416 protein-coding genes, 9 tRNA genes, 3 other RNA genes, 4 pseudogenes and 1 riboswitch (2 of these 433 only partly in view) are annotated in these 457202 nt (G+C 60.9%); of the genes and pseudogenes, 250 read left to right on the forward strand and 182 right to left on the reverse strand.

Going from position 1 to position 457202, the window contains the following annotated elements; all coding sequences use genetic code 11:
• Window positions 1-355 carry the 5' end (the start) of a sensor histidine kinase gene (locus GV829_RS09030; protein ID WP_169945980.1) on the reverse strand. Its footprint begins 1499 nt before the window's first position, so only the first 355 of its 1854 coding nucleotides appear in the window; its start codon is at window positions 353-355; its stop codon lies beyond the left edge, outside the window.
• Between the two features lie 87 nt (window positions 356-442).
• Between GV829_RS09030 and GV829_RS09035 the strand changes: the two genes are divergently transcribed.
• Window positions 443-2950 (forward strand): response regulator, encoded by a 2508-nt coding sequence (locus GV829_RS09035; protein ID WP_169945982.1) that lies wholly within the window; start codon window positions 443-445, stop codon window positions 2948-2950.
• 7 nt (window positions 2951-2957) lie between these two features.
• Window positions 2958-3329: a response regulator gene (locus GV829_RS09040; protein ID WP_169945984.1), complete on the forward strand. Its 372-nt coding sequence runs from the start codon at window positions 2958-2960 to the stop codon at window positions 3327-3329.
• Window positions 3330-3384: 55 nt separating this feature from the next.
• On the opposite strand, the gene GV829_RS09045 is transcribed toward GV829_RS09040, so the two are convergent.
• Both GV829_RS09045 and GV829_RS09050 read right to left on the reverse strand, forming a co-directional pair.
• A complete protein-coding gene (locus GV829_RS09045) occupies window positions 3385-4551 on the reverse strand; it encodes an L-lactate dehydrogenase (RefSeq protein WP_169945986.1) in 1167 nt (388 codons plus the stop codon).
• Between the two features lie 13 nt (window positions 4552-4564).
• The gene (locus tag GV829_RS09050) at window positions 4565-6112 is read right to left on the reverse strand and encodes an acetolactate synthase large subunit (protein ID WP_169945988.1); all 1548 of its coding nucleotides are present in this window, start codon (window positions 6110-6112) and stop codon (window positions 4565-4567) included.
• 195 nt (window positions 6113-6307) lie between these two features.
• Here GV829_RS09050 and GV829_RS09055 point away from each other — a divergent pair, with 195 nt between their 5' ends.
• Window positions 6308-6955, forward strand: a complete 648-nt coding sequence (locus GV829_RS09055; protein WP_169945990.1) for a peroxiredoxin — start codon at window positions 6308-6310, stop codon at window positions 6953-6955.
• 88 nt (window positions 6956-7043) lie between these two features.
• Here the strand turns inward: GV829_RS09055 and surE are convergent, their stop codons facing one another.
• Window positions 7044-7994 (reverse strand): 5'/3'-nucleotidase SurE, encoded by a 951-nt coding sequence (gene surE / locus GV829_RS09060; RefSeq protein ID WP_169945992.1) that lies wholly within the window; start codon window positions 7992-7994, stop codon window positions 7044-7046.
• A 26-nt stretch (window positions 7995-8020) separates the two neighbouring features.
• Window positions 8021-10258, reverse strand: coding sequence for a TonB-dependent receptor (locus tag GV829_RS09065; protein WP_169945994.1), 2238 nt, complete (start codon window positions 10256-10258; stop codon window positions 8021-8023).
• Between the two features lie 471 nt (window positions 10259-10729).
• Here GV829_RS09065 and GV829_RS09070 point away from each other — a divergent pair, with 471 nt between their 5' ends.
• Window positions 10730-11473 carry an IclR family transcriptional regulator gene (locus GV829_RS09070; protein ID WP_169945996.1) on the forward strand — a complete coding sequence of 248 codons (744 nt, stop codon included), beginning with the start codon at window positions 10730-10732 and terminating at the stop codon, window positions 11471-11473.
• 210 nt (window positions 11474-11683) lie between these two features.
• On the opposite strand, the gene GV829_RS14395 is transcribed toward GV829_RS09070, so the two are convergent.
• The gene (locus GV829_RS14395) at window positions 11684-11806 is read right to left on the reverse strand and encodes a hypothetical protein (RefSeq protein WP_281356117.1); all 123 of its coding nucleotides are present in this window, start codon (window positions 11804-11806) and stop codon (window positions 11684-11686) included.
• A 171-nt stretch (window positions 11807-11977) separates the two neighbouring features.
• Here GV829_RS14395 and GV829_RS09075 point away from each other — a divergent pair, with 171 nt between their 5' ends.
• From GV829_RS09075 to ggt (GV829_RS09095), 5 genes are all read left to right on the forward strand, one after another.
• Complete coding sequence (locus GV829_RS09075; RefSeq protein WP_169945998.1) at window positions 11978-14971, forward strand: TonB-dependent receptor domain-containing protein; 2994 nt, start codon at window positions 11978-11980, stop codon at window positions 14969-14971.
• Between the two features lie 62 nt (window positions 14972-15033).
• Window positions 15034-15927 (forward strand): LysR family transcriptional regulator, encoded by an 894-nt coding sequence (locus tag GV829_RS09080; protein ID WP_169946000.1) that lies wholly within the window; start codon window positions 15034-15036, stop codon window positions 15925-15927.
• Window positions 15928-16030: 103 nt separating this feature from the next.
• Entirely contained in the window at window positions 16031-17299 is a 1269-nt protein-coding gene (locus GV829_RS09085) for an FAD-dependent oxidoreductase (protein WP_281356118.1), read from the forward strand.
• Window positions 17296-19029 (forward strand): gamma-glutamyltransferase, encoded by a 1734-nt coding sequence (ggt, locus tag GV829_RS09090; protein WP_246202797.1) that lies wholly within the window; start codon window positions 17296-17298, stop codon window positions 19027-19029. Before GV829_RS09085 ends, ggt (GV829_RS09090) begins: the two co-directional genes overlap by 4 nt.
• A complete protein-coding gene (gene ggt, locus GV829_RS09095) occupies window positions 19026-20747 on the forward strand; it encodes a gamma-glutamyltransferase (protein ID WP_246202798.1) in 1722 nt (573 codons plus the stop codon). The genes ggt (GV829_RS09090) and ggt (GV829_RS09095) overlap by 4 nt, the downstream gene beginning before the upstream one ends.
• Window positions 20748-20922: 175 nt before the next feature.
• Here ggt (GV829_RS09095) and GV829_RS09100 read toward each other — a convergent pair whose 3' ends face one another.
• The 3 genes from GV829_RS09100 to cysD are packed head-to-tail and all read right to left on the reverse strand — an operon-like array spanning window position 20923 to window position 24498.
• Entirely contained in the window at window positions 20923-21648 is a 726-nt protein-coding gene (locus tag GV829_RS09100) for a 3'(2'),5'-bisphosphate nucleotidase CysQ (RefSeq protein WP_169946004.1), read from the reverse strand.
• 11 nt (window positions 21649-21659) lie between these two features.
• The gene (cysN, locus tag GV829_RS09105) at window positions 21660-23567 is read right to left on the reverse strand and encodes a sulfate adenylyltransferase subunit CysN (RefSeq protein WP_169946006.1); all 1908 of its coding nucleotides are present in this window, start codon (window positions 23565-23567) and stop codon (window positions 21660-21662) included.
• 1 nt (window position 23568) lies between these two features.
• Complete coding sequence (gene cysD / locus GV829_RS09110; protein WP_169946007.1) at window positions 23569-24498, reverse strand: sulfate adenylyltransferase subunit CysD; 930 nt, start codon at window positions 24496-24498, stop codon at window positions 23569-23571.
• An 85-nt stretch (window positions 24499-24583) separates the two neighbouring features.
• Between cysD and GV829_RS09115 the strand changes: the two genes are divergently transcribed.
• Window positions 24584-25693, forward strand: coding sequence for a helix-turn-helix transcriptional regulator (locus GV829_RS09115; protein WP_169946009.1), 1110 nt, complete (start codon window positions 24584-24586; stop codon window positions 25691-25693).
• A 51-nt stretch (window positions 25694-25744) separates the two neighbouring features.
• On the opposite strand, the gene GV829_RS14445 is transcribed toward GV829_RS09115, so the two are convergent.
• The 3 genes from GV829_RS14445 to uxaC all read right to left on the reverse strand — a co-directional run bounded on the left by GV829_RS14445 (window position 25745) and on the right by uxaC (window position 28748).
• Window positions 25745-25891, reverse strand: a complete 147-nt coding sequence (locus tag GV829_RS14445) for a hypothetical protein (protein ID WP_425505450.1) — start codon at window positions 25889-25891, stop codon at window positions 25745-25747.
• Window positions 25892-25959: 68 nt separating this feature from the next.
• Window positions 25960-27351 carry a mannitol dehydrogenase family protein gene (locus tag GV829_RS09120; protein ID WP_169946011.1) on the reverse strand — a complete coding sequence of 464 codons (1392 nt, stop codon included), beginning with the start codon at window positions 27349-27351 and terminating at the stop codon, window positions 25960-25962.
• Window positions 27348-28748 (reverse strand): glucuronate isomerase, encoded by a 1401-nt coding sequence (gene uxaC / locus GV829_RS09125; RefSeq protein WP_169946013.1) that lies wholly within the window; start codon window positions 28746-28748, stop codon window positions 27348-27350. The genes GV829_RS09120 and uxaC overlap by 4 nt, the downstream gene beginning before the upstream one ends.
• 152 nt (window positions 28749-28900) lie before the next feature.
• On the opposite strand from uxaC, the gene GV829_RS09130 reads away from it, so the two are divergent.
• Window positions 28901-30397, forward strand: a complete 1497-nt coding sequence (locus GV829_RS09130) for a UxaA family hydrolase (protein ID WP_169946015.1) — start codon at window positions 28901-28903, stop codon at window positions 30395-30397.
• Window positions 30398-30433: 36 nt separating this feature from the next.
• On the opposite strand, the gene GV829_RS09135 is transcribed toward GV829_RS09130, so the two are convergent.
• On the reverse strand, window positions 30434-31021 hold the full coding sequence (locus tag GV829_RS09135) for a TetR/AcrR family transcriptional regulator (RefSeq protein WP_169946017.1): 588 nt from the start codon (window positions 31019-31021) through the stop codon (window positions 30434-30436).
• Window positions 31022-31068: 47 nt separating this feature from the next.
• On the opposite strand from GV829_RS09135, the gene GV829_RS09140 reads away from it, so the two are divergent.
• Genes GV829_RS09140 through GV829_RS09150 form a run of 3 tightly spaced genes read left to right on the forward strand, consistent with a single transcriptional unit; the run spans window position 31069 to window position 34063 of the window.
• Complete coding sequence (locus GV829_RS09140; RefSeq protein ID WP_169946019.1) at window positions 31069-31422, forward strand: c-type cytochrome; 354 nt, start codon at window positions 31069-31071, stop codon at window positions 31420-31422.
• Entirely contained in the window at window positions 31419-32816 is a 1398-nt protein-coding gene (locus GV829_RS09145) for a D-arabinono-1,4-lactone oxidase (RefSeq protein ID WP_169946021.1), read from the forward strand. The genes GV829_RS09140 and GV829_RS09145 overlap by 4 nt, the downstream gene beginning before the upstream one ends.
• Complete coding sequence (locus GV829_RS09150; protein ID WP_169946023.1) at window positions 32813-34063, forward strand: alanine racemase; 1251 nt, start codon at window positions 32813-32815, stop codon at window positions 34061-34063. Before GV829_RS09145 ends, GV829_RS09150 begins: the two co-directional genes overlap by 4 nt.
• 15 nt (window positions 34064-34078) lie before the next feature.
• Here the strand turns inward: GV829_RS09150 and GV829_RS09155 are convergent, their stop codons facing one another.
• The 4 genes from GV829_RS09155 to GV829_RS09170 all read right to left on the reverse strand — a co-directional run bounded on the left by GV829_RS09155 (window position 34079) and on the right by GV829_RS09170 (window position 42211).
• A complete protein-coding gene (locus tag GV829_RS09155; RefSeq protein WP_246202799.1) occupies window positions 34079-36601 on the reverse strand; it encodes a glycoside hydrolase family 3 protein in 2523 nt (840 codons plus the stop codon).
• The gene (locus GV829_RS09160) at window positions 36598-37890 is read right to left on the reverse strand and encodes a sugar MFS transporter (RefSeq protein ID WP_169946025.1); all 1293 of its coding nucleotides are present in this window, start codon (window positions 37888-37890) and stop codon (window positions 36598-36600) included. Before GV829_RS09160 ends, GV829_RS09155 begins: the two co-directional genes overlap by 4 nt.
• Before the next feature lie 2 nt (window positions 37891-37892).
• Entirely contained in the window at window positions 37893-38693 is an 801-nt protein-coding gene (locus GV829_RS09165; RefSeq protein ID WP_212612118.1) for a glycoside hydrolase family 16 protein, read from the reverse strand.
• Window positions 38694-39007: 314 nt separating this feature from the next.
• Complete coding sequence (locus GV829_RS09170) at window positions 39008-42211, reverse strand: TonB-dependent receptor (RefSeq protein ID WP_169946029.1); 3204 nt, start codon at window positions 42209-42211, stop codon at window positions 39008-39010.
• Window positions 42212-42368: 157 nt separating this feature from the next.
• Between GV829_RS09170 and GV829_RS09175 the strand changes: the two genes are divergently transcribed.
• The 4 genes and pseudogenes from GV829_RS09175 (at window position 42369) to GV829_RS09190 (ending at window position 47129) form a co-directional block, all read left to right on the forward strand.
• Entirely contained in the window at window positions 42369-43874 is a 1506-nt protein-coding gene (locus GV829_RS09175) for a tryptophan halogenase family protein (protein WP_169946030.1), read from the forward strand.
• Between the two features lie 167 nt (window positions 43875-44041).
• Window positions 44042-45094, forward strand: coding sequence for a LacI family DNA-binding transcriptional regulator (locus GV829_RS09180; RefSeq protein WP_246202800.1), 1053 nt, complete (start codon window positions 44042-44044; stop codon window positions 45092-45094).
• Window positions 45091-46311: an MFS transporter gene (locus tag GV829_RS09185; protein WP_169946033.1), complete on the forward strand. Its 1221-nt coding sequence runs from the start codon at window positions 45091-45093 to the stop codon at window positions 46309-46311. The genes GV829_RS09180 and GV829_RS09185 overlap by 4 nt, the downstream gene beginning before the upstream one ends.
• A gap of 60 nt (window positions 46312-46371) precedes the next feature.
• Window positions 46372-47129: pseudogene (locus GV829_RS09190) on the forward strand (IS5 family transposase).
• Between the two features lie 60 nt (window positions 47130-47189).
• Here the strand turns inward: GV829_RS09190 and GV829_RS09195 are convergent.
• From GV829_RS09195 to GV829_RS09215, 5 genes are read right to left on the reverse strand one after another with little or no spacing between them, the layout of a single operon-like run.
• On the reverse strand, window positions 47190-47438 hold the full coding sequence (locus GV829_RS09195) for a hypothetical protein (protein WP_169946035.1): 249 nt from the start codon (window positions 47436-47438) through the stop codon (window positions 47190-47192).
• Window positions 47439-47457: 19 nt separating this feature from the next.
• On the reverse strand, window positions 47458-48933 hold the full coding sequence (gene mhpA / locus GV829_RS09200) for a bifunctional 3-(3-hydroxy-phenyl)propionate/3-hydroxycinnamic acid hydroxylase MhpA (protein WP_169946037.1): 1476 nt from the start codon (window positions 48931-48933) through the stop codon (window positions 47458-47460).
• Window positions 48933-49676 (reverse strand): NAD(P)-dependent oxidoreductase, encoded by a 744-nt coding sequence (locus GV829_RS09205; protein ID WP_169946039.1) that lies wholly within the window; start codon window positions 49674-49676, stop codon window positions 48933-48935. The genes mhpA and GV829_RS09205 overlap by 1 nt, the downstream gene beginning before the upstream one ends.
• A 3-nt stretch (window positions 49677-49679) precedes the next feature.
• Window positions 49680-50519: a fumarylacetoacetate hydrolase family protein gene (locus GV829_RS09210; protein WP_169946041.1), complete on the reverse strand. Its 840-nt coding sequence runs from the start codon at window positions 50517-50519 to the stop codon at window positions 49680-49682.
• A complete protein-coding gene (locus GV829_RS09215; RefSeq protein ID WP_169946043.1) occupies window positions 50519-51535 on the reverse strand; it encodes a VOC family protein in 1017 nt (338 codons plus the stop codon). The genes GV829_RS09210 and GV829_RS09215 overlap by 1 nt, the downstream gene beginning before the upstream one ends.
• Before the next feature lie 96 nt (window positions 51536-51631).
• Between GV829_RS09215 and GV829_RS09220 the strand changes: the two genes are divergently transcribed.
• Together GV829_RS09220 and GV829_RS09225 are read left to right on the forward strand one after the other, a co-directional pair.
• Window positions 51632-52273 carry a TetR/AcrR family transcriptional regulator gene (locus GV829_RS09220; protein ID WP_169946045.1) on the forward strand — a complete coding sequence of 214 codons (642 nt, stop codon included), beginning with the start codon at window positions 51632-51634 and terminating at the stop codon, window positions 52271-52273.
• Window positions 52274-52373: 100 nt separating this feature from the next.
• Complete coding sequence (locus GV829_RS09225) at window positions 52374-53480, forward strand: MBL fold metallo-hydrolase (protein WP_169946047.1); 1107 nt, start codon at window positions 52374-52376, stop codon at window positions 53478-53480.
• A 138-nt stretch (window positions 53481-53618) separates the two neighbouring features.
• Here GV829_RS09225 and GV829_RS14450 read toward each other — a convergent pair.
• Window positions 53619-54011 (reverse strand): annotated as a pseudogene (locus GV829_RS14450) (DDE-type integrase/transposase/recombinase).
• Between the two features lie 75 nt (window positions 54012-54086).
• A complete protein-coding gene (locus GV829_RS09235; RefSeq protein ID WP_169946049.1) occupies window positions 54087-54776 on the reverse strand; it encodes a Crp/Fnr family transcriptional regulator in 690 nt (229 codons plus the stop codon).
• 82 nt (window positions 54777-54858) lie between these two features.
• On the opposite strand from GV829_RS09235, the gene GV829_RS09240 reads away from it, so the two are divergent.
• The 6 genes from GV829_RS09240 to GV829_RS09265 are packed head-to-tail and all read left to right on the forward strand — an operon-like array spanning window position 54859 to window position 61775.
• On the forward strand, window positions 54859-56682 hold the full coding sequence (locus tag GV829_RS09240) for an acyclic terpene utilization AtuA family protein (RefSeq protein ID WP_246202803.1): 1824 nt from the start codon (window positions 54859-54861) through the stop codon (window positions 56680-56682).
• Between the two features lie 55 nt (window positions 56683-56737).
• Window positions 56738-57547 (forward strand): class II aldolase/adducin family protein, encoded by an 810-nt coding sequence (locus tag GV829_RS09245; protein ID WP_169946051.1) that lies wholly within the window; start codon window positions 56738-56740, stop codon window positions 57545-57547.
• Window positions 57544-58371 (forward strand): SDR family NAD(P)-dependent oxidoreductase, encoded by an 828-nt coding sequence (locus tag GV829_RS09250; protein ID WP_169946053.1) that lies wholly within the window; start codon window positions 57544-57546, stop codon window positions 58369-58371. Before GV829_RS09245 ends, GV829_RS09250 begins: the two co-directional genes overlap by 4 nt.
• Entirely contained in the window at window positions 58358-59962 is a 1605-nt protein-coding gene (locus GV829_RS09255; RefSeq protein WP_169946055.1) for a flavin-containing monooxygenase, read from the forward strand. The genes GV829_RS09250 and GV829_RS09255 overlap by 14 nt, the downstream gene beginning before the upstream one ends.
• Window positions 59963-60003: 41 nt before the next feature.
• Complete coding sequence (locus tag GV829_RS09260) at window positions 60004-60945, forward strand: alpha/beta hydrolase (protein WP_246202805.1); 942 nt, start codon at window positions 60004-60006, stop codon at window positions 60943-60945.
• On the forward strand, window positions 60942-61775 hold the full coding sequence (locus tag GV829_RS09265) for a Coq4 family protein (RefSeq protein ID WP_246202807.1): 834 nt from the start codon (window positions 60942-60944) through the stop codon (window positions 61773-61775). Before GV829_RS09260 ends, GV829_RS09265 begins: the two co-directional genes overlap by 4 nt.
• Window positions 61776-61887: 112 nt before the next feature.
• Here the strand turns inward: GV829_RS09265 and GV829_RS09270 are convergent.
• Window positions 61888-62085, reverse strand: a pseudogene (locus GV829_RS09270) (IS6 family transposase); the annotation flags it as partial.
• Window positions 62086-62624: 539 nt separating this feature from the next.
• Here GV829_RS09270 and GV829_RS09275 point away from each other — a divergent pair.
• Complete coding sequence (locus GV829_RS09275) at window positions 62625-64277, forward strand: cation:proton antiporter domain-containing protein (RefSeq protein ID WP_160772929.1); 1653 nt, start codon at window positions 62625-62627, stop codon at window positions 64275-64277.
• On the opposite strand, the gene GV829_RS09280 is transcribed toward GV829_RS09275, so the two are convergent.
• Complete coding sequence (locus tag GV829_RS09280) at window positions 64202-64723, reverse strand: helix-turn-helix domain-containing protein (RefSeq protein WP_169946059.1); 522 nt, start codon at window positions 64721-64723, stop codon at window positions 64202-64204. The two genes, GV829_RS09275 and GV829_RS09280, sit on opposite strands and share 76 nt — an antisense overlap.
• Window positions 64724-65044: 321 nt before the next feature.
• A tRNA-Ser gene (locus GV829_RS09285) sits at window positions 65045-65135 on the reverse strand.
• A 91-nt stretch (window positions 65136-65226) separates the two neighbouring features.
• On the opposite strand from GV829_RS09285, the gene GV829_RS09290 reads away from it, so the two are divergent.
• The gene (locus tag GV829_RS09290) at window positions 65227-66369 is read left to right on the forward strand and encodes a peptidylprolyl isomerase (protein WP_425505410.1); all 1143 of its coding nucleotides are present in this window, start codon (window positions 65227-65229) and stop codon (window positions 66367-66369) included.
• A 6-nt stretch (window positions 66370-66375) separates the two neighbouring features.
• On the opposite strand, the gene GV829_RS09295 is transcribed toward GV829_RS09290, so the two are convergent.
• Complete coding sequence (locus GV829_RS09295; protein WP_169946061.1) at window positions 66376-66522, reverse strand: hypothetical protein; 147 nt, start codon at window positions 66520-66522, stop codon at window positions 66376-66378.
• 154 nt (window positions 66523-66676) lie between these two features.
• Here GV829_RS09295 and GV829_RS09300 point away from each other — a divergent pair.
• Window positions 66677-66751, forward strand: a tRNA-Thr gene (locus GV829_RS09300).
• Between the two features lie 16 nt (window positions 66752-66767).
• Here the strand turns inward: GV829_RS09300 and GV829_RS09305 are convergent.
• From GV829_RS09305 to cpdR, 4 genes are all read right to left on the reverse strand, one after another.
• Entirely contained in the window at window positions 66768-67850 is a 1083-nt protein-coding gene (locus tag GV829_RS09305) for an NADH:flavin oxidoreductase (RefSeq protein WP_246202808.1), read from the reverse strand.
• A gap of 86 nt (window positions 67851-67936) precedes the next feature.
• Window positions 67937-69280 (reverse strand): ABC1 kinase family protein, encoded by a 1344-nt coding sequence (locus GV829_RS09310; RefSeq protein WP_169946063.1) that lies wholly within the window; start codon window positions 69278-69280, stop codon window positions 67937-67939.
• Between the two features lie 77 nt (window positions 69281-69357).
• A tRNA-Val gene (locus GV829_RS09315) sits at window positions 69358-69432 on the reverse strand.
• A gap of 83 nt (window positions 69433-69515) precedes the next feature.
• The gene (gene cpdR, locus GV829_RS09320) at window positions 69516-69893 is read right to left on the reverse strand and encodes a cell cycle two-component system response regulator CpdR (RefSeq protein ID WP_169946065.1); all 378 of its coding nucleotides are present in this window, start codon (window positions 69891-69893) and stop codon (window positions 69516-69518) included.
• Between the two features lie 134 nt (window positions 69894-70027).
• Between cpdR and GV829_RS09325 the strand changes: the two genes are divergently transcribed.
• Complete coding sequence (locus tag GV829_RS09325) at window positions 70028-70897, forward strand: N-formylglutamate amidohydrolase (protein WP_169946067.1); 870 nt, start codon at window positions 70028-70030, stop codon at window positions 70895-70897.
• Between the two features lie 234 nt (window positions 70898-71131).
• Here the strand turns inward: GV829_RS09325 and GV829_RS09330 are convergent, their stop codons facing one another.
• The 3 genes from GV829_RS09330 to GV829_RS09340 all read right to left on the reverse strand — a co-directional run bounded on the left by GV829_RS09330 (window position 71132) and on the right by GV829_RS09340 (window position 74688).
• Window positions 71132-71908 (reverse strand): SapC family protein, encoded by a 777-nt coding sequence (locus tag GV829_RS09330; RefSeq protein ID WP_169946069.1) that lies wholly within the window; start codon window positions 71906-71908, stop codon window positions 71132-71134.
• A 142-nt stretch (window positions 71909-72050) separates the two neighbouring features.
• Window positions 72051-73484 carry an FAD-binding oxidoreductase gene (locus tag GV829_RS09335; protein WP_169946071.1) on the reverse strand — a complete coding sequence of 478 codons (1434 nt, stop codon included), beginning with the start codon at window positions 73482-73484 and terminating at the stop codon, window positions 72051-72053.
• Between the two features lie 430 nt (window positions 73485-73914).
• Window positions 73915-74688 carry a type I restriction enzyme HsdR N-terminal domain-containing protein gene (locus GV829_RS09340; RefSeq protein ID WP_169946073.1) on the reverse strand — a complete coding sequence of 258 codons (774 nt, stop codon included), beginning with the start codon at window positions 74686-74688 and terminating at the stop codon, window positions 73915-73917.
• A gap of 328 nt (window positions 74689-75016) precedes the next feature.
• Here GV829_RS09340 and GV829_RS09345 point away from each other — a divergent pair, with 328 nt between their 5' ends.
• A complete protein-coding gene (locus GV829_RS09345) occupies window positions 75017-76525 on the forward strand; it encodes a DEAD/DEAH box helicase (protein ID WP_169946075.1) in 1509 nt (502 codons plus the stop codon).
• A gap of 243 nt (window positions 76526-76768) precedes the next feature.
• On the opposite strand, the gene GV829_RS09350 is transcribed toward GV829_RS09345, so the two are convergent.
• The 4 genes from GV829_RS09350 to GV829_RS09365 form a co-directional block, all read right to left on the reverse strand.
• Window positions 76769-77629, reverse strand: coding sequence for a hydrolase 1, exosortase A system-associated (locus GV829_RS09350; protein ID WP_169946077.1), 861 nt, complete (start codon window positions 77627-77629; stop codon window positions 76769-76771).
• Complete coding sequence (locus GV829_RS09355) at window positions 77614-78177, reverse strand: hypothetical protein (RefSeq protein WP_246202809.1); 564 nt, start codon at window positions 78175-78177, stop codon at window positions 77614-77616. The genes GV829_RS09350 and GV829_RS09355 overlap by 16 nt, the downstream gene beginning before the upstream one ends.
• A gap of 113 nt (window positions 78178-78290) precedes the next feature.
• Window positions 78291-78563 (reverse strand): acyl carrier protein, encoded by a 273-nt coding sequence (locus GV829_RS09360; RefSeq protein WP_169946079.1) that lies wholly within the window; start codon window positions 78561-78563, stop codon window positions 78291-78293.
• Between the two features lie 43 nt (window positions 78564-78606).
• Window positions 78607-79653 (reverse strand): GNAT family N-acetyltransferase, encoded by a 1047-nt coding sequence (locus GV829_RS09365; RefSeq protein WP_169946081.1) that lies wholly within the window; start codon window positions 79651-79653, stop codon window positions 78607-78609.
• A gap of 48 nt (window positions 79654-79701) precedes the next feature.
• Between GV829_RS09365 and GV829_RS09370 the strand changes: the two genes are divergently transcribed.
• The 12 genes from GV829_RS09370 (at window position 79702) to GV829_RS09425 (ending at window position 95836) form a co-directional block, all read left to right on the forward strand.
• A complete protein-coding gene (locus tag GV829_RS09370) occupies window positions 79702-81258 on the forward strand; it encodes an acyl-CoA ligase (AMP-forming), exosortase A system-associated (protein ID WP_169946083.1) in 1557 nt (518 codons plus the stop codon).
• Window positions 81255-82544 (forward strand): pyridoxal-dependent decarboxylase, exosortase A system-associated, encoded by a 1290-nt coding sequence (locus GV829_RS09375; RefSeq protein WP_169946085.1) that lies wholly within the window; start codon window positions 81255-81257, stop codon window positions 82542-82544. The genes GV829_RS09370 and GV829_RS09375 overlap by 4 nt, the downstream gene beginning before the upstream one ends.
• A 164-nt stretch (window positions 82545-82708) precedes the next feature.
• Window positions 82709-83344: an XrtA/PEP-CTERM system exopolysaccharide export protein gene (locus GV829_RS09380; RefSeq protein ID WP_425505451.1), complete on the forward strand. Its 636-nt coding sequence runs from the start codon at window positions 82709-82711 to the stop codon at window positions 83342-83344.
• 53 nt (window positions 83345-83397) lie between these two features.
• Window positions 83398-84939 (forward strand): GNVR domain-containing protein, encoded by a 1542-nt coding sequence (locus GV829_RS09385; protein ID WP_169946089.1) that lies wholly within the window; start codon window positions 83398-83400, stop codon window positions 84937-84939.
• Window positions 84940-84967: 28 nt separating this feature from the next.
• Entirely contained in the window at window positions 84968-86101 is a 1134-nt protein-coding gene (locus GV829_RS09390) for a P-loop NTPase family protein (protein ID WP_169946091.1), read from the forward strand.
• Between the two features lie 2 nt (window positions 86102-86103).
• On the forward strand, window positions 86104-87852 hold the full coding sequence (locus GV829_RS09395) for a hypothetical protein (protein WP_169946093.1): 1749 nt from the start codon (window positions 86104-86106) through the stop codon (window positions 87850-87852).
• Between the two features lie 45 nt (window positions 87853-87897).
• Complete coding sequence (locus tag GV829_RS09400) at window positions 87898-89115, forward strand: XrtA/PEP-CTERM system-associated ATPase (RefSeq protein ID WP_169946095.1); 1218 nt, start codon at window positions 87898-87900, stop codon at window positions 89113-89115.
• Window positions 89116-89127: 12 nt separating this feature from the next.
• On the forward strand, window positions 89128-90024 hold the full coding sequence (locus tag GV829_RS09405; protein ID WP_169946097.1) for an XrtA system polysaccharide deacetylase: 897 nt from the start codon (window positions 89128-89130) through the stop codon (window positions 90022-90024).
• Window positions 90021-91193, forward strand: a complete 1173-nt coding sequence (locus GV829_RS09410; protein WP_246202810.1) for a GNAT family N-acetyltransferase — start codon at window positions 90021-90023, stop codon at window positions 91191-91193. The genes GV829_RS09405 and GV829_RS09410 overlap by 4 nt, the downstream gene beginning before the upstream one ends.
• A 15-nt stretch (window positions 91194-91208) precedes the next feature.
• The gene (locus GV829_RS09415) at window positions 91209-92417 is read left to right on the forward strand and encodes a TIGR03087 family PEP-CTERM/XrtA system glycosyltransferase (RefSeq protein ID WP_169946099.1); all 1209 of its coding nucleotides are present in this window, start codon (window positions 91209-91211) and stop codon (window positions 92415-92417) included.
• The gene (xrtA, locus tag GV829_RS09420; protein WP_169946101.1) at window positions 92414-93922 is read left to right on the forward strand and encodes an exosortase A; all 1509 of its coding nucleotides are present in this window, start codon (window positions 92414-92416) and stop codon (window positions 93920-93922) included. The genes GV829_RS09415 and xrtA overlap by 4 nt, the downstream gene beginning before the upstream one ends.
• Window positions 93923-93940: 18 nt before the next feature.
• Window positions 93941-95836, forward strand: a complete 1896-nt coding sequence (locus GV829_RS09425) for an XrtA/PEP-CTERM system amidotransferase (RefSeq protein WP_169946103.1) — start codon at window positions 93941-93943, stop codon at window positions 95834-95836.
• Here the strand turns inward: GV829_RS09425 and truA are convergent.
• Entirely contained in the window at window positions 95833-96570 is a 738-nt protein-coding gene (truA, locus tag GV829_RS09430; RefSeq protein WP_169946105.1) for a tRNA pseudouridine(38-40) synthase TruA, read from the reverse strand. The genes GV829_RS09425 and truA overlap by 4 nt on opposite strands.
• The gene (fmt, locus tag GV829_RS09435; RefSeq protein WP_169946108.1) at window positions 96570-97490 is read right to left on the reverse strand and encodes a methionyl-tRNA formyltransferase; all 921 of its coding nucleotides are present in this window, start codon (window positions 97488-97490) and stop codon (window positions 96570-96572) included. The genes truA and fmt overlap by 1 nt, the downstream gene beginning before the upstream one ends.
• Before the next feature lie 89 nt (window positions 97491-97579).
• Here fmt and recR point away from each other — a divergent pair, with 89 nt between their 5' ends.
• From recR to GV829_RS09455, 4 genes are all read left to right on the forward strand, one after another.
• Window positions 97580-98176: a recombination mediator RecR gene (gene recR / locus GV829_RS09440; protein WP_169946110.1), complete on the forward strand. Its 597-nt coding sequence runs from the start codon at window positions 97580-97582 to the stop codon at window positions 98174-98176.
• An 11-nt stretch (window positions 98177-98187) separates the two neighbouring features.
• Window positions 98188-98889: a hypothetical protein gene (locus GV829_RS09445; RefSeq protein WP_169946112.1), complete on the forward strand. Its 702-nt coding sequence runs from the start codon at window positions 98188-98190 to the stop codon at window positions 98887-98889.
• A 46-nt stretch (window positions 98890-98935) separates the two neighbouring features.
• A complete protein-coding gene (def, locus tag GV829_RS09450; protein WP_169946113.1) occupies window positions 98936-99469 on the forward strand; it encodes a peptide deformylase in 534 nt (177 codons plus the stop codon).
• Window positions 99470-99737: 268 nt separating this feature from the next.
• A complete protein-coding gene (locus GV829_RS09455) occupies window positions 99738-101129 on the forward strand; it encodes a DNA recombination protein RmuC (protein ID WP_169946115.1) in 1392 nt (463 codons plus the stop codon).
• A gap of 9 nt (window positions 101130-101138) precedes the next feature.
• On the opposite strand, the gene GV829_RS09460 is transcribed toward GV829_RS09455, so the two are convergent.
• From GV829_RS09460 to GV829_RS09495, 8 genes are read right to left on the reverse strand one after another with little or no spacing between them, the layout of a single operon-like run.
• Window positions 101139-101852 carry an META domain-containing protein gene (locus GV829_RS09460; protein ID WP_169946117.1) on the reverse strand — a complete coding sequence of 238 codons (714 nt, stop codon included), beginning with the start codon at window positions 101850-101852 and terminating at the stop codon, window positions 101139-101141.
• A 50-nt stretch (window positions 101853-101902) separates the two neighbouring features.
• Window positions 101903-102727: a TrmH family RNA methyltransferase gene (locus GV829_RS09465; protein WP_169946119.1), complete on the reverse strand. Its 825-nt coding sequence runs from the start codon at window positions 102725-102727 to the stop codon at window positions 101903-101905.
• Between the two features lie 5 nt (window positions 102728-102732).
• On the reverse strand, window positions 102733-103011 hold the full coding sequence (locus GV829_RS09470) for an HPr family phosphocarrier protein (protein WP_169946121.1): 279 nt from the start codon (window positions 103009-103011) through the stop codon (window positions 102733-102735).
• The gene (locus GV829_RS09475; RefSeq protein ID WP_169948168.1) at window positions 103008-103412 is read right to left on the reverse strand and encodes a PTS sugar transporter subunit IIA; all 405 of its coding nucleotides are present in this window, start codon (window positions 103410-103412) and stop codon (window positions 103008-103010) included. Before GV829_RS09475 ends, GV829_RS09470 begins: the two co-directional genes overlap by 4 nt.
• Window positions 103413-103445: 33 nt before the next feature.
• Window positions 103446-104378: an RNase adapter RapZ gene (gene rapZ / locus GV829_RS09480; RefSeq protein ID WP_169946123.1), complete on the reverse strand. Its 933-nt coding sequence runs from the start codon at window positions 104376-104378 to the stop codon at window positions 103446-103448.
• A gap of 9 nt (window positions 104379-104387) precedes the next feature.
• On the reverse strand, window positions 104388-104867 hold the full coding sequence (locus GV829_RS09485; protein WP_212612119.1) for an HPr kinase/phosphorylase: 480 nt from the start codon (window positions 104865-104867) through the stop codon (window positions 104388-104390).
• The gene (locus GV829_RS09490) at window positions 104864-106468 is read right to left on the reverse strand and encodes a stimulus-sensing domain-containing protein (protein ID WP_169946125.1); all 1605 of its coding nucleotides are present in this window, start codon (window positions 106466-106468) and stop codon (window positions 104864-104866) included. The genes GV829_RS09485 and GV829_RS09490 overlap by 4 nt, the downstream gene beginning before the upstream one ends.
• A complete protein-coding gene (locus GV829_RS09495) occupies window positions 106419-107126 on the reverse strand; it encodes a response regulator transcription factor (RefSeq protein WP_169946127.1) in 708 nt (235 codons plus the stop codon). The genes GV829_RS09490 and GV829_RS09495 overlap by 50 nt, the downstream gene beginning before the upstream one ends.
• A 283-nt stretch (window positions 107127-107409) precedes the next feature.
• Here GV829_RS09495 and GV829_RS09500 point away from each other — a divergent pair, with 283 nt between their 5' ends.
• Genes GV829_RS09500 through GV829_RS09510 form a run of 3 tightly spaced genes read left to right on the forward strand, consistent with a single transcriptional unit; the run spans window position 107410 to window position 109985 of the window.
• Window positions 107410-108996 (forward strand): phosphoenolpyruvate carboxykinase, encoded by a 1587-nt coding sequence (locus GV829_RS09500; protein ID WP_169946129.1) that lies wholly within the window; start codon window positions 107410-107412, stop codon window positions 108994-108996.
• Window positions 108997-108998: 2 nt separating this feature from the next.
• Window positions 108999-109529 (forward strand): GNAT family N-acetyltransferase, encoded by a 531-nt coding sequence (locus tag GV829_RS09505; RefSeq protein WP_169946131.1) that lies wholly within the window; start codon window positions 108999-109001, stop codon window positions 109527-109529.
• 39 nt (window positions 109530-109568) lie between these two features.
• Window positions 109569-109985, forward strand: coding sequence for a hypothetical protein (locus GV829_RS09510; RefSeq protein ID WP_343042813.1), 417 nt, complete (start codon window positions 109569-109571; stop codon window positions 109983-109985).
• Window positions 109986-110038: 53 nt separating this feature from the next.
• Here the strand turns inward: GV829_RS09510 and GV829_RS09515 are convergent, their stop codons facing one another.
• Genes GV829_RS09515 through GV829_RS09525 form a run of 3 tightly spaced genes read right to left on the reverse strand, consistent with a single transcriptional unit; the run spans window position 110039 to window position 113279 of the window.
• Window positions 110039-111886, reverse strand: coding sequence for a DUF885 domain-containing protein (locus tag GV829_RS09515; protein WP_169946133.1), 1848 nt, complete (start codon window positions 111884-111886; stop codon window positions 110039-110041).
• A 44-nt stretch (window positions 111887-111930) separates the two neighbouring features.
• Complete coding sequence (locus tag GV829_RS09520; protein WP_169946135.1) at window positions 111931-112383, reverse strand: NfeD family protein; 453 nt, start codon at window positions 112381-112383, stop codon at window positions 111931-111933.
• A 14-nt stretch (window positions 112384-112397) separates the two neighbouring features.
• Window positions 112398-113279 (reverse strand): SPFH domain-containing protein, encoded by an 882-nt coding sequence (locus GV829_RS09525; RefSeq protein WP_425505452.1) that lies wholly within the window; start codon window positions 113277-113279, stop codon window positions 112398-112400.
• A 147-nt stretch (window positions 113280-113426) separates the two neighbouring features.
• Between GV829_RS09525 and GV829_RS09530 the strand changes: the two genes are divergently transcribed.
• The 5 genes from GV829_RS09530 to GV829_RS09550 all read left to right on the forward strand — a co-directional run bounded on the left by GV829_RS09530 (window position 113427) and on the right by GV829_RS09550 (window position 119238).
• Entirely contained in the window at window positions 113427-114281 is an 855-nt protein-coding gene (locus GV829_RS09530; protein WP_169946139.1) for an HpcH/HpaI aldolase/citrate lyase family protein, read from the forward strand.
• Window positions 114278-115825 (forward strand): M28 family peptidase, encoded by a 1548-nt coding sequence (locus tag GV829_RS09535; RefSeq protein WP_169946141.1) that lies wholly within the window; start codon window positions 114278-114280, stop codon window positions 115823-115825. Before GV829_RS09530 ends, GV829_RS09535 begins: the two co-directional genes overlap by 4 nt.
• Window positions 115826-115952: 127 nt before the next feature.
• Entirely contained in the window at window positions 115953-117410 is a 1458-nt protein-coding gene (guaB, locus tag GV829_RS09540; protein WP_169948175.1) for an IMP dehydrogenase, read from the forward strand.
• Window positions 117411-117446: 36 nt separating this feature from the next.
• Window positions 117447-118667, forward strand: coding sequence for an RsmB/NOP family class I SAM-dependent RNA methyltransferase (locus GV829_RS09545; RefSeq protein WP_169946143.1), 1221 nt, complete (start codon window positions 117447-117449; stop codon window positions 118665-118667).
• A 1-nt stretch (window position 118668) separates the two neighbouring features.
• Entirely contained in the window at window positions 118669-119238 is a 570-nt protein-coding gene (locus tag GV829_RS09550; RefSeq protein ID WP_169946145.1) for a hypothetical protein, read from the forward strand.
• A gap of 23 nt (window positions 119239-119261) precedes the next feature.
• Here the strand turns inward: GV829_RS09550 and rsmA are convergent, their stop codons facing one another.
• The 4 genes from rsmA to GV829_RS09570 all read right to left on the reverse strand — a co-directional run bounded on the left by rsmA (window position 119262) and on the right by GV829_RS09570 (window position 124830).
• Window positions 119262-120104 carry a 16S rRNA (adenine(1518)-N(6)/adenine(1519)-N(6))-dimethyltransferase RsmA gene (gene rsmA / locus GV829_RS09555; protein ID WP_246202811.1) on the reverse strand — a complete coding sequence of 281 codons (843 nt, stop codon included), beginning with the start codon at window positions 120102-120104 and terminating at the stop codon, window positions 119262-119264.
• Window positions 120101-121099, reverse strand: a complete 999-nt coding sequence (gene pdxA / locus GV829_RS09560) for a 4-hydroxythreonine-4-phosphate dehydrogenase PdxA (protein WP_169946147.1) — start codon at window positions 121097-121099, stop codon at window positions 120101-120103. Before pdxA ends, rsmA begins: the two co-directional genes overlap by 4 nt.
• A gap of 36 nt (window positions 121100-121135) precedes the next feature.
• Window positions 121136-122515 carry a peptidylprolyl isomerase gene (locus tag GV829_RS09565; RefSeq protein ID WP_169946149.1) on the reverse strand — a complete coding sequence of 460 codons (1380 nt, stop codon included), beginning with the start codon at window positions 122513-122515 and terminating at the stop codon, window positions 121136-121138.
• A 128-nt stretch (window positions 122516-122643) separates the two neighbouring features.
• On the reverse strand, window positions 122644-124830 hold the full coding sequence (locus tag GV829_RS09570; RefSeq protein WP_246202812.1) for an LPS-assembly protein LptD: 2187 nt from the start codon (window positions 124828-124830) through the stop codon (window positions 122644-122646).
• 393 nt (window positions 124831-125223) lie between these two features.
• Here GV829_RS09570 and GV829_RS09575 point away from each other — a divergent pair, with 393 nt between their 5' ends.
• The 5 genes from GV829_RS09575 to GV829_RS09595 all read left to right on the forward strand — a co-directional run bounded on the left by GV829_RS09575 (window position 125224) and on the right by GV829_RS09595 (window position 129988).
• Window positions 125224-126687, forward strand: coding sequence for a leucyl aminopeptidase (locus tag GV829_RS09575; protein ID WP_169946151.1), 1464 nt, complete (start codon window positions 125224-125226; stop codon window positions 126685-126687).
• A gap of 24 nt (window positions 126688-126711) precedes the next feature.
• Entirely contained in the window at window positions 126712-127167 is a 456-nt protein-coding gene (locus tag GV829_RS09580) for a DNA polymerase III subunit chi (RefSeq protein ID WP_169946153.1), read from the forward strand.
• 70 nt (window positions 127168-127237) lie between these two features.
• A complete protein-coding gene (locus GV829_RS09585) occupies window positions 127238-127675 on the forward strand; it encodes a hypothetical protein (protein ID WP_169946155.1) in 438 nt (145 codons plus the stop codon).
• 123 nt (window positions 127676-127798) lie between these two features.
• Window positions 127799-128221: a nucleoside-diphosphate kinase gene (ndk, locus tag GV829_RS09590; RefSeq protein ID WP_169946157.1), complete on the forward strand. Its 423-nt coding sequence runs from the start codon at window positions 127799-127801 to the stop codon at window positions 128219-128221.
• Between the two features lie 114 nt (window positions 128222-128335).
• Window positions 128336-129988 (forward strand): M20/M25/M40 family metallo-hydrolase, encoded by a 1653-nt coding sequence (locus GV829_RS09595; RefSeq protein ID WP_246202813.1) that lies wholly within the window; start codon window positions 128336-128338, stop codon window positions 129986-129988.
• 28 nt (window positions 129989-130016) lie between these two features.
• Here the strand turns inward: GV829_RS09595 and GV829_RS09600 are convergent, their stop codons facing one another.
• The 3 genes and pseudogenes from GV829_RS09600 to purM form a co-directional block, all read right to left on the reverse strand.
• Window positions 130017-132089 carry a TonB-dependent receptor domain-containing protein gene (locus GV829_RS09600; RefSeq protein WP_169946159.1) on the reverse strand — a complete coding sequence of 691 codons (2073 nt, stop codon included), beginning with the start codon at window positions 132087-132089 and terminating at the stop codon, window positions 130017-130019.
• Between the two features lie 137 nt (window positions 132090-132226).
• Window positions 132227-132796, reverse strand: a pseudogene (gene purN / locus GV829_RS09605) (phosphoribosylglycinamide formyltransferase); the annotation flags it as partial.
• Between the two features lie 33 nt (window positions 132797-132829).
• Complete coding sequence (gene purM / locus GV829_RS09610; protein ID WP_169946161.1) at window positions 132830-133936, reverse strand: phosphoribosylformylglycinamidine cyclo-ligase; 1107 nt, start codon at window positions 133934-133936, stop codon at window positions 132830-132832.
• Between the two features lie 59 nt (window positions 133937-133995).
• Between purM and GV829_RS09615 the strand changes: the two genes are divergently transcribed.
• The 4 genes from GV829_RS09615 (at window position 133996) to GV829_RS09630 (ending at window position 139670) form a co-directional block, all read left to right on the forward strand.
• Window positions 133996-135264 (forward strand): heavy-metal-associated domain-containing protein, encoded by a 1269-nt coding sequence (locus GV829_RS09615; RefSeq protein ID WP_246202814.1) that lies wholly within the window; start codon window positions 133996-133998, stop codon window positions 135262-135264.
• A gap of 239 nt (window positions 135265-135503) precedes the next feature.
• A complete protein-coding gene (locus GV829_RS09620) occupies window positions 135504-135977 on the forward strand; it encodes a P-loop NTPase family protein (RefSeq protein WP_169946163.1) in 474 nt (157 codons plus the stop codon).
• A 35-nt stretch (window positions 135978-136012) separates the two neighbouring features.
• Window positions 136013-138154: an RNA degradosome polyphosphate kinase gene (locus GV829_RS09625; RefSeq protein ID WP_169948188.1), complete on the forward strand. Its 2142-nt coding sequence runs from the start codon at window positions 136013-136015 to the stop codon at window positions 138152-138154.
• Window positions 138147-139670, forward strand: coding sequence for a Ppx/GppA family phosphatase (locus tag GV829_RS09630; protein WP_169946165.1), 1524 nt, complete (start codon window positions 138147-138149; stop codon window positions 139668-139670). Before GV829_RS09625 ends, GV829_RS09630 begins: the two co-directional genes overlap by 8 nt.
• Before the next feature lie 14 nt (window positions 139671-139684).
• On the opposite strand, the gene GV829_RS09635 is transcribed toward GV829_RS09630, so the two are convergent.
• From GV829_RS09635 to GV829_RS09645, 3 genes are all read right to left on the reverse strand, one after another.
• The gene (locus GV829_RS09635) at window positions 139685-140020 is read right to left on the reverse strand and encodes an I78 family peptidase inhibitor (RefSeq protein WP_169946167.1); all 336 of its coding nucleotides are present in this window, start codon (window positions 140018-140020) and stop codon (window positions 139685-139687) included.
• A 64-nt stretch (window positions 140021-140084) separates the two neighbouring features.
• Window positions 140085-141266, reverse strand: a complete 1182-nt coding sequence (rnd, locus tag GV829_RS09640; protein ID WP_169946169.1) for a ribonuclease D — start codon at window positions 141264-141266, stop codon at window positions 140085-140087.
• 114 nt (window positions 141267-141380) lie between these two features.
• Complete coding sequence (locus GV829_RS09645; protein ID WP_246202817.1) at window positions 141381-142958, reverse strand: sodium:solute symporter; 1578 nt, start codon at window positions 142956-142958, stop codon at window positions 141381-141383.
• Between the two features lie 172 nt (window positions 142959-143130).
• Here GV829_RS09645 and aspS point away from each other — a divergent pair, with 172 nt between their 5' ends.
• The 4 genes from aspS to GV829_RS09665 all read left to right on the forward strand — a co-directional run bounded on the left by aspS (window position 143131) and on the right by GV829_RS09665 (window position 147247).
• Entirely contained in the window at window positions 143131-144915 is a 1785-nt protein-coding gene (gene aspS, locus GV829_RS09650; RefSeq protein ID WP_169946171.1) for an aspartate--tRNA ligase, read from the forward strand.
• A 2-nt stretch (window positions 144916-144917) separates the two neighbouring features.
• The gene (locus tag GV829_RS09655) at window positions 144918-145814 is read left to right on the forward strand and encodes an alpha/beta hydrolase (protein ID WP_169946173.1); all 897 of its coding nucleotides are present in this window, start codon (window positions 144918-144920) and stop codon (window positions 145812-145814) included.
• Window positions 145815-145902: 88 nt separating this feature from the next.
• Window positions 145903-146721, forward strand: a complete 819-nt coding sequence (locus GV829_RS09660) for a polyphosphate kinase 2 family protein (protein WP_169946175.1) — start codon at window positions 145903-145905, stop codon at window positions 146719-146721.
• A gap of 148 nt (window positions 146722-146869) precedes the next feature.
• Entirely contained in the window at window positions 146870-147247 is a 378-nt protein-coding gene (locus tag GV829_RS09665) for a tetratricopeptide repeat protein (RefSeq protein WP_169946177.1), read from the forward strand.
• 57 nt (window positions 147248-147304) lie between these two features.
• Here GV829_RS09665 and GV829_RS09670 read toward each other — a convergent pair whose 3' ends face one another.
• The 3 genes from GV829_RS09670 to GV829_RS09680 all read right to left on the reverse strand — a co-directional run bounded on the left by GV829_RS09670 (window position 147305) and on the right by GV829_RS09680 (window position 150576).
• On the reverse strand, window positions 147305-147982 hold the full coding sequence (locus GV829_RS09670) for a nitroreductase (RefSeq protein ID WP_169948192.1): 678 nt from the start codon (window positions 147980-147982) through the stop codon (window positions 147305-147307).
• Between the two features lie 102 nt (window positions 147983-148084).
• The gene (greB, locus tag GV829_RS09675) at window positions 148085-148588 is read right to left on the reverse strand and encodes a transcription elongation factor GreB (RefSeq protein WP_169946179.1); all 504 of its coding nucleotides are present in this window, start codon (window positions 148586-148588) and stop codon (window positions 148085-148087) included.
• Entirely contained in the window at window positions 148588-150576 is a 1989-nt protein-coding gene (locus GV829_RS09680; protein ID WP_246202818.1) for a lytic transglycosylase domain-containing protein, read from the reverse strand. The genes greB and GV829_RS09680 overlap by 1 nt, the downstream gene beginning before the upstream one ends.
• A 168-nt stretch (window positions 150577-150744) precedes the next feature.
• Here GV829_RS09680 and dapA point away from each other — a divergent pair, with 168 nt between their 5' ends.
• From dapA to GV829_RS09710, 6 genes are all read left to right on the forward strand, one after another.
• Window positions 150745-151626, forward strand: coding sequence for a 4-hydroxy-tetrahydrodipicolinate synthase (gene dapA, locus GV829_RS09685; protein WP_169946181.1), 882 nt, complete (start codon window positions 150745-150747; stop codon window positions 151624-151626).
• The gene (gene smpB / locus GV829_RS09690) at window positions 151626-152108 is read left to right on the forward strand and encodes an SsrA-binding protein SmpB (RefSeq protein ID WP_169946183.1); all 483 of its coding nucleotides are present in this window, start codon (window positions 151626-151628) and stop codon (window positions 152106-152108) included. Before dapA ends, smpB begins: the two co-directional genes overlap by 1 nt.
• A gap of 13 nt (window positions 152109-152121) precedes the next feature.
• Window positions 152122-152709 (forward strand): DUF2062 domain-containing protein, encoded by a 588-nt coding sequence (locus tag GV829_RS09695; RefSeq protein WP_169946185.1) that lies wholly within the window; start codon window positions 152122-152124, stop codon window positions 152707-152709.
• A gap of 97 nt (window positions 152710-152806) precedes the next feature.
• The gene (locus GV829_RS09700; RefSeq protein ID WP_169946187.1) at window positions 152807-154876 is read left to right on the forward strand and encodes a M13 family metallopeptidase; all 2070 of its coding nucleotides are present in this window, start codon (window positions 152807-152809) and stop codon (window positions 154874-154876) included.
• 86 nt (window positions 154877-154962) lie between these two features.
• Window positions 154963-157278 carry an ATP-binding protein gene (locus GV829_RS09705; RefSeq protein ID WP_169948196.1) on the forward strand — a complete coding sequence of 772 codons (2316 nt, stop codon included), beginning with the start codon at window positions 154963-154965 and terminating at the stop codon, window positions 157276-157278.
• A gap of 30 nt (window positions 157279-157308) precedes the next feature.
• Complete coding sequence (locus GV829_RS09710; RefSeq protein ID WP_169946189.1) at window positions 157309-158268, forward strand: alpha/beta fold hydrolase; 960 nt, start codon at window positions 157309-157311, stop codon at window positions 158266-158268.
• A 12-nt stretch (window positions 158269-158280) separates the two neighbouring features.
• On the opposite strand, the gene GV829_RS09715 is transcribed toward GV829_RS09710, so the two are convergent.
• From GV829_RS09715 to GV829_RS09740, 6 genes are all read right to left on the reverse strand, one after another.
• Window positions 158281-159132, reverse strand: a complete 852-nt coding sequence (locus GV829_RS09715) for an alpha/beta fold hydrolase (protein ID WP_169946191.1) — start codon at window positions 159130-159132, stop codon at window positions 158281-158283.
• 111 nt (window positions 159133-159243) lie between these two features.
• On the reverse strand, window positions 159244-160929 hold the full coding sequence (locus GV829_RS09720; protein ID WP_169946193.1) for an alpha/beta fold hydrolase: 1686 nt from the start codon (window positions 160927-160929) through the stop codon (window positions 159244-159246).
• A gap of 62 nt (window positions 160930-160991) precedes the next feature.
• Window positions 160992-161279: a hypothetical protein gene (locus GV829_RS09725; protein WP_343042815.1), complete on the reverse strand. Its 288-nt coding sequence runs from the start codon at window positions 161277-161279 to the stop codon at window positions 160992-160994.
• A 93-nt stretch (window positions 161280-161372) separates the two neighbouring features.
• Window positions 161373-162620, reverse strand: coding sequence for an N-succinylarginine dihydrolase (locus GV829_RS09730; RefSeq protein ID WP_169946194.1), 1248 nt, complete (start codon window positions 162618-162620; stop codon window positions 161373-161375).
• Window positions 162621-162625: 5 nt separating this feature from the next.
• Complete coding sequence (locus GV829_RS09735; protein WP_169946197.1) at window positions 162626-163636, reverse strand: arginine N-succinyltransferase; 1011 nt, start codon at window positions 163634-163636, stop codon at window positions 162626-162628.
• A 7-nt stretch (window positions 163637-163643) separates the two neighbouring features.
• On the reverse strand, window positions 163644-164855 hold the full coding sequence (locus GV829_RS09740) for a hydrolase (protein WP_169948200.1): 1212 nt from the start codon (window positions 164853-164855) through the stop codon (window positions 163644-163646).
• Window positions 164856-165037: 182 nt separating this feature from the next.
• Here GV829_RS09740 and GV829_RS09745 point away from each other — a divergent pair, with 182 nt between their 5' ends.
• Both GV829_RS09745 and GV829_RS09750 read left to right on the forward strand, forming a co-directional pair.
• Complete coding sequence (locus GV829_RS09745; RefSeq protein ID WP_169946199.1) at window positions 165038-167134, forward strand: malate synthase G; 2097 nt, start codon at window positions 165038-165040, stop codon at window positions 167132-167134.
• 62 nt (window positions 167135-167196) lie between these two features.
• Complete coding sequence (locus GV829_RS09750; RefSeq protein ID WP_169946201.1) at window positions 167197-168336, forward strand: glutathione S-transferase family protein; 1140 nt, start codon at window positions 167197-167199, stop codon at window positions 168334-168336.
• Window positions 168337-168338: 2 nt separating this feature from the next.
• Here GV829_RS09750 and GV829_RS09755 read toward each other — a convergent pair whose 3' ends face one another.
• The gene (locus tag GV829_RS09755) at window positions 168339-170240 is read right to left on the reverse strand and encodes an alpha/beta hydrolase family protein (protein ID WP_169946203.1); all 1902 of its coding nucleotides are present in this window, start codon (window positions 170238-170240) and stop codon (window positions 168339-168341) included.
• A 236-nt stretch (window positions 170241-170476) separates the two neighbouring features.
• Here GV829_RS09755 and GV829_RS09760 point away from each other — a divergent pair, with 236 nt between their 5' ends.
• From GV829_RS09760 to GV829_RS09775, 4 genes are read left to right on the forward strand one after another with little or no spacing between them, the layout of a single operon-like run.
• Complete coding sequence (locus tag GV829_RS09760) at window positions 170477-172168, forward strand: M28 family peptidase (RefSeq protein WP_246202819.1); 1692 nt, start codon at window positions 170477-170479, stop codon at window positions 172166-172168.
• A 60-nt stretch (window positions 172169-172228) separates the two neighbouring features.
• Entirely contained in the window at window positions 172229-173263 is a 1035-nt protein-coding gene (locus GV829_RS09765) for an agmatine deiminase family protein (protein WP_169946205.1), read from the forward strand.
• A 1-nt stretch (window position 173264) separates the two neighbouring features.
• Window positions 173265-173618 carry a DUF3147 family protein gene (locus tag GV829_RS09770; protein WP_169946207.1) on the forward strand — a complete coding sequence of 118 codons (354 nt, stop codon included), beginning with the start codon at window positions 173265-173267 and terminating at the stop codon, window positions 173616-173618.
• Between the two features lie 27 nt (window positions 173619-173645).
• Window positions 173646-174266, forward strand: a complete 621-nt coding sequence (locus GV829_RS09775) for a class I SAM-dependent methyltransferase (protein ID WP_169946212.1) — start codon at window positions 173646-173648, stop codon at window positions 174264-174266.
• Window positions 174267-174274: 8 nt separating this feature from the next.
• Here the strand turns inward: GV829_RS09775 and GV829_RS09780 are convergent, their stop codons facing one another.
• From GV829_RS09780 to rpsD, 3 genes are all read right to left on the reverse strand, one after another.
• The gene (locus GV829_RS09780; RefSeq protein WP_169946214.1) at window positions 174275-174628 is read right to left on the reverse strand and encodes a D-Ala-D-Ala carboxypeptidase family metallohydrolase; all 354 of its coding nucleotides are present in this window, start codon (window positions 174626-174628) and stop codon (window positions 174275-174277) included.
• Window positions 174629-174987: 359 nt separating this feature from the next.
• Window positions 174988-175881: an oxygen-dependent tRNA uridine(34) hydroxylase TrhO gene (gene trhO / locus GV829_RS09785; RefSeq protein WP_169946216.1), complete on the reverse strand. Its 894-nt coding sequence runs from the start codon at window positions 175879-175881 to the stop codon at window positions 174988-174990.
• A gap of 126 nt (window positions 175882-176007) precedes the next feature.
• Window positions 176008-176619 carry a 30S ribosomal protein S4 gene (rpsD, locus tag GV829_RS09790; RefSeq protein WP_169946218.1) on the reverse strand — a complete coding sequence of 204 codons (612 nt, stop codon included), beginning with the start codon at window positions 176617-176619 and terminating at the stop codon, window positions 176008-176010.
• 201 nt (window positions 176620-176820) lie between these two features.
• Between rpsD and GV829_RS09795 the strand changes: the two genes are divergently transcribed.
• A complete protein-coding gene (locus tag GV829_RS09795; RefSeq protein ID WP_169946221.1) occupies window positions 176821-177135 on the forward strand; it encodes a chorismate mutase in 315 nt (104 codons plus the stop codon).
• Window positions 177136-177156: 21 nt separating this feature from the next.
• On the opposite strand, the gene GV829_RS09800 is transcribed toward GV829_RS09795, so the two are convergent.
• The 5 genes from GV829_RS09800 to rpiB are packed head-to-tail and all read right to left on the reverse strand — an operon-like array spanning window position 177157 to window position 180467.
• Complete coding sequence (locus GV829_RS09800) at window positions 177157-177879, reverse strand: RNA methyltransferase (protein ID WP_246202820.1); 723 nt, start codon at window positions 177877-177879, stop codon at window positions 177157-177159.
• Window positions 177880-177887: 8 nt separating this feature from the next.
• A complete protein-coding gene (nrdR, locus tag GV829_RS09805) occupies window positions 177888-178349 on the reverse strand; it encodes a transcriptional regulator NrdR (RefSeq protein ID WP_169946225.1) in 462 nt (153 codons plus the stop codon).
• A complete protein-coding gene (locus GV829_RS09810; RefSeq protein ID WP_169946227.1) occupies window positions 178346-178648 on the reverse strand; it encodes a hypothetical protein in 303 nt (100 codons plus the stop codon). The genes nrdR and GV829_RS09810 overlap by 4 nt, the downstream gene beginning before the upstream one ends.
• 37 nt (window positions 178649-178685) lie before the next feature.
• Complete coding sequence (gene glyA, locus GV829_RS09815) at window positions 178686-180002, reverse strand: serine hydroxymethyltransferase (RefSeq protein ID WP_169946229.1); 1317 nt, start codon at window positions 180000-180002, stop codon at window positions 178686-178688.
• Between the two features lie 27 nt (window positions 180003-180029).
• Window positions 180030-180467, reverse strand: coding sequence for a ribose 5-phosphate isomerase B (gene rpiB, locus GV829_RS09820; protein WP_169946231.1), 438 nt, complete (start codon window positions 180465-180467; stop codon window positions 180030-180032).
• A gap of 92 nt (window positions 180468-180559) precedes the next feature.
• Between rpiB and GV829_RS14400 the strand changes: the two genes are divergently transcribed.
• Window positions 180560-180685, forward strand: coding sequence for a hypothetical protein (locus GV829_RS14400; RefSeq protein WP_281356121.1), 126 nt, complete (start codon window positions 180560-180562; stop codon window positions 180683-180685).
• Between the two features lie 41 nt (window positions 180686-180726).
• Entirely contained in the window at window positions 180727-180936 is a 210-nt protein-coding gene (locus GV829_RS09825) for a hypothetical protein (protein WP_246202821.1), read from the forward strand.
• A gap of 55 nt (window positions 180937-180991) precedes the next feature.
• On the opposite strand, the gene GV829_RS09830 is transcribed toward GV829_RS09825, so the two are convergent.
• Complete coding sequence (locus GV829_RS09830) at window positions 180992-181648, reverse strand: alpha/beta hydrolase (protein WP_169946233.1); 657 nt, start codon at window positions 181646-181648, stop codon at window positions 180992-180994.
• Window positions 181649-181929: 281 nt separating this feature from the next.
• Between GV829_RS09830 and GV829_RS09835 the strand changes: the two genes are divergently transcribed.
• From GV829_RS09835 to GV829_RS09900, 14 genes are all read left to right on the forward strand, one after another.
• Window positions 181930-182634, forward strand: a complete 705-nt coding sequence (locus GV829_RS09835) for a hypothetical protein (RefSeq protein WP_169946235.1) — start codon at window positions 181930-181932, stop codon at window positions 182632-182634.
• Window positions 182635-182696: 62 nt separating this feature from the next.
• Window positions 182697-183173, forward strand: coding sequence for an RHS repeat-associated core domain-containing protein (locus GV829_RS09840; RefSeq protein ID WP_246202822.1), 477 nt, complete (start codon window positions 182697-182699; stop codon window positions 183171-183173).
• Window positions 183174-183244: 71 nt separating this feature from the next.
• A complete protein-coding gene (locus GV829_RS09845; protein ID WP_169946239.1) occupies window positions 183245-184342 on the forward strand; it encodes a cysteine desulfurase family protein in 1098 nt (365 codons plus the stop codon).
• Window positions 184339-184674: a 2Fe-2S iron-sulfur cluster-binding protein gene (locus GV829_RS09850; RefSeq protein WP_169946240.1), complete on the forward strand. Its 336-nt coding sequence runs from the start codon at window positions 184339-184341 to the stop codon at window positions 184672-184674. Before GV829_RS09845 ends, GV829_RS09850 begins: the two co-directional genes overlap by 4 nt.
• A 52-nt stretch (window positions 184675-184726) precedes the next feature.
• An RNA gene (gene ffs / locus GV829_RS09855) (signal recognition particle sRNA small type) lies at window positions 184727-184824 on the forward strand.
• Window positions 184825-184938: 114 nt separating this feature from the next.
• A complete protein-coding gene (locus GV829_RS09860; RefSeq protein ID WP_169946242.1) occupies window positions 184939-185499 on the forward strand; it encodes a phosphatase PAP2 family protein in 561 nt (186 codons plus the stop codon).
• A gap of 88 nt (window positions 185500-185587) precedes the next feature.
• Window positions 185588-187351, forward strand: coding sequence for a DNA polymerase III subunit gamma/tau (locus GV829_RS09865; protein WP_169948205.1), 1764 nt, complete (start codon window positions 185588-185590; stop codon window positions 187349-187351).
• Window positions 187352-187353: 2 nt separating this feature from the next.
• The gene (locus GV829_RS09870) at window positions 187354-187692 is read left to right on the forward strand and encodes a YbaB/EbfC family nucleoid-associated protein (protein WP_169946244.1); all 339 of its coding nucleotides are present in this window, start codon (window positions 187354-187356) and stop codon (window positions 187690-187692) included.
• A 109-nt stretch (window positions 187693-187801) separates the two neighbouring features.
• Window positions 187802-190204 carry an endopeptidase La gene (gene lon / locus GV829_RS09875; RefSeq protein ID WP_169946246.1) on the forward strand — a complete coding sequence of 801 codons (2403 nt, stop codon included), beginning with the start codon at window positions 187802-187804 and terminating at the stop codon, window positions 190202-190204.
• Window positions 190205-190393: 189 nt separating this feature from the next.
• A complete protein-coding gene (locus tag GV829_RS09880; protein ID WP_169946248.1) occupies window positions 190394-190666 on the forward strand; it encodes an HU family DNA-binding protein in 273 nt (90 codons plus the stop codon).
• A gap of 240 nt (window positions 190667-190906) precedes the next feature.
• A tRNA-Val gene (locus tag GV829_RS09885) sits at window positions 190907-190981 on the forward strand.
• A gap of 299 nt (window positions 190982-191280) precedes the next feature.
• The gene (locus GV829_RS09890; RefSeq protein WP_169946251.1) at window positions 191281-191589 is read left to right on the forward strand and encodes a hypothetical protein; all 309 of its coding nucleotides are present in this window, start codon (window positions 191281-191283) and stop codon (window positions 191587-191589) included.
• 145 nt (window positions 191590-191734) lie between these two features.
• Window positions 191735-192400 (forward strand): response regulator transcription factor, encoded by a 666-nt coding sequence (locus GV829_RS09895; RefSeq protein WP_169946253.1) that lies wholly within the window; start codon window positions 191735-191737, stop codon window positions 192398-192400.
• A gap of 104 nt (window positions 192401-192504) precedes the next feature.
• A complete protein-coding gene (locus GV829_RS09900; RefSeq protein ID WP_246202823.1) occupies window positions 192505-193842 on the forward strand; it encodes a sensor histidine kinase in 1338 nt (445 codons plus the stop codon).
• Window positions 193843-193859: 17 nt separating this feature from the next.
• On the opposite strand, the gene GV829_RS09905 is transcribed toward GV829_RS09900, so the two are convergent.
• Window positions 193860-194141, reverse strand: a complete 282-nt coding sequence (locus GV829_RS09905; protein ID WP_169948207.1) for a chorismate mutase — start codon at window positions 194139-194141, stop codon at window positions 193860-193862.
• Between the two features lie 122 nt (window positions 194142-194263).
• Between GV829_RS09905 and GV829_RS09910 the strand changes: the two genes are divergently transcribed.
• On the forward strand, window positions 194264-195277 hold the full coding sequence (locus GV829_RS09910; protein ID WP_169946257.1) for a polyprenyl synthetase family protein: 1014 nt from the start codon (window positions 194264-194266) through the stop codon (window positions 195275-195277).
• Between the two features lie 7 nt (window positions 195278-195284).
• On the opposite strand, the gene GV829_RS09915 is transcribed toward GV829_RS09910, so the two are convergent.
• Window positions 195285-196241, reverse strand: coding sequence for a cation diffusion facilitator family transporter (locus tag GV829_RS09915; RefSeq protein ID WP_169946259.1), 957 nt, complete (start codon window positions 196239-196241; stop codon window positions 195285-195287).
• A gap of 100 nt (window positions 196242-196341) precedes the next feature.
• On the opposite strand from GV829_RS09915, the gene hrpB reads away from it, so the two are divergent.
• Entirely contained in the window at window positions 196342-198801 is a 2460-nt protein-coding gene (hrpB, locus tag GV829_RS09920) for an ATP-dependent helicase HrpB (protein ID WP_169946261.1), read from the forward strand.
• 66 nt (window positions 198802-198867) lie between these two features.
• On the forward strand, window positions 198868-199146 hold the full coding sequence (locus GV829_RS09925; RefSeq protein ID WP_169946263.1) for an ETC complex I subunit: 279 nt from the start codon (window positions 198868-198870) through the stop codon (window positions 199144-199146).
• A 24-nt stretch (window positions 199147-199170) separates the two neighbouring features.
• Here the strand turns inward: GV829_RS09925 and GV829_RS09930 are convergent, their stop codons facing one another.
• From GV829_RS09930 to GV829_RS09950, 5 genes are read right to left on the reverse strand one after another with little or no spacing between them, the layout of a single operon-like run.
• Window positions 199171-199713, reverse strand: coding sequence for an NUDIX hydrolase (locus GV829_RS09930; protein WP_169946265.1), 543 nt, complete (start codon window positions 199711-199713; stop codon window positions 199171-199173).
• Window positions 199714-199728: 15 nt separating this feature from the next.
• Complete coding sequence (locus tag GV829_RS09935; RefSeq protein WP_169946267.1) at window positions 199729-200412, reverse strand: TPM domain-containing protein; 684 nt, start codon at window positions 200410-200412, stop codon at window positions 199729-199731.
• Window positions 200412-201203: a TPM domain-containing protein gene (locus GV829_RS09940; RefSeq protein WP_169946269.1), complete on the reverse strand. Its 792-nt coding sequence runs from the start codon at window positions 201201-201203 to the stop codon at window positions 200412-200414. Before GV829_RS09940 ends, GV829_RS09935 begins: the two co-directional genes overlap by 1 nt.
• 8 nt (window positions 201204-201211) lie before the next feature.
• Complete coding sequence (locus GV829_RS09945; RefSeq protein WP_169946271.1) at window positions 201212-201784, reverse strand: TPM domain-containing protein; 573 nt, start codon at window positions 201782-201784, stop codon at window positions 201212-201214.
• Window positions 201781-202341, reverse strand: coding sequence for a LemA family protein (locus tag GV829_RS09950; protein WP_425505411.1), 561 nt, complete (start codon window positions 202339-202341; stop codon window positions 201781-201783). The genes GV829_RS09945 and GV829_RS09950 overlap by 4 nt, the downstream gene beginning before the upstream one ends.
• A 213-nt stretch (window positions 202342-202554) precedes the next feature.
• On the opposite strand from GV829_RS09950, the gene mscL reads away from it, so the two are divergent.
• From mscL to GV829_RS09970, 4 genes are all read left to right on the forward strand, one after another.
• A complete protein-coding gene (gene mscL, locus GV829_RS09955) occupies window positions 202555-202980 on the forward strand; it encodes a large conductance mechanosensitive channel protein MscL (RefSeq protein ID WP_169946275.1) in 426 nt (141 codons plus the stop codon).
• 28 nt (window positions 202981-203008) lie between these two features.
• Window positions 203009-203374: a transfer-messenger RNA gene (gene ssrA / locus GV829_RS09960) on the forward strand.
• Window positions 203375-203472: 98 nt separating this feature from the next.
• Entirely contained in the window at window positions 203473-204801 is a 1329-nt protein-coding gene (locus tag GV829_RS09965; protein ID WP_169948209.1) for an amidase family protein, read from the forward strand.
• Between the two features lie 11 nt (window positions 204802-204812).
• Window positions 204813-205190 (forward strand): VanZ family protein, encoded by a 378-nt coding sequence (locus GV829_RS09970; RefSeq protein ID WP_169946277.1) that lies wholly within the window; start codon window positions 204813-204815, stop codon window positions 205188-205190.
• Between the two features lie 21 nt (window positions 205191-205211).
• On the opposite strand, the gene GV829_RS09975 is transcribed toward GV829_RS09970, so the two are convergent.
• Complete coding sequence (locus tag GV829_RS09975) at window positions 205212-206006, reverse strand: TIGR00266 family protein (RefSeq protein WP_169946279.1); 795 nt, start codon at window positions 206004-206006, stop codon at window positions 205212-205214.
• Between the two features lie 456 nt (window positions 206007-206462).
• On the opposite strand from GV829_RS09975, the gene GV829_RS09980 reads away from it, so the two are divergent.
• The gene (locus tag GV829_RS09980; protein ID WP_246202824.1) at window positions 206463-207131 is read left to right on the forward strand and encodes a universal stress protein; all 669 of its coding nucleotides are present in this window, start codon (window positions 206463-206465) and stop codon (window positions 207129-207131) included.
• Between the two features lie 617 nt (window positions 207132-207748).
• Here the strand turns inward: GV829_RS09980 and GV829_RS09985 are convergent.
• Window positions 207749-207824: transfer RNA gene (locus GV829_RS09985), tRNA-Thr, on the reverse strand.
• A gap of 18 nt (window positions 207825-207842) precedes the next feature.
• Window positions 207843-208724 (reverse strand): hypothetical protein, encoded by an 882-nt coding sequence (locus GV829_RS09990; protein WP_169946281.1) that lies wholly within the window; start codon window positions 208722-208724, stop codon window positions 207843-207845.
• An 89-nt stretch (window positions 208725-208813) separates the two neighbouring features.
• Here GV829_RS09990 and GV829_RS09995 point away from each other — a divergent pair, with 89 nt between their 5' ends.
• The 14 genes from GV829_RS09995 (at window position 208814) to GV829_RS10060 (ending at window position 220550) form a co-directional block, all read left to right on the forward strand.
• Window positions 208814-209398 (forward strand): NifU family protein, encoded by a 585-nt coding sequence (locus tag GV829_RS09995; RefSeq protein WP_169946283.1) that lies wholly within the window; start codon window positions 208814-208816, stop codon window positions 209396-209398.
• A 50-nt stretch (window positions 209399-209448) separates the two neighbouring features.
• Window positions 209449-210042 (forward strand): malonic semialdehyde reductase, encoded by a 594-nt coding sequence (locus tag GV829_RS10000; protein ID WP_169946285.1) that lies wholly within the window; start codon window positions 209449-209451, stop codon window positions 210040-210042.
• A gap of 29 nt (window positions 210043-210071) precedes the next feature.
• A complete protein-coding gene (gene tsaB, locus GV829_RS10005) occupies window positions 210072-210668 on the forward strand; it encodes a tRNA (adenosine(37)-N6)-threonylcarbamoyltransferase complex dimerization subunit type 1 TsaB (protein ID WP_281356197.1) in 597 nt (198 codons plus the stop codon).
• Window positions 210668-211168: a GNAT family N-acetyltransferase gene (locus GV829_RS10010; RefSeq protein WP_246202826.1), complete on the forward strand. Its 501-nt coding sequence runs from the start codon at window positions 210668-210670 to the stop codon at window positions 211166-211168. Before tsaB ends, GV829_RS10010 begins: the two co-directional genes overlap by 1 nt.
• 158 nt (window positions 211169-211326) lie before the next feature.
• Entirely contained in the window at window positions 211327-211761 is a 435-nt protein-coding gene (locus tag GV829_RS10015; protein ID WP_169946289.1) for a Ros/MucR family transcriptional regulator, read from the forward strand.
• 187 nt (window positions 211762-211948) lie between these two features.
• Window positions 211949-212371, forward strand: a complete 423-nt coding sequence (locus GV829_RS10020) for a Fur family transcriptional regulator (RefSeq protein WP_169946291.1) — start codon at window positions 211949-211951, stop codon at window positions 212369-212371.
• Window positions 212322-213152 carry a lysophospholipid acyltransferase family protein gene (locus GV829_RS10025; RefSeq protein WP_169946293.1) on the forward strand — a complete coding sequence of 277 codons (831 nt, stop codon included), beginning with the start codon at window positions 212322-212324 and terminating at the stop codon, window positions 213150-213152. Before GV829_RS10020 ends, GV829_RS10025 begins: the two co-directional genes overlap by 50 nt.
• A 210-nt stretch (window positions 213153-213362) precedes the next feature.
• Complete coding sequence (miaB, locus tag GV829_RS10030; RefSeq protein WP_169948216.1) at window positions 213363-214661, forward strand: tRNA (N6-isopentenyl adenosine(37)-C2)-methylthiotransferase MiaB; 1299 nt, start codon at window positions 213363-213365, stop codon at window positions 214659-214661.
• A gap of 144 nt (window positions 214662-214805) precedes the next feature.
• The gene (locus GV829_RS10035; protein WP_169946295.1) at window positions 214806-215801 is read left to right on the forward strand and encodes a PhoH family protein; all 996 of its coding nucleotides are present in this window, start codon (window positions 214806-214808) and stop codon (window positions 215799-215801) included.
• The gene (gene ybeY, locus GV829_RS10040) at window positions 215794-216306 is read left to right on the forward strand and encodes an rRNA maturation RNase YbeY (RefSeq protein ID WP_169946297.1); all 513 of its coding nucleotides are present in this window, start codon (window positions 215794-215796) and stop codon (window positions 216304-216306) included. The genes GV829_RS10035 and ybeY overlap by 8 nt, the downstream gene beginning before the upstream one ends.
• The gene (locus tag GV829_RS10045) at window positions 216307-217224 is read left to right on the forward strand and encodes a hemolysin family protein (RefSeq protein ID WP_169946299.1); all 918 of its coding nucleotides are present in this window, start codon (window positions 216307-216309) and stop codon (window positions 217222-217224) included. It begins immediately after the preceding gene.
• A 45-nt stretch (window positions 217225-217269) separates the two neighbouring features.
• Window positions 217270-218433: a glycosyltransferase family 4 protein gene (locus GV829_RS10050; protein WP_169946301.1), complete on the forward strand. Its 1164-nt coding sequence runs from the start codon at window positions 217270-217272 to the stop codon at window positions 218431-218433.
• Window positions 218433-219707, forward strand: a complete 1275-nt coding sequence (locus GV829_RS10055) for a replication-associated recombination protein A (protein WP_169946303.1) — start codon at window positions 218433-218435, stop codon at window positions 219705-219707. Before GV829_RS10050 ends, GV829_RS10055 begins: the two co-directional genes overlap by 1 nt.
• Before the next feature lie 72 nt (window positions 219708-219779).
• Window positions 219780-220550 (forward strand): metallophosphoesterase family protein, encoded by a 771-nt coding sequence (locus GV829_RS10060; RefSeq protein WP_169946305.1) that lies wholly within the window; start codon window positions 219780-219782, stop codon window positions 220548-220550.
• A 38-nt stretch (window positions 220551-220588) separates the two neighbouring features.
• On the opposite strand, the gene GV829_RS10065 is transcribed toward GV829_RS10060, so the two are convergent.
• The 4 genes from GV829_RS10065 to hslV all read right to left on the reverse strand — a co-directional run bounded on the left by GV829_RS10065 (window position 220589) and on the right by hslV (window position 224919).
• Window positions 220589-221593 (reverse strand): SDR family NAD(P)-dependent oxidoreductase, encoded by a 1005-nt coding sequence (locus tag GV829_RS10065; protein WP_169946307.1) that lies wholly within the window; start codon window positions 221591-221593, stop codon window positions 220589-220591.
• 23 nt (window positions 221594-221616) lie between these two features.
• Window positions 221617-222891, reverse strand: coding sequence for a nucleotide sugar dehydrogenase (locus GV829_RS10070; RefSeq protein WP_246202828.1), 1275 nt, complete (start codon window positions 222889-222891; stop codon window positions 221617-221619).
• A gap of 90 nt (window positions 222892-222981) precedes the next feature.
• Window positions 222982-224283: an ATP-dependent protease ATPase subunit HslU gene (hslU, locus tag GV829_RS10075; protein WP_169946311.1), complete on the reverse strand. Its 1302-nt coding sequence runs from the start codon at window positions 224281-224283 to the stop codon at window positions 222982-222984.
• A 60-nt stretch (window positions 224284-224343) separates the two neighbouring features.
• A complete protein-coding gene (gene hslV, locus GV829_RS10080; RefSeq protein WP_169946313.1) occupies window positions 224344-224919 on the reverse strand; it encodes an ATP-dependent protease subunit HslV in 576 nt (191 codons plus the stop codon).
• A gap of 198 nt (window positions 224920-225117) precedes the next feature.
• Here hslV and GV829_RS10085 point away from each other — a divergent pair, with 198 nt between their 5' ends.
• Window positions 225118-225480: a hypothetical protein gene (locus GV829_RS10085; protein WP_169946316.1), complete on the forward strand. Its 363-nt coding sequence runs from the start codon at window positions 225118-225120 to the stop codon at window positions 225478-225480.
• A gap of 187 nt (window positions 225481-225667) precedes the next feature.
• Here GV829_RS10085 and GV829_RS10090 read toward each other — a convergent pair whose 3' ends face one another.
• The gene (locus tag GV829_RS10090; RefSeq protein ID WP_169946318.1) at window positions 225668-226063 is read right to left on the reverse strand and encodes a hypothetical protein; all 396 of its coding nucleotides are present in this window, start codon (window positions 226061-226063) and stop codon (window positions 225668-225670) included.
• Between the two features lie 114 nt (window positions 226064-226177).
• On the opposite strand from GV829_RS10090, the gene GV829_RS10095 reads away from it, so the two are divergent.
• The 7 genes from GV829_RS10095 to GV829_RS10120 all read left to right on the forward strand — a co-directional run bounded on the left by GV829_RS10095 (window position 226178) and on the right by GV829_RS10120 (window position 231038).
• Window positions 226178-228025: a DNA methyltransferase gene (locus tag GV829_RS10095; protein ID WP_169946320.1), complete on the forward strand. Its 1848-nt coding sequence runs from the start codon at window positions 226178-226180 to the stop codon at window positions 228023-228025.
• Between the two features lie 110 nt (window positions 228026-228135).
• On the forward strand, window positions 228136-228453 hold the full coding sequence (locus GV829_RS10100; RefSeq protein ID WP_169946322.1) for a hypothetical protein: 318 nt from the start codon (window positions 228136-228138) through the stop codon (window positions 228451-228453).
• Between the two features lie 15 nt (window positions 228454-228468).
• Window positions 228469-228591 (forward strand): hypothetical protein, encoded by a 123-nt coding sequence (locus GV829_RS14405; protein ID WP_281356122.1) that lies wholly within the window; start codon window positions 228469-228471, stop codon window positions 228589-228591.
• Between the two features lie 114 nt (window positions 228592-228705).
• The gene (locus GV829_RS10105) at window positions 228706-228921 is read left to right on the forward strand and encodes a hypothetical protein (RefSeq protein ID WP_169946324.1); all 216 of its coding nucleotides are present in this window, start codon (window positions 228706-228708) and stop codon (window positions 228919-228921) included.
• Between the two features lie 179 nt (window positions 228922-229100).
• The gene (locus tag GV829_RS10110; protein WP_169946326.1) at window positions 229101-229292 is read left to right on the forward strand and encodes a hypothetical protein; all 192 of its coding nucleotides are present in this window, start codon (window positions 229101-229103) and stop codon (window positions 229290-229292) included.
• Window positions 229293-229294: 2 nt separating this feature from the next.
• A complete protein-coding gene (locus GV829_RS10115; protein ID WP_169946328.1) occupies window positions 229295-229546 on the forward strand; it encodes a hypothetical protein in 252 nt (83 codons plus the stop codon).
• Between the two features lie 121 nt (window positions 229547-229667).
• Window positions 229668-231038, forward strand: a complete 1371-nt coding sequence (locus GV829_RS10120; protein ID WP_169946330.1) for a hypothetical protein — start codon at window positions 229668-229670, stop codon at window positions 231036-231038.
• Between the two features lie 30 nt (window positions 231039-231068).
• Here GV829_RS10120 and GV829_RS10125 read toward each other — a convergent pair whose 3' ends face one another.
• The 5 genes from GV829_RS10125 to wecB all read right to left on the reverse strand — a co-directional run bounded on the left by GV829_RS10125 (window position 231069) and on the right by wecB (window position 235820).
• On the reverse strand, window positions 231069-231377 hold the full coding sequence (locus GV829_RS10125; protein ID WP_169946332.1) for a putative quinol monooxygenase: 309 nt from the start codon (window positions 231375-231377) through the stop codon (window positions 231069-231071).
• A 20-nt stretch (window positions 231378-231397) separates the two neighbouring features.
• Window positions 231398-232474, reverse strand: coding sequence for a mannose-1-phosphate guanylyltransferase (locus tag GV829_RS10130; RefSeq protein ID WP_169946334.1), 1077 nt, complete (start codon window positions 232472-232474; stop codon window positions 231398-231400).
• A 24-nt stretch (window positions 232475-232498) separates the two neighbouring features.
• On the reverse strand, window positions 232499-233293 hold the full coding sequence (locus tag GV829_RS10135; RefSeq protein ID WP_169946336.1) for a class I mannose-6-phosphate isomerase: 795 nt from the start codon (window positions 233291-233293) through the stop codon (window positions 232499-232501).
• Window positions 233294-233401: 108 nt separating this feature from the next.
• Window positions 233402-234697 carry a UDP-N-acetyl-D-mannosamine dehydrogenase gene (wecC, locus tag GV829_RS10140; RefSeq protein ID WP_169946338.1) on the reverse strand — a complete coding sequence of 432 codons (1296 nt, stop codon included), beginning with the start codon at window positions 234695-234697 and terminating at the stop codon, window positions 233402-233404.
• Window positions 234681-235820: a non-hydrolyzing UDP-N-acetylglucosamine 2-epimerase gene (wecB, locus tag GV829_RS10145; RefSeq protein ID WP_169946340.1), complete on the reverse strand. Its 1140-nt coding sequence runs from the start codon at window positions 235818-235820 to the stop codon at window positions 234681-234683. Before wecB ends, wecC begins: the two co-directional genes overlap by 17 nt.
• 190 nt (window positions 235821-236010) lie before the next feature.
• Between wecB and GV829_RS10150 the strand changes: the two genes are divergently transcribed.
• The 32 genes from GV829_RS10150 to GV829_RS10300 all read left to right on the forward strand — a co-directional run bounded on the left by GV829_RS10150 (window position 236011) and on the right by GV829_RS10300 (window position 267710).
• On the forward strand, window positions 236011-236985 hold the full coding sequence (locus tag GV829_RS10150) for an NAD-dependent epimerase/dehydratase family protein (protein WP_169946342.1): 975 nt from the start codon (window positions 236011-236013) through the stop codon (window positions 236983-236985).
• 25 nt (window positions 236986-237010) lie between these two features.
• The gene (locus GV829_RS10155; protein WP_212612120.1) at window positions 237011-237982 is read left to right on the forward strand and encodes an NAD-dependent epimerase/dehydratase family protein; all 972 of its coding nucleotides are present in this window, start codon (window positions 237011-237013) and stop codon (window positions 237980-237982) included.
• A 123-nt stretch (window positions 237983-238105) separates the two neighbouring features.
• Complete coding sequence (locus GV829_RS10160) at window positions 238106-239116, forward strand: NAD-dependent 4,6-dehydratase LegB (protein ID WP_169946343.1); 1011 nt, start codon at window positions 238106-238108, stop codon at window positions 239114-239116.
• A 31-nt stretch (window positions 239117-239147) separates the two neighbouring features.
• On the forward strand, window positions 239148-239666 hold the full coding sequence (locus GV829_RS14410) for a DegT/DnrJ/EryC1/StrS family aminotransferase (RefSeq protein WP_281356123.1): 519 nt from the start codon (window positions 239148-239150) through the stop codon (window positions 239664-239666).
• Entirely contained in the window at window positions 239659-240315 is a 657-nt protein-coding gene (locus GV829_RS14415; protein ID WP_281356124.1) for a DegT/DnrJ/EryC1/StrS family aminotransferase, read from the forward strand. Before GV829_RS14410 ends, GV829_RS14415 begins: the two co-directional genes overlap by 8 nt.
• Before the next feature lie 3 nt (window positions 240316-240318).
• Window positions 240319-241029, forward strand: a complete 711-nt coding sequence (locus GV829_RS10170) for an acylneuraminate cytidylyltransferase family protein (protein ID WP_169946345.1) — start codon at window positions 240319-240321, stop codon at window positions 241027-241029.
• Window positions 241029-241667: a NeuD/PglB/VioB family sugar acetyltransferase gene (locus tag GV829_RS10175; protein WP_169946348.1), complete on the forward strand. Its 639-nt coding sequence runs from the start codon at window positions 241029-241031 to the stop codon at window positions 241665-241667. Before GV829_RS10170 ends, GV829_RS10175 begins: the two co-directional genes overlap by 1 nt.
• Window positions 241664-242668: an N-acetylneuraminate synthase gene (gene neuB / locus GV829_RS10180; RefSeq protein WP_169946350.1), complete on the forward strand. Its 1005-nt coding sequence runs from the start codon at window positions 241664-241666 to the stop codon at window positions 242666-242668. The genes GV829_RS10175 and neuB overlap by 4 nt, the downstream gene beginning before the upstream one ends.
• Window positions 242665-243834: a UDP-N-acetylglucosamine 2-epimerase gene (neuC, locus tag GV829_RS10185; protein ID WP_169946352.1), complete on the forward strand. Its 1170-nt coding sequence runs from the start codon at window positions 242665-242667 to the stop codon at window positions 243832-243834. Before neuB ends, neuC begins: the two co-directional genes overlap by 4 nt.
• A 70-nt stretch (window positions 243835-243904) precedes the next feature.
• Window positions 243905-244915, forward strand: coding sequence for a nucleotidyltransferase family protein (locus GV829_RS10190; protein ID WP_212612122.1), 1011 nt, complete (start codon window positions 243905-243907; stop codon window positions 244913-244915).
• Between the two features lie 42 nt (window positions 244916-244957).
• Window positions 244958-246277, forward strand: coding sequence for an N-acetyl sugar amidotransferase (locus GV829_RS10195; protein WP_169946356.1), 1320 nt, complete (start codon window positions 244958-244960; stop codon window positions 246275-246277).
• Complete coding sequence (hisF, locus tag GV829_RS10200; RefSeq protein WP_169946358.1) at window positions 246252-247049, forward strand: imidazole glycerol phosphate synthase subunit HisF; 798 nt, start codon at window positions 246252-246254, stop codon at window positions 247047-247049. Before GV829_RS10195 ends, hisF begins: the two co-directional genes overlap by 26 nt.
• A complete protein-coding gene (gene hisH / locus GV829_RS10205) occupies window positions 247042-247680 on the forward strand; it encodes an imidazole glycerol phosphate synthase subunit HisH (RefSeq protein ID WP_169946360.1) in 639 nt (212 codons plus the stop codon). The genes hisF and hisH overlap by 8 nt, the downstream gene beginning before the upstream one ends.
• 291 nt (window positions 247681-247971) lie before the next feature.
• Window positions 247972-249273, forward strand: coding sequence for a capsular polysaccharide export protein, LipB/KpsS family (locus GV829_RS10210; protein ID WP_169946362.1), 1302 nt, complete (start codon window positions 247972-247974; stop codon window positions 249271-249273).
• Window positions 249270-250598: a lipopolysaccharide biosynthesis protein gene (locus GV829_RS10215; protein WP_169946364.1), complete on the forward strand. Its 1329-nt coding sequence runs from the start codon at window positions 249270-249272 to the stop codon at window positions 250596-250598. The genes GV829_RS10210 and GV829_RS10215 overlap by 4 nt, the downstream gene beginning before the upstream one ends.
• The gene (locus GV829_RS10220) at window positions 250595-251203 is read left to right on the forward strand and encodes an acyltransferase (protein ID WP_169946366.1); all 609 of its coding nucleotides are present in this window, start codon (window positions 250595-250597) and stop codon (window positions 251201-251203) included. The genes GV829_RS10215 and GV829_RS10220 overlap by 4 nt, the downstream gene beginning before the upstream one ends.
• The gene (locus tag GV829_RS10225) at window positions 251196-252443 is read left to right on the forward strand and encodes an O-antigen ligase family protein (protein WP_169946368.1); all 1248 of its coding nucleotides are present in this window, start codon (window positions 251196-251198) and stop codon (window positions 252441-252443) included. Before GV829_RS10220 ends, GV829_RS10225 begins: the two co-directional genes overlap by 8 nt.
• Window positions 252444-252447: 4 nt before the next feature.
• Window positions 252448-253395: a WaaS/CpsH family glycosyltransferase gene (locus GV829_RS10230; RefSeq protein WP_169946370.1), complete on the forward strand. Its 948-nt coding sequence runs from the start codon at window positions 252448-252450 to the stop codon at window positions 253393-253395.
• On the forward strand, window positions 253392-253817 hold the full coding sequence (locus tag GV829_RS10235; RefSeq protein WP_169946372.1) for an acyltransferase: 426 nt from the start codon (window positions 253392-253394) through the stop codon (window positions 253815-253817). The genes GV829_RS10230 and GV829_RS10235 overlap by 4 nt, the downstream gene beginning before the upstream one ends.
• Window positions 253818-253953: 136 nt before the next feature.
• Window positions 253954-254604, forward strand: coding sequence for an FkbM family methyltransferase (locus GV829_RS10240; protein ID WP_169946374.1), 651 nt, complete (start codon window positions 253954-253956; stop codon window positions 254602-254604).
• Window positions 254597-255388 (forward strand): WecB/TagA/CpsF family glycosyltransferase, encoded by a 792-nt coding sequence (locus tag GV829_RS10245; protein ID WP_169946376.1) that lies wholly within the window; start codon window positions 254597-254599, stop codon window positions 255386-255388. Before GV829_RS10240 ends, GV829_RS10245 begins: the two co-directional genes overlap by 8 nt.
• Window positions 255385-256452, forward strand: coding sequence for a Gfo/Idh/MocA family protein (locus GV829_RS10250; protein ID WP_169946378.1), 1068 nt, complete (start codon window positions 255385-255387; stop codon window positions 256450-256452). Before GV829_RS10245 ends, GV829_RS10250 begins: the two co-directional genes overlap by 4 nt.
• Window positions 256449-257330: a hypothetical protein gene (locus tag GV829_RS10255; protein ID WP_169946380.1), complete on the forward strand. Its 882-nt coding sequence runs from the start codon at window positions 256449-256451 to the stop codon at window positions 257328-257330. Before GV829_RS10250 ends, GV829_RS10255 begins: the two co-directional genes overlap by 4 nt.
• Window position 257331: 1 nt before the next feature.
• Window positions 257332-258462, forward strand: coding sequence for an NAD-dependent epimerase/dehydratase family protein (locus GV829_RS10260; protein ID WP_169946383.1), 1131 nt, complete (start codon window positions 257332-257334; stop codon window positions 258460-258462).
• The gene (gene rfbB / locus GV829_RS10265) at window positions 258459-259526 is read left to right on the forward strand and encodes a dTDP-glucose 4,6-dehydratase (protein ID WP_169946385.1); all 1068 of its coding nucleotides are present in this window, start codon (window positions 258459-258461) and stop codon (window positions 259524-259526) included. Before GV829_RS10260 ends, rfbB begins: the two co-directional genes overlap by 4 nt.
• On the forward strand, window positions 259523-260416 hold the full coding sequence (gene rfbD, locus GV829_RS10270) for a dTDP-4-dehydrorhamnose reductase (RefSeq protein WP_169946387.1): 894 nt from the start codon (window positions 259523-259525) through the stop codon (window positions 260414-260416). The genes rfbB and rfbD overlap by 4 nt, the downstream gene beginning before the upstream one ends.
• Before the next feature lie 31 nt (window positions 260417-260447).
• Entirely contained in the window at window positions 260448-261326 is an 879-nt protein-coding gene (gene rfbA / locus GV829_RS10275) for a glucose-1-phosphate thymidylyltransferase RfbA (RefSeq protein WP_169946389.1), read from the forward strand.
• A gap of 1 nt (window position 261327) precedes the next feature.
• A complete protein-coding gene (rfbC, locus tag GV829_RS10280) occupies window positions 261328-261879 on the forward strand; it encodes a dTDP-4-dehydrorhamnose 3,5-epimerase (protein ID WP_169946392.1) in 552 nt (183 codons plus the stop codon).
• Window positions 261880-262007: 128 nt separating this feature from the next.
• Window positions 262008-263393 (forward strand): O-antigen ligase family protein, encoded by a 1386-nt coding sequence (locus tag GV829_RS10285; RefSeq protein ID WP_169946394.1) that lies wholly within the window; start codon window positions 262008-262010, stop codon window positions 263391-263393.
• A 231-nt stretch (window positions 263394-263624) separates the two neighbouring features.
• Window positions 263625-264179 (forward strand): polysaccharide biosynthesis/export family protein, encoded by a 555-nt coding sequence (locus GV829_RS10290; protein WP_246202830.1) that lies wholly within the window; start codon window positions 263625-263627, stop codon window positions 264177-264179.
• Window positions 264180-264291: 112 nt separating this feature from the next.
• Window positions 264292-266487 (forward strand): GumC family protein, encoded by a 2196-nt coding sequence (locus GV829_RS10295; RefSeq protein ID WP_246202832.1) that lies wholly within the window; start codon window positions 264292-264294, stop codon window positions 266485-266487.
• Window positions 266488-266567: 80 nt separating this feature from the next.
• On the forward strand, window positions 266568-267710 hold the full coding sequence (locus GV829_RS10300; protein ID WP_169946400.1) for a tetratricopeptide repeat protein: 1143 nt from the start codon (window positions 266568-266570) through the stop codon (window positions 267708-267710).
• A 254-nt stretch (window positions 267711-267964) separates the two neighbouring features.
• On the opposite strand, the gene GV829_RS10305 is transcribed toward GV829_RS10300, so the two are convergent.
• Together GV829_RS10305 and GV829_RS10310 are read right to left on the reverse strand one after the other, a co-directional pair.
• Window positions 267965-269257, reverse strand: a complete 1293-nt coding sequence (locus GV829_RS10305) for a sugar transferase (RefSeq protein ID WP_246203113.1) — start codon at window positions 269255-269257, stop codon at window positions 267965-267967.
• 342 nt (window positions 269258-269599) lie between these two features.
• Complete coding sequence (locus GV829_RS10310; protein ID WP_169948220.1) at window positions 269600-270778, reverse strand: vWA domain-containing protein; 1179 nt, start codon at window positions 270776-270778, stop codon at window positions 269600-269602.
• A gap of 249 nt (window positions 270779-271027) precedes the next feature.
• On the opposite strand from GV829_RS10310, the gene GV829_RS10315 reads away from it, so the two are divergent.
• Window positions 271028-271381 (forward strand): hypothetical protein, encoded by a 354-nt coding sequence (locus GV829_RS10315; protein WP_212612123.1) that lies wholly within the window; start codon window positions 271028-271030, stop codon window positions 271379-271381.
• 118 nt (window positions 271382-271499) lie between these two features.
• Window positions 271500-272912, forward strand: coding sequence for a methyl-accepting chemotaxis protein (locus GV829_RS10320; protein WP_246202833.1), 1413 nt, complete (start codon window positions 271500-271502; stop codon window positions 272910-272912).
• Here GV829_RS10320 and GV829_RS10325 read toward each other — a convergent pair.
• The 6 genes from GV829_RS10325 to GV829_RS10350 form a co-directional block, all read right to left on the reverse strand.
• Window positions 272900-273784: a DUF817 domain-containing protein gene (locus GV829_RS10325; RefSeq protein WP_169946404.1), complete on the reverse strand. Its 885-nt coding sequence runs from the start codon at window positions 273782-273784 to the stop codon at window positions 272900-272902. The genes GV829_RS10320 and GV829_RS10325 overlap by 13 nt on opposite strands.
• A gap of 24 nt (window positions 273785-273808) precedes the next feature.
• Window positions 273809-274651, reverse strand: coding sequence for an AAA family ATPase (locus GV829_RS10330; RefSeq protein ID WP_169946406.1), 843 nt, complete (start codon window positions 274649-274651; stop codon window positions 273809-273811).
• Between the two features lie 103 nt (window positions 274652-274754).
• A complete protein-coding gene (locus GV829_RS10335; protein ID WP_169946408.1) occupies window positions 274755-275423 on the reverse strand; it encodes a DUF6975 family protein in 669 nt (222 codons plus the stop codon).
• Between the two features lie 328 nt (window positions 275424-275751).
• Window positions 275752-277767: an RNA polymerase sigma factor RpoD gene (rpoD, locus tag GV829_RS10340; protein ID WP_212612124.1), complete on the reverse strand. Its 2016-nt coding sequence runs from the start codon at window positions 277765-277767 to the stop codon at window positions 275752-275754.
• Window positions 277768-277862: 95 nt separating this feature from the next.
• Window positions 277863-279764, reverse strand: a complete 1902-nt coding sequence (gene dnaG / locus GV829_RS10345; protein WP_169946410.1) for a DNA primase — start codon at window positions 279762-279764, stop codon at window positions 277863-277865.
• Window positions 279765-279774: 10 nt separating this feature from the next.
• On the reverse strand, window positions 279775-280230 hold the full coding sequence (locus GV829_RS10350) for a GatB/YqeY domain-containing protein (protein WP_169946412.1): 456 nt from the start codon (window positions 280228-280230) through the stop codon (window positions 279775-279777).
• 143 nt (window positions 280231-280373) lie between these two features.
• Between GV829_RS10350 and carA the strand changes: the two genes are divergently transcribed.
• The 4 genes from carA (at window position 280374) to GV829_RS10370 (ending at window position 286122) form a co-directional block, all read left to right on the forward strand.
• The gene (gene carA, locus GV829_RS10355) at window positions 280374-281567 is read left to right on the forward strand and encodes a glutamine-hydrolyzing carbamoyl-phosphate synthase small subunit (RefSeq protein ID WP_169946414.1); all 1194 of its coding nucleotides are present in this window, start codon (window positions 280374-280376) and stop codon (window positions 281565-281567) included.
• A gap of 2 nt (window positions 281568-281569) precedes the next feature.
• Window positions 281570-284932 (forward strand): carbamoyl-phosphate synthase large subunit, encoded by a 3363-nt coding sequence (gene carB / locus GV829_RS10360; RefSeq protein ID WP_169946416.1) that lies wholly within the window; start codon window positions 281570-281572, stop codon window positions 284930-284932.
• 85 nt (window positions 284933-285017) lie between these two features.
• Window positions 285018-285494, forward strand: coding sequence for a transcription elongation factor GreA (gene greA, locus GV829_RS10365; protein WP_169946418.1), 477 nt, complete (start codon window positions 285018-285020; stop codon window positions 285492-285494).
• A 4-nt stretch (window positions 285495-285498) separates the two neighbouring features.
• Window positions 285499-286122 (forward strand): rhomboid family intramembrane serine protease, encoded by a 624-nt coding sequence (locus tag GV829_RS10370; RefSeq protein ID WP_246202835.1) that lies wholly within the window; start codon window positions 285499-285501, stop codon window positions 286120-286122.
• A 146-nt stretch (window positions 286123-286268) separates the two neighbouring features.
• Here GV829_RS10370 and GV829_RS10375 read toward each other — a convergent pair whose 3' ends face one another.
• The 5 genes from GV829_RS10375 to GV829_RS10395 all read right to left on the reverse strand — a co-directional run bounded on the left by GV829_RS10375 (window position 286269) and on the right by GV829_RS10395 (window position 288512).
• Window positions 286269-286511, reverse strand: a complete 243-nt coding sequence (locus GV829_RS10375; protein WP_169946420.1) for a DUF4170 domain-containing protein — start codon at window positions 286509-286511, stop codon at window positions 286269-286271.
• Window positions 286512-286601: 90 nt separating this feature from the next.
• Window positions 286602-287027 (reverse strand): hypothetical protein, encoded by a 426-nt coding sequence (locus GV829_RS10380; RefSeq protein ID WP_169946422.1) that lies wholly within the window; start codon window positions 287025-287027, stop codon window positions 286602-286604.
• Between the two features lie 32 nt (window positions 287028-287059).
• Entirely contained in the window at window positions 287060-287500 is a 441-nt protein-coding gene (locus GV829_RS10385; protein ID WP_169946424.1) for a hypothetical protein, read from the reverse strand.
• Window positions 287497-287916: a phage holin family protein gene (locus GV829_RS10390; protein WP_169946426.1), complete on the reverse strand. Its 420-nt coding sequence runs from the start codon at window positions 287914-287916 to the stop codon at window positions 287497-287499. Before GV829_RS10390 ends, GV829_RS10385 begins: the two co-directional genes overlap by 4 nt.
• A gap of 29 nt (window positions 287917-287945) precedes the next feature.
• On the reverse strand, window positions 287946-288512 hold the full coding sequence (locus GV829_RS10395) for a hypothetical protein (RefSeq protein ID WP_169946428.1): 567 nt from the start codon (window positions 288510-288512) through the stop codon (window positions 287946-287948).
• 236 nt (window positions 288513-288748) lie between these two features.
• Between GV829_RS10395 and eno the strand changes: the two genes are divergently transcribed.
• The 4 genes from eno (at window position 288749) to GV829_RS10415 (ending at window position 293002) form a co-directional block, all read left to right on the forward strand.
• The gene (gene eno, locus GV829_RS10400; RefSeq protein WP_169946429.1) at window positions 288749-290032 is read left to right on the forward strand and encodes a phosphopyruvate hydratase; all 1284 of its coding nucleotides are present in this window, start codon (window positions 288749-288751) and stop codon (window positions 290030-290032) included.
• Between the two features lie 113 nt (window positions 290033-290145).
• The gene (locus GV829_RS10405) at window positions 290146-290457 is read left to right on the forward strand and encodes an FtsB family cell division protein (RefSeq protein WP_169946431.1); all 312 of its coding nucleotides are present in this window, start codon (window positions 290146-290148) and stop codon (window positions 290455-290457) included.
• 170 nt (window positions 290458-290627) lie between these two features.
• Entirely contained in the window at window positions 290628-291650 is a 1023-nt protein-coding gene (pdhA, locus tag GV829_RS10410) for a pyruvate dehydrogenase (acetyl-transferring) E1 component subunit alpha (RefSeq protein WP_246203114.1), read from the forward strand.
• A complete protein-coding gene (locus GV829_RS10415) occupies window positions 291650-293002 on the forward strand; it encodes a pyruvate dehydrogenase complex E1 component subunit beta (RefSeq protein ID WP_169946433.1) in 1353 nt (450 codons plus the stop codon). The genes pdhA and GV829_RS10415 overlap by 1 nt, the downstream gene beginning before the upstream one ends.
• Window positions 293003-293082: 80 nt before the next feature.
• Here GV829_RS10415 and GV829_RS10420 read toward each other — a convergent pair whose 3' ends face one another.
• The 3 genes from GV829_RS10420 to GV829_RS10430 are packed head-to-tail and all read right to left on the reverse strand — an operon-like array spanning window position 293083 to window position 296271.
• Complete coding sequence (locus tag GV829_RS10420) at window positions 293083-293820, reverse strand: TadE/TadG family type IV pilus assembly protein (protein WP_169946435.1); 738 nt, start codon at window positions 293818-293820, stop codon at window positions 293083-293085.
• A 1-nt stretch (window position 293821) separates the two neighbouring features.
• Window positions 293822-294433 (reverse strand): TadE/TadG family type IV pilus assembly protein, encoded by a 612-nt coding sequence (locus GV829_RS10425; RefSeq protein ID WP_246202837.1) that lies wholly within the window; start codon window positions 294431-294433, stop codon window positions 293822-293824.
• A complete protein-coding gene (locus GV829_RS10430) occupies window positions 294430-296271 on the reverse strand; it encodes a VWA domain-containing protein (protein ID WP_246202838.1) in 1842 nt (613 codons plus the stop codon). Before GV829_RS10430 ends, GV829_RS10425 begins: the two co-directional genes overlap by 4 nt.
• Before the next feature lie 185 nt (window positions 296272-296456).
• Here GV829_RS10430 and GV829_RS10435 point away from each other — a divergent pair, with 185 nt between their 5' ends.
• On the forward strand, window positions 296457-297116 hold the full coding sequence (locus GV829_RS10435; RefSeq protein ID WP_169946439.1) for a hypothetical protein: 660 nt from the start codon (window positions 296457-296459) through the stop codon (window positions 297114-297116).
• Window positions 297117-297170: 54 nt separating this feature from the next.
• Window positions 297171-297674: an EF-hand domain-containing protein gene (locus GV829_RS10440; protein WP_169946440.1), complete on the forward strand. Its 504-nt coding sequence runs from the start codon at window positions 297171-297173 to the stop codon at window positions 297672-297674.
• Here GV829_RS10440 and trmFO read toward each other — a convergent pair.
• Window positions 297660-299030, reverse strand: coding sequence for a methylenetetrahydrofolate--tRNA-(uracil(54)-C(5))-methyltransferase (FADH(2)-oxidizing) TrmFO (gene trmFO, locus GV829_RS10445; RefSeq protein ID WP_169946442.1), 1371 nt, complete (start codon window positions 299028-299030; stop codon window positions 297660-297662). The genes GV829_RS10440 and trmFO overlap by 15 nt on opposite strands.
• 113 nt (window positions 299031-299143) lie before the next feature.
• Between trmFO and GV829_RS10450 the strand changes: the two genes are divergently transcribed.
• Complete coding sequence (locus tag GV829_RS10450; protein ID WP_169946444.1) at window positions 299144-299809, forward strand: lysoplasmalogenase family protein; 666 nt, start codon at window positions 299144-299146, stop codon at window positions 299807-299809.
• Window positions 299810-301438: 1629 nt separating this feature from the next.
• Here GV829_RS10450 and GV829_RS10455 read toward each other — a convergent pair.
• The 5 genes from GV829_RS10455 to GV829_RS10475 all read right to left on the reverse strand — a co-directional run bounded on the left by GV829_RS10455 (window position 301439) and on the right by GV829_RS10475 (window position 307036).
• Window positions 301439-302281 (reverse strand): TauD/TfdA dioxygenase family protein, encoded by an 843-nt coding sequence (locus GV829_RS10455; RefSeq protein ID WP_169946446.1) that lies wholly within the window; start codon window positions 302279-302281, stop codon window positions 301439-301441.
• A gap of 99 nt (window positions 302282-302380) precedes the next feature.
• On the reverse strand, window positions 302381-302692 hold the full coding sequence (locus GV829_RS10460) for a DUF952 domain-containing protein (RefSeq protein WP_169946448.1): 312 nt from the start codon (window positions 302690-302692) through the stop codon (window positions 302381-302383).
• The gene (locus GV829_RS10465) at window positions 302692-303468 is read right to left on the reverse strand and encodes a bestrophin-like domain (protein WP_169946450.1); all 777 of its coding nucleotides are present in this window, start codon (window positions 303466-303468) and stop codon (window positions 302692-302694) included. The genes GV829_RS10460 and GV829_RS10465 overlap by 1 nt, the downstream gene beginning before the upstream one ends.
• 24 nt (window positions 303469-303492) lie before the next feature.
• The gene (gene gyrA, locus GV829_RS10470; protein ID WP_246203115.1) at window positions 303493-306168 is read right to left on the reverse strand and encodes a DNA gyrase subunit A; all 2676 of its coding nucleotides are present in this window, start codon (window positions 306166-306168) and stop codon (window positions 303493-303495) included.
• Window positions 306169-306319: 151 nt separating this feature from the next.
• On the reverse strand, window positions 306320-307036 hold the full coding sequence (locus GV829_RS10475; RefSeq protein ID WP_169946454.1) for an SDR family NAD(P)-dependent oxidoreductase: 717 nt from the start codon (window positions 307034-307036) through the stop codon (window positions 306320-306322).
• Window positions 307037-307174: 138 nt separating this feature from the next.
• Between GV829_RS10475 and GV829_RS10480 the strand changes: the two genes are divergently transcribed.
• Both GV829_RS10480 and GV829_RS10485 read left to right on the forward strand, forming a co-directional pair.
• Window positions 307175-308398 (forward strand): hypothetical protein, encoded by a 1224-nt coding sequence (locus GV829_RS10480; protein ID WP_169946455.1) that lies wholly within the window; start codon window positions 307175-307177, stop codon window positions 308396-308398.
• Between the two features lie 138 nt (window positions 308399-308536).
• Window positions 308537-309937, forward strand: coding sequence for a sensor histidine kinase (locus tag GV829_RS10485; RefSeq protein ID WP_169946457.1), 1401 nt, complete (start codon window positions 308537-308539; stop codon window positions 309935-309937).
• A 78-nt stretch (window positions 309938-310015) separates the two neighbouring features.
• Here the strand turns inward: GV829_RS10485 and GV829_RS10490 are convergent, their stop codons facing one another.
• Window positions 310016-311296: a citrate synthase gene (locus GV829_RS10490; protein ID WP_169946459.1), complete on the reverse strand. Its 1281-nt coding sequence runs from the start codon at window positions 311294-311296 to the stop codon at window positions 310016-310018.
• A gap of 56 nt (window positions 311297-311352) precedes the next feature.
• Window positions 311353-312777, reverse strand: a complete 1425-nt coding sequence (gltX, locus tag GV829_RS10495; RefSeq protein WP_169948235.1) for a glutamate--tRNA ligase — start codon at window positions 312775-312777, stop codon at window positions 311353-311355.
• Between the two features lie 98 nt (window positions 312778-312875).
• Here gltX and GV829_RS10500 point away from each other — a divergent pair, with 98 nt between their 5' ends.
• Window positions 312876-315083 (forward strand): ComEC/Rec2 family competence protein, encoded by a 2208-nt coding sequence (locus tag GV829_RS10500; RefSeq protein ID WP_169946461.1) that lies wholly within the window; start codon window positions 312876-312878, stop codon window positions 315081-315083.
• On the opposite strand, the gene lexA is transcribed toward GV829_RS10500, so the two are convergent.
• The 5 genes from lexA to GV829_RS10525 form a co-directional block, all read right to left on the reverse strand.
• Complete coding sequence (gene lexA, locus GV829_RS10505; RefSeq protein WP_169946464.1) at window positions 315074-315763, reverse strand: transcriptional repressor LexA; 690 nt, start codon at window positions 315761-315763, stop codon at window positions 315074-315076. The two genes, GV829_RS10500 and lexA, sit on opposite strands and share 10 nt — an antisense overlap.
• Window positions 315764-315873: 110 nt before the next feature.
• Window positions 315874-316677, reverse strand: a complete 804-nt coding sequence (trpC, locus tag GV829_RS10510; RefSeq protein WP_169946466.1) for an indole-3-glycerol phosphate synthase TrpC — start codon at window positions 316675-316677, stop codon at window positions 315874-315876.
• 389 nt (window positions 316678-317066) lie between these two features.
• A complete protein-coding gene (locus GV829_RS10515) occupies window positions 317067-318419 on the reverse strand; it encodes an acyltransferase family protein (protein WP_169946468.1) in 1353 nt (450 codons plus the stop codon).
• Between the two features lie 126 nt (window positions 318420-318545).
• Window positions 318546-319529: an anthranilate phosphoribosyltransferase gene (gene trpD / locus GV829_RS10520; protein WP_169946470.1), complete on the reverse strand. Its 984-nt coding sequence runs from the start codon at window positions 319527-319529 to the stop codon at window positions 318546-318548.
• Window positions 319526-320128: an anthranilate synthase component II gene (locus tag GV829_RS10525; RefSeq protein WP_169948237.1), complete on the reverse strand. Its 603-nt coding sequence runs from the start codon at window positions 320126-320128 to the stop codon at window positions 319526-319528. Before GV829_RS10525 ends, trpD begins: the two co-directional genes overlap by 4 nt.
• A gap of 134 nt (window positions 320129-320262) precedes the next feature.
• Between GV829_RS10525 and GV829_RS10530 the strand changes: the two genes are divergently transcribed.
• Window positions 320263-321093, forward strand: a complete 831-nt coding sequence (locus tag GV829_RS10530; RefSeq protein WP_169946472.1) for a hypothetical protein — start codon at window positions 320263-320265, stop codon at window positions 321091-321093.
• On the opposite strand, the gene GV829_RS14340 is transcribed toward GV829_RS10530, so the two are convergent.
• The 3 genes from GV829_RS14340 to GV829_RS10545 are packed head-to-tail and all read right to left on the reverse strand — an operon-like array spanning window position 321090 to window position 325461.
• Window positions 321090-321926 carry a phosphodiester glycosidase family protein gene (locus tag GV829_RS14340; RefSeq protein WP_246202839.1) on the reverse strand — a complete coding sequence of 279 codons (837 nt, stop codon included), beginning with the start codon at window positions 321924-321926 and terminating at the stop codon, window positions 321090-321092. The two genes, GV829_RS10530 and GV829_RS14340, sit on opposite strands and share 4 nt — an antisense overlap.
• On the reverse strand, window positions 321923-323461 hold the full coding sequence (locus GV829_RS10540; RefSeq protein ID WP_169948241.1) for an anthranilate synthase component I family protein: 1539 nt from the start codon (window positions 323459-323461) through the stop codon (window positions 321923-321925). The genes GV829_RS14340 and GV829_RS10540 overlap by 4 nt, the downstream gene beginning before the upstream one ends.
• Window positions 323462-323517: 56 nt before the next feature.
• Window positions 323518-325461, reverse strand: coding sequence for a peptidyl-prolyl cis-trans isomerase (locus tag GV829_RS10545; protein WP_169946474.1), 1944 nt, complete (start codon window positions 325459-325461; stop codon window positions 323518-323520).
• 229 nt (window positions 325462-325690) lie between these two features.
• On the opposite strand from GV829_RS10545, the gene tpiA reads away from it, so the two are divergent.
• From tpiA to pyrG, 3 genes are all read left to right on the forward strand, one after another.
• The gene (gene tpiA / locus GV829_RS10550) at window positions 325691-326425 is read left to right on the forward strand and encodes a triose-phosphate isomerase (RefSeq protein WP_169946476.1); all 735 of its coding nucleotides are present in this window, start codon (window positions 325691-325693) and stop codon (window positions 326423-326425) included.
• A gap of 126 nt (window positions 326426-326551) precedes the next feature.
• Entirely contained in the window at window positions 326552-327001 is a 450-nt protein-coding gene (gene secG / locus GV829_RS10555) for a preprotein translocase subunit SecG (RefSeq protein ID WP_169946478.1), read from the forward strand.
• Window positions 327002-327167: 166 nt separating this feature from the next.
• A complete protein-coding gene (gene pyrG / locus GV829_RS10560) occupies window positions 327168-328802 on the forward strand; it encodes a CTP synthase (protein ID WP_169946480.1) in 1635 nt (544 codons plus the stop codon).
• Window positions 328803-328905: 103 nt separating this feature from the next.
• Here the strand turns inward: pyrG and GV829_RS10565 are convergent, their stop codons facing one another.
• Window positions 328906-329400 (reverse strand): Hsp20 family protein, encoded by a 495-nt coding sequence (locus GV829_RS10565; RefSeq protein ID WP_169946482.1) that lies wholly within the window; start codon window positions 329398-329400, stop codon window positions 328906-328908.
• A 199-nt stretch (window positions 329401-329599) separates the two neighbouring features.
• On the reverse strand, window positions 329600-330616 hold the full coding sequence (locus tag GV829_RS10570; RefSeq protein ID WP_169946484.1) for an aldo/keto reductase: 1017 nt from the start codon (window positions 330614-330616) through the stop codon (window positions 329600-329602).
• Window positions 330617-331125: 509 nt separating this feature from the next.
• Between GV829_RS10570 and GV829_RS10575 the strand changes: the two genes are divergently transcribed.
• From GV829_RS10575 to GV829_RS10605, 7 genes are read left to right on the forward strand one after another with little or no spacing between them, the layout of a single operon-like run.
• Window positions 331126-332376 carry a lipoprotein-releasing ABC transporter permease subunit gene (locus GV829_RS10575; protein WP_169948243.1) on the forward strand — a complete coding sequence of 417 codons (1251 nt, stop codon included), beginning with the start codon at window positions 331126-331128 and terminating at the stop codon, window positions 332374-332376.
• Window positions 332369-333055, forward strand: a complete 687-nt coding sequence (locus GV829_RS10580) for an ABC transporter ATP-binding protein (RefSeq protein WP_169946486.1) — start codon at window positions 332369-332371, stop codon at window positions 333053-333055. Before GV829_RS10575 ends, GV829_RS10580 begins: the two co-directional genes overlap by 8 nt.
• A complete protein-coding gene (locus GV829_RS10585) occupies window positions 333052-333534 on the forward strand; it encodes a glutathione peroxidase (protein ID WP_169946488.1) in 483 nt (160 codons plus the stop codon). Before GV829_RS10580 ends, GV829_RS10585 begins: the two co-directional genes overlap by 4 nt.
• A gap of 44 nt (window positions 333535-333578) precedes the next feature.
• The gene (gene dnaE, locus GV829_RS10590; RefSeq protein WP_169946490.1) at window positions 333579-337088 is read left to right on the forward strand and encodes a DNA polymerase III subunit alpha; all 3510 of its coding nucleotides are present in this window, start codon (window positions 333579-333581) and stop codon (window positions 337086-337088) included.
• Window positions 337089-337136: 48 nt separating this feature from the next.
• Window positions 337137-338744 (forward strand): long-chain fatty acid--CoA ligase, encoded by a 1608-nt coding sequence (locus GV829_RS10595; RefSeq protein WP_169946492.1) that lies wholly within the window; start codon window positions 337137-337139, stop codon window positions 338742-338744.
• On the forward strand, window positions 338741-339178 hold the full coding sequence (locus GV829_RS10600; protein WP_169946494.1) for a DUF1330 domain-containing protein: 438 nt from the start codon (window positions 338741-338743) through the stop codon (window positions 339176-339178). Before GV829_RS10595 ends, GV829_RS10600 begins: the two co-directional genes overlap by 4 nt.
• Window positions 339178-340194: an NAD(P)H-dependent flavin oxidoreductase gene (locus GV829_RS10605; protein ID WP_169946496.1), complete on the forward strand. Its 1017-nt coding sequence runs from the start codon at window positions 339178-339180 to the stop codon at window positions 340192-340194. Before GV829_RS10600 ends, GV829_RS10605 begins: the two co-directional genes overlap by 1 nt.
• A 10-nt stretch (window positions 340195-340204) precedes the next feature.
• Here the strand turns inward: GV829_RS10605 and GV829_RS10610 are convergent, their stop codons facing one another.
• The 3 genes from GV829_RS10610 to GV829_RS10620 all read right to left on the reverse strand — a co-directional run bounded on the left by GV829_RS10610 (window position 340205) and on the right by GV829_RS10620 (window position 342992).
• Window positions 340205-341296 carry a PA0069 family radical SAM protein gene (locus GV829_RS10610; protein ID WP_169946498.1) on the reverse strand — a complete coding sequence of 364 codons (1092 nt, stop codon included), beginning with the start codon at window positions 341294-341296 and terminating at the stop codon, window positions 340205-340207.
• Between the two features lie 76 nt (window positions 341297-341372).
• Window positions 341373-341912, reverse strand: a complete 540-nt coding sequence (rsmD, locus tag GV829_RS10615) for a 16S rRNA (guanine(966)-N(2))-methyltransferase RsmD (protein ID WP_169946500.1) — start codon at window positions 341910-341912, stop codon at window positions 341373-341375.
• A gap of 18 nt (window positions 341913-341930) precedes the next feature.
• Window positions 341931-342992, reverse strand: coding sequence for a pseudouridine synthase (locus GV829_RS10620; protein WP_246202840.1), 1062 nt, complete (start codon window positions 342990-342992; stop codon window positions 341931-341933).
• A gap of 305 nt (window positions 342993-343297) precedes the next feature.
• On the opposite strand from GV829_RS10620, the gene GV829_RS10625 reads away from it, so the two are divergent.
• The gene (locus GV829_RS10625) at window positions 343298-344701 is read left to right on the forward strand and encodes an MFS transporter (protein WP_169946502.1); all 1404 of its coding nucleotides are present in this window, start codon (window positions 343298-343300) and stop codon (window positions 344699-344701) included.
• A 12-nt stretch (window positions 344702-344713) separates the two neighbouring features.
• Here GV829_RS10625 and GV829_RS10630 read toward each other — a convergent pair whose 3' ends face one another.
• The 10 genes from GV829_RS10630 to radC all read right to left on the reverse strand — a co-directional run bounded on the left by GV829_RS10630 (window position 344714) and on the right by radC (window position 353523).
• On the reverse strand, window positions 344714-346015 hold the full coding sequence (locus GV829_RS10630) for a bifunctional folylpolyglutamate synthase/dihydrofolate synthase (protein WP_169946505.1): 1302 nt from the start codon (window positions 346013-346015) through the stop codon (window positions 344714-344716).
• 24 nt (window positions 346016-346039) lie between these two features.
• Complete coding sequence (gene accD, locus GV829_RS10635; protein ID WP_169946507.1) at window positions 346040-346891, reverse strand: acetyl-CoA carboxylase, carboxyltransferase subunit beta; 852 nt, start codon at window positions 346889-346891, stop codon at window positions 346040-346042.
• On the reverse strand, window positions 346888-347691 hold the full coding sequence (trpA, locus tag GV829_RS10640; protein WP_169946509.1) for a tryptophan synthase subunit alpha: 804 nt from the start codon (window positions 347689-347691) through the stop codon (window positions 346888-346890). The genes accD and trpA overlap by 4 nt, the downstream gene beginning before the upstream one ends.
• Window positions 347688-348902, reverse strand: a complete 1215-nt coding sequence (gene trpB / locus GV829_RS10645; protein ID WP_169946511.1) for a tryptophan synthase subunit beta — start codon at window positions 348900-348902, stop codon at window positions 347688-347690. The genes trpA and trpB overlap by 4 nt, the downstream gene beginning before the upstream one ends.
• Window positions 348899-349540, reverse strand: coding sequence for a phosphoribosylanthranilate isomerase (locus GV829_RS10650; protein ID WP_169946513.1), 642 nt, complete (start codon window positions 349538-349540; stop codon window positions 348899-348901). The genes trpB and GV829_RS10650 overlap by 4 nt, the downstream gene beginning before the upstream one ends.
• Before the next feature lie 67 nt (window positions 349541-349607).
• Complete coding sequence (gene pyrF, locus GV829_RS10655) at window positions 349608-350282, reverse strand: orotidine-5'-phosphate decarboxylase (RefSeq protein WP_169946515.1); 675 nt, start codon at window positions 350280-350282, stop codon at window positions 349608-349610.
• Window positions 350279-350602: a lipopolysaccharide assembly protein LapA domain-containing protein gene (locus GV829_RS10660; RefSeq protein ID WP_169946517.1), complete on the reverse strand. Its 324-nt coding sequence runs from the start codon at window positions 350600-350602 to the stop codon at window positions 350279-350281. Before GV829_RS10660 ends, pyrF begins: the two co-directional genes overlap by 4 nt.
• 67 nt (window positions 350603-350669) lie before the next feature.
• On the reverse strand, window positions 350670-351983 hold the full coding sequence (gene purB / locus GV829_RS10665) for an adenylosuccinate lyase (RefSeq protein ID WP_169946519.1): 1314 nt from the start codon (window positions 351981-351983) through the stop codon (window positions 350670-350672).
• 94 nt (window positions 351984-352077) lie between these two features.
• Window positions 352078-352800: an NRDE family protein gene (locus GV829_RS10670; RefSeq protein ID WP_169946521.1), complete on the reverse strand. Its 723-nt coding sequence runs from the start codon at window positions 352798-352800 to the stop codon at window positions 352078-352080.
• Window positions 352801-352803: 3 nt separating this feature from the next.
• On the reverse strand, window positions 352804-353523 hold the full coding sequence (radC, locus tag GV829_RS10675) for a RadC family protein (RefSeq protein ID WP_169946523.1): 720 nt from the start codon (window positions 353521-353523) through the stop codon (window positions 352804-352806).
• Window positions 353524-353751: 228 nt separating this feature from the next.
• Between radC and GV829_RS10680 the strand changes: the two genes are divergently transcribed.
• From GV829_RS10680 to GV829_RS10750, 15 genes are all read left to right on the forward strand, one after another.
• Entirely contained in the window at window positions 353752-356937 is a 3186-nt protein-coding gene (locus GV829_RS10680; protein ID WP_169946525.1) for an intermembrane phospholipid transport YdbH family protein, read from the forward strand.
• Window positions 356934-357167 (forward strand): YnbE family lipoprotein, encoded by a 234-nt coding sequence (locus tag GV829_RS10685; protein WP_169946527.1) that lies wholly within the window; start codon window positions 356934-356936, stop codon window positions 357165-357167. Before GV829_RS10680 ends, GV829_RS10685 begins: the two co-directional genes overlap by 4 nt.
• Window positions 357167-357562 (forward strand): YdbL family probable chaperone protein, encoded by a 396-nt coding sequence (locus GV829_RS10690; RefSeq protein WP_169946529.1) that lies wholly within the window; start codon window positions 357167-357169, stop codon window positions 357560-357562. Before GV829_RS10685 ends, GV829_RS10690 begins: the two co-directional genes overlap by 1 nt.
• Window positions 357563-357771: 209 nt before the next feature.
• The gene (locus GV829_RS10695) at window positions 357772-358122 is read left to right on the forward strand and encodes an AtpZ/AtpI family protein (RefSeq protein ID WP_169946531.1); all 351 of its coding nucleotides are present in this window, start codon (window positions 357772-357774) and stop codon (window positions 358120-358122) included.
• A 42-nt stretch (window positions 358123-358164) separates the two neighbouring features.
• A complete protein-coding gene (locus tag GV829_RS10700; protein ID WP_169948247.1) occupies window positions 358165-358917 on the forward strand; it encodes a F0F1 ATP synthase subunit A in 753 nt (250 codons plus the stop codon).
• Window positions 358918-358961: 44 nt separating this feature from the next.
• On the forward strand, window positions 358962-359189 hold the full coding sequence (locus GV829_RS10705; protein WP_169946533.1) for a F0F1 ATP synthase subunit C: 228 nt from the start codon (window positions 358962-358964) through the stop codon (window positions 359187-359189).
• An 85-nt stretch (window positions 359190-359274) separates the two neighbouring features.
• Window positions 359275-359775 (forward strand): F0F1 ATP synthase subunit B family protein, encoded by a 501-nt coding sequence (locus tag GV829_RS10710; protein WP_169946535.1) that lies wholly within the window; start codon window positions 359275-359277, stop codon window positions 359773-359775.
• A complete protein-coding gene (locus GV829_RS10715) occupies window positions 359768-360325 on the forward strand; it encodes a F0F1 ATP synthase subunit B family protein (protein WP_169946537.1) in 558 nt (185 codons plus the stop codon). Before GV829_RS10710 ends, GV829_RS10715 begins: the two co-directional genes overlap by 8 nt.
• A 71-nt stretch (window positions 360326-360396) precedes the next feature.
• Window positions 360397-362328 carry an excinuclease ABC subunit UvrC gene (gene uvrC, locus GV829_RS10720; RefSeq protein ID WP_169948250.1) on the forward strand — a complete coding sequence of 644 codons (1932 nt, stop codon included), beginning with the start codon at window positions 360397-360399 and terminating at the stop codon, window positions 362326-362328.
• Window positions 362329-362343: 15 nt separating this feature from the next.
• The gene (recO, locus tag GV829_RS10725) at window positions 362344-362937 is read left to right on the forward strand and encodes a DNA repair protein RecO (RefSeq protein ID WP_169946539.1); all 594 of its coding nucleotides are present in this window, start codon (window positions 362344-362346) and stop codon (window positions 362935-362937) included.
• 27 nt (window positions 362938-362964) lie between these two features.
• Window positions 362965-364017 carry a 3-isopropylmalate dehydrogenase gene (gene leuB / locus GV829_RS10730; RefSeq protein WP_169946540.1) on the forward strand — a complete coding sequence of 351 codons (1053 nt, stop codon included), beginning with the start codon at window positions 362965-362967 and terminating at the stop codon, window positions 364015-364017.
• A gap of 24 nt (window positions 364018-364041) precedes the next feature.
• Window positions 364042-365049 (forward strand): threonine dehydratase, encoded by a 1008-nt coding sequence (locus tag GV829_RS10735; RefSeq protein WP_169946542.1) that lies wholly within the window; start codon window positions 364042-364044, stop codon window positions 365047-365049.
• Window positions 365046-366254 carry a trans-sulfuration enzyme family protein gene (locus GV829_RS10740; RefSeq protein ID WP_169946545.1) on the forward strand — a complete coding sequence of 403 codons (1209 nt, stop codon included), beginning with the start codon at window positions 365046-365048 and terminating at the stop codon, window positions 366252-366254. Before GV829_RS10735 ends, GV829_RS10740 begins: the two co-directional genes overlap by 4 nt.
• 16 nt (window positions 366255-366270) lie before the next feature.
• Window positions 366271-366669, forward strand: a complete 399-nt coding sequence (gene apaG, locus GV829_RS10745) for a Co2+/Mg2+ efflux protein ApaG (RefSeq protein WP_169948252.1) — start codon at window positions 366271-366273, stop codon at window positions 366667-366669.
• Entirely contained in the window at window positions 366666-367466 is an 801-nt protein-coding gene (locus tag GV829_RS10750) for a LysR family transcriptional regulator (RefSeq protein ID WP_169946547.1), read from the forward strand. Before apaG ends, GV829_RS10750 begins: the two co-directional genes overlap by 4 nt.
• On the opposite strand, the gene GV829_RS10755 is transcribed toward GV829_RS10750, so the two are convergent.
• The 4 genes from GV829_RS10755 to GV829_RS10770 form a co-directional block, all read right to left on the reverse strand.
• Window positions 367467-368816 carry a serine hydrolase gene (locus GV829_RS10755; protein WP_169946549.1) on the reverse strand — a complete coding sequence of 450 codons (1350 nt, stop codon included), beginning with the start codon at window positions 368814-368816 and terminating at the stop codon, window positions 367467-367469.
• Window positions 368797-370791, reverse strand: a complete 1995-nt coding sequence (parE, locus tag GV829_RS10760; RefSeq protein ID WP_169946552.1) for a DNA topoisomerase IV subunit B — start codon at window positions 370789-370791, stop codon at window positions 368797-368799. Before parE ends, GV829_RS10755 begins: the two co-directional genes overlap by 20 nt.
• A gap of 87 nt (window positions 370792-370878) precedes the next feature.
• On the reverse strand, window positions 370879-371256 hold the full coding sequence (locus tag GV829_RS10765; protein WP_169946554.1) for a PaaI family thioesterase: 378 nt from the start codon (window positions 371254-371256) through the stop codon (window positions 370879-370881).
• Window positions 371257-371270: 14 nt separating this feature from the next.
• A complete protein-coding gene (locus GV829_RS10770; RefSeq protein ID WP_169946556.1) occupies window positions 371271-372011 on the reverse strand; it encodes a GcrA family cell cycle regulator in 741 nt (246 codons plus the stop codon).
• Between the two features lie 100 nt (window positions 372012-372111).
• Between GV829_RS10770 and GV829_RS10775 the strand changes: the two genes are divergently transcribed.
• Window positions 372112-372975 carry an ABC transporter permease gene (locus tag GV829_RS10775; RefSeq protein WP_169946558.1) on the forward strand — a complete coding sequence of 288 codons (864 nt, stop codon included), beginning with the start codon at window positions 372112-372114 and terminating at the stop codon, window positions 372973-372975.
• 24 nt (window positions 372976-372999) lie between these two features.
• On the opposite strand, the gene hspQ is transcribed toward GV829_RS10775, so the two are convergent.
• Complete coding sequence (gene hspQ, locus GV829_RS10780) at window positions 373000-373368, reverse strand: heat shock protein HspQ (RefSeq protein ID WP_169948254.1); 369 nt, start codon at window positions 373366-373368, stop codon at window positions 373000-373002.
• A gap of 205 nt (window positions 373369-373573) precedes the next feature.
• On the opposite strand from hspQ, the gene GV829_RS10785 reads away from it, so the two are divergent.
• A tRNA-Ser gene (locus tag GV829_RS10785) sits at window positions 373574-373663 on the forward strand.
• Window positions 373664-373741: 78 nt separating this feature from the next.
• Here the strand turns inward: GV829_RS10785 and GV829_RS10790 are convergent.
• On the reverse strand, window positions 373742-374755 hold the full coding sequence (locus tag GV829_RS10790) for a LacI family DNA-binding transcriptional regulator (RefSeq protein WP_169946560.1): 1014 nt from the start codon (window positions 374753-374755) through the stop codon (window positions 373742-373744).
• Window positions 374756-374990: 235 nt separating this feature from the next.
• On the opposite strand from GV829_RS10790, the gene GV829_RS10795 reads away from it, so the two are divergent.
• The 8 genes from GV829_RS10795 to GV829_RS10830 all read left to right on the forward strand — a co-directional run bounded on the left by GV829_RS10795 (window position 374991) and on the right by GV829_RS10830 (window position 387248).
• On the forward strand, window positions 374991-376316 hold the full coding sequence (locus GV829_RS10795; protein ID WP_169946562.1) for an MFS transporter: 1326 nt from the start codon (window positions 374991-374993) through the stop codon (window positions 376314-376316).
• The gene (locus GV829_RS10800; protein ID WP_169946564.1) at window positions 376316-378421 is read left to right on the forward strand and encodes an alpha-galactosidase; all 2106 of its coding nucleotides are present in this window, start codon (window positions 376316-376318) and stop codon (window positions 378419-378421) included. The genes GV829_RS10795 and GV829_RS10800 overlap by 1 nt, the downstream gene beginning before the upstream one ends.
• Complete coding sequence (locus GV829_RS10805; protein WP_169946566.1) at window positions 378421-379461, forward strand: UDP-glucose--hexose-1-phosphate uridylyltransferase; 1041 nt, start codon at window positions 378421-378423, stop codon at window positions 379459-379461. The genes GV829_RS10800 and GV829_RS10805 overlap by 1 nt, the downstream gene beginning before the upstream one ends.
• On the forward strand, window positions 379458-380624 hold the full coding sequence (gene galK, locus GV829_RS10810) for a galactokinase (protein ID WP_169946568.1): 1167 nt from the start codon (window positions 379458-379460) through the stop codon (window positions 380622-380624). The genes GV829_RS10805 and galK overlap by 4 nt, the downstream gene beginning before the upstream one ends.
• A gap of 193 nt (window positions 380625-380817) precedes the next feature.
• On the forward strand, window positions 380818-383286 hold the full coding sequence (locus GV829_RS10815) for a TonB-dependent siderophore receptor (protein ID WP_169946570.1): 2469 nt from the start codon (window positions 380818-380820) through the stop codon (window positions 383284-383286).
• Window positions 383287-383401: 115 nt separating this feature from the next.
• Complete coding sequence (locus GV829_RS10820; protein ID WP_169946572.1) at window positions 383402-384910, forward strand: tryptophan halogenase family protein; 1509 nt, start codon at window positions 383402-383404, stop codon at window positions 384908-384910.
• Window positions 384907-386289: a putative 2OG-Fe(II) oxygenase gene (locus tag GV829_RS10825; protein WP_169946574.1), complete on the forward strand. Its 1383-nt coding sequence runs from the start codon at window positions 384907-384909 to the stop codon at window positions 386287-386289. The genes GV829_RS10820 and GV829_RS10825 overlap by 4 nt, the downstream gene beginning before the upstream one ends.
• Before the next feature lie 155 nt (window positions 386290-386444).
• Complete coding sequence (locus GV829_RS10830; protein WP_246202841.1) at window positions 386445-387248, forward strand: MipA/OmpV family protein; 804 nt, start codon at window positions 386445-386447, stop codon at window positions 387246-387248.
• A 28-nt stretch (window positions 387249-387276) separates the two neighbouring features.
• Here GV829_RS10830 and galE read toward each other — a convergent pair whose 3' ends face one another.
• Window positions 387277-388278, reverse strand: a complete 1002-nt coding sequence (galE, locus tag GV829_RS10835) for a UDP-glucose 4-epimerase GalE (protein WP_169946578.1) — start codon at window positions 388276-388278, stop codon at window positions 387277-387279.
• Between the two features lie 374 nt (window positions 388279-388652).
• Between galE and GV829_RS10840 the strand changes: the two genes are divergently transcribed.
• Together GV829_RS10840 and GV829_RS10845 are read left to right on the forward strand one after the other, a co-directional pair.
• Complete coding sequence (locus tag GV829_RS10840; RefSeq protein WP_246202842.1) at window positions 388653-389696, forward strand: glycoside hydrolase family 68 protein; 1044 nt, start codon at window positions 388653-388655, stop codon at window positions 389694-389696.
• The gene (locus tag GV829_RS10845; protein WP_169946582.1) at window positions 389693-390601 is read left to right on the forward strand and encodes an ROK family protein; all 909 of its coding nucleotides are present in this window, start codon (window positions 389693-389695) and stop codon (window positions 390599-390601) included. Before GV829_RS10840 ends, GV829_RS10845 begins: the two co-directional genes overlap by 4 nt.
• A 112-nt stretch (window positions 390602-390713) precedes the next feature.
• Here GV829_RS10845 and GV829_RS10850 read toward each other — a convergent pair.
• Window positions 390714-390790, reverse strand: a tRNA-Pro gene (locus GV829_RS10850).
• A 110-nt stretch (window positions 390791-390900) separates the two neighbouring features.
• The gene (locus GV829_RS10855; protein ID WP_169946585.1) at window positions 390901-391323 is read right to left on the reverse strand and encodes a JAB domain-containing protein; all 423 of its coding nucleotides are present in this window, start codon (window positions 391321-391323) and stop codon (window positions 390901-390903) included.
• 173 nt (window positions 391324-391496) lie between these two features.
• On the opposite strand from GV829_RS10855, the gene thyA reads away from it, so the two are divergent.
• The 4 genes from thyA (at window position 391497) to GV829_RS10875 (ending at window position 396194) form a co-directional block, all read left to right on the forward strand.
• Entirely contained in the window at window positions 391497-392453 is a 957-nt protein-coding gene (thyA, locus tag GV829_RS10860) for a thymidylate synthase (RefSeq protein ID WP_169946587.1), read from the forward strand.
• 77 nt (window positions 392454-392530) lie between these two features.
• Window positions 392531-393829 carry a 3-methyl-2-oxobutanoate dehydrogenase (2-methylpropanoyl-transferring) subunit alpha gene (locus GV829_RS10865; RefSeq protein WP_169946589.1) on the forward strand — a complete coding sequence of 433 codons (1299 nt, stop codon included), beginning with the start codon at window positions 392531-392533 and terminating at the stop codon, window positions 393827-393829.
• Window positions 393826-394890, forward strand: a complete 1065-nt coding sequence (locus GV829_RS10870; protein WP_169948256.1) for an alpha-ketoacid dehydrogenase subunit beta — start codon at window positions 393826-393828, stop codon at window positions 394888-394890. Before GV829_RS10865 ends, GV829_RS10870 begins: the two co-directional genes overlap by 4 nt.
• Before the next feature lie 2 nt (window positions 394891-394892).
• Entirely contained in the window at window positions 394893-396194 is a 1302-nt protein-coding gene (locus GV829_RS10875; protein ID WP_169946591.1) for a dihydrolipoamide acetyltransferase family protein, read from the forward strand.
• A gap of 311 nt (window positions 396195-396505) precedes the next feature.
• Here the strand turns inward: GV829_RS10875 and GV829_RS10880 are convergent, their stop codons facing one another.
• The 4 genes from GV829_RS10880 to GV829_RS10895 all read right to left on the reverse strand — a co-directional run bounded on the left by GV829_RS10880 (window position 396506) and on the right by GV829_RS10895 (window position 404307).
• The gene (locus tag GV829_RS10880) at window positions 396506-401575 is read right to left on the reverse strand and encodes a carboxypeptidase-like regulatory domain-containing protein (protein ID WP_246202843.1); all 5070 of its coding nucleotides are present in this window, start codon (window positions 401573-401575) and stop codon (window positions 396506-396508) included.
• Window positions 401576-401685: 110 nt separating this feature from the next.
• Window positions 401686-402741 carry a hypothetical protein gene (locus tag GV829_RS10885; RefSeq protein ID WP_169946595.1) on the reverse strand — a complete coding sequence of 352 codons (1056 nt, stop codon included), beginning with the start codon at window positions 402739-402741 and terminating at the stop codon, window positions 401686-401688.
• A 70-nt stretch (window positions 402742-402811) separates the two neighbouring features.
• Window positions 402812-403294, reverse strand: coding sequence for a DUF11 domain-containing protein (locus tag GV829_RS10890; protein WP_169946597.1), 483 nt, complete (start codon window positions 403292-403294; stop codon window positions 402812-402814).
• 11 nt (window positions 403295-403305) lie between these two features.
• Window positions 403306-404307: a DUF11 domain-containing protein gene (locus tag GV829_RS10895; RefSeq protein ID WP_169946599.1), complete on the reverse strand. Its 1002-nt coding sequence runs from the start codon at window positions 404305-404307 to the stop codon at window positions 403306-403308.
• 245 nt (window positions 404308-404552) lie between these two features.
• Here GV829_RS10895 and GV829_RS10900 point away from each other — a divergent pair, with 245 nt between their 5' ends.
• Both GV829_RS10900 and GV829_RS10905 read left to right on the forward strand, forming a co-directional pair.
• Window positions 404553-405737: an AI-2E family transporter gene (locus GV829_RS10900; RefSeq protein ID WP_169946601.1), complete on the forward strand. Its 1185-nt coding sequence runs from the start codon at window positions 404553-404555 to the stop codon at window positions 405735-405737.
• A gap of 43 nt (window positions 405738-405780) precedes the next feature.
• A tRNA-Asp gene (locus GV829_RS10905) sits at window positions 405781-405857 on the forward strand.
• A 23-nt stretch (window positions 405858-405880) separates the two neighbouring features.
• On the opposite strand, the gene GV829_RS10910 is transcribed toward GV829_RS10905, so the two are convergent.
• The 5 genes from GV829_RS10910 to GV829_RS10925 all read right to left on the reverse strand — a co-directional run bounded on the left by GV829_RS10910 (window position 405881) and on the right by GV829_RS10925 (window position 407525).
• Window positions 405881-406126, reverse strand: coding sequence for a DUF2842 domain-containing protein (locus tag GV829_RS10910; RefSeq protein ID WP_169946603.1), 246 nt, complete (start codon window positions 406124-406126; stop codon window positions 405881-405883).
• The gene (locus GV829_RS10915; RefSeq protein ID WP_169946605.1) at window positions 406123-406716 is read right to left on the reverse strand and encodes a 5-formyltetrahydrofolate cyclo-ligase; all 594 of its coding nucleotides are present in this window, start codon (window positions 406714-406716) and stop codon (window positions 406123-406125) included. The genes GV829_RS10910 and GV829_RS10915 overlap by 4 nt, the downstream gene beginning before the upstream one ends.
• Window positions 406717-406729: 13 nt before the next feature.
• A non-coding RNA gene (gene ssrS, locus GV829_RS14455) (6S RNA) lies at window positions 406730-406887 on the reverse strand.
• A gap of 88 nt (window positions 406888-406975) precedes the next feature.
• Window positions 406976-407296 (reverse strand): cell division protein ZapA, encoded by a 321-nt coding sequence (locus tag GV829_RS10920; protein ID WP_169946607.1) that lies wholly within the window; start codon window positions 407294-407296, stop codon window positions 406976-406978.
• Window positions 407289-407525 (reverse strand): hypothetical protein, encoded by a 237-nt coding sequence (locus GV829_RS10925; RefSeq protein WP_169946609.1) that lies wholly within the window; start codon window positions 407523-407525, stop codon window positions 407289-407291. The genes GV829_RS10920 and GV829_RS10925 overlap by 8 nt, the downstream gene beginning before the upstream one ends.
• 268 nt (window positions 407526-407793) lie before the next feature.
• Between GV829_RS10925 and tkt the strand changes: the two genes are divergently transcribed.
• The 28 genes from tkt (at window position 407794) to GV829_RS11065 (ending at window position 434766) form a co-directional block, all read left to right on the forward strand.
• Entirely contained in the window at window positions 407794-409770 is a 1977-nt protein-coding gene (tkt, locus tag GV829_RS10930) for a transketolase (protein WP_169946611.1), read from the forward strand.
• A 38-nt stretch (window positions 409771-409808) separates the two neighbouring features.
• Window positions 409809-410816 carry a type I glyceraldehyde-3-phosphate dehydrogenase gene (gene gap / locus GV829_RS10935; RefSeq protein WP_169946614.1) on the forward strand — a complete coding sequence of 336 codons (1008 nt, stop codon included), beginning with the start codon at window positions 409809-409811 and terminating at the stop codon, window positions 410814-410816.
• Window positions 410817-410888: 72 nt separating this feature from the next.
• A complete protein-coding gene (locus tag GV829_RS10940; RefSeq protein ID WP_169946616.1) occupies window positions 410889-412094 on the forward strand; it encodes a phosphoglycerate kinase in 1206 nt (401 codons plus the stop codon).
• 83 nt (window positions 412095-412177) lie between these two features.
• Window positions 412178-413071 (forward strand): fructose bisphosphate aldolase, encoded by an 894-nt coding sequence (locus tag GV829_RS10945; RefSeq protein WP_169946618.1) that lies wholly within the window; start codon window positions 412178-412180, stop codon window positions 413069-413071.
• A gap of 63 nt (window positions 413072-413134) precedes the next feature.
• A complete protein-coding gene (gene thiE / locus GV829_RS10950; protein WP_169946620.1) occupies window positions 413135-413872 on the forward strand; it encodes a thiamine phosphate synthase in 738 nt (245 codons plus the stop codon).
• A 129-nt stretch (window positions 413873-414001) separates the two neighbouring features.
• A complete protein-coding gene (efp, locus tag GV829_RS10955) occupies window positions 414002-414565 on the forward strand; it encodes an elongation factor P (protein ID WP_169946622.1) in 564 nt (187 codons plus the stop codon).
• Window positions 414566-414613: 48 nt separating this feature from the next.
• Window positions 414614-415435 carry an inositol monophosphatase family protein gene (locus tag GV829_RS10960; protein ID WP_169946624.1) on the forward strand — a complete coding sequence of 274 codons (822 nt, stop codon included), beginning with the start codon at window positions 414614-414616 and terminating at the stop codon, window positions 415433-415435.
• Between the two features lie 170 nt (window positions 415436-415605).
• On the forward strand, window positions 415606-415980 hold the full coding sequence (locus GV829_RS10965) for an NADH-quinone oxidoreductase subunit A (RefSeq protein ID WP_169946626.1): 375 nt from the start codon (window positions 415606-415608) through the stop codon (window positions 415978-415980).
• A 38-nt stretch (window positions 415981-416018) separates the two neighbouring features.
• Entirely contained in the window at window positions 416019-416537 is a 519-nt protein-coding gene (locus GV829_RS10970) for a NuoB/complex I 20 kDa subunit family protein (protein WP_169948257.1), read from the forward strand.
• Window positions 416538-416539: 2 nt separating this feature from the next.
• Complete coding sequence (locus GV829_RS10975; RefSeq protein WP_169946629.1) at window positions 416540-417322, forward strand: NADH-quinone oxidoreductase subunit C; 783 nt, start codon at window positions 416540-416542, stop codon at window positions 417320-417322.
• 3 nt (window positions 417323-417325) lie between these two features.
• Entirely contained in the window at window positions 417326-418576 is a 1251-nt protein-coding gene (locus tag GV829_RS10980; protein ID WP_169946631.1) for an NADH-quinone oxidoreductase subunit D, read from the forward strand.
• A complete protein-coding gene (locus GV829_RS10985) occupies window positions 418573-418755 on the forward strand; it encodes a hypothetical protein (RefSeq protein WP_169946633.1) in 183 nt (60 codons plus the stop codon). The genes GV829_RS10980 and GV829_RS10985 overlap by 4 nt, the downstream gene beginning before the upstream one ends.
• The gene (locus tag GV829_RS10990; RefSeq protein WP_169946635.1) at window positions 418715-419083 is read left to right on the forward strand and encodes a nuclear transport factor 2 family protein; all 369 of its coding nucleotides are present in this window, start codon (window positions 418715-418717) and stop codon (window positions 419081-419083) included. Before GV829_RS10985 ends, GV829_RS10990 begins: the two co-directional genes overlap by 41 nt.
• Window positions 419083-419748 (forward strand): complex I 24 kDa subunit family protein, encoded by a 666-nt coding sequence (locus tag GV829_RS10995; RefSeq protein WP_169946637.1) that lies wholly within the window; start codon window positions 419083-419085, stop codon window positions 419746-419748. The genes GV829_RS10990 and GV829_RS10995 overlap by 1 nt, the downstream gene beginning before the upstream one ends.
• Window positions 419748-421043: an NADH-quinone oxidoreductase subunit NuoF gene (gene nuoF, locus GV829_RS11000; RefSeq protein ID WP_169946639.1), complete on the forward strand. Its 1296-nt coding sequence runs from the start codon at window positions 419748-419750 to the stop codon at window positions 421041-421043. The genes GV829_RS10995 and nuoF overlap by 1 nt, the downstream gene beginning before the upstream one ends.
• The gene (locus tag GV829_RS11005; protein WP_169946641.1) at window positions 421040-421771 is read left to right on the forward strand and encodes a hypothetical protein; all 732 of its coding nucleotides are present in this window, start codon (window positions 421040-421042) and stop codon (window positions 421769-421771) included. The genes nuoF and GV829_RS11005 overlap by 4 nt, the downstream gene beginning before the upstream one ends.
• Window positions 421764-423776, forward strand: coding sequence for an NADH-quinone oxidoreductase subunit NuoG (nuoG, locus tag GV829_RS11010; protein WP_169946643.1), 2013 nt, complete (start codon window positions 421764-421766; stop codon window positions 423774-423776). The genes GV829_RS11005 and nuoG overlap by 8 nt, the downstream gene beginning before the upstream one ends.
• A 20-nt stretch (window positions 423777-423796) precedes the next feature.
• A complete protein-coding gene (gene nuoH, locus GV829_RS11015; protein WP_169948259.1) occupies window positions 423797-424849 on the forward strand; it encodes an NADH-quinone oxidoreductase subunit NuoH in 1053 nt (350 codons plus the stop codon).
• A complete protein-coding gene (gene nuoI / locus GV829_RS11020) occupies window positions 424846-425331 on the forward strand; it encodes an NADH-quinone oxidoreductase subunit NuoI (RefSeq protein ID WP_169946645.1) in 486 nt (161 codons plus the stop codon). The genes nuoH and nuoI overlap by 4 nt, the downstream gene beginning before the upstream one ends.
• A 12-nt stretch (window positions 425332-425343) precedes the next feature.
• Window positions 425344-425955, forward strand: coding sequence for an NADH-quinone oxidoreductase subunit J (locus GV829_RS11025; RefSeq protein ID WP_169946647.1), 612 nt, complete (start codon window positions 425344-425346; stop codon window positions 425953-425955).
• Window positions 425952-426257 carry an NADH-quinone oxidoreductase subunit NuoK gene (nuoK, locus tag GV829_RS11030; RefSeq protein WP_169946649.1) on the forward strand — a complete coding sequence of 102 codons (306 nt, stop codon included), beginning with the start codon at window positions 425952-425954 and terminating at the stop codon, window positions 426255-426257. Before GV829_RS11025 ends, nuoK begins: the two co-directional genes overlap by 4 nt.
• A gap of 9 nt (window positions 426258-426266) precedes the next feature.
• Window positions 426267-428312: an NADH-quinone oxidoreductase subunit L gene (nuoL, locus tag GV829_RS11035; protein ID WP_169946651.1), complete on the forward strand. Its 2046-nt coding sequence runs from the start codon at window positions 426267-426269 to the stop codon at window positions 428310-428312.
• Window positions 428309-429862, forward strand: coding sequence for an NADH-quinone oxidoreductase subunit M (locus GV829_RS11040; protein ID WP_169946653.1), 1554 nt, complete (start codon window positions 428309-428311; stop codon window positions 429860-429862). Before nuoL ends, GV829_RS11040 begins: the two co-directional genes overlap by 4 nt.
• A 3-nt stretch (window positions 429863-429865) precedes the next feature.
• Window positions 429866-431311 carry an NADH-quinone oxidoreductase subunit NuoN gene (gene nuoN / locus GV829_RS11045; protein ID WP_169946655.1) on the forward strand — a complete coding sequence of 482 codons (1446 nt, stop codon included), beginning with the start codon at window positions 429866-429868 and terminating at the stop codon, window positions 431309-431311.
• On the forward strand, window positions 431287-432045 hold the full coding sequence (locus tag GV829_RS11050; protein WP_169946656.1) for a biotin--[acetyl-CoA-carboxylase] ligase: 759 nt from the start codon (window positions 431287-431289) through the stop codon (window positions 432043-432045). The genes nuoN and GV829_RS11050 overlap by 25 nt, the downstream gene beginning before the upstream one ends.
• A 22-nt stretch (window positions 432046-432067) precedes the next feature.
• On the forward strand, window positions 432068-432844 hold the full coding sequence (locus GV829_RS11055) for a type III pantothenate kinase (RefSeq protein WP_169946658.1): 777 nt from the start codon (window positions 432068-432070) through the stop codon (window positions 432842-432844).
• 9 nt (window positions 432845-432853) lie between these two features.
• Window positions 432854-434476, forward strand: a complete 1623-nt coding sequence (locus GV829_RS11060; protein WP_169946660.1) for a ribonuclease J — start codon at window positions 432854-432856, stop codon at window positions 434474-434476.
• Window positions 434477-434487: 11 nt separating this feature from the next.
• Complete coding sequence (locus tag GV829_RS11065) at window positions 434488-434766, forward strand: DUF1467 family protein (protein WP_169946662.1); 279 nt, start codon at window positions 434488-434490, stop codon at window positions 434764-434766.
• 6 nt (window positions 434767-434772) lie between these two features.
• On the opposite strand, the gene GV829_RS11070 is transcribed toward GV829_RS11065, so the two are convergent.
• From GV829_RS11070 to GV829_RS11095, 6 genes are all read right to left on the reverse strand, one after another.
• Entirely contained in the window at window positions 434773-435540 is a 768-nt protein-coding gene (locus GV829_RS11070) for an ABC transporter ATP-binding protein (protein WP_169946663.1), read from the reverse strand.
• Window positions 435533-436525 carry a FecCD family ABC transporter permease gene (locus GV829_RS11075; protein WP_169946665.1) on the reverse strand — a complete coding sequence of 331 codons (993 nt, stop codon included), beginning with the start codon at window positions 436523-436525 and terminating at the stop codon, window positions 435533-435535. Before GV829_RS11075 ends, GV829_RS11070 begins: the two co-directional genes overlap by 8 nt.
• The gene (locus tag GV829_RS11080; RefSeq protein ID WP_169946667.1) at window positions 436522-437397 is read right to left on the reverse strand and encodes an ABC transporter substrate-binding protein; all 876 of its coding nucleotides are present in this window, start codon (window positions 437395-437397) and stop codon (window positions 436522-436524) included. The genes GV829_RS11075 and GV829_RS11080 overlap by 4 nt, the downstream gene beginning before the upstream one ends.
• Complete coding sequence (locus GV829_RS11085) at window positions 437394-439439, reverse strand: TonB-dependent receptor plug domain-containing protein (protein ID WP_169946669.1); 2046 nt, start codon at window positions 439437-439439, stop codon at window positions 437394-437396. The genes GV829_RS11080 and GV829_RS11085 overlap by 4 nt, the downstream gene beginning before the upstream one ends.
• Window positions 439440-439521: 82 nt before the next feature.
• Window positions 439522-439729, reverse strand: a riboswitch (cobalamin riboswitch).
• Between the two features lie 33 nt (window positions 439730-439762).
• Window positions 439763-441355: an ATP-binding protein gene (locus GV829_RS11090; protein WP_169946671.1), complete on the reverse strand. Its 1593-nt coding sequence runs from the start codon at window positions 441353-441355 to the stop codon at window positions 439763-439765.
• A gap of 778 nt (window positions 441356-442133) precedes the next feature.
• Window positions 442134-442799: an SOS response-associated peptidase gene (locus GV829_RS11095; protein ID WP_169946672.1), complete on the reverse strand. Its 666-nt coding sequence runs from the start codon at window positions 442797-442799 to the stop codon at window positions 442134-442136.
• Window positions 442800-443038: 239 nt separating this feature from the next.
• On the opposite strand from GV829_RS11095, the gene GV829_RS11100 reads away from it, so the two are divergent.
• Entirely contained in the window at window positions 443039-443587 is a 549-nt protein-coding gene (locus GV829_RS11100) for a hypothetical protein (RefSeq protein WP_169946674.1), read from the forward strand.
• Between the two features lie 9 nt (window positions 443588-443596).
• On the opposite strand, the gene GV829_RS11105 is transcribed toward GV829_RS11100, so the two are convergent.
• The 5 genes from GV829_RS11105 to GV829_RS11125 all read right to left on the reverse strand — a co-directional run bounded on the left by GV829_RS11105 (window position 443597) and on the right by GV829_RS11125 (window position 452012).
• Entirely contained in the window at window positions 443597-444217 is a 621-nt protein-coding gene (locus tag GV829_RS11105) for a CDP-alcohol phosphatidyltransferase family protein (protein WP_169946676.1), read from the reverse strand.
• 4 nt (window positions 444218-444221) lie between these two features.
• A complete protein-coding gene (locus GV829_RS11110) occupies window positions 444222-445487 on the reverse strand; it encodes a NupC/NupG family nucleoside CNT transporter (protein ID WP_169946678.1) in 1266 nt (421 codons plus the stop codon).
• Between the two features lie 11 nt (window positions 445488-445498).
• Window positions 445499-448477 (reverse strand): TonB-dependent receptor plug domain-containing protein, encoded by a 2979-nt coding sequence (locus tag GV829_RS11115; protein ID WP_246202845.1) that lies wholly within the window; start codon window positions 448475-448477, stop codon window positions 445499-445501.
• A 139-nt stretch (window positions 448478-448616) separates the two neighbouring features.
• The gene (locus tag GV829_RS11120) at window positions 448617-450770 is read right to left on the reverse strand and encodes an FAD-dependent oxidoreductase (protein WP_169946682.1); all 2154 of its coding nucleotides are present in this window, start codon (window positions 450768-450770) and stop codon (window positions 448617-448619) included.
• A gap of 54 nt (window positions 450771-450824) precedes the next feature.
• A complete protein-coding gene (locus GV829_RS11125) occupies window positions 450825-452012 on the reverse strand; it encodes an FAD-dependent oxidoreductase (protein ID WP_169946684.1) in 1188 nt (395 codons plus the stop codon).
• 123 nt (window positions 452013-452135) lie between these two features.
• Between GV829_RS11125 and GV829_RS11130 the strand changes: the two genes are divergently transcribed.
• Window positions 452136-452894, forward strand: coding sequence for a DUF1499 domain-containing protein (locus tag GV829_RS11130; RefSeq protein ID WP_169946686.1), 759 nt, complete (start codon window positions 452136-452138; stop codon window positions 452892-452894).
• A 139-nt stretch (window positions 452895-453033) separates the two neighbouring features.
• Here the strand turns inward: GV829_RS11130 and GV829_RS11135 are convergent.
• The 5 genes from GV829_RS11135 to GV829_RS11155 all read right to left on the reverse strand — a co-directional run.
• A tRNA-Lys gene (locus GV829_RS11135) sits at window positions 453034-453109 on the reverse strand.
• A gap of 165 nt (window positions 453110-453274) precedes the next feature.
• Complete coding sequence (gene rodA / locus GV829_RS11140; protein WP_169946688.1) at window positions 453275-454390, reverse strand: rod shape-determining protein RodA; 1116 nt, start codon at window positions 454388-454390, stop codon at window positions 453275-453277.
• Window positions 454387-456489, reverse strand: coding sequence for a penicillin-binding protein 2 (mrdA, locus tag GV829_RS11145; protein WP_169946690.1), 2103 nt, complete (start codon window positions 456487-456489; stop codon window positions 454387-454389). The genes rodA and mrdA overlap by 4 nt, the downstream gene beginning before the upstream one ends.
• Window positions 456486-457001 carry a rod shape-determining protein MreD gene (locus GV829_RS11150; RefSeq protein WP_246202846.1) on the reverse strand — a complete coding sequence of 172 codons (516 nt, stop codon included), beginning with the start codon at window positions 456999-457001 and terminating at the stop codon, window positions 456486-456488. The genes mrdA and GV829_RS11150 overlap by 4 nt, the downstream gene beginning before the upstream one ends.
• Window positions 456998-457202: the final stretch of a rod shape-determining protein MreC gene (locus GV829_RS11155; protein WP_169946692.1), read on the reverse strand. It continues 707 nt past the right edge of the window; the window shows 205 of its 912 coding nt (coding positions 708-912); the start codon falls outside the window, past its right edge; its stop codon occupies window positions 456998-457000. Before GV829_RS11155 ends, GV829_RS11150 begins: the two co-directional genes overlap by 4 nt.

A 457202-nucleotide genomic window follows, 5' to 3' on the forward strand; every position in this document is an offset into this window, starting at 1 on the left:
CGAGCATGGCCTGTCCATGCCCCTTGATGCTCACACCGCTGCACCGGCAAAGGACTGGTCGAGCTTCCCCCAAAGGATAGAGGGTCCAGGTGTCAAGGCGATCCTCGCCACGGGCGAATGCCTGACGATAGTCTTCGAGCCGCAGATTGGTGGCCTGACTGAACGGTGTCAGGCTGCGGGCATAAAGTTCCTCTTCCGACCGGGCGTTCCAGACCATCAGCCCCTTCGGATTAGCCCAGCAAACACTTTGCGTTTCAAAGCTGTAGATGTAAATGGCTGAACCCAGCAGTGACAGGGCGTTCAGCCCTGCCGCGTCGACAAAAGGGAATCGACGGGTTTCGACGTCGCTTGCCATTCATTCTCTCTTCCCTAGTCGGACTCTTTTGACCACAAAGAACTCTATCGCCATGCCATGTCAATGATTCAAAACATATATTCCTGGTTGGTTCCATCTCCCCCGCCAGGAGAGGGGGTTGTTCCGCTGCGCCGCTGGCTCTGGCAATCCTATCTGCGGTCTGCGCTAATTCCGCTGCTTGTTATCGAATTGACTTTCCTCGGGATTTACTGGGCGAGTACCGCCATTGTCTATCGTGAGAATGTGACGGCGGTCCGGGCGGTGTCTGGCGATTATCTCAATGATGTCGCGCGTCGCGAGGCTGCATCGATCGGCAATCTGCTCGGAGGCGTCGCCGTTTCGACCACCCTGTTTGCCCGACAGACCAAGGCGGCGCTGGAGGGGAATTACATGCCCCCCGAAAGCGAGCGGCGGCGTTATGCGATGACGAGCGATGGTCGTTTCTATACCCTTTATGACAATGGCACGACCGCCAGCTATTACACCGGCCATGTTCGCGCCGGTGAGGCTGAGCGGCAAAAGGTTTGGCGTTTGTCTGCGCTTGATCCCTTGATGATGGATATAAAGAATAGCGACCCAAAAATCGCATCCCTATACTTCAACACCTATGACAGTTATAACCGCATATATCCCTATATTGAAGTTCTGGGGCAGTTTCCGGGCGATATAGACGTTACCCAGTTCAACTTCTATTATGAGGCCGATGCCGCGCGCAACCCGGCCCGGCGTCAGGTCTGGACTGATGCCTATGTCGATCCGGCGGGGCATGGCTGGATGGTGTCGTCGATTGCCCCGGTGTGGTCGGAACAACGGCTTGAGGGGGTCGTTGGCATTGATGTGACCTTGAACACGATCATCGACAAGCTGCTGGCCCTTCGGTTGCCTTGGTCGGGTTATGCCATGCTGGTGGATCGTGATGGCGAGATCATCGCGCTACCGCCGCTGGGTGAACAGGATTTCAAACTGCGGGAAGTCACTGCGCCGGGACAGACCAATTCGGTGCCCGGTCAGGCGTCCAAGCCGGATGCCTTCAACATTTTTCACCGTCCGGACACGCGTGACCTGGCAAGAGCCATGGCCAGCGCCAAGGAAGGACAGGTCGAACTGACCTTTGACGGCCCCCATCTCGCCAGTTTTGCAACGGTGCCGGGGACAGGCTGGAAACTGGTTGTCATTGCCCCCGAGTCCCGCATTTTTGCCAATGCCGAGTCCTTGCGGGTCGATACCGAGCAAGTGGGCATGATCATGCTCGCAGGGCTGGTCTTTTTCTACATCTTGTTCCTGCTGTTCCTCTATCGTCGCGCCATTGCCATGAGTGGTCGGGTGGCCGCGCCGCTTGGGGAAATTGCCGCGCTGATTGGCCGGATCGGCCAAGGGGAGTATCGCCAGCAGTTTGCAGGGTCCCAGGTCGCCGAACTTGATGATTTGGGTCGGGAACTGGTTGCGACCGGCCGGCAACTCGGCGATGCCCATGATCGCATAGTCGAACAGGACCATGTTCTGGGTCAGGCACTGGCGCGGCAGTGGCAGTTGCATGAAGAACAGGTACGTTTCATCCGCACCATGTCGCATGAACTGCGTACACCGCTTGCCGCCATCGACAGTGGTGCCCAGATCATCGATCGCAAGGCTGGCCAACTGGAAGTCGATGATCTGCGCAAGCGCGCCTCGCGCTTGCGCAAGGCGGTCAAACAGATTTCCGACCTGCTGCATCAACTGGTCGCCAACGCCCAGCCAGATCGGGATTTTGCTCCGGCGGTCATGCAACCTGTCGCGTTGCACAGTCTGATAGAGGAGACCGTCCGCAGCATTGTTCCCCCGGAACGGCTGGAACTTGTGCTGAGTGAGACCGATTTGGTGCTGGCCGATGCCATGCCGCTGACGATGGCCCTGCGTGTTGCCGTGGACAATGCGGTTCGTTACACCAGCGGCCAGATAAGCGTTGTGCAGGAGCTGTCGCTAGACAGACTCACGGTTCTGGTCAGCGACAATGGGTCCGGCATTGCCGAAGATCAGCTGGAAGACGTCGGCAAGCGCTTTTTCCGTGGCGCGGAGTCCATCGGCACACCAGGCGCGGGATTGGGTATCCATCTGGCACGAACCGTGCTCGAAGCAGTCGGTGGCACGTTCAAGCTGTCATCGGGCGACGGCGGAACCACGGTGAGCATAACCATGCCCATACCCACACCCCATGTGGCAGATGGTGGTCCCAGTGACGACAGGGCCAAGGCCAAGATATTGTGCATCGAAGATGATCCGCATCTGCGTGAGGATCTTGTTCACGAGTTGCGCGAAGCGGGCTATGCGGTGTGCGAAGCGTTGGATGGGCAATCGGGCCTGGATATCATCCGCAAGGGTGGCATTTCATTGGTCTATTGCGATGTCCAGTTACCGGGCATGGATGGATTTGGGGTGCTGGAACATCTGAGGGCGTGGCCGGAACCGGATACTAGGCCACCGGTTGTTCTGCTGACCGCCTATGGAGACGGTCCTGCGCGGCAAAGGGCCGCTGATCTGGGTGCCCGTTCGCTCCTGGTGAAGCCGGTGGATTATGATGAGGTGCTGCGCCTGACGCGGCAGCTGACAGGATCATGAGTTCAACATGACGGTCCGACACCCCTTGTTGCTGGTCGATGATGACCGCGAGTTTGCCGAGGAATTTGCCGAGTTGCTTGATTGCTTCGGCTTTGAGGTGACGATTGCCGAACGGCTCGCCACAGCGCGTGCCGCGCTTGCCGACAAGTGCTTCCGTTTTGTAGTGGTTGATTTGGGGTTGGGTGACGAAAGCGGGCTGGCGCTGGCGCATGACCTGAAGGGAGCGTCGGATGTGCGCCTGTTGCTGCTGAGTGGCAGGCGGTTGACCGCAACTGAAGCGGCGGCCTTTCCCGAGGGGCCGCCAACGCTGTTGCTGAAGCCCGCTAGCGGATCGGAGATCGTCAAGGCGCTGGGCGTGGCCGCTGGCGATCCGTCCTGAGGCCGCACGGCCGGAGCGATCCGGCCTGAGCACGAACCACTGTAGCCATTGGCGGTTAGAGGCCTTGCCGGATCATGCTTCGGTCTATGTCCGCGACAGTGCGGATCCCGGTCAGGGCGAAAGCGGTCCTCATGTCGTTTTTCATGGCGGACAGCCATGTTTTCAGTCCGGCTTCGCCGCGTGCAGCGACGGCATAGACCCATGGTCGGCCAACCATCACCGCCTGCGCACCCAAAGCCAACGCCTTGACGACATCCTGCCCGTTACGCACGCCGCCGTCGACCAACAAGGTGCAGCGACCGGATACCGCCGCGGCGATTTCCGGCAGCACGGCTATTCCCGATGCAACACCATCCAGCTGTCGCCCGCCATGGTTGGAAACGATGATACCATCAGCCCCCTGATCAACCGCGTTGACCGCATCCTCTGCGTTGAGAATGCCCTTGAGCAATAGATGACCCTTCCAGACGGAACGCAGCCAAGCGATGTCGTTCCAGTCGGTTGAGGGATCAAACTGTTTGTCCACCCACGCCTTGAACTGGTTCGGACTGGCGGCACCAGGCACATAGGCGGCCAGATTGCCAAAGCTGTGGGGCGCACCGCGGATGCCGACATCCCACAACCAGCGAGGATGCATCAAATAGCTGCCCAGACCAGCACGAAAGCGTCCCAGTGCGCTGGTCCCGCCAGCCATTCCGTTGCGCACGTCACGATAACGGGCCCCGACCACGGGCAGGTCGACGGTAAAGGTCAGGGTGCGGACGCCGCTGGCCCATGCCCGGTCCAGCAGTTCCTGCACCACGCCGCGATCGCGCAACATATAGAGCTGGAACCAGATCGGTCGGCCCGAAACCGCGCTGACCTCTTCGACCGAACAAATGCCCACGGTTGACAGGCACATATCAATGCCTGCCGCGTCGGCGGCCCGCTTGGCCAGCACTTCCGCGCGGCGAGCCATCATGCCGCCCATGCCAATGGGTGCCAGAACCACCGGCATGTCCAGATGCGTGCCGAACAGATCGACCCCGGTGTCGATCGCCGACACGTCCCGCAACACTCGCTGTTCCAGCTGAATGGCGCGAAAATCAGCCTCGTTGCGTTGCAGGCTGACCTCTTCACCGGCGGCGCCGTCGAGATAGTCGAACAGGAAAGTAGGCAGGCGCCTTTGCGCTTCCCTGCGATAGTCCGACACTGTGGCCGGTACGAGGATTGGCGGCGGCATTGATTGTCCCGGATCAGATGATGGCTTCGATCAAGCGCGGCCCCTTATGGGCCAGTGCATCGGTGAGCGCGTCTGTCAGTTCAGCAGCAGTTGTGACCCGCACGGCAGGCACGCCCATTCCCTGAGAGATTGATACCCAGTCCAGCACCGGGTCGCGAAGGCTGAGCATGGACAGGGCCTTTGGTCCCGGATTTTGCACGCCGACCCGTGACAATTCGATATTGAGGATGGCGTATGAACCATTGTTGAGGATGATCGTGGTCACATCCAGCTGTTCGCGGGCCATCGTCCAAAGCGCCTGACAGGTGTACATGCCGCTGCCATCTGCCTGGAGTGCCAGTACCTTGCGATCGGGACAGGCCACGGCGGCACCTATGGCAACGGGTAACCCCTGACCGATGGCCCCGCCGGTCAGGGTCATCCAGTCGTGCGGCGCCGCACCGGCTGACATGGGGAAAGTCGCCAGTCCTGCTGTTGCGGCTTCATCCGAGACTATCGCATTGTCTGGCAACAAGGCGGCGACAATGGCACCGAGATTCATGGCGTTCAGCGGACCGTCCATTACGGGTGGCGTGCCGGGGGCCTGAACCAGCGCAGGCTCCGCGGGCGCGTTGAGTGCTTCAGCAAGAGCTGTCAAGGCGCCCAGTGAATCCTCGCGCTTCGATGCCAGGCGAACCAGCTGCGCATCCGGTGGTGAGAGCCAGCTGGGCTTTTCCGGATAGGCGAAGAAGGAGACAGGCGGTTCGGCGCCGACAAAGATGATTGTCTCGAAATCCTTGAGATAATCGGCGGCCTGCTCGCCAAAATAGGGGAGTCGCTCCACCGCAACCCGGCCTGCACCGCGTTCCATCCGAGCAGGAAATGTCTCGCAGATCAGCCGCGCGCCGGTGGCAGCGGCAATGCGTCCTGCCTGATGCAGGGCGTCGGCGCGCAGTGCCCTGCCACCAAGAAACAGAGCCTTGGCGCCTGTGGCACTCTTCAGGGCGTCGGCGGCCTGCATGACAATATCTACCGGCACGGCGGGAACGACGGGCATGGGGTGGGGTGCTGCTGCTGCTGACCCTTCGGTCCAGGCATGATCGGCAGGAATGATGAGGGACGCGACCGCGCCCGGATAGTGCATGGCCGCGGCATAGGCGGCTGCCCCGGCTTGCGGAAGGTCGCGTGAGGATCGTGCGGTGCAAACCCAATCTGACATCGGTCCGGCAACGCCGGCGGCGTCTGATGTCAGTGGCGCATCGTGATGCAGATGATACGTCGCATGATCACCGATCAGATTGATGACCGGAGAGGCCGCCCGACGGGCATTGTGCAGGTTGGCAAGGCCATTGCCGAGGCCTGGGCCAAGGTGCAGCAAAGTGGCTGCGGGCTTGTCAGCCATCCGCCCGTAGCCGTCCGCCGCGCCGGTCACCACCCCTTCGAAGAGGCCCAAGATGGGCCGGATACCGGTATGGCTGTCAAGCGCGGCGACCAGCTGCATTTCGGATGTGCCGGGGTTGGCGAAACATATTTCCACCCCGCACTGCCGCAAGGTTTCGATCAGTGCCTCCGCGCCGTTCATTCTCTCTCTCCCGTTCATCTTTCAACCGAGGTTCCAGCATAGCGTTCCTGTGTCAATCTGCTTGTGGGCAGATCCGGGCTCTGGGGCGGATTGGTCGTTTGTGATCGAGGGAATTGATTAGCCTGACCATAATATAAGATTAGCCTAAATTAGAAAAATAGCATATTAGGATTTCAGCCAATCAAGGAGGCCTTAATGTCTGATCCCGCTACCCCTGCCGCCATGCCGCGCATCAACGAACCTGCACCCGAGTTCAACGCAAAGACCACGCATGGTCAGCGATCGCTTGCTGACTATCGTGGCAAATGGTTGATCCTCTTTTCCCATCCGGCTGACTTTACGCCAGTTTGCACAACCGAGTTCATGGGCTTTGCCCGCCATGCTGATGAATTCGCCGCGATGAATACCGAACTGCTCGGCCTGTCGATCGATTCCAACTATGCCCACATTGCCTGGGTGCGTTCGATCAAGGAAAAATTCGGTGTCGAGATACCCTTCCCCATCATCGAGGATATTTCGATGAAGGTGGCCACCGCATACGGCATGGTCCATCCGGGTGCCTCTGACACCCAGGCTGTGCGCGCCACTTTCTTCATTGACCCCGAAGGCACGTTGCGGGCGATGGTCTATTACCCCATGTCCAATGGTCGTTCGATCGCCGAATTTGTCCGGTTGATGCAGGCACTGCAGACGGCCGATGCCAACAAGATTGCCACGCCGGAAGGATGGCAGCCGGGCGACAAGGTCATTGTGCCGCCGCCGCAGACCGCGCCCGCAGCCGACGCCCGCGCCGGCGAAGGCTATGATTATGTGGATTGGTATTTCAGCACCAAGTCCCTGTGATCAAGATGAGGCAACCGGTGGCGTCCCACGCCGCCGGTTGTGTCGCTGGTGTGATCGCGACTTGATCGTCGTCCCTTCGGAGTGGGGCCTAATTGTCGATCAGTGTGTCCAGTGTCTGACCCATCAGCTGGCGCGTTTCCTCCGGTGCGTCATAGGCCAACTGCATGACGCTAACCGCTATGTCTGATTCAACAATCGCTGCTTCATTGTCTGCCTGGCCCGGGCCGGGTTCGCGGTTGGAACGGCCGATGGCGACACCGGGCTGGGCCGGGCCTTCCTGTTCTCCATTGGGGTTCGGTCGGCGCATATCCGTCACAAACCGCACGTCATAGCGGATGTAACTGCCGATCCGGCTCATCCGCCATCTGGCGTTGGCCAGTTGATCTGGGAAATTGACGTTGAGGGCGACACCAGAGGGCAACAGGCGTCCGCCGCCGGACGATAGTTCGAGTTGATCGAGCAACCGGACGGTGAGCGTGGCCACTTCAACAGACTGGGGGTTGACCAGATCAGCGCCACTGGCTGTGTGTTCGCCTGCGCTCAACGCGATCGCGGGAATGTCCCGGATCATTGCAAACTGAGCGTTGCTCACGGTGCCCGAGCTGATCACGATGCTGCCGGCATTCTGGCCGATATTCGGTCCCGAAAGAACGATGTCGGGCGGTCCTCCCCATCGGGATTGCGCGACGACATCAATGCCATAGAGCATCGCCATCACTGGCGTACCCGCGACATAGTAAAAGTCCGGACCGAGCCCCGGGCGCGTCATTGGTCCGGCACCGGGGGCTCCCACTTCCGCCGCGTCATTGGCGCAATTTTCCGTCAATGGCGCAATCGGCCTAAGGAAGCGCATGGCCCCTCCCATGCCGCTTTGCTGCGAGCATGGGACCGCAACAATCACATCATGGCCTTCCGCCTTGAGGCGATCATAGAGGGCTTTGACGTTCGCGGTCAGGCCGTCATCGTTGGTCAGGACAATGTTTCGTGCTTCTGCCGGGGCAGCGGCACCCAATGCCACTGCCCCGGCGAACATCAGCATGCGTATGTGCACCCTGCCAGCCCCGATCAGAACCTGATCCGCGCCTGCACACCGTAGGTGCGCGGATCATTGTAGATCGTCGACGTCTGGCGGGTGGCCACACGGAAGTCGAAATAGTTGTACGTCACATTGGTAAGGTTCTTGGCCCAAAGAGCCACTTCCAATGTGCCCCCTGCCATGGCGATGTCGCCCAGCGTCAGGCGGCCGTTGATCAGGAAGGCGCTATCCGCCTTGTAGGTGACGGTGTTGTTGGCGATGTAATCGCCGGCGGTATTTGCATCGAAATGCAGCCGCAGTTCACCAAAGGACAAGGGTGGGAAGGTATAGTCAAAGGTGAAAGTTGCGGCATGCTCCGGGGTGAACGCCGAGCTGACCTGCTGGATCACACCCGAGAAAATGTTGCGCACCGGTGTCGATGGAGCGTCGGTGTAAACATAATTCATCCCGAGTATCAGATTGCGTACCGGAGCAAGTGTAACGTCCAGCTCCACACCGCGGATGCGGCGGGTTTCCGGGGCATTCACGGTTTCTGTATTGGACACGAAGGCCGGGTTGATGAAGTCAACCTGCTGATTCGAAAGATGACTGGTATAGGCCGCCAGGTTGAACCGGGCGCGACGGTCGAACAGGTCGGCCTTGATGCCGGCTTCCCAGGCGAGCAATTCTTCTTCGCCAAAGGGCCGCAGGATAGACGAGCGGGTGTTCGCCCCGCCGGCGCGATAGGCCCGGCTGAGCTTCATATAGGCGTTGACGTCGTCATTGATGTCATAGGCGACGGTCAGCATCGGATCGATGCGGCTCGAACTGAATTCGAAATTGAGGTTGGGGTTCACTCCGCGGATGGCGGTCAGCAGACCCTCCTTGCTGTCATCCGTGTAGCGCAGGCCGGCGGTCACATGCAGGCCGTCAACCGCCTCGGGCGACCAGGTAAACTGGCCGAAAAGTGCGGTCGATCGGACATTGACCCGCGCGGCACGGTCAGGAATCGCGGCGCCACCATCAGCTATAGGTTGCGGAAACAGCACCACGCCGGTGTTTGTCGCGTTCAGGCGCCCGGCCGAATAGACGATGGCTTCGTCCGCGCCATCCTCGTCGAAATAATAGCCGCCGACGACATAGGTGAATTCGCCCACTTCACCGAGCAGCTGGATTTCCTGACTGAATTGGCTCTGATCCACCAGCGCATAGCTCAAGCGCCCAAATGTGCGGTTGGGTCCCCAGGAGGTGACTGCGCCAGTGTCCTGATCCCACTGCACCGAGTTGAGTTCGCGCCATGCGGTAATGGAACGCAGCGTCAGATTATCGGTCAGGTCCAATTCGGCCAGCAGGGAATGGCCACTGGCGCGTTGCGGATTGCGCAGTACCGGAACCCCGATCCGGCCCGTGCGCACCCGGCCCTCACGCAGGGTGATGAAGCTGGGCCTGACTGCAGCCGCCTGATCCGTCGCCGTGATGTCGCTGTAGGCGCTGGTGGAATCATCATATGACCGGTCATAGGAATACAGCAGGGACAGTCCGTCCATCGGTTCCCAAAGGGCGCTGACCTTGAACCCATATTTGCGGATTTCCCCGTAATCGAGGAAATTGGGATCCGGGTTGAGGACCAGGCCTCCCCGGTCGCTATACAGACCGTCGATCTTGATCGCGACCCCGCCGATGCTCGGCAGGTTGAGATGCGCGGCAACCATGCGGCTGTCGTAATTGCCGATCCCGCCGCGCATATCCAGGCCGAACTCGCCCGTCGGTCGCCGGGTCACCACGCTGACTGCTCCGCCGATCGTGTTCCGACCGAACAATGTTCCTTGCGGTCCGCGGAGCACTTCGATGCGCTCGATATCGGACAATTCCATACCAAGGCCCGAAACGCGTCCCATATAGACGCTGTCCACATAAATGCCGACGGTGGGGTCGCGCGTCACCTGGGTCGCATCGACCGGGACCAATCCGCGCATCCCGATCGTCACGGCCGACGCACGGCCCAGGAAGGGTGAGATACGAAGCGACGGGAGGCTGCCGGTGAACAGGTCGCTCAGCGAGTTGACACCGCGCTGTTCGAGCGCGCCCGCGTCAAGCGCGACAATCGAGATCGGTGTGTCCTGGAGATTTTCCTCGCGCTTCTGCGCGGTGACGACAATGTCGCCAATGCCTTCGAACTCGGCTTCGCTGTCGGTGTCCTGGGCCATGGCGGGCGTGGCGAGTGCCAGAGAGCTGACGCCTAGAGCCAGCGCCGCGATCAATGTACGTGAAGTGTCAAACCTGTTCATGCCAATGTCCTCTCTCCTGAACACCAATGTGCTGGCCAACCCGGCCAGACAGTGACCGCGCAAGGGAGGGGGGGCGGCCAAGAACATGCCGCCGTCTGGCCAAAAATATCAGGTTTTCGCCCCGTCATTCATAAGCCAGCCACCCTCCCTAAGTGGCCGTGCCAGACAGTCCGGGAAAGTTTCGCCTTTCCTCGAATCGCCAAGCTGGAGGGAAAGGTGGACGGCACAAATGTTTGGGTCAACAAATTTGTCTCATTGAACAGGATCATGTCCCGTTATACGGGACAAACTGGCAGTTGGCCGCCCTCTCGGGCCAAGGTCCGATCCAGTGTCATGCGATTCACACGTTTGTCACAATCGGCGTTCTTTGATTGAGCCATCGTCGAAACCAGGTTTGTAATGTTGGGGGAATGGTCTGTGGCAATGGTCCCAAGTCAGGACGGCGCGAGCAAAAGGGAGCCGATGCGACCCGTGGGTCTTGCCTTGGCGGTGGTGGAGCGGGTGGCCGAAGCGCAGCCAATCGGCGCCAGTGATTTGGCCAGGCGGATGGACCTGCCGAAGGCGACGGTGCACAGGGTGCTTCTGGCCCTGGAGGCTTATGGATGGCTGGAACGCGATGGCGGAGTCCGGCCACGCTGGTCAGTGACTGTCAGGCCTATTTCCATTGCCGGGCGAGCCATTGAGCACAAGAGCGGCCTTCGCACCGCAGCCCTCTCAATTATGGATGCCCTGCGTGCAGAGACGGGGGAAACAGTGCATCTGGGCCTGTTGCAGGGCGAGAAAATCCTGCTGATCGAGCGCATTGACGGCGTAAAGAGCGTCAACATCTTCCTGCCGGTTGGAACGAGCTGGGATTTGACCTGGTCGAGCGGAGGCAAGGCGGTTCTGGCCCATATGCCAGCCGATCAGCTGGCGGTTTTCATGCAGTCGCCTCGATACAGGAGAAAGTCGGAAACGGATGTCATCCCCCCCGAGGAACTGGCGGCCGAACTGGCGCAGATACGGCGACAGGGCTTTGCAATTTCAGTCGGGGGCGGGGCGTCTTTCAGCAGTAGCGTGGGAGCCCCTATCTTTGACAGTCAGGGTTGCGCGCTGGCTGGCCTGTCGATCAGCGGTGCGGCCAACCGCTTGCGGGAACGACAGCTGATGGAGCTGGCCCCGCGGGTGGTCGAAGCCGCACGGCGGATCAACATAGGCATGGCCCTGCAAACATAGTCCTCCCGCGGCTGCAGCCGATGGCTGCGCAGTCTTGAGTGGGAACTGGCGATGTGGCCGGCGGTGCGATGGGCATGCGCCTCGACAATCATCCCTGGCGCGGCGGCAGTTGGGACACGGAAAGGAGCATGACGGATTTGGTCCGGTCGGTCCCTCGTTGGTCACGCCGGAGGAGATTGACCGTGCCCGCAGTTTGCCAAGGCACCTCTCTCAAAGGCTGGCAGGTTGATGCAGGACGGTAACACTGCAGACATGATCTTTGGGGTTGCCGAACAGGTGGCTTATGTCAGCGCGCTTGTGCACGCTGATGCCCGGCAACAAGAGCTGGCTCATAAATGATGCCCAATTCGTTGTCAGACTCGGGCATGCAGTCAACCCATAACCTTTAATTATGATTACCAATTAAATTTGTGCCGTCCTTGGCGTTGGCTATCGGGCAAAAGACTGCGACTATCCGATAGTGGACAGGCGCGCGGCTTGCGCGAATTCCGGGGGAAATTACAGATGGCACTTTCACGGACGACAACCCGATTGCAGCTGTTGGCAGGCGCTTCGATCCTCGCGGCCTGTCCAACAATTGCATGGGCTCAGGCAACGGATGCGAATGCCGCGGCTGGAGCAGAGGGTGCAGGCGACATTGTGGTTGTCGGCTCGCGGATCGAAGGGGCGCGGGTCACGGGCGCACTGCCGGTATCGGTACTTGACGCCGAACGGATTGCGGCCACCGGCGGCATATCCGGTGATGAATTGTTCCGGTCCGTTCCCCAGGCGGGCGATGTGCAATTCCAGGAAGCCCGGACGACAGGCAATCTCAACGACGCGCGTGGCGACAATGCCTCGATCAACCTGCGCAGCGTCGGCACCGGCAATACGTTGGTGCTGCTCAACGGGCGCAGGATGATCCTGACGCCGGGCACCCAGACCGAGAATTTTGTGCCGGTACAGACGGCCAATACCAATTCTTTGCCGATTGGCGCCACCCGTCGGGTGGAAATCCTGCGTGATGGTGCCGCCGCCATTTATGGCGCTGATGCTGTCGCTGGCGTGGTCAACGTTGTGCTTGATGACCGTTTCGAGGGCATCCGGCTCGATGGCCGTTATGGTTTCGCGGATGGAACCAGCGAATATACGGTAGCCGCGAAAGCTGGCTTTGCGACTGAATCCGGCGGTCGCTTCATGGTCTTTGGCAGCTATACACATCGCACACCATTGTTCACCAGCGAACGCGATTTTGCGGTCAGCGAGGATCATCGCCCCGCGCTGATCGGCACGCCTTGGGAGGGTGACACATCCTTCGACAACCGGTCCACATCCTCGCCATGGGGCAGTTTTACAACTGTGCCGGTCACCGCTGTCCGGCAAGGCACAACCGCCCTGACAACATCTGGCGTGTTTCACATTGAACCTACCAGCAACACGGCGGCAGGTTGCTCCAGCACGGTCATCAATGGCAATTTGTGCCTTCGCAGCGGGACGATCACAGGCGCCAACAGCCGCGTTCTGCGCTATGACGAGAATCCGGACAGGACCATTCGCGGCGAGCTCGACCGGATCAATTTGTACAGCACCTTCAGCCAGGAATTGGGTGCGGTCGAACTGTTTGGCGAACTGGGCTATTATCATGCCGAACTGACTGGCCAGCGTGAACAGTCGGCACCGATTTCCAGCGCGCCGATCATCATTCCTGCCAGCAACTATTATAACCCTTTTGGCGCCGCTACCATCAACGGAGTGGCCAACCCGAACCGGCTGGCTGGCCTGACCAATGTGCCCGCGGGCGGGCTGGCGCTGCGTATCACGACATATCGCCCTGTGGATACGGGACCGCGAACCTTCACGGTCACTGATGACATGGTCCGCAGCTTGCTCGGCCTGCGCGGTGAAATGGGCAAGTTCAAATGGGAGTCCGCGTTTACCTATTCCTGGGCACGCACCGAAGACCACACGCGAAATGCCATCAGCAACACACTGTTCCAGCGGGCATTGGCACTGTCCACGCCCGACGCCTATAACCCGTTCAATGGCGGTAATCAGACCAGCTATTCGCTGGGGGACACAACGCCGAGCAATCCGGCAACAATCAACTCGTTCCTGATTGATGTGTACCGGATCGGCAAGACGTCTTTGGCAACGTGGGACGCGCGCATCTCGACACCTGATCTGCTGACGACGTCGGCCGGTGATGTCGGCTTCGCCAGCGGTGTCGAGATCCGCCGCGAGACCTATAATGACAACCGCGATGACCGGCTGGATGGGACCACAACCTACACTGATATGGTGTCGGGGATCACGTATGGCACGGATGTCATGGGGGCGAGTCCGGCCCCGGATGTCTCGGCCCGCAGGACGGTGCTGTCAGCCTATGCCGAATTGGCCATTCCACTCGTCTCGCCTGACATGAACGTTCCTCTTGTCCAAGCTTTTGATGTGCAGCTGGCGGTGCGCGACGAACATTATTCGGATTTTGGCAATGTCCTGAAATCGAAGGTCGCGGCGGCTTGGGAAGTGATGGATGGCGTGCGGTTCCGCTCGTCATGGTCGCAAAGTTTCCGGGCGCCCAACCTCGCCCAATTCTATAGCGCCGGGACACAAGTCGCCAATACCCGCACCGATTTCGCGCAGTGCCGGATCAACGGGACGCCGTGCAGCGGCGTCTCCACCCTGGAAGTTCGCGCCGGAAACCAGGATTTGGGTCCGGAAGATGCGGAAACCTTGTCCTTTGGCGCGGTGGTCCAGCCGATCCGTAACCTGACTCTGACCGTGGATTGGTGGCAGCTGGATTCGGAAGGCGTTATTGGCCTGCAAGGTGCCCAGAACCAGATCTTGTTCGATCTGCTCGAACGGCAAAGCGGTCGGAGCAACCCGAATGTGGTCCGTGCCGCACCGGTCGGGACACAGATCGTCGGCGATCTGCAGTTTGTTCAGGATAACTATTTCAACCTTGGCCCGCGCAGGTTGCGCGGTCTCGATTTTGCGCTGAACTATCGACTGCGCAACACGCCCCTGGGCACATTTGAAATAGACTTGGCTGCTTCCAAGCTCTTGCGCTTCCAGCAGTCACCATCCGAACTGCAATCGACCCTGATCGCCGCCAATGCTGCCGGCACGCTGGGCACAGGCATTACCATCACACAGGCCGGCAGCCAGATTGCGGTCAATGGCAATCCTCGCTGGCGGATGTCGGGCAACCTCAGCTGGCGGTCGGGACCGTTCAGCGCCGGGGTGTTGGTGAACCATGTCGGCCCGGTCTTTGATACAGGGACAGCACGGGTCAACGGCCAATTCTATGAGCTGGACAGCTATACGACGGTCAATGCCTATGTGCAGTTCCGCGCGGGTGATGATGCGGGTATCCTGTCAGGCACACGTCTGCGGGTCGGTGCACGCAACCTGTTTGACCAGCGTCCGCCCTTGGCCTCGACCAACTATGGCTTCCTCGGGTCGTTGCATGATGGCGTTGGACGGTTTGTCTATTTCCAGCTGTCGCGGGATTTCTGATCATAGTTTCGGATCGCAATTCAAGGGTAGCGGCGTGTGTTCCACGCCGCTAGTTCCTGCCAATGCGGCTGAGACAAATTGAAGTATTCCATGCGGTCTATTCGAATGGCTCGATAAGCGCTGCGGCGCGTTCGCTGCACGTTTCGCAGCCGGCTGTAAGCAAGGTCCTGCGCCACACGGAAAGCCAGTTGGGAATCCGGCTGTTCGAGCTTGTTCGCGGCAGGCTTGTGCCCACTGACGAGGCCCATGCCTTGTTTCGGGAGGTTGATGAGGTCTTCCAGCGCATTTCGTCCCTGCAACTGGCCACATCCAATCTCAGGAAATCCGGTGCCGGGCACTTGAGAGTCGGTGCAGTGCCCTCGCTAGGCCTCGATATAGTGCCTGCCGCCGTCGCAGGTTTTCGTGCCCAGCATCCGGACGTCACCTTTGATATCAAGACTCTGCACCATCATGACATGCTGCGCGCGCTCTATGAGCGTGAATGTGATTTGGCGATTGCTTATGCGCCTCCCGTTCAGCCCCGTCTGGAGCAACAGTTGCTCACGCAGGCACAGCTTGTGCTGGTCGCTCCGCGCGGCCGGTTTGACAGTGGTGACGGGCTTGTGGACCTGACGCGGCTCGATGGCATTGACATGATAGGTGTGACGACCAGCGGACCGATTGGTGCCATTGTAGCTGACGCCCTTGCCCTCGCCCAAGTTGAACCGCGAGAGGTGGCCTCCGTGTCCACTTATTATGTCGCCGCTGCACTGGTTCGGCATGGTGTAGGCGTGGCCATCATGGACGAATATACCGGGCGTGCGATGGCAAACCAATCGATCGACGTCTTGCCGCTGTCTCCAGCCACGCCCTTCGGCGTCCATGCGGTGTGGCTGGAAGACCGGCCATTGTCGAAATTGGGTGTTCGCTTCGTCAAGTTGGTCCAGCGGATCCTCAATCAGCAGACCGCCCGATGAGCGGACCGTCCGGCTGGCTCCCATAAAAGAAGGTTATGCAAAGCCCACCATTTTATGTGGGGGGTGCCCTTGCCTCGTGACGGGGCGAGCGTAGCATTGCGGGATGTACTTGTCCCCGTTGCCTCACGCTCAGATTCATACCTCTGGACGATCTTCCCGCTCAGTCATTGTCATTGGTGCGGGAGTGGTTGGCATGGCTACGGCCTATTGCCTGGCACGTGACGGACTGGCGGTGACAATCATTGATCGCAACCTGTCGCCAGGCATGGGTGCCTCGTTCGCCAATGGCGCCCAGCTAAGCTATGTCTACACCGATGCGTTGGCCAATCCGGCGTTGATCAAGCATTTGCCTGCTCTTGCACTGGGGCTCGATCCGGCTTTTCGTTTGCGACCGTCCTTTGACCCCAGTCAGATTGGCTGGCTTTTGACGTTTCTGCGCAACGCGACCCAGGCTCGGTTCGAGGCCAACACCTTGGCCGGACTGGAATTGGGATTGCAATCGCGGTTGGCGATGCACGCCCTGCTTGAACGACACCCGCTCGATTTTCATCACCGACAGGCAGGCAAGCTCCATATTCACCAGGATCAGGGGGCTTTCGCCAGTGCCGCCCGGATGGTGGAGCTCAAGCGCCGCCATGGTGCGATGCAGGAGGTGTTGAGCGACGCGGACGCAAGGGCAATCGAACCGGCACTGGCCGGACGACAGGCGCCGATTGCCGGTGCGATATTCTCCCCACAGGAGGAGGTGGGCGACCCCCATCTGTTCTGTGCCGCCATGAATGAAGTACTGACCCGTGACTATGGCGTCGTCAGCCGCCTTGGCTCGACCGTGATGCAACTGTCAGACGATGGTAATGCGGCGCAACTGATGCTGGATAGTGGAGAGGTGTTGACGGCGGGCCATGTTGTTGTTTGTGCCGGTATCGATGCAAAGTCTCTCCTTTCCCCTCTGGGTGTTCGTTCCGGCTTGATGGGAATGAAGGGCTATTCATTCAATGCTCCCGCAGGAGCGATAGCCCCTGTGCACAGCATCACCGATGTGGCTCGCAAAATGGTATTCTGCTGCTTGGACGACACTGTTCGCGTGGCAGGATTGGCGGAGCTGGGGCGTATGGATACGCGGCTTGCTGCTGATCAGGTGCGGGCGCTCAAAGCAGGCGCCGAAGAGGCATTGCCGGGCGCGGCTGATTATCGACGGGCACGTGGGGAATGGGCCGGTATCCGGCCGATGTCGCCCACATCCTTGCCGGATATTCGCCAGGTCAGCGGGCGTGTGTCGATCAACATCGGTCACGGCATGTTGGGATGGACATTTGCCATGGGATCAGCCGAACGTATCGCCAAACAATTGCTGCAGGGAGTCTCGGCATGACCAAGAGGATCAGGATGATTGCCAGACTTTGGTTGATGATCGCCGCCATGCTGGCGGGCAACATGCAGCCGCTCGCGGCACAACAGCGGCAATTGCTCGAATATCCGAGTATCCATTCGCCTGTAGTCGGCGAGCAGGGCATGGTGGTGTCGCAGAATGCGCTGGCGTCGCAGGCGGGTGCCGAGATTATCCGGCGCGGCGGCAATGCGATTGATGCAGCCGTGGCCATGGGTTTTGTCCTTGCGGTCACGCTGCCGCGTGCGGGCAATATCGGCGGAGACGGCTTTATGCTGGTCCATGATGCCGCGACTGGCCAGGACGTGATCTTTGATTTCCGTTCAGTGGCACCACGCACGGCCACCTTGTCAATGTTTGTCGACAATCAGGGGCGTGAAGCGGCGGTGGCTACCCGTGGCTATCTGGCGCCCGCCGTGCCGGGCACGGTCGCTGGTCTGTACATGGCGCATCAGCGTTATGGGCGGCTGCCCTGGGCCGAGGTCGTCGCGCCCGCGATTGCGCTCGCGCGGGACGGCGTCAGGTTGACGCCTGACGAGGCCTTCGTCTTTGGTTGGGGGCGGGAGCGATTGTCGACCAGTACAGCGGCAAGGGCGACTTTCTATAAGCCTGACGGGTCACTTTACCGGGCAGGGGAAGTGGTGCGGCAGCCCGATCTGGCATGGACCTTGCGCCAGATTGCGCGGCGCGGCGCCGACGGCTTCTATCGCGGACCGGTTGCACAACGGATCGCCGCCGACATGGCCGCCAATGGAGGGCTGATAACGCTGGAGGATCTTGCATCCTATCGGGCGGTTGAACGGAGGCCCTTGCGCGGGACATATCGCGGGATGGAGGTGGTCACGGCTCCACCGGCCAGCGCCGGTGGGGCGACTTTGCTCAACATGCTCAACATTCTTGAACATTTCGATCTGGCGCAAAGCGGTGCCGGATCGGCGCAATCGCTGCACATCATGGCCGAAGCCATGAAACTGGGGTATCTCGACCGCTACCGCTTCCTTGGTGATACCGACTTTGTGTCCACACCATTGGCCGGGTTCATCTCGAAATCCTATGCTGCGGAACGAGCGCAGCTGATCAATCCGGCCATGGCCACGCCTGTGGCGACCATGGGCACCGGCGATCCTCTGGCCCATGAAAGCCCTTCGACGACCCATTATTCGGTCGCGGATGCACAGGGTAATGTGGTTTCGACGACCTATACATTGGGTGCGGATTTCGGCTCAGGGGTGATGATCGCCGGAACCGGCATTTTGCTCAACAACCAGATGAACAATTTTGACCACAGTGGCGCTGCGGCTGCCCTGCGAGACGGCCTGCCAATGCCACCCAATGCCATGGCTCCTGGAAAGCGCATGTTGTCCACCATGATGCCCACTTTTGTGATGAAGGACGGGCGCCCATGGCTGGTCACCGGGACGCCCGGTGGCAGCACGATCATCGACACGGTGTTGCAGATCATCGTCAATGTCGTAGATTTCCGCCTGAATGTTGACGAGGCCACCCATCAACCACGTATTTTCCAGGAAGCGCGTGACGTCTTGCGGGTCGAACCCAATTTCAATCCTGACACGGTGCGCTTGCTGACAGCGATGGGTCACAGGATCACGTCGGATCAAACGATGGGCAGTGCGCAATCGATCATGATCGCGGATGGACTTTATCTCGGTGCTGCCGACCCACGGCGACCTGGCGCCCTTGCGGTTGCTCCATGATGTGGACCGGATGGCATTTGCGTATCAGGTCTGCCGGGCTTGGCGTGGCGCTGTTTGCCATGCTGGGCAATCTGCTTCCAGCCATGGCTTTGGCCGGTCCGTCGCGCCCCGAGCCGCGGCCCATGGTTATTTCGGCCGCGCATCCACTGGCAGTCGAAGCCGGCATGGAGGTGCTTCGTCGCGGCGGGGACGCGGTTGATGCCGCCATTGCGGTTCAGGCAATGCTCAGCCTTGTCGAACCGCAAAGTTCGGGGCTGGGTGGTGGCGCTTTCATGCTGCGCTATGACGGGACAACGCACCGGGTTTCTGCTTATGACGGGCGGGAAACAGCACCGGCAGGTGCCAGCCCGACCATGTTCCTTGGCGACGATGGTCAGCCGCTGACGCGCGGCATCGCGATGACATCAGGCCGTGCCACCGGAGTGCCCGGGGTGGTCGCCATGCTGGGCCTGGCGCATCAACAGCACGGGCGATTGCCGTGGTCGAGCCTGTTCGAGAGCACGGCGTCGCGTGCTGATGCGGGTTTTGCGGTTTCCCAGCGCTTGGCCCGCTTTGTCCGTGGCCCGTTTGCACAAAATCGCATGGCTGACGTGCAGGCATATTTTACCCGCCCAGATGGGCAGTTGATCGACGTTGGCGACACGCTGCGCAATCCCGCCTATGCTGCCTTCGTCCGCGAATTGGCGGTGCGCGGGCCACGCTGGTTCTATGAAGATGAGGTTGCATCGGCCATTGTCGCGCGAACAAGTGCGGCGCCGATCCCGGGTGCCCTATCAGTAACCGACATCGCCGCCTATCGGCCACAACAGCGTGAAGCCCTGTGCGCGCCCTATCGCGTTTATCGCCTGTGCACCATGCCGCCGCCATCAAGCGGCGTTGGCCTGTTGCAAATGATGCAGATGCTGGAACGCACACGCATCGCCCGTTTGGGACCGGACAATCCCCAGGCCTGGTATCTGTTCGCAGAGGCTAGCCGGTTGATGTATGCAGATCGCGATGCCTATGTGGGGGACCCGGCGTTTGTTGATGTGCCTGTGGCGGGCCTGTTGGACCGCCAATATGTCGCCGCTCGCCGTGCCCTGATCGGGCCGCAAGCAGCTCCCGCCGTTGCTGCGGGTTCTCCGGTACGAACTTGGGTGCCATCAATCGACGCAACTGTTGAACCTGCCGGGACTTCGCATTTCGTCATCCACGACAGCCATGGCAACGCCGTGTCGATGACGACGACAGTTGAGAGTTTCTTTGGCAGCGGTCGTATGGTCCACGGTTTTTTCCTCAACAACCAAATGACCGATTTTTCGTTCCTGCCGACCGGAGCGAATGCCATTGCACCAGGCAAGCGCCCGCGGTCATCCATGGCGCCTGTCCTGATCCTTGATCGGCGCGGACGCCTTTTGGGCGCCCTGGGTTCGCCGGGCGGCAATGCGATCCCGGCCTATGTTGGCAAGACATTGATTGGCGTGCTGGACTGGCATTTGCCCATGCAACAGGCGGTGGACCTACCCAATCTGATCGCGCGACCTGCCGCCATCAGCGGGGAAACGACCCGCATGCCGCCGGGCATGGTAGATGCCCTGGCACAGCGCGGCATTCGGATTCAGCCGGTGAATGGTGAAGACTCGGGGCTCCATGGCTTTTTCTGGCGTGATGGCCACTGGGATGCCGCAGCTGACAGTCGTCGCGATGGTAGTGTAGCGCAGCATCGCCAAGGCCGCTGACTGGGCGACCAATTTCGCGAGTTGTCGCCGCAAAATTCGGCTAAAGCGACCTGTTCGATCACGCCCAGTCGACCCGGCTATGGACTGCGTAGCAGCGATGACCCCTACAGACTTGGCCTTCCAGGCACTGCTTCAATGCGGGCGTGCTGCCAGACCAGTGCATTGAGCCATGAGGTTACAGCGCCTGCAGCACCGCGTCCTTCCACTCGGGCCGGCAGATGAGAAGGTCGGGGATATATGTGTCCCGCTGGTTATAGACCAACGGGCTGCCATCGACCCGTGAACAGTGCAGACCATAGGCTGAAGCCACGGCGACAGGGGCACAACTGTCCCATTCATATTGGCCGCCGGTGTGGAGGTAGATTTCCGCTTCGCCACGCACGACTGCCATGGCCTTCGCGCCGGCGCTGCCCATGGGGATAAGTTCTGCGCTTAGCGCGTTGGCTACCGCAACCGCTTCCGCTGCCGGACGCGTGCGGCTCACCACCATGCGTGGTCGCACCGGCGCCTTTGGCAGGGCGGGGCATTGGTCACTGCGCAGGACAAGGCCGAGGCCGGGGAGGGCGACGGCGCCAATGCTGGCCTTGCCATCGACCGCCAAGGCCACGTGAACGGCCCAGTCGGTGCGTTCTTCGCCATATTCGCGGGTGCCGTCCACAGGGTCGATGATCCAGACCCGCTTGCTGGTCAGCCGGTCGGCATTGTCCTTTTCCTCTTCCGACAGCAAGCCATCATCCGGCCGTTGCTCACGCAGGGCATGAACAAGAAACTGGTTTGCCGTCGCATCGCCAGCAGCGCCCAGCTTCTTCATATTCAACAGGCCGGATGACCGAACCTCCAAAAGAATGCGTCCGGCAGCCTCTGCGAGTTGGGCAGCCAGTTCGGCATCGGTCAGGCTCATACGGGTTGTCCTTACTTCAGCGGGAGCAGGTTGCGGATGATGTGATCAGCGGCCTCTTCGGGAGTCATGTCAATGGTGTTCACCCGGATTTCCGGTGACAGCGGCGGCTCGTACGGGCTGTCTATGCCGGTGAAATTCTTGAGCTGACCTGACCGGGCCTTTTTGTAGAGGCCCTTGACGTCGCGAGCCTCTGCGACATCCAGGGGTGTGTCGACAAATATCTCGATGAACTCGCCTTCAGGCAGCATGGATCGCACCAACTCCCGTTCCGCCCGGAACGGGCTGATAAACGCGGTCAGCACGATAAGTCCCGCATCAGCCATCAACTTGGCAACCTCACCGACCCGGCGGATATTCTCGATGCGGTCGGCTTCGGTGAACCCGAGATCACGGTTGAGGCCGTGGCGGACATTATCGCCGTCGAGGAGGAAGGTGTGACGGTTCATCAACGCCAATCGCTTTTCAACCTCATTGGCGATAGTCGATTTGCCCGAGCCTGACAGGCCCGTGAACCACAGCACCTTTGGCGTTTGATTCTTGAGCGCCGCATGATGCTCGCGACTCACATCGGTCGGCTGCCAATGGACGTTCTGGGCCCGGCGCAAGCTGAAATGGATCATCCCCGCGGCGGCTGTCGCATTGGTGATTTTGTCGATCAGGATGAAGCCGCCGAGGGTGCGATTGCCGGCATAGGGTTCAAAGACAATCGGCTTGTCGGTGGCCAGTTCGGCGACGCCGATGGCATTGAGATCCAACGTTTTGACCGCCAGATGCTCCATCGTGTTGACGTTTATGGCATATTTGGGCTGCTGGACGGTCGCCGAGACAATCTGTGTACCCAGTTTCAGCCAATAGGCGCGGCCGGGTAACATGGCTTCGTCATTGAGCCAGACGATTGTGGCCTCAAACTGGTCGGCGGCCTCTGGCGGATTATCGGCAGCCGACAGCACATTGCCACGCGAACAATCAATCTCGTCGGCCAGACACAAGGTGACCGACTGGCCCGCGACTGCTTCCTCGAGATCGCCGCCGAGAGTGACTATGCGCGATATTGTTGAGGTCTTGCCGGACGGCAGCACGCGGACATGCGCGCCATGCTTTATGCGACCGGAGGCAATCTGGCCCGAAAAGCCGCGGAAATCGAGATTGGGCCGGTTGACCCATTGTACCGGCATGCGGAACGGCTTTTCGGCCTCGGCCGCCGACAACATTTCAACAGTCTCCAGATGTTCAACCAGCGTGGCGCCTTGATACCAGGGAGTGTTGAGCGAGCGCGCGGTAATATTGTCGCCCTTGAAGCCCGAGATGGGCAGGGCGGTGAAGCTGTCGATGCCGATGCTTTTGGCGAAGGTGCCATAGTCGGCGACGATGGCATCGTAGCGCGCCTGATCATAGTCGATCAGGTCCATCTTGTTGACCGCCAGCACGATGTTGCGGATGCCGATCAGGTGACAGAGATAGCTGTGCCGCCTTGTCTGGACGAGGACGCCTTTGCGCGCATCGATCAGGATTACCGCGAGGTCGGCGGTCGACGCACCCGTGATCATGTTGCGGGTATATTGTTCGTGCCCCGGGCAATCGGCGACGATGAATTTGCGCTTTTCGGTACTGAAAAAGCGATAGGCCACATCGATGGTAATGCCCTGTTCGCGCTCGGCGGCGAGGCCATCGACCAGCAGGGCAAAGTCAATCTCCTGCCCCTGTGTGCCGACCTTTTTGCTGTCATTTTCGAGCGCAGCCAGTTGATCCTCAAAGATCATCTTGCTGTCATATAGCAATCGACCGATCAGGGTGGACTTGCCATCGTCGACACTGCCGCAGGTGATGAAGCGAAGCATCGATTTATGCTCATGCTGCGCCAGATAGGCGTCGATGTCTTCGGCGATCAGGGCCTCAGTCTGGTAGATGGGACCGGTCATCTCAGAAATATCCCTGCTGCTTTTTCACTTCCATTCCCGCACCGCCCGCATCCTTGTCGATGACACGACCCTGCCGCTCGCTGGTTGTGGTCAAGAGCGTTTCCTGAATGACATCGGCCAATGTGCTGGCCGTGCTTTCCACTGCGCCGGTCAACGGAAAGCACCCCAGCGTACGGAAACGGATCGACCGGTCAGTGATTTCAGGACGATAGCCGAGCACCTTTTCGAGCCGGGGGATGTCATCGGCCATGAACAGTTGGCCTTCCCATTCAAACGTCGGGCGTTCGGCAGCGAAATAGAGCGGCACAATCGGGACGTCGTTGAGGCGGATATATTGCCAGATGTCGAGTTCGGTCCAGTTGGAGATGGGGAACACCCGGATGCTCTCACCCTTGTTCTTGCGCGCATTGTAGAGGTTCCACAACTCAGGGCGCTGGTTCTTCGGGTCCCATCCATGGCTCGCAGTGCGAAACGAGAAAATGCGTTCCTTGGCGCGGCTTTTTTCCTCGTCGCGTCGGGCGCCACCAAAGGCAGCGTCAAAGCCATATTTGTCGAGCGCCTGCTTGAGTCCCTCGGTCTTCCACATGTCGGTGTGGAGCGCGCCATGGTCGAAGGGGTTGATACCCCGCTCTAGCGCTTCCGGATTCTGGTAGACGAGCAGTTCCATGCCGCTTTCGGCTGCCATCTTGTCCCGCAGTCCATACATGGCCTGAAACTTCCAGGTCGTGTCGACGTGCAGCAGAGGAAAGGGCGGTGACGAAGGGTAGAAGGCCTTGCGGGCGAGATGCAGCATCACCGCACTGTCCTTGCCCACCGAATAGAGCATCACGGGTCGCTCAGCCTCGGCGACAACCTCGCGCATGATGTGGATCGCTTCGGACTCGAGGCGTTCGAGATGGGTCAATCGCGCCTGTCCAATATCGCCCTGCATGGTGTCAGCCTTCCAATGCCCAGTGTTTTGATGGCAATTGAAGCAAATTCCTGCCATTGTACCTCCCATATGGGAGCAAAATGGCATGGCTTTCCAGCCCACCGATCAACGAGAACTGATCCTGCCCTTGCTGGCGGGCATTTACGAGACGCCGCCTTGGCACAGTTTCATGACCAATCTGGTCGCCCGTACCCATGCCCGACGTGCGTTCCTGCTGACCCGGGCGGCCGATGCCCCGACTGATCAGGGGCTGGTGATCCGCAGCTTCGCCGCGCCACGAGCCAATGCCGATGCTCCGCTGGATTACCGGCGAATCAGCGGGCTCGATCTGCTGCCCCTCGATCAGCTGCGGCCGGGCCGTGTCTACAGTCTCGAAGAGATGCTTGATTTCAGTGACGCGGCTTTGCTCGCCCACCAGCGGAGCGTCCTCGTGGCATCTGGTGTTCGCTATGGGCGATGGGTGCACATTTCCGCTGGCGTCGCTGATGCCTGGATCATCCTCACTCGCGAGCGCGAGGATTTTTCGGCCGCGGCTGTGGCTCTGCTGTCGTCGATGACGTCTCATTTCGCCGCCGCTCTCCTGGCCCAGGCCAAATTGTCGGAACAGAGGTTGCAAGCGGCCATGGCGCATCAGGCACTGGCCCGATTGGGGATCGGTCAGCTGGCCTTTGACCGTACTGGGCGAGTCCTGCTGGCCGATCCGCAGGCCGAAGCGATGCTGACCATAATTGATGATGGATCAGGCAGGCTCGGACGGAGGCTTCATCTCTTGCCAGAGGCCAGCCGGCAGTTTGCGGAAGCCTGCGCCGAGGTTGCGGACGCCGACAGTGGCAGTGCGGCGGTCGTGCCGCTTGATCCTTTGGGGGAGGCATGGCTGTTATTGCACAAGGCCAATCTGCCTGATGTGCAAACTATTGCATTGCCAGCAGTGATTGGCATCGTGCGGCGGCCGGTCGAGATCAACGACCGGTTCGCCAAGCCGGTGATTTCGTCGTTGTACGGCCTATCCGAGCGCGAGGCGGCGTTAGCCTGCGGCATGGCCAATGGTGGGACGATCACAGACACTGGTGCCGACCTGCGGTTGACCAAGGAAACCTCGCGCAACTACTCCAAGCGCATATATGGAAAGACCGGTACCAGCAGCCAGGCAGATTTGGTCAGAAAGCTCCTGATTGGTTTGCCGCCTCTCGCATAGGCAGATGACAATTGGCCAGTCATGCCGAGGCTGTTGCGATGGTGGCTTGGTTCAAGCGTCCGCCCTGGGTCGGCCATCTCTGCAAGACACCTGAGTCTCGCATGCTCGACGTCCCGCGTGGATCGCGTCACTGCGTGAGCCGACCGCAAGCTTGCGGTCGATTGACTTGATGTGGTTGCCCACCGTTGGCGGGGATATGCCCGGACGGTCAACCTATATGCATAGGGCAATTGCAAGGGTTCTGCGCATTTTGGTGCATGCGCAGGCTAGCGCGGCTGAGATTGAGGCCAAGGCGCGCGAGTGACCGGGGGTGCCTGCAGCGTATGGAATAGATCAGCGAGCGAGGCGTACCCTGGCCACAGCGGCGCAGGGTCGGTGAAACAGCGTGCGATGACGGCTCCGCGTCCGCGATTGGCCATCAGCGAAGTCAGTTCTGGTCCCAGCGGGTCATCGACAAAGCGCGCATCGGCAAGATGCCATAACCATGCATCGAAAGCCGCCACGATCGCCGGGCAATCCTTGCCTGCCTCCTGGCAGGCAAGTGCGGTATCGAGCCAACGTTGCGGGATCTTTTGCGTGCCGTCCATCGCGATCTGGGCCAAGCGATGACCAAGTGCCGGGTCGGCAAAGCGTTCGAGCAGCACATCGGCATAGGCGGTGAGGTCAAGGCCCTGCGTCTCGGGCACGCCGGGCAGCGCCTCAACACGCATGAGTTGATCAGCCATGTTTCGCAAGGCTGGATCGGCCATGGCTTCGTGGACAAAGCCATGGCCTGCGCGAAGGCCAGCATAAGCTATCAAAGAATGCGCGCCATTGAGCATCCGGAGCTTTGCGGTTTCAAAAGGCGCGACATCGCTGACGAACTGCACGCCATGGGCATCCCAGCCTGGCCGAGGTCCGGCGAAATCATCTTCGATGACCCACTGGCAGAAACCTTCTGTGAAGACTGCTCCTTGGTCCACCACCCCCATTTTGTCCGCAAGTGCTTCCCGCCGGGCAAGGTCAGCCCTCGGGACAATGCGGTCAACCATGGTTGATGGCACCCGGCATTCATTGGTGAACCAGTCGGCAAGATCAGGATCATGAGTGGTGCAATATTGCCCGAACAGATCGGCCAGCACACGGCCATTGGCTGCAAGATTGTCGCAACATAGCAGCGTAACACCGCCCGCGCCGCTTGCCATTCGCGCGGCAAGTCCGCGCGCCAGCAAGGGATAGAAGCTGAGTGCAACGCGGCTATGGTCGAGCGCTCCGTCGGCCTTTCGGCAATAGCCTTTTTCGGTAACGGTAAAGCTGACGATCCGGCAGGCCGGGTCGGCAATACGCGCAATGATCGCGTCGGCATCCACGCTGCCTTGCAGCACCTCGCGCACCGCTCCGATCAGCCGTGTAGCTTCGTCCGCGCCGGTGGTGATCGTGTAAAGCCCATCTTGTGGTTGCAATTGTTCCGAAACATCGCTGGATCGCAGCGAGACGCCGCAAATGGCCCAGTCGCGTTCGCCGGCATTCATTGCGCAATCCGCATACCATGCCTGATGCGCCCGGTGAAACGCGCCTATGCCGAAATGGACGATGCCGATGCGCTGCTGCCCTCGTTCATAGCGGAAGCGTGCAACCTCGGGTGGGAGGTTGGCGGCGGTGGAGTTTGACAGCCTCACAGCCGGTAGGCTGCCTTGGCGAGGTCATAGGCAAGGGCGCGGGCGATTTCGGCCGCCTCCCAATCCTCGATCCGATGTTCGGCGACGAGGCTGGCGAGGAAGCCGCAATCCATCCGTCGCGCAACATCGTGGCGTGCGGGTATCGAGAGAAAGGCCCGGGTGTCATCGTTGAAGCCGACGGTGTTGTAAAAGCCTGCGGTTTCGGTCGTCATCTGCCGGAATCGGCGCATGCCTTCCGGGCTGTCATGGAACCACCAAGCCGGGCCGAGCCTCAGGCACGGGTAATGCCCTGCCAAGGGTGCGAGTTCACGCGCATAGCTGCTCTCGTCAAGGGTGAAGAGGATGACTGTCAGGCCAGCCTCGTTGCCAACCCGGCCAAGCATGGGCTGGAGCGCGCGGACATAGTCGGTGGGCGTCGGTATATCCGCGCCCTTGTCACGACCGAAGCTGGTGAACAGCGCCGCGTTATGGTTGCGCAGGGATCCGGGGTGGATTTGCATCACGAGTCCGTCATCAAGGCTCATCAGCGCCATCTCGGTCAACATCTGGGCGCGGAACAGCTCGGCTTCGGCGGCGGTTGCTGCGCCAGTCTTGACCCGGTCAAACAAGCTCTCGGCTTCGTGCGGAGCCAGATCGGCGGTGGCTGCGCTGGGGTGGCCGTGATCAGTCGACGTCGCGCCGTGCGCCGCGAAAAAGGCACGGCGCTGGCGATGGGCCGCGAGATAGCCCTGCCAACTGCTGCAATCTTCCCCGGTAAGGGCGGCAAAGGTGGCCAGATGATCGGCAAAACCTTCGAACTCCGGATCGACCACAGGATCGGGACGATAGGCAGTGATCACCCGTCCGCTCCAGCCGCTGGTTGCGATTGCCCGGTGGTGTTCGAGGCTGTCGAGTGGACTTTCCGTGGTTGCTAGAACCTCGATTCCGAAGCGATCAAACAGGGCCCGGGGCCGGAAGGCATCCTGGCGGAGGGCTTCGGTGATGGTGTCGAAATAATGGTCGGCGGTGCCTGCATCCAGCCGTTCTTCAATACCAAAGACGTCGGCAAAGACCCAGTCAAGCCACATGCGCGAAGGCGTGCCCCGGAAAAGCTGATAGTTTTCGGCCAGGATACGCCACGCCGTCCGTGGGTCTGACGGATGCCCCCCAATACCCAGTGTCTCCAGCTTCACACCTTGCGAATAGAGCATCCGGTAAAGATAATGATCAGGCTGAAGCAGAAGTTCGGTCGCGTTGCCAAAAGGCGCATTGTCCGCAAACCACTGCGGGTCGGTATGACCATGCGGGCTGATGATCGGCAGATCCGCGACCTCGCGGTAGAGTTCGCGAGCGATGCTGCGCGTGACAGAATCCACGGGCAACAGGCGGTCGGGGTCGAGACGCAGCGGACGGGTCATCGGCAGGGCATTCCTCGGGATCGGCCAGCCCGCGTTCGCGCATCTCCCCTTGCTGGGCCGCCGCAGGCTTGGTAACCGGTGTCAAGAACGCAAATTCGCACATGCGCGACTGATTGGCAAGAAGCTGTCGCCCAAGCCGGAACCACTCTGTCATGACCCAGCCAGCGTCTATCCGCACAATCCTCTGCCATCCGACCGATACTGTGGGCATCGCGCTCGCTGACCTGAGCGCGGGGGAGGTTGTGGTGGTGGGCGGGGTGGACTGCCTGCTGCGGAATGAGATTCCCAGGGGGCACAAGTTTGCGCTTCGCGACCATGCCGCGGGAACCTTGGTGCGCCGCTATGGTGAAGCGATTGGTCGGGCAACCGGCGCCATCGCGTCCGGTGAGCATGTCCACACCCACAATCTGGCCACTGCTCTTTCGGGTGAACGCAGTTATGCAGGAATCGCCGCGCTGGAAAGCGCCTTTGCCTCGGTTCCCCTGCCTTCATGGCGTGGTTACCGCCGCGTCGATGGGCGCTATGCCACCCGCAACGAGGTTTGGCTGCTGCCCACCGTGGGGTGCGTGGCACCGCTCGCGGAAATGTCTGCCCGAGAAGCTTCGGCGCGTCATGCCGGGTCGATCGACGCGATCGTGGGGTTCGGGCACCCGCATGGATGTTCGCAACTGGGGGATGATCTTTCCAGTACCCGCGCCGCGCTGGCGGGCCTGTGTGACAACCCCAATGCCGGGGGTGTGGTGCTGATAGGCCTGGGGTGTGAGAGTAATCAGCTGGACCAATTGGTTGCGAGCGTGCCTGAACGCAGCCGGTCAAAGTTGCGCGTTCTGAGAGCGCAGGATGCACGCGACGAATTTGCCGAGGTCCAGGCGCTGGTGGATGGTCTAGTCGATGAACTCGCCCCCGTTGAACGCGAGGAAGTTCCCGCTTCCGCACTGGCTGTGGGTCTGAAATGTGGCGGATCGGACGCTTTCTCGGGCCTCACCGCCAATCCGCTGCTGGGTCGCTTTTCAGAGCGGTTGGCGGCAAGCGACGGCCGGTTGATCCTGACCGAGATCCCGGAAGTATTCGGCGCCGAAGAGGCGCTGCTCGCCCGCGCAACGACACCGCATGTGTTCAAGGCGGCGGGTGATCTGATCAACCGCTTCAAACGTCACTATCTTAATCACGATTTGCCGGTTTCGGAAAATCCCTCGCCCGGCAATATCGCCGGCGGCATCACGACGCTTGAGGAGAAGTCGCTGGGCGCGGTGCAAAAGGCTGGTGCCGCGCCGCTGGTCGATGTTATCGCCTATGGTCAGGGGGTGCGGCAGCCGGGACTCACGCTGCTTGAGGCCCCAGGGAATGATGCTGTGTCCTCAACCGCGCTGGCGGCAGCGGGTGCGACAATGATCCTGTTCACCACCGGCCGCGGTACACCATTGGGTTTTCCTGTTCCGACGGTGAAGGTCGCCTCGAATACGGCCCTGGCTTCGGCTAAGCCAAGCTGGATAGATTTTGACGCAGGCGTCCTGCTCGATCAGGATGCCGGGGTCGTGTTGGAGACTTTTTCCAACCGCCTGCTTGCTATCGCCAGCGGCGAGGTCACCGCTGCCGAGCGCAGTGGCCAGAGGGTCATCTCCCTATGGAAGCGGGGTGTGACTCTTTAGATGAGGCGTCGTCCAGACCTCGCGATTGCCCTGCCATCAGGATGAGAACAATGTACGGATCGCCCGAGCGGCTTGCGTCATGATGACCTCTTCAGCAATGTCCGGTTCGTCCAACGCCAATTCTATGGCGGCAAAGCCCAGATCGACCACTAGGCGGGCTTGGCATTCAATCAGATGCCGATACTGCGCGGGACTCTTTTTGGCGGCCATTTCTGCCAGCGAAGCGGCCAACTGACGGTGTGAGGCAAGGCGGACTTCGGCAAGCTGTGGCACGGCACGCAGCATCCGCATCACCCATACGCCGCCGGGGCTGGCCCGTGTAAGCCTCACATGGGCAAGCAAGATATCTGCTATGGCGGCTTCGTCCAGTTCGGGGTCAAGCGGGACCAGGGCATTTTGGGCTGCCATCAGTCGCTCGCCCAACGCTGCGAGCAGCGCATATTTGTTCGGAAAATAGTGGTACAGCGTCGGGGGCGTCACACCGGCACGGGCTGCTATCAAATTGGTGCTGATCCGCTCCACCCCCAGTTCCTCAAGCAGCTCGCCAGCAGAGTCGAGCAGTCGGTCATAGGTTGCCTGGGAACGCTTCTGAGCGGGACGCCGTGATGGATGAGTGCTTGACACGCCTATAGCGATAGCTAGATTTCTGCCGTGGGAAAAGGGGGGATAGCATGCGCCTTTTGATGGTCTGTGCAGCCTGTGTTCTGCTGTCTGCTTGCGGTGACCCTCCAGCCATGCCGCTGACGGAGGAACAACGTCTTGCGCTCCGACCTGCTGATGCCCGCCTCGCCACTCTTTACGACGGTTCCTGCAAGGCGTGCCACACCGTCAAGGCCTCCTTGGCTCCCTTGGCCGGGGACAGGACAGTCTGGGACCTGCGCTGGGAACAGGGAGAGCCTGCCCTGCTTGAGGCAACAATCCAGGGCAAGGGTGGCATGCCCGCTGGTGGCCAGTGCTTTGAATGCACCCCTGAAGATTTGCAGGCGCTGATCCGCTTTATGGCGGGACGAGAGGATGAAAGATGAGCACTCGACGCACTGTGTTGCTTGGCGGCGTCGGTGCGCTGGCCGTGGGGGCTGGCAGTTTGGCGGGAAGGCGGTGGTGTCTCAGCCGTGAACCAGAGGCGCCATCGCCCCTAGATGATCAAGGGCGGGTGCTGTGGTCAAACTGGGCTGGAAACCAGCGCGCCTACCCGGCATTTCGGGCCGCGCCAGCAGACGAGGCGCAGCTGGTATCCTTGATGCGGGATGCCGCAGCGCCTGTTCGACCGGTGGGGGCAGGGCATTCCTTTACGGCGCTGGTGCCGACAGAAGGTACACTCCTCTCGCTCGACCGTTTGTCTGGTATGGTCCGGCATGATCCAGCCACTCTGACCGCGAGGGTCCGTGCCGGGACAAAGTTGTCCGCGCTTGGTCCTGCGTTGGCCGCGATCGGACAGGAAATGCCAAACCTGCCAGATATCAACAAACAGACGTTGGCCGGTGCGTTGGCAACGGCGACCCATGGCACTGGCAAGGGTGTAAGGGCGCTTCATGGAGACGTGACCGAGATGCGGCTGGTACTGCCATCCGGAGAGGTCACTGAATGCAGCCGGGATCAGCGTGCGGAACTGTTCCATGCGGCTCGTGTCGGGCTGGGTGCCTTTGGCGTGCTCAGCGAAGTGACGCTCCAAAACCGCCCGTTAAGCCGCGTGAAAAAGGTTGTGACCCTGGTCGATACCGATCAGGTGCTTGCCGACTGGCCAGATCTCGCTGCGCGGCACCGCAATGCGGAGTTTCTCATTCTGCCTTTCACGGGCAAGTCTGCCTTGATCACGCACGATACAACAGACGAACCGGTCAAGCCGCGTGGGCCTGATCAAGATGTTGATACGTTGATGTCGCTCAAGTCGTTGCGTGACATCTTTGAATTTGCACCGGGGCTGCGCAAGCGCGCCGCTCGGGCGGCGATGGCTGACATTGAGCCGGAAATCGCCATTGATGAAGGCTGGAAGCTGCTGTCCAATGAGCGCCCGGTCCGTTTCAAGGAAATGGAATATCATGTGCCAATCGCTGAACAGGTTGGCGCCTTGAGAGAAATCATTGCGCGGATCGAGCGTGATGAGCCCGGTGTCTTTTTCCCCATCGAGGCGCGGATCATCGCGCCGGATGATGCATGGCTGTCCCCGTTTCATGACCGGGAATGCGGATCGATCGCGATCCATTCCTGGTACCGCGAGGATCATGAGTGGATGTTCAGGCTCGCTGAGCCGGTACTCCGCGAAGCCGGCGGACGGCCGCATTGGGGCAAGCTCCATTCGCTGTCCGCAGCGGAACTGAAGGGGCTTTATCCAATGTTTGCAGAAGCGCAGGCGGTCCGCCGGGCTATTGATCCGTCCGGGCGAATGATGAACCCCTTTCTTCAGCGGATTTTCGGATGAACCGCCGAACGGTGCTGATTGGCGGCAGCGCACTGACACTGGCCGGGATTGGCCTGTTGGTTGCGCGACCAGAGGATGCAGGCGGCATGCACAATGCATATTTCAGCGGTCTGGCCGCAGCTATCAGACGGGCAGGGTTGAACAAGCCTGTGCTGGTGATCGATCGCAAGCGCCTTGATGCCAATATCCAGAGGGTCCGCCAAAGTGTGTCAGCCGCTGGCCTGCCTCTCAGGGTGGTGGCCAAATCGCTGCCTTCCCCGCTACTGTTGGACCGAATTCTGACCGGCATGGCAACGCAGCGGCTGATGGTTTTCAGCGCTGACATGTTGCGGCAACTTATGCCAATTTACCCGCAAGCCGATTATCTCGGTGGCAAGCCCCTGCCGGTGCGCGAGTTCATCCGCGTTGTGGACGATGCCGCGACCAATCCTGGCCCCCGCATGCAGTGGCTGATTGATACGCCCCATCGACTGAACGAATATGCAGAGGCAGCCAAGGCGCGGGGCATGGCCTTGCGCGTGAGCTTGGAAATTGACGTCGGTTTGCACCGTGGCGGCTTTGCTGATGCGCAGACATTGTCAGCAGCACTGGTGCAAGCCAAAGCGGCTGGCATCGAAGTCGCTGGATTGATGGGCTATGACCCGCACGTCCCAAAAATGCCAAGTCCCGAAAGTGCCTGGGTTGACGCCCAGAATGCCTACCGTACGTCCATAGAGATTCTGAGGTCGGCAGGGCGGCCTGCCAATGCCATGACGCTAAACTCTGCCGGCAGTCCCACTTTCCGCCGCCACTGCCAGGGTACTGTTGCCAATGAAGTCTCGGTCGGCTCTGCTTTCGTCAAGCCAGGTGATTTCGACTATGAAGATCTTGCAGACCTTGTCCCGGCGGCTTTCATTGCGACGCCGGTGATCAAGGCGAGCAATGATCTGCCGCTACCTGGAATAGAGCCACTCTCCGGCGCCATGCACTGGTGGGACCGCAACACCACCCGTGGCTTCTTCATTCATGGCGGGCACTGGCTTGCCAAACCGGTGTCGCCACCGGGATTGCAATATTCCAAACTCATGGGGCGAAGTTCCAATCAGGAATTGCTGACCGGATCCACCCGTGTCGAGCTGAGGCCGGACGACACCGTGTTCTTGCGCCCCGACCAGAGCGAGGCGCTATTCCTCCAGTTCGGCGACATTGCCGTCTATGACGGACGTGACATCGTCGAGATGTGGCCCACTCTGCCCATCAGCGCATAGGCCTGCGTATCGTCATTAATCGACGCATCCGACTATGGCGGGCCCCACGGTTTGCCTTATCCCCGAAACCTGCATGGTCAGGCTTCCACTGGCATACAGTCGCAGGCCCGATGACACGTCTCCCGAGTTGGGCATCAGGCACCGCAGTGCGATTCGCAGGGTGCGCCATCCTTTCCCTTCCGCCTGTGCCAGTGCCGGGGCCAGATCGACGTTGCTCTGACATTCGCTGCCGCAGTTCACATGAACATTTCCGCTAGGCCGGGCAGAAACCATGACATCCAGCTCTACCTGTTGTTCACGACCTGCGTCGACAGCCTGAAGCGAGCCTGCCGCAACAGGAGTGCCGCCGGTCAGCAGCCAGGTGGACGGTCCGGTCCAGACAAGTTCACGGGCGTCCTCCTGCGCATTGCGGTCGCGTGGTGAAACGCGCAAGTTCCCGTCGCTGGTCTGGCCCCGGTTGCCGGGGAGTGGCACCTGCTCTCCGCCCGCGCTTTCCAGTTGCACCACATACGGGCTTACAGCCATGCCCGAACGCATCATCGTTTGTGCGACGGTCGCCTGCTCAAGAAAGGCACAGCTTTCGTCAAGTGACGCCATGGATTGTCCGGCATTGCTGGTCAGGGTCAGGCCGTGGCCGAGCGGGAAGAGCGGAGCGTAGTCGGGCGATCCAGCGTTATTGTCAAACTGGTCGCACCGTGCGGGCCACGACATCGAAAGGCGGCCTGTGAAATCTGAACGAATGCCGCCGGTGGCGTCGCGCAACAGCATATCCGCCACGCCGCCGCCCTCACTGCCGGGCAACCAAGCCGCAACAAAGGCGTCGGCGGCATTGAGTTCCCGGTTCACCCACATCGGGCGACCGGAGAGGAAGACGGCTACTACCGGTATGCCTTGGCTCTTCAAACGACGAATCTGGCGTAACGCTTGGTCATCGGCATAGGCAAGGCTTGGAACATCGCCGGCAAACTCGGCATAAGGCTGCTCTCCGAACACAACCACCGCCACATCAGGCCGCTGTTCGAAGCTGCCGTCCATTGAAAGGATGGCTTGGCCCCCCGCAGCGGTGACCTGTTCATTGATTCCGGCAAAGATCGATTGCGCGCCAGGGAAATCGGCATTTGTCAGGTCGCCGCCGCCCTGCCAGCTGATCGTCCAGCCCCCGCTTTGCATGGCGATATCGTTCGCCCCGGCTCCTGTGACCAAAATCGTCGAACGCGGATTCAGCGGGAGCAGGTTCTGGCGGTTGGACAGCAGCACAAGCGATTCCCTCACCGCTTGGCGTGCCAGCGCCCTATGCTCAGGGCTGCCGAGCAAGCCGGGCTGCAGGGCAAGTGGCCGGCTGGAAGGGCGACCGCGCTCGAACAGGCCCATGCGGAATTTGACGCGCAGGACGCGTCGCACAGCTTCGTCAAGGCGGGCCATGGGTATGGTGCCGTCTGCGACTTGCGTGATGAGCGACGCATGCAGCGCCCGCCAGTCTTCCGGCACCATATATACGTCAAGACCAGCGAGCAGCGCTTGGGGGCAATTGCTGTTGGTGCAGCCCGGGATCTGGCCGTGACCATTCCAGTCACCCACCACCAGACCGTCAAAACCCATTTGCCCGCGCAGCAGATCGGTCAGGAATGCAGTGCTGCCGTGCATCTTGACGCCATTGATGCTGGAGAAGGACGCCATCACCGTCTGCGCACCGGCTTCCAGCGCGGGCGGGTAGGGAGAAGCATGAAGAGCAATCAGATCGGTCTCGTTGCCCACGGTGTCGCCCTGATCGCGGCCGTTGGTTCCGCCATCACCAAAGAAATGCTTGGCTGTGGCGATGACATGGGCCGGGCCAAGGAACTCGGCACTGCCGACACGACCCTGAAGTCCTTCGACCATGGCGGCACCAAGGCGCGAAACGAGGGCGGGATCTTCGCCATAGCTTTCGTATGTCCGGCCCCAACGGTCATCCCGCGCGACGGCGATGGTTGGAGCGAACGTCCAGTCAATACCCGTGACACCGATTTCGGCAGCGGTTGCTTGCCCGATGCGGCGAACCAGATCTGCATTGCCGGTCGCGCCCAGACCGACATTGTGCGGAAAGAGCGTTGCGCCAACGACATTGCTATGACCGTGAACCGCGTCGGTCGCCCAAAGCAGGGGGATCGACGGGCGACCATCATTGCGCGGCGCCGTTGATGCATCCCAATAAGCGTCTGCCAGCGCCAGCCATTCCGCCGCGGGTGCGCGCTCATTTCCTCCGGGGCCGCTGTTGCCGCCATTAAGGATGGTACCAAAGCCGTAGCGATGGGCATCGTCCGGCGTGATGGTCGATATGTCAGGCATGATGACCTGCCCCACCTTTTGCTCGACGGACATGGCAGCCAGCAGCGCGTCGACGCGCGCCTCAAGCTCCGCCGCAGCGGTGCTGCGCGCTATCACCGGAGCAGTGGGTGCTGAAGCTGGGGAGGCGATGGCTGTTGCCGAGCATCCGACAAGTGCCAGAGAGCTGGCTGCGAGCAACAACGATTGGATGGGAGAGCGGGGATTGAACGTCATCGGGTTTCTCCACGCGTTTCGCGTGCCACATAAAGGCCAAAGATTGCGACCCAGGCATAGCCCAGCGCCGGGACGATGAGCGACCAGCTCAGGCCGGCGCTGTCTGCCACCGCACCGGCGGCGAGCGGTAGCAAGGCGCCGCCGACGATGCCCATGCACAGCAGGGCTGCTGCCCGCGGTGTTTCTCGCTCATTGAGACCAATAACGGCCTGCGAGAAAATCGTCGGGAACATGATCGAATTGGCTAGGCCGATCGCGAGGACCGTGGCAGCGGCGACCATGCCGGCTGAAACGGCAGACACGGCAGAAAGGGCTATGGCAATCGTTGCCGCGCCGGCCAACACCCGTCCGGGCGACAGCCGCGCCAGTATCCAGGATCCTGCGAAACGCCCGATCATGGCCCCGCCCCAATAGAGCGAGATGAGTTTGCCTGCACTGGCTTCGCTGGCGCTCAGCACCGAGGGCTGAGCCAGATAATTGACCAGCAATGATCCAATCGAGACCTCTGCCCCGACATAGGCAAAGATCGCCATGACGCCAAAAGCCACGCGCCGGTTCGCAAGCAGATCCAGCCCCAGTCCGCCGCCCGCTGCTTCCGGCGCGCTACGCGGCAGCATGTCGCGCTTCGCCCAAAATACCGCCATGAGGACGAGCAATATGGCCGCAATACCCAGATAGGGTGGCAGCACCGCCGCCGCTTCTGCGCTGCGTACAGCGGCAAGTGCTTCGGGTGTGAGAGTGTCGACACCCTGTTCAGGCACAATGCCGTCATCGAGGATCAGCGCTGCGCCGACCATTGGTCCGATGAATGTGCCAAAGCTGTTGAAGGCCTGCGCCAGGGTCAGCCGGGCCGAGGCCTTGGCCGGGTCCCCACTGATCGAGATCACGGCATTGGCTGACACTTGTAACACGGTGATGCCCGCAGCCATGATGAACAGGGCAGCGAGAAAGCCTGGATAAACGCCGATGCGGGCGGCCGGGACAAACAGAAGGCAGCCGGCTGTCATCACGGCGAGGCCGAGGATGATCCCCCTTATGTATCCCAGCTTCGCCACAGCCCATCCGGCGGGCAGCGAAAAGATGAAGTAACCGAGGAAGAATGCGAACTGCGTCAGCATCGCCTCGGCAAAGCTGAGTTCGAACAGCCCGCGCAGTTTGGGGATGAGAATATCGATGAGGACTGTCGCAAAGCCCCAGATGAAGAACAGGCCAAGCGACAGAAGGAACAACGTGCGGTCAGCAGTTCTTGTCGAAATCGGCTCTTGGGTGGAAATCGGAGTGATTGCCATGGTCAACGTCCTCCAACGGCTGGCGTGGCCGGAGCGGTAGTGGCGGGATCCGGTTGATAGACCCGGACATAATCGATCTCGAACCGCGCCGGGAAAGCAGCATTGTCAACGCCTTGCTGGCCGCCCCAGCTTCCGCCGACCGCGACATTGAGCAGCAGGTGCATCGGTTGGTCGAACGGCCAGCGTGACCGGTCATTCCCGCTGCGGCGGAACATGAATTTGGGCTGGTCGTCGATCCCGGCCAGCACGAAATCCGCGGTCCACAAAAGTTGGTAGCGGTGCATCGTTTCGCAGGCATCCGGCACCATGAACTTGGCCGTTCGATGGGTGTTCTGAATGTGGTTATAGGCCTCAGTGTGGACTGATTGGTTGATCTCTCCGGGAACGTGGCCGACATGCTCCATGATGTCGATCTCTCCGCTGATCGGCCAGGGGTCAGGGGACTCTTCGGGAAGCAACCAGATCGCCGGCCAAGACCCGACCGCGCATGGAAGCTTGGCGCGAACCTCGAAAAATCCATATGTCCACGCCTGCACGCCTTTGGTGTAGAGCCGGGCCGAGGTGTATCGCTGCCGGCCCCAGTCGGGGAAATGTCTGCGTTCAAGACGCTCGGCATGCGCTTCGATGATCAGGTGACCATTTTCTATGCGGCTGTTTTCCAACCTCCCGGCGGCATAATATTGGAGCTCATCGTTGTACCAGCCTTGCCTGTTGCGATGAGTGTCATAGTTCCAGCGAGCCGGATCGGGCAGTCCGTTGGTCGAAAATTCATCTGACCATACAAGCCTGTACCCGGGCAGCATGGCATGCTCTGATGACAAGGCTGGCACAGGGGACGCCTCAGCGGAGTCCTGTGATTGGGCGGGCGTGGCGGTGCTTGCCGAAACGAAAAGCGCTGACAGGATGAATCTTCGCAATAACATCACAGAGCGTCCCGAAACGAATGCCTTGTTTCATAATTGCCCGGCCAAGTCGCCAGCTGTGGATGGCACGGGGCAGTGCAGGCCTCACGTGCAGCATCTACCCCGTCGTCGGTCCGAGTGTATCCGACTACATCTTGGCAGAGCGACCCGACACCATCGGGAGGAATGGATGGTGTCGGGCTCGCCTCCTTTCATCAGAAATCGAATCTGACGAGGAAGGAGAAGCGGCGATCATTCCGGAAGGCCGAGCGCCTGACCCTCGTTCCGTCAAAGTCGATCACCTGACTCGTTTGGGTGACCTCATCGAGGAGGTTAACGCCCTGGATGCCGAGTTTGAGGTTCGGCGTGACCGCTACGAAAATTGACGCATCAAGCTGGCCCGTTGCCTCTCCATAGATAGGAGAGAAGGGGAAGATGACATCGCGCGGCGTCTGCAGGAAATCGGAGCGCCAATTATAGGCGGCGCGTGCCGCTATTGGCCCCATTTCGTAAAAGACGGTCGCATTCACCGTATGCTTGGAAACACCTGCGAGTGGCAGGCCGCCGGCAAACGGGCTTTGCTCCGCGCCGAGCGAACTGTTGTTGAAGTCCCCCGCATCGACATAAGTGTAGGTCAGCTGTGTTCCCAATCCACTGAGCAAGCCGGGCAGGAAGTCATAGACATGCTGGTATGCGACTTCGAAGCCTTTCAGCGTGCCGCCATCGCTGTTGGTTGGACCGTTGATCAGGACATCATTGGTGACGCCATTGCTGCTGGTGAAGCTACGGACCGTCGCACCGCCATTCACAATGCCCGAGATGTCCTTGAGGAACAGGGCCGCCGTTACAGAGCCGACACGAGCGAAATACCATTCGAACGAAAGGTCGTAGTTCCAGGATTCTGTGGGCCGCAGCAGGCGGTTTCCGGTGAATATCTGGAAAAGAGGGCCCGTATCGAGGGTGCCGCCAGCGCGCAAGTTGGTGGTATTGTCGGAAATGCCGCCGCCGGTGGCAAAGGCCGACAGGTCCGGCCGCGAGATGCCTTTTGACACGGCTGCGCGAACGATCATGCCATTGCCGAAATCGACCCGGGCATTGAAGCTGGGCAACCAGTTGCGGAAATTGATGTTGGCGCTGTCGTCGACCAGTTCACCGGTAAAGGCGCCGGCAAATTGCGCGAGACGGGCAGGGGACAGACTGCAATAGCCTGGAGCGACCTGGCCTGGCTGCACCGCGCCACAGGAGACCTGAAGTTCGGCCACACTCACAAGACCATCGCCATTGCCACCCGGCGGCGTGTCAAAGAACTGTCCGGTCGGAAACTGGATCGAACCGGCGCTGCGGATCGTCGTTTCCACGTACCGAAGCCCGACATTACCCGTGAGCTCGATGTTGCCACCAAGATTGGCGCCAAAATCGACCCGGGCGTAGGCTCCAAAGGTGCTTTCTTCAACATCCGAGATTTCGCCCGCGGTCCACGGGCCACCGGGCAATGCATTGTTGCGTGCTGAAATCGGGAACCAGGCATTGGGGGTCAGCGTGTAGGCGGTGATTGCCGACGCCTGTGTGCGAACAGCGCCGCTCAGATAGTCCGCGAGCACATTGTCGCTGCCAAAGAAGAATGCGGAGCCATCACCAAACGGGATCGGTGCATTGCCGCGCTGGAAATTGTTGCCGAACGGGCTGCGCAACTGGGCCGAGTTCGGGAAATCCCGGACATAGGCGCCGCCGCAGCCGAATGCCTGGAAGTCGCCGCAGTTCCAATTGCCTCCGCGGCCCGTCCAGGGCGCACCAAGATTACCCCAGTTGGAGAAATTGGCGTTGCGGGTCACACGACCACGGTCGCCCCAGCGCGCGCCAAAGCGGACACTACGGAAAAAGCCATCGTCGCTGATGTCATATTCCGCATCGGCACGCAGGCTGGTGAGATCACCTTCGTTGCGCACCTGATTGTCCAGCAGGAACCAATAGAATGTGCGCGTCGGATCGTTGAAATATGTCGCCGGGGAGTTGGCAGTGCCTGGCTGCAGGAACTGCACCAGCGGCGTCGCACCGCTATTGTCGATCGCCACATCGGTATAGGTCTGCATCGCAGAGATGAAGCCCGTTTCCTCCCGGTCGGACGAGATATGCTGCGCTTCGAAATTGAAGCGCAGATTGTCAGTCGGGTCGAGCTTGATGTGCAGCGAAAAATCTTCGGTTGACGCCGTGTCATCACGCTGGAAACGCAGCAGCTCGGTCGGAATTCCGCGCCCGCCGGTGAACGGCTGAACCTGCGTCAGCGTGCCGGAAATGAACTGGTTCCCGTTGATGACCGGTGTGGTGCCCGGCGCGATGGTGGGGAACAGAGCGTCATCATTGACCAGTGCGAGCACGGCAAATTCGTTCAGCGTGGCTTCGGTCTCGGCCCGCAGATATTCGAACGTCACCTGGGCGCGGCCGTCACTGCTTTCCCACTGAGCCACCGCCGAAAAGGCGTTGCGATCACGCGTGAGGTCGGTTGTCCGAACCCCGGCGCCCTTTGGTACAAAAACCGCTCCGGCCGGCGGGAAAGTGGCAGCATTGCCCGCGTTGCCGCTAAAGCCGCCCGATCCGACAGGGCGAATTCGGATACAGGCCGCGTCAAGTGACGGCGCGCGATAGCAAGGGTCGGTGATCTGGGATGCGTCGGTGCGCGTAACCAGTTCCGACTGGGCATAGGCAAGCTGGATCCCGAAAGTGCCGGCGCCGGTTTCGAATGTATTCGATCCAAGGATGGAGAAGCCAGGCGACCATTCCCGCGCGAGGTCCCCATAGTTGCCCTCGATCGTGCCGGCGAGGTTGAATCCCGGACGGTCAAGCGGCTTGCGCGTGACGAGGTTCACTGTGCCCGAGATTCCGCCATCGATCATGTCCGCGGTCGAGTTTTTGAAAACCTCAACCCGACCGAGCAGTTCAGGCGAAACATCGTTGAAAGAGAGCTCGCGTCCGCCATTGGCAGAGAATATGTCGCGGCCATTCAGCTCGGACCGAACGAAGGGCAAGCCGCGGATGATGACGCCCGAACCTTCGACTGAAAAGCGGTCGGGGTCATTGCGCTGCTCAAAGCGCGAAATATTGATGCCGGGAACACGCTGCAGCGCCTCGGCGACAGAGCGGTCTGGCAATGCGCCAATGTCTTCCGCAGTGATGACATCGACCAACGTATCGGCATTGCGCTTGATGCCTTGCGCGCTTCCCAGCGCGGCCCGGAACCCGGTGACGACAATATCGCCGTCCTGTGCGTCCGCAGTCTCGGCCGAGTCCGTCGCGGCAACGCTATCGGCGGAAACCGCCTCTTGAGCGGCTACGGACTGGGACGCAAATGCGCACAACGCCAGCGTTGAAGCCGTGGTTCGCGCAGCGACACGGAATGCTGCTGCAACTCGAGACTGTGCCAAGTTAACCTCCCCCTTCACGTCATTGGATATGGTTTTTCCATCCTTTGTCCGCGAGCTAACCAATTTTGAGAACGTTCACAAGAGTAAAAATGAACGTTCACATTTTTCACGCGTGGGATATGGTGCCGGGTAAATCTGTGTCGAAACGAGGGTTGGAATGGCAATTGAGCGCATCGTTATAGTGGGGGGTGGAACGGCGGGCTGGATGGCAGCGGCGGCGCTTTCCAAACTTTGCGCCAAGCGCAAGGTGGCCATCACGCTGATCGAATCGGAAGTCATTGGTACGGTCGGGGTAGGCGAAGCAACCATTCCGCCATTTCTTGATTTCAACCGATTGCTTGAAATTGACGAACGGGAAATGATGGCTGCGGTGCAAGGCAGCTTCAAGCTGGGCATTCAATTCGTCAACTGGGGCAGGCAAGGCGACAGCTACATCCACCCCTTTGGCGCCTATGGGTATCAGATGGAGGGTATCTCCTTCCATCATGTCTGGCACAAATATCGCACCGCAGGGGACCCCCGCCCGATCCAGCTGTTCAACATGGAAACCATGGCAGCTTTTTTTGGCAAGTTTGCGCGGACCGAGGACTATCAGCGCGACGACTTGCCGCCGGTCAACTATGCCTATCATCTCGATGCTGGCCGCTATGCGCGTTACCTTAGGGCCTATGCCGAGAAGCGGGGTGTGGTCCGGGTCGAAGGGAAGGTCGCGGATGTGTCCCTCGATGGAAGCAGTGGCTTTGTAACGTCAGTCTCGATGGATGATGGTGCCGTTCACCAGGGAGACCTGTTCATCGATTGCTCGGGGTTCCGCGGTTTGCTCATCGAGCAGGCACTGAAGACCGGTTACGAGGACTGGAGCCACTATCTGCCTTGTGATCGCGCGGTGGCACTGCCCTGTGTTCGTGAGGATGGCAGCGGTCCCTTGCCATATACGCGCGCGACAGCGCACAGCGCTGGCTGGCAATGGCAGGTGCCGCTTCAGCACCGCAATGGCAACGGTCATGTCTATTGCAGCAGCTTCATGGACGCTGATGAAGCGCTCGACATTTTGGTGCGCAACATCGCCGGAAAGCCGACGGCAGAGCCCAACCACCTGCGGTTTGTGACCGGTCGTCGAAAGAAGTTCTGGAACAAGAATGTGGTGGCCCTTGGCCTAGCGGCCGGATTCATGGAACCGCTGGAATCGACGTCAATCCATCTGATCAACACCGGGATAAACAAGCTCATTGCTCTCCTGTCGCTCGACGGGATCACGCCGGTGCAGGAGGCTGCTTTCAACCGTCTGACCGGCAAGGAATATGAACGCATTCGTGATTTCCTGATCCTGCACTACAATGCGACGACCCGGGACGACAGCGACTTCTGGAACTATTGCCGCACCATGGCCGTCCCCGACAGCCTGACAGAGAAGGTCGAACTGTTTCGCCACAATGGCCAGATATTCCGCGAGGATGATGAGCTGTTCACTGAGACCAGCTGGGCGGCGGTCATGATGGGGCAGGGCATCATGATGGGAGGCCATAATGCGATGGCCGAGGCATTGAGTGAGCCGTCAACCGGCAAGGAACTTGATGCCATCCAACAATCGATTGAATTTGTCGCACAGCATATGCCCATGCACGGTGACTATCTTGCGCGCTATTGCCCCGCTGCCGCTTGAGCGCCGGAAGTCTTACCCGTCTTCCCGAGCAGAGCATTCCTGCTATTGCGACGGTCAGGATGAGCGTTCACAGTCGGCAGTGTCTCGGCCAAAGGTATTTGCGCAACAGGTATCGCGGGGTTCTGCGACGCATTGGCGTCCGCTGGGCATCTGCATTGGAGTGAGTGGTGGCCAGTAAGGGCGGAACTGTAACAATTGAACATGTGGCGAGTGCCGCCGGTGTTTCGCGACAGACGGTGTCGCGGGTCATCAACAATGGCCCGAACGTCAAACCTGCGGTCAGGGAACGGATTCTGCAGGTCATTGACCAACTGGGATATGTACCCAATCTGGCTGCCCGGCGCATGGGCGGTGCCCGGTCTTATCTGATCCTTGCGATCAATGACCGACAGCGAACAATCCACAACTGGCAGGCTGGCCTGGGCAACGATTGGGTGGACCAGATGCTGTATGGCGGCATGCTGACCTGTGAGGAGCGGGGCTACCACATGCTGTTCGAGCTTGTGGACACTCAGCAGGAGTGTGCGGTGCGCCAGGTCGAACGAGCGCTGGCGGCGTTGCAGCCAGACGGTGTCATGCTGACGCCCCCCCACACCGAGAACACAGCCTTGTCCGGCTTGCTTGAATCCCGCGGCATCCCTTATGGCCGGATCGGCGCGGCGGCGCGGGAGGACGGGATCAACGTCTTCATGAATGATGCCGAGGCCTCATCGGCCGCAGTGCGCCATCTGGTCGAGCTTGGCCACCAGCGGATCGCTTTCATTTCGGGCAGTGCCGACTATGCGGCATCGGACACGCGGCTTGCGGGCTATGGCGCGGCGCTCGCCGGATATGGAATTGCGGCAGTCGATGCCTATGTCGAACACGGCGATTTCAGCTTCGCCTCGGGCGTCGCGGCGATGGACAGGCTCCTTGCGCTGCCAGTACCGCCTACTGCCGTCATCGCCAGCAACGACGAAATGGCGTTCGCGGCGCTTCATGCTGCCGATGCTCGCGGCATTGCCGTGCCGGGAGGGCTGTCTGTGGTCAGTTTCGACGATACGCCCGGTGTGCGCTTCAGTGTGCCGCCACTCACCGCGATCCGCCAACCGATCGCTGATCTGAGCGCCTCGCTGTGCGGCCGTCTCGTGGATGCGGTCAATGGGGCCCCTCGGACGGGTAATCACGAACTGCCGTTTGAGCTTGTCGTCAGGAAAACCACGGCAGCGCCAGCTTCATGACCGACGCCCAGCGTCGCTTCGCCCTGGCCTATGTCTGTGCGAATGTCGGGGCCTTCTTGTGCTTTGTGCCGCTGATCAGCCTGATGCTGCCGCGGCGCATGGCAGAGCTTGATCCTGCCGCAAGTCTCGTCTCGACAAGTTGGGCGCTGCTCGCCGGAGCGGTGGCCGCGAGTCTTGCGAATATTGTGGGCGGGGCGGTCAGTGACCGGGTGATGGTCCGCTATGGCACGCGCATGCCAATGATCGCGTTCGGTTTGGTCGCCACCTTTGCCGCCTTTCCGGCGCTCGCGCGTGCCACCACTGCCGCTGATCTGGTCCTTGCATTCATGCTGTTCCAAGTCTGCTTCAATTTGATGTTCGCGCCGCTTGGGGCCCTGGCGACCGATTATGTGGCGGATGAGGACAAGGGGAGGATGTTTGGGCTGCTCAATCTGGCCTTGCCGATGGGACAGGGAGCGATCTTTCTCGTCGCACTAAGTGGCGTCACAAGCTTGGGTCCCATCCTTTTGGTGATTGCCCTTGTAGCGACGCTCTGCCTCCTGCCATTGCTGCTGCAAACCCATATCTGGCGCTGTCCCCAGCCTGACCCGGAGGCCCGTCTGAACTTCGGCCAGATCGATCTGCCGTGTGCGCGCACGGTGTCGTGGGACTTTGCGCGGGCATGGATGGCGCGGCTGCTTGTTCAATGCGCCTCTGTTGCAGTCGGCAGCTATTTGTTTCTTCTCCTCGCTGGATTGCCGGAGACAAGCCGCAGTGAAGGATTGGCCTCGCAATGGTTTGGACAACTGTCCTTGCTCGGCGCGGTTCTGAGCGTCATCGCTGGCTGGTCCATTGGATATCTCTCCGACCGGATTGGCCGCCGTCGTCCGTTTCTCTGGTTGAGTGCGCTTGCTGTCGCTGGCGGTTGTGCGGTCATCGCCGGTGCAGAGGGGCGTCTCCAGCTGGATTTGGGATTTGCGCTATTCTCGGTTGGTCTCGCCGCGTTCCTGACCATCGACGGCGCGCTTGTCGCGCAACTGGTCGGCAACTCGCCAAACCGGGCATTCCTTCTGGGCATATTGAACCTGACGAACACCCTTTCGGGAGTCATCATCCCTGCGATGACGATAGCCATGGGTCAAGCGACTGGCGCAGCCAGCGGCTGGCTGTTCGCCGCCGCCGCCGCCGGGGCCCTTTTGGCGGCCCTTCTCGCCCTGATGATCAGGACCATTGATTAGGCTCAGGACCCATTGATCTGAAAGGCATGATCTTATTCAGGCTCCGCGAGGAGACTGAGCATGAGCGACCTATTTTGGCTGACGGACGAGCAGATGGCGCGTCTGTCGCCGTATTTTCCCAAGAGCCACGGCAAGCCACGGGTCGACGACAAGCGGGTGCTGAGCGGGATCATCTTCGTCAATCGGAACGGCCTGCGCTAGCGGGATGCGCCGAGGGAGTATGGGCCGCACAAGACATTGTACAACCGCTGGAAACGGTGGGGTGAGATGCGCGTGTTCACTCGGATGATGGAGGGCCTGTCCGCGCAAAGGGCCGAGCCACAGACCGTCATGATCGACGCGACCTATCTCAAGGCCCACCGCACGGCGTCCAACCTTGGGGTGAAAAAGGGGATCTCGGGCGCCTGATCGGGCGCACCAAGGGCGGCATGAATACGAAATTGCACGCCATCACCGATGCCAACGGCCGCCCTTTGAGCTTCTTCATCACGGCAGGCCAGGTCAGCGATTACACTGGCGCAGCGGCCTTGCTCGACGATTTGCCCAAGGCCAAGTGGATGCTCGCCGATCGGGGCTATGACGCTGACTGGTTCAGAGACGCGCTCGAGCAAAAAGGCATAAAGCCCTGCATTCCGGGGCGAAAATCTCGCTCCTTGCCGATCAAATACGACAAACGCCGATACAAGCGCCGCAACCGTATCGAGATCATGTCCGGGCGCCTCAAGGATTGGCGCCGCATCGCAACGCGATATGACCGCTGCCCAACCGTCTTCTTCTCCGCCCTCGCACTGGCGGCCACCGTGCTCTTCTGGCTGTGATCAGTGAGTCCTGAGCCTAGTGATCTCAAGGTGCATTGCAGTAACGTGGCACCTTAGGTGCTACGGCCTATGGCCGTCGTCAAATGAATATAGCTGCTCACGGAAATCCGCCGCGACCATCAGCCCGAACCGGTCCCACCAGAAGTTAACGGTCGCGTGGCACATGTCGAACCCGCGCTCGAACAGCCGATCCTCCGCGTTCCGCAGCGACAGCGGAGACCGGCCGCACATCATCATCACCAAGCGGATCAGCTCAGGTGATGAGTTGAAATAGCGGAACGCATTGGCGGGCTTTCTGGGTCTCGGCATACCATGCCGCTTGCGGCTATCAGTTGCTCCGCTCATCTGGGGTGGTTGCGTTGATCGCTCCCCACGCAGATTTCAATGCGCTGGCTGTGCCCGTTCCGAAAACATATCGATCAGGCCTGATCAGCATCGCTTCGGCACCATGCGCATCCAGCCATTCGCCTATCTGAGCGGCAAATGGCGCAACCGCTGCTATCCCCATATCGTCACGACGGATTATCTTGGGCTCAAGACCCAGTACGTCGTCCAGCTTTTGGCCGTCTGACGAGATAAACTGGGGGAAATAGCTTCCTGCACCAGGGCTGCCTGTCAGAATTTTGCCTTGGGAGATGGGAGGATAGACTGGTGGTGCCGTCGGCAAAAGTCTTAGGCGTCTGGCCAGTTTGAACTTTGCATCGCGCAGCCAGGCCCGCCATGGGCACGTTACACATACGGTCTTGCCCATCATGATGGCCATATCGATGGTTGCGCGCAGATTGGGTTCGCGTTCGGGTTGATATGTATCCAGAAGGGCTGGGTCGGCATTGTCTTTGGTGACGGCTGCCAGTTTCCAGGCCAGGTTGGCGGCATCGCGGAGACCCGAACACATCCCCTGTCCGGCAAATGGCGGAGTCTGGTGCGCGGCGTCTCCGGCCAACAGGACCCGGCCCTTGCGCCAATTTTCGGCGATCCTTGCCCGAAACGTATACACTGCCTTCCGCTCCAGCCTGACCGCCCCTTTCACATCCCATGGCTCAAGCAGTCGTTCGATAAAGCTGTCTTGACAGACCTCCTCGGCTGTTTCGCCGGGCTTGATCATGAATTCCCATCGATGCCGCCCCTCGCCCATCAGGACGCAGGTTGTCGGTCGATCCGGGTCGCAGATCTGGAGGTTTGCGGTCGGGAGCCTTGAGCTGTCATCGACCAGCACATCGACAACCAGCCACGGTTCCTCGAAATTGAGGTCATTGAAGCTGATTCCTGCCGCTTTGCGAACCGGGCTACGGGCGCCATCTGCACCGACAAGATATTGGCACTGAATTCTGTAGTCCCCGTCTGGCCCTGAAATCCGCGCGACGACGCAGTCACCATGTTCTTCATATCCGGTGGCTTCTGACGAGGTGCGCAGATCGGCGTTCGGTGCGCTCGCGAGGGCCTTGCGCAACTGGGCCTCAACACTGGGTTGGTGGATCATGTTGGCGGATGGCCAGCCGCCAGCCCCTGTCCGGGTTGCCCCCTCAAAACGCAAAAGCACATCGCCTTTCGCATTGATGAAGTCATAGCGGTCGGCTCGCCGCGCAGTTGCCATGACGGCGTCGGCGACGCCCGCTTCCTGAAGGATCCGCATCCCTTCGTGGTCGATATGGGCAGCCCGGGGCAACGGGTAGATGTCTGCCTCCTTTTCGACGACGATGACGTTGACACCCCTTCGGGCAAGCAACACCGCCAGGGTGACCCCCGTGGGACCGCCGCCGGCGATCAGCACGTCGCACATCGCATCAATTTTCGGCTTGGTCATCACATCATCCCCGGTTTTGCACCAACATGCCCGGGTGGCAGGGCCAGGCCGACGCGCCTTCTTGCGTAGGGTCCATGTGCCGGGAGATTGTCGAGAATGACTTTTGCGGCGTCCTCGTACGTCACGATCAACTCGGGCAGGCGCGCTTTGAACGCCTTCAAAATGCGCAAGGATTTGAATAATCGCGGCGATCCTGGCCCGTCGACTGGCCAGCAATCCACGCTGACCCGTAAAGCACTATGCGGCAAGCCATCCGCGGCCGACACCATCGGGCCGGGACACAGCATTGACCAGTCGAGACTGGTCATCGCGACGCGCGCATGATTGTGGATGTGCTGTTTGAACGGCTTTGGAACGAAGGGGAGATCCGCGACCCGCAGATCGCTTCCCGGAACATCGAGAGCCGCTGCACCGCCGAACAGCCATAGCCGGCCATTGGCCCCCAGAACCTGTTCGGCCGTATCAATCACCCTCTGGACCATCGACACAAAGTCCGCGTCCACCGTGGCATTGCCGGCCGCGTTGACCACTGCGTCGGCACCCTTCATGGCGTCGGCCAATGCGGCCCTGTCGGCAAGGGTGCCCGTGCGGATGCTGAGCTGTTCGCATGCATCGGCCCCAAGCAAATCCCTGATCTTGTTTGCGCTGCGCACATAGACTCTAGTGTCAAGTCCCCGCGCAAGTGCACCTTTCGTCAGGGCCAGTCCGCTGTTGCCGGTAGCGCCGATGATAAGGATGCGCACGCCTCAGTCCTCGGCAACCATGGTTGCCTCAATGTGGCCGAGTCCATCGATTTCGCACCGGACCACATCCCCTGCCTTCAGGAACTGGCGCGGGTCCATAGCAGCGCCAATTCCCCCTGGCGTGCCGGTGAACAGGCAATCGCCCGGCTCAAGCGTCATGCCGCGAGACAGATGTTCAACCTGCTGCCAGATATTGAAAACCAGATGCTTCGTGTTGGAACTTTGGCGTTGCTCCCCGTTGATGAAGCACCGAATGCCAAGATCGTGCGGGTCGCTGACCTCATCGGCTGTGACGATCCAGGGGCCCATGGGAGCATGGGTGTCAAAACTCTTGCCGAACGACCACTGCTGTGTGGCGTGTTGGGCCATGCGTTCGGTAACATCATTGCCCACACAGTAGCCGAAAACCCTGCCCGGAGCGTCCCCCGCAGGGATGTGCTTGCCGCCTTTGCCCATGATGGCCACCAGCTCGACTTCATAGTCGTTGGTGAAGGTGCCACGAGCGATTTCAATCGGGTCATACGGGCCGTTGACCGAGGTTTGCGCCTTGGTGAACCAGACTTGCTGTTCCGGCGTACCCATGTTCGATTCAGCAATATGATCAGCATAGTTGAGCCCGATCGCGAAAATCTTTCCGGGACGCTGAACAGGTGCTTCCAGCTTGACCGACGTCAGCGGTATGCCGCCACCGCTCGCCGCCTTCGCCTCCAGTTCAGGCTTGATGGCATCCCACTGGCGGATGAGGTCGATCATTGACCCCTCAATGCCGGTTTCGATCACGGTCTCGCCCGTTACAATCCCGGTTCGGGTGTGGCCATCGGCGGTGAAGGTGCAGAGTTTCATCAGGCAGTTTCCCTGTTTTTGCGACGGAAGAGGCCAAGAACGCGCAAGCGCACGGCCATCAGAAACGAAACCAAGCCAGCGGGTGGTGCCACCCTGCCCGCGAACATCGGATGGGGTGTTCCCCATTGGACGTCGAGAAGCGCGCTCATCGGTTGTTTGTTGGGTGGATCGTCGGCTGTGAACAGGTCGCCGTCGGTCCAATGTTCCAATTCGTTGCCGAACGGGTCTTTCCAATAATCAAAAATCTGGCTGCCCATGATGTGGCGGCCGACGCCCCATGCCTGTTGCCGCTTGCGGGCTTTGAGATGCTGGTGACCGAGCATCAGGTCGTCGAGATTCGCCACTTCGAACGCCGCGTGAAGGATTCCCAGCTCACCCGGCAACTGGGCAAGGAAAAGGGTGTGATGGTCGGCCGGTTGGTCACCGCGGTCGCACCGCATGAATGCACCCAGAGGGACATTGGCGGCCGCTTCGACCTCGTCCGAGGTAATGAATCCAAAGCGATCCTTGTACCATTGTTCGGATGCCCGGAAGTCGCTGACCTTCAATACGGCATGTCCGATCCGACTGACATGGGCCGGGCCGGGATTGACCCGGACGGTTGCCCGATGCCGAGTTTTGGCCGCGGCACTGTTGCGTGGCGGGTCCGAAAAGGGGAGGGCAGGATCTGCGTTTGCCTGTCCTGCGACAACCTCAACCAGGTAGCCGTCCGGATCGGTCAACCGGACGATTTTACCACCGCCAGGTTCGTCAAGTTCATCGACACTCGTTCTCTCGCTGGCGGCGAGACGTTCCAGATCGGCAACGCTTGCCGCTCGAAAACCCACCGCCAGAAACCGGGCTGCACCCCGTTCGGTCACATGGACAAACGGACGGCCGTCCGTTGCACGGCCATAGAGCCGGCCCGCTGTTTCGAAGCATGTCAGCCCGAAGTCCTCAAGGAATGAACGCATGGCCGAAAGGTCCGGCGCGGCATAGCGGACATGGGCAATGTCTTCGATGCGGATCGTGCTCATCAGCAAGCTCTCCCGTCCCAGGTACTGCCCGAATCGTTAGTTGACTATTTGGTCAAGTTATTGACACCGGGGTGGCCGGTCAAGTAGGTTGCTCTCATGTCCGCCTTGCCCAAAAATCCCCGCTCCCAGCGTACCTATCGCGCTCTTGTGGTAGCCGGTTTGGAACTGCTTGCAGAACGCCCGATAGACGCACTTGCAGTTGACGAGATTGTCAGCCGGGCGCGAGTAGCAAAGGGAAGCTTTTTCAATCACTTTCATGACAAAGCTGCTTTTGGTCGGGCGATTGGTGGGGAAATCCGTACTGAGCTCGAGGAACGCATTGGTCGCGCCAACGCCACCGTAAGCGACCCTGTGGCCAGATTGGCCGGAGGTATGCGCACCGGCCTGATTTTTGCGCTGGAGGAACCGCGCAAGACCAAGATCATGCTGCTTAACATGAGCCAATCCACCTTGCGAGATCAGCCGTTGAATCAGGGCGTGGCCGCAGACATGAGTGCCGCTTTCGCAACCGGCCGCCTGCGCAAGGAAGCGCGGGAAAGCGGAATCCGTTATTGGCTCGGCCTCTGTCAGGTCCTCATGATCAACGCCATCGAACGTCGCGTGGATGCGACCGAGGCAGCCAAGCGGCTTGAGGATATGATCATATTGGCGCTTACCGGATTGGGCCTTAGCGGAGACGATGCCGCCAGCTATGCCGCGTCACAATCGCAGCTTTTGCTGGAGGAACACCAGCCTTGAACGGTTTCAGACTGTCCGGATCGCGCCGGCTTGGTGGATTGACTTGACCATATGGTCATAATCGCTCAATAGTTGACTAAATGGTCAATGAGGGGAGCGTATGAAGCGGTTGTTGGCTTGGGCGGCGTTGGGTGCCGGAGTCGTTGTCGCGACAGCATTTCTGGCATTCCAGCTTTCGCCGAATTTGCAGGACCGGCTTTTTGCCATTGGCGCCCGCCAGCAGTTGGCGCGAGCCAGCCAATTGCCTGTCACCGACGACGCGCTTCGTGTGCTGCTGTGCGGAACGTCCAGCCCCTTACCGCTCAGGCAATCTGCCAAGGCATGTACGCTCGTAGTGGCGGGCGGAAAGTTGTTCATCGTCGATATCGGACCTGAATCTTCTGAGAATCTGGCTCTTTGGAGAGTGCCCACGCCGCAGGTGGAGGCAGTCTTTCTCACCCACTTCCATTCCGACCACATCGGCGAATTGGGTGAACTGAACATGCAGGGGTGGGCGCAAGGTCGCCGGTCGCCGCTAAAGGTGTTCGGGCCTGCAGGTCTCGAGCAAGTCGTCGGCGGATTCAATACTGCCTATAGTTTCGATCGCACCTACCGCAACGCGCATCATAATCACGGCCAGGGATTGCTGCCGATCGATGCGGCGGTCATGGTTCCCTATCCGTCCGATTTCGTGAAACCGGGCGACACGCCGGTTGGTCGCACTCAGGTCATCTACAGCTCCGGTGGCGTGACGGTCACTGCCATTGAAACGGATCATCGACCGGTCTCGCCTGCCTTCGCTTACCGCTTCGAGTACCGAGGGCGCTCCGTCGTCATTACAGGCGACACTGTCTTGAATGACGGATTGGCAGCAGCGGCCCGCGGCGCGGATGTCCTGGTGAGCGAGGCGCAGGCCCACCATCTGCAGAACATTATGGCACAGGAAGCAGACGCCATTGGTCAGGACACGTTCGCCAAGGTCCTGCGCGATACCAGCCGTTATCACATCAATCCGGTTGAGGCGGCGCGACTCGCCAACAGGGCGGGAGTGCGGGAATTGATTTTTACCCACATGGCGCCGCCGTTGGTTTTCGGCTTGCTTCGCACGCCATGGTTGCGGGGAGTGAGCGAAGAGCGGGCGGATGGGGTAACCATTGGCCGCGACGGTATGCTGATCAGCATACCGGTCGATGGCAGTGATATCCGCTTCGATCAACTTGAAGGATAAGAGAGGTGCGGTCAGACGGTTCTGTCAGACCAATCGCAACTTCTCTCCGTTCGGCGCAGCTAGGGCAGGGGAGTGCAGTCTTCAGGCCGTGAGCGATTGCCACTCAGCCAGGACAGCTGAGCGGTGGAGATTGTAGGTTCATCGATCAACGAAGTGGCAGTTTGAGGCGATGTGGTTGTGGAATGAGGCGTGGACGGAGGCGAACTTCTGTAGCGACTTCATTTGCCGGAACCGCAGCATCGCCCGCTCTCGTCGCCTGAAGGGCACGTGGCTGTAGAACTTCGCCTTCCTGGTCGACTGCGCGCCAGAGGTAGTGCATCTGGCCGCCGATCTATACGTACATCTCGTCGAGATGCCATTTCCAATGGCCGAAGCCCTTCATCCGGGAATCCCGCTGACGTCGAACAGCAGTTCCTCCACGTTTCGCAGCGACAGTGGAAACCGGACATACATCAGCACCACGAGGCGGATCACTTCGGGCGATGAGTTGAAACAGCGGAACGGATTGGCTGGTTTGCGAGGTCTTAGCATGCGCAGGAGTTAGCCGCCCACAGTCAATCAGCCTAGCCGGTGCATCTGCTCTGACAGTGCCCGCCCGGTTAAACACTAGCTATTTGCAACAGTTCTTAGGCCATCCACATTCAGTATTTTGACTTGTCCATAACTAGATCGGACCAGACCAATCTTCTCGAACGAGGACAAATGTGAGTTCACTGTTTTTCGAGTGAGCCCCAGCATTTCGCCCAGTAGTTCCTGACTGACACGCAAGGTTGCCGTGCCTTCAAGGCCGCCGCCATCGATTGCCGCCAGCAATCGCGCGGCAATCCGCTGGCGAGGCTTCAGAGAAATGACCTCTGCCGCCATTTGCAATGCTCTGCGGGTGTTGGCGTAGGCAAACCCGGCGATCGCGCGCCAGACTTCTGGGAACTGCATCGCGACACGCTCAAGAGACGTCTCGGAAACTTCCAGCAGCAGGCTCGGTTCAACGCAAACCGCCGTTACCAGCCGCGGACCACCGCTGTAACGGGTGGCGTGACCTAGCACTGCGCCGGCCGCAACGACGCCGATCATCACGGCCCGGCCTCCCGGTGCGGCACAGAAGGAATGGAGCGAGCCGTCGATAACTACAAATAGGCCGCTGCGATCATCGCCTTCCGCCTGTGCCCATTCACCGGCATTCAGTCGGACCAGCCTGCCTTCCTGCACCAGTTGCTGCACAAGAGCTGTCGGGTAATCCCTCAGCCAATCGGACGCGCTCAAAACATCCAGTGCCAGATTGCGCTGTTCCTGCTTCATTGCAACCAACTGTAACTCGGGTGACAGTTGGTTGCAATCCGACCTGATAGCCAAGGGCCAGAGGAATGGGCAGGAGCCATCTATGGCCGAAATGCAGGACGCAGGAAAAGTGGTGCGGATCGGCGGCGCGACCGCGTCCTTTTCCGATACCGCGCTGTCCGTTACGCAACTACTCTCGGGTGGGGCGCTGGATTATCTGATCTTCGACTACCTGGCCGAAGGGTCGATGGGCATTTTTGGCCGGATGCAGGCCGCCGATCCCGCAGCGGGATATGGCACCGACTTCCTGACTGTTCATGTCGGTCCGCATCTCTCCGAAATAGCATCGCGGGGCGTCAAGGTGGTTGCCAATGCCGGCGGCGTGAACCCGGCAGGACTGGCGGTAGCGCTTGAGGCGTTGATTGCCGAAAAGGATTTGCAACTCAAAGTTGCCTATGTCGAGGGCGATGACCTGAGACCGCGCCAAGCGGACTTGCTGAGCGCCGGCTGCCGCGACATGTTCACCGGCGCTGAATTTCCCGACCATGTGCTGAGTTCCAACGCCTATTTGGGGGCATTTCCCATCGCAGCCGCCCTTGCCCATGGCGCGGACATTGTCATTACCGGGCGCGTGGTCGACAGCGCGGTCGTGCTCGGGCCGTTGATTCACGAATTCGGCTGGTGTTCCGACGATTGGGATTTGCTGGCGGCTGGCACTTTGGCCGGGCACGTGCTGGAATGCGGCGCGCAGGTCACTGGCGGAACGTTCACCGATTGGCGGGACGTGCCCGATTGGGCCAATATGGGATATCCGATCGGTGAGTGCCGGGCCGATGGTAGCTTCGTCGTGACCAAGCCGACCGGGACCGGCGGCCTTGTGTCGATCGGGACCGTGGCAGAGCAGATCTTGTACGAAGTGAGTGATCCTGCCGACTATATCGTTGCTGATGTCCGGTGCGATTTCAGCAATGTCGTGCTCAACGAGGCCGGTCCGAACCGCGTGCTTGTTTCCGGTGCAAAAGGTCGGCCGGCGACAAACACGTACAAGGCGTGCGCGACATTTGATGCCGGCTGGCGAACCACAGCCTATCAACCGATCATCGGGGAGGATGCCGCCGCGAAGGCGGTTCGTCAGGCTGAGGCGCTCTTCGCACGGTCCCGCCTCCTGCTGCAGGCACGAAACCTTGCCAACTTCAGCCAGACCGATGTGGTCCTGATCGGGGGCGAGGCAAGCTTTGGAGCCCATGCCAATCCCGCCGGATCGCGAGAGGTGATTGCAAAGCTGGTGGTCGATCATCCAACCCAGGAGGGCGCCGCGATCTTTGCCCGGGAACAGTGGGCGGGGATTTCCGGCATGGCGGTGGGAACGTCTATCAATCTCTCGACAAGCGTCATGCCGGTCACCGGGATTTTCCTGTTCCTGATCGATAAGCACAAAATCGTGCCCACTATGACCATAAACGGGGTGACGCGCCAGTTGCCCCAGCATCCCGGGCTGCCAGTGAATGGGCAAGGGCACGCACCCGAGCGACGCACGATGGCTGTCGCACCTGCCGGAGAGGTGACTGCCAGTCTGGTCGATCTGGCATGGGTACGCAGCGGTGACAAAGGGCATCTGTTCAACGTCGCTGTGATCGCCCGAAAACCGGAATATCTGCCCTATCTGCAAGCTTCGCTAACACCCGAAGCGGTTGGTGAATGGTATCGCCATTTCGGCCGCGACGGGCTCGCTCCGCGCGTTGATTGCTACGATGTCCCGGGGCTCCACGCACTCAACTTTGTGGTCCATGACGCGCTGCAGGGCGGCATCAACGCCAGCACCCGCTTGGACCCGGCGGCCAAGGGCATGGGGCAGATGCTGCTGCGCTTTCCGATCCGCATTGCCGACCGCATCTGGCCCGGGCCTTCCGCTCCGCCAAAGGCATAGGCTGGAGGATGCCTTTGGCATGGCGCGCGTCCGGTCCGATCAGACAAGGAACAGAATGATGGCATCTCCCAGACGATCCAATCCGATTTTGGAAAAGCTGGCGCCCAACCCGGGCCGTTATCCGCTGCTGCCGGAACTGACCCCGCATCAGGAACTGGCCTTGCTGTGTCGCGCGCTTCACCGCGAAGGCTATGACGATCATATCGCCGGTCACATCACGCTGGCCCAGCCTGACGGAACATTCCTAGTCAACCCGTGGGAGCTGGCCTGGGATGAGGTCACCGCTTCCGATATCATTCGCATTGATGGCAGCGGTGCCGTCGTGGAAGGCGACTGGAACGTCACACCGGCCATCGGTCTCCATCTGGCGGTGCACCGCGACCGGCATGACATCAGGGTGGTCATGCACAACCACCCGCGTTGGGGGCTGGTCTGGTCAGCATGCGGCCGGGTTCCACCGGTTTATGACCAGACGTCTGGGCAGGTCGCGGGCGATCCCGTCTTTTACGATGAATATGCTGGCACCGTTGATGGCTTGTCGGAAGCGCAAGCAGCCGCGGCGGCGCTGGGTGCCGGCAAATGGGCGATCCTGAAAAATCATGGAGTCTTTCTGGTCGGCAAGGACGTGCGCCAGGCCCATTTGCGGGCGATCACACTCGAACATCGCTGCCGCCTTGCATGGCAGGTTGAGGCACTCGGGATCGGCACGCCGATCACCGACCCCGCCACGCTCAAGGTTGCGCAAATGTCAGATGATCTGGGCTTCCCCTTCCTGTGGGAGGCCATGGCCCGGCGTGAGATCCGGCAGGACGCTGCCGTGCTTGGCGAAGGCACTGCGGCAGCCGGCACGGGGGCAATTGCATGAACACCTGCGTGATCACTGGCGCGGCGAGCGGCATTGGCGCTGGCCTTGCCCGCTACGCGGCATCGCGCGGCATGAAGCTGGTCCTGGCGGACTGGAACGAAGCAGCGCTGAACCGGCTCGCTGAGGATCTGCCCACCGAAGTCCTCGCCGTGCAAACCGATGTGCGGGATGAAGTGGCGGTTGAATCTCTCGCCAGGGCAGCCTTTGATAGGTTTGGCCAGATCGATCTGGTCTTCAACAATGCCGGCGTGCTTTCCAGCGGCCTGACATGGGAAATCGACGCAGCGACCTGGCAGCGATCGCTTGCGGTGAACATCGGCGGTGTCGTCAACGTCATCCGGGCATTCGTGCCGAGGCTTATTGCTGCAGACCGGCCGGCAAGGATCGTCAATACGTCATCGCTGGGTGGGTTCCTGACCTCTCCGTTCATGGCTCCTTACTCGGCCACCAAATTCGCGATTGTGGCAATTTCCGAGGCGCTAGCCGCAGAACTGGCCGCGACGGGCAGTAAGGTGCAGGTCTCGCTCCTTGCTCCCGGTCCGGTCAGAAGCGCGATCATGGACGAGCCGGCGCCCGCTCCAACAGCGGGCTTCATGGCCATGCTGCGCGGGATGAGCGATGAAAACGGCATGAGCCCGGATCAGCTTGCCGGGCTGGTGTTCGAAGCGATCGGACGAGGTGAGTACTGGATCATTCCTCATCCCGAAATGTTTGACGAGCCGCTACGCGATCGGACCAGGATGATCATCGATCGCAGTCCGCCAACCAGCTTCGGCCTTGTCGCAACCCCGATTGAAGGCGAGGGCCAGCATGATGGCAAGTGATCCTGGAATCTTTGATGTCGTGATCATTGGTGCCGGATTCTCTGGCCTCTATGCCATTCACAAATTGCGCAAGACACACTCGGTTGTCTGCCTGGAGGCGGGTGATGGTGTCGGTGGTACCTGGTACTGGAACCGCTATCCGGGCGCACGGGTCGATATCAAGAGCGTCGAATACTCGTACGGCTTTGACGAAGAGCTGCAGCAGGATTGGAAATGGCCGGAGATCTTCTCCGCGCAGCCGGATCTTGAACGATACGCAAACCATGTCGCCGATCGCTTCGACTTGCGGAAGGACATCCGCCTTTCGACGGCGGTAAGCTCACTTTCATTTGATGAGGCCCGCAACCGCTGGGATGTGCGGTCAGCCAATGGCGATCACATCGTCTGCAAATATGTCGTTGCGGCGACGGGTGCCCTGTCGGCTCCCAACACACCCGATTGGCCGGGGCGGGAGAAATTCCGGGGCGAAATCTATCACACGTCAAGGTGGCCCGATGAGCCTTTGGATCTGGCAGGCAAGCGTGTGGGCATCATCGGTACTGGTTCAACTGCGATCCAGGCCGCACCGATCCTCGCAGAACAGTGCAAGCATCTTACGGTTTTTCAGCGCACTCCGGCTTACAGCATGCCTTCGGGAAACCGGCCAATGGATGTTGCGCTCGAACGCGACTGGAAAGACAACTATCCTGATCGACGTGTCCGGATGCTCGACACTTACGGGGTGTCGATCATAGATTACCCGACCAAGTCTGCGCATGACTACACGCCGGCCGAACAGCATGAAATTCTTGAAGCGGGTTGGGCTTCGAAAAGCGCATTCCAACTGATGGTCGCCTTCACCGATGTCATGACTGACCGCGCGGCCAACGAAGTGGTCTGCGAGTTCGTTCGCGGCAAAATTCGTGAAATCGTCGAGGACCCGGATACCGCGGAGAAGCTGTGTCCGAAGGATTATCCGATCGGTGCCAAGCGGCTCTGCATCGACAACGGCTATTATGCGATGTTCAATCGCGCCAACGTTTCGCTGGTCGATGTGAAAATTGCTCCAATCGAGGCGTTCACGCTCAACGGATTGAAGACGAGTGAGGCCGACCATGATCTGGATGTCATCATAACGGCAACGGGCTTTGATGCATTGACCGGGGCGCTGACCCGGATCGATGTCACGGGTCTGAACGGACTGACGCTGGCGGACAAGTGGCGGAACGGACCAACCGCCAATCTCGGGTTCATGATCGCCGGTTTTCCCAATCTGTTCATGGTCCACGGCCCGCTGACGCCTGCCGCCCTGGCCCAGATGATCACCGCGGGCGAGTGGCAGGTCAATTATATTGCGGGCATGATCACTGACTTGGAAAGGGACGGATTTTCGAGGATCGACACCAGCATTGAGGCCGAGCAACTCTGGGCTGCGGAAGTCGACGCCACAGCGTCGCATACGCTCTATGGTCAGGCACGATCTTGGTACAATGGCAGGAATATCGACGGGAAGGAAGGAGGCTTCATGGTCTATGTTGGTGGCTTCCCGCGCTATCGCGAACTCTGCCAGGCCGCCGTTCAAAACGGATTTCAGGGCTTCCTGAGAAGTTGACTGACCGGGAGTCCCTTATGATTGATCCTCACTTGCAAGCCATGCTGGACACTATGGCGCAAGCCGGCTTTGCATTGCCAGACCCTTTGGAGCCGGCCAGTTTGCGCGCCTTTCTGGACGTGCCCATTCCGGGGCCTGCGGTTGATATTGCAGAGCGCTGTGATCTTGCCATCGGGTGCGAAGGGCGTCAGCTTCCAGCGCGTCTGTACCATCCCGAGCCAGATCAGGTGCTGCCGCTGATACTGTTCTTCCATGGCGGTGGATGGGTCCATGGCACTCTGGACACGCATGACAGGCTTGCCGCCACTCTGGCCAATGAGACCCGGTGCGCTGTGTTGTCCATCGGCTACCGGCTGGCGCCCGAACATCCGTTCCCCGCTGCCTATGACGATGCGCTGGCGGCCATTGCGTGGGCAAAGAGCGAGGCCGCGAGGTTGGGCATCGACGCGGGCCGGATGGCCGTGGCAGGAGACAGTGCCGGCGGCAACCTTGCGGCTGCCGCGGCCCAGTCGCTCGCCGGAGATCTGGCCATATGCCATCAGCTGCTTTTTTATCCGGCCTTGGATGCAAGCTGCTCGACACCGTCGTTTCAGACCGAGTTTCCAGGTTTCCTAAGTGCCCGGCAGATGCGCTGGTATTGGGATCAATATGCACCGGACCGAGTCGGTGAGGCTCTGGCCAGCGACCAGCGCGCATCGCCCTTGGCTGGCCCGATCAGCCCGTATGTTGCGCCTGCTACAATCGTCGTTGCCGGCAATGACCCGCTCCATGATGAAGCGGCGGCCTTTGCGGCAAAGATGGAGGCGGCTGGCGTCGCGGTCGCTCTTCATTCCTATCCCGGCGGCATCCACGGATTTGCAAGCATGGTTGGCATGGTGCCCTTGGCGGATGAAGCTGTTTCGGCGGCGGCCTCGGCCTTGCGCACAGCCCTTTGTGACGGTCCGGTTGCGGCGGGTTTGGACAATGGGAGCAGGAAGAGATGACGATGGATACCAGTGACACCCCCTATCTCGCGCGCGGTGTGCAGTTGCTTGGCACGGACTCGTCCATATTGGTCTCCTCCTCAAAATATCTGAACGAGCCGAGATTGCGCGACTGGGTTGCCAAGATTGCACTCAAGAAAAATGGCGCCGATTATCCACCGGCAGCCGAAATGTATGAGCTGATCCAGATCCTTCAGGATCTCAGGGACTTTGGTCGCATAGAAGAGCTGTTCAGAGAGGAACGCAGAGTCAATCCGGCTCTGGATCAATGGTTCAATGAATGGTTTTGTTCTGATTACACCATCGACGACCTTCGGGACTGCGCGCCCGGTACCGTCGGCGGCATCTATTATCAGGCGGCGACCGAGGGCAATTACGAGCTGCAAATCGTTCCCAACTTCCAGCCGCAAACCCAATGGCAATATTATTCCCTGCGTGCCGGTCAAACGCATGATTACGAACATATTTTGACCGGAGGTGGCTTCAACTATATCGGCGAGCTGCTGCCCTACTGGTTCCGCCTCGCGACCATCGACCAGCATATCCAGAACAAAGAACTGGCCGGGGAGATGAACGTGATGGGCATCTTGGGCACCACGCGGTATCTGCTCCGTACCGTGCTGCACTATCCGGAAACCTGGGGAGCCGCTCTGAAATGCATTGAGCAGGGCATAGCCATCGGACGCAATTCGGAGCCGTTTTGGATGGCGAAGATGGAGGACTATTGGCACACCCCACTCGATGAAGCGCGCAGGAAACTGGGGGTTCACGGAGCTCTCGATCTGGATACGGAAGCCGAAGGCCGGATCTGGGGCGGGCTGAGAGCATAGGGCTGGCCGAGGTGCTGTCGGCGTAGCTCCAACCAGTCTCTGCTGGTCAAGGATGGGACAGGGAGATGCAGCTTTCTCGCCCCGTGTCTTTTGACGTAGCTGTCGAAAATCTCGCGAACATTGGACCAAAGCGGTTCCACCAGAAGCGCAACTTCTCGTGGCAGATGTCGATCCCGCGCTCAAACAGCAGGTCCTCGACGTTCCGCAGCGACAGGGGAAACCGGACATACATCATCACCACGAGGCGGATCACCTCAGGCGACGAGTTGAAATAGCGGAAGGGATTAGCGGGCTTGCGGGGTCTGGGCATCGGCCGAAGCTACCGGCTCTCACCCATCCCGCCTAGCCGGTGCAATTGCTCGGACAGAACCCCCCAATCGCATTCCCTGTTATTGCATCAAAACAGGGAAAATCAGCCAAACCCAACCGGCCCCTGTACGAGCGGAGACAAGGGGCCACGGTGGGATCCCGAACGGGCACAAATTCTCCGCTGTTTTGGCCGGCGGTAGGGTTTGGACGCGTCAACGCGCCCGCAGTCGCGGCCCTCAAAGGGCCGGTGTCAGACGGAGACGGGTGCTGGGGGTGGCTGGCGGTGGGAAAGATTCTGCGGACGAACTCTCTTTCGAATAATACATTGTATCACAATGATAAATTTAGATTCCTCCAGGCAGTCCGCTGGTTGAGCGTACCTGGTTCAAGCCCTTGCGCTTTCACGATGCGTCAAGTTCGACAGTGGCTTTGATACTGAAACCCCGCTCTCGTGGCCCGCAGTGGATTCCGATGCAAATCCCTCCTATTATCCTCCGGAGATGAGCCAAACCGGACATCACCGCTGATAATAAGGACGTTATGCCTCATCACACGCCACTCATCGGAACAATAGTTGCCGGACTTGTCGTAGCATTCGTGATGGGTGCCCTCGCGCATCGGCTCAGGATTTCACCGCTCGTTGGTTACCTTCTTGCGGGTGTGCTTATCGGTCCGTTCACTCCGGGTTTCGTGGCCGATTCGGGACTTGCCAATGAATTAGCCGAGCTTGGCGTAATTCTTCTCATGTTCGGGGTTGGTCTCCATTTCTCGCTGCGAGACCTGTTGGCAGTCAAAAACATCGCCGTACCCGGTGCTATCGTACAGATAGCCGTCGCAACTGCGCTCGGCGCTGCTTTGGCCATCTCACTGGGATGGAGTGTTGTTACCGGTCTAGTTTTTGGCTTGTCGTTGTCAGTGGCCAGCACCGTCGTTCTGTTAAGGGCGCTGCAGGGACACAAGCTGGTCGACACCCAGCAGGGCCGCATTGCTGTGGGCTGGCTGATCGTTGAAGACGTCGTGATGGTCCTGGCGATCGTGCTGCTTCCAGTCCTGGCCAATATCATGAGTGGGGGCGGGGTAACCACGAGCACGGTGGTCTACACGCTTGGTGAAGCGGTACTGAAAGTCGTGGGCTTTATCGCGGTCATGCTGCTGGCGGGCAAAAGGTTGATCCCTTGGGTGCTGCACTGGGCGGCCCATTCCGGTTCGCGCGAACTGTTCCGTCTCGCTGTCCTATCAATTGCGCTAGGTGTCGCCTTCGGCGCCGCCTTCATTTTCGAGGTGTCATTCGCGCTCGGCGCGTTCTTTGCTGGTATGATCCTCGGCGAAACAACGCTGAGCAAGCGCGCGGCCGAGGAGACTCTCCCGCTACGCGATGCCTTTGCGGTGCTTTTTTTCGTCTCGGTAGGCATGCTTTTCAATCCGGCGGTGGTGATTGACCAGCCTTTGCCGCTATTGGCAACGGTGGCCATCATTCTGGTGGGGAAGTCAGTTGCCGCCTATTTTATCGTCAGGGCCTTTCGCCATCCAAACCGGACGGCGCTGGTGGTTTCTGCGAGCCTCGCGCAGATTGGCGAGTTCTCCTTCATTCTCGCAAGCCTTGGCACCGGCCTTGGTCTTATACCGGCTGAGGCGCGTGATCTGATACTAGGCGGGGCGATCATCTCGATCGTTGCAAATCCCTTTATTTTCTCGATCGCAGCCGGATCCATGGTCAAAGCAGGTCAAGCTGCGGCTGCGCATGCAGTTGCATTAGAGGAAAAACGGGAAACAGATCGGCGCGAGCATTTGGTACTGGTGGGGTATGGAGCCGTGGGGCAGCTTGTTGCTGCCGGTACCCGCAATGCAGGCCGCGCGATCGTCATCATTGAAGATCAGGAGGATATTGCTCGGAAGGCCGAGGCTGATGGTTTTGTGGTTATCGTGGGCAATGCATCTGATCCCAATGTCTTGGAAGAAGCTGGAATCCGACATGCCAGCAAACTGGTGATTGCAATTCCTGAGGGGTTTGAGGCGGGCAGTATCGCCGAGCACGGCCGAGCGCTGAACAATCGGGCAATCGTAATCGCAAGAGCGCATTCGGACGCGGAAGTGCAGCATTTGCAGAAGCATGGTGCTCATAATGTTGTTTTGGGCGAGCGTGAGATTGCAGACCGAATGCTCTCGTTAGCGGCCTCCTTACGGTCAGCCTGAGAGGACTGAACTTCATGCGAACGGGCCTGCCGGCTTGGGTTAGTCCGCATTCGTAAAATGCCGATAGCTAGGATTTGCCCTACGTCTGCCAACCTTTCTTCTGCGGTCATGGTGTTGGGGTCTGGGCACCCCGGCGCCCATCTGACCCTCGGCTGCGCCACAGGATAAAGCTCCATCACGAGATTGGGCTTCTTCGCCAGCAGGGCGAGTAACACCTTGGCCGCCCCCGACGGCTGCCGGCGACCTTGTTCCCAGCTTACAAGCGTGCCTTCCGGAACACCAATGCTGGCGGCGAAGTCGTTCTGAGATAAGCCGGTCCGTTGCCTGATCGCTGTCACGTCGACTGATGGTATGTTCCCATGGTGTCTGCGGGCGCTTGTGTTGTCTGCCTCCAGGAAAGTGACTGTAACATTGAGCTCTTTTCTGGGCTTTCTATGGTGCTGCATCGTTACCTGCCATTTTTGATCCGAACTACGCCAGTGGCCTAGGTCGTCGCAGACAGCGAGAACATCATGACGACCGAACCTCGAAAGAAGGGGTTCGGTCGGTGAAAATGGCTGTTTTCTGCGGCTTTAGGTTTTCTGGTAGGTGATAGAGTTCGTGATGCTCTCGGTAGGCGGTCGGTTTTTGCAACTCACGGCCTGTGGGTGACTAAGCGGCAGTGGAGAGCTATTCTCCCAAAAAACGACGCAAAATCAGAGGTTTTTAAGAAGACGTGCCCACCGACCATGGTCAAGGGAGACAGTTTGTTTCGCAACTCGGTGCGTTGGCGGAGCGGGAGGGATTCGAACCCTCGATACGCTTTTGACGTATACTCACTTTCCAGGCGAGCGCCTTCGACCACTCGGCCACCGCTCCGCATTGCTCTGGAAGGCGCGGCACTAGCGGGATGCGGGCGGGCTGGCAAGCGCCCTTGCATCATTGCGGCGACTGGCACAGTCTGTCGCCTATGACCGACGCATTCACACTCCGCCGTCCCCTTGCCGCCATCCTGTCGAGCGCCGCTCTGGCCGCCCTTGCGCTGACTGCCGGTCCTGCGATGGGGCAGGGTGCATTAGCCCCTGTCGCCCCGACAGCAACACCACCGGCCCATCCCGCTCCGTCGGAGATTGTTGCCGCCGCCCCCGCAACCGACTGGGTGGCGATCCCCGCCTCCGACCTCCTCGTCATGACGCTGGCGCCGGATCCGCGTGGCGGTGCAGGTCGCACAGGGGAACGCCGCGTCATCATCCAGTTGATGCCCGCACCGTTCAGCCAGGGCTGGGTCGCGAACATCCGCACACTCGCCGCCGCGCATTGGTGGGATGGCCTCGCCGTCACCCGTGTGCAGGACAATTATGTGGCGCAATGGGGTGATCCCGATGGCGAGGACCCGGCCAAGGCGCGGGCGCTGCCAGCAGGGCTCAGGGTGATGGGTGAGGCTGACTATGCGGTCCCGCAAAGTGTCGCCGTCGAGACTGGTATTCTTGACGAAACAACATCCTTTTGGCGGCAATTCTACGAACTGTTCCAGTCACGCGAGGGAATGCAGCAATTGATGGGCCCTGATGGGCAATTGACGTCGCGGCGCATGCCCGTTTTCGGCTGGGACAATTATGGCGGGTCTTTCCACTTCTTCAGGGGATGGCCGCTCAGCATGACGGCGCGCGAAGGCACCCCCGGCAATTATGCCCCCGTCCACTGCTACGGCATGGTCGGCGTCGGCCGCAACATGTCGCCCGACACCGGTTCAGGCGCGGAACTCTACACTGTCATCGGCCACGCCCCGCGCCATCTCGACCGCAACATCGCGCTGGTCGGCCGGGTGGTCGAGGGGATCGAGCATCTCTCCTCGCTGCCACGCGGCACCGGCCCGCTGGGTTTCTATGAAACGCCCCAAGAGCGCACCACCATAACATCCATCCGCCTTGCCAGCGAACTGCCTGATGCCGAGCAACCGCGCATGGAATATCTCTCAACCGAAAGCGCCAGCTTCGCCCGCTATGCCGAGGCGCGGGCCAACCGCCGCGATCCTTTCTTCAACATTCCCGCAGGCGGGGCGGATGTTTGCAACATCCCGGTCCCGGTCCGCCGGGTCAGGGCCGGCGGCTGAGCGGCCTCACGCCCCGCCGTCGCCCGCATCTTTCTCACCCATCGCCCGCGCCTGTGCCTTCCTCCGGCGCAGGTTGGTGCGCAATTGTTCGGCCAGCCGCTGGGCGCGACGTTCGGCTTCGGTTGGCGGCTTGGGTGGGGTGCTGTTGCTCATCACCCGCTGCCTAGAACCTCACGGCCCGCCCGCGCAAGTCCCGCGTTCCCAGCAAATGTTGCACATCCCCCGCTGCCATGCCTTGACAGGCCGCGAGCCGCCAGCCATAGGCCGCGCCTGCCCCGCAGATGGCTTTGCCTTGCCGGGTCCGGTTGCTGCTGTAGCTCAGTGGTAGAGCACTCCCTTGGTAAGGGAGAGGCCGCGAGTTCAATCCTCGCCAGCAGCACCATTTTCTCCCTCCCGCCTCAGCGATCCGAGACGAAATTGGGCCAGCCCGTTGCCATATAGTTGACGAACGCGGGCCCCAGAAATTCACTTTCCAGATAGGCGCGGGATACCGGCAGCGGCGTCGCGGCAAAGCCCGCGTCGGCCAGCGCCTTTTTCGGCCAGTCATGGTGCAATATCGCCCCGCGCCCGATCAGCACAAAGTCCGCGCCATGGTCGAGGCAGGCCTGCGCCTTCTCCGCACCCATCAGCTTGCCCGCCACGCCCAGCCGGCAGGTGCCGCGCTCCAGCCCGGTGAACCAGTCGATCAGCGGCTTGCCCTTGTGCCCCTCGTCAATCGGTTCCTTGAAACAGTCCCACAGCGACATGTCGAGATAGTCGAGTTGCCCGCCGGTCATCAGGTCCTGCGCGAACTGTCGTGTCTCGCCAATGTCGACGCCAAAGCGTTCGGGGGAGAGGCGCAGGCCCAGCTGGAAATCCTTGCCAGTGGACGCCCTGATCCCGTCGATCACCTCACGAATGATGCGCGTGCGCCCGGCATAGTCACTGCCATAGCCATCCTCGCGCCTGTTCTGTTCCACATTGAGGAATTCGCAGAGCAGGTAACCATGCGCGCCGTGAATCTCGACGCCGTGAAAGCCCGCCTTTTCCGCCCGCACCGCCGCCGCGACATAGGCGTCGCGCGCCGCCTTGACCTCGTCGGTGGTCAGCGCCCGCGCGCCAAACTCGCCGCCATCCCACGGCGCCACCAGGTCACCGCCATTCAGCTCGCGCACCGCCCGCTCGCCGCCATGGTGGATCTGCACGCTCGATGTGCTGCCCGCCGCGTGGATGCCGTCCGCCAGCCGCTTCAGTCCTTCGATATGGCTGTCGTTCCAGATGCCGAGCTGCCCGGAAAAGGCCTTGCCGCTCTCCTGCACATGCGCCGCACAGGTCATCGTCAGGCCGAACCCGCCCTCGGCCCGCTTGGTCAGCCAACGATACTCATCATCGGACAGCGTGCCATCCTCATGGCTCTGGAAATTGGTCAGCGGCGCCAGCATCATCCGGTTGCCCATCGCCGGGCCACGGTCAAAGCGCAGCCCATCACCCAAAGTCGTCACGCGTCACTCTCCCCTCACATCTGTTGCCAAGCTTCTATGAAGCCTCCCGCGCGCCGGCACCCTGTGACTGGCAACAGGTCTCGGCGTCAGGAGATGGCAGCGCCTGCAAGTCCCCGCACATCGACCCGCGCCTTCAGCCTTGCCGCCAGCAACGCAGTGCCGCTCACCTTGCGCTGGACAAACAGGGTCTCGACGTCGGGCACATGCCAGGTCGCCCGGTCGGCGATCATCGCCTTGGCCTCTTCGCGGATCACGGGGACAAAGGCCCGGTCGCCAAAGTCAAACGGGCCCGACCGGTGCATCGCCGCATCAATCGCCGCAATGATCCGGGCGATGGCCGCGCCATGGTTGCGTGCCGCCGCCGCGCCGATGAACCCCGCCGCCACTGCATTGTCGCGCACCCGGTCAAGGTCGCGCGCCAGCCCCGCCTCGATCAGGCTGCGATAGGCACCAGCCGTCGCCGCTGGCACCGCCCGCGTCGCGCCGAAATCGAGCAGGACGATGCGGCCACTCTCCGGTTGCCAGCGGTAATTGGCGAAATTGGGATCGGTCTGCATCGTGCCGAATGCGAACAATTCGCGCAGCACCAGTTCAACCAGCGCCGTCATCACCCGGTCGCGTTCGTCCTGTGTCGCCTCGGTCAGCGTCTCTATCGGCCGCCCTTCGACGAAATCCATCGCCAGCACCCGGCTCGTCGTCAGTGACGGCTCGAGCCCCGGCACGACATAGCGCCCGTCCCCGGCCAGCCGCGCGGCATAGGCCTGCATCTGCCCGCCCTCGCGCTCATAATCGGCCTCCTCGGCCAGTTGACGCTTGGCCTCATCCAGCAGCGGCTGCAAATCAAGGCTGGCCGGCAACAGGTTTGATACGCGCAGCAACGTCGCGACATTGTCGACATCGGCGTCGATGCTCTCCCGCACGCCGGGATATTGCACCTTGATTGCCAGCCGCCGCCCGTCAGGCAATGTGGCGCGATGCACCTGGCCGATCGACGCGGCAGCAATCGGGCTCGCCTCAAATTGGCGGAACCGCCGCCGCCAGTCCGCGCCCCATTCGACCCGCAACAGTTTGTCGAGCTGCGGTGGTGGCATGCGATAGGCCTGGTTGCGCAGCCGGGCGAGGATGGTCGCCAGCTCGGGCGGCAACATGTCGCCCGCGTCCATCGAAATCATCTGCCCCAGCTTCATCGCCGCCCCGCGCAGGTGGGACAATCGGTCGGCCACCCGCGCGGCATTGCCTGGCGTCAGGATCAGCTGGTCAATCCGCGGCCGCTCCCCCGCCGCCAGCCGCCGCGCCCCCTCGGCCAGCATCCCCCCAGCCACCCCGCCAGCCAACCGGCCAAAGGTCGACAGGCGCGACAAGCGCCCGCTCGGCACGGCACGACTGCGCGCATTGCTGGGTCCATCATCCGGGGGGCTGTCATCACTCATGCCCCGCGCTCAACAGAAGGTAGCGGCCGGGTCAATCAAAAAGCCCGCCAGGGCGACCTGACGGGCTTTTGAATAAATGGTGGGCGTAGCAAGGATTGAACTTGCGACCCCTGCGATGTCAACACAGTGCTCTACCACTGAGCTATACGCCCACGCTTGGAAGCGCTCCCCTAAGGCCGGTCGCGCCGCTTGGCAAGTCGCTATTCGCGCGCCCGCCGCTCTTTTTTGCTCTGCTTCAGCCGTTGCCGGCCTGGCCTGCGCCACCGAACATGGCATCGACCTGGGCGACCAGATCCTTGAGGTGGAACGGCTTGGAGAGCAGGCGGGCGTCGGGCACCGCGTCATTGGCCTGCAGCGCCACGGCGGCAAAGCCGGTGATGAACATCACCTTGGGCGCCGGGCTCAGCGCCTGCGCCTTTTGGGCCAGCTCGATCCCGTCCATCTCGGGCATGACAATGTCGGTCAGCAACAGGTCGAACGTGCCTGATTCCACCAGTTCCAGCGCCTCGCGCCCGGTGGCGGCGGTGGTCACATCATATCCGTTGCGCTGCAACGCCCGTGCCAGATAGCTGCGCATTGCCTCATCATCTTCGGCGAGCAGGATGCGGATCATCAGTTGGTTCCCGATATGGTTTCGACAGGCGTGGTCCGCGCCCTTGCTGGGTTACCCCATAGACCAGGCAGCTTAATTATTTCTAGCCATGGATTTGGCGCGAATCGGTCCGTCGTGCTTTTGGGTTGGTCAGGATGAATGGTCATGTGCCCGCCAGCGCCGACGGAGCGCCCTTCTCGCTGGTCGGCCCTGCCGAGCCGCTGTTGCCGGTGATCATCACAGTGCCCCATGCTGGCCGGCACTATCCGCCCTTTCTGATCGAACAGGCGCGGGTGCCGCTGTCCGTTCTTCAGCGGCTGGAGGATCGCCACGCCGATGTGCTGGCTAGTGCGGCGGCGGCGGCGGGCTTTACCGTGCTTGTCGCCAACACGGCCCGGGCGCTGATCGACCTCAACCGGGCGGAGGATGAATGGGACTGCCAGATTGTCTCCGATGCCCTGCCGCCGGCGACGCCCAACCAGCGCGTCCGGGCGGGATTGGGTCTCGTTCCGGCGCGGCTCCACCCGCATGGCGAGTTGTGGCGCGGCCGCATCAGCAAGGCGGAGCTTGACCGGCGGATTGCGACGGTCCACCGCCCCTGGCATCAGCGCGTCGCCGCTTTGCTGGACAGTGCCCGGAGCCGCTTTGGCCGGGCGCTGTTGTTCGATCTCCACTCCATGCCGACCCAGCCAGGCGGCGTGCCCCAGATGGTGCTGGGGGATCGCTATGGCCTCACCGCCTCTTCGCGGCTTGTCGAGTCGCTGCTGGCACTGGGGGAGGGTCAGGGGCTCAGGGTCGCCCGCAACGCCCCCTATGCCGGGGCCCATGGCATCAGCCTGCATGGCCGCCCCGCAGCCGGTGTGGATGCCATCCAGCTTGAGTTCGACCGCGGGCTCTATCTGGGGGCCGGCCAACAGCCTGAACCGGCTGGAACCGAAAGGGTTGCGCGACTGCTGCTGGCCATGGCGCGGGCCGCCTCCGCGTCGGTGGGTAGCGCCAGGGACTGGCCGGCTGCCGCCGAATAGCACCAAAAAAACCGCCCCGCACATGAAGTGCGAGGCGGCCAGGGTCCAGGGAGGAGACACCCGCTGGGGGTGTCGCCACTGCGTCGGAAAGGGGGGAAGCCGACCAGCAGTGACATCAATAAAGTAGGGCAGGGCAGCGGCAGTTTCAAGCACTGCGGGCCACCCTGCCCAAAATAGTTGGCAATGGTTCCGACTATTCCCGCCGTCATGCGGAAACAGACGGCAAATTGTCGATCAGACGACCGGCTGTATCGCCGGATTCTGGGTCGGCACGCGACCTGTCTGGGCCTGCACGGCAAAGATGTCCTTCATCAGTGCCAGTGAGAAGAGGTGCGCGTGAAGCAGCGGCAACATGCCATTCTGCGAGATCTTACGCAGGGTGTCGCCGCGCAGGTCCTTGAGCTTTTCTTCATCGACCATGCGGAAACCGCGATAGACATAGGGCTGTTCCTGACCATCGGCCTGGATCGCGACTTCACCGTCCATCAGGATGTCGAGCTTTTCCAGCTCTTCCATGAATGCCTGGGTGCGGGCGCCGGCCTGTTCAAACTGTTCACAGAAACCCAGGATATCCTTGGTCACCTGCGATGCTTCGGTGCCGTCGAACAGGGCCTGCCCTTCGACATCGGCGCCAATGCCCGGTGCGGTCGGGTCAAAGCACAGCGACAGTTCCTGCGCATCCGGGCGCAGCCGCGCCAGCATGAACGGATAGCGGCGGACATAGGCCGGGACATAGATGGGGTTGATCAGCGAACCGGCGTCATCGACAAAGATGTTCACGCCTTCGTTCAGGCCCATCAGGCCCAGCGGCACCGAATTGCTGCCCGCCGAAAAGATGATCGGGAAAAAGCGCGACGAAGGGATGAACTCGTCGATGGTGATCGGCACGGCGTGCGTCTTGGCAAGGAACGGGGCCTTGTCCTGCGTCTGGAGCTTCCAGTCGGCATGCTGGTTCGTCGACAGCGGAACCAGGTCATTGTAGAACATCGGCAGGTTGGGCGCAGTGGCCATCACGAAACTCCATACGAGAAGACAGGGCAACAGGGCCGCAATCGACCCGCATGGCCTCGGCCTTTATGGCTTCCCTCGCGCCCGCGCAAGATGCGGCTTGTCCGCACCTCGTCACGCCACCGCAATGACGTCGCTTTTGCGCTCAGCCGTTGTCGGGCAGCAACACACCGGGGTTGAGCATCCCCTTGGGGTCCAGCGCCGCCTTCATCGCCCGCACCAGGCCGATCCGCACCGGGTCGCCCAGCGCCGCGAGTGACTCCCGCTTGACCCGGCCGATGCCATGTTCGGCGCTGATCGAGCCACCCATCGCCACCGCCGCGCGATAGACATGGTCGCTTACCGCCGCGCCATGCTCGGCGATCCACGCATTCGCATCGCTTCCCAGCGGCGGGCGGACGTGGAAATGGACATTGCCGTCCCCCAGATGGCCGAACGCCAGCGGGATGACGCCGGGAAAGGCCGCCGTCAGCTCGCCCGGCACCGTCTCGATATAGGCCGGCATCCGCGCCACCGGCACGCTGATGTCATGCTGCATCGCCGGGCCGATCGCGCGCTCCGCCTCTGATATCGCGTCGCGGATGCGCCACAGCATATCGGCCTGCGCCTCGCTCCCCGCCAGCATCGCATCGCTCGCCACGCCCGCCTCGATCAGGCCGCCCAGCGCCGCCTCCAGCCGTGGCGCGGGATCATCCTCGCCCTCCGCCGCGACCAGCTCGACCAGCACATGCCACGGTCCCGGCGTCTCGACCGGCGCCCGCGTTCCCGGCACATGCGCGACCACATTGTCGAGCGCGCGCTGCGGCAAAATCTCGAACCCCTCGAGCGCATTGCCCAGCACCGGCTCCATCCGCCTCAGCGCCGCCAGCGCATCGCTCGGCGTCTCCACCGTCAGCCAGCCGACCGCGCGCATCGCCACATCGGGCACCAGCCGCAAGGTCACACCCGTCACAATGCCCAGCACCCCTTCGGCACCGATGAACATCTGCTTGGGGTCCGGCCCCTGATTGTCCTTGGCCAGCGGCACCATCATGTCGAGCACACTGCCATCGGCCAGCACCACCTCCAGCCCCGCCGTCAGCGCGCGCATCGTCCCGTGGCGCAGCACCTGCGTGCCGCCCGCATTGGTCGAAACGAGGCCGCCCAAAGTCGCCGATCCCTTGCCGCCCAGCGTCAGCGGAAAGCGCAAGCCTGTCGCCACCGCCGCCTCATGCGCATGCTGCAGGATCACCCCGGCATCGGCCATCATCAGCATGGCGTCACGGTCAATCGCTCGCACCGCATTCATCCGCCGCAGCGAGAGCAACAGCGCCTCGCCGCTGGCATCAGGCGTCGCCCCGGCGCACTGCCCGCTGTTCCCCCCTTGCAGCGTCAGCCGCGCCCCCGCCGCCGCACACAGCCGCACCACCGCCTGCACCTCGGCGGTCGAGGCAGGTGACAGCAAGGCCGCCGCCGCCCCATGCACCCGCCCGCGCCAATCGCTCAGCCATGGCGCCATCACATCGGCATCGGTCGTGAACCCCTTTGGCCCCAACAGGGCGGCAAGGTCAGCAAGCAGGGCAGGCGAAGGCTGGGTCATGGCAAAGGGTCCTGCCGCGAAAGGGCAGCGAGTGTCAAACCCTCCCCGGCCCTTCAAAGGGAGGGGCAGGGGTGCGATAGCCCGGACGCGAATGCCCTCTCCCGCTTGCGGGAGAGGATAGGGAAGCTTGCCGGTTTACCGGCTAGCAGACCTTGGTGAGGGTGTCTGGCAGACCCCCACCCTTGCCAAGAGAGAGGCCGGGGGTGGGTGCTTATCCCGTCAACCAGAACCCACCGCGTCCCCGGCCCGACCGGGGACCCATGGCCCAAGACTCACCACCAGAGCCGCGCCAACCGGCAAGGCAGCATCCAGACTGTCACCCCGGTGAAAGCCGGGGCCTAGGGCTACCGGGGGCAGGTTGATTCTTTTGCGCTCTCTGTTCTGAATGATGTTGAAAGCCTCGAAGCTGAATGCCTTTCATTCTGAGGCATCATGATCCTGATTCAGCGGCCTTTGCTGATCTTTTCGCCAAGGAAGAGGTTGCCTTTTTGATCAGCGATTTGGCTACTTTGGGAGGATCACCATCTAATGTATCGCGCTTGATTACGTCATTAGCCAGCAGGATACGCAGTTCGTCGTCAGTTACTTTGACATCGAACAGGCGACGCAGTTCCTTCCTGAGCGTAGCAGCCACAGCATCCGATAAAAGCAGTTCAGCTACCACGTAACGATTGATGATTTGCGCTTGTCGGTGAAAGAATTCCAAAGCGTCAGTAGACAAACTCTCACGGCACAGCATCGCCAACTTAGCAAGATCATCAGCTGACCTCGACGATAGGGTGCCCATATCAAAGCAATATACCTCTTCCCAATCAATAGGTTGGCCAAATTTAATCCTGTACACTTTCCATATTATGCCGTTTGTTAGCAAAATCCATTCAATGCCTTGGTGGGCTCCATAATTCACCGCTTGACGCAAATGATTGTCATTGAGTGTAGTGCCTGCCGATTTAACTTCGGCCAAATATTGAATTTTCCCGTCCACTCGAATGGCCAGATCACAGAATGTTCCTCGAATTTGCTGTTCGCTAGTTAATTCAGTATATTTGTCATATCCAAATATATCCGTCAGCATATCCTTGATCACTGTTACAGTGTCCGCTTCGGATATGTCGCGCTCAGCCAATTTTCGGACGATGGGTTGATATTTTTTGAGGCCAGCAACCAAGCGATCCTGGGTTTTTTTGGAAATTTTTAAATTCATTTGGTCCTAGCCTTATTTTATTGAGGCCAAGCGCCCGATCAAAAGGCAAGCCTCAATTCTGATCCTAAAAGCTAATTGAAATCAGGCTGCCACTTCTCCTCAAGATATTCAAGACTGCTAAGCCGCAAACTCGTGTTGATGTATTGGGCTTGCGCCAATAGTGACCTGAGTAGAATCGACTGGCTCAGGGTGGCGTTCGCAGACCGCTGCGATCTTCTACCCCACCAAATCCCTTGACTTTTCACCCCTATCCCGCCTAGTCGCGCGAAAGCGTGGGGCAGAGCTGGCGAACACAAGCGGCCGCCCCCATTATCCGGACATCCATTGCATGAATTTTGCCGATCTCGGCCTTTCCGACGAATTGCTGCGCGCCGTTACCGAAGCGGGCTATAGCGAACCGACGCCCATCCAGGCGGCGGCCATCCCCCAGGTGCAGATGATGCGTGACCTGATTGCCATTGCCCAGACGGGCACCGGCAAGACGGCGAGCTTTGTGCTCCCCATGATCGACATTTTGGCCGAAGGCCGCGCTCGTGCCCGCATGCCGCGCAGCCTGATCCTCGAACCGACCCGTGAACTTGCCGCACAGGTCGCTGAAAACTTTGAAAAATATGGCAAATATCACAAGCTTTCGATGGCGCTGCTGATTGGTGGCGTACAGATGGGGGATCAGGTCAAGGCGCTCGAAAAGGGCGTTGACGTGCTCATCGCCACGCCGGGCCGCCTGATGGACCTGTTCCAGCGCGGCAAGATCATGCTCAATGACTGCAAGCTGCTCGTCATCGACGAAGCCGACCGCATGCTCGACATGGGCTTCATCCCCGATATCGAGGAAATCTGCACCAAGCTGCCCAACGACCGGCAGACCCTGCTCTTTTCCGCGACCATGCCGCCGCCGATCAAGAAGCTGGCCGACAAATTCCTGTCGAACCCCAAATCGATCGAGGTCGCCCGCCCGGCGAGCGCCAACCTCAACATCACCCAGGCGCTGATCAAGGTTGATGAGCGCAAGAAGGGCGATGTCGTCCGCCGCATCCTGCGCAGCGAAGATGATATGTCGACCATCATCTTCTGCAACCGCAAGACGATGGTGCGGGATCTCGCCAAGAGCCTGAAGCGCGACGGTTTTGCCTCGGGCGAAATCCATGGCGACATGGACCAGTCGAGCCGCATTGCCGAGCTTGACCGGTTCAAGTCGGGCAGCATCAACGTGCTCGTCGCCTCCGACGTCGCGGCGCGCGGCATCGACGTGAAGGGTGTGTCGCACGTCATCAACTATGACACGCCCTGGCACCCCGACGATTATGTCCACCGCATCGGCCGCACCGGCCGCGCGGGGGCCAAGGGCCATGCCTATACGCTCGTCACCGCCAAGGATGCCGAGGCGATCGACAATGTGCAGAAGCTGATCGGCACCCAGATCCCCTGGAGCGATGCGTTCAGCGGCGGTGCTTCGCGGGCTGCGGCACCGGTGGAAGCGGCTGCCGAGGAGGCTGCGGAGGCGTCTCCGGAGGCTCGCAAGGGCCGCAAGCGCCCCGGCAGGGCCAAGGCGGACGAGGCCAAGGCTGAAGCGGCCAAGCCAGCCAAGCCTGCAAAGGCGGAGAAGGCAGAGAAGCCGGCCAAGGCCGAAAAGGCCCCCCGGCGTGAGGCGAGGGCCGAGCGTGATGAGGGCGACGCCCCCGCGCCGCGTGGCCGTTCGCGCCGTGACGAGGGCCGCGAGCCCGAGCGTGAGGCTCCGCGCCCGCCGCGCTACCAGCAACAGGATGCCGAGGAAGACGGCGCCTGGAACGGCCCCGTCCCCGGCTTTTTGAGCGCCAGCTTCGGCACCGGCAGCTGAGGCTCAGCCCCGCAAGGCCAGCCCCTTTTTCCCTCTCCCGCTGGCGGGAGAGGGATGCGAAGACTTGGTGAGCGCAGCGAGCCTAGGCGAAGCCGGGTGAGGGTGGGTGGCGCCAACCGAAGCGGCTAACCCCGCAAGGCCAGACCTTTTTCCTCTCCCGCAGGCGGGAGAGGGATGCGAAGACTTGAGAGCAAAGCGAACTAGGCGAAGCTGGGTGAGGGTGGGTGGCGCCGACCGAAGCGGCTAACCCCGCAAGGCCTCCAGCACCCGCGCCTCGAGCCAGTCCCGGCTCGCCGCATCGGCAAAGCTGTGCGATCCCGTGTCACAGCTCTCGATCCGCGCCTTGGCCCGCATCGCCTTGAAGTGGGGGCGGGTCCATTCCGCCATGAAGGCCTGTGCGGTGCCGTCGCGCGTCGCGATCAGCACGGTCATCGGCACGTCGATCGCCGCGCCGGCTGCCGCCAGCCGCGCGGCGAGGCCGGAGGGTGGGGCGCTCTTGCCCGCAGCGCCCAGCCCCTTCGCCAGCTTGCGCAGATCCACCCCGCCACGCAGCAGCCGCAGCCACTCGCGCGGGTCCTTCAGCTTCGCCCAATACCGCGCGCGAATAGCCGCGGCGGGGGGTAGAGGGGTGGTTTCGTAACTATCTGAATATACAGCATTTTCTTTTCCGGTAGAGGCTCCGGGTCGCTCTACCTCGCCCTCTACTTCAATCGTCCAGGGATTACCCAAAATCATCGCATCCACCCCACCAACCCGGTGGTGCAGGACCAGCGCCGACGCCGCATCGCAATTGCCAAATCCGACGATTTTGGTCAGCTGCGGGCACTCCCGCCGGAACAGCGCAATCGCCGCCGCAATATCCGCCGCGCTGCTCTCAAATCCGCCATTCTCCCCCTCGCTGTCGCCAATCCCGCGCCGGTCAAACCGCAACACCGGATGGCCCGCCTCGGCCACCATGGCGGCCAGCCGCGCCATCCCCCGGTGCGCGCCACAGCGAATCTCATTCCCACCCGAAACGATCAACAGCCCGGTTGCGCCGCCCGCCTCGTCCAGCGTCGCCGCGCACTCCGCGCCTTCGACATCGAAACTCAGCCAGCGGCGCATGTCATCGCCCACGCATGAATATCGGCCGCCATCGCCTGCGCCATCGCCGCATCCTCGCCTGGCTCGGCCCGCAGCCAAAGCGCACTACCCGGCAGCTTGCCCTCTCCGGCACCCACCGCAACTTGTCGCAGCGGCGCGACATCAGCGGGGGTCGCCGCCTCCAGCTCGGCCAGCATGGCGGCGCTCAGCCAATTGCCGGCCAGCTCGACAGGGCGAGCGGTCGCACTCGCCCGGATTTCGTCTGCGGTGACTGTCCTCCCCGCCTCCTTTTCCCCGGCGATGCGCGTCCGCAGCATCGTCTTGACGATGCTGGAACCAGCAGCAGGCGCCATTCGCCAATAGCCCAGGGCATTCGTCACCGCATCGTCAATCAGTGCTCCGCCGCGCCAACTGGCGACGATCAACTGACCGCTCTCGCGAGCGGCAAATTCCTGCAAGGCTGCACGCCAGCCCGACAGGCTTGACTTATCGGTTGGCAAAAGGGTGTCATTCTGTCCGGGTAGATCGGGCAACACAGAGGCTGTGCCATGCATTGCCAAGGCTCGCATGGTCAGCGCAAGCGTGCGGCGCAGGCGGTTGGCCTCGTCAAACAGTGGGGGTACGATCAGGACGGAGGGATGACCGGCCGCACCAGCTCCGAACCGCAGGAGCTGCCGGACGCTCAGTTCAGCGCCTTTCCGCTGGCGAAGCGGACCAAGGCGCCAAAGGTCTCGAACATTTCGACATCGACCTCATCATCGTCGATAGTTATGCCGAGACGGTCTTCCAACTCGGTGAGCAGAGTCGCCACTGCCATGGAATCCAGTTCGGGCAAGGCACCAAAAAGCGGAGTGTTCTCGTTAAAAGTAGCTGCCCGTTCCGGCGCAATGCCGAGCAAATCGACCAAGGTCGACCGGACAGTAGCTTCAACTTCGGCTGCACCGTCAGACATCATGCCCCCGCGGAAATTCAAATGCACAAAACTCAGGACCTGCCCGCTAGCGCGACCGGACGCGGGCCGCAAGCCGCGATGCGTAGGTTTTCACCATTGCGGGCCATGCCGTTGGCTGCAACGGGTCCCAAGCCGTGATAGTCATCAGCGGCGCGCTATGCTCCATCCAGTCACGCTTGTACCCATCATCGCCGGTACCGAAATCAATCCGAGTTACCTTGTCCTCGTCAAATGCTTTGGCGAACAGGGCGTGGGTCAGCAACGTGCCGGGTGATAGTGCGTCCCTGCCGCTGATGTGGCTCAGTTTGTGGATATAGGCGACGCCATCATCCACCGACCAGAATTGCGCAGCCACGGCGGTGCCTTCGATGCGCGCGATGGCGAGCCGCAATGTACCGGCCTGCCCCTCCCGTCTGGCCCAGTGGCGCAGGAAATCAGGGTGGCTTTCAGGTGGCTTCCAGCTTTCCCGGTACACAGCCTCAAATTCGTCCCACAGCTTGTCGTCGAAATTCGAGTGGATTTCGAGGGCAACAAGTCCCTTGCTCCCCTTGCGCTTCACTGTGGACCGCAGAGCACCGGGCCGTTCAGCCCACCAATCGGCAAAGGCACGGCTAGCGGTCTCCAGCCAGTGATTGTGGCTCGTGGCTTCGCTCTTAACGATCCAGCCGGCCTGACGCATCGCTTTTTGCAAGATGGATGCGCTATTATCCTCGACCGGAACGGGCGAGAGTGCGACTGTGGAGACGCGACGACGCAGACCGCTCAGCAAGTGGGTCGCCAGTGCCAGTTTCGTTGCGTCGTCCGGATTGCCTGTCCAGACGGGGCGCCACGCAAAGCTGTACCAATAGGCCATCGACAATGCGGTATGGCCTTCAGTCATCAGCATCAGCCAAAGGTTTGCGTCACCTAGTCGGGCATGGGCAATCAACGGCTTTGTATTCAGGAACACAGCATCGTGCAGCGATTCGAACCAGTCGAGCCGGTCGAACAAATGATGCTGGCCAACCGCGTCAGCACTGGGGCGATCCAGCCCGCCGGCCGCGATTTTCCGGGCTTCGGCAAAGTTAGAATGATATTCACTCTCTGCCGTCATAAGGTGCTCCAACTCATGTCTTGATCCTGATGGTGTCCGGCCCTTTATATGACCGATGATTTAACCAAGCGTTCGCAGCCGCTCGACCATCTGGCGCTCAGGGGTGACCGGGATGCGCCGGCCTTGTTGTTCAAGGCGATGACGATCACACATGGTGAGATGGACCGAAGGGTCGGCCGTCTCGCTGCCATTCTGGTTGGCATGGGGATGCAACCCGGGGACCGGGTGGCCACATGGCTGGGCAAAAGCTGGCTGGCTTGCATGATGCCACTTGCGGCGGTGCGCGCCGGACTGGTCCATGTGCCGGTTAATCCGGTACTCAAACGTGCTCAGCTTGCCCACATATTGTCAGATTCCGGTAGCCGGATATTGATCACCAATGCCGCACGGGGTGCTTCGCTTGTGGAGGGCGACATACCGGATGGCTGTGCGATTGCTGATGATACCCAACTCGCCGCTCAGGCCGAAGCGGACGGTCAAGAATTGTCTCCTTCAAGTCGCGACCCGGAAGAATTGGCCGCCATTCTCTATACGTCGGGGTCGACCGGACGTCCGAAGGGTGTGATGCTTTCAAGCAGAAATATGTGGCTGGGTGCAGAAAGTGTTGCTGCTTATCTCGGCCTCACGACCGATGACCGGGTGTTGGGTGTTCTGCCGCTGAGTTTTGACTACGGGCAGAACCAGTTGCTGTCTTCTTGGTATGCGGGTGCCAGCGTCGCACCGCTTGACTATCTGATGCCCGGGGAAGTCGTGCGGGCCGCTGATCGTTTTGCCATTACCACATTGGCAGGTGTGCCGCCGCTGTGGGTGCAATTGATCGAAATTGATTGGCCTTTGGAGGTCACACAACGGATGCGTCGACTTACCAACAGTGGAGGCGCATTGACCCGGCACCTAGTCCAGCGGCTCGGAGCCATTTTCCCGACAACGCGGATATTTGCCATGTATGGCCTGACCGAAGCGTTTCGTTCGACATATCTCGACCCGGCGCTAATAAATGAGCGCCCGGATTCGGTTGGCAAAGCCATTCCCCATGCTGAGATTCTGATCGTGCGGGCTGATGGGTCGCCGACGGATCCCGACGAGCCAGGAGAGTTGGTGCACTGCGGTCCGTTGGTGGCGCAGGGATATTGGCAGGATGCCGAGCGGACAGCGCTTCGCTTCAAGCCGGCGCCGCCGCATAGCCACTTTGGTGGTATCGCAGTCTGGTCAGGCGACAAGGCGCGCGTCGATGCGGACGGCTTCATCACCTTTGTCGGGCGCGATGATGAAATGATAAAGTCCAGCGGCAACCGCATCAGCCCCACCGAGCTGGAAGAGGCCGTTCAGTCGACCGGCCTTGCCGCAGAAGCTGTCGCTTTGGGTATTCCTGACCCGGCGCTGGGACATGCCATTGCCATTGTCGTGCGGCCATCAGCTTCAGGTGGCCCTGATCCCGAAACGTTCGAGGCCGCACTACGTGCCAGATTGCGCGCGGATCTGCCCAATTTCATGCAGCCGCGTCACATCATTGTCAGGACCGATATGCCGCGCAATCCCAATGGCAAGTTAGATCGCGTGGCTATCGCGGCTGAAGCCAATTCAGCATTGGAGGCAGCGGCATGAGCGAAGCGCTGCGCACCGACCTCAAGCCTAAACTGCATGGCCCGATTCCCGCGTATTTTGGCGCAGATAAGGATGGCTGCCTGTTGATCGGCGGGCAACGTGTCGATGTGTTGGTACACGAGGCTGGTGACACTCCTCTGTTTGTCTACGACCTGTCGATAGCTGCCGCCCGGATTGCCGCACTGCGCGCGGCCATGCCGCCGGAGTTGGCAATCCACTTCGCCATCAAGGCCAACAGCCATCCAGATTTGCTGGCGGCCATGCAACCGCTTGTCGATGGTTTCGATGTTGCATCAGGAGGCGAACTTACCAAGGCGATTGTTGCCGGAATGCCTGCCAATGAGATCAGCTTTGCCGGTCCAGGCAAGCGTGACCGTGAGCTGACGGAAGCAATCCGGGCCGGGGCAACGCTCAATCTCGAAAGTGCTGCCGAGGGTCGGCGCGCCTTGAAGATAGCCGAGCAGTTCGGGCTCACACCCAAGCTGGCTGTTAGGGTCAATCCGACCTTTGACCTCAAAGGCTCGGGAATGCGGATGGGCGGCGGGGCCAAGCCTTTTGGTGTTGATGACAGCGAGGTGCCTGCTCTGGTCCGGGAACTGATCACCGCGGGTGCAGACTGGCGCGGTTTTCACATTTTTGCTGGGAGCCAGGCGCTGGATGCGGCGGCGATTGCCGAGACACAGGCAGCGACTGTCGCTTTGGCAGCCAACCTTTCGGATGCGATTGGCGCGGCGCCACCGCTGGTGAATTTGGGCGGCGGACTGGGTGTCACATATTTCCCTGGCGATATGCCGGTCGATATTGATCATGTGGGCAGCGAGTTGGCCAATGTCCTGGCGTCTCGGCCTGACAGTCTGGCATCGTCGCGGTTCGCGATGGAGCTGGGCCGCTATCTGGTGGCGGACTGTGGCGTCTATCTGTGCAGGATAGTTGATCGCAAGGTCAGTCATGGCGAAGTTTTTCTTGTGACCGATGGCGGACTGCACCACCAGCTGGCGGCATCGGGCAATTTCGGGACTGTGATCCGACGCAATTACCCGATCGCCATAGCCAACCGGTTTGCTGCGGAGGCAACCGAGGTGCAGCATGTCGTCGGCTGTTTGTGCACGCCGCTCGATCGGCTTGGTGATCAGGTGCTGTTGCCGCGGGGCGAGGTGGGTGATCTGGTAGCGGTTTTCATGGCCGGGGCCTATGGCGCGAGCGCGAGCCCGGCGGCGTTTCTGGGGCATCCGGCGGCGCTGGAAATGCTGGTGGCGGGTAGAGGGCAAGCTAGAGCGGGCAATTGATCCTGTTCGGACTTGTAACCCTATGAAATCAGCTATTTTCTGCCGAAAAATTTCAATCCTAACATAATATTCACCCTTCGCTGTCACCTATGGTGCTGCACAATTGCGCCCTTGCGGCCTGATTGCGCCATGATGAAGGATGAATTGGCATGAATTACAAAGCTTTGCGCAATGTCTCGACCGCTAGTGTCAGCGTTGCTGCCATGGTTTTGAGCGGGTGTGGCGCAGGAATCGGCGGCGGGCCCGAATTGCCTCCCGCGACCTTCGTCGCGGCGCAGGAAGGGCCCGGTGAGGAATATGTCATCGGCCCGCTTGACGAGCTGACCATCTTTGTCTGGCGCAACCCGGAACTCGGCGGCAAGGTTCAGGTGCGTCCCGACGGGCGCATTTCCACCCCGCTGATCGCTGACATGCCGGCGGTAGGCAAGACGCCGACGATGCTGGCACAGGACATTCGCCTGCAATTGTCTCGATACATCAACGATCCGATCGTCAGCGTTATCGTCAACGAATTCAACGGCACCTATTCACAGCAGGTCCGCGTGATCGGCGCGACCGAGCGCCCGGCGTCGATCCCGTTTCGCGCCAATATGAGCCTGCTGGACGCAATGATCGCAGTCGGTGGACTTGGTGAATATGCCGCCGGAAACAGGGCCCGCTTGGTGCGCACCAATCGCGCAACCGGACGGCAACAGGAATTTGCCCTGCGGATCAATGACCTGATCCGGCGCGGTGACACCAGCGCAAACGTCCGGCTGCAACCCGGCGACGTCATCATCATCCCTGAAAGCGCCTTCTGACCGGTGCGGAAAACCATAATCACAATTGACCGAACGGAGCAGGACCAGGCCAGATGACGTCGTTACTTGATGAATTCAAAGTCGTATTGCACGGCATTTGGCAGCGCCGCTGGCTGGCCATGGCGGTCGCCTGGGGCCTTTGTCTGCTCGGTTGGTTGGTGATTGCACTGATCCCCAATTCCTACGAATCGCGGGCCAAGGTGCTGGTTGACCTCAATGAAGTGGTGCCTGACGCGACAAGTAACCCGCTCGATCAACAGCGGCGGTTCGACCAGCTGCGCCAGTCGTTTGCCTCTGCCCGTAATCTGGCGCAGGTGGCTGTGGTCAGCGGCATGATTGACCGTGGAGCCGATGAGCGTGCCCGGGCAAGCGCCGCAGCAACGCTGCAAAAGGCGACCAAGATCACTGCAACGCCTGACAATATCGTCGAGGTGACTGTATCCCTGGGCGGTGGCGGACGCAGCAATGCTGAAAATGCCGCACTGGTGACCCGCGTGGTCGAAAGCATGATTTCCGTTTTCCGCGATGAACAGATTCGCGGTGGCGCGGCCAATGCCGAGCAGAGCATCCGCTTCATCGACCGGCAATTGGCGGAAATACAGACAAAACTGACTCAGGCCGAATCGGCCCGCGCCGGGTTTGAATCGCGCAATTTCGGTCTATTGCCTGGCGCCGGATCGGCGAGCAGCCGCATGGAGGCTTCGCGGATGGAGATGTCGCAGCTGGAAAGCCAGCTTGCCGGCGCCCGCAGCCAGCTGGCAGCGGCCAACGCCATGCTGGCTTCGACGCCGCCTACCATCAGCGTGCCGGGCATGCCGAGTGTCGGCGGTGGCGTGGCCCGCCAGCAGCTTGCTGCCGCACAAGCCGAATTGTCAGCGATGCGGGCCCGTGGACTGACATCCGCCCATCCGGATGTCATTGCCCTCAATTCCCAGATCGCAGCATTGCGTGCCCAGGCGGCCCGTGAACCCAGCGGCGGAACAGCCGGTTCCACCTCTCCCAATCCGGCCTATGTGACTGCCCAGAGCCAACGTGCCCAGGCGCAGGCCCAGGTTTCTGCGCTTGATACGCGGCGGGCCCAGCTGGCTGCTGAAGTGGCCCGGATCATGGCCAGCCGCACCCAGGAACCGGCCATTGCCGCCGAATATGAGCGTCTGAACCGCGACTATACTGTGCTCAAGGATCAATATGATCGTTTGGGGGCCCGTCGCGAGCAATTGCGATTGCGTGGTGCCGCCGAAAGCACCGCCGATGCCGTACGAATCGAAATCCTCGATGCGCCGAGTCGCCCGACCAGCCCGGCCGCCCCGAACAAACCGCTATTGCTGGTGGCGGTTCTGTTTGCCGGCCTTGTCGGGGGGATGGCGACCGCTTTTGCCCTGAGCCAGGTGCAGACCACCTACCCGACGGCTGCGCGACTGGCCCGCGCCAGTGGCCTGCCGGTGATCGGTTCGGTGACCGAACAGTTGACCGATGCGCTGCGCGATGCGCGCGCCATGCGGCTCAAGCGATTTGCCGCGGCCGGAAGCGGTCTGGCCCTGTTGTGCGTGATCCTTCTTGCGGTGGAATTGATCCAGCGCGGGTCGGTGGGTTGATCGGCGAGAGAGCGGGAAAGAGACTTAGATGACCGATATGAAGCCGATCAAGCGCAAGGGTTCGATGCTGGAGCGCGCCGACAAGCGGTTCGACTTTGGCGGGCAGCTCCGCCGGGTCAGCCCGGACAAGGTTGCGGAAGGCCCGATCGTTGACGCATCCCCGGTTCGGCGGGAGCCGACGGCTGAGGAGGCCGCCCGTGCGGCTGTCATGCCACCGCCTGCGCCAGTGCCAGCCAGCAATGAAGCCCTGGTCAATCCTGGCCGTCGCAAGGCCGCCCGTGCCCGCGCCGTGTCCACCGCGGATGTCCCGCCGTCACTCGCCGGGGCCGCGGTGCCCGCAGTGACCGACCATTTCGCCGATGCCGCACCCGTGCCGGCTCCGATTGCCGGGGCTGTGGCCCGTGGAGCGCATCTGCCAGCGACGAGGCATCGACTGGTGCCTTCGGCACCGCAACAGTCGGTAGATCGGGCTGTGATCGCCGCCAACGGCCTGATCCATCCCGAAGGCAATGTCGGTGCCCTGGCCGAGGAATATCGCATCATCAAGCGCCAGCTGTTGCGTGCCAGCACGACCTTGCAGCATGGCCGCCGGGTTGTCGTGACGTCGGCGCAGCCTGACGAAGGCAAGACATTTTCGACAATCAACCTCGCCCTGTCACTTGCAGCCGAAAAGGATGTTTCGGTGCTGTTGGTGGACGGTGACTTTGCCCGTCAGGATGTCCCCAAGAAGCTGGGCATCACACCGGGACGAGGCTTGCTCGATGCACTTGCGGATCCGTCCATCGACCTTGCCAGCTGCGTCATACCGACCGACATTCCGAGACTGGCGATTTTGCCGTCCGGCAATGCCAATGACCATGAAACAGAATTGCTCAGCTCGTCGCGTATGGCCGACGTACTTGACCAGCTCGATGCCGCTGCGCCTGATCGCATCATCCTGTTCGATTCAATGCCGCTGCTCGCCGCCTCGTCGACCGGGGTGGTGGCTCAGCGTTGCGGACAGGTGCTGGTCGTGGTGCGTGCCGATGTCACGCGTGAGGCGGCGCTTCGCGATGCCATTGGCCTGATTGGCCAGCACAACGGTATTTCCCTGTTGCTCAATCGAGTGCGCTTCACTCCCGAAGGGCGCCGGTTCGGCAGCTATTATGGAGAAGGAGGCTGATCATGCCCCGTCATTCCACTGTGATGAATGCGCTTGGCGTTTCCCTTATCGCCCTGATCGCCGCGCAGCCACTGGCAGCGCAAACGGTCAGCGACGGCGGTCGGGTGCCGACGACGCCCTTGCGCTTCGATCAGGTGCCCGGCGAGGATGAGCTGGCCGGGGTCGAGGTGCGCGATCAGGACGAGGCACTGTCCTCTCCGCGTGGGCGTGACCAACGCGGCCCGAGCCGTCCGCGTGTGCGCGTTACCCCCTATATCGAGGTAGGCCAAGTCGTCACCGGTGAGTTCACCAATGGTGGCGATGTTCTGACCTATTCGACTGTTGCGGCGGGAATTGAGGCTTCGGTATCGACCCGGCGGATGCAGGCCGCCGTCGACGCCCGCTATGAGCGGCGCATTTCCTGGGACGACCCGCTGCTCGACAATGACGTGATTTCCGGGATTGCCCGTGCGCGTTATGACTTGATGCAAGGGCTGGCGATCGAAGGTGGCGCGCTGGCAACCCGCGCGTCGGTTGATGGGCGTGCCGGCACGGCTGATTTCAACACCGGCAATGTCAGCAATGTCGCCAATCTCTATTCGGTCTATGCCGGCCCCACCTTTGGCCGCCGGATCGGTGATATAGACGTCGGTGCCGCCTATCGCTTTGGCTATTCCCGGTCGGACATACGCGTTCGCCCGACATTGCCGGCAGGGGCCACCAGCATTGGCAGCTTCGACGAATCGACCAATCATGCCGCGATTGCCAGCATTGGCATGCGTCCTGGCGCATTGCCGTTCGGCTGGCGGCTTTCGGGTGGCTATGACCGTGATGAGGCAGGCCAGCTCGATCAGCGTTATGAGGGCTATCATGGCCGGCTCGACCTGACGTTGCCGGTGACGCCGACCTTCGCCTTGCTTGCCGGCGTGGGTTATGAGGATATTCAGGTCAGCTATGCCCAGCCGTTGCTGAATGGCACCGGGCAGCCGGTGGTGGATGGTGATGGACGGCTGGTTTCCGATCCCACCCGTCCGCGGCAGATCGCCTTTGAAACCGATGGCCTGATCTATGATGCGGGAGTGTTGTGGCGGCCAAGCAGGCGCATGGCTCTCGAAGCGCGGGTCGGCCGGCGCTATGGCGATATGAGCTATACCGGCAGCTGGACATGGCAAGCGACGCAGGACACCGGTTATCAGCTGGGCATTTACGACAGTGTCAGCACCCTTGGCCGCTCGCTCAGTTCAGGATTGGCGGCATTGCCGACCAGTTTCGACCTGGTGCGCAACCAGGTTGACGGATCGATCGGTGGCTGTGCCTTTGGCGCGTCGGGTGGCAATTGCCTGACGCCGGCGCTGGCCAATGCGTCGGGCTTTGCCTTCCGGAACCGGGGCGCTGTGCTTTCCAGCTCCAGCAGGCTCGGCCAGTGGCAAATCGGTGCGGCGCTGGGCTATGACCGCAGGACCTATATCGCCAATGGTCTGGTCGGCGTCGGCGCGCTTGACGGGTCGGCCGACGAAACCTGGTATGCGACACTCAGCGCCTCACGGTCGATCAGCGAGCGGACTGCCTTTGGCGCGAATCTGTTCAGCACCTATTTCGACAGCGGACTGGGCATAGATTCCTATTCGTCCGGTGGCTCTGCGGCGATTTCGCACAATTTCCTGCCGCGCCTGACCGGCAATGCTGCGGTTTCTTTCAATGCCCTCCGTCAGGAAGGCTTCAATGCGCGTATCTTTGGATCGGCGTTGCTCGGGATGCGCTATTCCTTCTGAACTGGAAGGGGTGGGTCCAAAGGTAAAATGGGGTAAGACAGCGACATGTACGACAGTTTCTATGGCTTTACGGCTCGACCGTTCCAGCTGACGCCCGATCCGCGCTTTTGGTTTGAAAGTGCGACGCATCGCACCGCCATGTCCTATCTGGGCTATGGTCTGGCGCAGGGTGAGGGTTTCATTGTCATCACCGGCGAGGTGGGGTCGGGCAAGACGACGTTGGTCGGCCATGTCATGAAGTCGATCGACCCGTCGCGGTTGACGGCAGCGCGGCTGGTCTCGACACAGGTGGCCGATGCCGACCTGTTGCGGCTGGTCTGTGATGCCTTTGGCATCGCGGCCGCGAGCCCGGCGAAATCGGACGCGTTGGCGGCGATCGAGACTTTCCTGCACGAGGAAGCGCGGGCAGGGCGGCGGACGCTTTTGATCGTTGACGAGGCACAGAATCTCGACTTCAGCGCCCTCGAGGAATTGCGGATGCTGTCCAACTTTCAGTTGGGCGAAACCTCGCTGTTGCAGATATTCCTGTTGGCCCAGCCTGAGTTTCGCGCGACGCTCGCTTCGCCGCAGCTGGAGCAGTTGCGCCAGCGGGTGATCGCCACGCACCATCTTGAGGCAATGCTGCCTGAGGAAATCGAGCCGTATCTGATCCACCGCCTCAGCCTGGTCGGCTGGCGAGAGAACCCCGTTTTCGCGCCCGGCGTCTATGACGAATTGTGGCGGGCCAGCGCCGGCATTCCGCGTCGCGTCAACAGCATCGTCAACCGCTTGCTGCTGCATGGCGCGGTTGAAGAGCGGCATATGCTTGATGGCGACGATGTCCGTGCGGTTGTTGACGACATGGGTCTGAGCCGTGAGGAATTGAGTGAGCCGGTCACTGGTTTTGCCCCGGCCCCGGCTCCTGCTTCCGCTCCCGCTTTTGCGAGCGGTCCGGCGGTCGCGCCTGAACTGGCGCCGCGGATGGAACCGCAGCCTGTGGTCGCGCCTGCGCCTGTGCCAGTATCGTCCGCGCATCCCGCGCCCGGCTTTGCCGCTTCCTCCCCTGCGCCGTCGCCAATGGGCGTGTCGGGTGAGGAAGGTAAGAAGCAGAAGATCGCGGCCCTGACCGAACAGACCGAGCAGCTCAAACAGCAGATCGCGGCTCTTGAACAGAGGTGCGATGAACAGGATGCCGCTATCCGACGGATCCTTGGCCTTTTGATCGACTGGGTCGAACAGGGCGAGGAGCCATCAGCGACGGCAGCCCGCGGCCGTGCGGCCTGAGCGGAGCCAGCCATGATCAGAGACGAGAGCAATCCTCCCGTCATCAACGGCCTGTCAGTTGACATTGAGGACTGGTTCCAGGTCGGCGCGTTCGAGCATTGCATCGCACGCGACGACTGGGACAGTCTGGAACGTCGTGTCGAAGCCAACAGCGAGGCAGTGCTTGCGCTGTTCGAGCGAGCCGGGGTGAAAGGTACATTCTTCACGCTGGGCTGGGTGGCAGAGCGTGCGCCGCGACTGATCCGCAAGATTGTCGACGCGGGGCATGAACTGGCGAGCCATGGTTACGACCACAAGCGCGTGTTCATGATGGATGCCGCCGAATTTGCCGCCGACCTTGCCCGGACCCGCAAGCTGCTGGAAGATGCTGGTGGAGTTGCGGTCAACGGCTATCGCGCGCCCAGCTTTTCGGTCGACACGCGCACACCCTGGGCGCACGAGGTGCTGGCCGATGCGGGGTATCGCTATTCTTCGAGCGTGGCGCCCGTCGTGCATGACCATTATGGTTGGCCCGATAGCCCCCGCTTTGCCTGGAAGCCGCTGGATCATGCGCCCCTGATCGAATTGCCGGTGACCACGGGGCGGATTGGCGGCCGCACGCTGGCAGCGGGCGGCGGTGGCTTTTTCCGACTGTTGCCCTATGGATTCAGTCGCTGGGCTGTCCGGCAGGTCAATGGGCTGGGCCAGCCTGCGGTGCTGTATTTCCATCCGTGGGAGATTGACCCCGGCCAGCCGCGTGTGGCCAATGCACCGATGCGTTCCAAGCTGAGGCATTACAGCCGACTGGGCGCGATGGAGGGCAAGCTGGAACGATTGTTGCGGGAATTCCGCTGGGACCGGATCGACCGGATTGTGGACCGGCTTAGGCCAGTGACATCCAGCGAGGCGGGCCGGAGCCTGGCGGCATGAACGCGCTGAGCAGCCTTATGCCACCCATGCCGATGATCAGCGTTGACCCGAGCCCGAGCGATGAGGACATCAATGTCTTTATTGAGCAGCGCGCAGATGCGACGGTGTTTCAAACACCGACTTGGTGCCGCGCTGTTGAGCGGGCGACTGGCCACCCCTATCATCCGCTGGTTATCCGTGGCGCAAACGGGGAAATCAAAGGCTATCTTCCGTTGCACCACGTCCGTTCCTGGCTGTTCGGAGACGGGCTGGTGTCAACCGCCTTTGCCGTCCAGGGCGGCATACTGGCTGATGACGACAATGTGGTTGAAAGCCTGGCGGAAGCGGCCATTGCCTTGGCCGGCCGGTTGAAGGTGCGCAGCATTGAATTGCGAGGCGGACCGGTGCCGCACGGTTGGGCGGTCGATGACACCACCAATGTCCGCTATGTCAAACCACTTGCCGGCACCAGGGATGAACAGCTGGCGGCAATGCCCAAGCGCCACCGCGCAGAAGTTCGCAAGAGCCTGGCGACCGACTTTGCTTTTCTTAGGGCGGATGATGGTTCGGAGCGACAAGATATGCTGCTCGACATTCCGCGCAAACAGCGCGCGGAGGTCCGGAAGTCGCTTGACCTGATCGGCCTGAGTGCTGCTGTCGGGTCGAGCGAAGTGCCGCGCCGGGTGCACTATGATATCTATGCCGAAAGCGTCCGCAATCTGGGCACGCCAGTCTTCCCGCGCCGCCTGTTCAGTGCAGTGCTGGATGCCTTTGGCGATGATGCTGATACGCTCACCGTGTTCAAGCATGGGCGACCGATCAGTTCGGTGCTTTCGCTCTATTGGCGGGGAACGGTCATGCCCTATTGGGGTGGCGGCATAGTTGCGGCTCGATCGCTTCGGGCGAATGAGCGCATGTATTTCGAGCTGATGGACCATGCCCGCCGGCGAGGCATGACTCATTTCGACTTTGGCCGATCGAAAGCCGGAAGTGGTCCTGCAGCGTATAAACACAACTGGGGTTTTGAAGCGCAGCCCCTGCGCTATGCCAAATGGCAGGCCGACGCCGAGGCTGTGCGCGATGTCAGCGCCCAGAGTCCGCGCTATGCCCAGATGGTGGCGATTTGGAAGAAGTTGCCGCTGTGGTTGGCCAATCGGCTGGGACCGATTATCGCACGCCAACTGGGTTGAGGGCGGGAAGACTGCGTGGGGGAGATTTTGTTTCTGGCGCATCGGGCGCCCTGGCCACCGGATCGCGGTGACCGCATTCGCTCCTGGCATGTGCTGCGCGCGCTGGCATCAATGGCAACAGTCCATGTGGCAGCGTTTGCCGACCATGAGGAGGATCGGGCAACCGCTCAACCGGTGCTAGACCGGTTGTGCCGCACCAGCCATGTCGAAGTCCGCACGGCTTCGCGAGCGGGAGCCGCCATCCGCACGCTCCCTCGGCTCCAGCCACTTTCGCTGGGCCTGTTTGGCAGCGCGACCATGGCGGAGCATGTGGACCTGATCCTTTCGACCCGGCCGATCAGTCATGTGTTCGCATTCTCATGCCAGATGGCACAATTTGTTCCGGCCCGTTTTTCCGGCACATTCGTGATGGATTTCGTTGATGTCGATTCAGCAAAGTTCAGCGCCTATGCGCGGGATGACGGGGCTTTGTCTCCCATGCGCTATATCCATGCCTATGAAGGATGGCGACTGGCGGCCTGGGAGCGGATGGTGGCACACCGCGCCAACCTGTCCCTGTTCGTCAGCGAAGCTGAGGCTGCATTGTTCCGCCAAAGGAGCGGGATGGACTGTAGCCGGGTTCGCGCGATCGAGAACGGGATTGATCTCGACCATTTCCGACCGGGTTGTGTTGACTCCCCGGCGGATGGCGAAGGGCCATTGATCGTTTTCACAGGGCAGATGGACTATCGGCCCAACATCGAGGCGGTCAGCGGATTTGTTCGCGACACACTGCCGCTGATTGCTGTGCGGCATCCCGATGCGCGCTTTGCCATTGTCGGCCGGGCGCCGACACCAGAGGTGAGGGCGCTCGCCGGGCAGCTGCGGGTGATTGTGACCGGCGAGGTGCCTGATACACGTCCCTGGCTAGCGGCCGCCGATGTGGTGGTGGCGCCCCTGGCCGTGGCTCGCGGCGTGCAGAACAAGTTGCTGGAAGCCATGGCCATGGGACGCCCTGTGGTATCGTCCCCAGCGGCTGCCGAAGGCATTGACGCGATGCCGGGCCGGGAATTGCGGGTTGCCGCCACCGCCCGGGAGATGGCCGACGACATTATCGCCATTGTTGAGGATCCTGCTGCCGCGTTGGCCATGGGGCAGGCAGCGCGGACGCGTATGGAAGCGCGCTATGGCTGGGACGCCACCCTGGCGCCGCTCAGTAGGATTATCGCCGGAGCGGCGGCGTGAACGTGGCGTTGGAGACGGGCCGGGGATGGTGGTCGCACCTGCGGGTGCTGATCCTCGCCTGGATGGTCTTGCTGGCTGCGTTCCACCGCGATGTCATCCATCTGGTGAGCCTCTGGCTCAACAGTTCGACGTTCAATCATTGTATTTTGCTCCTGCCGGTGATCGGCTGGTTGATATGGTTGCGGCGGCATGAGCTGGCCTTGTTGACCCCGCGCGCATGGACTCCCGGACTGCTTTGGATGGCAGGTGGGAGCATGGTCTGGATAGTCGGTGATGCCGCCAGCGTTGCCATGTTGCGCCAGATCGGCCTGGTCGTCATGGTCCAGGGCACCGTGCCTGCCCTGTTGGGTCCGCAGGTTACGCGAGGCCTTCTGTTTCCGCTTGGATACAGTTTCTTCCTGATCCCCTTTGGCGAGGAACTGGTGCCACCAATGCAGATGCTGACCGCCGACATGGCGATGGCGATGCTCCGCCTGTTCGGCATTCCGGCCTATATCGACGGCATTTTCATTACGACTCCCTACGGCTATTTTGCTGTGGCCGAAGCCTGTTCCGGGGTGAAATTCCTGGTGGCGATGGCTGCGCTGGCGGTGCTGGCGGCGCATCTTTGTTTCAAGACGATGTGGCGTCGGCTGCTGTTCCTGGCCTTTGCGATGATCGTTCCCATACTGGCCAACGGCGTGCGGGCCTTCTCGACCATTTTGATCGCCGAATATTGGGGGACTGATTTTGCCGCCAGTGCTGATCACGTCATATATGGATGGTTTTTCTTTGGCATTGTGATCGCCCTGATCGGCTGGGCAGCCTATCCCTGGTTCGATCGCGACCCGGAAGATGTAATGATTGATGGGCGGCGTCTGGCCGGTTTCTGGCCGGGTAAAGATCATGGGCTGGCCGTGCTGGCGCCCGTTGCGTTGGTGTTGGTGCTGGCGCCGCTGGCTGTTGACCGGATCAGCGCGGCGCGTGCGCAGCCGCTGCCGGTGATGGCTGTCGATTTGGGACCGCCGGGTTGGCAGTTGGTAGAGGGTGAGGCGACAGATTGGCGTCCCCGGTTTGACGGCGCAGACATGCTTTCATGCCGACGCTTTGCGCGGAGCCCAGATGGACCGGTGGTTGACCGGTGCATGGCCGGCTTTGTCCGTCAGGGAGAGGGACGGGAGCTTGTGGGTTTCGGGCAAGGTGCACTCGATCCGGACAGTGACTGGCGGTGGGGTCGGAATCTGCCGGCAATTGGCTCTGGCCAGGCGGTGCGCATGGTTGCGGGCACACAGGTTCGCGACACGTTGACCGTCTATATGATCGACGGGACTGTGACATCGCGCCCTGCCAAGGTGAAATGGTTGACGCTCAAGGCGCGGCTCACTGGTGGCGATGAAAGGGCCTATGCCCTTGTACTGTCGGCACAACCGGCAACCGGGGATGGCGCGCAAGACCGTATCGCGCGCTTTGTCGGCGATTCGGGCGGCCTGGAAACCATGGTCGCGCGCTTGACGGCGCAACGTTGAGCGGCGAGGGACTCAATCATGTGCGGCATCGCCGGTCTTTATCATCCCGAACAACCCCGCCCGATTGACCCGGCGAGGGTCGCTTCGATGTTGGCGCCGATGCGTCATCGCGGGCCGGATGGCGACGGCGTGTGGCAGGCGCCGGGCGTTGTGCTGGGTCATTTGCGCCTCTCCATCATCGACGTCGCCGGATCACCACAGCCAATGCATTCGCCCGACGGGCGGTTGAGCATCGTGTTCAACGGCGAGATCTACAACTTTGCCGAATTGCGGCGCGAGTTGGCGGCGCTTGGCCATCAGTTTCGTACCGAGGGTGACACCGAAGTGATCCTCGCCAGCTATGCGCAGTGGGGCAGCGGCTGCCTGTCGCGGCTGGAGGGCATGTTCGCCTTTGCCCTGTTCGATGCGGCTGACCAATCGCTGCTGCTCGTACGCGACCGGTTCGGCGTCAAGCCACTGTTTTACGCGACTTTGCCTGACGGAACGATTGCCTTTGCGAGCGAGCTCAAGGGCTTGCTGGTCTTGCCGCACCTCAGGGTGCAGGCTGATTTTCGGGCGGTCGAAGACTATATGGCCTTTGGCTATGTCCCTGATGATGCCTGCATTGTTGCCGGCGTGCAAAAGCTGGCCGCCGGGCATTTTCTGCATATCCGCAGGGGACGGCCTGTCCCTCATCCCGTGCAGTGGTGGGATCTCGATTTCTCCCGCCGGATCAAGGTGAAGGAAGCGGAGGCCGAGGAGCATCTCGTCCAGCTTTTGCGCGCTGCGGTGCGCAGCCGGATGGTCGCCGATGTGCCGCTTGGTGCTTTCCTCTCTGGCGGCGTCGACAGCAGCGCGGTTGTCGCGCTGATGGCCGAGGCGAGCAGCAGCGCGGTCAACAGTTGCTCGATCGGATTTGATGACCAGTCGCTGGACGAGACCAGCTATGCGGATGTGATCGCGCGGCGCTATGCCACCGATCATCGGATGCGGATTGTCGCTGCGGATGATTTCGGGCTTGCTGATCTTGTGGCGTTCCATTGCGATGAGCCTTTTGCCGATGCGTCGGCCTTGCCGACCTATCGGGTAAGCCAGTTGGCGCGTGAGGAGGTAACGGTTGCCCTCTCCGGTGACGGCGCTGACGAGGCCTTTGCCGGGTACCGGCGCATGGTGTTCCAGCATCAGGAAGAGCGGGCGCGCCGGTTCCTGCCGGCCTCGCTGCGCCGATCAGTGATCGGGCCGTTGGCGCGGGTGTGGCCCAAGATGGATTGGGCGCCCCGACCCTTGCGCGCCAAGGCAACGCTGGCCGGTCTGGCACGGTCAGGTGAGGAAGCCTATGCGCTGGGCGTCGGTATCATGGGCCCCGAGATGCGGGGCGGGCTCTACACCGATGCGGCGAGGGCGATGTTGGGCGATCATGTTGCCGAGGAGCGCTGGTGGAGGACGATGCGCGATGCGCCGGCGGCGGAGGCGCTCGACCGGGCGCAATATGCCGACATGAAGATCGCCATGACCGGCGACATCCTGACCAAGGTTGACCGTATGAGCATGGCGGTGAGCCTCGAGGCGCGCGAGCCATTGCTTGACCATCATCTCGTCGAATTTGCCGCTACGCTGCCGGCGCATATGCGGGTTCGCGGTGGCACCGGCAAATGGCTGATGAAGAAGGCGATGGAGCGCTATCTGCCGCGTGACATACTCTATCGGCCCAAGATGGGGTTCGTGACTCCGATCAGCGCCTGGTTCCGTGGACCGCTTGCCGCCGAGGCGCGGGCGCTGGCGGCGAGCCCGACACTGGCGCGCACCGGCTGGTTCGACATGGCGGCGATCGGACAGATGGTCAGCGCGCACCAATCTGGCCGCAGCGAATATGGCCGGCCAATCTGGCAGTTCTTCATGCTGGAGAAGAGTTTGCAGCGGTTGTTCGGGATTTAATAGCGGGCACCAGTGAAATAGAGGCCGTCGGGCGGTGCGTTCTGGCCCAATGCCGCCCGGTCCCGTGCTTCGAGGGCGGCACTCATGTCATCAGCGGACCATTGCCCGCGCCCGACCAGCATCAGGCATCCGACCATCGAGCGCACCTGATGGTGGAGGAAAGAGCGGGCCTCGGCGCGGATGACGATGCGGTCTGCCGTGCGGGTAACATCGAGCCGGTTGAGCGTCTTTTCCGGGCTGGCCGACTGGCAGTGGACCGAACGGAAGGTGGTGAAATCATGCCGGCCGACGAGGCGCTGGGCGGCATCATGCATGGCGTTGGCGTCCAGATCAGGCACTACCCGCCAAGCGAGGCCGCTCTCAAGCGTCAACGGCGGGCGGCGGTTGATGATCAGATAGTCATAGACGCGGCCGGTGCAGGAAAAGCGGGCGTGCCAATCCTCATCGACCAGCACACAGTTGAGGACGGCGACCGGGTGCGGACGGATGACGGCGTTGATCGCTTCCTGCATGCGGAAGGGATCGAGCGCCTTTTCACAGTCGAAATGGGCCGGCATGGCGCGGGCGTGGACCCCTGCGTCGGTGCGCCCGGCGGCGGTGGCGGTGATCTGTTCGCCGGTGATCTTGGCAATGGCTTCCTCAAGCGCCTGTTGCACACTGGGACCGTGCGATTGGCGCTGCCAGCCCATGAAGGGGCGCCCATCCCATTCGAGCGTGAGGCGATAGCGTGGCATCAATCGAGCCGGGTGCCGGGCGCGATGCTGAATCCGCGCAGCAGCTCCGCCACGCCCATCGCGCCGCGGCCGGCGCGCTGGATCAACGTCGGGCGAATTGCCCCGGGGTTGCAAGCGATGGTGAGGCTATCGTCGAGGATGGTGCCGGGGGCCATGCCCACCGGGGCCTCGGCGGGCGGGACCACGTCGGCGGCGAGCAGCTTGAAGCGTTCGCCTCCCATTTCGAACCATGCGCCCGGCATGGGGTTGAACGCGCGCACGCTGCGTTCGACCTGCACGGCGGAGAGGTTCCAGTCGAGCCGCGCCTCATCCTTGCTGATCTTGGCGGCGTAGGTGATGCCGTCTTCGGGCTGGGCCACTGCGGGGTGGCTGTCGAGGTCGGCGAGAACATCGACCATCAGGCGGGCGCCGAGCTGGGCGAGTTCGGTGGTCAGTTCGCCGGCGGTCTTGCCCGCGATGGGCGTGCGACCTTCTAACCGGACCGGGCCGGTATCGAGTCCGGCCTCCATCTGCATGATGCCCACACCGGTCTCGGCATCACCCGCGAGGATGGCGCGCTGCACCGGGGCGGCACCGCGCCAGCGGGGGAGCAGCGAGCCGTGGACGTTGAGGCAGCCGTGGCGGGGCGCGTCGAGGATGGCCTGGGGCAGGATCAGGCCATAGGCGGCGACGACCGCGACATCGGCGTCGTGCGCAGCGAACTCAGCCTGTGCCTGTGCGTTACGCAGGCTGGTGGGGGTCAGTACTGGCAGGCCCAGCGCGGCGGCGCGGGCGTGGACGGGGGAGGGTGTTTCCTTTTTGCCGCGATGCGCCGGGCGTGGCGGCTGGCTGTACACCGCGACGACATCGTGCCCTGCCGCGACGAGGGCATCCAGCGTCGGCACCGCAAAATCGGGCGTTCCCATGAAGATGATCCGCATGCATGCGCCTTTAGGGGAGGGGGCGTGTGAAGGGAAGGGGAGAGCGCACCCCTTGCACCGTGCACCGTCGCCCCCTATCCCTTCGGGCCATGGCATCCCCCGCGATCGAAGCCCTTGTCCAGCAACTCGCCCGCCTCCCCGGCCTTGGCCCGCGCAGTGCGCGGCGGGCGGTGCTGCATTTGATCAAGCGGCGGGAGACGGCCTTTGCCCCGCTGCTGACCGCGCTGACGGCGGTGCATGAAACGCTGGTGACGTGCCAGACTTGCGGCAATGTCGACACGTCGGACCCGTGCGGCATCTGCGCCGATCCGCGCCGCGACGCGCGCTCCATCTGCGTTGTCGAGGAAGTGGCCGACCTGTGGGCGCTCGACCGATCGCGCCTGTTTCCCGGCAAATATCATGTGCTCGGCGGCAAATTGTCAGCACTCGACGGCGTGCGGCCCGAAGACCTCGCCATCGAACCGCTGGTGCGCCGGGTGGCGGCTGGCGGCGTGGACGAGGTGGTGTTGGCGATGAACGCGACGCTCGAAGGGCAGACGACCGCCCATTACATCACCGACCGGCTCGAAGGCTTGCCGGTGCGGCTGACGCAACTGGCGCATGGCCTGCCGGTGGGCGGGGAATTGGACTATCTCGACGAGGGGACATTGGCGCAGGCGCTGAGGGCGCGGCGGCCTGTGGGGTGAGGTATTCAGGGATGGATGACGATCTAAATACAAACACTAGAGACTATATTGTGGCGGTAGGGCGAAGTGCTGTCAGCCTGGTGCCTTTCGTAGGAGGTGTCCTAGGAGAGATTATTAGTGTTAGCGTCCCTCGTCAGAGGCAAGATCGAATTGTTGAATACGTGAGAATGCTTGATGAAAAGATAAATTTGTTAGAAGATTCGATGCAGAAGCTAATTTCGGAAGATCCGGAGCGAATTGACTTGATTGAATCTGGTGCATACTCGGCAGCATCTTCAACTTCTAATCAGAGAATTAAATATATAGTATCCCTAGTAATTTCGGGAATTTCATCAGAAGATTCTAATATAATCAGGAGAAAGCGGCTTCTAAAAATATTGGATGAAATTGATGACGACGAACTTTCAATACTAATTGCGTTTGGTCAATCTTATACGGGCCATGCTCGGGATGCGTGGGATAAGATTGACCGTCCGATGCCAATTCACATGCAATCGGAAAACGATGAAATTGAGCGCAATCACCTTTTCGATTTTGGGCAAGAGCGATTGCTCACACTTGGTCTCATTTCCATGAATTTTGGGAGCTTAAAAAGAGGCCAGCTCCCAGAGTTTGATCCGAAGAAGGGTCGATTTAAGGGTGGTTTGCGGATCTCAGCGATGGGAAGAATATTTCTCAAAGAGGTTGGTGTAGAGCAACCTATGGGTTCCTAGTCTCAACCCCTTGACCTCTCCCCCGCACAAACCTACCTCGCGCGGCATGGCCATTCTTCCTATCCTTGAGACACCCGACGCCCGCTTGCGGCAGATTTCCAAGCCGGTCGAGGTGTTTGACGACGCGCTCAAGACGCTGATCGCCGACATGTATGAGACGATGTATGATGCCCCCGGCATCGGCCTCGCCGCCATTCAGGTCGGCGTGCCGCAGCGCATCCTCGTCATCGACCTGCAGGAACCGGACCCCGAGGATGAGGAAGGCAAGCGCATCCTGCGCACGCCGCGCACCTTCATCAATCCGGTGTTTTCTGATCCTTCGGAGGAAATGAACGCCTATTCCGAGGGCTGTCTGTCGGTGCCCGAGCAGTTTGCCGATGTGATCCGCCCTGCGGAAATCACTGTCGATTGGCAGGATGAGGACGGCAATCCGCACCGCGAGCGGATGACCGGGCTGATGGCGACCTGTATCCAGCATGAGATGGATCACCTAGAGGGCATCTTGTTCATCGACCATCTCAGCAAGCTGAAGCGCGACATGGTGCTCAAGAAGCTTAGCAAGATGCGCCGGGCGGGGTAAGGTTCGGCGTCCCTCCGACTGCCATTCTTCCTGTAACCATCATGTCGCCCCCGACTTGATCGGGGAGCCATGGCCCAACGATAGCATTTGGCGCACGGTTTTCGGCGGCTCACGATGACGATGTTGGCGGGCGCGATCGGCGGCACAGGCTGTCAGTCTTGACCATGGGCCCCCGGTCGAGCCGGGGGCAACATTTGCTTTGCCGGGGAAGCCGCAATTGGCCGCTGCCCCCTTCCCAGTGGCAGTCGTTCCGGCTATGTTCGCAGACATGGATGCTGTTTCGATCTTTGCCGGCCTGTTGGTCGGCCTCGCGCTGGGTGCTTTTATTGGTTGGCTGCTGGGGCAGCAAAAGGCGGGTGCTGCGACGGCGGGGCTGAGCGCACAAGTGGCGACGCTGACTGCCGAGCGCGACCAGCATCTTGCCAATTTCCGCAAGGCAGCGGTTGATCTGGAAGCGGCGGACCGGGAGCGGGAGGCGCATGCACTTGAACTCGTCAGCCTGAAAACACAGCGCGAGGCCGATCTGGCTGCTCATGCCGCGCAAGTGGCAGTCCTGACCGAGGCGCGTGACGCCCTGTCTGCCCAGTTTCAGGAGGTGGCGGCGAAGTTGCTTGACCGGGCGCAGGCGCAGTTCCTTGAACAGGCGGGCGAACGGTTCAAGGCGTCAGAGACGCAGGCGAGCCACAAACTTTCGCAACTGCTGCAGCCGGTCAACGAGCGGCTGGCCCGCTATGAAGAGGCAGTGTCGGCAGTCGAGAAGGAGCGGCAGGCGGCGTTCGGCAACTTGCATGGCCTGATGGAATCACTCCGCCTGTCAAACGAGGGCGTGAAGGCCGAGGCGGCGCGCCTGTCCAATTCGCTGCGCAATGCGCCCAAGGCGCGGGGCCGCTGGGGTGAGCAACAGTTGCGCAATGTCCTCGAAAGCTGTGGCCTGTCGGAATATGCCGATTTCCAGACCGAGGTCAGTGTGGGCATTGAGGATGGCGGGCGGTTGCGCCCCGATGTCATCATTCGCGTGCCGGGCGGGCAGAGCCTCGTCATTGACGCGAAGGTCTCATTGAACGCCTATCAGGACGCGTTCAACGCCGAGGATGAGCTGAGCCGCAGTGCGGGGCTTGCCGCCCATGCGGCCTCGGTGAAGGCGCATATCAACAGTCTCGGCAACAAGGCCTATTGGTCACAGTTTGAGGCCGCGCCTGACTATGTGATCCTGTTCATTCCGGGCGAGCATTTCCTGGCCGCCGCGCTCGAAACCGATGCGACGCTGTGGGACTTTGCCTTTGAAAAGCGGGTATTGCTGGCGACGCCGACCAATTTGATCGCCATCGCGCGGACAGTCGCTGCGGTGTGGCGGCAGGAGCGCATGGCCGACCAAGCGCGCGATATCGCCGCGCTTGGCAAGGATCTCTACGCCCGCATGGCGACGATGGGCGGACACATCGGCAAGCTCGGCAAGAATCTCGATACGGCGGTCACCGCTTACAACAGCTTTGTCGGCAGCTTTGAATCGCAGGTGTTGACACAGGCGCGACGGTTTGAGGCGCTCGACATTGATACGGCCCAAAAGGCGATTGATGCGCCGCCGGTGATCGAAACGGCGATCCGGCAGCAGAGCAAGCTGTTGCCTACCGCCAGTGCGAACGATGAGGCGGCGGAATAGCGCGCCGGGTCAGATGACCCGTTCGAGTACCGCGTTGCTCTCACCCGCGCTGAGGATCATGCGGCCATCGGCGGCGAAACGGATGCTCATCGACTGACGGAACAGCGCGAGCAGGGCGCTTTCCTGAAGCATGACCGGGCCATCACAGGCCATGCGGGTCGATACCGCCTGGCTGACGGTGAGCCGGTTGCCATCGCTGAGGAAATTGCCGGAGATCTGGTTGCACCCGGCGGTGCCGCTGACCGTGCCGTTGGCAAAGCGGAGTGTCGCCGGACGGTCGCCGACCATATCGCGCCCGTTGATCGAGACGATCCGCCAGTTGGTCCTGTCGAGCGAGGCTGGCGGCAGGACCGGCCCTCCGCATCCGCGCAGGGTGCGGCCATTCACTTCCACCATCACCGTATCGGCATAGCGACGGTCGCTCATGCCGTCGTTGCAGGGGCTATGCGTAATGTCGACGCTGATCTGGCGCGTGACATAACGTTCGCCGTTGAGGCTCGGCCGGGCACCGGGATTGGCAACGATCACCGGGCGACCTTCGGCGGGGCGGTAATTGATCCGCGCCGGCGTGATTTCGAGTGCCCAGAAGGGCTCGGTACCCAATGCCAGCCACGCGCTGGTGCCAGCAGGAGGCACCGGGGCATCGGGTGCGGGCGTCAACGGTGCACAGGCGGCGAGCGCGAGGGCGGTGGATGCGGTAAGGAGGGTGAGAGCTTTGTTCATGGCGGCAAACCTAGCGGGTTGAGGATGATCCGCCAATGAACGGCCGTCGATCAACCGCGTTCCTGCCGGTCGAGCACCTGATAGGCCATGACAGCGGCGGCGACGGCGGCATTGAGGCTGTCGGCCTTGCCGTGCATGGGCATTTTGACCCGGACGTCGCAGGCCGCTTCATAATCGTCGGGCAGGCCGCGGGCCTCATTGCCGATCAGGATGAAGGTTGGCGCAGGATAGGCGGGTTCGCGATAATCGACAGTGCCGGGCGCGAGACTGGTGCCGACCAGCGTGCCGGGGCCTGAGCGCAGCCAGCTGATAAAGTCAGGCCAGCGGGCGGTGCTGATCTGTTGGGTGAACAGGGCGCCCATGCTCGCGCGCACGGTTTCGACCGAAAAGGGATCGACGCAATCATCGATAAGGATGAGGCCGCCGGCGCCCACAGCATCGCCGGTGCGCAACATGGTGCCGAGGTTGCCCGGATCGCGCATTGCCTGCACCACCAGCCAGATCGGCGCGGCGTGGCGATCAAGGTCGGCGAGCGGGGTCAGCCTGTCGGGGTAAAGGCCGATCAGCGTCTGGGGATTGTCCTTGCCGGACAGTTTGGAGAGTATGTCTTCGCTGGTGGCGACCACTTCACCGCCAGCCGCCAGAGTGGCGGTGATCAACTCTTCGGCGAGCGGATGGCCCGGTCGGTCTTCGGCATAAAAAAGCTGTTGCGGCAAGCTACCGGCCTCGCGGGCCTCGGTCAGGATGCGCAAACCTTCGGCAAGGAACAGCCCCTCGGACTTCCGGTGCTTTTTCTCACGCAGGCTGCGGGCTCGCTTGATGACCGGATTTGCGGCGCTCTGGATGAGGCGGTGACCGCGCGCATTGCGCTCCATGCCGGTCAATCTTCGCCGAAGCTGTCTTTGACCAGGCCGACCAGCTTGAGCAGGGCCAGGTCAGCGCCGTCACCACTGGTGTGGATAGTGATGTCATCGCCCTTGGCGGCACCCAGCATCATCAGACCCATGATCGACAGGCCATTGACCCTGTTGCCTTCCTTTTCGACCTCGACCTTTACTCCCGGTGGCAAGGCGGCAACGAAATTGACGAACTTCGCGCTGGCGCGGGCGTGGAGCCCGCGCTGGTTGGTAATGGTGACGGTTTCGCTCAAACCGCTCACAGTGATGAACCCAGCAATTCGGATGCGACGGAGATATATTTCTGCCCCGCTTCACGGGCGGCCTTCACCGCCTCACGCACACCCATCGAACGGCGCGCCGATTCAAGACGGATCAACATGGGCAGATTGATCCCTGCGATCACTTCCACCTTGCCGGGTTCCATCAGCGAGATGGCGAGATTGGATGGCGTGCCGCCAAACAGATCGGTCAGCAATATGGTGCCGTTGGTCCCGGCAACCTTGGCAATGGCGGCGGAAATTTCGACGCGCCGCGCCTCCATATCGTCATTTGGGCCAATGCAGACGGTCTCGATCGCCCGCTGGGGGCCGACGACATGCTCCATCGCAACGCGGAATTCCTCCGCGAGGCGACCGTGCGTGACAAGGACCAGACCGATCAGGGGTGGAGGCGAAACGGGCATTGGAAAGCTGCCTTAGGGCGAAGGAGGCCGTCCCTCAAGGCTCTCCTGCGTGAGAGATGAGAGATTGCGGTGGATGATGTTGGGCTTGTAGCCCAGACCGCGCAGAAAAGCGCCGATCCGTTCGGCGACATGCACCGAGCGATGACGCCCGCCGGTGCAGCCAATGGCAATGGTGACATAACTTTTCCCTTCCGCCTGATAGCGGGGGATCAGCGTTTCAAGCAGTTTTTCGATCTGGCCTACTGCCCCTTCATAGGCAGGGTCCGCCTTGACATAGTCGGCCACAGGCTGATCGAGGCCGGTGCCGGAACGCAGCGTGTCCACCCAGTGCGGGTTGCGCAGGAAGCGCATGTCGAACACCAGATCGGCGTTGCGCGGCAGGCCGCGAGCAAAACCGAAGCTCATGACATTGATGGTTGGCCCCGACCGGTCGGCAAGGGCAAATCGCCGCCGCATTTCCTGTTGAAGATCGTTACTGGAATAGGCGGTGGTGTCTATCAGATGATCGGCCCAACGGCGCAGGCCGTCGAGCATCTCCCGTTCTCTGGCAATGCCGTCGGCAGCCGGACGATCCTCTGCCAGGGGATGGCGGCGGCGGGTTTCCGAATAGCGCCTGTCCAGTTCCGTGCCCGCGCAATCAAGGAAAAGGGTCGAAATGTCGTGCTGATCCGAATCGCGGAGGCGCTTGATCGATCGTACAATACGGTCGGCACTGAACCCGCGTGTGCGGCTGTCGATGCCGACGGCAAGCGGTCGTTCGGTGATGTCGGTGCTGTCGCCAATCGGTGTTGCCAGCAATGGGCCAAGCAGTCGGATCGGCATATTGTCAACCACTTCCCAGCCCAAGTCCTCCAGCGCGCGCAGCGCGGTCGACTTGCCAGCACCGGAAAGGCCGGTCACCAGCATGATTTGCTGACGGTGTATGGGGGGCGACGACCCGGTCATGCTCCCTATCTAGTGGCCCCATCGCTCCAGCGCCAGATGCAGCTTTCGCACACTGGTCAGATCAAAGGCAGGCAGGCTGATCAGGGGGACTTTGCGGTCGGGCAGGGCTGACCAGGCGCCGAGGCGGGCAAAGCCGCTGTCGATTCCTCTCGATTCTTTGAGGTCAACAACCAAACAGAGCGGGCATGCCGTATCGGCCAACTGGTCAGCTGCCAGTCGGATGACGCCTATGTCGCGTACCATCATGCGGCCATTGCCCCCAGAGAGGGCGGTCATCAGGCAACGGCCCCGCTGTGGCGCGTCACAGGGCAGGATGCGGACCGCATCATCGGCGATGAGCCTTGCCCCGGCATCAACCAGTCGCAAGCCAAGGTCGGATTTGCCGCAGCCTGACGGTCCGATGAGCAGCACGCCGCGGCCGTCGAGGGACACGGCTGTACCATGGATAACGACCGGGGTCGGTCGGCTGGCCGAAGTGGCGCTGTTCATGGCTGGGCCGGCAGCTCTGGCGCGGCAGGCAGGCGGATTTCGAAACAGGCACCGGCAGCGGCATCAGGACGGTCAAGCGCCATGATCTCGCCATCATGCGCCTCGATGATGGTGCGGGCGATGGCGAGACCCAGGCCGCTGTGCTTGCCGAAATCCTCTGACAGGGGGCGCACCGAGTGAAACCGCCGGAAAATGACCTCGCGCTGATCGGGCAGCACCCCCGGCCCGTCATCTTCGATACGGATGATGACCACAGTATCGGCGCAGGTGGCACCTATACGGACAACGCCGCCAGGTGGAGAAAAGGAGTGGGCATTATCGAGGAGATTCTCGATCACGCGGGCAAGCCGGGATGGTTCGCCCATGATCATGGCGGTGCCGACCCTTGGACGTGCAAAGGCGATACCCGGATCACCGGCTTTCGCCCGGGCACGCCGGGCGGCGATGATCGGTTCGATCAACGCGCCGACATCAATGCGCTCGAATTGGCTGCGGGACAGTTCGGCATCGACCCGCGACGCTTCGGAAATGTCGCTGATCAGACGGTCGAGCCGCCTGACATCATCATGGGCGATGGCAAATAGCTGGGCTCTCAGATCAGGCTGTTCGACCCGTTCAAGTCCCTCGATAGCGGATCGTAGTGACGCCAACGGATTTTTGAGTTCGTGCGTGACATCCGCGGCAAAATGTTCGCCCGCGTCGATGCGGGCCCGTAAGGCGAGGGTCATGTCCGAAAGAGCACGGGCGAGGGTGCCAATCTCGTCCCGCCGCGACGGAAGTCGGGGCACGACGACATCGCGGGCTCGGCCAAGGCGCACCCGGGTTGCGGCGTCGGCCAGTCGCTTGAGCGGCAAGACTATGGTGCGCGCCAGAAACAGGGACAACAGCACCGAAAGGATGGTCACGGCCGCAAGGATAAAGCCCAATTGCAGTCGTTCGGCCCGGACGGTTCGCGTAATGTCGCGCGCGTTGGTCAGCAACAATAGCGACCGACCATTGGCGTCGCTGATCGCGGTGCTGATCATCGGTGTCCGGTCAGGGGCAAAGCGATAGCGTTTCATCACCGTGCCAGGCGCGCCGATCGCTGCGCGCAATTCCGGCCATGCTCTGGCGGTGTCCAGTTCCGGTTCCACATATTCGGCCGGCGTTGGCGCACGCACTACCCAGTCGAGGAAGCGGTCCATTGCCCTGGCTATCTGTCGGTTGATCGGCTGGGTGTCCGGGTCACGCAGGCGATAGGCAGGCGGACCGATCCGGAAGCTGTCGATCACCAGATCGCCATCGGCATCATAGACGCGGATGCGCGCGGCAGCGATCCTGCTGAACTCGCGGATCATCGCCGGGTGACCTTGCGCCGGTGTTGTGCGAAGCGCGCTGTTCAGCAACTGCGCTTCCAGGGTCAGCCTTTCCTGTCGTTCGTCGATGAGGCGTGAGCGGTAGCTGTCCAGATAGAGGAATCCTCCGACCAGAAGCGCGATGACGAAGATGTTGACCGCCAGGATGCGCCAGGCGAGCGGTACCTTGCCGCTCCACCTCAGCCGTCGCGGCTCTTCATTCCTCGCCAAAGCGGTATCCGGCCCCGTAGAGGGTTTCGATGGCATCAAAGTCCGGGTCGACCACCCGGAACTTGCGCCGGATGCGCTTGATGTGGCTGTCGATGGTGCGGTCATCGACATAGACATCATCCTGATAGGCAACGTCCATCAGCTGGTTGCGGCTCTTGACCACGCCGGGTCGTTGCGAGAGCGCCTCCAGGATCAGAAATTCGGTCACCGTCAGCGACACCGTCTTGCCGTCCCACAACACACGGTGACGGGCCGGGTCTATGGTTAGCCGGCCGCGGACGATAGGCTCCGCAATGTCTGGTTCGTCTGGGCTGACCGATGAACGGACCAGCTCTGTCCGGCGCAAGATGGCGCGAATGCGGGCGATCAGCAGCCTCTGGGAAAAAGGCTTGGCGATATAGTCGTCGGCCCCCATGGCGAGGCCCAGCGCTTCGTCCAGTTCATCATCCTTGCTCGTCAGGAAAATTACCGGCACTTGGCTTTTTTCCCGTAACCGGCGTAGCAGTTCGAGGCCATCCATGCGCGGCATCTTTATGTCGAAAATGGCAAGGTCGGGGGGATTGTCCGACAGGGCCTTGAGCGCGCTTTCCCCATCGCCATAGACCCGAGTCGCAAAGCCTTCGGATTGCAGTGCAATCGAAACCGAGGTGAGGATGTTCCGATCATCATCGACCAGCGCGATGGTGGCGCTCATCTGTTTGCACCGGTTTGGGGCAATCGCGATGCAAAGCTTTTCCTATGGTGGCGGCAACGTGTCATGAAAGCCGGATAGCCTATCGCAAAGGGCAGGAGCAAGCCGCCTTAGGTAAAGCTAAAAGGCGCGACCTCTTCAAAGTGGGCCATTCGGTCACCACTTAACAACCTGTTACCGGCATTGAAGATTGCTTTTGACGTAAGGGCAATGGACCACTAACGGGACGGCAAGTTCAATTCGCATACGAATGCGACGAAGGCCGGACCACTGAGCAAGGAGTAGGATGATGGCGTTGGTGATTGGTGGACAGAGTTTGGCAATCAAAGCTGAACTGTTCGAGAATCTGACCGCCGCACCTCTGGTTGAACATGCGCTGCGTAACGGCGAAGGTGTTCTGGCCAAGGACGGGCCGTTGGTTGTGGCCACTGGCAAGCACACCGGCCGCAGCGCCAAGGACAAGTTCATCGTCCGTGACGCCGAAACCGAAAACAGCATCTGGTGGGGCGACACCAACAAGGGCATGACGCCGGAGCATTTCGCCGCGCTCAAGGCCGATTTCTTTGCCGCGCTGGGCGACAAGGACAAGCTCTACGTCCAGCACTTGTTTGGCGGGTCTCAGCCCGAACATCGCGTTGCGGTGCAGGTCGTCACCGAATTTGCCTGGCACAGCCAGTTCATCCGCACGCTCTTGTGCCGTCCGACGGCTGCTGAACTGGCGGCGTTCCAGACCGAATATACGATCATCGATTTGCCGAGTTTCCGGGCCAATCCGGCTCGCCATGGCAGCCGCAGCGAAACGGTCATTGCCGTCAACTTCTCGGAAAAGCTGATTCTGATCGGTGGCACCCAATATGCGGGCGAAATGAAAAAGTCGGTGTTCGGCCTGCTCAACTATATGTTGCCGACCAAGGGCATCATGCCGATGCACTGTTCGGCCAATATCGGCCCGAATGGCGACACGGCTGTGTTCTTTGGATTGTCGGGTACCGGCAAGACGACCTTGTCTGCGGATGCGTCGCGCACGCTGATCGGTGACGACGAGCACGGCTGGTCGGATACCGCGGTCTTCAACTTCGAAGGCGGCTGCTACGCCAAGATGATCAATCTGTCGCCCGAGGCAGAGCCCGAAATCTTTGCCACGACCAAGCGTTTTGGTACTGTGCTCGAAAATGTCGTGATCGATCCGGTAACCCGTGAACTTGACTTCAACGACAACAGTCTGGCTGAAAACAGCCGTGGTTCCTACCCGATCGATTTTATCCCCAATGCGTCGAAGGATAATCTGGGCCCGGTACCGCAGAATATCATCTTCCTGACGGCTGACGCTTATGGCGTGTTGCCGCCGATCGCGCAGTTGACCCCGGATCAGGCCATGTATCACTTCCTTTCGGGCTATACCGCGCGCGTTGCGGGCACCGAAATCGGGGTGACCGAACCGTCGGCAACCTTCTCCACCTGCTTTGGCGCGCCGTTCATGCCGCGCCATCCCAGCGTCTATGGTAATCTCCTCAAGGAACGGATTGCCAAGGGCGGGGTGAAGTGCTGGCTGGTCAACACCGGTTGGACCGGCGGCTCCTACGGGGTTGGCAGCCGCATGCCGATCAAGGCGACCCGCGCCCTGCTCAACGCCGCGCTCGATGGCAGCTTGGCCAATGTCGAGTACCGGACCGATCCCAACTTCGGTTTCAAGGTTCCGGTGTCGGTGACCGGGGTGGACAGTGCCATCCTCGATCCGCGCGGCACCTGGCCGGACAAGGACGCCTATGACGCAACGGCCAAGAAACTGGTGCAGCAGTTCATCGATAATTTTGCGCAGTTCACTGACCATGTCGATGAAGGTGTGCGCCAGGCAGCACCCCGCGCCGCCTGAATATGCGCCTCGCCCGCGCGGCGACGGTTGCTGATGTGATGGACCTGCACGCGCTGGTCGAATCTGCTTATCGTGGCGATTCGGCCCGGCGCGGCTGGACCCATGAAGCCGATTTGCTTGATGGTCAGCGCACCGACCCGGACATGTTGCTCGCCAGTATCGCTGATCCGCGTCAGACAATTCTCCTTGCAGAGGAGGACGGGGAACTGGTCGGCTGCGTCCTGATCGAAGGCCGCGATGATCATGGCTATGTCGGCATGGTGACAGTTGACCCGTCCCGGCAGGCCGCAGGTCTGGGGCGCTGGCTGTTGGAGCAGGCAGAAACCCTAGTCAGCCGCTCGTTTGGATTTGACCGGGCACGCATGACCGTGATCGCCCAGCGCACAGAGTTGATCGCCTGGTATGGCCGGCGTGGTTATGAAGACACCGGGGAGCGATCCGACTTTCCCTATGGAGATGCCCGTTTCGGCAAGCCCAGGCAGGATGACCTGGTTTTTGTCATCCTCGAAAAGTCATTGCCGTCAGAGGCCTAAGTCGCCGTTGCAAGCGGTTGGTCGTCTGGCGTTGACGTCGTGACGTCACACCGCTTGCGCAACAGTGAACTGCGTCCCATGTTGACCAAGGCTGCTCCCGACAATGGGGCCGGGCGCCGGATAAATGAAAAGGGACCAACCATGGGTATGCTTGACGGGATCTTGGGCCAGATCGGTGGTGATCAGCTGAACGAACTGGGTGCCAAGCTGGGCCTTTCGCCTGAGCAGTTGCAGGCTGCGACCGCCGCCTTGGGCAAGGCGCATGCCGAACCTGGCGATACGGTCGAAAGCGCGTCTGCGGTAACCGGTCTGTCAGCCGACACGTTGACGCAATTGATGCAAGGCATCGGCGGCGAAGGTACGCTGGCCAATATCAGCAACATGCTCGACCGCGATGGTGATGGTAATCCGATCAACGACATTGCCGGTTTTGCCAGCAAGCTTTTCGGCAAATAATCTCTAGGGAGCCTTTCCCTGCCTGGCCGGTCTCGGCCGGGCAGGGGACTGGCTCACTCCGCTATGTGCCGGTCGATAACCCGTCCGAGCACAGTGAGCGGCACATTGCCGCTGGTCACCACGGCATCGTTGAAGGTCCGCCAGTCATAGCGGCTGCCCATCGCCGCCCGCGCACGGTCACGCAGGCGATTGATCTCGCTATGCCCGACTTTGTAGCCGCAGGCTTGGCCCGGCCATGAACAATAGCGGTCAACCTCTCCCTGCACTTCATCGATGCTGGAGCCATTGGTGCTGGCGAACCAGTGGATTGCCTGTTCGCGGGTCCAGCGTTTGGCGTGAAGACCTGTATCGACAACCAGCCGGCAGGCACGGAAAGCCAATGATTGCAGATAGCCCAATCGTTCCACGGGGTTCGCCTCATAGACGCCAAGCTCGTCGGCAATCTGTTCGGCATAAAGGGCCCAGCCTTCGGAATAGGCGTTGAAGGCAAGGATAGAGCGGACAAGCGGCAGGCGAAAACTATATTCCCCCTGCCAGGCATGGCCAGGAATCGCCTCATGATAGGCGAGGTCCGGGAGCGAATAGGTGGTCCAGATGCCGGTGGTGCGCAGGTTGATCCACAGCCGGCCAGGTAAGCTGCCATCAATTGTGCCGGGACCACCATAGGCGCCTGGCGCTCCGGGTTCCTCGGCCAGCGGAAGCCGCCTTACCTCCACTCGTCCGGGGACCAGAACGGTGAACGCCTGTGGCATGCGAGCCCGCATGTCGTTGATACGGTCCTGCAATATGCTGATGATGCGGGCACGGCCCTCGTCATTGTCCGGGAAGGTAAAGCGCGGGTCGCGGCCCAATGCTGTCATCCGTTCACCTACCGACCCTTGTGTATAGCCGAGAGGGCGCAGGATGGCATCCATCTGCCGTTGCAGGTCGGCAAGCTGATCCAGCCCCATTTGGTGGACGTCATCGGGTGTCATCGTTGTGGTCGTCGCGGCGACCAGCGTCCATGCATAATAGTCGTCGCCTTGCGGGAACTTCCAAACACCGGCGCGATTGTCGGCGCGGGCCCGGTGGCGTTCGAGTTCGGAGATCTGCCGTTGGAGCGCAGGGGCGACGCGTGAGGCGGCGATCCGTTCGGCGCGGCGGGCAAAATCTCCCGGCATGGCGGCTGCGCGTCTGGCGATGCTTGTCACCACATCCCAGTCAGCCGGGTTGCCGCTGGCAGCGAGGCGGATTTGGCGAAGGCATTTGTCGAGCAGAAAGTCGGGCGCGATAACCCCCGTTCCTTCAGCGATGCGTAGCCGTTCGGTTTCACCATCAAGCTGGGCGGCGTAACCATCAAGCCGCGCCAGATAGGCTTCGGCATCTGCTGTGTTTTCGACTGTGTGGTTGCTGTCGAGCAGGCGCGGGGTATCGAGGAAGGCGCCGACATTCTGGGCGACCGCATAGGGCGTATTGCGCCATCCGCCCACCGCAACATCGCCGAATGGGAAAGCGAGGCCGCCAAGGCCGATTTCGAAGCTTGTCTTGACGACATCGACGTCAATGCGGGTGGCGGGGCTAAGCGCCTCCATGTCGATGCTCGCCAGTTCGCCCAACGATTGACGCAACATGGCAGCGGTGCCTGCAACGCCGGCTGGCGAGCGGTCTTGCAAACGCGCCTTGAGCCCGGCCCGCGTATCCTTGTCGAGGCCAAGACCAGTAGCGGTTTCCGGTACATCCGCCAGCAACCGCTCGGCAATGGCGGAAAGACGGTCCTGTGCCGCCCTATCGGCTGGTAAGGGCGGCGGGTTAGCCCCTCGGGCTACGGGCGTTCCGGTTGCCGCTGGCATGCAGCCGGAAAGCCCAGCCAAGGCCAGGGTTGATCCTGACGTAAGCATCAGGTCTCGACGGGAAAAACGCATGTCTGACTCCGCGGCAAAGACGAAGGCGACGCTACCCCCGTCTCTCAGCTTGTTGCGGGATGCAACGCTTCGATCAAGAGGGTCTGGCCACGGGCCCCAGTAATTTTGGCGCGGGTTCCCGCCGGCATATCCGGACCATGCGCCAACCATTCACTATCGCCGACCCGGACCCGGCCTTCACCATCGACAATTGCCGTCACCGTCACGGCGGTTTCCCCTACCAACCGGGCGAGCCGGTCGTTGAGCAGCGGGTCGTCGCTGGGGATGACATTGCTGCCTGTCCAGCGACGCCCGAAAAACACGCACACCAAGGCGAGGACAGCGAACAGGGCCAGTTGCAGCGCCACGCCAATCGGCAACAGAAAGGCGGCGAGTCCGGTCAGCAGCGCGGCAATGCCCAGCCACATTAGAAAGACGCCCGGAACAACCATTTCCGCTGCACAGAGTGCAACGCCCACGGTCAGCCACAAGATATGTGGTGCGAGAGATTCAGGCATGGTGCGTTTCTCCCTTACTGGTCGCTGCGGCGCTGTGGCGTCGTGGGCGGTGTGCCGCCATTCAGCGCTTCCTTGGCCAGTTCGCCTATGCCGCCAAGTGTGCCGATCAACTGTGTGGCCTCGACCGGGAACAGGATAGTCTTGGCATTGGGTGAGGTGGCAAAGCCGCTGATGGCCTCAACATATTTCTGCGCCACGAAATAGTTGATAGCCTGTGACCCTGAGCTGGCGATGGCTTCCGAGACCATCTGGGTTGCCTTGGCTTCGGCTTCAGCTTCGCGCTCGCGCGCTTCGGCGTCCCGAAACGCAGCTTCGCGGCGCCCTTCAGCCTGGAGGATCTGGCCCTGCTTTTCCCCTTCGGCGCGCAGGATCTCGGCGGCGCGCATCCCTTCTGCTTCCAGAATGACGGCGCGCTTTTCACGCTCAGCCTTCATTTGGCGGGCCATTGCGTTGCTGATGTCTGCGGGCGGGCGGATGTCCTTGATTTCGACGCGGGTAATCTTGACGCCCCATGGCCCGGTGGCATGGTCGACCACACTCAACAGGCGTGCGTTGATTTCGTCGCGTTTGGACAAGGTTTCATCGAGGTCCATTGACCCCATGACCGTGCGCAGATTGGTTGTGGTTAGCTGCATGATGGCGAGGTAGACGTCGCTCACCTCATAAGCGGCCTTAGCTGCATCCAGCACCTGGAAGAACACAACCGCGTCAACGCCGACCATCGCATTGTCGCGGGTGATGATTTCCTGTCCGGGAATGTCGAGCACCTGTTCCATCATATTGACCTTGCGGCCAACACGTTCGAACACCGGGACAATCACGGTCAGGCCGGGTTGCGCCGTCTTTGTGTAGCGGCCAAAGCGTTCAATCGTGTAGTTAAAGCCCTGCCGGACCATCTTCACGCTGGAAAAGATGAAGATGATGGCAAAGAAAACGAGAAACAAGGCAACATAGTCCACGACAGCTCTCCATCAGCTGGCCCCCAATATGTGTGGATAGTAGGAAGTTCCCGCCCTGTCTCCAAGCGCAATCGGACGAAGAGAATGACGATTTTCCAGACGCTGAATCCCGCCCCTGTGTCGCTGCTTTACGTACCTGGTCACAAGGGGCGGGCACTGTCGAAGGCAAAGCAATTGCCGGCAGACATGCTGATCATCGATCTTGAGGATGCGGTTCCAGCTGAATTGAAGGCTGATGGACGGCTAGGCGCTGCTGGGGCGATTCGTGAGGGGTTTTCAGGCAAATATGTCGCCTTGCGTATCAACGGCCCGGACAGCCCGTATCATGCCGAGGATCTGTCGCTGGTGCAGCAGGTCCGCCCCGACATCATTGTTTTGCCCAAGGTCGATCATCCAGCCGTGCTTGACGGATTGGCAACGCCCGCGGACGTGCCGCTTTTTGCGATGATCGAAAGTCCCACCGGCATTTTCAACGCCCAGGCTATCGCCGCACACAGCAGGGTTGCCGGGCTGATTGCAGGGCTCAATGATCTTGCCCATGACCTTCGCCTGCCCGACTATCGCGACCGTTCCGCCATGGCGCTGTCAATCCAGATGATCGTGCTGGCCGCCCGTGCGGCTGGCATTCTGGCCTATGACGGCGTCTATAATGCGATCGACGATGCGTCGGGCTTTGCGATGGAGGCAGATGAGGGACACCGTCTCGGCTTTGACGGCAAGACTCTGATCCATCCTTCCCAGGTTGATCCCTGCAACCAAGCCTTTGCGCCCAGTGCTGTTGCGCTGGACGATGCCCGGGCCATTGTCGCCGCCTTTACCGGCGGTGCAGAGCGGTTCGAAGGCCGGATGATCGAGGACATGCATGTGGATTCCGCTCGGCAGCTTCTGGCACGCGAAGCATTGCGCGATGAGCGGAGGCGCGGCATAGCGCAGCAATGAAGATCCCCCGCCTGACGTCCACCCTTCTGGCCCCCTTGATGATCCCCCTCTGGTTGACTCCTGCAGCCGCCCAGCCTCGGGCGCCAGCAGCAGAGGCAAGGCACGCCGACAGCCCGGTGACCGAGGCGCAGTTACGACGTCATATGGCCTATCTTGCCGATGATGCGTTGCAAGGCCGCTTTCCCGGCACCAGCGGCGAGACACTGACAGCCCATTATATCGCCATTCAACTGGCTGCAGCCGGCTTTGTTGGAGGCATGCCCGATGGCAGCTGGTATCAGCCGGTGCCTTTGGTCACTTTGTCGACAAACAGTTTTTTTGCCAGGTTCAATCGACCTGACGGTTCTGTTGTCGCTGTGCCTGAAATCACCCTGCGCGGCTCACGCGGACCCGCCAGTGTTGACAATGCGCCGGTCATCTATGTCGGCCATGGTGTGGATGCTAACGGACGCGTTGTCGCTGATGTGCGGGGCAAGGTCGCACTGCTGCTGGTCGTTGATCGGCCGGGTGAGGGAGCGCTCAACCTCACGGCGCGCCGCGATGCACTGATTGCCGCTGGCGCCCGCGCAACCTTGATGATCGCTCCATCAACAATGAGCTTCGGGCAGGTTCAACGGTCTTTTGCCGGTCGCAGGATGCAGTTGGAATCCCGGGTCAGCCGTGCGGAAATTGATGGCATGCTGTCGGCAGCATCCGGTGATGCGCTGCTGGCCAGTGGTGGGACCAACGCCGAATCCTTGCGCAATGATGCTGCCAATGCCTATTTCGTCGGACTGGACCTGCCGGTCACCGCGTCCTTGTCGGCCCAGACAGATCGACAGGATTTCAACAGTTACAATGTGATAGCGCGGCTTCCCGGTCGGCGCCCAGACAGTGGCACAGTCGTCCTGATGGGGCATTGGGACCATCTGGGCGTCTGCCGTCCCGAAGGTGAAGCCGATCGGATATGCAATGGCGCTGTGGATAATGCCAGCGGCATTGCTGTCCTGCTCGAAGTGGGGGCGCGGCTTGGCGCTGGCGCGCGTGCCGGCGCAGGGCTGGACCGCGACACGATGGTCGTTGCCACAACCGCCGAGGAACAGGGGCTGCTTGGCGCCTTTCATTTTGCCGCCTCACCACCCGTCCCGCTGGACCGCATCAGTGTGGCACTCAACGTTGATACCGTAGCCATCGCTGGCCGCAATGCCCCCATGGCGGTGATCGGCAGGGTAGACAATCCGGTCTATGCAGCGGCCTTCGAAGAGGTTGGCCGTTCACTCGGACGGGGGATCGACAGCGATATAGAGGGTGAGGCGTTTGTTCGGCGCCAGGACGGATGGGCACTGACCCAGGCGGGTGTGCCTTCGCTGATGGCTGGTGGTAGCTTTTCCGACATGGCCAAGCTCGAAGACTATCTCGGCGGCGACTACCATGGCCCGGCTGATCAGATGAAGGATTCAATCCCGCTTGGGGGCGCGGCGGATGACGCGGACCTGCACCTTGCGCTGACCCGCCATTTCGGTTCTCTGGAAAGCTGGCCGCTTTTGCGCGGCACAGACAACTGATCGGCTTTAGCCGGGCACTGGCAATTGGCCGCTCTGTTGGTTACATGGGCCGCCACCCAGACGACTCACATGCGAGGGACCGGAGCCTGCGAAGGCATTTCCGGGCCCGTTTATGAAAGTGGCACCCATGGATATCCGCCTCGGCCTTACTTTTGATGACGTGCTGTTGCAGCCCGGAGCATCAGACATTCTGCCGAGCATGGCCGACACATCAACTCAGTTGACCAAGGATATCCGGCTGGCCATTCCCATCCTGTCGTCGGCTATGGATACGGTTACCGAGGCCGAAATGGCGATCGTCATGGCCCAGTTGGGCGGCATCGGTGTCCTGCACCGCAATCTTTCGGAAGAGGAGCAGGCAGCGGCTGTCCGGCAAGTGAAGCGTTTTGAATCGGGGATGGTTGTGAATCCCATCACCATCGGCCCGGACGCGTCTCTTGCGGAAGCGCAGGCGCTGATGGCGACGCATCGCATTTCCGGCATCCCTGTGGTCGAGGCGTCAGGCCGGCTTTGCGGCATCCTGACCCACCGCGATGTCCGCTTTGCCGACAACCCTGGCCAGCCCGTGCGGGAACTGATGACGCGGGAAAACCTGGCGACGGTAAGCCCGGGCGTCAGCCAGGCGGAGGCGAAGAAGTTGCTTCACCAGCGCCGCATCGAAAAGCTGCTTGTGGTCGATGACGAATATCACTGCATCGGCCTGATCACCGTCAAGGACATGGACAAGGCCGTGACCTATCCGAACGCCACCAAGGATGCGAGCGGCCGGTTGCGGGTCGCGGCAGCCACCACCGTTGGGGAAAAGGGGCTGGCGCGGGCGGAGGCGTTGCTCGATGCCGAATGCGACTGTCTGGTGATCGACACCGCGCATGGCCATTCGCGGATGGTGGCGGAAGCAGTGACCGCGGTGCGCAAACTGTCAAACACCGTCCAGATTGTCGCCGGTAATGTCGCCACTGCCGAGGCGACCCGCGCGCTAATCGACGCCGGGGCTGACTGTGTGAAGGTGGGCATCGGGCCGGGATCGATCTGCACCACTCGCATTGTGGCGGGTGTGGGCGTGCCGCAACTGACGGCCGTCATTGACAGTGCGAACGAGGCCGCCAAGTCTGGCATTCCGGTGATTGCCGACGGAGGGCTGCGCACGTCGGGAGACATTGCCAAGGCGCTTGCCGCTGGTGCGACCACCGTCATGGTTGGTTCGCTTTTGGCCGGCACGGAAGAAGCACCGGGCGAAACCTTCCTCTATCAGGGGCGCCGCTTCAAAAGCTATCGCGGCATGGGCAGTGTCGGTGCGATGGCGCGCGGTTCGGCTGATCGGTATTTCCAGCAGGATATCAAGGATCAGCTGAAATTGGTGCCGGAGGGTATTGAAGGGCAGGTGGCTTACAAGGGCAGCGCGCGTGAAGTGATCCATCAGCTTGTAGGCGGCGTGAAGGCAGCGATGGGCTATACCGGCGCCGCCACGCTGGAGGAATTGCGGGCCAAGGCCCGTTTTGTTCAGATCACCAATGCCGGCCTGTCGGAAAGCCATGTGCATGACGTGACCATCACGCGGGAGGCTCCCAATTATCCGACGCGCTGAGCCCGCTGGCAGGGCCCGGTTGCAGGGAGTGACGGCATGAACCCCGCAGCCCGTGTGCAGACGGCGATCGAACTGCTCGACGCCATCATCATTGCCGCCCGTGACGGTGGGGCAGCGGCGGACACGGTTGCCACCCGCTTCTTCAAGGAACGCCGCTATGCCGGTTCGGGAGACCGGCGTGCGATCCGCGAACTGGTGTGGCGTGCGATCCGCCGGTTTGGCAAAATTCCTATCAATGGCCGCAGTGCCTTGGTTGCGCTTGCCGACAAGGATGCTGATCTTGCAGCCCTTTTTACCGGTGAGGGGAGGGCGCCCGGGGTCATCAGCGCCGATGAACCACGCGCCACCGGGAGCGATATGCCTAAGTGGCTGGTCCCGCACCTTGACCCGTTGATCACCGAAAGGGAGGCGCAGGCGTTACTCGAACGGGCGCCTTTAGACGTGCGGATCAATGCCCTTCGTGCCGCGCAACTGGAAGATGACGGTTTGCCTATGCCAACTGGCGGGGAGCCTTTGCCTGCCCCGCTGTTAGGCCTGCGTTTTGCTTCCGATACCAATCTGCTCGATCATCCCGCTATGCAGCTTGGGGCCGTGGAGGTGCAGGACGCCGGCAGCCAATGGATCGCCCATGCATGTCAGGCCCGGGCAGGGATGACGGTCGTTGATTTATGCGCCGGGGCAGGCGGAAAGACTCTGGCATTGGCGGCAGCGATGGCTGGACCTGACGGCGACGTCGATGGCTTGCTGGTTGCCTGTGATACGGATCGGCGCCGCTTGCAGCAATTGCCAGTACGTGCCGAAAGAGCAGGTGTCGAGCGGATAGACGCCCGACTGCTTGACCCGCGACGCGAACTGGAGGCTCTCGACGATCTGACCCAGGTCGCCGATGTCGTGCTGGTCGATGCACCCTGTTCCGGGTCTGGCACGTGGCGACGCAATCCCGACGGACGCTGGCGGCTGACCCCCCAACGCCTTGCCGTCCTTGTTACCGAACAGGCGCGGCTGCTTGATTTGGCAGCCAAATTGGTGGCGCCCGGCGGCGCGCTGGTCTATGCTGTCTGTGCGATCACGCGGGAAGAGGGCGAAGCGCAGGTGGCATCTTTTTTGGCGCGCCACGCGGGTTGGACCGCCGAACCGGTGTGGAATGATCCTGCTGGTGCGGCGTCGCCCGGTCGTCCATCAGGAGCCGGTCGCTTGCTGACCCCGGCCCATGACGCGACCGACGGTTTTTTCATCGCACGGATCAAGGCAGTTTGAGATGCCCCGTCAACGTCTGACGACTTGGGAGACGATCATGCGCTTTACGCCCGCGGCCATGGCCGCCGCTGTCATCATCAGCACTATGTCAACCTCCTCGATCGGGGCGCCGCCACAACAGGTGGCCATTTCCGCCCTCTCGCTCGACATGCAGCGAGAAGCCGAGCGACTGCAAGCCGAGGGCAAGCTGGACGAAGCGACCGGTTATTTCGAAACCGCCCTGTTGGCGGATCCACGCAACATCAACGCCTATATCGGCCTCGCGCAAATTGCCCAGGTCCAGTCGCTTCCCGGCAAGGCGATACGCCTCTATCGAGAGGCGCTGGAGCTCGAACCGGACAATCGGGTTGCTTTGGCCGGACAAGGTATCGCCCTTGTTGAACGCGGTGCTATCGAACGGGCTCGGCTCAATCTGGCCCGCTTGCAGGCAATGTGCGGCGCCACCCGATGCGACGAGGTGACGCGGTTGAGCGCGGCTCTGGCGAATGCTGGCCCACGGACAGCCATGCGCGCCGAAGAGCGTGCGCCACAATCTGATGGTGCATCCACGCCGCCTGCCGAGCGCAATTGATCGGATCAGGCGGGGCAGGCCTCTCAGCCGTTGCTGTCAATGTTGCGTGCCAGCGCGACAAATTCCTCGACTGACAATGTTTCGGCACGCCGCGTCGGGTCAATGCCACAGGCTTCCATCGCCACGTCCGCTCCCGCTACGCCTTTCAAGGACTGACGCAGCATTTTGCGCCGCTGGCCAAAGGCTGCTGCGGTAATGCGTGAGAGGGTTGCCGGTCGGACACCGTCGGGCATGGCGCCCGGCGTAATGTGAACAATGGCCGACATCACCTTCGGCGGTGGAGTGAAGGCTGACCGGTGCACTTTCATGGCTATCCGCGCGCTGCTGCGCCACTGCGCCAGCACGGCAAGGCGACCATAGGCGCTGCTTCCCGGCTTGGCGACGATACGCTCAGCGACCTCCAACTGAAACATCAGCGTCAGTGATTGCCAATCCGGTGGCCAGCTGTCTGCCTCCAGCCAACCGACCAACAGCGCCGTCCCGACATTGTAGGGCAGGTTGGCAACGACATGGTGCGTCCCGCCAGTTGCCCCGGCTGCGTCAACCTTCATCGCATCATCGGCAATGATGGTCAGTCCACCCGGAAAAGCGTCCGCCAGTTCCGCCAGTGCCGGCAGGCAGCGGTCATCGCGTTCGACCGCCGTGACCAGCGCCCCTGTCCGCAGCAAGGCGCGGGTCAGGCCACCCGGTCCGGGGCCGACCTCATAGACCCGCTGGCCCTCAAGCTGTCCCGGAATAGCGGCGATGCGGTCCAGCAATTGTTCGTCGAACAGGAAATTCTGGCCGAGCGCCTTGCTGGCCGAAAGACCATGGGTGGCAATGACCGCCCGCAAGGGCGGCAGGTCCCTGATCGGTTGGCGGCTCAACAGCTGCTGGTGGCGCGAGTGCGCGCAATCTGCTCGGCCATCTTTATCGCGGCGATCATGGGACCGGCGCTGGCCTTGCCTTGGCCGGCGATGTTGAAGGCTGTGCCATGATCGGGGGATGTCCGCACAATGGGCAGGCCAAGGGTCAGATTGACGCCTTCGTCAAAATACAGCGCCTTGAGGGGAATGAGGGCCTGGTCATGGTAACAGCATAGCGCTGCGTCATAGGTTTCACGGGCGGCCGGGGTAAACAAGGCATCGGGGGAATGCGGGCCGCTTATGTCAAACCCCTCCTCCCGCAATCGCTCGACGGCCGGGATCAGAATCTCGATCTCCTCGCTGCCAATCGCGCCATTCTCTCCTGCATGCGGGTTGAAACCTGCAAGTGCCAGCCGCGGCTGTTCAATGCCAAAGCTGCGCGCCATTCCGCGAGCCGTGGCCTGTGCACGGGCAACAACCAGATCGATGGTCAGCAAGCCGGGGACTTCGCGCAGAGGGACGTGGACGGTGATGGGAACGACCCTGAGTCCTGGCCCGGCAAGCATCATGACCGCATTGGTCCGGGAAACGCCGCATCGGTCGGCAATGAATTCGGTCTGGCCGGCGTGAGTGAAGCCAACCTTGTACAGCTGGTCCTTGCACACAGGGGCAGTGATCAGCCCTTCTGCCTGCCCACTGCGAGCGACACCGATGCCCAGTTCGAGCGAATGCAACGCGCAATGCGCTCCTTCGAGTGTCGGGACGCCGGGCGTAACGCCGCCACAGTCCTCCAGATGCCAGACAGGCAGCGCCTCGGCAAACACGGGCACTGCGGCCTCTGCGCTGTCCACTTGAACAACAGGTCCGTCCCAGACGCGGCGAATTGATTCAATGTCGCCGACTGCCACAAATGGAGGTAGCTCGGCAGACGCCCTTGCCTGCCAGGCGCCCGCTGTGATTTCCGGACCCACGCCTGCAGGATCGCCCAGCGAAACAACAAAAGGCTGCACAATCATCGCTCCCCCGAGTGTTGCGGGATGTACCGCAACCGCTCAGTTGTAGTCGATCACAGCGTCGCGACGCAAATCGCGCAGATAGCGTTGCGCTCGGCGGTTGACCCGGTCTTGCCGCAACCGTTCGGCAATGTCCTCGGTCGATGGCAAGGCTGCCTGTTCCGGCAGATCACGACCGCACAAGACCAAGACGCTGACCCCCTGCTCACGCGAGCCAAAGGGCGGCGTCACCTGGCCGACCTGCAATTCGGTCAACAAGGCCTGGAGCGGCGGCGGCAGGTCGCGCATGGAGATCTGATCCCGGCTCAGCACATCTGCGCCAAGTGCGGCTGCCACTTCTTCAGCCTGGCCGCACCCTGCGATGGAACGGGTGCGCGTGGTAAAGGTCGATGCCAGTTCAGTCGCCTGTGTCGGCGTGACTCCGGGCGCAAACGCCAATGAAATCTGCTTGAGGCTGAGCACAGCATCGCGCGGGTCAGCAGTCAGCACGCTGCGCTGGTCAATCAGATAGAGAATTGAAACGCCGCCGGGGACTTCGATCGGCCCCGCCAATTGGCCGGGCTGCATCGATTGGGCCGCTTCGGCCAGCGATGTCGGCAATTGGTTCAACCGAATCCAGCCAAGATCGCCGCCGACCGAAGCGGTTGACGCGTTTGAATAGCGGCGGGCCAGATCCTGAAAATTACCCGAACCGTCGCCCAGCGCCTGGAGGATGCGGCGGGCGTTCTCGGCAACCGCCTGAATCGTGTCAGGCGTAGCGGCCAGATAAATTTCGCCGATGCGATATTCCTGGGTGCCGCGTTGGGCCTCCAACCGCTCACGCATCGAAGATACTTCTTCGGTGCTGACATTGGTAAAGGGGTCGATGTTGCGTGCCAGCAGTGATTGCCAAGCCTGATCGGCCTCGATCTGGCGCTTCATGGCGCGGGCCGAGGCACCATTGGCCGCCAGGAACTGGGTGAACTGTTCGGGTGATTGACGCAGCTGGGCGGCGATGCGGGCAAACTCCCGATCAATATCGGCCGCCTCAATCTCGATCTTGCTCGCCTTCGCTTCCTGAATCTGCAGGGTCTCGTCGATCAGCTGGCTGAAGACCTGCAACCGTACCCGCTGGATTTCTTCGTCGGGCAACTGACCATTGTTGGCAATACGAACCAGGGCGATGCGCTGCTCAACGTCAGTCGCGGTAATAATCTCACCGTTGACCGTGGCCGAAGGTCGATAAACATTGCTGTTGGCATTGCCGAGGATCTGTGCGTCCGAAGGAATGCTGAGACCAGCTTCCGGCATGACCGTATCGGTCACTGTTTGCGCCGTAACGGAACCGGCGACGAGAGCGGCGAGCGCCGTAGCGGTTGCCGTGCGGGCAGTAATGGAACGCAGCAGGGTCGAAACGGCCGACAAACGAGCGATGGTCATGATGATACGGGTCGTCCTGTATAGCGGCTTCGTGCCATTCCGGCCGAAGCGGAAATGCGCCCTTGCCACTTGGGGCCTGAACGCAAGCTGAGCCATGACGGGGGAATTCAGGGCTCTGGGCAAAACGTTTACACGCCAAGATTGCGGAATGCCAGCCTAAGCAGGAACGTATTGCCGCGTCGGGCATCGCCGGTATCCTGATAGTCGCGCCGCCACGTCAGGCCGATCGAGACGCAGTCATCGTCATAGGCAACGCCCAACCGGTGGCGGATCGGGGTGAATCCGTCGGCTGACGAGGCCGGATCTTCGGCCTTGTCGGTCAGGTCGATAATGGCCGAACCGAACAGTGACCAGTATCGGGCGAAGCCAATGCGTCCGCCCACCCGCACTTCCTCCCGATCCCGCAAATCCTCGCCGAGCGTCGCAATATCCCGGTTGAGCCTGAGATAGCCAATCTCGGCATAGGTGCGCCGTGTGCCGACCGTTGCGTCAATCTCGTTGCGCCGCACAGCGCCGCTGTCCTTGTCGAGCCGGAAACGGTGCGTCAGTCGGATGACATTGCGCAGTGCCACCGTTGTGCGGCCGACGATATCTGACGTGCGATCGGTCAGTCCGGTACCATCGGGAAACAGCGATCCCTGATTTGAGAGGCGATAGCTCTGGGCAACTTCGCTGGTGATGGCGAAGCCCGGCCGGTTAAAGGCCCACTCCACACCATAGGTGATGCGCCCGCCATCTTCGAACCGGTCATGGCCGGGGAACCGGTTAATGGCAAAAATGTTGCCATCTTCCAGTTCAAAGGCGCGGCTATCTTCATTGGGGATGGAGACATTGTCCACCGGTGATGCTGCAACGATCTGTACCCTGGGCGTCAGTCGCTGGTTGCCACCAGCGAATGTGCCTACCAGAGGCCAGCTGACGTCGATCGCTGCGGCGGCAAAGGCTCGCGCCTGCCAGCCATCGTCACCCCGATAGGAAGGAACCGAGGTCGCGGTTATATTGTCGCTGTGGTAGATGTCGCCCCGGCCTAGCGCCGTCAACTGGATAACCTGTCCCATCGGTGTAAGGCGGCGCCAGTCCCATTGGGCGCTGCCGAAAAGTCGCTGGGTGTCCTGTCCCGATGTCCGGGTCAGCGCCAGACTGTTGGCTTGCAACAGGAAGAGTCCGCCAGCCCAAGGATCGGCAATGCGTTGGCGGAAATCGATGGCAGGCAGGGCAATGGCCTGTTGCCCCTGGGAATCGCCAACACGCAGGCTTTGCACCGCCCATCCGGCAATGGTCAGATAGCTGGAACCGCCGTTTCGGTTAAGGCTGAACGTGGATCGCAGCCGGTCATCCCGGCTGATGTCATAGCGGCGCAGGAAGGTTCGGTCGGTTGTTACACGGGCCGATGCGGACAGGCTCCACCGCGGATCAAACTGAAAACCACCCGTGGCATCGATATAGCCACGAAAAGCATCCTGTCCCGCAGTTGTCGGGGCACCCGAGACAGACACTCGTTCCGAATAGGTCGCGTAACCATGGACTTGCCAACCACCCCGCGCTGACAATCCGCGCAGCCATGCTTCTGCCATGGGCGCTGCTCCCGAATAGAAATGCGGGGAAATCATCAAATCGTGGCTACTGTTGATGCGCCAATACCACGGAATCTCAATCTCCACGCCATTGACCCGGTCCACCCGGAAATCGGGGACAAGGAAACCCGATCCAGCTCGATTCGAGGCGGGATGGGAAAGGCCGGGCAGCGGCACAAGCGGGAGCCCGAACAATTCGACCCGGGCGCCGCGATAGCGGATCCGATCATTGACCCGATCATAACTGACACGCACTGCACGGACTTGCCAGCTGGGTTCTTTCGGACAGCCATTGTCGTCCTCGACCGCACAGGGAGAGTAGGCCGCGCGTTCCAACTCCATGTCACCATTGGCCAGCCGAACGCCGCGCTGCGCCACCAATCGGCCACCACCGTCGAAAACGACGAGCAGATTTGCAACGGCTCCATCGCGCAACGTGTCGGTCAGTTCGACAGAATCGCCATAGGCAGTGTCTCCCTGCGGACTGGTCAGAGCCACATTGCCGCTGGCTGTGACGCGCCCACTGCGCCGGTCCCAGACAACCTGATCAGCCCGCAACCGCCATGCTTCCCTTTCCAGCTGCACATTGCCTTCTGCGGTGATGACGTCAGCTTCATTGTCGTAGCGCACTTCGTCAGCGGCGAAATCGATGCTGCCGGATTCGCTTTGGGGCGGGGCGTCCGCCAGTTGCTGCGGCTGTGCCTCCGCCTCTGCCTGCTGAGCGCCTGCCCAAGCTGGCATGCCTATCAAGCCCAGGGCCAGGGCCCAGGCTGATACGTGCCTTTCCAGCCGGCCGGGCCGGCGGCGCAGGCAACCACTCAAGCGGGTGGGAGCTGGCGACATCATGCGCTCGAACAATCCTTCATTCTTTCTGTCACCCGATGCGGCCGAAATCTTGTCCGTTCAGACCAAATAGGTTGCACCGCATTGTCTGGCGCACCATGCGGCACCCTGAAAACCGGCATGATACCATGGTTGCCTGCTAATAACCCCCTCTGGGGGCTTTGCAACTCGCCAGCGTACCCACTATCTCCGCTCCTGCGCAGATCGGCATCCAGTGGCGAGGTGCGCGATTGTGATGCTTTGGCTCCGGGCTGTGGGCTGGATCAATCTATTGATTAGAGGATGAATTTTATGATCATCGAATTTGTTTCCGGGGGTGCGGCTGATCGCGATGTGCTGGTTGTGCCGGTCAGCACTGGCGGGCTTGCCGCAATAACCGACCGTCTGCCCGAATCTTTTCGCTCGCTCGCCGCAGGTGCTGCGGCACAAGCCCGATTCGATGGTGCCGCCGGAACCAGCTTGGAAGCCTATAGTGGACAGGGCGCTGTTGTCCGCCGACTGTTGTTGGTTGGCATCGGCAATGGAGATGACGCAGCCTATGAAAAGGCGGGCGGCGCGGTGTCTGCCCGGCTTCTGGTCTCTGGCGCTGAATCGGTTCATGCTGACCTGTCCGGTGCCAGCGCCCAGGCCGCTGCCCGTTTCGCTCTGGGTGCCGTGCTGCGTGCTTGGCGCATTGACCGCTATCGCACGCGCTTGCCGGTCAACCAGAGACCGACGCTTGCGGGCATTGCCATTGCCGGTTGCGAAGAAGGGGCGGAAGCCGCTTGGGCAAAGTTGCGCGCCGTTGCCGAAGGTGTGGCTTTTACCCGTGATCTGGTTTCGGAACCGGGCAACATCATTTACCCTCAGAGCTTTGTTGATCGCTGCTCCATCCTCGCTGAATCGGGGGTTGCCATCGAAGTGCTCGATGAAAAGCAGATGACCGATCTTGGAATGGGAGCGTTCGTTGGCGTTGGCCAAGGGTCGGTTCGCCCGCCACGCCTGCTCAGCATGGTGTGGAAAGGGGAAGGGGCCCCCGAAGGCGCGCCCCTGGTGCTGATCGGCAAGGGCGTGACATTTGACACTGGCGGCATCAGCATCAAGCCGGCCGCTGGCATGGAAGACATGAAATGGGACATGGGCGGCGCCGGTGCTGTCGCCGGGACCATGCTCGCACTGGCCAGGCGCAAGGCGCCGGTCCATGTGGTTGGAGTCTGCGCCCTGGCGGAGAATATGCCGGACGGGAATGCGCAGCGGCCGGGTGACATTGTCACAACCCTGTCAGGCCAGACGGTGGAGGTCATCAACACCGACGCCGAAGGCCGACTGGTCTTGTGCGACGCGATGACATGGGCGCAGCGCAAGTTCAAACCGGAGACGATGGTTGATCTTGCAACGCTGACCGGCGCGATGATCATCAGCCTTGGCAAGGAACATGGCGGCCTGTTCTCAAACGATGATGGACTTGCTCACGCGCTGACCTCCGCTGGTGTGGCGGTCGGCGAGAAACTCTGGCGCTTCCCGCTTGGTGAAGCTTATGACAAGCTGATCGACAGTCAGATTGCCGATATGAAGAATGTCGGTCCGCGCGATGGCGGTTCGATTACGGCCGCACAGTTTCTGCAGCGCTATGTCGAACCGGGCGTCAAATGGGCCCATCTCGACATTGCCGGCATGGTTTGGTCTGACAAGGATGGCCCGACATGGGCAAAGGGTGCAACCGGCTATGGCGTGCGTCTGCTCGAAGCCTTTGTCGCGGCCCAGCAGGAAGCGTGACCGGCCAAGGGGAGGGGCCGGCGGATGGCGCGGGTTGATTTCTATCATCTGACGCGTGACCCGGCGCCTCTGGTTCTCGCTCGCCTGGCTGAACGTGTCCTGACGAGCGGGGATCGTTTGCTGGTTGTATCTGGCGAAAGGGCGATAAGTGAAACGGTCGATGCGGCATTGTGGGCTGCAATTCCGGAATCCTTCCTCGCTCACATGCCCGCCGGATCGCCGTTGGCCGAGCAGGTGCACGAACCCGTGATCTTGGCCGATAATCTCGAACTTGTCGGCCCATCGGCGCCGTCGATCGTTGCTCTGGCCGATGGGCAATGGCGCGACGAGGCCCTCGGATTTGCCCGGACCCTGTTCCTGTTCGACGGTAGCCGCATTGATGAAGCCAGAGCAGCATGGCGCAGCCTGTCCAAGCGTGAAGGCATTTCATGCCATTATTGGAAACAGGATGATGCCGGACGATGGAAAGAAGGCCCATGACCGGCCGCCTCTTGTCAGGTTGGCAAGGCATCCCCCATATCATCCGGCAAACAGGCTGAGGAGGAAGTCCATGAACGGAAAAACGATCGCCCGTATGCTCGCCTTCCTGCCGTTGGCGCTGGTGGCTGCCTGCAATCAGGAACCGCAGGATCCGGCCAAGGCCGCAGAGGCAAAGATGGCTGCGATTTCCCGCCCTGATCCGCGTCTGCCCGTAGGCTTTCCCATTTATCTGGGTGAAGATGGCGCCCGGGAATTTGTGGTCGAAGATGTGCCGACCGGTGGCAAGATCGCGACATTTTCGATCCACGCCCGCCCCTTGGCCGTCCGGAATTTTTATGAGGAAAGGGCAAAAGCGGCCGGCATGACTATTGCCGGGCGTATGGACGGTGGCGAGATCGTCTCGGTTGAGGCCCGGAAGGAGGGCGGCAATCCAAGGACTTTTGGTGCAACCGCCTTGCAAAAAGGCGAATTTACCAATGTGACGCTGATGTTCGATGTCACCAGTTGAAGGCAGAGTGGGCTTTCAGGTGCATGCCGCGCTTGCGCGACGGCTGGTTGGCGGCTAGGGGCGCGGCCAACAACAAGCGGTTGCATCCCATGCAGTCGCGATCACAGAAGCAGGAGTTCTCCCATGGCGGTTACCCGCACCTTTTCGATCATCAAGCCTGATGCCACCCGTCGCAACCTGACGGGCGCTGTCACCAAGATGCTGGAAGAAGCTGGCCTGCGCGTCGTTGCTTCAAAGCGCATCCACATGACCCGTGAACAGGCCGAGGGTTTCTATGCGGTTCACAAGGAACGCCCCTTCTTTGGCGAACTGTGCGATTTCATGATGAGCGAGCCGGTCGTCGTGCAGGTTCTTGAAGGTGAAGACGCCGTCACCCGAAACCGCGACATCATGGGTGCCACCAACCCGGCTGACGCCGCCGAAGGCACGATCCGCAAGACCCACGCCTTGTCGATCGGTGAAAACACCGTCCATGGTTCGGACTCGGACGAGAATGCCGCGATCGAAATCGCCTTTTTCTTCAAGCCGGAAGAAATTGTCGGCTGACATTCTTCGGTAGAGACCAAGCAAAAGGGCCGCCGGAGAAATCCTGCGGCCCTTTTGCTTGGCCTTTCCCTCTCGGTCATCCTGCTGCAAAGGATGGCGCGAGGAGAATCCAAGATGCGTCAGCCGTTCCGTGTAACCCTGCTTGCTGGTGTCGCCGGGCTATTTGCCATGGCGAGCCCGGTCCTGGCTCAGCAACAGCCGGCCATTTCGGCAGAGGCGATCAGTGCCGATACCCGAACCCTGGCGGATGACAGCTTTCTCGGGCGTGCGCCCGGCACGGCGGGTGAACAATTGACCATCGACTGGTTGGTGCAGCGCCTGCAATCCCTTGGCCTCGAACCAGCCGGTCCTGACGGCAGCTGGACGCAGGTCGTGCCGTTGGTCAGGACACAATTGGTCGACGGCAACCTGTCGATCGTGACGCGAGCGGGTGAGCGGCAATTGGCTCGGCCCGATGACATTTATGTGTCGACTGTGCATCCGGTCGATCATCTGCGTATCGATCAGGCCCCGATCATCTTTGTTGGCCATGGTGTCACAGCGCCCGAACAAGACTGGGATGATTTCAAGGGCGTTGATGTTCGTGGCAAGGTGGTTGTCTTCCTGGTCAATGACCCTGATTTCTCGGCGGCTGAAGGGGAGGATGCGTTTGGGCGCTTTGGCGGGACGCGCATGACCTATTATGGACGCTGGACGTACAAGTTCGAAGAAGCGGCACGGCGCGGTGCGATTGCGGCCCTGATCGTTCATGATACGCCGGGGGCGGGCTATGGCTGGGACACGGTCAAGGCACCCGCAGGAGAGAATTACGACATTGTTCGCCCGAAACCCAATGATCGGGTGTTGTTGCAGGGTTGGTTGTCCGGCCAGGCGGCGGTTGACCTGTTCGCGGCATCGGGACTGGATCTGGATGTCATGCGCCGCGCCGCGCGGAGCAGGGCGTTCCAGCCTGTTGAATTGACCGGGCAGAGATTTTCCGCCCAAATGTCGGTTGCCCAATCGCGGGTCGAAAGTCGCAATGTCCTTGCTCGCATAGCTGGTGCAACACGACCCGGGGAGGTTGTCATCTATGGCGCGCACTGGGACGCCTATGGCGTTGGCGCACCAGCAGAAGATGGCACGACCGTTCGCGCTGGTGCGAATGATGATGCGCTCGGCGTTGCCGGCTTGCTGGAAATCGCTCGTCTCATCAAGGCTGGCCCGCCACTGGCGCGTACGGTGGCCTTCGGTTTCTGGACCGCAGAGGAACGCGGCCTTTTGGGTTCGGAATATTTCGCCGCTTCTGCTGTTATCCCGTCTGAGACAATCGTGGCCAATGTCACGCTCGACATCATGAACACCGGCGGACCTTCGCGCGATGTCATGCTGGTGGGCCATGGGCAGAATGAACTTGAACAGGATTTGGCGAGGGCCGCTGCCGCGCAGGGAAGGCGAGTGACCCCAGAAACCCTTCCCGAACGTGGCCTTTTCTATCGCGCAGATCATTTCCCATTGGCCCGGCGGGGCGTTCCGACCCTGTTGTTCATGCAAATCAGTGGAGCCCCGGATCTGGTCGAGGGCGGACGCGAAGCCGGAGAGGCTTGGCTTGCCGGTTATATGCGTTGTTATCATCAGACCTGCGACCGCTGGACCCCGGACCTGGACTGGCGCGGTGTCGAACAGGATGTCGCGCTGGCCTATACCGTCGGCACCGGCATCGCCAATTCCGATCGCTGGCCTGAATGGTCACCGACCAGTGAGTTTGCGCGCCTGCGCCCGCCGCGTTGAAGAGCACACAGCACCGGAACTGTCCTGTTCAGCCGAAGTTGTGCCTCAGCGTCAACGTCGCCGTGACATGTTTGTTGCGCTCACGGAATTCGATGGCAGTCGGCACGAGCGTGCTCCGGTCAGGCGCAAAGAATGTGCGGGTGCGCGTGGCGGGAACATCGGCCAGGTTATCGAGGCTTAGGCTGAGCGTTGTCTGGCGTGTTGGCCGCCACTCGGCAAAGGCGACAAGATAGGGCTCGCGCCCGTTAAACCGGTCTTCCTCGTTGCGCCGGAAAAAGGTTCCGGCCGGTTGTGCATAATAGGCAAGGCCCCATGCAAACTTGCCGAGATCCTGGCGGAACTCCACGTTGAGATTCCAACTGCCATACCCGCTGAAGGGCCGGGCTTCCCGGGTATAGGGGTCGATAACGCTACTGTCCTGCAACGTGCCGTTGACGGTCAGTCGCCCGCCGTTGATCCCGACGGGCGCGAGCGGCAGGTCGGCCACTGCTTTGACGAAAAGCAGGGTCCCGCTGCCAAGATTGCCCGGAGCATCAAATCCCTCTGGTGTCGGGACGCGATCCTGCAACAGGCTGATGTGTTGGTAGCCGCCTTCCAGTCTCAGCTTGCCATCGCCCCAGACAGTGCGTTCAACTGATCCGCGCAACTCCCAGGCACGCTGCGGCAGCAGATCGGCATTGCCGCCATTGACCCGTTCGTTGGTCAGTTCGGCGAAGCTGATGAAGTCCTCGAAATTCAGCTGTGCCACTGTTCGGGTTGCTGCCAATTGCAGATGCCAGCCAGTTGCCGGACGCCAATCCAATGATGCCTTGGGTTTGAGGAACGACAGGCTTCGTTCCGAGCGGACGTCACCACGCACCGTCAATCGCGACGCCTCATAGGTCAGGCCGACATCAAGCCGCATCCGGTCGCCCAGTGATCGCCCTGCATTGGCAAAAACCTCCCCGCGATGTTCGGTGACCACCGCCTGATCAATGGGCAGGTCAATGCGGGTCCGACCTCCGTTCTGCCCGATTTCTTCAAAGGTGACATCGCTGTCGAGCTGGTTGAGAGCCCCTTCGACACCGGCCTCGACCGACCAGCCCGCAACGTCGCGCCGCGACCAGACCGCGCGCAGAACCGACTCTTCGCGTTGATAGACGATCGCTTGGGTGAATCCGCCAACAAGCGCGCTACGCACCCGCAAGGCAACATCATCCTCATTGGTGATGCGCTGTCTGGTTATCAGACCAATCAGTTTCAACCCGCCGCCTGCCAGCGGACGGGTCACGTCGCCACCCAGTTCGAACAAGGTCCGTCGCCTGTTCTGGAACAGCAGGTCGTCCCGCACCGCGCCTACAGAAGGAAAGACATCATTGCTTTGGTCCAGATCGAACCAGCCTCTGGCGAGACGGAAATTGGCATGTGCGCCACTTGTTTCGTCACCAGCCAATTCCCAGGAACCAGTCAGATAGGCTTCCCGTTCCTCAATGTCGTTCACCTTGCGGCGGTATTCGATCAATCTGCCAGAGGGGAAAGCGGTGATCGTGTCGCTGCCTTCTTCGAGCTGCCGTTCATTGTCATAGCCGATGGCAACATTGAAGGTGCTGGGGCCACGGCGGATCAGTGCAGAACCGCTTGCTTCGGGGGTCAACCGGCCATCATGGTCGACAGAGGTCCGGATGGTGACAGTGCCAGCAACGCCGCCACCATCGGCCAACACCAGATTGACCACCTGATTCTTGCCTGAAAATTCCGCGCCAAACAGGTCGCCTGGGCCAATTTCTACACGCAAGACCCTGCTGGCAGGTATGCGGCCGAGAATGGTTTGCAGTGAGTCGCTCTTGGCACTGGGCCGCGAACCGTTGATGACCAGATTTCCGGCCGCCTGGCCAAAACCGCGCACGTCCTCGTCCGTGTCTTGCAGGCTGAACCCTGGAATGCGTTCGACAATGTCGAGCGCGCTGGACGGTGCGAATCCCGCAAAAAAGCCGACCGCATAGACAGTCCGGCCGTTGGCATCCACCTCTTGCGCGTCAACAGGGCTGGCAATCGAGAGGGCAGCCAATGTGACAAACGAGCCGCATGTCAGAGCGATGCCGCTGCGGGTGGTATGAGCCATCGCCAAATTCTCCGAAAATCCGAATGCGTTGACTTGCTGTATTGCTAGAATAACACAGTAAGTCAACAGCAGGTGATGGCCATGTGCCGTTTCAACGAAATCGGCTGACGCCTGTGGCCGGCTCAGTTGGCATCCATGTCCCGTTTGACCCAATCGGCCAATGTCCTGGGATAGAGCTGATGTTCGGCGATCAGCACCCGTTCGGCCAATGTGACCGCCGTGTCGTCGGGCAGGATGGCCACGGGCGTCTGGGCCAGCACTTCCCCATCATCAAGCACGGCTGTCACCAGATGAACAGAACAGCCACCATGACGGTCTCCCGCCGCCAGGGCGCGGGCGTGGGTGTCGAGCCCCTTGTATGCGGGAAGCAGAGATGGATGGATGTTCAACATCCGCCCGGCCCAGCGCTCGACAAGGCCGGCGCTGAGGATGCGCATATAGCCCGCCAGCGCTATATAGCGGGCCCCCGAACTTTGCACGGCCGCCTCCATCGCTGCATCATGCTCTTCGCGCTGCATTCCCTTGGAGGAAAGCGCAAAGGTGGGCACGCCTTCACCCCTGGCCAGATCAAGGCCCGGCGCGGATGGCTTGTCAGAAGCGACCAGAACCACTTCATAAGGGCAATCCGCAGCCCTGCTGGCATAAAGCAGGGCCGCCATGTTGCTGCCTTTGCCGGAAATCAGAATGGCGACCTTGGCTTTGCGCATCATGCGCCACCCGGGCCGGGGAGGCAGCGGGGCCTAGTCAACATGAGTCGCAGTCCAGGCGCCCCTACCGGCCCAGGTTTCGTCACTGCCCCGAACGGTGCAGCCCCTTGGTCCTTCGCCCACATGGCCGAGCAGGTGGACAGTCTCGCCAGCGGCCTCAAGAGCAGCTGTGACACCGGCAACATCCTCAGCTGCCGCAACAACGGCCATACCAATGCCGCAGTTGAAGGTGCGGGCCATTTCACCCGGTTCGATATTGCCCTGTGCCTGCAGGAACGCCATCAGGCGCGGTTGCGGCCACAGATCGGCATCGATGCTGGCGTGCAACCCGTCCGGCAGGACCCGCGGAATATTTTCGAGCAGGCCGCCCCCGGTGATATGGGCCAGCGCATGAATTTTGCCCTGACGGATCAGCGGCAACAGCGATTTCACATAAATGCGGGTCGGGGCCATCAGCGCATCAATCAACAGGACGGTCTGGTCGAACAGCGCCGGACGATCCAGCTTCCACCCCTTGTCCGCCGCCAACCGACGGACCAGCGAATAGCCATTGGAATGAACGCCCGAAGAGGCGAGGCCAAGGATCACGTCGCCTGCCGCCACCTTGTCCGCCGTCAGCACCTGATCGCGTTCGACCGCGCCGACACAAAAGCCTGCCAGGTCATAGTCTCCATCGCTGTACATGCCGGGCATTTCGGCAGTCTCGCCGCCAATCAGCGCGCAACCGGCCTGCTTGCACCCCTCGGCGATACCAGCCACGACCGCGGTCGCCACATCATTGTCGAGTTTGCCGGTCGCGTAATAGTCCAGGAAGAACAGCGGTTCCGCTCCCTGGACAACCAGATCGTTGGCGCACATGGCGACAAGATCAATACCGACACCATCATGTCGGCCACTGTCGATGGCCAGCTTGAGCTTCGTTCCCACGCCGTCATTGGCGGCAACCAGCAGGGGATCGTCGAACCCGGCAGCTTTCAGATCGAAAAAGCCGCCAAACCCGCCCAGTTCGGCATCGGCACCGGGCCGACGTGTTGACTTGGCCAGCGGGCCAATAGCCCGAACCAGCGCGTTGCCTGCGGCGATGGATACACCCGCTTGCGCATAGGTGTAGGATTCATTCTGGGGCTGCTTTTCGCTCATGTGATGCCGTTAGCCACATCGGGCTTGGATTTCCATTGCGATATGGCCAAAAGGGCGCGGTGATCGATATTGACCTCCTTTCGCGGCACCTGCGGCAACGCAAACCGCTCACTTGGCTTGCCGCTGGCTTGGCGCTGGCCATTTTGGGTGGCGGAGTTGCTGTCGTTGCCCAGATCGAGGGTGACCGCGGCATTCCGCCAGTCAACAGTTCCAATGACTTGATGGTCACTGGCATCCAGGTGGATGTGCGCGCTGATTCGGCGGACGAGGCCCGTGAAAAAGGATGGCAGGAGGCCCAGCGGAAGGGTTGGGCGGCCCTTTTCAAACAGGTCAATGGCGGTGCCTCAGCACCCGGACTGCCTGATTCGACTCTCAATGGAATAGTCTCTGCCATTGTCGTGGAGCGCGAACAGATTGGCCCGGGGCGTTACATTGCGACGCTCGGGGTGCAGTTTGATCGGGCCCGCGCTGGCCAGATCTTGGGCATATCCGGCCGCATTTTCCGGTCGCCGCCCTTGCTGGTCCTGCCGGTTGTTTATGAAGGCGGCATACCACAGAGCTTTGAACAGCGCAGTGAGTGGCAAAGGGCATGGGCTCTGCTGAGGACGGCCGACAGTACCATTGACTACGTCCGGACTTCGGGCAGGGGCGCTGATCCGTTGCTGCTCAATCCTGGACAAATGCGTCGTCGCGGGCGGATCTGGTGGCGGGAACTGCTCGACCAATATGGTGCATCCGATGTGCTCATCCCTGTTGTCAGGATAGAGCGCATGTGGCCGGGCGGACCTCTCGTGGGCTATTTTTCTGCCCGCTATGGTCCGGATAATGAACTGCTCGGTTCCTTCACGCTGACTGCTCGATCGCCCAATGGTCTGCGGGCGATGATGGTGGAAGGGGTGCGCCGGATTGACGCCATCTATGTTGGCGCACTTGCTGATGGCCGTTTGCGCACGGACCCGTCGCTTATCATCGAGGAACCGGTTGATCCGGACGAGATCGAACAGTCTGTTGAAGAGGAAGAGTCGACCGAAGCGGGCGATGCCGCTGGGACTGAGAGGGATGCACAGCCACAGGCCAGTGAAGTCGCGGCGGCTCGTGATTATTCGGTACAGGTGGAGACGCCGGATTCACTTGCGGTGATTGCCGTCGAAGCCCAGTTGCGTGGAATTGGCGGGGTGGAATCAGCCCAGACCAGTTCGATGGCCATCGGGGGTGTGTCGGTGGTCCGTGTGCGTTACCGCGGTGATTCCGCGGCACTGCGCGCTGCCTTGCAGGCGGCGGGTTACCGAGTCTCTGAAAGTGGCGGGACTTTCCGGATCAGCCGATGAGCGCCTGTGACGCCTCTGGCGAAAGTCGTGACCTTTTTGGACAAAGCCTGTCTAGGCGAACGCGGTCATCGGCGCGGCAACTTCCCTTGCCCCTTGCCTGGTCACAGGGCGGAACAGACGTCACCAGCTTTCAGGTCGGAGCCAGCAACCGCCAGGCGGTGGAGCACCTGCAACGCTTCGGTGATTGGACATCGCCAGCCTCAGTGTTGATTGGCCCCGGGCGGTCCGGGCGATCGACCTTGGGCAGGATGTTCCTGGCGGCAGGGGCCGGAGAGCTGATCGATGGCTTGGCAGGCGCGGATGAGGAGCTGGTGTTTCACGCCTGGAACCGTGCTCAGACCAACGGACACAAGCTCTTGATCATTGCCGACAGCGAGAATGACCTGTCTGCCATCCGCCTTCCGGACCTTGTGACGCGAATGGCGGCGACTCCGCTGGTTTGTATCGCTGCGCCTGATGCCTGCCTTGTTCGCGACCTCATTGAACATTTGTTGGTGCAGCGCGGCCTGATGCCAGCACCCCAACTTGGCAGCTATGTCGCAGCCCGGCTGGATCGCAGCTATGTCGCCATTCATGCTGCGGTCGACGCGATAGATGCAGCATCGCTTGCCAGCGGCAGCCAACCTGGCATCCGAATTGCTCGGACAGCGTTAATTGATTCCGGTTTATACATGCCCGATGCCACAGCCAGCGACTCTCCGGAGGAATTGTGACTGACGCAGGGAATCATCCGGCGACCGAAGCGGGCATGAAGGATGGGGCCATCGCCGGGCATGCCGGCTTCGCCGGTCCGCGCTATTTCAATCGCGAGTTGTCATGGCTGGCGTTCAACCGGCGGGTGATGGAGGAAGCGCGGAATCCGGCTCATCCGCTTCTCGAACGGCTGCGTTTTCTGTCCATCTCGGGCAACAACCTCGATGAATTCTTCATGGTCCGCGTGGCCGGCATCAAGGCCCATCAGTTACAGGGGATCGAGCATCCTTCGCAGGACGGACTCACCCCGTCGCAGCAACTGTCCGCCATTCATTCTGCCTCCCAGCAACTGGTTGCGGAACAGCAAGCCGAATGGCCCGGCCTGTCGCGCGAACTGGCAACCCGCGGCATAGAGGTGATCCATGATGTCGAAGCGGCGGCCCGCCTGCGCGACACGCTGGAATCGCATTTCATCGAGCAGATCTTTCCTATTCTAACGCCACAGGCACTTGATCCCGCACACCCCTTTCCCTTCATCCCGAACAAGGGATTGGCGGTGATTTTCGACCTCGTCCGCGACGTCAATAATGAAGCGGTTCGCGAGCTGGTCATGATCCCGCCGACGCTCCCCCGTTTCCTGCGCGTGCCGGGACAGGCCGCCATCTATATCGCCGTCGACACGCTGGTGACCCTATTTGCCGACCGTCTGTTTCCCGGCTTTCATGTACGTTCGCATGGTCGGTTCCGCCTGATCCGTGACAGCGACATTGAAATAGAAGAAGAAGCGGAGGATCTGGTCCAGCATTTCCGTACGGCCATCCGGCGGCGGCGGCGGGGCCGCATCGTTCTGTTTGAATTTGACGCGGCTACGCCTGACTGGCTGGTTGACGAGCTGTTGGATCATGCCGCCGGACAGGAACCCGAGGTTCTGCGGCTGCGTGGTTTCCTGGGGTTGGCAGATCTGTCACTGATCGTGGCCGAAGACCGACCCGATCTCAAGTTTCCGCCCTTTGCTGCCCGTTTCCCTGAACGCATTCGGGACCATGGCGGGGATTGCTTTGCCGCCATCCGGTCGAAGGATATTGTTGTTCACCACCCGTATGAGAGTTTTGACGTCGTCCTGTCCTTTCTGCGCCAGGCAGCAGCAGATCCGGATGTGGTGGCGATCAAACAGACATTGTACCGGGCCGGGGATCAGTCACCAGTGATCCGCGCACTGATCGAGGCGGCGGAAGCCGGCAAGTCGGTGACTGCGGTGGTCGAGCTCAAGGCGCGGTTTGATGAAGAACAGAATCTGCATTGGGCCGGTCAGCTTGAGCGGGCCGGCGTGCAGGTTGTCTACGGTTTTATCGAGTGGAAAACCCACGCGAAAGTTTCGATGGTCGTCAGGCGGGAAGGCGGCGGATACCGTACATATTGCCACTTTGGGACCGGCAATTATCATCCTGTCACGGCGCGGATCTATACCGATTTCAGCTTTTTCACCGCCGATCAGCGGGCTGGACGCGACGCCGCGCAGCTGTTCAACTACATCACCGGCTATATTGAACCTACCCGGCTGGAAATGCTTGCCATGTCCCCCATCGGCCTGCGCAAGCGCCTGATGGAGCTGATTGACGCGGAAATCGCACATGCCCGGGCGGGGCAGGGCAGCGGGATCTGGGCCAAGATGAACAGTCTTGTCGATGCGAGCATCATTGAAAAGCTGTATGAGGCCAGTGCTGCCGGGGTGCCGGTTGAGTTGATTGTGCGCGGCATTTGCTGTTTGCGGCCGGGTGTGCCGGGGCTGTCAGATACTATCAGGGTCAAATCGGTGGTTGGCAGGTTCCTTGAACACAGCCGGGTGTTTGCCTTTGGCAATGGGGCTGCCTTGCCGACCCGCAATGCAAAGCTGTTCATAAGTTCGGCAGACTGGATGAACCGCAACTTCGATCGGCGCGTGGAATATATGATTCCGATCGAAAATCCGACCGTGCATGATCAGTTGCTGGATCAGGTGCTGGTCGCCAATCTGCTCGATAATGAACAAAGCTGGGTGCTGGGGAGTGATGGCCGTTACAGTCGTACCCAACCGGGTGACAAACCCTTCAACCTGCATCGCTATTTTATGGAAAATCCCTCGCTTTCGGGTCGGGGAGAAACGTTACGCCGTCGCAAGGATGTCCCCAAACTAGATGTGACCCGTTGGCATGGTTGAACCATTGAACGGCAGGCGAGGGGTGCTGAAGATCGCGTCGGATGGGTCGCGCCGCGCGGCCATCATCGATATCGGGTCCAATTCGTTGCGATTGGTGGTTTACGCAGGTCCCGCTCGCGCGCCTCAGCCAATTTTCAACGAAAAGCTGATGGTCGGTCTTGGATCGGGTCTCGCGACCAGCGGGGCCATCGAACAGCGCGCCTTTGACCGGGCCATCAAGGGTTTGGCACGTTTCAAGGCGCTGGTCGAAGCCATGGAGATCACCGATTTGCGGTGCGTCGCCACCGCTGCCGTGCGCGATGCGAGCAACGGGTCGGCCTTCATCGCTGCCGCCAATGGCCTGGGGCTAGACATAGAATTGCTCTCTGGCCGGGACGAAGCCCGGGCTTCGGGCATGGGTGTCATTTCCGCCATCCCCGACGCCAATGGCATTGTTGCGGATCTGGGTGGGGGAAGCCTTGAATTGGTTCGAGTCCGGGATGGCCGGACGATGCATCACACCAGCTTTCCTCTGGGCGTATTGCGGCTTGAGGCCTTGCAGCAAAAGCATCGCAACGGTTTTGCCCGGGCGATCATGAAACGTCTGGCCAAGGCAAACTGGCCCGGCGAAGACACGGGCCTGCCCCTTTATCTGGTCGGGGGTTCTTGGCGCGCTCTCGCCCGCTACGACATGATGCTGGCGCGAAACGCCATGCCGGTGGTTTCGGGGCATGTCATGCCGGTATCGACTGCGCTCAAGCTGCATCGCCGGCTGCGCTCGGCCAGCCCGGTCGAGCTTGCCCGCATACGCGGGCTGTCGTCCGCCCGGGTTGGCACAATTCCGGCTGCGGCGGCATTGCTGATTCCGCTTGTCCAGCAATTGCAGGTCAGTCAGCTCATCGTCTCCGCCAGCGGCCTCCGCGAAGGGCTTCTCTATCAGGATTTGCCGGCCGAGGTTCAGGCACAGGATCCGCTGGTGGTGGCGGCCGAATCTGAAGGACGCCGCTTTGCCCGCTTTGCTCCCCACGGTGCGCTGATTGATGCGTGGATATCGCCGCTGTTTCCGGATGATCCTCCGGCTGATGCGCGGCTTCGGCTGGCGACCTGCTATCTTTCTGACATCGCTTCAACCGCCAATCCGGATTTCCGGGCCGACCGGGCGCTGGAGATGGCTTTGCACGGTCACTGGCTGGGCATAGACTTGGCGGACCGCATGGTTCTGGCACAGGCCCTGTTCAGCAGTACAGGCGGTGGTCTGATCCACCCTTTCAAGGTGCCACGTGATCCTGCCCTGATCGCTCGCCTCGATCGGGCGGCCCGGTGGGGATTGGCCATACGTCTGGCGCAGCGCCTGTCAGGCGGAACGGCATCCGCTTTTGCGGCCACGCGCTTGTCCCGCGGTGAAAAATCGCTGCGTTTGCATCTTGATCGGGATGGCACCGGTTTTGCCGGGGAACAGGTGGACAAGCGCCTGCGTCAGTTGGCCGAATCCCTAGGTCTGAGCAGCCGCATCGAATCGGCCAGCAACGCCGCCTGAACAGTCAGCTCTGTTCAGCCACACCGTAGCGAGACAACTACCCCATCTTCATCCAGATCGGCTGTCATCCGGTCTGCGCGGAAATCCATGGTGACGGCCATGCCAGGCTCAACCCAGCGCACCGACGCGGCGCCGCTGCGACGGGTCACTTCTTCGCGAACCGTGTCATTGGCCCGCAGGCCCACATAATTCTGGACCAGGCTTTGCCCACACATGTCACCATCATCCCTCAGGGAAATCGGCTCACGCCGGCCAATCTGATAGGGTGCTGGTTCACTGCTCGCACAGGCGGCCAAGCCTGTGAATGCGAGGACAGAGAGAGCGAAAATGTGGATAGTTCTGCCGGACATTGTCATTTTCCTAGTCTAGCCCGGGGCTGCCATCGCCGATCCGCCCTGAATGGACGATGACTGCTCAAGCGTCTTCGGCAACGGCTGTCCGGGTCATCTGCAACTTGCCATTCTTTACGGTGAAACCGAGCCGGCCTTCGACGAGTTCGAGAGCGTCATGGCCGAAAATGTCAAATCGCCAGCCGGTCAAGATCGCCAATCCGTCACGCACGCCGGCCGCCAGCAGTTCGAGTTCATCGGATCGCGCCATCAGTCGCGCGGCCACGTTCATTTCGCGCGCCCTGATCTTGAGCAGCAGTTTGAGCAAGTCAGCTACCAGCGCGCCTTCCTTGCCAAGGCCCGGTGCCCGCGGGGACGTACTGGGCAGGTCATGGCGGTCCATCGGTTCGGCGGAAGCGAGTGACTGCATCAGCCGCGCGCCAATGTCATTGTTTCTCCAACTGGAGGACAGACCGCGAATTTTGCCAAGATCGTCTTGTGTGCGTGGTGGATGGGCTGCCAGTTCGGCCAGCGTCTCATCCTTGGCGATGCGGCCACGGGGCAAATTCTTTGATCGCGCTTCGCGTTCACGCCATGCCGCGACCGCGCGCAGCCGGCCAAGCACCTCGGGTTTTCTCGACTGGACCTTGACGCGCGACCATGCGTCATTGGGATCGAGTGCATAATTGGCCGGGTCGGCCAGTTTTTCCATTTCTTCGTCGAGCCAGTGGCCGCGACCGGTAGCACGCAACTTGTCGAGCATCATGGGAAAGATTTTCGCCAGATGGGTCACATCGGCGATGGCATAATCGATCTGGCGCTTGTCGAGCGGCCGCCGTGACCAGTCGGTAAAACGGGCGCCCTTGTCGAGGCTGATCCCCAGCCAGCTTTCCACGAGATTGGAATAGCCAAGTTGTTCTGCCTGGGCCAGGGCCATGGCGCCAACCTGAGTGTCAAATATGGGATGCGGGGTTTTGCCGGTCAGATTGTGGATGATTTCCACATCCTGCCCGCCGGCATGAAAAACCTTCAATATGTCTTCATTGTTGACGAGCAGGTCGAGCAGGGGTTGCAGGTCAATCCCATCGGCCAGAGGGTCAATCGCCGCCGCCCTCTCCGGCGTTGCCACCTGTACCAGGCAAAGCTCCGGATAATAGGTCGATTCGCGCATGAACTCTGTGTCGACGCAGATGAATGGTGCGGCGCAGATATCGGCGCAGAATGCAGCGAGCGTCTCGCTGTCGGTGATCATCAAATGCCCTGTCATGAAAAGGCTTTAATGCGTTTCTTTGAAGGTTTGAAGCCCATGCTTGCGATCATGTTTCGAAACGATCCGAACAGCCCCGACCCAAGCCTGGGGCTCAACTGCCGAACAGCAATGCTATGCCAGCGTTGAGCCGGTCTCCCTTTGGCTTGGACGGCCCAGCATGCACACCAGAGCAGCCGCCGACGTGCCGATCAGCAATTGCCAGGGAAATGCCAAGGACTTCCATCCGGCGGGCAGGCCCAGACTGTCGACGATATAGGCCTGCTGTATCAAGGTTACACCAAAGCCCGCTGCCAGAGCCAAAATGACCGATCCCGACGATCCGCGCCGGGAAAAGAGCGCGACGCCATAGACGCCCAACAGCCCAGAATAAGCGAAGGCCATGACCGAAAGCACAAATTCCAGGAGAGGCATGTCGGTATAGCGTTGCCACCAGAAACACAGCACCGCCATGCCCAAAAGCGCGATCGCCAATATCACCACCATCAACCGGCCTGCGGCAACAAAATGCCCTTCATCCGGCTCGGCCCCCTTGAGCTTGAGCCAGGGGCGGTAAAAGTCGCTGATGACAACTGCCGACATGGAGATGAGGCCACTGTTGATTGCCGCAGCCGCGATCACCCCGACGGTTACGAGTCCGCGAATGCCAGGCGGTATCTCGCTGAGGATGAAGGACATGAAGACGGTGATCTTCTCACCGGAAAAGCTGCTGCTCATGGTGGCTCCGGTCGCCGTTCCAACCATCAGGTCAGGCCGTTCGTAAAAGATGTGGAGCAGTGAACCGATCATCAGGAAGATCAGAACCACAGGGATGGTTGCCAACGCCGAGGCAAAAAGTGCCCGCTTCCCCGCCTTTGCATCCTCGCAGGCAAGGAAACGCTGGGTGGTGTCTTGATCAAGCCCGGCATTGCCGATGTTCAGCAACACCACGCCGGTCATTATGGCCAGCATGGAAAAGGGTTTCGTCAGGTCGGTTGACCAGTCGAACAGTCGCAACTTGTCGGTCCCATCGGGTGCATGGCGCAGGGCATCGGCAATCTCAGCCCCGGTCGCCGGTATTCGGTTCCAAAGCAGCCAAAGGACGATTAGCGCGGCGCCGACATAGAGGACCACCTGGACCAGATCGCTCCAGATCACGGCATTGAGACCGCCAAACAATGTAAAGGCCAGCCCGAACAGCATCAGCACCAAGGCGGCAATGAAGATATGCTCTGCGGTCACGTCGAGGAAGATCATCATTGAAACGGCAATGGCCGCCAGATAGAGCCGGGCACCGCTGGCGAGAACGCGCCCGACCAGATACATGGCCGCTGCCGCGCGCCGCGCCTTCGCGTCAAACCGCTGTTCCAGCAGCTCATAGACGGTCGTCACCTGCATCGCGTAAAATCGCGGGATCAGCCAATGTGCCACCACAAAGGCGGCGATGACCGCGCCGATGTTGCTGGCAAGATAGGTATAGTCGCCGCGAAAGGCATAATCCGGCGCACCCAGAAAAGTGGCTGCGGACTGGGTTGTTGACAGGACTGACACTGTCACCAGCCACACCGGCACATGGTGGTTTGCCAGAAAATAGTCGCCTGTGCTGGTCATCGCGCGTCGGCTTGAAAGCCAGCCAGCCAAGGCCAACGCTCCCACATAGCCGCCAACGATTGTCCAGTCCAAGGCGGTAAAGGCCAAGGTCATTCGTTCCATCCCCCCGCATCGGGGATTGCCGCTTTGGCAAGCTTTGGCAAGGGTGCAACGGAAGAACAGGTGGCATCGCGGCACGCCCACCTTGACAAATGGCCGCTCCCCCTGTGTTAGGCGCAGCCAGTACCGGCGCGGCATCCATCCGCGTCCTCCATTCATTGGAAAGACTTGTTTCATGCACGCCTATCGCTCGCACACATGCGGTCAGCTTCGTAGTTCCGACGTCGGCAGCACCATCCGCCTGTCAGGCTGGGTCCATCGCAAGCGCGATCATGGTGGGGTGCTCTTCGTCGATTTGCGCGACCATTATGGCATTACCCAGATTGTCGCCGACAGCGACAGCCCGGCCCTGCCCATCCTGGAATCGCTGCGCGTCGAAAGCGTGGTGACGATCGATGGCGAGGTGAAAGCGCGCCATGCATCGACGGTGAACGCCGGTCTGCCTAGCGGGGAAATTGAGGTGTTCGCGCGTGGCGTCACCGTCCTAGCTGCTGCCGACGAACTGCCCATGCCGGTCGCCGGTGAACAGGAATATCCCGAGGAGATTCGCCTGCGCTACCGCTTCCTAGATCTGCGGCGTGACACGCTGCACAGCAATATCGTCAAGCGGACCAGGATCATCTCGGACATGCGCCGCCGTATGGAAGGGGCTGGTTTCACTGAATATTCGACACCGATCCTGACCGCGTCGAGCCCCGAAGGCGCGCGCGATTTCCTCGTGCCCAGCCGCATCCACCCGGGAAAATTCTATGCGCTGCCTCAGGCTCCCCAGCAGTACAAGCAGTTGCTGATGGTGGCCGGGTTCGACCGCTATTTCCAGATCGCACCCTGTTTCCGCGATGAAGACCCGCGTGCCGACCGTCTGCCGGGCGAGTTCTACCAGCTCGACCTCGAAATGAGCTTTGTCACCCAGGAAGAGGTGTGGGATACGATGGAGCCGGTGATCGCCGGCGTGTTTGAAAGCTTTGCCGAAGGTAAGCCGGTCACCCCGGCGGGCAGCTTCCCGCGCATCCCTTATGCTGAAGCCATGCTCAAATATGGCAGCGACAAGCCTGACCTGCGCAACCCCATTCTCATCCATGATGTCGGCAGCCACTTTACCAGTTCAGGCTTTGGCCTGTTTGAAAAAATCGTCGGCGAAGGCGGAGTGGTTCGTGCCATTCCGGCGCCGGGTACCGCAGACAAGAGCCGCAAATTCTTCGACGAGATGAATGAATGGGCGAGGGCTGAGGGCTATGCCGGCCTTGGCTATGTCACCCGCAAGGGCGGCGAGTTTGGCGGGCCGATTGCCAAGAATCATGGTGAGGAGGGCATGCAAGCGCTCTACGCGGCCATGGGCCTTGGTCACGATGATGGCTGTTTCTTTGCCGCTGGGAACGAGGCACAGGCCGCCAAATTGGCGGGTGCGGCCCGCACCCGCGTCGCGGAATCGCTCGGCCTGATCGACAAGGACCGGTTCGAACTGTGCTGGATCGTCGATTTCCCGTTTTACGAGGCAGACGACGATACCGGCAAGATCGACTTCGCCCACAATCCCTTCTCCATGCCTCAAGGCGGGATGGACGCGCTCAACAGCGGCGATCCGCTGGCGATCAAGGCGTTCCAGTATGACATGGTCTGCAACGGCTATGAAATCGCATCGGGTTCGATCCGTAACCAGTCCCCTGAATTGATGGTCAAGGCCTTTGAACTGGTCGGTCTGAGCAAGGCTGACGTCGAAGAACGCTTTGGCGGCATGTATCGCGCCTTCCATTATGGTGCCCCGCCGCATGGTGGCATGGCAGCTGGTGTCGATCGGGTCGTAATGCTGCTCTGCGGCGCGCAAAACCTGCGCGAGATCACCTTGTTCCCGATGAACCAGCGGGCCGAGGACCTGCTTATGGGGGCACCCTCCTATCCGGAGGAAAGGCAGCTCAAGGAACTCAGTATCCGCCTCGCTCCCGGCGTGGTCCAGGGCTGACAGTGACTGGGCGCAGTCGCCAACCGGTCGAGCATCGCTTTGCCGATGCTGACGGCGACATTTGCTGGTTCGAATGGGGGGCGGCCCGGCCCGACCGACCCAGCCTGTTGCTGCTCCATGCGACCGGGTTCCATGCCCGTGTCTGGGATGCGATGGTTGATTGCTTTCCGTCCGATCAGCATGTGATCGCCCCGGATGCGCGTGGCCATGGCCGCAGTTTTCGGCCGGAAAGCCTTGGCAATTGGGCTGATACTGCCAGTGATCTGGCCAGCTTTACGCAAGGCCTTGGCCTCGGCCAGCTGGTTGTGGCCGGGCATAGCATGGGTGGTTTCTGTGGGGCTTGGCTCGCCGCCCATCATCCAGAGCGGGTCGCGCGTTTGATCCTCGTTGATCCGGTGATCATGGACCCGGCAATGTACCCCGAAGGGAATTCCAGCCCTGTCGCCGGGGTTGAGGACCATCCGGTTGCCCGTCGCCGCAATCACTGGGACAGCATGGAACAGATGGTGGAGCGCATGGGTTCGCGCGCACCCTATGACGCCTGGCTCCCCGACATCCTTCAAGATTATTGCCGCCATGGCCTGTTGCCCTTGCCGGACGGGGGATTTGAATTGGCCTGCCCGCCAGCTCTCGAAGCGTCAGTGTATATGGGGAGCTGGCGCAGCAATCCCTATTGCTTCATCAGCGACATAGGCTGCCCGACGAGTGTCATTCGCGCCAAGCAGGAGGAGCGGTCGGGTTTGATGGACTTTTCCAACAGTCCGACCTGGCCGGGACTCGCCGCTGCTCTGCGCCATGGCCGGGACCTGCACTGGGCTGACCGTACACATTTCATCCCGATGGAAGATCCGGCCCGTCTGGCCGCATTCATCATGCAAGAGATTGAGTCGGCAAGCTAATTCGACAGGTTACCAAACTGGGTAAAGCTGTTCGCCAGCCAAGTCCCATTTTGCTAGGATGGAGGCCTTTCTCCCCAAGGAGGTCGCCATGTCCATACAGCTCTCCGACCATGAGGCGGGCAAGAAATTTGACGGCGATTACGCCGCCAGACTGATTGAACTGCAAGAGCGTTTGGGCCGCCTCCAAGCGGCGCATATAGCGGCGGGCCACACCAGCATTATCCTTTTTGAAGGATGGGATGCGGCGGGCAAGGGCGGTATTATTCAGCGGCTTTGCGCCGAATGGGACCCTCGCTATTTCGAGGTTTGGCCTATCAGTGCCCCCAGTGAGGAAGAACGAAACCGTCATTTTCTCTGGCGCTTCTGGAAACGCTTGCCTGCCCGAGGTGACATCGCCGTGTTCGACCGCAGCTGGTACGGCCGGGTCGCGGTCGAGCGCGTTGAAGGCTTCGCCAGCGAGGCTGCATGGCGGCGCGGTTACGACGAAATCAACGAGTTCGAAGCCGGGCTGACCAGCAATGGCACCACCCTGATCAAATTGTTCGTCCATGTGACCCAGTCCGAGCAGGACCGCCGGCTCGCCAAGCGTCTTGATGATCCCTGGAAACGCTGGAAGACCGGCAAGGACGATTATCGCAACCGGGCGCGTCGCGACGACTATCTTTCGGCCTACGCCGAGATGTTTGAACAGACAGACACGCGCTGGGCGCCGTGGACGGTGATTGATGGCAACAACAAAAAGGCAGCGCGTATAGCCGCGCTCACACATGTCGTTGAAACGCTGGAGGCGGTTGTGCCGATGGTCCCCCCGCCGCTTGATGCCGAGGTTGTGGCCTTGGCCCATGCCGCGTTCGGCTATGAACCGAAAGCACCGGATTCAACGGCTGGGCAGGTGGTCGGTGGATAAACCAAAGCGGCTTGTCAGCGATTCGCACAGGAACATTCGTGATTGTTACAGCAATATGACAAAATGACTTTTTTCTTTTATTGATCGAAAAATATGGCATCGTCCCCAGCATAAGGGCTTCAGCCCACGCGAAACACAGGAGAGTGCCATGTTTAAGGTCCTTGCAGCTGCAGCGCTCGTCGCGGGTCTTGCCGCTCCTTCGCTGGCGCAGGAGCGCTCGGGCGAAGTCGGCTATCCGGTCGGATCGCTTGGCTATGATGCGTTGGTGCGCGGCGATGTTCAGGCTGCCGAGCTCCAGTTGGAGCGCGGCAGCGGCGTTGCATCGACGGATCCGGCGCGGTTGATCAACCTCGGATATGTGCACATGCGCGCCGGTCGTTTCATCACTGCGCAGACACTTTTCCAGGCAGTGCGAGACAGTGAAGAACATTTCATCGTTGAGCTGGCCAATGGTGAAACAGCTGACACGCGCGATGTTGCGCGCCGCGCCCTGGGACGATTGCAGATGTCGATGGCGTCTCGCTGATCGACATCGCTCAGCAAAAAGGCCTGCATGCTGTCATGCAGGCTCTTTTTGTGTGTCTTAACTGTCGAAACCGACGAAGCTGACCGTCTCTTCCATCGGCTTGCGGTTCGAAACCACCGCGTTGGCCGGGAAATCATCGTCGGGCCAGCCCATGGCGACACAGATCATGATGACCTGATCATCCGGGATGCCGGCATGTTCACGCACCACCGGGCTTTGCATGATGCCCTGGCTGTTGATCACGCAGCCAAGGCCACGTGACCAGGCCGCATTGACCAGCGCATTGGTCACAGCGCCACAATCAAAAGGTGCGATGTCCCCTCCATAAACCGCCTTGTCATAGGTGATGACGACCGAAACCGGTGCGTCAAACTGGCGGAAACCGCGCAGCACCCAGTCGGTCCGCTTTTCCTTGTCATCGCGGGCAATGCCCATCGCGCCGAACAACTGCTTGGCAATTTCGATCTGCCGGTCCCGATGTACCCCGGCATAGGCTTCTTGCCGCCGGAACTCGCGTGACTCCGGCACACCGGCAAGGTTGCGCTCGACATTGCCGGCACGGATCCGGTTCAGCGGTTCGCCGGTGACGACATGGAAATACCAGGGCTGGGTATTGAGCGAGGATGGCGCCCGCACCGCCAGGGCGATCACCTCGCGGATCAGTGCCATGGGGACGGGATCGGGCTTGTATCCCCGGATGCTCCGCCGCCCCATCACCACATCATCATAATCCATGCCCGCTGTCACCCGCAGTTCCTCCCCCTGTTTGTGAGCAGGACTATGCACGGACGGGATGGGCAGGGAAAGCGGGGCTTATCCTGTCACTCGCGGCAGGGATCAGCCAGGATAGGTTATTGTCATGACTTCCCATTCCTTGATCCCTGCGGGCAAAGCCACCCGCCTCAGGTCACCGACCGCTGCACCCCGGAGGGCCAGGGCGAGCGGGGAATTCCAGCCGATCCGACCTTCACCTGCCTCGGCCTCATCGTCACCGACCAGCGTGACGGTGCGGTGCAGATCATCCTCATCAGCAATGGTGACAGTCGCGCCGAAATAGACGCGGGCCTTGTCGGGCTGTTGCGCCGGGTCAACGATTTTTGCTGCCTTCATCCGCCGCGCCAGCCAGCCCAGCCGTCGGTCAATCTCGCGCATGCGCTTGCGCCCATACAGGTAGTCACCATTCTCGCTCCGGTCGCCATTCCCGGCGGCCCAACTGACCACCTCGACGATCGCCGGGCGCTCAGTGCCCAACAAATGGTCATATTCCGCTTTCAGCGCGGCATAGCCGCCTGGTGTGATATAGTTGGGCCGGGGCTGTCCCGGCGCTCGCGCCTCAGCCATCAGCCCGGCGTGGATTTGCCGAGATAAGTGCTCAGCAAGTTGCGCTGCCCTTGCGGAGCATTCGGCCGCATCGTCTCATAGACAACCGCATTCTCCATCACCCGTTGCACATAATTGCGGGTTTCAGTGAAGGGGATGGCCTCGATCCAGTCGAGTATGTCGACGCTGCCGGTGCGGGGGTCGCCATTGGCGACCAACCAGCGGTTCACATTGCCCGGACCGGCATTATAGGCCGCGACCGCCAGCGGGTAGCTGCCATTGTAATAGCGGACCATGCGCTGGAAAAAGGCGCTGCCGAGCATCATGTTATACTGCGTGTCGCTGGTCAGGGCGGACAGATTATAGCCCAACCCCAGCAAGCGGGCCTGCTCCGCCGCAGTGCCCGGCATCAACTGCATCAGGCCACGCGCGCCAACTCGGCTCATCGCCGCCTTGTCGAACTGGCTTTCCTGCCGCGTGATGGCGTGGATGAACGTCCAATTGTCCTCATGCCCCGGCGGAACGTTGAGGATCGGGAAGGCGGTGGGAACATAATCATCGAGACCGTTCACCCGCGCGCTGCGGCCTACCATCACAGCCAGGTCGGGGCGGCCGATTTCGCCAGAGAGACGGGCGGCAAAATAATGGTCGGCATCGCTGCGGGCATTGTTGGCAATGGCGCGCAAGAACAGGGACTGGTCCCGCCAGGCGCCGATTTCGCCCAGCACGCGCGCTGCCCGCACCAGGCTGCTGTCTTCGAAGGCTGCCCGTTCAGCCTGTGAATAGCTTACCGGATCGGCACTGGCCGGACGCGGCTGCGCCTGACCAAGGCGCTCGAGCGCGAGCTGGCCATGGAACTGGTCAAAATGCCGTGCTGCCCGGCCAAAATAGTCGTTGGCGAGAGTCAGATCATTAGCCGCCATTGCTGCGCGACCAGCCCAATAGAGGCCTCGTGCCTGCACCTGTGGCGATCGGCCACCAGTCGAATAAAGAGCAAACAGACCCACCGCTTCGCGGGGGCGACCCAACTGCTTCAGAGCGATGTTGGCGGCCAGCCACAGGGCGTTGGTATATTCATCGCGCACCCCCAGCCCTTGTTCAACAACTACTGTGCCGAGCGGCAGTGCATCATCGACCTGCCGGGCGATGTTATAGGCTGTGGCATTGTCACCGGCGCGTTGTGCGCCGCGCGCTTGTTCAACAATCAGCTCAAGCCATTTTTCCGGGTCTAGTGGCGGGACTGCCAAAGTGCGAGGCCCGGCCAGCAGGGCTCGCGCCGCACCAGCCTGTCCGCTGGCGGCAAGCCATGTCGCCTTGTCGAACAGATAGCCGGCGTTGGTGCGGGCCAGTGCGGGATCGGCGGCCTCCGCCTCAGCAGCGCGCAGCGCAGCGCCGGTTGCGCGCGAACGCATGGCGAGCCGCGCCTGAAATTCCAGCCTGCGTTCGGGCGATACGAGCGCGATCTGGCGCGTCGCGGCGGTTGTCGATCCGCTCCACAGCAGTCGCTCCATGCGCGCATCCTGATCCGCCTGACTCAGGGCGCCAGGGAAAAAGGAAAGCAGCCGGCTTTCCTCATCCGCGTTCAGCACGCCGCTCGTCCATGCCCGGCGCGCTGCGGCATTGGCTTCGTCCATCCGGTTGGCTGTGCGCAGAGCCAGCGCGTGGCGCAGATGTCCGGCTGCATTGGTCGGCGTGAAACGGTCAAAATAGGCGGTGGCACTCGCCGGAATAAATCCTCCGCTGTCGAGTGCCGCTTCGGCCGCCCGTTTCAGCTCGGCTTCGTTGGGCCATCCCGGATTGGCCATCAGAAAGGCGGCAACCCGATCGAACGAAGGGCGCTGCACCCGGGTCAGCGCTTGCCATTCGATCACCGCCTCGGCGGCGGCATGCGGCATCGCCGGGGCAGGGACTGCCGGCGCGGCGGCTATCCGGCTGGCATACCAGGCCCGCTGTTCAGGCTGCAATTCGGACGCCATGCACATGGTCGGCGTCAGCAGCAAAGCGGCCATCGTCATCCGCGAAACTGCGGTCTTCGAAATCGCTATTCTGGAAACCATGCTTGCCATAATGGGGGTCGATTCCTTATCTGGCGCTGAACGGGCGAACCGCGCCTGCCTTTCCGCGCCATTTTACGCGAGTCTAGGCCGGACGAATCCTGCCTGTAAAGGAGCTATACCATGTTTGCGGGCTCGATTCCGGCCCTGGTGACACCGTTTCGCGACGGATTGATTGACGCCGATGCGTTACGCCAGCTGGTCGAATGGCAAATTGCCGAGGGAAGCCACGCCCTCGTCCCCTGTGGCACCACGGGTGAATCGGCGACACTTGGTTTTGACGAACATTATCGTGTCATCGAAATTGTCATCGAACAGGCAGCGGGACGGGTGCCGGTTATCGCTGGCTGCGGATCGAACGATACGGCAACCGCGGTTCGTCACATGGCCTTCGCCAAATCGGCAGGCGCCACCGCCGCGCTGATTGTCGCGCCTTATTATAACCGCCCGACGCAGGAGGGTATTTACGCCCACTTCGCCCATCTTGCCGAGCACAGCGACCTGCCGATGGTGGTCTATAACGTGCCCGGACGCACCGTGACGGACATTTCATCCGACACTCTGGCCCGGATCGCCCGGTTGCCGGGCGTTGTCGCGGTAAAGGATGCCAGCGGCGATTTGGCACGGGTGACCGAACATCGGCTGAACATTGGCAAGGATTTCTGCCAATTGTCCGGCAACGATGACCTTTGGCTGTCGCATTACGGGCTGGGAGGCAAGGGGTGCATATCGGTCACGGCCAATGTCGCGCCGGGCCTGTGCACGGATTTCCACACCGCCTGTGTCAGCGGGGATCATGCGGCGGCGTTGAAGCTGCATGAACGCCTCTATCCGCTGCACAAGGCGATGTTCTCCGACGCGTCGCCGGCCCCTGCCAAATATGCCCTGTCGCGCATCCACAGCTGGTTTGATCCGGAAGTGCGATTGCCGATCATTCCGGCAAATGCTGCTGCCCGCGCGGCCGTCGATGCCGCGCTGGCCCATGCGGGGATTGTCACCCTCTGATGGCACGCCCGCATCACAGCGCATTCGATAAGAAGAAGGTCGTGGCAGACAACCGCCGCGCTCGTTTCGACTATGCGATTGATGAAGTATTCGAAGCAGGTATCGCGCTTACCGGCACCGAAGTGAAATCCCTGCGTTTCGGTGATGGCAGCATTTCGGACAGCTATGCCGAAGTGAAAAATGGCGAGGTGTGGCTGGTCAACAGTCATGTGCCGGAATTCAGCCATGGCAACCGCTACAATCACGAACCGCGCCGGCTCAGGAAATTGCTCTTGTCATCGCGCGAGATCCGCAAGTTGCATGGCGCTGTTGCCCGCGAAGGCATGACGCTGGTACCATTAACGGTATATTTCAACAGTCAGGGCAGGGCAAAGGTCGAACTCGCTCTGGCCAAGGGCCGCAAGGCGCATGACAAGCGCGAGCATATCAAGGAACGCGACTGGAAGCGGGAACAGGGCCGCATCCTGCGGGACCGGGGTTAGGGCAGGCAGGCAGATGAGCAGGTTCGGGAAATGGGTCAGGCGTAACAGCCCGCGCCGTGAAGAGCTGCTGGAAAGCCGCTGGCTAAAGCCCTTTGCCCATCGCATCAGTCACAGCGAACTGTGGCGGTTTACTCGCCGGTCGGTCCCGCGCGGGGTTGCGCTTGGCTTGTTCGTCGGGATTTTCCTGCTGCTTCCGGGAGTTCAGATTATCGGCGTGGCTTTGCTAGCGTTGCCCTGCCGCGCCAATATCCCGCTCGGCGCAGCAATGACCTTTTTGTCGAACCCGGCAACCACGCCCTTCATCATCGCCTTTTCGGTCTATGTGGGCAATGTGGCCTTTGGCCTGCATGCCGATGTCTCGACATTTGATAGGCTGATGGCCCAAGGGGCGTCGATGAGCCAATGGGCCGCCTGGTTTCTCTCCGATGCGGCGCCAGCATTCCTTGCAGGACTGCTGATCGTCTCGGTGGCGTCGGCGGCGATTGGTTATGTCCTTGCTTCGGTCATCTGGACCGCCTGGCTGCGTCAGAAATGGCGTATTCGCCTGCGCCAACGGATCAAGGCGCGGATGCATGCCATAGCCGAAGCACTTGATGATTGACCGGACGATTGAACCGGACGATTGCACCGTTATAGTTGACTATCACTCGAGCCGGGCGTGCCACAGGGCAGCCTGATCAGAACAGGATTGCTTTGTCATGCGCACCACCCGCATCGCGGCGCTCGCTTTTGCCGCCGTCTCGTCCATTGCCCTTGCATCGTGCGCCACACCGGTGTCGCCGCAATCCACGGCAACCGATGCGGCGCCGCAGCCTGTGACTCCTGCGCGGCCTGCCCCCCAATATGGCCTCTTCGGTTTCGACACGGCGGGTATGGACCGCACTGTTGCCGCTGGTGATGATTTCTATGCCTTTGCCAATGGCACATGGGCTCGCACCACCGCCATCCCCGCCGACAAGTCCAACTATGGCATGTTCACTGCGCTCGGTGATCTCAGCCTCAGCCGCACGCGGGCGATCCTGGATGAAGCGCGCGCTGAACCGTCGAGCCGCATCGGCCGGGCCTATGCATCCTATCTTGACGAAGCAGCGGTCGAAGGGCGTGGCCTGGAACCGATCACACCCTGGCTGAACAAGGTTCGTGGCCTGCGGAGCAATGCAGACTATGCCGCGCTCGCTTCCGACGCGGCCCGTGCCGGCATTTATACCGCCTTTCCGGGCTATATCGGGCAGGATGACCGCCATCCGGACCGCTATATCACCGCGATGTTCCAGGGTGGCATCGGTATGCCTGACCGCGACTATTATCTGGAACCGGCGGAACGTTTTGCCCGCACCCGGACGGCCTATTTGGCTTTCCTCGAGCAGATGCTGACGCTGGCCGGTGAACCCGATGCCGCGCCCCGCGCCCGGGCGGTGATGGAGTTCGAGACGCGCATTGCCCGTGCCCATTGGAACAAGGTGGACAGCAGCGACGCCAGCAAGACCTACAACAAGCTTAGCATTGCGGATCTCCAGCGCTCGGCTCCGGGCTTTGACTTCGCGGCCTATTTGCGCGGCATGGGGGTGACCGAGAACGAGGTGCTGGTGGCCCAGCCTTCAGCCTTCACCGGGATTGCCCGCGAATATGGCAACGCCCCGGTTCAGGTGCTGCGTGACCAGCTGATCATCCGCAGCCTGTCGACCTATGCCGATGAATTGCCCAAAGCGATCAGCGATGCCGACTTTGCCTTTTATGGCACCGCCCTGTCCGGAACGCCGCAGCAGGAAGATCGCTGGAAACGCGCGGTGCGCTTTACCGAAGGGCTGCTCTCCGATGAGCTGAGCCAGATCTATGTCGCCCGCCATTTCCCGGCCGAATCCAAGCAAGCGATTGACCGGCTGGTCCGCAATGTTCTCGACGCACTGGCCGTCCGCATCGACAATCTGGCCTGGATGCAGCCGCAGACAAAGGTTCGCGCCAGGGCAAAACTGGCCAATTTCACGGTCAAGATCGGTTACCCTGACCAGTGGCGAAGCTATGAAGGTCTGGATATCCGCAGCGATGACCTGTTCGGCAATGCCTGGCGCTCGAACGAATTCGAACATGCATACCAGATCGGCAAATTGGGCACAGCGGTGCGCCGTTGGGAATGGGGCATGACGCCGATGACGGTCAATGCCTATGCGAATTTCAGCATGAACGAAATTGTGTTCCCTGCGGCCATCCTGCAACCGCCCTTCTTTGATCCTCATGCCGATGATGCGATCAATTATGGTGGTATCGGCGCAGTGATCGGCCACGAAATCAGCCATCATTTTGACGATCAGGGCGCCAAATATGACGAAAATGGCCGTCTCTCGGATTGGTGGACGCCGGAAGATGTCGCCGCCTTTAGTGCGGCCGGTCGCCGGCTTGTGGAACAATATGATGCCTATGAGGTGCTCGGCGAGCGCATCAATGGCGAATTCACACTGGGTGAGAATATCGGTGATCTCGCCGGCCTTGCCATCGCTTATGACGCCTACAAGAAGTCGCTCAATGGCGCGGAAGCGCCGGTGATAGATGGAACCACCGGTGACCAGCGTTTCTTCCTGGGCTGGGCACAGGTATGGCGCCGCAATTATCGCGATGCCAATTTGCTTCAGCGTTTGACCACCGATCCCCACTCGCCATCGGTTCAGCGCGCCTGGGTGGTCCGCAACCTTGATGCCTGGTATGGTGCCTATGGCGTTCAATCCGGTGCCCGCCTCTATCTGGCGCCGGAACAGCGTGTGCGTATTTGGTGACATCAGACGCGGTCCACACCCATTTGTTTTCGGCGCAAGCCGGCTGGCGCAGATATGTGCCCGTCGGGCTGGTGGTGCTTGCCGCCATGCTCAGTGGCCTGTTGGTCTGGTTGCCGACACAGTCCGCGGCGCTTTCGGCCGGTTTCACCGGCGTTGGCCTGTTGGCGGCAGCGGTGGTTTGGGCATTGCGCAAACCGGGCACCACAGGCGTGCCGGTGCTCGCCGAAGTCAGCGATTGGGCACTGGTGCGTGCTGTTGCTGACAGTGACAGTGGCGGTATCGCCATCACTGACCGCACGGGCAAACTCGTTTGTGCCAACGATCTTTACTGTGACTGGTTTGGTGGAGCGGTCACTCCGCCCAACCTGCCCGTGGAGGCGCGGACCAATGCCCTTCTGGCAGAGGCGGGCCGGACAGCCTGGCGCGATGGCGAAGCGGCGGTTGCCGCATTCCTCTGCAAGGGTCGGGAAATGACCGGCACCGTGCAGCGCGTTGGCCGCACGCAGGACCATTTGCTCTGGCGCTGGATTGTCCATGTCAGCCGCGATCCCGTGCAGGAGGCGGCTGACGCCCTTGGCGGAGCTGCGGGCCGCCTGCTGGGTGAATCGGGCGTCATGGCTGTGCTGGTGACCCCTTCGGGCACCATCCGGGCCGCGAATGCTTCATTCCGTCTGCGTGCCGCCGGCAGCATTGACGCAAAGGTCGAGGGGCATGACTTTGCTGCCGCTCTGCGCATCGACGCGCAGGGCTTGATCCGGTTTGCCCGTGAACGCGAGGGGGAAGGGGCCACGCCGCTACGCGTCATAGAGGTTCCGTTTGACCGTCAATCGGACTCCGCGCCGCTCATGCTGTTCCTGATTGACGAGGAAGGGGGGCTTGCCGAACGCGGCATTGCTCTCGACTATGTGGAAAGCCTGTTGACGGCCTTGCCCTTTGGAATGGCGATGGTGGACCGCGACGGGCGTTTCCTCTTCGTCAACACGGCGTTCATCAAGGCAGCGGGCCTGCCCGACGGGACCCAACTCAGCTACCCCAGTGATCTTGTCGTGTCAGAGGACAAAGGTGCGCTGGGTGATGCGATCCGTCGTCACACCGGTGGCCGGTCGAGTGCCGGCGACATTTCGGTGCGGTTGCGCGGCAGCCCCGATGATCCGGTCTCCATTGGCCTGGTCGGGGTACGCGGCATGGGGGATGCCGCGGTCCTCCTTTCGCTGCGGGAGGCCGGCGGCGATGCGGAGCTGAAACAGCAGATGGTGCAAGCCGGCAAAATGCAGGCGGTCGGTCAACTGGCGGGCGGCATCGCGCATGATTTCAACAATATCCTCACCGCGATTCTTGGAAGCTGCGATCTGATGCTGATGCGCCACAGCCCCGGCGACAGCGATTATGACGATATCCAGCAGGTGCGCAGCAACTCCAATCGCGCCGCCAATCTGACGCGCCAGTTGCTTGCCTTTTCCCGTCAGCAAACGCTGCGTCCGCAAATTCTCAACCTGTCCGACATTGTTGCCGATGTCTCGCACCTGCTTGAACGCCTGATTGGTGAACAGGTGACGCTGACGGTTCAGCATGGTCGCGGCATTGGCCCGGTGCGGGCTGACCCGGTCCAGCTCGAACAGGTGATTGTCAATCTGGCAGTGAACGCGCGGGACGCCATGCCACGTGGCGGCACGCTGACCATTGCCACCCGGTCGGTGAAGCCGCCCGATATCAAGGGGCGTGATGGAACCGAAGCCATGCCGCCCGGCGATTACAGCTTGCTGACGGTCAGCGACACGGGCACCGGCATTCCCGCCGATGTCCTGCCCAAGATTTTCGATCCCTTCTTCACCACCAAGGATGTGGGCAAGGGCACTGGCCTTGGCCTTGCCACCGTTTACGGAATCGTCAAGCAATCGGGCGGCTATATCTTTGCCGACAGTGTGCCGGGCCAGGGGACGAGCTTTTCCATCTACCTGCCGGTCTATCACGGCCCGGAGGAGGTAAGCCAGGCCGCCCCGGCCACTCCGGCAACCGCGCGCAGCCTGCATTGGGGCAGCGGCACCATCCTGCTGGTCGAGGACGAGGATATGGTCCGTGCTGTCGCCGAACGCGCCCTTGTCCGCGCCGGCTATACGGTGGTTGCCGCCATTAACGGCGAGGACGGGCTCGAGAAGTTTGCCGGAATGGCAGAGGTGGATCTGATCATTTCCGATGTGATGATGCCGCAAATGGATGGCCCGACCATGGTGCAGGACATTCGCCAGCGTCGCGCCGATGTGCCTGTCCTGTTCATGTCCGGCTATGCCGAGGAACAGTTGCGCCAGTCGATTGCGCTGGCCAATGTCGCCTTTTTGCCCAAACCCTTTTCGGTGGCTCAGTTGATCGACGCAGTGGCCGTCATCCGGGGTGCTGCGGAATAAGGGCATCAGGCGCAGAGGGAGTGCAGACAGATGACACAATGGCTCAAGCGCATTGGCTGGACCCTGGGCGTACTCGCGGTACTGCTTGTTGCCGCCTTTGTCGCGCTGCGCACACCCGATACTGACCGGGAAGCCATGATCGCCAAATATTCGGCGGCGGGGGATCGCTTCATCACCGTCGCTGATGGCGCGCGCATCCATGTCCGTGACAGTGGCGGGGACGGACCGGCAATGGTACTGCTCCACGGATCCAACGCCAGCCTGCACACATGGGAACCGCTCAAGCGCGAACTGGCGGGCTACCGTATCGTCACCCTTGATCTGCCCGGTCACGGCCTGACCGGAGCCACCCCGACCCACCGCTACGACCCTGACGAAATGGTTGCAGCCGTCGATGGGGTGGTCAGCGCGCTCGGTCTGGAAGGCTTCGTCCTCGGTGGAAACTCCATGGGCGGCGGCATCAGCTGGCGCTATGCTCTCGCCCATCCGGCAAAGGTCCGGGCGCTCCTCCTCATCGACGCCGCCGGTATGCCACCGCGTGCGGGAGACAAGCCGCCCGCCAGCAACATCGGCTTCCGCATCATGCGCAGCGGCTTTGGTCGCTGGCTGGGCGGCCAGATCACCCCCCGCTTTCTGATAGAAAGATCGCTGCGTGGCTCAGTGTCGAACCAGTCGGTCGTCACCGACGCTGCGGTTGATCGCTATTGGGAACTTTTGCGCTTCCCCGGCAACCGGGAGGCCACCGGCATCCGCTTTGCCCGCGGCTTTGCTGATCCCGCCGCTGCGGAACGCATCCGGACCATCAGTGTGCCCACCCTCATCATCTTCGGTAGTGAGGACCGGATCATCAGCCCCAGCGCGGCACAGAGCTTTGCTGAACGCATCGCCGGGAGTGAGGTCATCATGATGGACGGCATCGGTCACCTGCCGATGGAAGAGGCCCCACAGGCGACGGCAGAGGCGATCAGGGACTTTCTTGCCGGCAACTGAGCCCGCCGCCGGTCAGGCCGCCGCGCGCTTGTCTCTTGGCCGGTCGAGAAAGGTGTTGATCACCTTCATCGATTCCTCTGCCTGACCGACAAGGAACAGGTGCCCGCCGCCCTCGACGACATGCAATTCGGCACCGGGAATCAGTGCCTTGAGGAACTTTCCGTTCTCCAGCGGGACGATATTGTCTTCGTCGCCCATCATGATCAGCGTTTCGGCCTTGAGCATGAAGGGGAGGAAGGGGGCACTGGTCCAGCCGAGCAGGGCAAGCAGCTGATAGGCATAGCCAATGCCCGACGGCGGCTTGAGCCGCGCGACATGGCCATCCGACCCTTCGGGCTTGCCGCCATACAGTGTCTCGAAATTCTTGGCCATGTAGTCGGGATCAACATAGCGGCGCGGATTGGCCATTTTCGAAAGGGCGCTGAACTTGCCCGGCATCATCATCCAGCCGGCGGATGTGGCGGCAAGGATCAGCCGCTCGACCCGGTCAGGATATTGCATGGCGAAATGCTGGGCCATGGCGCCGCCCCAGCTGACTCCCATGACGTCAAACCGGTCATAGCCAAATTCGTCCATCAGCAGCGACGCGGTGCGCGACATGGTGACTGCATTATAAGGGACGACCGGATCCGGGCTTTCGCCAACGCCCGGCATGTCAAAGATGATGAAATCCCGTTCGCCCATTTGCCGGGCAAAGGGAGCGACCAGTTCGATATTGGCGCCAATGCCATTGAAAAAAAGCAGCGGAGGATGGCCCGAACTAGGGTCTTTGGCCAGCCAGCGGGCCACGCGCAACTCCCGACCGCCAACCGAGCGAATGCCGACTTCGGCGTCACCGAGTGGGTGGTTGGGGATGTGCGTCATTCACTTGTCCTTTGCGAACCCGTCCGGTGACGGCTGCCAGGCCATGAACGGGAGGCTCATCTATGTTGCGCTGCAACAAAAAACAAGCCCGCCGTTCATGCGAGCGGTCGATCAGCCATGGGCATAGCTGCCGGGCGCCGCTTCGATCGGCGGATATTGCTTGCTGCCCAATGTCTTGGGCGCGTCGACCAGCTTGCCGGCCCGTTCCTTGAGCCATTCAGCCCAAAACGGCCACCAGCTGCCTGCCACTTCTTCAGCTTGGCCCAGCCAGCGATCAACATCGGCTGGCGGCTTCTTGTTGGACCGGTAAAATTTGGCCTTGGGGTTACCCGGCGGGTTGAGGATCGCCTGGATGTGGCCAGATTGGGAAAGGACAAATTCGATATTCTTGGAACCGAACAACTGGGTCGACCTGTAACAGGCTTTCCAGGGTGTGATATGATCGGTCACCCCGGCGAGGATGAACAGGTCCATGTCCACCTTCTTGAGGTCAACCGTGTGCCCGGCCAGCTTCACCTTGCCCGGATTGGCAAAGGGCTGGGTCTCGTAAAAGTCGAGATAGTCGCTGTGCAACTTGGCGGGAAGGTTGGTCGAGTCATTGTTCCAATAGAGGATGTCGAACGCCGGCGGGTCTTCCCCATGCAGATAATTGTTGATGACATAGTTCCAGACGAGGTCATTGGGTCTCAGCCAGGCAAAGGCTCGGGAGAGCGAGGCCCCGTCCAATATGCCCTTCTTGGCGCTGCGCTGCCGCGCCAGCTCGATACCATTCTTGGACACCAGTGCGCCCACCTCGCTGTCGGTTGCCTCTGGCTGGAGCACGCAGACCATCAGCGTCGCCGAATTGGCACGATGGTCCCCCATCGCGGCCATTTTCGACAGGATGGTGGCCAGCGTGATGCCGCCGGAACAGGCGCCGGCCAGATTGACCTTGTCCGAACCGGTGATGGCACAGACGACTCCGATCGCCTCGATCACCGCGTCGACATAATCCTCCAGCCCCCAATGGCCATGCTCTGCCTGCGGGTTGCGCCAGCTGATCAGGAAGGGTTGCAGGCCAGCGGCGAGTTGTAGCTGCACCACTGATTTGGTCGGTGTCAGGTCGTTGATATAGGCCTTGTTGATCTGCGGCGGAACAGTCAGCAACGGCACGCCATGCACCTTGTCGGTGGTCGGCGCATATTGGATCAGCTCCATCATTTCCGTGCGCCACACCACCTGTCCGGGCGTCACCGCGAGATTTTCGCCAACCTTGAACGGCCGCTTGTCGACCTGACTGACGATGGCATCATTGTGCATGATGTCGTCATAGGCGTTCTTCAGCCCCTTCATGAGCGACAGGCCGCCGCTGTCGATGGCCCGTTTGATTGCGCTTGGGTTGCCGGCCAGGGTGTTGGTCGGGGACAGGGCGTCCATGATCATTGCCGAGACAAAGCGTGCGCGGTTGCGTTCCAGCTCATCAAATGCGAGATCATCGATCCACGCTTGCGTGCTCTTCTGGACAGCCAGATAATATTGCACTCCGGCGCGATAGAATGGGTTGAAACTCCATGCCGGGTCGGCAAACCGTTTGTCCTTGGCGTCGGGAGCCAGTTCGCTTTTCCCGGTCATGATTTTCATCACGTCCTGATTGAAAGCGTTGACATGCTTCAACGTGGTGGCTGGGTTGGCCGCGGTTTCGCGTAACAGCGCACCCACCGCGCCAATCAGATCCTCACGCGCCAGACCGACCAGCGGACTCAGCGCGGCGCCGCCTTCAGGTTCACCGGACAGTTCGATTTTCGGCTTTTTGGCCATGTGGCGCTCCTCCCTCTTTCGACGGGGCAGGCGCACATTTCAGCGAGTGGCCCTCTCCCCGATCAGGCCGAGAGTGTGGCGCTCTCCGCCGCTTTGTCAACGGCTTCGGCTGCGCGTTCCCGCTCATACCGCAATGCGTCGAATATCTTGCCACCGCCCAGGAAGACCGACCCGGTGCACGCCGCCATCAGCATATAGCCGCCATAGCCCGGATATTGATCGAGATAGTGCATGCCGCGTTCAATCGCGCCCAGGCCCAGGGCATAGATAATCAGGCTGGCCTCAAACCGGGTCTTGATAACAAACAGTCTTTTGACCTTGGCCAGCATGATCCATCCCTTGTTGGTCACAACGAAGCAAGCCTTGTGCCATCCTCGCAAAAGCTGGCTTCCGGGCTTTCGGAAATGGTAAACTGTCAGTAAATCCGACAGGAGGGAAGGGCGTTAACCAAGCTGTGAAAGATTGAGCGCCGAGAGGAGCGCCTTGCGCGCCAAAATGACCCGCTCCACCAGCGCCGGATTGCCGAGGTCGGCCGGTGCGATAGTTTCTGGCCAATGCTCGGCAACAATGGCGGCGGCCCGATCCAGCTTGGTGGCGCTGCACAGGAACCGCGGATCGATTGTCGACGGGTCAGCCACCACCCTCAACCTCAGGCACGCCGGACCACCACCATTGGCCATCGATTGGCGCACATCGACAGGCAGCACCTGCCGGATCGGACCGTTGCCCGAAACATGCGTGTCGAGCCACTGCCTGACGCTTGGCGTGGCCATTGCCTCGGTCGGCACAACCAGCGCCTGCTCACCGCCGGGCAGGGTCACCAGTTGGGCGTTGAACAAATAGCTGCTGATCACATCGGCCAGTGGGACGTCCGCCTCGGCAACCTCGACGATTTCGCACCAGGGCGCGGCCGAAACTATGGCGGCATAGCTGGCCTTGCGGTCGGCAAAGGCGCTTTCGTGGCAAAACAGCACCCGCTCATTGGCCACCGCCACCACATCGTTGTGAAAGGCGCCGCCGGCAATCGCTGCCGGGTTTTGTTCGATGAACAGAGTCCGGTCCGCCGACAGGCCGTGGGCACGGGCAATTGCCTTGCTCGCCTCGACATGTTGCCGCGCGGGAAAAGCGCCGCCGCTCTTGCCATAGACGAATATCTCGACGCCCGGCTCGCCATGGCTGGGGGCGAGGCGCATGTGATTGGCCGCGCCTTCATCTCCAAAGGGTGCGGGCACGGGCTGATGCACGACAAAGGCAGGATTGGCAAAGGCCAGCTTGAGCTGTGCCAGCGTGTCCGTCCATTCATGGCTGCGGTGTGCCATGGTCATCAGATTCGCAACGGTCAGATGGCATCGGCCATCGGCAGTGTCAGCGGCCGGACTGACCGTAGCGGCATTCGCTGCCCACATGCTGGATGCGGAAAAGGCAGCGGCGCGCATGTGCGGTTCCGCGCTGGCGAAATCTGTCGCCAACAGCTCCAGCCAGCCCGCATTGGGCCGGGGGAGTGGCATGAACCAGCCTTGGACAAGGCCGCGCTCCATATTGGCGCGCATCTTGCCAAGGCCCTGCAACGCGGCCTCTCGCGGGCGGGATACGCCACCGGCATGGATGGCCGACGCGATGTTACCCGGTGATAGACCGGCATAATTGTGGCTCGGCCCGATCAGTCCGTCGAAATTGATTTCAGTGAGCATCGCTGTCAGCCCGCGATCCAGTCGATGCTGTCACCCACCGCGACGCCCAGCGTGTCGGCACCATCGGGATTGATCGTCACGCCGCCTTCGACCGGGACCAACCGGGCAAAGGTGCTGCGGAACGCCTGCCAACTGCCCGTCGACACCAGCGCCCGCTCGCCCTCCTCGGCGATGCCGACCACCACATCGGTCCGCGCATCACGGATCGATCGCACCTGGTCTGTGCGCGCGGTCATCGTCGGGCCGCCATCGAAAATGTCGATGTAATTCTCGTAGTTGAAGCCCTCATTCTCCAGCATGCGCATCGCCGCGCGGCCGGTCGGGTGGGGCATGCCGATGACGCTGCGCGCTGCCTCGGTCAGCATCGCGGTGTAAACCGGGTGCTTGGGCATCAGGTCGGCGATGAACTGGTTGCCATGCAAAGCATTGAACTGATCGGCTTCCTGGAAATTCATGCCAAAGAATTTGCCGGCTACCCCATCCCAAAAGGGTGATCCGCCGGCATCGTCGATCACGCCGCGCAATTCGGCAAGGATGCGGTCGGCGAAGATGTGCCGGTGCGCCCGGATGAACAGGTAACGGCTGCGCGCCAGCAACAGGCCCAAACCTCCGGCCCGCTCATGCGGGTGGAGGAACAGCCCGCCGACCTCGCTCGATCCTTCGAGGTCGGAAACAAGGTTCAGTGTTTCCGCCTTGAACGTCCGGTTCAGTTCCTCGCTGCGCTTGCTGATCGTCCCCAGCCGATAGCTGTAGAAGGGCCAGCGCACGCCGACCCGCGTGAAGATCTGGCACGTGCCGCGAATGTCACCTGTCGCCGCATTCTCCAGCATCAGCACAAACAGCCGGTCTTCCTCCGCGCTCTCCGGGTCGGCAAAGGCAGCGGCGGTCCGTTCCAGCTTGGCGGTCAGCGCTGATTTGTCGGGCGGCAGGTTGGTAAAGCCGCCGCCAGTCAGTTTCGCCATCTCATACATGGGTTGCAGGTCCGCCATGGTGGCGGGCCGGATTCGAAAACTCATACGCCCCTCATACGCCCCCTTGCCCGATAATCCTGAGGATCGACAGCGCCGACAGGCGCGCCCGCTCTGCCAGACTGTCAACCAGCAGATATTCCGCATCGCTGTGAATGCTGCCGCCGCGCACGCCCATCGTGTCCACAACCGGTACACCGCAGGCGGCAATATTGTTGCCATCACAGACACCGCCCGTGTCGCGATGGCCGATCGCCAAGCCCAGATCAGCGCCTGCCTGCTCCACCAGCGCGAACAGTTTCGCCGCCTTGGGGTCAATCGGCTTGGGCGGCCGGGCAAAACTGCCATGCATGTCGACGGTCACATCATGGTCGACCGCAATCGCCCATGTCAGGTCGTGCAGCAGGATACGCGCCTCTGTCTCGTCCTGTGGCGTCTTCGGCCTCAAATTGACGCGCAGCACGGCGAGGTCGGGCACAACATTATTGCCGCTGCCGCCATCAATCTTGGCCGGGTTGACCGATAAGCCTGGTCGCATTGCGGCCTTCAGCCGCACCGCAAGGTCCGCCGCCGCGACCAGCGCATTGCGCCCGTCCTCGGGATTGCGCCCGGCATGGGCCGACTTGCCACGCACGGTAATCGAGAAATTGCCGCTGCCCGGTCGTGCCCCGGCGAGCGTGCCATCAGGCAGGGCAGAGGGTTCATAAGTCAGAGCGGCAGCCTTGCCCGCTGCCCGCGCCTCGATCAGGGCGGAGGAGGACAGAGAACCCACTTCCTCATCGCTGTTGATCAGCACATCATAACCGAACGCGTCGCCCGCTCCGGCTGCTTCCACCGCCCGCAACGCCGCGAGCATCACAGCGATGCCGCCCTTCATGTCGGCAACACCCGGCCCGTTGAGCGTATTGGCATCCAGCCACTTCAGCCTCTGGAAGCTGTGGTCAGCCGGAAATACTGTGTCCATATGGCCGGTCAGCAGCAGGCGCAGCGGCGCTTCGGGCCGCACTTCGACCAAAAGGTGCCGCCCATGTGCCAGTGGCTGCACTTCGCCACTGGGGCTGACAGCGGTCACCTCGGCCGGTTCGACCAGCGACACCGATCCCGGCAGCGCCGCAAAGGCCGTTGCCAGCTCGTCGGCCATCTGTGTCAGGCCTGCCAGATTGCGCGATCCGGAGTTGATCGCTGCCCATCGCTCCACCTGCGCCAGCATCGCCTGCTGGTCGACATGGTCGATGGCGCGTTGTTCTGCGGGTGACAGGATGCTCATGCCCCAGCATAGCCAAAGCCGCGCCTTGTCTCCACCCCCGCCATCGTTGCAACCGCAACTTTTTGCCTGCGCGGCTGTGCCCTTGCCAAGCGCCTTGGCCCTTGCCATAGCGAAGCCGCTTCCTCCCCAGTGGCAACATCGCTATCGCCGCACCTTCTCCACGCGGCCCAAGGGAGCAGACAATGACCGATATGGAAACGCGCGCCGGCCTCGCCATCGACAGCGGCATGATCCGCTTCGTCGAGGAAGAGGTGCTGCCAGGTACCGGCATCGCCGCCGATGCGCTCTGGCAGGGGCTTGCCGAAATCCTCGCCCGTTTCGAGCCGCGCAATGCGGCCCTTGTCGCCAAGCGTGAGACGTTGCAGGCACAGATTGATGATTGGCATCGCGACCGCGTCGGTCAGCCTCACGATGCCGCTGCCTATCAGTCCTTCCTGTGCGACATCGGCTATCTTGTTCCTGAACCAGCGCCCTTCACCATCGGCACACAGAATGTCGATGCGGAAATCGCCACGACTGCCGGCCCGCAGCTCGTGGTTCCCGCTCTCAACGCCCGCTTCGCGCTCAATGCCGCCAATGCCCGCTGGGGCAGCCTCTATGATGCCTATTACGGCACCGATGCGCTGCCCGGAAAGGCGAAGCCCGGCGGCTATGACAAGGACCGCGGCGCGCAGGTCGTCGCCGCTGCCAAAACGTTCCTCGATGCCGCCGTGCCGCTCGTCAGCGGGTCATGGGCCGAATGGACAGGGGGCGGCACCCCTGCTCTTGCTAATCCGTCTCAACTGGTCGGGACCCGTGCAAACGGAAGTTTCTTGTTAAAGAACAATGGTCTGCATATCGAAGTGGTGATTGATCGTCAGCACAGTGTCGGCGCTGATGATCCGGCCGGTATCGCCGATGTCATCCTCGAGGCGGCGCTCACGACGATCATCGATCTGGAGGACAGCGTCGCCGCCGTCGATGCCACCGACAAGGTGGCCGGTTGGCGCAACTGGCTCGGCCTGATGAAGGGCGATCTCAGCGAATCTTTCGAGAAGGGCGGGCAGACGCTGACCCGCACGCTCAATGCCGACCGGCCTTGGGTCGGCACGGACGGCATGCCCTTCACCCTGCATGGCCGCAGCCTGCTGTTCGTCCGCAATGTCGGACACCTTATGACCAATCCCGCCGTCCGTTTGCCCGACGGCAGCGAGGCGCATGAAGGCCTGCTGGACGCCGTCATGACGTCAACCATCGCGCTGCATGATCTGAAACGCACAGGCAGCGTCAGCAATAGCCGCACCGGCAGCATCTATATCGTCAAGCCCAAGATGCACGGGCCCGAGGAAGCCGCGCTGACCAATGACCTGTTCGATGCCGTCGAGGATCTGCTTGGCCTCGCACGCCACACGATCAAGGTCGGCGTGATGGACGAGGAACGCCGGACCAGCGCCAATCTCGCCGCCTGCATCCATGCAGTGAAGGACCGCATCGCCTTCATCAACACCGGCTTCCTCGACCGGACCGGCGATGAAATCCACACCTCGATGCAGGCCGGAGCGATGATCCCCAAGGGCGAGATGAAGGCGAGTGACTGGATTGCCGCCTATGAGGACCGCAATGTCCGCATCGGCCTCGCCTGCGGCCTCTCGGGCCGCGCCCAGATCGGCAAGGGCATGTGGGCCATGCCTGACCTCATGGCGGCCATGCTCGAACAAAAGGTCGGCCACCCGAAATCCGGTGCCAACACCGCCTGGGTGCCATCCCCCACCGCCGCCACGCTGCACGCCACGCATTATCACAGCATCGACGTCTTCGCCCGCCAGCGGGAGATCGCCGGTGAGGCGGTGCCCGCGCTCGACCGCCTGCTCGCCATCCCCGTTGCCACCGGACGCAACTGGACAGAGGAAGAGGTCCGGCGGGAGCTCGACAATAATTGCCAGGGCATCCTTGGCTATGTCGTGCGCTGGATCGATCAGGGCATTGGCTGTTCCAAGGTGCCCGACATCAACGATATCGGCCTGATGGAGGATCGCGCCACACTGCGCATCGCCAGTCAGGCGCTGGCCAACTGGCTACTCCACGGCGTTTGCACGCCCGAACAGGTGGATGCCGCGCTGATCCGCATGGCCGCCAAGGTGGACGAACAGAATGCCGGTGACGCGCTTTATGAAAAGCTGACGCCCGACGGCATTGCCTTCCGCGCCGCCCGCTCGCTCATCTTTGACGGCGTCAGCCAGCCCAGCGGCTACACCGAACCGCTGCTGCACAGCTTCCGTCAAGTTAAAAAGGCCGCCTGACGACAGGGGGAAACGAAGGCGATCCGACCAAAGCCCGACGCCCGAGGGAGAGAGTGCCACACATGACCTACACGCTCTGGGGCTCGGCCCATTCGCTCTACACGGGTAAGATCCGCTCCTATCTGATTAAGAAGCGGCTTGCCTTTGTCGAGCGCTATCCGAGCAACCCGGAGTTCGCGACCCGCGTCCTGCCTGCGGTCGGCGTCAGGGTGATCCCCGTCCTTGAAACGCCCGACGGCCTGATCCTTCAGGATTCGGGCGATATGATCGATTGGCTGGAGGCGCATGAAGCCGGGCCGCAGCTTGAACCCGACTGTCCGGTGCAGCAGACCGTCTCGCTGTTGCTTGACGCCTTCGGCTCGGAAAATCTGCTGCCGCTCGCCATGCATTATCGCTGGAGCTATTGCGCCGATCAGGAGGAGTTCCTCCGAGCCGAATTCGGACGAACCATGGCCGCGGACATGTCGCGGGCAGACCGGCGCGAAGCGGCGGCGAAGACAATGGCCTTCTTCAATGGCTTCCTCCCCAATCTTGGCGTGACCGATGCGGTGATCCCGGCGATGGAGGCGGCGTGGTTCGAGCTCATGGATCTGCTCGACGAGCATTTCCAGCATCATCCCTATCTGCTCGGTGGACGCCCGTGCCGCGCCGATTTCGGCATGATGGCCCCGCTCTTTGCCCATCTCGGGCGCGATCCGGTGCCTGCGAATCTCATGAAGCTGCGGGCGCCCAACCTCTATCGCTGGACCGAACGGATGAACCTCGCCACAATCAGCGATGGTGAATATCCCGGCTATGCGGAAAGCTTCGCACCGGCCGGCACCGTGCCCGAAAGCCTGTTGCCGGTGCTGCGCCTGATCGCTGCGGACTGGGTGCCCGGCCTCAATGCCGATGCGGCCTGTTTCAATGAATGGGCGTCCGACAAGCCGGCCGGGACCATCGTTTCACGCAAGGGCGAACGACAGGTCCACCCCAATGTCGGCAGCATTGCCTTTGACTGGCGCGGCACGGTGATGCAGCGCGGCAGCCAGCCGCACATGCTGTGGATGCTGGCAAAGGCTCAGGCCAAGGCCGCAAGTCTAGCTACCCCGTCGGCTGAGAGACTTGCGGTGATCATGGCGGCAACTGACGGGCAGGCCTTGCTCGACCTGCCCATCAGTCGGGCGATGGCCCGACAGGACAATGTGCTGGTTCTTGCCTGACGTCAGCGCGGAAGGAACCCGCTGATCCGTCGCAGCATGTCGATGCGGGCCTCGCTGGTCGGCAACTGGTGGTCGAGCCCCGGATATTCTATCAATTCCGACCGTCGCCCGGCCGCCACCAGCGCCCGCTGCATCACCCGACCCTGATCAATGTCGACATTGGTATCCAGCGTGCCATGGAACATCAGCACAGGTACTGTGATCGCAGACGCATTCAGCGCCGGCGATCCCTCACGGACATGGGGCCCGCTGCCCACGAAATCGCTGACCAACTGGCCCGTATAGTAGCGCGATTCCTCGCGCTTCAGCCGGTCAAGATCGGTCACCGGGGCAATGGCAACGATTGATTTGAACAGGTCGGGATAGGTCACGCCGGCTTGCAGTGCGGAATAGCCGCCATAGGACCAGCCGACGATCGACAACTTTGCCGGATCGGCGCCTTGCGAGACCAGCCAGCGGCCGCCATCACTTATGTCGCCGATGGCAATGCGCCAGGAGCGGAAGCCATTGTTGACATACCAGGCATCGCCATATCCCGACGAGCCGCGGTAATTGGGTTGCAGCACGGCAAATCCCTGCGAGGCGAAATATTGCGCCAGCCAGTCGAAATCGCCCTCGTCACGGGCGGAGGGCCCGCCATGCGGCATGACAATGGCGGGCAGGCCGCGCGCATCGCTCAGGCCGGGCGGCAGGGTCAGATAGCCCGGAACCATGGTCCCGTCAGCGGCTGGATAGCTGACCGACTGCACGGGGGAGAGGGTTTGCCCTTCCAGCAGCGGAAAGAAGGCGAGCAGCGGCCGCAACTGCCGCGCGGCAGGCGTATAGACATAGTAGCGGCCTGGGTCGGAATCAGAGCTGGCAAAGATCAGGAAGACGGTGCCATCGCGGTTCTGGTCGATGATGGTAATGCCCCGTCCGCCGAGCGCGCGCGACAGGCTTTGCGACATGCGGGCCAGCGCCGCGTCGAAATATTCGACCCTGCGCCGGTCCGTCGCATAGGATACGCCGACGATCCTGCGGGTGCCGCCAATCACCACAATGTCATCAATCTCGACATTGTCCCGCTGGAACAGGGACGTGATCCGGTTGGTCCCGTCGAGAGCCATGGTTGCCACGCTGTCAAACCCGTTGACCTTCAAAAATCCGACCGCGCGGTTATTCTCCGCATCGACATAAACGGGCCGGAACCCTTCATTGACCTCGGTGGTGTTGATCGACATCGGGTGCCATTCATCACGCTCGTCAGCGCGATAGAAATAACGGACTTGCGGCACATAATTGGCATCGGCAACCGCCGGCTGGTTTGCCATGATACGGATGTTGCCCATCCCGTCGGTAATGAAACCATAGCGGCCGGTCAGGCTGGCCCTGCGGCGGATGGCGGTGCTGTGCACCCTGTTGGTGTGGATGTTGCGCCGTTCGACATCTCCTACCGGGCTCGCCATCAGCACATGGTCGGGATCGTCGGCCAGCCAGTCGATCAATGAACCGCTGTACAGTTCATTATGCTCATCCGCGCCAATCACCGTGACATTTCCGCCGGCCGCATCCACCCCGATGAAGCGGACAAAGCCATAGACATCACGACCATAGCCGCGCCGGCCTACCATCTGGCAGACCAGCCGCGTCGTCGATTTCCAGCGGCAATAATTGAGCACCTCCGGATCGCCGCTCGCTCTCAGCAGGCGCTGCGGCCGGCCCGCACCTTCGGCCGTCGACACCACGTACAGGTCGTTGCCAAGGCCGGTGCTGGGGCTGAGAAAGGCGATCATGCTGCCATCGGGCGACAGGGAGACGCTGCGCGCGCCGGGCAGGGTGCCAAACCGCGTGGCCGAATCGGGCAGGGTTGGGGGCGGTGTCGGGGTACGGATCTCGTCAGGGAGCTGCGCCTGAGCAGGGCTCACAAAAAGCGCGGCACAGGCCAATGTAATTGCAGCAAGATTTGGAAAGAGTGGTCGGGTGGGGCGGGCGTTCTTCTGTTGAATTGGGGTGGGGTGACGCATGCTGGGATCCTGCTTCGCTGCCTTTTTTGGTTACCCGAGAGCAACGACGTTCGGTGGATCAGCGTCAGCTTGCAAGCGCGTTTATGTCCGCGCTAGTCTGTATCCATTGAGGATTCGCAGGAAGGCGATCAAATTTCATGACCAACTATCTGAATAAAAACGGCTTTATGCTGGCCTCGCTGGCTCTTGCCATCACCCCCCTGATGGCTGGATGTGCCTCTACCTCGGCCTCTACCCCGCCCGTCGCCAGTGCCGCTCCGCAACTCAGCGAAACCACCCTGCGCACCGTCACCACGCGTCTCGCTTCCGACGAATTCGAGGGCCGCTCCCCCGGCACCGCCGGAGAGGAACGTACCGTTGCCTATCTGATCGAACAATTCCGCGCCGCCGGCCTGCAACCGGGCAACAACGGCAGCTGGACGCAGGACGTGCCACTGGTTGAAATCACCGCCAGCAATGTCAGCCCGCTGACCTTCACGACGCCACAGGGCACCCAGACACTCGCCCATGCCGATGATTTCGTCGCAGGCAGCTATCGCATCACGCCGCAAACCCGCATCGCCAACAGCGACGTCGTCTTCGTCGGCTATGGCATCAACGCGCCCGAACGCGACTGGAACGACTATGCCGGTATCGATGTGCGCGGCAAGACAGTCGTCATCCTCGTCAACGATCCCGACTGGCAACAGGTCTCGGTCGGCGGACAGTTCAACGGCCGGGCCATGACCTATTACGGCCGCTGGACCTACAAGTTCGAGGAAGCCGCTCGTCAGGGTGCCGCTGCGGCGATCATCGTCCACGACACCGAACCCGCAGCCTATGGCTGGAACGTCGTCCGCTCCAGCTGGACCGGCCCGCAATATGTGCAGGACGCGGCCGACAATCATATGGACGAAACCCAGGCCAATGGCTGGATTCAGCTGGCGCGGGCACAGGCGCTGTTCGCCGCCGCCGGTCAGGACTTCAACGCTCTCAGGGATCGCGCCCGCCAGCCCGGCTTTCGCGCCGTGCCACTGACTGGCGTGCAAGCCAATCTCTCGTTCGACAATAGCGTTCGCCGGACCATGTCGCGCAATGTCATCGGCATTTTGCCGGGCCGCACCCGGCCCAACGAATATGTCCTGCACACGGCGCACTGGGATCATCTCGGCCGATGCGAAGCCAATGCCGCTGGTGATGACATCTGCAACGGCGCGGTAGACAATGCCACGGGCACCGCTGCCCTTGTCACGCTGGCGCAGGAACATGCACGCGTTGGCGCGACCGACCGCAGCCTTGTCTTCCTTGCCGTGACGGCAGAAGAAAGCGGGCTTCTCGGTTCAAAATATTATGCCGAAAACCCGGTGTTCCCGTTGGCACAGACAGTTGGCGGCCTGAACATGGATGCCCTTTCACCCACAGGCCCTGCCCGCGACGTTACTGTCATTGGTCGCGGCAAGAGCGAGCTGGAAGCTTATCTGACGCGTGCGCTTGCAATCGAAGGCCGCACCGCCAGCGATGAGCCGACCCCGGAGAAGGGCTATTATTACCGTTCGGACCATTTCAGCTTTGCCAAGCTTGGTGTGCCGATGCTCTATTTTGACGCTGGAGAGGATCTGCTGGAGGGAGGCACTGCTGCCGGTCGGGCTGCTGCCGAGGATTATACTGTCAACCGCTATCATGGCCCCGAGGATGAAGTTGAAGCGATCACACGCTGGGATGGGATGATCGCCGATCTCCGCCTGTTCTGGCGCATCGGGCGTGAGCTGGGGAACAGCAACGACTGGCCCAACTGGCTGCCGGGAGACGAGTTCCGCGCCGCCCGCGATCAGAGCCGGGCAGGGCGCTGATCGTCAGGGCAATTGTCTTGTTGCCCGCGTCACTTTAAGGCGCGGGCAAAGGACATTGTCATGACACTCACTCCCCCCGCGACCCCGATCACCAAGGTGCCGCCGTACTCCGGGCCGCTGCCCGAATGGGCCGTCCACGAACGGTTGTGGATTGGATTTCCCGCGATCCGCGCCGAATGGGGTGAAGCCTTTGACGGCGCCCGCGCACAAATCGCCGCCTTTGCCGCCGCCATCGCCGATGACGGCAAGGGAGAGACCGTCCACCTCGTCTGCAACAGCGAAGATGACGCCGCCATCGCCCGCCGTTTGGCCGACGCGTCCGGCGGTGCCAGTGTCGATGTGCTGGTCGAGCCAATAGGCGACGTCTGGCTGCGCGATACCGCCCCCATCATCACCGGAACCGGGGCTGGCCGCCGTGCAGCTGATTTCGCCTTCAATGGCTGGGGCGGCAAATATCTGATGCCGGGTGACGCCGACATCGGCGCTCGCCTCGCGCAGCGTTTTAGCTTCCTCCGCGATCCGCACGCGATGATCCTCGAGGGCGGCGGCATCGACTGGGATGGCGCGGGCCTGTGCGTCACCACCGAACAGTGCCTGCTGAACCCCAACCGCAATCCCGCACTCGGTCGCGCCCAGATCGAGGAAGTGCTGCACGAGGCACTCGGTTTCACCCGCATCCTCTGGCTGGGTGATGGCCTGCATGGCGACCATACCGATGGCCATGTCGACAATCTGGCCCGCTTTGTTGCGGACGGGCTGCTGCTGCTGCCGCGCGCTAGCGGCACTGATGACCCCAATGCCGCCATCTACGACGACGCTATGGCCCGAGCCGAAGCGTTCGGCCTAGACATCGTCACCATCCCGTCCCCCGGCCGGGTCTTGGTCGATGGTGAGGCTGTGCCGGCAAGCTATATGAACTTTCTTATCGGCAACACCACTATCGCAATGCCGGCCTATGGCACGGCCCATGACCAGGAAGCCGCGCAGGTGCTGGCCGAGTGCTTCCCCGACCGTCGCATCGTCCCGCTGCCGTCAGACCAGATTCTGGCTGGGGGCGGTAGCTTCCATTGCACAAGCCAGCAGGTGCCGCGCTGACATGACCACCGCGTTCCTTGTACGTGTGGTCCTGTCGGGCCTGGTCGTCGCCCTGATCGCGTTGGTCGCCCGCAAGAGTCCCGGACTTGGCGGGCTGATCGCTTCGCTGCCGCTTGTTTCGACACTGGGGATGATCTGGCTTTGGCACGACACGGGTGACCGGCTGGCAGTGGCTGATTATGTCCAGTCGTCGCTATTGTATTTCCTACCATCCATTCCGATGTTCATCCTGATCCCGTGGATGCTGCGGCATGGCTGGAATTTCTGGCTCACGCTGATGGCCGGTGCCCTGTTGACCATGCTGCTCTATGCGATGATGAACCGATGGCTGGCATCGCAAGGCATTTCGCTTTAGCCTCTCCAGCCATCAGGGGAGAGAGACATGTCAAACTGGTGGGAACGGCACGTCACACCGCGATTGATCCGCTGCTGCTGTGCGCAGCCGCAAATTCTCAAGGCGCGCAGCCATGTCGTCCCGCTGGCCAGCGGTGACGTGTTCGAGTTGGGCTGTGGCGGTGGCATCAATCTTCCCTTTTATGACCGCAGCAAAGTCACCAGCCTGTGTGGGTGCGACCCCACCCCCGCACTGCTTGACGACAGCAAAAGGCTCGTCGCTGAGGCCGGCTTTGCCGGCGAGATTGTCGAAGGCGTGGGAGAGGAAATCCCCTTCGCCACCGACCGCTTTGACACGGTGGTTACGACCTTCACCCTTTGTTCGGTCAATGATCCCGCACAGGTGCTTCAGGAAATCAAGCGCGTGCTCAAACCTGGCGGCACAGCCGTTTTTCTGGAGCATGGCCGCGCGCCCGATGCAGACGTCCGTAAATGGCAGAGCCGCATCGAACCGCTTTGGAAACGCATGGCCGGGAACTGCCACCTGACCCGCCCCATTGCGGACGCCTATGAGTCTGCCGGTTTCAAGACCGAGCGCATGGGCAGCCGCTATATGCCCAAGACACCTCGCCCGGTCGGATGGCTCGAATGGGGTGTGGCGCGGGTTTGAGAGCTGGATTAAAGGCTGTTGCAGCCGCTGCTGGCCCGCCCATAGCTGAAACCCCAAGTGCGCCATCCTGTGCCGTCGACATGAAAGCGTGCGACCTGATTATGCTGTGGCTTGGCCGGATCATAATAGGCGCCCAGTCCCCATTTTGATCGCGCTCCCGCCTGCCGCCAGCGGGCACAGAGCTTGGTAAAGCTAGTGACGGTATCGGGTTGATCGAGGGGGATCAGGTCAAGAGCGGCAAAGGTCAAGTGCCGGCTGTTGCTGGCACCTTTTGAACAGGCATTAAGGGCTTCAAGACGAAAGGCTGAGGCGACTTCCACCCGACCAACTGCCGGGATCGCTTCTTCCTTCACCAGCTTCAATGCGTGCAGGATATTGGGCCAATAGTTTCGGGGTGGCAGGATAAAGGGATCGACCCGGCATCGAGCGCTGGCATTGCTGTTTGTCCTCAGCAGGGTCCAGCTGGGGACCAGGTCGGCATATCCATGGTCTGTAATGAACCTTTCGAATGCGGCAAATTCTGCTGCGCGGCCCGGAACAGCATAGACCCATGTTTGAAAGGCATCGCGTCGCGCGGTTGCTGGTATAGGACTTGGGCGATCAGTCAGGCTGTCAACTATCGGGCGCCGCCATGGACATGATGACCAAAAAGTGCAGGCGAGGCCAGCCGCGGCAAGAGTGATAACAAGGGTCAGGCCCCAAAAGGCGACCCATCCGCGCCTCACGCTTTGCCAGCATCCGCCATTGCAGCAAACTGCCGGTGGCGCTCAGCATAGCGCGCCCGGTCTTCGTCGGTGCGCTCATGGGCGCAATGGTGGCACTGCTGTCCTTCTATATAGTCAGGCAGCGCTCGGTCTGAGTCGCTCAACGGCATCCGACAGGCACGGCACAGCTGATGCTCGCCCTCGACCAACCCATGGCCGACACTGACCCGCTCATCAAAAACGAAGCAATCGCCCTGCCACAGGCTTTCGCTTGTCGGCACTTTCTCCAGATAGTTGAGGATGCCGCCTTTCAGGTGAGCCACATCCTCTACCCCCTCGGCACGGAGAAAAGCTGTCGACTTCTCGCAACGGATGCCGCCAGTGCAGAACATGGCAATGCGCTTTCCAGCAAAGTCTTCAGCATGGGCACGCCACCAATCGGGGAATTCGCCAAAGCTACGGGTCACCGGGTTGATGGCCCGATGGAACGTGCCGATTGCCACCTCATAGTCGTTGCGCGTATCGATCACGATGGTGTCGGGGTCGCTAATCAGCGCGTTCCACTCTTCGGGTGCGACATAGCGGCCGACATTGCGCGACGGATCGACGCCCGGCACACCCAATGTGACGATCTCCTTCTTCAGCCGCACCTTCATCCGGCGGAACGGTGTTACTGATGCGGTCGAATATTTCACGTCAAGTCCGGCACAGCCGGGTAGGGTACGGATATGGTCGAGCACCGCAGCTATGGTGTCTGGCTCCCCCGCAATGGTCCCGTTGATACCTTCCCGGGCAAGCAGCAGTGTGCCGCAGATGCCCAGCGACCGGCACAAGTCGAGCAGGGGCTGACGTAACGCAGCCGGGTCGTCGAATGGTGCGAACTGATAGAGGGCGGCAACTGTCAAGCTCATCGGCGGTCCCATAACCGGAAATATGTGCCTTGGGGAGAGGTCGTGCCCTGCCGTCCGAAAACGCCAAAGCAAAAGGGCCGGAACCCGTCGGTTCCGGCCCTTCTTTCTGCCGATATCCCGAAGGGATCAGCGCGAATAGAATTCGACGACCAGATTCGGTTCCATCTTCACCGGATAGGGCACTTCGTCGAGCGTCGGAACGCGAACGAAGGTCACCTTGGTGCCGTCAACCGAAATATAGTCGGGCAGGTCACGCTCAGGCAGGGCCTGCGCTTCAGCAACCAGCGCCATTTCCTGAGCCTTCTTACCAAGCGTCACTTCGTCGCCCGGCTTCACCTGACGGCTGGCAATGTTGCAGCGCACGCCATTGACGAACACGTGACCATGGCTGACCAGCTGACGGGCGGCAAAGATGGTCGGGGCGAACTTGGCGCGATAGACTAGGGCGTCGAGGCGGCGCTCGAGCAGACCGATCAGATTCTGGCTGGTGTCACCCTTCTGACGGGCGGCTTCCGAATAGGCACGCTTGAACTGCTTTTCGGTGACGTCACCATAATAGCCCTTGAGCTTCTGCTTGGCGCGCAGCTGCAGACCGAAGTCCGACACCTTGCCCTTGCGGCGCTGGCCATGCTGGCCGGGGCCATATTCGCGGCGGTTCACCGGGGATTTCGGACGGCCCCAGATGTTTTCGCCCAGACGGCGGTCAATCTTGTACTTGGCGCTATGGCGCTTCGACATAGGTCACTCCATGTGTGTCATCATCATCGCACCATGCGATGATGCAAAACCCGGAACCACCCGTCAGACCAACTATGTCTGACGCGACCATCGCTTCACCGGGTGTGCGGGGTCATGTGTGGAAGACGCGCGCCCTAGGGCACGGACAGGATTCGGTCAACCCCGGCTGGATTTGCCGGAATGATGCGCTATGGAGCCGCCATGACTGACCAGCCCCTGCACCCCGACGAATGCCAGACCATGCGGGATGTCCGCGCCGGTGTCGATGCGACCGACGCGGCCCTCATCAAGCTGCTCGAAATCCGCTTCGGCTATATGCGTGCTGCGGCACGCATCAAGGACGACCGAAATGTGGTGCGTGACGAGGCGCGCAAGGCGCAGGTCATTGCACAGGCAGTGACGCTGGGGGAGGCCGCGGGCATTCCAGCGGCTCACATCCGTTCGGTCTGGGAAGAGTTGGTGGAACAATCCATCGCCTATGAACTGGGCGTATGGGATGCAACGCGCCAGGGCTGAACGACACAAGTCGTTACCGACTTAGCGCGGCCCCCGTTCGATCCCGCGCAAAATGCCGCGCATCATCTGCACTTCCTTCGCCGTCCAGCGAGGCTTGGTCAACAAGGTGCGGATGTTGCGCAACGTGGTCACCTTACGCGATTCCGGCTGGAAATAGTCGATCTTCTCCAGCATCTCATTGGTGGCTCCGATCAGGCCTTCCAGGTCCGTCTGCGGTGCCGGTGGGTCGAGATCGGCAAGCGGCGGCTGGGCGAGTTCGACACCTTTCGACCATTCATAGGCGGCAATGATCACTGCCTGGGCGAGGTTGAGCGAGCCAAATTCCGGATTGATCGGTACTGTCAGAATCATTCGGGCCAGAGCAACATCGTCGGAATCTAGGCCCGATCGTTCCGGACCGAACACCAGCGCCGAAAGCCCTGCCTCACCATGGATGATCGTTGCAGCCTCAGCAGGATCCACCACCGGCATGACCAGATCACGCCGCCTTACAGTCGTCGCAAAAACCTGCGAACAGTCGGCCACTGCCTCGGCCAGCGTCTCATGCACCGTCGCATTGGCCAGCACGATGTCGGCACCTGACGCGGCCGGTCCAGCCGAAGGGTTGGGCCAGCCGTCGCGTGGCGCGACCAGCCGCATTTGGGTCAGCCCGAAATTGAGCATCGCGCGCGCCGCCTTGCCGATATTCTCACCCAGCTGCGGCCTGACCAGAACAATGACCGGCGGTGGGGCTTGGACCGTCACGCTGCCGCTCATTCTCCGCTGATATCCCGGATACTGGCAGCAAATTCCTCGAAATCGCGGGCTTCGGCGAAGTCGCGATAGACGCTGGCAAAACGAATGTAGGCAACGCTGTCAATGGACTTCAGGGCTTCCATTACCCGGGCGCCGATTTCCTGCGTAGAGACCTCGGCATCGCCCTGGGTTTCCAGCGCGCGCTGTATGGTCGATACCAGCCGGTCTATGCCAGCGGTATCGATGGGCCGCTTGCGACATGCAATCGCAACGGACCGCAACAACTTGTCTCGGTCAAAGGGTTCGCGCTGGCCATTGGTCTTGACGACCGTAACTTCGCGCAGCTGAATGCGCTCAAATGTCGTGAAGCGCGCTTCGCACTTCTCGCATTGCCGCCTGCGGCGGATAGCCGCCCCGTCCTCGGTGGGGCGACTATCCTTGACCTGGCTGTCTTCATGGCCACAGGCGGGGCATTTCATTCGCTTTTTTGCGCCTGTCGATAGGCCACATAGCCGGCGCCGGCGATGAGCCCGAGCGGCAGCGACATGAACGGCAGGACCGCCCCGGCCACCGCGCCAATAGCTGCACCGGCCGCGATCTTGGGTGCCTTTTCATTCTTCAGCACGTCCTGTCCGACGCGGCTGACCTCATCCACCGTCTTGTCGGCAAATTCGACAAACTGGTCGAGCAGATCCTTGGCCACGTCAGAAGGGCTGGTCGATTCGCGGACGAACTCGCTGCCGTCATTATGGGCTTTTTCGGTGGTTTTCTTTGACATGATCAACTCCAATCAAACCCTTGCCGTGTTACCTGTATCACACACCAGGGTAGATTGGGAAGCGCTCACATAGGGCACGCACCCGCTGGCGCACATTGGCCTCGACTTCGGGGTCGCCATGCTCGCCCTTGGCGCGCAGTCCGTCGAGCACATCGGCGACCATGTCACCGATCATCTCGAACTCGGCGATGCCGAATCCGCGCGTCGTGCCGGCTGGTGAGCCGACGCGGATGCCGCTGGTCTTGGTCGGCGGCTGCGGGTCGTTGGGAATGCCATTCTTGTTGCAGGTGATGCCGGCCCGCTCCAGCGCCTCGTCGGCGTCGCGGCCGGTCACGCCCAGCGGCGTCAGATCGACCAGCGCGAGGTGTGTGTCGGTGCCGCCCGACACGAGGTTGCAGCCTCGCGCCTTGAGCCGCGCCGCCAGCGCCTGCGCATTGGCGACGACCGCCTTGCAATAATCGACATATTCGGGACGCAGCGCCTCGCCGAACGCCACCGCCTTGGCGGCGATGACATGGACCAGCGGACCGCCCTGCAGGCCGGGGAACACCGCCGAGTTGATCCGCTTGGCCAGCGTCTCGTCGTTGGTAAGGATCATGCCGCCACGCGGCCCGCGCAGCGTCTTGTGCGTCGTCGTCGTCGCGATGTGGGCATGCGGGAAGGGCGATGGGTGGACGCCAGCGGCAACGAGGCCCGAGAAGTGCGCCATGTCGACGAGGAACAGCGCGCCAACATCATCGGCAATCGCGCGGAACCGGGCAAAGTCGATGATGCGCGGATAGGCAGAGCCGCCAGCGATGATCAGCGCCGGCTTGTGCTCACGCGCCAGCGCCTCGACCTGGTCATAGTCGATAAGGTGGGTTTCCGGGTTCACGCCATATTGGACGGCGTTGAACCACTTGCCCGACATGGCCGGGGCCGCACCGTGCGTCAGGTGGCCACCGGCATCGAGGCTCATGCCCATGATCGTCGCGCCCGGCTTGACCAGCGCCAGCATCACCGCACCATTAGCCTGCGCGCCCGAATGCGGCTGCACATTGGCAAAACCGCAGCCGAACAACTGCTTTGCCCGCTCGATCGCCAGCGTTTCGACCGTGTCCGAAGGGGCGCAGCCCTGATAATAGCGCTTGCCCGGATAGCCCTCGGCATATTTGTTGGTGAAGACCGACCCTTGCGCCTCAAGCACCGCCTTGGAGACGATGTTTTCCGAAGCAATCAGTTCGATCTGATATTGCTCGCGGTCCAGTTCGGCGCGGATTGCATCGGCGACGGCGGTATCGGTGGCGGCAACGCCTTCGCTGAAAAATCCGGCAGAGCGGATGGCGGGAGCGGCTTCAAGCGTGGTGGTGGACATGGGCGGGGCTCCTCATGGGGTCAGGCGTCAAAGGGAAGGCTGGCTCAGCTTGCCGACCCGGCGGGCGTGGCGATCGCCACCAAATTCGGTCGAAAGAAACGCGTCGACGCAGGCCTTGGCCATGTCGATGCCGGTCAGGCGCGCGCCCATCGCCAATACATTGGCGTCATTATGCTCGCGTGCCAGCTTGGCCGACAGCGGCTCGCCGACCAGCGCACAACGGCAGCCGGGGTTGCGATTGACCGCGATCGAAATGCCGATGCCCGATCCGCACAGGGCAATGCCGCGCTCCGCGTCACCATCCGCCACCGCTGTCGCCAGCGCATAGCCATAGTCGGGGTAATCGACGCTGGCCTCGTCATGCGGACCCAGGTCGCTGACTGCATGTCCGGCCTCACGCAGCCAGTCGGCGAGCGCGGCTTTCAGCGCGACGGCGGCATGATCAGAAGCGATGGCGATACGCATGGGGCAGGGCGTCTTTCGCTGGGGCGGATTCTTGGGGCAGCCTCTAGGCGAGGTCGCACCGGATTGCCAGCGCGTTTCGCACCTGCACCATCATGGGAATTTACGCTTTGTTAACCGATTGGCGCAATAGCGGGCCAATGGTCATCAACGCGCTTCGCAGCCTCGCAGGCTCCATTATCCCCCTCGGCATCGCTCTCGCGGTGCAGATGGCGCATTGATCCCGCTTTGAACCGCATCGCCGCTGAGCTATGCGGCGGCCATGGAAACCTTGCTCGCCGTCCTGATGCTCGCTGGCTTCGCCCTTATTGGCGGCGCCTTTGTCCTGTTTCGCAGGGGTGACCGCAAAAAGGCGCTGCTCATGCTGGTGGCCGGGCTTGTCATGTTCGCCAATGTCGCCGTGCTGGTCGCGCCGACACCCAATGACCTACCGCCCGTGACCGAAAGTCGCACCAACGCGCCGCTCAAATGACAAAGGGCGCCGGGATTGCTCCGGGCGCCCTCTGCTTTGTCTCTGTACGCCGCGTTCAGCGGATCGGTGAATTGGGTGCCAGTCGCATGTCGAGATAATTGTCGACTGACTTCATCAGCTGTTCCAGCTCATGTTCGAAAAAGTGGTTCGCCTTGGGGATCTCGTCATGATGGACGGTGATGCCCTTTTGCGTGCGCAGCTTCTCGACCAGCTTCACCACTGATGCTGATGTGACGATCTCGTCGCCCAGCCCGTTGACGATGATGCCCGACGAAGGGCAGGGCGCGAGGAAGGTGAAGTCATACATGTTGGCCGGCGGCGCGACCGAGATGAAGCCACGGATTTCCGGACGGCGCATCAACAGCTGCATGCCAATCCACGCACCAAAGCTGAACCCTGCGATCCACGTCGTCTGCGCCTCAGGGTGGATCGACTGCACCCAATCGAGCGCCGAGGCGGCATCGGACAATTCGCCAATGCCATTGTCGAACACGCCCTGAGAGCGGCCAACCCCGCGGAAGTTAAAGCGCAACGTCGCAAAACCCCGGCGGACAAAGGTCTTGTACAGCGCCTGCGTAATCCGGTCATTCATCGTGCCGCCACCCTGAGGATGCGGATGCAGGATCAGCGCAACCGGCGCACGCGGGCGGGGTGGCGGGCTGAACCGGCCTTCAAGGCGGCCTTCGGGTCCGGGAAAAATCACGTCGGGCATGGCTGTTCTCTTTATGATGCGGCGAGTCCGGCCATCGCGGCCGGTCAAGGTAGAGTGCCAGATAGAGCGACTGTCGCGATTATGCAACTTTTGCGAATCGCTCTCAATAAAGGCTCCGGCTCAAGCGGCAATGCCCGCTTCGACTATGCCCCCGGCGCCGCCAACCTTCGCCCGTTGGCCCGCTCAGTCCGGCAGAAAATGGCGCCGGGTCAACACTTTGTTACGATTCCGGCGCCTATGGCCGACGTGACCAGACCGGCGTTCCTTGTGGAAGCCAGTACATGTTCAAACCTGCCGATGTTTCCAATGTTGCCCGGGAGCTGATCGTTTCGCGATCCTTCCGCCATGCCCTGATGCTGATCATTCCCTATGCCTGCGTGCTGGTCGGGCTCGATGTCGCGGCCCATTATGGCGATGCCACCGGCGCCGCCTTGCCGGTGCAGTTCTTCATGTCGCAAGACCGCTCCTTTGGCGAATTCCTCGAATATTCGCTGACGACAGCGTCGGCCGTGATCATGCTGCTGTTGTGGCTCCGTACCCGGACTATGCTGTTCCTCACCAGCGCGCTGCTCTTCCTGTGGATGACGCTGGATAATTCGGTCGAAATCCACGAACGGCTGGGCTTTGTCATCGGCGCATGGGTCCCGCCCGTCGCCGGCTTGCCGGTAGCGCCCCATCACCTGGCTGAAACGATGGTGTTCGGCGCGGTAGGCCTTGTCTGGCTGGCGGGCATGGCCGTCTCCCTGCGCCGTTCAGACGCGACCGCGGCCATCTATGGCCTCATCATCATTCTGTGCATTGCCGGCGCCGCCCTGTTTGGCGTGGTGGTCGATCTGCTTACCTCCTGGGGTGACCATGGACTGGCGTTGCTCAATATCCTGTCCTTCGTCGAGGATGAGGGTGAATTCGCCATGACAATTCTCGCCTTTGCCATCAGTGTCGCCATCTTTGACCGGGAACGGGCAACGCCGCCGCAACCCGCTTGAGCCCTTGCCCCTTGCGCTTCCCCATATCGCCCCTGCCATGCAATTTGCTGGTCGGCCGTTACGTGCACGGGGCGGGTGTTGATGATCCGATATTGTGGTATGAAGGCCCCACGGTGACGGTGACCAGCCGCCGCCATCTGTTCGCCGATCATCAGGGGAGCATCGTGGGCATCACCAACGGCACCGGCGCCCTGCTGGCGATCGATCGCTATGACGATTGGGGCGTGCCCGACGCCACCAACCTTGGCCGGTTCCAGTTTACCGGACAGGCGTGGATCCCTGAACTTGGCATGTACCATTACAAGGCGCGCATCTACTCACCCACGCTGGGCCGGTTCCTGCAGACCGATCCCATCGGCTATCAGGACCAGATGAACCTCTATGCCTATGTGGGGAATGATCCGCTGAATGGGCGGGATCCGATGGGGATGTGCACAGGGTCACTTATTTTGAAAGGCGAAGATGGCCGATGTGTCGGGGGCGGGTACGTCTCTGGTGCCGGCTTCAGTTCCGGCGGTCAACGGTGGGGGTTTAGGTGACTGTCACCGTAGTTCCAGCAAGGCGTTAGCCGCCCCTGTCTTTTTCTCCGCGTGCCCGGCATAAGCCACGCATGATCTATCTCGATTATCAGGCCACGACTCCGCTGGCGCCAGAGGTGCGCGAGGCGATGTTGCCCTGGCTGGTGGGGGAAGCGGAGGGGGATGGCTTTGCCAATCCGGCCTCGCCCTATCGCGCCGGGCGGGCGGCGTCGGTCGCGGTGGAGATGGCGCGCGATGCTGTCGCCGCGCTGTTGCCGCCGGGGGGACGCGTCTTTTTCACCAGCGGCGCGACGGAGGCAATCAATTGGGCGCTGTTCTGCGGCGCGCGCGTGAAGCCGGGCGGCGTGGTCGGGTCGGCGATCGAACATGCGGCCGGATTGCAATGTATCGAGGCGCTGGGCGGCAGTTTGCTCCCCGTCGGTGCCTATGGCCTGCTGCCGGTCCCGGCAGCGGATGCCCTGCCCGAGGGCGGCATTGTCGCCACCATGCTGGTCAATAATGAGATCGGCACGATCCAGCCCGTCGCCGCCATTGCCGAAGTCGCCCATGCGCGGGGTAGCTGGATGCTGTGCGATGCGGTGCAGGGCTTTGGCCGCATCGTCATCCCCGAGGGGCCGGATCTGATCGCGGTGACCGCGCACAAGATCCACGGGCCCAAGGGCATCGGCGCGCTGTGGGTGCGTGATGGCGTGGCGTTGCCGCCCTTCATGCGCGGCGGTGCACAGGAACAGGGGATGCGTGCCGGCACGGTTTCTCCTGCTCTGTGCGCCGGTTTCGGCGCGGCGGCCCGACTGGCGGCCGAGCGGATGGATGCCGATGCGGCGCATGTCGCGCGACTGTGGGACATCGCGCTCGACGAGCTCCAGGGCTGGGAGATTAACGGCGCGACGGGGGAGGGGCAGCGTTGGCGCGGCAATCTCAACATCCGGCGGGACGGGGTCAATGCGACACGTCTGTTGTCCGACGCGCGTCAGGTGGCCTTCAGCCTCGGCAGCGCCTGTGGCAGCGGATCGGGCCGGGTCAGCCATGTGCTGCGGGCCATCGGCCTGTCCGAAGCCGATGCCCGCTCCTCCATCCGTCTCGGCTGGGGACGCTATACCAGCGAAGAGACATTGCGCGCCGGGCTGGGTGCGATAAAGGCAGCCGCAGCATTGCAGGGGCATATATGATCCGCGCGACCTTCATCCACGCCGATGGCACCACCCGAACCGAGGCGGAGGGCGCGCCTGACATCAGCCTGCTCGAAGTGGCGCAGGCAGCCGGCATGCCGCTTGAGGGCACGTGCGAGGGACAGATGGCTTGTTCCACCTGCCATGTCATCGTCGATGCCGCTGACTTCGCCAAATTGCCGCGCGCGTCCGAGGCGGAGGAGGATATGCTCGATCTCGCCGCCGGTGCCTGTCGTACCAGCCGCCTGTCGTGCCAGATCCGCATGGGTGATTGCCCCGATGGCATAACCGTTCGCATTCCGGCGGACTCGAACAATATGCAGGGGCTTTGAGCCGGTCCGGGCGCCCACCCTTGCAAAACATCCGTCCCCCCGCCATATGCGCCGCGGGAGTCGGGCGGACGCCGTCTTCGCCAACCCGGTCAGGTCCGGAAGGAAGCAGCCGCAACGAATTCGCGGCGGGTCGTTCCGGCTCCCACCCCACGCCATGAGTGAACCCATTATCCAGCCGCCGTGCTCGGTGGGCTGGAAACTCTGTGCAGTCCCCCCTATCTCCCCGCCAGAGGGGCCACTCAACGCCATCAGGATGACCTGCCGATGACCCAAGCCTTTTCCGCTGCGCGCCCCATCCTGTTGGCCTGTGCGGCCGGTGCGCTGATGACTGCAGCCCCGGCACAGGCTTCAAGCGAAGATGATTGGGCTACAGCGAGTGATGTCGTCCGCGCCGCGCTGGTCGTGGCTGCTGTCGGCACGCCAGTGGTTGAGGAAGATTGGGAAGGCATGCGTCAGGCCGGCATGAGCCTGGGTGCGACCTATTTGGTGACTGAGGGGCTGAAGCAGACATTCCCGACGATGCGGCCCGATGGCAGCGACAATCGCAGTTTTCCCTCCAACCACACCTCGCTGTCCTTTGCTGCCGCCGCCACAATTGATGAAAGACAGGGCCGGACGGCGGGCATCGTCGCCCATGTCGCCGCCGCTTTTGTTGGCGTCGCCCGGGTCGAGGCACGCAAGCATCGCTGGGGTGAAGTGCTGGCCGGCGCGGCCATTGGCGGCGTCGCGGGGCGGTTGCTGACCACCCGTCCGTCAGAAAATGTCGCCATAATGCCCTGGGGTGATACCAGCGGTGCGGGCGTGACCCTGGCGGCGCGGTTTTGATGGTCGCCATTGCCCTTTGGACATTCCGCTCCGGTCCCCCTAATCTGTCGAAGTGAGCGACACTGATTCCGAGAGCGGCGAAGAGCCGATGCTGGGCATGGACCTGCCAGCTGTTGCTCCTGTGGCGACAGCGGGCGGAGCCTATCGCGTGCTGGCGCGCAAATATCGGCCGCAGAAATTCTCTGAACTGATCGGCCAGGATGCGATGGTGCAGACACTGGCCAACGCCATTCGGCGCGACCGGCTGGCGCATGCTTTCCTGATGACCGGGGTGCGCGGGGTCGGCAAGACATCGACCGCACGGCTGATCGCCAAGGGCCTGAACTGCATCGGCGCGGACGGGCAGGGCGGGCCGACGATCGATCCGTGCGGTCAGTGCGACCCCTGCGTTGCGATTGCCGAGGGACGGCATATCGACGTCATCGAAATGGATGCGGCCAGCCATACCGGCGTGGATGATGTGCGTGAGATCATCGAGGCGGTGCGCTATGCCGCCGTGTCGGCGCGCTACAAGATCTACATCATCGACGAAGTCCACATGCTGTCGAAGAACGCGTTCAACGCTCTGCTGAAGACGCTGGAGGAACCACCGGCGCATGTGAAATTCCTGTTCGCCACGACCGAGGTGAACAAGGTGCCGGTGACGGTGCTGTCACGATGCCAACGCTTTGACCTCAGGCGTATCACGCCAGATCTGTTGTTCAGCCATTTCAGCCGCATTTGCGGTCTGGAAGGGGTGGAGGCGGAGGATGGCGCGCTGTGGATGATCGCTCGCGCGGCCGAAGGCTCGGTTCGCGACGGCCTGTCGATCCTCGACCAGGCCATTGCCCATGCCGACCTGGATGGCGAAGGCGTGGTGGCCGCTGCTCAGGTGCAGGACATGCTGGGCCTGAGTGACGGTGGCGCGACGCGGGAACTGTTCGGCCTTTTGCTTGAAGGCAAATCAGGACCGGTGATCGACGCGGTGCGTGACCAGCATGAACGGGGCGTGGAACCGCTGTCGATCGTGCGTGGCCTGATGGCGCTGGCGCATGGCATTGCCCTGACCCGGGTGGCGCGGGGCGAAGACCCGGCGGAAACCCCTGAAAACAGAGAGGCGATGGGCCGGTGGGCGCAGGCCATGGGTATGGCCCGGATCCAGCGGCTGTGGCAATTGCTGCTCAAGGCGCATGAGGAAGTGGCGCGGGCGGGAGACCCGCTGGAGGCGCTGGAGATGGCGCTGCTGCGCATCGTTCATGCCTCTACATTGCCTGATCCCGACGAATTGGCGCGTTTGCTGGCCGGGCAGGGCGGGGTGATGGCCGGAAACGGAAGCGGCACCGCGCCCGGCATGCCAACAGCTCCGGGCGGGGCCGGGGCTGCCGCGATGACAACGCCGCCGTCGCGACAGGATAATGTCGTGCCGCTTGACCAGCCCCGCGCCGCGTCGGCCGTGAGTCCCGTCCCCGACATGCGCCCCGACCCGGGCAACTGGACGCTGGAAGGGTTGGCGGGTGAACTCAGCAATAGCGGTCAGCTGATGCTCGGCTCGCTCTTGCGGCGGGAGGGACGCGTCGTCTCGATCACGCCGGGCGTGCTGACGCTGTCGCGCCAATCGCGATTGACCGATGGCGATGCCGCCGATTTCGCCCGCGCGCTGACAGCCACTTTGCAATCCCCTTGGGTTGTCGAGTTGAGTGATGCCGATGGCGCGCCGACTTTGGCCGAACAGGCAGCCGCGTCCAATGCCGCTGCGGAGGAGGAACTGCGAGCCCATCCGCTGGTTGCAGCTGTTATCCGCACTTTCCCGGATGCCGAACTGATCCGCCGTGGCGGCGAAGAGCGCGGCATCGCCCGAGACGCTAGGAGCTGAGGATGAAGTCGATCGAGGAAATGATGGCTGCCGCGCAACAGGCTGCGGCGACAATCCAGCAACAGATGGGTGAAGCCCAGGCCAAGCTGGATACACTGGAAGTGGAAGGTCTGGCCGGTGGCGGGCTGGTAAAGGTCCATGCGACCGCCAAGGGGCGGATCCGCAGGGTCGAGATTGACGAGAGCCTGTTGAACCCGAACGAAAAGCAGATGGTCGAGGACCTGGTTGCCGCCGCGTTCAACGATGCCCGTGCCAAGGCTGACCAGATCAGCAACGAGGAAATGGCCAAGATGTCGCAGGGACTGCCCTTGCCGCCAGGTTTCAAATTGCCCTTCGGCTGAGCGCAGGCCTTTTTTCCGCGGCCATTGAAGCCGCTGCCCGGCCTCTCCATATCGGTTGGGAACCCGTTACAGGCGACGGCGATCATGCCATCCGCCTGCTGGAGCAGATATGACAAAGACTTTTCCCTTGTTGCCACTGCGCGACATTGTGGTGTTTCCCCAGATGGTCGTGCCGCTGTTCGTCGGTCGCGACAAGTCGGTTACCGCGCTGGAGCGTGCGATGGCGGGCGACAAGGATATTTTCCTGGTCGCGCAGCTCGATCCTGCCGAGGATGATCCTGACCGGAATGACCTGTATGACCTTGGCGTCATCGCGACGGTTCTTCAGTTGCTGAAGCTGCCCGACGGGACGGTGCGTGTTCTGGTCGAAGGCAAGCAGCGCGCTGCGCTGACCGGTCTGGAAGCGCATCCTGACTGGACCGAAGCCACGGTTGAGCCTGTCGATGAAAGTGGCGATGACAGCACCGATGTGCAGGCGCTGATGCGGACCACGGTTGAACAGTTCGGCGCTTATGCCAAGCTCAACAAGCGCCTGCCGGCCGAGACTGTGGCGCAGGTCGAGCAGTTGGAGCGCGCCGCGCAGGTGGCGGACACGATCGCTGCGAACCTCAATGTCAAGGTTGCCGACAAGCAGGCCATTCTCTCCGAAGCTGATCTGTCCAAGCGGTTGGAGATGGTGCTCGCGTTCATGGAAGGCGAACTGGGCGCCTTGCAGGTGGAAAAGCGCATCCGCGGCCGGGTGAAGCGGCAAATGGAGAAGACCCAGCGCGAATATTATCTCAACGAGCAGTTAAAGGCGATCCAGCGCGAGTTGGGTGGAGATGGCGAGGGTGAGGGCGGCGAGGGCGACCTGGCCGAACTACAGGCAAAGATTGAAAAGGCAAAGATGCCCAAGGAGGTCAACGCGCGTGCGCTGGCCGAACTCAAGAAGCTGAAAGGCATGGCGCCAATGTCCGCCGAGGCAACGGTGGTGCGCAATTATCTGGACGTGCTGCTCGGCATCCCGTGGGGCAAGACGTCGAAGATCAAGAAGGACATTGCCGCTGCTGAAGCCATCCTCGACGAGGACCATTATGGTCTCGAGAAGGTCAAGGAACGGATCATCGAATATCTCGCAGTCCAGGCGCGCACGAGCAAGCTGAAGGGCCCGATCCTGTGCCTCGTCGGCCCGCCGGGCGTCGGCAAGACCAGCCTTGGTCGCTCGATCGCCCGCGCGACAGGACGCAAGTTCGTCCGTCAGTCGCTAGGCGGCGTGCGAGACGAGGCCGAAATCCGTGGGCACCGGCGGACCTATATCGGCTCCATGCCAGGAAAGATCGTCTCGAACCTGAAAAAGGCCGAAACGATGAACCCGCTTTTCCTGCTCGACGAAATCGACAAGCTCGGTCAGGATTTCCGGGGGGATCCCGCGTCAGCCCTGCTCGAGGTGCTGGACCCTGAACAGAATAACAAGTTCAACGACCATTATCTTGAACTCGACCTCGACCTGTCGAACATCATGTTCGTGACGACGGCGAACAGCCTAAACCTGCCGCAACCACTGCTCGACCGCATGGAGATCATCCGGCTCGAAGGCTATACGGAGGATGAGAAGGTAGAGATTGCCAAGCGGCACCTGATCGCCAAGCAGATTGAAGCTCACGGCCTGAAGAAAGGCGAATTCACGCTGGAGGAAGCGGCCCTGCGCGATCTCATCCGCTATTACACGCGCGAGGCTGGTGTGCGGACGCTTGAACGGGAGATTGCGCGTCTTGCCCGCAAGGTGCTGCGCCGCATTCTCGAAAAGAAGGCGAAAAGCTATGTCATCACGCCTGAGAATCTGGCCGAGTTCGCTGGTGTGCGCAAATATCGTTTTGGCGTCGGCGAGGATGAGGACCAGATTGGCGCTGTCACCGGTCTGGCGTGGACCGAAGTCGGCGGCGAGTTGCTGACCATTGAAGCTGTCACCGTTCCCGGCAAGGGCATGGTGCGCACAACCGGCAAGCTTGGCGATGTGATGAATGAGTCCATTCAGGCGGCCATGAGCTTCGTGAAGGCGCGGGCGCCATCATTTGGCATCAAGCCGAGCCTGTTTCAGCGCAAGGACATCCACATCCACCTGCCCGAAGGGGCTGTGCCCAAGGATGGACCGTCGGCGGGTATCGGAATGGTGACGGCCATGGTTTCCACTTTGACCGGCATTCCCGTGCGACGGGACGTGGCCATGACCGGAGAGGTGACGTTACGCGGGCGTGTGCTGCCGATCGGTGGCCTCAAGGAAAAGCTGTTGGCCGCGCAGCGCGGTAACATCACGACGGTGCTGATCCCCGAAGAGAATGAAAAGGATCTTGCCGACATTCCGGAGACCGTGAAATCGGTGCTCACGATCATTCCGGTGCGTCACGCGGACCAGGTGCTGCAGCTTGCGCTTTCGAGCCCCATGACGTCCATTGAATGGACTGATGCTGACGAACTGGCAGCTTTTCCGCCAGTGAACCCAGGGCAGGATGGAGAGGGTGCTGTAAGGCACTGAACAGAAAGCCGGTTTCGTCTCCAGGTGGATATGTAAACCGGCTGTTCGTTACGGTTGTGTTCTCCATGGCCACACCCATAGCACTCGCTACTGCTTTTCGACTTTACAAGCGGCGGATTTCCGTCCTTACTGTGCCCCGGCTTTGCCGTGAGTCACGATAAACAATTCAACCAAGGGGAATCCCACAACATGAACAAGCAAGAACTGGTAGGAGCGGTTGCTGAGAAGACGGGCCTGGCGAAGAATGATGCTGCCAAGGCCGTTGACGCAGTTTTCGATGCCGTCACCGCTGAACTCAAGAAGGGTGGCGACGTCCGTCTTGTTGGTTTCGGCACTTTCTCGGTCACCAAGCGCAAGGCTTCGACCGGCCGCAACCCGCGCACCGGTGAAACCATGACCATCAAGGCTTCGAGCCAGCCCAAGTTCAAGGCTGGCAAGGGTCTGAAGGACGCGGTCAACTGATATCTTCTGGTGAGCAGGCGCAGTTCCGCCTGCTCACCAATTCCCCTAGTCTCTGCGGGAAGCGTATGTACAGGCGCGTCGGGGATTGCCCGCGCGCCTTTTGAATTTTCGAATTCGGTTTAAGGATGGACGTGGATCAGCCAAGCCAAGTCGCTGTCGCAGCGTGTTCATCTGGGTCTTGCCAAGCCCATGGCGACTGACTAGGGGACTGGCTCCCCGACGGTATCCGTTCCGTCCGGCGGGCGCGTAGCTCAGTGGTAGAGCACACCCTTCACACGGGTGGGGTCGCAAGTTCAATCCTTGCCGCGCCCACCATTCCTCCAGTGGTTGGCTCCAGTGCACTGGCACGCCCCGATTCGGTCAATGGTTCGCCTTGGCGGCAAGCAGCGACTGGTAAAATTGGTGGTCAGAGATCATGCATTTGCTGCGCGACGCAGCTTTGATTTGCAACCAACGCAGCCTTTCATCTAACCGGCACTATTGTTCATGGCGCATTAAATGGCCGGGCCATAACGCAGCATTGTCGCACGGGCAGATCATCGTTACGCACGGCGAGTGGAGCATAGTTGCGAATGAAGAGCTTTAGGATCTGGAGAGAGAGAGGAAGGCGCGCGGTGCTCGTGGCGCTGGCCTGTCTCATCCTTGTTCCCGAAGCTGGATTGGCCCAGTCACGCAACCGGGCTCCGCCACCTTCCGGATCGTCGGATGAGGATGATCGGCCACAGCCACACCAAACGCGTCCCTTGCCGGATATTGTGGCCCGGGTTCAATCAACACCGCCCTATAACGGGATGGATTATATCGGCGTTGCCGGGTTTGAGACGCGATCCATGATCTATGTCTTGCGGTTTCTGGACGGACGCCAGGTCGTGGTAGTGCATGTCGATGCGCGATCAGGTCGCATTGTCGGACGCGCACCCTGATCGTGCGGAGCGCTGGTATCTGTGATGCCCCAATCGCGGCTCGCGGTGCAGGTTGCGTCTCCGCGGAAAGCCGCTATCCCCGAGGGCAAGGCGCTGTCGCGCGGTGCCCTGCCACCCGGTCGACAGTTGATGGGAGAATGACACAATGCGTATCCTGATCGTCGAGGACGAGCCCACGCTGGGTCGGCAGCTGAAGTCGACTCTGGAGAGCATGGGCTACGCCATTGATCTGGCAACGGATGGTGAGGATGGTCATTACCTTGGTTCGTCGGAAAGCTATGATGCGGTTATCCTTGACCTCGGCCTGCCCGAGATTGACGGCCTGACCGTGCTTGATCGCTGGCGCAAGGAAAAGAGGAACTTTCCGGTGCTCGTCCTGACAGCGCGGGATAGCTGGTCGGACAAGGTCGCCGGGCTGGATGCCGGCGCCGATGATTATCTCGCCAAGCCATTCCAGACCGAAGAGCTTATCGCTCGCCTCCGCGCGCTGATCCGCCGCTCGTCGGGCAATGCGTCGAGCGAATTGACCGCGGGTGATGTCCGTCTGGACACCCGTTCGGGCAAGGTTACGCTGGCAGGAGATCCGGTGAAGCTCACAGCCCAGGAATATAAGCTCCTTTCTTACCTGCTCCATCACAAGGGCAAGGTCGTCAGCCGGACCGAGCTGATCGAGCATATCTACGATCAGGATTTCGACCGTGATTCCAACACGATCGAAGTATTTGTTACGCGAATTCGCAAGAAGCTGGGCGCTGACGTCATCACCACCATCCGCGGGCTGGGCTATCAACTGGAGGATCCGGCCGCCTGACGCGGTCCGGCGCTCTCCTGATGCACGCGCCTCATCCGCCGGTGACTGACGCTGTCGACAAATCGGACGCTGGCCCTGACGCAAAGCCGGCCGCGCGTGCTCGCATGCGCTCGACCGGCTCACTCGGGCGACGCATGATCGGCGTTGCCGCCGCTTGGATCCTGATGCTGCTGGTTGGTGGAGGAGTCGCGCTGGACCGGGTCATATCCCAGGCGATCACGACCAATTTTGACGATGGTATCGAATATCTGCTGGTAGCGATGATCCGTGCATCGGATGTCGGTCCAGATGGCAGGGTTCGGCTGCTGGAACCGTTGGGTGAGCAGCGCTTTGTCGAACCTTATTCGGGCCTGTATTGGCAAATAAACGGCACCGGTCAGGAGCCGCTGACGTCCCGCTCCTTGTGGGACAGGTCATTGGAGCTGGGACCGCCACATAGTGACGAGGATGTCCACGTCCGCGACAGCCCGGAGTTTGAAGGCGAACCGTTGCGGATCGCCGAACGGGACGTGATGCTGCCAAATTCGCCGATCATTTGGCGTTTTCAGGTTGCTCAGAAACGCGAGCAGCTCGACAATCAGCTACAGTTGGTGCGCAAGACGATTGTTCGCAGCTTTGCGATATTGGCACTGGGCCTGATCATTTTGGCGGCCTTGCAAACCATATACGGGCTGTGGCCACTGCGCCGGATACGTGCGGGTATTGCCGCCTTGCGACAGGGTGACCGAACCCTGCTAAACGAATCCATGCCTGTTGAGGTGCGGCCGATGGTGGAGGAGTTGGGCGAACTGATTGCTCACAATGAGCGCCAGGCCGAAGAAGCGCGGCGTCACGCGGGCAATCTCGCACATGCGCTGAAAACACCGCTGACGGTAATCATGAATGCAGCAACAGCGCGCGCGGAGGATCTGCCCGAGCTGGTCGTTCGCGAATCAGCAACGATGCGGCGCCAAGTCGACCACCATCTGGCCAGGGCGCGGGCAGTCGGTCGTCGGGGCCAGACGCAGTTGCGTGCTGATGCGTGGGCAAGCATTGAAGCCGTTGAGCGTGCGGTTGGCCGTCTCTATCCCGAATGCAGATTTGATGCTGATGGCCCGCGCGATATCATCGTCCGAATTGAGCGGCAGGATCTGGATGAGATTCTCGGAAACCTGATGGAAAATGCCGCGAAATATGGCGGCGGCAGCGTGTTTGTGACCGTCTCGCAAGCCGATGGCGCGGTGATCTTCCTGATAGAGGATGACGGTTCCGGCATCGCCGAAAAGGACAGACAGCGCCTGTTCGACCGGGGCGCGCGGCTCGACACGGGCAAGCCTGGCACCGGCTTGGGCCTCGCCATCGTCCGCGATGTCGCTGAAATCTATGGTGGCTCAGTGTCGCTCGAGGAGAGTGAGGATCTCGGCGGGCTTGCGGTGCGGCTTATCCTGCCAGCGGCGCTCTAGGCGGTCCTGCCGGCGATTCAGCCTTCGCCTTTGATCCGTTCATGGTGACGGATCACCTCATCGATGACAAAGCGCAGAAACTTCTCGGAAAATTCCGGATCCAGATTGGCTTCTGCGGCAAGGGCGCGCAGGCGAGCGATTTGGCGCTCTTCACGGCCAGGATCGGCGGCGGGCAGGGCATGGGTTGCCTTATACTCGCCGACCGCCTGAGTGATGCGGAACCGCTCGGCGAGCATATAGATCAGGGCCGCGTCGATATTGTCGATGCTTTGGCGAAACCGGTTCAATTGGTCATCCATGCCCTGGCTCATCCCCCGTGCGTGCTTCATTGTCATTGCTGCAATGCTGATTGTCGGCTTTGCGCGCCCATGCAAGCGGGAAAATGTTTGCAAGTTGCAAAGGGCGGCGGCAGGGAGACGACATGAGCGCCACGGTCCATACTTTGCCCAATGCCCGCCAACCCTCACTCGACCCGGTGATGGCGCTGGTGTCGAAGGATATGCAGGCGGTCAATTCTGTCATCCTCTCGCGGATGCAATCGGACATCCCGCTCATCCCCGAGCTTGCTGGCCATTTGATTGCTGGCGGAGGCAAACGGATGCGTCCGATGCTCACCCTCGCTTGCGCACGGCTGCTGGACTATGGCGGTACGCGCCATCACTTGTTGGCGGCAGCTGTCGAGTTCATTCATACCGCGACACTTCTGCACGACGATGTTGTTGATGGGTCCGATCTTCGCCGGGGCAAGCGCACAGCGAATATCATCTGGGGTAACCCGGCTAGTGTATTGGTGGGCGATTTCCTGTTCAGTCGCAGCTTCGAGTTAATGGTTGAAGATGGCAGCCTCAAGGTGCTGCGTATCCTCTCCAATGCCAGTGCGGTGATTGCCGAGGGTGAGGTGAACCAGTTGACCGCGCAAAGGCAGGTGAGCACGAGCGAGGACAAATATCTCGACATTATCGGGTCGAAGACAGCGGCGCTCTTTGCGGCAGCTTGCCGAATTGCTGCTGTAGTCGCCGAGCGGGACGAGGGCGTCGAACTGGCGCTGGACAGCTATGGTCGCAATCTGGGCATTGCATTCCAGTTGGTAGATGACGCGATTGATTATGTCTCTGACGCGGCCCAGATGGGCAAGGATGTTGGCGATGACTTCCGCGATGGCAAGGTGACACTGCCTGTCATCCTCGCTTATGCGCGCGGATCAACGGAAGAGCGACGTTTCTGGGAAGATGCGATGCTGGGCCATCGGGTCAGTGATGATGATCTGTCCCATGCCAAATCATTGCTTCAACAGCATGACGCCATTGCCGACACGCTTGTGCGTGCACGCCTCTATGCCCGTCGGGCTATTGATGCCCTTGCGCCGTTTCCGGCTGGACAGGCACGTAGCGCACTGGTTGAGGCAGCGGAGTTTGCCGTGGCTCGCGGTTACTGAACGCGTCTCAACATCCGGAGCAGTTTTGCTCGCCTGTCTCCACCTGGACAGTTGTGTGACTGACGCCAAACCGACTGTTCAGCATAACCGCAAGCTCGTGCAGAAAAGCGTCACCCGGGTGGCCTGACGGCATAACAAGATGCGCTGTCAGCGCGGTTTCGGTGGTGCTGGTCGGCCAAATGTGCAGATCATGCACCGCGCTCACGCCCTGCTGGCATGCCAGCGCCTCGGCCACGGCATCATAATCAATTTGGTCCGGCACTGCGCCCAGCGACATGGTCACGCTTTCGCGAAGAAGTCCCCAAGTCTGCCAGAAAATGAGCGCCGCAATGGCAAGGCTGACCATCGGGTCTATCCACAATAGGCCGGTTAACAGGATCAGGGCGCCGGCGATGACCACGGCAGCGGATACCGCCGCATCGGCTATCATGTGGAGAAAGGCGCCGCGTATATTGATGTCGCCTTTGCGCCCCCGTGCAAACAGCAAGGCGGTGGCGATATTGATGACTATGCCGATGGCCGCAACGATCATCACGGTACCGCCTGCGACTGGTCGGGGGTCCGCCAGTCTTTGCACAGCCTCCAACGCAATGGCACCCAGGGCGATCATAAGCAGCAGGGCATTGATCATCGCCGCCAGAATCGAGGATTTGCGATAGCCCCAGGTAAAGCGCTTGTTGGGCGGCATGGTTGCCAGTTTGGCACCTGCCCAGGCAATGGCGAGGCCCAGCACGTCGGAGAGATTGTGCCCAGCGTCGGATAACAGCGCCACTGATCCCGACATAAAGCCATAGGTTGCTTCGACCGCGACAAAGCCGAGGTTCAGGACGATACCGATGGCAAAGGCGCGGCCATAGCCGAGGCCATGGTGATGGTGGGGGGATCCGAGCGATTGGCTGTGTTCAAGACCATGCGTGTCCGCATGGCCATGATCATGCCCGTGATGGTGATGATGCCTGCCCATGCCTGTCCCGAACCGATTCGAGCGAGGGGTAGCAGCGAGCGCCCATGTGATGCTAGTCCCGCCCTTGCCGGGTAGGATTCATACCCCTATCCCGCCCGACATGACGTTGCCGATCCACGCCGTCCTTGCTGATCTGCTGGCCGCCTTGCAAGACGGGTCCAATGCCGTGCTGATTGCGCCACCGGGCGCCGGCAAGACAACAGCGGTCGCCCCAGCGCTGCTCGACCAGCCATGGTGCGATGGGCAGGTGCTCCTGCTATCTCCCCGCCGCATTGCCGCACGCGCGGCGGCAGAGCGGATCGCCGAGATGGGCAGGGAAACCGTCGGACGGACAATCGGTTATGCGACCCGCATGGATGCCCGCCACGGGCCGGAAACTCGGGTTCTGGTCCTGACCGAGGGGATTTTCCGCAACCGCATCATCGCCGACCCGGAGCTCTCCGGTGTGTCGGCGGTCCTGTTCGACGAAGTGCATGAACGCAGCCTCGACAGCGACTTCGGCTTGGCTCTCGCGCTGGAAGCACAGGCGGCCTTCCGCCCTGACCTGAGGCTGGTCGCCATGTCGGCCACGCTCGACGGGGAACGCTTTGCCGCGCTGATGGGTGATGCGCCCACCATCGCCAGCGAAGGGCGGAGCCACCCATTGACGCTGCGCCATATCGGCCGCGACGCCACGCTGCGTATCGAGGATGACATGGCGCGAGCGGTGAGGCGGGTGCTGTCCGACGAACCGGCGGGGGACATCCTAGCCTTCCTGCCGGGTGTGCGGGAGATTGAGCGGACGGCGGAGTGTCTCGAGGGACTGTCTCTTGCGATCCTGCCGCTGCATGGGCAACTCGACCCTGCGCAACAGCGCGCTGCCCTGCGACCCGATCCGCAAGGCCGGCGCAAGCTCGTCCTTGCTACCAGCATCGCCGAGACCAGTCTGACCATCGATGGTATCCGTATCGTCATCGACAGCGGCCTTGCCCGGCGGGCCCGCTTTGACATTGCCGCCGGGACCAGTCGCCTGGTGACCGAGCGTGCCAGTCAGGCAGCAGCTACCCAGCGGGCCGGTCGCGCAGCGCGGCAGGGGGCGGGTGTAGCCTATCGTTTATGGGAGGAAGCGGCCACGGGTGGAATGGCCCGTTTTGATCCGCCGGAAATCAGCGACACAGACTTGGCGCCATTGCTCCTTGATTGTGCGGCGTGGGGGGAGAGTGATCCGCAACGCCTCGCTTGGCTCGACCCGCCGCCGGCGCCAGCGCTGGCAGAAGCACGCAGCCGGTTAACTCGCATGGGCGCGTTAGATGCTGGCGGAGGCCTGACCGAACATGGCCATTCCATTGCGGGACTGCCACTGCCCCCTGCAATCGCGCATATGGTCATAGCCGGGGCAGAGACAGGGCAGGCGGCGCTCGCCGCCGAACTTGCGATGCTGCTGTCAGAACGCGGTCTTGGCGGACGCGATGTGGACCTTTCGCAGCGGCACGCCCGTTGGATGCGCGAAAAGGGGCAGCGCGCGGATGCGGCCCGGGCTATCGCCCGTCGCTGGGCAAAGCAGGCGGCAGAAGGCAAGGCAGGCACACATAGCGCTACCATAACAGAGGACCGGTCCGTCGCCATCGCCCGCCTGATCGCCACTGCTTTTCCGGACCGCGTCGCCCGCCGGCGGAGTGGGTCGGGCGAGGAATGGCAGTCTGTGGGCGGCCGCGGCTACCGACTCGATCCCGCTTCTCCGCTCGCCAGTTCACAGTGGCTTGCAATTGCCGACGTGCAGGGTGCGGCCGGTGGTGCGCGCATTCTCTCGGCCGTGCCGATGAACGAGGCACTCATTGACGCATGGATCGCCGACCATGGAAATACCCGTCGTACAGCGCGCTATGACGCATCCAATGACCGCGTTGAAGCAATGCGAGAACGTCGGCTGGGTAGCATCATCTTGTCGCGCGCGCCCGACCCGGAAGGCGGCGACTCCGCCGCCCTTTTGGTTGAGGCGGTCCGCGATAGCGGGTTGGCCGTGTTGCCATGGACTGATGGTGACCGGCATTTGCGCGCCCGCGCCGCTTTTGCCGGGATAGAAGTGCTTGATGATGATGCCTTGCTCGCCAATCTTGAGGATTGGCTGCCGCCTTTGCTTTCCGGGCGCCGACGTTTCAGCGACATTCCCAACGGTGCGCTCGGGCAAGCTTTGCTCAATCTGATTGACTGGGACCAGCGCCAGACGCTCGATCGCCTGGCTCCGGCGGAATATCGAACGCCGGCCGGATCAAACCATGTGATTGATTATGCGGCAGAAGCGGGACCGACCGTGACAGCCAGGGTCCAGGCATTTTTTGGTCTCGACCAGCATCCTGTCGTGGGCAGCGGTGCGGTGCCGCTGGTGCTGAGCCTCGCCTCTCCTGCTGGCAGACCCATTCAGACGACACGCGATCTACCGGCCTTTTGGCGTGGCAGTTGGGCCGATGTGGTCAAGGAGATGCGGGGGCGCTACCCCAAGCATCCCTGGCCTGACGCGCCATGGGAGGCAGCGGCAACCTTGCGGACCAAGGCTGCGGATGCACGACGTTCAGGCAATTGACGCGACTCATTGATTGCTGTCGCCCGCTTCGCTAGGGGGCAGGGGACTTCAGACAAAGGGTGCCCCATGCACGCACGCATTTTTCAGGAACCAAAGAATGCCATGCAGTCGGGCCGCGCCCGTACGCAGCGCTGGGTCCTTGAATTTGCACCGGCTGAGCCGCGCCGAGCCGATCCGCTAATGGGCTGGGCCGGCAGCGGCGATACGCAGAGGCAAGTCAAGTTGACTTTTCCGACGCTTGAGGCGGCAAAGGCCTACGCCGAAAAGGAAGGCATTGCCGCCCACATCGTGCCCACCCCTTCGCGCACACTCAAGTTGCAAAGCTATGCCGACAATTTCCGCTGAGCGCCCTTAAATCGTTGCTGGCGTTTAGCGGGCCAACCAATTCGCGGACAGCAAGCTTACCAGCTTGACGTCGATGGCATAGCCTTCGGATCGTTTATCTGCGACAAAGCCATCAATACCTGACAAGGGCACTCGATGGACGATGATGTCTTCGCCTGCCACACCGCCACCCTCTGCAACTTTCGTCAGACCGCGAGCCACCATCATGGTGAAGCTTTCGCCAACCATGCCGGGTGAGGAATAAAAGTCGCCCGCTACCTGCCATTCGGCCGCAACATAGCCGGTTTCCTCTTCCAGTTCCCTTGCCGCTGCGATCTCAGGCGGCTCGTCGGTGTCTTCGTCACCAACAAGGCCGGCTGGCAGTTCAATGCATGGCTTGCCCAGCGGCACGCGATACTGCTCGACAAGAATGATGTGGCGGCCATCATCCGCGTCATCAATGGCGAGGATAACCGCCGCGCGAATGCCCCTCGCGCGATTGACATATTCCCATTTCCCCTGCCGGACCGCGGTGATGAACCGGCCTTGCCACATCGTTTCTACGGGCAAGTCCCGATCATCCGTCATACTTTCAGCCTGTCTTCAGAGTTCGATAAGCCGATCGGGCATTTCATTCCGGTCATCATGGCTGCGCGGAAAATGGGTGGCGAGCAAGGTGCCGACCATTTCCACCGCGCCAACAATGCCATCACCTGGTCGGCCATCACGGACATCTGAGGTCAACCTCGCCATGGCTTCACCCCAATCGGCATCGTGCACCTTGCCGTTGATCGCTTCATCAGCGACGAGTTCGGCGCGATGTTCAGCGAGGCTGAGGTAGATCAGCACACCTGTGGCCGCGCGGGTCCTGCTTTCGATGCCGATACGGAAGGCGCGCACAGCTTCACGGCGCACGCGGCGAATCTTGATGGACCTGGGCGTCAGCCAAATGCCCAGCAAGGTCCATCGCAACAGCGCCCAGCCAAGCCCAAAGGACAGTGACTGAACGATCAGCACCGACAAGAGCAACTCGACCCGCGTCAGCTCCGGGTGCCAATTGCCGGTCAGAAAGACCACCCATCGTTCAAACGCCTCGGGCAGCAGCAAGATGGTTGCCAGTGACAACAGGGGGATCAGGCCTGCGAGGAACAAAATCCAGTCCGCATAATCATCGGATCGACGCGCCACCATGGTTGAAATTTCGCCGTCGCTTTTCAGTTCGGCTTCGGCAACTGCCTCACTAATCCGCGCATGATCTTCAGCAGGGATCAAAAATTCCTTTGCCATCACCAGCCTCCGCTCGCGCCGCCGCCGCCAAAAGAGCCGCCGCCGCCCGAGAAGCCGCCGCCACCCCAAGAGCCACCGCCCCATGAGCTGCCACCGCCGCCCCAATCACTCCCACCGCTGCCCCAGACAATGATCGGGCCGCCCGAACCCTTGCTCGAATAATGGCGTCCCTGTTTGCGCCCGATGATCAGCAGCAGGATGAAGAGGACAACAAAGGTCCAAAAGATAACCATGCCGATGGTATTGCCCATTTCTTCGGATTCAGCTGCCGCAGCGGCAACGCGCTGGGCTTCCTCGGGGGGGAGTGTCAGCTGGCGGATAACCGCATCCGCACCGGCCGTGACGCCGCCATCGAAATCACCCTCCTTGAACCTGGGTGTAATCTCGTTGCGAATAATTGTGCCTGACAAGGCGTCGGTCAGCACCGGCTCTACGCCATAACCGACTGAAATGTTCATCTTGCGCTCGTTTGGCGCGATCAACAGGACTACGCCATCGTTGCGTTCCTTATCGCCGATCCCCCAATGCCGGCCAAGCTGGTAGCCGAAATCGGCAATCTCATACCCCTGGAGATCGGGCACTGTCGCGATGACAAATTGCCGCTGGCTCTGAGTTTCCAGATTGGCGAGTTTGGTGGTCAGTGCCGCCTCTGTCTCGGGGGACAGAATGTTGGCGGCATCGACGACCCGTCCGGTCAATTCCGGGAATTGCTGTGCATAGGCAGGAGCGCCCGCCAACAAAAGTGACAGTAGCAGGATCAACATGCTGGCCAACTGGCGCGCATGGCTCATGGCATTTGTCATGGCAGGACGTGGCTCAGAGAGCGGGCGCCGGCCTTCATGCCGCCCGCCATGTCACCCCGGCTGAGAGCTGGCATCATCTCGTTGATCACGTCTTGGGCCTTGCGGTTGGAGTCTTCGACTGATCCAAATCCCAGGCCCATGGCCACCCGCACCCGCTCTTCACTGGGCACCAGCAACAGCATGACGCCATCGTTGCGATGCTTGTCGCCGATTGACCAAGCATCACCCAGGCAACGGGCCACCAGCCCGTCGTCCTTGCCATTGAGGGTCGGCAGCATGACCGCCACGGCCTCATGGCCGGTGTTGGCCTGATATTGCCGCAATGTCTGCTCGATCTCCAACTCGTCCGCCTCGGCAATCAGGTCGGCCGGGTCGCTGACCAGTCCCTTCAACTGCGGCAGGCTGATGTCGCCGCATTCACGGCTCATCGGCAGCGCGGTGCGGATAGGCCGTTCGACCGGCCCCGCCGCCGGCGCGGCGGCTTTCTCTTCCGTCGGAGACGGGGAGCAGCCGCTGGCAATGGCAAACAGGACAAGAGCAGCGGCGACAGGTGCGCGCTGACGGATCACTGGCCGAAATTCACCGTGGGGGCGACTTCGGCATTCGCGGTGGTCGCCTGATAGGGGGTCATGGGCTGGGCGCCATGGATAATCTTCGCGCCGATAATGTCGGGGAAAGTGCGGATTGTGGTGTTATAGGATTGCACCGCCGCATTATAATCGCGGATCGAAATGGCAATGCGGTTTTCCGTACCTTCCAACTGGGTCTGGAGGTTGAGAAAGCCTTCCTGGCTGCGGAGCTGGGGATACTGCTCCTGCAATGCGACGAGTCGGCCCAGCGCCACGGTGACCTGGCCTTGTGCCTGCTGATAGCGTGCCATGGCTGCCGGATCGCTGAGCTGTTCGGGTGACAGCGTGACAGTATTCGCGCCTGCACGGGCGTTGGTCACTTCGGTCAATATCTGGCGTTCGCTGGCAGCCTGTCCCTGAACCGTCGCGACAAGATTGGGGATGAGGTTGGCACGGCGTTGGAAATTCGCCTGCACATCGGCCCATTTGGCCTTTGCATTTTCCTCGGCCGTCGGCACGCTGTTGATACCGCAGCCAGAGAGGGACACGGCAGCCACGGGGGCCACCAGAGCAAATGCTAAGCGACGATTGAACACTGGCAAATCCTTCCGCAAAAACAACCGTCCCGTTGAACGGTTATCCCGCCCCATCCGGCGGATCGACTGCTATGTAGGCCTTGCACTGTGCCACTGCAATAACGCACCCAAAAATTCGACTTAGTCATGCGTCAATGCTAGGTTGGACAGATAGTCTATGGGGAGACCAGCACAATGTTGTCGGAATTCAAAGCGTTCGTTCTGCGGGGTAATGTTCTCGACCTTGCGGTTGGCGTCATTATCGGTGCTGCTTTTGGCACCATTGTCAAATCATTGACCGATGATTTGATCATGCCGCTCGTAAGCTGGGTTTTTGGAGGCGTTGATTTCGCTTCAAAATTCATCATTCTTGGCGCTGTTCCAGCGGATTATCAGGGGTCTTTGACAGATTATGCCGCGCTCAAGGAAGCCGGTGTGGCGATGCTGGGATATGGTGCCTTTGTCACGGCTATCGTTAATTTCCTGATCCTGGCTTTTGTCATCTTCCTGCTCGTGCGCTGGGCCAATAAATTGCTGTCCAAGCCGGCGGAAGAGGCGCCTGCCGGGCCCAGCGAAGTCGAATTGCTGGCCGAAATCCGCGACGAACTGCGCAAACGCTAAGGCCTTGATCCACCCGTTTTCTCGCCTGGGTCTTTGCAATGGGCGGGTTGTTCCCTATATCCCGCTGTGCCGGCTTGTCCGGCTATGACGATAAATCGTGGCGTCAAATAGGCACAGCGGACCCGGGGGCAGTACCCGGCGGCTCCACCACAAACCCCGTTCATTGATGCCGGTATCGCGGCGGACGGGGGTTCTGACGGGGCCGAACCAGGATCGACGTGTGTTGAAAAACGCTTGCTTTCGTTCGGGCTGAGTAACCCGTTAAAGGCTCAAACTCACAAGTGCTAACGATAACGAAGCACTCGCTCTCGCGGCATAATTGAGGGCCTCACGGCCTGAGATTATTCCAAAAAGAACGCGGCAGGGACCGAGCCGGGCAACAGAATCGGAAACCAGCGGTTCGGAGGGTACCGGGCAACAGAAACCCTCCACCTTTCCCTTCTCTGCGCTTTGCGCCAAAAGGTGGCGATAAGAGGAGAGAGGCCAGTGACCATGACCTATCCGTTACAACGCAGCGCGCTTGAGACGGCCAGCGCTATAGCTGCCGGGCAGACCACTGCGGTTGCTGAATGTGAAGCCGCCATTGCCCGGATAGAGACGATCAATCCCGCGCTCAATGCCGTCATTGTCAAGGATTTTGAACGGGCACGTGCCGATGCTGTGGCCGCCGACGCGGCCCTGGCCGCCGGAGACCGGCGTCCGCTGTTGGGTGTTCCGATGACGATCAAGGAGAGCTTTGAATTGGCGGGGACCCCATCGACATGGGGCTTTGCTGAGCATCGTGATAACGTCGCGGTCCAAGATGGCTCCACCGTCCGCCGCTTGCGCGCTGCAGGTGCGATTATCCTCGGCAAGACCAATGTGCCGGTGGCGCTGGCTGACATCCAATCGGTCAATCCAGTCTATGGACGGACTGTCAACCCATGGGATGCCAGCCGGACCTGTGGCGGTTCATCGGGTGGCAGTGCCGCAGCCATTGCCAGCGGCATGGTCCCGCTCGAAATCGGTACCGATATCGGCGGATCGGTCCGAACTCCTGCCCATTTTTGTGGCGTGTTTGGCCACAAATCGAGTTACGGTGTCATTCCTCTGGATGGGCATCGGTTTCCGCGCACCGATGGCGCGGACCGACCTTTGTCAGTTGCCGGGCCGCTTGCGCGAACTGCCGCCGACCTGTCCGCGGCGTTGGATGTTGTCTCTGCGACACCATTGGCGCCAAGCCGGATTACCGGGCTTGCCGGCGCCCGCTTGTTCATCATCACGCATCATCCTCGCGCGGCGGTAATGCAAGACATTGTGGCCGGTATCGAGGCAGTGGCTGAAAAAGCGCAAGGCGAGGGGGCCAGCATATCCCGTTCGAGCGAGTTAATGCCCGATCTTGCGGCGATCATGGCCAGTTACATGCCCATGCTCAACATGATTGTAACTGGCGGTGCACCAGCACCGAACGGACAATTGCCCACCGTGCAGCAGTGGTTTGCCTTGTGCGATGCGCAAGCAAGGATTCAGCGGCAATTTGGCCGATTCTTTGAGCAGTTTGATGCCATTTTGTGTCCTGTGCATGGCACGACGGCTTTCCCTCATGACGACAATCCAGACATGCGCGCCCGCTTGTTGATGATCGATGGCAAGGAAACACGATACGCTGACCAGTTTGCTTGGATCAGCATGGCGACCTTCGCCGGCCTGCCCTCCACTTCGGTACCAATAGGGCGCGCCAGTGATGGCCTGCCTTTCAATATGCAGGTAATTGCGGCCAACCGGCGCGATCATGACGGCATCCGGTTGGCGGGACTTTTGTCGGGTCTGGTTGCGGACTGAAGTCAATGGGAATGCTTGACAAGCTCGACCGCCTGTTTGTCGTCTATCGCCGCAGCTGGATTGCGCTGTTCTGGTTGGCACTGTTGTTTACGCTGGTTATGGCGCTGTTGCCCAAACCGCCGCCCCTGCCAGGTCAGCCGACCGACAAGTTCCAGCACATTGTAGCCTTTGCGGTCCTTACTCTTCAGTCTTTCGCCGCGTATCCACTTACGCGCTGGCTGGCTCGCTTTGGTTGGCTGGCTGCGTTTGGTGCAGTGATCGAATTGGGTCAGATGATCCCTGTGCTGGGACGCAGCGCGGATTTGGCCGATTGGCTGGCGGATAGTGCAGCGATCCTGATCACTATTGCCATCACGGCAATCTTTGACCGGTGGCGCCGGAAAGGCTGAAGCCCCCGGCGCCAGGCAAAGTCAGCGATTGCCCTGGATGATATCGCCCAAGAGGCCGATCGCGGACCCCTCGCCCCGGTTTTCGCCACCTCGTGGCCCTGCTGCTGCTAGCATGCGTCCGGCAAGGCGGGAGAAGGGGAGGGATTGAATCCAGACATGCCCTGGTCCCCGCAATCGGGCGAAAAAGAGGCCCTCGCCACCGAACAATACTGATTTGACCCCGCCTGCCGTTACCAGATCGAAATCGACGGTCGGCGTGTAGGCGGCGAGGCAGCCTGTATCAACATGGATTTCTTCGCCTGCCGCCAACTCGCGTTCCACCAATGTACCTCCCATCTGGACAAAGACCCAACCGTCACCCTCCAGTTTCTGCATGATGAAACCTTCACCACCGAACAGGCCAGTCATCACCTTGCGTTGAAAGGCAATGCCAATTGATACGCCCCTGGCAGCGGCCAGAAAGCTGTCCTTTTGGCATATCAGGGTGCCCCCGTAGTTGGACAGTTTCAGCGGAAGAATGGCTCCCGGTGTGGGCGACGCAAAAGCAACCCGGGCCTTGCCGACACCGTTATGGGTGAAAACAGTGGTGAAAAGGCTCTCGCCAGTAACCAGCCGCTTGCCGGCGCCGAGCAGCTTACCCATGAAGCCGCCCCCTTGATCACCGCTGCCGTCCCCAAACACTGTGGTCATGCCGACGCTGCCATCCTTCCAAACCAAAGCGCCTGCTTCGGCCACCGCGCTTTCGCCAGGATCAAGCTCAATCTCAACGAACTGCAGTTCTTGACCCTTGATTTCAAATTCGATTTCGTCAGCCATGCTGGTCTCTCCTGTCGTCGCGAATGATCTGGCAGGCAGTAGCCTTTACCCTCTGCATCGCCATGCAGCTGGATGTGGCGTCAACCGGCTGATCAGGCAAGGACTCTCACCTTGAATTGGCAACTGAAGAGCCTATTTGTCGGATGCGGGCCGGGCCCCTCTGGCGACACACATGTCGCGATGTCGGACCGCATCGAGTGAGCTCGATGCCGGTTACAGTGTTTGCGCCGCGACCGGCGGGCCGCTCGTTTCATCGATTTGGAACGAGGATATCCGACCGTGACCAGCCCATCGCGCACAACAAACGTCATGCTTTATGCAACAGTGGACAGCTTTTCCATCGACAGGGGAGCGGCAGCGCTTGCGCTGGCTCTGGTCCAGTCAGGGGCAGGTAAGCTCACCGCATTTCTCGCGAACCTTGACGCTAATGTGCCGCCCAGTTCATCCGGGCGCAGTTTGGCGGAAATGGAACAGGATTTTCGCCGTCGGGCAGAGGCGAACATCGCCAATGGCCAAGCACTGTGTGACAAGGCTGAGAAGTTGGGGATCAAGGTTGGAGTGGTCAATGACTTTGATCACTCCCGCGGAATGATCAGTTGCATTTCTGATCGGGCCCGCCTGCATGATGTGCTGGTAATCGGCGTCGACAAGCAAGGGCTTATGAGTGATCGGCTGGTTGCCGAAAATCTCCTGTTTTCTATCGGTCGACCGATGCTGGTGGCGCCCCCTGACTGGACAGGCGCCTTCACCCCGAGACGAGTGGCTCTCGCCTGGGATAACAGCCGCGTTGCTGCCAGGGCGCTGGCAGATGCACTCGCGGTATTACCCAATGTCGAAGAGCTTGTCCTGCTGACCATAGGCGGTGAAAAGACAGTCGACTCCAGCATGGATGAGGCGACCACGGTGGCAACCATCGCTGGCAAAGGCTTGTCTGTGCATATGGTCAACCGGCCTATCAACGGCAGAAATATTGGGTCAGCGCTTCAAGAAGAAGCCTTGGCGCTTGGTAGCGATGTGCTTGTGATGGGTGGATATGGCCATTCGCGCTTGCGCGATTTCATTCTCGGCGGGGCCACCCTCTCCGTCTTAGGTAGTCCGCGCTTGCCAGTGCTTGTTTCCCATTGATTGGTTAGAAGGTCCGGATGAATGGATGGCTCGGGTGGGTTAGTTTCCTGCCCGAGACGTACGCTTGCAACTTAAATCTGGGCAATCGCTGCCAAATTACGGTCGAATTGACCGCGACTTCCTTTTGATCTGCCCCTGCCGAAAGCTATTCGCAGGTGGTCAGAAGCCTGAAATTGGCACGGCAAAAGGGGTCGAAAAATGAATAGCAGGTCAGGTAGGTCCTATAGTCGAAACCAGCGCGCATTGCGGCGAACTACCGATATGTTGCTTACATCTGCTGGGCTTATACTTTTTCTGATACTGGCCAGTCTTTTGATCGGCGTTGGCTTCTATTGGCTCGTCGATCTTGCGATGACTCTCGAGGTTTGAGGCCGGCGTTCAAACGCCCGGGAACGGATTCTATTGCGCTGACCCGAACGAACGCGGAACTTATAAAGTCCCGAGTGTCCGATGATGCCAATTCGCCTATAGCCCGCAGTTAGCCCGATCAAGAGTGACGCAATTTATCCGACCGCACGGCTTTTGGGCTGAGCAGTCGAGGATCGCACGCACGTGTCATGCTTGGCCGACCGATCGCCGGCCAGCGCTGGTGGTGATAAGATCTGCGAGGGTGAAAATGGTGCCGGCTACAGGATTCGAACCCGTGGCCCCCTGATTACAAATCAGGTGCTCTACCAACTGAGCTAAGCCGGCGCTGGCTGCCCTTTAGGGTTAAATGATACCAAAGGTCCAGCCCTCCTGTTGCGCGATTGCATTGGTCAGCGGTTCGGGGTGCCAGTAATCGGCATTGGCCGCTGTGCTGCGCATCCAGGCGGCGGTAACCAATGCGTCTGTCGCATGATCATCAAGGCGCGAAACAGGTTGGTACGGTGAGCCGAGGCAGGCAAGCGCGGCCTCGAGTGCTTCTGAATCGCGGATCTTGCTGCGGTGGGCCGGGACGCCGGCAGCCCGCGCCGCGACACTCGTGTAGATTTCGATGATTGCTGGTCCTCGTTCGGGCAGCGGGTCGAAAGGCCAAATGGGGATGCGATCCTCCAGTCGGCTGAAGAGACGCATGCCAGTGAGGGAACTTTTGCCTACCTGGGCTGCGCCAACCAGGTTGAAACAACTGGCAGAGCGAGCCTGACCGGTCGCGCGTTGATGGCTTTCCACTTGGCGGAGTCGCCCGATGCCGACGCCGAACAATGTGCCTTCCCGACCGCCGTGCCTACGGAAATATGGGGATATGTCGGGATGATCGACAAAGGAAGTAGCCGAGAGATGAGGGTCATTGGAGCACAAAGAGTCAACGAGCCGCCATAATTCGCGCGGCCCCTTCGGACTCCCGTGCCACCCCGGAAAATAGGCGTTGGCGTCGATGAAGGGCAGTGCGGGTGAAAGGTCAAAACCAATCAGCATATCCGTACCACGCCGGGCATGGTCGACCAACCAATCGAGCACAAGTGCGCGACTCCAGCCTCCTGCTGGCTCAATCAGGCGTGGCGCGGTCTGGCCGGATGCCAGCGCGATCGCGATGCCGTGCGGCCGGGGCACCGCTGCGCCGGACCAGTCAATGCAGGCAAAAGCGGAGAAGATGCGTTGCCGCCTGATCATTGGTCAATTGCTTCCATTATGGCAATATTTGCACGCCTGTTCGGAGTTGCGCCCTTGCAACCGTCCCGCCCTAGGCCCAAATGCAACTCATGTTGATCGAAACTGAATTGACGCCGAATCCGGCTACTCGCAAGTTTCTGCCCGGTCAGATCGTGATGGCCTCCGGCAGCAGAGACTTTTCTTCGCCAGAGGCGGCAGAGGCGTCGCCACTTGCAGAAGTGCTTTTTGGTCTGGGCGATGTAACTGGCGTGCATTTTGGCAAGGATTTCGTTGCTGTGACGGCGGCCCCCGGTGCCGACTGGAGCCTTTTGCAGGCGGATGTTGCGGCCATTCTTCTGGATCATTTCACTGCTGATATGCCGTTGTTGCGAGAAGCATCGGCAGCTGGGATTTCCGTCCCTCCTGAAGACGGACTGGTCGATGAATTGCCCTTTGATCCAGCCGACGCTGATATCGTTGATCAGATCAAGGAGTTGATCGAGACTCGCATTCGGCCTGCTGTCGCAAATGATGGCGGCGATATTCGGTTTAAGGGATTTAACAAGGGCCACGTCTATCTTGTGATGCAGGGCGCCTGTGCTGGTTGCCCTTCGTCAACGGCCACACTCAAAAACGGCATTGAGTCCCTTCTGAAGCATTACGTCCCCGAAGTGACGGAAGTGCATGCCGTTTAGGCATTTTTGGCGGTAAGGTTTTCAACTCCTGTTGGCTAGGACCAATTATCATGAGCGAGCCATTGAACGACGCGGCACTGGACCAGCTATTCCGGACAGCCAGAACCTATAACGGTTATTTGGATCGTGCTGTCAGCGTGGATCAGTTGGAATCGATCTGGGATCTCATGAAGATGGGACCAACATCGGCCAATGCGCTACCGGCCAGACTGATTTGGTGCACCTCCACGGCAGCCAAGGAAAAGCTGGCCGCTTGCGCTGGCGGGGCCAACCCGCCGAAGATATTGTCCGCTCCGGTGAGTGTAATCATCGCGATGGACTTGCGCTTTCACGATCATTTGCCTGATCTGTTTCCGCATACCGATGCGAAGAGCTGGTTTGACGGCAATGACGCGCTCATTCAGGCCACCGCTTTTCGAAACTCTTCCTTGCAAGGCGCCTATTTCATAATGGCGGCTCGCGCTTTGGGTTTGGATACCGGGCCCATGTCCGGCTTTAGCCCAGAAGCAGTTGAAGCAGCCTTTTTTCCCGATGAGCCCAGCCTTAAGGTCAACTTCATTTCCACCCTAGGGTATGGCGACCCCAACACCATTTTTGAACGCAGTCCGCGCCCGGAGTTCGGTCGCTTCAACCGCGTCTTCTGAAACGGTAACCCGGTCCCGTGCGGCTGTTAGTGATTGATACGTGTACGCCGCATTTGAGCGTCGCCCTGTTTGATGGCGAGCAGTTGATCGGCCACCGCCATGTATTGATAGGCAGGGGGCATGCCGAACAGCTGCTGCCAACTATTTCTGACTTGCCTGACGGTGGCCGGGCCACAGCGATTTGCGTAGGTTGCGGCCCTGGCAGTTTCACAGGGCAGCGGATTGGCATTGCTGCTGCCAAGGCATTGGCCTTTGGATGGGGAGCGGACCTGAAAGGGTTCAATACTTTATCCTTGGTTGCAGCACATGGCCGCAGCCTGAGCGGCGCGGACCAGTTGGCAGTGGTTATCGATGGGGGACATGGCGAATGGCTGGTCGCAGGCGGTCAGGCCATGAATGACCCTGTTGTCGTCAATTCCTGCACACCTGACGCGGCTGTCAGCTGCATTACTGATCAACATGTTGCCGGTCAGAGAGCGGTCGATTTTGTTTCCCTGCGCGGTTTCGGACAGGCGTGGCCAGCCGAAGCAGATGCGAGGCTGTTTCCTTTCCTTGGTCCAAAAGAAATTTTCGGCGATCTGCGGCCTTTGTATGCGCGACCGCCAGATGCAAAGGTTGCTGCTTGATGGCAGGCAATTACGCTACCCGTCAGCCCGTTGATGTCGTGGGTATCGGGATGGACCGACTGGCGGCTGTGGATGAGATTATGGCCGCTGCATTTGATCCCAGATATGGCGAAGCATGGAACTCAGCTCAGGTGCTCGCCACCTTGGCGATGCCCGGTTACCAACTGCGCGGAGCCTATTTGGGCGACGGTGCGGGACAGCTCGCGGGCTTTGCCATCTTTCGGATAATTGCGGGGGAGAGCGAGCTGCTTTTGTTGGCCGTTCATCCCCGATGGCGTAGATCTGGCGTTGCGACGGCCCTAATGAACGACTGGCTGAGCATATGCAGCGGTGAACTGGTGACCATGGCTTGTCTTGAGATGCGCGAAGACAATCCTGCGCGTGATCTCTATCGCGCCTTTGGATTTGTCGAGGTTGCATTACGCAAATCCTATTACCGCGGAAACGATGGGACAATGCGAAACGCGGTCACAATGAACAAGATGGTCACAGCTTTCTGATCTTTTCTGTAAGGATATTATAAGTTCCGATTTAGAAATTGATTTGGAATGTTGCACCATCATGAAAATTCCATTAGAGGGTCACGTGATCGATGTTGATTCCATCATTGAGTATGAGGGACGATGCGATCTAACAATCATATCTCGGGAATATTGAAATGGCAGACGCAAACGATACGCAGGAATTTCTTGCGACATTAACAGCAGACATCGTCTCGGCGCACGTCAGCAATAATAGCGTTTCGACAGCGGAGCTTCCTGGCCTCATCCAGTCGGTTTTCGCTTCTTTGGCTGGACTTGGTTCGGCTCCGGTAGTTGCTGAAGAGAAGCAGCAGCCCGCTGTGTCTGTCCGTTCTTCGATTAAGCCAGACTATATCGTCTGCCTTGAAGACGGTAAGAAACTGAAGATGCTGAAGCGTCACCTGATGACGCACTATCAGATGACTCCTGACGATTATCGAGCGAAGTGGGGGCTTCCTAGCGATTATCCGATGGTAGCGCCCAATTATGCAGAGCAGCGCCGGTCGCTGGCCAAGCAGATCGGCCTTGGGACCAAGGGACGCGGTGGCGGTCGCAAGCCTGGCCGCAAATAAGCTGTATTGTCTCTGATTGCGCGGTTTGCCCGCTCATCCGTGCCACTGTGCCTGGATGGGCGGGCGTTCTTGTTGTGGTGCGGTACCGATTAACGGGTTGCTGTGGGCGCGGTTCCGCTAGTCGGTCACTTGCTGCTCCTGATCGAGTAACCTATATGCTCCGCAGGGTTGCAACGGCGAAGGTTACATGGGCAACAAAATCGACATCGAAACGCTCTGCGCCGAAAAGGGTTTGCGAATTACCGAGCAAAGGCGCGTGATTGCCAAAGTCATCGGCGATTCGGATGATCATCCCGATGTTGAAACGCTTCACGCGCGGGCGTCCGCGATAGACAGCGGGATATCGATAGCGACGGTATACCGGACTGTGCGCCTGTTTGAGGAAGCAGGGATACTTGACCGGCATGATTTCGGCGATGGCCGATCCCGTTATGAGGCCGCGCCTGAAGCGCATCATGACCATCTGATTGATGTTGAGACTGGGCGTGTGATCGAGTTTGTCGACCCCGAGCTTGAAGTCTTGCAGCGGCAGATTGCCGAACGCCTAGGGTTTCGTTTGGTTGACCATCGCATGGAGTTGTATGGCGTTGCCATTAACCGGAAGGATTGACGCCAAATCCTCCCAGGGGCGTGTCATGTCAGTGGCCAGTTGGCTGCGCATTGTCGCGCGGCTGAGCGCACTGGTTGGGTTGTTGGTCCTCCTGGTGCCCTTACACTATTTGACACATGCAATTGGTCGCCATTCGCATTGGCCACGAACCTTCCTCGGCTCGGCGGCGGCTGTTGTCGGGGCGAAAGTCGTCACCGTGGGGGCTCCTCGTTTCGGCAATGTGTTTTTCGTCGCCAATCATTTGAGTTGGATAGATATTCTGGCTCTGGGCGGAGCGAGTGGGACCGCCTTTATTGCAAAGGCTGAATTGGCCAAGACCCCCGTGATCGGCTGGCTGTGTGGTTTGAACCGCACTTTGTATGTCTCGCGCGATGACAGGCTGGGTGTATCCTCGCAAATCAGCATGGTTCGGGAAGCGATGGCCGAGAACCATGCCATAGCAGTGTTTCCCGAGGGCACGACCAATGACGGCCGATCATTGCTGCCGTTCAAGTCATCCTTGCTTGGGGTTCTGGAACCACCGCCTGCGGATGTGCATGTGCAACCAGTATTCATTGACTATGGTGATGTGTCCAGCGAGATTGCCTGGATTGGGAATGAGGGTGGCATTGACAATGCCCTGCGGATATTGGGCCGCAGTGGTCGATTTGATCTCCATATCCATTTTCTTGAATCCTTCGATCCGACCCTTTTGGGTGGTCGAAAAGCGATCGCGGCGGAGTGTCGCGCGCGGATTGAGGCGGTCATGCAGTCCGAACTATATCAGCGTAGCGTGGCTTGATCCGAACAAGGATGTTTGAAACCGAAACCGGATCAGGCTTGGTCACGCGGGAAACTCGGCCGGGCTAGAACTCCGCTGCCATGGATCAAAACACGAGTGCTGCCACGGTGATGTCTTTCCCCGTGCGGCTCCATCTCGCATTGGCAGCTGAAATGGCCTAGGTGCCTTTCCTTGACACTATCCGGCAATTGTTGGCGCTACGGACATAAGATGCGATACCATGTAAAGAGTTTTGGCTGTCAGATGAATGTTTATGACGGCGAACGCATGAGCGAAATGCTTTCCGGCGAGGGCATGGTGCCTGCCGCCAATGCGGTTGATGCGGATCTGGTTGTGCTCAACACATGCCATATTCGGGAAAAGGCTACGGAAAAGGTCTATTCCGATATTGGCCGTTTGCGGCGCGCCGACGGCACACGTCCCATGATTGCTGTGGCTGGTTGCGTTGCCCAGGCTGAGGGCAAGGAGATCGCTCGCAGGGCCAAGGTGGATGTGGTGGTAGGGCCCCAAGCTTACCATCGCTTGCCCCAATTATTGAAACAGGCCTCTGAACATGGGCTGGCTGTTGATACTGACATGCCGGCGGATTCAAAATTCGCTTCCTTGCCAAGCCGTAAGCGTGTCGGAGCGTCTGCTTTTCTGACAATCCAGGAAGGCTGCGACAAATTTTGCACCTATTGTGTTGTGCCCTACACGCGTGGAGCAGAGGTAAGTCGTCCATTTGCTGCTATCCTCGACGAGGCCCGTTCACTGGTTGATGCGGGTGCCCGGGAAATCACGTTGCTTGGGCAGAATGTGAACGCGTGGTCCGGGACGGATGATGTCGGGCGGTCCATTGGTCTGGCCGGACTGATCCGCGCGCTTGATAGACTGTCCGGCCTCTGGCGCATCCGTTACACAACCAGCCATCCGAACAACATGACGGACGATCTGATCGCTGCACATGGAGATGTGGAAAAGCTGATGCCGTTTCTGCATCTGCCCGTCCAATCGGGCAATGACAGGGTGCTGCGGGCAATGAATCGAAGCCATGGTCGTGATGACTACCTCCGGCAGATTGAAAGGGTTCGGCAGGTCCGACCGGACATTGCCATTTCCGGTGATTTCATCGTTGGCTTCCCGGGTGAAACCGAAGCCGAATTTCTCGATACGCTGAGTCTGGTAGAAGCGATTGGATATGCGCAGGCGTTCAGTTTCAAATATAGCGCGCGTCCGGGGACACCGGCTGCGGACCTAGGGCATATGGTGGCCCCCGACGTTTTGGATGATCGCTTGCAACGTCTTCAGGCGAACCTTTTGCGCGATCAGGCGCGATTCAATGCCGACTCTGTTGGCCGCAGATGCGAAGTTTTGCTTGAACGGGATGGACGAAAGCCGGGTCAATTGATCGGCAAATCGCCTTGGATGCAATCCGTGCACGTTCTTTCTGATGACCAGATCGGCGATATCGTTTTGGTCGATCTGACAGAGGCTGGCCCCTTGTCCCTGAGCGGCCAGATCGTCACTTGAGGGCGTTCGCCAGTCATCATTAGCAGCCATTCAAAATTTTGCTGTCACAAGGCGCGAAGTGGTGCATCTTGTGCCTGCTACCGTTTCTGGAGACCGTCGAGCCATGTCTGGCGACGGGCCCTGGGACTGCGCTGAAGGAACCATATGAGCCGAAAGCCCCTGCCTGCTCGTTCCGGTGACCGGAGCCGGACCGAAATGACCTTTGACCGCCCGCAATTGCTGCCTCAGTTATTTGGGCAATATGATCAAAATCTGGTCGCGCTGGAGAACCGGCTGGGCGTTTTCATCACCGCGCGCGGTGATCGGGTCGGTCTGGAAGGAACGGCTGAAAGCGTCGCGCTTGCACGGGATGTTTTGAACGATCTTTACCGACGATTGCAGCGGGGTGATGAAATCGATCCCGGCTTGCTGGACGCCGTTATTGCCATGGCGGCAGAGCCAACGCTGGATGGCATTGTGCAACGTGCCGACCATTCCAGTCCGCCGATCATGATCCGCACCAGGAAAAAGACGATTGTCCCGCGATCGTCCACCCAGATCGGCTATATGCACGCCCTGGTGCGCGATGATATAATTTTTGCGCTTGGCCCAGCAGGAACAGGCAAGACATATCTTGCCGTCGCCCAGGCCGTCAGCCAGTTGATCCAAGGCAGTGTGCAGCGGCTGATCCTCTCGCGCCCCGCAGTCGAGGCTGGTGAGCGGCTAGGGTTTCTGCCCGGCGACATGAAGGACAAGGTCGATCCATATTTGCGTCCGCTTTATGACGCTTTGTATGATTGTCTGCCCGCTGAGCAAGTCGAGCGACGGATCGCATCAGGAGAGATAGAAGTCGCGCCGTTAGCGTTCATGCGCGGGCGAACCCTGGCGGATGCCTTTGTCATCCTTGATGAAGCGCAGAACACCACTGTCGCGCAGATGAAGATGTTTCTTACCCGTTTTGGCCTGAACAGCCGTATGGTTGTGTGCGGTGACCCGAAACAGGTGGACCTGCCTCCGCCCGGTGTTTCCGGGCTTCAAGACGCGGTTGGCCGACTGGAGGGCGTTGACGGGATTTCCGTGGTTCGCTTCTCAACGGCCGACGTCGTGCGGCATCCCATCGTCGGTCGGATCGTTGAAGCCTATGAGGGCAAGGATGATTGACGTTGCTGTCACCATCGATCCATGTTGGGAAGGCGAGGGCGATTGGCAAACATCGCTCACGAAAGCTGTAGAGGCGACATTGGATGCCAGTCCGTTTCGTTTCTGGCTGACATTGCCGGCAACAGCCGAGGTCGCGATACAACTGACCGATGATAGAGAGGTGCAATTGCTCAATGCCACTTGGCGTGGCAAGGACAGGCCGACCAATGTTCTTTCATTCCCGCAGTTGGAAAGGGAAGAGGTGATGAACGGCGCTCCGATGCCTCTGGTTGAGACGCTGTTTGGCGATATAGTGTTGGCCTGGGAGACATGCGCACGGGAAGCCTCAGAAAAGTCGGTTTCCATCAGGGCCCATGCCATTCACTTGGTGGTCCATGGCACGCTGCACCTGCTGGGTTATGACCACCAGACCGAGCAAGACGCGGAAGCAATGGAGGGCCTAGAGAAACAGGTAATGGAGTCACTGGGATTTGCAGACCCTTACACCTTGGAAGGAGCGAATTAAATGGCGAGCAGCGGGCCCAAATCGGAGGGCGACAGTAGTAGCCGTCTTTGGCGCTATTTGCGCAATATCTGGTTCGGGGACTCCAATGAGCCCACACTGCGTGAGCAGATAGAAGAAGTCATCGACGAGGCCGAAGAGGACGCCGAGATTGACACCCAAGCGGCCCGGGAAGGCGATTTGTCTCGGGTCGAGCGGGAAATGCTGCGGAACATGCTCAACTTTGGGGAGCAAACGGCGGATGATGTAGCCGTTCCGCGTGGAGATATCATCGCAATCGATGAGAACGCCAGCTTTGACGACGTAGTGGCCCTGTTTGCAGAGGCAGACCATAGTCGATTGCCGGTGTATCGCGACAGTCTCGACAATGTCATCGGCATGCTGCACGTCAAAGACGTATTTTCTATCCTAGCGCGTAAAGAGCCCCCGCCAGCCAAGCTAGGCCCGTTGATGCGGCAGCCCCTGTATGTGCCACAGTCGATGAGCGCGATGGAGTTGTTGGCTGAAATGCGGGCAAAGCGGACCCATCTGGCCATAGTGCTTGATGAATATGCTGGCACAGATGGCCTTTTGACGATCGAGGATCTGATGGAGGAGATCGTTGGCGATATTGAGGATGAGCATGACGAGGCTCCACAGGATTTGTTGATCCCGGTTGGGCTGGGATGCTGGGACGTCGATGCGCGTATAGAACTGGAGGAATTGGCGGAGCGACTGGACCCGCGTTTGGCTGAGGTTGAAGGAGATGTCGACACGCTGGGTGGACTTGCCTTTGTGCTGGCCGGGCATGTTCCCCAGCCGACGGAAGTCTTGACCCATCCCAGTGGATGGACGATCGAGATACGACAGGGGGACGAACGGCGTGTCGTCCTCGCGCGTTTGAGAGAGCCTGATGCCCATTCAGGGCCATCCGGAGCCTGACCCTCGGATTTGCCATTCCGTTCGGTTGGGATTAGTTCGCAGGCAATGACGACTCCCGGACCTACCGCTCGTGATTTGCGTATCGCGCTTTTCAGCGGAAATTATAATTATGTCAGGGACGGTGCCAACCAGGCGCTTAACCGGTTGGTGGGCTATGGACTCAACCAAGGCGCCAAATTTCGCGTCTATTCCCCCACTGTTGCAGAACCTGCCTTTCCGCCAACTGGGGATTTGGTGGATGTTCCCGCCATACCATTGCCCGGGGGCAGGGGGGAGTACAGGCTGGCAAAGGGGCTGCCTCGCCATGTCATTGCAGACCTTGAGAGCTTTCAGCCAAACTGCGTTCACGTCTCGGCGCCTGATATTTTGGGGCACAGGGCTGTGACGTACGCCCGTAATCGCGGTCTGCCAGTGGTGGCGTCGGTACATACCCTGTTTGAGACATATCCTGCTTATTATGGATTGGGTTTCCTTGAAGGGCTGGTCGTCGCCGCGTTGCGCCGTTTTTACAATCGGTGTGATGCGCTGGTAGCCCCATCCGAAGAGATTGTGGCTCGCCTCCAGCGCCAGGGGGTCAAGCCGCCCATTGCGGTGTGGTCCCGCGGTGTTGACCATGAGCGGTTCAATCCTGTCCGTCGAGACAATGAATGGCGCCGTTCGCTTGGGATTGGGGATGACGAACTTGTAATCGGATTCCTCGGTCGGTTGGTCCTGGAAAAAGGTCTGGATATATTCGCAGCGACCTGCACGGAACTCCGTCGCCGCAATGTTCCTCATCGGGTTCTGATCATCGGGGATGGCCCGGCCAAGCATGGTTTTCTCGCCGAGGTGCCTGACGCTGTCATGGCCGGCTTCCAGATGGGCGATGATCTGGGCCGTGCGGTAGCCTGCATGGACGTATTGCTTAATCCATCGGTGACGGAAACATTCGGCAACGTTACCCTGGAAGCTATGGCCGCCGGTGTGGCGGTGGTCGCCGCTGACGCGACCGGTGCGCGCACATTGGTGCAAAATGGCGTCACTGGTCATCTGGTTGAACCCAGGGCAGTCAGCGCCTATGCCGATGCCATAGAAGGCTATGCCAACGATCGAGTAAGCCTACGTCAGTCAGGAACGGCGGGACATCACGCCGCGCAGGCCTATCATTGGGATGCCATCAACCAGAAGGTGGTCGACACCTATTTGTCGACCCTGCCGAAACGAGGTTGATGGCGGCGATCGGACATGTCCCGCTGGCCGACCAGTTGCGCCCCACCCGTCTTGAGGAGGTGGTCGGACAAGAGCATCTGACCGACGCAGATGGGCCATTGGGCCGCATGGCGGAGACAGGGCGTCTCTCCTCAATGATTCTGTGGGGCCCACCAGGCTGCGGTAAAACCAGTATTGCCCGTCTGTTGGCAAACGCTTTTGATGTGCGGTTTTCATCACTATCGGCGGTCTTTTCGGGCGTCGCTGATCTCAAGCGTGCATTTGCAGCTGCTGAAGAAGCCAAGAGTTTTGGCGAACAGACATTGCTTTTCGTGGACGAAATCCACCGCTTCAACCGGTCCCAACAGGATGCCTTTCTGCCTGTGGTAGAGGATGGAACAATCATCCTGATAGGTGCGACGACCGAGAATCCCAGTTTTGAAATCAATGCAGCCTTGTTGTCGAGAGCCCAGTTGTTGGTCCTTCGCCGACTTGATGAGGCGGCGTTGGAGAGGCTTTTGGCCAAGGCAGAAGCCCATGTTGGCCAGACCCTGCCGATTGATGAAAATGCGCGCACGACCTTAATTGCCAGCAGTGATGGCGATGGCCGCTTTCTGCTCAATCAGGCAGAGATGCTGTGGAATCTCTGCGATGACATCCTTGACAGGGATGCGATGTTGCGTCTGCTCCAGCGCCGTGCACCAGTCTATGACAAGGATAGAGACGGGCACTATAATCTGATTTCCGCTTTGCATAAGGCGATGCGGGGATCCGATCCTGACGCCGCGCTCTATTATCTGGCGCGCATGCTGACGGCAGGGGAAGACCCTTTATATGTGCTAAGACGCATTACCCGCTTTGCCAGTGAAGACGTTGGATTGGCCGATCCACAGGCTTTGACCCAATGCATGGCCGCCCTTGATGCGTATCGCTTTCTTGGTTCACCGGAGGGCGAATTGGCTATCGTCCAAGCCTGCCTTTACTGTGCGACGGCACCGAAATCCAATGCCGTCTATGGCGCACAAAAGGCCGCCTGGGCATTGGCCAAGCAAACTGGGTCACTGCCGCCACCCGTCCATGTGGTTAACGCGCCTACCAAGGCAATGAAGGATCTGGGCATGGGTGTGGGCTATGTCTATGATCATGATGCTCCTGACGGGTTCTCAGGTCAGAATTTCTGGCCTGATCGAATTGAACCTCACAAGCTCTATCACCCGGTGGAAAGGGGTCATGAAAAGCGCATTGCTGAACGATTGGCATGGTGGGCCCAAAGGCGAGTGGCTCAGGGCCGTTGAAATGCCAGCCGGCTCTGGACTTGTCCGTCCCAAACGTTAAATCGCAGTCCTCTCCATAACAGAAACGTCGCCATGTTCTTTTCCCGTTTCAGACGAAAGAATAACCAGCCCCAGCCAATCCGTCCGCAGGTTCCGGCTGGCCGTCGCATTTATGCCATTGGCGACATTCATGGACGCGACGATCTTTTCGAAAAGCTGTTGAACAAGATTGCGGCAGATAGCAACGATCGTGGAGCCGCGGACGTCTCGATCATTCTCCTTGGGGATCTGGTCGACCGAGGGCCCCAATCAAAGCAAGTGGTCGAACGAGCCATGACCCTTGCTCGCAGTTGGCCAGATGTGCGCTGCCTGATGGGCAATCATGAAGAAGTTTTTCTGGCAGCTCTGGGTGGCGATCCAAAGCTTATGCGCTATTTCGTCCGTATCGGTGGCGCACCGACAATCCATAGCTATGGATTGGTCGGTGAGGCCTATGACCAGATGACCTTCGAAGAATTGGCGCAGGCCTTTCCGCCCATGGTTCCTGCGAGCCATGTGGAGTTTTTGTCATCTGCCGAAGACAAGATCGTTTTGGGTGACTATCTGTTTGTGCACGCCGGTATTCGACCCGGCGTTCCTTTGCATGAGCAGCGCGTTGGAGATCTTCGCTGGATTCGGGACGAATTTCTGTCGGACGAACGCGACCATGGCCTGGTCGTTGTCCATGGGCACACCATCTTTCCTGATGTGCAGGAGAATCCCAACCGGATCAGCATTGATACTGGAGCCTATGGATCCGGTAAATTGACGGCTCTGTGTCTTGAGGGTGATAATCGTTGGTATATTGACACAGCAGACAAGTGAGGCCTCCAAGCGTGCCGCTGCTGCAAACAATGGCACCTTTAGCCGATCCCATGATAGGATTTGTACCAGTCAACGAATTTCGGCACCCCTACGTCGATTGAGGTGGTTGGCGCATAACCAAGATCCGACTGGATGGCGTCAATATCAGCAAAGGTTTCTGGCACATCGCCCGGTTGCATTGGCAAGAATTGCCGATCTGCTTTCTGCCCGCACGACTGTTCGATGATGTCGATCAACCGCATCAACTCTTCCGAACGATGGTTGCCAATATTGTATAGCCGGTGGGGTTTCTGGCTTCCGCCCGCCTTGACCAACCCGTCATCGGGTGGCGGATTGTCCAGGCAAGCTATGATCCCAGACACGATATCATCGATGTATGTGAAATCCCGACGCATGTTGCCGTGATTGAACACCTCGATTGGCTCGCCAGCGAGTATCTTGCGGGTGAATATCCACATGGCCATGTCTGGGCGACCCCATGGGCCATAAACAGTGAAAAAGCGGAGGCCAGTTTGCGGTAACCGATACAGATGGGCGTAGGTTTCGCTCATCAGTTCGTCTGCCTTTTTCGTGGCCGCGTATAGCGAGAGGGGGTGATCAACCCGGTCTGAGACACTGAAAGGAAGCTGGGTGTTACCACCATAGACAGACGAGGAGGAGGCGTAGACGAAGTGGCTGACTCCGCGATGGCGTGCGACCTCCAGCATGTTGAGGTGTCCAACCAGATTGGATTGGACATAAGCGTGCGGATTCTCAATTGAATAGCGGACTCCAGCCTGCGCTCCGAGGTGGATGATCCGGTCAAACTGCAAGTGTTTCAGGGACTTGTCCAGTTCAGCCATGTCGGAAAAGTCAATCTGTATGAAGGTGAAGCGGTCGCCACCAATGTCCTGGAGCCGAGCCAGCCGATCCTTCTTCAACTGGACGCTGTAATAGTCGTTGAGACTGTCTATGCCGATGACTCTGTCACCGCGTTCTAGCAATTGTAACGCTAGGGTCATTCCAATGAATCCGGCGGCGCCGGTAATCAAATGTTCGGTCATTTTTAAAGTCCGTCCGGATTTGATCAAAGGTGCCACACGCGGCAGGGGAAGTCATCGGCGCTCCTCCCGAGGCCATTTTTCAAGTCTGCAAGAATGCCGCGTTCTGCAACCAGTCCAGCGAGAACACCGCCATCCATTTCCATATATTCTTGGTGGGGGACAGCCAAGACAACCAGATCGTACTGGCAGTCAAAAGCTTTTTTGCATAACGACAGGCCATATTCATGCATGGCTTCTGCCGCATCGGCATGCGGATCATGAACTTTTACAGTGTGACCGCGCTTGACCAAGCCGGCAATCAAATCGGCAACCTTGCTGTTTCGCAAGTCCGGTACGTTTTCCTTGAAGGTCAGGCCGAGGATGAGGACGCTTCCTGGCCGATTGTCGCGTGCTGCGTGAAGGCGGTCGGCGATCCATTCGGCCATGCCGTCATTGATTGAGCGCCCTGATAGAATGACACGCGGATTATGGCCCAATTGTTCGGCCCGATGGCTCAAATAGAATGGGTCAACGCCGATGCAATGCCCGCCAACGAGGCCAGGCGAGAAGTTGAGGAAGTTCCACTTTGTGCCTGCAGCTTCCAAGACGTCCCAGATGGATAAGCCCATGCTGCCGAAAATCTGGGCAATTTCGTTCATGAATGCGATGTTGATGTCGCGCTGTGCATTCTCGATAACCTTGGCGGCTTCCGCAGCGCGGATAGAGGCGGCGCGAAACACTCCGCCGCTTGTGACTGCGCCATAGAGGTCTGAGATTTTGTCGAGCACTTCTGGTGTCTGACCGGAGACGACCTTCGTGATCTTGTCGATAGTGTGTTCTCGGTCCCCTGGGTTGATACGTTCCGGGGAATAGCCAAGGAAGAAGTCTTCGCCGCATACCAGTCCGGAGATAGCAGCCAATTCAGGAGCACAAATTTCTTCGGTGACCCCAGGATACACGGTGCTTTCAAAAATGACGATGGGCTTGCGCCTTCCGTCGAGCATCCTACCAACCGTGCGTGATGCGGCGACGACCAATGACAGGTCGGGCTTGTTGTGTGCATCGATCGGTGTGGGCACTGTCACAATGTAGAAATCGGCCGGTGGACAGTCGTCGGGATTGGCTGTCACGTGGAGGCTGCTCGCGGTCATCCGTGCAGTATCGATTTCACCGGTACGGTCAAACCCGGCTTGGAGTTCGCTAATGCGGGTGGCGCTGATATCGACCCCCCAACAATCAAATTTGGTCGCCAATGCGACAGCGAGGGGCAGGCCGACATAGCCAAGGCCAATTACGACGATAGTGGGACGTGAATCCACGCAATTTACTCCAGTTTCGTTCGGCCTCATTCGCTGTTCTAAGCCTGCTTTGCTTAGACGGAGTTAATGGCGAGACCGATCTGGAGTGGGCTAGAGAATGAATTTGCTCAGGTCGGTATCGCGAGCAATCGATGAGAGTTGCTTTTCGACATAGTTCGCGTCGATCAGCACCGTCTCTCCCTTGCGGTCCTCTGCGTCGAAGCTGATGTCCTCGAGCAAGCGTTCCATCACTGTCTGGAGGCGACGCGCGCCGATGTTTTCGACGGTGCGGTTCACTTCGGCGGCGATTCCGGCCAACCGCGCGATGGCGTCGGGGGCTATGCTGATGGTTACCCCTTCGGTGCCAAGCAGCGCGACATATTGCTGGGGTAGCGATGCCTTCGTTTCGGTGAGGATGCGGATGAAATCCTGTTCGGTCAGTGCGGCGAGCTCGACGCGGATCGGCAGGCGGCCCTGCAGTTCGGGAAGCAGATCGCTCGGCTTGGCGACGTGGAACGCCCCTGAGGCGATGAACAAGATGTGATCTGTCTTGAGCGGGCCATATTTGGTGGCAACCGTAGTGCCCTCGATCAGCGGCAGCAGGTCGCGCTGCACGCCTTCGCGGCTGACCGAGCCGCCTCGGACATCGCTGACGGCGATCTTGTCGATCTCGTCGAGGAAGACGATGCCATTGGCTTCGGCGTCGGCGAGGGCGACGCGGGCGACATCGTCCTGGTCGAGGCGCTTGTCCTGTTCCTCCTCGACAAGGCGGGTCCAGGCGTCGCGCACCTTGAGCTTGCGGCGCTTCTTAGGGGCGCCATTGCCGAACGCTTTGCCGAACATCTCACCGATGTTGATCATGCCGACATTGCCGCCGCCGGGGATTTCGAATGCGGCCTGCGGTGCCTCGCTCACCTCTATCTCGATTTCGGCGCTGTCGAGCGCGCCTTCCTCGAAGCGCTGGCGGAAGCTGGCGCGCGTGGCTTCGCTCGATTCCTTGCCGGTGAGCGCGTCGAGCAGGCGGTCCATCGCGGCGGCGGTGGCGGCATCGCGCACGGCTTCGCGGCGGCGATCCTTTTCGAGGCGCACGGCCTCCTCAACCAGATCGCGGGCGATTTGTTCGACATCGCGGCCGACATAGCCAACTTCGGTGAACTTGGTCGCTTCGACCTTCACAAAGGGCGCGTCGGCGAGCTTGGCGAGGCGGCGGCTGATCTCTGTCTTGCCGCAGCCGGTGGGGCCGATCATCAGGATATTCTTGGGCGTCACCTCGTCGCGCAGGTCGGGGCCGAGCTGTTGGCGGCGCCAGCGGTTGCGCAAGGCGACGGCGACGGCGCGTTTGGCATCGCGCTGGCCGATGATGTGCTGGTCGAGGGCGGCGACAATGGCCTTTGGGGTCAAATCAGGGTTCATATCCGGTCCGAAACAGAAGGCGAGATAGAGCGACCAAACGCCCTATGCAAAAGCAAAACATCAAGCAATATCAATGACTTCCAGCGTCAGCTGGTCGTTAGTGAAGACACAGATGTCCGCCGCCACCGCCATCGCCCGCCGCGCCAGTTTTTCCGCGTCCCCTTCATAGCCCACCAGAGCCCGCGCGGCGCTCAACGCATAGTTGCCGCCCGAGCCGATGGCGGTCACCCCGCCCTCAGGCTCGAGCACATCGCCATTGCCGGTCAGCACCAGCGTCACCTCCCGGTCGGCGACGATCATCATCGCCTCCAGATTGCGCAGGAACTTGTCGGTCCGCCAGTCCTTGGCCAGCTCCACCGCGGCGCGCAGCAACTGCCCGTTGTGCGTCTCCAGCCGCCGCTCCAGCCGCTCGAACAGGGTGAAGGCATCCGCCGTCGCCCCCGCAAAGCCCGCGATCACCGAGCCATCATGCAGCCGCCGCACCTTGCGCGCATTGGACTTCATCACGGTATTGCCCATCGACACCTGCCCATCACCAATGATGACGACGCGGCCGGGCGTGCGGACGGACAGGATGGTGGTGCCATGCCAGGGCGAGGCGCCGTGCGAGGCGCTGGGCTGATGCTGTTCACTCATGCCGCGCGATATGGGCGAGCGCGGGGGAGGGTGCAAGGGTTTGGCGGGGGGAGGGGGATCTCACACAAAGACGCGAAGGCACGAAGGGGGGCACGAAGGGGGGCGGCCCGTGGCAGGCCGATCCCGGTCGGCTTGAACACTATTCACCCTGTTGATAGCCTGTCGCCCATAGTGACGGGCCAGAACAGGGAATGCGCCATGGAAAGCGGAAAGCCATCCATTCATGACGAAATTCGCGAAGTGAATGATCTGCATAAACAAGGGGTTATCAACGACAAGACCCGAGAAGAGCTGGTTGCGATGGCGATTGAGGGTGATTCTTATTCTGCCAACAACAATGCCCGGCAATTGGGCGAGGTGGCGGGATGGCTGATTGTCCTGTTCATCTTTTTCCTTGTCGGCACGGCGGTGTTGGACCTGCGCTGGGACAAGGCCCTTCTTGCCGCAATCGTTGTGACCGGTGGGGGCGCAGCGGCGTCCGGCGGATGGGGCTGGCTGCGCAACCAGTTTGACGAGGCCAAGCGCCGCGCGCGTTTCCGGAAGCACCAGTCGGGCCAGTGAGCGGCGCGTCGCGCACACACATTCTCACACTAGGACGCGAAGGCACGAAGGGGGAGAGGTGCCCCTCCGTCAGCCCTGCGGGCTGCCACCTCCCCATCGCAAGTCGATGGGGAGGGTATTCAAGAGGGATTGGCCCATCATGAGTTGATGGGGAGGGAAGGGAGTCGCGCCAAGCCGCCAAGAGGTTTCACCCGCGCATCAGGGGGGCGTGGCGAACGGTCCATGCCTCCCCCAAGGCGGCGCGGAGCCGTTCGGCGAGGGCTTCGCCGCGCCGGTCGAAATGATCATGGGGATAGTCGGGCGAAAATTCGGGCGGCCCCTCTTCTCGGCTGTGCCAGCGGGCAATGTTCCAACTGTCATCATAGTCGGCCTGCCAGCGCCCTATGTCCTGCGCCAGGGCAAAGGGGATGGGCAAATGCTCCGGCATCCCTGACATGCCGCTGCCGTCCCACAGGCCGGTGGCACAGATGTCCAACCACAGGGTGACGGTGCGGTCGTCGGGCGTTTCGCCCCATGGCCCGGCGTGCGCGTCGAGCGGGTCTGGCCGGCAGTGACAGGGGCGGATGGTGATGCGGGGTGGCATGTCGGTTCCCTGTCGGGGCCATTGCCCACACTTTGCGGGCCATTGCCCGGTCAATATGGGCAATTGCCCACATTCGCGCTTGGTGCGGGACAAATCCCGCATTACCACTGTCTCATGAGCAACAAACTTTACTATGGCGACAATCTTTATGTCCTGCGCGACCATATTGCCAGTGACAGTATAGACCTGATCTACCTCGACCCGCCGTTCAACAGTAATGCCAATTACAACATCCTGTTCAAATCCCCGGCGGGCAAGGGGGCGGACAGCCAGATTGAGGCGTTTGAGGACAGCTGGCACTGGAATGACAAGGCCGAGCAGGCGTTTCATGAGGTGATGACCAGCGGCAACACGGATGTGGCGGAGTTGCTGCGCGCGATGCGCGGATTTTTGAAAGAGAATGACATGATGGCCTATCTGGCCATGATGGCGGTGCGGCTGATCGAGCTGCACCGGGTGTTGAAACCGACCGGCAGCCTCTATCTCCACTGCGACCCGACCGCGAGCCATTATCTCAAGCTGCTGCTGGATGGGATTTTCGGCGGACGGATGCGCGCTGAACTCATCTGGAAACGCAGCAGCGCGCACAATGATGGTAAGCAAGGCGCGAAACAACCAGGTCGAATTCACGATGTCATTTTTTTCTATACGAAGGCTGATGACTGGACCTGGAATCCAAGCTTTTCGGCGTACGACGAAGCATATCTTGCCTCAGAGTATAAGCGGCAAAATCACCAGGGACGCTGGTATAAAGAAACCGATCTGACGGCTGCCAAACCCGGTGGCGATGTAAGTTATGATTGGCGCGTGAAACGGCCTATCGGAGGCCCTTGGGAGGCGGACCTCACAGATGAATGGCTAACTCCCAACGACGCTTGGCAATATGAAGCAGTGAAGCCTTACGAAGGCCGGTTTTGGGCATATTCGAAGGCAAACCTTCGGGCTTTCGCTGAATCCGGCCACATAATTCATCGGTCAACAGGTATGCCCAGACTGGTGCAGTTCGCAGATGAAATGCCCGGCATTGCCTTGCAGGATTTGTGGATGGATATTCCACCCATATCAGCAAAAGCCCAAGAACGCCTCGGCTACCCCACGCAAAAGCCCCTTGCCCTGCTCGAACGGATCATCAATGCCTCGTCCAATCCGGGCGATGTGGTGCTTGATCCCTTTTGCGGCTGTGGCACCGCCGTTGATGCGGCGCAGAAGCTGGGGCGGCAGTGGATCGGCATTGATGTGACGCATCTGTCGATCGGCCTGATCGAGCGGCGCTTGCAGGACCGGTACGGGCCGAACATGCTGGCGAAGAAAAATCCTCCCCGGAACGGGGAGGTGGCCCCGAAGGGGTCGGAGGGGGCCATCGGTTCGCACGACGCCAGCGTGGGCGCGGGGGGAGAGCCCCCTCCGTCAGCGGCGGATGCCGCTGCCACCTCCCCGTCCCGGGGAGGATTGGCCTATAGCGTCATCGGCACGCCCAATGACATTGACAGCGCGCTGAAACTCGCCGCCGAGGAGCCGCACCAGTTCCAGTACTGGATCACGCAGGCGATTGACGGCCAACCCTATCAGGGCGGGCGCAAGGGCGCCGACCGGGGGATTGACGGCTATATCTATTTCACCGGGCATGACCGGAAAACCGAGGCGGCGATCATTTCGGTCAAGGCCGGGCGCAATGTCGGCGTTGCCATGGTGCGCGACCTGAAAGGGGTGATCGAACGCGAGAAATCGCCCATTGGCCTGTTCGTCTGTGCCGTTGCGCCGACGCGGGAGATGGAGCGAGAGGCGGCGGCAGCGGGCGTTTATGAAGGGGCGGATGGCCGGACCTATCCGCGCCTGCAAATCTACACCCTCGCCGAATATTTCGCCGGATTGCGGCCCAAGGTGCCGCTGCTCGACCGGCAGGCGGCTAGCCGCAAGGCCGGGGTGCAGGACGACGGCCACAAGCAGGGGACGTTGTTGTGAGGGGGGATGTTCCTCCGTTTCTGAAGGAGGAAGATCGCTGGTTTGTACAGATGCTGGCGAACGCGCTTGATCGGCCTTGCTCAGACCATGGAACAGACCTGCCGAACAGCATGATCCCGATCGAAGAGGTGCTTTACTCTGAATTGATCCGGGATTTGCGCATGATGCAGCGGAACATACCGAGCAGCGCCGCGCATTGGGAACTGGTCAGTTTCGGACAGTTCGGGTTGCCCGCAAGCGTGGGGCTGCTTCGGGTGCTGCGGGACGCCTCTCCGTGGCAATTTGCCGATGTGCTGGTCTGGCTGATGGGTCAGAGTGTCCGTCCCTATGCCCAGTCCTGCTATGCAGGGGCATTGCTTACACCGAATTTCTCTAACGATGTCAGACATATGATGCTCATGGAGCATCTGTTGCCCGATGATGAGTGAACGCAGTTGCAGGTGATGACTGACGCGCTGATCCTGCTCTGCCTGATTGTGGCGATGGTGCTGGGGCTTTCGGCGGTCGCCGCCTTTGTGCTGGCCTGTGGCGCGGTGGGGCGGTTGCTGGGGCAACGGGGTGACTAACGCCGTGACGCACTGGGCCCCGGCTTTCGCCGGGGAACGGGGTAGGTGAGCGGGTGGTGAGGGGCGTGCTGGGCCCCTGCTTTCGCGGGGGAGCATGATAGGGGAGAGCGGCGGATGGTGAGGCGGTTGTGGGATGCTGTGGTGGGCGGGTTGATCCTGACCCTGTTCTGGTATGGCTATCGCGCCATTTACAAGGGGCAGTTCCCGTTTGACGGGGGCGTGGGCGGCTTTGCGATGGAGTTTGCCGCCATATGGCTGGCCATTTCGCTGTTCGTGCTGGTGGCGGTGGTGGTCGATGCCCGGTTGCGGGCCAAGCCGGACGGGGAGTGAGGCGGGCGGATTGCTGCCATAGCGGCGCCATTTGCCGGTGCCTGCGGGCGCGCTTTCGATTGACAATGGCCGTTCGGCGACCTCTATTTTCCTTTCGCATGGGGCGGCGCAATGCCTTGAAAAACAAGGTATTTGCTTGGGCAGGCATGTCCTGCCGAGGGAATAGGGGAGGGAGTTGCATGAAGATAAAGACGGCTGCGCTGGTCGCCATGGTGTGTCTGGCGATCACATTGCTGTTCAGCCTGTCATCGGGATTTCTGATGGGGGCGGGCAGCTATGAAAGCTTTGGGTTGATGTCGATGATCGTCTCCGTGCTGCACTTTGGCAGCCTCATCAACCTGGCCTATGCCTTTTATGCGGCGGCGAAATAATCATGATCGAGGGATTGGAAGAGCAACTCGGCGAAAGCGACGGAACGGCTGGTGACGGGCCGTCCTTGCTGACGGTGCTGGCGTGGGTGCAGCTGTTGATCGGATTGTTGGTGGGTCTGGGTTTCCTGCTCGCCGGTGAAGGCGGGTTCAAGCTGTTCGGTCTGGTCAGCCTGTTCGTCGGCTTGTCAGGCTTTGCGGTTTTCCGCGGGTTCAACCGGGTGATCGAGCTGTTGCAGCGCATCAGCGAGAAATAGGCGCAGCGCGCGGGACAGGATTGCCGGCAGGGGGCTTGAAATTCGGCGCGGGGGCGGTCACCACCCCGAAGGCATGACGTCATGACGTGCGTCAGCGGTCGCAGCGGGAGCAGGTGAGCCAATGTCAGCCGAATGGGTCGATTTTTCCTTTGTCCGCAATGGGGAAGGGTGTCTCGTCTGTTCGGCGGAGGAGGCCGCGGCGCTGATCGCCTCCGGTGACCTGCTGGCGACGACCCGCGTCACCCTGTTCAACCCCGGCGGGCGCAAGGTGATGAAGGCCGGCGATGTGCCGGTGCTCGCCCCCATGCTGGCGCCGCCCGCTGTGGCTGCGGCTCCGGAGCCGGCTGCGCCTGCTGATGCGGGGGAGGCGGCTGAGGCGGGGGAGGCGGCTGAACCGGCGGTGTCGGTCCCCCGGACCAAGCGGCCCGCCAAGCCCAAGGATGCGGCCAAGAGCGCGGCCAAGGACGGGCCCTGGACGGCGCCCGGCGCGGGTGAGCTGGTGCCGGAAAGCGCGGGCGCGGCGGAGGCTGTGCCTGCCGCGGCGGTGGCGGCGGTTGAGGTCAAGACGGCGGCGTCCGCGCCGGTCGCCCCTGTCGGCCAACCCAAGGCGGTGCCGCCGAAGCCGGCGGCCAAGCCCGGCAATGGCTCCAGCCCCGGATGCGGGTGGAGCTTTGCCATCATCACCCTCATCATCATCGCCGCGCTGTTGTGGTTCGCCAGGGCCGACAAGGAGGCAGAGGTGCAGGCGGTGGTGACCAGCACCGCCAATGTGCGCGACCGGCCAACCGCCCGGAATTCCGAAGTGCTGTTCAGCTATTCCGCCGGACAGGAACTGGTCGGCCGGTGGGTGCCGGGCGAAATCAACGCCAGCCAGCGGTGGCTGGAGTTCGAGGTCGATGGCGTCAAACGCTATGTCTGGGAAGGCAATTTGCGCGACGTGACCCCGGCGGCCGATGCCGAGGCGGATGCAGCGGCCGAGGCTGCGGGAGTGGCGGCTGATGCGGCTGCTGATGCGGCGGCTGCGGAAGCGGCGGTGGACACTGCGGCTGCGGTCGCTGCCGCGGGTGAAGCGATGGCCGGTGCGGCTGAAGCTGCGGGGACGGGGGCTGACCCCGGTGTCGGGCCAAGCCTGTCCCGCTATGTCGGCAATTACCCGAGCGACCGGATCGACGGCACCAGTTTCTGGACCCACCCACAGGTGCGCGCCGCCGTGCAGGCGGTGGTGCCCAACCCCGCGATCAGGCAGCGGGTGCTGGCCCCCGGGGTCGAATCCCCGGTCCAGCGCCACAGCGACGGGCGCGTGATGGGCGGGGCGTGTGAACCGCACAATTGCGGATCCCACAATTGGCGGATCATTGTCGGTGGCAACGGCCAGTGGACACAGGTCTGCTATTACAACGACGCCAACATGGCGCAATCAGGCTATTATTCGACCATGGGCTTTCAGCGTTACAGCGATGTCTGGCCGAAGGGCGGCTCTGGCTGTTCCTGAAGCCGCCGGCAGCGAGCCGCACCCGCGCCGTCAGATCTTGAGCAGCTGTTTCACCTCTTCGGCGCTGTAGAGCTTGAGGTCGGCGGCGACGATGCCTTCCGCCCCGATGGCGCGGTTGAAGGCGGCCATATGGTCCGACTTGCCATGGGCGGCGAGGGCGGCTTCATCGGCCCAGCCTTCGGCAATGCGGATCAGGTCCGGGTCGGCAAGGTCGCTGGCGAAGCTGTAGTCGATGCAGCCTTCCTCAGCGAGGGTGGCGGTGACCATGGCAATGCCGGCATCGCGAATGCGGTCCGCGCCGCCGGGTTTCAGCTGGATGGTGCCTGCTACACGCAACATGTCTCTCTCCCTCTTGGCTGTCATGCGTCGCCGAGTTGATCGACGATCCTCTTGATATCCTGTGCCCGGTCCATCGGGATGACAAGGACGTCGGTCCCCGCCGGACCCGCATTGGCGATGACGATGAGATTGTCGACGCCGAGCGTGGCAATGCGTACGCCGGCGGTGGCGCGGATCAAGCTGCCATTCGTGTCGATGGTGAGGACGTTGCCCTGGGCCGCATTGCCGTGCGCGTCGTGCTGGGCGAGGGCGTGGAGCGCGGTCCAGCTGCCGACATCCGACCAGCCGGGATCAACCGGCGCGACGACGACATTGGGCGTCTTTTCCATCACGGCATAGTCGATCGAGTCCGAGGGCGAGGCGAGGAAGGCGGCGCTGTCCGGATGGATGGTGCTGCCGGTCGCCGCGCTCCCGGCCATGGCGGCGGCGCAGGCCTGGGCCATCGCCGGCGCGGAGGCGGCAAGGGCGGCGAGATAGGCATCGGCGCGCATCAGGAAGATGCCAGCGTTCCAATAATGGCCGCCCGCCGCGAGCATCGCCTGGGCGGCGTCGAGCGGCGGCTTTTCGACAAAACGGGCGACAGCAAAAGTGCCGAGGGCGGCGGCGCTGGGCTCGCCGCGCTGGATATAGCCATAGCCGGTCTCGGGCCCGGCCGGCTCTATGCCAAAGGTGGCGAGCGCCCCGGCTCGGACGGCGGGCAGGGCGGCTTCAATCGCGGCGAGGAAGGCTGCCGGGTCAGTCATGACATGGTCCGACGGCATGACGAGGATCGGGGTGTCGCCCGCGCCGGCTGCGTGTGCTGCCAGTGCGATGGCGGGGGCGGTGTTGCGGGCGGCAGGCTCTACGATGATGCGCGCCTGAGCGATACCGGCGGCGGTGAGGTCAGCCAGCGCATGCTCAACATGGCCGGGCCCGCAGACAACAAGCGGCGCGGCAAAGCCGGGCTGCCCCTGGGTGCGGGCGATGGTTTCGGCGAACATGGTCCGGTCGGTCACCAGCGGCAGAAACTGCTTGGGCCGGGCCGGGGTCGACATTGGCCACAGGCGGGTTCCGGAACCACCCGAGAGGATGACGGGGATGATGGCAGGGGCGGTCATGCGAAGCTGTCCTGTATTGGGGGCTCAGGCGGGCCAGCAGGCGATGGCGCTGGCACCGGGGGCAAGGGTGACGCTGGCGGGATCAGCGACGCGGGCGCATTCGCCGAACCCCAGCGGCTCGCCAGCTATAGTGCATCCTGCGGAGAGCGGGACAACAGTGACGGGCTTGTTGCGATTCTCCAGCGCTGGCCAGTTGTCGGTCACGCGGACAAGGTGGAAGTGCGGGCCAGAGACGAGGGTCAGGGTGCCTTGGGGCGGGACGTGGCGGTCGCGCGGCTCGACATGCGGCGTGGTGCGCGAGACGGCGAGCCCGGCATCGAGGTGTAGCTCACGCGGGCGGCCATAGTCATAAAGACGATAGGTGCAGTCGACATTTTGTTGCACCTCGACGACGATCACTCCCGCGCCGATGGCGTGGATGGTGCCGGCGGCGTTGTAAACAAAGTCTCCGGCTTTGGCTGGGCGCCAGTCGATCATTGCCTCTATGCTGCCATCCAGCGCGGCGGCGCGCAGGCCAGCGGCGTCGGTGGCGCGGGTCAGGCCGACGCCAAGCTCGGCATCAGGCGTCGCGTCAAGAACGAGCCAGCATTCCTCCTTCCCGCGCGGATAGCCGGCGGTCTGGGCGGCGGCATCATCGGGGTGAACCTGGATCGACAAGCGTTCGGAAGTGAAGAGGAATTTCACCATCAGCGGCGCGGCATCGCCGTCCGGATCCTCGAACCAGATTTCGCCGATCCGGCGCCCGCCCATGTCACCAAAGGCTGCCGGAATGTCGGTGCGACCCCACGGCTTTTCGACGATGCGGACGGGGAGTTTCATGGGCTGAGGTCCGAACAATGGTCAGTTGCGGGCCGTCTGATGCGGGCGTTGCCCCGCGATTGGCGCAATTTGACCGGTCCCGCAAGTGGGGACGGCCAAATCAAGCGTTCAAGCCGCCCGCCTAAGTCCCTTTCCCACCTCTCCCCGAGGCTGGTCGGGCCAGAGGCCACGCGTGTCATAGACGATCTTGTCAGCGCGCTCGTCGAGCGGGATGGATCGGAACATGTCATGATCGACAAGGACGATCAGCAGGTCGCATTCGGCCAGCGCATCGTCCAGCTCGACAAGATTCGCGCCGGTGCCGGCGAATTCCATGGGCAGGCCGGCGGCATAGGGTTCGACCAGTGCGATACGTTCACCAAAGCGGCGGGCGAGGGCGGCAGCCACCGTCACCGCCGGGCTTTCGCGGAAATCATCGATGTTCGGTTTGAAGGCGAGGCCAAGGCAGGCCACCCTTGCATCCGGGTTTTCGTCGATCATGCGCATGGCGCGACCGATAACATAATCGGTCTTGGCCTCGTTCACCTCCCGCGCGGTGCGGATGATGTGGCTGTTTTCCGGATCGCCGGCCACCAGGAACCAGGGGTCAACCGCAATGCAGTGACCGCCGACGCCGGGGCCGGGTTGCAGGATGTTGACGCGCGGGTGCCTGTTGGCCAGCGCAATGACGTCCCACACGTCAATGCCCATGCCCTCAGCAATCATCGACAGTTCGTTGGCAAAGGCGATGTTGACATCACGGTAGCTGTTTTCGACGAGCTTGACCATTTCGGCCGCGCGGGCGGTGGTCGTCAGGCAGGCGCCGCGCACGAACTGGCGGTAAAAACCCATCGCCTTGCGCGCGCAGCGCGGCGTGATGCCGCCGATCACGCGGTCATTGTTGACCAGCTCGATAAGGATGCGGCCGGGCAGAACGCGCTCCGGGCAATAGGCGATGTACAGATCAGGCGTGCCGGTGCAGTGGCCGGGGACCTTGAGGTCGGGGCGCGCGTCGGCGATCATTTTCGCGACTTGCTCAGTGGTGCCGACCGGTGAGGTGGATTCCAGAATGACAAGATCCCCCGGCTTGAGCACCGGTGCGATGGTGCGCGCGGCGGAGAGGACGTAGCTGATGTCTGGCTTGTGATCCTCACGGATCGGCGTCGGCACGGCGATGACGAAGGAGTCTGCCGCTTCGGGGGTCAAGGAAGCCCGCAAAAGCCCGCGGTCAACCACGCCCTGGACCAGGCCGTGCAGGTCGACTTCCTCGATATGCACGCGACCTTCGTTGACCGTATCAACGATGTGCTGGCTGACATCGAGGCCCAATACATGCGCGCCGGCCCGGGCGATGACCGCAGCGGTCGGCAGGCCGATATAGCCAAGACCGACAACGACGACTTTCTGATCACTGGCGGTGGGCATCAGCTATGGTCCTTGCAATACGTTGTGCGGCCAGGCCGTCTCCATAGGGATTGTGGGCACGGGTCATGGCGGAATAGGCGTTGCTATCGTCGAGAAGGGTGAAAATTCCGGAAACGATGGTCTCAGCATCTGTGCCAACCAGACGGGCCGTGCCAGCGGCGACGCCTTCTGGCCTTTCGGTGGTGTCGCGCATGACCAGCACCGGCTTGCCGAGGCTCGGCGCTTCCTCTTGCACGCCGCCGCTATCGGTAAGGACGATGGTGCTCATCGTCATCAGGCGGACGAAGTGCGGATAATCGAGCGGATCGATCAGGGCGACATTGTCGCGCCCGGCCAGCATGTGTTCCATCACCGGGCGAACGGCCGGATTGGGATGGACCGGAAAGATGACGGCAGTGTCGGGCCGGTCGGCAATGCTGCCGATGGCGCGGGCAATGTTGGCCATGCCGTCGCCAAAATTTTCCCGACGGTGCGATGTGACGGCAATGATGCGTTTGCCGGCAAAACGGGTGGCCAAATGGTCGAGCCCGGCGGCGAGTGCCGGTTCGGCCTCTATGCGCGCGCGCGTGGCGAGCAGCGCATCAATCACAGTATTGCCTGTCACATGGATGGCGCTGTCCGGCACATTTTCGGCCCTTAGCGCGTCTGCAGCAGCCTGGGTCGGGGCGAAATGCAGATCGGCAATGGTCCCGGTAACCTTGCGGTTCACTTCCTCGGGCCAGGGCGAGTAGATATTGCCGCTGCGCAGGCCGGCTTCGACATGGCCAACCGGAATCTTGCGGAAATAGGCGCTGATCGTTGCCATCATCGTCGTCAGCGTGTCGCCGTGAACGAGGATGCGGTCCGGCTTGGTGGCATCAAGGGCCGCGCCGAACTGGGTCAAAATGCGGGCGGACAGTGCATCAAGCGTCTGATTGTCCTGCATCAGATCCAGATCAATATCGGGCGATATCCGGGCGATTTCGAGCACCTGATCGAGCAAGCCGCGATGCTGGGCGGTGACGCAGACGCGCGTTTCAAGCCCGGGCTGCTGCCGCAGTGCATGGACGAGCGGAAACATCTTGATCGCTTCGGGCCTTGTTCCGAAGACAAGGAGTATGCGGGCAGTGGAATTGGGTTGCATGGGCAAGGAATAGCAGATTTTGCCTAACGTTTGGTCAATCGTCAGGAACGCTACCCTGCGATTGGCAAATAAGCAGAGGGTTAAGACGCTTGTCCAGTTCGCACTGCGCGGCTAGAGCCCCCCAAAATAAGACTGGGACCGGGATTCGGGCGCACGTTCCCCCCACACAATCCATAACATGGAGTGACACGTGACAAAGTCTGCACTGGTATGCGGAGCTGGCGGTTTTATTGGCAGCCACCTCGTCAAGCGCCTGAAACGCGAAGGTTTCTGGGTTCGTGGCGTTGACCTGAAGTTTCCTGAATTCGCCGAGACTGAGGCTGACGATTTCCTTATTGGTGACCTTCGCAATCAGGCAGTGTGCGACCAAGTGATCGACCGCCGTTTTGATGAGGTTTATCAGCTTGCTGCCGATATGGGCGGGGCCGGATATATTTTTACCGGTCTGAACGATGCCGACATCATGCACAATTCGGCGACGATCAACCTTAATGTTCTTGATCGTTTGCATAAGCGGAACACCAAGCGGGTGTTTTATTCGTCTTCAGCCTGCATGTATCCGGCCTATAACCAAGAGGATCCTGACAACCCCAACTGTGAGGAAAGTTCTGCCTATCCTGCAGCGCCTGATAGTGAATATGGCTGGGAAAAGCTGTTCTCGGAGCGACTCTATCTGGCCTATAACCGTAACCACGGCATGTCCAATCGCGTCGCCCGTTACCACAATATCTTTGGTCCCGAGGGCACCTGGACCGGTGGCAAGGAGAAGGCTCCCGCCGCTGTGTGCCGGAAGGTCGCCATGGCCAAAAGTGGCGAAGAGATCGAAATCTGGGGCGACGGCACGCAGACACGGTCGTTCCTCTACATCGATGAATGTGTGGAAGGCACCCTGCGCCTGACCCGATCCGACTTTGAGGGTCCGGTCAATGTGGGATCGGACGAAATGGTGTCCATCAACCAGCTGGTCGATCTGGTTGCCGACATTGCCGGCAAGGATATTCGCAAGAACCACATTCCCGGACCGCTTGGAGTGCGGGGTCGCAACAGCGACAACCGTCTGATCGAACAACGTCTTGGATGGCGGCCGAGCCAGTCTCTTCGGAAGGGCCTGGAGGCAACCTATGAGTGGGTTGAGCGTCAGGTAAAGCGGAACGACGCGAGCTGAAGCGGCTATAGGCGGGATCAGGCCCGTGGCAACATCGCTCAGTCCTTCTTTGGCAGGATGCCGCGTCTGGGTTGCCGGCCATGCCGGCATGCTTGGACAGGCATTGCTGCGCGCCCTGGAGCAGTCAGGAGCCACCGCCCTGACGGCTTCGCGCGCTCAGCTGGACCTTCGCGACCGTGACGCTGTGGCGGCCTGGCTTGGCCAGGAGCGCCCGGACATGGCGGTGATCGCGGCGGCGCGGGTTGGCGGCGTGGCGGCCTATGAGGCTGCTCCGCTTGATTATCTCGCCGATAATGCGCTGATTGCGCTGTCGGTCACCGCTGCCGCTGCTGCGGTGCGCCTGCCGAGATTATGCTTTGTCGCTTCGGCTGCCGCCTATCCGGAGCATGCGGCTCAGCCGTTGCAGGAATCGGCCTTGATGAGCGGCCCGCTCGATGCGGCCCACCGGACCTATGGCTTGGCAAAGCTGTTGGGTATTGAGGCGGTTGCATCGGCGAGACGGCAACATGGCCTGGACTGGTTTTCCGTGTTGCCGACCAATCTCTATGGACGAGGTGGCAAGGATGATGCGCAGAACGGGCATGTTCTGGCGACCCTTGTCCGGCGTGCGCTGGCGGCCAAGGCGGATGGCGATGCCGAGATGCTGGTATGGGGAACAGGTGCGGCACGGCGGGATTTCCTGCATGTCGATGACTGCGCACGAGCCATAGTCTTGCTGCTTGGCGCGTCGCATGGGCATGATGTAGTGAATATCGGCAGCGGCGCGGATGTCAGCATTGCTGACCTTGCAGCGATAATCTCTTCGGCCGCAGATTATGAGGGCGAACTGCGGTTCGACCCGTCAAAACCCGAAGGTGCAGCACGTCGGATGATGGATATTGGTAGGTTGCGCGCCCTGGGCTGGTGGCCGACGATTAGCCTTCGCCGCGGCATTGCTGCGATGGTCGAGGGTGCCAGAGTTGCTAAAAATGTCAATGGAGATATGGGGGCCAAATGACAAATGCCGGCAATTGCCCAATCGTACTAAGTTTGTCGTGGTCACACGGCCAAAGCCGTGTTGGGAGTCGTCAAGCGGACAGATCAGCCACCGTTTTTCATGTCAATATTGAGGGCTCAAGCCATGCAGCTTAAACACAAACGCGTTTTGGTGACCGGGGCTGATGGCTTTATTGGTTCCCATCTGACCGAGCATCTCGTCCATCTTGGCGCGGACGTTCGGGCATTCGTTTATTATAATTCCAACAATAGCTGGGGTTGGCTGGATGACAGCGACGAGCATGTCCGCAAGTCAATCAAGGTAGTGGCAGGGGACATCCGTGATCCATTCGGAGTCAAGGAAGCAATGCGGGATTGCGACGTCGTTCTGCACCTCGCCGCGCTGATTGCCATCCCTTATTCTTATCACTCGCCAGCCACTTACGTTGAAACCAACGTCAATGGCACGCTCAACGTAGTCCAAGCGGCGCGCGATCTCGGCATCGAAAAGGTTGTTCATACTTCGACCAGCGAAGTTTATGGAACGGCCCGTTTCGTCCCGATCACCGAGGAGCACCCCTTGCAGGGACAGTCGCCCTATTCGGCGACGAAAATTGGGGCTGACCAAATCGCACAATCCTATTTTCTGTCGTTTGATACACCTGTCGCCACCATTCGGCCGTTCAATACATATGGCCCGCGGCAATCCGCGAGGGCTGTCATCCCGACCATAATCTCGCAAATCGCCGCGGGCGCTAAAGAAGTTCGCCTTGGCGCGACGCATCCGACCCGCGACTTTAATTTTGTGCGGGATACCGTGCGCGGTTTCGTCGCTATTGCCGAGTCCGAGAAGACGGTTGGCGAAGTGATCAACGTCAGCAGCAACTACGAGATTTCGATTGGTGAGACCGCCGAGCTGATCGCGGAAAGGATGGGCCGCGACGTCAGCTTCGTCGCTGATGACAATCGCCTTCGTCCGTCGAACAGCGAAGTCGAGCGTCTGTGGGGCGCGAACGACAAAGCCCGTAGACTGACCGGCTGGGTACCCCAATATGCGGATCGCGAAGGGTTCGCCAGGGGACTGTCCGAGACAATTGATTGGTTTAGTGATCCGAGCAACCTGCGCCGCTATAAGACTGGCATATACAATATCTAAGTGACGAGACAGGCCGGATGGAGGGTCATTGATGAAGATTGCCGCCGACATTCTTGAAACAGTGGGTGCGATCGTTGGACCTGCCAACGGCGTGGTGCCGCTGCATGAGCCGGAATTTCGCGGCAATGAGCGGGCCTATGTGTTGGACTGCGTTGATACGGGTTGGGTCTCCTCGGTCGGTGCCTATGTCGATCGGATAGAGAGGGACTTGGCAGAGGTTGCGGGCGTTGGGCACGCCGTTGCGACGTCCAATGGCACCTCGGCGTTGCACATCTGTTTCGTTGTGGCTGGTGTGGAGCGGGGAGACGAGGTTCTCATGCCGTCGCTCACTTTCATTGCTACGGCAAATGCCGCAGTCTATGCAGGTGGAATCCCGCATTTCGTTGACGTTGAGACGACCTCGCTCGGTATTGATCCAGTTAAGCTGGAACAGCATTTGGAAGCGGTCGCACGGATTGAGGACGGGCGATGTGTCAACCGGTTGACGGGTGCGACGATCCGGGCGCATCTGCGTGATGCACGTGTTTGGCCACCCGTGTCAGTTGGATGAACTTTCGGCGGTAGCCCAGCGATGGAAGCTTGCGCTGGTAGAGGACGCGGCCGAATCGCTGGGTTCCCGTTACAAGGGAAAGCACACGGGCCAACACGGTCTCGTTTCCGCACTCAGCTTCAATGGCAACAAGGTCGTCACGACTGGCGGAGGTGGCGCGATATTGACCAATGATCCGGAATTGGCCCGCCGCGCCAAACATCTGACGACGACCGCCCGGGTGCTTGACCGCTGGAACTTTATCCACGACGAGGTCGGTTATAATTACCGGATGCCCAACATCAATGCGGCCCTAGGTTGTGCACAGATTGAGAGACTGGACGATTTCGTCAGTCGCAAACGTCGGCTTGCCGATAAGTACCGAATTGGTTTTGCTCAGGTCTCGGGGGTCAGGTTTCTAAGCGAGCCTGACGGCACGGCTAGCAACTATTGGCTGAACGCCATTGTGCTGGAGAACGGCAGCAGCGAAGATATGGTCGCGGTTTTGGCCTGTTTGAATGACGCTGGCTACAGTGCACGGCCAATCTGGACGCTGATGAACCGGTTGCCGATGTTCGTCTCCAACCCTAGGGCCGATCTATCGGTTTCTGAACGGATGGCAGATTCCGTCATTAACTTGCCGAGTAGTCCCGGTCTCGCGGATGCCTGAACAATGACGATATTGGCCATCATTCCTGCCAGAGGCGGATCCAAGGGGATACCGCGGAAAAATGTCCGGATGATGTGCGGCAAGCCATTGATTGCCTGGACTATCGAAGCGGCCTTGGGATCGGCGGCAATCGATACGGTGATGGTCACGACTGACGATCCGGAAATCGCGCTCGTTGCCGCAGCCTGGGGCGCTGAAGTACCGTTCATGCGACCGGCTGAACTGGCGACTGATGATGCGCCGGGCATGGCACCCATCATCCATGCCATCGACAACATGCCGTCGCATGACCAGATCATGGTGCTTCAGCCCACATCACCGTTGCGCCGCACACGACATATTGATGCCTTGGTGGCCTATGCACAAACCCACGGCAGTTCGTCGGTGGTTTCAGTCTGCGAACCGGATCACAGTCCCTTTTGGTGTTATACCCGGCAGCCGGACGACAGACTGGTCCGTCTGTTAGACCGGGATATTGTCCGCCGACAAGACCAGCCGCCTGTCGTGACTCTCAACGGCGCCATCTACTTGGCCGATAGCGAGCAGTGCCGGGCTGACCGCTCGCTGCTGAACGAGTCAACGCTCGGCTTCGTGATGCGGCCTGATGAATCCATCGATATCGATAGCCCGATGCACTGGATGCTTGCCGAACTGCTGCTGGAGCAGCAAAATACTGCCATAGCCGGGCGTTCGTCGCTGGATGAAGCTTTATAATGTCGGGCAAGCGGGATCTTTTCATCGTCGGAACGGGAGGGCATGCTAGAGAAGTGGCCGAGATGGCGCTTGCCCTAAACCTCCATCCGGTACTGATCGCGCGCAGCAGCGGTGACGCTGAAAACGTGCAAGGTTGGGATGTCGTAATTGAATCTAAATGGAGGGCCGACAACGCCAACGTGGCGATCGGCATTGGTGAGCCCGCTGTCCGGCAGTCCGTCTGTAGTCGGCTGGTAGGTGTCGTACGTTTTCCTTCGCTTGTTCACCCAGACGCGAGTATCGGCCCGTCGCTCAGGACTAAGGTGCAAGAGGCGATAGGGCTACAGGTCATGGCAGGGGCAAGACTGACCACCAATATCGATCTTGGCCGATTTGTAATCATCAATCAGAACGCTACGCTCGCGCATGATTGTATTGTTGGCAATTTTGTGACCATCGCGCCTGGAGCTAACATCTCAGGGTCGGTCAAAATCGGTGATGAAGTCTGGGTCGGTACCGGCGCGGCTATCAATCAGGGCTCCGCTACTCAACATCTAAAGATCGGCAGTCGATCTACCATAGGGTCCGGTGCCGTCGTCGTCCGTGACTGTGAGCCAGATGGCGTTTATGTAGGCTTGCCTGCCAAGAGGATAAAATGACAACTCTCATCATCGCGGAAGCTGGCGTTAATCATGACGGCGATCTCGATAAGGCACGCGCTTTGATCCGCGTGGCCTCAGATGCCGGAGCGGATCTAGTTAAGTTCCAGACCTTTTCTGCCAAGCGGTTAGTTTCTGCAAGTGCGCCAAAGGCAGAGTATCAGATCGAAGCCACCGGAACAGCGGAATCCCAGTTTGACATGCTCCGGCGTCTGGAATTAACCCGGGAGGACCATGAGTCACTAATTGCGACTTGCAAAGAATGTGGGATCGGCTTCTTCTCGACCGGGTTTGACGCGGGCAGCATCGACTTGTTGGTCGAATTGGGAGTTGACCGCCTCAAGGTGCCGTCCGGGGAAGTAACTAACCTGCCATACTTGCGGCACGTGGCAGCGCAGCGACTTCCAGTGATCCTGTCGAGCGGCATGGCTGACCTAGGTGATATTGAAGCAGCGATATCCGTGTTGGAGGCTGGCGGAGTGCCTCGGTCTGCGATCGTCCTGCTTCACTGCAATACCGAATATCCAACACCTATGGACGACGTCAATCTGAAGGCCATGGTGAACATGCGGACGAGTTTCGGCGTGGAAACGGGCTATTCCGATCATACTCTCGGAATTGAGGTTGCCATAGCCGCGGTTGCCTTGGGTGCTACGGTGATCGAAAAGCATTTCACACTGGATCGATCATTGCCTGGCCCTGATCATCAGGCGAGTTTGTTGCCGTCGGAATTGAAGGCGATGGTAAGCGCGATACGCAATGTCGAACGGGCGATGGCAGGCGACGGAATCAAGCGTGCCAGTGCCAGCGAAGCGAAAAACCGGCTGGTCGCCCGGAGATCACTGGTCGCGCGCACGGCCATTAAAGCAGGCGATCGATTCTCAGAGGATAATCTGTCTGCCAAGCGTCCCGGTGACGGAATTTCGCCAATGCGCTGGGATGACATCATCGGTCTAGAAGCCAAGCGGGACTTCGATGTTGACGAGCAGATCACCTTATGAAGCGCAAAATTTGCATCCTAACATCAACGCGGGCCGAATATGGCCTACTCAAGCATTTGATGGCGGAGATACGGTCTAACCGTTCACTTGAATTGCAGACGATTGTCACCGGATCTCACATGTCGCCTGAATTCGGATACACATTTCAGGAAATCGAGACGGACGGCTTTGCGATTGATGCACGGGTCGAAATCCTGCTGAGTTCGGATTCGGTGCAGGGTGTAGCCAAGGCCATGGGTTTGGCCATGATCAGCCTGTCAGATGCGCTGGAACGACTTACGCCCGACATTCTTGTCATATTGGGCGACAGGTTCGAGATATTGTCGGCGGCTGCGGTGGCGCTTGTCTACAACATTCCAATCGCGCACCTGCATGGAGGTGAAACAACCGAAGGGGCAATTGACGAGGCGATCCGCCATGCGGTCACAAAGATGGCCTCATTGCATTTTGTTGCTGCACAACCCTATTTCCAGCGCGTGGTGCAAATGGGCGAACTGCCCGAGCGCGTTTTCAACTTCGGCGGTCTGGGAGTTGATGCCATCGGCAAGGTCGATTTGATTAATCGGCAACAACTCGAAGCCGAGTTAGATTTCCGGTTTGGCGAACACAGCCTCTTAATCACATTCCATCCGGAAACCCAAACCGCCCAATCCCCAGAATTGCAAACCAGAGCGTTGCTTGATGCCTTGTCCCTGTTGCCGGAAAAGATCGGCATCTTGTTCACCATGCCCAATGCCGACGCTGGAGGCCGACAAATCTCGGCGATGATCAAATCATATGCCGATGGCCGAACCCATGTGGCCACCTTCGAGTCTCTGGGCCAGCGGCGTTACCTTTCTTGTCTTGCGCAAGTTTCCGCTGTCGTCGGAAATTCATCAAGCGGTTTGACGGAAGTGCCGTCATTCGGTATTCCCACAGTTAACATTGGTCAACGGCAAGACGGTCGACTTCGCGCGGAGAGCGTGATTGATTGCCCAGCCACCAGTGACGCGATAGCGAGAGCTCTCGGTCAGGCTTTAAGTCCTGAATTTCGGCGTGTAGCCCAACATGCAATTAACCCTTATGGGTCTGGCGGCGCGTCACATGCAATCGCGTCAACGTTGGCAGAAATCGATCTGGACGGGATAATAAAGAAGCGATTCTTTGACCTGCCCAACTCGGTCTGAGATAATTCCGGCTTGATCATGGGGGCGACCAGCAATGCATTCTGAAAATTGGCGATCCGCTCTCGTCCCCGTGGCGACCAGTATCGGCGACGCTATCAAGAATCTCAACGACTCTGGGCTTCAGATCGCGTTGATTGTGGACGCTGAAGAACGTTTGATCGGCACGGTTACTGACGGCGATGTACGGCGCGGACTGCTCCGCGGTCTAACCTTGAATGACAGTGTTGACTCGATCGTTCATGCCGACCCACTTGTCGTCCCGCACGGTTTGCGGCCAGAGCTAGTCGCAGATCTGATGCGGATAAATCGGGTGGGGCAGCTTCCGTGCATCGACGAATCGCGGCGAGTGACCGGACTTTACCTGTGGGATCAGCTTGCCAAGCCAGTTGATACTCTCGACAACATCTTCGTTATCATGGCAGGCGGCAAGGGCGTCAGGCTTCGACCCTATACGGAAAATTGTCCAAAGCCGTTGCTGATGGTAGGCGACAAGCCGATCCTGCAGCACATCATTGAGCGCGCCGCCCTTGAGGGTTTCCGTCATTTTGTCATAGCCATTCACTACCTTGGTGAAATGATTGTTGACCATTTTGGCGACGGCAGCGCGCTGGGGGTTAACATCACCTATTTGCGCGAGGATCGTCCATTGGGTACTGGTGGCGCTCTCAGCCTTATGCAGATCACGCCTCAGGCACCCCTCATCGTCACCAATGGTGATGTGCTAACAAGCATTCGCTATACCGAAATTCTCGAGTTTCATGAGCGGCATCGAGCCAAGGCAACGATGGCCGTTCGCACGCATGAACTGCAAAATCCTTTCGGCGTGGTGCACACGGATGGGGTCGAGATCTCCCGGTTTGAAGAAAAACCAACGATTCGCAGCCAGATCAATGCCGGGATCTATGTAATTGATCCGGCCGCGCTGCTTTTTTTGGAACCAAATCAGCATTGTGACATGCCCAGCTTGTTCGAGCGCGTGATACAAAGTAGTGCGCGGGCAGTTGCTTTTCCAATGCATGAAACATGGTTAGATGTAGGTCGACACGATGATTTAGAAACGGCTCGCCGAATGGCAAAATAAAGACATAAATGTACCATCTAGTACGGTTCCGGGTTCGGCCATATGAAAATTGCACCTTCACCATCGTTCGATCTGACGCCCTTCGAGCTGCCTGCGGGGCAGCGACCCGTATTTTACGGGCTTCCACCAGAAGTCCGCTTCTGTGTTCGCTGCAACATGTCCAACCAGCAGCCCATGTCGACGAACGAGTATCGCCATACGGGCAACTCGCGGAAAACGACGATGCAGTTCGACGCCGACGGGGTATGCGATGCATGCCGGTTCAACGACCTCAAGCGTGACGGCGAAATCGATTGGGACGAACGCGAACGCGAGTTACTTGATCTATGCGATCAGCACAGAAAGAATGACGGTAGTTATGACTGCATTGTTGGCGGCAGCGGTGGCAAGGATAGCGCAATGCAGTCGCACTTGCTCAAATACAAATATGGCATGCATCCGTTGACAGTAACCTGGTCGCCCCACCTCTATACCGATATTGGCTGGAAAAATTTCCAGAACTGGCTGCATGTTGGCGGGTTCGACAATTTTCTCTACACGCCGAATGGGAAAATACATCGGCTCCTGACGAGAGAAGCCACGATCAACCTGTTGCATCCGTTCCAGCCCTTTATTCTCGGCCAGAAGACGTTTGTCGCGAAAATGGCAGCAAAACTGAATATTCCGCTGATTTTCTATGGCGAAATGCCCGGAGAATATGGCGAGAAGGTCTCCCACAAGGAATCCGGCTACTCTGACCGGGTTGAGGGTACTGAAGGTGAAGGCTTCTCGTTGGACTATCAGGGCGAAACCGACCTGCGTGACATGCTGCTGGGTGGAAGACCGATAGGCGAGTATCTCGATCAAGGTGTTCAGCTTGCCGATCTCATGAGTTATGTGCCCATCACGCCGCAGGAGTTGTCCCAAAAACATATCTTTTGGAAATATCTGGGCTACTACGTGAAATGGGTGCCTCAGGAGGCGTACTACTACGCTGTCGAAAATACAGGATTTGAAGCCAATCCATTGCGGACTGAAGGTACATATTCGAAGTACAACAGCCTGGATGACAAGGTGGATGGCTTCTTCTACTATACACGCTGGATAAAGTTCGGTGTTGGCCGGGCAATGATGGATTCTGCGCAGGAAGTGCGCAACCAGCACATTACCCGCGAAGAGGGTATCGCGTTGATCGATCGCTATGAAGGTGAGTATCCAGCGCGCTATGAATCAGAATTCTTGGATTATGTTGGCATGACCCGCGACGAGTTTTTTGCCTTGTGCGACAGATTCCGTTCTCCGCATCTCTGGATGGTGGAGGACGGGGCTTGGAGGTTGCGGCATCGTCCAGGTCTAAATGAGCCTATCGTCCGTGAGGGGTAACTGTCGCCTTATCGCCCGGCTTGATGTGAAGGGTGCCAATCTAATCAAGGGGATACATTTTGAGGGCATCCGTGTCATTGGGTGCCCTGAAGAGCATGCTCGGCGATATTATGAGGCGGGCGCTGACGAACTGATTTACATGGACACTGTCGCAAGCCTTTATGGCCGCAACAATCTTATGGATGTCGTCGCATCGACCGTGGAACATGTCTTTGTTCCGCTTTGCGTCGGGGGCGGTCTTCGATCAGAGAGCGATGTCCAGCAGGTGTTGCGGGCGGGCGCTGACAAGGTTGCAATCAATTCTGCAGCAACTCAAAATCCTGAACTAATTACGGCAATTGCAAATCGGTTTGGTGCCCAGTGCATGGTTCTGAATATAGAAGCGAAGAAAGTCGGCGGTGACCGGTGGGAAGCCTTTTGCGACAATGGACGAGAGCCAACCGGTCGCGATGTCGTTAGCTGGGCTGAGCAAGGCGTCGCGCTTGGGGCTGGTGAAATCTTGTTGACGAGTATTGACCGTGACGGAACAGGTAAAGGGCTGGACCTCAGGCTGATTAGGGCGATTTCCGATCGCGTTAATGTGCCCGTCATTGCCAGCGGGGGTGTCGGATCTTGCCAAGATATCGTTGAAGGCTTTGAAGCCGGCTGTGAGGCTATTGCAATTGGCTATGGCCTGCATTTCAAGAAGTTCACTTTCCAAGATGCACGGGATGCAGCGCTGGGTGCCAGCATGCCGGTTCGGCATTTTGCCCACAAGGTCGAATATGTCTGACGTCAGCATTATAGACTATGGCGCTAGCAACATGCTCAGTCTGTACCGGTCGGTAGCGAAAGCTGGCGGTAAACCCGTGGTCTTGTCAGATCCATCCAAACTCAGTAACGCTGAAAGGGTTATAATTCCTGGGGTGGGCGCCTTTAAGACGTGCAGCGATGCCTTCACGTCAATGGGTTGGAAGTACGCATTGGCGGACTATCTGACATGCGAAAGACCGTTGCTCGGCGTATGCGTTGGCATGCAGTTAATGTTTGATTTTAGCCTTGAATTTGGTCGGCACCCTGGCCTAGGACTGTTTAGTGGACATGTGGAGAGAATTCCGAACTTTAGTGAAAGCCGGGGTCGTCGCGTTCCTCATGTGGGCTGGAGCACGCTGCACAAGCCGGCCAATCGTACTGACTGGGCTGGTACGCTTCTTCAGGACACCGTTGTTGGCCAAGATTCTGTCTACTTCGTTCATTCATTTGCCTGTCAACCGTCGGACCCAGCCTGTAAATTGGCTGTTGTCGATTATCATGGGTTTGAGATTTGTGCGGCCGTTGAGAGCGACAACATTACTGCTTTCCAGTTTCATCCCGAGAAGAGCGGGGAAGTTGGCTTGCGGATGTTGTCGCGTTTCCTTGGGTAAGGTGGCAGTTGGACTGCCGGCTTGGGTGGCGTTCCGAGGGTCACACTGCAACACTGTACGAGTAGTTCAATGTCGCTGAGTGGCGGGCTGAGATCCGCAGTGGGGGGCAGCGCGATCCTGTGGTCTTTCTACGGCTTCCGGATGCGTCGCATGGCAGCGCGATACATGCGCGGGCGGCAGTTTAGCAGGAACGGTTCGTCGGTGACGGTCGTGCTGTCTCCTTGGGCCTCATCGGCCGTGCCATGGTATTCGCTAGCTGTTGGCTTGTTGCTTGCAGGTCGAGGATGCAATGTGCAATTCGTCATCGACGACAGTGAGTTTGGCACGGAAACCCGACACTTCCGCACGATTTTGTCCGTTATCAAATGGACATGCAAAGTGCTTGGCCAGGAGTTTCGCGTCGATGTCATCGGCGATTATAAAACAGGTCATGTAGCCGATCCCGGGCTGCCAGGCCGACTGGCAGATTTGAACGCGACTTGGCAACTTCGCGGTGAAATGGTCACTGAAGGTCGCAGCGAACTGATCGCGTGGACCCAACAGCAGATCTCGGGCGCCTACGGTCGCATCTCAAGCTATCTCGACGCGCACGAGCCGGATGTCTTGTTTGTTCCCGGAGGCGTGTTCGGCACGTCTGGCATCTGGTTCAGCGAAGCACAGCGCCGCAGTATCCGATTTGCGAGTTACGACGCCGGTACGGCCGGCGTCATGATTGTTGCCGGTAACGGCATTGCTTGCCATCTGGCAGATATTCCCGGCGCTTATGCGGCGATTTGCAAGGAGGTGGACGCGGAGCCTGCCATGAAAGCCCGCATATTGGAAATAGCGCGGTCAGAGATTGCCCGCCGTCAGGCTGGAACTGACATGTTCCAGTATCAGATTGCCGACGGAACGGTCACGGTCAGCGGACGATCTAGCATTGTTCTTGCACTGAATTCTTCGTGGGACGCTGCCGCGTTGGGGCCACATCAGGTTTTTCCGGATAGCAAGGCGTGGATCCGCCATACCGTCGAGACAGTATTGCGCGACACATCATTGGACGTCATCATCAGACAACACCCAGCAGAGCGGTTCTCCTTTGGGCGAACCAGCGATGATTATCATGGGTTTATTCACCATCATTTCGGCGTTGAACCGCGCATACACTTCATTGCGGCGGCAGATCCTGTAAACTCATACGAATTGATGGCTGATGCAGCCGCGATTGTTACGCACACGTCGACAATTGGAATTGAAGCGGTGATTGCAGGATGCCCTGTTATCACTGGGTCCCGTTCATATTATTCCAACATGGGGTTTGTGACGGCAGCCGACACAATTGAAGCCTATGACCGTGCAATCGCCGCAGCCGCAGCAGGCATGCTGTTGGTCGAGGCGTCTCAACGCGAGGCTGCGCTCATTGCTTATTATTCCTCGCAATGCTGCAACTGGGTAAAGACCGAGTTCAACCCTGCGGAATTCCGGAAGTGGTGGGGGCGACACTTGGCAGATATCGGGGCGGATCCCGTTGTTGATGATGTGCTACGTTGCTTTGCAGAGGGCGTGCCCTATTCCGTGATCCAACATCACGGACAAATGCAGCACCTGCAATGAAAGGCATGAATGCAGTCCGCGGACTGGTGAATGCATCCTTTGAGAGGCTTGTCTCGCTTGCAGGCAGCGGCTCTGGCATGTTCCTGATCATCACCCTAGCCAGTAACGGCATTTTTATCCTGCGAAGCTATGCCGCTCTGGCCTTCATGGATTATCGGCAATTAGGGTTGATGGCTATCGTCCAGACACTTGTGCTGCTGATTGGCACACTGCAATTTGGGTTGTTGAACGGCGGTTACCGTGTTTTGTGCTCGGCCGACAAGGAAACTACCCAGCGCCTCAATAATCTCGCATATACGCTGATCGGCCTGCTCACGCTGGCCGTGTTCATGTTTTCGCCACTGTTAGTCGGAGACTCTTTGCCGGGCAGCTATGGTTGGATTATCGCGATGGGCGTCACTGCTGGATCGCTCACCTTGTTGCGCACTTGGATCAACAATCAGCTGATTGCAACCCATCGGCTCACTCAAGTCAATCAACTGACCATCTGGTCGGGTCTGGCATCGTTGCTGCCACTGTTGATGGTCAGGGATTATCCCCTAGAATCGTCACTGCTTTCGTTCGTTCTGCAACCAGCCCTGTTTGTCATCGTGGCCCTCATATGGTTTGATGATCTTCGTCCTAAGTCTTTTTCTCTCGATTTGTCGCTGTTCAAACAGGTCATGAAAACTGGAATTTTGATTTTTCTGTCGGGTGTGTTGTTACAGGTAAATGTACAAATTGAGCGTTTCTATGTAGTTAGATTTATTGGCGTTGAGGCGCTGGGTCATTTGTATATTTCGATCTTGTTTGTCAGCCTATTTACTATTATTCCCAACGCCTTGCAGTCAATTTTCGTTCCCAGGATTGTGCGACAGTATGAGTCAGGAGAAGGTATCGGCGTCAACGCTTCGATGGCTTCGATTTTGTTATATTCGATAATTTACTGTCTGGCCGGAGCCGTCGGGCTTTACGCCTTTGGAGATCTTGTTGTCTCGCTGCTTTCGCCCAAATATGCGGCTGACCTATATTACGTCAAGCTGCTGTACCCTGGCATTGCCCTGTTCACGGTGGCCTCTTCATTGGCCATTGTATGCAATATTACCCTGAGGTATTGGCCTTATATAGCCGCCTTCGGCTTGGGTTCATTGGCCACTGGGTTGGCGTTTGGCTATGCGGTGGCGGCCCCGCTTACATTGGATCTTGCGCAAGTGACGATGGTGAAAACGTCTGCCTATCTGTTGACCGGTGCCGGGCTTTGGATCGGGTATCTGCATATTGCCGGACAAATGCCGCAACTCAGGTTGCGTTTGGTGCGACCCAAACCGGGAAGGCGCGGCGAATGATTCTGTTTAGAGTACGGGAATTTGCATCGGTCTGCTTTTATCGTTTGCTGAGCCCCTTTTTTGGCGGTTTCGGACGTCGTGTGCGTATCGTTTCACCCCTTCGTCTAGTCGGTGCCAAATTCATGGTATTTAGCGACGACGTGACGCTGGCTTCCGGCGCCTATGTAGCTGCGCTCACCGATTTGGTCCTCCAGCCTAGGCTTGAGATCGGACGAGGCACCAAGATTGGCGACCACAGCCATATCATTTGCGCGCATTCGGTCACTTTCGGAGAGCGCGTTTTGGCTGCGAACCGTGTTTTCGTGACCGATAATGGCCACCGATATGCCGACGTGGATGTAGCCATCATGGATCAACGCCTTGAGGCCTTGGCAGCGGTCCACATTGGCGATCATAGCTGGATTGGTGAAAATGTCTGTATTCTAGGTGCTTCGATTGGACGTCATTGCGTCATTGCTTCCAACAGCGTGGTGAACCGCGACGTTCCAGATTATTGTGTAGCTGCCGGTGCTCCAGCGAAGATTGTGCGGCGATACAGTCCGGAGCACGGCCAGTGGTTACCAACGGACGGCCAAGGCAAATTTGCGAGTGATGCAGATGTTTGACGGCATCATCAGGTGGTCTCCGGGTCAAGCTACTCTCCTGCGCAGGCTCATCCTATTCGTCAGCTTTTTGCTTAGCGGCGGTAATCCGTTGTTTCCGCGTATCCCAATAGCTGCAATAATGTTGGTTCTGATCTTCCTCTTACAAGGCTTTCGCATGGGACTCAGGCGGGAGATGTTCGGAATTGGCATTGTCATTTTGGCGATGGGCATCATCGCAATTATCGGCTCGCAACAACTCATTACAGACGCGTTTATTATCCGGATGACAAATTTCGTGCTTGGTGCGCTCCTGTTGGGCGTGTATCTTGAACTTCCTAGGAAGCGTTTTGTTGACGATGTTTATCCAATTCTAAAGATAATGACGGTTCAGGCCATGCTGACAGTGGTCTTGGGAACATTTTTCCCTGGATTTTTTGCTACTGCTACTTACATTGATCTCGACTATAAGACAATAGGATGGATTTTTACCTATCATAACGCAACTGGTGCTTATGATGCCGTTGTTCGAGCTAATGGAATATTCTTTGAGCCTGGAGTGTTTCAGTTATATTTAAATCTTTTCCTGTTTATGGCAACATTTGTAAGACATGACAAAGTCGGGATTTTAATGGGTCTGATTGGGGTATTATGCACTCAATCAACTATAGGCGTCGTGATTGCGATGATCATGATGATAATTTACTATATGAAATACTTGAAAGAGCTATCATTTCCTACCAAGCTATTGATTACTGCCTTGGCGCCATTCGCTTTGATTCCCATGCTATTCGTCGTGTTGTCGAATGTTAACAACAAGCTTTCAGGCGAGCTTCAGGGTTCTTCTTGGGCTCGGCAATATGATCTCAATACAGGCCTGGCGGTAGCTGCCAATTATCCCCTGTTCGGCATAGGCTTCGAGTATGAGCGCTACTACAAGGAAGCGCAGCAGTTTGGTTACAAAGAAACACAACTTGATTCAAACAGCATCGCTACGCGTGCGAATTCCAATGGGCTGTTGAACACCCTATTCAGTGTTGGCGTTCCACTGGCTTTGATTTTTTTCTATGGCCTGTTTAATCAAATGTTTTTCCAGCAACGTTTGCTTGTAGCTATTCTAATGTTTATGTCGCTAACCACTCAGCACTTGATATTTTTGCCCTTCTTGTTAATGTTCGTTTACAGTGGCTTGTTGCTTCGCCCCATTTCCGTCTCCAATGCCCACTGGCAAGCGCTGCGGTCGGGCAGATTAGAATCGGTCTGACCCCATGTCCCGCATGCTGTTCATTGGCATCAATTACTATGCCTATATTGGCAAAATCAGCGCGGCCTTTAGTCGACAGGGTTACGACGTTGACTATCGGGAAATTGAGGATGTAGGCTTTTGGTCCAAAACCCACAAAAAGCTGTCACCTGCTGCCTACAGGCGACGGCTGGACCATTATCATCTTAGCCTGATTGATGAGGCTGCAGCGACGCGTTACGACGTGGTTTTCTTCCTCCAGTGCCATCATTTCAGTTATGAAAATATGCAGCGTCTCCGGGCCAGCCAGCCTAAGGCGCGCTTCGTTCTGTATAATTGGGACTCTCTCAGCACCCATGATTACCGTCCTTGGCTGACACATTTCGACAAGGCCGTGACGTTCGACCCCAAGGACGCGGCTGACCTGGACATCACCTATTTGCCGCTGTTCGCGACCCGCGATTTCTTTGAAGTGGACCCTGCGGCAACCAAGGAATTCGACCTGTATTTTGTTGGGGCGATCGGGACTATGCATCGTTTCAACGCTCTTAAAAAGTTGCATGCCTTTTGCCGCGGCCATGGCATCCGAACCCATTTCCATCTGAAATGCAGTCCCGTGGTGATGGTCAAATTGCTTCTCGGTAGGCAGTGGTTGCCTGGTCTGTCGCTCCGCTCGATCGGGTTCGCTGACATCGTTCGCCTGATCGAGAGGTCCCGCGCTGTGTTTGATTTCGCCAATCATGCGCAATCAGGCTATACAATGCGCTTCATCGAGAATATGTGCGCAGGTCAGAAAATCATAACCGAAAACGCCCGGGTCGCAGCAGAATCATTCTACTCCAGGGACCGGTTTCTCGTGATAGACAATCTTGATTTTTCGGGAATTCCCGAGTTTCTGGCGGCGCCAGTTACCTCAGAGCTTGATGCCGAGGCTTTCTCGGTAGACAGTTGGACTCGGGACCTTCTGGAATGATCAGGCTCTTTCTGTCCAAGATCGTCCAGCGGTTGCGCTATTATTTCTACCGCTTGCAAGGTTATGATGTTCATATCACTTGCGAACTGGAGCGTGGTCTAAATCTCGATCGCTATTTCCGTCAGGGCATCCATGTCGGTGCGCACACCATCCTGACGTCGCGCGTGACCATTTTAAGCCATAAGCTGATTCCGCGAAAATCGCTGGGGCGCTATGATGGCGAGAAGGTGCACACTTATATTGGCGAATGGTGTGTGATCGGGATTGGCGCGGTTGTGATGGGCGGCGTGCGGATTGGCGACCAGGTAGTTGTCGGCGCCGGCGCGGTCGTAACCAAGGATGTTCCGTCAAATTGCATAGTCGCCGGCAATCCGGCCAGGATCGTCCGTGAAAACATAACAATGGAGGATTTGCGGCTCTGACTCTCGGGCAGACGTCTCTCTTTCCACTGCATCATTGGAACTTTTCCATATGAATTCACTTAGAAAAACATTGCTGAACGTTGCCAATTCCATTCTCAGCCCGTTTGGGGTGTCGCTGTATCGTAAGGGATGCGACATGGAATCGGTGCTCAAGCGCATTTCGTCCTGGAACCCGAATTTCGGTACTGTCCTCGACATGGGTGCGGCCAAGGGCAACTGGAGTAAACAGGCGCTGACGCTATTTCCCGATTCCCGCGTGATCGGTGTCGACCCTCTCAAGGAACGCGAACCCTATTTGTCAAAGGTCAAGGCTGCCTATCCCGACCGCTATGATTTCATCATGGCGGTCGCTGGTCCGACCGACGGCGGCGAAGTCGAACTCGCGGTGACGGCTGACCTTGATGGCAGCACGGTTGATGGTCGTGAAGGTGAAAAGCGACTGGTGCCGGTCATCTCGGTTGATGGCATGGTTGCGCGTTTGGGCCTCAAGGGTCCCTTTTTCCTCAAGTTCGACACCCACGGTTTTGAGCGGCCGATCCTCGATGGGTCGGAGGAAACGCTCAAACAGACCAAATATATCGTTATGGAAGCCTATAATTACAGGCATACAGCCGAAACCATGCTGTTCCATGAGATGATCGCTCACATGGAAACCAAAGGGTTTCGCGTTTTCAATCTGGTCGACATTCTCAATCGCGAATTCGATGGCGCTTTGTGGCAGATCGACCTGTTCTTCGCTCGTGCGGAGGACCCCATCTTCAAGAGCAACAGCTACCGACATGCTTGAACCAGAAGTGCAGGCCGCAACGCCTGTGACACCAGACCATGCCCGCCCGGATGAGTGCGTGGATGCCATGGGTTATGCCGTTTACAATGGTGAACTGGCCGATATTCCCATGCGGCGCCCTTGTTCGACAATCCAGACCATCAGTCCGATCTCCTATGGCAATGCGACCAAGGACATGCTGTATCGCGATGCCATGCAGAAGGCCGACTGGCTGTGCCTCGACGGAGTCTATTTCGGGCTGGCCGGGCTTCTCCTGAAGGGAAAGACCGTCAAGCCAAATCAGGGCCCAGACATTTTCTATCATTTGATGGACCGTCTGGAAGCACAGAAGGGCCGGGTGTTCTTCCTGGGTGCGTCAGACTCGACGCTGGAAAAGATGCGCGCGCGCGCTGCCAGGGATTATCCGAACATAACAGTCGGCACCTATTCGCCTCCGTTCAAGCCCGAGTTTAGTGACGAGGACAACGACGCCATGATCAATGCGATCAACGCGTTCAAGCCGGACGTCGTCTTTCTGGGCATGACCGCGCCGAAGCAGGAGAAGTGGGGCTATGTCCACCGTGACCGGCTCGATACCTGCCTCGTCGCGGCCGTGGGCGGGGTATTTGACTGGTATGCCGGCAACCGGCCGGAAATTGCGGCCATTTGGTGGAAACTCTATCTGGCGTGGCTGATCCGGACGATCGACAGGCCCGAATTGCTCAAACGCTATCCGATGATCGGCCTGTTTTTCTGGCATCTCCTTCTCGCCCGCATCGGCATCAAAAGGTATCCTTCGACATGAGCGACCCCAAGCTGAAAATCGGCATCGTCGGTGCCGGACGCATGGGCATCACGCACCAGTGTATCATCAACACCCATCCTGAGGTTGAAGTCGTTGCTGTCGCCGATCCATCGGCACTGGTGACCAAGATGCTGGCGAAATATGCGGGCGTGAAAACGCACAAGGACTATCGCACGATGCTCGACAAGGAGCAGCTTGATGCGGTGCTTTTGTGTACGCCCCCTGCGATCAATCATGAAGTGTTGCAGGCAGTGCACGCCAAACGGCTGCACGCCTTTGTCGAGAAGCCCTTCGCACTCAATCCTGCGCATGGGGCCGAACTCGCAGCGATGTTTGACGGCGCTGGGCTGGTCAATCAGGTTGGTTACGTCAACCGGTTCAATGACATGTTCGTGAAGGCGCGCGAGATTGCGCGGTCAGGTCTTTTGGGTCGGCCGCTGCGTTTCCGTTCGGAAATGTACAGCAGCACCATAGTCGGGGAGCAGGGTGAGGAAGGTTGGCGCGCCACACATGCGAGTGGTGGCGGGGCAATGTATGAAATGGCGTCGCACGCCATCGACCTGATCAATTACATGTTCGGCAAACCCGACAAGGTGGCCGGGACCTGCCTGACCAAGGTATGGTCCAAGCAGGTCGAGGATATCGTCGCCGGCAGCTACCTTTACGACAATGGGCTGACCGGCTCGATCTATGTCAACTGGAGCGACGAGAGTTTCCGCAAGCCGACCAACAAGATCGAGGTGTTCGGCACTTGCGGCAAGTTGCAGGCCGACCAGCATGGCATGAAGCTGTTCCTGACCAAGGCCGCGCCTGAGCTTGGTTATGAGGCTGGGTGGAACCAAGTCTATATCACCGACGTCTTCAGCAATGTGCCCTTTTACCTTCGCGGTATCGAGTTCACGGCGCAGCTCTATCACTTCATCGACTGCATACGAGGACGGGCTGCGCAGCGGTGCAGCTTTGCCGATGGCGCTGCGGCGCTGGGTGTGATCCACGACATGTTCCGCGATGCCGCTGCGCTCGAAGCCGGACTTGGCCACGCAACTGAAGGAGCCGTGGCATGAGCCGGATCGACCGCATCGTCTTTGGCGACAACCAGTTTTTCGGAATCAACCATATGAGTCAGGACAAGGCGCAGGCGCAGGCCGAACGCTTTGCCGAACTCGACGGCATCTTCGAGGTGTATCAGAACGCCTTTGATGCAGGCATTCGCGCCGTGATGCTCAACAGCAACCATCGGGCAGGTGCCATCTGCGACCGGTTCCGCGACCGCAAATCCGAGTTCCCAGAACTCGCCTGGTATCCTTCAATTCCCTATCCGCACAAATATGCCAACCTTGTCGCCGAAAAGGGCATGGTTGGCGCCATGCAGGACATTTTGTTCTCGGATGGCGCCGGATCAGCGTTCGGCAAGATTGCCCGCGGCGGCATGGCGCTGGCGACGTTCGATGCCATCCGCATGATGAAGCTACTCGTCGATCAGGAAATGTCGATCTTCAAGGGCCTCGATGTCCGGGTCGTCTTCCTGCAAAACATCGTCACCGACCTGGTGCTTGGCTATGATCAGGGCGAGGTGCTGGGCGAATATTGCGCACACATCCGCAAGAAATATGGTGCGTTGCCGGGCCTCATTACGCAAAACATGCCGATGCTGCGGGCCAAGCTGATCGAATGGGGCATCCGTGATGTCGTCATCTGTTCGTCGATCAACAAGATCGGCTATCTGATGTCGCCCAATGTCGAGGCCTATGTAGAGGCGCTGGCGCAGAATGATGGCGATGCCTATCCGATGATGGCGATGTCGACGCTGGCGTCCGGCGCGGTGCCGGCACCCGAAGCCTATGAGTTCGTCAACAAGCTCAATATCCAGTCGGTGGTGTTCGGCGCCTCGTCGCGCGGCAATATCAACCAGACAGTCGAATTGATCGGAAAGGGCGGCTGACATGGCTTTGGTCCTGATTACCGGCGGTGCCGGTTTCATTGGTTCGCGCCTCGCTCTGCGGCTGCTCGGCAAGGGGCACAGCGTCCGCGTGATCGACACGCTGTCACCACAGGTGCATGGCGATGATCCCGAAGCATCGGACCTTTATGGCGCCATCAAGGGCAAGGTCGATTTCATCCACGGCAGCGTTACGGACCGCGAGGCCATGACGCGGGCGCTTGCGGGCGTCGATGCCGTCGTGCATTTCGCGGCAGAGACCGGCACGGGTCAGTCGATGTACCAGATCGAGCATTATAGCGCGGTCAACGTGGGCGGCACGGCCATCATGCTCGATATCCTTGCCAACGCGCCGCATCAGGTGAAGCGCATGGTCGTCGCCTCGTCGCGATCAGTCTATGGTGAGGGCAAATATCTGACGCCCGATGGCCAGGCGGTCTATCCCGAACATCGCACCGCCGCCGATATGGAAGCGGGCGATTTTGCGGTGAAATATCCCGGTTGCGACAGCATCACACTGGTGGCGACCGACGAGGAGTCGAAGCTGCACCCTTCGTCTGTCTATGGCATTACCAAACAGGTGCAGGAACAGATGGTGATGACCGTCTGCCCGACGATCGGCATAGAGCCGGTCGCTTTCCGCTACCAGAATGTCTTTGGCCCCGGCCAGTCGCTGTCCAATCCCTATACCGGCATCCTGTCCATCTTCTCGAACCTTATGCTGACCGGCAAGGACATCAACATATTTGAAGATGGGACCGAGAGCCGCGACTTTGTTTTTGTCGATGATGTTGTCAGCGCGACCGTGCTGGGTGTCGAGCACCCGGGCGCAGCAGGGCAGGTGTTCAATGTCGGAACCGGCGTCCCGACCAGCGTCATTACCGTTGCGCAGACGTTGGCGCGACTGCTCGGCCAGTCGCCCAAGATGACGGTGACGGGCAATTTCAGGCTGGGGGACATCCGCCACAATTATGCGGACATGAGCCGGATTGAACGGCTGCTCGGATTCACCCCTGAATGGGATTTTGAGCGCGGTATCGCTGCCTTTTCCCAATGGGTGCAGTCCACCGGCCCCAAGGCGAGCGGCTATGAAGCTTCGCTCGAGGAAATGCGTTCAAAGGGGCTGTTGAAATGATCCTGGTCACAGGCGGAGCCGGTTTCATCGGCGCGAACTTCGTGCTCGAATGGTTTGCTGATCGCGATGAAGCCGTCATCAACCTCGACAAGCTGACCTATGCTGGCAATCTGCAAAATCTTGCTTCGCTGGCCGGGGATGAGCGGCATCAATTTGTCCGCGGGGACATTTGCGATGGCGAGTTGATCGCCCGACTTCTCGCCGAGCATCAACCGCGCGCGGTGATCAATTTTGCGGCGGAATCGCATGTTGACCGCTCGATTCACGGACCCGGCGAATTCATCGAGACCAATGTCGTCGGCACCTTCCGCCTGCTGGATGCTGTGCGCGGCTATTGGAACGGGCTCGAGGGTGAGGCAAAAGCCGGCTTCCGTTTTCTCCATGTCTCTACCGACGAGGTTTATGGCACGTTGGCGGCGGATGATCCGGCTTTCAGTGAGAGCAATCGATACGAGCCCAACAGCCCTTATTCGGCAAGCAAGGCAGCGAGCGACCATCTGGTCCGCGCATGGCATCATACCTATGGCCTGCCAACGCTGATCACCAATTGCAGCAACAATTATGGCCCGCTGCAATTCCCCGAAAAGCTGATCCCGTTGATGATCGTCAATGCGCTCGGCGGCAAGCCGCTGCCAGTCTATGGCGACGGAATGCAGATCCGCGACTGGCTCTATGTTGCCGATCACTGCCGGGCAATCATGCGCGTGCTTGATGGCGGCAAGGTCGGGGAAACCTACAATATCGGAGGCTGGAACGAAAAGCCGAACATCGAGATCGTCAAGACGATCTGCGCGATGCTCGACGACGTGCGCCCGCGCAACGACGGTGCGTCCTATGCCGAACAGATCACCTATGTGACCGACCGTCCGGGCCATGACCGGCGCTATGCGATTGATGCGCGCAAGATCGAGGCGGAACTCGGTTGGCGACCGGATGAGAGCTTTGACACAGGCATCGCCAAGACCATCCAATGGTATCTCGACAATGGCAGCTGGACCGAAGCTGTGCAGAGCGGTGCCTATCGCGAATGGCTTGACACAAATTACGCGGATCGCACCGGATGACCGCCATCCTGCTGCTCGGTGCCAATGGCCAGGTCGGCTGGGAATGCCGCCGCAGCCTGTCGCTGCTGGGTTCTGTCGATTCCCGCACCCGCATTGATGTGGGCGGTGACCTGACGCAGCCTGACGCGGTGGCGCAGCACATCCGTGACACGCGACCGTCGGTTGTCGTCAATGCCGCTGCCTATACGGCGGTCGACAAGGCAGAGAGTGACACCGACACGGCGCGGCTGGTCAATGCCACGGCGGTTGGCGCGATGGCAGGCGCCTGTCGCGAAGTGGGCGCGCTGCTGGTGCATTACAGCACAGATTATGTGTTTTCAGGGGAGGGCGATGCGCCTTGGCCGGTCAACGCGCCGACCGCACCGCTCAACGCCTATGGCCTGACAAAGTGGGAAGGTGAGGAGGCAGTTCGCGCCAGCGGCTGCCAGCACCTGATTTTCCGGACGTGCTGGGTCTATGCCGCGCGCGGCGGCAATTTCGCCAAAACGATGCTTCGCTTGGCGGGGGAACGCGAAGCGTTAAGCGTGGTCGCAGACCAATTTGGTGCACCGACGGGGGCGGATTTGATCGCCGATGTAACCGCCCATGCCATTATTCAGGCTCGACGCGAAGGGGGCAGCGGGACCTACCATCTCGCCGCGTCGGGTGTGACCAGCTGGCACGACTATGCCCGGTTCGCGATCACCCGTGCGCGCGCTAATGGCTGGCCGATCAGGGTTGCGGATGAGTCTATCGCTCCGGTGACGACCAATGCTTTTCCCACGCCCGCGCGTCGTCCCGGAAACAGTCGTCTTGACACGACCGAGCTCCAACAGCGTTTCGGTTTGACCCTGCCGGATTGGCAATCAGGTGTCGCTCGCATGATCGACGAACTGCCGCTGCCGGTATGATACCGATCACCAACCAGACAAGAGGCCAGAAATGACAAGCGGACGCAGGGGAATCATTCTGGCAGGTGGATCGGGGACGCGCCTCTATCCGCTGACGCAGGCTACATCGAAACAGATGATGCCAATTTATGACAAGCCGATGATCTACTATCCGCTGTCGACCTTGATGCTGGCTGGCATACGTGAAGTGCTTATCATTTCCACGCCGCAGGATACCCCGCGATTCCGCGATCTTCTGGGGAATGGCAACCAATGGGGCATGGAACTCTCCTATGCTGTCCAACCGAGCCCGGACGGCCTCGCGCAGGCGTTCATCATTGGCAAAGACTTTGTCGGTGATCGCCCGAGCGCGCTCGTGCTTGGCGACAATATCTTTTACGGCCATGATCTGGTGAAGTTGGTCCGTGCGGCCGACGAACGTGAGGAGGGGGCCACCGTCTTTGCCTATCGCGTGCAGGACCCCGAACGTTATGGCGTCGTCGCTTTCGACGGAGAGGGGAGGGCGAGCAGCATTGAAGAGAAGCCAGCGCAGCCCATGAGCCATTATGCGGTCACCGGCTTGTATTTCTACGACCGACAGGTGTGCGATATTGCTGCGTCAATCAAACCGTCGCATCGGGGTGAGCTTGAGATCACCGACGTCAACCGCCGCTATCTCGAAGCGGGGCAATTGCAGGTCGAAACAATGGGCCGTGGCTTTGCCTGGCTAGATACCGGCACGCACGACAGTCTGTTGGAAGCAAGCCACTTCATCGGCACATTGCAAAAGCGGCAGGGCGTGATGATCGCATGCCCTGAGGAAATAGCCTTTGGCGCAGGCTGGATCAGCGCAGAGCAATTGCGCGCGCAGGCCGAGCCGCTCGCCAAGTCAGGTTATGGTGCCTATCTCCTCGGTCTGCTGGATCACTGAGATGCCCTTTACCGTTACACCAACAAATCTTCCCGAAGTCCTCATCCTCGAACCGCGCGTGTTCGGCGATGATCGCGGCTATTTCTACGAAAGCTTCAATGCCCGCGACTTCGGCGAGGCGACTGGGCTATCCGTGGAGTTTGTCCAGGACAATCATTCGAAATCTGCAAAGGGCGTGCTGCGCGGTCTTCATTATCAGGTGCGGCAGACGCAAGGAAAGCTGGTTCGTGTCGTGGCCGGCGAGGTGTTTGATGTTGCCGTCGATTTACGGCAGGACTCTCCTCGTTTCGGCCAATGGACAGGTGTGCGCCTGAGTGCAGACAATCATCGGCAGCTCTGGATTCCTGCGGGTTTCGCTCATGGATTTCTGGTAACGGAAGGCCCGGCTGAATTTTTGTACAAGACGACTGATTATTGGTCTGCTCCGGATGAGCGCTGCCTGCTTTGGAATGATCCGCAGATCGGCATCGATTGGCCACTTGACGGGCAGCCGTCTCTCTCGCCAAAGGATATCGCAGGAGCTCTGCTCTCAGAGGCCGATCGACTGGGTTGATTGAACCGCCTGTTAGCATCTGTAACCGGAGAGCAGAATCGGGCCATCCTTGTTGCCTAGTTTCGGCAGATGTGCAAAAATGCTCTTGGGGCAACAGAATTGCGAATTGAAAAGATCTGGGAGCCCAATTGTTGAAACCTGTCAGGCCGAATAAAAAGCAATCATTGCCGTCACTTCACTTTGCTTCTCTGATTTTATTGGTGGCAGCGACATTTCTGATGGGGGGGGCTTCTCGAGCGGACGTTCTGTCGCTTGCTATTTTGCGCCCTATCGCTGCGATACTGTTGGTCATCGGCCTTTATGGGCTGACCTGGCAAATGACACGCGGTTTTCGCCTGGTGTGCGGCCTCGCTGCGGCGCTTACTCTATTGATTGCCTTGCAACTTGTCCCACTTCCCCCCGCCTTGTGGACGAATCTGCCGGGACGCGACCTGTTGGCAGATGGCCTTGTAGCAGCGGGACTGCCGCTCGGATGGCAGCCGATCTCCATGGTCCCTTCACTGACTTGGAATGCACTATTCTCGTTGCTGGTCCCGCTGGCTGGATTGGTGCTCATGTTACGTTGCACTGCTGAAGAACGGCTACGGATGTTGCCAGTGCTCATCATCGCCGGGGTCTGCAGCGCCGTGTTGGGCTTTTTCCAAGCGTCTGCTCCCGGAACAATCGAGTTTTACGCGCTGACCAATGAGGGATTCCCTGTGGGGCTGTTTGCCAACCGCAACCATCAGGCAATCTGGCTGTGTTGTCTGCCGATCCTGTTGGCGGGTTGGTCTTCACATGCAGAACAGGGAGAGCGCGCGCGCGGCGCGATGTTGCAAGTTTGTGCGCTCCTCTTGGTGATCGCGCTCATTCCGCTCGTTTTGATCACCGGGTCCCGGGCCGGTGTCCTTCTCTATGCATTAAGCCTCGCGTTGGCAGCAGCTATCCGGTTCGGCCCCGGTATCGGTGCTGGCAAAGTGAAGTGGGGACGGCAATCCATGGCACTGCTTGGCGGCTTCTTGTTCATCGCCTTGATCGTCACGATCGCCAGCATGTCACGTGATGTCGCAGTCGGCCGTTTGATGGCAGGTGCCTTTACTGACGACCTGCGAGCTGCAATTTTGCCGCGCAGTCTCGATCTTGCCTGGGCGTATTTTCCTTTCGGAGCAGGTTTTGGGACCTTCCCCGAAATTTTCAAAATTGGTGAAACGCAAACGACGCTTGGCTCGAGCTACGTCAATCATGCGCATAGCGACTGGATCGAGTTCCTGATCGATGGCGGCATCGCCGCATTGGTCATTTTGATGATCGGCCTGATAGCTTGGGCCAATGTCTTGGTGCAGTTGATTGCCAACCGGAGGCCTCATAACCATTGGTTGACCATGGGTCTGGTAGCGGGTGCCGTGATATTTGTCCTTGGACTGGCGAGCATTGCGGACTATCCAGTCCGGGTACCGTCGCTCATGCTGGTAGGGGTGGTCGCGATTGTTTGGTTGGCTCAGTCAAAGACCGAAATGATCGCCAAGCGCGACTGAGATGACTTTCCGGGTCTGACACCTATGGTGGAATAGACCTTGATTGGGGTAATATTGGGAATGGCGATGACGTATAAGATCGTTCTTTTGGCTGCAGCCCTCTTATTGTCGGCATGTGCGACCAGCGGGGGCCCGATCGGGGGTGTCAATTCCTCGCTTCGTGTGGTGCCCTCTGCTGAATTGCCGCATCCCAGCCCTACTGATCAACTTGTCGCCGGCAGGCCTTATCTGGTGGGGCCTTTTGACAAGCTTCGGATAGATGTCTTCGGCGTTCCCGAGCTTTCGGGCCGCATTGTCCAAGCTGATGCGTCCGGACGTTTTTCGTTCCCCCTGTTGGGAGAGGTTGATGCCAATGGCGTCCCGCCCAGCGTGGTTGAGGCGCGCATGGAGGCCCAGTTGCGCGGCCGCTTCCTGCGTGAACCTGATGTGACGATCAACGTCGAAGAAAGCGCAAACAGTTTTGTCACGCTCGAAGGTGAGGTGGTGCAGCCCGGGGTCTATCCGGTGGTCGGCAACATGTCCCTGCTGCGTGCCATTGCCACGGCTCGCGGTGTGAATGAATTCGCCCGGTTGCATGAAGTGATCGTCTTCCGGACGGTTGACGGCCAACGCTATGCCGGGGTCTATAACCTCGCCGCTATCCGTCGCGGCGCGTATGATGACCCGGCAATCTATGCCAGCGACATTATCGTGGTTGGTGATTCTCCGGCCCGGCGCGTCTTCCGTGACGTCCTCCAAGCGGCTCCGCTTTTGTCCACGCCACTCATCATTTTGTTCCAGCGGTGATCAACGGGCGCGCCTCCTTGTCTGTCCGTTCGTCCACTGCTGCTATCCTAGAACCGGGGTTCTCATGCCTGACAATCTGAACGTTGAGCGAAATTTGCTTGGCGAGCCTATCTTGAGCCAATCCCCAGCCACCAGCGCACCGGCAGTCGGTGCCGGTGATGATGCCAATGGCGACGCCACACCGTTGCTGGTGCAATATTATTATACATTGATCCGTTGGAAATGGGTGGCCCTGGGCATCGTCCTGGCATCGCTGGCCATCGGCGGCATCGTGACCATGTTGATGACGCCGCAATATACGGCTGCAGCGCGGATCGGCATCGAACGTGAGCAAAAGCGCATCACCAATGTGGATGACATCGATCCCGAGCGTCAGGGACAATCGGTTGAATTCTATGAAACCCAATACCAACTGCTGCGGGCGCGTTCGCTTGCCGATCGTGTCGTTCGTCGTTTGCGCCTGGCAGGTAATGCGGAGTTTCTGGCAGCTCATGGCGCGGAGGCGCCAGCTATGTCAGGCTTGTCAACAGCCCGCCAGCGCGAGCAACTGCAAAAGCAGGCGGCGCAACTGTTGCTGAGGCATATCGAGATTGTTCCTGTTCCGCGTTCGACGTTGATCGACATCCGTTACACGAGTGCCTCGCCAAAGATTTCGGCAGACATTGCCAATGCCTGGGCCAACGAATTTTTGCTGTCATCCGTCGACCGTCGATTTGACTCAACCCGCGAAGCCCGTGTTTTCCTGGAGCAGCGTCTCGCTGATCTAAGGTCCAAGTTGGAACAGTCCGAGCGTGATCTGGTCAATTATTCCCGCGAAACCGGGATCGTGACCTTATCCCGTGCTGAAAATGGTGAGGGTCGCACGCGTGTCGAGCGGACGTTGGCAGCAGCGAACCTTGAAGCATTGAGCAGCGAGTTGGTCCAAGCGACAGCCGCGCGTATCGAGGCCGAAAGTCTTGTGTCGGCGCGCGGTGGCGGCGCCACCAGTGATACGATTTCCAATCCTGCAATTCAGGCAATGCGCCAGCGCAGGGCTGAACTTGAAGCGGAATATGCCCGTTTGATGGTCCAGTTTGAACCTGGCTATCCTGTCGCGGCATCCTTGCGCAGTCAGATTTCGGATTTGCAAACCAGCATTGCCAGAGAAGAAGCGCGCGTCGCGGCGTCGGCCCGCAACAATCTCATTGCCGCTCGCCAGCGTGAGGAGTCCCTGCGTAGCAGGGTGGAGGCATTGACTGCTGAATTTGGCGGCCAGCAAACGTCTTCAATCCAGCTTGGAATCTATCAGCGCGAAGTCGACACCAACCGCCAACTCTACGATTCCCTGTTGCAACGCTACAAGGAAATCGGCGTGGCTGGTGTTGCAGCCAACAATATCTCTCTGGTTGACAGGGCAGAACTGCCCGCGGTTCCGTCATCTCCCCGGATCCCGCTTAATGTGGCAGTGGCCCTTCTTGTGGGCTTGGGTTTGGCCGGTATCGCCATCTTTGCCCTCGAGCAAATCGATGAAGGCATGCGCAACCCGAATGACGTCAAGCGCTTGCTAGGCGTGCCTCTGCTTGGAAGCGTCCCGGAGACAGACGAGGAAACTCAGGGCATTCTTGAGTTGCTGGCGGATCCGAAATCCGAGATTACCGAGGCTTATCTGACCATAAGGTCCAATCTTGCATTCACCACCGAGCATGGTGTGCCAAAGACACTGATGGTAACCAGCACCCGGGCAAGCGAAGGCAAAACAACAACCAGTATTGCCTTGGCGCAGACAATCGCCCGTACTGGCCGCAGGACACTGTTGATCGACGCTGACATGCGTTCACCTTCGATCCATCACCGGCTCGATCTGCACAACAAGGCCGGGTTGAGCAATTTGCTGGCAGGTGAAGACAATTGGGCAGCCCTCATTCAGGCAACGCAGAACCCTCATCTGCAGATCATGTCGAGCGGCCCTATCCCGCCAAATGCGGCTGAACTTCTGTCAAGTGACCGACTTAAGAGGCTTATCCAGGCTTTGAGCACAGAGTTTGACAATGTGATTGTCGACTCTGCACCGGTCATCGTGTTGGCGGATGCCCCGCTCATTTCAAACACGGTTGAAGGAACAGTGTTTGTGATTGAGGCGGCAGGGCCTCCAGTGCGTGGCATCCGGGGCGCGATTGCTCGCCTGCGCTCAGCCAATCCAAAGATTTTCGGCGCGGTTCTTACCAAGTTGACGGCGGATATGGCCTCTTATGGCTATGGCTATGGCTATGGCTATGGTTATGGTTATGGCTACGGGCTTGGCGCAAATGACCGGAGCACAACCGAATGACGCCAATGGACCTGGTCGGGAGGTTGACCTGGGGGAAAGTGGCGAGTTGCGGTCTGGCCATTATTCTGGCTGGGGCGTCCATGAGCAAATCGGCTGAAACCTATCTAGCCAGGACGCAGCCCATGTTAGCGCTGAAACTGGCTCCTGATAATGTCCAAGCGCTTAACGCAGTGGCCAGCGCCCAGTCTTTGACTAGGCAGAACAATCCGGCCACGCTCCGCGAAGCCAAGGCATTGGCTCAGCGTTCATTGCTCGCACAACCGCTCAACCCAGCGGCATTGCGTGTGATTGGCTGGGTAGACAATGCGACGATACGGCAGGGCGCCGGCCTGAAGCCGATGGCGGTTGCCAGCCTGCAAAGCCGACGCGATGTTATGAATCAACTCTGGTTGATGACGCGGGCTATCTCTGAGCAGGATATTGGTCAGGCCTTGGTTCATTTTGATGCGGCGGCTCGGGTGTCGCCCGAAGTTTGGCCACTGCTTTTTCCACCCATGATTATCGCGCTGAATGATAGCAAGTTTGCGGACCTGTTCGAACCCTATCTTGGTCAAAACAATCCATGGATCGGTGACTTTACCCGGCAAGCCATCCGACTTTCGGATCGGCCGGTGGTCATCGCCGCCTTGTTGTCGCGTGGCGACCTGCCCAAGACGGCCGAATTCCGCGGGCTAATAGACGAATTGGCGCGCAAGTTGACCTATGGTGGCCAATTTGACGCCCTTATCCAACTATACAATAGTCAGGGCGGAAACCCGGCGAGTGTGTTGACAGAAGCCAGCCTGACGCCTGCGACGGTAGCGGACGGGTTTACCCCTGTCCGATGGTTGCTTGATACAGAGGATGGGGCAGAGATTGATCTGAGCAAAGGTGCCAGTCGTCCGCGGATATATATCGTCCTGGCGCGTACCGCGTCCAATGTGCCTGCTAGCAAGTTTATGACTGTGCGCGAAGGCAGGTATCGCTTTTCGGCATCCGGAGAGTTCCTCCGGCCCCCGGCTGGAGCAGAGTTCCAGTGGCGGGTTCGCTGCTGGACGGATGGGGCTTTCAGGATCATCTGGCAGTCTCCCGCCTTGACCGACGACCAACACAGCGTCTCGGAGGACATAATCATTCCACAGGGCTGCGGAGGGGCATTGATTGAGTTGTTGGGCAAAGGGCCCGTCAATGATGTCGATGCGGAATATGTCGTCAATTCAGTTGATATGGATCGCTTGAACTGAAGCACTGCTCAACTGAACAGGATTCTGAGGGCCTTTGCCTTGTCATGGAGTTGCATTGTGGGGCGCCCCTCCTCTTACAAAAGCCTTTCCCTAAATAGGCTTTGGCTGATCCCGACCCTCGCTGCGTCGGGAGGTGCCTCAAGCGTCTCGGGAGGCTTTTCCGCTTTTGGCCGATCTCAAGCAGAGAGAACTCGGTCGTGGGGTCTGCCCGCCTTTGGATATCCCAGCGTCTGGATGTCCCAGAGTCCGGAAGTTCAGCGCGCACCGCGCCCGGTCACAGCCGTGACCAAGGTTCGGACGAGAATGAGCAGATCGAGCCAAGGCGAGAAATATTTCACATAGTAAAAGTCATAGGCCAGCTTGACCTTGATGTCGTCAATATCGGCAACATGACCTTGATTGATCTGGGCCCAGCCTGTGATGCCGGGCTTGATGATGTGGCGATAATGATAAAAAGGTAATTCCTGCTCGTACCAAAGCGTCAAGGAAACAGCTTCAGGACGGGGCCCGATCAGGCTCATTTCCATTTTGAGCACATTGAAAAGTTGGGGTAATTCGTCCAGCCGCGTCTTACGCAGGAATTTTCCAACCCGCGTGATGCGACTGTCGTTGGATTGTGTGATTGCGCTAAGCCTGCGGGCCATGGCGTCGCCAGATTCGGTCAAATGGTCATTGCGCATGGTACGAAACTTGTAGACGGTTATGGTCTTCGCTCTGAAACCTGTTCGTTCTTGCTTGAAAATGGCCGGACCGGGAGATTCGAGCCTGATGATCAACGCTATCAACAGCATGATCGGGGAAAGGACAACCAATGCAATGGCTGCGAGCACGAAGTCGATAACCGTCTTCATCTTGATGTTGAGACGGTTCGGATTGAGTGCGCCTAGATGGTTTTCCGAAAGATGTTCGATTTCCACCGTCCCGCAAAGCTGCTCGATCAATTGCTTCCAATGGTAGACGGGGAAACCTGCGAGCAGATATCGGGTCATGGCCGCATCCCAACCGGCGCTGTGATCGGTGTCCAGGTCCGCAACAACGCCATGCACATTTGATATGGCGTCATCGTAACGGGCCAGCCTGTGCCAATGGACATTAGGCAAATCAGGCAATCGCTTTACTGTTCCACCGGGGATCACTGCAAACCGCAGACTGATCGCGGTACCGCTTCTGCGTTCGACCAGCCCATAAAACGTCATGGTCGCCGCAAAGTGGAACAGGAATTGGGTCCAGCTATATTCAATCCGCAAAATCAGCGGGACAATCATTGCCAGAGCAAAAGTTGTGGCAAATGTGGAAAGGGCAAAGGTGCTTGGCACTGCTCCCGGGAATGTCTTGACGTTCCGGAAAATGGCGAAGCCGATGATGATCGCGAGCGTTGCAAGAACAGCGGTGTTGAACGTCGCTGGCAAATAAAAGGAAGAACTCTCGATCGATGTCCGTGCAGCGATTGGTCCAAGCGCGCAGAAAATCAATCCGCCGCCTAGTTGGAACCGAACGCGATCAATGAACCTGACTCGGTTCCTCTCGATCGACGGCTGTGAGTCCATCGCCTTCACAGGGACCACGCCAAACTTGGCATTGGCGTCGATTTGAAGCGGTCCGTGAAGCTCGCCGGTCGGGGAGAGGTCAGCGAATTGGGTTTTCACCTTGATGCACCTTGCCTTTTGGCGGGCCCTTGACAGGAAACCGCAGAAGAGACGTCGTGCGACCAAAAATGTGCCTATCCAATATGTGTTTTGACACAGAAACCCCGCCTTTGCGGCTGTTGGTTTTCGAACAAGGTTTAACAGCAATAGATCAAGCCGTAAACAGGCTTATGACAACCGGATCCGACAGTTTGTCCTGACCGGTCAAACGCTGAAGCGGGAAATCGCTGCTTTCCCGCGCACTCACCTTTTCCGTGTCAGCTCCCGCATCGCCGCGTCGAGGCCTTCGAGGGTCAGGGGGTACATGCGGTCGTTCATCGCTTCCTGGATGATCTTGGTCGATTGCGAGTAGGCCCAATGCTGGCGAGGCGTCGGGTTGAGCCAGGCGGCGGCGGGATAGGTGTTGGTCAGCCGCTTGAGCCAGACGGCGCCAGCCTCCTCGTTGAAATGCTCGACCGATCCGCCCGGGTGGGTGATTTCATAGGGACTCATCGCCGCGTCGCCGACAAAGATCAGCTTGTAGTCATGGCCGAATTTGTGGAGCACATCCCATGTGGGGGTGCGCTCGGAAAAGCGACGTTTGTTGTCCTTCCACACCCCTTCATAGGGGCAGTTGTGGAAATAGAAGAATTCGAGATTCTTGAACTCGCTCGATGCCGCGCTGAACAGCTCCTCGCACAGTTTGATGAACGGGTCCATTGATCCGCCAACATCGAGGAACAATAGCACCTTGATGGCATTGCGCCGTTCGGCGCGCATGTGGATGTCGAGCCAGCCCTGACGCGCCGTGCCGCTGATCGTTGCGTCGAGGTCCAGCTCGTCCTGTGCTCCGTCGCGGGCGAAACGGCGCAACCGGCGCAGCGCAATCTTGATGTTGCGGGTGCCCAGTTCCTTGGTGTTGTCGAGATTCTTGAACTCGCGCTTGTCCCAGACCTTGAGGGCGCGCTTGTGTTTGGATTCGCCGCCGATCCGCACGCCTTCGGGATTGTAGCCGCTGTTGCCATAGGGGCTGGTGCCCTTGGTGCCGATCCACTTGTTGCCACCCTCATGGCGCTTTTGCTGCTCTTCGAGACGCTTCTTCAGCGTCTCCATGATTTCTTCCCAGCTGCCGAGTGACTTGATCCCAGCCATTTCCTCTTCGGTCAGATATTTTTCGGCAACGGCTTTCAGCCAGTCTGCCGGGATTTCGGCGCTCTGCTCACCCCATGTCTTCTCCAGGCCCTTGAACACCTTGGCAAAAACCTGGTCGAACTTGTCGAGCAGTCCCTCATCCTTCACGAAGGTCGCTCGGGCCAGATAGTAAAACTCCTCGGGGCTGCGCTCGATCACCTCGGCATCGAGTGCCTCAAGCAGCAAGAGATGCTCCTTGAGCGAAGCCGGAATGCCGGCCAGCCGCATTTCCTCGAGGAAGTTGAAGAACATCTGCTCATCCTTGCGCAATTTGCAGCCAGCCTTGCGGTGCGGGATGACACGGCCTGTCTGCTCGGCCTTTTCCAAGCATGATCTTGGGCTTTTGCCAAGCTGCCGTTTGTGTCGATGCCCGCAGGTGGTGAACAGAATCGCAATCGGTCGATCGGCAATGCGACAGGTGGAGGGGATTAATTCCAATGCTGGTGGAGCTTTGGGCTATAACTCTTCACATCGGACTCGCTGCCAGACGGGAGGCAAGGGATGAACAGGCTGAGCTATCGTATCGCGGGTGCCGCCATCATCATGGCGGCTGCCGGGTGGGCAGGCAGTGCGCAGGCCACATGCGCAGACGGGCGTGACCGACGGGTGCAGGTGATCAACGAAACGTCGGTGACGTTGCGTGAACTGTACGGTTCCAATGCCGACCGTGAGAGCTGGGAGGAGGATGTGCTGGGCGCCGATGTTCTGCCACCGGGTGGGATAGTGCGGGTCAATTGGGATGACGGCAGCTGCGCCTGTATCTTTGATTTCCGGGCTGTCTTTGCCGACGGCAGCGAAACGGTTCGCCGCCGCTTCAACGTGTGCACCGAATCGGTCTGGCGCATCCGCGACTGAAGCGTCGGTTGCCGTGTATCGGCGACGGACCATCGCTTGACCTGCTGTTAACCATTGTCATGCCAATCCAACCGCATGGCGTCGTGCGGCATCCTGTCGGCGGCTGCCGGCAAGGGCCATGACGATGAAGATGGACAGTGGTTTTGATGCGGCGCAAGCGGTGCCGGTCCTTGATCCGGAACTTGCCGCTCATTGCGGTGAACTGGCGGTTGGATGCTCAGGCGTGGCCGGGCGGATTGCCGATGTTTCCGCCGCTCTCGACCATCAGATACTCGCGCTCAACGAACTGGAACAGGTAACCGCTGATCTGGAGGCTGATCAGGCGCAGGTTGCCCGGGCGACGGAAGAAGCCAAGTTGCTGTCGGCCAAGGCTGCCGACAATATCGCATCCAGCGCCATTCTCATCAGCGATGGCATCGCCGAATTCGGGCAATTGACCGGATTGGTGGAAAGACTGGGTACGCATGTGACCAACTTCGCCTCGGCGATGGAACAGGTGCGATCGGTGTCAAGCAGCATCGAAACAATTGCCAAGACCACCAACATGCTGGCGCTCAACGCGGCGATAGAGGCTGAAAGGGCAGGGGATGCGGGGCGTACCTTTGCCGTGGTGGCAAGCGAGGTTAAAAAGCTGGCCGGCCTGACGCGATCAGCCACTGACGAAATCAAGCGCACCATCGGCAGCCTGTCCGCCGAAGCCGAAGGACTGATGCGCGAGATCAGGCAGGGGGTCGAGGAGAGCCAAAGGGCCGAGCAGGGCCTTTCGCAGATCAGCGATACGCTCGGCCATGCCATTGACCTGGTCGGGCTGGTTGACGGGCAGAGCGATCAGATCGCCAGGTCGGCAGCCCTGATCCATGGCAACAGTCAGCAAATGCGCAATGCGGTGCAGCATTTCGGGCAGCGGCTGCGGGTCAATGTCGATCTGCTGGGCAGTGCCCATGGTGAGGTGAACGCGCTGGAGGGGCTGTCCAACCGCCTTTTCCACGGGCTGGTTTCCTCGGGTGCCTCGACGGATGACTGGGCCTTTGTCGATTTCGCCATGGGCAAGCGGGACGAGGCTCTTGCCCTGACGCAAGTGGCCTTGGCCGCCGCTGATCTGAGTGAAGCCGCGCTGTTCGATCAGGACTATCGCCTGATCCCGGGCAGCCAGCCGGAACGCTATTCGACCGGACTGACGTTGTGGGCTGACAGCCACTGGCGGCCCATCCTCGATGAGATCATCGACTTTGACCCGCGGGTGCTTTCCTGTGCCTTTTCCGACGCAAAGGGGTATTTGCCGACGCACGCCAGCAAATATTCGCGCGCGCCGACAGGTGATCCGGCCCATGATGCCCAGTGGTGCCGCAATGGCCGCATCCTGTTCGGCGGTTGCGATGCGCAGGCCAAATTGTCTCAGGAACCCTTCTTCCTTGCCGTCTATCGGCGTGATGTTGATGGCTCACGCTATGATGTCGTGCGCAACGTCTATGTACCGCTGGTGATCAACGACCGGCGTTGGGGTGACCTTGAAATCGCCTATGTGATCTGATCGGGGGCGAATGGCGTCTGGCGGCGGTGCAGTCCGGCCACAAGCGCGAAGGAAAGGATCATGAGCAGGTACCAGCTGGTCAATTTGCCCAGTGACACCATTTGCCATCCCGCCTGTTGGCCGGGGTAGGTCCATGCCCGGGCAAAGGTGCCGATATTCTCGGCGAACCAGATGAACAGCGCGACCAGCAGAAAACCGACCAGCAGCGGCATCCGGCGATGCTCGCGCCAGGAACGAAAATGCACCCATGTGCCGCGGAACATCCAGACTATGGCCGCCAGCAACAGCCAGCGCAGATCGATTGTCCAATGGTGGGTGAAAAAGTTGATATAGATGCCCGTTGCCACCAGACCGAGCGGCAACATCGGCGGAAAGGCGGTGAAACGGAAATCGAATATCCGCCAGACGCGCGCCAGATAGCTGCCGACACAGGCATACATGAACCCGGTGAACAGCGGCACGCCGCCGATCCGGAGCAGCGCCGGTTCTGGATAGACCCAGGATCCCACCGCCGTTTTGAATAGCTCCATCACCGTGCCGACGATGTGAAAGGCAAAGATGACCTTTGCCTCATCCCATGTCTCCAGTCGCAGGAGCAGCATCACCAGCTGCATCAGCACAGCCATGATGGTGATGAAGTCATAGCGATGCAGCGGTGCTTCGGCGGGATAGAAGATAAAGGTACCGAGCAACAGCGCGAGCATCATCCCGCCATAGAGGCAGGCCCATCCCTGTTTGAATCCGAACAGCAGGAATTCGTAGAGCCAGCGGCGCCAGCCGGGCGCCGGCGCATAGGTTTCCATGGCCAGCCGCACCGCTTCAAAGCGGGTATGGCCCCCTTGGGGCAGTCCAGCGGGCGGGCTCTCGACCATGAGCGCGAGCCAGCCCTGCCTGAATCAGCTCTGGCGACGCGCCATGAAGGCGAGGCGCTCGAACAGCATCACATCCTGCTCATTCTTGATGAGCGCGCCGTGCAGCGGCGGGATGGCGCTTCGCGTATCCTTGTTCTGCAAGACTTCGAGCGGCATATCCTCGTTGAGCAGCAGCTTCAGCCAGTCGATGAGTTCGCTGGTTGACGGCTTTTTCTTGAGGCCGGGGACTTCGCGGACTTCATAGAAGATGTCGAGCGCCCGGCTGACCAGGATCTTCTGGATACCGGGGAAGTGGACGTCGACAATGGCCTGCATCGTGTCGCGGTCCGGGAACTTGATATAGTGGAAGAAACAGCGGCGCAGAAAGGCGTCGGGCAGTTCCTTTTCATTGTTCGACGTGATGACGACGATCGGCCGTTCCTTGGCGGCGATATGCTCGCCCGTCTCATAGACGTCGAAGGCCATGCGATCGAGTTCCTGCAACAGGTCGTTGGGGAATTCGATGTCGGCCTTGTCGATCTCGTCGATCAGCAGCACAGGCAGCTCGGGCGCGGTAAAGGCTTCCCACAGCTTGCCCTTGCGGATGTAATTGTTGATGTCATGCACCCGCTCGTCGCCGAGCTGGCCGTCGCGCAGACGGGCGACAGCATCATATTCATATAGGCCCTGATGCGCCTTGGTCGATGATTTGACGTTCCAGCTGATCAGCGGCGCGCCCACCGCCTTGGCGATTTCCTCGGCCAGCACCGTCTTGCCGGTGCCGGGTTCGCCCTTGACCAGCAGCGGACGGCGCAGGGTCACGGCCGCGTTGACGGCGACCTTCAGGTCGTCGGTTGCCACATAATTGCTGGTGCCCTCGAATCGCATTCCATCCACCTTACGTAAACGTCAATCGTCAACGCATAAGGCGCGGCGCGAGGCGGCGCAAGCTGGTCAAAAGTGTCAGTAAGGGGAGGGACCCCAATGCCGGTCAGGCCGGGTTGCGCACCATTTCCCGGGTCGCAAGCAGGTCCCACAGGCCGCGATGCTGGGCGAGCAACTGCTGCGCGCCAAACAACATGGCCCGTTCGACCGCAGGTGATCCGCCCTGCATATCGATCAGGGCGATGGTTTCCCGCAAGTCAGGCAGGTCGGCCGGGCGGGCTGGCACGTCGAGCCGGTCCGCTGCGGCATCCATCACCGCGCGGATGGCACGCCAGTCGAGCGCCATGGCAATGGCCGCGCCCAGAGCGCAACCGCGACGTTCTGACTGGCCAAGCATGTCTATCGCATGGCCTTGCGCCAGTACCGTTGTTTCGCACTGTTGCTGGCCTGCCGTGCTGGGAATCGGTCCCGCGGCGGCGGACAGGGTAGAAAGATAGGCACGCTCACGGGCAAAGGCCGAGGTGGCCTGGTCAAACCAGCGACGCTCGCTCGTTTCGGTTGCGCGGGCGGCGGCATGGTCCATCAGCCCCGGATGGCGCCCATGCAGCAGGCCAAAGAAATGGACGGCATCGGCAAGGTTGCGGGTAGCGTCGCGGCCTTCGACCAACTTGCGCGACAGGACATAGGGATGCGCGGTCGCCCCCTCATTGGTCACCAGAGCATCAATGGTGCGCGTGAGATCACTGGTTTCAAAGATGCGCTGTGGCTGCACCATGACGTTCGTCCTGTCTGTTCCCTGCGTTCAGTCCGGGGGTCGAGTCCGGGCATGACCGCTTCGCCTCCCTCTTAGGGGGACAGCGTAAAGACGGGGTTTATGAACCCTGCACCATAGTGGGACGGAAAGGATTTCAGCCGGTTAACCATGGCTAATTAAAGTGATGATTTTCAACGGTTTAGAGCAATTTACGGTGGAAAAGTGCCCCATCCGGCTCCGCCTGGGCGCTGGCCAGAATTGCTGCCATTCTGGCAACGAAAATGGCCCGGGAACCAAGGCTGTTCTGGTGCCTTGCTGCCCGGGCCATGGTGCTGTTCGGCCGCCGAGTTTACTGGTCGAGGAAGCTGCGCATCTTGCGGCTGCGACTCGGGTGCTTGAGCTTCCTCAGCGCCTTGGCCTCGATCTGGCGGATACGTTCGCGGGTCACGCTGAACTGCTGGCCGACTTCCTCCAGCGTGTGGTCGGTGTTCATGCCGATGCCAAAGCGCATGCGCAGCACACGTTCCTCACGCGGGGTGAGGCTGGCGAGCACGCGGGTAACCGTTTCCTTGAGGTTGGCCTGCACCGCCGCGTCGACCGGGATGATGGCATTCTTGTCCTCGATGAAATCGCCGAGGTGGCTGTCTTCCTCGTCGCCAATCGGCGTTTCGAGGCTGATCGGCTCCTTGGCGATCTTCATCACCTTGCGGACCTTTTCGAGCGGCATCGACAAGCGCTCGGCCATTTCCTCGGGCGTCGGTTCGCGTCCCTGCTCATGCAGGAACTGGCGGCTGCAGCGGACCAGCTTGTTGATCGTTTCGATCATGTGGACCGGGATGCGGATGGTGCGCGCCTGGTCGGCAATCGATCGGGTGATCGCCTGCCGGATCCACCATGTCGCATAGGTGCTGAACTTGTAGCCGCGACGATATTCGAACTTGTCGACCGCCTTCATCAGGCCGATGTTGCCTTCCTGAATGAGGTCGAGGAATTGCAGTCCGCGGTTGGTGTATTTCTTGGCGATGGAGATGACGAGGCGCAGATTGGCCTCGACCATTTCCTTCTTGGCGATCCGCGCTTCGCGCTCGCCCTTTTGCACCATGTTGACGACGCGGCGGAACTCACCCAGCGCCATGCCAGTCTGTTGCGAAATTTCCGATACTTCGGCACGGATCCGGTCAACGGCCGCGGCTTCACGTTCGGCAAAGGCGGCCCATTTCTTGTCGATGCCGCCGACCCGGTCGAGCCAGCTTTCGTCCAGCTCCGAGCCGACATAATTGTCTAGGAAGTCCTTGCGCGGCACCTTGTGGCGCTCGGCAAGGCGCAGCATCTGGCCGCCCAGCGCGGTCAGGCGCCGGTTGAAGCTGTACAGTTGATCAACAAGATATTCGATCTTGCTGTTGTGGAACTGGACGCTCTCGACCTCCGCGGTCAGCTCGTCGCGCAGCTTCTGATACTTCTTTTCCTGCGCCACAGGATAATCGTTGCCCAGCGTCAGCGCGGTCAGCCGCGCGCCCTGCAATTTGGAAAACTCCCGATAGAGCGCGGTGATGCTGGCGAATTTCTCGATGGCTTCCGGCTTGAGCAGCTCTTCCATCGCGGCGAGCGAGAGGGTGTTGTCCTCTTCCTCTTCCTCAAAAGCGGGGCGGGCGCGGCGTTCGGTCAGGCCGTCCTCTTCATCTTCGTCAGCGGCCGCTTCCTCCGGCTCATCTTCGTCCTTGAACGACGGACCGGCGACCTTCTCGCTGATCTCTACGTCCTCGTCCTCGCTGCCTTCCTCGAGATTCTCGGGAACCGGGTCTTTCGACAGCATCGCTTCGAGGTCGAGGATTTCGCGCAGCTGGATTTCGCCAGCGTTGAGCGCGTCGGCCCATTCGATAATCGCGTTGAAGGTGATCGGGCTTTCGCACAGGCCCATGATCATCGTGTCGCGACCGGCCTCAATGCGCTTGGCAATGGCGATTTCGCCCTCGCGGCTGAGCAACTCGACCGCGCCCATTTCGCGCAGGTACATGCGCACCGGGTCGTCGGTGCGGTCGACCGTTTCCTTCTTCTTCTCGGGAACGGCAGCCGATGGCGAATTCAGGCCAACGGGATCGATTTCCTCGTCGGCGACATCATCGCCCTCTTCCTCTTCGGCATCCTCGTCCTTTTCGACGATGTTGACGCCCATTTCGGAAATGGCGGACATGATGTCCTCGATCTGCTCGCTGGACATCTGGTCCTGCGGCAGGGCTTCGTTCAGTTCATCATAGGTGATGTAACCGCGCTTCTTGGCGCGGGCGATCAGCTTCTTGACCTTGGCATCGTTGAGATCGATCAACGGCTCGTCGCCGCCGGCAATGTCCAGTTCTTCTTCGCTCATGCCCGTTCCTGACGCTGGGCTGGCACTGCCAGACCCGAATTTCCCCATGAATTGCCGCGACATTGCGTGTCCCGGCCAATCCCCCTTGATCCCATCTAATCCCGGCGCCCGCCGTCGGCCAGTTCGGCCAAGCGTTCCGCCAGGGAGTCTTTCATCGTCTTCAATCGCTGTTGCTCGGCCCAGCTTTCCTCATCCAGTCGCACCTGCATGGCCTTGGTCGCCGCTGCCAGCGCCCGTTCCACCTCTGGCCAGGCTACCACGGCGGCAATTGCCTCATCCAGATCCCTCTGTGCCAGCGATAGCTGCGCCCGCTCATCCGGGTCGCCCGGATTCACGGCCTTTCGCGGCGCTCTGGTGAAGGAAAAGTGCATGCCGTCGGCCCGCAGCAACTCCATTGCTCTATTATACACTGGCCTATTGCCCAATATGGTCAACAGGGCTGCACTATCAAGCCCCTGATGCATCAAACATGTGTCGATTATCGACTCCAGCAGCGCCTGACTGCGCGAGTCCGGCACATCAAGGCTCGACAGGGCTTCGGCATGCCGTTCGACCAGACCCGGATAGCGTAGCAATCCGGCAATGATTGCATCAATGACCATGCGGTTTGCGGCGGCAGGGACCCCCGCTGTCGGTGACCTTTCCGGCGGTGCCCATCCCCTCGCACTGCGGGCGGCACGTGCACCGGCGCGTGGGGCTCCGCGTTCCGGCCTCTGGCGCGGCGCGAAAAAGGCGGCGTCGAGCCGTTCGCGAAAGGCCTGGCGATAATGCGCCTGCACATCGCGATCACTGATCAGGTCTGCCCATTCCATGCACCGTGCACGGACGCCAGCTCTTGATTCGGGAGTGTCATCGGTTCGGTCAGTCAATGCTGTTTGCCACAACAGATCGACCAACGGCGTGGTAGCGCTGAGCAAGGCGTCAAAGGCCGAGGCGCCACCGGTGCGAACGATGTCATCGGGATCCTGACCGGGGGGCAGGGTGACAAAGGAGAGGCTGTGGCCGGGCCTCAACAAGGGGAGGGCGCGGGTCGCGGCGCGCAGCGCGGCGCGCTGTCCCGCCGCATCACCGTCAAATGCCAGCACCGGCACCGACACTTGGCGCCAGGCGAGGGCGATCTGGTCCTCGGTCAAGGCGGTGCCCAGCGGCGCCACTGCTTCCTCTATGCCCGCCTGCGCCAGGGCAATGACGTCCATATAGCCTTCGACGACAATCAGCCGCCCGCTTTTCCGCGATGCCGGCGCCGCCCGATCGAGATTGTAGAGAATGCGCCCCTTGTCGAACAAGGGCGTGTCGGGTGAGTTGAGATATTTGGGCTCGCCCGCGCCCAAAATCCGGCCACCAAAGGCGATGGTCCGGCCGCGCAGGTCGCGGATCGGTATCATCAACCGGCCGCGGAAACGATCATAGGGTTCGCGGCGGTTGGCTGGCGCATCCTCGGGCGGCTGGATCAGCATTCCCGCTTCGATCGCCATGGCATCGCCGAATTGGGCCAGAACCTCCTTCAGTCGTCCACGTGCATCGGGCGCGTAGCCGAGGCCAAAGCTGCTGATCGTCTGGGCGGTGAGGCCGCGTTTCGCCAGATAGGACCGCGCTTCCGCGCCTTCGCTATCGGCCAGCCGCTCGCGGAACCACAGCGCTGACGCCTCGGTGACATCGCGCAGCGACATCGCCTCCTCGGCCCGCTTGGCGGCGCGTGGATCGGCGGCTGGCACTTCCATCCCCGCCGCCGCCGCCAATTCCTTGACCGCATCCATGAAGGCGAGGCCGCGATGATCGGTCATCCAGCGGATGGCATCACCATGCGCTCCGCAGCCGAAGCAATGATAAAAGCCCTTGTCGTCGTTGATCGTGAAGCTGGGTGTCTTCTCATTGTGGAACGGACAGCACGCCTTCCACTCGCGCCCGGCACGCGTCACCTTCACCGACTTGCCAATCAACGACGACAGGCTCGTCCGCGCCCGCAGTTCATCCAGCCATTGCGGGGTAAGGGTCATGGCGCGGAGCTTACCCCGCCAAAGCCGCCTTCACCAGAGCGCTTGCCTTGCTCATGTCGAGCGTGGCGGCGTGGCGGGCCTTGAGCTCGCCCATCACCCGGCCCATGTCCTTCATGCCGCTGGCGCCGAGGTCAGCCTTGATCGCCTCAATGGCGGCGGCGGTTTCCGCCTCGCTCATCTGTTGCGGCAGATATTCCTCGATCACCGTGATTTCGGCGGCTTCGGCTGCCGCCATCTCCGGCCGGCCGCCGCTTTCATACATGGCGATCGATTCGCGCCGCTGCTTGACCATCTTTTGCAGCGTTTCGATGATCATCGCGTCATCGTCAGGCTGGGTGGTGGCGGTGCGCAGCTCGATGTCCCGGTCCTTGATCTTTGCCAGCATCAGCCGGATCGTCTGCAAACGTTCCTTGTCCCCGGCCTTCATCGCGGCAATCTGGGCAGCCTTGATGGTATCGCGAATCATCGGCGGGGTGTTCCTCTGCTTTTGGAAAGAGACCTCTATAGGGGCAAAAAAAACTTTTCGCCAGATTGTGCGTTGCGGAAATGGGGCATAACTGTCTGGCCGTTTAACCTGCCGACTCGGCCACGGAAACGGAGCCCAATATCATGGCAAAAGCCACCCCCACCGGACCCGGCACAGGGTCCGCACCACAGGGCGCGACCGGCGCGCTGGTCCTTGCCGATGGCAGCATCCTGTGGGGGCGCGGTTTTGGCGCGACCGGCGCGGGCGTGGGCGAAGTGTGTTTCAACACTGCCATGACCGGCTACCAGGAAATCATGACCGACCCGAGCTACGCCGGGCAGATCATCACCTTTACCTTCCCCCACATCGGCAATGTCGGGGCGAACGCCGAGGACGTGGAGGCGGACAAGCCCCGCGCCGTCGGCTGCATCGTCCGGCAGGACGTCACCGAGCCGAGCAATTTCCGCAGTACCGAGCGCTTCGACGCCTGGCTCGCGGCGCAGGGGCAGATCGGCATCAGCGGCATCGACACCCGCGCGCTGACCCGCCGCATCCGCCTCGCCGGAGCGCCCAACGCGGTCATCGCCCATGCGCCCGATGGCAGGTTCGACATTGACGAACTGCTCGCCATGGCCCGCAGCTGGCCGGGGCTGGAGGGCATGGACCTCGCCAAGGATGTGACGCGCGACGAACAGGGTGACTGGACCGGCGGCATCTGGACGCTGGGCCATGGCTATGGCGCAGCGGGCGAGGGCGAGCGCCCGCACGTTGTCGCCATCGACTATGGCGCCAAGCACAATATCTTCCGCAACCTCGTCCGCGCCGGTGCGCGGGTCACGGTGGTCCCGGCCAAGACCAGCGCCGAGGCTATCCTCGCGCTCAAGCCGGCTGGCATCTTCCTGTCGAACGGCCCGGGTGATCCCGCCGCGACTGGAGATTATGCCGTCCCCGTCATCCGCGCGCTGATGGACGCCGGCCTGCCGATCTTCGGCATCTGCCTCGGCCACCAACTGCTGGCGCTCGCGGTCGGCGCCAAGACGATCAAGATGCACCAGGGCCATCGCGGCGCCAACCACCCGGTCAAGCGCCACGCCGATGCGGTGGTTGAGATCACCAGCATGAACCACGGCTTCGCGGTTGACGCCGCCACCCTCCCCGAAGGCGCGGTCGTCACCCACACCAGCCTGTTCGACGGCAGCAACTGCGGCTTCGAAATGCCCGCAAAGCGGGCGTTCAGCGTGCAATATCACCCTGAAGCCAGTCCCGGGCCGCAGGACAGCTTTTATCTGTTCGAGAAATTTGTCTCGAACCTCTCGAACCAAAACGCAGAAGGCTAATAATGCCCAAAAGAACAGACATCCAATCCATCCTCATCGTCGGTGCCGGTCCCATCGTCATCGGTCAGGCGTGCGAGTTTGACTATTCGGGAACACAGGCGATCAAGGCGCTGCGCGAGGAGGGCTATCGCATCATCCTCGTCAACTCGAACCCCGCGACGATCATGACCGATCCCGATCTGGTCGGGCCGGAAGGCTCCACCTATGTCGAGCCGATCACGCCGGGCATTGTGGCGAAGATCATCGAGCGCGAAAAGGCCGCGCATCCTGACGAGAAGATGGTGATCCTCCCCACCATGGGCGGGCAGACCGCGCTCAACACCGCGCTCGCGCTGTTCAACGACGGCACGCTGGAGAAGTATGACGTCGAGATGATCGGCGCCAATGCCGAAGCCATCGACAAGGCCGAAGACCGCCAGAAATTCCGTGACGCGATGGACAAGATCGGCCTTGAAAGCGCGCGCTCGGGCGTTGCGCACACGATGGATGAGGCCTTTGCCGTGCTCGAACGCACCGGCCTTCCCGCCATCATCCGGCCCAGCTTCACCATGGGCGGCACCGGCGGCGGCATCGCCTATAACAAGGCCGAATTTGAAACCATCGTCCGCGGCGGGCTCGATGCCTCCCCCACCACCGAAGTGCTGATCGAGGAATCGCTGCTCGGCTGGAAAGAATATGAGATGGAAGTCGTGCGCGACCGCAACGACAATGCCATCATCATCTGCTCGATCGAAAATGTCGATCCGATGGGCATCCATACCGGTGACTCGATCACCGTCGCGCCGGCGCTGACGTTGACCGACAAGGAATATCAGATCATGCGCAACGCATCGATCGCGACCTTGCGGGAAATCGGCGTCGAAACAGGCGGTTCCAACGTCCAGTTCGCGGTGAACCCCAAGGATGGCCGCCTGATCGTCATCGAGATGAACCCGCGCGTCAGCCGTTCATCGGCGCTGGCGTCCAAGGCGACCGGCTTTCCCATCGCCAAGGTCGCTGCGAAACTCGCCGTCGGCTACACGCTCGACGAGATCATGAATGACATCACCGGCGTCACCCCGGCCTCGTTCGAACCGACCATCGACTATGTCGTCACCAAAATCCCGCGCTTTGCCTTTGAAAAGTTCAAGGGCGCCGAACCGCTGCTGACCACCGCGATGAAGTCGGTCGGTGAGGTCATGGCGATTGGCCGCAACATCCACGAGAGCCTGCAAAAGGCGCTGCGCGGCCTCGAAACCGGCCTGTCGGGTTTCAACTTTGTCGATGCCCTCGTCGGCGCCTCGCGGGATGACATCATCGCCGAACTCGCCCGCCCGACGCCCGAACGGCTGCTGGTTGCCGCGCAAGCGCTGCGCGAGGGCCTGACGGTGCAGGAAATCCACGCCATCGCCGGTTACGATCCCTGGTTCCTTGAGCGGATCAAGGAGATTGTCGAGGCGGAGAATGAGGTGCTGGCCAATGGCCTGCCGCGCGATGCCGCCGGGATGCGCCGCCTCAAGTCGATGGGCTTTTCGGACAAGCGGCTTGCCTATCTCGCGCTCAAATCGGTCAATGTCGCGCGCGGCATGGATCGTGCCGTTGCCACCAGCTCTGGCCTGCTGCACGACGCGATGGTCGCCATGACCGGCGGCGTCACCGAGGGCGAAGTCCGCGCGCTGCGCCACCGTCTCGGTGTCCGGCCGGTGTTCAAGCGGATCGACAGCTGCGCCGCCGAATTTGAGGCGGTGACGCCCTATATGTATTCGACCTATGAGGCCCCGGCCTTTGGCGAGCCCGAGTGCGAGAGCAACCCGTCCGACCGCAAAAAGGTCGTCATCCTTGGCGGTGGTCCCAACCGCATCGGTCAGGGGATCGAGTTTGATTATTGCTGCTGCCACGCCTGCTTCGCACTGGATGAGGCTGGCTATGAAACCATCATGGTCAACTGCAACCCGGAAACCGTCTCGACCGACTATGACACGTCGGACCGCCTCTATTTCGAGCCGCTGACCGCCGAAGATGTGCTGGAAATCCTGCACGTCGAACAATCGAATGGCACGCTTGCCGGGGTCATCGTCCAATTTGGTGGCCAGACGCCATTGAAACTGGCGCAGGCGCTGGCCGATGCCGGCATCCCCATCCTCGGCACCTCGCCCGATGCGATTGACCTTGCCGAAGACCGCGAGCGCTTTGCCGCGCTGGTCAACAAGCTTGGCCTGAAACAGCCTGACAATGGCATCGCCCGCAGCCGGGAAGAAGCCATCGCCGTGGCCGCCCATATCGGCTATCCGGTGCTGACCCGACCGTCCTATGTGCTCGGTGGCCGGGCGATGGAAATCGTCGATACCCAGGCCCAGCTTGAAGCCTATATCGAAACCGCTGTCATCGTCTCGGGCGACAGCCCGGTGCTGATTGACCAATATCTGCGTGATGCGATCGAGGTCGATGTTGACGCCATTTGCGACGGCACCGATGTTGTTGTCGCTGGCGTGCTTCAGCATATCGAGGAAGCCGGCGTCCATTCGGGTGACAGCGCCTGTTCAATCCCGCCCTACAGCCTGTCTCCGTCGATCATCGCCGAAATCGAGCGGCAGGCTGACGTTCTTGCCCGCGCGCTCAACGTGCGCGGCCTGATGAACGTCCAGTTCGCGGTCAAGGATGACGCGGTTTATCTGATCGAGGTCAATCCGCGCGCCAGCCGGACCGTGCCCTTTGTCGCCAAGGCGATTGGCGCGCCGATTGCCAAGATTGCCGCGCGCGTCATGGCCGGTGAAAAGCTGGCCGACTTGCCAAGGATTGATCGTGACATCAGCCATGTCGCGGTCAAGGAAGCGGTGTTCCCTTTTGCCCGTTTCCCCGGTGTTGACCCGGTGTTGTCGCCCGAAATGCGCTCAACCGGAGAAGTCATGGGCATCGATGCCGATTTCGCCACTGCCTTTGCCAAGGCCCAGTTGGGGGCAGGGGATGCACTGCCCGCGACCGGCTGTGCCTTTGTCTCCGTCAAGGACAGCGACAAGGAACGGGTCCTGCCCGCCGCCCGGCGGCTGGTGGAGTCCGGCTGGACGATTGTCGCCACAGGCGGAACCGCCCGTTTTCTGGATGCGGCCGGGGTTCCGGTGACCAGGGTGAACAAGGTGGCCGAAGGTCGCCCGCACATTGTCGACAAGATCACCGATGGCGCTATCGACTTGATATTCAACACAACCGAAGGGTGGCAATCGATGCGGGACTCCGCGTCGATCCGCGCGTCGGCGTTGCGGGCCAAGGTGCCATATTACACCACCGCTGCTGCATCCGATGCTGCCGCGCTGGCAATTGCCACGCCATCGGCGCGAAGTCTTGATGTAAGGCCCCTGCAATCCTATTATCCTACAGCGCAAGCCTGACCTCCCGACAGGATTGGTGGCCCGCATGGGCTGGCAGCGGTTGATCCGCTGGCGCGTGACTATTTGACGAAGGACGACCGTAACAATGGCGAGTGCTGAAAAGATCCCGATGCTGGCCGACGGCTATGATCAGCTGATGAAGCAGCTGGCGAGCCTCAAAGCCGAGCGTCCGATCATCGTTGACGCCATTGAGGAAGCCCGTGCGCATGGTGACCTCTCCGAAAATGCCGAATATCATTCGGCAAAGGAACGGCAAGGCCAGATAGAGGCGACCATCGCCGATCTGGAAGACAAGCTGAGCCGCGCACAGATTATCGACCCGACCACCCTCTCGGGTGACCGTATCGTCTTTGGCGCCACCGTCACCCTGCTCGACGAGGATGACAATCCGGTTCGCTATCAGATTGTCGGACAGGCAGAGGCGGATGCCAAGGTCGGCCGGATCAGCTACAACTCGCCGCTTGGCCGTGCGCTGATCGGTCGCCGCGTCGATGACGAGATAGAAGTGACCGTGCCTTCGGGTGACCGCTGGTTCTCGGTCTCCAAGATCGAGTTCATCTGACATCGTGCCCAAGGGTGGGCAAATCACCAATGCCATCGCCGTGGTTACAATCGCGGCGTGGTTGGTCGCTATCCTGGGCGCACAGTGGTTTGATGCTGCGGCATTTGGCGGCTTCATTCCCGCCCGGGTCTTTGGCGGTCATGATTTGCCAGGCGCCCTGCCTTGGCCACTGACACCGCTCAGTGCCACGCTGATCCATGCGGACCTGCTGCACCTCGCATTCAACATGCTGATGCTGGTCTGGTGCGGTCGTCAGGTAGAACAGGCGATCGGTGGTGGCTACACCCTGTTGCTCTATGGCGTCGGCGCCTATGCTGCCGCGCTCGGACAATTCGTCATGGGCCCGCATCAAACGTCGGTAATGGTGGGTGCCAGCGGCGCTATCTCGGCCCTGATGGCCTTCTACGCGCTGGTCTTCAGCGAACAAAAGGTCCGGCAGATCGGGCCGATCCCCTCGCACATCGTCCGCGCCCTATGGCTCGGCGCGGCTTGGGTTGGCCTGCAAATGCTCATCGGGCTCGGCTTTGGCATTGGCGGGGCCTTGATCGCGGTCGGCGCCCACATTGGCGGCTTCATCGCCGGCCTGCTGCTTGCCCGCCCGTTGCTGCGCCTGCGCTACCGGCGCTGAGTGCCGCCGCTGACTGCTGGCTGTCCCGGTCTCCCCATCGACTTGCGATGGGCCAGTGCCTTGCGAACAATCCTCCCCATCGACTTGCTATGGGGAGGTGGCATCGCGAAGCGATGACGGACGGGCTGATCAGGCTCTCCCCTGGCTCAATCCTCGCTGTCGGGCACAGGCTCATGCTCATCGGGATCGAGCAGGCGGTGCAGGTGGACCACGACATAGCGCATTTCGGCGTCATCCACCGTGCGCTGCGCCGCACCGCGCCAAGCTTTTTCGGCGGCCTTGTAATTCGGGTAAACGCCGACGATGTCCATCTCTTCGAGATTGACGAAATCGAGACCCTGCGGGTCCTTGACGCGGCCACCCATCACCAGATGCAAAAGTTTGCCCATATCGGCTTTCCTTGGGGAGAGGAGAAGCGCGGCCCTTAGCAATCCGTAACGGAGAGTGCAACGAAGCGGAGCCTCGCGCCTGTCCTGCAATCAGGCACCGTAAATGTCCTCGTCATCCTCTTCGGATGTGTCGGTTGCCCGCGACTTGCCGAGCTGGTTGGCCAGGAAACCGAGGACGATGCCGGCGGTGATGCCAACGGCCACGGCCGTCAGTGGGCGTTCGGCGACCAGATCGCGGGCCGAAAACACGGCCTTGTCAACCGCTTTGCGGCCCTGGGCTGCGACTTTTGTGCCGCGCTCGATGCCACTCGCAGCAAGCTCGCGGCCTTCTGCGGTCAGATCGCCCGCGCGCCCTGCCAGATCGTTGGCTCGCTCGCGCGCGGCGCCATAAGTGCTGTTGATCCGGGACCGCGCCGTTGCCGCCGCTTCGCGGGCGCTGGCGGAAAGCTGGTCAACCTTGTCCCTCGCGGCATCGCGGCCAGAGGCAAGGCGGCTAGTCCAATCTTGTTCAGGCATGGGGGAGGCCTCCTCTTTATTATGCTGCAAAATCAATAATATGTAGTTGCATCTGGGTCCGGGCTAGAGTCCTGATCAGGACCGTTTGGTGGCTCTGACTGGCACTCTACATTGCCCGCTGTCTCATCTGTCTCGTAACCCTCTGCACCAATCTCGCTGAACGGCAGCTTGCCAGCCAGCCAGTCATAGCCGCGTTGTGCCAGCGGCGGTGCATATCGCAGCAAAGGCTTACGGAATATCCAGGCCAACAGTCCACTGACCAACAGTCCGGCCATGAACGGATGCGCCCGTACCCGCGCCTCGCCATCTGCTACCACTGCCTTGGCCTGAGTGGCGACATGGGTCTTGCCATCCTGCACCAGCCGGGTTGGTGCCAGCCGTTGCCTGATAGCTGCCGCACCAGCTTTCAGCCGTGCCCGTCGCGCCAATGCCGATCGACTGGCCGAATCCAGACGCACTTGCTCAGCATTCATTGCGACAACCTCGTCACCGCTGCCTTGGCACGATGCGCGGCACCACGAATCCGCCAGGCAGCGATGGCACAGACGATCAACAGAACCGCCGGAACAATCAGCGCCGCCAGCCAGGGACCGGTAATCGTTGCCAGGGCGATCACCAGCCCGATTGCCAAAGTCAGAACGGCGACGAACAGGGTGATCAACGCGACAGCAGTCCAGATTGAAATGCTTTTGACGGAGGCGCCGACAATCGCTCCGCACGCCTTTGCCAATTCCATCTCGCTGGCGGCCGCAGCCCGTACTTCGCCCGCCAGCAGCCGGATGGCATCAATCGGTGAACTGCCATCGATGGCCCGCTCAAATGCCGCAGGGTCACCAACGGCGGCTGGCGAGTCCGTGGCGCTTCCCGCTGGATCGGGCGTTTCTGTCACGCTTGTGGTCCGTTCCCTTGGTCTGTCATTCAGCCCTTGTCACCGCTGCCGCGCAACAGCCGGGCCAGCATGAAGCCGACGACGGCTGCGCTGCCGATGGCCACAGCTGGGCTCTTGCGAACAAAGTCACGCGTTGCCGCGACAAGTTCCTCAATGTCCTTTTCTTCCAGCTGCCCGGCAAGGTTGGTTACAGTCTGGGCTGCGCTGCGAGCAAAATCGCCATATTGAGCACCCAACTTGTCATCGACCGTGACGGCGCTGTCGTCGATGATCTTGGCCAGACTCTCGAGCCCTTCAGCGGCCCGGGTCTTGCCACTGCGGGCTACGTCCATGGCCTTTTCACTGGCCTGACCATAAAGCCGACCCACTTCCTCGCCAATTTCATTGGCCTTGCGCGTGGCTTCCGCCCGCAGATTTTCAGTCGTTGCGTCAATCTGCTCGCGAATGGGCTTGCGAGGCGTAACGGCAGCGGCTGGACTGGCCGCCCTGGTCCGCGTCGACGATTTCTTGGGCGCGGCGGCCTTTTTGGCAGTGCCAGCGGCTTTGGGCTTGGCGCGCGAAGGAGCTTTGGTGGCTTTGGGAGGTGTGTCGGCCATGATCTAGTCCTTGTTGTGGGGCGGTCCGCTGATCCATGCGGAATGTCCACCGGGGCAATGGTCTGCAACGGAGTAATGAATAGCCCAGTCAACGGTTCCTTAAAAGCACCGTCTTGCACCATGGATGCAAAGTCACTCTTTTCGGCACGAATATGGCGCGACTGGCAATTGCCTTTACGGTTTCTGCTACCTAAAGGCCGGTCATCCCTTGTTGTTTCGCATGAAGGACCCTCCCAATGACCGCCATTATCGATATTCACGGCCGCCAGATTCTCGACAGCCGCGGTAACCCGACGGTCGAGGTTGATGTGTTGCTTGAAGACGGCAGCTTCGGTCGCGCAATGGTTCCCTCTGGGGCTTCGACCGGTGCGCATGAGGCGGTTGAGCTGCGCGATGGCGACAAAGGCATGTTTCTCGGAAAGGGCGTCAGCAAGGCTGTTGAATCGGTCAACACTGAACTTGCTGAAGCGGTGCTCGGTCTGGATGCAGAAGACCAGCGCGATGTTGATCAGGCGATGATCGAGGCGGATGGCACACATAACAAGGGCCGCCTGGGCGCCAACGCCATCCTTGGAGTCAGTCTGGCTGTAGCCCGTGCTGCGGCCGATGCCCGGGGATTGCCGCTTTACAAATATGTCGGTGGCGCCGGCGCACATGTTTTGCCCGTCCCCATGATGAACATCATCAACGGTGGCGAACATGCCGACAATCCCATCGATTTTCAGGAATTCATGATCATGCCGGTTGGTGCATCCTCATTGTTCGAGGCCGTGCGCTGGGGCAGCGAGATTTTTCACACCCTGAAAAAGGGCTTGCATGAAAAGGGATTGGCGACTGCCGTGGGTGATGAAGGTGGATTTGCCCCGAATATCGCTTCGACCCGCGCCGCGCTGGACTTCATCGCGGCATCGGTAGAGCGCGCCGGGTTCAAGCTTGGCAGTGACATCGTCCTCGCGCTCGATTGCGCAGCGACCGAATTTTTCCGCGATGGCAAATATGAGATCAGCGGCGAAGGTCTGTCGCTCGAACCGGAGGCCATGGCTGATTATCTCGCGGAACTGGTTCGCGACTATCCGATCAAGTCGATTGAAGACGGCATGTCGGAAGATGATTTCATTGGCTGGAAGGCACTGACCGACAAGATTGGTGGCCATTGCCAACTGGTTGGTGACGACCTGTTTGTGACCAATCCTGCACGCCTTGATCAAGGTATCAAACAGGGCCTGGCCAACTCGCTGCTGGTCAAGGTCAACCAGATCGGGACGTTGAGCGAAACGCTGGATGCGGTCAGCATGGCCCAGCGATCCGCCTATACCGCTGTCATGTCGCATCGTTCCGGTGAAACTGAGGATTCCACCATCGCCGATCTGGCGGTTGCGACCAATTGCGGACAAATCAAGACAGGAAGCCTTGCCCGGTCGGACCGGTTGGCAAAATATAATCAGCTTATCCGGATTGAAGAAGAGTTGGGTAATGTCGCGCATTACGCTGGCGCTGCGATATTCGCGACCAAGGTCTGACAGGCGGCAAAATCTGGTTTTGACCCTGATAAATTGTCAGTGAATTGAATCATTTGGCATTTTTGCCATTTCTGATGCTTGACGACTGGTCGGCTTCGTGATTCAAGGTCGCCATGCCATCGCCCATGCCTTTGAAACGCAATCGTCGAGATTATTGGCCGGTAGCCAGCGCAATGTTCGCGCTGGCGGTCATTTTGGCTTGGCTGTTGTTCGGGCAGACAGGGATATTTGCTTGGAATGACTATAGTCGCGCATTGAATGTGAGGCGGGCGGAGCTGGCTGAGCTGAAGCAGGAACAGGCGAGGTTGATCAATCACCAGCGCCTGCTGGACCCCAAGGGGGTGGATCCGGACTTGATGGACGAGCAGGTCCGTGCGGAATTGAACCTGCTTCACCCTGACGAGATCGTCGTTCCTCTCAATTGACCGAGGTCGTTGCATTTTTTGCAATCGAGCAGGCAGGCATCCGTATGCTTCGGTTGCCAAAGCCTTGGCACAGCGGCTATGAACGTTCCGTCTGAGGACGGAGAAGGAATTCCGAATTGGCTGGCAAATCGCCCCGCAAGACCCCGGTCAAGGCCGGGGCCGGAAAAGATGTGGTGTCGCCCCCTGTGGCAAATCGGGAAAGGCCCCAGGAACCGCAGCGCTGGAATGCCAGCCCGGCGGAAATGGAACGCTTCTACCGGGAAATGTTGCTTATTCGACGGTTCGAAGAAAAGGCCGGCCAACTCTACGGGCTTGGGCTGATCGGCGGTTTTTGCCATTTGTACATTGGTCAGGAGGCCGTTGCTGTCGGTCTGCAAAGTGCCCTCGATCCTGAGCGTGACAGCGTCATCACCGGTTATCGCGATCATGGCCACATGTTGGCCTATGGCATTGATCCCAAGGTGATCATGGCTGAACTGACCGGTCGCGCTGCCGGCATCTCGCGCGGCAAGGGCGGGTCGATGCATATGTTCAGCGTCGAGCACAAATTCTATGGCGGTCACGGTATTGTCGGTGCACAGGTTGCGCTGGGCAATGGCTTGGCCTTTGCACATAAATATCGCGACGATGGCGGGGTGTGCATGGCCTATTTCGGCGACGGGGCGGCCAATCAGGGCCAGGTCTACGAAAGCTTCAATATGGCCGAGTTGTGGAAGCTGCCGATCATCTTCGTCATCGAGAATAATCAATATGCGATGGGCACATCGGTCAACCGTTCATCGGCGGAAGACCAGTTGTATCGCCGTGGTGAAAGTTTCCGCATTCCCGGCATCCAGGTCAACGGCATGGATGTCATGGAAGTGCGCGGCGCGGCGCAGACTGCGCTCGACTGGGTGCGGGCAGGGAAGGGGCCGGTGCTGCTTGAACTGAAAACCTATCGGTATCGCGGCCATTCAATGTCCGATCCGGCGAAGTATCGCAGTCGCGAGGAGGTTCAGGCGGTGCGCGAGAAATCGGACCCGATCGAGGGGCTGAAGGCCGAGATGCTGGCAGCGGGGGTGAGCGAGGACAGCCTCAAAGCGATCGATCAGGAGATACGCAAGATCGTTGCAGAGTCTGCGGATTTTGCGGAGAGTGCACCAGAACCGGATGCTGCTGATCTCTATACCGACGTGCTGGTGGAGCAATATTGATGGCCGTCGAAATCAAGATGCCGGCGCTTTCTCCCACGATGGAGGAAGGCACCCTCGCCAAATGGCTGGTCAAGGAAGGTGATGAGGTCCGTTCGGGGGACATCATCGCCGAGATTGAGACCGACAAGGCGACTATGGAATTTGAAGCCGTTGATGAGGGCGTGATCGGCCGGATCGTCGTTCCCGCCGGGTCGGAGAATGTCAAAGTGGGGACCGTGATCGCGGTCATTGGCGAGTCGGTAGAGGGCAAGATAGAGCCGCAAAACCAGCCCCTGACCCAGGATGCGCCTGCTTCAGTTGCAAATATTGCAACACCTCCGGCGCCGTCAGTGGCGACCGCTCCCTTGCCAGCCACGCCTGCTTCCGGGGCAATGGTCAAACTGACCGTGCGTGAGGCGCTGCGCGACGCCATGGCGGAAGAGATGCGCCGCGATGACCGTGTGTTCGTGATGGGTGAGGAGGTCGCCGAATATCAGGGTGCCTACAAGGTCACGCAGGGGCTGCTCGACGAATTCGGCCCGCGCCGCGTGATCGACACGCCGATCACCGAATATGGTTTTGCCGGACTGGGTGCCGGGGCGGCTATGGGCGGCCTGAGGCCGGTCATCGAATTCATGACATTCAATTTCGCCATGCAGGCGATTGACCACATCATCAATTCGGCAGCCAAGACCAATTATATGTCGGGCGGCCAGATGCGCTGTCCCATCGTCTTCCGCGGTCCCAATGGCGCGGCAAGCCGGGTCGGCGCACAGCACAGCCAGAACTTCGCCCCCTGGTACGCCAGTGTGCCCGGTCTGATCGTCATCGCGCCCTATGACGCGGCCGATGCCAAGGGCCTGCTCAAGGCGGCGATCCGTACCGAGGACCCGGTCGTGTTTCTGGAAAACGAGCTGGTCTATGGCCGGTCGTTTGAAGTGCCGGCTGATGATGATCTGGTCCTGCCGATCGGCAAGGCACGGATCATGCGTGAAGGGCGCGACATCAGCATTGTCAGCTATTCAATCGGCGTCGGTGTCGCCCTGGAAGCCGCGGAAACGCTGGCGTCAGAGGGGATTGACGCCGAAGTCATCGATCTCAGGACCCTTCGCCCGCTCGACCGCGAGACGGTGCTGGCGAGCCTTGCCAAGACCCACCGTCTGCTGGTCGTCGAGGAAGGGTGGCCGACCTGTTCGATTGCCAGTGAAATCAGTGCCTTCGTCATGGAGGAAGCCTTTGATGAACTGGATGCACCGGTCTTGCGGGTGACCAATGAGGATGTCCCGCTGCCTTATGCGGCCAATCTGGAAAAGCTGGCGCTTATCGACGCCGCCAGAGTGTGCGAGAAGGCGCGTCTGCTCTGCAATCGCTGAGCCCGGCCATGGATCGCTGACATGGAAAGGGCGGCAGGATAGCATCCGGCCGCCCTTTTTGATTTGCTGATCTGCCTTGCTCAGGACTTGGTCTTGCCCCAGCCCTTGCCGCGTTGGCTCCGCTTCTTGCGGGGTGTGCCACCCGTCGGGCAGGTGCGGACGGTCGCTACCGGATTGGGGTTGAAGATATTGGTTGTGTCGCGCGCATCGCGGACACTGAAGGCGGCATCATAGTCGATCTGGATCGTGCTCGACATGAAGCTGTCCCACACGGCCGGATCATAGTTATAGGATATTTCCGCGAACATCACCGGTGCGCCAGTTTCGGCCCGGATTTCCGCGCCTGTCTCTCCCATGCCGGGGAAGGATGTCCCGGTCGCACCAGTGCCCTGGACGCCATAGGCCGAGGTGACGTTGAAATAGCCATAGCAACGTTGCCAGTGGATCCACTGACCGCCACTGCTGTTGACTTCAAGGCTCGACAGGATGATGCGCCCGCGGCCAAGCAGGTCGATATTGCCGGCCTGCAACTGGGCGCCGGTGAACACGTCATTGACGTCCACCTCGCGCACCTGGGGCAAGGCGAGGTTGGAACCGGACGCGATACGGGAGGAGTTGTCAGCAACCGCCAGCACAATCCCGGAAATGCGGGTGTGGGTGATCATCAGATTGGCGACTTCCAATCCGGTGAAGGATACGAACATGAGCACCGGCAGGGTCACGGCCGCTTCGATCAGGGCAACGGCGCTGTTGTCCCTGGCAAAGTGACGCACGCCTGTGCGCAGCGAGGATGTGGCAGCTTTGAGCTTGGCGAACATGTCAGGTGCACCTCACGGTATTGCCTACACTCTGGTTGGAATAGGGCTGGTTGCGCAAAGTGGTGGCGATGGTCACCGATTTTTGCTGGGGCTGGCCGATCATTCTCCACAGCGGGAAGAGTCGGTCGAAGGTAAAGGTGACGCGATAGAGTACGACGTCGCTGGCGCCGCCCTGCCCATTGTTGCCCCGGTCGGCATCCCAGGCGAAATTGCCATTGGCGTCGACATAGCATTCGCCCGGATTGCGCACGCCATTGCCGTTGCTGTCGGTGAAATCTTCCGGGCGGCCGACCGAATTATAGTCGGCATAGCTCTGCCGCGAAAAGCTGAGCGTGCCATATTTGGCGACTTGCTGCATCTTTTGCGTGACCTGCGCATCAATGATGGCGGCATTGGAAGCGTTGGTTTCCAGCGTGTTCGACCGGGCGGCATTTTCCACCGCCCCGCCGAGCACAGCCTTGGCATACATTTGGAAGCCAAGGTCGAATGTGCCCATCATCAGCATCAGGAACACCGGCGTCATCAGGGCCAGTTCGATGAGGTAGGCGCCCCGTTCATCGGCGCGGAAGCGACGAAGCGTGGCGGCCAGCATTCGGTGAGGGCGTGGCATCATTCCGAAATCCTCAGGCGGGTGATCTGTTGGGCAATGGCCTGGAACTGCGTGCGCAACTGGGCATTGTTCGCGGCCGTATAGGCTTTGTCACCACTGGCGCATTGTTGCATCTGGGTTGTCAGCGCGGTGCCGAAACTGACCATCCAGACCGTGATGTTGCGGGATTTCGCGGCGTCACAAGCAGCAAGGAAGCGTGCATTGTGGCGGGCGACATATTCGGTGGAATTGGATGTTCCGCCAACCCGGTTCTGGACAAATTCCTGACCCTGAAAGCCATAAATGCCGCCGTTGGGCGCCATTTCACCATCGGTCATGAAGATGATGTGACGGCTGATCGGCATGCCGTTCGGCGCCGTCGCATTTTCGCTGGCGAACAGGCCTGTGGGCGAAACCAGACGGGCGCCCCAAACCATGCCGACGTCATGATAGGTGCCGCCAATGGCAATCAGCGAGTTGACATAATTTTGCATGGTCGCCCGGTCAGCCGACGTCATTGCGGTCAGTTTCATCGCCTGCGTCGGGCAAGCCGAATAGCCCAGACTTGCGATTGACGAATCCGCATAGCTGGCGAAATCCGATGTCGTCGTGACGTTGGCCGAAGTCTGGCTCGACGACCCGACGCTGGAGTTGCGCGGATGGGCAATGTTGGGAATCGCCAGGCCCCAGCGGGTGGCATTCGACGTCGGCACCAGATCGATGTCGAGGTCATAGGCGGTGGACGGAATAGAGGCGTTGGAGGCAAAGGCCACCGTGTCGCGTTCCAGGATGCAGCCGTTCCAGGATGCAGTGACGTTGGCGCCGAGCGGACCGGTCGGTACGGTGAGGCCGCTGCCGTTGATGATGCCGCTGACATCATAGTTGATTGTCTGGTAGGTGTAGCGCCATTCGCGCGTCACCGACGATGCGGTGGTCGAGTTGCGCGTGCGGGTTCGCCGCTGTTCGCGGCAGGCGCTGCTGGTCCAGAAATTGCGATACGACTGTTCGGTCTGCGGCGTGACCGTGGACGTGGTCGTCGTCTGCGGGTTGGTGCCGGTCGTGTTGGTTGTGGTTGTCGCCGTACCATTGATGATGGACGTCGCAGGTCTGGGGGCGCTGGAACAGTTGGAACTGGTCCGCCCGCTGACGATGACGCCGGTGTTGACCCAGGACGAATAGCTGCTCCAGCTGCTGTTCGTTGTGGTTGGCCCGCTCGTCCCGGTCTGGACCCACTGACCCGTGCGTGATGGAATCGGCGTTGTGGTCGAGAGCCAGTTGGGATTGGCCGTGCGCAGGATCTGACCGACGTTGACGTTGCTGGAATAGGGGACGACACCAAAACGGATCACGGAATCGCCGGCTTGCGCGTCGGTGATGGTGTCAAAGAATGACATGACTTCGGTCTTGAGCGCATCAAGCCGCGAGACCGAATCGCCGCTGTTGAAATTGGCCATCGAGCCAGTGGTGTCGAGCACCAGCATGATGTCGGCATTGGCGATTTCGAGCTTGGCGGTGCAGCTGACCGACAGCGGGATCGTCTGTTTGCCAAAAATGTTCATGATGATGGTGTTGACCGTCGCGGTCGCGGTAGCGGTCACTTCCGATGCGCTGCGCTGCACCGGGGTAAAGGTCACATTGGTGCTGCCATACATGTCGGATGGAAAATTGAATTCGAACATCCGGTTGGCGGCAGCTTCCGCCTGTGTGGTGAACTGGCCGTCGGCCATCTTCTTGCGTCCGGCGAGCACACCGGCATCGCACGCTTGTTGCAAGCGCCCCTTGGCCATATAGGCCTGTCCCAGGTCGACACCGGCGCCGATCGTCGCCATGATCGGCATCAACAGTCCCGCGGTCATATACATGATGTTGCCGGAGGAAGACCGCCGGAAACGTCCAAGTACTGTCGTCGCTTTGTTCATATGGTTAGGCCCCAAATCGATTTGCGCAGTCTGCACAAACCGCCATTGGGCCCCAATTAGGCGAACAAGGTTTGCCGCTGGTGCATGGCTTTGGTAAACCCGGCCTTAAGGTGTGACAGAGTGACGTCATGAGTGAAAATGCCCATCTGTCCGACGCCGCCATTTCCCTTGATCTGACCGATCCGATGATCTTTCCGCTGGTGCCACAGGACCGGCGTGACGCGGTCAAGTGTCTGTGGATGCTTAACAATCGTTTGGCCGATATGGCAGCTTCAGGCACCGAGCCGGCCTTGCGGCAGATTCGCCTCCGCTGGTGGGCCGACCAGCTGGCACTGACAGAAAACGGGACAGTGCCGCCTGAACCTTTGCTGGCGCAGGTGGCCACCTTCCTCACCCCGGAGTTCGGCGGCGCCGCGCTTTCGCACCTGGCCGAATGCTGGCTGGACGCAGCTGCGCCAGGGGAGGGGAGCGAGCCAGAAACGCGTCAGGGCAGCCATTTGTTCGTCATGACGGCAAGTCTGCTGGCTGGCGCCAAAACAGCCGAGCAGCCGCTTGACCGGGCCGGCCGGCTGTGGGCGGTGGTATCGGCTGCCTTGCGATCCGGGGCGGCGGATGCGGCGCATTGGCGGGCCATTGCCGCAAGCGCGGATGCCGTCGGTGTCGCCGCTCTTCCCCGACCGCTGGCGGTGCTGACTGCTCTCGCCAGGTCTATAGCCATGCGCGGTGGTGAACGGCGCTGGCGCCGCGAACAGTTGCTGATCTTGCGCGTCGGCCTGTTTGGACGATAGACTGGCTGACCACACGACCGATCCGGGCAACGGTCTCTAGAGAGGGGAAGCGACATGGCCAAGTCGCTGATCGGTGCGGGTGCCGCGATCCTGTTGCTGTTGGGCGGATGGTTCGCATGGATGGGACTAAGCAGTAACTCCGAAGCCGTGGCGATTGCCGCTCCGCCGCCGGACGCGACCCTGCCGGTGGCGGATGGGGCGGAGGTCGGCGCACCGCCGCCAGAGCCACCGCGGGCGCGGGAGGCAAGCCGCGAGGAACGGCGCTTTGCCCGCTATGACCGCAATCGTGATGGAATCGTCACCCGCGTCGAAATGCTCTCCACCCGCACCAATGCGTTCAAGCGGCTCGACAAGGATGGCAACAACCTTCTCTCCTTTGAAGAATGGGCGGTTGCGACGAGTGACCGTTTTGCCGGGGCGGATGCTGACCGGTCGGGCGGGCTCAATGCCGCCGAGTTTGCCACCACCGCGCCGCGCCGCCGGCCACAGGCGCAGGCGCAGGCGCGCTGTGCCTGTGACGAGGATGGCGAGGGACAGCGGGGTTCAGGCCGCCGCTGATTGGCTGTTGACCTGCATCCATGCCGCCAAGGCCTCACGCGCGCGGCTGGTATAGGCGAGCTTGCGGTCGGCCTTGCGCACATCCTCGGGCATCGGCGGGAACAGGCCGAAATTGACGTTCATCGGCTGATAGCTCGCCGCATCCGCCCCGCCGGTGATGTGACCAAGCAGGGCGCCGAGCGCCGTCTCCGCCGGTGGCGGGGGCAGGCTGGTTCCCGCCAGCTCCGCCGCGGCAAAGCGGGCAGCGATCAGGCCGATGGCCGCGCTCTCGACATAGCCCTCGCAGCCGGTGATCTGTCCGGCAAAGCGGATGTGCGGTGCCGATTTCAGCCGCAATTGCGCATCGAGCAGTTCGGGTGAGCGGATGAAACTGTTGCGGTGCAGTCCGCCCAGCCGGGCGAACTCGGCCTTTTCCAGCCCCGGAATCGTGCGGAACAGGCGGACCTGCTCGGCATGTTTCAGCTTGGTCTGGAACCCGACCATGTTCCACAGCGTGCCCAACTCATTGTCCTGCCGCAGCTGGACGACGGCATAAGGCCAGCGGCCGGTGCGCGGATTGTCGAGGCCGACGCCCTTCATCGGCCCGAACCGCAGCGTCTCGACCCCGCGTTCCGCCATGACTTCAATCGGCATGCAGCCGTCGAAATAGGGCGTGTCCTTCTCCCACTCCTTGAACTCAGTCTTGTCGCCGTCGATCAGCCCCTGGACAAAGGCGTAATATTGCTCCTTGTCCATCGGGCAGTTGATATAGTCCTTGCCGTCACCGATCGGCCCGACCTTGTCCCATCGGCTGGCCATCCAGCAAATGTCCATGTCGATACTGTCGCGATAGACGATGGGGGCGATGGCGTCGAAAAAGGCGAGCGCATCCTTGCCCGTCGCCGCGCCAATGCTTTCAGCCAGGCTCATCGCGGTCAGCGGGCCGGTGGCGACAATGGTCAGGCCGGCGGCGGGCAGCGTGTCGATCCGTTCCCGCACGATGGTGACATTGGGATGCTCGGCCAGTGCCCGCGTCACCCCGCCCGAAAACAGGTCACGATCCACCGCCAGCGCCGATCCGGCGGGCAGCTTGGTCTTGTCGGCCTCACGCATGATCAGCGAGCCGAGCGTGCGCATCTCGCGGTGGAGCAGGCCGACGGCGTTCTTGTCGCCATCGTCGGAACGGAAGCTGTTCGAGCAGACCATCTCGGCGAGGCCATCGGTCTGGTGCGCCGGCGTCATGTCGCCGCCACCGCGCATCTCGGACAGGCGGACGCGATACCCTGCCTCCGCCAGCTGCCAGGCGGCTTCCGATCCAGCGAGGCCGCCGCCGATGATATGGACGTCATGAAGGGGGGTAAGGGGAGCGTTGACCATTTCGCTTTGCAAATTCCGTAGTGTGGCCCGCATAAAGGAACGGGAACCGTGACTGGCCGCAGGCGATAGCCGATAGAGTGGCCGGTGACGAGGGGTGAGCGAGGAACGGGACGATGCAGCAGACAGCAGTGCGGATCATCTGGTGGGCGGCGCTGGCCGCCGGGGCGAGTTACATGCTTCCCGTGCTCGCCGGCTGGCAAGGCCCGGCGATCATCGCCTGGAAGGGCGCGGGCGTCACCTTGCTCGCGCTATGGGCGGCGCTCCAGGCGCGTGATGCCAACCCGGAGGGCGAAGGCTGGCTGATCGCGCTGGTGCTGGCCTTTGGCGCGCTGGGGGATGTGCTGCTCGACGCGGTCGGCCTGACCACGGGCGCGGCGGCCTTTGCCGTCGGCCATGTCATCGCCATCATCCTCTACGCCCGCAATCGCCGTCCGGCGCTCAGCCCCAGCCAGACGCTGTTCGGCTGGCTGATCGCCCCGCTTGGCGTGGTTATCACCATCGCGCTGGTCCACGGACAGCCGGACGCCATGCTCGCCATCGCCTATGCCGCCCTCGTCGGCAGCATGGCCGCCTTCGCCTGGACGAGCCGCTTTCCCCGCTACCGCACCGGCATAGGCGCGGTGATGTTCCTTGTCAGTGACCTTGTGATCTTTGCCGGGCAAACCGTGTGGACGGGGACGATCTGGCCCAAACTGTTGATCTGGCCGCTTTATTTTGGAGGACAGGCGCTGATTGCGTGGGGCGTGGTCAAGACGTTGCAAGCGGCAAACCGGGGGTAGGGGGAGAGTCCATGTTGCCAACACGTAAAGCGTCAACGGCCTCAACCAATATTCTACTGCCGGCACGGCAAGCTTGGGCTATGATGGGCACAACCGCCTGATCGCCGCGAGCGCAAGGCGTTAGCCTAAACGAGGATGGGCAATGCAGCCAGGTTTCCTTTCAGCCCAATCGCGTCTCGCGAAATTTTCCATAGCTTTGCTTTCACTATTTTTGATAAATAATACGATAAAACACTTCATAAAAGATCACTTGAATTCAGCATTCATAGTATTTTTATTTATTATGATTGCTATATCGCTGGACTTTTACGTAAAAAAGCGAATATTGTATTTTATAAAAATGCCAATAACATTATTTTGGTCTGGTTATTTAATATGTGGAATCTCATTTAAATATGATTTTTATAAGGAGGAATTAATATTCCTAATCGGCGCTCTCACCACAATAGGAGGAGCGATTCTGATAGGATATAACGCATATTTTCTGAAAAGCGACACGTAAATGACCTTGTGAGTTCTAGTAATTTCCAGGCTTCGGAGAGGATATGTTAAAATTATTGAAGTATTATATCTTTTATTCTCCGGCAATTGTGTTGGCCGCGAACCTAACTGGCAGTAGTATTTTTACATACTGCGCATTTTTAACATTTCTGGTTGCGGCGGGTTTTTTTGCTATAAGGAAATGCCATAAATGCGGAAAACTCTTTATTGATTTTCATTTTTTTTCGGGGCGTTCACCATTGCTAATAATAGAGCCTCGCTCTTGTTCGAAATGTATGACCAATAAAATTCCGCATGAATGACGGGGGATTAGGCATTAGGGTGACAGATCATTAAATTGACACCGCCCCCAAGGGGAAATTCGGTGACCGTCACCAGAACCTCTCAATAGGCGCACCAGTCGAACGCGTTGACAGGTTGCCGATTCCCACCGCTTGCCACGCCGTGTCGCGCGGCTCCTGAGGCAGGTTGCTGCTGATCGGTTAGCGCTGCCCTCTTGGCCCCTTGGTATCTGGGCGTGAGCCCCTTTCGACCCTCGTGTCCCCCGGCGAAGGAATGAAGGCCATGCGGCGCGGGCTAACCCCTCACATCCAACCGGTTCGCCCTGAGCCCTTAGACAGGCTCAGGACGGGCTTCGTCGAAGGGGCATCCTTGCGTGTGCATCCACGTCAGTAGCAAGACCGGTCCTTCGACAAGCTCAGGACGAACGGGGATGGGGTAAAGAAAAGAACAAAAACGGATCAAATACCGCTTTCCTACAGGGGGTGAGGTGTGAGACCATCGCGCCATGCTCGCGATTCTGCTCCTCCTCCGATTTCTGCTTACTCTGCGTCTCTGCGCGAAACCCATCATTGTTCCCCTGCGAAGGCAGGGGTCCATCACCCATAGTGAAAGGTTACCCAGAGGGTTCTGCCATAACGCGATGTCGCGGTTTACCAGCCACGCTGCACTCGCCGCAGCGGCAGGAGATGGCCCCCTGCCTTCGCAGGGGAACAAGGGCAGGACAGTGTCGTCGGCACCTCCCCGTATTAAGTTTACACCACAGCTCGAAACCGCCCCGCAAACCCGCAGGCGGCCGTTGAATCTCCCCTCTGGAGTGTCAACCAGTGTCAACCAGATCGCGCCGCCTTAGCCCGCCCACGCGGCAATTGTCGTGCGGTGGAGCAGGCGGTCATGGCCGGCATAGCCACCGGTGGCACGGTGCAGGACTGAGCGGTTGTCCCACATGACCAGCATGTTTTTCTCCCACACGTGGCTGTAGATAAACTGCGGCTGCGCCTGCCACTGGAGCAACTCGACAAGCAGGGGATAGGCTTCGGCCTCGCTCATCCCCTCGATGCCGATGATATAGCCGATGCAGCCATAGAGGCTTTCCTCGCCCGTTTCCGGGTGGCGGTGGATCAGCGGGTGGGTCTGTGTTGCGCGGGCGCTTTCGGACGGGCGGATGTCCATGCTGCGCCCCTTGTCATTCTCGCCATAGAGGCCCGAAGGGGCATAGCCGACTCCGGCACTGTGGGTGGCGATTTTTCCCTCGATGCGGGCGCGCAGGGCAGGGGGCATGGCGGCGAGCGCCGCGCGCTGGTTGACATATTCGGTATTGCCCCCGTGCGGCGGGATGGTGATGCCGAACAGGCAGGTGCCCGCCGGGGGTTGTGCCTGAAAGCTCCAGTCGCTGTGCCAGCTTTCGGCAAAGATCGGCGCGGTTTCGTCGGCCTTGCGCTTGACGGCGATGATGTGATCGCGGCCGGGGATGGGGGCGATGAACGGGTCGTCGCCAAAGCCGCCAAAGGCGAGGGTGAACGCCTCAAGGTCATCGTCTGTCATCGCCTGACCGGGGAAGGCGAGGACGAGATGTTCGAGCCAGGCGGAACGGATGGCGGCGACGGTCCCTGCATCGAGCGGCCGGGTCAAATCGACGCCGGTTACCGTGGCGCCACAGGCTTGCCCGCTGGGTGTGATGGTGAGGGTCATGACTATTCCCGGTTGTGCGGGGGAAACCCCATATGATGCAGGATGATGGCGAAATGGGACCGGTAGGACAAGGGCTGTAGGGCGCGTCACCGCTCAACGTCAGGTAGGACGGTGCGAGAGGACCGTGCTCATCGGCAGCGGCGCGTAAAGGTGGGGAAAGAGCGCGCCGCCGCGCGAAACTTCCCATCTGAGCTCAGGGCCAAAGCCGCTCAGGTCCACCTCGGCGATCACCAGCCCGTTCTGCCCGGCGAAATGCTTGTCGAGAGTGCCCTTCAGCTGATCGGCGGCGGACAGGTGGATATAGCCATCGGCGAGGTCAACCGGCGCACCGTGGAAGACGCCATCCTGGCTGAACTGCGACCATTGGTCGGCGGTGAGGATCTTGAAGGCGGTGGAGGGATGATCGGCCATCAGCGGGCTTTCTGTGCGGCGACGACATCGCGCATCGGCTGCTGCGATACAGAGATAAGGCCGTCGCGTGCCCGGTCCAGATCGAGTGTGGCGACGACCGCGAGAGTCAACAGCAGCATGGTCAGCGAGGAGGCGACCGGTGCGCGGTGGCCATCGGCGGCCAGCCGCCACCCGGTCAGTCCGGCTGCAATCAACAGATAAAGGAGCAGCATGGCGAGCAGGGCAGCGGGTAGATGCGCATCGCGGCGCGCCACACGCTCGGCGGCGAGGTCAAAGCTTTCGTTGAGCGGGTCAAGCAGGGTCTTGGCATCGACCATGCCACGTGACGCGCGCAGCGCGTCTATCGCCGCGGGCCAGAGTGTGGTTTGCAGCTGGTTGGCACGCAGCATTGCCGCATGACCGCCTTCGTTTGTCTCCGAAGCGATCGACCAGTCCAGTCGGGCTTGCGAATAGGCTGCATAGGCTGTGGACAATTGCGCTCGGGCCGGCTCGTCCAGCGCCTGGATGCGCAGCCAGCTGGTGCCAATGGCATTGGCTTCCGCAATCACCAGATCGCGCCGCTGCTCATGGCGGCTCAGGGCAAGGCTGAACGTGAAACCCAGCAACAGGGCCAGCAAACCCATCGCCGCTGAGAGGAGGAAATCCATTTCGGCTGGTTCGCGATCAGGATAGCGACGATCGAGCCTGCGCCGGATACGGTAGCCCAGCTCGACACAGAGAAGCAGGGCCAGCATGATACCGATGCCGACGCCGGCAAGCGACAAGGTCGAGATCATCGCGTGCCGGCTCCCCAGCCCAATCTATTCGTCGTTGCTACCGCCATCAGCACCGGCGACCGGCGGTGGCGCGTCGCCTGGAACTTCGGCGGCCTCGGTCTCATCCTCGCTGTCATTGCCGCTGTCGCCGATCTTGGCAGCAGACACGACATGCTCGTCATCGGCGACGTTGAACAGGCGGACGCCGGCGCTGCCACGGCCGATCACGCGCAAGCTGTCGAGGCCCATGCGGATCAGCTTCGCCTGATCGGTCACCAGCATCAGCTGGTCGGCGCAGGTAGCCGGGAAGCTGGCGACGACGAGGCCGTTGCGGGCGATATTGTCGATATTGGTGATGCCTTGGCCACCGCGACCCGTGCGGCGATACTCATAAGCCGAGGACAGCTTGCCATAGCCATTGGCACAGACGGTGAGGATGAATTGCTCGCGTTCCGCCATTTCCGACATGCGGTCGGCGGGGAGGGCAGGTTCGGCGTCATTGTCCTTCCACGGGGCGGCCCGCAGATAAGCCTCCCGTTCCTCCTGCGATGCACCGGAACGGTGAAGAATCGACAAGGAAATAACCTCATCGTCATTCTTCAGCGTCATGCCGCGCACGCCGGTCGACGAACGGCTCTGGAATTCGCGAACATCCTCACCGGGGAAGCGGATGGCCTTGCCCTGACGGGTGGCGAGCAGGACATCGTCACCTTCGGAGAGGAGAGCAACGCCGATCAACCGGTCATCGGCATCATCACCTTCGAACTTCATGGCAATTTTGCCATTCGACGGCACATTGGTGAAGGCATCCATGCTGTTGCGGCGGACGCTGCCCTTGGCGGTGGCAAACATCACGTGGAGCCTCGCCCAGTCAGCCTCGTCCTCCGGCAGCGGGAGCACGGTGGAGATGGTTTCCCCTTCGGCCAGTGGCAGGAGGTTTATCATCGGACGGCCACGGGTCGCCGGCCCGCCTTCGGGCAGGCGCCATACCTTCATGCGATAGACTTTGCCGAGAGTGGAGAAGAAGAGGACCGGCGTGTGCGTCGAGGTGACGAACAGTTCGGTGACGACATCCTCGTCCTTGGTCGCCATGCCGGCGCGGCCCTTGCCCCCGCGGCGCTGCGCCCGGAAGGTGTCGAGCGTGGTGCGCTTGATATAGCCGTCCATGGTAACGGTGACGACCATCTCCTCGCGTTCGATCAGGTCTTCGTCGTCAATGCCGTCAGCGGCAGCAACGATTTCCGAGCGGCGCGGCGTCGGGAAGGCGTCACGTACGGTGGTCAACTCTTCGCGCATGACGTCGAGCAGGCGCTCGCGGTCACCGAGGATGGCGAGATATTCGGCAATCTTCTCGGCGAGTTCGGCCAGTTCCTTGCCAATCTCGTCGCGGCCCAGCGCGGTCAGACGGTGGAGGCGCAGTTCGAGGATGGCGCGAACCTGAATGTCCGACAAGCTGTAGGTGTCGCCATCGATATCGCCCTCGATCGCTTCGACAAGGCGGATGTAGGGCAGGATCTCGGCGACCGGCCATTTGCGGGCGAGCAGGGCGGCGCGGGCTTCGGCCGGCGTGCCGCTGCCGCGGATGATGCGGACCACCTCATCGAGGTTGGTCACTGCGACAACGAGGCCGAGCAAGATGTGCGCACGATCCCGCGCCTTGGCCAATTCGAACTTCGTGCGGCGGGTGATGACCTGTTCGCGGAAGGTGAGGAACGCCTCGATCATGGTACGCAGGCCCATGATTTCCGGTCGACCGCCGCGAATGGCGAGCATGTTGGCGGGGAAGCTCGACTGGGCGGGGGTGTGGCGCCAGAGCTGGTTGAGCACGACGTCGGCGGTCGCGTCACGCTTCAGTTCGATGACGATGCGAACGCCATTGCGGTTCGATTCGTCGCGAATGTCGCTGATGCCCTCAATCCGTTTGTCCTTGGCCGCTTCGGCGATCTTTTCGACCAGCGCGGTCTTGCCCACCTGGAACGGTATCGAAGTAAGCACGATGGACTCGCGGTCACCGCGACGGCTTTCGATGACGTGGCGGCAGCGCATCATGATCGAGCCGCGACCGGTGTGATAGGCGCTGCGCGCGCCGCCCTGGCCAAGAATCAGCGGCCCGGTGGGGAAATCCGGAGCTGGAACAATGTCGATCAGCTCGTCAGTGGTGATCGTCGGATTGTCGATCATCGCCAGACATGCGTTGATCACTTCGGTCAGATTATGCGGGGGAATGTTGGTCGCCATGCCAACGGCGATGCCGCCTGCGCCATTGACCAGAATATTGGGGAAGCGGGCGGGAAGAACCTGCGGCTCCTGCTCGGACCCGTCATAGTTTGGCTGGAAATCGACCGTATCCTTGTCAATGTCGTCAAGGAGCGCATTGGCCACCTTTGCCAGACGCGCTTCGGTGTAGCGCATGGCAGCCGGACTGTCGGGGTCCATCGAACCGAAATTGCCCTGACCGTCGATAAGCGGAACGCTCATCGACCAGTCCTGCGTCATGCGGGCAAGGGCGTCGTAGATCGAACTGTCGCCATGCGGGTGATATTTACCCATGACGTCACCAACCAGACGCGCCGATTTGCGATAGGGCTTGCCGGCGACATAGCCGCCTTCCTGTGCCGCATATAGAATGCGGCGGTGCACCGGCTTCAGGCCATCGCGCACATCCGGAAGGGCGCGCGAAACGATCACCGACATCGCATAGTCGAGATAGCTCGACTTCATTTCATCGACGATGTTGATCGGCTGAATGTCGGTTGGGGCGGCAGGTGGCGACGCGGTATCAGTGGTCAAAATTCAGGCTTTCGCATTGGTCTGTTCTATGTGGAATGACCCTAGCCGCTCTTGGCTGCTTATGCCAGCAAAAGCGGGTTTTTCAGGGATGAATTTCAACGCCGCGCCAGTCGAAAATCCGGCCCGATTGTTCGGGTGACAAGCCAGCAAGAACCCGGAGCAACTGCGCCGCTGATTCCTGCGGTTTGAGGATGTGGCGACCATTGTCCTGGCGGACGAACGGGGCGGATAACGAGGTGTGCACAGTGCCTGGGTGCAGCGCCGCGAGAACAGCTTGCGGGTGACTGCGCGCCCATTCGATTGCCGCTGTTCGCACAATCTGGTGCAGTGCTGCCTTGCTGGCCCGATAGCCATACCAGCCACCGAGGCGATTGTCCGATATGCTGCCGACGCGGGCGCCCAGAACCGCGACCTCGACCCGGCGCTGTCTGGGCAGAAGCGGAAGTAACCGGGAAAGGACAAGGGCCGGGCCGATGGCGTTGACAGCGAAGTTGCTGGCAAGCCAGTCGGCATCAAGGTGCCGCAGAGTTTTCTCTGGCCCCTGCCCGTCTGTGTGCAAAAGGCCGGTTGCCACAAAAACCCGGGTCACCGGTGGCCCGGACAATGATTGGTCAAGAGCAGTGGCAATGCTGTCGGGATCAGTAATGTCGCAGGGGATCGGCCCGGAACGGGACAGGCGATGAACAACAGCCTGTCCGGCATTTTCCAACTCATCCGCTAAAGCTGAGCCAATACCGCCTGACGCGCCGATCACGATGGCAGCACCGGAATCCGGTGCGGAGAATTGGGCTTCGGACATTGTGCAATCTCTGGCCGCCCTGCGCCGGTCGCGCAAGAGGGGTGTCGTGACGCGTTGGTCGTGCTAGACCCCGTGCATGACAATGGGGCGCAGTGATGATCGCAGGCATGACCGCATATTGCGGAATGGCGGATTGACATGAAGACCGTCGCTCTCGCTGCTGCACAATTGTTGACCGACGATGTCGATGCATGGGGCATGCCGATGCTGCGGGCCCTGCTGCCGTTGGCTGGCATGACGTTGATTGAGCAGCAGGCCGAGCGGTCAAGGGCCATCGGTGTGTCGCAGTTTCTCGTCTTGGTTGATGGTGTGCCACCGGCCCTGGCGGAAGCCTGTGACCGGATCAGGGCGCGCGGACTGGCTGTTGATCTGGTCCGGAGCGGCGCTGATGTACTGCGTCTGGCCAAGGGGCATGACCGGCTGTTGCTGATCGCCGATGGTCTGATCGCGGGAGACCAGATTTGGAAGGCTGCAGGCAGTGCCCGGGCTGCAAACTTGCTGGTTACCGCCGATGCATCGGTCACGCGGGGTCTGGAACGGATTGACGCGTCGGCACGTTGGGCTGGTCTTGCGGTGCTGCCGGCTGCAGCCATTGCGGCGTTGGAAACAGCACCACGCGATTGGGACCCTCAGCTGTTGCTGTTTCGCGCAGCGGTTCAGGATGGAGCAGGGCGTACAGAGGTGGACACGGCCCTGTTCGTCAGCGGGGACATGATGCTGGCTGAGACCAGCGATGCGGTTGCTGCATTGGAGCGCCGTTTGCTTGCTGCCCCGCTGAAGGATCATGGCGGAATTGGCAGAAGGCATTTGGCCGGCCCTCTCGTCCGTCTGTTTGCCGGGCGATTGATGGGCGCGCAAAACAGCGGAAAAATTGCGCGCACTTTGGCACCATTGAGTTTCATCGGGGCATCCACAGCCTTTCTGTTCGGCCAACCGGTTGCCGCCATAGTTTTGGGCATCGTGGGTGTTCTTGCAGATGAAGCGGCCAATTTTGTCGCTCAGTTCAGAGCGGAAGCCACTTTTTGGGCGCGCTTAACCGGTGTGGGCTTGGTGACGCAATTGCTTGCATTCCTGATTGCGGAACGGGGTGCCACGTGGAGCGAGGGCGGATTGCATATTGGAGAGGGTAGTTTTCCGCTGGTGATTCTGGTCGGTCTTTCGGCGCTGCCCAATCGCATGCGATGCCCGGTTGACGATGTGATGGCGTGGGTTCTGGTGGGCTTTTTCTCCGTCCTCACTGGCTGGCAGAGCGCCTATGATTGGACGGTGATGGTAGCATTGACCCTCTTGTTGCTGGCGCAATTTGACTGGCCAGAGGGAGGCATCAGCCTTTGGAAGCGGTTTGCAACCAAAAACAGTTAGATCGGTTTAGCCGCTATTAACGCTGATCTGCTACCAAGAACTGGTAATGAGCCGATTTTTGTCCTGTTGCCAGCGTCTGGCCGTGCCATTTGCCCTGCTTGATCGCCCGGTCCTCTTTGCAGGACGGGGAGGTCGCGCATGATCAATGCTGTGCGCGCCAGGGTCAACGCAGAAGGCAGGCTGGTATCGGCCGATGCTCAATTGCTGGAGTTGCAGGAGCAAGCCGGCGGGACATTGGGCGGTCCGATTGCGCTGCCAGCGCTTGCACGACTGGCAAGACTAGCCAATAGGCTTGAAACGCCGATTGAACGGCAGGTGCTCATGGCCGATGAACGCTATGAAATCAGCGCCCACGGCAGGTTCCTTCCTGATAGCGACGGTGTCAGGATCGAGTTGGTTGATTGGACCGCGCATGATGCACCCGATGCGTCACATAGTGATCCTTTGCCTCCGCTGCCCAAGAGAATCATTCCTCCGGGCGCGATCAGCTGGGCCTGTGATATTCGTTTGCGGCTGGTCATGGTGGAAGCCGATGCCGCTTGGGGATTGTCCGACCAGATATGGATGGGACGGTCGATGTCGGAATTGTTCCACCTCTTGCCTGACAATGACGGAAGCTTTCCATTGCTGACCGCGCTAGCCGAACAAGCCGATTTCATCGGCCAACGGGCGCGGGTTGCGCTTGGCTTGGCTGACGGCACTGTGGTGATGCTCAAAGCCAATGCCATGCATGATGACGGCGAGATTTTCACCGGCTTTTACGGAAGTGCAGCTCCTGTGGGCTTTGGCCAGCTACCGGTGGATGTAGCGGTGCCGCAACCAGCTGACGCCAACGAACCTACCAATTTGCTGGGCAATATCGATGTCCGCAGCTTTGCTTTGAGAATTGATGGCGCGATGCGCCGTCCACTCGGCCGCATCATAGCCAATGCGGAGACAATTGCCGGTCAGTTGCAAGGCCCGATCCGCGCCGATTATGCGCGCTATGCCAGTGATATTGCGCTGGCGGGAAGGCATCTTCTGGATCTGGTGGATGATCTTGCCGATTTGCAAGCGGTGGAGCGTGAGAATTTCACGATTGCGTCCGAACGGGTGGATCTGGCCGATGTCGGCAGGCGAGCGGCGGGTCTGCTGGCCATGAAGGCCAAGGAGCGGTTGATCCGGATTGATGCGCCCGGCGCGGACGAGTCCGCGTTGGCGACCGGGGAGTTTCGCAGGGTTCTACAAATCCTGCTGAACCTGGTCGGCAATGCCATTCGCTATGGCCCGGAGGATTCAATGGTGTGGATACGCGTTGATACCGACGATCTGTGGGCGACAGTCACTGTCGCCGACCAAGGTCCGGGGATCTCCGGCGAGGATCAGGCGCGGTTGTTCACCAAGTTCGAACGATTGGGTCGCAACGATGCCGGCGGTAGCGGGCTCGGCCTCTATATCTCCCGAAGATTGGCTCGTGCGATGCATGGGGATATTTCTATAGATAGCGCGCCTGGACAGGGAGCGCGCTTTACCTTGCGATTGCCCAAGCGCGCAGGGTGAGGCCCGAGGTTGGGCGTCCAACGAAAAAGGGCGGCCGAGAAAGCCGCCCCTTCACGTCCTCTTGGATGATATTGGCGCTTAGCGCTGGCTGAGCGGCACATAGTCGCGCTGGGTCGGGCCAGTGTAGAGCTGGCGCGGCCGACCAATCTTTTGCGCGGGGTCAGAGATCATTTCATTCCACTGCGCAACCCAGCCAACGGTCCGGGCCAAGGCAAAGAGGGCGGTGAACATTGTGGTCGGGAAACCGATCGCCGAAAGGATGATGCCCGAGTAGAAGTCCACGTTCGGGAACAGCTTCTTTTCCGCGAAATAGGGATCGCTCAGGGCGATTTCTTCCAGGCGGAGGGCCGTCTCAAACAGCGGATCATTGACCTTGAGCGCATCAAACACTTCACGGACGGTCGATTGCATCACCGTCGCGCGGGGATCGTAGTTCTTGTAAACGCGGTGGCCGAAACCCATCAGGCGGAACGGGTCATTCTTGTCTTTGGCCCGGTCGATATAATGCTGGATGCGATCCGGTGTCCCAATCTCGCGCAACATGTTGAGCGCGGCCTCATTTGCTCCGCCGTGGGCCGGGCCCCAGAGGCAGGCGATGCCAGCGGCGATGCAGGCAAACGGGTTAGCCCCCGACGAACCCGCCAGTCGCACGGTGGAGGTCGACGCATTCTGCTCATGGTCGGCATGGAGAATGAAAATCCGGTCCATGGCGCGTTCGACCGCCGGGATCACCTCATAGTCCTCAGCCGGAACGCCAAAGGTCATCTTGAGGAAATTGCCGGTATAGCTCAACGAATTGTCCGGATAGACGAACGGCTGGCCCACAGAATATTTGTAGGCCATCGCCGCAATCGTGGGCATCTTGGCGATCAGGCGGTGGCTGGCAATCCTGCGCTGCACCGGATCGTTAATGTCGGTCGAATCATGATAGAAGGCCGAAAGGGCTCCCACGACACCGCACATGATTGCCATCGGGTGCGCATCCCGGCGAAACCCGCGATAGAAAGTAGACAGCTGTTCGTGCAGCATGGTGTGCCGGGTGATGGTGTTGGTGAAGCCCGTCAGTTCGTCCTGCGACGGCAGCTCGCCATTCAACAGGAGATAGGAAACCTCCATGAAACTCGACTGTTCGGCAAGCTGGCCAATCGGGTAGCCACGATGCAGCAGGACGCCTTCATCACCGTCAATATAGGTCAGCGCGGATTCGCAGCTGGCGGTCGAGGTGAAGCCAGGATCATAGGTGAACTGACCGGTCTGGGCATACATTTTGCGAATATCGAGGACCGACGGGCCAACCGACCCTTCGAGCACGGGGAGGCTGACCTGTTGGTCGCCTGTGGAGAGCGTGGCGTCTGTCATATGGTTTCCCCTGGTAGCCTGCGGCGCGCAGATCAGTGTCTGCTGCACCGCGTCATTTATGCCGTTAGCGCGGCTTTGATTCGATGCAAGGCTTCTTCCCTCCCCAACAGGAATAGCACGTCAAAGATGCCAGGTGAAATCGCCCGGCCAGTCAGCGCCGAACGCAGCGGCTGGGCGACCTTTCCTAGCCCCAGTCCCTTCGATTCCGCAGCGTCACGCAAGGCCGCTTCCAGTGATTCCATTGTCCAGTCCGGAAGGTCTTCGAGCGTCGCGAGTAGAGAGGCCAGCAAGCCAGGCGGCGCGGCATCAATTGCCGCCTTTGCCTTGTCCTCGAACGCGAGCGGTACCGAATCAAAAAGAAACAGTGCTCCTTCCGCCAGCTCAATCATCGTTTTTGCCCGAGGTTTGAGCGATGGCATGGCTGCCAGCAGGAGGGATTGTTCGCCAGCTGAAAGCGGTCGTTCGAGCATTTCGCCGAGATGAAAGGCGGCAATGTCGGTAAGCCGGGCATCATCGGCTTCCCGCATATAATGGCCATTGAGATTCTCTAGCTTTTTGAAATCAAAGCGTGAGGCCGACCGCCCGACATTGTCGATGTCGAACCATTCCAGAGCCTGTTCGCGGCTGATGATTTCCTCGTCGCCATGGCCCCACCCAAGGCGGAGCAGATAGTTGTTCACGGCTTCAGGCAGAAAACCGAGTTCATCCCGATAGGCATCGACACCCAGGGCGCCATGGCGTTTCGACAATTTTGCGCCGTCGCTGCCATGGATCAGCGGAACATGGGCATAGACCGGTTCTGGCCAACCCATCGCACGGATCATCACCAACTGGCGAAAGGCGTTGTTCAGATGGTCATCACCCCGGATGACGTGGGTAATGCCCATGTCATGATCGTCGACCACAACCGAAAGCATGTAGGTCGGAGTGCCGTCCGACCGAAGCAGGACAAAATCATCGATCTCTTCGGCATTCACCTTCACTTCACCCTGAACGCGGTCCTGGATGGTCAGGGTGCCGTCGCGTGGAGCCTTGAGGCGGACCACAGCCGGCCGGTCTTGGGGAACGGAGGCAGGATCCGAGTCACGCCATGGACTGATGATGCGGAAGGGTCGCTTTTCCGCTTGGGCAGTGGCGCGCATCTCTGCAAGCTCGTCCTGCGTGAGGAAGCAGCGATAGGCATGTCCGGCAGCAAGCAATTGGTGCGCGACCTCGGCGTGGCGCTCTGCCCGGGCAAATTGATAGATTGTATCTCCGTCCCAATCGAGGCCGAGCCAGCGCATGCCATCAAGAATGGCTTCAATGGCGGCGTCGGTAGAGCGGGCACGGTCAGTATCCTCGATCCGCAACAGGAATTGGCCGCCGTTGCGCCGGGCATAGAGCCAGTTGAACAAGGCGGTGCGTGCGCCGCCTATGTGGAGAAACCCCGTTGGTGATGGCGCAAAGCGGGTCACGACCGGCTTTTCACCAGCGCTTGCCACGACGTTGATGGATGCAGTTGCGCCCACGCGCTCTATCTCCCAAGATATGACTGGATGTGCAGGCGGGTCTCGGGACCGCCCGGCGACGGGGGCCTAGCATGACAGGGGCGGTGCATCAAACAGGCATTTGGGCCGGATTGCGCGACGTGCATGCGTCCCCCGCAGCCTGGTTGCGCGCCCTCGATGCCCAATTGTGGACCGAAAGAGAACAGCTCGTTCTTTGGATACCGATTCTGTTCGGAACCGGCATAGCCCTGTGGTTCATCCTGCCCGGCACACAATTACGGCTCTCCCTTGTTTTTCTGGCACTGGCTCTGGCCCTGATCGGCTGGTTGCTTGGCGCGACGGAGAGGTTGACGGGGAGAGCGCTGTTGGTTGCTGGTCTCGCTCTCGCTGCGGGATGTGCGACCATCTGGTGGAAGAACGAAAGAGTGGCTGCGCCGGTTCTGGCAAAGCCTGCCATATCGCTGTTCAGCGCCGAGGTGCTTTCTGTTGAACTGCTGGCGTCACGTGAACAGGTGCGGCTGATGCTCAAACCGGATGCGGGGCAAGCATTGCCGCCAAAGATAAGGGTCTCCGTTCCGTGGGAAAGCAAAGGTGCAAGGTCAATCTTGCCCGACGACCGGATCAGGTTGAGGGCGCGGCTGGTGCCGCCGCCGCGCGCAGCTTTGCCAGGTGGCTATGATTTTGCGCGTCGCGCCTGGTTCGAACAGATTGGCGCGGTCGGCAGCGCCATCGGACCAGTCGAGCGGATCAATGCACGACAGGAGTCTGGCCCGGGGCTGAGGGCGCGACTGTCCGCCCACATCCAGACACAGGTGGCAGGCGGTCCGGGAGCGATAGCGGCTGCCTTTGCCACCGGTGACAGAGGGGCGATCAGCGCTGAGGATGATGAGGCCATGCGTCGTTCCGGATTGGCGCACTTGTTGTCAATCAGCGGGTTGCATGTCACCGCGGCGGTGGGTGGTGCCATGTGGATGGCTCTGCGGTTGCTCGCGCTATCGCCTTGGCTGGCGCTGCGGTTTCCATTGGTCACCGTGTCGGCGGGATGCGGAGCGTTGGTAGGCCTGGGCTACACCTTGCTGACCGGCGGCGAGATTCCGACAGTACGCTCGCTGCTTGCCGCTCTTCTGGTCCTGTTGGCGCTGGTGCTGGGTCGCGACGCGATAACCCTGCGCCTGATTGGTGCAGGAGCGATGGTGGTGCTGCTGCTTTGGCCAGAGGCCCTGGTAGGGCCCAGTTTCCAGCTGAGCTTTGCCGCAGTGACGGCCATTGTCGCGCTGCACAGTTCACCGCGGGCGATTAGCTGGTTCTCGGCGCGCGACGAGGGATGGCTTCGCAAGTTTGGCCGAACCATGGCAAGTCTGTTCCTGACCGGCCTGGTCGTGGAACTGGCGCTCATTCCGATTGGCTTGTTTCATTTCCACAAGACCGGTCTTTATGGTGCCGCGGCCAATATTGTTGCGATTCCGCTGACGACGTTCATCGTCATGCCGGCTGAAGCGCTCGCGCTGGCACTCGACAGTGTCGGCTTGGGTGCGCCTGCCTGGTGGGTGGTGGAGCAATCGCTCGCCCTGTTGCTGTTCATTGCGCATTTTGTTGCCAACGCCCCCGGTGCCACGGCCAATCTGCCCGCGATGCCACGGGGCGCATTCGGCCTGATGCTGGCAGGCGGTCTTTGGCTGCTGATCTGGACAAGGCCATGGCGTTGGTGGGGCGCCGTACCATTTGTCCTCGGGGCCGTTTGGGCGCTGTCAATCACTCCGCCGGATCTATTGATCACAGGCGATGGCCGGCATGTTGCCGTGCGCACCGATGATGGCCGCTATGTGCTGTTGAGGGATAGGGCAGGCGAATTTGTCCGCGACCAGTTGGCCGAAGCGGCCGGCATTGACGAGGAGCTGGCATCTCTCGCCGAGCAACCCGGCGTGCGCTGCTCACCCGACTTTTGCGTCTGGACGATGGAAAGAGCGGGACGCCGCTGGTCCGTTATGGCATCCCGCAGCGGGTACAGGACGGATTGGGAGCCGTTGGTCAAGGCCTGTGCCGAGGTGGACATCGTCATCGCCGACCGGTGGTTGCCCCGGGCCTGTCAGCCCCGCTGGCTGAAGGCCGACCAGAAAGCGTTGAGGGAGACCGGTGGCCTGACAATCAGGCTGGACCCGCCGTCGGTAGAAGCGGTGGCGGCAAGCTGGCGGGGGATGCCATGGGGCCAGCCGCCAACCATAATGCCGCCGCGCCGTGGGCAGCAGGAGCCACCCGCAGAGCGCTCAGCCGCCGGAACCGGCGCGTCCCCTCAATGGTAGCGGCGGAGCAAGCCAGCCAGTTTGCCCTGAACCACGACACGCTGGGCGTCATACACCTGTGGCTCATAGGCGGGGTTGGCCGGGTCGAGGCGAACAGCGCGCCCTTCGCGGCGGAAATATTTCAGCGTGGCGTCCTGACCATCAACGAGAGCGACGACAATGTCCCCTTCGCGCGCGGTATCGGACCGTTTGATAAGGGCATAATCGCCGTTCAGAATGCCAGCCTCAACCATCGAGTCACCCGACACTTCGAGCGCATAATGGTCGCCCGGGCCAAGCAACGCGGCGGGAACGGCCAACTGGCTGTGGTCCTCAAACGCTTCGATCGGCACACCGGCGGCAATGCGGCCGTGCAGCGGCAGTTCGATGATGTCGTTGGCGACATCTGCCGCGCGCGGGGCGGCACGTGACGGGAAGGCAACGACGTTGGCGTCGGCGGCCGGCTTGGCTACCGGGCGCTCGCCACGTCCAGGATTGCGGACAACTTCCAGCGCGCGAGCCCGATTAGGCAGACGGCGCAGGAAACCGCGTTCCTCAAGCGCGCTGATGAGGCGGTGTACACCCGACTTGGACTTGAGGCCCAGAGCCTCCTTCATCTCTTCAAAGGAAGGTGAAATGCCGGTTTCAGCGAGGCGATCCTCAATAAAGCAAATGAGTTCGTGCTGTTTACGGGTCAGCATGACGGTTCTCCGTGGCGGAACGTACGGTGAACTTCTAATGAAACAAGAAGGGAACGTCAAGGGGCCAAAGCATGGCCTTTGGCCCGAGCAGATAGGTTAGCGTCCAAGCGTCAACTTCCAGAATCGGCCAAAAGGGCGCAGGTCGCGGCCTCGACGTCTTCGTGCCGCATGAGATGTTCGCCGACGAGGAAGGCGTGGATGCCGGCAGCGCGCATGCGGGCGATGTCCTGCGGACCCGCGATGCCGCTTTCGCAGACGAGGGTAGTCCCTGGGGCGACCAGCGGGGCGAGGCGTTCGCTGATGGCGAGATCAGTGACAAAGCGCTTCAAATCGCGGTTGTTGACGCCGATCAGGCGGCTGTTGAGGGTGGCGAGAGCGCGGGCGAGTTCGTCCTCATTATGCACCTCGACCAGCACGTCCATGCCATGGGCTTCGGCCTCGGCCTCGATGGCGACCATGGTGGCGTCATCGAGCGCGGCGACGATAATGAGGATGGCGTCGGCGCCCAAGGCGCGGGCCTCGGTCACCTGCCAGGGATCGACCATGAAATCCTTGCGCAGGCAAGGCAGCGACACGGCGGCGCGGGCAGCGACGAGATAGGCATCATCACCCTGAAAATAGGGCCCATCGGTCAGGACCGAGAGGCAGGCGGCCCCGCCAGCGGCATAAGCGCGGGCGTGGGTGGGCGGATCAAAATCGGCGCGGATCACCCCCTTCGACGGGCTGGCTTTCTTGATCTCTGCGATCAAGGCGGCTTGGCCAGCGGCAATCTTGCCATCAAGCGCGGCCCGAAAGCCTCGCGGGGGAGATGCGGCGGCGATGCGGATTGCCAAATCGGCATCGCTGACCACCGCCTTGCGGCGGGCGACTTCGGCGGCGGTAGTGGCGCAGATTTCGGCGAGTTTGTCTGTCATGGCTGCGCGCTTAGCCGATCAGGCGGCGGTTGGGGAGGGGTGAAGGAGATCGGCGACTGTATTATTGGTGCAATACGGATGGTTGACACAAGTTGACACCCACGTGGAGACAAAAGACGGTTCTGACACAAGGGTTTGCGGGGATTGGTCATCTTCAAAGGTTGACACTTGTTGACATGGGTTGACCCTCCAGCGGGTAGATCGGTCAGCAACCCGGCGTCGGCGTTCACCGCCTGCATTGCTTCGTCTGGCCATAGGTCAGACCCGCATTGACAGGGAAACGCATGCAAACAGGCAGAATCGCTGACATTACAACGGGGTCTCACACCTGACCCCTTGTAGGAAAGCGAAATTTGGTCCACTTTTGTTCTTAACCGACCAGCCTGGGTTCAGATCTTCTTCGCCAGCGTGTAGGCGGGGCCGAAGCGGATGAGGGCTGCGCCGAGGAACGGCAGGGCGACGATCCACAGGCGGACGCCGGTGATGCCCTCCGGGCTGGCAATGCTGAAGGCGGCGGTGGTGCCGAGGCCGGCGCAGATAAGGAGGAGGCCGGTGACGAGACGCCAGAGCGGAAGCGGGCGGTCCTCTGCCTCGCCGCTGAGGCTGGGCGAGGGGCGCTCAAAGCGGGCGAAGGCGAGGATAAGCGGGACCAGCGCGGCGATGTACAGCAGGAACCAGACGGGGCGGGCGAGCCACCACTCACTGCTGCCCGGCGCAACGTGCAGGCCGATGCCTCCCATCAGCCATGCAGCGACCATCACCAGGACAAAGGCGGTGAGGTGCCAGAGGTAGATGGTCATGATCATGCCGTTGACGAGGACGGTGGCGGTCCATGCGCCGATGCGGCTGAGCATGGCGCGACCGAGCGGTTCGAGAGCGAGGGCGAGTCCTGTCTGGGTGATGCCGAGCGCGAGCAGGGCGAGGGTCGGCGGCATGGAGTTGCTCAAGGGTTCGCCGGGAACGCCAATCATCGCAACGGGATAAGGGCCATAGTGGATCAGCGCTGTCAGCGCGGTTGCGCCGCCGACAGCCCAGAGCGCGGCTTTGGTGGGGCTGTTGAAATGGCCCGACTGCCACGCATAGCCAAGCTGGTGGATCGCCAGCCAGACAAAGGCGAAGTTGAGGAAGTTGATGTACGGCAAGTCAAAGCGCAGGGTCGCGACGTCGATGAGGATGGCGCCCGCGACGAACAGCGCAAAGGAGCCGAGGCCGAGCCGTTGCCACAGGGCGTGGCTGAACGGGACGGCGGCAGCGATCATCAGATAAACGGCGAGGAACCAGACCGGGATCAGCGCGAGCTGGCAGGCCATTTCGACAATCGGCCGGGCGACGCCGAGCGCGGTGCCGGTGAGGGCGAACAGGGTCCAGACGAGGAACAGCGGCAGGACAGGGTTGACGAGGCGCTGCATGCGTCCGGTAAACCATTCTGCATAGGTGCCGCCGTCGCGCCGGTTTGCGCTCCATGACATGGCGTTGGAGAAACCGCCGACAAGGAAGAAAAGCGGCATGACCTGAAAGCCGAGGGTTAGCCACTGTGTCCAGGGGATGATGCCGAGGAGGTGCCCGCCAGTGACCGCGCCGTCGCTTATGTAGGGGGCGGCGACAAGCCAATGGCCGACGACGACCGCGAGGATCGAAAGGGCGCGGAGGAAATCGACATAGCGATTGCGCTCGGGCGGAGCCTTTTCAGCCATTTGGCGGGCGCGGGACCAAAGGGTGGGCTTTGCTAGGGCGTTGCTCATGCCGTTGTGTTTAGCACGAGGTGGTTAGTTTATTGCAATGGGGCCCCGCGCTTCAGAGCCGTTCGTCCTGATCCCTTCGACAGGCTTAGGGCGAACGGATTAGGGGGAGCGGACAGGGACCTGGGTTTAGTAAGCGATCCAGCAGTCGAGCAGGGCTTTGGCGAGGCCCTTGTCGAGGGCTTCGGCGGCTTCTTCGACGCCCTCGCGCAGGCTCTCTACCTCTTCGGCGACGAGCAGTGCGGCGGCGGCGTTGAACAGGACGGCGTCGCGGTAGGGACCGGGCTGCCCCATAAGGAGCGCCTTAAGTGCGGCAGCGTTCTCGGCGGGTTCACCGCCGCGGATGGCATCGACCGGGTGGCTGGGAAGGCCGGCGTCGGCGGCGCTCCAGCGGGCCATGCTCACGCCGCCGTTGGTGACAGTCGCGACCTCATTGCCGCCCGCGAGGCTGAGCTCGTCGAGACCTTCATCACCCGAGATGATCAGGCTTTTCTCGGTGCCAAGCTGGCCCAGCGCCTCGGCATAGATGGGGACAAAGGCGGGACTGGCGATGCCGATGAGCTGGCGGGTGACGCCAGCGGGGTTGGCGAGCGGGCCCATCAAGTTGAAGATGGTGCGGCGGCCAAGCGCCCGGCGGATTGGTGCAATGCGACCAAGCGCGGGGTGATATTTTTGCGCGAAGAGAAAGGCGATGCCGAGATCAGCGAGGGTGGCCTCTGCTGTTTCAGTCGCGCGGTCGAGATTGAGACCGAGCGCTTCTAGCGTATCGGCGGCGCCGGCCTTGCTGCTGGCAGCGCGATTGCCATGTTTGGCGACGGGCACACCGCAGGCGGCAACGACCAGCGCGACGGCGGTCGAGACATTGAGCGTGTGGTGCCCGTCCCCACCGGTGCCGCAGACGTCGATGGCATTGGCGGGGGCGGTGACGGAGATGAGGCGGGCGCGCATGGCGCGCGCAGCGGCGGCAATTTCGATGGCAGTTTCGCCCCGGTCCGACAAAGCGACGAGGAAGTCGGCGATTGCTTCGGCGCTGACCGTGCCGTCAAGGATGGCGGCAAAGGCGGCGGCGGCTTCGTCGGCACTGAGTGGTTGGGCGGGGTTGGGGAGGGTCATGCCAACCGCTCCAGCTCAGGGAGCGGGCCCGGCGTGAGGCCGGCGATGCGCAGAAAGTTGGCCAGCATCGCGTGGCCATGTTCGGTTGCGATGCTTTCGGGGTGGAACTGGACGCCGTGGATGGGAAGGGTGGCATGGCGCACGCCCATCACCGCGCCGTCCTCGCTGGTGGCGTTGACGATGAGGTCGGCAGGAATGTCCTCGACCACGAGGCTGTGATAGCGGGTGGCGGTGAAGGGGCTGGGCAGACCGGCGAACAGGCCGCTGCCGTCATGGCTGACGCTGGCGGTCTTGCCGTGCATCAGATGACCGCGCACCACCCGTCCACCGAAAGTCTGGCCGATCGCCTGATGACCGAGGCAGACACCGAGCAAGGGACGGTTATGCTCGGCACAGGCGGCGATGAGATCGAGGCTGATGCCGGCGTCATCCGGCGTTCCGGGGCCGGGCGAAATGAGGAAACCGGCGGCATCCGAGGACAGCGCCTGGCCGACGCTCATCGCGTCATTGCGCACGACCTCCACCGCCACGCCCAACTGTTGCAGGTAGTGGACGAGGTTGAAGGTAAAGCTGTCGTAATTGTCGATAACGAGGATCATGCCGGGCATTTAGGCGCAATGAATGCCAAGCCCAAGCGCTTTTGCGGCTTCAGCAGAATGTCGCTGTTTACGAGATGGCAAAGTTGCGGCGGTAGGTTGCGCCGGATCATGACGCCAGCGTCAGGGGATGTGCCGTGAACAGCCGTTTCGCAACCGCCGAAGACCGAGCGCTCCAGAGTTGGTGGAGCCGCTTTGCCGGTTCGCCCATGCAACAGGCGATCCAACTCGAACAATTCACTGACGCCTTTGTTGAGACGCGTCAGGGGACTTGCTGGCTTGACGGCGAATCGGCCTGGCTGCTTGAATCCGACGAGCGGCGCGAGTTCACCGAGCGCGCGCGCGAGATCATCGCCCAGCGCTTTGCGATGGAAGGGCGCGGGTTGATGGCGATGATGATTGTCGCACCAATTGCCTTCATGCTGGTGCAATGGGTGCTTGGCAGTCTTGCCGGACTTGCCGATCCTTGGCCAATGCGCGCGGCGATCGGTGTTGTTTTTTCGCTGGCCTTTGCAGCTTCAATGCCGGTCTATTGGCAAAAGTGGCGGCTGGAAGCGCTACGCCAGAGGATGCGCCTCCGTATGGCAGATCGTGCGCCGCTAAGTGGTGACGCCATTGCAGATAGAAAGCGCAGCAACCCTTGGCAGACGCTGACGCAGGCGCTGGTTGTCATCGTGCTGCTGGTGACCTTGGCGGCAGGGCTTGCCACATATCCGCCCGTGGCCCGGTTGATCGCTCCAATGGGGCTCAACCTGACTGAGGAAATGGTCATGACGCGGTTGACCCCATGGTTGCTGGTGATGATTGTGCTTGTCTGGGCGATGTTCGGCCTCTCGCGCATCCGCCGCTGGCGCAATGGTCGTCGGGATGCCCGGCTGGCCGAGGACCGGATGCTGGCCAGCAGAACCCTGCCCGTCGACATTGTGCCAACGGTACATCCGCTGGCGGGGGACATTGATCGGCTCTAGCGGGTGTCTGGCCCAGAGACGCGCTCGCTCACCACGATCATCGGCCCCAGGGGCACATCCTGATCGAACCGGCCCGAAGCGGCATCCCACAGGCTGGAGACGAAACCATCGAGGAACAGGGCGTTGGGGCAATCGAGCCGGTCGCGAAACAGGCGGGCGAGCTTGCCGAACGAGACCTTGTCGTCGCTGATGACGAAGACGGGAAGGCCAGCGGTGGTGACGCCAACACCATTGCGGATCTTGCGCGACGGGCCGTCGGGAGCGATGCGTGGATGGAGCGCGCCATTGATGACGAGCATCGGGCCGGATTGGGTAGCGTAGCGAATGCCGGTGGGCGCGGTAGCAGCGAAGCTGTCGGTCGTGGCGACGTGGAAACCCGCTGCATCCTGCCAGAAGACGCCATTGGGCAGCAGGTGGAAATTGCCGTCGCCCTCGCGCCGGTTGAGCCTATGGCCTTTGCGGCCATCCTCGACATAAAGGCCGATGGGGCGCCCTTTGAGGTCATACATGCCGGCGTTCATCGCTAAGCTGACGCGGGTGGATGCAGGGCCGAGGAGCTTGGCGAGATTGCCGAAGGTGAGCAGAGGTTTACCATCGGCGCCAGTGGCCGCAAGGCGCAGGTCGTGACGGGCGGGATCGAGGCGGCAGACGGTGAAGCGGGAGCCTTCAAACTCGATGGGCTCGCAGGCGGGCTGGACGGCATTGCGGCGCTGTTCCGGGCGGGCATAGAGTTGCCACAGGCCAGTGGCGGCGAGGATGAAGACTATGGCGAGGATAATCCGCCGACCGCGCCGGACGTGGTAATGGGCGAGACGGTCGCCCGACGGAGTCACTGTCCGAACCCTGCCTCTCCGGCGAGGCGGATGGCTTCGCGGGCGGCAGCCACAAGCGCGCCGGCCTTGGCTTCGCATTCGCGCTGTTCATAGTCTGGCACCGAATCGGCGACGATGCCTGCGCCGGCGGTGACGTGGAGCGTGCCGTCCTTGACGATGCCGGTGCGCAGGACGATGCAGCTGTCCATCGTGCCGTCGGGGGCGAAATAGCCGATGCCGCCGGCGTAGGGCCCGCGCGTTTCTGGTTCGAGGCTGGCGATGATTTCAGCCGCACGGACTTTGGGGGCGCCCGACACAGTGCCAGCGGGGAAACCGGCGAACAGCGCGTCGATGGCGTCCTTGTCTGGCGCCAGCCTGCCGACGACGTTCGAGACGATGTGCATGACATGGCTGTAGAATTCGACGGCGTAGCTGTCGGTCACGCGGACAGTGCCAGCGGCGGCGGCGCGGCCGACATCGTTGCGGCCAAGATCGAGCAGCATGAGATGCTCGGCGCGCTCCTTGGGATCAGCCAGCAGGCTGTCGCGGTTGGCGATGTCTTCGGCGGCGCTGGCTCCGCGTGGACGGGTTCCGGCAATCGGCCGGATGGTGATCTCGCCATCGCGGACGCGGACCAGGATTTCCGGTGATGAGCCAACCACCGCAAAGCCCGGCATGTCGAGGAAATAGAGGAAGGGCGAGGGGTTGATGCGCCGCAGCGAGCGGTAAAGCTGGAACGGCGGCAGCGGGAAGGGTGCGGTGAAGCGCTGGGCGAGGACGACCTGGAAGATGTCGCCCGCGACGATATGCTCCTTCGCGGCCAGCACCATCTCGTGATAGCGGCCGGCGGGGAGCGTCGGGTTGAGCGCAATGCCGGCGGGATCGGGCAGGGCGGTGAGGTCGGTTGCGTCCTCGATCGGCAGCGGCCCGGCGAGGCGAGCGGCAGCGGCCTCAATGCGGTCCTGCGCCTCGGATACAACCTGTTCCGGAGAAATGCTGCCGGGCCAGACGGGCGCGGCAAAGGTCAGTTGGTCGGTGAGCCGGTCAAAGACGAGGATCAATGTCGGCCGGACGAACAGCATGTCGGGCACGTCGACCGGATTGGGCGCAGGACGCGGCAGTTTTTCGACCAGGCCATAGCTTTCATAGGCGAAATAGCCGACGAGGCAGGCGAGGGTAGGTGGCAGACCCTCGGGCATTGGGTCGATACGGCATTCGGCGACGAGGGCGCGCAATGTTTCGAGTGGATTGCCGTCGAGCGGGGCAAAGGCGCTGCGATCGGTTGCCCAGTGGCGGTTGATCTCGCTGGTGGTGCCCTGACCGCGAATGACCAGATCAGGGGCGAGTCCGATCAGGCTATAGCGGCCACGCGTTTCGCCGCCTTCGACTGATTCCAGCACCCAGTCCCCCCGGCCCGGTTCGATCAGCTTGAGCGCCGCGGAAACGGGGGTTTCAGTGTCACAGATTCGGCGCGACCAGATGAGGCCGGGCATCCCCTTGGCGAGTGCATCGCGTGCCGCGTCACGACCGGCAATGCCCTGTACTGGCGATGACATGCTCACGCCCGATGATACCCCTGTTTGCGATCAGCCAGAGATGACTGGCGCGATGATCAGTTGGCCGGAGCAGCTGTGCCGGTCATTTCGGCACGCAAGGTGGCAAGCGCTTCGCGGTCCAAAGTGACAGGAAAGGCCGCGCGGGCAGCTGCGACAATCGATTCTATCAACTCGCCACCCAACGGATCACGGAACTGTTGCTGTACCGATTGGATCAATTCAGGTGCTTCAGCAGCATTGCCCCGGATCGAACGGGCGAGATGCAGAACCATCCAGCCAGCTCCGGCCGGCAGCTCCAGCGTTCTGGTCGAACCCTGTGGCATCGAGAAGAGCAGGGTGATTTCCGGGGGCACTCGCTGCCCCGTCTGGTTGAGATTGATCCGCCGCCCACTGATGGTCTGCACCGAAGTCGAGACCCCGGCCGCAGCAGTGGCGGCGGCAAGCGACTGACCACCTTCAACCGCGGCAAGGATCTGCCGTGCCTTGGCCCGCGCCACCTTGGCGCCTTCATTGCGGCGCCAGTCGGCGACAACGGCCTCGCGGATCGAGGCGAGCGGTGGCGGAGCCGCAGGCACCAGCTGTGCCACTTCGACAAGGGCAAAGCGGCGGTTTTCCTCTATCTGGATCAGCTGACCGGCATCCCCTTCATGCCCGGAAAAAGCCGGGCCGATAAGCGGTGCGAGGACAGGGTCAGGGCGGAAACCCGGATTGCCGGGCGCGGTGCCATTGGGCAGGATCGCCGGGGTGGTAACGACCTGGAGGCCCTTGTCCTGGGCTACTTCAGCGACAGACGCACCGCTGTTCAGCGCGGTTTGCACGCTATTGTACAGGTCGACCATGGCCTCTTGCCGCTTGCGCTCGGCAACGATGCGGGTGAGTTCAGGGGTCGCTTCGGCAAGCGAGCGGGCGGGCCGCCGATTGATTTCTTCGACCTTGAGAACGATGAAGCCTAGCGGCACCTGCAACGGGCCTACTGTGGCGCCCTGATTGGCGGCAAAGGCCGCGCGGGCAACCTCGGCGCTGGTCTGTCCAGCAAAGCTGGCTTCGCTGGTCGCTGTCACCGGCGCGGCGGACAGGCCGGCGGCCGAGGCAGCGGCGGCAAGGCTTTGTCCACCGCGGATGCCCGCTGCGATGCGGTCTGCCACGGCACGGCTGCCGGCAATGACCTGGCTCAGGCGCCGGCTTTCCTGCGCGGCATATTGGCCAGCATTGGCGGTAAATTCGGCCTGGATTTCAGCAGGCGTCGGCGGGGCAATGGTGCCGAGCGCCGATTCATCCAGCAGGGCATAACGGATCGATCGTCGTTCGGGTATCGTATAGCGGGCGCGCTGGTTCCTGTAGAATTCAGTCAGTTGCGCCTCAGTCGGTGCGCCGCCGGGTGCATAGGCTGATGCCGGAATGAAGGCGGCTTGGCCTTCGCGTTGTTCGAGCAGCAGCGACGCATAGGTGGCAGCCATGCCCTGCGGTATCTGAAGCGACGCACCGATTGGCTGGACCAGCTGGCGGACGATGGCGTCATTTTCCATGTCGCGGCGCAGGCGCTCATCGGTCAGCCCGACTTCGCCGATCCGGCGTTCATAAACGGTCTGGTCAAAACTGCCGTTGAGGCCGGCGAATGCCGGGTTGCGGGCGATGGCGGCGTCAATGAACAATTTGTCCACGCTAATTCCGCGCGAGCGCGCATATTGTTCGAGAGCAAAATAGTCGGCGCTTTCCTCCACCAGCTTGTCAAAGCTGTCACCGGCCAGAAATTCCGCCATCGTCAGGCCGGGCTGTTGCTGGGCTGCCCTGTCATAGGCGAGTTTGATGCGCGTACGCACATCCGCCGCCGTGAGCTCCCGCTTGCCCACGGCCATGACATGTCCGCTTGATACGCTGGCGTTGGGAGCGACAATGTTGACATCACCCAGCAGGAACATGATGCCCAGGATGACAAGCAGGGTAAGGGCCACAAAGGCCCCGATCTTTGATGTGACCGTGCGGCGAATGGCGGTAATCATGCGGGAGGGGCCACTATCCTGAAAAGGGAGCCGGTCCGGTTGGGACCAGCATGGATTGAGAGCCGCTTTAGGCAAGGCCGGGGCTGGCTTCAACCCTGCTCTGTTGGACCACCTGCGGCAAGGCAGATGAAAAGCGGTGCGGGTTGCGGTTGAGGCGAGCCGATGCTGTCGCTAGGGGAGGCAGGACTCATACGGCACAGGACTGCCAAAGCACCAAGGGGACGAGGCGATGCGGCGCAAATTTATTGTCGGCAACTGGAAGATGAACGGTTCGCGTGATTCCATCCACGAGGCCAAGGGGATTGCCGAAGCCGCCAAAAACTACCCTTCTGTCGATGTCGCATTGTGCCCTCCCTTCACTCTGGTGGCGGGTTTCGCCTTTGCCCTGCCCGAGTTCAGCATCGGTGGGCAGGATTGTCATGTGAAACCATCCGGTGCCTTCACCGGCAGTGTTTCGGCGGCGATGCTGGCCGACGCACGGGCCAAGCTCGTGATCGTTGGCCATAGCGAGCGCCGCGAGGGGTTGGGCGAGACGAATGACGAGATAAAGGCCAAGTGCGAAGCCGCCCTGACCGAGGGGTTGCGGGTCATTGTTTGCGTCGGTGAACCCCTGTCGGTGCGTGAGGAAGGCAAAGCGATTGATTATGTGCTGGCGCAGGTAGCAGGCAGCCTGCCCTATGCGCTGCTGAAGGACCCGTCGCAGGTAGCCATCGCCTATGAGCCGATCTGGGCCATTGGCACAGGACTGACACCGTCTTCCGATGATATTGCCGCGATGCATGGCGCCATTCGCGCCGCATTGGGCGACGCGGGCGAAGTGATGGCGATCCTGTACGGTGGCTCGGTCAATGGCGACAATGCCTCGGAAATCCTGCATTTGCCTGATGTTGATGGTGCGCTGGTAGGCGGCGCCAGCCTGACTGCCGACAAATTTGTGCCGATCATCGCGGCAGCAGCCTGCTGATCCTGCAGGTGCTACCGCCGGGGCTGATCCCGCAGCGGTTGATTGCCGGGCCATTGCGCCCTATGTGCGCGGTCAACTAGGTGGCAGACGCGTCGCCCATTCCCGTTTCAGCAGGTTGTGCAGCAGATGGCTTATACTCTCATCCTCGTCATTCAGGGCCTTGTTACCTTGGCGCTGATCACCGTCATTCTGATGCAGAAATCGGAAGGCGGTGGCCTGGGGGTAGGTGGCAGTCCCGCTGGCTTCCTCTCGGCGCGCGGTGCTTCCGATTTTCTCAGCCGGGCAACCGCAATCCTGGCATCCATCTTTGTCGGCTTGTCGATCCTGTTGGCGGTTCTGGCATCGATCAACCATGGCGCGTCGAAAGTCGATGCCGACGCCGCAACCAAGTTGGCGCCGCCGCCCACTGCACCGGTCCAGCCGCTCAACCCGACAGCTCCGGTAACCGGATCTCCACTGACGACCGGTGCGCCGGTGACCGGTCCTGCCGATCCATTGGCTGGCGCCGCGAGCAAGGGTGCGATGGCACCGGCTACCCCTGCACCTGCGGACAAGGGTGTGCCGCTTCAACAGTAAGGATAAGGGCACGCAGGCCCCTTGATCTTTGCCAAATTGGTGCTCAGACGGTGCGTGCCGGGCATCCCGATCTCATTCTTCCATCTTTCGGTTGATTGGCAGTTGGCGACCCCATGCGTTTCGCCGCTTGCACCGAATCGATTCGACCAGCTAGGCGACTCCTCCCATGGCGCGGTACATTTTCATCACCGGCGGCGTGGTCTCCTCGCTCGGCAAAGGTCTCATGGCAGCGAGCCTCGCGGCTCTGTTGCAGGCGCGCGGCTATCGTGTGCGCATCCGCAAGTTCGATCCCTATCTCAATGTCGATCCGGGGACGATGTCGCCCTATCAGCATGGCGAAGTCTATGTGACCGACGATGGGGCCGAGACCGACCTCGACCTGGGTCATTATGAGCGCTTCACAGGCGTGTCGGCGCGGCAGAGCGACAATGTCACCTCGGGGCGCATCTATCAGCAGATCATCACCAAGGAACGGCGCGGCGACTATCTGGGCGCGACGGTGCAGGTGGTGCCGCACGTGACCGACGCAATCAAGGCCTTCGCGCTTGCCGAGACCGATGATCTGGACTTTGTCCTGTGCGAGATCGGCGGCACTGTGGGCGATATTGAATCGCTGCCGTTCATCGAGGCGATCCGCCAGCTGCGCAACGATCTGGGTCGTGACAAGACGGTGTCGGTCCATGTGACGCTGGTGCCCTATATCGCGGCGGCGGGTGAGCTGAAGACCAAGCCGACGCAGCACAGCGTGCGCGAGCTGGCGGCGCTGGGCGTGCAGCCCGACATTTTGCTATGCCGTTGCGAAAAGCCGCTGCCCGAGGGCGAGCGGGCGAAAATCGCGCAATTCTGCAACGTCCGCAAGGAAGCGGTGATCCCCGCGCTCGACGCGCAGAGCATTTATGCGGTGCCGCTGCAATATCATGCCGAAGGGCTGGATGACGAAGTGCTCCGCGCTTTCGGCATCCATGACGCCAAGGAACCTGATGTCAGCCGCTGGCTCGACATCATGGATCGCCACCATAACCCCGAGGGTGAAGTGACCATTGGGGTGGTCGGCAAATATGTCGCGCTGCCCGATGCCTACAAGTCGCTGTCCGAGGCGCTGGTGCATGGCGGCATGGCCAACCGGGTCAAGGTCAACATCCGCTGGATCGACGCCGAACTGTTCGAGAGCGGCGAGGATGATCTGGTGGCGCGGCTCGAGCCGCTGCACGCCATTCTCGTCCCCGGCGGCTTTGGCGAACGCGGCAGCGAGGGCAAGATTGCCGCAGTGCAATTTGCCCGCGAACGCGGCGTGCCTTTCTTTGGCATCTGCCTCGGCATGCAGATGGCGTGCATTGAGGGCGCGCGGAACACAGCCGGCATCACCGACGCGACATCAAGCGAGTTTGGTCCTGGGGGGTCGCCGATCGTCGGCATCATCACCGAATGGATGACCGAGGAGGGATTGCAGACCCGTCAGGAAGGCGGCGATCTGGGCGGCACGATGCGGCTCGGTGCCTATCCGGCCGCGCTGTCGCCCAACAGCCATGTCGCCACCCTCTATGGTTCCAACCTGATCAGCGAGCGGCACCGCCACCGCTATGAGGTCAACGCACGATATCGCGAGCAGCTGGAGAAGGGCGGTCTGGTATTCTCGGGCATGTCGCCCGATGGCCTGCTGCCCGAGATCGTCGAGCGGCCCGACCACCCCTGGTTCATTGGCGTGCAGTTCCACCCGGAACTGAAGTCCAAGCCGTTTGATCCGCATCCGCTGTTCGCCGGATTCATTGAGGCAGCGGTCAAGCAGAGCCGCTTGATGTAAAGGCTGGCGCGCGCCGGTCGCGCCCGGATTGCGCCTGTCTCTCCATAAATAGGGCTCCGGTGTCGCCACCGGAGCCCCCCGTGTTCGCAGTTGTTTCGCGGGATCAGGCGGCGGCCTTGTCCTCGCTTGCTTCACTGGCTTCCGGCTGCACGTCGATTACCGGTGTTTCCGGCGCGGCAGTACCGATGGCGATCTTCTGCGGCTTGAGCGCCTCAGGAATTTCGCGGAGCAATTCGATGGTCAACAGGCCATCGGCAATATTGGCGCCGGTGACGCGGACGAAATCGGCGAGGTCGAAGCGGCGCTCGAAATTGCGCGTGGCGATGCCGAGATGGACGAAGCGGCTGCGATCCTGCTCGGCGCTTTGCGCCTTGCTGCCCTTGACGAGGAGCTGGTTCTGCTGCGCGGTGATGTCGATCTCGTCCGCCTTGAAGCCGGCGACGGCGATGGTGATGCGATAGGCATTGGCATCGATCCGCTCGATGTTGAACGGCGGATAATTGTCGCTGACGTGGGCGGTGGCATTTTCGAGCGCGTCAAACACGCGGTCAAAGCCGACAAAGCTGCGGCGATAGGGGGTAAAGTCAAAACGGGTCATGGTCATATCCTCCATTGAGCAATGTGACGGGCGGGACCCCGGATGGGCGTCCCTGTCTGTCTGTCCGGCCCCGAAGCGACCGGACATTGGAGGATATGGGAGGAGGATTTCGGGGTTCAAGGGGGCCGGGTTGCCCCTCCGTCACGGGCTTCGCCCGTGCCACCTCCCCATCGCAAGACGATGGGGAGGAAGGAGCGGATCACCCCATCGGGTAGAGGATGTCCCTCGTCACCTTTTTGACTGCCTTCATGACGTCATCGCTCAGCGTCAGGTCGATGGCGGCGAAGATCGGGTCGAGCTGATCAAAGCGGCTCGCGCCGACGATGGTCGAGGCGACGAAATCATGCTGTTTGGACCAGGCGGTGGCGAGGGTGACGGGGTGCATGCCAGCCTCCGCCGCAATCGCCATGAAGCGTTCGGTCGAGGCGAGGGTGCGTTCGTTGACGAAGCGCTGCGCCATGATCGTATGGCGGCCGCCGCGGGTGATGTAGTTGGAGAAGCGCGCGCCTTCTGGCGTCGCGCCGCCCTGATATTTCCCCGAGAGGACGCCGCCGGCGATCGGCGAATAGGGCAGCAGGCTGACCCCTTCCTGACGGCAGACCTGCGCCAGTTCATCCTCGAAGCGGCGATTGTTCATGCTGAAATTGTTCTGGATCGTCTGGTAGCCGGCGACGCCGAGCCGTTCGCTTGCCTGGATCGACTTCATCAGTCCCCAGCTGGTCTCGTTCGAGCAGCCGACAACACGCACCTTGCCTGCGCGGATCAGCTCGTCGAGCGTCTCCATCGTCTCGTCATAGGCGGTGTCATGATCGGGCCAGTGGGTCTGGTAGAGATCGATATAGTCGGTCTGCAGCCGCTTGAGGCTGCCCTCGATGGCGCGGGTGATGTTGTGCCGGTCCATCGCGGTCATCGCCGAGCGCTGGGCCGACTTGATCCAGCCGTGGCTGGGGCCCGAAACCTTGGTGGCGAGGATGATGGCGTCGCGCGACTTGGTCTTCATCCAGCGCCCGACGATTTCCTCGGTGACGCCGCCCCATTTGGGATCGGGCGGGACAGGGTAGTTTTCCGCCGTGTCGAAGAAGTTGATTCCGGCATCGAACGACGCATCCAGGATGCGGAAAGCCTCTGCTTCGTCGGTTTGCGAGCCGAAGGTCATCGTTCCCATGCAGATATCGGATACGTAGATGGCGCTTTTGCCGAGGCGGCGATGCTGCATGGTTTCTCTCCCTAGCCCTTTGGGCGGCCGATGATTCTGTTGAGATCGTCTTGCCCGTCCGTGTGCCGACGGCGCAAGGGCTGGCGATGCAAACTGCCTGCAGTGACAGGGCGAGGGTAACCAGAAAGCGAAACGCCCCGGCCAGAGTCTGACCGGGGCGCTCGCGTGACGATGGATACCCGTCCCCCGATGGGTAATCCGGAACAGCGTCGGCCGACCCGTCTTTATCGCAGGCGGCGCGCCGTAAGCTCCCTGAACCTGGCCGATGATTGATCGGTCTGGAACGAGACCTGACTATTGTGCCGCAGTGCCGCTGTCACCCGCCAAGCGCCAAATAGAGAGCGATTTGGCAGACCCTGTGCCATCCATGCAACAATGGCTGTTTGGGCGGGTGCCGTAGCGGCAGTCTGATTTGAGCGAGGACGGCATTGCGTGGATGCGGCACAGCGCCTAGATCATCCCCACCACTCGCGCCCCTGCGGGACACCAAGTTGCGGACCATCGCCCCCATGTTCCTTTCCGCCTATGAGCGCCTGATCATCAAACGCTATCTGTTGCCGGTGAAGGGGGAAGGTTTCATCTTCATCGCCGCCATCTTCAGCTTTTTCGCCATTTTGCTTGGCGTCTGGGCGTTGGTGATCGTGATGAGTGTGATGAACGGTTTTCGCGCTGAGCTGTTCGACAAGATCGTTGGCCTCAACGGCCATGCGGTGGTTCAAGGTTATGATGGGCGGCTAGATGACTGGCGTGACGTGCTGCGTGAAGCCAAGGCAACGCCGGGCGTGACCGAGGCAACGCCGCTGATCGAACAGCCTTTGCTGGCGAATGCGCAGGGGCGGGTCGGAGCGGTGCTGGTACGCGGCATGACCGAGGCGGACATCCATTCCAACGCGACGCTGGGCGGCAAGGTGCTGGCCGGCAATTTGCGCGATGTGACCGCCGGGAGCGGGCGGATAGCCGTAGGATCGCAACTGGCGCAAACGCTGGGGCTTTCGGTGGGTTCACCGGTGAGCATCATCAATCCGGCGGGTCGATCGACACCCTTCGGCACGGTGCCGCGCGAGATTGGCTATACGGTCGGCGCTGTGTTCGAGATTGGCGTGTTCGAGTTCGACAAGGCCTATGTCGTCATGCCGATGGCCGATGCCCAATCCCTGATGCTGTCGGGAGACAGTGTCGGGATGATTGAGGTGACCACCACCGACCCCGACCAGGTTCGGGACATATTGCAGCCATTGGCCCAGAAAGTCGCGGGAAGGGCCGTGATCACCACCTGGGAGCAGATGAATGCCAGCCTGTTCGAGGCGCTGGCGGTCGAGCGGGTGGCAATGTTCGTCATCCTGTCGATCATCATCCTCGTCGCCGCGTTCAACATCGTCTCGTCGCTGATCATGCTGGTGCGGACGCGAACGCGGGACATCGCGATACTCCGGACGATTGGCGCGGAGCGGCGATCCATCCTCAAGATATTCCTGACCATCGGAACGACCATTGGCGTGCTGGGGACGATTGCCGGCCTGATCCTTGCCGCGATTTTCCTCTATTTCCGTCAGTCGGTGGTGCGCGGCGTGGAGTTTCTGACCGGCCAGAATCTGTGGGATCCGTCGATCCGCTTCCTCACCGAATTGCCGTCGAAGCCCGATCCGTTCGAGATATTTCTGATTTGCGCGATCGCTATCGTTTTCAGCTTCCTCGCGGCGCTCTATCCGGCGCTGAAGGCGGCCAATACCGATCCTGTGCAGGTGCTGCGTTATGAGTGAGGCTGTCTTGTCTGTTGCCGGACTGAAGCGCAGCTTTGTCCAGGGCGAGGTAACCATCGAGGTGTTGCGTGGTGTCGATTTCGATCTGCAGCCGGGCGAGATTGTTGCGCTTCTGGGACCTTCGGGATCGGGTAAATCAACGCTGTTGCAGGCAGTCGGCCTGCTAGAGGGTGGTTTCGAAGGATCAATCCGGATCAACAGCATAGAGGCCGCGACCCTCGACAATGAGGGCCGCACCAAGATGCGGCGTGAGCAGCTGGGTTTCATCTATCAGTTTCATCATCTGCTCCCGGACTTCAGTGCACGAGAGAATGTCGTGCTGCCACAACTGGTGCAGGGGCACAGCGAGGCAGAGGCCAGCGAGCGGGCAACGCAATTGCTCGGCGCGCTGGGTCTCAGCGAGCGGCTGGACCACAAGCCGGCCAAGCTTTCGGGCGGGGAACAGCAACGTGTGGCGGTGGCGCGGGCGCTGGCCAACCGGCCGCGACTGATCCTTGCCGACGAGCCGACCGGCAATCTCGACGAGGGCACAGCCGACATCGTCTTTGCGCAATTTGTCGAGCTGGTGCGGGCCGAGGGGTCGGCGGCGCTGGTGGCGACGCATAATGAGGGATTGGCCCGCAGGATGGACCGTGTGGTGCGACTGCATGAGGGGTTTTTGCAGGAGGCAGGGGCATGAGCGGACTGGGCGATTTCACGGTCAAGCAGCCGGATGGCAGCGCCGAGGCGATGGCAGCGCATCTCGGCAAGGTGCTGTTGGTGGTCAACACCGCTTCCAAATGCGGATTTACGCCGCAATATGCGGAGCTTGAGGCCCTGTACCGCGATTACAAGGATCGCGGGTTCGAGGTGCTGGCATTCCCGTGCAACCAGTTCGCCGGGCAGGAGCCCGGCAATGCCGAGGAAATCGCCAACTTCTGTTCACTGACCTATGATGTCAGCTTCCCCATCTTTGCCAAGGTCGATGTCAACGGCAGTGACGCTGACCCGCTGTGGGACTGGCTCAAGGCGGAGAAGCCCGGCCTGCTGGGCATTGGCGCGATCAAGTGGAACTTTACCAAGTTCCTCGTTGATCGCAGCGGCAAGGTGGTGTCGCGTCACGCGCCGACGGTGCGGCCCGAATTGTTGCGCAAGGAAATCGAGGCGCTGCTCGGCTGAGTGCTACCCCTAGGCGAATCGGCGACGCCTGCTAAGGTGGGCCCATGCCCTACGCCCCCTTTGTGCCTTTGCGGATTTTCTCCAGCTTTACCATGCTGGAGGGCGCGTTTGAGCCAAAGACGATCGCAAAGCAGGCGAAAAAGCACGGTTTTCCGGCTGCCGCGATTTGCGACCGCAATGGTCTCTATGGGGCGATGTCCTTTTCCGATGCCTGTCTGGACGCGGGTGTTCAGCCAATCATCGGCAGCTTGGTCAGCGTGGCGCGACCGGCACGCGGCGATGCCCGGGAAGGCGATGCACCGACCATCGACTGGCTGGCGCTGTTTGCGCAGGATGAGACCGGCTATGCCAACCTCTGCCAGATCGTCAGCCAGGCGCATCTATCGCCCGAACATGGCGAGGAGCCGCATATCCGCTTTGAGGCACTAGAAGGACAGACCGACGGGTTGATTTGCCTGACTGGCGCCGGCGAGGGTGCGTTGGCGCGGTTGCTGGCAGATGGGCAGGCGAATGAGGCAGAGGCCTATGCGGCGCGACTGGAGGCGCTGTTTCCTGGGCGGGTCTATATCGAACTCGCTCGACGTGGCGATGCGGTAGAGGAGAAGGCGGAGTCGGCGCTGATTGACCTTGCCTATGCACGTGATCTGCCTTTGGTCGCGAGCAATCCCTGCTGCTTTGCCGAGCGCGATTTCCATGCGGCGCATGACGTGCTGCTGTGCATCGCGCAATCGGCCTATATCGAGAGTGATGATCGGCGGAAGAGCTCGGCAGAGGCGTGGCTCAAAAATGCCGAGACGATGGAGGACATGTTCTCCGATCTACCCGAGGCGCTGGCCAATACGCTGGTCGTGGCCCAGCGTTGCGCGGTGCGGGCACCGACGCGCAAGCCGATCCTCCCCTCTATTGCCGGGGACCGCGAGGGTGAGGCGGCGCAACTGCGCGAGGATGCGCGGGCCGGCCTGTGCGAGCGGCTGAGGGTCTATGCGCCGGGCATGGATGATGCGGCGCTGGAGGCGGCCTATCCCGACTATTTCCAGCGGCTGACATTCGAAGCCGACATCATCGCGGAGATGGGCTTCCCCGGCTATTTCCTGATCGTTGCCGACTTCATCAAATGGGCCAAGGCGCATGACATTCCGGTGGGGCCGGGGCGTGGATCGGGCGCGGGCAGCCTTGTCGCATGGTCGCTGACGATCACCGACCTGGACCCGTTGAAGCTGGGCTTGCTCTTCGAACGCTTCCTCAACCCCGAACGCGTGTCGATGCCCGACTTCGATATCGACTTTTGCGAAACGCGGCGCGGTGAAGTCATCCGCTATGTGCAGGAGAAATATGGCCGCGACACGGTGGCGCAGATCATCACATTCGGAACGATGAAGGCGCGCGCCGTGCTGAAGGACACCGGGCGCGTGCTGCAAATGGGCTATAATCAGGTCGACCGGCTGGCCAAGCTGGTGCCCAACCATCCGACGGACCCATGGGATCTGGAGCGGGCGCTGAATGGCGTGCCCGAACTCCATGCCGAATATAAGCAGCAGGATGGCGTGCGCCGGCTGTTCGACATGGCGAAGCGGCTCGAGGGCCTGCCGCGCCACAGTTCGACCCATGCTGCCGGTGTGGTGATCGGCGACCGGCCGCTGGCGCAATTGGTGCCGCTCTATCGCGATCCGCGCTCGGACATGCCGGTGACGCAATTCGACATGAAATATGTCGAGGGCGCCGGTCTGGTGAAGTTTGACTTCCTCGGCCTAAAGACGCTGTCAGTGTTGCGTGAGGCTGTACGCCTGCTCGAACGGCGCGGAGTGACGATAAACCTCGATACGCTGGCATGGGATGACCCGTCGGTTTACGAGCTGCTCCAGCGTGGCGACACCGTGGGTGTGTTCCAGCTGGAATCGGAGGGGATGCGGCGCACGCTGTCGGCGGTGCGGCCGTCCAACTTCGGCGACATCATCGCGCTCGTGTCACTCTACCGCCCTGGCCCGATGGACAATATCCCGAGCTTTGGCCGACGCAAGAACGGGCAGGAGGAGATCGTCTGGCCGCATCCGCTGCTCGAACCGATCCTGTCCGAAACCTATGGCATCTTCGTCTATCAGGAACAGGTGATGCAGGCCGCGCAGGTGCTCGCCGGCTACAGCCTTGGCGGCGCCGACCTTCTCCGCCGGGCGATGGGTAAAAAGAAGCAAGAGGAGATGGACGCGCAGCGCGCCACCTTTGTCGAAGGGTGTGAGCGGGTGAACCAGATCCCGGCGGCCAAGGCCAATGAACTGTTTGATTTGATCGACAAGTTCGCCGGCTATGGCTTCAACAAGAGCCACGCGGCGGCTTATGCGCTGCTCGCTTACCAGACCGCATGGCTCAAGGCGCATTATCCGCACGAATTTTATGCCGCATCGATGAGCTTTGACATCGACCAGACCGACAAGCTGTCGGTGTTCGTTGATGATGCCCGTCGGTTGGACGTGGCAGTGGCGGGGCCGTGCATCAATGCCAGCGAGGCCAGCTTCTCGGTCGAGCCCGATGGGGAGGGCTGGCGGGTGCGCTACGGCCTCGGCGGGCTCAAGGGCGTTGGCGAAAAAGCAATGGAGCAATTGGTTGCCGAGCGGGCGGCCAAGGGTTCCTTTGCCAGCCTCGACGATTTTGCCGAGCGTGTCGATCCGCGCCTGCTCAACCGACGCCAGATTGAGGCGCTGGCAGCCGGTGGGGCGTTCGATTGCGTCCATCCTGAGCGGGCGGCGGTGCATGGCGGCGCGGAAGTGCTGTTGGCGACGGCCGCCAGCGCGGCGGATGCGCGCGCGACCGGGCAGGGCGGCCTGTTTGGTGGTGATGTTCTGACTATGCCGGCGGTCCATCTGCCCAAGGTTGAGCCTTGGTCGATGGCGGAGGCGATGGCCAAGGAGAAAGACGCCTTTGGCTTTTATTTTTCAGCACATCCGGTGTCGCGCTATCAGGCATTGGCCCAGTCGCTGCGGGCCCGCACCTGGGGAGAGCTGGCCGCGAGCACGCCCGCGCCGCCGGGTGAGCGGCGTCCGGCCACCATGGCGGTTCTGGTGGAAGCGGCCAAATGGCGGACTTCCCAGCGTGGCAATCGCTATCTGATGCTGACTTTGTCTGACCGGTCTGGCCAGTTCCAGTCGAGCTGTTTTGACGATGGTGTGGCAAATACGCTGGAAGCTCTGGCCAATGAGGCACGCTGTGCCCTGCTTGGGGTCGAGCTCGACTGGCGCGAGGGTGAAGAAGCACCGCGCATTGCCATTCGTTCGGCCAAGTCACTTGATTCGCTTGTCGAGGCGACGCCGTTGCGTCTGACGGTGACTATCGACAGTGAGGCGCCTCTGGCTGAACTCAAGCGACTGCTTGGCGGCGTCAACGGCGGACGGGGCGAAGCGGTGATCATGGTGGAACCAGAGGGTGCCGAAGCGCCCATTGCCATGCTGCGCGTAGGCCGCGATCATGGATTTGATCAGGAACTGGTCCGCCGTATCGAGCGATTGGCGGGAATTCGTGCAGTGGCATTGACCCTGATGGGGTCAATGGCACAAGCAGCGTAAGGAAAAGTCCCGAACACGGGAAGACGACAAAAGAGTGGAGAGAGACAGATGCCCATTGGTGGAATTCAACAGCAACCGTTGGTCGTCAACAGCCTGATAGACCATGCCGCGCGGGAACATGGCGCGCGTGAAATTGTAACCTATTGGGCAGATGGCACACTTGAACGGTCAAGCTGGGGCGATATCCATCTGCTGGCCCGCAAAATGGCCCAGGCTCTGGTGCGTCTGGGCATGGGCAAGGGCGATCGCATAGCGACGCTTGCCATGAATCATATGCACCATCTTGCCGCCTGGTACGGCGCGGCGGGGATGGGCGGCGTGTTGCATACCGTCAACCCGCGCCTGTTTGACGAGCAACTCGTCTATATCATGAACCATGCATCTGACCGTGTCCTGTTGTTCGACCGGGCATTTCTGCCGATCGTCGAGCGGTTGCGACCGCAACTCAATACGATCGAGCATTTCATCCTGTTCGACAGTGCCGCCGAGGGCGATTATCTGGGCTTCCGCGAATGGGTTGGCGCAGAGGATGGCCATTACAGCTGGGTCGAGCTGGCCGAAAGTGATCCGTGCGGCCTGTGCTACACCAGCGGCACGACCGGCAATCCCAAGGGCGTGCTCTATCTGCACCGGTCGAACGTGTTGCATGCGCTGGCGGAAATGCAGCCGGACGTCTTCGATCTTTCGGCCAGGGCCGTGGCGCTGCCGGTTGTCCCGATGTTCCATGCCAACGCGTGGGGTCTGCCTTATGCGGCGGCGGCAGCTGGCGCCAAGCTCGTCTTTTCCTGCACCAATGACGCCACGGTCCTGTGGAAGCTGATCCGCGAGGAGAAGGTGACGCACAGCGCGGGCGTGCCGACAGTGTGGCTGTCGATGTTCGCCGATCTGGATACCAATGGCGGCGATTATGCGCGGCTGCGCCATGTTGTCATTGGTGGATCGGCGGCACCGCGCGCGATGATCGAGCGACTTATGCGCGCTGGCATCACCGTAGCCCATGCATGGGGCATGACCGAAACCAGCCCGATCGGCACAATGGGTGCCCGCCCCTATAACTGGGATGACATGAGCTTTGACGAGCAGGTGGACATGGTCACCAAACAGGGAAGGGTTCCCTATGGTGTCGAACTGCGCGTTGTGGACGACAATGATGAGGTCCTGCCGCGCGATGGCACGTCCAGTGGTCGTTTACAGATCCGCGGTCACTGGATCATCCAGCGCTATTTCGAGGCAGAGGCAGATGCGGCCGATGCCGATGGCTGGTTCGATACGGGGGATGTGGCGATGATCCACCCGGACGGCGTCATGCAGATCACTGACCGCGCCAAGGATGTGATCAAGTCCGGCGGCGAATGGATCAGCTCGATTGAACTGGAAAATGCCGCGATGGGTGCACCCGGCGTTGCGGAGGCCGCCGCTGTGGGCGTTCCCCATCCGAAATGGGATGAACGTCCGCTGTTGCTGGTCGTGCGCAAGCCGGGCAGCAGCGTGACCGCAGACGAAATCAACGCCCACCTGGTCAACCATGTTGCAAAATGGTGGCTGCCCGACGAGATCAAGTTCGTCGACAGCCTGCCGCACACAGCCACCGGCAAGCTGCTCAAGCGCCAGCTGCGCGACGAATACAAGAGCTACAAGCTGGCGAACCTAGGATGAGCGGCGAGGCGCATATCGACCCCACGCGGGCGGCGTTTGACGCGTTCAAGGCGCTGCCCCGCGACGAGCCAATCTGGATGCTCAATCTGGTGCGTTATCGCGACCTGGCGGATTATCCCGAAGGCCATGCACTGCACGGGCAGGGGTTTAGCGGAGCCGAAGCCTATCGCCTTTATGGCGAAGACAGTGATCCGATCTTTTCCCGCGTGGGCGGCAAGGTGGTCTGGCGCGGAGCGATGCAGTTGATGCTGACCGGTCCGGCGGACGAACAATGGGACACGATCTTCATTGCCCATTATCCGACCGCCGGCGCCTTTCTCGCCATGGTCACCGACCCTGATTATCGGGAGGCGGTCAAACACAGGCAGGCAGCAGTGCTGACCAGCCGTCTGGTGCGGATGCAGTCGCTTGATACGAGTGGCGGCTTTGCTTGATGGCTGACAGCGTGGGAGCCTCTCTCCATACAAGACTGACTCGCCGATTTGACCTCACGACGCCCTTGGCGCTGGCGCCGATGGCAATGGGATCAGGCGGCGCACTGGCTGCTGCCTGGGCTAAAGCAGGCGCCTTGGGTCTGGTGGGTGGCGGCTATGGCGAACTCGACTGGACGGCGCGCGAATATACTCTGGCAGCAGACGCGTTGGCGGGTGATGCGGCGGCCACGCATCGCCTTGGCTGCGGGTTCATCAGCTGGAGGCTGGAGCAGGACGCGAGCGCTTTTGACTGGCTTTTGGACCAGCCAGCAAGGCCAGCGGCGGTAATGCTGTCCTTTGGAGACCCAACGCCATGGGTCAGACGGCTCCGCGACCGAGGCATTGCCGCCCTGTGCCAAATCCAGTCGGTGGCGCAATTGCAGCAAGCGGTTGATGCAGGGGCAGACGGCATTGTGGCGCAAGGCGGTGAGGCGGGGGGCCATGGCGCGCGGACTGACGGCGCGCGCGGCACCTTTACGCTGGTGCCTGAGCTTGCCGATCGGTTGGCGGCCGTGGCGCCGGAGACGCTGCTGCTGGCGGCGGGCGGCATTGCCGATGGACGCGGTCTCGCCGCAGCACTAGTGCTGGGCGCCGATGGTGCGCTGATCGGCAGCCGGGCGTGGGTGACCACGGAATCGCTGGCGTCGACCGGTGCCAAGGCGCAGGCAGTGGCAACTGGGGGCGATGAGACGGCGCGCAGCGGCATCTTTGACATATTGCGCCGCAAGAACTGGCCCGCCGACTATGGATTTCGTGCAATCCGTAATGCGATGCACCGGCAGTGGGAGGGGCGTGAGGCGGACCTCCGCGCCGACCCGGAACCGGCGATTGCCCTCTTTGAAGCTGGGGTTAAGTCGGCAGATTTTGATCGCGCCAATGTGACTGTTGGTGAAGCGACGGGCCTGATCAATGATGTGCCGAACAGCGCCGCACTGGTAACGCGCATGACCGCCGAGGCCGCGGCATTGTTACCCTGATTGGACGTTTTCAGAACAATCGCATCTGTCCGTTGCGTTCTGGCGGCGTGAACTGGGTGCAGTCCAGATCAACTGGTGGAGTGTCGAGGTCGTAGGCGCGGATGGCGCGTTTGAAACGGGCGCGGATAAGATCGGCCCAAACACCAGTCCCCTTCATCCGCGTCGCAAAATTGGGATCATTATCGCGCCCGCCGCGTATGTCCTGAATGATGCTCATCACGCGGGCGGCGCGATCAGGGAAATGGGCGTCGAGCCATTGGCGAAACAGGGGCGCTACTTCGTGTGGCAGGCGGACGACGATGTAGGTGGCGCGGTAGGCGCCCGCGTTGGCCGCCGCAGCGAGGATGCGCTCCATTTCATGATCGGTGATGGAGGGGATCACCGGCGAAACATTGACCTGTACCGGGACTCCTGCCTTGGCCAGCGCCTCGATCGCCTTCAGCCGTTTGGCCGGATGCGGCGCGCGCGGTTCAAGCGAGCGGGCAATTGCGGCGTCGAGCGTGGTGACCGACAGCGACACGCACAAGAGCTTACGCGAGGCCATCTCAGCCAGCAGGTCGAGATCACGCAGGATGCGATCGCTCTTGGTGGTGATGATCAGCGGATGACCGGTTTCCGAGAGGATTGCGAGCAACTGCCGGGTAATCTGCCACTCGCGCTCGATCGGTTGATAGCCGTCAGTATTGGTGCCCATGGCGAGCGGCGCGACCCGGTAGCCTGGCGCTGATAATTCGCGCCGCAACAGTTGAGCCGCATCGGGCTTTACCGTCAGTCGTGTTTCGAAATCGAGACCGGGGGAAAGGTCCAGAAAGGCGTGTGTCGGCCGGGCATAGCAATAGATGCACCCATGTTCGCAGCCGCGATAGGCATTGATCGAGCGGTCAAAGCCGATGTCGGGTGAGCTGTTGCGGGCGATGATGGTGCGCGGCCGTTCGAGGCTGACGGTCGTCGAAGGCGCGGTGGGCTCCCCATCCACTGACTGGCGCTCGTCGAGCCAATCGCCATCGGCCTCCCGCACGGGCAGCGAAAAGCGGCGCGACGACTGGTTGGACGGTGCGCCTCGCCCAGGGATCGCAGGGGGGAGAGGAGGCGCGCCGTCCATGGTCCCGGATTAGCGGGTTAATTCGAACATAACAAGAACATTCCTCCCAACAGGGCAGCAAATATGCAGTTTGGCTCTAGTCCATGCGGTAGAGGTGAAGCTCGGCCTTGCCGACTTTGCGGCTGACGAGATGGGAGAGTGTGGCGCATTGGGGCACATAGCCATGACCTGTTTCTACGCTGACCATGGTGCCGGGGGCGGTCCAGCCGCGCGAGACGAGCTGGTCAAGCAGTGCATCAAGCCCATCCTGTGCATAGGGTGGATCGAGCAGGATCAGATCGAACGGCTTGGTTTGCTCGGCCAGGGTGAGGGCAGAGACCTGGCGAATCTCTGCGCCCTTGGCGGCGAGGCTGGCAACATTGGTGCGGATGGCCGCGATGGCGTCTCGATCGGTGTCGACAAAAAGACAGGAGGCGGCGCCACGCGACAATGCCTCTAGCCCGAGCGCTCCCGATCCGGCGAACAGGTCAGCCACGCTGAGCCCGGTGAAGCCGCCGAGCCGGCTGGTCAGCATCGAAAAGAGAGTTTCGCGCGCGCGATCAGCGGTCGGACGGGTGGTTGCTCCGGCGGGAGCCACCAGCTTGCGTCCGCGCCATGCGCCCGCGATGATACGCATTCCCGCCATTGCCAAGCCTCAGTCAGCCATGCCGAGGCCGTTGAGCAGGCGCACAACCTCCTGCGGCGGCGATTCCTCGACATCGCCGGGAGCCGAACTGCCTAGCACGAACTGGCCGTAGCGAACGCGAATGAGGCGCGAGACTTGCAGCCCGAAATATTCGAGCACGCGGCGGACTTCGCGGTTCTTGCCCTCGGTCAGGGTCAGTTCGATCCACTGGTTGCGTCCGGTGCTGCGCTCCAGATTGGCGTCGATACGGCCATAGCGGACGCCCTCGATGGTGATGCCTTCGGCGAGATCCTCCAGCTGCTGCTGGGTGATCGGGCCAAAGGTGCGGGCGCGATAGGTGCGCTCGATGCCGGTGGCGGGTAGTTCGAGTTTGCGTTTGAGGGCTCCGTCATTGGTCAGCAGCAGCAGGCCCTCGGTATTGAGGTCAAGCCTGCCCACTGGCATCAGACGCGGCAAGCCTTCGGGCAGGACATCATAGATTGTCTTGCGGCCGGAAAAGTCCCGCTCGGCGGTCAGCGTGCCGTTGGGCTTGTGGAACAGGAAGAGTCGCGTCGCTTCGGTTGCGCCGACCGCTTTGCCGTCGACCGTGACGCCCTTGAGGTCTGCGAGCAGGGTCGCGGGCTTGGTAACCGGCTGACCATTGAGCGCAATGCGGCCCTCCTCGATCATCCGTTCAATGTCGCGGCGTGAGGCGACACCGGCGCGGGCGAGCAGCTTGGCGATGCGGTGCAAGCCGTCATCGCGTTCACTCTTCAGCCTGACGGGTGCGTTGGCGGGCGCTGATGAGCGGACAGCCGCAGGACGTGGCGAGCGGGCTGGCGCACCGGCAGGCCGGGACGGCCGTCCGACAGCTTCGCTGCCATCGGCGCGGATGCGGGGTGCCCCCTTGGCCGGAGCCTTGCGCGCAGGGGGCTGGATTTCGCCCTTTGGAGCATGACGCGCGGCGCCCCTGGTGGATACGCGAGCGCCTCGGCGGTCGGGTGCATCGCCGTCAACGGACCGATTGGTGCCCAGCCTGTCTTCCGTGCGGTCTTGAGCGCGAGAGCGGCCCGGATTGCGAGGGCTCGGCACAGCGCGTCCTCTGCCAGGTGCACCGGTTTTACCAGGGCCAGAGGGTCGACGGGGGCCGGTGGGGCGGGAAGGCAAGGCGGTTTTCCTGTCGTGTTGCGGTGGAGCAAGGCCACATATGGGTCAGTGGCATTGCTATGCAGCAACCGGCCGCTGTTGGCGAGCAGATTGGCGGTCATGATCCGCTGGAACTGCAAGCACAGCTGTCCCTCGGGGCGTCTCCGCACCTCTTGGCCGATAGAACATGCGAGGGGCTGGCCTTTTGGCGCAACCATGGTAGCACCATTGCCCGACAAGGGGGAAATCAGATGAGCCATAACGACCCGCAATCGCAGACCGCCGGTTGGCTGGATTCGATCAGGCCCTATACCGAGCGCGGGCCGATTGCGGCATTGTTACTTGGCATTTCTTCCGGCTTCCCCTTTGCAATGATCGCCGCGACCTTGACCACTAGGCTTGCACAGGATGGCTTCTCTAAATCCTCCGTGACGGCGTTCAGCCTCGCCTTCCTCGTGTATAATCTCAAGCCTTTCTGGGCCTGGGCCGTCGACGCGGTGCGCCTGCCATTCATTGGCCGGTTGGGGCAGCGGGTTTCGTGGATGCTGCTGGCGGCTGCTTTTGTGGTCTTTGCTGTCGTCAATCTTGGTCTGGTTGATCCCCGCGCGGTCGGCCAGTCTCCGGTGGGTCAGTTGATGGTGTGGTTTGGCCTCAATCAGACCGGTGAATTCGCCGCCCTTTTTGAAATGGCGGTTGGAGCGGTGCTGGTCGGCTTTGCCGGGGCGACATTCGATATCGTCATCGATGCCTATCGCATTGAAGTGCTGAGGCCGGACCAGCTGGGCGTTGGCGCGGGCATGAGCCAATATGGCTGGCGACTGGGCTCTGCCGGTGCTGGTGCACTGGCTCTGATCGTCGCGGCACGGGAAGGATGGAGCGCGGCCTATGCCATATGCGCATTGCTCGCACTGCCTGCCGTCATGGCGGTTCTGTGGCTGGGGGAACCCGAGCGTTATCGTGACGCAGTCAAGAAGGTCGGCGGTATCAGCATCATCCAGGGCATTGTCGGTCCCTTCGCCGAGTTTTTCAGCCGTCATGGCGCTTGGCTGGTGCTGTTGTTCATCCTGTTGCACAAGATTGGCGACACGCTGGCCAACCTGACACTGCGCCTGTTGCTTGAGGATCTGGGCTTCACCAATGACGAGATCGCCATTTACGATGTCGGCATCGGCTTTTGGGCGTTCCTGATCGGTATTTTTGCTGGCGGCATCCTTTACGCGCGGCTGGGTCTGAAGCGGTCAGTCATTCTCAGCCTGGTTCTGATGGCGGTGTCCAACCTCAGCTTTGCGCTGCTCGCGGCGGCCGGAAAGAGCAATCTCGGGCTGGCGGCTGCCATCACGTTCGAGAATGTCGCAAGCGGTATCGGCGGGGTCGTTCTGGTCGCCTATTTTTCGGCGCTGTGTGACCTGCGCTTCACGGCGGCCCATTACGCGCTGATCAGCTCTGCCACCAGCATCGTCGGACGGTTCCTGACCGGGACAACAGCTGGGGCGATGATGGAGCAGCTGGGCAATGTCCAATTCTATCTGTTGACGACGGCAGCGGCTTTGCCGGGCATCATGCTGTTCTGGATGATGATGCGCAGCGGGCTGGCTGATTCCTCGGTTGGGACAGCGGGACAGCGACAGAACGGTCCCGGCGAACCGGCGGGATAAGCTTGGCCAGCGCTAGACCGGAAATTCGCGGTTGAGCCGCAGCGCCTCGCCCGCCAGATACAGAGACCCGGCGATCAGTATTGGGGCGTCCGGGAAATGGGCCGCCATTGCCATGGCCTGTGTGAGGTTGCTGGCAGTGACTGACGTGATACCGTGCTGCTCAGCGAGCAACGCTAGATCAGCCGGGCCGTGATGATCGTGACCGGGAATGGGCACGGCGATGACGCCCTTTATTCGCGAGGCCAGAGTGGCGATAAGCCCGGCAGCATCCTTGTTGGCCAACATCCCGATGATCAAGATGTGTTGGGGCTCTGTGGCGAGCCAGCGGGCAAGTGCTTCAGCAGCCGAGATATTGTGTCCGCCATCGAGCCTGACGGTGCGTCCCGGTGCTCGATCGGTCAGCGGGCCGTCGGACAAGGTCTGAAGCCGCGCGGGCCAGAGCATTTTGGCGGGTGCGGCCTTGAGTGCGGCGGCTGAAACATCGACTATCTTCTGTGACAACAGCATGGCGATGGCGAGACCGGCATTCTGTGCCTGATGCAAGCCGGGCAGGGCTGGCAGATCCGCCTCCACGGTGCGGCCTTCGACCACGACTTTGAGCATGTCGGGCAGGGCGAGACAGCTCCAGTCACTCCCTTCTCGCAGAACATAGCTGCCCTGCGCCCGGGCGGTTTCGGCGACAGCCTCGCGAACCTCGAACGGGTAAGCGAGGGTAACAAGCGGGCGCCCGGGTCTGGCTATGGCGGCCTTTTCCCGGGCGATCCCTTCGATCGCGCTACCCAGAAAGGCCTCATGATCGATCCCCAGTTGGGCAACGCCGGAGGCTGCGGTGGAGCCAAGCACATTTGTCGCGTCAAGCCGGCCGCCAAGGCCGACCTCGATGATACAGGCGTCGGCGGGATGTTCGTGGAAGGCGAGGAAGGCGACGGCGGTCGTAACTTCGAAAAAGCTGGCGCCGATGCCTTCCGCCTGATCGAGAACGCGCGAAAGATAGGCGGCAAGCATCGCGTCGCTGATCAACTCCCCGGCAAGGCGGATGCGTTCGTTGAAGCGGACGAGATGGGGGCTGGTGTAGACATGCACCTTTTTGCCATCGCCTTCGAGTGCGGCACGCAGCACGGCACAGGTCGAACCTTTGCCGTTGGTGCCGGCAACATGGAACACTGGGGGCAGCGATAAATGTGGGTTGCTGAGCCGCTCGAGCAGCGCGGTGATGCGCTCCAGACCAAGCGTGTCTGCGCCGGGCGACAGCTTGGCCAGACGGTCAAGCTGGGCCTGGACGGCAGGGTCGTCCGAGCGGGCGTGGTCAGCCATGGGTCTGGTCCTTGATCCCCGGCGTCAGGCGGCCTTGGCGGGTGCGAGATAGGTCAGCAGCCGGGAAAGCGTGGCGCGCAAGTCCTTGCGTTCGACCACCATGTCCACCATGCCATGGTCGAGCAGATATTCAGCGCGCTGGAACCCTTCGGGCAGTTTTTCGCGGATCGTCTGTTCGATCACCCGTTGTCCGGCAAAGCCGATCAGCGCGCCGGGCTCGGCAATCTGCACATCACCCAGCATGGCATAGCTGGCCGTGACGCCGCCGGTGGTGGGATCGGTCAACACGACAATGTAGGGCAGCTTGGCGCGGCGCAGGCGCTGGATGGCAACAGTCGTGCGCGGCATCTGCATCAGGCTGAGGATACCCTCTTGCATGCGCGCACCGCCGGCAGCGGTGAAGGCGATGAAGGCGCACTTGCGGCGCAGCGCTTCCTCAGCCGCCGCGACAAAGGCTTCACCGACGGCAACGCCCATCGATCCGCCCATGAAAGCGAAATCCTGCACCGCGACGACTGCCTGACGGCCCTCTATCGTGCCATAGGCGGCCTGCATTGCGTCCGGGTCACCCGTCTGGGTTCGTGCCGCCTTCAACCGGTCGGCATACTTCTTGGAGTCACGGAACTTCAACGGGTCTTCGGGCACCTTGGGCATAGCGATGGCGGCCACGCTGCCGCTGTCGAACAGCTGCCCGAACCGGGCCTTGGCGCCGATGCGGTCATGATGCTCACAGCGCGGGCAAACGTGGAGATTTTCTTCCCATTCCTTGACGAACACCAGAGCCTGGCAGCTTTTGCACTTGTGCCACAGATTGTCGGCCGTCTCGCGCTTGGCGATGAACGGCATGGCGTTGCGGACACGGTTCAGCCAGCTCATGCGGCGATCTCCTTGCGGGCGGTGCGGACAGCCTCGGCGAGGCTGGCGACATAGGCTTGTACAGCGGCGGCGGCGTCAACGCCATGCTCGGCGATGATGTCGATGATGGCAGAGCCGACGACAACACCGTCCGCGACCCGGGCAATGGCGCCTGCCTGCTCAGGGGTGCGCACGCCAAAGCCGACCGCGACAGGAATGTCGCTCGCTGCCTTCAACCGGGCGACCGCATCCTCAATGCTGGCCTGCGCCGCCTGTTGCATCCCGGTGATGCCGGCGACCGAGACATAATAGAGGAAGCCCGACGAGCCATCGAGCACGGCGGGGAGTCGCGCGGCATCGGTGGTCGGGGTTGCAAGGCGGATCAGGCTGATACCGGCGGCGCGCAGCGCAGGGCCGAGTTCGGCGTCTTCCTCAGGCGGCACATCGACGCAGATGACGCCGTCGACACCTGCCTTGGTGCATTCAGTCGCGAACCACTCCGGGCCGCGAATGGTCATCGGGTTGGCATAGCCCATCAGCACCAACGGCACTTGCGGATGGCGTACACGGAAATCGGCAGCGAGGCGGAACACATCAGCCGTCTTGGTGCCGCCAGTCAGGCTTCGGATATTCGCAGCCTGAATGGCCGGGCCATCGGCCATCGGATCGGTGAACGGCATGCCGAGTTCGATAACATCCGCACCCCCCGCGACGAGCGCGTCGAGGATGGCGGGCGTCGCGGCGACGCTGGGGTCACCGGCGGTTACGAAACAGACCAGCGCGGGGTGTGACTTGGCGAAGGCTAAGGAGAGGCGGGTCACAGCTTCACCCCCAGATACTCCGCCACAGAGAAAATATCCTTGTCGCCGCGACCGCACAGGTTGGCGAGGATGATCTGGTCCTTGCCCATCGTCGGCGCGACCTTGGCGACGGCGGCGATGGCGTGGCTGGGCTCGAGCGCGGGGATGATGCCTTCGGTGCGGCACAGCAGCTGGAAGCCTTCAAGTGCCTCGCTGTCGGTCACGCTGGTGTAATCGACGCGGCCGATGTCGCGCAGCCAGGCATGTTCGGGGCCGATACCGGGATAATCCAGCCCAGCGCTGATCGAGTGACCCTCGGTGATCTGGCCGTCCTCATCCTGCAGCAGATAGGTTTTGTTGCCGTGGAGGATGCCGGGCGCGCCACCCGCAAGGGAGGCGGCATGTTCCTTGTCGAGGCCATGACCCGCCGCTTCAACGCCGAGCATCTTCACATCGGCATCATCAAGGAAGGGATGGAACAGGCCAATGGCGTTGCTGCCACCGCCGATCGCGGCCACCAGCAGGTCGGGCAGGCGACCGGTGCGTTCAAGCATCTGCGCACGGGCTTCCTTGCCTATCACGCTTTGGAAATCGCGGACCAGCTCGGGGTAGGGGTGTGGTCCGGCGGCGGTGCCGATGATGTAGAATGTGTCATGGACATTGGCGACCCAATAGCGCAGCGCCTCGTTCATCGCGTCCTTGAGCGTCGCGGCGCCGGCCGTCACCGGAATCACTTCAGCCCCGAGCAGCTTCATGCGGAAGACATTGGGAGCCTGACGCGCCACATCAGTCGCGCCCATGAAGATGGTGCAGGGCAGGCCAAAGCGCGCGCAAACGGTGGCGGTGGCCACCCCATGCTGGCCCGCGCCGGTCTCGGCGATGATCCGCGTCTTGCCCATGCGCATGGCGAGCAGGATCTGGCCGATGCAATTGTTGATCTTGTGCGCGCCAGTGTGATTCAACTCGTCACGCTTGAACCAGATTTGCGCGCCACCCAGCTCTTCGGTCAGGCGCGGGGCGAAGTACATCGGACTGGGGCGGCCGACATAATGCGCCATCAAATCGTCGAATTCGGCCCAGAAGGTCTGGTCGGCCTGGGCCGCGCGATAGGCGCGTTCGAGATCGAGGATCAGCGGCATTAGCGTTTCGGCGACATAACGCCCGCCGAACTGGCCGAAATGGCCACGGTCATCGGGCTGGGCGCGGAAACTATTGGGGGCGTTCTGGTTCATGATGAGGCCGCTTTAAGGAAGGCTGCGATCTTGTCCACATCCTTGATGCCGGGAGAGGATTCAACGCCAGACGAAACATCGACGAGGGTTGCGCCGGTAGTGCCGATGGCTTCGGCGACATTGGCGGGATCGAGACCGCCCGACAGCGCCCAGGGCAGGGCATGGCGATGCCCCTGGAGCAACATCCAATCGAAACGCAGGCCATTGCCGCCGGGCAGATCGGAGCCCGCTGGCGGCTTGGCATCATAGAGCAGCCGGTCGGCCACACCGCGCCATTGGGCGGTCGCGTTGAGGTCAGCACTGGTGCGGACGGGCACGGCCTTCCACAATTCGAGGCCGGTCAGCGCCTTGATCGCGGACAATTGTGCTGGCGCTTCGTCGCCATGCAGCTGCAGGATATCTGCGCCGGCCTCGTCGGCGAGACGCGCGGCATCGGCGGGATGCGGATTGACCAGCAACAGCACACGCCGGACATGTGCCGGGCATCGCCCGCCCAGCGCGCGTGCCAATCCAGTGTCGATGTGGCGCGGGCTTTTGGCGAAATGGACAAAGCCGATATGGCTCGCACCATGCGCCAACGCGGCGGCGAGCGTTTCGGGCGTCGAGATGCCGCAGATTTTGGTTTGGACCCGTTTCATTGATCTATCCATAAACCGTTCGCACTGACCCTGTCGAAGGGTTCAGGAACGACGGGGAATCAGGATATCAGAGCGTTGCCTCAATCGCCCGCACCGCTGCCACCGGGTCTTCGGCCTGGCTGATCGGGCGACCGATGACGAGGATCGAGGCTCCATCGTTGATCGCTTGCGCTGGGGTGACAATGCGCTTTTGGTCGGCGACCTTGCCGCCTGCGGGACGCACGCCGGGTACGACAAAGAAGCCGTTGCGCCATGCCTGATGCGCGGCCTTTACTTCATGGCCGGAGCAGACGATGCCGTCGAGACCCGCTTCGTGGGAAAGACTGGAGAGCCGGGAAACCTGAGCTGCTGGATCATCATTGATGCCGATGATGGCGAGGTCATCGGTATCGAGGCTGGTGAGAACGGTGACGCCGACCACCTTGGTATGATCACTCGCCGCCGCCTTGGCATCCTCAAGCATCGCCCGGCCGCCCGAGGCGTGGACCGTCAGGATGGCAGGTTCGAGCGGGCGCAGCGCCTGCACCGCCTTTGCGACGGTGTTGGGAATATCGTGCAGCTTGAGGTCGAGGAACAGCGGCAGGCCAATGCGCGCCATTTCATGCACGCCGTGATGACCATTGGCGCAGAAGAACTCGAGGCCGAGCTTTAGCCCGCCGATGTGGGACTTAACCTTGGTGGCGAGCGCTTTGGCAGCGTCGAGGTCGGTCGTGTCGATGGCGAGATAGATGCGGCTGGTCATGACGTGGTGCCGTCCGTCGACAGTGTTGAGGGGGTGGCCGATGCGGGCGACGCGGGCGCAACAACTGTGGTCGGACGCAACTGGGCGATCACCTGTTCCTGCTGGTTGATCTTGCGGCTGAGGCGCCAGCGGTTCCCGAGATTGAGCAGGAACGGCGGCAGGAAGCCAAGCAGGAAGACAAGGATGATCAGGATCGACAGCGGCAATTCAGCCACTGAACCGGGCCATACCGAAACGGTTACCGGCTGGGCATTGGCCACCGCAAACACGGTAATAATGACCGCAACGATGACCCAGATGAGCGTCCTGATGGCCTGCATGTTCGTGTCTCCAATCTGTCCCTTGACGCAACCCTAGCGGATTGGTGCAAGGGTTAGAAGGGGCGGGTTATTCCCCGAACACACGGGCAAAGATCGTGTCGACCTGGGCGGTATGATAGTCGAGGTTGAACAGCCTATCGATATGGTCTGGCGTGAGCGCGGCAGTGACTTCGGCGTCATCCTTGAGCAGCTTTGCCAGCGACAAGGCGCCGTCGGATTCCCACACTTTCATCGCGTTGCGCTGGACGAGGCGATAGCTGTCCTCGCGGCTCACACCGGCCTGGGTGAGGGCGAGGAGGACGCGCTGCGAGTGGACGAGGCCACCCATGCGGTCGAGATTCTTCTGCATCCGCTCGGGGTAGATCAACAGCTTGTCGATCACGCCGGTCAGGCGGCCAAGGGCAAAGTCGAGCGTGATGGTGGCATCGGGGCCGATGTAGCGCTCGACCGAGGAGTGAGAAATGTCCCGTTCATGCCAAAGGGCGACATTTTCCATCGCCGGCATCGCATAGCCGCGCACCATGCGGGCGAGACCGGTGAGATTTTCGGTCAACACCGGGTTGCGCTTGTGCGGCATCGCCGACGAGCCCTTTTGCCCCGGCGAGAAATATTCCTCTGCCTCAAGCACTTCGGTGCGTTGCAGGTGGCGCACTTCGGTGGCGAGCCGTTCAATAGAGGAGGCGATGACACCGAGTGTCGCAAAGAACATGGCATGGCGGTCACGCGGGATGACCTGGGTCGAGATGGGTTCGACGGTTAGGCCGAGTTTGGCCGCGACATGCTCTTCGACGGCAGGGTTGATGTTGGCAAAAGTGCCGACCGCGCCCGAAATTGCGCAGGTGGCAATGTCCGCCCGCGCGGCGATCAGGCGCTCACGATTGCGGATGAATTCCGCATACGCTTGTGCCAGCTTGAGGCCGAAGGTGGTCGGTTCGGCGTGGATGCCATGGCTGCGGCCGATGGTGGCGGTATATTTATGCTCCATCGCCCGGCGCTTGATCGCGTCGAGCAGCGCGTCGAGATCGGCGATGAGGATGTCGGCGGCGCGGCTCAACTGGACTGCAAGGCAGGTGTCGAGCACATCGCTGGATGTCATGCCCTGATGCATGAAGCGGGCTTCGTCCCCGACCTGCTCGGCGACCCAGGTGAGGAACGCGATCACGTCATGCTTTGTCACGGCTTCGATGGCGTCGATGGCAGCGACGTCAATCGACGGGTTGGTCGCCCACCAGTCCCACAGCGCCTTGGCGGCGGAAGCGGGGACGACGCCGAGGTCAGCCAGCGCCTCGGTGGCGTGCGCCTCAATCTCGAACCAGATGCGGAACCGCGCCTCCGGTTCCCAGATGGCGGTCATGTCGGGACGGGAATAGCGGGGTACCATGGTGCACCTATGTCGGGATCGGGAAAGGAGTCGGCTGGCCCCTAGCAGCGACGGCCCTGTGCGGCAAACCGATGATTGCGCGAAGCGGGGCGATTCAGACAGGCCAGACAAAGTCGATGCGGGTGCGGCCAGTCTCCGCGCCCTTTGCGTCGAAACGGCGTTCTTCAATCCATCCCCGCCCGGCGGCATTGATGGCGACGATGGTCGAGCACCGTGTGCCATAGTGCGGGCTGTTGACGAAGATGGCCGGAAAGGCGGGTCCTCCCTCAGGATGCGGGCCGTCGGGCGGCACTTCATCGCGGAGTGCGGCGAACAGTTGGGCCGGTTCGCCGCTGGCCCCCGCGAGAAAGTTGCGCAACGCTCTGTCGAGCCTCGCTGTCTTGGGCCAGGGATCGTCGACCGGGCCATTGGAAAGCCCATGAATGCCGGGTTCGAGACTTCGCTTCAGCGGAGCAGGTTCATTGCCCAGCAAAAGCGCCTGGTCTGAGCCGTCGATCATGATGCTGTTAAACGGGTTGAGCCGCTCGATTGCGGCTGGTTCGATCCCGGCCAACCAGTCAGTTACCAGTCGGCCACGTGATTCGCGCGCTGGCCGCAGACCTTCGACCTTGTGATTGGTGACAAAGGCAAAACGCCCCTTTTCAGTCACACCGAGCCATGTTCCGCCGGCGGTCAGATCCTGTCCGGCGATAATTTCCTCCGTTTCGGTCCATCGGGACAGGGGTTTGCTTGGCCGGTCATGAAACTCGTCACGATTGGCGGCGACGAGCAGGAGCCAGCGGGGATCGGCACGCCAAGCCACCACTCCGACACACATTGATCAGATCAATCCCTGAGAGCGCAGGCTGACATGGCCGTTGCGACCGATGATGACATGGTCGTGCAGGCTGATGCCAAGGCGTTTGCAGGCATCCGCAATGTCGCGGGTGATGGCGATGTCCTGTTTGCTGGGCGTCGGATCACCGCTGGGATGATTGTGGACAAGGATGATCGCGGCCGAGCCAAGGTCGAGCGCGCGGCGTACCACTTCGCGAACATAGATGGCGGATTGGTCGATCGAGCCTTCGCTGACAATTTCGTCGCGCAGCAATTGATTGCGACTGTCAAGGTGGAGGACATGGACACATTCGTTGAGCCGATGGGCCATGTCGGCCCGCAAATAATCCAGAAGTCCCTGCCAGTTGCCGAGCACCGGCCTGGCCTTCACCTCACCATGCAGCACGCGGAGCAGTGTGGCCTGAACAATGCGGATGGCGGCTGCAGAGGTGTCTCCCATACCGGGCACGCGCTTGAGCGATTCGGCGTCGGCGGCGAACAATGGCCCGATGCCGCCAAATTCGCGCAAGAGCGCCTTGGCTAGCGGTTTTGTATCCCGGCGCGGTATCGCCAGAGTCAAAAGATATTCGACAAGTTCATGATCTGCCATGGAATCCCGGCCGGCGGTCAATAGACGGTCGCGCAGGCGGGCGCGGTGACCGCTTTTGTCGTCCGGAGTGACAGCGCCCTTTTGTTCAGCGGCGGTTTCAGCAGCATCAGCCATAGGCGCAATCTAGCAGGTCCGGGCGCGGATGCACCCGGAACAATAACCTTCACGGGGGTTTCCGTGGTATCGATGTCACGCCTGCTCGCCCGGCCGGACGTCAGATGCTCGACAGTGACCGGTCGGGACGGCTATCAGTGGTGGTAATACGGTGGAGATGGGAAAAAATATGGCGCCACCGATGCCTGCAAGTCAGAATGCCCGATGGAAGGTCAAGGGTCGGCGGTCATGCGTCGCAGCCTGACCTGGACGATTGCCCTGACGGGAGCTGTCGGCATTGCCGGTGGTATTGGCTGGCTGTACCGCACGCCGTTGGTTACCGGCTATGTGGATCGCAACCTTGCGGCACGGGGGGTAGAGGCCAGTTATCGGATAGACCAGATCGGCTTTCGAACCCAAAAGCTGAGTAATGTGGTGATCGGCGATCCCAGCAATCCAGATCTGATCGCGCGCGAGATGACCGTCGAGATCGAGCTTGGGTTCTATGGTCCAAAGGTTGCACGGGTCGAAGCGAGCGGGGTGCGCCTGAGAGGGCGGTGGACCGGAGAGCGGATGACATTCGGCCAGCTCGACCGGCTGAAGCCGGTGGATGATGGCAGTGCATTTGAATTGCCCGACATGGCTGTGGCCGTTCGGGATGTGGGTGTGCGGCTGGAAACACCCTGGGGTGTTGCTGGTCTGGGTGTCGCCGGCAACGGCCATTTGCGCGATGGCTTTACCGGCCTTGTCGCGGTTCGGGCGCCCCTCATGGAACAGGGGGGCTGTATAGCTGAACGTCTGTCTGGCGAATTGGCGGTTGCGGTCGATGACAGGGTGCCGTCGGTCCGGGGACCAATCGGACTGGGCCGGCTCAACTGTTCCTCGGCCAGGATGGGCCTGTCCGATGTGAAGCTCGGCCTGCGGGCGTCCGCGCGCGAAGATATGACCGTTTGGCAAGCGCAAGCGGGCATCAGGACAGGCGCCATGACAGCGCAGGGTCTACGCAGCACGAGCATAACCGGCAGTTTGAATGCCGGCAGTGACAAGGCGGGCCGCATGAGCGCGCAATGGTCTTTGTCCGGCGCCAACGCAGCCGGTCCCTGGCTGGAGGCCCAATCCTTGATGTTTAGCGGGGAAGGGGCTCTGGCAAGCGACGGGGCGATGGTCTCCACCGGCAACTTTGGGATAAAGGCGGGACGAGCCGGCCGTCTTGCGTTGCGACAGATTGCCGGGCTTGAACAACAAGGTGACTCTACGCCGATCGGGCCGTTGCTGGCCAAGGCTGGTCTGGCGATTTCGCAAGCAGGACGGCAATTTGAGGTTGATGGCCAATATGAGCTGAGCCGCGATGCTACTGGCGTGCTGCGCGCCAGCCTTGGCGATCTGGCGGCGAGGGCAAATTCAGGTGCCGCGCTTACCCTGGATGGCGAGCGGGCTATTGGCTGGGACAGCAAGACTGGCTTGTCGTTGGCAACGATTGCCCGGGTCGGTGGCGGCGGGTTGCCCGAGGGAGAAGTGCGACTGACGCGATCGGGAGGCCTGTCGCCCTTGACCGGACTGGCCCGTTTCGAACCCTATCAGGCTGGGTCTGCTGTCCTGGCGATGGCTCCCTTGCGCTTCTCTGCCGCAGCTGATGGAAGCGCGCGCTTTGCCACAGGCGTTGCGCTGAGCGGGCCGTTGGCGGGGGGGCAGGTCGATCGGTTGTCACTGCCGATTGCCGGCCGGATCGCGCCCGACGGTGAAGTGAGTGTTTCAGGCGAATGTCGTCAACTCGCCTGGCGTGGACTCGATACAGGCGGCGTGCGATTGAACGGCGCAGCTGTTCGTCTGTGTGGGCAGGGTGGTCGGCCACTGCTGGTTATTGGACCCGGCGGTGTGCGGGGTGGCGCGAGCCTGCCAGCCTTTGCCCTGTCTGGATGGGCGGGGACCAGCCCGTTCAGCCTGATGAGCGATGGTGGCAGCGTTGCGCTGGACGGTGGCGGTTTCGACTTGCGCAACGTCGATGTCCGCATTGGCTCGGGCGAGTCGCTGACGCGATTTGCGGCTGCGCGTCTGGATGGTGCGGTCGGCGCTGCCGGGCTTGCGGGCACAGTGGCTGGTGTGGAAGCCCGAATCGGGGCCGTGCCGTTTTTGCTGTCAGACGGAAGCGGACTTTGGCGCTTTGCAGGCAGTCGTCTGTCTGTCGATGCCGGCCTAAGGGTTACAGATGCCGCAAGTGATGCCCGCTTCCGCCCGTTGCGTGCAGAGGGTGTGCGCCTGTTGTTCAGCGACGGAGTGATCGAAACAGCAGGATGGCTGCATGAAGAAGACAGTGGCACGCCGGTCGCGGAACTGACCATCCGGCACATGTTGGCCAATGGTCATGGAGAGGCGCGATTTGCTGTGCCGAGTCTTCGGTTTGCGCGCGACGGGCTGCAACCGCGTGATCTCTCCCCGCTGGCGTTGGGCGTCATTGCCGATGCCCAAGGGGTGGTGACCGGCAGTGGTCAGTTGGCATGGGACAGCGAGGGCATAAGGTCGAGCGGTGACTTTGCCACCGAGCGGCTTGATTTCGCCGCTGCATTCGGCCCCGTGGAACGCCTGTCGGGCAGATTGCGGTTCGATGACCTGCTGACCCTTTCGACGCCACCCCATCAGGAAGTGCTGATCGGTTCGGTCAATCCGGGGATAGAGGTCAATGATGGCCGACTGCTTTATCAACTGCGGCCTGGCCAGAAGGTCCGGATAGAAGGCGGCCGCTGGCCCTTTGCTGGCGGAGAGTTGCGTTTGCAGCCGGCTTGGCTTGATTTCGGCGCCGAGGTGCCCCGGCAGTTGACCTTTGATGTCGCCAGCGTTGATGCCGCGCTTTTCCTGCAGCGGTTCGAATTTGAGAACATCAGCGCCACTGGCGTGTTTGACGGTGTCTTGCCGACCGTGTTTGACCAGAATGGCGGCAGGGTTGACGGCGGCATGCTGGTGTCGCGCAGTGGCGGATCGCTTGCTTATGTTGGCGAACTCAGCATCCGGGACCTTGGCGCCTATGGCAATCTGGCTTTTGGGGCGCTCAAATCTATCCGCTATGACAGTCTTTCCGTCCGTCTGAATGGAGCGATTGATGGCGAAATGTTGACCCAGGTGGACTTTACCGGCCTTTCGCAAGGCGAAGGAGCCATGCGCAATTTTCTGACCCGCGCCGTCGAAAGTCTGCCCTTCACCTTCAGCATCCGAATCACCGCGCCTTTCCGCCAGCTACTCAGCTCGGCCCAGGGCCTCTATGATCCGACAACATTGATCGAACAAAATCTTCCAGCGCTCGTCGAAGCAGACCGGGCCGCTCGCGCTGCGGCGGCGCGAAGCAATGGCGACACGCCTGCCGCACCAACGTCACCACCACAATATCCAGGGGAAGCGCGGCCAGCGGTCGTTCAGCCCCGCGAAAGCGAGGATCGTCCATGAACAGCATCAGGAAGCAGACTGCCGGTGGATCAGGGACCGGATGGCGGACGAAAAGCTGGCGCATCGCCATATTGGCGGGCGTTCTGGCGGGATCGACCGGATGCGTTCAGGTGACCGCACCTGACAAGCCGATCGAAATCGTCCTGACCATCAACATCAGGCAGGAAGTGGTGTACCGGCTCGATTCCGACGCAAAGGCGTTGATCGAGCAGAATGCGGAGATATTCTGATGAACAAGTGGGTGCGCAATGGATCCGGACTGGCAGTGGCAGCGGCCTTGCTTGCCGGTATTTCGCTTTCCACCCCCGCCGTGGCCCAGCGTGATCCGGCCTATCAGGCTGCACGCAGCGAAGGCCTGATTGGCGAACAGCCTGACGGCTATCTGGGCATCGTCGGTACGCCTACGCCGCAATTGGAGCGGGTGGTGAACGATATCAACCTGCGACGGCGGGCCCACTACACCCAGGAAGCGGCACGCTTGCAAGCAACTGTTGAGCAGTTCGCCTTCACCACCGCCTGCAATCTCATCCAGAATCTGGATGCCGGCCTCAGATATCGTGCGCCGAACGGGACCTGGATGACGCGCGATGCCACTCCGCCCGTCCGTGATTCGCGCTGCATCTGACCTTGTGTCGCCAATGTTGGGCAGCTGGTGGCGCGCCGTCACGCAACGGCTGCATTTCGCTGTTGCAGCGCAACAGTTGACTTGATCACAGGGCATTCCTAAAGGGACCGCGCCTTGCCGGTCGGGGCGCTCAATTTGTCTGTATCCTGTGCGTGGGCTTCGTGCCGGTTTTCCGGTAAGTCACCCGCCAAGATCAAGGGACAGACACAATGAGTGAATCGGACGGAAAGGACGAGTTCAGGCCAGTCGATCAGGATCGGCGCCTGTCCAGCATCGATGAGAGGCTGGAGAGGCTGGAGGCCAGTGAAGCGAAGCGCACGGGCAGGGACCGGCCAGGAGCCGATCCCAATGCCCGTCTTGCCAATCGCGTGCTGGCGGATTTGATCGGCGGGATTGCCGGCGGCGCCCTGATGGGCTGGCTGGCGGATCGCCTGTTCGGTACCTGGCCCTGGGGCTTCATGATCCTCCTGTTTCTGGGGATCGTGGTCGCTTTCAGGAATATATTCCGGATTGCCAATGGCGCTGCTGTCGCAGCAAGAGCCGATGGCGACGAACGATAGAGACGGGGTAGGCAAGTGGCTGAAGCGGGCAAGATCGATCCGATGCACCAGTTTGAGGTGCAGAAGATCGCCCATCTGTTCGACATCAATGGTCATGAAGTCTGGTTGACCAACAGCGCCGTCTGGATGCTGCTGACCGGCGTGGTCCTCTGGCTGTTCATGCTGGGTGGCATGAAGCGCGAGCTGGTGCCTGGTCGCTGGCAGGCCGCAGTTGAAGGCTTCACCGGTTTCATTTCCAGCATGATGACGACCAACATCGGTCAGGAAGGGCGGAAATATACGCCATTCGTCTTCTCGCTGTTCATGTTCATCCTGTTCGCCAACGTTCTCGGCCTCTTGCCGCTCGGGGTGCTGGGTCTCCATCCCTTCACCGTCACAAGCCATCTCGCTGTGACTGGCCTGCTGGCCGTCGTCAGCTTTGCGATCGTTCTGGTCGTGGGTTTTTGGCGGCACAAGCTGCACTTCTTCAGCCTGTTCGTGCCGCATGGCACGCCGCTGCCGATGATTCCCTTTATCTTCGTGGTCGAGTTGCTGTCGTTCCTCGTGCGCCCTTTCAGCCTTGGTTTGCGTCTGTTCGTTGCGATGACCGCCGGCCATATCCTGCTCAAAGTGCTGGCTGGCTTTGTAATCAACGCGACCAACGCTGGCGCCGTCACCGGCCTGACCGTTGGCCTTGCCAGCTTTACCCTGATGACCGGCATTTCGGCGCTCGAAATCCTCGTTGCCGGCATTCAGGCCTATGTGTTCGCTCTGTTGACCTCGCTCTATTTGAACGACGCGGTCAACCTGCACTGAGTTTCCTCAACCGTTTCAACCAGTTCCACTAAGGAGTTTAAGTCATGGATGCAGAAGCAGCAAAGCTGATCGGTGCCGGCCTGGCCGCCATTGGTGCCGGCGTCGCCGCGCTTGGCGTGGGTAACGTCTTCGGCTCGTTCCTCGAAAGCGCCCTGCGCAACCCGGCTGCCGCTGACGGCCAGCAGGGTCGCCTGTTCATCGGCTTCGCCGCTGCCGAACTTCTCGGCCTGCTGGCGTTCGTCGTTGCGATGATCCTTCTCTTCGTCGTCTGAACCGGATCGTATCCGGGCGGGTGATCCTGTGTGATGCCTGCCCGGACGTTCCTGTCCCTGCCCATCGTCGGAGTCTGCCCGAGCCATGCCACAGATTGGCCAGCTAACCGGTAACAACTGGTACCTGATTTCCCAGATTTTCTGGCTGGTGCTGGTCTTTGGGACCATTTTCTTTGTTATTGGCCGGGGCATGTTGCCCAAGGTTGAGGCGACGGTGGATGTTCGCGATCGAAAGATTGCTGACGATCTGGCCGCTGCCAAGGCAGCGCGTGATGCTGCGGATAGCATCGAGGCCGATTGGCAGGCCAAATCCAACGCCGCCCGTGCCGACGCCCAGGGCGTCATCGCAAAGGCGAAGGACAAGGCCGCCAAGGATGCTGAAAAGCGTCTGGCCAAGGCCAATGCCGAGATTGAGGCCAAACTCGCGGCTGCCGAAGCCGAAATTTCTGCCGCCCGTTCATCGGCTCTCGCCGAAGTAGAGGCGGTTGCCGGCGAAGCGGCACAGGAACTGGTGGCCCGTCTGACGGGTGCCAAGGTCACTGCTGCGGCTGCCGCAAAGGCTGTGAAGGCTCAAATCAATGTCTGACCTGCTGATGCTCGTTGCTGCCGAGGCGGCGCATGGTGCCGGTGCCGAACATGCAGAACCGGCCATCGCCGGTGTGCTGAATGCCACCGTTATCGTTTCCATTTCCATGCTGGTGCTGGTTGGCATCATGCTTTGGAAAAAGGTCCCGGCGCTGATTGGGTCTATGCTCGACGGCAAGATTGCCGCGATCCGGGCCCAGCTCGACGAAGCCTCGGATCTTCGCAAGGAAGCGGAAGCCTTGCGTGCTGAATATCAGGGCAAGCTGGCCGCGCTGGACGGTGAAGCTGCCGCAATCCGCGAACGCGCCGAGCAGGAAGCCTCGCTCGTTGTTGCCAAGGCCAAGGAAGATGCGGCCGCGCTGGTTGCCCGCCGTCAGCGCATGGCAGAAGACCGCATCGCTGCCGCCGAGCGCAGCGCTATCGCCGAAGTGCGTGACACCGCAACCCGCGCTGCAGTCGCGGCTGCCCAGCAACTGATTGTCGACGGTCACAATGCCGCTGCTGACAAGCCGCTGGTCGAAAAGGCCATCGCCGACATTGAAAAGATCTGATCGGGCCTTTCCTCCCTATCGGATGACAGCAGGGGCTGGGCAGATTGCCCGGCCCTTTCTACATGGTAGCCATGTCCTCCGAACCCGGTTCCCCCGATCGATTCAACGAAGAGCGAGCGACCTATACGGTGCGCGGCAGCACCGAGCACGGTGCGCGTCCCGATTTCGAGGCAGGGGTCTCGGTCATCAAACAGGTGCTCAAAAGCCTGAAGCCGGTTCCTGGTGTATATCGCATGCTCGATGCGCGAGGCGACGTACTCTATTGTGGGAAGGCGCGGGCGCTAAGGAACCGGGTCACCGCCTACACACAGATCAACCGCCTGCCGCAGCGGCTGCAGCGCATGGTGGCACAAACGCGCAGCATGGAAATCGTCACCACGAACAGCGAGGCCGAGGCGCTGTTGCTCGAGGCGCAACTGATCAAGCGGTATCGCCCGGCCTACAATGTCCTGCTGCGGGACGACAAAAGCTTCCCCTACATCCTGCTCCGCGAGGATCATGCCTTTCCGCGCATCCAGAAGCATCGCGGCGCCCGCAAGGCCAAGGGGCAATATTTCGGCCCCTTCGCCAGCGCCGGTTCGGTCAACCGCACGCTCAACGCGCTGCAAAAGCTGTTCCTGCTAAGGAGCTGTACCGATAGCTTTTTCGCGAACCGCGACCGGCCCTGCCTGCTCTATCAAATCAAGCGGTGCAGCGCGCCCTGCGTCGACCGCATCGCGCCATCCGACTATGCCGAGTTGGTCGAGGACACCAAGGCGTTCCTCGCCGGTCGTTCGACCCAGACGCAGGCGAAACTGGGCGCTGCGATGGCCGAGGCGGCGGAGCGCATGGATTATGAGCTGGCAGCCATCTACCGCGACCGGCTCAAGGCGCTGACCTTTATCCAAGGCAGTCAGGCCATCAACGCCGAGGGGCTGGGCGATGTCGATGTCTTCGCTTTGGCCGCGAAGGGCGGGCAGGTCGGCATCGACGCCTTCTTCATCCGCGGCGGGCAGAATTGGGGCCACCGCAGCTTCTTCCCCGGTCACACCGCCGATGTGCCGGTCGAGGAGGTCCTGACCAGTTTCCTCATGCAATTTTACGAGGGGACGACCCCGCCAAAGCTGATCCTCACCGACCGCGAGCCGGCGGAGTGCGACGTGCTGGCCGAGGCCCTCTCCGAGCTGGCCGAGCGCAAGGTGGTCATCAGTGTGCCCCAGCGCGGCGACCGGATGCGCCTGATGGAACAAGCTGTGCGCAATGCGGCGGAGTCGCTCGACCGGCGACTGGCCGAGAACCGGACGCAGGGCAAATTGCTCGAAGATCTTGCCGACCTGTTCGAACTTGACGGCCCGCCGCAGCGTATCGAGGTCTATGACAACAGCCATATCCAGGGCACCAACATGGTCGGCGCGATGATAGTCGCCGGGCCGGAGGGCTTCATCAAAGGGGCCTATCGCAAATGGAACATCAAGCGGCCCGAGACCGCGCCCGGCGATGACTTTGCCATGATGCGTGAAGTCTTTTCGCGCCGCTTTGCCCGCGCCCAGAGCGAAGACCCCGACCGGGATTCGGGCGAATGGCCCGATCTGGTGCTGATCGACGGGGGCAGGGGACAGCTCAATGCCGCCCTCGAATCGCTCGAGGAACTGGGCATCGAGGATGTCGCGCTGGCTGGTGTCGCCAAGGGCCCCGATCGCAATGCCGGCCGCGAAACCTTTTATCTGCCCGATGGCCGTGAATTCACCCTGCCGCTCAATCACCCCGCGCTGTTCCACATCCAGCGCCTGCGCGACGAGGCGCACCGCTTCGCCATCGGCGCACACCGGCAAAAGCGCGCCAAGGCGCTGACCAGCTCACCGCTCGACGAGGTCCCCGGTATCGGTCCGGCGCGCAAAAAGGCGCTGCTGATGCACTTCGGCACCGCCCGCGCCATCCGCAATGCCAGTCTCGAGGATCTGCAACGCGCACCCGGCGTATCAGCTGCCGTCGCGCAGGCGGTCTATGATTTCTACCATGTGTGACCACAGGCTGATCCCATGCAGCTGACCACCACTGCCATCGTCTGCGCGGTTCGCCAGCATGGAGAGCATGGTGTGATTGCCCGGCTGATGACCGCTGAGGCCGGGCTGCTGGCCGGCTATGTGCGCGGCGGGCGGTCAACGCGGATGCGACCTATCCTCATCCCCGGCAATGTCGTCGCGGCGGAATTTCGCGCCCGCAGCGAGGATCAGCTGGCGTCGCTGACGGTCGAGCTGGCGCACAGCCGCGCGGGGCTGCTGGGCGAACCGCTGGCTGCGGCTGCGGTCGACTGGGTGACGGCGCTGACCGCGACGGCGTTGCCCGAAGGGCAGCCTTATCCCGCCACACATAGTGCGCTCGACGGGTTGCTTTCGGCGATTGAGCTGGGAGGGGTGGCCCGCGCCTGGGCTGTCGCCATCGTCCGCTATGAAACACTGTTGCTGGCCCAGCTTGGCTATGGCGATGAACTGGAGCCCACCAGCGACCTGTTCCGCGCCTTGCGGCGCAATCGTGACGCCCTGACCGATCATGTCGTGCAGGGGCCTCGCGCGGCTGGGCTGTTGGCTGTGCGCGAACGTCTGATCGAAAGATTGCATCGCGCCATTGCCTGAAACGCGGCTTTGCCCTAGGCGCGCGGCATGAAAATCGCTGTCTTTGCCGGGGACGGAATCGGTCCCGAAGTCACCGCTGAGGCGGTACGTGTTCTCCATGCGCTGGACCTGCCGGGCCTTGAACTGATCGACGGGTTGGTCGGTGCAGCTGCCTGGCGCGCTACCGGTCATCCGCTGCCATCCGAGACCATCGCCATTGCCAAGGCATCAGACGCCATTTTGTTTGGCGCGGTGGGCGATTTTGACTGCGACCATCTCGAACGGCACCTGCGACCCGAACAGGCGATTCTGGGCTTGCGCCGCGAACTCGGCCTGTTCGCCAACTTGCGCCCGGCCAAAACCATCCCGGCGCTGGTCGGCCATTCGGCACTGCGTCCCGAGATCGCCTCGTCCATTGACCTGCTGATTGTCCGCGAGCTCAACGGAGACGTCTATTTCGGCGAGAAGGGCATGCGCACCACTCCTGCCGGCCTGCGTCAGGGCTATGACGTGATGGCCTATGACGAGAGCGAGGTCCGCCGCATCGCCCATGTCGCCTTCCGCGCAGCTCGCGCGCGGGGCGGCCGCCTCTGTTCCGTTGACAAGGCCAATGTGCTGGAGACCTCCCAGCTGTGGCGTGATGTGATGATCGAGGTGTCGGCCGACTATCCCGACATCGCCCTTGAGCATATGTATGTCGACAATGCCGCGATGCAGCTGGTCAAGGACCCCGGCAAGTTTGATGTGGTCGTCACGGGCAACCTGTTTGGCGACATCCTCTCGGATCAGGCGAGCATGTGCGTCGGCTCCATCGGCCTGCTCGCTTCGGCCTCGCTCGATGCCAATGACAAGGGTCTCTATGAGCCGATCCACGGCAGCGCCCCTGACATTGCCGGCAAGGGGATAGCCAATCCGCTGGCGACCATCCTCTCCGCCGCGATGATGCTGCGCTACTCGCTCGGACAGGCGGCGGCGGCGGACAGGATCGAGGCTGCAGTCGATGCCGCGCTCGCTTCGGGCCTTCGCAGTGGTGACCTCGGCGGCAGCGCCACGACCCGCCAGATGGGCGATGCGGTTCTGGAGGCGCTGGCGGCGCAATGAGACGCCAACAGTGAGCATCGGGCGATGAGCGATTTCTCCCTCGCTTCGCTGCGCCAGGCTCAGGCTCTGGTGCGTGAGCAGGTGCCGCCGACAGCCCAACATAACTGGCCGCTGCTGGCCGAGGCGCTGGATTGCGAGGTGTGGGTCAAGCATGAGAACCACGCTCCAACTGGCGCGTTCAAGGTGCGCGGGGCGATCACCTATATCGACTGGCTGAAGCGCGAGCATCCCGGGGTCACTGGCATCATCACCGCCACGCGCGGCAATCATGGGCAGGCACAGGTGCGTGCCGCCCGCGCCGCCGGTTTGACCGCGACCATCGTCGTGCCGCTGGGCAACGCCAAAGAAAAGAATGCGGCGATGCGTGCACTCGGCGCCGAACTGATCGAGCATGGCAATAGCTTTGACGAGGCCAAGGCGGAGGCGGCGTCAAGGGCGGCGCAATATGGCCTGGTCATGGTGCCCAGCTATCATGATGAGCTGGTCCGCGGCGTCGCCAGCTATGGGCTCGAACTGTTCGAGGCGGTGCCCGATCTCGACACTGTCTATGTGCCGGTCGGCTGTGGCTCGGGTCTGTGTGGCACTATCGCGGCGCGCGATGCACTGGGCCTGTCCACCAAGGTGGTGGGTGTCGTCTCTTCACATGTTGATGCGGCTAAGCAGAGTTTCGAGGCAGGCCATCTGATTGCCAATGATACCGCCTATACCTTTGCCGACGGCGTTGCCGTATGCACGCCGGTGCAGGCTGCTTTGGACTATTTTGGCCCGCGCGCTGACCGCTTTGTCGCCGTCAGCGACAATCAGGTGGCGGATGCCATCCGGCTGCTGTGGCAGGCCACGCATAATCTCGCCGAGGGGGCCGGCGCCATCGCCATGGGTGCGCTGATGCAGGAGCGCGAGGCAATGCGCGGCAAAAAGGTCGCGGTCATCCTTTCGGGTGGCAATCTCGATATGAAGCAGGCGGCGGAAGTGCTAGGCGGTCGGACGCCGGCGGTGGCCGCCTGGCAGATCGTGCATGGATGGGAAATATGAAGCGCAACGCAGGCCTTGATCGCAATATCACCAAGGGCTGGCGCCCCGCGACACAGGCAGTGCGCGGCGGTACCTGGCGCAGCGAGCATGGCGAGACGTCAGAAGCGCTGTTCCTGACGTCCGGCTACACCTATGACGATGCCGCGACCGTCGCCGCCCGCTTCTCGGGCGAACAGACCGGCATGACCTATTCGCGGCTGCAAAACCCGACGGTCGAGATGCTCGAGGAACGCATCGCCCTGCTCGAAGGAGCGGAGGCGTGCCGTGCACAGGCCACCGGCATGGCAGCGATGACCACGGCCTTGCTGTGCCAGCTCAACAGCGGCGACCATGTCGTCGCGGCCAAGGCGGCGTTCGGCTCTTGCCGCTGGCTGACTGACAATCTGCTGCCGCGCTGGGGCATCACCACCACCACCATCGACGCCACCGACAATGCGGCCTGGGAAGCGGCCATCCAGCCGAATACCAAGGTTTTCTTCTTTGAAACACCGGCCAACCCGACCATGGGTATTGTCGATCTCGCCTATGTCTGCGGCCTCGCCAAGGCGCATGGCATCACGACCGTCGTCGATAATGCCTTTGCCACCAGCGCACTGCAGCGGCCGATGGATTATGGCGCGGACGTTGTTGCCTATTCAGCGACCAAGATGATGGACGGGCAGGGCAGGGTGCTTGCCGGTGCTGTTTGTGCCTCCGCCAAGTTCATGGAAGAAAAGCTGTTGCCGTTCCAGCGCAACACCGGACCCAATTGCGCGCCGTTCAATGCCTGGGTGGTGCTCAAGGGTCTGGAAACGCTCGACCTGCGCATCCACCGCCAGTCCGAAAATGCCCTCAAGGTCGGCCGTTTCATGGAAGGACGGGTGCCACGCATCCTCCACCCCGGCCTGCCGAGCCACCCGCAGCATGATCTCGCGATGGCCCAGATGAAGGCATGCGGGCCGATTTTCTCCTTCGATGTCGATGGCGGTCGCGCCCAGGCCCATGCCATTCTCGACGCGCTGCAACTGATCGACATTTCGAACAATATCGGCGATTCCCGCTCGCTGATGACCCATCCGGCATCGACCACGCACCATGGCGTCGGGCCAGACGTTCGGGCTGACATGGGTGTTGGTGAGGGGATGATCCGTATCAATGTGGGGCTCGAAGACCCCGATGATCTGATCGAGGATCTCGACCGGGCATTGACCGCGGCGGGACTATAGGCAAGTCTTGGCCATGATGAGTGCGCTCTTCCCCTATGCCTTGACCACGGGGTCGGTGACCGTGCGCGTTTCGGTCAGTTTTCAGGGTGAAACGTCTGATCCTTCGGCCAACCGCTGGTTCTGGATTTATCACATCCGCATCGAAAATGATGGTGATCGGGACATACAGCTGATTTCGCGGCGATGGGAAATTACCGATGGCCGCGGCGCCATCAATGTCGTGGAAGGGTTGGGGGTTGTCGGGGAACAGCCAGTGATCGCACCTGGCGCCGCCTTTGACTATGTCTCTGGCTGTCCTCTCGGCACACCGTCAGGCCGGATGGTTGGCAGCTATGGCATGGTGGATGATAGTGGTCGGCAATTCCGCATTGGCATCCCGGACATCCCCCTGCTTGGTCCGGCGGTCAGCCGATGAAGCGGACACATCTACCGCTCAATGCCTTGCGCGTGTTTGACGCTGCTGCCCGGCATCTCAGCTTTACCCGTGCCGCGGATGAATTGGCGGTGACACCAGCAGCGGTCGGTCAGCAAATCCGTGCTCTTGAGGATGTTCTGGGGGTTGTATTGTTCCGCCGCACCCCGAAGGGCCTGGAACTCACAGTCGAGGCACAGGCCGGGCTGGAGGATCTGCGTGCCGGTTTTCTCCGTTTCGAACAATCGGTTCAGGCAATGCGCGCAGGCCAGTCGTCCAAGTCGCTGACCATCGCAGCACCGCGAGACATGACCGCCCGCTGGCTCGCGCCCCGTTTGGCTGCGGTCGCCGCTGCGGACCCTGAGTTGCGCTTTACGCTGATTGCCGCCGACACACCGCTTGACTTTACTGAGGCCAATCTTGATCTCGCGCTGCGCTGGGCAACAGGGCCGGACGACCTGGAGGGCGTACCCATTTGTGAGCCCGCCTTGGTCAGCATTGCGCCGCCAGAGGGCGATGGCCTGTTCCACATTGCATGGGGCAGCGACCACGCTGGTGAACAGGACGAACGACCAGTGATGCGGGTTGCCGATGCGGGTCTGGCTATCTCGGCGGTGCGGCAGGGCCTGGGGCATGCCGATGTGCCGCTGCTGCTTGCTGAATCCGAAATTGCCGAGGGCAAGGTTCGCGCGCTAGGCGACGCACGACCTCATGACCATGGCTATTGGTTGGTCGCGCCAACGCCGCAGTGGCGCCAGAAAAAGGTGCAGGCTCTGGTCGCCGCGCTGACGTCGTGCTGATCAGTCACGTTGATCGCCCAACAAGGCGCTGGCGCGGCTGGCCAGCATGACCATGGCCGCCTCATCCACCGGTGCCTGATCATTGTTCCACGCCATGCTGGCCACATAAGCGCGGCCCTGTGCATCACGCATCAGCATGTTCATCGCCATGACCCCCGGTTCTGACCCACCCTTATAGCCCAAATAGGCCCAGCGCGCCGCAGCGTCACCGGGAATGCCGGGGTTAATGGCCAGGATGGCACGGGCCTCTTCGCTGCCACGGGTGGCAAACCAGCCTAGCAGTCCGGCCAGGCTGTCAGGGGAGGCGAACCATTCGATACTGTCAATGTCGGCAGGCCCGTCGTTGAACACGGTAAAATCCACATTTTCCGGAACGAAGCTCGCCTGTTCCTCTTGCAGTAGTTGACGTCTCTCATGTTCATCGCCGGTCAGCCAGCGTGTCCGCACCTCTGCCAAAGCCGGGTTCTTGAGAGCGGTCGCTTCAATGGTGGAAAGCATCGGAAAGGCGTTGGGGCCTGACAGGCCGCCGTGGCTGCGGGCAAAGGCTTCGATCCGGTCTCGGCCTATGTGATGCAACAATATGTCGGTCGCGCTATTGTCGCTCTCACTGATCATCAGAGCAGCCAATGTGTGGAGGGTCAGTGGGGAGCCCATCGGCCACCGGACAATCTCGCTTGTGGATACCGATCGCCGGTCGATCCTGATCACATCATCCCAGCGCATTCGGCGGCGTCTGATCTGTTCGTCCAGTGCGCCAAGGATTGCCAGTTTGAACGAAGAACCGACCGCCATGTCGAGGTGGTTCCGTTCCCCGCTGATAAGCGCGGCGCGTCCATCCTCTTCGATGCGATATAACCCCCAGGCGACGACTCCGGGCAGTCGGGCAAGATCGCTTGCCAGTCGGGGCAGACTGTCATTGGCGGTCGTGATGTTGGTGATCCGCAAGCCCGCAATGCGGGCGGCGCTATCGACAAACAGCTGGAAATGGACATTGGCACGGTCGTAACCGACGACCAGTTCATAGCGGTCTCCAGCTGGCGCCGGGATCAGGCTGACAATCCTGCCGGGCATGCCATGCTGGTTGCGCATTTGTGCAAACAGGGCCGCAACCTGTTCGGACGGAACGCTGTTGAGGAAATTGGCCGAGAATGTCTCGGCAAAGGCACTGCCGCCCTGCAAAAGGGGCAACAGGGTGGCAGCAGCCCGTTCAGCGGCAGCTGTGGTCGGCTCTGCCTGTGTTGGCGCAGGATCGGTTGAGGCTGCAACCGGAGGCGTTGTCTGCAGGAACAGACTGGCGAGCAGCGCCGCGCCCCCGCGAAGCCAACGCCGGTCAGGCATCGATGACTTCATCGTCAATGGTTGCGGCATTCGCCTGGATGAACTGGAAGCGATGCTCCGGATTCTTGCCCATCAGACGGTCGACCAGATCGCGGACGCTGGCCCGCTCCTCATATTCCTGGGGCAGGGTAACTCGCAGCAGTGAGCGGGTGGCAGGTGCCATGGTGGTCTCGCGAAGCTGAGCGGGCATCATCTCGCCAAGGCCCTTGAAGCGGGATACCTCGACCTTCTTGCCCTTGAACATTGTCCGTTCCAGCTCGGCGCGCTGTTCCTCGTCTCGCGCATAGGCGCTCTTGCCGCCGGCACTGAGGCGGTAAAGTGGTGGCTGGGCCAGATAGACACGGCCGCGCCGGACAATCTCGGACATTTCCTGGAAAAAGAATGTCATCAGCAGTGTGGCAATGTGGGCGCCGTCGACGTCCGCATCGGTCATGATGACAATGCGTTCGTAGCGGAGCCGGTCAGGGTCGCAATCCTTGCGCATCCCGCAGCCGAGCGCGAGCGCCAAATCGGCAATTTCGCTGTTCGCCCGAATCTTGTCGGCGCTGGCCGAGGCGACGTTGAGGATCTTTCCACGGATCGGCAAAACCGCCTGTGTCTTGCGATCACGCGCCTGTTTGGCGCTGCCGCCGGCGCTATCCCCTTCGACGATGAATAATTCCGTGCCTTCAGGTCCGTCATTGGAGCAATCGGTCAGCTTGCCGGGCAGGCGCAGCTTGCGGGCGGAGGTCGCCGTCTTGCGCTTGACCTCCCGCTCGGCCTTGCGGTTGAGACGTTCCTCAACCCGGTCCAGCACCATGCTGAGAAGGGCGCGACCACGTTCCATATTGGCGGAAAGGAAATGGTCAAAATGGTCGCGCACAGCGGCCTCGACCAGCCGTGCGGCTTCGGGCGAAGTCAACCGGTCCTTGGTCTGGCTCTGGAACTGGGGATCGCGGATGAACACAGACAACATGCTCTCACACATGTTGAGAACGTCATCGGCAGTGATCTCCTTGGACTTCTTTTGCCCGACCAATTCACCAAAGGCACGAAGCCCTTTGGTCAAGGCGCTGCGGAGCCCTGCTTCATGCGTTCCTCCGTCGGGCGTCGGAATGGTGTTGCAATACCAGCTGTAGCTGCCGTCCGACCACAGCGGCCATGCCACCGCCCATTCCACCCGTCCTTGCGATTGGCCATCGGGTCCGGGCGGAAAATCCTGCGATCCGGTGAAGGGGTCAGCCGTTGCGCATTCGCGCGTGCCGATCTGCTCCTTCAGATGATCGGCCAACCCGCCCGGAAACTGGAAGACAGCCTCTGTCGGCGTATCGTCTCCGACAAGTTCGGAATCGCATTTCCAGCGGATCTCAACGCCGGCAAACAGATAGGCCTTGGACCGGGCGAGGCGATAGAGGCGTTGCGGCTTGAAGCGCGCATGTTCGCCAAAGATTTCCGCATCGGGGACAAAGGAAACGCTGGTGCCGCGGCGGTTGGGCGTCGGGCCCAACGGTTCGACCGGGCCGAGCGCCTTGCCTTGGGAAAAGCGTTGGCGGAACAATTGTTTCGCCCGGGCCACCTCGACCACTGTCTCGCTCGACAGGGCATTGACCACGGAAACGCCCACACCGTGCAGGCCGCCTGAGGTGGCATAGGCCTTTCCCTCGAACTTGCCGCCGGAGTGCAGTGTGGTGAGAATAACTTCCAGCGCCGACTTGCCGGGAAACTTGGGGTGAGGGTCAACAGGAATGCCCCGGCCATTGTCGGTGATGGTCAGCCGGTTGCCAGCTTCCAGCGTCACCTCGATCCTGGTCGCATGCCCCGCGACTGCTTCGTCCATGCTGTTGTCGAGAACTTCGGCCGCGAGGTGGTGCAGCGCCCGCTCATCTGTGCCGCCGACATACATGCCGGGCCGGCGCCGGACGGGTTCCAACCCCTCCAGGACCTCAATGGCCGATGCGTCATAATCCTGCCCGCCCTTGGGCAGCGCGGCGAAAAGATCGTCACTCATGCATCAGCTATAGGGCGGCGGGAGTCACCGGCGCAAGCGTTCCGTTTCCGTTCGGTGATGACCGGCACCTTTTGACGTCGGTGGCGCCTAGTCCTTGACCGCGAAAATGGCGAAATTGCCATTGGCCTGCGCAATGGTCCGGCCGTCGCAGATTATCTCCGACTGCAGATTGGCAACGCGTTTGCCCCGGTTGAGCAGGCGCGTTTCACACACCAAATCTCCACCCCTGGCAGCCGCGAAATAGTTGATCTTTATCTCGATCGTCGCGCAAATCTGTCCCTGATCAAGGGTCGGGTATAGTGCGGCACCCATGCCGGTGTCGGCCATGGCAAAGATCACTGCACCATGCACAACGCCCTGGGGATTGTAATGGCGGGCAGGATCAACGGTCAGCAGCGCACGGCTGCTGCCGTCGCCCGCTGTTTCCATTTCCAATCCGATCAACTCGGCAAAAGGGTGCTGCACCGGTCTGGAGATCCTTAGCGCACGCGAGGCCCGCCAAAGGGCGGCGGCGGAGGAGGACGGCGTGTTCCGCGCGGCAACTGGGCCTGGAACGCGCGACCGCAATGGTCGACGCAATAAGGATAGCCAGGATTCACCGCTTCCCCGCAAAAATGGAAATCGGGTTCGCCAGGGTGTCCCATCGGCCAACGGCAAATGCGGTCATTGAGGTCCAACAGGCTCGTCTTGTCAGCCATCTCCGGAGTCGGCTTGGCCGGGACCCGGCGGCGAGGAGGGGCGGGAGGAATGGGCGCCTGTTGGTCACCCGGCCCCTGGCGGATGAATCCGCCCGGTCCGATCGACACGAGCCGCGGGCCATCGGGCTTGCGCGCCTCGGCCGGCGGTACGGCAGGCGCCGCGACGGATGCTGAGGCCTCCGGTTCGGTTCGGGAAACTGGTGCAGCCGGCGCGGATGGGCGAGCAGGGACGGCTGCCTTTGCTGCCGGGGTAGGAGTGGGCACACGCGGAGCAGCCGGCTTGGCCACCGGTGCCGGACGCGCAGTCCGTTCTGCCCCAGCCTTCGCTGGCGTTGCCTTCGCCTCACTATTGTCTTCGGCAGTCTTCACCGGCGAAGGGCGGGATTTCAAGCCCAGCCGATGCGCCTTGCCAATCACGGCATTGCGGCTGACACCGCCCAGTTCATCGGCGATCTGGCTGGCAGTCAGCCCGTTTTCCCAGAGTTTTCTGAGGGTTTCGATACGCTCGTCAGTCCATGACATCAGGTCGTGGCCTATCCATGTTGGTGGCAGGAGGCAATCCACCTGCCTGCATTGGGTTGCAGCTTGCGCCGGCTCGGCGAAGCCGATAGTCGAAAAGCCTATGAACAGCCAGCCCCAAAGCCTTCACCCGTCGCAGAATGACGCTTCTTCCGTTGATTATCCGCTTCCCGAGATGGGACAGGCGGTCATCCAACGGGTGAACTGGGGTGGCCTTCGCGCCCTCTATGTGAAGGAGGTTCGCCGTTTCTTCAAGGTGCAGACCCAGACTATCTGGGCTCCGGCGGTCACAACCTTGATGTATCTCGTTATCTTCACCGTCGCCATGGGTAGCAACCGGCCCGATGTGCTCGGTGTCCATTTCATCGACTTCCTCGCTCCTGGGCTGATCGCCATGGCGATGTTGCAGAACAGCTTCGCCAACTCCTCCTTCTCGCTGCTGGTCGGGAAAATGCAGGGGACAATCGTCGACTATTTGATGCCGCCGCTGTCCGAGCTTGAACTGCTCGTCGCGATGGTCGGTGCGGCTGTTACCCGTGCGATCTTTGTCGGCTTTGCCATCTGGCTTGTCATGCTTTTCTGGCCGGATGTGTCGGTGAGGGTTCATCACCTGTGGGCAGTGGTTGCCTTTGGCCTGCTCGGTTCCACCATGCTCGGCTTTCTCGGCCTGATCACCTCCATCTGGGCGGAAAAGTTCGATCATGCGGCGGCCATCACCAACTTTGTGGTGGCGCCGTTGGCCCTGCTGTCAGGCACTTTCTACGCCGTGGACAAGCTGAGCCCGACCTTCGCCGCGATCAGCCACGCCAATCCCTTTTTCTACACCATCTCGGGTTTCCGTTATGGCTTTATTGGCGCGGCGGACTCTCCTGTGCTGCTTGGACTGGCGGTTCTGGTGGGCGTCAATCTGTTGCTCGGTGGTGCCTGCTATGCGCTGCTGCGCTCCGGCTGGAAGATCAAGGCCTGAGCGATTGGCCCCGCCAGGATGCTGTCAGTGCCGATGGCGCGGCCGCAATTTATACTGGCCGTTGGCAAAGCCCTCGAACAATTCGTCTATCCCGGGATGGCTGACCGGGCCTGACGCGCCGTCGCTCACCAGATTTTGCTGACTGACATAGGCGAGGTAGCTGGTCTCGTCATTTTCCGCGAGCAGGTGGTAAAATGGCTGGTCGCGTCGCGGGCGCATGTCCTCGGGGATCGCTTCATACCATTCCTCGCTGTTCGAAAAGACCGGGTCGACGTCAAACACGACACCCCGGAAATCGAACAGCCGGTGGCGCACCACATCGCCGACACCAAAACGTGCGGTAATGACGGGCTGCGCACCCATTGCGTTGCGGGCATGGTCGGGTGATAGCATTCTGTTCACCCCACCTAGATAAGCCTCCCGTCTGCCAAGGCAAGACCTGCTGTCTGTATCAGGCGAGCCGCACATATGGCGCTGGGCGCTGGTTCGGCAATGCTGCTCACTTTTGCGCACAGCCCGCTTGGCAAGCGCGATTCTATTCGCTAGAGGCGCGGCTTCCGACCAAAGCGGCAGGCAAGGAGCCTGCTGATACCTCTGCGGAGAGGTGGCTGAGAGGTCGAAAGCACCGCACTCGAAATGCGGCGTGGGCGCGAGCTCACCGTGGGTTCGAATCCCACCCTCTCCGCCACGGTTTCTCACGGCCGATAGCGCATCAGGGATAGCTGGCGGAACCTCCAGTCTGGCGGAGGGACTTCGCCCGGATGTTTCAGCCAGAAGCGCGCACAATCAGGCTGGGTTCCAGCACCACCGAATCCGTGCGTTCTCCGCCAATGCGGCGATAGAGCAGGTCAACGAGGTGGGCGGCGCCCGCAACGAGATCCTGCTTGACGGTGGTCAGCGGCGGGATGGTCTGGGCGGCAAAGGGCAGGTCGTCATAGCCGGTGATGCGAATGTCCTGCGGGACCGATATGCCTTTTTCGGACAGCGCCCTGAGCGCGGTGATGGCCACCACGTCGGATGCTGCGACAATGCCGTCGGGCAAGGATTTGGTTTGCGCCAGCCACGCGCTGATCGCTGGATGGGCAATGTCTGCAGTCAGGTGAATTGGCAGGATCTGGAAATCCGCGTCCAGGCCTGCTTCGGCCAGGGCTTCGCGACAGCCGAGCAGACGATCCGCTATTTCCGGCGCGGCGGGATCGCCAAAAAAGGCTATGCGTCGGCACCCCTGCTTGATCAGATGCTGGACAGCAATCATGCCGCCTTTGCGATTGTTTGTACCAACAGAACAATGCGTCTGGCCCGACTGGCTGGCACCCCATACCACCATGGGCAAATAGCGTTGGGCCACTTCGTCGATGACATCGGACTGGTCCGACTGTCCGATGATGATGGCCCCGTCAACACGGCCGCTGTCAACAATCTGGCTCAGCCAGTTGCGGTCCTTGGGAATGACGCGGGACAGCAACAGGTCATGGCCCCGTTCAGTCAGAGCGTCGGCGAGATGGCCGATCAGCGTCATGAAGAAAGGGTCGGAGATGTGCTGGCCGGTTTCGTGGCCAAGCGGAATGACCACGCCAATCGCGCCGGCGCGCTTGATGCGAAGGTTGCGGGCCATGATGTTCGGACGGAAACCATGATCGCGAGCGATCTGCTGGATCGTCTCCCGCGTCTTTTGTGAAATCAGTGGACTGTCGGCCAGCGCACGGGACACTGTGCCTGCGGAAACACCGGCTAGTTTTGCCAGGTCCGTGATGTTCTTTACCCGCGGCTCGTCGGCCATTTCCCGTCCTGTCAGCTTGTTTTGCATACCATTAGTGCGGCCTGTTGACTGGCCTTGCAAGGCGGAAAGTTGCCGTCAGCCAATGACAACGGTGCCAGTACGCATCGGGTCAGATCGACTATGCAATCGATTGTTGCAATTTGTCACACTGCTGTTAGGCCGATCATCGCGAAGAGGGCGTGACAGCGATTGCGCCTTGCGCGGAGAGGCGGCATGGCGCCGCGGGGAGAGTGTGATGTCTGCTGCTGCCAAACCCCATTTGCCGCTTGCGCGGATCATCGAGATGAATCTCGGTTTCCTCGGACTGCAATTCAGCTTTGGCCTGCAACAGGGCAATATGGGGCCGATCTACAGCTATCTGGGTGCCAGCGAGGCAGCCTTGCCGATCCTCAGCCTGGCCGGCCCGGTTACTGGACTGCTTGTCCAGCCGATAGTTGGAGCGATGAGTGATCGGACCAATTCCCGATGGGGTCGCCGGACGCCTTATTTTCTTGTCGGTGCGGTGCTGTGTTTCTTCGGCTTGTTGTTCATGCCCTACAGTTCCTCGCTGCTGATGGCTGCCAGCCTGCTGTGGATTCTTGACGCCGGCAACAACATCACCATGGAGCCTTATCGCGCTTATGTTTCCGACCGGCTCAACCCTGATCAGCATAATGCCGGCTTCCTGACCCAGAGCGCCTTTACCGGTCTTGCTCAGTGCCTTGCGCTGGGAACGCCGGCGCTTCTGGTCGGGTTGGTCGGCATGGACAAGGATGCTGTCGATGCCCACAACATCCCCTATACTGTGCATGTCGTCTTTTTGATCGGGGCTGTCCTGTCCCTGTCGACCATTCTCTGGTCGGTGCTGCGCGTTCCGGAACTGCCAATGACCGAACAGCAAAAGGCAGAGATCGCCGCAGCGCCGAAGGGAGCTGTCGAAACGCTGCGTGAAATCTGGGCGGCGATCCGTGACATGCCGCTGCCGATGCGCAAGCTGGGCGTGATGATGCTGTTCCAATGGTATGCGATGGGCACATATTGGACCTACGTCACATACTCCATCAGCCGTTCGGTCTATGGCACCGCCGACCCGTTGTCCGACGGCTTTCGCAGTGCGGTGCTGACCAACGGAACCATGGCGGCATTTTACAATGCGATCGCCTTTGTCGCCGCTTTGGCGATGATGCCGATGGTGCGCCGATATGGCCCGCGTCCCATGCACGCAGCTGCGCTTGTTGCCGGTGGGCTGGGGATGCTGCTGTTGCCGCAGATCAGTGATCCACTGTGGCTGGCCTTGCCGGCAATCGGCGTCGGCATTGCCTGGGGCAGCATCATGGGCACCCCCTATGTCATGCTGGCGCGTTGCATTCCGGCCAATCGCACCGGAGTCTACATGGGTATTTTCAACATGATGATCGTCATTCCCATGCTGATCAATGCCGCCACCGTTCCGTTGTATTACAACACCCTGATGGGCGGAGACGCGCGTAACATCCTCATGCTCGCGGGTGTGCTGATGGTTTGTGCCGCGCTGGCGGTGCTGCGTGTTCGCGATGATGATTTCGACAGGGTGAAGGGCTGATGGCGGCAGCGGCGCGGTTGTACCTCCTGCACGGTGGCCACTCGTCACTCGCCATAGAGGTGGATGCAGCGGGTGTGCCGGTGTGGCGGCATTGGGGTGCTCGCCTGCCTGATGGCATAAAGTCTGGCCCGGCGCTGGCTGAGACGCGGCCGCCAGCGTCTTTCTCGCTGGAGCAACCTGCTGTTTTTTCTCCGTTTCCCGGTTTTGGCATGGGATGGTTCGCCCAGTCGGCGCTGCTGGCCCATCGACAGGGGCAGGCGTTCGTCTTTGAACCACAGGCTTGGCATGTGGTCCCGTCTGACCGGCAACTGGCGATCACGGCACGGGATGATGTGGCAGGCATTACCGTCACCCTGCAGCTGCGGCTTGATCCGCAGGACGATGTGCTGACAGTGGCGACCAGCCTGACGAATACCGGCGCTGGTCTGCTGGATGTGCAATGGCTCGCCGCTGCGGTTCTGCCACTGCCGTCGTCGGCCCATTCGGTCCGCCATGTCTCGGGTCGGCACAATAGCGAGTTTGTTCCTTGCGAGGATGTGCTGGGGCGTGGCCAGTGGCGACGGGAGAACCGGCGCGGACTGACCTCGCATGACAGTTTCCCCGGCGCCATCGTCACCACGCCGGGCAGCACAGCGGACAGTGGACTCACCTATGGCGCACAACTTGCCTGGTCGGGCAATCATGCCCAGTTGATCGAATGGCTCGATGATGGGCGATACCAGTGGCAACTGGGCGAATGGCTTGCTCCGGGAGAGGTGCGGCTGGAGCAAGGTGGGCGGCTGGACGCGCCCGATGTGCTCGCTACCTGTTCGCCCGACGGCTGGAATGGCGTTGCCCGCAATTTCCACCGCGCGGTCCGCGACAGCATCCGCTGGCCCGACGGGCAGATGGCCCCGCGCCCGGTGCATCTCAACACTTGGGAAGGTTTTTACTTCGATCATGATGAGGCTCAGCTCAAGGCGCTTGCCACCGCGGCAGCGGCGATCGGCGTCGAACGCTTTGTGTTGGACGATGGCTGGTTCAAGGGGCGCGATGATGACACCAGATCACTCGGTGACTGGACGGTCGATCTGCGCAAATATCCGCAAGGGCTGAAACCGCTCGCCGATCATGTCCGCGCCGCCGGCATGGAATTTGGTCTGTGGGTCGAGCCGGAGATGGTCAATCCCGACAGTGACCTGTTCCGTGCCCATCCCGACTGGGTTCTTCAGATCGCGGGGCGTCCCTTGCTGACTGCCCGCAACCAGCTGGTGCTCGACCTGACCCGGCCTGAGGTCAGCGACTATCTGTTCGGCGCGGTGGATTCCCTGTTGCGCGAATTGCCCATCGCCTATCTCAAATGGGATCACAACCGCGACCTGACGATGGCCGGGGATGCCGGGGGCAGGGCGGCCTACCGGCGTCAGATACTCGCCGCCTATGCCCTGTTCGACCGGCTCCGCTCCGCCTGGCCGGCGGTCGAGATAGAGGCTTGCGCCGGCGGTGGCGGGCGGATCGATGCTGGCATCATCCGGCGCACGCACCGGTTCTGGACCAGCGATTGCATCGACGCGGTCAGTCGTGTCACCATGCAGCACGGTTTCCTCCAGTTCATGCCACCCGAAGTGATGGGCTCACACATTGGCGCGGCCCCGGCTCATTCTACCGGGCGCAGCCAGTCGATGGATTTCCGGGCGGCGGTGGCCATAGCCGGTCATTTCGGTTTGGAATTCAACCTGCTGGACATGACCGACAGCGAAAGCGCCCGGCTTGCCGCATGGATTGCCTTCTACAAGGAGTGGCGGCACCTGCTTGCCGGACAGGTGGCGACCGGTTCGGCGAATGATCATCTGGCATGGCAGGCAAATGGCAGCGAAGGACAATGGCTGCTCTGCGTTTATCGGCTTGGGCCGAGTGAACTGCGCTATGCGCCTGCTTTGCCGCTGCCGTTTCTGGAGGACGGCCAGTGGCAAATCCGACGGATTGACCCGGTTGACCGGCCCGACCGCGATTCCCGCTGGCGCCAGGGATGGACAGCTGGAGCCGCATGGCTGCGCGACGTCGGCCTGCCATTGCCACCGATGAAGGCCGAATCCGCCGCCCTGTTTCAGATAGACCGTGCCTGATGTTTGACCCGACGACCCACCCGCACCGCCGCCATGATCCGCTATCGGACCAATGGATCCTCGTTTCGCCGCACCGCGCCAAGCGGCCATGGCTGGGCCAGATTGACGAGCCGCTGGCCGAGCCGCAGGTCACCCATGATCCCGACTGCTATCTCTGCCCCGGCAACGCCCGTGTCACGGGGGAGGTCAATCCAGCCTATCGCGGGCCGCATGTCTTTGCCAATGACTTCCCGGCGCTGATGGCTGACGGCGTCGGCGCTGTCGATGCGGCAACAAGCGATCCGCTTTTCCGCGCCGACGTGGCGCAGGGTGAATGCCGGGTCATCTGTTTTAGCGAAGATCATGGAAAAACCCTGCCTGATCTTAACGCGGCTGAAATGGCAGCCCTGATCGCCACATGGCGCGCTCAGACGGCGGAGCTGGGTGAACGCTGGACCTATGTCCAGCTGTTCGAGAACAAGGGAGCGATGATGGGCTGTTCCAACCCGCACCCGCATGGACAGATTTGGGCGAGCAATTTCGTCCCGAGTGTCATCGCCACCGAAAGCCGGACCCAGGCTGATTGGCTGGAACGCCATGGCTCGCTGATGCTGCTTGACCTTGCCGAGCGTGAGGCTGCCCTGGCTGAGCGTGTTGTTGTCGCCAACGCAGGCTGGCTCGCCATCGTCCCCTGGTGGGCACAATGGCCGTTCGAAACGTTGATCCTTCCGCGTCAGCCCGCCGCCCGCTTTGTCGACCTGTCGGATGCGGCCGCTGGGCAACTGGGCTCGCTGCTCAGCGAACTGACCGCGCGTTACGACAATCTGTTCGGGTGCAGCTTTCCCTATTCCATGGGGTGGCATGGCGCGCCACGGGGGCAGGGTGCGGCGCAGGGCTGGCAGCTGCATGCCCATATCTATCCGCCGTTGCTCCGTTCGGCATCGGTGCGCAAGTTCATGGTTGGTTATGAAATGCTGGCAGAGGCCCAGCGCGACCTGACCCCCGAACAGGCAGCTGGCCGGCTCCGTGCCGTATCGGCTGAGCGAGCGATGCGGCGATGACCATCCGCTACGGTGACATCAGTGCACTGTTCACCCGCCACTTCGGCGGTCTCGCTGATGTCGTCACGGCGGCACCCGGCAGGGTGAATCTGATCGGCGAGCATACCGATTACAATGATGGTTTTGTCTTGCCGATGGGGATTGACCGGCACACCATGGTTGCCGCCCGCCGACGCAATGATGGGCAGGTCCATCTGATCGCGGGTGATCTTGGCGGCGCGACGGCCAGCTTTCCTGTTGGTAGCGGCCCTGCCGCCATGGCCACCGATGGCTGGACCAACTATGTCCGCGGAATGGCGGCGCTGATGCCCGCTCATGGCGTCTCCATCAGTGGGGCAGACATTGCCATCGCTGGAGACATGCCCCGGGGGGCAGGCCTTTCCTCTTCGGCAGCGCTTGAAAATGCTGTCGGCCTTGCGTTTGCCGCGCTTGATGGACAGCCGGACTTTGACCGCGCGCTGTTGGCCCGTGTCGGCCAACAGGCCGAACATGCGTTCGCCGGATGCCATTGCGGCATCATGGATCAGCTGGTCAGCGCCTGCGCGCATCCCGGCCACGCCTTGTTGATCGATTGCCGCAGCCTCGCCAGACAGTCGGTTGCGTTACCCGCCGGTTTCGAGGTGATGATCGTTCATTCGGGCGTCGTCCGCGGCTTGGTCGATGGTGAATATAATGTGCGTCGCGCCCAGTGTGAAATGGCCGCCCGACACTTTGCCGTGCCGGCCCTGCGCGATCTCGACCTGGCACAACTCGTTGGTCCTTGGGCGGCTGGGCTCGACGCTGTCTCACTGCGCCGTGCCCGCCACGTCGTCAGTGAAAATGCACGGACTTTGGCCATGGCCAAGGCACTTACCAGCGGGGATATGGTTCAGGCGGGCCGGCTCATGGCCGAATCACACGCCTCAATGCGCGATGATTTCGCCATCACCGTGCCGCCGGTCGATGCACTGGCGGTGCTGCTGCAAGAGGCTATCGGTGAGGAGGGGGGCGCGCGGATGACCGGCGGTGGCTTCGGCGGTGCGGTGGTCGCCATCCTGCCAACGGATCGAGTCGCATCCGTATCGGCGGCAGTTCACGCCGCCTACCGCACCCCCTCCGGACAGCCAGCCACCATCATGCTGGCGTCGGCTTCTGGCGGCGTCAGCTGCATTGCTCCGGATTGAACCTATTTTTGGTTCAGGAAAGCTTGGTTCTGCAATCGGCGAGGCTGTGCTTTTGTGAGCAAAAACATGCCGAACGAGGCCCGGGCAGTGGATCATGCAAACCTTTGCAGATTCATCTTGCAAAGGTTTGCACATTGTCTATCTTTAGTGTGAGGGTATCCGCATGAGCAGGACCCGATCTTTGGGAGGGATTATGAGCTATTCTCGTTACCGCACCCGTGCGTCGATTCTCGCACTGGGGCTCGCTCTTGTCTCGGCACCGGCCTTTGCACAGGATGCGGACCCGGCTGCTGGTGAGGCATCAAGCGACGATATCGTTGTAACCGCCACCACGGGCGACAAGACAGCGCTGCGCAGTTCCATCTCGGTCTCGCAGATCGATCAGGAAGCCATTGCCGCCTTTACGCCGCGGTCGGAAGCTGAGCTCCTCCGCATGATCCCGGGCATCAACCCGCAGGATACCGCCGGTCCTGGCGGTAATGCCAACATCGGCGTCCGCGGCATCCCGGTATCGACCGGCGGCTCGGAATATGTGGCTCTGCAGGAAGACGGTCTGCCCGTGACACTGTTTGGTGACATTCAGTTTGGCAACAACGACTATTGGTCGCGCTTTGACTCGACCATCGACCGTGTTGAAGCCGTCCGTGGTGGCTCGGCATCGACCTTCGCATCACAGGCCCCCGGCGCGGTCATCAACTATATCAGCCGCACTGGTGAAGAAGATGGTGGCGAAATCGGTATTACCAAGGGTCTCGATTTTCGCGAAACCCGTTTTGACTTCCGGCTTGGCGGTCACCTCAATGATACATTGCGATTCCACGTCGGCGGTTATGCACGCGAAGGCGGCGGCCCGACCAACGAGGATTTCAATATCCTCTCTGGTTATCAGATCCGCGCCAACCTGACCCAGGAAATAGCCGAAGGCCGTGGTTACATCCGCCTGCTGTTCCGTCGCCTTGACGAACGGGCGCCGACCTTCACGACCATGCCGTCGCTTGTCACCATTTCAGGCAACAAGGTCGGCAATTTCCAGCCGCTGCCTACCTTTGATGCGCGCGAAGGCTCGAACTATTCGATCTACAACCGTGAATTCCAATATGTCACCAATTCGGGCCAGCTGGCGACCGCGGCTGTCGAAGGGATCCACCCGACCATCACCTCGCTCGGCGCGCAGTTCCACTATGAGCTGAGCGATAACATCACCGTCGACAATAATTTCCGCTACAGTGACATGAGCGGCAATTTCACGACCCAGTTCCTCAACGTCGCGACCAGCGCGAGCGTCATTGGTTCGGTGGTCAATGGTGAGACGGTGGCGGCCATCCGCTATGCCAATGGCCCGCAGGCGGGGCAGCTCTACACCGGCACCTATGTCAACAACAACCCGAACATCAATACGATCATGCGGGACATGGGCAGCCTTGCCAACAACCTGACGCTGACCGGCGAATTTGAAGCGGGCGGCGGCGACGTGACGGTGCAGGCGGGCTGGTTCCACATGCGTCAGAACATCAGCCAGGAATGGCACGTCAACCGCCAGTTCAACGAGCTGTCGGACAAGAACCCGGCCCAGCTTGACCTGTTCAATGCCGCCGGAACGCGTCTCACCTCGGCTGGTCAGGCCGGTTTCAACGACAATTGGGGCAGCTGCTGTGCCCGTGACGTCGATCTCGTCTACACCAACGATGCACCCTTCCTGTCACTGAACTATCAGAGCGGCGGTCTTGATCTCGATGCAAGCATCCGTCGCGACACGGTTCGCGGTGAAGGCACGGCACAGGGTGGCGTTGCCGGTCCGAACATCACGACGAACGGCGTTTCCCTGCCGTCGCTGGTGCCGGGTGGCACGGTTGAAGTCATCAACTACAAGGACAGCTACACCAGCTGGTCGTTCGGCGCCCTCTATGCGTTGAATGATGATCTCAGCGTCTTTGCCCGCGCGAGCCGTGGTGGCCGCTTCAACGCCGACCGCCGCACGCTGGGTGGTAATTTCAATGCCGATGGCTCGCTCAACCAGACCGGTGCGGCGACGTCGATCAATTACCTCAACCAACAGGAACTGGGCGTGAAGGCGCGCGGTGACATTGGCAGTGGTCGTTACTCGGTCGAAGCTACGCTGTTCCGGTCTACCCTGACCGAAAACAACTATGACTTCACCCGCATCAACAACCCGCCGCCCAACAATGATCCGAACATTTCGAACAGCTATCGCTCGATGGGTCTGGAACTGTCAACGCGCTGGACCTTTGGCGGCTTCAGGCTCGCGGCTGACGTGACCTACACCAGCTCGAAAATTACTGACAGCATCACCCCGGCGTTGGTCGACAACCGCCCCGGCGGCATTCCCAAGCTGACCTATCTCGTCTCGCCGTCGTACGACTTCGGCATGGGTGCGATCGGCTTCAGCCTGAGCGGTCAGTCGAGCGTTCCGATCGACAACTTCAATACCTTTGATGTTGCGGGCAGTAAGTTCGTGAGCGGGTTCATCTCGTTCCGTCCTCTCGAGAATCTTGAGCTGGGCATCAACGTGAACAACCTGTTCAACGAACTGGGCTACCGCTCGGGTGGTTCGCTGACTCAGCTGTCGGCCACCAGTGGCATTTATTCGAACAGCGCTGTTACCGGCCGCACCATGACGGCGTCGGTTCGCTACAGCTTCTGATCTTTCGGCCGCTGCCCTCGCCGGGGCAGCGGCACTCCCCAACTCAGGCGGGTCGGAAGCTCAGGCTTTCGGCCCGCCTTTTTCTTGCTATTGCCGTGCAATGGGAGACTCCGTGATGAGTGCACAAGATCGTCGCATCCGTTCGATCCTGATCGTCGGTGGAGGCTCCGCCGGCTGGATGACGGCCGCCGCCCTGTCCAACACGCTTGGTCGTGAGTGCGTCGTCACGCTTGTCGAGTCAGAGGAAATCGGCACCGTCGGCGTCGGCGAGGCGACCATTCCGCCGATCCGTGTGTTCAACGAAACGCTCGGCATCGACGAGGCCGAATTCCTGCGCACGACCCAGGGGTCGTTCAAGCTGGGCATAGAATTCATCAACTGGGGACGTCAGGGCCACCGCTACTTCCACCCCTTCGGTACCTTTGGCCGTCCGTTCGACATGGGGCAGGTCCATCAATACTGGAACCAGGCGCGGCTCGCCGGGACGCCGGTCAGCCTTGATGACCTGTCGATGGCCTGGGCCGCCGCGCGTGATAACCGATTTGCGCCTCCGTCGCCTGATCAGCGCAATGTCCTCTCCACCTATGATTATGCCTATCATTTCGATGCTGGGCTCTATGCCGCCTATCTGCGCCGCTACAGTGAGGCACGTGGCGTCACCCGGCACGAGGGCAAGATCGCGTCAGTTGCGCTCAATGGTGAAACCGGCTTTGTGGAAAGCGTCACGCTTGAGGATGGCCGGAACTTCACCGCCGACCTGTTCATCGACTGTTCCGGCTTTCGTGGCCTGTTGATCGAGGAGGCGCTGCACACCGGCTATGAGGAGTGGACGCATTGGCTGCCGTGCAACCGCGCGCTCGCGGTTCCCTGTGCCTCGAGCGACGATTTCACGCCTTACACCCGCTCGACCGCGCGCGAGGCTGGCTGGCAGTGGCGCATCCCTCTGCAGCACCGGACCGGCAACGGCTATGTCTATGGAAGCGATTTCATCTCGGACGATGATGCCGCCGCCACCCTCCTCGCCAACCTCGACGGCCAGGCGCTGGCCGATCCGCGCCCCCTTCGCTTCGTGACCGGTCGCCGTCGCCAGGCGTGGAACAGGAATGTCATCGCGGTAGGCTTGTCGTCAGGCTTTCTCGAACCGCTCGAATCAACCAGTCTCCATCTCATCCAGGCCAATATAGCCAAGATCCTCGCCTTCTTCCCCACCCGCGACTTCGACCCGCTGGTGATCGACGAGTTCAACCGCGTCGCCGCGACCGAGACCGAGCGCATCCGCGATTTCATCATCCTCCATTACAAGCTGACCCAGCGCGACGACAGCGAACTGTGGCGCCATTGCGCAGCGATGGACGTGCCAGACAGTCTCGCCAACAAGATTGAGCATTTCCGCCGCTTTGGCCGCCTCATTGCGCGCGACATGGACCTGTTCGGCGCGGCGAGCTGGACCGCCGTCCATATTGGCCAGTTCAACTGGCCTGAAGCGGTTGATCCCATCCTTGATTACCGCATGGCCGATGGTCAGGCCTGGCTCGCCCGGCTCAAGGCGGCCATGGATGCCGAGGCGGCACGGATGCCGACGCACCGCCAGTTCATTGATCGCCATTGCAAGGCCAGCGCTTGACCCTGACTGCGCCAGAGCTTCTGGCCCGCGCCATGGCCCTGCGGGAGATGCAGGACATGGCGGCTGCGCTGGCGACGGTGGCCGAGGCCGCCGCGCTGGCCCCTGCTGACGCGCGCATCGCGCTCGCCCACGCCCATATCGCTTATGAATGCTGGCAACCCGCCGCCGATCTGTTCGCCCGTGCCCAGCGTTTCATGCCCGCCGATCTCGCCATCACCCGCAGCCATGCGCTCGCGCTCCATGCGGATGGCGAATGGCTTGCCGCCGAAGCGCTGCTGCGCCGATCTCTGGCGGCCCATCCCGGCTGGGTTGACGGGCACAAGGTGCTGACGACATTGAGCGTCACCGGCGGCGCAGACGCATTTGACGCCAGCTTTGCGGAGGCGGTCGCCGCCGACCCCGCCAACCTCGCGCTCCGCCTGGCCTGGTTCCACACCCTCGCCACCGCACGCTGCTGGGAACAGGCGAGGGCGGTCCTCACTGATGCGCAAGCCCGATTCGGTGACCATCGCGCCCTGCGCCTCCTTAACGCCTTCTACCTTGCCGAGTCCGGCGAGGGCGGTCACCGCGCAGACCTGTTCGACGGGTTGGAGGATGTCCGTGATGTGGGGCTTGATCTCGCCCGCACCCGCCATTCGCTGCGCTGTGGCCAGCCCGAAGCCGCGCTCGCCATAATTGAACCGCATCTCACCGGCCCTGCCGCACGCAGCTTCTGGCCCTATGCCTCGCTCGGCTGGCGGCTGGCGGGCGATCCGCGCAGCCACTGGCTCGATGGCGATCCGGTCTTCACCACACATCAGGACGACGTCCTCACGCCCGATGAATGCGCCACGCTCGCCACCACGCTGCGCCGCCTCTTGGTGCTGCAAGCGCCTTATCTCGAACAGTCGGTGCGCGGCGGGGTCCAGACCGATCGCCACCTCTTCTTCAATCCCGATCCCGTCATCCAGCATCTGCGGGCCCGCGTGGCTGATGCCGTCGCCCGCTATATCGCCACGCTACCGGCTGCCGTGCCCGGCCACCCGCTACTCGGCCATGCCCGTGATGACGTCCGCTTTGAGGGAAGCTGGTCAGTTCTTCTCCGCAGTCAGGGTTTCCACGCCAGCCACACGCACAGTCGGGGCTGGATCAGTTCGGCGCTCTACATCCAGCTCCCTACCGCCGAAAAACTGGGCGCTGCCCCGGCTGGCTGGTTCAGCCACGGCACCCCGCCCCCCGAACTCGGGCTCAACCTCTCCGCCTATGGCCATATGGAGGTCAAAGCCGCCCGCCTCGCACTGTTCCCCTCGACCATGTGGCACGGCACCGTGCCATTCGATGACGGAGAGCGGCTGACGGTGGCATTTGATGTAAAGGTCCCCGCTGCGATTCAGGGCTGAACAGGGCTTCGCGCGCCATTCAACCTTCGGCCGCAAATGGGACCGGACGTGCTTGCATATTGGTCGTCAGCACCCATCTGGCGGCTTTCAGCAAGGATCCCCCCACCATGCGCGTCTTTATGCTCTCCCTCCTCTTGGGCGTCTCCGCACCCGCAATGGCCCAGCCATCCCAGCCTGCCGGTGCTCCCGCCGGTCCGGCTGCCATTGGTCGACCTGCTGCGCCTGAAGGCTGGGCCATCGGCATCGGTGTCGCACCTGTGCTCAGCCCGGCCTGGCAGGGGTCAAATGATATGGCGCTGTCAATCTTCCCGGACCTGCGGATAAGCTATGGCGATCTGCTGTTCGCGTCTGTGCCCGACGGTGTCGGTATCAACGCTGTAAATGCCCATGGCTGGCGTGCCGGTCCGCTGGTCAAGATCCGTTTCGGCCGGGATGAGGATGATGGCGGTTCGCCGTTCCAGATCGCCGGTGGTTCCGATGCGCTCATCGGCATGGGCAATATCAATCTGGCCGGGGAAGCGGGCGGCTTCGTCGAACACAGCTTTGGCCAACGTCACCAATGGCGCGCCCGCGCCGAAGTGCGGCAAGGCTTTGGGGGGCATCAAGGATTGCTGGCTGACGTTTCGCTGAACCACCGTTCCCGCATCGACAGAACGATCATCAGCGCCGGTCCACGGGCCAGCTTTGCCAGCCGCGATTTCATGCAGACCTATTTCGGGGTCACGCCGGCCCAGTCGCTTCGCACCGGTTTGGCCCGTTATGATGGCGATGGCGGCCTTCTCAGCTATGGTGTCGGCGGGACGGTGGTCCAGCCGCTCAGTCGCAACAGCGCCATAACTCTGTTCACCAGCCTTGAACGGCTCGGCGAACAGGCGGGCGATTCCCCGCTGGTGCGCGAACGCGGGCGGCGCACGCAATTCACCCTCGGTCTCGCATTTGGCTATCGCTTCGGACTCTGACGCCAAGCCAGGGCTGAGGTAAGAGGCCTCAGCGACCCATCTCCGCCAGCTTGCGTTCCCACGCCAATGCGTCGCGAACGATCAGGTCGAGGTTGTCGCGCTCGGGCTTCCAGTTGATGGTGGCGAGGATACGGCTGTTGTCGGCCACCAGCTCGTCAGGGTCACCGGCACGGCGACCCTCCATCACCCTGAGCAGCCTCTGGTTGGTCACCCGGTCTACCGCGTCAAACACCTCCAGCACCGAATAGCCCCGGCCATAGCCGCAGTTCATGAAATGGCTCGCGGTTGGCTCGGCAATCAGCTTTTCCAGCGCGGCGACATGCGCGGCGGCAAGGTCGCTGACATGGATATAGTCACGTACCCCGGTGCCGTCCGGCGTGGCAAAATCGGTGCCGAAAACGCCGACTTTCTCGCGTTTGCCAGTGGCGGCCTCGACCGCGACCTTGATCAGGTGGGTTGCGCCCGCCGTCGATTGTCCGCTGCGACCCTGTGGGTCAGCACCGGCGACATTGAAATAGCGAAGCGCACAGAAATTCATGGGATGTGCGGCGGCAACGTCGCGCAGCATCCCTTCGGTCATCAGCTTGGACAGACCATAGGGATTGATCGGCACTTGCCGCGCATCCTCGCGCACCGGCACGACATCGGGTATGCCATAGGTGGCGGCGGTCGAGGAGAAAATGAAATGGGGAATGCCGGCTGTCACCGCGCTTTCGAGCAGTGACTGGGTCGCCACCGTATTGTTGCGATAATATTTCAGCGGATCGACCACCGATTCCGGCACGACCACTGATCCCGCGAAATGCATGATAGCGCGAATGCCATGCTCCGCAATCGTCTGTGCCACAACGTCTTTGTCGGCGATGTTCGCTACCACGAGTGGCACGCCCTCAGGCACAGCCCAATCGAACCCGGTCACCAGATTGTCGATCACGACCACCGGCCAGCCGGCATCACGCAGTGCCAGCACCGCGTGGCTGCCGATATAGCCGGCGCCGCCGGTGACAAGGACGGGGAACTTTTCGGTCATATCTGGTCTCGCACAGTCTTGGTCCACCGCGATCTTCGGGATTCGGCTGATTCGCCGTAGCAAAAGGGCGGTTACGAGTGGTTAAGCATCACCATATGGCTGTGACAAATGACAAGGGCCATCAAAGAATGGCCGAGATGCAGCAAAACGATCCAATACCTTTTCGCAAACGATTGCAAAGCGTTTCTCGCATCTATATGGATGCCTTCGACGGCGTGCGCCATGGCATGTGGTCTAACGATCGGCAGAGGGTCTAGCAGGGGATGAAAGGTGTGCAGCGTAAAGCTCTGGCGCAAAACTGTGCGCCAAACGGGCTGCGCTGGGAACAGCGTCTTGTGGCTAATTGGCATGACCAACCCGGTCGCTGCTTTCCGTTGATCACCCCGGCGGATGTGGTGCCGGTTGACCTAGACCGGGACTATTGGGACGCTTGGCCGCTGCTGACCCCGGATGGGCAATTTCATGCAGCGGCAGATGGTCGGCATTATTGGTTTGCGCTGAGTGCTCCGCGGTTCGACGATCCCGATGAGCGTCATGGGCATGCCCGTATCTATTTGCTTGAACAGGGTGAAGACGGCTTCCGTTCACTCGGGCCGGCCATGCCCGAAGGATTTTCGCCTGGCAGCAGGGAATGGTCCGGATCGGCGACAATTGATCCTGAATCAATGATCGTGACCCTTTGGTTCACTGCGTCGGGCAGACGGGGAGAGACCTCGCGGACCATGGAACAGCGGATTTTTCGCGCCGCTGCCCGCTTGGCTGGCAACAGGCTTGTCGAATGGCAGGCGCCTGTTGAGCCTGTGGTGGCCGATGGCCGTCATTATGCGCGAGCGGATCAGGTTGCCCCGATTGATGGCCGCATCCTCGGCTTTCGCGACCCAGGTGTGTTCCGCGATCCGATCAGCGGAGATGACTGGCTGGTCTTCACCGCTTCTTCTGCCGTCGAACCTGGCTATTCCGCTGGCGTGATCGGACTTGCCAGGATCGACGCCAACGGCCAGGTCCAACTGCTGCCTCCATTGGTGACATCGACAGGGTTCAACAATGAGCTGGAAGTCCCCAATCTGCGTTACTTCGATGGTCGTTATTATCTTTTCTGGTCAACCCAGACGCACATGTTCGAACCCGGAATTGACATGCCCACCGGCCTTTATGGCGCGGTAGCTGATGACATGGCCGGGCCATGGCGCCTGATCAACGGTGACGGGTTGATTGCTGCGACACCCCGCAGCGAGCCTCTGCAAAGCTATGCTTGGAATGTTTTGCCTGACCGTCGCATCTCGGCATTCGTCAATCATTGGGGTCTGGCAGGCCGATCCTTGACTGATTTGCCAAGCCTGCGCAGCCAGTTTGGCGGCACCTTTGCCCCGTTCGCCCGATTGCGGCTTGATGGCGACCGTGCCACAGTCTCCCCATGAACACGGGGCGCAGTGATGACCGGGGACGCATCGCCGGGCTTGAATTGGGCGGGACCAAGGCGATTGTCCTGTTGTGGCAGGATGGAGTAATTGTTGACGAATGTCGGGTGCCGACGCGTTCTCCGGACGTTGTGTTTGCTGACATTCTTCCGCTGATGCAGCGGTGGTGGGATGACGGTCCTTTCGATGCAGTCGGCATTGGCAGTTTCGGCCCGGTGGCTGTTGATCCCGCATCACAGCGCTATGGCCATATCCTCACGACCCCTAAGCCCGGCTGGGGCGGGGCAGCGGTGCTGCCCGCCTTGCGCGATGCCTTTGCCTGTCCCATTGCCATTGATACCGACGTCAACGCCGCAGCCATGGCCGAGTATCGCTGGGGTGCAGGGCAGGGCGCAACCAGTCTCCTCTACCTGACGATAGGAACCGGACTCGGTGGTGGCGCGCTGGTCAATGGCATGCCGATCCATGGACGGCTGCATCCGGAAATGGGCCATATGCCCTTGCGCAGGCAACCGGGCGACGAGTTTGCCGGTGCCTGCCCATTTCACGCAGATTGTGCGGAGGGGTTATTGTCAGGGCCTGCATTGGCGGCGCGTTTTGGTGCTCCGGCCGATGCTGTGGCTGCAGGCGATCCGCGGTGGGACGTACCGGTGGCGGATTTGGCGCAGTTGCTCGTTACGCTGATCCACGGCTTTGCGCCAAACCGCATTCTCGTTGGTGGGGGCGTTGGCATGGGGGCCGGGGCCATGCTTGATCGTGCCCGTGATCGGCTGCCGGCGCTGCTCGGTGGCTATTATCCAGACCTTGATGATCGGGCGTTGGCGCAAATGATCAGCCAACCCGCTCTCGGTGAGCGCGCTGGCCCATTGGGTGCCATAGCTGTCGGATTATCAACGCTGATTTGAGCGGTATCCAGATACCTCTCCGGACTAGAGTGCGTTTAGTCGCTCTAACTGGACCTCTACTCCACAATGAAAAAGGCGGCAACAGCCGCCTTTTTCATCGCCAAAAATAAAATGGTCGGGGAAAGAGGATTCGAACCTCCGGCCCCTGCCTCCCGAAGACAGTGCTCTACCAGGCTGAGCTATTCCCCGACCGATCCGCCAACGCACCTTGAAAAGGCACACCCGGCGAGGGGCAGGCGGGTCCTATAGAAAGGCGATGCCATGCTGGCAAGCGCGAATTTCCGCTTTGTCGGCGACAGTCACAGCAGACCCAACGCCCTGAAACTCGTATAGCGCGCATCGGTAAAAAGCAGGTGATCCGCAAGTGTTACGCCGGCAAGCCGCGCAAGTGCCGCGATCCGGCGTGTGACTTCGCAATCCGCCTGTGAAGCCTGCAGCGATCCGCAAGGATGATTGTGGGCTACCAGCAGATGTGCGACCCCTTCTGGCGCCAGTGCGCGCCGCAATCCGGGCAGAACCGCATCGATAGTCAGCATTGCTCCGCGCTGTTCGACAAAGCTGACAAGCCGCTGGCGAATGTCGCAACCTGCAATGATCAAATGCTCATGGCGCAGGCCAAGAAAGTGACACTGCAGCAATGGCAACAGTGCGATTCCCAATGGATGGGCGCCTCTCATTACGCTCTGCGAGCTCTCGCGCCATTCGAGCAAAGACTGGTCCATGCTACCGAGCATAGCAACGTCATGCCGCTGTGACCGGCCCGGATTTGTCCACTTCTAGCCCATTTTGAACATGAAAGCTGACCACGCCACGGTTCCTTGTGCAATTCGCAGCCTTTGCCAGATCATGTCCGACAGCTTAGCATGGCTTGGCAGAACAAGGAATCGCAGCCCCGATGAGCTCTAAAACGCCACATTATGAGGATCAATATCTCGATCTGATGCGCCGCATTCGCGATCATGGCGACGAAAGACTGGACCGTACCGGTGTCGGCACGCGTAGCCTATTCGGAGAGCAGTTGCGCTTTGACCTTCGCGATGGTCGTGTGCCGTTGCTGACCACAAAAAGGGTGTTCTGGAAAGCTGCGGCCAGGGAAATGCTCTGGTTTTTGAGTGGGCAGAGCAATATCCGGCCACTTGTTGAGCAGAATGTCCATATCTGGACTGATTGGCCACTGGATCATTATCGTCGAATGACAGGCGAGAACATTGATCGTGATGGTTTCGAGGCTCGGATTCGGGATGATGAAGATTTTGCGGTCCGTTGGGGTGACCTCGGGCCGGTCTATGGTGTGCAATGGCGCAATTGGCCGCGCTATGTGCCCGTGAGCCAGCCAGACGAGTCTGGCTGCGCTCTTTATCAGCGTGACCCGCAAGGCATCGACCAGATGGCCGCCCTGGTGGAGTCGCTGCGGAACGATCCCGCATCGCGTCGGCACATCTTTACGGGCTGGAACGTGGCGGAATTGGACGGCATGGCATTGCCGCCTTGTCACATGACCTATCAATTTCATGTGTCTGGTGCGGGCGAGCTTTCCTGCCTGTTGTTTCAGAGATCCTGTGATGTGCTGCTCGGCCTGCCGTTCAACCTATTCGGAGCGGCCATGCTGACGGCAATGCTGGCGCAGCAAACCGGCCTGACGCCGCAGGAGCTGATCTGGAGCGGTGGCGACGTCCATCTATATCGTAATCATATGGATGCAGTTGAAGAGCAACTCTCCCGCACGCCGCACGGCGATCCGAGATTGGAACTGTTCCGCAAGCCTGACACTCTTTTCGACTATGATATCGGCGATTTTATCGTGCGTGATTATGCCCCCCAGGATCATATTCGTGCGCCAGTGGCGGTCTGACTGAACTTGCCCGATTGCTTGAAACATCCTAACAATCTTGTGAAATAATATGCGGCATTGAGGAGTGGAGCCGGGACATGCCAGACGCGCATATTCGCAAGACAGATAACTTGCCCCAGTTATCCCTTCATATTCCGGAACCTCGGTTCCGGCCAGGTGACGCCCCCGATTTTTCGGATATTGCCGTTCCTGCGGTGGGGGCCTTGTCCCGACCCGCTGAAAGCGCCACCCCTGCGGCCATGCGCGACCATGCCTATGGCTTGGTCCGTGTGCTAGAATTTGACGGGTCGGCAAGCGGTCCCTGGAATCCCCGGTTGTCGCCCGACCGGCTGAGGGCCATGCTGCGCTACATGATGCTGGTTCGCGCGTTTGACGACAGGATGTTCCGTGCCCAACGGCAGGGCAAGACCAGCTTTTACATGAAGTCGACGGGTGAGGAAGCCGTGTCGGTAGCTGCGACGATGGCGCTGGCCCGCGACGACATGTGTTTCCCCTCCTATCGACAGCAGGGAATATTGATCACCCGCGATTATCCGCTGATCGACATGATGAACCAGATTTATTCGAACCGGGGTGATCCGTTGAAAGGCCGGCAGTTGCCGATCATGTATTCGGCAAAGGACTATGGATTTTTCTCCGTATCAGGCAATCTGGCCACCCAATACCCGCAGGCGGTGGGCTGGGCCATGGCGAGCGCGGCTAAGGGCGATAGCCGAATTGCCGCCGTGTGGTGCGGCGAAGGGTCAACCGCCGAAGGGGACTTCCACAGCGCCATGACCTTTGCGGCCGTCTATAACGCGCCGGTGATCCTCAATGTGGTCAACAACCAGTGGGCCATTTCCAGCTTTTCTGGTTTCGCTGGTGGCGAACGGACCACCTTTGCCGCGCGCGCGGTCGGATACGGCATTGCTAGCCTCAGAGTGGATGGCAATGATCCGCTAGCGGTCTATGCGGCAACGCAATGGGCTTCAGACCGGGCACGGACGGATAACGGCCCGACGCTGATTGAGCACTTCACTTATCGCGCGGAAGGGCACAGCACTTCTGACGATCCTTCTGCCTATCGGGCGCGGGAAGAGTATGCTGCCTGGCCGTTCGGAGACCCGGTCTTGCGGCTCAAGCAGCATCTGATCGCGCTCGGTGAATGGGATGAGGGCCGTTATGCGGCCCAGGCGACCGAACTCGCCGATCTTGTAAAGGCCTCGCAAAAGGAGGCAGAAAAGAACGGCATTTTGGGTCACGGGCTGCATCAGCCATTGGCATCCATGTTTGAGGATGTGTTTGAGCAGTTGCCGCCGCATCTGGTGGAACAGCGCGAGCAAATGTTGGCGGAGCAGACCCGCAAGTTCGGACCCAAGGGAAGGCAATGCCAATGACCGTGGACAAGGCTTTCCTGCCAGAGGGGCAGGCTGGCAATGCGGGCGAGCGGCGCATCAATATGATCGAGGCGATCAACGATGCCCTTGACATCATGCTGGCCCGCGATCCTGATGTCGTCGTGCTCGGTGAGGATGTCGGCTATTTCGGCGGTGTCTTCCGTGCCACTGCAGGATTGCAGGAAAAACATGGCAAGACACGCGTCTTCGATACGCCAATAACCGAATGTGGCATCATCGGGGTTGCCGTTGGCATGGGTGCTTATGGCATGCGGCCGGTGCCTGAAATCCAGTTCGCGGATTATATCTATCCTGCGTTGGATCAGCTTGTCAGCGAGGCGGCACGGCTGCGTTATCGTTCAGCCGGCGATTTCATTGCGCCGATGACGGTGCGGTCGCCATTTGGTGGCGGAATTTTCGGGGGGCAGACCCATAGTCAGTCGCCAGAAGGGATATTTACCCACTGTTCCGGCCTCAAGACAGTGATTCCGGCTACGCCCTATGATGCCAAGGGGCTGCTGATCGCGGCAATCGAGGACAATGATCCGGTAATCTTCTTTGAACCGAAGCGGATCTACAATGGCCCCTTCTCGGGCTATTATGACCGGCCGGTTGAGCCTTGGGCCAAACATGACGGTTCGGTGGTGCCGGAGGGTTATTACCGCATCGAACTGGGCAAGGCGAAAATTGTGCGACCTGGGAGCGATGTCACCATCCTTTGCTATGGAACGATGGTGCATGTGGTGCAGGCGGTGGTGGCCGATGCCGGAATAGACGCTGAAATCGTTGATCTGAGGACGCTGATGCCGCTCGACGTGGCGACTATCGAGGAGTCGGTGAAGCGCACCGGGCGCTGCTTGATCGTGCATGAGGCGACGCGGACGTCGGGGTTTGGTGCCGAGCTGGCCGCGACGGTGCAGGAGCGTTGTTTTTATCATCTGGAAGCGCCGGTTGAGCGGGTGACGGGTTTTGACACGCCCTATCCGCACAGTCTGGAATGGGCGTATTTCCCGGGACCCGTGCGCATCGCCACGGCGCTCGAAAAGATCATGAGGGTTTGACCATGGGCCGCTATGTTTTTCGCTTGCCGGATATTGGCGAAGGGATCGCGGAGGCCGAGATTGTCGCGCTGCATGTTGCGGTGGGCGACCGGGTTGAGGAAGACCAGCAGATCGCCGACATGATGACCGACAAGGCGACGGTCGAAATGGAGGCGCCTGTTTCGGGGATCATCGTGGAGATTGGCGGCGCGCTGGGCGATGTCATTGCCATTGGGTCGACGCTGGTGGTTATCGAGACGGATGCCGTTGCCGAGGCGGATGTGGATGCGGATGTAGAGGATGAGGTAGAGCCACAAAGCCGCTCTGGGGAGGCTGGCACTTCCCCATCTGAATCTTCTCAAATAATTGAAAAAGAACACGAAAAAGATAATCCTATCGCTGCCGATGCAGAAACCGTCCCGGTTTCCATCTCCGTCCCGGCCCCGGCTGCAGCGCGCGTACTGGCCTCCCCGGCGGTGCGTGACCGGGCGCGGATGCTCGCAATCGATCTGTCGCAGGTCAAGCCGTCGGAGGATGGGCGGGTGCGCCATGCCGATCTCGACGCCTATCTGCGCTACAACAGCGGCGCGGGCTATGCCCGTCCGGCAGCGGCGCGTCAGGACGAGCCGGTGCGGGTCATCGGCCTGCGCAAGCGGATTGCCGAGAATATGGCGGCCTCGAAGCGAGCCATCCCGCACTTCACCTATGTCGAGGAAATGGAGGTCACCGCGCTGGAAGCGATGCGCGCCGACCTGAATGCCGCCCGCGGCGAGCGGCCCAAGCTGACCATGCTGCCGTTCCTGATCGTCGCCATCTGCCGCACGCTGCCGCAATTCCCGATGCTCAATGCGCGCTATGATGATGAGGCGGGCGTGGTGACGCGGCACGGCGCGGTGCATATGGGCATGGCGACACAGACTGACGCTGGCCTGATGGTGCCGGTGATCCGCAACGCGGAGGCGATGAATGTCTGGCAGTTGGCCAGCGAAATCAGCCGCCTCGCCGAAGCCGCGCGCAGCGGCAAGGCCAGGAGCGAGGAATTGTCGGGATCGACGCTGACCATCACATCGCTGGGTGCGCTGGGCGGTGTGGCGACAACCCCGGTGATCAACCGACCCGAAGTAGCGATCATTGGACCAAACCGGATTGTTGAACGTCCAGTTTTCACCAATGAGGATGGCGCGGGTAATGCCGTGCGCCGGGCCAAGCTGATGAATCTGTCGATCAGCTGTGATCATCGCGTGGTAGATGGCTGGGACGCGGCGAGCTTTGTACAGGCGCTCAAGCGAGTGATTGAGACGCCGGTCCTGTTGTTTGCCGACTGAGCGCTGTTGAACGGCCTTTTCGCGGTAGCGCCGTGAATCCATGCGTGTGCGTTGGCGCACCACGCCCGGCGGTAGCGTGATCCTGGAGGGTGGACCATGAGTCCCCGGTCAAGCCGTTGGCAACAGGCATTGCCTGCCGGGCCCAGCCGGCTCGATCAATCGTCGAGCCAGCGAGCTCTGGCTTTGAACCTGCGAGCGGTTGAGGCCTCTATACCTGAAATGCCGCCTTGAGCTTTTGTCCCCGGCCCGCTTCGCGTTGCGGAAAAGGGCGTCGCGCTTGGCGAGTGGCGTGGTTTACCGGTTGGATGCGATCAGAGGCCCAATCCTTCGAATGTCGTCTGGTCGAACTTCAGTCTGAAGGTCGCGAACAGGCCGCTGCGGGTGTAGCGTGACTCTTCGAAATCACGGTCCCTGAAGCCGGCGATGTTGTAGCCGATGACGATGTTGGCATTTTCAAATGGCGTCACCACAATCTGCGGACCGGCGCTGAAGGCTTTCGCGTTGCCATCAGTACCGATACGGGCGTTACCGGTAACACCCACCCCGACATGTTCGCTCAGGTCGAAGCGAAGATCGAGGCCGACGACAGTCGACCAGCCGGTGACATCTTCGTCACCAAAGCGGTCGTCGGTGTAGCGTGCACCCCAGAAAAGCGTGTATTCGCCCGCCTCGTGCCACAGGCCGTCGTCTTCATCGACAGGCGAGTAGTTGATCGTCAGGCTGTTGATCACGCGCTTTGAGTTGACGTCCCCGCTGACTGTCAGCACGGGGCCACCGATAGGACCTGGCTGCCCAGCTATCGCGTTGCTGAGAGCGTCGGCCCGGAATTCGAGCTTTTCGAGGAAAGACCAGCGGCTGTCGGCCGGGCGATGGGCCCAGCTGACTTCAGCCGAGATCGTCCGGGTGGACGGGCCGGTCTCGCTGGTTGCCCGTGTATAGGTGAACAGGCCACCAAAGGCGCTTCCTTCGCCGATCTGGCGCAGGCCGCCAAGGGTTGCACCATAGCGATCCGTTAGTTCGCCGTCGCGATACTCGGCGCGACCGGTGATATTCCAGTCATCATTGCGCCACGTCGCGCCACCGGTGACGGCGACGAAATCTTCAGTGATCGCGCCCGAACCATCGACGAAGCCGCCGGAAGCGACCGGCTGAGCCGGATCCAGTACGTCACGGGCATTGATGCCACCGAGCGTGCGCTGGCCATCGACAGTCATGTCAACCATCAAATTTTCGGTCAGCGAAATGGATTGGGACAGGCCGTAGGCGGCAAAGCTGCGGGGCCCGAACTCGCCGATGTCCTGTTGGTTGCCGGTCAGGCTGACGCGGGCACCGTCCCAGGGACGCACGTCAAAGCCGGCGCGGACTGTACGCGCATCCACCGTGCCGCCAGAGGCGATTTCATAGGCACCGACGAGGGTGATCCCCTGGGTCACGGCATAGCGGGCGCCAAAGGTATGGCGGGTCGGGAAATCGACGCTTTCATTCTGTCCGCCGAGAGCAAATTCGGTCTGGGCGTCGAGTTCAAGCCGCTGGTTCAACAAGCGCTGCGTGCCGCCAAGCTGGACAAGGGTGGAGATGTTGGTCTCTCCGGTCGGCAGCGTGTCCTCGGCGCGGGTCAGGCCGGCGCGCAGCGTGGTGGTCTCCCCACGCCATTCGCCCATCAGGCGGCCAGCGCGGCGACGGGAGTCGGTTTCGAGATAGTCTTCTTGCCAAGCGCTGGCGATCAGGCTGAAGCCGGTACCAAGTCGCATGCTGCCGTCGAGGCCGATGCGGCGGCTGGCCTGTCCGGCATTGCTCAACTGGCCGACACCAAAGCCGTCGTCGCGCTGACGGGCGTAGGCAAGGAGATCAAACACCGAGCCATGATGTTCGACTTCGACGAGCCAGGCGCTGGCGGTGCCGACATCGGCGACGCCGGCCTTGCGCGACTGGGAGTCGCTGACAGCATATTCGGCGCGCATTTCAACCGACGGGGCAGGGCGATAGCGGACATCGACGCCGCCGAGATTGGCGCGGGCGCTGTCATTGGCGTCATGAATGCCGGTGAGGCCGACGCGCAGGCTTTCGTCATTGCTTGTCCAGCTGACGCGGCCGCCGCCATTGACAACACGCTGGCCGACGCCGCGGGTTTCATAGTCGACGACGATGAATTGCGGATTCAGCGCGGGATCGCGGCTGAGGATCGGTTCGCGGAAGGTCAGTGTGCCGGCGAAATAATCGATATCATAATCGATATGCCTGGTGAGCTGGCGGCTTTCGACAATGATGTCGGAACGGGTACGATCGCGGATTTCTAGCGTGACGCGTTCGCTGTTGGCGAGGACATCGCGTGTCGAAAGCTGATAGGGACCGCTTAGGCCATTGCCCTGCATCTCGTCACGGCGATAGCGATAGGGCGTATCGGCGATGAAGGCGGTGGCGGCGAGGTTGCTGCCGCGATATTCAGCGCGGACGCCGTTCATAGCCCGTTGATAGCGGGTCAGTTGCGGTTCGTTGATCGCCGTTTCGAAATCACCGAACAGGGCATAGAACTGCGGCCGTTCAAGGCGCAGGTAGAGGTTGCGTACCGATGCCGCGTCAAAGCCATTGTCGGCGCGATCAGCGTAGATGGTGTAATAGGCGCGCGGATCGATGACGCCGCCGAAACGGGCCTCATCCTGTTCCCGGTCGCTGTCATAGGACATGGTCATCAGCCACTGGCCAAGTATCCGACCCTTGGCGTAGAGAGCGACGCGACCGTCGACATTGTCAGAAGGAAGGTCTTCGGCGACAGGTTCCATGCGGTCATCGAGCGTGTTGTAGCCGACCGTTCCGGCAGCAAAGCCGACAACAGTCCATGGCCGGTCGCCAGGGTTCAGCCAGACATCGAGCTGAACCTCACGCGTGACCTGCTCGTCACGGAAAGTGAAGTTGAGGCGCGCTGTGCCCGATGCGGTGGTCGGATCCAGTTCGATATAGGCAACGCCATCGTCACCCGGGATCCGCCAGGTAGCGCGGCCACGGTCAAGACCCGACAGTTGACGTTCCTGTTCGGCATCGCTTTCGATAGCGGCGCGATGCGGTGCGGCAACGGTGAAGTCGCCAACCAGTCCGTGCTTGACCGGGCGACCGTCGCGGTCAGTCAGCCGTACCGCGATAACCGGGCGATTGAGACCATCCGCCACCAGCAGCGAGCGTTCGCGCACAAGCGAGACGTTCATCGGGCTGTTTGCATAGTGGATGGTCCGGCTCAGTTCCTGGACCAGCGCACCGGATTCGTCGAGCACGCGGGCAACAAAGCGGTTGTCGCGATCGTTGACTTCAATGCCGCTCCAGACACTGACGTAGAAGCTGCGGTCTGGTGACGGGTTCGCGCCATCAAAAGACAGGCCATTGACAGGCCGGCCGTTGACGCTGAGTTCCACACGCTGGCCCGGCAAATGCTTGATGGCAACACGCACAACAGGGGAACGCGGATTGTAATCTGGTTCGGGGAATAACCAGTCAATGCCGGCGGTCTGGTTGGCAAAGAAATCGCGGTCACCGCCGGCGACGCTGATATCACTTGCCACAGCTGGGCGTGCAGGGGCGCTGATCACCGGGACGGCGCTGCTCTCAGCATCTGCAGGCGCTTCGGGAGAGGCGATCGAAACGGCACGAAAATCCGCGCGCTTCAGCTCTCCGCCCCGGCCTTCGACAAAGCGGGAAATGGCACTTCCCGCAGCGCGGTTGTTGGCGGCGCAGTTGATTGGCACAACCAATCCGGGAAGGGATGAGGGGTCAATCTGGACCACATGCAGGCCAGGGCGAACCCCTTCAAAGTGGTAGCGACCGTCACTGTCAGTAACAGCGAAACTGCCGTCCTGGAGCATGACCCGGACGCCCTGGATACCGCGGGCGCTGGCTGGGTCAGCCGAACAGCCCCCGTCGGTGACGCGACCGATAATGGTGATACGGTCTCCGACGATATCCCTGCTGATGCGAACGGTTGCTTCGCCAACATTGGAACGCGATCCGCGATTATCGCTGGCGACGGCAATGTTCGTGGCTTCGCCTGGCTGGCTATCCGGACGAATATCCGCCAAATAGGTTATAAGACCGAGTGCTCCGCCTGCAAGCGGGGGTAGCCCGACGGTGAAGCGCCCTCCATCGGGTGTAATGGAGGCGGTCACCGGATTGCCGTTGTAACGGATCGACCCAGGCCGCAGGCGGACGTCGCGCGGCATGTCGTCGGTCACCGTCAAGGCTCCGGTTGTGCGGGTTGAATCAGCATTGCGCAGGGTGATGCGATACTGGACAGTGCTGCCCGGGGTCGCTGTGGCGGTGCTGCTGGTCTTGGTCAGCTGCAACCCGGCTTGCGGACGGTCAACAGGAATGTCGATCCGCACCGGCGTGGGTGTAAACAGCTGAAAAACCGCGCCATAACTCGCGGTTCCCAGCGTATAGGGCTCGCCATTGTCTGGTCGCCTGAATTGCGCAAGCTCAGCAATTGTGGCGCTGGACTGCCAACTATATGGCTCGGGCGGTTCGACAAGCAGGCGATAGCTTCCCGGTGCGACAAAGGGGAAGCGATAGTCGCCGGCGGGGAAGGCATAGACCTGTCCTCCCGCGTCGGTCACGGTTGAACCGGTAATGACGCTATTGGGGAAGCTGGACACGCCATCATCCCCGAACACCTGGGCCGGTTGTCCCGTGGCGGCATTGATCAGTGTGACGCGAGCCCCGCGAACAGGCGCGCCATCACCACTGTCGAAGACAATGCCGAACGGATCCACCAAAAAGCTGATCTGGGCACGCGCAATCGAGTCATTTGAACCTATACGGTACAAATTGACGTCAAGTGGTGCACCCGGAGCAACCGAGAGACGGCAGTCACCCTGCACCAGCGCCGGTGGAATGCGCATGGTGGCGATGTAGCCGACGAAAAACCCGCTATTGTTCGCATCCTCGCGCAGGCGGACGGTTTCGAGATCACCGTTGCCGGTACGGACGGTGACGTCAAAGCTGTCGCGCGCGTTGGGGTCGCGATTGTCTGCGGGAGAGGTGATGCCGAATGCTATCGGCTGACCTGCGGTGAAATCATCCGCATGGTTGAGGGAAACCTGTGTGGGACTTTGCCCTGGCCCGCCCGATGTCGTATCGCCTCCAACAGACAGTCCGCCGATGGAATTGCCGCTGGTGCAGCCGCTGCCGTCAATACGGGTCAGCGTGCCGGTGCCTGGAGAATCGATGCGGTAGATGACATTGGTCGCTGGCGGGCTGACGACGCTGATCGCGACCTGGTTCGAGCGCACTGTGCGCGATCCGCCGGTCGGGCCGGTCCAGTCAGCCGAGGCAACGTTGGTGATGACTTGCGCGCTAACACCGCCAGGCAGCAGGGCTGCGGCGGTGGCTGCGGTCATCACCGAACAAAGGTTGCGCCAGAGCGACATGGTTAAATGGTTAACTCTTCTTGGTATGGGAGGAGGGCCCGCCCGTCCGGGGACAGGCAGGCCCTCCAACCTTTGTATCGTCAGTTGACGGTAGCGCGGAAAACCAGCGTGCGGCCGGTACCCGGGGCAATGGTGCTGAGCGTTCCCGACACTGTACCACCAGTGAAGGTGCCGCCTGCGGTGCCGTCGGCGTTGCAGGTGGATCCGGTCAGTGTGCCGTCAAGTCGGATGGAACCGGCGCTGAACGTCAGGTTCGCCGGCAGAACGTCGCTGATCAGCACCGACGAAGCCGAAGCACCACCCGCTGCGTTCTGGACCGCGATGCAATATTGGACCACGGCGCCGGGGATAAGCCGGGGTGCAGTGGTGCCGTTGACCGGGTCGCTGACAACGGTCGAGGTCTTGGTAACCGTGAGCGTGGCGGTCGAGACGGTGAAGTCGTCTTCGTCCGAATGCGCAGCGTCACGGTTGCCGTCGGCCACACCGGCGGTGTCGCCAAAGACCGTGTCCATGACCGTGTTGGTCTGGGTGGCCGACTGGGTCAGGGCGGCGCCCTGGGTTCCGGCCGCACCGCCTTCACGACCGGTGGCGGTCAGGCGGACGTTGGCGATCGCGCCGGTGGCGAGACCTGAGGGTACGTTGCCGACCACGAACAGGCGCACGGTGGCGTCAGCGGCAAGCTCGTCAATATAGGTGACAACCGTGTCACCGGCATTGAAGGTACCGGAATTGTCGACGTCCCGGTAAATGGTCATTGTCGACAGGTTGAAGGTGTCGGTTCCGCCATGTGCTGCGGTCCCGCCCACCGTTTGCGTCGCTGTCAGGGCAAAGTCGAGCACGGCGTTCGACGTGTTGGTCAGCAGGAAGCTGGTCACGGCGTTGGTCTGGCCCGGCACCACGACGGTGGTCGAGCTGCCGTCTTCGGCGACAGTAAGGCTGATGCGACGGTCAACGACGAAGGTGTCGCTGGCCGACTGCTGCGGTTGTGCAACGCCACCGACCTGGTAATCGACGGTAGCGGTATTCAAGATCGAGGTGCCTGCGGTGGTGCCCGCTGCGAGGGCAGGAGCCGAAACCCCTGCAATCACGAGCGCGAGCGCACTGCAAGAACCAAGACGATACAGCTTGCTGGTCACTGCTGTTCTCCTTTGGTGTTTAACAAGCCGCCCGAGAAACACGCCGACGGCAGGCGCTCCGCTTCAGGAATTATTTGACGACGCCGCGGAACATCAGTCGCCCAGCCTCTCCGGCCGGAATTGGCTGGGTGAAGGCCCAGCGGACATGAGTCACTTCATCTGCCCGGGCTGGACGGCTGGTGCCGTCAGCTTCGGTCACAGTGAGTGAAGCAAGGGGCCCCCAGGTGGCGCCGCCGTCGACCGAAACGGTCGCAAAGGCATCGCTCGTGCTGTCAAAGGCGACAGCAGCGGGCAGGGGGTTGGTCACGACAAAGTCGGTCGCCGGTTGCGCACCGTTGTTCCGGTAACGCAGAACGAAAACGAGCCGGTCGCCGGGCACAACCGTGGCCGGTTCTTCGAGCGTGGTCTGGGACCGGCCCGATGGATCGGTGACGGTACGTTCCACCAGCACATCGCTGTTGATGGCAACGGCGTTGGCGGTAGCCTGGGCCGCGGCCGGAACAGCGCCGAGCGCTGCGATGGCTGCGAAGAAGGGGATAAACTTGCGGATCATGATGATGTTCCTCAGTTGATCGTGACCTGGAAGCTCACGGTGCGGGTTTCGCCGCCCGGAACCGTGCCGAGCGCGACCGAGATCGCGTTGGAGCTGAACCGGCCGGCATCATCGCCAGTGGCGTCGGTCAATGTGGTTCCGCCCAGGCGGATCGATCCGGCCACATAGGTGGTGCCGGTCGGGACCGAGTCGTTGATCACCAGATTGGGCAGGCTGCCCGATCCGGTCGTCGTTGCCACAATGCTGTAGGTGATGGTCGCGCCAGGAACGGCATCATTGCCGCCAAACGGATCAAGGACAGTGGCCGACTTCAGCAGGGAAACAGTCGCCGAAGAGACGAGATAGAAGCCGTCGTCATCGCTGTCGCCGCCTGAAGTGCCAAGGACAGCATCACTGCCGCCTTCACCAGCGCCAGCAATGGTCGTGCCGGGAGCACCGGTTCCGGTTGTTGAGGCGGCAGTCAACTTGACACCGCCGCGCGCGCCATCAGCGACTCCGGCCGGGGTTGTCGAAATGATGAAGACGGTGATGCTCTCGTCAGGGTCCAGTGTCGGATTCTGGGCCGCGCCAGTGTAGACCAGATCCTGCGACGGTTCATAAACGCCGTCACCGTCATCGATGACGATCAGGTTGACCGCGGGATCATAATTGTCCCCGCCAATGCCGCCATTAGCCGCCAGGCTGAAGGTTTCTTCGCCATTGCCGGTGTTGGTGACCTGGAAAGTCAGGATCTGCGTGGTAGCGCCGGGTGTCGTGCCGACATCCGCGCTGTCATCCCAGACCACGGTCGTGTTGATCAATTCCGCCACAGTCATACTGTGCGTGTTCGAATCAACCGTGACGGTGGAGCCACCACTGTCGTAGCTGGCCTGTGCGGTGTTGTTGATGACCGTGCCGGCACGGGTGCCGGATGCCATGGCCGTCTGCGGAACCGCGAAAGCAGCAACGCCTGCGCACAGGATGGCGAATGTGGAAAGGGTGCGCTCGGGGCGCACAAAAGCGTTCGGTGTCATCGGCGTGTCTGGTCCTTGCCGTTGCGATGGCCCGTTCTTTATCGGTGCAATGACAAAGGAATGGTTAAACCGGGTAAGAAATTTGCTGTGTTTCCGGCGTTCTGATGGTCTAACTGCCCCAAAATGCGTCAAGTTGACGTCATGCCGTCACGACGCGCAGCAAGGGAGAGGTGGTCAGTCAACTGTCTGTAAGGCATCGGCTCAGCAGTGGTGACGAGGCACCAAAGTGATGGCATAGCTGCGTCATGACGGACAGTTTCGATACTGATTCAAGGGCCGAGCCATCGATCCAAGATCGGCCAAGCATCCTTGGCGGTGACCCTCTGCGCATCCTTGTGTATCTGTCTGCAGTGGCGCTGCTTTTGGGGACACCTTTTGCCCTGAAAGCCGGTGCGGAGTTTTTTCTGCCGCTGGTGGCCGCGCTGGTCATTGCCATCGCCCTGGTCCCCGCGCTGGAGTGGCTGGAAAGGCGGGGGCTGCCGTCCGCTGTCGCCGCACTGCTCTGTGTGCTCACGTTCATTCTGCTGATCAACGGAGCTCTGGCGTTGATCATTCTCCCGGCCAGCGGCTGGTTCATCCAGTTGCCTGAAAGCCTGCCCAGAATTAGGGAAAACCTGTCACCTCTTATTGATTTTTACGCTAATCTTCAGAGGTTTGTCGATGATGCCTTGCAATCATTCGCAACAAATACAGCTGCCCAGGCACAGGCCGTAGCGGTCGAGACGCCAGGGTCGCTCATGGACTATCTGACATCATCGGCGCCATCGGCGGCGATTCAAACCTTCTTTGCCGTGTTGCTCATCTTCTTTTTCCTGTCCGGATGGACCCGGTTGCGGCGACAGGCCATCCGGAGCCGCGGCAGCTTTGACAGTGCGCTCCACACGGCGCGGATTATCCAGAATGTTGTCGATGCCACATCAGCCTATTTGACGACTATTGTCCTTATAAACGTTGGGCTGGGCCTGGCTGTCGCGCTCTTGCTGTGGGCGCTGGGCATGCCATCGCCCTTCATGTGGGGCGGGATTGTCGCACTGTGCAATTTTGTTCCCTATGTCGGTCCGATCATCGCAGCCGCCCTATTGGCGATGGGCGGATTGATGACATTTGACTCAGTGGCTCTGGCATTGATGCCAGCGTTTATCCAGATCGGCCTGCATACCGTTGAAGCAAATATCATAACGCCGATGGTCCTGGGTCGGCGTCTGACCATCAATCCACTGCTGATCCTGCTGTCATTGAGCTATTGGGGGTGGGTATGGGGTGCGCCGGGGGCGTTCCTTGCGGTGCCATTGCTGATCATTATCCAGACAATATTGTCATCTGCCGGCGAGGCAATTGTTACCAGCCCGCCGGTTCGCCCGGAACCGGGCGCGTCTGCGACAGGTGATGCAAGGCAGGAAAAATTTGCCGGAACCACAGAGGGCGGTTGACTTGCCCGGACCGACTCAATATTGGCGCGGCTCCAAGACGAACGCGGGTGTAGCTCAGTTGGTTAGAGTGCCGGCCTGTCACGCCGGAGGTCGCGGGTTCGAGCCCCGTCACTCGCGCCACTTTCCCTGATCAGCAGCGTTGATCATTCATCGGGAAAGTGGCGCAACCGCCCCGTCTCCATCCACATCAGAAGCGGTTTGAGCGGGGCGATCCATGCCACGCCTGCCAGTGCATAGATAACCACCAGCAACCAGGACGGCAGGTCGCCAAGCTGTTCGATGATGGTGATGACGCCCCAAGCATATACGCCGATGAACAACAGGATCAGCGCCATGCCGACTGGCTTGCGCCAGCTGGGTGTCGGTGTGTGATAGGGATTGTCGCTCATGGCGTGATCCATTCCTGTTCGGTGATGATGTGATCGAGCGGGATGTCCCAGGGATCACGGGGGAGAGGAGGGTGTTCCTGAACGCTCCAGGCAATGCCGATGCGGACAATTGGCGGTCGAGCGATAGCAGTGTGTTCAGGGGCTGGCAGTTGCCCAAGTGCAGCGATGGCCCGGTCATAATGTCCGCCGCCCTGACCGAGCCGGGTACCGGTGCGGTCAAATGCGACCAATGGCAGCAGGATTACATCGGGTCTGGACAGCCAAGCATCCTTGCCGGGAGCCAGCATGTTCGCCGTGTCACGGCATAGGCTGCGGCTGGGGCCGAAGGTGTAGAATCGCATCAATCCATCGGCATCGACCCGGGGATAGGCAATGGTCGCGAGTGCGCCGAGTGCCATTCGGACGACCGGTTCGGGGTCAGCCTCGCTGCCGTGGGGGAAATAGCTGGCCAGGATGGTGCCGCGATCGAGCATTTGGCCGAAGCGGTCCTCCGGCAGGGACCATTGCTTGCCGGCACGCGCCCCGAAAAAGTCACGCCGACGTTGACGTATGATCTGGCGGATGGCCTGCTTGTCGGTCAATTGGTTCATCTGCCTGCCGGGTGACGGGACCGCCTTGGCCGTTTGCTGGAATGTCCTCTGACGCCAGTAACGTCAGGTGGGGACCATATACGTCGGGCCAGGGCCCGGGCAGGGACAGCCCCCATGGATGTATTTATCGCCTCAGGGATATTCGCGAAAGCGCGCACCAGGCAGTACCCGTCGCTGAGGGAGATAGGCCTTTGGCAGGCATGACTCAAGGGGGGAAGGGAGAGGGATGCCGCTGGCGACATTGGCGCGCAGGCCAAGTTCAATCGAGCCTGGCAGCAAGTTGCGCCACCTTTTGCGCCATTTGATCCAACCGTTGCGTGGTCGCGTCAATGGCTGACACGATTTCATCGGCCTTCGCGCCTTCGGAGGAATTGGCGTTGATTGCACTATCAAGCTTATCAGCGAGGAAGAGGGCGGCGAACAAAAGCGCGCGTGTTTCAGACATGCCGGGACCGATGGCGCGGGCAGTTTCCACCTGTTCGGCAACAATGGCGCCGAGTGCCCTCAAGCGGTCTTCTTCTCCGTCGGCGCAAGCGAGCGTATAGCGCGTTCCGGCAATGCTTAGTTCAATATCAGCCATGGTGAAGGTTCATTTCCGCCGGGCTGCCCAGCATCTCATCCAGCTCGGCAATGACTGAAGCGACATCAGCCTTGAGAGCATCGTGTCGCGCCAACAGGTTGGCGTCCGCGGGGGGCGGGGCGGCGAGGTGAGCCTGCAGGCGGGCATCCAGTAAAGCGAACTGCTGCTCAAGCCGGCTCAGTGCGGTTTCGAGCCGTGTCCGCGCATCAAGGAAGGAGCCGTCATTCATCAAGCTCTTTCTTACCGGATGAGCGCGGATTGCGCAAACCCTGCGCTACCGCAACGATCGCTTGGCAATGAGGCCGCGACATTGGCGGATGCCATGGGATGGCGGAGCGAATTCATTGCCTGTGTGGGCGAAATCGGGATGGGTGCGGTTGACGGTTGGCGACAGGCACCGCAAAGGAGCGTCGCGCCGAATCATCGAGCATCAGGCTCTTTCGTCCATCTCGCGATCCCTTCGGGATCGCCCGTTCCGGCGCACTGGGAGAACCCGGATGCAGACCGATGATCGACAGCTTGCCAATGCCATCAGGGCGCTGGCCATGGATGCGGTCGAGGCGGCCAACAGTGGGCACCCAGGGATGCCAATGGGCATGGCCGACGTTGCGACCGTGCTTTATCGTGATTTCTTAAAGCATAATCCGGCTGACCCGACATGGATTGACAGGGATCGCTTCGTTCTCTCGGCCGGCCATGGCTCAATGCTGATTTATGCGCTGTTGCACCTCAGCGGATATAGCAATCCTACGATTGAGGATATTCGCAACTTCCGTCAACTTCACAGCCCATGTGCCGGACATCCCGAGAATTTTGAGCTGCCGGGTGTTGAATGCACCACCGGTCCGCTGGGACAGGGTCTGGCGATGGCGGTTGGCATGGCGATGGCCGAACGCCACCTCAATGCCGTTCACGGTGATGATCTGGTCGACCATCGCACCTGGGTGATCGCTGGCGACGGTTGCCTGATGGAAGGTATCAACCATGAGGCGATCGGTCTGGCCGGGCTGCACAAGCTGGGCAGGCTGACCGTACTTTGGGATGACAATCGCATCACTATTGACGGCGACACCGACCTGTCGACCAGCGAAGACATAAAGGCGCGCTATGCCGCGACGGGCTGGCATGTGGAAAGCTGCGACGGGCATGATCCGGCGGATATTCGCCGCGCAATCCACGCTGCCCTGGCCGACTCGCGGCCGTCGTTGATCGCCTGTCGGACGATCATCGGCTTTGGCGCGCCGAACAAGCAGGGTGGTCACAATGTGCATGGCGCTCCCCTGGGTGCTGCCGAGATCGAGGCAGCGCGCAAGGAATTGGGTTGGGATGCGGCGCCGTTCGTCATTCCGCAGGACATTGCCGCCGCTTGGCGTGAGGTGGGCAAAGCACGCGCCGACGAGCAGGCTGCGTGGGAGGCGCGCCTCGATGCCGATACGGCGCGCAAGGACTCCTTCCTGAAGCAATTTGCTCCGGTTGGCCCCCAGGCTGGTCCGGCGCTCGAAGCGCACATTGCGGCTCTGGTTGCCGATCCCAAGGCGATTGCCACGCGCAAATCATCCGAGATGGCGTTGGGCCCGTTGACCGAGGCCATACCGCAGATGATCGGCGGTTCGGCTGATTTGACCGGATCGAACAACACCAAGACCAAGGCGACAACGGCCTTTTCGCCCGATGATTATGCCGGGCGCTATGTCTATTATGGCATTCGCGAATTCGGCATGGCGGCGGCGATGAATGGCATGGCGCTGCATGGCGGTGTGGTGCCCTATGGCGGGACCTTCCTTGTCTTTTCCGACTATTGCAGGAACGCCATCCGCATGTCGGCACTGCAACGCGCCCAGGTCATTTATGTGCTGACGCACGACAGCATCGGCCTGGGCGAGGACGGCCCGACCCACCAACCCATCGAACATGTCATGTCGTTGCGCATGATCCCCAACCTCAACGTTTATCGACCTGCCGACGCAGTTGAGACGGCCGAATGCTGGGCGCTGGCGCTTGCAACCCCTGAAACCCCGTCGGTGCTGGCATTGACCCGCCAGAATTTGCCTTTGCTCCGCACAGATGCATCCGCTTCGGACAATCGATCGGCCAAGGGTGCCTATCGCCTGGTCGCCGCCAGCGCACAGCGCAAGGTTGTGCTCGTTGCCACAGGGTCTGAAGTCGAGATTGCGGCCAAAACCGCAGCGGTGCTGGAAAGCAGGGGCATAGGTGCCGATGTCGTTTCAATGCCCTGTTGGGAATTGTTCGATGCCCAGTCCGAGGCCTATCGTTCCGACCTGTTGCCAGAGAATGCCCTGATTGTTTCAATCGAAGCGGGCACGACGTTAGGATGGCAGAAACATATTGGCCGCAATGGCCTTGCAATCGGCATTGACCGCTTTGGTGCGTCAGCTCCGATTGCGGCGCTTTATGACTATTTCGGCCTGACCGCCGAGAAGATTGTACCACAGATCGAGGCCGCCCTGGCCTGACCATTTGGGGCTTGAGCCCAGATACATTGGAGGAATTCATGGCTATCAAGGTTGCCATTAACGGTTTCGGTCGCATCGGCCGCAATGTTGCCCGCGCCATTCTGGAACGCACCGATCATGACATTGAATTGGTGTCGATCAATGATCTTGCCTCGGCCACAGCCAACGCCATGCTGTTTCAGCGGGACAGCGTCCATGGACCGCTCGGTGGCACGGTTGAGGTTGATGGCAATGACCTGGTGATCAACGGCAAGCGCATTCATGTGACCGCAGAGCGCGACCCGGCCAACCTGCCGCATGGCGCGCAGGGCATCGACATTGTGTTGGAATGCACTGGTTTCTTTACTGATCGCGCGTCATGCGAAAAGCATCTTGCCGCGGGTGCCAAGAAGGTGCTGATTTCAGCACCGGGCAAGAATGTCGATTTGACCGTTGTTTTCGGGGTCAACCATGACAAGCTGGAAGCCAGCCATACCATTGTGTCGAACGCCAGCTGCACGACCAACTGCCTCGCGCCGTTCGCCAAGGTGCTGAACGATGCCATCGGTATCGAGCGCGGCCTGATGACGACGGTGCATGCCTATACAAACGACCAGAAGATCCTCGACCAGATCCATGAAGATCCGCGCCGCGCCCGTGCCGCCGCCATGTCGATGATCCCGACCACCACAGGTGCAGCCCGTGCCGTCGGCGAAGTGCTGCCCGAACTGAAGGGCAAGCTCGACGGTTCGGCGATCCGGGTGCCGACCCCGAACGTCTCGGTTGTCGACCTGACCTTCCAGCCGAAGCGCGACACGACCAAGGAAGAGGTCAACGCCCTGCTCAAGGCCGCCGCAGAAGGCCCTCTGAAGGGCGTGCTCGGCTATTCGGACGAGCCGCTGGTGTCGATCGATTATAACCACTGCCCGAACAGCTCGACCATCGACAGCCTGGAAACGGCGGTCATCGACGGCAAGCTGGTGCGCGTGCTGAGTTGGTATGACAATGAATGGGGCTTTTCCAACCGCATGGTCGATACGGCCGGCGCGATGGGCAAGCTGCTCTGATGAGCAAGGGGGCAGGGTCATTCCTGCCCCTTTTTCGTGGTGAGCGACAGGACAGACAGGGACAATTGCCAGATGACCGCATTCCGCACGATTGACGACATGGGAGACATCACCGGCCAGCGCGTGCTGGTGCGCGTTGACCTGAATGTGCCGATGGCGGATGGCAAGGTGACCGATGCGACCCGGCTCGAAGCGGCGGCGCCGACGCTCAACCAACTGGCCGCCAAGGGTGCCAAGGTGCTGGTGCTGGCGCATTTCGGTCGCCCCAAGGGCAAGCCGGTCGCCGAAATGTCGCTTCGTCAGGTGGTCGATGAACTGTCCGACGTGCTCGGCCGTCCGGTCGGCTTCCTTGATGGCTGCGCCGGCCAGTTGATCGCTGTCGAAGTCGGCAAGCTCGCCAACGGATCGGTCACGGTGCTGGAAAACACCCGCTTCCACGAGGGCGAAGAAAAGAATGATCCGGCGCTGGTCGAGCAGATGGCGAAGCTCGGCGACCTGTATGTCAACGACGCCTTTTCAGCGGCGCACCGCGCCCATGCCTCGACCGAGGGGCTGGCCCATGCGTTGCCGGCCTATGCCGGCCGGTCGATGGAAGCCGAACTGAAGGCGCTTGATGCCGCGCTTGGCAATCCTGCCCATCCGGTTGCTGCGGTGGTCGGCGGGGCAAAGGTGTCGTCCAAAATTGATGTGCTCAAGCATCTGACCGGCAAGGTCGACCATCTGATCATCGGTGGCGGTATGGCCAATACGTTCCTGGCTGCGCGCGGAGTTAGTGTCGGCAAGTCGCTGTGCGAACATGATCTGGTCGAGACGGCCAATGCGATCTTTGATGCGGCCGACAAGGCGGGTTGCACCATCCACCTCCCTTATGATGTGGTGGTGGCAAAGGAATTCGCTGCCAATCCGCCGACCCGCACGGTCAATGTCCATGAAGTCGCAGCTGACGAGATGATCCTCGACGTCGGCCCGGCAGCGGTCGAGGCGCTGGCCGATGTGCTCAAGACCTGTCGGACGCTGGTGTGGAATGGTCCCCTAGGTGCGTTTGAAACGCCGCCGTTCGACACGGCAACGGTTGCGTTGGCGCGAACGGCCGCTGCGCTTACCCGCGAAGGCTCACTGGTGTCGGTGGCTGGCGGAGGCGACACGGTGGCAGCATTGAATCATGCTGGCGCTGCTGATGATTTCACCTTTGTGTCGACGGCAGGGGGTGCCTTCCTGGAGTGGATGGAAGGGCGTGAACTGCCGGGTGTTGCTGCGCTGCTCAGCGCTGCCGACTGAGATTTAACCATTCCGCAGGAGCCTTCTCGTAACGCCCCTGCGAGGCCATTTTACGCATACGAATGCAAGAGGACTGACGACCCATGAACACAGACCAGATGACCGCCAAGATGGCCGAAGGTAACGGCTTCATTGCAGCCCTCGACCAGAGCGGCGGATCGACGCCCAAGGCTCTCAAGGGCTATGGGATCGAGGAAGACGCCTATAATGGCGATGAGGAAATGTTCGCGCTGATCCACGACATGCGCAGCCGCATCATCAGTTCGCCAGCCTTTGCAAGCGGCAAGGTGATTGGCGCCATCCTGTTCGAACGGACGATGGATGGCCATGTTGATGGCAAGCCGACCCCGGCGGCGCTGATTGAGCGCGGCGTTGTGCCGTTCATCAAGATCGACAAGGGCCTCGAGGATGAGGTGAACGGCGTCCAACTGATGAAGCCGATGCCCGAACTTGATGCGCTGCTGACCAAGGCGAAGGCTCTCGGCGTCTATGGGACCAAGGAGCGCTCGGTGATCAATTCGGCCAACCGCGAGGGCATCGCCGCCGTCGTCAAGCAGCAGTTTGAGGTTGGCGCGCAGGTGCTCGCCCATGGCATGATGCCGATGATCGAGCCAGAGGTGAACATCAAGAGTGAGACCCGCGCCGAGTGTGACACTATCCTGCTTGAGGAAATCCTCAAGAATCTTGACAGCGTGCCCGAGGGTCAGCAGGTGATGCTCAAGCTCTCGCTTCCGGTTGTGCCGGGGACATTCGATCCGCTGGTCGACCATCCCAAGGTGCTGCGCGTCGTCGCACTCTCGGGCGGCTACAAGCGTCCCGAAGCCTGCGTCGAACTGTCAAAGAACCGCGGCATCATCGCCAGCTTCAGCCGCGCCCTGCTCGAAGACCTGCGCCACCAGATGAGCGATGACGAGTTCAACGCCTCGTTGCGCGGCGCCATTGACGAAATCCACAAGGGTTCGACGGTCAAGGCTTGATCGCCTCAATCCTCCCGCCATTACTGCTTTGACTGTGATGGCGGGTGGGTTAGGGCGTGCAGCATGAGCATCAAGGATATTTTCGACGCTGACCCAGCCGAAGCGCTGGAACTGGACCCGGGTTTTGCCGAGCGCTTTGGCGACCAGCCGCGTCCCGCCTGTCAGCTGTATCTGATTTCGCCACTCGAGACGGGCGGTGATTTTCCTGCCCGGCTGGCAGAAGCGCTGGACGCCGGGCCAGTCGCTGCGTTCCAGTTCCGCGTCAAAGGTATTGACCAGCATGAGGCCGCCCGGTTGGCCGAACCGCTGCTTGCCCTCTGTCGCGAGCGGGACGTGGCGTTCATCGTCAATGATGACATGAGTCTGGCAAAACGGATCGGCGCCGATGGTGTCCATCTTGGGCAGGGCGATGGCGATCCTGCCGAAGCGCGGCGTGTGCTTGGCCCTGACGCGCAAATTGGCGTGACCTGTCACGCCAGCCGGCATCTGGCGATGGAAGCCGCCGAGGCTGGCGCGGATTATGTGGCCTTTGGCGCCTTTTTCGAGACGACGACCAAGGCAACCGAGCATCGGGCCGATGTCGCCCTGCCAGCCTGGTGGACAACCGTGTCTGATGTTCCGTGCGTGGCGATTGGCGGGATCGACGCCGGCAATTGTGCGCCGGTGGTTGCTGCCGGCGCCGATTTCATCGCTGTTTCGAGCGCAGTGTGGCAGCATCCGCAAGGACCCGGCGCGGGCGTGCGCGCGCTGCATGCGGGGATGACTGGGCCTGATGCTGCCCGACGCCATTCCCGCGAGTGACCCGGACTGGCTGGCGAGACGTTTGACTCGCTTGCATTTGCGGCCATCCACCGCTAATCGCCCGGCCTCTGGCGCGCCGATGCGTGCCCGGCTCTTTTTCCCTGTTGAACGCGCGAAGGGGTGTGACCCATGAAGATCAGCGGCGTGGACATTCGTCCCGGCAATATCCTGGAATATGAAGGCGGCATCTGGAAGGTTGCCAAGATCCAGCACACCCAGCCCGGCAAGGGCGGCGCGTTCATGCAGGTCGAGATGAAGAACCTGATCGACGGTCGCAAGACCAACGTCCGCTTCCGCAGCGCCGACACGGTCGAAAAGGTCCGTCTGGATACCAAGGATTTCCAGTTCCTTTATGCCGAGGGCGAGAGCCTCGTGTTCATGGACAAGGACAGCTATGAGCAGATTAACCTCGAGCGCGACCTGCTCGGCGATGCGGCCGACTTCCTGCAGGATGGCATGGATGTGATCCTTGAGCTTTGGGAAGAGCGCCCGATCTCGGTTGAACTGCCCGAAACCATCGAGGCGACCATTGTCGAAGCCGATGCCGTGGTGAAGGGCCAGACGGCCTCGTCGAGCTTCAAACCGGCGATCCTTGACAATGGCGTGCGCGTGATGGTGCCGCCGCACATCACCAGCGGCACGCGTATCGTGGTCAACGTCTATGACCGCGAATATGTGAAGCGCGCCGACTGATCCTGGGAAGAATGACCCCTCCCCGCCGGGGAGGGGGGAGTAATGCATATGGCCGCTCAATCCGGCGTCATCACTGTCATGGAACGCGCCGCGCGCAAGGCCGGTAACAAGCTGCGCCGCGACTTCGGCGAGGTGGAGCATCTGCAGGTCAGCCGCAAGGGGCCGGCGGATTTCGTCAGTCGGGCCGATCAACAAGCCGAGCGGACGCTGTATGACGAGTTGCTCAAGGCCAGGCCCGACTGGGGCTTCCTGATGGAAGAGGGCGGCTCGATCGATGGGCAGCCGGGCAAGCCGCGCTGGGTTATCGACCCGCTTGATGGCACCAGCAACTTTCTGCACGGCATTCCGCATTTTGCCATCTCGATCGCGGTCCAGGAGCCGCGCCCGGACGGCAGCTGGGGCGATATTGTCGCGGGTCTCGTCTATCAGCCGGTGACTGACGAAAGCTATTGGGCCGAGCGCGGGCGCGGAGCCTGGCGCCACGACCAAAGGCTGCGTGTATCGGCGCGGCGGGACCTCGCCGATGCGCTGATCGCGACCGGCGTTCCCTTTTTCGGTCATGGCGACATGCCGCAATGGACCCGGATCTTCGGAGCGGTCGCGCCCGAAGTGGCTGGCATTCGGCGCTTTGGCTCCGCCAGCCTCGACCTCGCCTGGGTCGCCGCCGGGCGGTACGATGGCTATTGGGAATCCAACCTCAAGCCGTGGGATGTTGCTGCCGGCATGTTGCTGGTCAAGGAAGCCGGAGGCTTTGTCACCGATTTCCGCGGCGGCGAGCGGGCAATGGAGCGCAGCGAGTTTCTGGCTGCCAATGATGCGTTGCATTCCAAGCTGCACAAATTGGTGGCGAGCGCACTACGCAACGTGTGATGCATAGATGACGTTACGGCATTGGTGGATTGCGCCAGCGCTGACGAATATGTGGCAATGCAGCGCAAAAAGCCGGTCTGACAGCCTTGCGATGGCACCGCTGCTGGCCTAGAAGCGCGCCAAATCGGGGGTGGCATCCGCGACTCCCCAACAGCCGAGCGAGCTCCCACGTGGTCGATCTGTCCCAATATGTGCCGATCCTGCTGTTCCTGTTTGTCGCAGTCGGATTGTCGTCGCTGTTCGTGTTTCTTCCGATGGGGGTTGCGCGCCTGACCGGGGCGCACAAGCCCGATGTAGAGAAGCTGAGCGAATATGAGTGCGGCTTTCCTGCATTTGAAGACAGTCGCGGCCAGTTTGACGTGCGGTTCTACCTCGTCGCCATCCTCTTCATCATCTTTGACCTGGAAGCTGCTTTCCTGTTCCCTTGGGCTGTCAGCCTTGAGGAAATCGGCTGGACCGGCTGGTTTACAATGATGATCTTCCTCGGCGAACTCGCGCTGGGCCTCGTCTATGCGTGGAAGAAGGGGGCTCTGGATTGGGAATGAGCAACGTGCCGAACATCATCCTTCCCGAAGGTGCCCAAATGCCCGCAGCAGGCACAGGGCCGGACCCCAAATTCTTTGCCGACCTTTCGGCTGAGGTGGATGACAAGGGGTTCCTTGTCACTTCGACCGAAGACCTGTTCAACTGGGCGCGCACCGGCTCGCTGTGGTGGATGACCTTCGGCCTCGCATGCTGTGCGGTCGAGATGATCCATGTGAACATGCCGCGGTACGACATGGAACGTTTTGGCGTTGCCCCGCGCGCTTCGCCGCGTCAGTCGGACGTGATGATTGTGGCTGGCACCTTGTGTAACAAGATGGCGCCGGCGCTGCGCAAGGTTTATGACCAGATGTCTGAACCGAAATACGTCATCTCGATGGGCAGTTGCGCCAATGGCGGGGGCTATTACCATTATAGCTACAGCGTGGTTCGCGGTTGTGACCGGATCGTGCCTGTGGACATCTATGTGCCCGGCTGTCCGCCTACCGCCGAAGCGCTGCTCTATGGCGTGATGCAGTTGCAGCGGAAGATCCGCCGTACCGGCACGGTGGAGCGTTGAGCATGGCGAGTCCGGCACCTCTTATCACGGGCAACGAAGGCGTGATCGACGCGGTCAAGGCGGCGATCGGAACTGCTTTCGTCGATGGTTTCGACAAGGTTGGTGAAGTCAGCATCACGGTCGTGCGCGAGAGCGTGGCGGATGTGCTGACGAAGCTGCGCGATGATTTTGCCTATCAGCAGTTGATGGAAATTGCCGGCGTTGACTATCCTGATCGGGCCGAGCGATTTGATGTCTGCTACCATCTGCTTAGCGTGACCAAAAACCACCGCCTGCGCATCCGCGTTACGACTGATGAGGCAACGCCGGTGCCGACTGTGACGGCTGTTTACCCCTCCGCCGGCTGGCTCGAACGCGAAGTGTTCGACATGTATGGCGTGGTTTTCGCCGGACATCCTGATTTGCGCCGGATCCTGACGGACTATGGCTTTGCCGGACATCCATTCCGCAAAGACTTCCCGCTGACCGGCTATGTCGAGTTGCGCTATTCGGAAGCTGAAAAGCGGGTCGTCTATGAACCGGTTGAACTGGCTCAGGATTTCCGCAGCTTTGACTTCATGAGTCCTTGGGAAGGCGCACATTATGTGCTGCCGGGTGATGAGAAGGCTCCGCCGCCTGCGCCTGCTGCTTCGGCACCTCCTCCGCCACCGCCTGCCCCTTCCAAGCCCGACGCGGAAGCGCCCAAGGTCCGCAAGCCTCGCGCCGCCAAGGCATCACCCGAGCCAGCGGCCGCGTCGCCTGCCAAAAAGCCACGCGCCCCGCGCAAGCCGAAGACGGAGGGCTAAGCCATGGCTGAGACCTATGAAGTCGAAATTCCTACCGGTTACGCGGAACTGACGCCCGATACGGCGCAGACGGCAGGTGACCGCGAGATCACCAACTACACGATCAACTTTGGGCCCCAGCACCCTGCGGCGCACGGCGTGCTGCGCATGGTGATGGAGTTGGACGGCGAGATCATCGAGCGGATCGACCCGCACGTCGGCCTGTTGCATCGCGGCACCGAAAAGCTGATCGAATACAAAACCTATCTGCAGGCGCTGCCCTATTTCGACCGGCTCGACTATTGTTCGCCGCTTGGCATGGAGCACAGCTATGTGCTGGCGGTCGAGAAGCTGCTCGACCTCGAAGTGCCGCTGCGCGGGCAATATCTGCGCGTGCTGTTCGCCGAACTGACCCGCATCTGCAACCATATGCTCAACATCGGTTCGCACGTCATGGACGTCGGCGCGATGACGCCCAACCTGTGGGTGTTCGAGCTGCGCGAGGATTGCCTCAACTTCTTTGAACGCGCATCGGGTGCGCGGATGCATTCGGCCTGGTTCCGCCCCGGCGGCGTGCATCAAGATGTGCCGCTGAAGCTGCTGACCGACATTGGCGAATGGTGCGAAACACGCCTCCCGCAGCTGTTTGGCGATGCGATGAGCCTCGTCATCGACAACCGCATCTTCAAACAGCGCAACGTCGACATTGCGACGGTGAGTAAGGCCGATGCGCTGGCATGGGGCTTTTCCGGCCCGATGATCCGGGGTTCCGGTATCGCCTGGGATCTGCGCAAGTCGCAGCCCTATGATGTCTATGACCGTATGGACTTCGAAATTCCGGTCGGCACGCGCGGCGATTGCTATGATCGCTTCATGGTCCGTGTTGAGGAAGTCTATCAGTCGGCGCGCATCATCAAGCAGTGCCTGAACGAGATGCCCAACGGCCCGGTCGCCAGTCTCGATCGCAAGGTGGTGCCTCCGAAGCGTGGCGAAATGAAGATGTCGATGGAAGCGCTGATCCATCACTTCAAGCTCTACACCGAAGGCTTCCACGTTCCTGCCGGCGAAGTCTATGTGGCTACCGAAAGCCCGAAGGGCGAATTTGGCGTCTATCTGGTCAGCGACGGCAGCAACAAGCCGTATCGCTGCAAGATCCGCCCGACCGCATTCAGCCATTTGCAGGCGATGGACTTCATGTCCAAGGGCCACATGCTCGCCGACGCCACCGCCATTCTCGGCGCGATGGACATTGTGTTCGGGGAGTGTGACCGGTGATCCTGCGCGAGGTCCTGATCCTGTTGGTCGTGCTGGCGGGCTTTGCCTCGGCTGTGGCCGCCTATCTGCTCGCGTTTCATGGTGAAGTGTCGTTCAAGGAAGTCGGCTCGACCAGCTTCGCCGGTCTGATCGGCGTCTATGTCGGACGCTGGTTGCAGAAGGGGCTCGCCCGTGGCTGATCGTCTCGCCATAGCGACCCAAATGATCGCGCATTATAATGCCCAGGACGCCGACGCCTATGTCGCGCTGATGACCGATGATGCCGCTGAGGCGGGGTATCGGGGGGCTGTTGTGCGCGATGGCAAGGAAGGGGTTCGGTCGGGTCTCAAGGCCATGTTCGCCGAGTTTCCGGAGAACCGCGCCGAAATCCTGACCGGCTATGCACTGGGCGAGTTTGTTGCTCTGCACGAGAAGGTGTGGCGCACGGCGGCTTCGGAGCCGTTTGAAGTGATGTCGATCTATAGTTTTGAGGGTGACAAGGTCGCCCGCGTGGAGTTTGTCCGCTGATGGCTGACGTAACCCTTCCTGATGAAGCCGAAGTGCGGGCCCGCTGGGGCAATTTCGCCTGGACGGCGGAGAATGCCACGCAGGCGGAAAAGATCATTGCCCGCTATCCCGCAGGGCGCCAGCGTTCGGCGATCATGCCGCTGCTCGACCTTGCCCAGCGGCAGGTAGGGGCGGAGACGCAGACGCAAGGCTGGCTGCCGGTGCCGGTGATCGAATATGTTGCTGCGCAGCTCGACATGCCATTCATCCGCGCGATGGAAGTCGCGACATTCTACACAATGTACAATATGGTTCCGGTCGGCCGCTATCATGTGCAGGTGTGCGGCACGACGCCGTGCATGCTGCGCGGCAGTGATGATGTGATGCAGGCGTGCAAGAACAAGGGTCTGGTGAAGGGCAAGACGACGCCTGATGGCCTGTTCACGCTGACAGAGGTCGAGTGCATGGGCAATTGCTCGTCGGCGCCGATGGTCCAGATCAACGACGACAATTACGAAGACCTGGATTACGACCGCACCATTGCGATCCTTGAGGCACTTGCCGAAGGCAAGCAGCCCAAAGCGGGGACGCAGGAGCCGGGCCGCCATACTGTCGAACCGCTGGGCGGGCCGACGACGCTGACCGCGATGGTTGACGGCAATCATGATTATCGGGGGGAATGGTGATGTCTCTCGCCGACAAGGACCGCATTTTCACCAACCTCTATGGCTATCAGGACTGGGGCCTGAAGGCGGCGCAAAAGCGTGGGGACTGGGACAAGACCAAGGACCTGCTGGCACGTGGCCCCGATGCGATCATCGAGGAGATCAAGGCTTCAGGCCTGCGCGGGCGTGGTGGGGCAGGGTTCCCGACCGGGCTCAAGTGGAGCTTCATGCCGAAGAACCCGACGCCTGAGCGCCCAAGCTTCCTCGTCATCAACGCCGATGAATCCGAGCCTGGCAGCTGCAAGGACCGCGAAATCATCCGCCATGATCCGCACAAGCTGATCGAGGGTGCGCTGGTTGCCGGGTTCGCGATGCGCGCGCGGGCGGCCTATATTTACATCCGCGGTGAATATATCCGCGAGGCCGAGACGCTGTTTGCCGCCGTGCAACAGGCCTATGATGCCGGACTGCTCGGCAAGAATGCTGCCAAGTCGGGCTATGACTTCGACGTGTTCGTCCACCGTGGCGCCGGTGCCTATATCTGCGGTGAAGAGACCGCGATGATCGAGAGCATCGAGGGCAAGAAGGGCCAGCCGCGCCTCAAGCCGCCGTTCCCGGCTGGTGCGGGGCTCTATGGTTGCCCGACGACGGTCAACAATGTCGAGAGTATCGCGGTTGTGCCGACGATATTGCGGCGCAGCGCGGCGTGGTTCTCCAGCTTTGGCCGCGAAGGGAACAAGGGCACCAAGCTGTTCCAGATCAGCGGCCATGTCGAAAAGCCGTGCGTGGTCGAAGAAGAAATGTCGATTCCGTTCAGCGAACTGATCGAGAAGCATTGTGGCGGCATTCGCGGCGGCAAGGACAATCTGTTGGCGGTCATCCCTGGTGGATCGTCGGTGCCGCTGGTGCCGGCCGACCAAATCTGGGACGCGCCGATGGACTTTGACGGGCTCAAGGCGGTGGGCTCGGGTCTCGGCACAGCAGCCGTCATCGTCATGGACAAGTCGACCGACATCGTCCGCGCGATCAGCCGCCTGTCCTACTTCTACAAGCATGAAAGCTGTGGCCAATGCACGCCGTGCCGCGAAGGCACTGGCTGGATGTGGCGGGTGATGGAACGTCTGCGCACCGGCGACGCGGACATCAGTGAAATTGACACCCTCTATCAGGTGACCAAACAGGTCGAAGGCCACACCATCTGTGCTCTGGGTGACGCAGCGGCTTGGCCGATCCAGGGCTTGCTCAAGCACTTCCGTCCCGAAATCGAGCGCCGCATTGTCGAACGCAGGGGCGGCATGATAGAGGCGGCGGAGTGAAGCTTGCGCTTCTCGCCTTGACCCTGCTTGCGGGGACTGCGCCTTTGGCGGCTCAGACGGTTGATCGTGCCGGAGGTACGACTGCGCCTTCGAGCATGGGCCGTTGGGGCGAGTTTCGTGATCGGCAGGAAGCGATGCGCCGGCAGGACGACCGACGCGATGTCGCACCGCGTTCAGCTCTGGCTGAAGGTGAGGCGCGGGCCTTTGTCCCGCAGCAGCAGGTGATCAATGCTTTTGCCCAATGCGCTTGGTCGCGCGTGCCGGAGCTTGTGAATACCGCACTGGCGACGACAATCGACACCGATGCCGAGCGCGAAGCGTTGCGCAGCGTTGCCCGGGTTGGCGGATGCAGTGACCGTCCCTTCATCAGTGGCCGCAGCGGTGAGTTTCGCGGCGGGCTCGCCGAAGCGGTGATCCATGGCGATGCCGCGCGCGGGGACCGCATACGGGCACTTGTCCCGGTCGCGCCGGTTCGGGTCGTGATGGGCACGGGCAGGGGCTTTGTGGCACGCTATGCGCAGTGTGTTGCCGCTGCTGATCCGGTGGGAGCGCTTGCGTTATTGTCGACAACCGTCGGTGCGCCGGCTGAAGCTGACGCTATTCGGGCAATGCCCGGAGCGATGACCGGCTGTATGCCGGAAGGCGCAGCCTATCGCGTCGATGTGCGCGACGTGCGCAATCATATTGCAGATGCATTGTTTCGAATGAGTGGGGTGGCCGGTGCCTAAAGTCACAGTCGACGGCATTGAAGTGGAAGTCCCCGCCGGAGCAACCGTGCTCCAGGCGTGCGAGGCCGCGGGCAAGGAAATCCCGCGCTTCTGCTATCATGAGCGTCTGTCCATTGCTGGCAATTGCCGCATGTGCCTTGTCGAAGTGTCGCCGGGGCCGCCCAAGCCGCAGGCCAGTTGCGCGCTGCCGGCCGCCGATAATCAGGTGATCCGCACCGATACGCCGATGGTTCGCCATGCACGCGAAGGCGTGATGGAATTTCTGCTTATAAACCATCCGCTCGATTGCCCGATCTGTGACCAAGGCGGCGAATGCGACCTGCAGGATCAGTCGGTGGCCTATGGCAAGGGCCACAGCCGCTATGATGAGAACAAGCGGGCGGTGACCGAAAAATATATGGGCCCCATCGTCAAAACGGTGATGACGCGTTGCATCCACTGTACCCGCTGTGTTCGCTTCTCAGAGGAAGTCGCCGGGGTGGAGAGCATCGGCGCGCTCTATCGCGGTGAGAATATGCAGATCACTTCCTATCTTGAGCAGGCGGTGAACAGCGAGCTTTCAGGCAATGTCGTAGATTTGTGCCCGGTCGGCGCGCTGACTGCCAAGCCCTATGCGTTCGAGGCGCGTCCTTGGGAGTTGACCAAGACGCCGGGCGTTGACGTGATGGATGCCGTTGGCACCAACATCCGTATCGATGCCCGCGGGCGGCAGGTGCTGCGTGTGTTGCCGCGCATCAATGATGACGTGAATGAAGAGTGGGCGCACGACAAGACCCGCCATCATATTGACGGCTTGATGAACCGGCGGCTCGACCAACCGTGGGTCCGCAAGGATGGCAAGCTGGTCGCTGCAAGCTGGGGCGAAGCGTTCGAAGCGATCAAGGCGACCAATCCCGACGGTTCGGTCGCCGCTATTGCCGGCGATCTGGTCGATTGCGAGACGATGTTTGCGGCGAAGGCGCTGGTCAAGGCGCTGGGATCCGATCTGCTCGAAGGGCGTCAGACCGGGCTGTCTTATGATGTCTCTTCGCTGTCGGCGGTGAATTTCAACACGACCATTTCCCGGGCCGAAGAGGCCGATGTCATCCTGCTAATCGGCACCAACCTGCGCTGGGAAGCGCCGCTGATCAACACCCGCATCCGCAAGGCGGTTTGGCGCAAGGGCGCGAAGGTGTTCGCCATCGGGCCGCAGGTTGACCTTACCTACAAGACCGAATGGTTGGGCGACGATGCGGCGCTGATCGCCAAGCTGCCCAAGGCAGTGACAGAGGCCTTCGCCAAGGCTGATAGGCCGATGGTGATCATGGGTGGCGGCGCGCTGGGTGTGCCGGGCGCGCATGGTGCCGCGCTGGCGCTGGTGGAGACGCTGGGCCTCGTCAAGGATGGCTGGAACGGGTTCAACGCGGTGCATATGGCGGCCAGCCGCATGGGCGGTCTGATGCTGGGCTATGCGCAACAGGGCGGCATTGCCGATGTTGTGGCTGCTGCCCCGCGCGTGACCTTCTTCCTCGGCGCGGACGAGGTCGATTTCACCAAGTTTGACAAGAGCCTGAAGGTATTTGTCGGCCATCACGGCGACAAGGGCGCCCATGCCGCCGACATCATCCTGCCGGCCGCGGCTTGGCCGGAAAAGCCGGGAACCTTCGTCAACACCGAGGGCAGGGTGCAGATGGCCGAGCGCGCCACATTCCCTCCGGGTGATGCCCGCGAAGACTGGACGATCTTCCGCGCCCTTGCCGATGTACTGGGCGTGAGCGTCGGTTTTGACAGCTATGACCAGTTGCGAGCGGCGATGGTTGCTGCGGTGCCCGCATTGGGCGTCGAGGGTGTGATAGCCGACTATGGCTGGTCGGTGCCGTCGCTCGCCGCCAAGCCGACGGGCCCGATCCCGTCGCCGATCAAGGACTTTTACCTGACCAATGCCATCGCGCGCGCGAGCGAGACGATGCAGCGTTGCTCGGCAGAACTGCTCCATGGTGAGAGCTTTGCGGAGGCCGCAGAATGAGCCAGTGGTTTGACCTCGGCATGACCGACCGGTTCATCTCATGGGGGATGTCGCAGGATTGGGCGTTCTTCACGGCCTCGATCGTGGGCATTCTACTGATCGCTCTGCCGCTGATGCTTGCGGTAGCGATGATCATCTATGCTGACCGCAAGATCTGGGCTGCCATCGCACTGCGCCGGGGCCCCAATGTGGTCGGCCCCTTCGGGCTTTTGCAGAGTTTTGCCGACGGTTTGAAGGTGTTCCTGCAGGAGACCATCATCCCGTCGAGCGCCAACAAGGCGCTGTTCCTTATCGCGCCTATCATCACCTTCACCGTGGCGCTGATGGCTTGGGCGGTGATACCCTTCAATTCTGGTGCGGTGCTGGCGGACATCAATGTCGGCCTGCTCTACATACTGGCGATCAGCTCGCTCGGCGTTTACGGTGTGGTGATTTCGGGCTGGGCGTCCAACTCGAAATATCCCTTCTTCTCGGCGCTGCGTGCCGCCGCTCAGATGATCAGCTATGAAGTGTCGATCGGTTTCATCCTGATCAGTGTGGTCCTGTGGGCCGACAGCTTCAATCTGAACGAGATCATTCAGGCGCAGCAAGGACATGGGTTTGGCGTGGTGAATGCCTTTGCCTTCAACCTGCTGTTGTTCCCGATGGCAGTGATGTTCCTGATTTCGGCCATGGCCGAAACTGCCCGCGCGCCGTTCGACCTGACCGAGGCAGAATCGGAACTGGTGGCGGGTTATCAGACCGAATATTCGTCAATGAGTTTCGCACTGTTCTGGCTTGGCGAATATGCCAACGTGTTGTTGATGTGCGCGCTCAACGCCATCCTGTTCTGGGGTGGCTGGTTGCCGCCGATTGACTGGGCGCCGCTCTATTATGTGCCCGGCATCATCTGGCTGTTCCTCAAGATCTTCATCTTCTTCTTCATCTTCAGTTGGGTGAAGGCAACCGTCCCGCGCTATCGCTATGACCAGTTGATGCGCTTGGGCTGGAAAGTCTTCTTGCCGATCAGCCTGTTCTGGGTATTCCTGGTCTCGGGCTATCTGATGCTGACCCGCTATGGAGTGCCGGCATGAGCGTCGCTCAAATCATCAAGTCCTTCACGCTGTGGGAGTTCGTCAAGGCGCATGCGCTGACCTTGAAGTATTTCTTCAAGCCCAAGGCGACGATCAACTATCCGTTCGAGAAGAACCCGCTGTCCCCGCGTTTCCGCGGTGAGCATGCGCTGCGTCGCTATCCGAGCGGCGAGGAACGCTGCATCGCGTGCAAGCTGTGCGAGGCAGTGTGCCCGGCGCAGGCGATCACTATCGAGGCCGAACCGCGTGATGACGGCAGCCGCCGTACGACGCGCTATGACATCGACATGACCAAGTGCATCTATTGTGGTTTCTGTCAGGAAGCATGCCCGGTGGACGCCATTGTCGAAGGTCCGAACTTCGAATTTGCGACCGAAACGCGCGAAGAACTTCTCTATGACAAAGACAAGCTCCTCGCCAATGGTGACAAGTGGGAGCGTGCCATCGCCGCGAACCTTGCCGCAGATGCGCCGTATCGCTAGGGGCCGCGCAGGATGATCCAGACCATCGCCTTTTACATGTTCGCCAGCATATTGATCGCTTCGGCCGTGCTGACGATCTTTTCGCGCAACCCAGTCCACAGCGTTTTGTGGTTGATCCTGGGCTTTTTCAACGCTGCCGGTCTGATGCTGATCCTTGGCGCCGAGTTTATCGCCATGTTGCTGGTCATCGTCTATGTCGGGGCGGTCGCGGTGCTGTTCCTGTTTGTCGTGATGATGCTCGACATCGATTTTGCCGAACTGCGCGCGGGCTTTGCCAAATATCTGCCGGTCGGCGTGTTGCTGGCGATCGTCATGGTCTGCGAACTGGTCTTCGCGATCGGCGCCTGGCAGGCGGGCAGCGTCCAACTGGCGCAACGTGTCGCGCCGGTCGCCCCCGATGTGAGCAATATCCAAGCCGTCGGCGAACTGCTCTACACACGCTATATTTTCCTGTTTGAAATTGCCGGCATCATCCTGCTGGTGGCGATGATCGGTGCCATTGTGTTGACCAATCGGCCTCGTGGTGGTGTTCGGCGGCAGAATATTGCCAGCCAAAATGCGCGCCGTCCGCAGGATGCAACCCGTCTGGTGGACCAGCCGGTGGGCAAGGGGGTTGAATTGTGATTGGTCTCGCACATTACCTCACCGTCAGCGCGATCCTGTTCGTGCTCGGCGTGCTGGGCATTTTCATCAACCGCAAGAACATCATCATCATCCTGATGGCGATTGAATTGATCCTGTTGTCAGTGAACCTCAATCTGGTCGCATTCAGCGCCTATCTGGGCGACCTCGCGGGACAGGTTTTCGCGATGTTCGTGTTGACGGTGGCGGCAGGCGAAGCGGCGATCGGGCTCGCCATCCTCGTCATCTATTTCCGTGGACGTGGCACCATCGCCGTCGACGACGCCAACCGGATGAAGGGCTGAGCCGCGACCATGATTACCGCAATCGTCTTTCTGCCACTGTTGGCTGCCATCATCGCCGGATTTGGCGGTCGTCTGATCGGCAACCTGCCTGCGAAGCTGGTGACAACCGGCGCCCTTTTCGCTTCATGCGCGATGAGCTGGCCGATTTTCCTCTCTTTCCTGTCGGGTGATGCAACCGCTTCGGTCACGCCCGTGTTGCAGTGGGTCCGCTCGGGCGATCTGGCGTTCGACTGGGCCCTGCGGGTCGACACGCTGACCGCGGTGATGCTGGTCGTGATCACCAGCGTTTCCGCCCTCGTTCACCTCTACAGTTGGGGGTATATGGCCGAGGATGAGAGCCAGCCGCGCTTCTTTGCCTACCTCTCGCTGTTCACCTTTGCCATGCTGATGCTGGTGACCGCCGACAATTTGGTTCAGATGTTCTTTGGCTGGGAAGGCGTTGGCCTTGCCTCTTATCTGTTGATCGGATTCTGGTATCACAAACCCAGCGCCAACGCGGCGGCGATCAAGGCGTTCGTCGTCAACCGCGTCGGCGACTTGGGCTTCATGCTCGGAATCTTTGGTACATTCCTGGTCTTTGGCACCGTATCCATCCCCGAAATTCTGGAAGCAGCGCCTGGCATGGCCGGTTCGACCATCGGCTTCCTCGGTCTGCGTTTCGATACGCTGACCATCCTGTGCCTTTTGCTGTTCATCGGCGCGATGGGCAAATCGGCACAGCTTGGTCTCCACACCTGGTTGCCAGACGCGATGGAAGGGCCGACGCCGGTGTCAGCGCTGATCCACGCGGCCACCATGGTGACTGCAGGTGTTTTCATGGTCTGCCGTCTCTCGCCGATGTTCGAGTTGGCACCGGTGGCGCTGGGTTTCGTGACCTTCGTCGGTGCCGCCACCTGCTTGTTCGCCGCGACGGTTGGAACAGTGCAGACGGATATCAAGCGGGTGATCGCATACTCGACGTGCTCGCAGCTGGGTTACATGTTCTTTGCCGCCGGCGTTGGCGCTTATGGCGCATCGATGTTCCACCTGTTCACGCACGCTTTTTTCAAGGCTTTGCTGTTCCTTGGTGCCGGCTCGGTGATCCATGCGATGCACCATGAGCAGGACATGCGCTATTATGGTGCCCTGCGTAAGCATATTCCCATCACCTATTGGGCGATGATGGCCGGCACGCTGGCAATTACCGGTGTCGGCATCCTCGGCGTGTTCGGCTTTGCCGGCTTCTATTCGAAGGACGCCATCCTTGAGGCCGCCTTTGCTTCAGGCCCTAGCGGACAGCTCGCCTTTGCCGTCGGCGCTTTTGCCGCTCTTTTGACCAGCTTCTACAGCTGGCGTCTGATCTTCCTCACTTTCCATGGTGAAGCCCGCTGGGCAGGTTCGGAGCACATCCAGCATGCAGTGCATGACGCGCATGGTCATGGTCATGACGATCATGCCCATGGGGAACATGATCATGAAGCACATCATGAGAATGCTGCAACCGGTACGGCTGGCTATCACCCGCATGAAAGCCCCTGGCCGATGCTGGTGCCCCTCGCGGTGCTGACCGTTGGTGCCGTGTTCGCCGGTTTCGCGTTCCACCACAGCTTTATCAGCGCCGGTACCGGGTCGTTCTGGCAGGGCAGCATCGCCTTTGACGAGCATCTGGTGCATGCGCTGCACGAGGTTCCGCTGTGGGTGAAGCTGACACCGGCGGCGGTGATGCTGATCGGCCTGGCCATTGCCTGGCGCAACTATATCCGTGATCCGCAGGCCCCGGCGCGGTTCGTCAAGGCAGTGCCTGATCTGCACCGCTTCCTGGTCAACAAATGGTATTTTGACGAACTTTACAACGTGCTGTTCGTGCGGCCATCACTTTGGCTCGGCAAGCTTTTCTGGCATCGCGGTGACGAACAAACGATCGACCGCTTTGGTCCCAACGGGGTTGCCGTTGCCATTGGCGGCGGAAGCCGTCTGGCTTCGCGGCTGCAATCTGGCTTTATCTATTCCTATGCGTTTGTGATGCTGCTCGGCCTCGCCGCGCTGGTCACCTGGGCGATGGCGGCATACCAATGATCGATTCCGGTTTTCCCATTCTGACCCTGATGGTCGCCTTGCCGGCGGCCGCAGCGGCTCTCTGTCTGTTCCTTGGCGCTTCTGCCGCGCGGTGGACGGCGCTGTTGGCGACCCTGGCAAATTTTGTCCTGGGCTGCCTGTTGTGGGCCAGCTTCGACATTGGCGGGCCCCAGTGGCAGTTCACGGAAGCACTGGCGATTTACGGCACGCTAAACTGGAAGATGGGCATTGATGGCATTGCCCTGATGCTGATCATGCTGTCGGTTTTCCTGATGCCGATCTGTATCGGCGTCAGCTGGAGGTCGATCACGGAGCGGGTCGGGCTCTATTATGGCTGCTTCCTGCTGATGGAAGCGCTCATGATTGGCGTGTTCGCCGCTCAGGACCTGATCCTATTCTACATCTTCTTTGAAGCCGGCCTTATCCCGATGTATCTGATCATCGGTATCTGGGGTGGCGCGAACCGAATCTACGCTAGCTACAAATTCTTCCTCTACACGCTGCTCGGCTCGTTGCTGATGCTCGTGGCGATGATCTGGATGATCATGGAGACAGGCACCGGCGACATTCCGACGCTGATGGAGCATGATTTCCCTGCGCATATCCAGACTTGGTTGTGGCTCGCCTTCTTCGCCAGCTTTGCGGTCAAGATGCCGATGTGGCCGGTCCATACCTGGTTGCCCGACGCACACGTGCAGGCGCCGACCGCCGGTTCGGTAATCCTTGCCGGTGTCCTCCTCAAAATGGGCAGCTATGGCTTTATCCGCTTCCTGATGCCGATGTTCCCGGCGGCAAGCGCGGAGTTCATGTGGCTGGTCTTTGCCCTGTCGATGGTGGCGGTGATCTACACCAGCCTCGTCGCTCTGGTGCAGAACGATATGAAGAAGCTGATCGCTTATTCGTCGGTCGCCCACATGGCGATTGTGACTGCCGGTCTGTTCGCTTTCAACCAGCAGGGTATTGAGGGCGCGCTGATTGTCATGCTCAGCCACGGCCTTGTGTCGGGCGCACTCTTCATGTGCGTCGGCGTCATTTATGACCGGCTGCATACACGGGAGATCGCCCGTTATGGCGGATTGTCCAACAATATGCCGGGCTATGCCATGCTGTTCCTCTTTTTCACCATGGCGTCGATCGGCCTTCCGGGCACCAGTGGTTTTGTCGGTGAATTCCTGGCGCTCGCCGGGATGTATCAGGCTTCAAGCTGGCTTGCCCTGGTGGCCGGCACAGGCGTGATCCTTGGTGCGGCCTATATGCTCTGGCTCTATTGGCGCATCGCCTTTGGCAAGCCCGCTGGCGAGGATGCGGCATCTATGAAGGATCTCGATGCCCGGGAATGGATTTTGCTCCTGCCGATTGCCGGCGCGGCGCTATGGATGGGTGTCTATCCTGAATCCTTCCTCGCCCCGATGCGCAAGGATGTGACGACGCTGGTTGCACGTCTTGCACCGACCGCACCTGCCGGTGATGCCCAACTTGCCGCTGGTGAACCGGCTCCCGCCGCCGCCCACGGCGCGGCATCTGCTCATGGCGCCGGGGAGGCGCACTGACCTGTGACTGATTTGCTCTACATTTTGCCTGAACTTGCCCTGATCATCGGCGGACTAGTGCTGCTGATGTACGCCGCTTTCGCAGGCGACAAGCAGTCTGGCGTGATCAACGCTCTGGCAGCGTTGTTTCTGGCGCTTGCCCTGATCCTGCTGATCCGTCAGCCGGAAGGGCCGACGCTGGTTTTCAGCGACACGCTGCGCGTGGATAGCTTTTCCATCTATGCCAAGGCACTGATTTATATCTCGGCCATTGCGGCACTGTTGATGGCGCCCCGCTATTTCGAAGCCGAGGGCTATCGCGCGGAATATCCCGTTCTGGTGCTGTTTTCGGTCCTTGGTATGTCGATCATGGTGTCGGCTCATGACCTCATGTCCCTGTATATCGGTTTGGAGCTGAACAGTCTGGCGGCCTATGTGCTCGCCAGCTTTGCCCGGACAGATGGCCGTGCGAGTGAGGCGGGTCTCAAATATTTTGTGCTGGGTTCGCTCGCTTCGGGGATGCTGCTCTACGGCTCATCGCTGCTCTACGGATTTACCGGGACGACGAACTTTGCCGGCATAGCAGATGTTTTCACCCATGGTGACAATCTTGGCCTGATTTTCGGCTTGGTGTTCGTGCTGGCTGGCCTGGGCTTCAAGATCAGCGCTGTGCCCTTCCACATGTGGACCCCGGACGTCTATGAAGGTGCTCCCACCCCAGTCGCGGCTTTCTTTGCGAGCGCGCCCAAGGTTGCGGCTTTGGCCCTGCTAACGCGCTTTTGCATGGAGGCGCTTCCGGATGCGGTCGGGTCCTGGCAGCAGATCATCAGTTTCATGGCCATCGCGTCGATGGTTCTCGGCGCCATCGGCGCGATCGGTCAGCGCAACATCAAGCGCCTGTTGGCCTATTCGTCGATTGCCAATGTGGGCTTCATCCTTGTCGGCCTTGCCGCTGCAGGTCCTGCTGCCACCAACGAAGCGGGCGTATCGTCGGTGATCATCTACCTTACCGTCTATGTGGTAATGACCTTGGGAAGCTTTTTGGCGGTGCTCCAGTTGCGGGACGCCAATGGCCGTATGGTAGAGGATATCGCAAGTCTGGCGGGGCTATGGAAAACGCGTCCCGGCCTTGCGACCGCGATTGCAATTTTCATGTTCAGTCTCGCTGGCATACCGCCGCTGTTTGGCTTCTGGCCGAAGTATCTTGTCTTTCAGGCCGCAATTTCTGCGGGGCTTTTGCCGCTCGCGGTGATTGGCGCATTGGCATCGGTGATCGGCGCCTTCTATTATCTGCGTGTCATCAAGGTCATGATGTTCGACGCGCCGGCTGACGTCAGCTTCCCTGCTGTTGGCGGCGTTGCGGAACGGGGCGTCATCGCTGTCTCTGCGGCCTATGTCAGCCTGTTTGGCTTCATTTTGCTAGCGCCTCTGTCGCAAGTGGCCGCTTGGGCAGCGGGGGCACTGCTCTGACAAATCCCAACTTTGAGTTCGTCGAAGAGACGGGCTCGACCAACAGTGACCTGCTGGATAGGCTGTCCAAAGCAGAGCAATTAGGTGAAGGGTATTGGCTACGCGCGGGCCGGCAATTGGGTGGGCGCGGACGGCTAGGACGACAGTGGCAGAGCCCGCAAGGCAACCTCTATTGTTCAACAATAGTGCAATTGCGTTCCGACGATCCCCCTGCGCACAGCCTGTCTTTTGTCACCGGTGTTGCCGTGTATGACTCGCTGGCCGTTCAATTGGGGTCGGACACAGATGGACTTTGGCTGAAATGGCCCAATGACATTCTCTGGCAAGGAGCAAAGCTGGCAGGCATGCTGTTGGAACGGGTGAATGACACTGTGGTGGTGGGCATTGGTGTCAATGTCGCCTTTGCTCCAGTTATTGCTGACCGCGATACGACATCAATTCAAAAGATCAACGACGCGCCCCCTTCTTCCCCAGCCGAGGTTCTCGAATGCTTGGCACCGTTGTTCCAGCAGCGGCTGAAACGCTGGAGAGAACTCGGTCTGCGCGATACACTTGACCAGTGGATGGAGCGGGCGCATCGCGTCGGCACTGTTTTGAGTGTTAGTGACGGGGCATATGAGGGTTTGAGTGGCGCTTTTGACGGGCTTGGACCTGATGGCAGCCTGCGCCTGCGATTGGCCGACGGTGATACCAAGGCCATCAATGCGGGCGAAATCACGATAATCAGCGCGTAACACAAGAGAACGGGACGGACGCATGCTGCTGGCAATTGACGCAGGTAACACCAATACCAAATTTGCTTTGGTCGATGGGCTGGAGATTAAGGCTCGGTGGAGGATTGTCACCGATGCGCGTCGGACCGCCGATCAATATGCGGTGTGGCTGACGCAGATTTTGGAATTGGAAGGTTATTCCCGGTCTGATGTGACGGCTGTGCTGATTGCAACGGTGGTTCCGCGGGCGCTCCATAATCTTCAGCTTCTGGCCAGCAAATATTTCGGTGTTGAGGCGGGCGTTGCCGGACGCGACCCCTATGGTTGGGGCATTGCACTCGATGTTGCCGAACCCCACGCTGTTGGAGCGGACCGAGCGGTAAACGCCATAGCAGCCCATGCAGCGCACCAAGGTGACCTGATCACGATCAGTTTTGGAACAGCCACTACTGTCGATCACATCGATTATCGTGGCGCCTATATGGGCGGAATCATTGCACCCGGCTTGAACCTTTCGCTCGATGCCTTGGTCAATGCCGCGGCTAAGCTGCCCAGGATTGCGGTAGAAACCCCGACAAATGATAGCGTCATCGGCAAAACCACCGAATCACAAATGCAGATCGGCATCTATTGGGGCTATGTGGCCATGATCGAGGGACTTCTATCCAGAATGAAGGCCGAGATTGGTCGGCCAGCCAAGGTCGTCGCAACCGGCGGGCTCGCCACAGTGTTTCAGGAACATAGCCACTTGTTCGATCATGTTGATCCTGATCTGACGCTGCGCGGCGTTGCGATCCTTTACCAGAATGCGCATGGATAAATGACAACAATGACCAAAGCCGCCAAGGAGCTTTTGTTCGTCGCACTCGGCGGATCCGGTGAAATCGGCATGAATCTCAACCTCTATGGTTGCGATGGCAAATGGCTGATTGTCGACATGGGCGTGACATTCGGTAACGCCGACTATCCCGGCATCGATATCATCATGCCGGACACGGCCTTTATCGAGGAGCGCCGCAAGGATCTCGTTGGCATATTGCTGACGCACGGGCACGAGGACCATATCGGCGCGGTCCCCTATCTCGCGGCCGACCTTGGCGTGCCGGTCTATGCCAACAAGTTCACGGCTGGACTGGTCTCCCGCAAGCTTGCCGAGGAACAACTTGAGCGGGAGGTGACGCTCAAGGTGGTTGATAACCATGCCGCTTTCCAGCTCGGTCCTTTCAACATCGAGTTGGTTCCGCTGGCGCACTCGATTCCCGACATGTGTGCAGCCGTTATTGAGACTCCCTATGGGCGAATATTCCACACAGGCGACTGGAAGCTGGATGACGATCCCAGGCTCGGCTTGCCCCAGGCTGAGCAGGCTGTTCGTCCCCATGGCGACAAGGGCGTGCTGGCGCTTGTCTGTGACTCGACCAATGTGTTCAACGACGAACCATCGGGGAGCGAAGGCAGTGTTCGCGAAGGATTGATGAATGTAGTAGGGGAAGCAAAGGGCAGAGTGGTGGTGACCACCTTTGCCTCCAATGCCGCCCGGCTCGAAACGCTGGGCGAAGTGGCAAGAGCGACCGGCCGCCAACTGGCCTTGGCTGGCCGCTCGCTCGACCGAATTCTGGAGGTAGCTCAGTCATCTGGCCATTTGCGGAATTTCCCGCCGTTGATCGATTGGGATTCGGCGATGCGTTTGCCCCGCAACAAGGTGATGATCATAGCCACTGGCGGCCAAGGTGAGCCGCGCGCGGCGCTGGCCCGAATCGCGGAAGACAATCATCCGATCAAACTCCAGGCTGGCGACAGGGTCATCTATTCGTCAAAACAGATCCCGGGCAATGAGATGGCTATTGGCAGAATCATGAACCGCCTCGCGGAAATGGGTGTGGAGACGATCACGGAAAAGCAGGCCCACATCCATGTCTCCGGGCATCCGGGACGACCAGAACTTGCAGCAATGTATGAGTGGGTGAGGCCTGAGCTTCTTGTGCCAGTGCATGGCGAGATGCGGCACATGCTTGAACAGGCACGCTTTGCCACAGGCCAAGGAGTACCCAACACGTTGGTCCAAAAGAATGGCCAGCTGGTAAGGCTGGCTCCTGGTGAACCATCAATCATCGGAGAGGTATCGTCCGGGCGCCTCGTGCTCGACGGAGACATGATAACGCGAGCTGATGGCGGCGTGTTGAATGAACGACGCAGACTCTCCTCGACCGGTCATGTGGTCGTTGCAGTCGCTGACGGTCGTGCGGATGTTGCTCAGCGTGGCCTGCCCATAGAAGCCGAAGATCAGGCGCGCTTTGTGGAAGAGGCATCCACTGCGGCGGAGGAGGCTGCCAAAGCGGCGCCCGTGTCTGGAGAGAAGCGTCGAGAAGCCATTCGACTGGCTGTCAGGCGCTGTGCTACCGACTGGACCGGCAAAAAGCCGCTCGTCGATGTCCTGCTGTTCGATCGATAGGGAGGCATGGAATGTACTGGACCTCTGCTCTCGCAATATATGTGATCTTCTGGTTTTTCTGTCTGTTCCTGGTGCTGCCATTTCATGCCCGAAAGGCAGGGGAGCAGGATGCGTTGCCAGTGCCGGGGCAAGCAGATAGTGCCCCGGTTAGCTTCAACGCTGGCAAGGTAGCTTTGCAGACAACTCTGGTCGCAGCTATTTTGTTTGGCACCTATTATGCGAATTACGTCCATGGCTGGATAACCCCGGACGATATCAATTTCTTTCCGGCACCACCAAGCGCCCGATAGAGCGTATCATCCAACGAGGACTGGTTGCGGCCATCCGCTATCATGGTTGACCGCAACCTCTACGCCAAATAACTCTCGGATTACGACCGGAGAGATGACGTCAACGGCGTTGCTATCGATGATGATCTCTCCCCCCTTCATGCCGATGATGCGGTCCGCGAACCGGGCGGCGAGTGCGAGATCGTGGAGGATAACGAGAACGCTGGCACCTCGTTCCGTCATGTTTCGTAACAATTGCATCACGGACAACTGATGTCTTGGGTCGAGTGCTGCGACAGGTTCGTCGGCGAGGAGTACCGGGACATCACAGGCTAGCGCTCGGGCAATGTGGACCCGGGCCAGTTCCCCTCCTGACAAAGTCGTGATGGACCTGTTAACAAGATGGTCGAGGTCACAGTCCGTCAAGGCCTTGTCGATGGCAGCAGCATCCGTGGGCGCTAGCTTCCAGGGAACAGCACCATGCGGAAAGCGGCCCAGTGCAACGGCGTCGCGCACGCGGATGGGCCAGGCTATTGAGGGGGATTGCGGTAGCCAAGCCATGAGCTTCGCGCGCTCGGCGGGCTTGAGCCTCGCAATATCCTTACCATCAATCAAGCACCGCCCGTTCGTAACTGGAAGGTATCCAGCCACCGCACGCATTAGCGAAGACTTGCCCGCACCATTTTCGCCGATGATGATCACCAATTCGCCGGCAGACAGATTGAAGCTTGCCGCGCGGACCAGAGTGGCATGACCTGTCTTCACGGTAAGCGAACGGACCAGCACTTCAGCCATGGCGGATGGACCCCATGCGCAAGGCGATGAGGGCGAAGAGAGGGGCGCCGATCAGCGCCGCCAATGTGCCAAGATGCAGCTCATTCCCCCAAGGTAGCAATCTCACAACCATGTCAGAGACCAGCAACAATGAGGCGCCCGCAAGGGCCGAGGGCAGAATTGCGAGTCCGGCATCATGGCCCGACGCCTTGCGCACCATGTGCGGGGCAATGAGGCCAACGAAGCCGATCATCCCGGCAATCGCTACAGCTCCGCCGGTCGCGATGCCTGTCCCGGCGATAACAAGAAGCCGCGTTCTCGCTAGATCAACACCCATGCCATGGGCGGCTTCTTCACCGAGGGCTAGCGCGGAGAGATTGCGTCTGCCCCAGAGCAACAATGCGACACCCGACAGAATGAAGGGTGCGCCAAAGCCGATTTCATCCCAGTCACGATTGGCGACCGAGCCGGCAGTCCAATTGATCAGGTCCGAAAGGGAAAAGGGGTTGGGAGCCATATTGACGAGCAGCGCCATCATCGCCCCGGCAATGGCTGACATCGCAACGCCGATGAGGATCAGGCTGGCAATGCCGCGCAGGCGGAGGGCGGCTCCGGCCACAACGGACGTCGCGGCAATGGCGCCAACGAGGGAGGCGATCGGCACAAGCAAGGGAGAGGTCGCCGCAAGGCCAAAATAGACACAGCTGGTTGCAGCGAGCGCGGCGGTGGCGGAGACGCCCATAACGCCCGGTTCGGCGAGCGGATTGCGCATCAGGCCCTGCATGGCAGTGCCGCTTGCACCCAGTGCACAGCCAGCAAGGGCCGCTGCGGTGGCACGGGGCAGACGTACGTCAAGCAGGATCGTCTGCACTGCGCCATTTGGTTGGCCGCCGAGCAGCGATAGCCATTCGCTAAGTGCGAAGCTGCTGGGACCGAGCGCCAGCGACATACCGGTGCACAGCAGCAGTAGCGCGCCGAGCCAAACCAAAAGTGGAGTTCGCATCATTGCCGCAACACTTGTCTGGCGCCGACCAAGCGGCGCAAGGCATTCCCTGCGAGCCAGTTTCCGCACGCAATCTCGCTGCCAGGGATGCTGACCTGTGGCACAGCGGCGATTGAGGCACGCAGTACCCGGTGAGACGAGGACGACCAGCGATCCTGTTGATGCATTGGGCTGTCGTAGAAGCCGCGGACGACGAGGTCCGGCGGATGGCCAGCGAGCCTTTCAATCGGCAGGCGGTGCCAGCCGGGCCGAAGTTCATAGCTGCTGAGGCCGGCGGTAGCGATCAATCTGCCCACGAGGCTGTCCGGGCCGGTCGTGACATTACCGGGGGTCACATACAGCGCCGTCAGCGCCATGGGTCGCGCGGTTTCGGCGGCAGCGATGGCGGCGTCAAGATGCGCTACGCGGCGGGCCGCTACGTCGGGTGTACCGAGGACGCCGCCGCTAGCAGTAATGGAGCGACGGATGGCGGGGATGTCGTCGGCATAGGGCAGGGTGAAAACAGGCACGCCGGCGCGGCGCAGCGCGGCCTCGATGCGTGGGCCGCCGCCATAGCTGCGGATGACGAGCGTCGGGCGCATGGCGAGGACGCGTTCGACGTCGGGGCGAACCCGCGGGAGGCCGCGGGAGAGCGGTTCGGAGAACAGCGGATCACTGGCAACTTCGGGCGAAACAGCAGCGATGCGGTGCCGTTCGACAAGGCCGAGGAGCATCTGGTCGGCACAATAATCGAGGCTGACGATCCGATCACCGCTAGGGGTAGCGGGGCCGGTCCCCGCCGCGACGGGGGGAGTGGGGGGAGGCGCGGCGGGGTGGCAGCTGGCGAGGGTGACCGCCGGCGCAAGATAGAGGGCGAGGTAGAGCGACCTTTTCACCCCCGCCACCTCACACCGATTGCAAACGTTCGTCCATAAGTACCGTAACCAAATACATTTTCGTAGCGCGCATCAAACAGATTATCGATTCTGCCATAGAGTTCGACATGCGCGCCAAAACGCACCGCCCCGCGCACCCCGGCGAGGGCATAGGCGGGCAGGCGGATGCTGTTGCCGGCATCGTCAAAACTGGCCCCGACCCAGCGCAGGTCAGCGCCCAGCGACCAGTCGGCAACACCATCAGCACCCGGCGGTGCATAATCAAGCGAGAGCGTGCCGCTGTTGGCCGGACGTCGGGCAAGGCGATTGCCGCTGGTGAAGCGGCCCAGCGTTCGGTCCCGCGTCGCCACATGGGCATAGCCCAACGCGATGGTCATAGGCTCGCTGGCCCGCACGGTAGCACCCAGCTCAACCCCCTCTGCCCGCGCCCGCGCGATATTGGCATAGGTGCCAAAGGGCCGGGTGCCGGTGGCGCAGATGGCCGGCTGCCCCGTGCCCGAACATCCGACAAAATCAATCAGATCGTCACTGTCCCGGCGAAACAGCGTGAAGGACAGCACATAACGGTTACCCGACAGGGCATAATCCACCCCGGCGTCATAGCTGCGGCTGCGTTCCGGGCGCAGCGACGGGTTGCCATAGGCGGCGGGATCGGGGGACAGCTGAAACAGGGTCGGCGCCTTGTACCCCTCGGCAAAGCTGGCGCGCAGTTTCCAGTCACCCGCCCCCGGCCGCCAACTGGCATTGGCGGCAAAGACGGTCGCGCCGCCAAAGTCGCGATGGTCGGACCGGCGCACGCCGCCGCCGAGATCGAGCCCGTCGGTCGGTTGCAGGCGCAGTTGTACCCAGCCGGCGCTGATCGCGGACGATTGCCGGTCGCCGCCAAAGGCGCTGGCAGTCGCCATGCGGCTGCGCTCATGCTCCACCCCGGCGATCAACCGCCACTGATCGCTGCGGGAGAGGGTGCCCGTCCAGCCGATCCGATCGGTCCGTCCGCGTGCCGCAAAACCGGGCGCAGTACCGGCGGCGGGATCAAAACTGTCGCGGTTGATGTCTGCCAGCGAGGCCGACAGGCCGTGGTCAAAGGCGATCTGCCCGCCGAAAGCACCATAATGGCGAACCTGCACGCTGGCGTAATTTTCCTGCGTTTCCTGATACTCCGCCGTGTCGCCAAAGGCATAGGCGGGCGGGGCATAGCCATCGAGCGCAAGCCGGCCCGAGGCGTGGACAAAGGCGGCGCTGAGTTCAACCGCGTCGAGATCGAGACTGGCACGGCCATTGGCGCTGAACTGGCGGAAACCGTCAGCCTCCCGCCCCGATGAGGCGGCGCTGATGCCATCGGTGCGCAGATAGCCGGCATGGCCACCCACGTGCAGCCGCCCCTGCCGCAGCCCGCCACCAAGGCCGATGCGCGCCAGACCATGCGAGCCACCCTCTGCCGAGGCGGTCAGCGCATCGCTGGCGCGGCCCAGCGTTTCGACCAGGACGACGCCACCAATAGCGTCGCTGCCCCAGGCGAGGCTGTTGGAGCCGTTGAGGATCTCCACCCGGGTGATCCCGGCGCTGGTCAGATTGCCAAAGTCAAAGCCGCCGCCGGGCGATGAGGGATCGCCGACGCGCACGCCGTCGATGATGACCAAAGTCTGCGTGGCATCGGCGCCGCGGATGCGCAGGCCGGTAAAGCTGCCCAACTGGCCGTTGCTGGTGGCGGTGACGCCGGGAATGCGGGTGAGGGCATCCGCGACGGTCAGCGCCTGTGTGCGGTCCAGATCCGCCCGGGTAATGACCGACACGGCAGCGGGGGCATCCGCGAGGTCGGACCTTTCCCCCCAGACGGTGAGGATCGACGGCAGACAGGGTTGGGCAGGGCAACTGTCCTGCCAGTCGATCAGGTCGATGGGATGGGATGAGTCCGCCGGGCTGGCTTCGTCGGGCACAGCGGCCTGTTGCGCCAGCGCGGGCGCGGCGAGTGCCAGCGCGACGGCGGTGAGGCTGGCCGCCGCAAAGGGACGGGGGGCAGCAAGGGAAACGTGGCTTTTCATGACGGTTTTCGGGCTCCATAACGACACAGACATGCCGTCATGCGAGGAAAACCCCGATCGCATTGGTACACCCCGCCCACGCGAAATACGGCGACACGAGGCAGGTCTCCTGGCTCGCCGGGTCAGCATCATCAGGCCGCCTTCCCAAGGCCGCCGGATGGCAGCCGCAGTGGCATATGGCCCATGACTCGCCGGTCACAGTTGCGGGGGCAGCGCCGGATTTTCCTGACGGATCACCGACTTCCCTCTTCGCCCCCTGTTACGGGGGAACCTTGCGTCACAAGGGGGCGGGTAGGGGATTTTGGGGTGGGGGGCAAGGGGGGTTAGGCATCAGGAAATTTTAGGCCAAATAACCCCTTCAATACCGTTTCGATTGCTGATCGATAATCTGCAATTTGCTCATCTGTTACTGTTGCCGACGCACGTTGATGAATAAAAGTATTTCTTATGTTGTAATAATAATTTATCTTATCGAGCAAAGACTGAGAGAATTTTACATGTTCATTGACTGCCTTTATGACATCTGATCGACGTTGAAAGAGTCGCGCCAATTCAACTCCACCCCATTTATATGGAGGAAACAAATCAGTTCTAGTAACTATAAATTCTTTCAATGCAATCTCAAAATTGCTATCAAGCAAAATAAGCGACGCGCGATTTTTAGATTGAAAATTTTGCTTGCTGATAATGTCTACAAGGCCAATTGATTCAATTAATCCAATAGTCCAAGGCTTATCCTTCAATATGACTTCGTTATTTGTTTTTATTAATGCATAGGGAGACTGCCGCTTTGACATTGGTGGACGAGGTAAAACGGTTTTCCTGGTAGAAAGTGCAGAGCTAGGTTGAATTGTCTTCATCGATCCTGATGTATGAGATAGAATAAGCCCTTGCCAATCATGCTTCGTCCGGCGAGAGGCTTTCGTGAAATAAGATGTGAAATCAATTACACGATTTCTAATCTGAGCAAACGCAGGATGACTGAAATTAACATTGCTCTTACTGCTGTTCCAAGGCATCAAATTAGCTGGACCGTTGTATTCCACAATTACACGACACAACGATGCGTCCGGGTGGGGGACGCCAGCTTCCGAAGAAACGTAATAGCCTACTTCTCTATGTTTCAATTCTTTTACAATTAACCGGTTGTTACAATAAACATAGACTCCATAATTCTCCATTTCAGCATCACGATCCGTTATTAGACCGCCTGTGATTTTAACATCAAGGAAGCCCTTGTGGACTGGTTCTATTTTAAACGAAGCGTAGTGAGGCAAAAAATCTTGCGGGTATGCCCAACTATTAAATACCTTAGGCAATATCTCTTCATCATTCAGGAAAATCGTGCAACCCTTTTCGCAAAACCAACTATAAGTCTCAGCCAAATGTTTGCGGATATCAATGATATCAGATTCGTAAAATGGTTGCCGAAGCTTGCTGATGTCAACTGTGGTTGTTCCAGGAGGCAAGTCGGCTACCTGATATACATCAAGATCCCAATCTGGAGATTCTATCCACTCATTAGAAATATCTACTTGAATGCTTTTATCACTGCCATGTCTAGTTTTAATTTCTACCAGCTCACCCAGCGCGATTCCTGCACGCTTGCCACCAACTCCAAAAATGCCAATTAGAGCGTCGCCGACATCATTCCGGCTGGCTCCGGGGGATATGAGCAATTCTACATTGTCTTCGGAAACTCCACCGGCATTGTCATTTACCGAAATTAATTGCCGTTGAGCATCTAGCGTGACCCTAATTTCTAAAGGTTTCTCGGAGCCACAGGTGGTCCATAAATCGATTGCGTTATCGATTAACTCGCATAATCCGGTACGGATGTCATAATCACTGATAATTGATAGGAATAGACGCTTCTTCGGCGTCCCATCGACGGTCTTTAGCACTGATTTTCGCATGACCGACTTCACTGCAATCTCCCAGCCCTCCGAATCTGACTCCAGAATAGCACTTACTGGAGAAATGTCATGATATGATAGACTATTTGGTTGTAGTTAAAGCCAGCGCGGTCAACGTGAGAATCGCTACCATTAAACCGCCAGGTGCAATTCGATACTCCGAACACAAATTCGCCCTATTTCGCCAAATGCTGTCTCGTGGAATGTCGGAAGAAAGTTACGCCAGAGGTTCGCTGCTGTGTTAGTCAGAAATCACAGTTCGAGGGTAATTCCCCTTTGCGTTTATTCAACCACCGCCGTTACTGAATTCTCCTGCGGGTGCACAGCCGCCAGGTCGCCGAGCCACAAGCGGCGCAGACCGAGTGCTTGAGTGGGCCTTGACCTAAGGATAGAATGATCGTTGAGGCTGTGTCACGTCTTCCACTTGGACAAGCTCAAGGCGAACGGGGTGGGGCGTCGCCTTTTGCTGGCAGTCCATTATGGCGCTGAGGGGCCACCCCCTTCCCAGCTTCGCTAGCTGGCAAGCTGCGCTAACCTTTCCCCATGCAAGGGGGAAGGGTGCGGTGCGCCTGTTGAGGGGGCGGGCTTTGTGGCTTTGTGTCTTTGTGTGAGATATTTTTTCCGCGCTGACGGGGGGCGCCCACCCCGGTGCGGCCAAGGGGCAAGGCCCCCAGTCTCGCTGCCCCTCCCCTGGAAGGGAGGGGTATTGGAGGGAGGTGTGGTGGATTGAGAGCCCCCTCCGGCCCCTTTGGGGCCACCTCCCCGCAGACGGGGAGGATCAAGTGGTGACACCCGTCACCCAATTTTCCCGCGTGCGCTCCACTGCCAGATTGCTGGGCCATGTACGGACGAGGGCGAAGGCGTCTTCGGGCGGGGCCTTTGTCCATTGATCCCATTGGTCGGGGGTGAGGAGGACCGGCATGCGATCATGCACATCGCTCATCTGTGGCGAGGCGGGGCACATCACCATGGCGTAACTGTCCCCCCATATGCTCGTGGGACGCCACAGGCCGGCGATGGCGAAGATGGGGGCAAAGAGAGGCCGGGTTTCGACAGAAGCGGGACCGACCCGGTCGGGGGCGGAAGGTGCATCCTTCGGCGCGTACCAGGTACGGGTCATACGGCCCGCTGCGCCTTCGGGTTCGGCCCATTGGGTGGCGGGGATGAGGCAGCGGCGGTGGACAAAGCTGTCCCGCCAGAAGGGGGTGGCGAGCTTGTCATCGCGGGCGTTGGTGACGGGTTTGGGCTTGAGCTTTTGCCCCTGTTTCCCCGTGAGGATGACCGGCACGCCCCAGTTCATCGCGCGCAGGGCGCCATGGGCGACGACGAGACCGCGATAGCCGGGGTAGAGTGTGTCGGCGATGTTGAGCCCCTCGGCAGGCGGAGTGCCGAACAGGGCGGCTACCTCGGCCACGCTGCCCTTCATGCGATAGAGATTGCACATGGCGCCATGATGGCGCGGCCGATGGGCGTGTCAATGCGGGCAGCCATGCCCCGACAATTGCCACCAAAATGGCGAAATCACCGAGCAGGTGCGGTCTGGCAGGCACGGCGCTGTGCGGCCTTGGAAGCGCCCTGGATGGCGCAGTTCATTGCCAGAATGGCAGCGAATGGCATCGACGGCCCGGAGGGCGCCCCTTACTTCTGAAGTAAGCCCCCGATATCAAGGGATAATTGCGTACCATGGATAGTCGGCAGCATTCGGCCCTGTTCCGCTTTATCAGCCATGTGACAGTGATCTGCGGCCTGTTCGCGGCCATGTATCTGTTGCTTTCCGACCTGGTGCCCGGCGGGCCGGTGGTCGAAGTGATGATCTTTGGCGGTACGTCAATCCTCGTCGCCCATGTGCTGATGCTGGCGCCTGTGGCGCGTTATACGATGGCGCTGTTCCTGACCGCCATGATCTATTTTGCGGTGCGCTATGTGGTGGTGACGGTGGCTTTTGCCGGTGATGCCAGCGAGGCGACGCTCGCCCTGACGGTTATAGGCGCGGTGCACCTGCCGTTGATGGTGCTGATTTTCGGGCTGCTTGACGAAAGCGCGCTGTTTGGCACGGTCTGCCCCCAATGCGAAGCGCGCGGGGCGGTTTCCGAAGAAGTGGTCGACCGCTATCGCGAGGGGCGGGGTGGCCGTTCGCATGTGGTGGCCCAGCGGATCCGGGTGACGACCAAGCACAAGTGCCGCAAATGCGAGCATGTCTGGTTCGAACGGGCCTTTACCTTCGACGACTGAGCCGGGCGCTCAACCGGGCGGGCTCTCGCCGGCAAAACTGTGCCATGCGGCAAGGCTGCGCTGGACAACGGTGACCAGGCACAGGCCGGCATAGGCCAGCGCGATGACCGGAAAATGCGCGGGCCACAGCAGCATGGCGATGAATATGGCGATGGTTTCCGTGCCTTCGGCGAGGCCGGTGTCGTAGAAAAAGCTCTTGCGGCCATGCGCCGCCGTTTCGAGCCCTCGCTTGCCGGCGATGACGGCAAAGGCGAGGAAGCTGATCCCGGTCAGGGTGAAGCTGGCGACGAGCAGCAGCGCGGGCAAGAGATTGGCCGGCGAGGCCAGGGCAAAGCCGACCGGCACGGCGACGTAAAAGAGGAAATCGCCGACAATATCGAGATAGCCGCCAAAATCGGTGAGGCGGGTGGCGCGGGCGACGGCGCCATCGAGCCCATCGAGCACGCGGTTGGCGATGATCAGCCCCAGGGCCAGCATGAAATGGCTGTGGGCAATGGCGACGGCGGCGGCGACGCCGACGGCAATGCCGGTGAGCGACACGGCATTGGCGGTGACGCCCCGTCGGGCCAGCCAGCGACCCGCGGCGTTGAGCGGCGGGTCAATCAGCGGGCGGAGGCGGGCGTCGAACATCAGGTCAGACCGGCGTGACCAGGCCGATCACCGCACCACCCATCGCTGAGGCGATATTGCCGGCGACCCAGCTTTTCATGCCAAGGCTGATGGCGTCCTTGCGCCGGGAGGGGGCGAGCGTTGCGATGGTCGAGACCAGCAGGCCGACACTGGCAAGGTTGGCGACATTGCACAGCGCATAGGTGATGATCAGCTTGCTGCGCGGTGACAGTGCCTCTTCGGGCAGGCTGGCGAATTGGAGATAGGCGACATATTCGTTGAGGATTGCCTTTGTCCCCATCAGCGAACCGGCGGTTCCGGCCTCCGCCCATGGTACACCCAATGCCCACATGAACGGCGCGAACAGCCAGCCAAAGGCGCGCTGGACGGTGATCGCCTGGCCCGCGACGAGGGGCAGGTTGGCGAGGATCTGGTCAGCGAGATTGACCAGGGCAAAGATGACGATGATGATGCCGACCACGGCCAGCACCAGTTGCACCCCCTCCATCGTGCCGCGGATCAGCGCATCCATGGTGCTTTCATAGGCAACCTCTGCCTCCGGCTCGGCAAGTTCGACGCTGCCTTCGCCCGGTACCATGATCCGCGCGACAAGGATCGCGGCGGGCAGGGAGAGGAAGGAGGCGACGATCATGTGTCCGACCGCATCGGGCAATTGTGGCGCCAGCGTTGTCGCATAGAGAACGAGCAGCGCGCCCGAGATGTTCGCCATTGACAGTACCATGACCGCAAACAGGTCCGCCCGGGACATGCGGGCGAAGTAGGAACGGACGATCAGCGGTGCCTCGACAACGCCAAGGAAGATGTTGGCCCCGGCGTTGAGGCCGACAACGCCAGTAACACCCATCGTCTTGCGCAGCGCCCAGGACAGACCCCGGACTATGATGCGGAGCACGCCCCAGTGCCAGAAGACAGCGGTCAGTGCGGAAAAGACGATGATCAGCGGCAGGATCTGAAACGCAATAACCAGCGGCTGTTCACTGCCCGGTTTGAGAACGAAGGGAATGGGCGCCCCGCCAAGATAGCCGAACATGTAGCTTGATCCGGCAAGGGTTGCGGTCTCGATCGCGGCGACGCCCCGGTTGATGACATCCACCACGCTCCAGACCGCCGGCACGCGGACAATGATCAGCGCCAGCACGATCTGCATGGCAATCGCCCCGCCGATCCATCGCCAGCCCGGCAACACCTTGCGGTTTTCCGAGAAGGCCCAAGCAAGGGCGAGGACCAGCACGATCCCGATCAATCCCTGAGCCTGTTGCACGATGACCATACCGCCCCCCGTCAGAACCTGTATGCCGCACCGAACTGGAATTGACGAGGTGGTCCGGCATTGCGCTGAACAAAGGGCGCGCCGCCGCCGAACTGGATCTGGTTGGATGTGGTAGCGGCGTTGGCAAAACCCGATTCATTATTGGCGTTGAACAGGTTGAACACATCCGCGCTGAGTTCGAACCGTCCGCCAAAGCCCGGGATAGCATAGCGCAGTCCCAGATCGACCGTTGCCGACCAGGGCAAGCGGGCGGCGTTGCGGCGGCTGCCGGGATAGCGATCCGAATTGCCGACGAAATTTTCCCCGAAGGAGGCGCCGTCTCCATTGAGATCCTGTGTGCCGAAAATGCGTGCATCGGGCACCAGATTGACCGGTTGGCCGGATTGGAACAGGCCAGCGACGCTCAGCGTCAGTCCATCCACCGGATAGAGATAGCCGACCGCCGAGACGAGGTGGCGTCGATCATTGGCCGAGGGACCCCATTCTGTGCTGAAATCATTGGCATTCGCGGCGCGGAAGTTGATGTCGTCGGTGTCGTTGCGCAGGCTGGAAAGGGTGTAGCTGAGGCGGAAGGCATAGCTGTCGGTGCTACGCACCTTGTTCGCTTGCAGCACCAGCGCCCTATATTCGGCCTGACCGGCTGTTTCGGACAGGGTTATCTGGCGGGCTCCTCCGGCCACCAGCGCAACCGGGCGGGTGGCATCGGCATCCGGCTGGCTGCGGACAAGGCCGAGCGCGCGGGCGAGGGCAAGGCGGGCGCCATTGTCGGCCTGAGCACGGAGCAGGGCAATGTTCGCCGCCGTGAGATTGGCGAGATTGGGTATGAAAGCCGCAGGAGCATTAAGATCCCTCAGGCGCACAAGATTGTGCGACCGGCTGTAGATCAGGTCAGCCGAGAGGGTGATCGTGTCGTTCGCCTGATATTGATAGCCTGCGCTGAGTTGCAGGCTCCACGGACTGTCATAGCCATCCGGATTGAGGATACGCGCCTCTCCCAACGTGGCTGTATCTCGCAAGGCCTGTACCTGTTGGGGCGACGGGCAGGATGCGGCGACGGCGCAGGCAGGAGAAACGGTCAGGTTTCCGTCAAAGGTGACTGCGTTGAGGTCCGTTCCCGACGGCAGGATCCCGAGCGTTCGCAACGATGCCAATTGTGACATAAATCCTGATGAGGTGGTATTGCGCTGAAGCGCGTCGGAAATGACAGCATAAGAAAGCTTGCCGTAAAACAGCCCGGCGCCAAAACGTAGGGTTGACCGGGCATCGGGGCGGTAGTTCAGCGCGAAACGTGGCGCGAAATTGTCATGATCCGCGCCTGGTCCTTGCCCCCTGCGGCCGACAATGCCGGTCAGGCTGTCATAATCCCAGCGCAGGCCGAGGGTCGCGGTCAACCGCGGGTTTATCTGCCATTCGTCTTCAACATAGAGGGCCAATTGCGTCTGGCCGGTACCAAAGCTTTGCGGTCGCAGTTCCACCGAATAGTTTGCGACGACCGGATTGAGCGCCAGCACCTGGCCGGCGGTCAGGTCAAGTCCCTGGGACGAAAGCCCAGCCAGTTGCGCGGCTGTCAGGTCCACAGTGAAATTGCCGTCCGGATTGCCGCCGCCGAGCAAAGCAAAATCGGAACGGATGAGGTCCATGCCGAAGCTGAACCTATGGCTCCCCGCCTGACGTTGCAGCCGGTGGGTCGTCTGCCAGCTCTTTTCCAGACTGTTGAACAAAAAGCCCGGATGACCAACGACTGCGACCGTCAGGCCGGATGGATCCCGGACGGCGACCTGTGGTCCCGTTGGCTCCTTTGGGTTGGCATAATCCCAACGGAAGCGGCTGAACTGGAGTGCGCCATCATAACTCCAAAGGTCGCCCGAAAAGCTGGCCGTTGCGGCGATGAGGGTGGAGAAACGGTTCTGATCAGAACCAGCCGAAGGAAAGGTGACATTGCCTCCGCCAAGACCGCCGCCTGGCCGGTCTATGCTGACCCGGCCGGCACTCGCGCGCAGTCCCAATGTCCATTGATCAGTCAGGCGATGATCAATCCGAACCGATCCGAGTGTAAAACTGTTGTTGCCGGTGACCGTGTCGGTGATGCCAAGGGCTGGTGCATCGACCAGCTGGCGGTTGCTGTCATGCGTATATTCGAGATTGGCATAGAAAAAGGTGCGGTCACGGACAATCGGCCCGCCAATGCTGAATCCTGCCTGATAGCGTTCGAAACTCTCCCCCACCGCATTGCCGCTGAGATCGCGGCGAGGGAAAGGCGAGCGGGCATCAAAGGGCCTGCCCGGCCGGACAAGGGCATAGACGTCACCCTCGACAGTGTTGGTGCCCGATGGGGAGGTGTAGTTGACGACGCCATTTGCCGTGCGTCCAAAGGCCGCCGAATAGCTGTTGGCGAGTACGGTAACATCGCGGGTGAAGCCCAACGGCACCGGGAATTTGAGGCCGCCGAGGAAATTTTCATTATTGTCGAGGCCGTCGAGAAGATAGTTGGTGTCGAGGCCATTGGAGCCATTGATCGAGATGGCTGGCGCTTCGGGGAAAAAGCCGGTTGAGGCGACGACATTGGGCAATCGCACGAGCGAGCCCAGCACATCGCGTCCTTCGATGGGCAAGGCGGCCAGCTCATTGCGACCGATGGAGGCGGACACTTCCGCATTGACCGTGTTGAGCCGGGTGATGCCCCGTGCACCGGTCACGACGATGGTTCCTCCATTGAGCGGTGCCAGTCGCAACGTGACGCTGCTGATGAAATTGGCACGCAGTTCGATGCTCGCCGCCTGATCCTGTTCATAACGATCACCGGCCAAGGCGGTAACGCGCCAAGTGCCGGCGGTCGTCAATCCTTCGACACGGACAAACCCTTGTTCGTCCGATCGTTCGATCCGGGAGAAGCCAATGGCTTCATTGTCGATGCGGACCTCCACATTGGTGGCAGGCTGGTTGGTTGCGCCATCGACCAGGGCAATCTGCACCCCCGTCTGTTGCCCCATGGCCGGCGATGCGGCGAGCATTGCAGAAGCAAGGCAGCTGGAAAGAAACAGGTAACGTGCCAACACGGCAATTCTCCGCAAAGGGACCCCATCGCCAACGCTTTGGCCGACGGTCTGGATTGGGGACTGATAGCCTGGGTTATCCGCGACGCCAGCGGTGATAACGTTCGACAAAGGCCAGGAGCCGTTCAGGCTTGCGCGCCTTTTTCCACTCGCCAGCCACATATTTGTTGGCTTCGGCCATGGTCGGGTAACTGTGGATGGTGCCCATGATCTTGTTGAGACCCAGCCCATGCTTCATCGCCAGCACATATTCGGCGAGGAGTTCCCCAGCATTGTGACCAACGATGGTGACGCCGAGAATGCGGTCCTTGCCAGGCACTGTCAGCAGTTTGATGAAGCCCTGGGTGGCGCTGTCGGCGATCGCACGGTCCAGTTCGTGCAGATCAAAGCGGGTAACGTCATAGGCAATGCCTTGCGCCAGAGCCTCCTGCTCATTCAGTCCGACACGGGCGACTTCGGGATCGGTGAAGGTAGTAGCAGGAATGACCCGGTAGTCCGCCTTGAACCGCCAAAATTGACCGAACAGTGCGTTGACACTGGCGAACCATGCCTGATGCGCGGCCGTGTGGGTCAACTGATAAGGGCCAGCGACATCGCCCGCAGCATAGATGTTGGGATATAGGGTCGCAAGATAATCGTCAGTGACGACGGTGCGTTCGGTTTCGATCCCCAATTCTTCGAGGCCATAGCCCGACAATCGCGCCTTGCGCCCGACCGCGATGATCAGCGCGTCATAGGCGAGGACGCGTTGCACACCGTCATGGCTTACGATCAGGGCGCGTTCACCGCCCTTGCTTTCAAAGCGTTCGGCCGTGTGCCCGGTAAGCACCTGTACTCCATCTGCTTCCAGTGTCGCGCGGGCCGCTTCGGCGACGTCCGAATCCTCACGCGGAAGGATTCGCTGGCCCATTTCTACGAGGCTGACCTCAGCGCCGAGCCGGGCAAGGGCCTGTCCCAGTTCCGACCCGATAGGACCTCCGCCCAGCACAACTATGCGGCGCGGCAATTCGTCGAGTGTGGCGAACGTCTCCCACAGCGTGTCGCTGGTCAGATAGCCGCTTGCCTCGATGCCGGGGAGAGCAGGGATCAAGGGGGCGGCACCAGCGGCGATGATGATCGAACGCGTGGTCAGGCGCTGGCTGCTGCCATCATTCCCGGTGATCTCGACCGTCCATGGATCGACAATGCGGGCGTGCCCCTTGACCACATCGACGCCCAGACCGGTGTAGCGTTCGACACTGTCATGCGGTTCGATGGCGGTTATGATGTCCTCAACCCGCTGCATCACTGCCTTGAAGCTGAAAGCGGGAACGGTGGCGTGCAAGCCATAGCGATCGGCATGGCGCATTTGGTGCGCGACCTTGGCCGATTTGATCAGCGCCTTTGAGGGCACACAGCCATAGTTGAGGCAATCGCCGCCCATCTTTGATGCTTCTACCAGGGTCACCTTCGCCTTGACCGTGGCGGCGATGTAGGACGAGACAAGCCCCGCAGCGCCCGCGCCTATGACGATGAGGTTGCGGTCAAACCGCGCCGGTCGTTTCCAGCCGGCGTAGACCCGGCGGCGCTTGATCAGGGTCATCACCCATTTGCCGACCCAAGGCAGGGCACCAAGCGCAGTGAAGGATGCGAGCAGGGCGGGCGAGGCTATGTCCGACAGGCTTTCGATCCGGGCCAGTTGTGTGCCCGCATTGACATAGACGATGGTGCCGAGGACCATCCCGACCTGGCTGACCCAATAATAGGTCCAGGTACGGATCGGCGTCAGCCCCATCAGCAGGTTGACCGCGAAAAAGGGAAACACTGGTACGAGGCGCAGCGAGAAGAGGTAAAAGGCGCCATCGCGCGCCACCCCTTCATTGACCGCGCGCAAGCGGGTGCCAAACCGGTTTTGCACCGCATCATGAAACAGGTAACGCGACGCGAGAAAGGCGAGGGTGGCACCAATCGAGGAGGCGAAGGACACCAGCAGCAATCCCGTCGGAAGGCCGAATATCGCGCCTGCCGCCAACGTCATGATCGCGGCGCCCGGCAGTGAAAGGGCGGTAACCAACACATAGACGGCAAAGAAAAGCGCCAGCAGCAGCAGGGGGTTGGCTTGGTAAAATCGTTCGAGAGCGGCTTGCTGGGCCTTCAATTGCTCAAGCGTCAGATAATGGCCGAGATCAAGCAGATGCCATGCGGCGATGGCCGTGATGAGCAGGGCGGCGATGACTAGAGGTTTCTTCACACTGCATCCGATCGCTATGGCTGGTCCAGGCCGGTCGATTGTCGGCGATCGGACTTACCGGCCCTGCGCATCAGAGTCGACAGCCGTCCCGTCGGCAACCGTCAGCGGTAACAGGGTGCCCGCCGTTCGTGTGCCGGGGTGAGGGCTGTGGCGGGCGACAAAGCGGCGGTCGATCCAGTCCTTGAGGCGCCAGACCCATCGCCCGATGGCCATGAAACCTCCCCACGAAAGAATGGCGCGCCTGTTGCCCAAAGCCAGGAGATAGAGCGTGCGGCGGCGCGGCTGATAGCGCGACGGTTTGGTGCCGCTGATCGCAGCGCGGAGGTTCGCGGCCAGCACGGGGCCAGCCTTGACCGCGTGCACACCGGACCGTTCGAGCCGCCGGTCAACCCGCTCGATAATGTCGCCAGCCGCAAATATGGCGGGGTGGGACGTGCTGCGCATGTCTGCGCCGACTGCGACGAAACCCGATGGCGTGCAGGCCAGACCTGAGCTGGCAAGCCAGGCTGGTGCCCGGCTGCCGGTCGCGGCGATGACGCAATCGACGTTGAGTGCCGCCCCGTTCGACAGCCAGAGCGCGCCCTCCCTGCCGGTGGCCCGGGCGAAATGGACCTCGACCCCGCGTCCAGCCAGTTGTGCCAGCGCCGCTTTCCGGACACGGGGGGAGTGGCCGGCAAGAAATCCGTCCTGCGGCGTAACCAGCGCAACCCGGGCTGTCCCCGGCCTGCGATCCAGCGCGCTGGCGACGGCAAGCGCGATCTCGACCCCCGCCGCGCCGCCGCCAACTATGGCGACACTGATGGACGCGGCGCTGGATTGTGTTTCCAGAAAGGACGTCCAGCCTGCCATGAAACCTGGCACCGGTCGGATCGGCAGCACTCTGTCACCCAGCGCGGCAAGCGCCGCGACATCCGCCTCCCCGCCGGTTGCAAGGGACAGGAGGTCAAAGGCGATGTCCTGACCGGATGCGAGGGTGAGGATGTTGCGTCGGGTGTCGATGCCGATGGCGTCGGTGACAATCAGTTTGGCACCTGCCCGTGCCGCCATCGGCTCCAGATCGATCATGAGCTCTTCGGCCCGGTAATGGCCGGCCAGCCAACCCGGCAGCATGCCGGAATAGGCGGTGTGAGACGACGAACTGACCAGCCAGCGGTCGCTATCGGGTAATGGGTTCAGGGCCCAGTCCGCCAGTACAGCGAGATGGGCATGCCCCCCGCCTGCCAGAATGACGCGTTTGCTCATGCCTGTTCCATCATCCCGTCAGCACATGGCTGTACCAGTAGGTGGCGGTGTCCGGCCATCGGACGCCGGGTGTTTTTTGCCGCCGTGATTGACCTTTGGCCAGTTTCCTGCTGACTTCTTGGCATGACAGACAATCCTTCTGACGCTCCGCGCATCTCGATCTGGGCACCGCGCCTCGCGCTGTGGTCGCTTGTCCTTGCGATCGCCTCGCTGCTGATTGCCTTCACCGGGCTGACTCTCGCCCGATATGATGTGATCGGCAAGCTGGCGGGCTTTGCAGCGATGATGGGTGGAGGGCTGGTGGCGGCGATGGCCCTGCTGGCAGGGCTGCTGGCGCTCTTTGCCGGGCGCAAGGCTGACAATGCGCGACGCGGCCGTGCCCTGACTGCGATTGCCATTGGCGCGCTGTTCGTCGGATTTCTTGTCAGCCGGCCGATGGCGGCGGGCGAAGTGCCGGCCATCCACGATGTCACGACAGACATTGCCAATCCGCCGCAGTTTGAACGCCTGCCGCTGAGGGCGGACAATCTGGCTGGCGTCGAAACTGTCGAGAATTGGCGCAGGTTGCATGCGGGTGCCTATGGCCATTTGCAGCCGCTTGTCCTTGCCAAACCGGTGGCTGAGGTTACCGACGCAGCGACCCGCATTGCCCGTGAATCGGGCTGGGAGATAGCGGTCAGCGATCCTGCACGCGGACATGTCGAAGCTACGGCCAGCGTCTCCTATATCCGGTTCAAGGATGATGTGGTGATCCGCATCTCCCCCACTGCCGATGGCCGGTCGCGCGTGGACATGCGGTCGGTCAGCCGCGTCGGCGTTTCCGACTTTGGCGTCAATGCCCGGCGTATCGACGAGTTTCTGAAGGCGCTGTCCGCGGCCTGATAGTGTCCCCGGACCAAGCAGATCGGTCAGTCCCCGGCGGTCGCCGACGTAGCCGCCACAGGTCAAATGATGACCGGCCCACCAATCGGGAAGGGCCTTGTGGAACCGCACGCAATTTTTAACCGGAAACAGTGGAAGATGGTGGACGCACTAGGGCTCGAACCTAGGACCCGCTGATTAAGAGTCAGCTGCTCTACCAACTGAGCTATGCGTCCCCCCATGCCCTTTCGGACCACCGCTGAAACCTTTGGGGCGGAGGGCTGGTGAGACCTCCCCGTCAGCGGAGATGGGCCGTTAGCAGGATGTTTTTGCCAGTGCAACGCCCTGACCGGCGGCAGGACGAAATTTTTTGCGCTGAAGGCACGACATTCCCAACCGGGTCAGTCGATCCGGCCGCCGCTGCGCTTGGTCTGCCGATCAATGCTCATGATGATGCCGATGCAAATCATGACAGTCAGCATCGAAGACCCGCCATAGGACATGAATGGCAGCGGAATGCCAACCACCGGGGCAAGGCCAACGACCATCAGCAGGTTGACCGCCATGTAGAAGAAGATCGTCATGGTCAGTCCGCCAGCGGCGAGCCGGCCAAAGCGGCTGCTGCTGCCCAACGCCACGCGCCAGCCCCAGCGGAACAGCAAGAGGAAGCCGCCGATGAGCAGCAGCCCGCCGAGCAGGCCCCATTCCTCTGACATGGTGGCAAAGACAAAGTCGGTCTGTCGTTCCGGCAGATAATTGAGCCGCGATTGGGTTCCGTTGAGGAAGCCTTTGCCAAAAAGTCCGCCCGAGCCGATCGCGATTTTCGACTGGGTGATATGATAACCGGTGCCGAGCGGATCACTTTCAGGGTTCAGAAAGGTCAGCACGCGATTTTGCTGATATTCGTGCAACATGCTGAACAATACAGGCAAGGAGGCTAGGCCAAGCAGGCCGGTGCCGACAAACCAGCGCATCGGCAAGCCGGCGAGAAAGGCAACGGTGACGCCCCCTACGCCAATGGCAATGGCAGTGCCCAGATCAGGCTGGAGCATCACCAGCGCCATTGGCAGACCGAGGGCCACCAGCGCCGGCCACAGCGATGACCATCGGCCCATATGACCCGGCGGGACCATGCCATAGAAATGCGCCAGAGCCAGCACCACCGCCGGCTTCATGAATTCCGACGGTTGCAACCGCATGAAGCCGAGTTCGAGCCAGCGCTGGCTGCCACCCTTTACCGCTCCAAGCAACTCCACACCAAAGAGAGCGAGGAGCACCATGACAAAGGCGGGCAAGGTCATCATCCGCATGAAATCCTCACGGACGAAGCTGATGACAAATGCCATGATCAGAAAGATGACGAATCGCGTTACATGGGCACTGGCCCAGGGCGACATGCTGCCCCCTGCGGCCGAAAACAGGACCAGCGTGCCGAAGCCCGCCAGCGCACAGAGCAGCGCGGTCAATTTCCAGGGAAAAGCCTGTGCGACGGCATTGGGAACGATCGGACTGCTCATGGCGGCGTTCCGACAGCCGGAGTGATGGTCTGGGCGGGTGGTGCGGCTGGTGCAGCAGTTGGCGCTGGCACTGACGCGCCCGGATCAGGGAGGGGCGCGGTGGCGGCAGGGGGGGCATTCGGCACTGCTGCCGGTGGTGCACCAGTGGCAGCCCCGACCTCGGGAGGTGTCGGCGCTGGTGACATTGGATTAGCGGCTGCCGCCTGATACGCCGCATAGCGCCGCTGAAGACGGTCGCGCATGGTGCCGCCCCAGCCAGCCTCAAGCGAGGCCAGTGTTTCGAGCGCCTGTGTCCGGTCATACAGGAAGGTCAGCACATCCTTGGCTACCGGAGCGGCAGCGCGGGCGCCGCCCAGTCCATGTTCGATGACGACCGCCGCTGCATAGCGAGGTTCGTCGACCGGCGCGAAGCAGACAAACAGACCATGGTCGCGAAAGCGCCACTCCCCGCTCTGGCCGCGATTGGAGCCACGAATCCCACGTACCTGTGCTGTGCCGGTCTTTCCGCCCATGCGAATGTTGGGGATGGCCAGCCGGCTGCGGGCGCCTGTTCCGGCGGCATTGACCACCCAGTCCATGCCCTGGCGTGCGGCATGGAAAAAGTCGGGCGAATAGGGCAGGGGATCAGGCAAAGCCGCCTGAGAATCCAATAGCAGGCGAGGCTCGACCTTTCGCCCTGTGGCGAGCCGCGCCGTCATGACCGCCAATTGCAGCGGGTTGACCGACATATAGCCTTGCCCGATCGTCGCGTTCAGCGTGTCGGATACGGACCATGCCTGATCGAAGCGGCGCCGTTTCCACGCGCTGTCAGGCACGGTGCCATAGCGTTGACGTGTGCCGGGAAGTTCAAATTCCTCCCCCAGGCCAAAGGCTTTGGCAACCGGGGCGATGGCGTCGAAACCAACACGTTTGCCCATGGCATAGAAATAGGTGTTGCAGCTTTTCTCGATGGCATGGCGCATGTTGATGCTGCCATGCCGACCCAGGCACCCGAACCGGCGGTTGCCCAATGTATAGCCGCCATTGCAGAAGACTGTTTCCTCAGGATCAACGCCGGCGGCCTGAAAAGCCACGGCAATCATCGGCTTCAGAGTTGAGCCAGGGGGATAGAGGCCGCGCATCGCCTTGTTGAGCAGCGGAATATGATCGTCCTCGTTGAGCATCTTCCATTCGAGCCGGCCAATGCCGTCGGTGAAGCTGTTCGGATCAAAGGCGGGCATCGAGCAGAGTGCCAATATGCCACCTGTAGTGACATCCAGAACGACGACCGCACCGGATTCCGTGCCGAGTCGGCGAGCGGCATAATCCTGCAAATCAGCATCAATCGTCAGTTGCAGTGTGCTGCCAGGCGTATCGTTGGTTGTTGCCAGTTCACGGACCAGCTTGCCGCGGGCGGTCACTTCGGCGCGTCGGGCACCCGGACGACCACGGAGCTCATTTTCGAAATCTTTCTCAATACCATCCTTACCGACCTTGAAACCCGGTGTGAGGAGTAGCGGATCGCGGCTTTCCTTGTATTGCTCGGCACTTGCCGACCCGACATAACCAATAAGATGGGCAACAGACGGTCCGGCGGGATAGTTTCGGACAAAGCCGCGGGCCGGCACCACACCAGGCAGTTCGGGCAGGTTGACCGAGACGGCGGCATAGCGCGTTTCGTCAAGGTCGGCGGCGACCTCAACCGGCTGTGCGCCGCCGCCTGCGTCGAGTTCACGGTTGATCCGGTCGACCGTGTCATTGTCGAGTTGAAGCAGTTCAGTCAGCCGTGTGATGACGGCGCTGCGGTTGTCCAGTCGATCGGGAATGATGTCGACCCGCAGGGCGACACGATTGTCGGCCAATGCCTTGCCATAGCGATCGACAATCCAGCCGCGCCGGGGCGGAATGAGCGTGAGGTTGACCCGGTTGCTTTCCGACAAAAGGGTGTAGCGTTCATTGTCGACGACCGACAAATAGGTCATCCGCGCGGCCAGCAAACCGGCGACGCCAACCTGCGCCCCACTCACCAGCATTGCCCGCCGCGTGAAGGTAAGCCGCTGCATCCCTTCGGTAATGCCGGGGTCAGGGCGAGGATTGGAACGGCGCCAGCGAAACTTCATCGCCGCAAGCGCCAACGGTCAAGCCGCGCCACGAGCAGCATGAACAGCGGCAAGAGGAACAACGAGAATATCCACTGCGGTCCGACCAGCATGACTATGTCGCCCAGGCTTCCGGCACGGGCCAGTGCCGCCCCACAGACAAGCACAAACAGCAAGGCCACGCCACCGATGATCCAGTCGACCCGATAGTCGCGCCAGACAATCTTGCGGTCAACCAGATCAATGGACAGCATGACGATAGTCCACAGTGCCACCGCACTGCCGACTGGCTGGCCGCTGACCAGATCATCGACAAAACCGAGCGGGATGCCGATCCAGATTGGCCAAACGTCGGAGCGCATCAGCCGCCAGCTGAGCAACATCAGCAGGCCCATCGGCGGCAGCAGTGGCGCATTGACGATGATTGGCAATGTGGTCAGCAGTGAAGCCAGCAACACCGACAAAGTTGGTGTAATGAGCAGCCGCCGTGGCGGTGCATAGGCATCATCTACGCTGTCATAGAGGGCGCTCAAGGGGTTGCTCCGCCGCCATTGCCGGCCTCCGGTGATTGTTCGGTCGGCGGTGGCGGTTCATCGAGATTGGCAGCCGAAGCGGGTTCGACGATAACAGCATCGGCCCGCCATGGGTCTGCCATCGGCCGGGCAAGAGCGCCATCATGGGTAAGTTGCACGACCAGCGCCACGGGCGTGCGCGGCTGGTAAAGGCCCCCGACG

The organism is Sphingomonas lacunae, assembly GCF_012979535.1.
GTDB classification, from domain to species: domain Bacteria; phylum Pseudomonadota; class Alphaproteobacteria; order Sphingomonadales; family Sphingomonadaceae; genus Sphingopyxis; species Sphingopyxis lacunae.

What these genes read in the sequence shown, in the direction of transcription:
- GV829_RS10685 (WP_169946527.1), top strand. Translation starts at nt 356,934, where the DNA reads ATGAACAGCATCAGGAAGCAGACTGCCGGTGGATCAGGGACCGGATGG.
- GV829_RS09580 (WP_169946153.1), top strand. Translation starts at nt 126,712, where the DNA reads ATGGCGCGGGTTGATTTCTATCATCTGACGCGTGACCCGGCGCCTCTG.
- GV829_RS10115 (WP_169946328.1), top strand. Translation starts at nt 229,295, where the DNA reads ATGATCGAGGGATTGGAAGAGCAACTCGGCGAAAGCGACGGAACGGCT.
- GV829_RS09365 (WP_169946081.1), bottom strand. Translation starts at nt 79,653, where the DNA reads ATGACGGCAGAGAGTGAATATCATTCTAACTTTGCCGAAGCCCGGAAA.
- GV829_RS10455 (WP_169946446.1), bottom strand. Translation starts at nt 302,281, where the DNA reads ATGACCCTCACCATCACACCCAGCGGGCAAGCCTGTGGCGCCACGGTA.
- gap (WP_169946614.1), top strand. Translation starts at nt 409,809, where the DNA reads ATGGCTATCAAGGTTGCCATTAACGGTTTCGGTCGCATCGGCCGCAAT.
- purB (WP_169946519.1), bottom strand. Translation starts at nt 351,983, where the DNA reads ATGGTACCCCGCTATTCCCGTCCCGACATGACCGCCATCTGGGAACCG.
- GV829_RS09930 (WP_169946265.1), bottom strand. Translation starts at nt 199,713, where the DNA reads ATGACGGATGATCGGGACTTGCCCGTAGAAACGATGTGGCAAGGCCGG.
- GV829_RS09665 (WP_169946177.1), top strand. Translation starts at nt 146,870, where the DNA reads ATGTTTAAGGTCCTTGCAGCTGCAGCGCTCGTCGCGGGTCTTGCCGCT.
- GV829_RS14395 (WP_281356117.1), bottom strand. Translation starts at nt 11,806, where the DNA reads ATGAGCCAGCTCTTGTTGCCGGGCATCAGCGTGCACAAGCGCGCTGAC.
- cpdR (WP_169946065.1), bottom strand. Translation starts at nt 69,893, where the DNA reads ATGATCCGCATCCTGCTCGCCGAAGATGATGAGGCAATGCGCAGCTAT.
- GV829_RS09700 (WP_169946187.1), top strand. Translation starts at nt 152,807, where the DNA reads ATGCGCACCACCCGCATCGCGGCGCTCGCTTTTGCCGCCGTCTCGTCC.
- GV829_RS09400 (WP_169946095.1), top strand. Translation starts at nt 87,898, where the DNA reads ATGTACGACAGTTTCTATGGCTTTACGGCTCGACCGTTCCAGCTGACG.
- GV829_RS09830 (WP_169946233.1), bottom strand. Translation starts at nt 181,648, where the DNA reads ATGCCCGACGTGATTTTTCCCGGACCCGAAGGCCGCCTTGAAGGCCGG.
- GV829_RS09825 (WP_246202821.1), top strand. Translation starts at nt 180,727, where the DNA reads ATGGAAACCTTGCTCGCCGTCCTGATGCTCGCTGGCTTCGCCCTTATT.
- GV829_RS09340 (WP_169946073.1), bottom strand. Translation starts at nt 74,688, where the DNA reads ATGAATTTAAAAATTTCCAAAAAAACCCAGGATCGCTTGGTTGCTGGC.
- GV829_RS10660 (WP_169946517.1), bottom strand. Translation starts at nt 350,602, where the DNA reads ATGCAGGCCATCAGGACGCTCATCTGGGTCATCGTTGCGGTCATTATT.
- GV829_RS09395 (WP_169946093.1), top strand. Translation starts at nt 86,104, where the DNA reads ATGCCCCGTCATTCCACTGTGATGAATGCGCTTGGCGTTTCCCTTATC.
- recO (WP_169946539.1), top strand. Translation starts at nt 362,344, where the DNA reads ATGCAGCTGACCACCACTGCCATCGTCTGCGCGGTTCGCCAGCATGGA.
- GV829_RS09735 (WP_169946197.1), bottom strand. Translation starts at nt 163,636, where the DNA reads ATGAGTTTTCGAATCCGGCCCGCCACCATGGCGGACCTGCAACCCATG.
- GV829_RS09625 (WP_169948188.1), top strand. Translation starts at nt 136,013, where the DNA reads ATGAAGGATGGGGCCATCGCCGGGCATGCCGGCTTCGCCGGTCCGCGC.
- GV829_RS09335 (WP_169946071.1), bottom strand. Translation starts at nt 73,484, where the DNA reads ATGACCCAGCCTTCGCCTGCCCTGCTTGCTGACCTTGCCGCCCTGTTG.
- GV829_RS10250 (WP_169946378.1), top strand. Translation starts at nt 255,385, where the DNA reads ATGAGCGACCCCAAGCTGAAAATCGGCATCGTCGGTGCCGGACGCATG.
- GV829_RS10710 (WP_169946535.1), top strand. Translation starts at nt 359,275, where the DNA reads ATGCCACAGATTGGCCAGCTAACCGGTAACAACTGGTACCTGATTTCC.
- GV829_RS10890 (WP_169946597.1), bottom strand. Translation starts at nt 403,294, where the DNA reads ATGATCCGCAAGTTTATCCCCTTCTTCGCAGCCATCGCAGCGCTCGGC.
- GV829_RS10235 (WP_169946372.1), top strand. Translation starts at nt 253,392, where the DNA reads ATGATCAGGCTCTTTCTGTCCAAGATCGTCCAGCGGTTGCGCTATTAT.
- GV829_RS11130 (WP_169946686.1), top strand. Translation starts at nt 452,136, where the DNA reads ATGACAGACAATCCTTCTGACGCTCCGCGCATCTCGATCTGGGCACCG.
- rfbA (WP_169946389.1), top strand. Translation starts at nt 260,448, where the DNA reads ATGACAAGCGGACGCAGGGGAATCATTCTGGCAGGTGGATCGGGGACG.
- GV829_RS09240 (WP_246202803.1), top strand. Translation starts at nt 54,859, where the DNA reads ATGGCCGAAATGCAGGACGCAGGAAAAGTGGTGCGGATCGGCGGCGCG.
- ndk (WP_169946157.1), top strand. Translation starts at nt 127,799, where the DNA reads ATGGCGGTTACCCGCACCTTTTCGATCATCAAGCCTGATGCCACCCGT.
- GV829_RS09345 (WP_169946075.1), top strand. Translation starts at nt 75,017, where the DNA reads ATGAATTTTGCCGATCTCGGCCTTTCCGACGAATTGCTGCGCGCCGTT.
- GV829_RS09140 (WP_169946019.1), top strand. Translation starts at nt 31,069, where the DNA reads ATGCGCCTTTTGATGGTCTGTGCAGCCTGTGTTCTGCTGTCTGCTTGC.
- GV829_RS10195 (WP_169946356.1), top strand. Translation starts at nt 244,958, where the DNA reads ATGAAAATTGCACCTTCACCATCGTTCGATCTGACGCCCTTCGAGCTG.
- GV829_RS09680 (WP_246202818.1), bottom strand. Translation starts at nt 150,576, where the DNA reads ATGGCCGCTTTGCTGCTGACGCCGACCATGTGCATGGCGTCCGAATTG.
- GV829_RS09455 (WP_169946115.1), top strand. Translation starts at nt 99,738, where the DNA reads ATGGATGCTGTTTCGATCTTTGCCGGCCTGTTGGTCGGCCTCGCGCTG.
- GV829_RS11095 (WP_169946672.1), bottom strand. Translation starts at nt 442,799, where the DNA reads ATGTGCAATCTCTATCGCATGAAGGGCAGCGTGGCCGAGGTAGCCGCC.
- GV829_RS11125 (WP_169946684.1), bottom strand. Translation starts at nt 452,012, where the DNA reads ATGAGCAAACGCGTCATTCTGGCAGGCGGGGGGCATGCCCATCTCGCT.
- GV829_RS10525 (WP_169948237.1), bottom strand. Translation starts at nt 320,128, where the DNA reads ATGATCCTCGTTATCGACAATTACGACAGCTTTACCTTCAACCTCGTC.
- GV829_RS09245 (WP_169946051.1), top strand. Translation starts at nt 56,738, where the DNA reads ATGATGGCATCTCCCAGACGATCCAATCCGATTTTGGAAAAGCTGGCG.
- GV829_RS10855 (WP_169946585.1), bottom strand. Translation starts at nt 391,323, where the DNA reads ATGGACCAGTCTTTGCTCGAATGGCGCGAGAGCTCGCAGAGCGTAATG.
- GV829_RS10830 (WP_246202841.1), top strand. Translation starts at nt 386,445, where the DNA reads ATGGCCCAGCCATCCCAGCCTGCCGGTGCTCCCGCCGGTCCGGCTGCC.
- GV829_RS10920 (WP_169946607.1), bottom strand. Translation starts at nt 407,296, where the DNA reads ATGGCTGATATTGAACTAAGCATTGCCGGAACGCGCTATACGCTCGCT.
- GV829_RS10060 (WP_169946305.1), top strand. Translation starts at nt 219,780, where the DNA reads ATGTTCTTTTCCCGTTTCAGACGAAAGAATAACCAGCCCCAGCCAATC.
- GV829_RS10035 (WP_169946295.1), top strand. Translation starts at nt 214,806, where the DNA reads ATGAGCCGAAAGCCCCTGCCTGCTCGTTCCGGTGACCGGAGCCGGACC.
- GV829_RS09865 (WP_169948205.1), top strand. Translation starts at nt 185,588, where the DNA reads ATGCTGGGCATGGACCTGCCAGCTGTTGCTCCTGTGGCGACAGCGGGC.
- GV829_RS09515 (WP_169946133.1), bottom strand. Translation starts at nt 111,886, where the DNA reads ATGCGTTTTTCCCGTCGAGACCTGATGCTTACGTCAGGATCAACCCTG.
- trpD (WP_169946470.1), bottom strand. Translation starts at nt 319,529, where the DNA reads ATGACCCTCCCCAACCCCGCCCAACCACTCAGTGCCGACGAAGCCGCC.
- guaB (WP_169948175.1), top strand. Translation starts at nt 115,953, where the DNA reads ATGGATATCCGCCTCGGCCTTACTTTTGATGACGTGCTGTTGCAGCCC.
- dnaE (WP_169946490.1), top strand. Translation starts at nt 333,579, where the DNA reads ATGCCCTACGCCCCCTTTGTGCCTTTGCGGATTTTCTCCAGCTTTACC.
- GV829_RS10595 (WP_169946492.1), top strand. Translation starts at nt 337,137, where the DNA reads ATGCCCATTGGTGGAATTCAACAGCAACCGTTGGTCGTCAACAGCCTG.
- GV829_RS11085 (WP_169946669.1), bottom strand. Translation starts at nt 439,439, where the DNA reads ATGAAAAGCCACGTTTCCCTTGCTGCCCCCCGTCCCTTTGCGGCGGCC.
- GV829_RS09585 (WP_169946155.1), top strand. Translation starts at nt 127,238, where the DNA reads ATGAACGGAAAAACGATCGCCCGTATGCTCGCCTTCCTGCCGTTGGCG.
- GV829_RS10380 (WP_169946422.1), bottom strand. Translation starts at nt 287,027, where the DNA reads ATGCCTGAACAAGATTGGACTAGCCGCCTTGCCTCTGGCCGCGATGCC.
- GV829_RS10625 (WP_169946502.1), top strand. Translation starts at nt 343,298, where the DNA reads ATGAGCCATAACGACCCGCAATCGCAGACCGCCGGTTGGCTGGATTCG.
- GV829_RS09925 (WP_169946263.1), top strand. Translation starts at nt 198,868, where the DNA reads ATGCACGCACGCATTTTTCAGGAACCAAAGAATGCCATGCAGTCGGGC.
- mscL (WP_169946275.1), top strand. Translation starts at nt 202,555, where the DNA reads ATGTTGTCGGAATTCAAAGCGTTCGTTCTGCGGGGTAATGTTCTCGAC.
- dapA (WP_169946181.1), top strand. Translation starts at nt 150,745, where the DNA reads ATGTTTGCGGGCTCGATTCCGGCCCTGGTGACACCGTTTCGCGACGGA.
- GV829_RS10790 (WP_169946560.1), bottom strand. Translation starts at nt 374,755, where the DNA reads ATGGCCGACGAGCCGCGGGTAAAGAACATCACGGACCTGGCAAAACTA.
- GV829_RS09750 (WP_169946201.1), top strand. Translation starts at nt 167,197, where the DNA reads ATGACCTACACGCTCTGGGGCTCGGCCCATTCGCTCTACACGGGTAAG.
- GV829_RS10820 (WP_169946572.1), top strand. Translation starts at nt 383,402, where the DNA reads ATGAGTGCACAAGATCGTCGCATCCGTTCGATCCTGATCGTCGGTGGA.
- GV829_RS10845 (WP_169946582.1), top strand. Translation starts at nt 389,693, where the DNA reads ATGAACACGGGGCGCAGTGATGACCGGGGACGCATCGCCGGGCTTGAA.
- GV829_RS10015 (WP_169946289.1), top strand. Translation starts at nt 211,327, where the DNA reads ATGGCAGACGCAAACGATACGCAGGAATTTCTTGCGACATTAACAGCA.
- GV829_RS10425 (WP_246202837.1), bottom strand. Translation starts at nt 294,433, where the DNA reads ATGATGCCACGCCCTCACCGAATGCTGGCCGCCACGCTTCGTCGCTTC.
- GV829_RS10570 (WP_169946484.1), bottom strand. Translation starts at nt 330,616, where the DNA reads ATGCAGCATCGCCGCCTCGGCAAAAGCGCCATCTACGTATCCGATATC.
- GV829_RS09900 (WP_246202823.1), top strand. Translation starts at nt 192,505, where the DNA reads ATGCGCTCGACCGGCTCACTCGGGCGACGCATGATCGGCGTTGCCGCC.
- GV829_RS09635 (WP_169946167.1), bottom strand. Translation starts at nt 140,020, where the DNA reads ATGTCCGGCAGAACTATCCACATTTTCGCTCTCTCTGTCCTCGCATTC.
- GV829_RS09460 (WP_169946117.1), bottom strand. Translation starts at nt 101,852, where the DNA reads ATGAACAAAGCTCTCACCCTCCTTACCGCATCCACCGCCCTCGCGCTC.
- GV829_RS10475 (WP_169946454.1), bottom strand. Translation starts at nt 307,036, where the DNA reads ATGTCCGAAGCCCAATTCTCCGCACCGGATTCCGGTGCTGCCATCGTG.
- GV829_RS09765 (WP_169946205.1), top strand. Translation starts at nt 172,229, where the DNA reads ATGACACTCACTCCCCCCGCGACCCCGATCACCAAGGTGCCGCCGTAC.
- GV829_RS10980 (WP_169946631.1), top strand. Translation starts at nt 417,326, where the DNA reads ATGGCTGAGACCTATGAAGTCGAAATTCCTACCGGTTACGCGGAACTG.
- GV829_RS14410 (WP_281356123.1), top strand. Translation starts at nt 239,148, where the DNA reads ATGAAGATTGCCGCCGACATTCTTGAAACAGTGGGTGCGATCGTTGGA.
- def (WP_169946113.1), top strand. Translation starts at nt 98,936, where the DNA reads ATGGCCATTCTTCCTATCCTTGAGACACCCGACGCCCGCTTGCGGCAG.
- fmt (WP_169946108.1), bottom strand. Translation starts at nt 97,490, where the DNA reads ATGCGGATCATCTTCATGGGAACGCCCGATTTTGCGGTGCCGACGCTG.
- leuB (WP_169946540.1), top strand. Translation starts at nt 362,965, where the DNA reads ATGAAAATCGCTGTCTTTGCCGGGGACGGAATCGGTCCCGAAGTCACC.
- cysD (WP_169946007.1), bottom strand. Translation starts at nt 24,498, where the DNA reads ATGCAGGGCGATATTGGACAGGCGCGATTGACCCATCTCGAACGCCTC.
- GV829_RS09260 (WP_246202805.1), top strand. Translation starts at nt 60,004, where the DNA reads ATGCTGGACACTATGGCGCAAGCCGGCTTTGCATTGCCAGACCCTTTG.
- GV829_RS09545 (WP_169946143.1), top strand. Translation starts at nt 117,447, where the DNA reads ATGAACCCCGCAGCCCGTGTGCAGACGGCGATCGAACTGCTCGACGCC.
- GV829_RS10565 (WP_169946482.1), bottom strand. Translation starts at nt 329,400, where the DNA reads ATGACCCGTTTTGACTTTACCCCCTATCGCCGCAGCTTTGTCGGCTTT.
- GV829_RS11025 (WP_169946647.1), top strand. Translation starts at nt 425,344, where the DNA reads ATGATCCAGACCATCGCCTTTTACATGTTCGCCAGCATATTGATCGCT.
- GV829_RS10335 (WP_169946408.1), bottom strand. Translation starts at nt 275,423, where the DNA reads ATGGTGCAGCCACAGCGCATCTTTGAAACCAGTGATCTCACGCGCACC.
- trpB (WP_169946511.1), bottom strand. Translation starts at nt 348,902, where the DNA reads ATGAACCAGAACGCCCCCAATAGTTTCCGCGCCCAGCCCGATGACCGT.
- GV829_RS10670 (WP_169946521.1), bottom strand. Translation starts at nt 352,800, where the DNA reads ATGTGTGTCGGAGTGGTGGCTTGGCGTGCCGATCCCCGCTGGCTCCTG.
- galK (WP_169946568.1), top strand. Translation starts at nt 379,458, where the DNA reads ATGACCATCCGCTACGGTGACATCAGTGCACTGTTCACCCGCCACTTC.
- GV829_RS11115 (WP_246202845.1), bottom strand. Translation starts at nt 448,477, where the DNA reads ATGGGGCAACAGACGGGGGTGCAGATTGCCCTGGTCGATGGCGCAACC.
- GV829_RS09940 (WP_169946269.1), bottom strand. Translation starts at nt 201,203, where the DNA reads ATGAGCCATGCGCGCCAGTTGGCCAGCATGTTGATCCTGCTACTGTCA.
- GV829_RS10605 (WP_169946496.1), top strand. Translation starts at nt 339,178, where the DNA reads ATGGCTGACAGCGTGGGAGCCTCTCTCCATACAAGACTGACTCGCCGA.
- pdxA (WP_169946147.1), bottom strand. Translation starts at nt 121,099, where the DNA reads ATGATTGTGCAGCCTTTTGTTGTTTCGCTGGGCGATCCTGCAGGCGTG.
- GV829_RS10870 (WP_169948256.1), top strand. Translation starts at nt 393,826, where the DNA reads ATGACCGTGGACAAGGCTTTCCTGCCAGAGGGGCAGGCTGGCAATGCG.
- GV829_RS09630 (WP_169946165.1), top strand. Translation starts at nt 138,147, where the DNA reads ATGGTTGAACCATTGAACGGCAGGCGAGGGGTGCTGAAGATCGCGTCG.
- GV829_RS14400 (WP_281356121.1), top strand. Translation starts at nt 180,560, where the DNA reads ATGGGAATTTACGCTTTGTTAACCGATTGGCGCAATAGCGGGCCAATG.
- GV829_RS10315 (WP_212612123.1), top strand. Translation starts at nt 271,028, where the DNA reads ATGAACAGGCTGAGCTATCGTATCGCGGGTGCCGCCATCATCATGGCG.
- GV829_RS11075 (WP_169946665.1), bottom strand. Translation starts at nt 436,525, where the DNA reads ATGATGCGAACTCCACTTTTGGTTTGGCTCGGCGCGCTACTGCTGCTG.
- hisF (WP_169946358.1), top strand. Translation starts at nt 246,252, where the DNA reads ATGAGCCTATCGTCCGTGAGGGGTAACTGTCGCCTTATCGCCCGGCTT.
- GV829_RS10480 (WP_169946455.1), top strand. Translation starts at nt 307,175, where the DNA reads ATGAAGACCGTCGCTCTCGCTGCTGCACAATTGTTGACCGACGATGTC.
- tkt (WP_169946611.1), top strand. Translation starts at nt 407,794, where the DNA reads ATGCAGACCGATGATCGACAGCTTGCCAATGCCATCAGGGCGCTGGCC.
- GV829_RS10770 (WP_169946556.1), bottom strand. Translation starts at nt 372,011, where the DNA reads ATGTCATGGACTGACGAGCGTATCGAAACCCTCAGAAAACTCTGGGAA.
- GV829_RS09465 (WP_169946119.1), bottom strand. Translation starts at nt 102,727, where the DNA reads ATGGAGCGCAATGCGCGCGGTCACCGCCTCATCCAGAGCGCCGCAAAT.
- GV829_RS09995 (WP_169946283.1), top strand. Translation starts at nt 208,814, where the DNA reads ATGTTGATCGAAACTGAATTGACGCCGAATCCGGCTACTCGCAAGTTT.
- trhO (WP_169946216.1), bottom strand. Translation starts at nt 175,881, where the DNA reads ATGAGCTTGACAGTTGCCGCCCTCTATCAGTTCGCACCATTCGACGAC.
- GV829_RS11040 (WP_169946653.1), top strand. Translation starts at nt 428,309, where the DNA reads ATGATCGATTCCGGTTTTCCCATTCTGACCCTGATGGTCGCCTTGCCG.
- GV829_RS10045 (WP_169946299.1), top strand. Translation starts at nt 216,307, where the DNA reads ATGGCGAGCAGCGGGCCCAAATCGGAGGGCGACAGTAGTAGCCGTCTT.
- GV829_RS09350 (WP_169946077.1), bottom strand. Translation starts at nt 77,629, where the DNA reads ATGCGCCGCTGGCTGAGTTTCGATGTCGAAGGCGCGGAGTGCGCGGCG.
- GV829_RS09695 (WP_169946185.1), top strand. Translation starts at nt 152,122, where the DNA reads ATGAGCAGGTTCGGGAAATGGGTCAGGCGTAACAGCCCGCGCCGTGAA.
- GV829_RS11070 (WP_169946663.1), bottom strand. Translation starts at nt 435,540, where the DNA reads ATGGCTGAAGTGCTGGTCCGTTCGCTTACCGTGAAGACAGGTCATGCC.
- GV829_RS10130 (WP_169946334.1), bottom strand. Translation starts at nt 232,474, where the DNA reads ATGACCGCCCCTGCCATCATCCCCGTCATCCTCTCGGGTGGTTCCGGA.
- efp (WP_169946622.1), top strand. Translation starts at nt 414,002, where the DNA reads ATGAAGATCAGCGGCGTGGACATTCGTCCCGGCAATATCCTGGAATAT.
- GV829_RS09835 (WP_169946235.1), top strand. Translation starts at nt 181,930, where the DNA reads ATGTTCAAACCTGCCGATGTTTCCAATGTTGCCCGGGAGCTGATCGTT.
- GV829_RS09075 (WP_169945998.1), top strand. Translation starts at nt 11,978, where the DNA reads ATGGCACTTTCACGGACGACAACCCGATTGCAGCTGTTGGCAGGCGCT.
- GV829_RS10325 (WP_169946404.1), bottom strand. Translation starts at nt 273,784, where the DNA reads ATGGTCGAGAGCCCGCCCGCTGGACTGCCCCAAGGGGGCCATACCCGC.
- GV829_RS09085 (WP_281356118.1), top strand. Translation starts at nt 16,031, where the DNA reads ATGTACTTGTCCCCGTTGCCTCACGCTCAGATTCATACCTCTGGACGA.
- GV829_RS10490 (WP_169946459.1), bottom strand. Translation starts at nt 311,296, where the DNA reads ATGACAGACGCCACGCTCTCCACAGGCGACCAACAGGTCAGCCTCCCC.
- GV829_RS10175 (WP_169946348.1), top strand. Translation starts at nt 241,029, where the DNA reads ATGTCGGGCAAGCGGGATCTTTTCATCGTCGGAACGGGAGGGCATGCT.
- GV829_RS09325 (WP_169946067.1), top strand. Translation starts at nt 70,028, where the DNA reads ATGAATGGTCATGTGCCCGCCAGCGCCGACGGAGCGCCCTTCTCGCTG.
- GV829_RS09295 (WP_169946061.1), bottom strand. Translation starts at nt 66,522, where the DNA reads ATGAGCAACAGCACCCCACCCAAGCCGCCAACCGAAGCCGAACGTCGC.
- GV829_RS09220 (WP_169946045.1), top strand. Translation starts at nt 51,632, where the DNA reads ATGTCCGCCTTGCCCAAAAATCCCCGCTCCCAGCGTACCTATCGCGCT.
- GV829_RS09505 (WP_169946131.1), top strand. Translation starts at nt 108,999, where the DNA reads ATGCGCCTCGCCCGCGCGGCGACGGTTGCTGATGTGATGGACCTGCAC.
- galE (WP_169946578.1), bottom strand. Translation starts at nt 388,278, where the DNA reads ATGACCGAAAAGTTCCCCGTCCTTGTCACCGGCGGCGCCGGCTATATC.
- GV829_RS09645 (WP_246202817.1), bottom strand. Translation starts at nt 142,958, where the DNA reads ATGGAACGAATGACCTTGGCCTTTACCGCCTTGGACTGGACAATCGTT.
- GV829_RS10300 (WP_169946400.1), top strand. Translation starts at nt 266,568, where the DNA reads ATGAGCAAATCGGCTGAAACCTATCTAGCCAGGACGCAGCCCATGTTA.
- trmFO (WP_169946442.1), bottom strand. Translation starts at nt 299,030, where the DNA reads ATGGTCAACGCTCCCCTTACCCCCCTTCATGACGTCCATATCATCGGC.
- GV829_RS09795 (WP_169946221.1), top strand. Translation starts at nt 176,821, where the DNA reads ATGACTGACCAGCCCCTGCACCCCGACGAATGCCAGACCATGCGGGAT.
- rodA (WP_169946688.1), bottom strand. Translation starts at nt 454,390, where the DNA reads ATGAGCAGTCCGATCGTTCCCAATGCCGTCGCACAGGCTTTTCCCTGG.
- parE (WP_169946552.1), bottom strand. Translation starts at nt 370,791, where the DNA reads ATGAGTGACGATCTTTTCGCCGCGCTGCCCAAGGGCGGGCAGGATTAT.
- GV829_RS09045 (WP_169945986.1), bottom strand. Translation starts at nt 4,551, where the DNA reads ATGCCGCCGCCAATCCTCGTACCGGCCACAGTGTCGGACTATCGCAGG.
- GV829_RS11105 (WP_169946676.1), bottom strand. Translation starts at nt 444,217, where the DNA reads ATGTTCGACGCCCGCCTCCGCCCGCTGATTGACCCGCCGCTCAACGCC.
- GV829_RS10260 (WP_169946383.1), top strand. Translation starts at nt 257,332, where the DNA reads ATGGCTTTGGTCCTGATTACCGGCGGTGCCGGTTTCATTGGTTCGCGC.
- GV829_RS10735 (WP_169946542.1), top strand. Translation starts at nt 364,042, where the DNA reads ATGAGCGATTTCTCCCTCGCTTCGCTGCGCCAGGCTCAGGCTCTGGTG.
- GV829_RS10125 (WP_169946332.1), bottom strand. Translation starts at nt 231,377, where the DNA reads ATGTTGCGTGTAGCAGGCACCATCCAGCTGAAACCCGGCGGCGCGGAC.
- GV829_RS10500 (WP_169946461.1), top strand. Translation starts at nt 312,876, where the DNA reads ATGACAGGGGCGGTGCATCAAACAGGCATTTGGGCCGGATTGCGCGAC.
- GV829_RS09100 (WP_169946004.1), bottom strand. Translation starts at nt 21,648, where the DNA reads ATGAGCCTGACCGATGCCGAACTGGCTGCCCAACTCGCAGAGGCTGCC.
- rpiB (WP_169946231.1), bottom strand. Translation starts at nt 180,467, where the DNA reads ATGCGTATCGCCATCGCTTCTGATCATGCCGCCGTCGCGCTGAAAGCC.
- GV829_RS09410 (WP_246202810.1), top strand. Translation starts at nt 90,021, where the DNA reads ATGAACGCGCTGAGCAGCCTTATGCCACCCATGCCGATGATCAGCGTT.
- GV829_RS10120 (WP_169946330.1), top strand. Translation starts at nt 229,668, where the DNA reads ATGTCAGCCGAATGGGTCGATTTTTCCTTTGTCCGCAATGGGGAAGGG.
- pyrF (WP_169946515.1), bottom strand. Translation starts at nt 350,282, where the DNA reads ATGACCAGCCGCATCTATCTCGCCATCGACACGACCGACCTCGACGCT.
- GV829_RS09115 (WP_169946009.1), top strand. Translation starts at nt 24,584, where the DNA reads ATGGCTTTCCAGCCCACCGATCAACGAGAACTGATCCTGCCCTTGCTG.
- GV829_RS11110 (WP_169946678.1), bottom strand. Translation starts at nt 445,487, where the DNA reads ATGGTCATCGTGCAACAGGCTCAGGGATTGATCGGGATCGTGCTGGTC.
- GV829_RS10100 (WP_169946322.1), top strand. Translation starts at nt 228,136, where the DNA reads ATGATCCCGATCGAAGAGGTGCTTTACTCTGAATTGATCCGGGATTTG.
- GV829_RS09495 (WP_169946127.1), bottom strand. Translation starts at nt 107,126, where the DNA reads ATGAGCGCCACCATCGCGCTGGTCGATGATGATCGGAACATCCTCACC.
- GV829_RS10800 (WP_169946564.1), top strand. Translation starts at nt 376,316, where the DNA reads ATGGCGGCAGCGGCGCGGTTGTACCTCCTGCACGGTGGCCACTCGTCA.
- GV829_RS09210 (WP_169946041.1), bottom strand. Translation starts at nt 50,519, where the DNA reads ATGAAACTCTGCACCTTCACCGCCGATGGCCACACCCGAACCGGGATT.
- carB (WP_169946416.1), top strand. Translation starts at nt 281,570, where the DNA reads ATGCCCAAAAGAACAGACATCCAATCCATCCTCATCGTCGGTGCCGGT.
- GV829_RS09990 (WP_169946281.1), bottom strand. Translation starts at nt 208,724, where the DNA reads ATGATCAGGCGGCAACGCATCTTCTCCGCTTTTGCCTGCATTGACTGG.
- accD (WP_169946507.1), bottom strand. Translation starts at nt 346,891, where the DNA reads ATGAGCTGGCTGAACCGTGTCCGCAACGCCATGCCGTTCATCGCCAAG.
- nuoH (WP_169948259.1), top strand. Translation starts at nt 423,797, where the DNA reads ATGACCGACCGGTTCATCTCATGGGGGATGTCGCAGGATTGGGCGTTC.
- truA (WP_169946105.1), bottom strand. Translation starts at nt 96,570, where the DNA reads ATGCCACGCTATCGCCTCACGCTCGAATGGGATGGGCGCCCCTTCATG.
- rfbB (WP_169946385.1), top strand. Translation starts at nt 258,459, where the DNA reads ATGATCCTGGTCACAGGCGGAGCCGGTTTCATCGGCGCGAACTTCGTG.
- GV829_RS10610 (WP_169946498.1), bottom strand. Translation starts at nt 341,296, where the DNA reads ATGGACGGCGCGCCTCCTCTCCCCCCTGCGATCCCTGGGCGAGGCGCA.
- GV829_RS09275 (WP_160772929.1), top strand. Translation starts at nt 62,625, where the DNA reads ATGCCTCATCACACGCCACTCATCGGAACAATAGTTGCCGGACTTGTC.
- GV829_RS09935 (WP_169946267.1), bottom strand. Translation starts at nt 200,412, where the DNA reads ATGGCAAAGGAATTTTTGATCCCTGCTGAAGATCATGCGCGGATTAGT.
- GV829_RS10415 (WP_169946433.1), top strand. Translation starts at nt 291,650, where the DNA reads ATGGCCGTCGAAATCAAGATGCCGGCGCTTTCTCCCACGATGGAGGAA.
- hrpB (WP_169946261.1), top strand. Translation starts at nt 196,342, where the DNA reads ATGACGTTGCCGATCCACGCCGTCCTTGCTGATCTGCTGGCCGCCTTG.
- dnaG (WP_169946410.1), bottom strand. Translation starts at nt 279,764, where the DNA reads ATGACCCTTACCCCGCAATGGCTGGATGAACTGCGGGCGCGGACGAGC.
- GV829_RS10420 (WP_169946435.1), bottom strand. Translation starts at nt 293,820, where the DNA reads ATGTTCGCCAAGCTCAAAGCTGCCACATCCTCGCTGCGCACAGGCGTG.
- GV829_RS09575 (WP_169946151.1), top strand. Translation starts at nt 125,224, where the DNA reads ATGATCATCGAATTTGTTTCCGGGGGTGCGGCTGATCGCGATGTGCTG.
- GV829_RS09310 (WP_169946063.1), bottom strand. Translation starts at nt 69,280, where the DNA reads ATGAGTGATGACAGCCCCCCGGATGATGGACCCAGCAATGCGCGCAGT.
- hisH (WP_169946360.1), top strand. Translation starts at nt 247,042, where the DNA reads ATGTCTGACGTCAGCATTATAGACTATGGCGCTAGCAACATGCTCAGT.
- rsmD (WP_169946500.1), bottom strand. Translation starts at nt 341,912, where the DNA reads ATGCGTATCATCGCGGGCGCATGGCGCGGACGCAAGCTGGTGGCTCCC.
- GV829_RS09770 (WP_169946207.1), top strand. Translation starts at nt 173,265, where the DNA reads ATGACCACCGCGTTCCTTGTACGTGTGGTCCTGTCGGGCCTGGTCGTC.
- GV829_RS09485 (WP_212612119.1), bottom strand. Translation starts at nt 104,867, where the DNA reads ATGAACAGCGCCACTTCGGCCAGCCGACCGACCCCGGTCGTTATCCAT.
- GV829_RS10700 (WP_169948247.1), top strand. Translation starts at nt 358,165, where the DNA reads ATGCACCAGTTTGAGGTGCAGAAGATCGCCCATCTGTTCGACATCAAT.
- GV829_RS09595 (WP_246202813.1), top strand. Translation starts at nt 128,336, where the DNA reads ATGCGTCAGCCGTTCCGTGTAACCCTGCTTGCTGGTGTCGCCGGGCTA.
- nuoF (WP_169946639.1), top strand. Translation starts at nt 419,748, where the DNA reads ATGTCTCTCGCCGACAAGGACCGCATTTTCACCAACCTCTATGGCTAT.
- GV829_RS09660 (WP_169946175.1), top strand. Translation starts at nt 145,903, where the DNA reads ATGTCCATACAGCTCTCCGACCATGAGGCGGGCAAGAAATTTGACGGC.
- GV829_RS09390 (WP_169946091.1), top strand. Translation starts at nt 84,968, where the DNA reads ATGACCGATATGAAGCCGATCAAGCGCAAGGGTTCGATGCTGGAGCGC.
- GV829_RS10135 (WP_169946336.1), bottom strand. Translation starts at nt 233,293, where the DNA reads ATGAAACTCCCCGTCCGCATCGTCGAAAAGCCGTGGGGTCGCACCGAC.
- GV829_RS10795 (WP_169946562.1), top strand. Translation starts at nt 374,991, where the DNA reads ATGTCTGCTGCTGCCAAACCCCATTTGCCGCTTGCGCGGATCATCGAG.
- GV829_RS09265 (WP_246202807.1), top strand. Translation starts at nt 60,942, where the DNA reads ATGACGATGGATACCAGTGACACCCCCTATCTCGCGCGCGGTGTGCAG.
- GV829_RS10225 (WP_169946368.1), top strand. Translation starts at nt 251,196, where the DNA reads ATGTTTGACGGCATCATCAGGTGGTCTCCGGGTCAAGCTACTCTCCTG.
- neuC (WP_169946352.1), top strand. Translation starts at nt 242,665, where the DNA reads ATGAAGCGCAAAATTTGCATCCTAACATCAACGCGGGCCGAATATGGC.
- GV829_RS09405 (WP_169946097.1), top strand. Translation starts at nt 89,128, where the DNA reads ATGATCAGAGACGAGAGCAATCCTCCCGTCATCAACGGCCTGTCAGTT.
- rfbC (WP_169946392.1), top strand. Translation starts at nt 261,328, where the DNA reads ATGCCCTTTACCGTTACACCAACAAATCTTCCCGAAGTCCTCATCCTC.
- GV829_RS14405 (WP_281356122.1), top strand. Translation starts at nt 228,469, where the DNA reads ATGACTGACGCGCTGATCCTGCTCTGCCTGATTGTGGCGATGGTGCTG.
- GV829_RS10160 (WP_169946343.1), top strand. Translation starts at nt 238,106, where the DNA reads ATGCAGCTTAAACACAAACGCGTTTTGGTGACCGGGGCTGATGGCTTT.
- GV829_RS09895 (WP_169946253.1), top strand. Translation starts at nt 191,735, where the DNA reads ATGCGTATCCTGATCGTCGAGGACGAGCCCACGCTGGGTCGGCAGCTG.
- GV829_RS10395 (WP_169946428.1), bottom strand. Translation starts at nt 288,512, where the DNA reads ATGGCCGACACACCTCCCAAAGCCACCAAAGCTCCTTCGCGCGCCAAG.
- GV829_RS09160 (WP_169946025.1), bottom strand. Translation starts at nt 37,890, where the DNA reads ATGGCAATCACTCCGATTTCCACCCAAGAGCCGATTTCGACAAGAACT.
- GV829_RS10925 (WP_169946609.1), bottom strand. Translation starts at nt 407,525, where the DNA reads ATGAATGACGGCTCCTTCCTTGATGCGCGGACACGGCTCGAAACCGCA.
- GV829_RS10775 (WP_169946558.1), top strand. Translation starts at nt 372,112, where the DNA reads ATGAACAGCCAGCCCCAAAGCCTTCACCCGTCGCAGAATGACGCTTCT.
- GV829_RS10910 (WP_169946603.1), bottom strand. Translation starts at nt 406,126, where the DNA reads ATGAGCGACAATCCCTATCACACACCGACACCCAGCTGGCGCAAGCCA.
- GV829_RS10995 (WP_169946637.1), top strand. Translation starts at nt 419,083, where the DNA reads ATGGCTGACGTAACCCTTCCTGATGAAGCCGAAGTGCGGGCCCGCTGG.
- rpsD (WP_169946218.1), bottom strand. Translation starts at nt 176,619, where the DNA reads ATGTCGAAGCGCCATAGCGCCAAGTACAAGATTGACCGCCGTCTGGGC.
- glyA (WP_169946229.1), bottom strand. Translation starts at nt 180,002, where the DNA reads ATGTCCACCACCACGCTTGAAGCCGCTCCCGCCATCCGCTCTGCCGGA.
- GV829_RS10110 (WP_169946326.1), top strand. Translation starts at nt 229,101, where the DNA reads ATGAAGATAAAGACGGCTGCGCTGGTCGCCATGGTGTGTCTGGCGATC.
- GV829_RS09860 (WP_169946242.1), top strand. Translation starts at nt 184,939, where the DNA reads ATGACCCAAGCCTTTTCCGCTGCGCGCCCCATCCTGTTGGCCTGTGCG.
- GV829_RS09490 (WP_169946125.1), bottom strand. Translation starts at nt 106,468, where the DNA reads ATGCCATCGAAACCCTCTACGGGGCCGGATACCGCTTTGGCGAGGAAT.
- GV829_RS10585 (WP_169946488.1), top strand. Translation starts at nt 333,052, where the DNA reads ATGAGCGGACTGGGCGATTTCACGGTCAAGCAGCCGGATGGCAGCGCC.
- GV829_RS09235 (WP_169946049.1), bottom strand. Translation starts at nt 54,776, where the DNA reads ATGAAGCAGGAACAGCGCAATCTGGCACTGGATGTTTTGAGCGCGTCC.
- GV829_RS10740 (WP_169946545.1), top strand. Translation starts at nt 365,046, where the DNA reads ATGAAGCGCAACGCAGGCCTTGATCGCAATATCACCAAGGGCTGGCGC.
- GV829_RS10755 (WP_169946549.1), bottom strand. Translation starts at nt 368,816, where the DNA reads ATGAAGTCATCGATGCCTGACCGGCGTTGGCTTCGCGGGGGCGCGGCG.
- GV829_RS10215 (WP_169946364.1), top strand. Translation starts at nt 249,270, where the DNA reads ATGAAAGGCATGAATGCAGTCCGCGGACTGGTGAATGCATCCTTTGAG.
- eno (WP_169946429.1), top strand. Translation starts at nt 288,749, where the DNA reads ATGACCGCCATTATCGATATTCACGGCCGCCAGATTCTCGACAGCCGC.
- GV829_RS10940 (WP_169946616.1), top strand. Translation starts at nt 410,889, where the DNA reads ATGACCGCATTCCGCACGATTGACGACATGGGAGACATCACCGGCCAG.
- GV829_RS10330 (WP_169946406.1), bottom strand. Translation starts at nt 274,651, where the DNA reads ATGCGATTCGAGGGCACCAGCAATTATGTGGCAACCGACGACCTGAAG.
- GV829_RS10385 (WP_169946424.1), bottom strand. Translation starts at nt 287,500, where the DNA reads ATGAATGCTGAGCAAGTGCGTCTGGATTCGGCCAGTCGATCGGCATTG.
- rnd (WP_169946169.1), bottom strand. Translation starts at nt 141,266, where the DNA reads ATGACAGGGCATTTGATGATCACCGACAGCGAGACGCTCGCTGCATTC.
- GV829_RS11065 (WP_169946662.1), top strand. Translation starts at nt 434,488, where the DNA reads ATGTACTGGACCTCTGCTCTCGCAATATATGTGATCTTCTGGTTTTTC.
- GV829_RS10690 (WP_169946529.1), top strand. Translation starts at nt 357,167, where the DNA reads ATGAACAAGTGGGTGCGCAATGGATCCGGACTGGCAGTGGCAGCGGCC.
- GV829_RS09710 (WP_169946189.1), top strand. Translation starts at nt 157,309, where the DNA reads ATGACACAATGGCTCAAGCGCATTGGCTGGACCCTGGGCGTACTCGCG.
- GV829_RS09910 (WP_169946257.1), top strand. Translation starts at nt 194,264, where the DNA reads ATGAGCGCCACGGTCCATACTTTGCCCAATGCCCGCCAACCCTCACTC.
- wecC (WP_169946338.1), bottom strand. Translation starts at nt 234,697, where the DNA reads ATGCCCACCGCCAGTGATCAGAAAGTCGTCGTTGTCGGTCTTGGCTAT.
- GV829_RS09530 (WP_169946139.1), top strand. Translation starts at nt 113,427, where the DNA reads ATGACGATTTTCCAGACGCTGAATCCCGCCCCTGTGTCGCTGCTTTAC.
- GV829_RS09915 (WP_169946259.1), bottom strand. Translation starts at nt 196,241, where the DNA reads ATGGGCAGGCATCATCACCATCACGGGCATGATCATGGCCATGCGGAC.
- GV829_RS10750 (WP_169946547.1), top strand. Translation starts at nt 366,666, where the DNA reads ATGAAGCGGACACATCTACCGCTCAATGCCTTGCGCGTGTTTGACGCT.
- GV829_RS10540 (WP_169948241.1), bottom strand. Translation starts at nt 323,461, where the DNA reads ATGTCATCGCCAGTACAGGGCATTGCCGGTCGTGACGCGGCACGCGAT.
- GV829_RS09360 (WP_169946079.1), bottom strand. Translation starts at nt 78,563, where the DNA reads ATGATGTCTGACGGTGCAGCCGAAGTTGAAGCTACTGTCCGGTCGACC.
- GV829_RS09550 (WP_169946145.1), top strand. Translation starts at nt 118,669, where the DNA reads ATGCCCCGTCAACGTCTGACGACTTGGGAGACGATCATGCGCTTTACG.
- GV829_RS09445 (WP_169946112.1), top strand. Translation starts at nt 98,188, where the DNA reads ATGGATGACGATCTAAATACAAACACTAGAGACTATATTGTGGCGGTA.
- wecB (WP_169946340.1), bottom strand. Translation starts at nt 235,820, where the DNA reads ATGCAACCCAATTCCACTGCCCGCATACTCCTTGTCTTCGGAACAAGG.
- GV829_RS10245 (WP_169946376.1), top strand. Translation starts at nt 254,597, where the DNA reads ATGCTTGAACCAGAAGTGCAGGCCGCAACGCCTGTGACACCAGACCAT.
- GV829_RS09845 (WP_169946239.1), top strand. Translation starts at nt 183,245, where the DNA reads ATGATCTATCTCGATTATCAGGCCACGACTCCGCTGGCGCCAGAGGTG.
- GV829_RS11055 (WP_169946658.1), top strand. Translation starts at nt 432,068, where the DNA reads ATGCTGCTGGCAATTGACGCAGGTAACACCAATACCAAATTTGCTTTG.
- purM (WP_169946161.1), bottom strand. Translation starts at nt 133,936, where the DNA reads ATGAGCGAAAAGCAGCCCCAGAATGAATCCTACACCTATGCGCAAGCG.
- GV829_RS10220 (WP_169946366.1), top strand. Translation starts at nt 250,595, where the DNA reads ATGATTCTGTTTAGAGTACGGGAATTTGCATCGGTCTGCTTTTATCGT.
- GV829_RS09810 (WP_169946227.1), bottom strand. Translation starts at nt 178,648, where the DNA reads ATGTCAAAGAAAACCACCGAAAAAGCCCATAATGACGGCAGCGAGTTC.
- GV829_RS09375 (WP_169946085.1), top strand. Translation starts at nt 81,255, where the DNA reads ATGAGCGAAGCGCTGCGCACCGACCTCAAGCCTAAACTGCATGGCCCG.
- GV829_RS09330 (WP_169946069.1), bottom strand. Translation starts at nt 71,908, where the DNA reads ATGGCCACTGCGCCCAACCTGCCGATGTTCTACAATGACCTGGTTCCG.
- lon (WP_169946246.1), top strand. Translation starts at nt 187,802, where the DNA reads ATGACAAAGACTTTTCCCTTGTTGCCACTGCGCGACATTGTGGTGTTT.
- GV829_RS09760 (WP_246202819.1), top strand. Translation starts at nt 170,477, where the DNA reads ATGACCAACTATCTGAATAAAAACGGCTTTATGCTGGCCTCGCTGGCT.
- GV829_RS09870 (WP_169946244.1), top strand. Translation starts at nt 187,354, where the DNA reads ATGAAGTCGATCGAGGAAATGATGGCTGCCGCGCAACAGGCTGCGGCG.
- GV829_RS11100 (WP_169946674.1), top strand. Translation starts at nt 443,039, where the DNA reads ATGGATAGTCGGCAGCATTCGGCCCTGTTCCGCTTTATCAGCCATGTG.
- GV829_RS09385 (WP_169946089.1), top strand. Translation starts at nt 83,398, where the DNA reads ATGACGTCGTTACTTGATGAATTCAAAGTCGTATTGCACGGCATTTGG.
- uxaC (WP_169946013.1), bottom strand. Translation starts at nt 28,748, where the DNA reads ATGACCCGTCCGCTGCGTCTCGACCCCGACCGCCTGTTGCCCGTGGAT.
- GV829_RS10105 (WP_169946324.1), top strand. Translation starts at nt 228,706, where the DNA reads ATGGTGAGGCGGTTGTGGGATGCTGTGGTGGGCGGGTTGATCCTGACC.
- GV829_RS10055 (WP_169946303.1), top strand. Translation starts at nt 218,433, where the DNA reads ATGGCGGCGATCGGACATGTCCCGCTGGCCGACCAGTTGCGCCCCACC.
- GV829_RS10435 (WP_169946439.1), top strand. Translation starts at nt 296,457, where the DNA reads ATGAGTGAAAATGCCCATCTGTCCGACGCCGCCATTTCCCTTGATCTG.
- GV829_RS09080 (WP_169946000.1), top strand. Translation starts at nt 15,034, where the DNA reads ATGCGGCTGAGACAAATTGAAGTATTCCATGCGGTCTATTCGAATGGC.
- GV829_RS09730 (WP_169946194.1), bottom strand. Translation starts at nt 162,620, where the DNA reads ATGCTCACTGAAATCAATTTCGACGGACTGATCGGGCCGAGCCACAAT.
- GV829_RS09065 (WP_169945994.1), bottom strand. Translation starts at nt 10,258, where the DNA reads ATGAACAGGTTTGACACTTCACGTACATTGATCGCGGCGCTGGCTCTA.
- GV829_RS10065 (WP_169946307.1), bottom strand. Translation starts at nt 221,593, where the DNA reads ATGACCGAACATTTGATTACCGGCGCCGCCGGATTCATTGGAATGACC.
- GV829_RS09155 (WP_246202799.1), bottom strand. Translation starts at nt 36,601, where the DNA reads ATGACGTTCAATCCCCGCTCTCCCATCCAATCGTTGTTGCTCGCAGCC.
- GV829_RS11090 (WP_169946671.1), bottom strand. Translation starts at nt 441,355, where the DNA reads ATGCGAAAATCAGTGCTAAAGACCGTCGATGGGACGCCGAAGAAGCGT.
- GV829_RS09290 (WP_425505410.1), top strand. Translation starts at nt 65,227, where the DNA reads ATGACCGACGCATTCACACTCCGCCGTCCCCTTGCCGCCATCCTGTCG.
- cysN (WP_169946006.1), bottom strand. Translation starts at nt 23,567, where the DNA reads ATGACCGGTCCCATCTACCAGACTGAGGCCCTGATCGCCGAAGACATC.
- GV829_RS10695 (WP_169946531.1), top strand. Translation starts at nt 357,772, where the DNA reads ATGAGTGAATCGGACGGAAAGGACGAGTTCAGGCCAGTCGATCAGGAT.
- aspS (WP_169946171.1), top strand. Translation starts at nt 143,131, where the DNA reads ATGCACGCCTATCGCTCGCACACATGCGGTCAGCTTCGTAGTTCCGAC.
- GV829_RS10915 (WP_169946605.1), bottom strand. Translation starts at nt 406,716, where the DNA reads ATGAACCAATTGACCGACAAGCAGGCCATCCGCCAGATCATACGTCAA.
- GV829_RS09570 (WP_246202812.1), bottom strand. Translation starts at nt 124,830, where the DNA reads ATGCCAGCTTGGGCAGGCGCTCAGCAGGCAGAGGCGGAGGCACAGCCG.
- GV829_RS10630 (WP_169946505.1), bottom strand. Translation starts at nt 346,015, where the DNA reads ATGGCTGACCACGCCCGCTCGGACGACCCTGCCGTCCAGGCCCAGCTT.
- greA (WP_169946418.1), top strand. Translation starts at nt 285,018, where the DNA reads ATGGCGAGTGCTGAAAAGATCCCGATGCTGGCCGACGGCTATGATCAG.
- pyrG (WP_169946480.1), top strand. Translation starts at nt 327,168, where the DNA reads ATGGCGCGGTACATTTTCATCACCGGCGGCGTGGTCTCCTCGCTCGGC.
- gyrA (WP_246203115.1), bottom strand. Translation starts at nt 306,168, where the DNA reads ATGAAGTCGAGCTATCTCGACTATGCGATGTCGGTGATCGTTTCGCGC.
- GV829_RS10090 (WP_169946318.1), bottom strand. Translation starts at nt 226,063, where the DNA reads ATGCCACCCCGCATCACCATCCGCCCCTGTCACTGCCGGCCAGACCCG.
- rapZ (WP_169946123.1), bottom strand. Translation starts at nt 104,378, where the DNA reads ATGACCGGGTCGTCGCCCCCCATACACCGTCAGCAAATCATGCTGGTG.
- GV829_RS09145 (WP_169946021.1), top strand. Translation starts at nt 31,419, where the DNA reads ATGAGCACTCGACGCACTGTGTTGCTTGGCGGCGTCGGTGCGCTGGCC.
- secG (WP_169946478.1), top strand. Translation starts at nt 326,552, where the DNA reads ATGGCTTATACTCTCATCCTCGTCATTCAGGGCCTTGTTACCTTGGCG.
- mrdA (WP_169946690.1), bottom strand. Translation starts at nt 456,489, where the DNA reads ATGAAGTTTCGCTGGCGCCGTTCCAATCCTCGCCCTGACCCCGGCATT.
- GV829_RS09535 (WP_169946141.1), top strand. Translation starts at nt 114,278, where the DNA reads ATGAAGATCCCCCGCCTGACGTCCACCCTTCTGGCCCCCTTGATGATC.
- GV829_RS09355 (WP_246202809.1), bottom strand. Translation starts at nt 78,177, where the DNA reads ATGCGAGCCTTGGCAATGCATGGCACAGCCTCTGTGTTGCCCGATCTA.
- trpC (WP_169946466.1), bottom strand. Translation starts at nt 316,677, where the DNA reads ATGACAGACAAACTCGCCGAAATCTGCGCCACTACCGCCGCCGAAGTC.
- GV829_RS09970 (WP_169946277.1), top strand. Translation starts at nt 204,813, where the DNA reads ATGCTTGACAAGCTCGACCGCCTGTTTGTCGTCTATCGCCGCAGCTGG.
- smpB (WP_169946183.1), top strand. Translation starts at nt 151,626, where the DNA reads ATGGCACGCCCGCATCACAGCGCATTCGATAAGAAGAAGGTCGTGGCA.
- GV829_RS10350 (WP_169946412.1), bottom strand. Translation starts at nt 280,230, where the DNA reads ATGATTCGCGATACCATCAAGGCTGCCCAGATTGCCGCGATGAAGGCC.
- rfbD (WP_169946387.1), top strand. Translation starts at nt 259,523, where the DNA reads ATGACCGCCATCCTGCTGCTCGGTGCCAATGGCCAGGTCGGCTGGGAA.
- GV829_RS09165 (WP_212612118.1), bottom strand. Translation starts at nt 38,693, where the DNA reads ATGCTGCCCGGGTACAGGCTTGTATGGTCAGATGAATTTTCGACCAAC.
- uvrC (WP_169948250.1), top strand. Translation starts at nt 360,397, where the DNA reads ATGTCCTCCGAACCCGGTTCCCCCGATCGATTCAACGAAGAGCGAGCG.
- GV829_RS10600 (WP_169946494.1), top strand. Translation starts at nt 338,741, where the DNA reads ATGAGCGGCGAGGCGCATATCGACCCCACGCGGGCGGCGTTTGACGCG.
- GV829_RS10000 (WP_169946285.1), top strand. Translation starts at nt 209,449, where the DNA reads ATGAGCGAGCCATTGAACGACGCGGCACTGGACCAGCTATTCCGGACA.
- GV829_RS09720 (WP_169946193.1), bottom strand. Translation starts at nt 160,929, where the DNA reads ATGGCCAAAAAGCCGAAAATCGAACTGTCCGGTGAACCTGAAGGCGGC.
- greB (WP_169946179.1), bottom strand. Translation starts at nt 148,588, where the DNA reads ATGGCTGAGGCGCGAGCGCCGGGACAGCCCCGGCCCAACTATATCACA.
- GV829_RS09500 (WP_169946129.1), top strand. Translation starts at nt 107,410, where the DNA reads ATGATGGCGTTGGTGATTGGTGGACAGAGTTTGGCAATCAAAGCTGAA.
- GV829_RS10230 (WP_169946370.1), top strand. Translation starts at nt 252,448, where the DNA reads ATGTCCCGCATGCTGTTCATTGGCATCAATTACTATGCCTATATTGGC.
- GV829_RS10575 (WP_169948243.1), top strand. Translation starts at nt 331,126, where the DNA reads ATGTTCCTTTCCGCCTATGAGCGCCTGATCATCAAACGCTATCTGTTG.
- GV829_RS10460 (WP_169946448.1), bottom strand. Translation starts at nt 302,692, where the DNA reads ATGGCCGATCATCCCTCCACCGCCTTCAAGATCCTCACCGCCGACCAA.
- GV829_RS09370 (WP_169946083.1), top strand. Translation starts at nt 79,702, where the DNA reads ATGACCGATGATTTAACCAAGCGTTCGCAGCCGCTCGACCATCTGGCG.
- GV829_RS09250 (WP_169946053.1), top strand. Translation starts at nt 57,544, where the DNA reads ATGAACACCTGCGTGATCACTGGCGCGGCGAGCGGCATTGGCGCTGGC.
- hspQ (WP_169948254.1), bottom strand. Translation starts at nt 373,368, where the DNA reads ATGCTATCACCCGACCATGCCCGCAACGCAATGGGTGCGCAGCCCGTC.
- GV829_RS10545 (WP_169946474.1), bottom strand. Translation starts at nt 325,461, where the DNA reads ATGATTACCGCCATTCGCCGCACGGTCACATCAAAGATCGGGGCCTTT.
- nuoL (WP_169946651.1), top strand. Translation starts at nt 426,267, where the DNA reads ATGATTACCGCAATCGTCTTTCTGCCACTGTTGGCTGCCATCATCGCC.
- GV829_RS10310 (WP_169948220.1), bottom strand. Translation starts at nt 270,778, where the DNA reads ATGTTCTTCAACTTCCTCGAGGAAATGCGGCTGGCCGGCATTCCGGCT.
- apaG (WP_169948252.1), top strand. Translation starts at nt 366,271, where the DNA reads ATGAGTGCGCTCTTCCCCTATGCCTTGACCACGGGGTCGGTGACCGTG.
- GV829_RS09040 (WP_169945984.1), top strand. Translation starts at nt 2,958, where the DNA reads ATGACGGTCCGACACCCCTTGTTGCTGGTCGATGATGACCGCGAGTTT.
- GV829_RS09975 (WP_169946279.1), bottom strand. Translation starts at nt 206,006, where the DNA reads ATGGCTGACGAAATCGAATTTGAAATCAAGGGTCAAGAACTGCAGTTC.
- GV829_RS10305 (WP_246203113.1), bottom strand. Translation starts at nt 269,257, where the DNA reads ATGGACTCACAGCCGTCGATCGAGAGGAACCGAGTCAGGTTCATTGAT.
- GV829_RS10715 (WP_169946537.1), top strand. Translation starts at nt 359,768, where the DNA reads ATGTCTGACCTGCTGATGCTCGTTGCTGCCGAGGCGGCGCATGGTGCC.
- GV829_RS10010 (WP_246202826.1), top strand. Translation starts at nt 210,668, where the DNA reads ATGGCAGGCAATTACGCTACCCGTCAGCCCGTTGATGTCGTGGGTATC.
- GV829_RS09055 (WP_169945990.1), top strand. Translation starts at nt 6,308, where the DNA reads ATGTCTGATCCCGCTACCCCTGCCGCCATGCCGCGCATCAACGAACCT.
- GV829_RS10095 (WP_169946320.1), top strand. Translation starts at nt 226,178, where the DNA reads ATGAGCAACAAACTTTACTATGGCGACAATCTTTATGTCCTGCGCGAC.
- lexA (WP_169946464.1), bottom strand. Translation starts at nt 315,763, where the DNA reads ATGCTGACCCGTAAACAGCACGAACTCATTTGCTTTATTGAGGATCGC.
- GV829_RS10960 (WP_169946624.1), top strand. Translation starts at nt 414,614, where the DNA reads ATGGCCGCTCAATCCGGCGTCATCACTGTCATGGAACGCGCCGCGCGC.
- surE (WP_169945992.1), bottom strand. Translation starts at nt 7,994, where the DNA reads ATGCTGATGTTCGCCGGGGCAGTGGCATTGGGTGCCGCTGCCCCGGCA.
- GV829_RS09565 (WP_169946149.1), bottom strand. Translation starts at nt 122,515, where the DNA reads ATGACCATCGCTCGTTTGTCGGCCGTTTCGACCCTGCTGCGTTCCATT.
- GV829_RS10450 (WP_169946444.1), top strand. Translation starts at nt 299,144, where the DNA reads ATGCAGCAGACAGCAGTGCGGATCATCTGGTGGGCGGCGCTGGCCGCC.
- GV829_RS09520 (WP_169946135.1), bottom strand. Translation starts at nt 112,383, where the DNA reads ATGCCTGAATCTCTCGCACCACATATCTTGTGGCTGACCGTGGGCGTT.
- GV829_RS10880 (WP_246202843.1), bottom strand. Translation starts at nt 401,575, where the DNA reads ATGACCGCAGCCACCGCCGCAGCCCTGCTGCCTGGCGGTGTTAGCGCG.
- GV829_RS09775 (WP_169946212.1), top strand. Translation starts at nt 173,646, where the DNA reads ATGTCAAACTGGTGGGAACGGCACGTCACACCGCGATTGATCCGCTGC.
- recR (WP_169946110.1), top strand. Translation starts at nt 97,580, where the DNA reads ATGGCATCCCCCGCGATCGAAGCCCTTGTCCAGCAACTCGCCCGCCTC.
- miaB (WP_169948216.1), top strand. Translation starts at nt 213,363, where the DNA reads ATGCGATACCATGTAAAGAGTTTTGGCTGTCAGATGAATGTTTATGAC.
- GV829_RS09965 (WP_169948209.1), top strand. Translation starts at nt 203,473, where the DNA reads ATGACCTATCCGTTACAACGCAGCGCGCTTGAGACGGCCAGCGCTATA.
- GV829_RS10900 (WP_169946601.1), top strand. Translation starts at nt 404,553, where the DNA reads ATGACGGACAGTTTCGATACTGATTCAAGGGCCGAGCCATCGATCCAA.
- GV829_RS09745 (WP_169946199.1), top strand. Translation starts at nt 165,038, where the DNA reads ATGACCGATATGGAAACGCGCGCCGGCCTCGCCATCGACAGCGGCATG.
- GV829_RS09280 (WP_169946059.1), bottom strand. Translation starts at nt 64,723, where the DNA reads ATGCAGCACCATAGAAAGCCCAGAAAAGAGCTCAATGTTACAGTCACT.
- thiE (WP_169946620.1), top strand. Translation starts at nt 413,135, where the DNA reads ATGAGCATCAAGGATATTTTCGACGCTGACCCAGCCGAAGCGCTGGAA.
- radC (WP_169946523.1), bottom strand. Translation starts at nt 353,523, where the DNA reads ATGGCTGATGCTGCTGAAACCGCCGCTGAACAAAAGGGCGCTGTCACT.
- GV829_RS10580 (WP_169946486.1), top strand. Translation starts at nt 332,369, where the DNA reads ATGAGTGAGGCTGTCTTGTCTGTTGCCGGACTGAAGCGCAGCTTTGTC.
- GV829_RS09225 (WP_169946047.1), top strand. Translation starts at nt 52,374, where the DNA reads ATGAAGCGGTTGTTGGCTTGGGCGGCGTTGGGTGCCGGAGTCGTTGTC.
- GV829_RS10865 (WP_169946589.1), top strand. Translation starts at nt 392,531, where the DNA reads ATGCCAGACGCGCATATTCGCAAGACAGATAACTTGCCCCAGTTATCC.
- GV829_RS10945 (WP_169946618.1), top strand. Translation starts at nt 412,178, where the DNA reads ATGAACACAGACCAGATGACCGCCAAGATGGCCGAAGGTAACGGCTTC.
- GV829_RS10375 (WP_169946420.1), bottom strand. Translation starts at nt 286,511, where the DNA reads ATGGGCAAACTTTTGCATCTGGTGATGGGTGGCCGCGTCAAGGACCCG.
- GV829_RS09525 (WP_425505452.1), bottom strand. Translation starts at nt 113,279, where the DNA reads ATGGTCCGGCAGGGCTTTAACTACACGATTGAACGCTTTGGCCGCTAC.
- GV829_RS10050 (WP_169946301.1), top strand. Translation starts at nt 217,270, where the DNA reads ATGACGACTCCCGGACCTACCGCTCGTGATTTGCGTATCGCGCTTTTC.
- GV829_RS09215 (WP_169946043.1), bottom strand. Translation starts at nt 51,535, where the DNA reads ATGAGCACGATCCGCATCGAAGACATTGCCCATGTCCGCTATGCCGCG.
- ybeY (WP_169946297.1), top strand. Translation starts at nt 215,794, where the DNA reads ATGATTGACGTTGCTGTCACCATCGATCCATGTTGGGAAGGCGAGGGC.
- rpoD (WP_212612124.1), bottom strand. Translation starts at nt 277,767, where the DNA reads ATGAGCGAAGAAGAACTGGACATTGCCGGCGGCGACGAGCCGTTGATC.
- GV829_RS10240 (WP_169946374.1), top strand. Translation starts at nt 253,954, where the DNA reads ATGGAATCGGTGCTCAAGCGCATTTCGTCCTGGAACCCGAATTTCGGT.
- GV829_RS11060 (WP_169946660.1), top strand. Translation starts at nt 432,854, where the DNA reads ATGACCAAAGCCGCCAAGGAGCTTTTGTTCGTCGCACTCGGCGGATCC.
- GV829_RS09175 (WP_169946030.1), top strand. Translation starts at nt 42,369, where the DNA reads ATGGCAATTGAGCGCATCGTTATAGTGGGGGGTGGAACGGCGGGCTGG.
- GV829_RS10515 (WP_169946468.1), bottom strand. Translation starts at nt 318,419, where the DNA reads ATGAGCAACGCCCTAGCAAAGCCCACCCTTTGGTCCCGCGCCCGCCAA.
- GV829_RS10320 (WP_246202833.1), top strand. Translation starts at nt 271,500, where the DNA reads ATGACGATGAAGATGGACAGTGGTTTTGATGCGGCGCAAGCGGTGCCG.
- GV829_RS10465 (WP_169946450.1), bottom strand. Translation starts at nt 303,468, where the DNA reads ATGATCTCGACCTTGTCGCTTGCCGGCGTCGGCATCGGTATCATGCTG.
- GV829_RS10970 (WP_169948257.1), top strand. Translation starts at nt 416,019, where the DNA reads ATGCCCGCAGCAGGCACAGGGCCGGACCCCAAATTCTTTGCCGACCTT.
- GV829_RS09425 (WP_169946103.1), top strand. Translation starts at nt 93,941, where the DNA reads ATGTGCGGCATCGCCGGTCTTTATCATCCCGAACAACCCCGCCCGATT.
- GV829_RS10975 (WP_169946629.1), top strand. Translation starts at nt 416,540, where the DNA reads ATGGCGAGTCCGGCACCTCTTATCACGGGCAACGAAGGCGTGATCGAC.
- GV829_RS10705 (WP_169946533.1), top strand. Translation starts at nt 358,962, where the DNA reads ATGGATGCAGAAGCAGCAAAGCTGATCGGTGCCGGCCTGGCCGCCATT.
- GV829_RS10430 (WP_246202838.1), bottom strand. Translation starts at nt 296,271, where the DNA reads ATGTATATGACCGCGGGACTGTTGATGCCGATCATGGCGACGATCGGC.
- carA (WP_169946414.1), top strand. Translation starts at nt 280,374, where the DNA reads ATGGCAAAAGCCACCCCCACCGGACCCGGCACAGGGTCCGCACCACAG.
- GV829_RS09670 (WP_169948192.1), bottom strand. Translation starts at nt 147,982, where the DNA reads ATGGATTATGATGATGTGGTGATGGGGCGGCGGAGCATCCGGGGATAC.
- mhpA (WP_169946037.1), bottom strand. Translation starts at nt 48,933, where the DNA reads ATGACCAAGCCGAAAATTGATGCGATGTGCGACGTGCTGATCGCCGGC.
- GV829_RS10680 (WP_169946525.1), top strand. Translation starts at nt 353,752, where the DNA reads ATGCGTCGCAGCCTGACCTGGACGATTGCCCTGACGGGAGCTGTCGGC.
- GV829_RS09705 (WP_169948196.1), top strand. Translation starts at nt 154,963, where the DNA reads ATGCTCAGTGGCCTGTTGGTCTGGTTGCCGACACAGTCCGCGGCGCTT.
- thyA (WP_169946587.1), top strand. Translation starts at nt 391,497, where the DNA reads ATGAGCTCTAAAACGCCACATTATGAGGATCAATATCTCGATCTGATG.
- GV829_RS09740 (WP_169948200.1), bottom strand. Translation starts at nt 164,855, where the DNA reads ATGAGCATCCTGTCACCCGCAGAACAACGCGCCATCGACCATGTCGAC.
- GV829_RS09255 (WP_169946055.1), top strand. Translation starts at nt 58,358, where the DNA reads ATGATGGCAAGTGATCCTGGAATCTTTGATGTCGTGATCATTGGTGCC.
- GV829_RS09905 (WP_169948207.1), bottom strand. Translation starts at nt 194,141, where the DNA reads ATGGATGACCAATTGAACCGGTTTCGCCAAAGCATCGACAATATCGAC.
- GV829_RS10085 (WP_169946316.1), top strand. Translation starts at nt 225,118, where the DNA reads ATGGAAAGCGGAAAGCCATCCATTCATGACGAAATTCGCGAAGTGAAT.
- GV829_RS09880 (WP_169946248.1), top strand. Translation starts at nt 190,394, where the DNA reads ATGAACAAGCAAGAACTGGTAGGAGCGGTTGCTGAGAAGACGGGCCTG.
- GV829_RS10440 (WP_169946440.1), top strand. Translation starts at nt 297,171, where the DNA reads ATGGCCAAGTCGCTGATCGGTGCGGGTGCCGCGATCCTGTTGCTGTTG.
- GV829_RS10895 (WP_169946599.1), bottom strand. Translation starts at nt 404,307, where the DNA reads ATGACACCGAACGCTTTTGTGCGCCCCGAGCGCACCCTTTCCACATTC.
- GV829_RS10815 (WP_169946570.1), top strand. Translation starts at nt 380,818, where the DNA reads ATGAGCTATTCTCGTTACCGCACCCGTGCGTCGATTCTCGCACTGGGG.
- GV829_RS10020 (WP_169946291.1), top strand. Translation starts at nt 211,949, where the DNA reads ATGGGCAACAAAATCGACATCGAAACGCTCTGCGCCGAAAAGGGTTTG.
- tpiA (WP_169946476.1), top strand. Translation starts at nt 325,691, where the DNA reads ATGCGGCGCAAATTTATTGTCGGCAACTGGAAGATGAACGGTTCGCGT.
- hslV (WP_169946313.1), bottom strand. Translation starts at nt 224,919, where the DNA reads ATGAGTGAACAGCATCAGCCCAGCGCCTCGCACGGCGCCTCGCCCTGG.
- GV829_RS10990 (WP_169946635.1), top strand. Translation starts at nt 418,715, where the DNA reads ATGTCGGACGCTGGTTGCAGAAGGGGCTCGCCCGTGGCTGATCGTCTC.
- ggt (WP_246202798.1), top strand. Translation starts at nt 19,026, where the DNA reads ATGATGTGGACCGGATGGCATTTGCGTATCAGGTCTGCCGGGCTTGGC.
- GV829_RS09850 (WP_169946240.1), top strand. Translation starts at nt 184,339, where the DNA reads ATGATCCGCGCGACCTTCATCCACGCCGATGGCACCACCCGAACCGAG.
- GV829_RS10170 (WP_169946345.1), top strand. Translation starts at nt 240,319, where the DNA reads ATGACGATATTGGCCATCATTCCTGCCAGAGGCGGATCCAAGGGGATA.
- GV829_RS10650 (WP_169946513.1), bottom strand. Translation starts at nt 349,540, where the DNA reads ATGAAACGGGTCCAAACCAAAATCTGCGGCATCTCGACGCCCGAAACG.
- GV829_RS09715 (WP_169946191.1), bottom strand. Translation starts at nt 159,132, where the DNA reads ATGACGCACATCCCCAACCACCCACTCGGTGACGCCGAAGTCGGCATT.
- GV829_RS10255 (WP_169946380.1), top strand. Translation starts at nt 256,449, where the DNA reads ATGAGCCGGATCGACCGCATCGTCTTTGGCGACAACCAGTTTTTCGGA.
- GV829_RS09130 (WP_169946015.1), top strand. Translation starts at nt 28,901, where the DNA reads ATGACCCAGCCAGCGTCTATCCGCACAATCCTCTGCCATCCGACCGAT.
- GV829_RS09195 (WP_169946035.1), bottom strand. Translation starts at nt 47,438, where the DNA reads ATGCCGAGACCCAGAAAGCCCGCCAATGCGTTCCGCTATTTCAACTCA.
- GV829_RS10805 (WP_169946566.1), top strand. Translation starts at nt 378,421, where the DNA reads ATGTTTGACCCGACGACCCACCCGCACCGCCGCCATGATCCGCTATCG.
- GV829_RS09600 (WP_169946159.1), bottom strand. Translation starts at nt 132,089, where the DNA reads ATGGCTCATACCACCCGCAGCGGCATCGCTCTGACATGCGGCTCGTTT.
- nuoI (WP_169946645.1), top strand. Translation starts at nt 424,846, where the DNA reads ATGAGCGTCGCTCAAATCATCAAGTCCTTCACGCTGTGGGAGTTCGTC.
- nrdR (WP_169946225.1), bottom strand. Translation starts at nt 178,349, where the DNA reads ATGAAATGCCCCGCCTGTGGCCATGAAGACAGCCAGGTCAAGGATAGT.
- GV829_RS09150 (WP_169946023.1), top strand. Translation starts at nt 32,813, where the DNA reads ATGAACCGCCGAACGGTGCTGATTGGCGGCAGCGCACTGACACTGGCC.
- GV829_RS10485 (WP_169946457.1), top strand. Translation starts at nt 308,537, where the DNA reads ATGATCAATGCTGTGCGCGCCAGGGTCAACGCAGAAGGCAGGCTGGTA.
- hslU (WP_169946311.1), bottom strand. Translation starts at nt 224,283, where the DNA reads ATGAACCCTGATTTGACCCCAAAGGCCATTGTCGCCGCCCTCGACCAG.
- GV829_RS09050 (WP_169945988.1), bottom strand. Translation starts at nt 6,112, where the DNA reads ATGAACGGCGCGGAGGCACTGATCGAAACCTTGCGGCAGTGCGGGGTG.
- GV829_RS10875 (WP_169946591.1), top strand. Translation starts at nt 394,893, where the DNA reads ATGGGCCGCTATGTTTTTCGCTTGCCGGATATTGGCGAAGGGATCGCG.
- GV829_RS09185 (WP_169946033.1), top strand. Translation starts at nt 45,091, where the DNA reads ATGACCGACGCCCAGCGTCGCTTCGCCCTGGCCTATGTCTGTGCGAAT.
- GV829_RS10405 (WP_169946431.1), top strand. Translation starts at nt 290,146, where the DNA reads ATGCCATCGCCCATGCCTTTGAAACGCAATCGTCGAGATTATTGGCCG.
- neuB (WP_169946350.1), top strand. Translation starts at nt 241,664, where the DNA reads ATGACAACTCTCATCATCGCGGAAGCTGGCGTTAATCATGACGGCGAT.
- ggt (WP_246202797.1), top strand. Translation starts at nt 17,296, where the DNA reads ATGACCAAGAGGATCAGGATGATTGCCAGACTTTGGTTGATGATCGCC.